The sequence below is a fragment of the Rhodovulum sp. ES.010 genome (genome assembly GCF_900142935.1).
GTDB lineage: Bacteria > Pseudomonadota > Alphaproteobacteria > Rhodobacterales > Rhodobacteraceae > Rhodovulum.
Window position 1 is genome coordinate 1225524 of the sequence record NZ_FSRS01000001.1, and the last position, 443844, is coordinate 1669367.

Genomic DNA, 443844 nt, shown 5'->3' on the forward strand with positions numbered 1-443844 from the left:
CTCGCTGAACGCCGAGCGGCGCATTGCCCGCTACTCGGTCCTCTCCAGCCAGATCTCGGCCTTCATCGTGGTCGCGGCGGAGGCTATCCAGACCGGTCTGTCGCCCGAGGATCGCGCCCAGCGGCTGGACCCGGTGACGCGGGGCCTGGAACGGACCTTCGCGCATATGCGGCAGGACCTGGAAACCGCGGTCGCCGAGGCCCGCGCGATGGGGCTGGACGAACAATCCCGCCGCGCCACGCAAAGCATCGCCATCGCGCGCATGGAGGCGCTGTTCACCGCAGCGCATGAGGGGCTGATGGCCCCCGCGACGGACAGGGAGCGGGCCCGCGGCTATCTGGCCGGATTTTCGCAGGCGGTCGATCCGCTCCTGAACGCCGCCGTCTCGGACGAGATCCGCATCCGCGACGGAATCCTCGCCGGCATCGGCGAGTTGCGCCGACGGCTGACACTCATGGCGCTTGGCATCTCGGGGCTGGCGGTGGCGATGTTCGGCACCTTCTATCTCGGCCTGGTTCGGCCGCTGCTCGGCCGGCTCGACCTTGCCCGCCAGGCCGCGCAGCGAATCGGACGGCAGGATTTCGACCTCGCGCTGCCCGAAGACCGCGCCGACGAGATCGGCCGCCTTTTCGCCGAAACCAACCGCGCTGCCCGCGCCCTGGCCCGGCGGCGCGAAGAGGTGGAGTGCGAATGGGCGCGGCTGAACGAAACGATCGCCGCCCGCACCGAAGAACTGCGCGCCGCCAACGCGGCGCTCGAACGCACCGACGAGGACCGGCGCCGCTTCTTCGCCGATATCGGGCATGAACTGCGGACGCCGCTGACCGTGATCGTTCTGGAATCCGAACTGGGCCTGAAAGGCACCGGAAATCCGCGCGCCGGATTCGAGACGATCCACGCCCGCGCCCAGCGCCTGCACCGGCGGATCGACGACCTGCTGCGCGTGGCACGGTCGGAAAGCGGGCGGATTGAGCTGACATGCGCCCCCTGCGACCTAGCCGCGGCGGCGCGCGAGGCGCTGGCCGACATCCGGCCCGAGGTCGACGCGGCACGCATGGCGCTGGAAATGGTTGTGACCGAGGATGTCCTGGTAAGCGCCGACCCGGACTGGCTGCGGCAGGTGATCGCCGGGATCGCCCAGAACGCCGTGCGCCACGCGGGTCCGGGCGGCCCGCTGGCGCTGCGCGTCACCGCCGAAGACGGCGCCGGCGTGGTGCGCGTGGCGGACAACGGCCCCGGCGTCGCCGCGGACGAGATCGCGCAGGTCTTCACCCGGTTCCACCGCGGCGCGGGCCGGCGAAGCGCGGGGTTCGGCCTCGGGCTGGCGCTCGCGAAGTGGCTGGTGGAGCAGATGGGCGGGCGGATCGCGCTCGAAAGCCCGGTGCCGGGGTGGGCGCGGCTCGGCGACGGCCCCGGCACGATGGTCGAACTGCGCCTGCCCCTGGCGGAGGAGTGAGCCCGGCAATGGCCGAATCCGAAACGCGAATCCTGATCGTCGACGACGACCCCGAGATCACCGCCGCGCTGGCCCGCGGACTGGCGCTGCATGGCTACAGTCCGATCTGCGCCCACCGCGTCGCCGAGGCCCGCGACCGGTTCCGCGCCGAACGCCTCGGTGCAGCCATCGTCGACGTCATGATCGGCCCGGACAGCGGCATCGACCTGGTGCGCGAAGTCCGGGCCGCGGGGGACCGCACACCGATCCTCATGCTCAGCGCACTCTCGGAGGTCGAGGACCGGACCGGCGGGCTCGATGCCGGGGCGGACGACTACATCGCCAAGCCGTTTTCCTTCGACGAACTCCTGGCCCGCCTCAAGGTGCAGGAGCGCCGGGCGCGCCGCACCGAGTCGCCGCGCCTCCGGCTGGAACCCGCGACCCGCACCGTCCATGGCCCCGGCCGCAGCGTCACGCTGACCGAGCGCGAATACGCCCTGTTCGAGCTTCTCTGGACCCATCCCGGCGAGGTCCTGTCGCGCGCCGACCTGTTCGCGCGGCTGTGGGCGCGCGAAGGCACCAGTTCCGAGAACGTCGTCGACGTCTATATCGGCTATCTGCGGCGCAAGCTTGCCCCCGCGCGCAATTTCGGGGTCGAGATCACGACGCTGCGCAACCGGGGCTTCGTGCTGGAGCCCATCGCGGACGCGCCGGACTAAGCCATTGGTCGCGATTGCCTTTTAAAATTTCTTAGAACTATTCTTTTGACGGGTGGGCGCGCAAGGCCGATCCTGTGCGTATCCTGAGGGAACTTTAGGGAGAAGAAACCATGGCTTGGAAGAAACCGATCGTCCGCGAAATCGAGTGCGGCATGGAAATCAACATGTACGGCCCCGACAGCGGCGACGATCACGGCGTCCTGTTCTGATCGACGGCGCGCGGAGGCCAGAGTGGGATTCCGCGCGCACATCCTCGGGGCAGCCGCCGGTGGCGGGTTGCCCCAGTGGAATTGCGGCTGCGCGCAGTGCGACATGGCACGCGCCGGCACGATCCCCGCGCAGACCCAATCTTCGCTGGCAGTGACGGCGAACGGGCGCGACTGGGCGATCCTGAACGCCTCGCCCGACATTCGCCAGCAACTGGCCGCCTGCGCCGCGCTGCACCCCACGGGGCTGCGCGAGGTACCGCTGACCTCGGTGCTGGTGACCAATGGCGATATCGACCATGTTGCGGGGCTGCTCACGCTGCGCGAGATGCAGGCCTTCACGCTGTTCGCGACCGCGGGCATTCACGAGGTGCTGGCCGCCAACCCGATCTTCGCCGCGCTGAACGAAAGCGTGGTGGAGCGCGAGACGGTCGCGTTGGGCCAGCCCTTCGACCTGGCGCGGGGGCTGAGGGCGGAGCTTTTCCCCGTGCCCGGCAAGGTGCCGCTGTACCTGGAGGGCGAGACGGTCGAGACCGAGCTGGTGGGCGAACAGACCGTGGGCGTGCACCTGGAGGGCGGCGGCGGCGAGGCGCTGTATATCCCCGGCTGTGCCACGCTGAACGACGGGCTGCGCGGGCGGCTGCGGGGCGCGCCGCTGGTATTCTTCGACGGCACGCTGTGGCGCGACGACGAGATGGTGCGCGCCGGGCTGGGCGCCAAGACCGGCAAGCGGATGGGCCATATCTCGATGAGCGGGCCGGACGGGTCGATCGCGGAGTTCGCCGATCTGGACGTGGCCAAGAAGGTTTTCGTGCACATGAACAACACCAACCCGGTGCTGAACCCCGGATCGGCCGAACGCGCCGAGGCCGAGGCCGCCGGGTGGATCATCGGACAGGACGGAATGGAGGTGTCCCCATGACCCAGACGCGGGAGGAGTTCGAGGCCCGGCTGCGCCGGATCGGCGAGGAGCGCTATCACGACAAGCACCCGTTCCACCACCTGCTGCATGGCGGGCGCTGCACACCCGGCCAGGTGCGGGCCTGGGTCATCAACCGCTATTACTACCAGTCGCGCATCCCGATGAAGGACGCGGCCTTCATGTCGCGCGTCGAGGACCCGAAACTGCGCCGCGCCTGGCGGTCCCGGATCAAGGATCACGACGGCACCGCCGAGAACGAGGGCGGCATCGCGCGCTGGCTGAAACTGGCCGAGGCGGTGGGGCTGGCCCCCGATTACGTGGCCTCGGGGGTGGGCATCCTGCCCGCGACGAAATTCGCGGTGGATGCCTATGTGCGCTTCGTGCGCGACAAGACCCTGCTGGAGGCGGTGGCGTCCTCGCTGACGGAACTGTTCGCGCCGAAGATCCACGCCGAACGGATCGAGGGCCTGCTGGCGAATTACGATTTCGCCAACGATGTCAGCATGTCCTATTTCCGCAAGCGCCTGAGCGAGGCGCCCAAGGACGTGGCGTTCGGCCTCGCCTGGGTGCTGGACCATGCCGATACGGCCGAAAAGCAGGACGCCGCGGCCGCCGCGCTGACCTTCAAGACCGACGTGCTGTGGGCGCAACTCGATGCGCTCTACTCGGCCTATGTGGAACCGGCCCGCATCCCGCCGGGCGGCTGGGTGCCGGGCGAAGGCATGGCGCTGGCCAAGGCGTCATGATCGAGGCCGACGATATCCCCGTGATCCCGCGCGGCGTGCGGATGCAGTTCGACCGTGTGCGCGACGGCTGGGTCCTGCTGGCCCCCGAACGCACCGTCGCCCTGGACGAGATCGGCCGCGCGATCCTGTCGGAAATCGACGGCGAACGCAGCTTCGGCCAGATCACCGCGGGGCTGGCGGCGAGATATGCCGCGCTGCAAGAGGAGATCGCCGAGGACAGCCGCAGATTCCTCGGCGCGCTGATCGATCGCCGTTTCCTGGAGGTGCGGAAATGAGCGTCAACCCGCCCATCGCGATGCTGGCGGAACTGACCCACCGCTGCCCGCTGTCCTGCCCCTATTGCTCGAACCCGGTGGAGTTGACCCGGCGCGACGCGGAACTGGACACCGCGACCTGGGCGGACGTGTTCCGGCAGGCGGCGGACCTGGGCGTGCTGCAACTGCACCTGTCGGGGGGCGAACCGGTGAGCCGGCGCGACCTGGTCGACCTGGTCGTGGCGGCGCGCGAGGCGGGGCTTTACACCAACCTCATCACCTCGGGGATCGGGCTGACGGAAAGGCGGCTGAAGGAGCTGGACGCGGCGGGGCTGGACCATATCCAGCTCAGCTTGCAGGGCACCGATGCGGAAATGGCCGACCGGATCGGCGGCTATCGCGGCGGCTTCGCGCGCAAGATGGACGTGGCCCGCTGGATCGGCGAGATCGGCTTTCCGCTGACGCTGAACGCGGTCTTGCACCGGCAGAACCTGCACCAGTTGCCGCGCGCCATCGAGATGGCGGTCGAGATGGGTGCGCGTCGGATCGAGGTGGCGACGGTGCAGTTCCACGGCTGGGCCCTGCAGAACCGGGCCGCGCTCATGCCCACGCGCGATCAGGCGCGCGAGGCCGATGCCATCGTGGCCAAGGCCCGTCAGCGGCTCAAGGGGACGCTGGTGATCGACTACGTGCCCGCCGACTACCACTCGGATTATCCCAAGAAATGCATGGGCGGCTGGGGCTCGACCGGGCTCAACGTCGCGCCCGACGGGCTGGTGCTCCCATGCCACGCGGCGCAGACGATCCCGACGCTCGACTTCGACCGGGTGCAGGAGAAACCGCTGCGCGAGATCTGGTACGAGGGCGCCGCCTTCAATGCCTTCCGAGGCACCGAATGGATGCAGGAGCCCTGCCGGAGTTGCGAGCGCAAGACGGTGGATTTCGGCGGCTGCCGCTGCCAGGCGATGGCCCTGGTGGGCGATGCGGCAGCGACCGACCCGGTCTGCATCAAGTCGCCCCACCACGGCGAGTTGCAGGACCGCGCCGACGCCTTCGCCGGGGGTGAAGCCGCCTTCACCGCGCGGGCGGCGGCCGGCTAGGCCGCCTCGAAATCCTCGTCCTCGCCGGCCTGCTGGCGCTGCCACATCCGGGCATAGCGCCCGCCGCGGGCGACCAGCGCCTCGTGGGTGCCGCGCTCGACCACCCGCCCGCCTTCCAACACCACGATGGCATCGGCATCCACGATGGTCGACAGCCGGTGCGCGATGGCGATGACGGTGCGCCCCTCCCCCATGGCCTTCAACTGCGCCTGGATGCCCGCCTCGGTCTCGGAGTCGAGCGCGGAGGTCGCCTCGTCGAGCAGCAGGATCGGCGGGTTCTTCAGAAGCGTGCGCGCGATCCCCACCCGCTGCTTCTCGCCACCCGAGAGCTTCAGCCCGCGCTCGCCCACCAGCGTCTCGTAACCTTTGGGCAGTTCCTCGATGAACTCATGAATCTTCGCCGCGCGCGCCGCCGCCTCAATCTCGGCCCGCGTCGCGTCGGGGCGGCCATAGGCGATGTTGTAGAGGATCGTGTCGTTGAACAGCACCGTGTCCTGCGGCACCACGCCGATTTGCGCATGGAGCGACTCCTGAGTGACGTCCCGCAGGTCCTGCCCGTCGATCGCCACCGCGCCGTCGGTCACGTCGTAGAACCGGAACAGCAGCCGCCCGATGGTGGACTTGCCCGCACCCGACGGCCCCACGATGGCGACCTTCTGCCCGGCCGGCACCTCTATGGCCACACCGTGCAAAATCGGCCGCTCGGGGTCGTAGCCGAACCGGACGTCGCGGAACTCCACCCGCCCGCCGGTCACCTGCAGATCGGAAGCGCCCGGCTTGTCGGTCACCTCGGCGGGCTGTTCCAGCAGCGCGAACATCTCGCCCATGTCGACGAGGCTCTGTCGGATTTCGCGATAGACCGTGCCGAGGAAGTTGAGCGGCATGGTGATCTGGATCATGTAGGCGTTGACCATGACGAAATCGCCTGTCGTCATCGTCCCGGCCTGCACCCCCATCGCGGCCATGACCATCACGCCCACCAGACCGCCGGTGATCAGCACCGCCTGGCCGAAATTCAGGAAGGCCAGCGAGAGCGAGGTCTTGACCGCCGCCTCCTCGTAGCCTGCCATCGCGCTGTCGTAGCGTTCGGCCTCGCGCCGCTCGGCACCGAAATACTTGACCGTCTCGAAGTTCAGCAGGCTGTCGATCGCCTTCTGGTTCGCGTCGGTATCCTGGTCGTTCATCTGGCGGCGGATCTTCACCCGCCATTCCGTGACCTTGAAGGTGAACTGGATATAGGCCGCGATCACCACGGCCACGACCGCCAGATACCAGATATCGAAGGCGACCGCGAAGACGATGCCCACGAGCGTCAGCTCGATGATGAGGGGGCCGATGGAGAACAGCAGGAAGCGCAGCAGGAACTCCACGCCCTTCACCCCGCGCTCGATGATGCGCGAGAGCCCGCCGGTCTTGCGCGTGATGTGGTAGCGCAAGCTGAGGTTATGGATGTGCTCGAAGGTCTCCAGCGCGAGCCGGCGCAGCGCCCGTTGTGCGACCCGCGCGAAGATCGCGTCGCGCAACTGCTGGAAGCCGGCATTCATCAGCCGGGCCATGCCGTAGGCCACCGTCAGCCCCACCGCGCCCACCGCCATCAGCATCGCGTCCGGCGCGCCCTCGCCGGTCAGGCTGTCGACGGCCGCCTTGTAGAGGAACGGCGTCAGGACCGAGACGACCTTCGCCAGCACCAGCGCGGCCAGCGCCAGCACCACGCGGCGCTTGGCCCAGCCCTCGCCCTCGGGCCAGAGGTAGGGGGCCACCTTGCGGATCGTGCGCCAGGCCTGCTCGCGGTCGAGCTGGGAAATGTCTGCGGTCGTGGGGCGTTTGCCGCGACGCATGGGAGCCTTTCGGATAAGCGGAGGTGGTTAACCTAGCGCAACGAAAGGGAGGGTTCCAGTGACCTAGTCACCCGCGGGCAGCGCGAAGACCTGCCCGGGATAGATCAGGTCGGGGTCCCGGATCTGGTCGCGATTGGCGCGAAAGATCTGCACATACTGGAGTCCGCTGCCATAGGTCCGGTCGGCGATGCCCCAAAGGGTGTAGCCCGGCTGCACGGTGACCAAGCTGGCCAGTGCGCCGGCCTCATCCGGTGCGCCCTCGGCGCTCGGCGCGGCGATGCGGTCGGCCGCGACCCGCTGGAAGGGTGTCTCGAACCGGGCCGCGACGGTGCCATCGGCTTTCAGCAGGTCGGCGCGAAGGGTGTAGATCCCGGCCGCGATTCCTTCGAGGCGCTGGCGCCAGCGCCCCTCCGCACCGATCCGCATCTCCGCCAATGCGGCGTTGTCGAGGTAGAACCGCAGCACACCGTCGGGCGCGCCGCGCCCGGACAGAACGACATCGCCCCGGGCATCATACGAAATCGCCTCGACCAGAACGCCGGCGCTTTCCGGCGGCAGGTCGGCCTCGGGCGCCTGCAGCACGCGCACGCCGCCCGCGTCGGACAGAAGCACCGTCGGCGCGCGCGCCTCCGAGGTGGCACGCGCCCGCTCGTTCGGCACGGAACGCGCGGTAGTGCCAGGCGCCTCGACCGGCGCGGGCCCGGCCGGGGACGGCTCCGAGCTGGCGGACGGCCCCGTGGCGGCCGTCTGCGCGTCCGACGCGCGCTTGGCAGGGCTCTCCGGGTCCGCGTCGGCAACGCCGGCGGACACGGTCTGTCCGTCCGCGTCGCCGGCTTGGGCGCCTTCCCCGGCCGCGGCGTCGCGGCGCGGCATGGCCGGCGCCAGGAACACGGTCGCCCCGGAGACAACCGCTTCGTCGTCGCCGAGCGCCATCCGCAACGAAAGCCGCCGCGCCTCGTCGCTTGGATGCAGGTCGAGGAACAGGGCGAAGCTACCATCCGCGTCGACATCGCTTCGCGCCGCCTCGGTGCCGTCGACCAGAAGCGCCACCGTGCTGCCTGCCTCGGCGCGCCCTGCGATCAGGGCATTGCCTGCCGGGTCGACCCGGACAACGTCGAAACTGGGAGGTTCCGGGGTCGCGGCGTCGGGGACTTGCGGCTGCGCGTCTGCGCCCGGCTCCGCATCCGTCGCACCGTCCGTTCGCGCCCCGCTTTGCGTTGCGTCCCGCGCCCCGGCCGGGTCGAACCGCTCGCCCCCGCCGACGGGTACGCTCTCCCCGGCGGGCGCCACCGCTGCCTGTTCGGCCGGCGCGGGCGTCCGCGCCTCATCGCCGCCGCGGTCCTGCATCAGGAACCAACGCAGCACCAGCAGGACGATCGCGATCTCGCCCAGGATCAGGACCCACGTCCACAGGCCCCATTTCTTCTTGCCGTCCGACATTGCCCGCTCCCTTGGGCCACCCTCGCCCAGCGCGCTTGCGAGACCATATCAACCCCGGTATCACCGGTCCAGAAATCCATCCACAAGGCACGCAATGACCGCACTCCCCCCCTCCATCTGCGTCTTCTGCGGCTCCCGCAACGGAATCCGTCCCGGCTATGGCGCCGAGGCCGAGGCGGTGGGCCGCGCGCTGGCCGAGGCGGGCTGGCGGCTGGTCTACGGCGCGGGCGATGTCGGGCTGATGGGCCGCGCGGCGCGCGCGGCGCAGGCTGCAGGCGGCGACACCTTCGGGGTGATCCCGGTGCATCTCTTCGACCGCGAGGTCGGCAAGCGCGACCTCTCGACCTTCGTCGTCACCGAGAACATGCACGAGCGCAAGAAGGTCATGTACATGAATTCCGACGCGATCGTGGTGCTGCCGGGCGGCGCCGGGTCGCTGGACGAGTTCTTCGAGGTGCTGACCTGGCGCCAGCTCGGCCTGCACGAAAAGCCGATCCTGCTGCTATCGACCGAGTCGTTCTGGGCGCCGCTCACCGGCCTCATCGACCACTTCATCACCGAAGGCTTTGCCGATCCCTCCTTGCGCGATTTCGTTCAGGTCGTGCCGGATGTGCCGACGCTGATCGAGGCCCTGCGCGACGCCCTTTCCTGCCGCAGGCTCTCGGCGGAGTAGAGCGCGAGCGCGGCCCAGATCAGGGCGAAGGCGAAGCCGTGCCAAGGCGTGAAGGCTTCGCGAAAGACCATTGTAGCAACAAGAAATTGCAGGGTGGGGTTGAGGTATTGCACCAGCCCCACGGTGGCGTAGCTGACCCGCTTGGACGCATACGAGAACAGGATCAGCGGCGTCGCGGTCAGCGGTCCCGAGAGCATCAGCAGCAGGCTGTCCGACAGATCATGGCCGAAGGTCGCGAGATGGCGCCCGGTCAGCCCGGTCCAGCCCTGCGCATGAACGCCCCAGAGCCAGACGAGCGCGAGCGGCGCGAGCAGCAGCACCTCGGTCGTCACCGAAACGACCGGCCCGGCCGGCACCGCCCGTTTCAGAAGCCCGTAGATGCCGAAGGTGCCGGCAAGCGCCAGCGACGCCCAGGGGGCAACCCCCAGCCCCCAGGTCAGCCCCGCGACCGCGATGCAGGCCATCGCCACGGCCACCCATTTCGCCGCCGAGTGCCGCTCCCCCAGGAAAGCAAAGCCCAGCGCCACGGCAACCAGCGGGAAGATGTAGTAGCCCAGGGACGCCTCGACCGCGTGGCCGGTCTGGATCGAGAAGATGAAGAAGAACCAGTTGGTCGAGATCGCAAGCGCGGCCAGGAACACGACAGCCAGCGCGCGGGGCCGCGCGACCAGGCGCGCAATCTCTGTCAACCGCCCCTGCGCAGCCAGCACCAGCCCGAAGAAGACCAGCGACCACAACGTCCGGTGGCCCAACACCTCCAGCGGGGGCACATGGGCCAAGAGCTTGTAGTACATCGAGGACAGGCCCCAGATGACGCAGGCCCCGACCATTGCCAGGACGCCGTTGCGCGCCTCCATCAGCGGGCGGCCATGAAGCGGGTGAGCCGGTCCAGCCCTTCCTCGATATCCGCCGTCGAGCGGGCGTAGGAGAACCGGAGCGTCCCCGCGCCCCGAGCCGGGTCGAAATCGAGCCCGGGCGTCACCGCGACGCCTGCCTTTTCAAGAATTTCCGCGGCGAACTTGCGGCTGTCCTCGGTCAGGTCGGAGACGTCCGCATAGACATAGAAGGCCCCGTCTGGCGGCGCGATCTTCTCGAATCCAGCCTTCGGCAACCGCTCCATCATCAGCTCGCGGTTGCGCCGGTAGACCGCCTTGTTGGCCTGCAGCTCGTCCTGGCAGTCGATGGCGGCCAGCGCGACCACCTGCGCGGCGTGGGGGGCGCAGATAAACAGGTTCTGCGCCAGCCGCTCCACCCGGCGGACGTGGTCCTCGGGCACGACCATCCAGCCGACGCGCCAGCCGGTCATCGAGAAATACTTGGAAAACGAGTTGATGACGTAGGTCTCGTCGGTGATTTCCAGCGCCGTGACCGCTTTCCGCTCGTACTCGATACCGTGATAGATCTCGTCCGAGATGAAGGCCGCGCCGCGCGCCGCACAGGCGTCGATCAGCCCGGCCAGCGCGTCGCGGTCGAGCATCGTCCCGGTCGGGTTCGCGGGCGAGGCCACCAGCAGCCCGTCAAGGTCGGCGGGCAGGTCCTCGGGCACCGGCTGGTAGCGGTGCTGTGCCTCGGTGTCGATCATCACCGCCTGGAGCCCCAGCGCCTGAAGGATCGCCTTGTAGGACGGATAACCCGGCGCGCCGATGCCGACCTTGGCGCCCACGTCGAAGAGCGCGGTGAACGCCAGCGTGAACCCGCCCGAGGAGCCGGGCGTCACCACCACGCGGTCGGGATTCAGGTCCACCCCGTACCACTCGCCATATAGCCGCGCGATGCGGGCGCGCAGCGCGGGCAGGCCCAGGCCCACCGTGTAGCCCAGCGCCTCTTCCTCCATGGCTTTCGCCAGGGCCGCGCGGGCGGCGGCGGGCGCCGGCGTGCCGGGCTGGCCGACCTCCATGTGGATGATGCGGGCGCCCTTCGCCTCGGCGCGCGCGGCGGCCTGCATCACATCCATCACAATGAAGGGATCGACATCGCCGCGGCTTGAAACCTTCATGCCCGTCTCCTTAGGATGCTTGTCATGCAGGCTTTCTTCCAGCGCGGGGCGACAACGTCAATGGCGGCGCTCATTCGGCCCCGGCCGGCGCTCTCGCTGCTGCTCGCGGCCGTTCTGGCGCTGACGCCGATGCTTGCCCGCGCCCAAACGCTGATCCGAGATGCCGAGATCGAATATGCGCTCCGCGAACTGACGCAGCCGCTGGCCAATGCCGCGGGCCTCAGCCCCGCCAATCTGCGCGTACTCGTGCTGAACGATCGCGAGATGAACGCCTTCGTGCTCGACGGGCAGACGATCATGATCCATTCCGGCCTGATCCTGCGGCTCGAGGCTGCGGCGCAGCTCCAGGCGGTAATCGCGCACGAGCTGGCCCATATCGCCAACGGTCACATCACCCGGCGCCTCGCCAACCTGCGCGGCGCCAAGAGCGCGGCGGCGATGGGCGTTCTGATGTCGCTGGCCGTGGCCGCCACAGGCAATGCCGAGGCTGCCTCGGGTATCGCCATGGGCACGTCGTCCTCGGCGCAGCGCGTGTTCTTCGGCCATACCCGAGCCGAGGAATCGTCGGCCGACCAGGCGGGCGTGCGCTACATGGCGCGGGCCGGCGTCGACCCGAACGCCATGGTCGAGGTGCTGGACCTGTTTCGCGGCCAGGAGGCGCTGAGCACCGCGCGGCAGGACCCGTATGTGCGCACCCACCCGCTGACCGCCGAGCGTATACGCGCGATGCGGGGCTTCGCCGCCGCCTACGAGGAGGGCACCGGCCGGGACCGGACGGCCGACTACTGGTTCGCCCGCACCCGCGGCAAGCTCGGCGCCTTCCTTCAAAGCCCCAAGCAGACGCTGCGCCAGGCGCGCGGCGACGACAGCAGCGTGGGGATGATGCGCCGTGCGGTCGCGTGGCATCGAACCCCGGACCCCGAGAAGGCCCTGGCCGAGATGGGTGGGTTGGAGGCGGCGCGGCCGGGCGACCCCTTCGTGCACGAGCTCAAGGGCCAGATTCTGCTCGAGTCGCGCCGCTTCGGCCCCGCGGTCGACGCCTATGCCCGCGCCGTCGACCTGGCCCCGCGCGAACCGCTGATCCTCGGCGGCTATGGCCGGGCGCTGCTTGCGCTCGACACCCCGCAAGCCAACCGCAAGGCGCTGTCGGTGCTGACCAACGCGCGCGCCCGCGACCCGCAGGACCCGCGGCTCTTGCGCGATCTTGCGGTGGCGCACGCACGGGCGGGCGACAACGGCATGGCCTCGGTCGCCACCGCCGAACGCTACGCGGTGCAGGGCCGGCTGGACACCGCCGCGGTGCATGCCAGGCGCGCGCTCGGGCTCGTGCCGCGCGGCGCGCCGGGCTGGCTGCGGGCGCAGGACGTGCTGGCGGCGGCCGAACGCGCGACGCGCCGGAAATGAGGCGGCTTGCCGGCGCCAGCCTTGCTGCCCTGCTGACGGCGGGGGCCGCGCCCGCGCTGGAGTTGAGCGCGGCGGAGCGCGCGGCCTTCCGGGCCGAGCTGCGCGCCTATCTTCTGGAACACCCCGAGGTGATCGAAGACGCGCTCGCCGCGGCAGAAGAACGCCGTTATGCCACCGCGGCGCGAAGCGACCTCGACCGGATCGCGGCGGAGGCCGAGACCCTGTTCCACGATCCGGCGGACTGGACCGGCGGCGACCCGCAGGGCGATGTCACGCTCGTCACCTTCGTCGATTACGCCTGTGCCGCCTGCGGCCCTGCATTGGCCGCGGCGCGCGCGCTGGCGGCGCGGGACGGCAGGCTGCGCCTCGTCGTCAAGGACGCCCCCGGCCCGGGCGCGGACGCGCGCCGGGCCGCGCGCTTCGCCCGGGCGGTCCTGGCTGTCGGCGGGGCCGACACCTATGCCCGCGCCCAGGAGGCGCTGTTCGCCGTGTCCGACCTGTCGCAGGCCACCCTCGATGCGATCGCCCGCGACCTCGGGCTTTCCCCCGCCGCCCTGTCGACGCGGCTGGAAGCCCCCGACATCGCGGCCGCACTCTCCGCAAACCGCGCGCTCATGGACCGGCTGCACCTCGGCGCCCCGCCCGCGCATGTCCTCGAGCGCACGTTGATCCGGGGCGCCCTCCCGGAACGCGCATTGGCAGCCATCGCCGCGGCGATGCGCCGGAAGAATTGAGCAACGCCGACGAGATTGCCCATTGGCCCCGCGGCGCGGATGTGTTGCAAACGACACGACCCGACCGGATGGAGACCGCCCGATGACGATCCGCCTGCCCGCCGCCCTGCTGGCCCTCGGCCTCGCCCTGCCCGCCCACGCCCTCGACCTGACCGAGATGACCGATGCTGAGCGCGACGCGTTCCGCGCAGAGGTGCGCGCCTACCTCATGGACAACCCCGAGGTGCTGATGGAGGCGATCGGCGTGCTGGAACAGCGCCAGGCCGATGCCCAGGCCGCCAATGACACGACGCTGGTCCAGGTGAACGCCGACGACATCTTCCGCGACGGCCATTCCTGGGTGGGCGGCAACCCTGACGGCGATCTGACTCTGGTGGAGTTCATCGACTACCGCTGCGGCTATTGCCGCAAGGCCCATGCCGAGGTCAGCGAACTGATCGAGAGCGACGGGAACATCCGCTTCATTGTCAAGGAGTTCCCGATCCTCGGGCCGGAATCCGCGCTGGCCTCTCGCTTCGCCATTGCGACCCTGCAGGTGGCCGGCGACGACGCCTACAGGCAAGTGCATGACACACTCATCACATACCGCGGCAAGATCAACGAGGCGTCGCTCGCGCGGCTTGCCGGCGATCTCGGGCTTGATGGCGACGCGATCGTGGCGCGGATGGACTCGGCCGAGGTCGCGCAGGTGATCGAGGAAAACCACGCGCTGGCCCAGCGCATGCAGATCACCGGCACGCCCACCTTCATCCTCGACGACCAGATGTTGCGCGGCTACGTGCCCTTGGCGGGCATGCGCGAGATCGTGACCGCCACAAGGGCGGAGTGACGCCACCCCTCAGGCAAGCGCGGCCATCGCGGCGATCAGGGCGTCGGCATCCGCCGGCCCCACGTCCAGATGCGTAACCATCCGCAGGCGCCGCGGCCCCACAACGGTCACGGTCACCTTGCGCTCACGCAGGCGCCGCGCCAGCTCGCGCGCGTTGGGAGCGGTATCGGCAAGGTCGGCGATCACGATGTTGGTCTCGACCGGCAGGACGCGCGCAATTCCCGGCAGATCGGCTAGCCGGCCGCCGATATCCTGCGCGAGGGCATGGTCCTCTGCCAGCCGCTCGACATGGTGATCGAGCGCGTAGAGGCACATCGCGGTGAGAACCCCGGTCTGGCGCATCGCCCCGCCCCAGCGCCGCTTGAGCAACCACGCCTCGGCGACGAATTCGCGCGAGCCCGCCAGCACCGCGCCTACCGGGCAGCCAAGCCCCTTGGTGAAGGCGATCCACGCGCTGTCGAAGCCCTTCGCATGGTCCGCCGCCGGCACGCCCGTGGCGACCTGGGCGTTCAACAGCCGCGCCCCGTCAAGATGCGTGGCCAGGCCCGCCGCCTTCGCCGCCTCGGCCACCATGTTCAGTCGTTCCACCGGCCAGACCGCGCCGCCCCCGAGATTGGCCGTCTGCTCGGCGACCAGCAGACGCGAGCGCGGCGCGTGGGCCGAGTGCGGGCGCACCGCCCCGGTCACCTGGTCGGGCGTCAGCATGCCCCGCTCGGCATCGATCGGATGCATCATCACGCCCGACAGCGCCGCCGGCCCGCCGCTTTCCGCGAAGATGATATGGCTGTCGCGGGTGCAGATCACCTCGTCGCCGGGGCGTGTATGCACCGCGATGGCGATCTCGTTGCACATTGTGCCGGAGGGCAGGAACAGCGCCGCCTCCATGCCCAGCATCTCGGCCACCCGTGCGCAGAGTTCCAGGGTGGGCGGATCGGCATCGTGGCGCTCGTCGCCCAAGGGTGCGTCGAGCGCCGCCTCGCGCATGGCGCGGGTCGGACGGGTCTGCGTGTCGGAATAGAAATCGTGCATCCTGCGGGGGCTCCTCCTTCGACTCCCCCGCAGATAGCGCGCGGCGCGGCGGGCGCTACTCCGCGGCTTCGGCGCCCGAGGCGGCCTCCGCGGCCTCGATCTCGGCCGCCTTCTTTTCCACCTGCTCGACGATGTGGTCGATCATTTCTTCGTTCGAGATGCGATGATCCTGCTTGCCGGCGAGATAGACCATGCCGTTGCCATTGCCGCCGCCGGTAAATCCCACATCGGTCATCAGCGCCTCGCCCGGGCCGTTCACCACGCAGCCGATGATCGACAGGCTCATCGGAGTCTTGATGTGTTCGAGCCGCTTTTCCAGTTCCGCGACGGTGGCGATGACGTCGAAGCCCTGCCGCGCGCAGGAGGGGCACGAGATGATGTTCACGCCGCGATGGCGCAGCCCCAGCGATTTCAGGATCTCGTAACCGACCTTGACCTCCTCGACCGGGTCGGCCGACAGCGACACGCGGATCGTATCACCGATGCCCATCCAAAGCAGGTTGCCCAGGCCGATCGCCGACTTGATCGTGCCCGAGACGAGTCCGCCCGCCTCGGTGATGCCGAGGTGGATCGGCGCATCCGTCGCTTCGGCAATGCCCTGGTAGGCGGCGGCCGCGAGGAAAACGTCGGAGGCCTTCACGCTGATCTTGAACTCGAAGAAGTCGTTGTCCTCGAGGATGCGGATATGTTCGAGCGCCGACTCGACCATCGCCTCGGGGCACGGCTCGCCGTATTTCTCCAGCAGGTGCTTTTCCAGCGACCCGGCATTCACCCCGATCCGCATCGAGCAGCCATGGTCGCGGGCGGCCTTGATGACCTCGCGCACGCGCTTTTCATCGCCGATATTGCCGGGGTTGATCCGCAGACAGGCCGCGCCCGCCTCGGCCGCCTCGATGCCGCGCTTGTAGTGGAAATGGATGTCGGCGACGATCGGGACCGGGCTTTCGGCCACGATGTCTTTCAGCGCGCGCGACGAGTCCTCGTCGGGGACCGAGATGCGCACGATGTCAGCGCCGGCCTCGGCGGCGGCTTGGACCTGCGCGATCGTGCCCTTGATGTCGGTCGTGACCGTGTTGGTCATGGTCTGCACCGAGATCGGCGCGTCGCCGCCCACGGCGACGGGGCCGACCTGGATTTGGCGGGATTTGCGGCGGTCGATACTGCGCCAGGGGCGCACGGCATTCAGCGACATGGGTTCCTGTCCGGCGACGAGTGATTTCGCCTATCTGATAAAGGATTGCCCGAGTCGCCGCAACGCGCGGCCTGTCGCGCTCGCGTTATTGCGACCCGGTGCCGCCCTCGGGCTGCGCCTCGTTCCGGGCCAGAGCCACCGCGAGATCCGGATCGGCCACGACATCGGCCAGTTGATACCGCTCGGTCAGCGCCTCGGCCGACAATTCGACATTCTTGGCCACCTGCGCACCGGGCAAGGCGGGGCCGTAGGTCTCGCCATTGACCGAGAAGTAGACGGCGCCGGAATTGCCCGCGCGCAGCCGTGGAGCTTCGTCCGTTTCGGGAATCACGTAGCGTTCGCCCGCATCGAGGATCTGCTCGAACAGCACGGTACCGTCGCCGGCCGACACGCGCACCCAGGCGGGCCGGGCGGCGATGATCGCGAGGTCGCGCCGAGCGGGTTCGGCCACGACCCGCACCGGCGGCGCCTCGTCCGTGCCCGACGGATACGCCTCGGCCGGCGTGGCGCGCGCGACGACATGGTTGTAGGGCCGATCCGAAACCAGCGCGCCGATCTCGCCCGGGTCGAGCGTGGCGATCGGACCGTCGCGGGCCACCAACACCGGGCGGTCGAGCGCCTGGGGCCGGTAGAGCCGGTCCAGCGCCTCGGTCGTGGGGGGCGTGACCGGCGCCTGGGCCATCTGCGCACCGTCCGTGGGGCCCAGCGGGTCGACATCGGCCACCAGTCCTGGTTGCTGGTCGAGCGGGGCCAGCTTGACCTGCTGGATCTGCTGCAGCACCGTCCACCCGCCGTAGCCGAGCACCGCGATCAGCCCCAAAAGCACCATGACCGACCCGATCGCCCCAGGCTCGATCCGCGACAGGAACGCCTCGCCGCGCGGCACGAAGATCGCGTTGGGGTCGGCCAGCGGATCGCGTCCCTCGGGGCCCAGGCGCCGCGACGGGGCGCTGGGCGCGGCCCCGGCCGCGTTCATGCCGTGGACGGTGGCGAAATTGCCCTCTTCACAGAACCGGCGATAGGCCCATTCCGGGTCGAGCCCGAGGTAACGGGCGTAAGAGCGCACATATCCTGCGATGAAGCCGGGCGTTTCAAAGGCGGTGGGGTCTGCGTTCTCGATCGCGGCGATATAGGTCGCGCGGATCTTCAGTTCGCGCTGAACGTCGAGCAACGACTTGCCGAGCGTCGCACGCTCCCCGCGCATGACATCGCCGAGGCGCAACTCATAGGCGTCGAAACCCTTAGGTGTGTCTTGACTGCCCTCAGTCGCAGCGCGCGACTGTTTGCGCCTGATCATCCAAACCGCCCCGTGCCTGTCTTTGTGTCCCCAGGTCAGACGGCGACCCAAGGGAATCGCCGCCCTTAATGGCTAACATTATCACAAGCACGGGAGCGGTGCACCTAGAGAAGGGTTATCAAGCCGTCAGCTCGGCGCGATTCAGCGCACAATGCGACCAGTACTCGTCCATCGCCCGCACCAGCACGTCCATCTGCTCGGGCGTGTGCACCGGCGAGGGCGTGAAGCGCAGCCGTTCGGTGCCGCGGGGCACGGTGGGGAAGTTGATCGGCTGCACGTAGATGCCGTAAAGCTCCAGCAGCTTGTCCGAGATCGTCTTGGTGTGCACCGGGTCGCCCACGATCACCGGCACGATATGGCTGCCGTGGTCGATGCAAGGCATGCCCAGCCCCTTGAAGCGGGCCTTGAGCACGCGGGCGCGGTCCTGGTGCTTCTCGCGCAGGTCCGTCGCGGTCTTGAGGAAGCGCACCGAGGCGGCGGCGCCGGCGGCCACCGTCGGCGGCAGCGAGGTCGAGAAGATGAAGCCCGGCGCGTAGGAGCGGACCGCGTCGCACATTTTCGCGGAGGCCGCGATGTAGCCGCCGAACACGCCATAGGCCTTGGCCAGCGTGCCGTTGATGATGTCGATGCGGTGCATGAGGTTGTCACGCTCGCACACGCCCGCGCCGCGAGGGCCGTACATGCCCACGGCATGGACCTCGTCGATATAGGTCAGCGCGCCGAACTCGTCGGCGAGATCGCAGATCTCTTCGATCGGACCGAAATCGCCATCCATCGAGTAGACCGATTCGAAGGCGATGACGATCGGACGCCCTTTCTCGATTTTCTCAAGGATTTCGCGCAGATGCGCGACGTCGTTGTGGCGGAAGATATGCTTTTCGCAGCGCCCGCGGCGGATGCCCTGGATCATCGAGGCGTGGTTCAGCTCGTCCGAGACGATCACCAAGTTCGGAAACAGCATCGGCAGGGTCGATAGCGTCGCGTCATTGGCGTTGTAGGCCGAGGTGAAGACCAGCGCGGCTTCCTTCTGGTGCAGATCGGCAAGCTCGGCTTCGAGTTCCTTGTGGTAGACCGTGGTGCCCGAGATGTTGCGCGTGCCGCCCGACCCGGCGCCGGCGGCGTTCAGCGCGTCCTGCATCGCCTCGAGCACCACCGGGTGCTGCCCCATGCCGAGATAGTCGTTGCCGCACCACACCACGATGTCCTGCGAATCGCCATCGGGACGGCTCCACGTGGCCTGCGGGAAGGCGCCCTGGCGCCGCGCGATGTCGATGAAGGTGCGGTAGCGCCCCTCCTCGTGCAGCCGGTTGATCGCCGTATCGAGTGCTGCAGAATAGTCCACCGGGTCTCTCCTTCGTCTTCGGGCCACCATGCGCGGCCTCTGGTTCCCCGGTCTCGTTCCCCGCGGCTGTGGGGGCCGTCCGGGTCCTCCGTCTATTCGGGCCAGCGTCGGCCCTGCCAAGGCGCCCCGCCGTTGTCGGTGGCGCCGCTCCTCTCATCCCTGCCCGTCTTTCATATTCGAATGACGCGGAATGTCTAAGCACCATGCCGCGAAATCGCCCGTTACCTTGCGTTCAAATGCCGCAGATCAGACGTTGCGCGTTCCGATCGGAAACTCTCCCCTTGCGTCGCTCGATTTCACCGCGAACGCCTCACCACTTCCTTTTCAGGAAGGTCTCGCGCGCTCCACTCGGATGTAACAGTACCGAGTCACAGCATGCCCGGACTTTGACCTCTGTCAAGTCGCGTTGACAGATTTTGTGTCAGGTCAGCTGGACATATCGGCTAGCGGTCGGCGACGGCCAGTTCGCAATCGACCGCCCCGGACTGCCGGGCGCAGCCGTCCAGAGCTTCGCGCGCGGCCCCGCCTCCCTTGGCGACCGACCAGATCCCGGTCGACGGCGAGATCGCCATCGCCTTCTCGCCGCGGCCGCCACGCAGATACCTCTGGCGCAGGCCTAGCGTGGCATCGGCGCTGAGGCTCAACCGGCGCGGCTCCCAGCCCAGGGGGCGCACCTCGGCGGCGATCACGCAACGCGCGCCGCCCTGCCGCCGCGAATCGCAACTTTTCAGCGCCGCCTGGCGGGCCGACCCCACGTCGTGATAGTTCGCCGCCGCCACCGTGGCGTTCGACATCAACCCCTCGCCGGGCGCGACCGCGATGGCGGCGTAATACGGTTGCTGCCTGGCCGCGAAATCGAGCGCGCGCAGGTCGTCCTGCTCCGTGAGAAAATCGAGACGGATGATAGTCACTTCGACGCCCGACGGATCGTAGACCAGCGCCCGCGCCGTCCGCCCGTCCACCGGCTGCGCCGAAACCGCCGCCGGCAGGGCCAGTGCGCCCGCCACCATGATCGCCCGGATCGCTTTCATTTGGGCCCTCCCCGATCTGCCTGCGCGAAACCTAGCGCGCGCGCGCCCGCCCGACCACCCCTCTGGACAGCCCGCGGCCGCCTGTTAGGGTCCGCGGCGATCCCACCCCAACGGAGTTCCCCGCATGTCCCTCGACCCCGTGCTCACCCGCATCGACGCCGATCTGCCCCACGCGCTGGACAGGTTGATGGCGCTGATGCGTATCCCGTCGATCTCGACCGACCCGGCCCATGCGCGCGACTGCACCGCCGCGGCCGAGTGGCTGGCTGAAGATCTGCGCTCGATCGGGTTCGAGGCCCGCCCGCATCAAACGCCCGGGCGGCCGATGGTGCTGGGCAATGGCGGCGAGAGCGGCCCGCACCTCCTGTTCTACGGCCACTACGACGTCCAGCCCGTCGATCCGCTTGAACTCTGGCACCGCGATCCGTTCGACCCCGCGATCGAGGAAACGCCCAGGGGCCGGGTGATCCGGGGCCGCGGCGCCAGCGACGACAAGGGCCAGCTGATGACCTTCGTAGAGGCGTGCCGCGCGTGGAAGGCCGTGCATGGCACATTGCCGGCGCGGCTCACGATGTTCTTCGAGGGCGAGGAGGAGTCGGGCTCGCCCTCGCTCGTGCCGTTCCTGCAGGAGAACACGGAGGCGCTGCGTGCCGATCTGGCGCTGATCTGCGACACCGGCCTCTTCGACGCCGAGACGCCAGGCATCGTGACGATGCTGCGCGGTCTCGTCGGTGAGGAAATCACCGTGACCGGGCCGTCCAAGGACCTGCATTCAGGTATGTATGGCGGCCCTGCGATGAACCCGATCCGCGTGCTCGCCCGCATCCTCGCCGCATTGCACGACTCGGACGGCCGCGTGACCGTGCCGGGCTTCTACGAGGGCGTCGCCGACCTGCCCGAGGCGGTCGCCCGCCAGTGGCAGGACCTCGGCTTCGACGCGCAGGCCTTTCTCGGCGAGGTCGGTCTCTCCGAACCCGCGGGCGAGGCAGGGAGCACCGCGCTGGAAATGATCTGGTCGCGCCCGACCTGCGAGATCAATGGCATCCACGGCGGCTACACGGGCGCCGGCTTCAAGACCGTGCTGCCGTCGCAGGCGTCGGCCAAGGTCAGCTTCCGGCTGGTTGGCGAGCAGGACCCGCTGAGGATCCGCGACTCGTTCCGCGCCATGGTGCGCGGGATGCTGCCCCCCGATTGCGAGGTCGCGTTCGAGGAGCACGGCGCCTCGGCCGCCGCGCAGATGGCGATCGACGCCCCGGCCTTCGAACGGGCGCGCGCCGCCCTCTCGGCGGAATGGCCCAAGCCCGCCGCCTTCATCGGGTCGGGCGGCTCGATTCCGGTTGCAGGCCATTTCAAGCGCATTCTGGGAATGGATTCGATGCTGATCGGCTTCGCCCACGATGACGACGCCATCCACTCGCCGAACGAGAAATACGACGTGGAGAGCTTTCACAAGGGCATCCGCTCCTGGGCGCGCATCCTGGCGGCGCTGTCCTCCTGAGCGCGGCGGCCGGGGCTGCCCCTCGGAACCGCGCTTGGGGGCAAACCTGCCCTCCGGGCGCCTCTCGGCGGGACTGGCCCCCGTCATGCGCCGAATCTTCGAGTGCACGGAGGCCACGCCGCGCCGCAGGCGCGGCGCCGGGCCCAACCGGACGCGACGGCGCAGCCGTCAAGGAAGGGCGGTAGCGCCCCCTAGCGTCGAGCCGCCATCCGCCCGAGCTTGGCCAGCAGCAGGGCCCAGGGCGCGGCGTGCAGGCAGAGATCGAGACTGTCGATCCCCCGCCGCAACTCACCCGCGGCCAGCATCCTGAGCTTCTCCCAGATATGCGGTTCGGGCGTGAACGGGGCGAGACCGAGGGTGAGCGCGAGCACGATCGCCAGGGCGAGCGGCATCTCGTCGAGAAAACGGGCCATCGGCGCTCCGGGAGAAGGAAATGGCGCGGTTGACGGGGCTCGAACCCGCGACCCCCGGCGTGACAGGCCGGTACTCTAACCAACTGAGCTACAACCGCGCATTTCGCGGGAGCGGAACGGACGGGCGGTGGCGCGGTTGACGGGGCTCGAACCCGCGACCCCCGGCGTGACAGGCCGGTACTCTAACCAACTGAGCTACAACCGCAGCGCCGTCCGGGCGCGCCCGGCGTGAGGTGTCTTTTAGGCCCGCCCATCGTCCGCGTCAAGCGACTCGCAATGCGAATATCGGCAGTTCTTTCGCCCGTTCACCGCCCGGCCCCGGTCGGGTCGATGATCTCGAACCGCGCCACGTCCACCATGCCGTGATCGGTAACCTTGAGCGCCGGAATCACCGGCAGGCACAGAAAGGCAAGTTGCAGGAAAGGTTCCTCCAGCGTCACGCCCAGTGACCGTGCCGCGGCCCGCAGGTGGTCGAGCCGCGCCTCGACCATCTCGAAGGGCTCCAGGCTCATCAGCCCGGCGACCGGCAGCGGCAGTTCGGCCAGGACCGTGCCCTGCCCGGCCACCACGAAGCCGCCCTCGATCTCGGTCAGGCGCGTCGCGGCCCGCGCCATGTCCTCGTCGGACGCCCCCACCACCACGATGTTGTGGTGGTCGTGGCAAACTGTCGAGGCGATGGCCCCCTCACGCATGCCGAAGCCGCGCACGAAGCCCACCGCGACGTTCCCGTTCCGCCCGTGCCGCTCCACCACCGCGATCTTGGCCAGGTCGCGGGCGGGATCGGCGCGCTTCTCGCCGTCCTCGGGCACGATGTCCTCGACCAGATGCTCGGTCAGGATCCGGCCCTCGACGATGCCGATCACGTGGGTTTCGGCGGTGTTCGAGGCCGCGCGGAAGCTCTGGGGCGTGATCGGCGGCGCCTTGACCGAGCCCCGCCCCACCGGCGCGACCGGCGCGCGCGCGCCGAACGCCGCGTCGTCGACCTCGCGCCCGCCCGCGATCACCAGTTCGGCCCGGCACTCGCCCAGGTCGGCAAGCGCCACGATATCGGCCCGCCGTCCCGGCGCGACAAGGCCCCGGTCCTTCAGCCCGAACGCCTCGGCCGCCGACAGCGAGGCCGCGCGGTACACCGACAGCGGGTCGCTGCCCTCGGCGATCATCCAGCGGATCATGTGGTCGAGATGGCCGAACTCGGCGATATCCAGCGGGTTCCGGTCGTCGGTGCACAGGCACATGTAGGGCGCGGTGCGCTCGGTCAGCAGCGGACGCAGCGCCGCCATGTCTTTCGACACCGACCCCTCGCGGATCAGCACCCGCATCCCCCGTTGCAGCTTCTCCTTCGCCTCTTCGGCACTCGTCGCCTCATGCTCGGTGCGGATGCCGGCGGCGATATAGGCGTTGAGGTCCCGCCCCGACAGAAGCGGCGCATGCCCGTCGATATGCCGCCCCCGGAACGCCTCCAGCTTGGCTAGGACGCCCGGGTCGCCCGCGAGCACGCCGGGATAGTTCATCATCTCGGCCAGGCCGATCACCCGCGGATGGTCCATCAGCCGGGCGAGGTCGTCAGCCTCGATCCGCGCGCCCGCGGTTTCCATCTCCGTCGAGGGCACGCAGGAGGACAGGTTCACCCGGATGTCCATCACCGTGCGGGCGGAGGCATCAAGGAAGAATTCGATCCCCGGAACGCCCACCACGTTGGCGATCTCGTGCGGGTCGCAGATCGCGGTGGTCACGCCGCGCGGGCAGACGCAACGGTCGAACTCGAAGGGCGTGACGAGCGAGCTTTCGATATGCAGATGCGTGTCGATGAAGCCCGGCACCAACGTCAGGCCCGCGACATCGATCACCTCGCGCCCGTCGTAGTCGGCGCCGATGCCCACGATGGTCTCGCCGCAGATCGCCACGTCGCCAGGCACGGTCTCGCCGGTGACGAGATCGAGCACTGCCCCGCCTTTCAGGACGAGGTCGGCCGGCGCCGCGCCGCGCCCCTGCTGGATCAGATCGGCGAGCGGTCGGGGCATGGAACTTCTCCTCTCCGTTGAGTTGTCCCGACAGTTGCAGGCGGGCATGACCGGCACAAGACGGGAACGCGCCGCCCGGCATCTCCCGGTGCGTGCCGGCCCTTGCGGATTTGACGCCTGTCCTGCGCGAATCGTATCGTTCCCGCGACGATGAACGAGGCGGTCCGCAGGCGCCGGCCAAGCGGCGGTTCCCCAAACGTCGCATGGTTTCGATATGGCCGACGCGGGCCGGGCGTGTTCCAGGAATGTCTGACCAGCTCTACGACATGTCCACGGTGGCAGAGGTTCTCCTGGCCGACATGACGATCTTCGCTTCGGTCTTCGGCTTCTTCCGCTTCGTGGATGGAATCATCAGCCCGGCGCTGAAGCGTGATCATGCGGCCATGATCCGCCGGGCAGCCGATGGCCTGTCCCTCGAGATGGCCAGCTGGCTTGACACGTCCCCGCGCGTGATGGACGGCTTCTTCGGACCGCGCCTCGTCTCGTCGCGGGCGCTGATCCGCACCGGCCTTGTCTCGGTCACGCTGTGCCTGATCATCACGTTGATTGCATCGCTGACGATCGGTCATGTTGCAGACTGGGACGACGCGTGGATCGCCTTTCCGCTGATGCTGCTCCTTGTGAACGTTCCGGCCGACCTGTTGTTCGTTCTGAAATCGCGCCTTCTGCTCCGGCACCTCGCCCCCCGGGGCAGGGTCGCCTTCGTGCTGCTGCTCCTGCTCGATATCGCGCTCACCGTCGCCCTGTTTCTCGCCGTGCTGGTCGGCGCTTCGCTGGTGATGTTCGTTGTCCGATACGTGCTTTCGGGCGAGGCCCCGGACATCGACAGGGTCCTCTCCCTTCCGCTCCACCGGCTCGTCAGCCTGCGCGCGGATCCGGACGTGGCGATGGGCGTATTCTTCTACACCACCTTTTTCACGACCGCATGGACGACCGTTTTCGTCCTCGGGGGGATCGCGGTTCACGCGGCCCGGTTCGCGAGGTTCTCGGTGGCGTATCTGCTGGACATCGACGGCAAGCCTATGACGTCGATTGGCGTGCTTGGCGGGTCGATCGCCTGTCTCGCTGTCTGGCTCTATGGCGCGGGAAGGGCGCTTCTGGCCTGAAAGACCAACCGATGGCAGCTCCAGCTCTTGCGACGGGCCGCATCCCACACCCTGCCCTAGGGCCGGTGGTGGGCGATGAGAGACTCGAACTCCCGACATCCTCGGTGTAAACGAGGCGCTCTACCGGCTGAGCTAATCGCCCGGTGACCGCGATTTAGACTGTCGACGGGCCGGGCCGCAAGCCCCCTTGGCGCGCTGCGAGGGGGCAAGATACCCGTCGGTCAACCTGAAATTAACGGTCCTGACCTTTCCTTGGTGATGCCCCATTCCTGCCACGCCGGCGATGGAAAATGGGCAAAAGGAGTTGTGCCATGGCCATTGCGATCGTGTTGTGTTCCATCCTGACCGGGGGCCTGTCCGCCGGCACCGCGGCGCTGATGCTCGAAACCGGCTTTCTCGGGTCGCTTCTCGCCTACTGGCTTGGCGGCATGTCCGGCGCCTTCGTCCTGATCCTCTGGGCCGCCCTGCGCCCCGAGAGCGACACCTGCCCCGCACCGCTGCCGGTCCGCGCCTGATCGTCGCCAAAGGACACGCCCTCAAGGGGCGCGGCGCGACCTGAAGCTGCGCCTTCCCGGGCGTCCAGCGCGGCGGTCGCCTGGGCGCCCCGTCGCGGCGCCTGGACCGCGGTACCAACTCCCGGTCCCATCGCCCCCGCCGCCATAGCGTAAGAACCGTAGCTCCCCGACTGTCAGGGGGACAGGATCACGGCCGGGCTCCGCCGCGTAGATGCCATGATGCGCGTCTTCTTACGGTGGCCGCGCCTGCAGGATGCCGCCTTTCCTCGAATAGGGTGGAAGGCATTCGAGGGGCAGGATGGTGGGTGATGAGAGATTCGAACTCCCGACATCTTCGATGTGAACGAAGCGCTCTACCACTGAGCTAATCACCCTTGGGACGACCTGATAGCCGCTCGTGCAGCGGGCCGCAAGGCCCCGAACGCTTCAGATTGCACCTGAAGGCGACAGGACCTGCGGATCGCCTTTCCCACGCGGGCCGGCTTCCGCCCCGAGGGCCGCGGGTCGATGCCGGCCCCGGTCCGAAGCGCCGAGGATACCAGCGGAAAACCCCGATTCGTTCGGCCCGGGCACCTTCGCGCGCCGCCGCCGGGAAAAGAAAAGGGCGCGCCGCGACGGCGCGCCCTTGATCTTGTCGCGGTGTCGTCCTGCGTCAGTGCGCGACTTGGCCCGCCGCCTCTTCGCCCGAAGCCGAAGACGCCGCCTGGGCCGCCGCCTCCTCGGCCGCCTCGTCCCAGTCGATGGGCTCGGGCTCGCGGACGAGCGCATGTTTCAGCACGTCGCGGACATTGGCCACGGGAATGATCTCCAGGCCCTGCTTGACGTTGTCGGGGATCTCGCGGAGGTCCTTCTCGTTCTCCTCGGGGATCAGCACCGTTGTAATGCCGCCCCTGAGCGCCGCGAGAAGCTTTTCCTTGAGCCCACCGATGGCCAGCACGTTGCCGCGCAGCGTGACCTCGCCGGTCATGGCGATGTCCTTGCGCACCGGGATGCCGGTCAGCACCGAGACGATCGACGTAACCATCGCGATGCCCGCCGACGGCCCGTCCTTGGGCGTGGCGCCCTCGGGCACATGGACGTGGATGTCCCACTTCTCGAAGCGCGGCGGCTTGACCCCGATATCGGGCGCCACGGAGCGGACGAAGCTGGAGGCCGCGTCGATCGATTCCTTCATCACGTCGCCCAGCTTGCCGGTGGTCTTCATCCGGCCCTTGCCGGGCAGCTTGAGCGCCTCGATCGACAACAGGTCGCCGCCGACCGACGTCCAGGCAAGCCCGGTCACCACGCCGATCTGGTCCTCCTTCTCGGCAAGGCCATAGCGGAACTTCTTGACCCCGAGGAAGTCCTCGAGCACGTCCGGCGTGATCGTGACCTTGTCGGTCTCCTTCTTGACCAGCTTGGTCACGGCCTTCCGGGCGAGCTTGGCGATCTCGCGTTCCAGGTTCCGCACGCCCGCCTCGCGGGTATAGGTGCGCACCAGCGCGGTCAGCGCCTCGTCGGTCAGGTCGAACTCGCGAGCCTTGAGCCCGTGATTCTTCATCTGCTTGGGCACGAGGTGCCGCTTGGCGATTTCCAGCTTCTCGTCCTCGGTGTAGCCGGCCAGCGGCAGCACCTCCATCCGGTCCAGCAGCGGGCCCGGCATGTTGTAGGAGTTCGCCGTGGTGATGAACATCACGTTCGAGAGGTCGTATTCCACCTCCAGGTAATGGTCGGCGAAGGTCGAGTTCTGTTCCGGGTCCAGCACCTCGAGCATGGCCGAGGCCGGGTCGCCGCGGAAGTCCTGGCCCATCTTGTCGATCTCGTCGAGCAGGATCAGCGGGTTGGTCGACTTGGCCTTCTTCATCGCCTGGATGATCTTGCCGGGCATCGAGCCGATATAGGTCCGGCGGTGGCCGCGGATCTCGGACTCGTCCCGCACGCCGCCCAGCGAGATGCGGATGAATTCGCGCCCCGTGGCCCGCGCGACCGACTTGCCGAGCGACGTCTTGCCCACGCCCGGCGGGCCGACGAGGCAGAGGATCGGCCCCTTCAGCTTCTTCGAGCGCTGCTGCACCGCGAGGTATTCGACGATCCGCTCCTTGACCTTTTCCAGACCGTAGTGATCCTCGTCGAGGATCGTCTCGGCGCGGGTCAGGTCCTTCTTCACGCGGGACTTCACGTTCCACGGGATCGACAGCATCCAGTCGAGATAGTTGCGCACGACCGTGGCCTCGGCCGACATCGGCGACATCGACTTGAGCTTCTTGATCTCGGCCTCGGCCTTTTCGCGCGCCTCCTTGGAAAACTTGGTGGCGGCCACGCGCTCTTCGAGTTCGGCGATCTCGTTCTGGCCCTCGTCGCCATCGCCCAGCTCGCGCTGGATCGCCTTCATCTGCTCGTTGAGATAGTACTCGCGCTGGGTCCGCTCCATCTGGGACTTAACGCGCGTCTTGATCTTCTTCTCGACCTGCAGGACGCTCATCTCGCCCTGCATCAGGCCGAAGACCTTTTCCAGCCGCTCGGCGACGACGAGGGTTTCCAGAAGCTCCTGCTTCTGCGCCACCTCTATGCCGAGGTGACCGGCCACGAGGTCGGCCAGCTTTTCCGGGGCGCGCGTCTCGGCCACCGTGGCCAGCGCCTCTTCGGGGATGTTCTTCTTGACCTTGGCATAGCGCTCGAACTCGGCCCCCACCGAACGCAACAGCGCCTCGACGGTGGCCTCGTCGCCGATCTCCTCGCTCAGCGCATCGGCGCTGGCCTCGAAAAAGGACTCGTTCTCGAGGAACTCGGTGATGCGCACACGCGTGCGGCCCTCGACCAGGACCTTCACGGTGCCGTCGGGCAATTTCAACAATTGCAGCACATTGGCCAGCACGCCGGTGCGGTAGATGCCGTCGGTCGTCGGCTCGTCGACCGCGGGGTCGATCTGCGCCGAAAGCAGAATCTGCTTGTCGTCCTGCATCACCTCTTCCAGCGCGCGCACGGATTTCTCGCGCCCCACGAAGAGCGGCACGATCATGTGCGGAAAGACCACGATGTCGCGCAGCGGAAGAACCGGGTAGGCGTGGTTCAGTTGTTCGGTCATGTGCGTTCCCTGATATGGCAAGAGGACGCTGGCCCCGTTCTTCCGGCGGCCCCCGGTCCTCTCCTCTCTGGCCCAATATCTGGGGGTCGAACACCCAGATTCAACCAGACTCGTCGCAAGCTTCGCGACACCATGCCCCTGTCGCCTTTAAGGTGCAAGCCACCATTGGGCGCAATTTCGCGCTTTCGGGACCGGGCGGGATTACAGCGGCGGGATATCCCCCTGCGCGAGCCCCGCGCGGAACTCCGCCTCGAAGGCGGCAAAACGGCCCTCGGCGATGGCGGCGCGCATCCCGTTCATAACGTCCTGATAGTAATGCAGGTTGTGCCAGGTCAGCAGCATCGAGGCGATGATCTCGCCCGCGCGGAAGACATGGTGCAGATAGGCGCGCGAATAGGCGCGGCAGGCCGGGCAGGTGCACGCCTCGTCCAGCGGCCTCGGGTCGTCCTGGTGGCGGGCATTCTTGATGTTCACGGCGCCGCGCCGCGTGAAGGCCTGCCCGGTGCGGCCCGATCGCGTGGGCAGGACGCAATCCATCATGTCGATGCCGTGGGCCACCGCGCCGACGATGTCCTCGGGCTTGCCCACGCCCATGAGATAGCGAGGCTTGTCCGCAGGCAGGAAGCCGGGCGCGTAGTCCAGCACGCCGAACATCGCGTCCTGCCCCTCGCCCACGGCAAGCCCGCCCACCGCGTAGCCGTCGAAGCCGATGGCCGTCAGCGCTTCGGCCGATTCCTCGCGCAGGTCGGGCGTCACCCCGCCCTGCATGATCCCGAAAAGCGCATGGCCGGGCCGGTCGCCGAAGGCGGCCTTCGACCGCTCCGCCCAGCGCATCGACAGCCGCATGGCGCGCGCGACCTCGTCCTCGGTCGCGGGCAGCCCCGGGCATTCGTCGAAGCACATCACGATGTCGGACCCCAGAAGCCGCTGGATCTCCATCGACCGTTCCGGGGTCAACTCGTGGCGGGAACCGTCGATGTGGCTCTTGAAGGTGACGCCCGTCTCGGTGAGTTTCCGCAGCCCCGCCAGGCTCATCACCTGGAAGCCGCCGGAATCGGTGAGGATGGGCCTGTCCCAGTTCATCAAGCGGTGCAGCCCGCCGAGCCGCGCCACGCGCTCGGCGCCCGGGCGCAGCATCAGGTGATAGGTGTTGCCCAGCAGGATGTCGGCGCCGGTCGCCGCGACGCTCTCGGGCAGCATCGCCTTGACGGTGCCCGCGGTGCCGACCGGCATGAAGGCGGGCGTGCGCACCTCGCCCCGCGGCGTGGAAATCACCCCGGAGCGCGCCGCGCCATCGGTGGCGAGAAGCTGGAAGCCGAACCCTTGCATGGCTGCCCGCATAGCAGGTGCCGGCGCGGGGGAACAGGCCCGATAGCGCGGCGAGCGCACGCCCGGAATTCAGGCGGGCAAAATGCCCGGACTTGGTGTATGGTTGACGCGTGGGAACACTCCGGTTGTCCGGAGAGGGGGAGAAACATGCTCAGCGCATTGACGTACCTGCTCGCCATGATCGGCGGTATCGCAGCGGTCGTCGGCGGGGTGATCTTCCTGTTCAAGCAAAAGACCGTGGTCACCCAAGAGGGCCAGGTCACGGACATCGACATTCCCTTTCTCGGCAAGGTCCGCAGCAATTACCCTTCGATCATCGTCGCCTTCATCGGCGCGGCGGTGATGATTTTCACGGTCTCGCGGGTGGACCCGACGGTGCCAACCATCGACCTGTCGGCGGATGTGGGCGTGGCCGAGGGCTCCCGGCGCAGCGGCCTGCCGGTGATCATCGCCGCCGTGCCCCAGCAGTACCTGGGCCTGACCACGCTGGACGAAACCGGCAAGGGCAAGTTCGATTTCACCGTCGAGAAGACGCCCGGAACCGCCTACAACGTGGTCGTCCTGCAACCGGTCGAGGTCACCGAAGACGGGATCACGCGCTATCAGTCGATCCATGGCCCCGCCCAGGTGACCGAGGACCAAAAGCACCTGATCTTCACCGGAGTACTGCGGTGAGCCCGCTCGCCCCCGCGCTTCTGGCCGCCGCGCTGGCCGCCTTGCCGGCGCTGCCCGCTCTTGCGCAGGACTCCGTCAGGGGCCAGGTCGTCACGCCCGCCGAACGCCCGGTTCAGGGCTACCCGGTGGTGATCACGCGGCAGGGCGACGGGGCCAGCTTCCTCGCGATTACCGATTACGGCGGATGGTATCGGCGCGACGGCCTGGGCCAGGGCCGCTACACCGCCAAGGGCGCCACCCAGAGCGGCCCCGGAGAGACCTTCGTGCTTTCCTCGGGCACGCACGGCACCAAGGAACTGCCGCGCCTCGTGGTGCAAACGGGCCGGCAATACTAAGGGGGCCCGGGCCTGCCGGGCAGGCGCCGCCCCGTGACACGGTCCGCCGGGTTTGCTAGGTGGCTTTGACAACCACCGGAGGGCGCCCCATGGCCGACGACACGATACCGGCGGATCAGCCTTTTCGCCTCGGGTGGGAAGAATGGGTGGCGCTGCCGGGGCTTGGCCTGCCCGCCATGAAGGCCAAGGTGGATACCGGCGCCAAGACGTCGGCCCTGCATGCCTTCGACATCGAACCCTTCGGCCCCGCCTCCCGGCCCAGGGTGCGCTTTGCCGTCCACCCCATTCCGGGCCGCGAGGATCTGTCGATCCCCTGCTCGGCCGAGATCATCGACCGGCGCGAGGTCACGTCCTCGAACGGCGATTCCGAATGGCGGTACGTGATCCCGGCCGATATCGAGGTCGGCGGACGCACCTGGCGGATCGAGCTGACTCTGACCCACCGGGGCGGCATGGCCTACCGGATGCTGCTGGGACGGCAGGCTCTGGGCGAGGACGTGGTGGTGAGCCCCGGCGACAGTTTCTGCCAGCCGAGGCTGTCCTACGACGTCTACCACACCGCCGAGGTGCGCCACGTCGCCCCCTCCCGCGTGCTGCGCATCGCCGTGATCAGCCGCGAGGCGACAAACTATTCCACCACCCGGCTGGTGGCCGAGGGCGAGGCGCGCGGCCACGTGGTCGAGGTGATCGACACCACGCGCTGCTACATGGCGCTGGATGCGCTGGCGCCCGACGTCCATTACGACGGCAAGCGCCTGCCCCGCTACGACGCAATCATCCCCCGCATCGGCGCCTCGGTCACCCCCTACGGGACCGCGGTGATCCGCCAGTTCGAGACGATCGGCACCTATTGCGTGAACGGCTCGGCCGGGATCACCGCAAGCCGCGACAAGCTGCACGCCCACCAGATCCTCGCCCGCCACCGGATCGGGATGCCGATGACGGCCTTCGCCGCCTCGCCCAAGGACACGAACAACCTGATTTCGCTCGTGGGCGGCGCGCCGCTGATCGTGAAGCTGCTGGAATCGACGCAGGGCAAGGGCGTGGTGCTGGCCGAAACCAAGAAGGCGGCGGAATCGGTGATCTCGGCGTTCCGCGGCCTGCGCGCCTCGTTCCTGGTGCAAAGCTTCGTCAAGGAAGCGGCTGGCGAGGATATCCGCTGCCTCGTCGTTGGCTCCAAGGTGGTGGCGGCGATGAAGCGCACCGGCGCCGAGGGCGATTTCCGCTCGAACCTGCACCAGGGCGGCCGGGCCGAGGCGGTGCGGATCACCCGGACCGAGCGCGAAACCGCGGTGCGGGCCGCGCGCGCCTTCGGGCTCAACCTCGCGGGCGTGGACCTGTTGCGCTCCTCCGAGGGGCCGAAGGTGCTGGAGGTCAATTCCTCGCCCGGACTCGAGGGAATCGAGAAGGCCTCGGGCAAGAACATCGTCGGGCTGCTCTATGACGAGATCGAGAAGCGCGTGCGGCCGCTGCCGGTGCCAAAGGGGCGGCGGCGGCGGAAGCCGGTGGCCACGTCCAAGACCCAGGGCCCCGACGAAACGCCCTGAGCCCGCAGAGGCCCCGGAGCGGGGGCCGGGTGCGACGCCGCCGGGCGCGCCGCAGCGCCGGCGCGCGGCCCTTGGGCAATGCGCGCGCTCGGCCGTCACCGCCAGCCCGCCGCGGCCAAGGCCAGCACCGGTCGGGGCGATGCGCACGCGCAATTGTGGTAGCATTGTTTCTCAAAACGGAGGACATCACCATGCGTGGCACACTCACAATCGTTTCAATTTCCCTGTCGATAGTCGGGACAGCCGGACTCACGGCCGAACGAAACACCATCGTCGTTGAAGGAAAGGAACTCTGCAGCGCACCGGGAATGTCGCGGTGCTGGAGGGCACGGAGGTGAGTTGCCAATGCCAGGACGGAATGGAGGAAATCGGGTCGTTTGGCCCCCCAGATGACAATCCGGATGACCCGGAAGAGAAGATGTGCGGCATGGATCTGTCTGGCCGCGACGGCATTGAACCGCCGGATCCCGACGTTCCGCCAAGCGGTGGGGGCGGCGGAGATCGCGGGGACGAACCCGACCCGGAACTGTGCCACCCAGACGACCTCCTGGCGAGTTTCAAGCCCATCGAGCAAGCCAATGAGCGTTGTATTGCCGGCGCGGCAGATGGTGCCAGTGCGACCGGAATTGTCGGAGGAACGAGCGGCTTTCTTTCCGGGTTGGTTTTCGTCAATCCCGGCGTGGTGGCGGCAACGGGCTGGACGTCGGTTTTCGCAGCGCTCGTTCAGTTCAACATCAGCTCGGACAGGTGTGCCGAAAACTTCTGTGCCGACGTCAAGAATGCGATGATTACTTGCGGCTACCCGGTTGCAATCTATGCAACGGGCGCCTCCGGCTCGATGTGCCGCTACTACCCTTGAGGAGGGCAGCCTGCTGGATGCCTGGCGGGATGCGTCTCAGGAATGCTCTTCCTCGGCCGTCATGGCCAGCGCCCGCGAATAGGCCCTGAGCGCATCGACGTGAAAGAGCGCACCCAGCAGTTCGGGGTCCTGGCCCTCGGTGCCGGGGGTCACGACGGGGATGAAGCCGTAGCCCCAGGTCTCGAACTCCGGCAGCGCCTCGTGCAGCGTCGCGTCGGGCGACAGCGTCACCCCTTGCGAGATCAGCTCGTCGCAAGCCTCCCGCGAGGCGGCGTTGGCGCTGTCCCTGGCCCGCATCAGCATGCCCGCCGTGAACAGCGACCGCAGATAGGCCTGCGGCCCCGCCGCGATCCGGGTGCCACGCCGTTCGAGCTGGGTGAGGAAGAAGGACCGGTGCACCAGCCGGCTGGCCAGCGCCGTCGACATCGAGACCGCCACCATCACCGCGAGGCCCGCCTGCCAGTCGCCTGTCAATTCGAACACGATCATCGTGGTCGAAATGGGCGCGCCCAGCACCGCTGCGGCCACCGCGCCCATGCCGGCCATGGCATACAGCGTCTCGGCTCCGGAAACGTTCGGAAAGATCGAGGTCGCCACGATGCCGAAGGCAAAGCCGGCGAGCGCGCCCACCATCAGCGAGGGCGAGAACATCCCGCCCCCCATCCGGCCGGCCATCGTCAGCGCCACGGCCACGCATTTCAGCAGGCAGAACACCACCGCCTCGTGAAAGAAGAGTTGCCCGGTGAGCGCCGCCGACGTCGTCTCGTAACCGACCCCGATGACATGCGGAAAGTAGATCGCCAGCGCCCCGAGGCCGAGCCCGGCCACCGCCGGACGCAGCCAGCGCGGCATGCGCGTGCGCCGCACCACGTCGTTCGCGATGTCCTCGGCCCAGAAGATGCTGCGCATCAGAACGACCGCGACCACGCCGCAGACAACCCCGAGCAACAGGTAGGCCGGCAGTTCGAAATAGAAGTCGAGATCGCCATGCTGGGGCAGGACGAACTCGGTCACGCCGCCGAATTCCAGCCGGTTGATGACCGTGCCCGACACCGCGGCGATGGTGATCGGGGCGAAGGCATGCACCGCGAAATGCCGCAACACCACCTCGAGCGCGAAAAGCGCCCCGGCGATCGGAGCGTTGAACGAGGCCGCGATGGCGCCCGCCACCGCGCAGCCCAGCAGGTCGCGCCCGGTGATCCCGTCAGCCTGGATCCGCGCAGAGACCCAGGAGGACATCACCGCCGCCATGTGCACGACCGGCCCCTCGCGCCCGGTCGAGCCCCCGGTCGACAGCGTGATCAGCGAGGCCAGCGCCGAGGCGAGACCGGCCTTGTGCTCGACCCGGCCCTCGTTCAGCGCCGCCCCCTCGATCACGTCGGCGACCGAGCGGACCCGGCCGTCATCGGTGAAGCGGTGCAGGATCAGCCCCACCACAAGGCCGCCGAGCACCGGGATCGCCAGGATCCAGCCCCAGTGCAGCGTTTCGGCGTAGCTGTGCAGGCGGTGCGGGTCGTCGACCCCGTAGAACGCCCTTTGCAGCGCGTCGATCCCCTTGCGGAAGCCCAGCGCGGCGAAGCCCGCGGCGATGCCGATCATCAACGCGATGAACCAGAACTGCACCTGGCTGGGGCCGCGCAGCCGCAAGACTCCCCAGGCGTTGCGCAGGGCGACGTAAGCTCTATCGATGGTTGCTATCGTTGCCCGTTGCGCGCCATCGAACACGGTTTTTCGCCTCATTCCCGCGGGCGTCGCGCGTCGCACTTTCCCAGGCCGCCCGTCTCGCCTAGGGTCCCCCCGGTGCATTCCCTGCAAGGAGGACTTCGATGTCAGTCTCCGAAGCCCTGACCGCGCTTGAGAAAATCCTAGGCGATCGGTTGAGCCGGTCCAAGTCCGATCTGGAGCTTCACGGGCGCAGCGAGGCGTACTTTCCCCTCACGCCGCCGGACGCGGTGGCCTATGCCGAGACGACCGACGAGGTCGCGGCGCTGGTGCGGGTCTGCGCCGAGCAGGGCTGCCCGGTGACGGGCTGGGGCGTGGGCACCTCGCTGGAGGGGCATGCGCTGGCCATGCAGGGCGGGGTCGTCGTGGACTTTGCCCGGATGAACCGGGTGATCGAGGTCCATCCCGAAGACATGGACGCCGTGGTGCAGCCCGGCATCACCCGCGAGGTCCTGAACAGCGAACTGCGCCATACCGGGCTGTTCTTCCCGGTCGATCCCGGGGCCAACGCGACGCTGGGCGGCATGGCCTCGACGCGCGCCTCGGGCACCACGACGGTGCGCTACGGCTCGATGCGGGACAACGTGCTGGGGCTGCAGGCGGTGCTGGCCGATGGCCGGGTGATCCGCACCGGCACGCGGGCGCGCAAATCGGCCTCGGGCTACGACCTGACGGGGCTCTTCGTCGGCGCGGAGGGGACGCTGGGGCTGATCACCGAACTGACGCTGCGCCTGCACGGGCAGCCCGAGGCGATCTCGGCGGCGATCTGTGCCTTCGACGCCATCGCCCCGGCGGTGGAGACGGTGATCCAGACGATCCAGCTGGGGCTTCCGATGGCGCGGATCGAGTTCGTCGACGCGGCGACGGCGGCCGCGGTGAACGCCTATGCAGGCGCGTCCTTTCCGGAGAAACCGCACCTTCTGGTCGAGTTCCACGGATCGCGCTCGGGGGTCGCGGAACAGGCCGAGGCGTTCGGCGAGATCGTCGCCGACAATGGCGGCGCGGGGTTCGACTGGTCCTCGCGCCCGGAAGAGCGGACCGCCCTCTGGACCATGCGCCACAACGCCTACTACGCCTGCCTCGGCCTGCGGCCCGGCGCCACGGCTCTGGTGACCGATGTCTGCGTGCCGATCTCGCGCTTGGCCGAGGCGGTGCAAGAGACCCGCGCGGACATCGCGGCCTCCCCGATCCCCGGCCCGATCCTCGGCCATGTGGGCGACGGCAACTTCCACGCGATCCTGCTGGTGGAGCGCGGGAATGACATGGAGCTGGCCGAGGCGAAACGGCTTGCGCACCGGATGGTGGAGCGTGCCCTGCGGCTGGGAGGAACGGCGACGGGCGAGCACGGGATCGGCGCGGGCAAGCGGGGATACATGGCGGCCGAGCACGGGGCGGCCTGGGACGTGATGGGCGCGATCAAGACGGCACTCGACCCTGAGGGAGTGATGAATCCCGGAAAGCTGTTGCGCGGCGCCTGAGCCGTCCCGCCCGTCCGGCACGCGGCGCCGACGGCGTGTCATGGGGGCGCGGCAGGCCCAAGGCAGGAGGGTGCTCCCGCCCCCGGCCGGCTCGGGGCTGGCGCCCCGCTTGTCCGGCGTTGGGCGTGGCGCGCAGCCTTGCGGCCGCGCGCGCCTCCGGCGGGAGTATTTCGGCCAAGAAGACGCGCAGGGCGCCGGTCGGACGGCCGTCCGCGTCGCGGCACGGGCGTGTCCGCGCACGGGGGGAGGCGGCAGGGCGCGCGGCGCCGGGACTTGCCCGTCCCAGGACCCGCGCGCGGTCAGGGGCGCGGCGATCCGGGTGCGGCCGGCGTCCTCATCCCTGCAGCAGCGCGCGGGCGGCCGCGCGCGCCTCTTCGGTGATCGTGTCGCCCGACAGCATCCGGGCGATCTCGTCCACCCGCGCGCCGTCGTCGAGCGCCGCAACCGAAGACAGGGTGGCGCCGGCCTCGACGCGCTTTTCCACCCGCCAGTGATGGGCGGCCCGCGCCGCGACCTGCGGCGAGTGGGTGACCGCCAGCACCTGCGCCGTTCGGCTGAGATCGGCCAGCCGCCGCCCCACCGCGTCGGCCGTCGCCCCGCCCACGCCGCGGTCGATCTCGTCGAAGATCAGCGTCAGCGGGCTCGTGCCCCTGGCCAGGCAGACCTTGAGCGCCAGCAGGAACCGCGAGAGTTCGCCCCCCGACGCGATCTTGTTCAACGGACCCGCCGGGGCGCCGGGATTGGTCGCCACCGTGAACGCCACCGCGTCGCGCCCGTCGGGGCCGGGTTCGGCCTCGGTGATCGCCGTGGCGAAGGCGGCGCGTTCCAGCTTGAGGGGGGCGAGCTCGTCGGCCATCGCCGCGTCGAGCCGCGCGGCCGCCGCCCGGCGGGCGGCCGTGAGCGCCGCGGCCGCCCGGTCATAGGCGGCCCCGGCGGCGTCGCGCGCGGCGCGCAGGTCGGCAAGATCGCCCTCGCCCGCATCGAGCGCCGCGAGCCGGGCGCGCAGGTCATCGGCGAAACCGCCGAGATCGTCGGGCAGCACCCCGTGCTTGCGCGCAAGCGCCCGGATCGCGAAGAGCCGTTCCTCGGCGCTCTCCAGCGATGCCGGGTCGAACTCCAGTGCCTCGATGCAGTCCTCCACCCCCTGCACCGCCTCGCCCAGTTCCACAAGCGCCCGTCCGAGCGCGCCGAGCGCCGGGTCGAGCCGCCCCTCGGCCCCGTCGGCCGCGCCCTCCAGCCAGCGCAAGGCATCGCCCATCCGGCCCTCGGCCCCCTCGCCCGGCCCGAGGGCGGCATGGGCCTTGGCGATATCGTCGCGGATCCGCTCTGCCGCCTGCATCATCCGCCGCCGCGCGTCCAGTTCCGCCTCTTCTCCGGGCCGCGGCGCGAGCGCGTCGAGTTCGCCGACCGCGTGGCGCAGGAACTCTTCCTCCGCTTTCAGAGTTGCCAGGCGGTCCTCGGCCTCCGCCAGGGCGCGGTCCGCCGTCGCGCGGGCGCGCCAGGTCCCGCGCACCTCGGCAAGCTCCGCATCGAGCGCGCCGAAGGCGTCGAGCAGCGCCCGGTGGCCGCGGCGGTTCAGGAGGCCGCGGTCGTCATGCTGGCCATGCAGTTCCACCAGCGTGTCGGCCAGCGCGCGCAGGACCTCGCCGGAGGCGCGCCGGTCGTTGACCCAGGCGGTCTTGCGCCCGTCGGCGGTATTGACCCGGCGCAGGATCAATTCGTCCTCGGCGGGCAGCCCCGCCTCTTCCAGCACGGCGCGGGCCGTGTGGCCCGCGGGCAGGTCGAACACCGCCGTCACCTCGCCCTGGGCCGCCCCGGCGCGCACCAGTTCGGCCCGGCCGCGCCAGCCGAGCACGAAACCCAGCGCATCGAGCAGGATCGACTTGCCGGCCCCGGTCTCGCCGGTCAGCACATTCAGGCCGGGCTGGAACGCCAGTTCCAACCGGTCGATGATCAGCAGGTCCCGGATATCGAGACTGCGCAGCATGCCCCCACCCTTTCGCCGGTCAGATCAGAGCCACTCGCCCTGGATCATCTGGCGATAGACCGTCCGAAGCCAGCCGGTGCCGCGCGGTTCGGGCGCAAGACCCCGGCCCTTCAGCAGGTTGAAGCCATCCTGATACCACTCGGTCCCCTGGAAGTTGTAGCCGAGAATCGCGCCCGCGGTCTGCGCCTCGCCATCGAGCCCGAGCGAGAGATAGGCCTCGATCAGCCGGTAAAGCGCCTCGGGCGTGTGGGTCGTGGTCTGGAAGTCCTCGACGACGACGCGGAAGCGGTTGATGGCCGCGGTATAGTGGCCGCGCTTGAGGTAATAGCGGCCCACCTCCATTTCCTTCGCGGCCAGATGGTCGAAGGCGAGGTCGAATTTCAGGATCGACGAACGGGCGTATTCGCTGTCGGGATAGCGCTCGATCACCGTGCGCAGCGCCTGCAGCGCCTGGAAGGTCAGCCCCTGGTCGCGCCCCACCAGATCGATCTGGTCGTAATAGGACAGCGCCAGCAGGTATTGCGCATAGGCCGCGTCCTCGTCGGCGGGGTAGAAGTCGATATAGCGTTGGGCGGCCACGCGCGCGTTTTCATAGTCGCGGTCTTGGTGATATGCGAAGGCCTGCATGATCAGCGCGCGCTTGGCCCATTCGGAATAGGGGTAAAGCCGCTCGACCTCGCCGAAGAGGCGCGCGGCCTCCTCCGGCTTGCGACGGGATTCGAGCTCGAACTCCGCCTTCTGGTAGATCTCCTGCGCGCTGAAGGTTTCGAGCGGCGGCGGGCGACGCGATCCTATGGCCCCGCAGGACGCGGTGAGCGCCAGAATCGTGATCGCCCCCACGGCCCGGATGCGCATTCTGCCGATCACCATATGCCTGCTACCCCATCCTCACGTCACCGCCTGCGCGATTATGCGGCTGTCCTAGCACAGATATCCGGGAGGCAAAACGCCCTTTGGGGCACGCGTTCGCTGGGGTCAGGCCACGGCCCGCAGATCGGCCGCGGCCAGACCGGCGCCGGGAAGGCGGTCTGCCATGGCCGGGCTGCAGGTTTCCAGCCGGAACGCGCCGGGGCGGGCAAAGACCGCGCGCAAAAGGCGGTTGGTCAGGGCGTGCCCGGCCCGTTCGCCACGATAGCGTCCGAGGATCGGGGCACCGGCCAGCGCCAGGTCGCCCAGCGCGTCCAGCATCTTGTGCCGTACCGGTTCGTCGGCGTGGCGCAGGCCGCCGGGGCTGAGCACCCGCTCGCCGTCGACCACGACAGCGTTCCGCAGCGTGCCGCCCAGCGCAAGACCGTTGGCCCGCATCGCGTCGACATCGGCGCTGCGGCAGAAGGTCCGGCTGTCGCACAACTCGCGCACGAAGCTGCCATTGGCCATGTTGAGTGCCTTGCGCTGATGGCCGATCGCGCCATCGGCGAAATCGATCTCGAACTCGATCTCGAGCGTGTCGGCCGGCGACAGGCTGGCGCGGGCGTCGCCATCGATCACCTCGACGGGTTCCAGGATGCGCAGCACCCGCGCCGGCGCGGCCAGGCGCCGCAATCCGCGTGACAGGAACCCTTCGACGAAGGGCTGGGCCGAGCCGTCCATCACCGGAAGCTCCGGCCCGTCGATCTCGATGAGCGCGTTGTGAATGCCGCACCCGGCAAGCGCGGCCATCAGGTGTTCGACCGTGGCGACCTCGGCCCGGGCATTCGCAAGTTTCGTGCACAGGCGGCAGGGCACGACCGCATCCCAGCGCGCGGGGATCAGCGCACGCGCGCCTTCCAGATCGGTCCGGCGGAACCAGATCCCGTATTCGGCCGAAGCGGGATGCACCGTCACCTGCACCCGCCGCCCGCTGTGGAGGCCGGTGCCGGAAAAGGAGATCGAGGATTTCAGCGTCGTCTGCACGGGGTCACCTGCTCATGTCGCCCGGGCTTCGCGTGGCCCGGCAAGTCTGACCTAAGCCTGCGGCGAATTGTACACAATTCAAACTTTGCAACCGTCTGAAACATCGGCCCCGCCGATTCGGCATATTCTCGCCGAATGGCCAGGATATTGTTTTGCAGCCATTTTTCCGGCCCTCGACGCTGGCGCCTGTCCGGCGTCACCGGACGGCTGTTTCACGGTGTAACGAAACCGGCCGCCTCCGTGAACGGCACCTGACACGAAAAAGGGGCCGGCGAACCGGCCCCCGTATTGCAGGCTTTCGCCCCCGTCAGTTCGCCTGGCGGCGCAGGAAGGCGGGAATTTCGATCCGTTCCTGCTCGGGATCGTCGTACTCCTCTTCCTCGTGCACGGGCGCGGCGCGGCCGTGCAGGGGCGGCTGCTGACGCATCGCGTGGGACGGCCGTTCGTACCCTTCGCCCTGCCCCGACATCCGGTGGATCAGTTCGCCGATGCCGAAGCGGCCGCGGCGCGGGTCCTCGGCGCCGTGTGCGGCGGGTTGCGCCTGCGGCTGCGGCTGCTGGCGCGGCTGCGCCTGCGATTGCGGCACCTTGCCCACGGCGGCGCGCAGGCGTTCCAGCGCCTCGGGCGTCGGGGTGCCCGGCGCGCGCGGACGAGGCGCCACGAAGCCCTGCGGCTCGGGCTGATACTCCGGCTCGTCGGCCGGCTGATAGGCCGGCGGCGGCAGGCCGTCATCGGCCGTCTGCGCCACGTGACCGCGATCGGCACCGGCGGTCGCCGGGTCGAACTCCTCGAACAGCGTCGGCTCCTCGACCGGGGCCTGGGAGACCTCGCGCACCGGTTCGGGCGCAGGGCGCTGGCGCTCGACGGCGGCGGGGCGCTGCGGTTCGCCCTGGCCGGTCGCGGTCTCGGCGACGGTCTCGGGACGCTGCAGAGGCTCGCTCATCGGGCGGCGCGGCAGCGGTGTTTCCGGCTTCTCGGCAACGCCGACGTCGATGCCGGTCGCCACGACCGAGACGCGCATCGTGCCCTCCATGTCCGGGTCGAGCGTGGAGCCGACGATGATGTTGGCATCGGCATCGACCACGTCGCGGATGCGGTTCGCCGCCTCGTCCAGTTCGAACAGGGTCAGGTCGTAGCCGCCGGTGACGTTGATCAGCACGCCGCGGGCGCCGTTCAGGCTGACTTCGTCCAGCAGCGGGTTGGCGATCGCCTTTTCGGCCGCCTGCACCGCGCGCTCTTCGCCCTCGGCCTCGCCGGTGCCCATCATCGCCTTGCCCATCTCGTCCATCACCGCGCGCACGTCGGCGAAGTCGAGGTTGATCAGGCCAGGCCGCACCATCAGGTCGGTGACGCCCTTGACACCCTGGTACAGCACATCGTCGGCCATCGAGAACGCCTCGGTGAAGGTCGTCTTCTCGTTGGCCAGGCGGAACAGGTTCTGGTTGGGGATGATGATCAGCGTGTCGACCACCTTCTGCAGACCCTCGACGCCCTCCTCGGCCTTATGCATCCGCTTGGCGCCCTCGAACTGGAAGGGCTTGGTGACGACGCCGACGGTCAGCACGCCGAGTTCACGCGCGGCCTGAGCGATGATCGGGGCGGCGCCGGTGCCGGTGCCGCCGCCCATGCCGGCGGTGATGAAGCACATGTGCGCGCCGGCGAGGTGATCGACGATCTGCTCGATCGATTCCTCGGCCGCCGCAGCGCCGACCTGCGGCCGCGCGCCCGCGCCCAGCCCCTCGGTCACCTTCACGCCCATCTGGATGCGCGCCGGCGCATTGGATTGCTTGAGCGCCTGGGCATCGGTGTTCGCCACCACGAACTCCACGCCTTCCAGGCATTTCTCGATCATGTTGTTCACGGCGTTACCGCCGGCGCCGCCGACGCCGAAGACCGTGATCCGGGGTTTCAGCTCGTCCTGCTCGGGCATGGATAGGTTCAATGTCATCTCCGGTCCGCCTGCTGTCGTTTCTAGTGCCCCGCCGGGCATCTTTCCCCAAAATCTTGCGCCATACTACTCAAGGGCTCTGGCAGCGTCACGAAAAAAACGTGGCATACACACAAAATCTGCACCATTCGCGGGCCATTTCTGCGGGATTTCGCCGATTTCACCACATTTGGGGGCAAAGGCGATTTGCCCGGGCACAAATGCGATTCGCACCCCTCCGAGGCGACGGCGTCACGGCTCCCGCAGGTCGAGGGCCTTTCTTCAGCGATATTCGGGCGACTGCTCGGCCTCCCGCCGGTCCTTGTTCGTGGACCTTTCGTTCATGATAGCAGATTCTCGCCCGGTCTGTCGCGGGTTTTCTGAGCTGCCTGGGCTACCAGTTCTCCTTGAACCAGCGCACCGCGCGCTTGAGCGAGCGGGCCGGGTAGCGTTCGGCCGGAATGTCGAAATCCCACCATTCGTCCTGCGGGTGCGCGGCGAAGAGACAAAGCCCCACCGAGGCCGCGAATCCGGGCCCGGTGGCCGATTGCGGCAAGCCCTGGATGCGCAGCGGCCGCCCCAGCCGCACCTGCTGGCCGAGTATCCGCGAGGCCAGCCCGTCGAGGCCGGGGATTTGGCTGCCGCCGCCCGTGAGCACGATCTGCCGCGAGGGCAGATGCTCGAACTCGGCGGCGTCGAGCCGGGCGCGCACCTCCTCGAGGATTTCCTCGACGCGGGGGCGCATGATCCCGATCAGCTCGGTCCGGCTCACGGTGCGGGTGTCGCGCTCGTAGTCGCCGCTGTCGCCGCCCAGGTCGATCATCTCGCGGTCGTCCATGCCGGTCGCCACGACGCCGCCATAAAGCGTCTTGATCCGTTCCGCGGTCGACAGCGGCACGTGCAGCCCCTTGGAGATGTCGGCAGTGACGTGATCGCCGCCCATCCGCACGCTGTCGGCATAGATCATGTGTTTCTTGATGAACACGGAAAGGCCGGTCGCCCCCCCGCCGAGGTCGATGCAGGCGCCCCCCAGTTCCTGTTCGTCCTCCACCAGCGCCGACATGCCCGCGGCATAGGCCGACGACGCGAGCCCGGCGAGTTCCAGATCGCACCGCTTCACGCAATGCACCAGGTTCTGAACCGCCCCCGCGTCGACCGTCAGCAAGTGCATGTCGCAGGCCAGCCTGTGGCCGATCTGGCCCCGCGGGTCCACGAGCCCGGAGCGGTGGTCGAGGGCGAAGTTCACCGGCTGGGCATGCAGCACCTCGCGCCCCGCGCCGATCGGCGGCACCTCGCAGGCGGCCAGAACGCGCGCGATATCGGCCTCGCTCGCCGTGGTCTCTTCAAGCTCCACCTCGCCCGCCAGCCCGTAGGAGCGCGGCCCCGCCCCCGAGAAACAGGCGATGACATGGTCGACGCGCACCTGCGCCATCTTCTGGGCGGCCTGCACCGCGGTGCGGATCGCGCGCTCGGCCTCGTGCATGCCGTGGATTTCGCCGAAGCGCACCCCGCGCGAACGGGTCGTCGCCGCGCCGATCACGCGGAACCGCGACTGTCCGGCCAGCGCGCCGATCTGCTCGACCCCGCCCGCCGGTCGGATCCCGTCGAAGCGCAGCACGAGGCAGGAGATCTTGGAACTGCCCACGTCGAGAATGGCGATCACGCCCCGGTCCATCGCCTGCTTGCGCATCCGCCGCATCGCCCGCTGGGCCTGGTAGAGATCGGTCATCAATTCGTCGCTCCTGATTGAAGTCTTCTTATCCGCCTGAATTCCTCGACCGCCTCGGGCGCCAGCCGCACCGTGGGGCGCACCGGGTTGCGCAGGTCGACCACCTGGATGTTGCGCCCCAGCATGTCGTTGACCTGGTTGAGCGCGATCACGCGCTCCAGCGTCGCCACCGCGCCGGTCTCGGGCAGCAGGATGCGCTGGTCCCGATCCAGCACCACGTCCCAGCGCCGCTCGCCGACCCGCACCAGCCCGCGCAGGCGGGCCTTGATCGGGGTCGCCGCGGCGACGAGTTGCAACGCCTCGGGCACCGCGCGCGCCGCGCCCTCGCCGGCGACAAGCGGCAGGTCGGGCCGACCGCCCCGCGCCTCGAGCGGCGCGACGCGGTTGCCCTGCGCATCGAGCAGGTCTAGGCCGCCGCGGCCGCGCCAGACGACCGCCGGCACCCGCTCTTGCACCTTCATTTCCAGGATGCCGCCGGGCCGGATCCGCAGTTCGGCCGATTTCACCGCGTCAAGCTCCAGCACCGTCCGGCGCATCGCGCGCAGGTCGAGGTCGAAAGACGAGACCGGGAAGTCCAGCGGCAGAAGCTCGCGGATATCTTCGTCGACCGAGGGAGAGGCCCCGTCGATCGCCATCAGCTTGACCATGAATTCGGGGCGCGTTTCGACTTGCCGGCGAATGTCGGTGATCTGCGCCGCGAGCGCCTCGCGCCGGCCCGCGTCTGCAAGCCATAGCGCCGGGATGGCGACGAGCACGGCGAGCGGCAGCCCCTTCACCAGCGCCTTGCGCACCAGCGGCGTGAGCCACAGCCGCTGCAGCCGGTAGGCCCAGCGCGACGGCGCCGGATCGCGCGGCGGCACCGTCAGCGCGCACATGAGGCGTCCTCCACGATCCAGCGGCAGAGCGCGCCGAAGGACAGCCCGGACCGGGCCGCCTGCTCGGGCGCGAGCGAGGTCGGCGTCATGCCAGGCTGGGTGTTGGTTTCCAGAAGGATCAGCCCATCCAGCCCGCGCGCCTCGTCCCACCGGAAATCGGTACGGCTCAGGCCCCGGCAGCCCAGCGCCTCATGCGCGCGCAGCGCGTAGTCGAGGCAGGCGTCGAACACCTCCTGGGGAATCTCCGCCGGCACGACATGGCGCGAGCCGCCCTCGGCATACTTGGCGTGGTAGTCGTACCAACCCTCGGTCACGATGTCGGTCACGGTGAAGGCCCGGTCGCCCATCACGGTCGTCGTCAGCTCGCGCCCCGGCGCGTAGGCCTCGACCATGACCGTGTCGGGCATGTCTTCGCCCAGGTGCGGCGGCGCGTCGGCGGCCTCCCGCACGATGTGGATGCCGACCGACGAGCCCTCGTTGTTCGGCTTGACGACGTAGGGCGGCGCCATCACGTGCCGCGCGGCGACCTCGTCCTTGTCCGCCAGCAGGCTCTCGACCACCGGCAGGCCGGCGGCGCGATACACCGCCTTGGTGCGCTCCTTGTCCATCGCCAGCGCCGAGGACAGCACGCCCGAATGGGTATAGGGCAGCCCCAGCCATTCCAGCAGCCCCTGCACGCAGCCATCCTCGCCCCAGCGGCCATGCAGCGCGTTGAAACAGACATCGCGAGACAGGTCCGCCAGGCGCGCGGGCAGATCCTGCCCGGCGTCGACCTCGACCACGTCGAAACCTTCCCCACGCAGGGCCGCGGCGCATTCGCGCCCAGACGACAGCGAAACCTCGCGTTCGACCGAGGGACCGCCCATCAATACCGCCACGCGGGGGGGTGTCCTGCTCGACTTACCCGCCACCAGTGCCTCTTGTCCGGGGCGTCTTGCGGCCCCGTTCGATTATGGGTTCTCAAGGGGCCGGTTCGCCGACCCTCATGATCTCCCACTCTAGCTCTATTCCGCTGTTTTGGAAAACCCTTTTTCGGACGTCCTCGCCCAGGCCTTCCAGCTCGGCGGCGGTCGCGCCCCCGGTATTGGTCAGGAAGTTCGCATGCTTTTCCGACATCTGCGCGCCACCCCGGCGCGCGCCGCGCATGCCCGCCTCCTCGATCACCTTCCACGCCTTCAGTTCGTGCGTGTCGTCGGCGCGCCCGGTCGAACTGAAGCCCGCGGGGTTGCGGAAGGTCGACCCGGCGGTGCGGTCCTTCGTGGGCTGGGTCGCGTCGCGTTTCGCGAGTTGCTCCTCCATCCGTGCCGCCAACGCGTCCGGCTCGCCCCGTGGCCCTTGCAGAACGGCCGAGGTCAGGACCCAGCCCTCGGGCAGGTCGGTCTGGCGATAGCGGAAGTCGAGCTCCCGGGCGTCCAGCATCACCACCTCGCCGGCCCTCGTCACCGCCTCCGCCGAGACGAAGACATCCGCGACATAGCGCCCGTAGCAGCCCGCGTTCATCCGCACCGCGCCGCCGATGGCGCCCGGAATGGTGCGCAGGAAGGTCAGATCGAGGCCCGCCGCCGCCGCCCGGCGCGCCACATGGGAATCCAGCGCCGCCGCCCCGGCGACCACCTGGCCGTCGCGCATCTCGATCCCGTTGAAGCCGCGCCCGAGGCGGATCACCACCCCGCGAAGACCGCCGTCGCGGACGATGAGGTTGGACCCGACGCCCATCGGGAACACCGGCATCTCGGGCGGCAACGCGGCGAGGAACGCGGCAAGGTCGTCCCGGTCGGCGGGCTGGAACAGCCAATCCGCCGGTCCGCCGACGCGCAGCCAGGTCAGGTCCGCGAGGCTCCGGTTCTCGGTCAGCACGCCCCGGACTGCGGGCATCTCGGTCATTCGCCGCCTCCTATCCGCGCGCCCAGCGCATAGAGCAGCGCCGACAGGATCGCAACGCCCCCCCAGGGGCCGGCCACCGCCATCGGCGCGACGGCCGCCTCGGCCTGCGCGCGGAGGGCGGCCCAGACAAGCCAGACCAGCGCGGTGTAAAGCCCGAAGAGGACCAGAAAGGCACGCCATGCCCGGTTCAACCCGTGGGACAGCGCGGCATAGGCGACCAGCGGCGCCGCCGCCCAGCCCGCATAGGCCAGGAGCACCGTGGGCCCCGTCATTCCTCGCGGTGGCGCCGGCGCAGCGGGCGCAGCAGCCAGCGGCCGAAATAGAGCACCGGCCAGCGGAGCACCGAGACGCCGCACCCCAGCGCGACGAACCCCCAGACCGGGCCGTTCTGATAGGTGACAAGACCGAGGATCGGGATGCCCACGGCGATCAGCCCGTACGCGGCGCGCCAATGGTGCCGCTCGGGCAAGAGGCTGCCGAGGCCGCTGGCGACGACAACCCAAAGGCAGGCAAGGACCAGCGAGGGGGTCATACCACGTCCTCCAGACGTAAGGTGGCGCGGCCGGCGCGAGCCGGCGGGTAGACGTCAGAGCCGCACGGCATCCGTCTCATGCCAATCCTCCCAGCGACAGCGCGAGCGCGGCGACGGCCGTCGCGACGCCCGCCCAGGGTACCCACCCGGCCACGCGGAACGGCGCGTCGGGCGCGCGCCGCTTCAGCGCGATGAGCGAGACGTCCACCAGCGCGAAGACCGTCAGCAGCACGACCGACGTGACGCCCGCCAGCGACGCGATCGGCAGCGCAAGCGCCGCGGCGATCACCCCCGCCCCCACCAGGAGGGTCGCCTTCACCGGCGTGCCGAAGCGCGGATGGGCGTGGTGGAAGGTCGCCAGCCGCGGCTCCCGCCGGCCCAGTCCGAAAAGGACACGCGCGGCCATCACGATCTGGGCCAGCACGCCGTTCAGCGCCGCCGCGACCGCGATCAGCGACAGGAAATCGGCATTGCCGCCGGTCCCGCGCTCCCACACCAGCGCCAGGGGCCGCTCGGTGGCGGCGAGATCGCCCGCAGGCACCGCGCGCACGGCGGCGATGCACACCGCGGCATAGACGGTGGTGGTGATCGCCAGCGCCAGCAGGATCGCGCGCGGCAGCGTCCGCGCGGGGTCGGAGACCTCCTCGGCCATGTTGACCATGTCCTCGAAGCCGATGAAGGCGTAGAAGGCCAGCACCGCGGCCAGCCCCAGGCCAGCCCAGGGGACGGGGGGCGGCGCGCTCCAGTCGGGCACCGGCGCGGCCCCGAGACCGGCATAGACCACCATGGCAAGCCCCAAGAGTTCGGCGACCGTGAAGAGGGCGGCCAGCGCCAGGCTTTCCAGCACCCCCAGCGCGGCCACGGCGACCAGCGCGGCGCCCAGGACGACGACGACCGGCGCAACGGGCATGTCGATCACCGAGACCATGTAGCCCGCACCGCCCCGCAGGACGGCCGCCGCCGACACCGTGCCCGCCAGCACGATGGCCGCGCCCACGGCCACCGACAGCCAGTGCAGGCCCAGCCCCTGGGCGACATAGGCCGCCTCGCCCGCGGCCTCGGGCAGGCGGGTTGAAAGCTCCGCATAGGACAGCGCCGAGGGTGCCGCGACAAGCCCCGCGAGCAGGAAGGCCAACGGCGCCCACAGCCCCGCAGCCCCAGCGACCGCGCCAACCAGAACGGAGATGCCCGCGCCCACCATCACGCCGATTCCGTAGGCGGTCAGCAGGCCGGGTCCGATGCGGCGTTTGAGGGCCTCGGCCATCGCCCCTAGCCTTGCAGCCGTTTCGGCAACCCGTTCGCCCAGGCGCTGATCGTCCCGGCGCCGAGACAGACCACCATGTCGCCCGGGCGGGTCTGTTCGCGGACCAGCCGTTCCAGATCGTCCTCGGACAGGATCGCGCGTGCGTGCCGGTGGCCGTGGCGGATGAGGCCCTCCACGAGGTCGTCGCGAGAGGCGCCCTCGATCGGGTCTTCGCCGGCGGCATAGACCTCGGCGATGGCGACCACGTCGGCGTCGTTGAAGCAGGTGCAGAACTCGTCGAACAGCGAATGCAGCCGCGAATAGCGGTGCGGCTGGTGCACGGCGATCACGCGGCCTTCGGTGGCCTGGCGGGCGGCCCTCAGCACCGCGGCGATCTCGACGGGATGGTGGCCGTAATCGTCGATGATGCTGACGCCGCCCACCTCGCCCACGCGGGTGAAGCGGCGGTTGACGCCCTTGAACCCGGCGAGCGCGGCGCGGATCTCGTCCCCCTTCATGCCGAGGTGGCGCGCCACGGCGACGGCCGCCAGCGCGTTCGACACGTTGTGGTCCCCCGGCATCGGCAGGGTGCAGCCCTCGATCAGCTTGCCCTCGGCCTGAAGCGCGACGTCGAAATGCGCTACGCCGGCTTCGTAGCGCAGGTTCACCGCGCGCACGTCGGCCTGGGCGTTGAACCCGAAGGTCACCACCTTGCGGTCGGTGATCCGGCCCACCAGCGTCTGCACCTCCGCGTGATCGGTGCAGCAGACGGCCAGCCCGTAGAACGGGATGTTCGACACGAAATCGTGGAACCCCTGGCGCAGCGCGTCGAAATCGCCCCAGTGTTCCATGTGCTCGGGGTCGATATTGGTGACGATGGCGATGGTCGCGGGCAGGCGGTTGAAGGTCCCGTCCGACTCATCGGCCTCGACCACCATCCACTCGCCCTCGCCCATCCGCGCGTTCGAGCCGTAAGCGTGGATGATCCCGCCGTTGATGACCGTGGGGTCGAGCCCGCCCGCATCCAGGAGCGTGGCGACCATCGTCGTGGTCGTCGTCTTGCCGTGCGTGCCCGCGACGGCCACGTTCGAGCGCAGGCGCATCAGTTCGGCCAGCATCTCGGCCCGGCGCACCACCGGCAGGCCCCGGATGCGCGCGGCGTCAAGCTCTGGGTTGCCGGGCTTGATCGCGGACGAGATCACCACGACCTCGGCATCCTCGAGGTTCTCGGCCCGCTGGCCCTCGAAGATCGTGGCGCCCAGCCCCTTCAGCCGCTCGGTGATCTTCGTCGCCTTCAGGTCGGAGCCCTGCACCCGGTAGCCGAGGTTCAGCAGCACCTCCGCGATCCCCGACATGCCGATGCCGCCGATGCCCACGAAATGGATTGGCCCCACATCGGTCGGAAGCTTGGTCGCCGCGTTCATCCACTCCATCCCTCGTGCGAAATTCATCCTACTGCCCCTCTCCGCCCAATGCCTCGACGATTTCGACCAGCCGGTCCGTCGCGTCCGGCCGCCCGCAGGACAGCGCGGCCCGCGCCATCTGCGACGCCCCCTCGGGCTGCTCGAGAACCGTGGCGATTTGCGCCGCGAGGGCCGCAGGGTCAAGCGCGGATTCCGGGATCCGGATCGCGCCGCCCGCCTCGACCAGCCCGCGGGCGTTGGCGGTCTGGTGGTCGCCGGTCGCATAGGGATACGGGATCAGGATCGCCGGCCGCCCGATCACCGAGATATCGGCGATGGAGGACGCGCCCGCGCGGCTGATCACCAGTTGCGCCTCGGCAAGCCGCGCCGGGATGTCGTCGAAGAACGGGCGCACCTCCGCCTCCACCCCGACCTCGGCATAGGCCGCCGTGACGCGGGCAACGTCCTCTTCGCGGGCCTGGTGGGCGACGCGGATGTGGCGACGCAGACCGTCGGGAAGCTGCGCGACGGCCGCGGGCACGGTATCCGAGAGCGCCCGCGCGCCCTGGCTGCCGCCGATCGCCACCAGGCTCATCGGGTAATCGCCGGGCGGGATGTAGGGCGCGCCCGCGCGGTCGAGCACGGCGGCGCGCACCGGGTTGCCGGTGTGCCAGCCCTCGACGCCCTCGGGCAGTTCCGTGGGCCATGTCCCGCAGGCGACCGCATGAACGCGCTTGGCATACAGTTCGTTGACACGGCCGAGCAGGCCGTTCTGCTCGTGGATCATCCGCGGCAGCTTCAGCGCGATGGCGGCGGTCAGCGCCGGGAAGGACGGGTAGCCGCCGAACCCCGCGACGACGTTCGGCCTGTCGCGCAGCATGCTGACCAGCGCGGCCAGCACGCCCGCGCCCAGCCGGAAGGGCGCGACGACCCGTTCGGCCAGCCCGCCGCGCGCCAGGCTGTCGGCCGCGACGCGCTGGATTTGGACCTCGCGCGGGAAACCGCCCGCGTAGCGCGCGCCCCGCGCGTCGGTCGAAAGCTTCACCCGCCAGCCGCGGGCCAGCATCGCCTCGGCCAGCGCCTGGGCGGGGAACATGTGCCCCCCCGTCCCGCCCGCGGCGATCACGAGGAGCGGCGCGCTCATGGCTGCCTCCGGCGTCGCAGGATGTCCCCGATTTCGCCCTGGGGCCGCGTGCGGGTGAGTGCCAGCAGCATCCCCACCGTGATCCCGCCCGCGATCAGCGACGAGCCGCCGTAGCTGACGAAGGGCAGCGTCATGCCCTTGGCCGGCAACAGCTTGACCGCCACGCCCATGTTGATCAGCGCCTGCACGCCGAAGGCGCAGGCAAGGCCGGTGCCGGCGAGCCGGGTGAAGGTGTCCCGCTCGCGCATCAGGCGAAACAGGGAGCGCAGCACGATCACCGCGTAGAGCAGGATGATCGCCACCACCATCACCAGCCCGTATTCCTCGGCGGCGACCGCGATGATGAAATCGGTATGGGCATCGGGCAGCGACCATTTCACCTGCCCCTCGCCCACGCCCACGCCGAAGAAGCCGCCCTCCTGGATCGCGTTGACCGCGTAGCCCAGCTGCGTGCGCGGGTCGATCTCGGGGTTGAGGAACCCGTCGATGCGGCGGGCGAAATGCTCGGAACTGTGATAGGCGAGGCTGCCCCCCGCGACCACGCCCCCGGCAAGCGCCACCAGCACTACGAAGGACGCGCCGGCCACGAAGTAGATCACGCCCCAGGCGAACAGGATCAGCGCCGCCTGCCCGAAATCGGGCTGGAGCGCGAGGAAGCCCACCACCACCAACGCGACGCCCAGCGACATCGCGCGGCCCGGCGGGCCGTTCAACTCCTGCGCGGCGGCCATCATCCAGGCGGCGAGGATCACGAAGCCGGGTTTGAGGAATTCTGACGGCTGGACGGAGGCGAAGCCGAGCGAATACCACCGCACCGCGCCCTTGCCGAAATCGGTACCGAAGACCGGCAGCAGGGCGAGCGCGACGAAGGCCGCGAAAAAGCCCAGCACACCCAGCCGGCGCACGAGGTCGGGCGACATCATCGAGAAGACCAGCATCGTCGCCAGCGCCATGCCGCCGAAGACGACCTGGCGCTCGACGTAATGGAACGCCTCGAAGCCGTTCTTGGCGGCCAGCGGCGGCGATGCGGCAAGCCCGAGCAGCAGCCCCACCCCGAACAGCATCAGCACGCAGGACAAGGCCCACTTGTCGACCGTCCGCCACCACCGCGGCAACACCGCTTCGCCCGCGCGAATGGGCGCGGTCCCGTAGACCATTTCCGTCATGGGCGCACTGCCTCGACTGCCTCTTTGTCGCCCGTTTGCCGGGTCTGGTGCTCAGTGTAACGCCAAACCCGCCTTGGCGCCAGTCCGGAAAGGTTACCGGGACGGGGCGGCGCGCCGCCGCCGGGCGGCAAGAGCCGCGAAGGGAACGAGCGCGCCCAGCATCAGCGGGATCGTCGCGGGAAGTGGGATCGGCGTGGCGGACAGGACAAACCCGTAGTCGATGCCGTCATAAATGGTCAGCGTGCGTGCCTCGCGGTCGACCTTGGAGATATAGGCATGGCCCCGGAACGACGCGTTCGGCCAAGGGCCCTTCGGATAGTCGTAGAACTTGCGCGTGCCGTACTGACAGTAATAGAACGGCGCCGCTTGCGGGATGTCGCGGCATGTCGAGGTCTTGTTCTTGACGTCCATGAAGGCGTAGGGCGCAACGATATTCCCGTCGAGATCGTAATTCGCGTGAACGGCCTGCGACCAGAAATAGTCCTCCTTGTAGTCGGACGAGACCTCGCGCCACTGCACGCGGATCTGCAAGCCGCCGAAGGTGGGGGCGGCGACGGCGTTGAACAGCGTGACCACCATTTCGCCGTCCACGCTCAGCGCGTTGTCGTCGTCGTCCTTGGTCACGAGCGTCCACGCGTCGGCCTGTGCGGCGTTCCACGCTTCGAACGACTGGCCGAAGAAGGTGTCGCCCTTTCCCCCGAGCGCGCTCTTGCTGATCGTCGCCGTCGACGTGCAATCCTTGTATCGTCGGCCGGTCTTGACATTGGTGCAGAACGGGGTCGTCGCCACGACCTCCGTCTTGCCGTCGATCTTGAGCGTGGCCGCCGCGGCCTCTCCGCCGGCAACCGGCCCCAGAAGCGCCGCCACAAGGCCGAGTCGTAACGTGCGTGCGAGGCGGTCGATCATGTCCTGTCCTTTCGCTGCCTTGGCGAAAGGATCGGCCTTCCCGGCCCCGCGGGCATTGATCCTCGTCAAGAGCGGACGGCCGCGCGGCGCCGGCCGCCTCAGATCACCACGACATCGAGGGGCGGGAACCCGTTGAAGCCGACCGACGCGTAGGTCGAGGTATAGGCGCCCGCGTTGCGGATGATGACCCTGTCGCCGGATGTCAGGCCCAGGGGCAGCAGCACGGGGCGCCTTTCGTAAAGCACGTCGGCGCTGTCGCAGGACGGCCCGGCGAGGATGCAGGGGCCCATCGGTTCGTGGTCGCGCTCGGTGGCGAACTGGTAGCGGATCGCCTCGTCGATGGTCTCGGCCAGGCCCGAGAACTTGCCGATGTCGAGATAGACCCAGCGATGGGTGTCGGTGTCGGACTTCTTCGAGACCAGCATGACCTCGGCGGCGATCGCGCCGGCCTCGGCCACGAGGCCCCGGCCCGGTTCGGCCATCACCCGCGGCACCTCGCCGAAGCGCGCGGCCACCAGGCGCATCACCTCGGCGGCGTAGGACGCGGGCGGCTCGACCTCCTCGCCGTAGAAGGCGGGGAAGCCGCCGCCGATGTTCAACAGGTCGAGGTCGAAGCCCGCCGCGCGCGCCGCCGCCCAGATGCCGGCCACCTCGTCGAGGGTCGCGCCCCACATCGCGGCGTGCCGGGTCTGGCTGCCGACATGGAAGGACAGGCCCACGGGGCGCAAACCCGCCTCGCGGGCGCGCCGCATCAGGGGGATCACTTTGCCCGGCGCACAGCCGAACTTGCGGCTCAGCGGCCAGTCGGCCTCCGAGGCGGTCACCACGACGCGAATGTAGATCTCGGCGCCCGGGGCGTGCGCGGCGATCTTGTCGATCTCCTCCTCGGCATCGGCGGCGAACAGCGTGATCCCGGCATGATGCGCAAAGGCGATGTCCGAGGCGCGTTTGACCGTGTTGCCGAAGGAGATCGAGCCCGGATGCGCGCCGAGGCCCAGGCACAGCTCGATCTCGGCCCGCGAGGCCGCGTCGAAATGGCAGCCAAGGCCGATCAGGCGTTCGACGATCGCGCGCTCGGGGTTCGCCTTGACCGCGTAGTGGATCGCGGCATGGCCGAGCCCGGCGCGCAGCGCATGGAAGCGGTCGGCCACGAGATCGGTATCCAGCACCAACGTCGGGCGGTCAAATTGCGTGGACCGGATGTAGTCCTCGACCCGCGAGGGCGCTGCGACGGAGGAACGACCGACGAAATCGGCTTGGGTAGCGTACATGGTCATCTCCAATAGACCTGACGGGCGGAAACCGCCCGGTTCCAAGGGAGACGTTACCGTCGCTACGTAACCCGTCAGGGGACAGAGGCGCGTGCGTTGGCGTCCGTGGGCGCGCAGTTAGGGGCAGGTTCGATTCGGTGCAACAGGAAATGCGCGATTTCTCGCAGACATCCCCCGCCGGACACGCAACCGTGACCGCACGACAACGCGGCACCGGGCCTCCGGTCGGCCCGCGCGCGCCGCATTCCCGCACCGGTCGCGGAAAATTCCCCACCAGTCGCCCAACGCCCGGGGCGGGCGTGCTAGGCTCGGCCCGTGACCGGAGGGAGAGCGTGATGAAGGTCGGGATCGTCGGCGCCGGCATGGTGGGCAGCGCGGCAGGCTACGCGATGGCGCTGACCGGGGCGGCGAGCCGCATCGTGCTTGTGGACCGCGACGCGGCGCTCGCCACGGCGCAGGCGCAGGATATCGCGCACGCGGTGCCCTTCGCCTCGGCGGCCAGCGTCGAGGCGGGCGACTACGCCGCGCTGTCGGGCGCCGATGTGGTGATCCTGTCGGCCGGCGTCGGGCAGAAGCCCGGCGAAAGCCGGCTGGCGCTGCTCACACGCAACGCGGCCGTGTTCGAGGCCGTGATCGGCGCGGTGCGCGCGGCGGCGCCGGACGCGATCCTGCTGGTCGCCACCAACCCGGTCGACATCATGACCCATGTCGCCACCCGGCTCTCGGGCCTCGCGCCGGGCCGGGTGATCGGCTCGGGCACGATCCTGGACACCGCACGGTTCCGCAGCCTCCTGGCGGGGCATCTCGGGCTCGCGCCGCATTCGGTGCATGCCTACGTGCTGGGCGAGCATGGCGACAGCGAGGTGCTCGGCTGGTCCGGCGCGCGGGTCGGCTCGGAACCGCTGGCCTCGGTCGCCGCGCAACTGGGCGCGGCGATCACGGCCGATGTGCGCGCCCGCATCGACGAGGGCGTGCGCGGCGCGGCCTACCGCATCATCGAGGGCAAGGGGGCCACGAATTACGGCATCGGCGCGGGGCTCGCACGGATCGTGCAGGCGATCGGCCGGGACGAGCAGGCGGTGCTGTCGGTCTCTGTCGTGACGCAAGAGGCCGCGGGGGTGCGCGACGTGGCGCTGTCCTTGCCGCGGGTCGTCGGCGCGGGCGGCGTCAGCGCGACGCTGACACCGACGCTCGATACCGCGGAAACCGAGGCGCTCGGCGCCAGCGCGCGGTTGCTGCGCGAGACGGCGGATGCGCTGGACCTCTAGGCCGACGCGCGCCGCGGGTGGCCCCTTCAGGCACCGCGCAATCCCCCCAGCCATGCGTCCACCTCGGCGATGAAATCCTCGCCGCGCTTCTCGAAATTGTCGTATTGGTCGAAACTCGCCGCCGCCGGTGCCAGCAGTACGACCTCGCCAGGCTCGGCCTCGTCCGCCGCCCGCGCCACGGCGGCGGCCATGGAGCCGCAGACCTCGTGCGGCACGTCCTTCAGGTGCAGCGCAAACCCCGCCGCCTCGCGCCCGATCACGTAGGCCTTGGCGACATGGTCCAGGTAAGGCGCCAGGGCCGCCAGCCCGCCCTCCTTCTCCAGCCCGCCGCAGATCCAGCGAATGCGCGGGAAGGCGGCCAGCGCGCGGGCCGCGCTCGCCGCGTTCGTCGCCTTGGAGTCGTTGACGAAACGCACGCCGCCCGCCTCGGCCACCAGCTGGGTGCGATGCGGCAGCCCGGCGAAGCTGAGGAAGGCCCGCTCGATCTCGCGCGGCCCGATCCCGAGGCAGCGCGCCGCGGCATAGGCCGCGCAGGCGTTCTGGTGGTTGTGGGCGCCCGGCAGGGCCGGGACGGCACGCAGATCGATGCTGCCCACCTGCCGCCCCTTGCGCCATTCGGCCAGGAAGCCCTTGCGGGCGAAGACCGCCCAGCCCGGCCCCTCGAGCTTGCCCCCGGCCGAGACGCGGATCACACGGTCGTCGCCCGGCGCCTCGGCCAGCTGGTTGGCCAGGAACCGCCCCTCGTGCTCGTCCACGCCGACGATGGCCCGGTCCGGCCCGCCCTCGGCGAACAGCCGCCGCTTGGCCGCGAAGTAGCCGCCCAGCCCGCCGTGCCGGTCGAGATGGTCGGGCGAGAGGTTGCTGAGGACGGCAATGTCGGGGGTCAGCGCGCGGGCGAGCTCGGTCTGGTAGGAGGACAGCTCCAGCACGACGACACCGCCCTCGCCCGCGGGCTCCAGGTCCAGCACGCCGCGCCCGATATTGCCGGCAAGCTGGCTGTGGCGACCGGCCGCCCGCAGGACGTGGTGAATCAGCGCGGCGGTGGTCGACTTGCCGTTCGAGCCGGTGACGGCGATCACCTTGGGCGGGCTGTCGAAGCTCTCCCAGGCCTCGGTCGCGAAGGACCGGAAGAACAGCCCGATATCGTTGTCGACCGGCACGCCCGCGGCCCAGGCGGCGGCGACCACGGGGTTCGGCGCGGGGTAGAGATGGGGAATGCCGGGGCTCACGATCAGGGCCGCGCAGCCATCGAGCGCACCGGGCCGGGTCAGGTCCACCGGCGCGAACCCCTCGGCCTCGGCCGCGGCGCGAGCGTTTGCGTTGTCATCCCAGGCCAGAACTTCGGCTCCCCCCGCGCGCAACGACCGCGCCGCCGACAGGCCCGACCGCCCCAGCCCCAGCACGGCTACCCGCGCGCCCTCCATGCCCCGAACCGGAATCATGCCCTGCCCCTGTTCACCTTCGCGGCGACCATGCCGTCGCCCGAGAGCAGGATGCAAGACGGTGGGCGGCGCGACGGTCGCTCAGACCAGGTAGTGCCAGCCCAGGATCAGCGGCGGCATCACCATCGCGGTCAGCGCGAACGCCAGGCCCGACGTCCGGTTGCCGCCCATCCGCCGCACCGCCGCGTTCACCGCGGGCCCCAGCACGATGGCGGCCAGCGCGATCGGCAGGACCTTGTCGAAGATCGGCGCGCAGTTCTGCGGCTGCGCGAAATTCTCGACGCAGTAGGGCACGAGCTGGTTGGAGAACAGCACCGCCAGCGCGATCAGGTAGCCGATGAACGCCACCACCCCAAAGGACGGGACGCCGTCCCATTCCCTCAGCCCGGCCTCCGGCGTCACCGCGTGCAGCTTGGGCGTGACCAGCGCCCGCGCCCGGCCGGGGGCCGGCTGAGCGAAGTCTTCGTCGACGATCGTGTAGTCCATCTGTCGTCCTCCTTCTGCCCCGGGCGGCCGGTACGCCGCCGGGGCCGGCCGGCCGATCCGCACGGGGATCGCCCTTCTCGTCTGCCCCTCTCGCGATCCGTCTTCCGACCGAACCGTTCCTATGCGGATGATGAGCCATCGCGACCGCCCGGGCCACGCGTGCTTTTGTCGCTTGCGCCGCAGCCATGGCGTGCGCGGCCCGGCCGGTATGCTCCGGCGGTGCATGGCCCAGGGGACCGGCGTCCGGGGCGTTCACGGGCCGCGCGCCAAGGCCCCGTCGCTTGGCGCCCCGTGGCGCCGGAATGCGATCTTGCACGGGGCGGTGACGGCCGCCCTAGCGCACCTTGAGCGTCGCCAGCCCGATCAGGGCGAGGATCAGGCTGATGATCCAGAAGCGGATCACGATCTGGGGCTCGGCCCATCCCTTCTTCTCGAAGTGATGATGGATCGGGGCCATCAGGAACACGCGTTTTTTTGTCGCCTTGAAGTAGGCGACCTGGATGATGACCGACAGCGCCTCGACCACGAAAAGCCCGCCGACGATGGCCAGCACGATCTCGTGCTTGGTGGCGACCGCGATGGCGCCCAGCGCGCCGCCCAGCGCAAGCGACCCGGTATCGCCCATGAACACCGCCGCGGGCGGCGCGTTGTACCACAAAAATCCCAGCCCCGCGCCGATCAGCCCGGCGCTGAAGATCAGGATCTCGCCGGTTCCGGGCACGTAGTGGACGTCGAGATACTCGGTGAAGTCGACCCGGCCCACCGCATAGGCGATCACCCCCAGCGTGCCCGCGGCGATCATCACCGGCATGATCGCCAGCCCGTCGAGCCCGTCGGTCAGGTTCACCGCGTTCGCCGCGCCGACGATCACGATCATCGCGAAGGGCACGAAGAGCAGCCCCAGGTTGAGCAGCGTGTCCTTGAAGACCGGAAAGGCCAACTGAAAGCTGAGCCCGTCCGGGTGAACCAACGCGGCCCACAGCCCCGCCACGGCGGCGATGGCCAGCCCCAGGCCGAAGCGCAGCCGCCCCGGCACGCCCTTGGTGTTGTTCTTCGAGACCTTGGCGTAATCGTCGGCAAAACCGATCGCGCCGAAGGACAGCGTCACGAACAGCAATATCCAAACGTAAGGATTGTCGAGCCGCGCCCAGAGCAGTGTCGAGACGATCAGCCCGCCCAGGATCAGCACGCCCCCCATGGTCGGCGTGCCCGCCTTGGTTTCGAGATGTCCCTGGGGGCCGTCGGCCCGGATGGGCTGGCCGTTCCGCTGCCTCTTGCGCAGCAGGTTGATGAGCGGGCGCCCGAACAGGAAGCCGAACACCAACGCGGTGAAGAACGCCGCACCCGCACGGAACGTGATGTAGCGGAACAGGTTGAACGCCCCGCCCCCGTCGGACAGCTCGGTCAGCCAGTAGAGCATTACCCCATGTCCTCGTCCGTTCCGGGCACCGCCTGTGCCAGTTTCCTCAGCGCCGCGACCACCGCCGAGACGCGGCTGCCCTTGGAGCCCTTGACCAGCACCACGTCGCCCGCATCGACCAGCCCGTGCACCTTCGCGGCAAGCGGCTCGGCCTCGTCGAACCACTGGCCCCGCTTCTTCATGGGCAGCGCGAAATAGAGCGCCCGCATCCGCGGCCCGACACAATGCACCAGATCGACGCGGTCCATCGCGGGCAGATCGGCCAGCCCGGCATGCATCGCCTGTTCTTGCGGACCCAGTTCCAGCATGTCCCCGAGGATCGCGATGCGCCGGCCGCGGGCGACACGGCCCACCCCGTCCTGCGGCCGGGTATCGGCCAGCACCTCCAGCGCGGCGGCCATCGAGGCGGGGTTGGCGTTGAACGCGTCGTCGATCAGTTCGAGCGCCATGCCCGGCTCGACCGGATCGAGATTGATCCGCAGACGGGCGCCGCGCCCGTCCGGCGGGAGCCAGGCGCCCAGATCGCAGGCGGCCACCGCCCGGTCGACGCCCAGCGCCTCTGCGGCGGCGAGGGCGCCCAGCGCGTTCATCGCGAAATGCCGCCCCGCGGCGCGGATCTTGAACAGCAGGTCGGCCCCGTCGGCGCGCGCCTCGACCACCGTGGAATCCGCATGAAGCTTCAGGCTCAAAATCCTGAAATCGCACGTTTTCGATGCGCCGAACCTCACCTGCGCCGCGGCGGTCTCCCGGGCCACCTCGGCCAAGATCGGGCTTTCGTCCAAGTCGGCGGGGTAGACGGCGATGCCGCCGGGCTCCAGCCCGTCGTAGATCGACGCCTTCTCGTGCGCGATCCCGGCGAGATCGTCGAACGCCTCCAGATGGGCCGCCGCGATCGTCGTGATCAGCGCGACATGCGGGCGCGCCAGCCGGGCCAGGGGCGCGATCTCGCCGGGATGGTTCATGCCGATCTCGATCACCGCGAAATCGGTGTCGGCCGGAAGGCGCGCAAGCGTCAGCGGCACGCCCCAATGGTTGTTGTAGCTCGCCTCGGCGGCATGGACCCGCACCTGCCGCGACAGCACCGCGCGCAACATCTCCTTGGTGGAGGTCTTGCCCGCCGACCCGGTCACGGCGACGACCCGCGCGCGGCTGCGGGCACGCCCCGCCCGGCCCAGCGCGACGAGCCCGTCGAGCACATCGTCCACGATCAGCAGCGGCGCGTCCTCGGCGACGCCCTCGGGCACGCGCGAGACCATGGCCGCCGCGGCGCCCTTCGCCAGGGCCTCGGCGACGAAATCGTGCCCGTCGCGCTGGTCCTTGAGCGCGACGAACAGCTCGCCCGGCGCAAGCGTGCGCGTGTCGATGGACACGCCGGTCGCAGCAAAATCGCGCGTCGCGCGCCCGCCGGTGGCGGCGGCCGCCTCGCCGGAGGTCCAGAGCGCGCTCATCGCACCCGCCCGTCCAGCGCGGCGACCGCGACGCTCGCCTGTTCCACGTCGTCGAAGGGATAGACCGCGTCGCCGACGATCTGGCCGGTCTCGTGGCCCTTGCCCGCGACAAGCAGCGCATCGCCCGGCTGCAGCGCATCCACGCCGCGCAGGATCGCCTCGGCCCGGTCGCCGATCTCGATCGCCTCGGGACAGCCCCGCATCACCTCGGCCCGGATCGCCGCCGGGTCCTCGCTGCGGGGGTTGTCGTCGGTGACATAGACGACATCGGCATGCGCCGCGGCCGCCTCGCCCATCAGCGGCCGCTTGGTCCGGTCGCGGTCGCCGCCCGCACCGAACACCACGACGATGCGGCCCATCACATGCGGCCGCAGCGCCTTGAGCGCGGTCGACAGCGCATCGGGCGTGTGGGCGTAATCCACGAAGACGACCGCGCCGTTTTCCCGCCGCGCCGCGAGTTCCATCCGCCCGTGCACGCCGTGAAGGTCGGGCAGCGTGTCGAGGACATGGTCCGCCTCGTCGCCGCACGCGATGGCCAGCCCCGCCGCGACCGCGACGTTCTCCGCCTGAAAGCCGCCGATGAGGTTCAACCGCACCTGCCGCGGCCGCCCGGCCCATTCCAGGCGCAGTTCCTGCCCCGTCGCATCGAAGCGCTGGCCGGTGATGCGCAGGTCGGCCTCGGCCCCGGTGCCGATGCCCAGCACCTCCTGCCCGCGCGACCGCGCGATTCCCGCCAGCACCGGCCCCTTGGCGTCGTCGAGGTTCAGCACGGCGGTGCCGTCGTCGGGCAGGACACGGTCGAAAAGCCCCGCCTTCGCGGCGAAATACTCTTCGAAATCTGCGTGATAGTCGAGATGGTCCTGAGAGAAGTTGGTGAACCCCGCCGCCGTCAGCACCACCCCGTCGAGCCGCGCCTGGGCAAGCCCGTGGCTCGACGCCTCCATCACCGCATGGGTGACGCCCGCCTGCGTCATCTCGGCCAGCACGCGGTGCAGCGTCAACGAGTCGGGGGTGGTGTGGGCCAGCGGCGCCGCGTAGGCGCCTTCGACGCCGGTGGTGCCGATGCTCGCCGCCTCGTGGCCCAGAAGCGTCCATATCTGGCGGGTGAAATGGGCGACCGAGGTCTTGCCGTTGGTCCCCGTCACGGCGGACATCGTGGCGGGCTGCGCGGCGAACCACAATGCGGCGGCGCCCGCGAAGGCGGCGCGCGGGTCCTCGGTCACGATCAGCGCGACATCGGCGCCGGCCAGCGCGTCGGCCGCGATCCGCGCGCCGGTCGGGTCGGTCAGGATCGCGGCGGCCTCCTGCCTCAGCGCGTACTGTATGAACTCGCCCCCATGGACGCGGGTGCCCGGAAACGCCGCGAAGAGGAAGCCCGGCCTCACCTCGCGGCTGTCGAGGGCCAGCCCGGTGATCCGCGCCTCGCGCCCGCCCCGGGCCCGAAGCCCCAGTGCGGCGAGTGATGAGTCCGACCGGCCTGACATGTGCCCCCGCGCCCCTAGTTCGCGGCCAGTGTTACCCCGAAGCCCGAGGCGGTTTCAATCTCCGGCCTCAGCCCCAGGAGCGGTGCCGCGCGCCTGATGATCTCGGCGGCCACGGGCACCGCCGTCCAGCCCGCGGTGCGGCGCGGCTTGGTCCCGGTGGTGTCCTCGGGTTCGTCCAGCGTGACCACCAGGACGTAAGCCGGATCGTCCGCGGGAAAGATGCTGGCGAAGGTCGCGATGACCTTGTCCTTGTAGTATCCGCCGGTGGGCTTGGGCTTGTCGGCGGTGCCGGTCTTGCCGCCCACGCTGTAGCCCTCGACCTCGCCGAAGCTCGCCGTGCCGCGCTGCACCACCTGGCGCAGCATCGCCCGCATCTTGGCCGAGGTCTCCTCGGAAATCACCCGGTCGCCCGGCGCGCCCTGCCCCGCAAGGATCGTGGGACGCACCCGGTAGCCGCCATTGGCGATGGTGGCATAGCCCGCGGCCAGGTGCAGCGGGCTGGCCGACAGCCCGTGCCCGTAAGAGATCGTCATGGTCGAGATTTCCGACCAGTTGTCGGGGATCAGCGGCCGGCCGCTCGGCGCCTCGACGATCTCGAGCGGCGTGGGTTCGAGAAAGCCGAGCCGGCGGAGAAAGTCGCGCTGGCGCTCGGCGCCGATCCGCTGGGCGATCCGCGCGGTCCCGATGTTCGAACTGTCGACCAGCACATCGGTCACCGACAGCGTCGGCCCGTAATCGTGATAATCTCGGATCCGGTGTCGCCCCCAGACCAGCGGCCCCTTCGTGTCGATGATCGTGGCGGGCGTCACGAGGCCTTCTTCCAGGGCCTGCGCGATGGTGAAGGCCTTGAAGGTGGAGCCGAGTTCGTAGACCCCTTGCACCGCGCGGTTGAAGAGCGGGCTGTCCGAGGCGTCGCCCCGCGTCAGCGGGCGCGGCCGTTCATTGGGGTCGAAATCGGGCAGCGAAACCAGCGAGACGACCTCGCCCGTCCGCGCCTTCATCAACACCGCGGTCGCCCCCTTGGCGTTCATCAGCTTCATGCCGCCCGCCAGCACCCGCTCGACCGCGGCCTGCACGGTCAGGTCCAGCGACAGGCGCAGCGGCGCACCGCCATTCGCGGGGTCGCGCAGCCAGCCGTCGAACGCCTTTTCCACGCCCGCGCGGCCCACGACCTCGGCCGAGGAAACCCCCTCGCGCCCGAATCCCGAGCCGCCGAGCACATGCGAGGCGAGCCGGCCGTTGGGGTAGAGCCGCATCTCGCGCGGGCCGAAGGACAGGCCCGGATCGCCGATGTCATGCACCTGCTGCATCTGCTCCGGGCTGATTTTCCGCTTTACCCACAGAAACTTGCGCTTGCCGGTGAAATCCTTCGCCAGCCTGTCCGCGTCCAGGTCGGGGAAGATCGCCGCCAGCTCGCCCGCCACGCGGATCGGCTCGATCATCCGGGGCGGCTGGGCATAGAGCGAATGCGTTGCCAGGTTGGTGGCCAGGATGTTGCCGTTGCGGTCCACGATATCGGCGCGCTGGGCCAAGATGGCCGCGCCATGGGACACCGCCCGCGGCTCGGACGGCTCCGAGGCGGCGAGACTGCCCATGCGCACGCCGACCACCAGGAACGCGGCGAAGAACATCACCCCCAGCATGAGCAGGCGCCCCTCTGCGCGGGCGCGCGCCTGATCCTGCATCTGCGCATGGCGGCGGCGCAGGTTCTCGCGCTCGATGGCGGCCGGGTTCTCGCCCTTGGCGCGGGCCTCCAGAATGCGGGCGATCGGGCGAAGCGGACGGCGGATCATGGCCGCGCCTCCGCCTCGGCCATCAGGCTTCCGAACAGGTCGGCCGGGATGACGATGTCGGGCAACTGCGGCATCGGGTAGGCGACCTGGTCGATGCTGCCGAACTGCGCGGGGTCGAGCGGCAATAGGCCCAGCCGGTCGAAATTGATCTCGGCCAGCGCGCGCAGCCGGTCGGGGCGGTTGAGATAGGCCCATTCGGCATTCAGGACGGCGATCTTCTCGCGCAGGCGGCCGATCTCGCGGTTCAGCGTCTCCACCTCGGCGATCGCCTGCTGGGTGCGATAGTTCTCGCGATAGGCCCAGACGGCAAGGCCCATGACCGCCAGCGACGTCAGGACGTAGAACAGGCTGCGCATCTACTTCTGCTCCATGATCGCGGGCAGGCCCAGCCGGTCGCGCGCGACCGGCCCCGCCGGCGCCCCGGTGCGAACCGCCACCCGAAGCTTGGCCGACCGCGCCCGCGGATTGGCCGCAAGTTCCACCGCGTCGGGCGGCACGGCCCGGCGCGTCAGCGGCGTGAACCGCGGCGCGTCCTGCACCTGCTCTGGGGCATGGCGGCTGCCGCCCCCGCCCCGCCCCGAGCGCACCTGCAGGAACCGCTTGACGACGCGGTCTTCCAGCGAGTGGAACGTCACCACCGCAAGCTTGCCGCCGGGCTTCAGCGCCCGCTCGGCCGCTTCAAGCCCCGCGACCAGTTCGCCCAGTTCGTCGTTCACCGCGATCCGCAGCGCCTGGAAGCTGCGGGTGGCCGGGTGGCTCTGGCCCGGCTTCTGCCGCGGGAGGCAGCGCGCGATCACCTCGGCCAGTTGCGCCGTCGTCACGATGGGCGCGACCGCGCGCGCGGCGACGATGGACCGGGCGATCCGGCGCGCCGCGCGCTCTTCGCCGAAGTGGAAAAGGATGTCGGCCAGGTCCTGGTCGGACGCGGTGTTGACCAGGTCCGCCGCCGTCGGCCCCTCCTGGCCCATCCGCATGTCCAGCGGGCCGTCCTTCTGGAACGAGAAGCCCCGCTCCGGACGGTCCAGCTGCATGGACGACACGCCGAGATCCAGCACCACCCCGTCGAGCGGCGCCCCGGCCAGGTCGTCGAGCCGGGAGAAGCGGCCCTCGACCAGCGTCAGACGGTCGCCATAGGCCGCGGCCCAGTCGGCGGCCATCTCGAACACGCTGGGGTCGCGGTCGACGCCGATCACGCGCGCCGCGCCCGCATCGAGCAGGCCCCGCGCATAGCCGCCCGCGCCGAACGTGCCGTCCAGCCAAAGGCCCTCGACCGGCGAGACGGCTTCAAGCAGCGGCCGCAGCAGGACGGGGATGTGCGGCGGCTCGGCGGGGGGGGTGGTGCGGTCCGCGGCGGCCATCCCCTACTCCTCCAGCGATCCGTCGAGCAACGAGGCCACGTCGAAATCGGGCGGCAACTCCTCGAAGCGGGCCCGCGCCCGGGACATTTCCTCGGACTCGTAGGTCTCGGGGTTCCAAATGCGGAACTTCTCGCCGGAACCGACGAAATACGCCTCGTCGGTCAGGCCGATCTTCTCGCGCAGCTTCTGGGGCAGCACGATGCGGCCGTCATTGTCGACCTCGGTGGGGTGGGACTGGACGTTGAAGGTCAGTTCCAGCATCTGCCGTTCGATCGACCCGCGCGGCTTGGCCTCGATCTTCCGGTCGATCTCCTCGATCGCCTGCATCGTGTAGCCTTCGAGGAACTTGCGGCGCGGATCGCCGTAGACGATCACGAATTGCGGGCGCAGACCGTCGGTCCAGTCGGGGTCGCCGGCTTCGAGCACGCGGCGGAACGAGGACGGGATCGACACCCGGCCCTTGCTGTCCACCTTGTGGCGGCTCTCGCCTCTGAACCTGCGCGCCACCTGTCCGACGCTCCTTCTGCTTCACCGTTCGCGCCTACGAAAACGGCGGATTGAGCTGCTGCCACTGCCCAATCCGCCGCCCTCGTCCCGCTTCGGGATGCCCGGCTGCGCGCGCCACCTGGGGGGATGTTCTGCTCGCCCGCGCGCCGGATCTCTTTGTGCGATGAAGCTCGGGGCCTGTATGAAACCTGACTGAGCCTTGCGGGGTCTTGGCGCCCCTGTGTGCCCGCTCCTCATCGATGTCTCATGGATGCCATGGGAATTCATGGAAATCAACTGAAATCGACGGGATCAAACCAGGCAACAGCGTCGCCGAGCGCATTGCGGGCCGGATCTGACTGCGTTCGCAGGCACATTTATCGCCCATATAGTGAAAAATTCGATTTTTGGCCAAAATATAGCCCACCCGCACCTCGGCCCGGCCATTCCCATGATTTCCCGGCTTCTGATGATTTTTTCGCGGACACGGGGCTGAAACGCCCTTCGAGTCCCGGATTCTTGCGGAATTCGGCCACGCCTGACGCCGCGATTCGCCGCGCGCCGGGCTCGCGCGGCACTGGACCATGAATTCCCGTGGGGTCGCTCAGGCCATCCCGCCGCCGACCAGCCGGGTCGCGATATGGGCATAGGCGTCGGCCGCCGGACCCTCGCCCAGCGCCACCGGACGGCCCGCGTCGCCCGCCTCGCGCACCTCGAGCGCCAGCGGCAGCGCCCCAAGCAGCGGCACGCCCATCTTCTCGGCCTCGGCGGCCACCCCGCCATGGCCGAACAGATGCGCCTCGTGCCCGCAATTGGGGCAGACATAGGTGGACATGTTCTCGATCAGCCCCAGCACCGGCGTCTTGAGCTTGGCGAACATGTCGATGGCCTTGCGCGCATCCAGAAGCGCCACGTCCTGGGGCGTCGAAACGACCAGCGCGCCGTTCAGCTTCGTCCGCTGGCACAGCGTGAGCTGCACATCGCCGGTGCCCGGCGGCAGGTCGACGATCAGGACGTCGAGCTGCCCCCAGTTCACCTGCGTCAGCAATTGCTGCAACGCCCCCATCAGCATCGGCCCGCGCCAGACCACCGCCTGCCCCTCTTCCATCATCAGCCCGATCGACATCATCGTGACGCCGTGGGCGACGATCGGTTCGATGGTCTTGCCATCGGGCGAGGCGGCGCGGCGCGAAATGCCCATCATCCGGGGCTGCGACGGGCCGTAGATATCCGCATCCAGCAGCCCCACGCGCCGCCCCTGGCGGGCGAGCGCCACGGCCAGGTTCGATGCGACCGTGGACTTGCCGACCCCGCCCTTGCCCGAGGCCACGGCAAGGATACGGTCGATCCCGGCGGGGTTCTCGGGGCCGGCCTGGGCCGTGGGGTGGCGCCCGATCTTGAGACCGCCCTGCGGCGGCGCCTTGGGCGCACCGCCATGCGCGGTCAGCACCGCCGAAACGGCCTCGACGCCCTCCAGCGCCTCGACCGCGGCCTGGGCGGCGGCGCGCGCCGGCTCCATCCGCGCGGCCTGCCCCGCATCCGGCGCCTCGATCACGAAGCGCACGGTGCCCCCCTCCACCGTCAGCGCGCGGACCATGTCGCGCGAGACGAGGTCGCCGCCATCTGGCAGGGCGATTCGGGACAGGGCGTCGAGAATGCGGTCTCGGGTGGCGGGCATGCGCGCCTCCTTTTCGTGCCTTTTCCTTACCGCTTTACTTGGTCATATCCGCCGCAAGGGCAAGGGCGTTCACGCGTTGCCGGGTTTCGCGGCAGCGCCCCACGGAGCGCCCAGAAATACGTCAGCATAACTTATGCGCTTTCTGCATGGCAGAAATTCACCCGCCAGGGATTGTGCATGTGCAGCATTCGCCTATTTTGAGGATCAACGGCGCCGGGCACAGCCCGCGCCACGGGCAAGGTCGGGGCAAGCGCCCGGACCGGCTCGGGTGAACGGGAAACCCCTCCTCCTCCCTGGGTTTCCTTGTCTCGCGGCGGCACCTACCTCCTCCCAGGTGTCGCCGCACCTTTCTTCCGGGGCCTTCGGGCGCCGGCTTGTGCGGCGGGTCGTCTCCTCCTCCCTGACCCCGTCGCAGGACAGAGCGGCGGTGCCCATCCTCCCGGGCATCGCCGTTTTGCATTGAGGACGCCGTGGCGAAAGCGGGCTCAGGCCCGAAGTGCGGCGCGGTCCGAAAGGCCGGCCTGCGCCGGCGCCTCCTCCGACGCCCCGCCGAAGAGCGCGCGCGCCTCGTAGGCGCGCAGAACGGGACGGGCCGCCTCGAAGGACTCGCCCTCGGGGGCGTCGAGATCGAACTCGGGAAAATGCGCCGCGATCTCGTCGCGCGCGTCGCTGTCGAGCGCCCGGCGCGCGACATCGCCCAGATAAAGGCTCTCGCAGGGCACGCCTTCGGCCAGCACGATCTCGTGGCGCTCGAACAGAAGGTGGACATAGCGCACCATCGGGCGCTCGACGACGCGGGCGCCGGCCTGCCCGCTCAGCGCATAGGCGCGGGCTGGCACCAGCACGTCGGGCGTGCCGAACAGCAACTCCGCCGAGGCGGACGCATGCAGCAGGCGATGTTGGGGCGAAAGCCGCAGCGGCCGGTCGTTGCCAAGGGTGCCCGCGGGAAACTCCACCGGGGCCATCCGCCCGGTCCCGCGCACGACGCTCTGCCCGACCCAGAGCAGCACCTGCGGGCCGTGGTCGAGGGTTTCGACCATCATGCCGGGCACGAGGCTCGCCGCGCGCACCGGGCCGCGCGGCGTGGCGATCAGGGTTTCGCCCTCGAAGCAGATCACCTGGGCGGTGTATTCGCTGTTTGGGTCCTGGTCGTAGACGTAGAAGCCGGGGCTGAACCCGCCGCTGTAATTGTCCCAGTACCATTGCTCCAGGTCGAAGCCCGGCGACCAGACCACCTGCACCGTCTGGCCGTCCGTGTCGGTGCCCTCGAACACCACGGCGTGGCCGCTGGCGAACTCGATCTCGTCGGACCGGATGACGACGGCATCGGTCAGCGTGGCCTTGTGCGCCCCGCCGAAGGACACGTCGTAGACATCGCCCACCTCGAAGAGATACGGGTCGGGATCATCGGACTTCGCGGTGATGACGAGGTCCTTGGTGCCGTTCGGCGGATAGTCGAATGTCGATGAGCCCGGTCCGCTGGCATTGCTGTCGACATTGCGGCCGGTGGCGGCAGCAAACTCGGTATCCGGCGGGGTGAACGTCACAAGCATGGCGGACTCCTTCCCAGCCAACCTCTTCCGCCCCACCCCAAGGAAGGGTTAACCGGGCCGCGAAGCGCGACGGGAATTTGCACCGGGTTTTCGCTAAAACCCGCCGGTCCGCACGTTCAGGACGGCACGTCGTCGGCGTTTTCGGCCGGCACGACGAACCGCGCCACCACATTCTTGCGGCCCGCCTTGTCGAACGCGATATCCAGCTTGTCGCCCTCGATCCCCGTCACCGTGCCGTAGCCGAATTTCTGGTGGAACACGCGCGCGCCCGACTCGTAGGCCGCGACGGCCTCGACGTCGATCGTGATGGTCCGGCTTTCGCGGGGCTGGCCGACCGGGCGCTGCTGGCCGCGCGCCTGCAGACGCTTCCAGCCCGGCGAATTGTAGACATTCGCGCCGGCCGCCGCCTGTTCGATCCCCGACGACACCGCGCCGCCGCCCCCGTAGAGCCCCGGCGGGGTCAGCACCTCGACATGCGCCTCCGGCAGTTCGTCGATGAAGCGCGAGGGCAGCGCCGATTGCCATTGGCCGTAAACGCGCCGGTTGGCGGCGAAGGAGATCGTGCACAGCTCCTCGGCCCGGGTGATGCCGACATAGGCCAGCCTCCGCTCCTCCTCGAGCCCCTTGAGCCCGCTTTCATCCATCGAGCGTTGGCTGGGGAACAGCCCGTCCTCCCAGCCCGGCAGGAACACCACCGGGAATTCCAGCCCCTTCGCGGCATGCAGCGTCATGATCGAGATCTTGGCGCCCTCACCTTCGGTCTCGTTGTCCATGATCAGCGCGACATGTTCGAGGAACCCTTGCAGGTTCTCGAACTCCTCCAGCGCCTTCACGAGTTCCTTGAGGTTCTCCAGCCGCCCCGGCGCCTCCGGCGTCTTGTCGTTCTGCCAGTGCTCGGTATAGCCGGACTCTTCGAGGATGATCTCGGCCAGCTCGACATGGCTTTGCGCGCTGTCCAGCGCGCCCCCATGCCAGCGCCCGATGCCCTGCAACAGCTTGCGCAGTTCACTGGCGCCCTTGCCGGTCAGCCCCTGCGTTTCCAAGAGCAGCCGCGCGCCCTCGACCAGCGTCACGCCGTTCGACCGCGCCATCACCTGGATCTTCTGCTGCGCCTTGTCGCCGAGGCCCCGCTTGGGCGTGTTCACGATCCGCTCGAAGGCGAGGTCGTCGTCGGGGCTGACGGCGAGGCGGAAATAGGCCATCGCGTCGCGGATCTCCATCCGCTCGTAGAAGCGCGGGCCGCCGATGACGCGATAGGGCAACCCGATCGTGAGGAACCGGTCCTCGAAGGCGCGCATCTGGTGCGAGGCGCGCACCAGGATCGCCATGTCGTCGAGGCTTTTCGGGTCCAGTCCGCGGCTGCCGCCCTGCAGCGCCTCGGCCTCTTCGCCGATCCAGCGCGCCTCCTCCTCGCCGTCCCAATGGCCGATCAGGCGCACCTTCTCGCCTTCGTCCGCCTCGGTCCAGAGCGTCTTGCCCAGCCGCCCCTTGTTGGCCGCGATCAGCCCCGAGGCGGCGGCCAGGATATGCGGGGTCGAGCGGTAGTTCTGTTCCAGCCGGATCACCTCGGCGCCCGGGAAATCCTTCTCGAAGCGCAGGATGTTGCCCACCTCGGCCCCGCGCCAGCCATAGATCGACTGGTCGTCGTCGCCCACGCAGCAGATGTTCTTGTGTCCGCCCGCGAGCAGACGCAGCCACATGTATTGCGCGACATTCGTGTCCTGGTACTCGTCCACCAGGATATAGCGGAACCAGCGGCGATATTGCGCCAGCACGTCCTCATGGGCCTGGAAGATCGTCAGCATGTGCAGCAGCAGGTCGCCGAAATCGACAGCGTTCAGATTGCGCAGACGGTCCTGATAGGCGGCGTAAAGCTCCACGCCCCGGTTGTTGAAGGCCGACGCCTCGGCCGCGGACACTTGCTCGGGCGTCCAGGCGCGGTTCTTCCAGTGGTCGATGATGCCCGCCAGTTGCCGCGCGGGCCAGCGCTTTTCGTCGATATTGGCCGCGACGATCAACTGCTTCATCAGGCGGATCTGGTCGTCGGTGTCGAGAATCGTGAAGTTCGACTTGAGCCCCGCCAGTTCCGCATGCCGCCGCAACAGCTTCACGCAGATCGCGTGAAACGTGCCCAGCCAGGGCATCCCCTCGACCGTGTGGCCCATCAGCCGGCCCACACGCTCCTTCATCTCGCGCGCGGCCTTGTTGGTGAAGGTCACGGCGAGAATCTCGTTCGGCCGCGCGACGCCCGTGTTCAGCAGATGCGCGATGCGGGTGGTCAGCGCCTTGGTCTTGCCGGTGCCCGCGCCCGCCAGCATCAGGACCGGGCCGTCCAGCGCCTCGACCGCCTGTCGCTGGGCCGGGTTCAGACCTTCGAGATAAGGCATGGGCCGCGCGGCCATCGCGCGCGCGGACAGCGAGGCGCGCTCGGCCGCCTCAAAGGCGTCGGTGTCGTCGATCGGACTCATGGCCCTCAACCTAGCGCGGCTCGCCGCGAAGTTAAAGAAGTGTTCGCAGAATGTTCCTTCGATCCGCCGAAACACGCCGCAGGATTGCCTTTTCGCGCGAAACGGGAATAGTCGACTCATGAAACCCGCTGCAAGAGACATGCGCGCCCTGGCGCTCGGGATCGGTCTGGTCGCGCTTGCGGGGTGCGCCGCCGACGCGCCCGAACGCGCGCCCGAAGAGATGCGCCCGATCGAGCCGGTGCCGGCGAACGCGCCCGCCCCGGTGACGGCCTGGCCTGCCGCCGCCATCGCCGGCCCGGCCGCGTCGCCGCCCCCCGCCGATCTCCGCCCGATCCCGCCGGGCCCCGAAGCCGATGCCGCGATGGACGCCGCGGCGGCCGCCATGGTGATGCCGCCGCCCGCGGCACGGACCAATTGCGTGGCCGATTTCGCCACCCGGTTCCGCCTGCCCCGGACGGCCGTTCTGATGGGCGGCCAGGGGCGGACGGCGGCCGGCTGGTATATCGATCTCGGCATGCCGGGCAACGCGCGGACATGGCGCTGTCAGACCGGCCCGGAGGGGGCCGTGCGCACCGTGACGCCGCGCTGACCTGCCGCGCCGCGTGCCAAGACCTCTTGCGCCGCTGCGGCGCAGAGATATACCGATTAGTCATTCTCCGCGCGCCGACCGCGCCGGACGGACCGATCCAGAAGGAAGCCCGCCCTTGTCCGAGTTCAAGAAAATTCTCGTCGCCAACCGCGGCGAAATCGCCATCCGGGTGATGCGTGCCGCCAACGAACTCGGCAAGCGCACCGTCGCGGTCTATGCCGAGGAGGACAAGCTGGGCCTCCACCGCTTCAAGGCGGACGAAGCCTACAAGATCGGCGCGGGGCTGGGCCCGGTGCAGGCCTATCTCGCCATCGACGAGATCATCCGGGTCGCGAAGATGTCGGGCGCGGACGCGGTGCATCCGGGCTACGGACTGTTGTCCGAGAACCCGGCCTTCGTCGAGGCCTGCGCCGCCGAGGGCATCACCTTCATCGGCCCGAAGGCGGAAACCATGCGCGCGCTCGGCGACAAGGCCAGCGCCCGCAAGGTGGCGATTTCCGCCGACGTGCCGGTGATCCCGGCCACAGAGGTTCTGGGCGAGGACATGACCGCCATCGCCCGCGAGGCCGAGGAGATCGGCTATCCGCTGATGCTGAAGGCGTCCTGGGGCGGCGGCGGGCGCGGCATGCGGCCGATCACCGGCCCCGACGAGCTGGAGGACAAGGTGCGCGAGGGCCGGCGCGAGGCCGAGGCCGCCTTCGGCAACGGCGAAGGGTATCTGGAAAAGATGATCACCCGCGCCCGCCATGTCGAGGTGCAGATCCTCGGCGACAGCCACGGCAACATCTACCACCTGTGGGAGCGCGACTGCTCGGTCCAGCGGCGCAACCAGAAGGTCGTGGAACGCGCGCCCGCGCCCTATCTCTCACCCGCCCAGCGCGAGCACCTGTGCAATCTCGGCAAGAAGATCGCCGAGGCGGTGAACTACGAATGCGCCGGCACCATCGAGTTCCTGATGGATATGGAGACGGGCGAGTTCTACTTCATCGAGGTCAACCCCCGCATCCAGGTCGAGCACACCGTCACCGAGGAGGTGACCGGCATCGATATCGTGCAGGCCCAGATCCGCATCGCCGAGGGCGCCAGCCTTGTCGAGGCGACAGGCATCGCCAGCCAGTATGAAGTCCAGCTGAACGGCCACGCCATGCAGTGCCGGATCACCACCGAGGACCCGCTGAACAACTTCATCCCCGATTACGGCCGGATCACCGCCTACCGCGGCGCGACCGGCATGGGCATCCGGCTGGACGGCGGCACCGCCTATTCGGGCGCGGTCATCACCCGCTACTATGATTCGCTGCTGGAGAAGGTCACCGCCTGGGCGCCCACGCCGGAGGGCACCATCGCACGGATGGACCGGGCGCTGCGCGAGTTCCGCATCCGCGGCGTGTCCACCAACATCGCCTTCGTCGAGAACCTGCTGAAGCACCCGACCTTCCTGTCGAACGAATACCACACCAAGTTCATCGACCAGACGCCCGAGCTTTTCCGTTTCGAAAAGCGGCGGGACCGGGCGACGCGCCTGCTGACCTTCATCGCGGACGTCACCGTGAACGGGAACCCCGAGACCGAAGGCCGTCAGCGCCCACCCGCCGATCTCAAGACGCCGCGCCCGCCCGAGAACCGGCGCGAAAGCTACGCCCCGGGCACGCGCCAGATCCTCGACGAGTTCGGGCCGCAGGCGGTGGCCGACTGGATGGCCGAGCAGAACCAGCTTCTGCTGACCGACACCACGATGCGCGACGGGCACCAGTCGCTCCTGGCCACACGGATGCGCTCGATCGACATGATCCGGGTGGCGCCGGCCTATGCCCACAACCTGCCGCAACTCTTCAGCGTGGAATGCTGGGGCGGGGCCACCTTCGACGTGGCCTACCGCTTTCTTCAGGAATGCCCCTGGCAGCGGCTGCGCGACATCCGTGCGCGGATGCCCAACGTGATGACGCAGATGCTGCTGCGCGGGTCCAACGGGGTGGGTTACACCAATTACCCCGACAACGTGGTGCAGGGCTTCGTGAAACAGGCCGCCGACACCGGCGTCGACGTGTTCCGCGTCTTCGACAGCCTGAACTGGGTCGAGAACATGCGCGTCGCCATGGACGCCGTGCTGGAGACCGGCAAGGTCTGCGAGGGCGCGATCTGCTACACCGGCGACATCCTCGACCCCGACCGGGCCAAGTACGACCTGAAATACTATGTCGAGATGGGCAAGGCGTTGAGGGACGCCGGCGCCCATATCCTGGGGCTCAAGGACATGGCGGGGCTCTTGAAACCCGCCTCGGCCACGCAGCTCTTCAAGGCGCTGAAGGAGGAGGTCGGCCTGCCGATCCACTTCCACACCCATGACACCAGCGGCATCGCCGGGGCCACCATCCTCGCCGCCGCCGACGCGGGGGTGGACGCGGTGGACGCGGCGATGGACGCGTTCTCGGGCGGCACCTCGCAGCCCTGCCTCGGCTCCATCGTCGAGGCGCTGCACAACACGCCGCGCGAAACCGGCATCGACATCGAGGCGGTTCGCGAAATCTCGGACTACTGGGGCCAGGTGCGGAGCCAATACGCCGCCTTCGAATCCGGCATGCAGGTGCCCGCCTCCGAGGTCTATCTGCACGAGATGCCCGGCGGCCAGTTCACCAACCTCAAGGCGCAGGCGCGGTCCCTGGGGCTGGAGGACCGCTGGCCCGAGGTCGCCAAGACCTATGCCGACGTGAACCGGATGTTCGGCGATATCGTCAAGGTGACGCCGTCCTCCAAGGTCGTGGGCGACATGGCGCTGATGATGGTCAGCCAGGGGCTGACCCGCGCCGATGTCGAGGACCCGGACAAGGACGTCGCCTTCCCCGACTCCGTGATCGGCATGATGCGCGGCGATCTGGGCCAGCCGCCCGGCGGCTTCCCCGAGAAGATCGTGAAGAAGGTGTTGAAGGACGAGGCCCCCCAGACCGAACGCCCGGGCAAGCACCTGCCCCCCGTCAACCACGAGGACGTGCGCGCCAATCTGGAAGGCCAGTTCGAGGATCTCGACTTCGACAACGAGGACCTGAACGGCTACCTGATGTATCCCAAGGTCTTCACCGACTACACCGCGCGGCACACGCAATACGGCCCCGTGCGCACCCTGCCCACCCGCACCTTCTTCTACGGGATGGAACCGGGCGAGGAGATCACCGCCGAGATCGACCCCGGCAAGACGCTGGAAATCCGCCTGTCGGCGGTGGGCGAGACCACCGAAGAGGGCGACGTGCGCGTCTTCTTCGAGTTGAACGGCCAGCCCCGCGTGATCCGCGTGCCTGACCGCAAGGCCAAGGCCAGCGTCGCCAAGCGGCCCAAGGTGGAACTCGGCAACCCCGCCCATGTCGGCGCGCCGATGCCCGGCGTGGTGGCCTCGGTCGCGGTCGCCCCCGATCAGAAGGTCCAGGAAGGCGACCTGCTCCTGACCATCGAGGCGATGAAGATGGAGACCGGCCTGCATGCCGAGCGCGACGGCACCGTCAAGGCCGTCCACGTCACCCCTGGCGCCCAGATCGACGCCAAGGACCTGTTGGTCGAGTTCGCGTAAGTCCGTGATGGGTGGGGCATGCGCCCCCCCCGTCCGGCTGGTTCAGCGCGGCTTGCGCCGGGCGACGGCGCCGAACGCCCCCAGGGCGGTCAACACCATGGCCGCCCCGGCCGGAAGCGGCACGGCCCCGACGGTCGCGGCGGGGGCGGTGACGCGGTAGCTCATCGTGCGGCCGACGAAGTCCACGCCGAGCGGCGCATCGAGACCCGCCCCCGCGAAGGTCACCTCGAAGCGCCCCCCATCCATCAGCGCCCCGCAACCGGAGACCCCGGCATCATGGGAGTCCGGATCGATATCGGTCGAGAAGGACAGCGTCTCGCCCGGATCGAAATCGCTAGCCTGCAAGACGATCTCGTCGGCGCGCAGGCCGCCGCCGGGAACGCAGCCGCCCACTTCCGGTGTCGTGAAGCTCAGTTTGCCTCCGCCCGGCGCGGCGGGGCTCGTCACGCAATCGAAGTTGAATCTCTTGAGGCCGATCCCGACCCGGCCCCCGGAAATCCGCGCCGTCTCCGAAACGTTCTCTACGGTGAAGGATGGCGCGTTCGCGGACCCGCCGATGGTCAGGGCGAAGCCGACCGTGGCCGCCTGCGTTGAACCGGCCAGAGCGACCAGCAGGCTGGCCGACGCTGCGATGTGCTTGAACATGTGGCACCCCCCAAACAAATACACATTTTCAGCACATCATTCTTTTGCCCGCGTACCAAGGCGCAAATGGCCCGGCGCGCGCCCCGGCCATGCGCGAAACGCCGGATCCCCGCCCCCGCGACACGCCCCATCCGGCGCCGGATCGTCCGGCAGGCGCGGCCGATGCCGGACCCGGCAAGAAATTTCGCGGAAAGCTGCGAATTTCCCCTTGCAGCCCCACGCGCAACTTTATAAATCACGCCTCACCCAATGGATGCGGGCGTAGCTCAGGGGTAGAGCATTACCTTGCCAAGGTAAGGGTCGTGAGTTCGAATCTCATCGCCCGCTCCAATCAAGCCATCATGCGAATACGGGCCCGGCCCGACGGTGCAGCGCGGGCGAGCTGTCCCCGCCGCGGGGCGCGCGGCGGCGCACGCCCCGAATCGCGCCGTCCGCCGACGCGTCCGGGCCCGCCGCTTGCCCAAACCCGCTGCGCGCAGTACCAGTTTCACATCCGGGGACCGTGGCGATGCGCAGGGCCGGTTGCCGTCAGGCCGGCCGGGCGCGGTGCTGCGCCGCCGCCCGGCGCACCGGCCGTTTTCGGAGACAGGGATGGATTTCAAGGACAGCCGACAGGGCACCAAGCTGACGCAGGACCCCCATCGGCTGCGGGAAGATCGCGAGAAGGTTCTCGAGGTCGCGATCGGCCGCGAGGTCCGCGCCTATCGGAAGAAACGCAACATCACGGTTGCCGAACTGTCGAAGCTGACCGACATCTCGGCGGGGATGCTGTCGAAGATCGAGAACGGCAACATCTCGCCCTCGCTGACGACCCTGCAGGCGCTGTCGCGCGCGCTTTCGGTGCCGCTGACCGCCTTCTTCCGGGGGTTCGAGGAACAGCGCGAAGCGGTGCATACCAAGGCCGGGCACGGGCTGGAAATCGAACGGGCGGGCACCCGCGCCGGCCATCACTACAAGCTCCTGGGCCACCTGGGGTCGAACTCCAGCGGGGTGATGGTCGAGCCCTACCTGATCGCGCTCGACACCGAGTCCGACCTGTTCAAGACCTTCCAGCACACCGGGATCGAGACGATCTACATGCTCGAGGGCAAGCTCGACTACCGGCACGGGTCCGACATCTACCAGCTCGAACCGGGCGACACGCTGTTCTTCGACGCCGACGCGCCGCACGGGCCCGAGCGGCTCGTCCAGATGCCCATCCGCTACCTGTCGATCATCAGCTACCCGCAGGAGGGCTGAGGCGGCACCGCGGCCCGACAGCCCCCCGCGCGGCCCCTACCCCATCCGCTCGCTGGCAAAGGAGCCGGGCGAGGCGGGGAACACCACCGTCTTGTTCCCGTTGAGAAAGACACGCCGGTGGATATGCGCGTGCACCGCGCGCGCCAGCACCATGGCCTCGACGTCCCGGCCGAGCGAGACGTAGTCCTCCGGGCTTTGCGCATGCGTCACCCGGACCGTGTCCTGCTCGATGATCGGCCCCTCGTCGAGATCGGCGGTCACGTAGTGCGAAGTCGCCCCGATCAGCTTCACCCCGCGCTGGAACGCCTGCTTGTAGGGGTTCGCGCCCTTGAAGGACGGCAGGAACGAGTGGTGGATGTTGATGATCCGCCCCGACATCCGCGCGCACATCTCGTCGGACAGGACCTGCATGTAGCGCGCCAGGACGATCAGGTCCGCGCCGGTCTCGTCCACCACGTCCATGATCCGGCGTTCGGCGTCGGGCTTGTTCTCCTTCGTCACCTTGATGCAGTGGAACGGGATGTCGTGGTTCACCACCAGTTTCTGGTAGTCCATGTGGTTCGAGATCACCGCCACGATGTCGATCGGCAGCGCCCCGATGCGCCAGCGGTAGAGCAGGTCGTTCAGGCAATGCCCGAAGCGCGAGACCATGATGACGACCTTCATCTTCTCGGACTCGTCGTGGAAGGCGTGCTGCATGCCCATCTCCTGCGCCGTCGCGGCGAAGTCCGCGTCCAGCGCGGCGAGGTCCGCGCCCTTCTCCGAGGTGAAGCTGACCCGCATGAAGAACCGCCCGGTTTGCGCGTCGTCGAACTGCGAACTGTCGGTGATGTTGCAGCCCTGCCTGGCAAGATAGGCGGAAATGGCGGCGACGATGCCGCGGGTCGAGGGGCAGGTGACGGTCAGGCAGAACTTGTTCATGCGAAGGGTCCGTTCAGGTGGCGGTTGCGGGGTGACGACCGGCCCCGGACGGGGCGGTTTCAGGTTTCGCTGGTAGCCGAAGCTGCGGGGGCGCAAAAGCCGAATAGCGGCGTCATTTCGCTGCGTTGCGACGCGCCGCCGTCTCCAGAGCCTGCCACAGCGTGCCCGCGGCCGAACGCATGCCGAGCAGCGTCAGCCGGTCCCCGGACGGGCGCAGGACGAAGACGCCCATGCGGTGGAGGCCGGTGCGCACGGCGCATCCGGGCGCAAGCCGCGCCGGGTCGAGATTCGCCAGCTTCTCGATCAGCCGCAGGAGCGGCTCCGCCCCCCCGGCCGAGGCGATCTCGACCGCAGCCCAGCCGTCGGTCTGCTCGGTGACGGAGGCGCCGGGCGCCGCGCGCCGCACCGCGGCGGCGAAATCCTCCTCCGCCCGCCTCTCGCCCGCGATCATCCATTGCTCCGGCCCCGTCCAGAACGCCCACAGGTCGTCGCGCAGGACCAGACCGCCGGGTCCGGGCAGGTCGAGACCGAGGGGCGCGGGCCGCACGCCGCCGGCGCCGGCGCGCACGGCCAGCGCGGCAAGGCCGAGGTCGGGCCGCTCGGCAAGCGTCAGCGGGCCGAAATCCTCGCGGCGCGGCGCGGCGCCGCCAAGCGCGGTGATCGGGGTCAGGTCAGTCACGCAGGCGCGCTCCTTCGGGGTCGATGAAATGCGGCGAGACGATCGTCAGACGGGCCGTCTCGCCCTCCAGCGGGTTCGCGGCGACCACCGTCTCGCCCAGCCGTTCGGCGCCGTTCTCGACGAACCCGAGGCCGATCCCGTGCCCCAGGTGCGGGGAATGACAGGCCGACGTGATCCAGCCCTGGTCGGTATCGGTCGCGTGCGCGGTCCCCTCGGCGAAGAGATGCGCGCCGGCCACGACCCGCGCGCCCTCCTCCGCGGGGACCAGCCCGACCAGCCGCCGGCTGTCGTTCGCCGGCCCCTCGCGGCGGGACATGACCGCGCCGATGGCATCCTTTTTCCGCGAGACCATCCGGCCGAGCCCCAGCATCTGCGCCGTGGTCTGGCCGTTCAACTCGTTGCCCGCCGCATGCCCCTTCTCGATCCGCAGGACGCCCAGCGCCTCGGTGCCATAGGGCGTCACGCCGAGATCCGCGCCCGCCGCCATCAGCCGCGCCATCAGCGCATGGCCATAGCGCGCCGGCACCGCCAGTTCATAGGCAAGCTCGCCCGAGAACGAGATGCGGAAGAGACGGGCCCGCAGCCCGCCGCACAGGGTCAACGCCGCGCAGGCCATGAAGGGAAACGCCGCGTTCGACAGGTCGAAACCGTCCACGATCCGGCCCAGGAGGTCGCGCGCCCTCGGTCCCGCCACGGCGATCTGCGCCCAGGCGTCGGTGGTCGAGATCAGCTGCACGTCGAGATCGGGCCACAGGCATTGCCGGGCGAATTCCATCCGCTGGTAGACCAGCCCGGCATTGGCCGTGGTCGTCGTCGCCACGAAATGGTCCTCGGCGAGCCGCGCGCAGGTGCCGTCGTCATAGGCGATGCCGTCCTCGCGCAGCATAAGCCCATAGCGCACCCGGCCGACCTTCAGCGTCGACATGGTGTTGCAATAGACCCGGTCGAGGAACGCCGCCGCATCCGCCCCCTGCACGTCGATCTTGCCCAGCGTGGTGACATCGCAGATGCCCACCGCCGCGCGCACCGCCCGCGCCTCGCGGTCCACGGTCTCCTGCCAGTGGCCTTCGCCCGCCCGCGGGAAATACTGCGCCCGCATCCATGGCCCGACCTCGGTGAAGACCGCGCCCTGCGCCTCGGCCCAGCGATGCGTGGGCGTCAGGCGGCGCGGGCGGAACGCGGGCCCCGTGTCGCCGCCCCCCAGCACCGAGAGCGAGACCGGCGTGTAGGGCGGGCGGAAGATCGTCGTGCCGGTCTCGGGGATCGGCTTGCCCGTAAGCGCCGACATGAGGGCAAGCGCGGTGACGTTCGCGGTCTTGCCCTGGTCGGTGGCCATGCCGAGCGTCGTCCAGCGTTTCAGATGCTCGACCGGCGCCATGTTCTCGCGATGGGCCATCGCGATGTCCTTGACCGTCACGTCGTTCTGGAAATCGACCCAGGCGCGGCCCTTGCCCGGCACGTGCCAGATCGGGGCGGGGGGCGCGGGCGTGTCGTCGGCGTGCGGCAGGTCCGGCAGATGCGCCGCGACGCCAAGTTCGGCCAATGCCGCCTGCGCCGCCCGCGCGCCGCCGTGCAGCGCGGCCTGCGTGGTCCCCTCACCGGCCGCGGCCCCGGCCACGTGCAGTCCCCGCGGACCGTCCGGGCCGGGCAGGAACGCCTGGTGCGCCTCGGACCAGACCGGGCGGCCCCGGTGGTGGGACGCGAGGTGCAGGTTGGGGTTCCAGCCGCCCGACACGCCGAGCGCGGCGCATTCCAGCAGTTCCGGCCGCCCGTCCGCGTGCGTCAGTTCGATGGCGCAAAGCCCGCCCCGCCCGAAGGCGTTGGTGACGCGGGCCCCGGCGCGCACCTGATAGGCGCCCAGCCGCGGCGCGTCGGCCCGCGGGTCGATCACCGCCAGCACCGGCACGCCCTTCGCGATCAGGTCCAGCGCGGTGCGGTGCCCGTCGTCATTGTTGGTGAAGATCGCGACCCGCCCGCCCGAAGGCGGCAGCGGCGTCGCCGCCCAGCGGTTGGCATAGGCGCGCATCGCGCCGGCCAGCATTACGCCGGGCCGGTCGTTGTTCGCGAACGGGATATGCCGCTCGGTCGCCCCCGCGGCCAGGACCGCGCGTTTCGCCGTGATCCGCCACAGCGTCTGGCGCACCCCGGCACCGGGCGTCGGCAGGTGGTCGGCCACCCGCTCCACCGCGCCGTAGATGCCGTGGTCGAACACGCCGAAGACGGTCGTCCGCCGCAATACCCGCAGGTTCGGCAGGCTGGCGAGTTCCGCCTCGACACCGGCGATCCAGCCGGTCGCGGACGCATCGTCCAGCCGGTGCGTCTCCGCCAGCAGCCGCCCGCCCAGCCGGACATCCTCGTCCGCCAGGATCACCCGCGCGCCCGCCCGCGCCGCGGTCAGGGCCGCCGCCAGCCCGGCCGCCCCGCCGCCGATCACCAGAAGGTCGCAATGCAGAAAGCCCTTGTCGTAAGCATCCGGGTCGGGCTGCATCGACAGCCGCCCCAGCCCCGCCGCGCGGCGGATCGCGGGTTCGTAGACCTTTTCCCACCACGTCTTCGGCCACATGAAGGTCTTGTAGTAGAAGCCCGCGCCCAGCACCGGGGCCAGCAGGTCGTTCACGGCAAGCGCGTCCAGCGCCAGCGACGGCCAGCGGTTCTGGCTCCGTGCCTCCATCCCGTCATGGAGTTCCGCGACCGTCGCCCGCGTGTTGGGCGCGCGCCGCGCGCCCGTGCGCAACTCGACCAGCGCGTTCGGCTCTTCCGATCCGGCCGTGAAAACCCCGCGCGGACGGTGATACTTGAAGCTGCGCCCAATCAGCCGCACGCCGTTGGCCAGAAGCGCCGAGGCCAGCGTATCGCCCGGATGCCCCCGGTAGCGGCGCCCGTCGAAGGTGAAGCTCAGCGTCCTGTCGCGGTCGATCAGACCGCCGTCGATCCGGCTCATGCGCCCGCCCTCCGCGCCCGGGCCACGTCGCGCGCCAGGTCCACCGACAGGATCTCGTGGGTGACGGTGTCGCGGGTGACGACCAGCCACGACCGGTCGCCCTGCTCGTGGAACCACAGTTCCCGATGCACGCCGGCCGGGTTGTCGCGCAGGAAGACGTAGTCGCAGAACGCGGCTTCGGCGCCGTCGGCCATGCCGTCGGGGCGGTCGATAAGGGCCGCGTCGCCGAGACAGGTGAACTCCTGCGCATCGCGCGGGCCAAGGAGGGGGTGCGGAATCAGCATCTTGCGGCCCTCAATGCAGGTTCGGCTGGGCGCCGACGCCCTTTTCGTCGATCACATGGCCGCGGGCGAAGCGGTCCAGTCGGAAGGCCGTCGCGGTCGGGTGCGGCGCGTCGGTGGCCAGCAGATGCGCGAAGGCGCGGCCCGAGGCGGGCGTCGCCTTGAACCCGCCATAGCACCAGCCCGCGTTGAGATAGAGCCCCTCGATCCCGGTCCGGTCGATGATCGGCGAGCCGTCCATCGACATGTCCATGACGCCGCCCCAGGCGCGCAGCAGCCGCGTCCGCCCGATCATCGGCATCAACGCCATGCCGCCCTCGGCCACGTCCTCGATCACCGGCAGGTTCCCGCGCTGGGCGTAGGAGTTGTAGCCGTCGATATCGCCGCCGAAGACCAGCCCGCCCTTGTCGGACTGGCTGACGTAGAAATGCCCCGCCCCGAAGGTGATCACGCCGGGAAGGACCGGCTTCAGCCCCTCGGTGACGAAGGCCTGCAGCACGTGGCTCTCGATCGGCAGGCGCATCCCGGCCAGCGCCATCACCCGGCTCGACGACCCGGCGACCGCGACGCCGACCTTGCCCGCGCCGATCGGCCCTCGGCTCGTCTCGACCCCGGTCACCCGGCTGCCCTCGATGCGAAAGCCGGTGACCGCGCAGTTCTGGATGATGTCGACGCCCCGCCGGTCGGCCGCGCGGGCATAGCCCCAGGCGACGCCGTCATGGCGGGCGGTTCCGGCGCGTCGCTGCAAAAGCCCGCCCTTGATCGGAAAGCGCGCGTTGTCGAAGTTCAGGAACGGGCACATCGCGCGCACCTGGTCCGCGCCCAGAAGCTCCGCGTCGGCCCCGGCCAGCAGCATCGCGTTGCCGCGGCGCCGGAACGCGTCGCGTTGCCCGTCGCTGTGGCAGAGGTTCAGGATGCCCCGCTGGCTGACCATGGCGTTGAAGTTCAGCTCCTGCTCCAGCCCTTCCCACAGCTTCATCGAGAATTCGTAGAAGGGCTGGTTGCCCGGCAGCAGGTAGTTCGAGCGGATGATCGTGGTGTTGCGCCCGATATTGCCCGAGCCGAGCCAGCCCTTTTCCAGCACGGCGATCCGCGTCTGCCCGTAGACCGAGGCCAGGTAATAGGCGGTCGCCAGGCCGTGCCCGCCACCGCCCACGATCACGATGTCATAGGCGGGCCGCGGGTCGGGCGTGCGCCAGAGCGGGCGCCACCCCTTCTGGCCGGTCAGGCCCTCTTTCAGTAGGCGCAGGCCCGAAAAGCCCATGGCGTCCTCTCCGCTGTCCTCATCCCTTCCTAACGATCCCGGCCCTTGTATTCTTTCGCCTGAGCGCCATAAATTTTCTCAAAACGGACACTAGCCATGTATCGCATCGGATTCGTCCTGCTGGACGGTTTCGCCCTGATGTCGACGTCCGCCGCGATGGAGCCGCTGCGCGCCGCGAACCTGTTTTCGGAGACGCCGCTCTACGACATCGGCGTATTGTCGATCGCGGGCGGGGCGGCGGCCTCCTCCCTCGGCGCGCGGTTCGACGCGCGACCGGTCGCGCAGGCCGGCACCGCGTTCGACCTCGTCTTCGTGGTCGCGGGCGGGGACGGGGACGGCCCGCTGCGGGTGCGCGACGCCCGGCTTTTCGGCTGGCTCCGGCGGCTGGCCCACGCCGGCGTGGCGCTCGGCGGCATTTCGGGCGGCGGCGCGGTGCTGGCCCGAGCCGGGCTCATGGAGGCGCGGCGCTTCACCGTCCATTGGCACCATCTCGATGCGGTCCGCCGCCTGTCGCCCGACCTGCTGGTCGAGCGGCGGCTCTACGTCATCGACCGCGACCGCTATACCTGCGCGGGCGGCAGCGCGCCGCTCGACATGATGCACGCGATCCTCGCGGCACGGCACGGCGCGGCCTTCGCCCGGCGGGTCAGCGACTGGTTCATCCAGACCCAGATCCGCGCCCCGGACGCGCCGCAGCAGGCCGGGATCGCGGCGCGCTACGGGGTGACGAGCCGGCCCGTGGAGGCGGCGCTGGACCTGATGGAATCCCATGTCGGGGACCCGCTCGACATGGCGCAGCTCGCGGCGCTGGCCGGCCTGTCGGCGCGGCAGTTGCAGCGCCAGTTCCACACCGCCCTCGGCGCCCCGGTGATGGAGGTCTATCGCCGGATACGGCTGGACACGGCCCGGCGGCTGGTGACCGGATCGCGCCTGCGGATGGCCGAGATCGCCGAGATGACCGGGTTCGCCAGCCAGGCCGCGTTCGCCGAGCGCTATCGCAGGCAGTTCGGCGAACCGCCCACCGCGACCCGGCGACAGGCCTAGGGCGCGCGGCCGCGCCGAACGGCCGGGGGAATCGGCGCGCAGCCCCGATGCCCGCCGCTGCCTGCGAAATGACGGGCCCGCGACCGGTCTGCCCGGTTTTCCGGCACGCGCTGCATCGCCGGTGCGCTCCGGCGAGGGGCCGCTGAGAATTTTCTTGCTGCGAAACGTAATTTCTTTCTAGTTAATTCATGACGCCGGTTTCCGGCCGAAGATGGAGAGAGAGATGTGTGGCATTGTAGGGCTGTTCCTCAAGCAGGACGCGCTTCGCCCCCGGCTGGGGGACATGCTGACCGACATGCTCGTCACCATGACCGACCGCGGCCCCGACAGCGCCGGGATCGCGATCTATGGCGATGAGGTGGACGGGGTGAAGATCACCGTGCAGTCGGACGACCCCGACACGGCATTCGCCGGGCTCGACGCGGCGCTGACCGGGGCGCTTGGCGTCCCGGTCTCGGTCCGGGTGGTCGACACCCACGCGGTGCTGACCGTCCCGGCCGACCGCGAAGCGGCCGCGATCGCCGCGCTCGAGGCGAAGGGCCTGCGGATCATGGGCGCGGGCGCGTCGATGGAGATCTACAAGGAGGTGGGGCTGCCCCGGGACGTGGCCGCGCGCTTCGGCCTGCGCGGGATGGCCGGCAGCCACGGCATCGGCCACACCCGCATGGCCACCGAATCCGCCGTGACGACGCTGGGCGCGCACCCGTTCTCGACGGCCGGCGACCAGTGCCTGGTGCATAACGGGTCGCTGTCCAACCACAACCAGATGCGCCGCAAGCTCGCGCGCAAGGGCATGCACACCCGCACTGGGAACGACACCGAGGTGGGCGCGGCCTATATCAGCGCCCGCATCGCCGAGGGCGCGAGCCTCGGCGAGGCGCTGGAAGGCACGCTGCAGGACCTCGACGGCTTCTTCACCTTCGTCACCGGCACCAAGACCGGCTTCGGCGTGGTGCGCGACCCGATCGCGTGCAAGCCCGCGGTGATGGCCGAAACGGACGACTACGTGGCGTTCGCCAGCGAATACCGCGCCTTCGCCGACCTGCCGGGGATCGAGACCGCGCGCGTCTGGGAACCCGAACCCGCCACCGTCTATTTCTGGGAGCGCTGAAAGATGAACGCGATGGAAATGACCGCCACGGGCGAAACCGTGCTCGACATGGCCGTCACCCCGCTGCGCGAGGTCAACGCAAGCTTGCAGGCGACGTCGGGCCAGACCAACCAGCGCGATTTCGTGGTCGAACGGCCGCGCGGCAGCCACGCGATCGCCGTGGGGCTGGATGCGCCGATCACCGTCACCGTCAAGGGGTCCACCGGCTATTACTGCGCCGGCATGAACAAGCAGGCGACGATCCGCGTCGAGGGCTCGGCCGGCCCCGGCGTGGCCGAGAACATGATGTCGGGCGAGGTCGTGATCGAGGGCGATGCCAGCCAGTATGCCGGGGCGACCGGCCATGGCGGGTTGCTGGTCATCAAGGGCAACGCGTCCTCGCGCTGCGGCATCTCGATGAAGGGCATCGACATCGTGGTGCACGGCAATATCGGCCACATGAGCGCCTTCATGGCGCAGAAGGGCAACCTGGTGGTCCTGGGCGACGCGGGCGAGGCGCTGGGCGACTCGCTCTACGAGGCGCGGCTCTTCGTGCGCGGCAAGGTCAAGTCGCTGGGCGCGGACTGCGTCGAGAAGGAGATGCGTCCGGAGCATCTTGAGCTGCTGGCCGACCTGCTGGCCCGCGCCGGCGCGGATGCCAAACCGGAAGAGTTCCGCCGCTACGGCTCGGCGCGCCAGCTCTACAACTTCCACATCGACAATGCCGGTCAGTACTGAGGACACGCCCATGGACCAGAAGACCCCCCCCCTGCCCCAGACGACGCCCCGGCAAAGCTGGACGTTCTCGAACGACATCAACTCCGAGATCCGCCGCGCCGCCGCGACGGGCATCTACGATATCCGCGGCGGCGGCGCCAAGCGGCGCGTGCCGCATTTCGACGACCTCTTGTTCCTCGGTGCCTCGATCTCGCGCTACCCGCTGGAGGGCTACCGCGAGAAATGCGACACCTCGGTGACGCTCGGCACCCGCTTCGCCAAAAAGCCGATCGAGCTGAAGATCCCCGTGACCATCGCGGGCATGTCCTTCGGCTCGCTCTCGGCCAACGCCAAGGAGGCGCTGGGCCGCGGCGCCACGATGGCCGGCACCTCGACCACCACCGGCGACGGCGGCATGACCGAGGAGGAGCGCGGCCATTCCGAAAAGCTGGTCTACCAGTACCTGCCGTCCCGCTACGGCATGAACCCAGACGACCTGCGCCGCGCCGACGCCATCGAGGTGGTCGTCGGCCAGGGCGCGAAGCCGGGCGGGGGCGGCATGCTGCTCGGCCAGAAGATCACCGAACGCGTGGCCGACATGCGCGACCTGCCCGAAGGGATCGACCAGCGCTCGGCCTGCCGCCACCCGGACTGGACCGGGCCGGACGACCTGGAGATCAAGATCCTGGAACTGCGCGAGATCACCGGCTGGGAAAAGCCGATCTACGTCAAGATCGGCAGCGCCCGGCCCTATTACGACGTGGCGCTCGCGGTGAAGGCCGGGGCGGATGTCGTGGTGCTGGATGGAATGCAGGGCGGCACCGCCGCCACGCAGGACGTGTTCATCGAGCATATCGGCATCCCGACGCTCGCCGCCATCCGTCCCGCGGTGCAGGCGCTGCAGGATCTCGACATGCACCGCGAGGTGCAGCTTGTCGTCTCGGGCGGCATCCGCACCGGCGCCGACATGGCCAAGGCGCTGGCGCTGGGGGCGGACGCCGTCTCCATCGGCACCGCGGCGATGGTGGCGCTGGGCGACAACGACCCGAAATGGGAAGACGAGTACCGGAAACTCGGCACCACCGCCGGCGCCTATGACGACTGGCACGAGGGCCGCGACCCGGCCGGCATCACCACCCAGGACGAGGAGTTGCAGAAGCGGCTCGACCCGATCGAGGGCGGGCGGCGGCTGCGCAACTATCTCAGCGTGCTGACGCTGGAATGCCAGACCATCGCGCGCGCCTGCGGCCACAACCACGTCCACAATCTCGAACCCGAGGACCTCTGCGCGCTGACGATGGAGGCCGCCGCCATGGCGCAGGTGCCGCTGGCGGGCACCGACTGGTTCCCCGGCAAGCCGGGGTTCTGACCGCGTCGGGGCGGGCCGGTCGCGCCCGCCCCGACCCCATCCAACAGGGAACGACAAAAAAGGATCATTCGCAGATGACCGATCTCGCCGCCTTCGCCCGCGAAAAGGGCATCAAGTATTTCATGATTTCCTTCACCGACCTGTTCGGCGGCCAGCGCGCCAAGCTGGTGCCCGCGCAGGCCATCGCCGACATGGCGGCCGACGGCGCGGGCTTTGCGGGCTTCGCGACCTGGCTGGACATGACGCCCGCCCATCCCGACATGCTGGCGATTCCCGATGCCGAGGCGGTGATCCAGATGCCCTGGAAGCCCGAGGTCGCCTGGCTGCCCGCCAATCTGGTGATGGAGGACCAGCCCGTCGCGCAGGGGCCGCGCAACGTGCTGCGCAAGCAGATCGACGCGGCGGCCCAGGCGGGCCTCCGCGTCAAGACCGGGATCGAGGCGGAGTTCTTCCTGCTCACCCCCGAGGGCGACCGCATTTCGGATCCGTTCGATACCGCGGCCAAGCCGTGCTACGATCAGCAGGCGGTGATGCGGCGCTACGACGTGGTGGCCGAGATCTGCGACTACATGCTCGACCTCGGCTGGAACCCCTACCAGACCGACCACGAGGACGCGAACGGCCAGTTCGAGATGAACTGGGGCTTCGCCGACGCGCTTGTGACCGCCGACCGGCACAGCTTCTTCAAGTTCATGGTCAAGTCGGTGGCCGAAAAGCACGGCCTGCGCGCGACCTTCATGCCCAAGCCCGTCGAGGGGCTCACCGGCAACGGCTGCCACGTGCATATCTCGGTCTGGGACAGCGACGGCAAGACCAACGCCTTTTCCGACAGCTCCAGGGAGCTGGGCCTGTCCGACCAGGGCCGCACCTTCCTGGGCGGGATCATGAAACACGCCGAGGCGCTGGCCGCGATCACCAACCCGACCGTCAACAGCTACAAGCGGATCAACGCGCCGCGCACGGTTTCGGGCGCGACCTGGGCGCCGAACACCGTGACCTGGACCGGCAACAACCGCACCCACATGGTCCGCGTGCCCGGCCCCGGCCGGTTCGAGCTGCGCCTGCCCGACGGGGCGGCGAACCCGTATCTGCTTCAGGCGGTCATCATCGCCGCGGGGCTGTCGGGGATGCACCACAAGGCCGACCCGGGCCCGCGCTACGACATCGACATGTATGCCGAGGGGCATACGGTGAAAGACGCGCCGCGGCTGCCGCTCAACCTGCTGGACGCGATCCGGGCCTTCGACGCGGACGGCGAACTGAAATCCATGCTGGGCGACAGTTTCGCGGCCTCCTACATCAAGCTGAAGGGACAGGAATGGAATTCCTTCGTGTCCCATTTCTCGAACTGGGAGCGCGAGCACACGCTCGACATCTGACGCGCGCCGTCGGCCAGCGCCCGGCGCGCGCCGCGCTCAGCGGTCGTCCCGCGCCCACGCCTTGTCGCGCATGACCGAGCGCACGACCCGCCCAAACGCGCGGTCGCGGGCATGCGCCTCGGCCAAGCGCAAGGCGCGCATCGCCGGCGTGTCGATCAGCCAGCCGCCGCCGGTCATCGGCCGCAGATGCCGCCCGGTGGTCGTGGAAGGCTCGTCCAGGTCGAGCCGGCGCAGGAAACCGGGGGCCCAGCCGGGATCGGCGAGCGTGAAGGTATCGGTCAAGGGAAGGTCCTCGTGACAGGCACTTAAGAAAGGGCGCCGGGGCCCCGGTCACGTTCAGGGGGGCGAGGCGGTGGCGCGGGGACCCGCTCGGACGGCCTCGCCCCGAAGGAAAACAATCTCCGACATGTGCTTTTCCTCCAGCGCGCGCGAATGCACGGCCCCCGGCCGGGCACCGCCCCGTCGCCGGCGCGCCCCGCCGCGCATGTTTGAGGTGGAAGGGGCGCACCGTCGGAGATACCTTTCGGGCGACCGGCGGTGACCGACGGTCGGACACGCGACAGGAGCCGGAACCGGGAACGATGTCCAGACTTGCCCACGTCCTTTGCGCAGCCCTGCTGATCGGCCCCCTGTCCGTGCCCGCCGCGGGCCAGGCCCCGGCCGACGTCGAGGCGCTGCACGGCGATCTCTTCTCGACCGACACCGCCACCCGCGACGCCGCCCTGGAGCAGCTGCGCGCGCTGGCCGGCGCGGGCGACGCGGAGGCCGCCGGCATCCTGTCGCGCCAGTTCGACGAGGACGGCGACCGGCAGGCCGCCATCGACATTCTCGGCCCGGCCGCCGCCGCGGGGGACATCCCCACCATCCGGCGCCTGACCTGGCTGTTGCGCGACTCCGGCGCCGACGCGGCGGACATCCTCGACACGCTGCGCCTGGGATGGGAGGCCGGCGACGTGGTGTCCGGCATGCAGTATGCCCGCACCCTGATGCGCGCCGAGGACCCGGACAAGCGGCGCACCGCGCGCCAGGTCTACGAGGCCGCCGCGGCGCTGCCCGGCTTCACCGCCTGGTCCGACCTCGCGCGGATGCGCAAGACCGGCAGCGGCGGGCCCGCCGACCCCGAGGGCGCCTTCGAGGCGACGCGCAACGCGGCCGAGGCGGGCGATGCGTGGTCCTCGCTCCACCTGGGACGGATGCAGATGAACGGCGCGGGCACGGCGCCGGACCCGGCCGCGGCGCTCGAAAGCTTCCAGGCGGCGATGGCCGGCGAGGGCGAGGTCGTCGCCACCGCGCGGCGCGAACTGGCCGCCGGGCACCTCTACCGGAAATTCGGCCCGCTCTCCGACCCCGCGGCCGGTCTCGACCTCGCCGCCGACGGCGTGGCCGCGGGCGATGCGGGGATGGTGCGGCTGGTCGTCACCATGCGCGCGGAGAAAGGCGCGCTGGGGCAACGGGCCGAGGCGCTGCGGACCGAGGCCCTGGCCCGCGCCGAAAAGGCCGCGGCCGCCGGTGACGAACGGGCGGCGCGCAGCCTGTTCGACTACTGGCACAGGCGGGCCACACGCTCGGCACAGGCCTCGCCCGAAGCCGCCGCGATCGTCGCGGCCCACGGCGCGCTTCTCGACCGGCCGCGCCTGGTCCGGCACGAGCTTGTCGCCACGGCGCCGCGCCTGCAGGGGCGGGCGGCACGCGGCACGGCCGTGGCGCAGCTTGAGACGCTGGAGGGCAAGGCCTACGCCGCCGCGCTGGTGGACCTGCGGCCGCACCGGATGCTCTATATCCAGGCCGTGCAGTCGCGGCTGGCCGAGGCCGGGTTCTATACCGGCGCGATCGACGGGCTGATGGGGCCGCGCACGCAGCGCGCCATCGACGCGTTCTGCACGCGCTACGGTGTCGAAGCGGCCTGCCGCAAGGGGCTCTACTCCTGGCAGTTCGGCGAAGCCGTGGGAACCCACCTGGCCCCCTGACCCGCCCGCGCCCCGCCGGTCAGCCGGCGGGCCGCCCCGCCTCGGTCGCGCGCGTCACCTCGTTCAGGCGGCCGGTCCGCACGTCGTACACATAGCCGTAGATCGGGATCGCGGGGTTCACCAGAGGGTGCGCGCGAATGCGCGTCACGTCCTCGACCACGGCCGCCTCCTGGTCGCGGATCGTGTGCCACTTGACATAGCGCCCCTCGGGCGAGCCGCCGGGCTCCGAGGCGTTGCGGAACCCGCTCTCGGTCAGTTCCGCCGTCTCCAAAGAGCCGGCCAGCAGATCGCCCATGGTGGCGTCGTCGAAGAACAGCATGCCGCAATCGGTGTGGTGGATCACGAACCATTCGCGCGTGCCCAGAAGCTTGTGGCTGATCACCAGCGACCGGATCGCGTCGTCGGTGGCCCGGCCGCCCGCATTGCGCACCACATGGGCGTCGCCCTCGGAGAGACCCGCGTATTTCGCCGGGTCGAGGCGGGCATCCATGCAGGTGAGAATGAGAAAGCCCTGCGCCGGGGGCAACGCCAGGTCCCCCTTGTCGAACGCCTCGGCATAGGCCGCGTTGGCCCGTTCGACCGCCGTTTTCGTGCTGGACATGCGCTCCTCCCTGTTCGCGACGCCCGCAGCCTAGCACGGGCGCGGAACCTGCCAAGGCCTTGCGCAGCCGCGGGCGCCGCGCGCGGGCCCGCGAAAACGCTTGCCTTGGCACGCCGCGCGCGTGCAGCATCGGTCCAAGACATCGGGAACTCGTGGGCAGGGGGGGGACACGCGATGAAGCCGGCGGCGCGGTCCGACACGTCCCTTCGCTGGGTGATCGTGTTTCTCGCACTCGCCGTCTTGCTCGCCGGGCTGCAGGTCTGGAACGCGCTGTCGATCAAGGGCCTCGTCGAAACCGCGATCACGGCCACCGACCCCTCGGCGCCCGTCGCCGACCTGGAGCGCGAGAAGACCCGCCAGGAACTGATCGGCCAGCAGATCGACAACGACTCCCGCGGCGCGCTGTCGATCGGCCTGACCGCCGGCCTCAGCGCGGCAATCGCGGCGCTGGCGGCGATCCTCGGGGCCGTGCTGTCGCTGCGGGGCTATCTCGACGCGCGCGAGAAGGAGCGGCGGGACCGGCAGGACGCGCTCGAAAAGGAACTGGCCATCCGCGAGAAGGACCGGCTGGCCCGGCTGGGAACCGATCTCAACGAAACGGTGGCGCGGCTGGTCTCGACCGAATGGCGCCAGCGCGTCGTCGGCTCGGCCGGGCTCCTGCCGTTCTTCGCCCAGGACCGCGCCGATTTCCACCTGCAGGCGTTTTCCTCGCTCATCGCCGCGTCGCGCATCGACGACGACAACCCGGCCGTGCGCCAGGGCGTGCGGCTGGCCATCGAGCGCGCGGTGCGCAGCGTCTCGTCCGAGGTGTTGCGCGACGTCAGCTGGCAGGGCGTGTTCCTCCGCGGCGTGGACCTGGACCGCGCCGACCTGTCGGGCGTCGATCTGCGCGACGCGGTGCTCGAGAACGCGTCCTTCGCCGGGGCCGAGATGGCCGGCGCGGACCTCACAAATGCCAAGCTGCAGGGCGCGCGCTTCGACGGCGCCGCGCTGGAACGCGCGACCCTGACCTATGCCGATCTCGCGGGGGCGAGCATGGCGGGCGCGCGGCTCGGCGGCGCCGACCTGACCAACGTCAAGGTGCTGAACCTCGATCTCGACAAGGCGGTGCTGCGCGACATCGGCCCGGGCTGGCGCAGCGTGCCGTGGGACGCCACGCGCAACTGGCGCAATGCGGAGTTCGACCCCGAGGTGGCGCGCGAACTCGACGGCAAGTACGGCTCAAGCCTGCCGCGCATGCGCGTGGCGATGCTGATGTGGGAAATCCCGCCCCTGGTGGCCGGCGGCACCTGGACGGCCTGCTACCACCTGGTGCGCAACCTGCGCCAGCGCGGCGCCGATGTCACCGTCATCGTCCCCTGGACGCGCGCGGCACTCGCCGACGACCCCCTGCCCTTCGGGGTCGACGTGCCCATCGTGCCGATGGAGATCGCGCTGGCCCCGGAGGACGCGGACCGGCGCGGCTGGTCGGCCTATGGCGGTGGCTGGTCCCCCTACGGCGGCGGCGGCTGGTCCCCCTATGGCGGGGGCGCGCCGTTCTGGTCGCCCTACGCGCAGGCCGGCCCGCGCGGCCTCGGCGGCGGCCCCTATGGCGGCTCTTACGGGCCCTACGGCGCGGCCTCGCTGTCGGGGTCGATGCTGTTCCGCCTGATGGGCGCCTTCGCCGAGCGGGTGCGCGACCACCTCGCCGACGCGCCGATCGACCTGATCCACGCCCATGACTGGGTGACCTTCGACGCCGCCCGCGCCGCCGCGGCGCGCGCCGGCGTGCCCTGGGTCGCGCATTTCCACTCGACCGAGACGGACCGCCAGCCGGACATGCCCGACCCCCTGACCCGGCGGATCGAGCAGGGCGCGGTGGACAGCGCCACGCGCGTCGTGGCGGTCAGCGACCACGGCAAGGCGCGCATCGCCGCGCAGTACGACCCCGTCGGGCAGCGCCGCATCGACGTCATCCCGAACTGCCTGTCCGAAACGACGGCCGCCCCCGCCGACATGGGCCGGTTCGAAAGCCGCCGGGTGGTGTTCCTGGGCCGGCTCTCGGCCCAGAAGGGCGTGGACCGGTTCGGGGCCGTGGCCAAGCACCTGCGCGACGCCGACCTGCCGGCGGAGTTCGTGGTCCATGGCGACGGGCCCGAACGCGCGGCGCTGCGCCCCTACCCCGTGCGGCTGGCCGGCCCGCTGTCGTGGAAGGAACGCGGCCGGGCGTTCCGGGGCGCGAGCGCGGTGATCGTCCCATCGCGCGAGGAACCCTTCGGCATGGTGATCCTCGAGGCGATGCTGCACCGGGTCCCGGTGATCTATCCCGAAACCTCGGGCGCGGCCGAGGTGCTCAAGGCCGGGGTGGCGCTCGACACCGCCGATATCGCGGCGATGGCCGCGGCGGTCACCGACCTCCTGGGCGATCTCGGGCGCTGGGAACGCTCCGTCACCGAGGCCGCGACCGAGATCGAATCCTATGCCCGGCGCCGCTACGAGGACTGGCTGATCGCGGTCTGGAGCGACGCGCTGGCCGGCGCGGCCTGATCGCGCCCGGCCGGGCCGGCCGTCCGCCTTACTCCTTGCGGCGGCTGGTGACCTCGAGGTTCTCGTCCAGGTCGATATCGTACTGCCCGTCCGCGCAGAACACGTCGTCAAGCTCGTAACCGCCGCCCTCGGCCTCGATATCGCCCGGGTCCATCTCGCACTGCATCTCGGCGAGCATGGCCATGATTCGGTCGACGGTCTCCTGCGAAACCTCACCCTCCTGCGCGGCGGCAAGGCCGGGGGCAAGGGCGAGGGCGGCAATGGCGACGAGGCGTTTCATCGGGATGTCTCCTTAACGGATTGCGAACTGGACGCGCTGGCTGTCCCCGGTGGAGCCGGGGATTTTCAGCTCGACGGAGCCGGGCTTGATCGCGACGAAGGAAATCCGCGCCGCGCCGGCGGCGTCGAATTCCAGGCTGTCCACGGCCATCGGGCGGATCTCGATGTCGTTGATGACGATCTCGTTGATCCAGATGTTGCGGAAAAACCCGGGACCCGACAGCGCCAGCTCGGCCGAGCCGTCGGCGGTGATCTCCAGCTCGTAATAGGCGCCCGACTGCAGCTCGACGGGCTGGTCGCCCGAATGCAGCGGCTGGCCCGAGGCCAGCGTCAATTCGATCGGCGCGCCGCGGTTGCAACTGGCCAGAAGCCCAGCGAAACCCAGTTCGTCGCAGAGCGGCGCGGCGGCGGCGGGGCCCGCCATCAGCGCCGCGGCAAGCGCCAGTGAACATCTCATTCCGTTTCCTCCCTCGGTATCCGTTTTTCCTGCCGTCTCACTCCGGCGCCACGACCACGCCCCAGGGCTGCTGGCCGACCTGGACCGAGCGGATCACCTCCTCGGCCGCGACGTCGATGATCGACACGTCGTTCGAGTTGCCGTTGGTGGTGATCAGGTAGTCCTGGTCGGGCGTGAAGCCCAGTTGCCAGACGCGCTGGCCCACCAGCAGATACTTGATCACCTCGTCGGTTTCGCCGTCGATCACCGCAACCCGGTTCGACGGACCGAGCGCGACGAAGACCCGCGAGGCGTCCTCGGTGATCTTGATCCCGACCGGCTGCAGCCATTCCTCCAGCACGCCGGGCACCTCGAAACTGATCTTCTTGGCGATCGCCGGCGCGTCGCCGGTCAGGTCGACCACGCTGACGGTGCCGCCGATCTCGGCGCTGACGTAGAGCTTGGTGCCGTCCCGGGTGAAGGCGGCATAGCGCGGGCGCTGGTCGACCAGCACGTTATGGACGATCTCGTAGCTTTCGGTGTCGATGAAATGCGCCATGTTCGTGGTTTCGGAGGTGTTGATGACCACCGAGGCGTCGGGGCTGATCGCCATCCCCTCGGGCTCCACCCCCACCGGCACCTCGGCCAGCACCTGGCGCGTCTCGGTGTCGACCACCGTCACCAGGTTGTCGTCCTCGTTCGCGATGTAGAGCGGGTTGCCCGAGGGATGCAGGACGAAAAGCTCCGGGTCGGGACCGGAGGGCAGCGTGTGCGTCTCCTCGAAGGTGGTCGGGTCGAACACGCGCACGAGGTCGTCGTCGGAGGCGCAGACGTAAAGCTCGCTGCCGTCGGGTGCGATGGTGATGCCGCGGGGCCGGTTGCCGGCGGGGAACTCGGCGATCACCTCCCAGGTCTCGCTGTCCAGCACGGTGACGGTGTTGCCGCGCTCGTTCGAGACGAAGACGTTGTTGGCGAAGGCGGGGCCGGCCAGCAGGGCGGCCAGGGCGGCGGTGCGGAGCATGGGCATCCTCATTGAAAGGCGGTGCAGTCGGACTCGGGCGCGTCGAGCCCCAGCGTGTCGAGCGGCGAGCGCTGGTGCAGGAAACCGTCCTGGGGAGAGACGCTGACGGTCATCCGCCCGTTCGACAGCAGGATCGGCTGGCGCAACTGGCCGTTCCAGGGGCGGAACGTGACGGGCTGGCCCTTGAAGGCGGCCAGTTCGAATTCCTCGCCCAGCACATAGTCGCGGATCACGCCCGGCTCGGCCGAGCCGGTGCGCGTCACCGCCTCGCCGATCACGCGCACCGCGAGCCAGGCCTGGTAGTCCTCTTCGCGCATCGTCCGGCCGGCATGCTTCTCGAACCGGGTCTGCATCTGCGTCGCGCCCCAGGATTCATGCGTCGGCGCCCAGGACACCGGCACCAGACCCGCCGAGCCCGCGACCGGCGCCGGCTCCCACAGGTTGTAGGGCAGGTATTCGGCGAAATAGTCGGTGCCGTCGGCGGCCAGCACGACGTGATGGTCGGGCGTGTCCTGCATGAAGACCGGCAGTTGCCGCTGGATCAGCACATGGCCCGAATCCGACACGCGCGAGCCGCCGGTATCCTCGAATTCCCGCTCGCCCACGATCCGGGCGCCGAACTTGTCCGCCGCGGCCCGGTAGGCGTCGGCCAGCGCCGCGTCGGCCGGGTTCGAGCCGTGGACAAGGAACAGGTCGGTCCATTTCTTCCAGACCAGGAACTGCACCAGCGCATCGGCGCGCATCGCATCGCTGGGCGCGACATGCAGCAGGTTCGCCCGGCACGCCGCGCTGCGCGGATCGCGGGCGCCCGACCGCGCGTTGAGGATCAGGGCGTCGTCCGGGGCGGCATCGGCCAGCGCCAGCAGTTCCGCCTCGCGCGACAGGATCACGAAAAGGCGCACACCCTCGCCGACGAGGCGGTCGAATGCCGCCCGCACGTCTTCGGGCGTCGCCGCCACCGTCACCGTGTCGTAGGTCTGGCCCAGGAACCCGCCGGTGGTGGCATTGTCGGAGGTCGCGACGGCCGCCCCCGCAAAGCCCAGGTCCTCGACCGGCAGGTCCATGCGGGAAAGGGGAAGGAGCGCGGGGTAGTCGACACGAAGAATGGCGGTGCGCACCTCCTGCGCCGTGGCGGGGAGAGTCGCCAGGGACGCCAGCGCCAGGGAGATCGCGCCGATCGTCCGCGCACGCAGGTTGCAGAGGCAAGACCAGACCCCCGATGCGATTGCCATTCCCGTTCCCCCCAAGGCTCCTTCCTTTCTTTCGGCTAGCATGGCGACGCGCCGCCGTTCCTCCCAAATCTCGCCGGGAACGGGCGGCAATGCGATTGCCGAATCTTCCCGCCCCGACCTTTGGCTGATCGACGGACGGGCCGCGCCGCGCTAGGCTGCGCATCGAGGGAGGACATTCATGCTCGACCGGCTTCACCTTCGCTGGCAGGTGGTGCTGTGCGTGGCGCTTTTGCAGGCGGTCGCGCTGGCCCTTGCCGCCGCCGTGCTGGTGCATAACGCCCGTGCGGCCGTGACCCTGGAAATGGCCGCCGCCGAGCAAAGCGCCCGCGCCCAGGTCATCGCCGCGGTCGGCGCGGCGATGCGCAGCGGGCCGCCCGACGCGGTGCTGCCGACGCTCTCCGAACAGCTCGTCTCGCCGCGCCATGTCCGCCTCGCGCTGTTCGACTCGCGCACCGGGCGGCTGCCCAGCCTCGGCCTCGCCGGCGAGGAGCCGCACGAGACGGCGCCGGCCTGGTTCCGCACGCTCGTCATGCCGACGGTCCGCGAGACGCGCCTGTCCATCGTCGAGAACGGCGTCGATCACGGTTTCGTCTCGATCACGACCGCGCCGGGGGACGAGATCGCCGAGGTCTGGCAGGACGCCTCGGCGCTGATCTGGACGATGGGCGCGGGCTTCGCCGCGACCCTGGCCGTTCTGATCGCGCTGATCGGGCGCGCGCTGCGCCCGCTCGACACGCTGAACGCGGGGCTGCGCGCCTTGCGGGGCGGCGAGCTGTCGACGCGCATATCGGGCATCCGCGGGCCGGATTTCGGCCCGCTCGTGGCCGGGTTCAACACGCTTTCGGAGAGCCTCCAGAAAAGCGAGGCGGAGCGCGCGGCGATGGCGCGCAAGATCGTCGCCCTCGGCGATGCCGAGCGCCGCGCCATCGCCATGGAACTGCATGACGAGTTCGGGCCCTGCCTCTTCGGCCTCAAGGTCAAGGCCGGCGCGATCACCCGCGCCGCCGTCGCCGCCGGCGACGCGCAGCTGCGACGCGACGCCGAAACCGTCACCTCGATCGTCGACCAGATCCAGGCGGCCAACACCCGCCTGCTGACGACCCTGCGCCCGATGACCATCGGCCAGCTCTCGCTGGTCGAGGCCCTGGAGGACATGCTGGAGGGGTTCCGCAGCACCCATCCCGGGCTCCGGTGGCGGATTTCGCTGCCGGCGCGCGTGGCCGATACCGAGGAGATCTTCGACCTGACGGTCTATCGCTGCGTGCAGGAAGGCGTCACGAACGCCCTGCGCCATGGCGACCCGCAGGCGGTGCGGGTCTGCCTGACGGTCTCGGGCACGGACCGGCGCGAGCTGGACCTGGTCATCGAGGATGACGGCCGGGGCATCGCGCCCACCGCCGTCGAGGGGCGCGGGCTGACCGCGATGCGCGACCGCGTCGGCGCCGTCGGCGGGCGGCTGGAGCTGGCCTCCCGCCCGCGCGGCGGCACGCGGCTTGCCGTGACCCTGCCGATGTCGTCTCCTGCCGAGGCCCCCGGGATTCTGGATACCGCGTCATGAACCGCGCCCTCATCATCGACGATCACCCCGTCACCCATATCGGCTGCGGCCAGTTGCTGCGCGATCTCGGCTATGACACGATCCACGAGGCGATGACCGACCGCGAGGCCTACCGGCTGGCCGAGGCGCACCGGCCGGGGCTGATCGTGCTCGATCTCGGCCTGCCCGGCGCGGGCGGTCTGCACATGATCGGCCCGCTGCTGGCGCGGGCGCCGGCGGCCCGGGTGCTGGTCTTCACGATGAACGAGCAGACGGTGTTCGCCGCCAAGGCGCTGGAGGAAGGCGCGCGCGGCTACCTGTCGAAGAACTCGGCCCCGGAGGAGTTCGTCGCCGCCGTCGAGACGCTGGAACGCGGCGAGATCTTTCTCAGCCACGCGGTGGCCGTCGCCGTCGCCGCGATGCGCGTGGGCGGCACGGCCGACCCGCTCGCCGCGCTCAGCGAGCGCGAGCACCAGGTGCTGCGCCTTCTCGGGCGCGGCGACGACCTGCAGTCGATCGCCGACGCGCTCTGCATCAGCTACAAGACGGCGGCGAACACCAGCTCCGCGCTCAAGCGCAAGCTCGGGGTCCGGAACACCAGCGAACTGATCCGGGTGTCGATCGAGGCGGGCATGCGCTGAGCCGCCGCCCGCGGGCACGCGGGCGCAGCCCGGCCCTAGCCAAGCTCCAGGGTCGCAAGCGCACGGATCGCCGGGCCGGGCACCGGCGGCGGCCCGACATACATGCGCGCGGTCGAGAAACAGGGCACCATCCCCAGTCCGCCGCAAACCGCGGCCAGCGCCGTCTGGTCGCCGGGCAGGTCGATCATCACCGGCGCGTCCCCGGTCAGTCGGGCCGCCCCCGCCAGGAGGGCCTGCGCCTCGGGCAGGGAGGGCGCGACGAGCGGGCCGATCTTGTAGCCCGCGCGGCAGCGGCGCAGCGTCACGAAGGCCGCCGGCACCCCCTCCCCCGGCAGGGCGAGGGTCTGGCGCGTCTCGGCCGGGCGCAGCCAGGCAGTCAGGAAGGCCGTCTTGCCCGCGCCGTTGGCCTCGGCCTCCAGCGCGGCCAGGTGCGGGATGTGACGGACCGCGACCGGGCGCAGCTCCGGGCCGTCGCCCGGCGGCAGCGGCCCGGCGAAGCGCGTGTTCTCGGCCGCGTAGACAAAGCCCGAACGCCGGTAATTGTCCTGCTGCGCCGGCACCCCGTCCAGCCCGACGACGCGATCCCCCGCATGGCCCAGCGCGTGCCGCCACAGCGCATGGCCGATGCCCCGCCCGCGATACGCCGGCCGGCAAAGATAGAGCCCGAGGAACGCGTAGCCCTCGGTATGGTTCACCACCGAGATCGCCGCCACCGGCGCGCCGCCGATCTCGGCCACGAAAAAGCCCGCGGGATCGGCGGCATGGAACGGCGCGGCATCGTCGAGCCCGGGGTTCCACCCCTCCTCGGCGGCCCAGTCCAGCACGCGGTCGAGCTCCGCCAGGGTCATCTCGCGCAGGATCATTCCGGGGCCAGCGCCTCTTTCAGCGAGCGCGGCGGCGGCGGCGCGTCGCGCAGGTCGAGCGAGGACAGGAGGTCCAGCAGGTGCCCCTTCATCAGGTCCTCGGCGCGCGGGCCGTCGCGCTCGGCCATCGCCGAGATCAGCGCGTCATGCGCGTGGCTCTCGCACAGCGCGGTGCGCCGGCGCCAGTACAGCGCGATCACCAGCGACGAGCGCGACACGAGCTGTCCGATGAACTCGGCGATGGTCGCCTGTTCGGCGATGCGCGCGATTTCCAGGTGGAACTGCCCCGACAGGCGCAGCGCCTGCCCGTCGCGACCCTCGGCCAGCGCGGCATGTTCCTGGGCGATGTGGCGGCGCAGGATCGCGACATCCTCGGGCGTGGTGCGCAGCGCCGCGGAATGCGCGGTGCGCGGTTCCAGAAGCGCGCGCGCCTCGAACACCTCGCGGGCCTCGCGCACCGAGGGCTGCGCGACGAAGGCGCCGCGATGCGGCTCGATCGTCACCAGTTGATCGTGCGCCAGCTGCTGGAGCGCGGCGCGCACCACGGTCCGGCTCACGCCGAACACCTCGCCGACCTCGTCCTCGGACAGCTTCATGCCCGGCCCGATGCGGTGTTCGTGGATCGCGCGCCGCAGGCTGTCGCCCACGTCCCGCGCCCGCGAGGCGCGCCCGGCCGGGCGGCCGGCGATGTTACGGACCTCGGTCACGCTGTCACTCCGTCATGTCGGCCCCCTGTTTGGCCGAAGCCGGGCGGGCAAACAAGATTCGGCCCCCGGCGGCGCCCTGCGAAACAGGATCGTATACAATCGGTGATCGCCTGAGAGACAAGCCCGTCCACCGCTGCCCAATATGCAGGCAACGGCCGGTTCCGACGGCCACGCCCCCAACGCGGACCGTTCCCTTGCGCCCGGCCCCGGTCGACACTGGCCGCAACAGCACGGAAGCGCCATGAGAACCGATCTCGACCTCGAACTCGTCGCCCTGACCAAGCGCTACGGCCAGACCGTGGCCGTGGACGGCATCCAGCACCTGTTCCACGCGGGCAGCTATGCCTGCCTCCTCGGCCCCTCGGGCTGCGGCAAGTCCTCCACCCTGCGGATGATCGCGGGCCACGAAGAGGTGTCGGACGGCGCCATCGTGCTGGGCGGGCACGACATCGCGCATCTCCCGCCCGCCAAGCGCGGGACGGCGATGATGTTCCAGAACTACGCGCTGTTCCCGCACCTCTCGGTGATCGACAACGTCGCCTTCAGCCTGCGGATGAAGGGCGTGGACCGGGCCGACCGCCGCCGCCGCGCCGGCGAGATGCTGGACCTCGTCCACATGACCGACTTCGCCGAACGCCTGCCCGCGCAGCTTTCGGGCGGTCAGCAGCAGCGCGTCGCGCTGGCCCGGGCGCTCATCACCGATCCGCAGGTGTTGCTGCTGGACGAGCCGCTTTCGGCGCTCGACCCGTTCCTGCGCATCCGCATGCGCGGCGAACTCAAGCGGCTGCAACGCGAACTGGGCATCACCTTCGTCCACGTCACCCACGGCCAGGACGAGGCGCTGGCGCTCGCCGACGAGATCGTGGTGATGAACGACGCCCGCATCGAGCAGGCCGGCCCCGCCCGCGAGGTGTTCAACGCGCCCAGGACCGAGTTCGTCGCCCGCTTCATGGGCGGGCACAACGTGATTGCCCTGCCCAGGGGGCATTTCGCGATCCGCTCCGACCAGGTGACGCTCACCGCGCCGGAGAACGGCAAGCTCGAGGGCCGGGTGGTCGGCTTCGAGTACCAGGGCGCCAGCGTCGCGCTGACCCTCGTGGCGGCGGGGGACCAGGAAATCACCGCCGTCCTGCCCGAGGACAGGTATTTCGCCAAACCCATCCAGCCCGGCGACGGCGTGGGGCTGAGCTGGGACGAAGACAACCTCCACGCCCTGACCCCCTGACCTGACAGTTCAACACGGGAGACCGACATGACCGACCGGACGAAACCCGGCCTCAGCCGCCGCAGCCTGCTGAAGGGCGCCGCCGCCGGGGCCGCCGCTTCCGCCTTCCCCGCCCCGATGATCTGGGCGCAGAACATCAAGGACGTGACGCTGCGCCAGTTCGGCACGGGCGTGTCCAACCTCAACGAGGTGGCGCAGAAGGTGAAGGAAGACCTCGGCTTCACGCTGGAGATGACCGCGCTGGACAGCGATGCCGTGACCCAGCGCGCCGCGACCCAGCCGGGCAGCTTCGACATCGCCGATATCGAGTACTGGATCTGCAGGAAGGTCTGGCCCACCGGCAACCTGCAGGCGATGGATACCTCCAGGATCAAGAACTACGACAAGATCGTCGGCATCTTCAAATCCGGCAAGCTGACCCCCGAAAGCGAGATCGCGCAAGGGACCGCGCCGCATACCGTGGGCTTCGCCGAGGGGCCCGACGGGCGCGACTTCGCCGACAGCGAGACCGGCTGGATGACCCTGATCCCGACGATCTACAACGCCGACACGCTGGGCATCCGCCCCGACCTGATCGGCCGGCCGATCAACAACTGGCACGAGCTGCTGAACCCCGAATTCGCGGGCAAGGCCTCGATCCTCGACATCTCGGCCATCGGCATCATGGACGCCGCCATGGTCTGCGAATCCATGGGCGAGATCACCTATGGCGACAAGGGCAACATGACCCGCGAAGAGATCGACAAGACCATGGCGATCATGACCGAGGCGAAGAAGAACGGCCAGTTCCGCGCCTTCTGGAAGACCTTCGACGAAAGCGTGAACCTGATGGCGAGCGGCGAGGTGGTGATCCAGTCGATGTGGTCGCCCGCGATCACCGCGGTCAAGTCGCGCGGCATCCCGTGCGTCTACCAGCCGCTGGAAGAGGGCTACCGCTCCTGGGGCGGCGGCATCGGCCTGTCGAAGAACCTGTCCGGCCTCGAACTGGATGCCGCCTACGAATACATCAACTGGTATCTCGACGGCTGGGTCGGCGGCTTCCTGATGCGCCAGGGCTACTACTCGGCGGTGCCGGAAACCTCCAAGAACCACATGTCCGAGAACGAGTGGGGCTACTGGTTCGAGGGCAAGGAGGCGGTCGAGCCGATCACCAACCCCTTCGGCGACGTCATGGCCCAGGCCGGCGAGGTCCGCGACGGCGGCTCGTTCCACGACCGGATGGGCGCGGTGGCCTGCTGGAACGCGGTCATGGACGAGAACCAGTACATGGTCCGCAAGTGGAACGAGTTCATCGCCGCGTGACGCACGTACACCGCATGCCGGCCGGGGCACGACCCTTCCGCCCCGCCCGGCCCAGCCCTTCCCCGTCCGCCGGGGAAGGGCGCCGTTTCCCGAACCGGACAGGGGCGCCATGGCCACGCCATTCAAGAACCGACATCTGACGGGCTGGCTGCTCGCCTCGCCGCTGGCGCTGGTGCTGCTGGCCTTCCTGGTGCTGCCGATCGTGATGATCGTGATCGTCAGCTTCTGGGGCGCGACCGAGTTCTCGATCTACCCGGCCTTCCAGTTCGACAATTACGAATTCCTTCTGACCTCGCAGGTGACCTGGTCGGTGTTCCTCAACACCTTCAAATACGCGCTCGTCACCTGGGCCTTCACCCTCGCGATCGGCTTCACGGTGGCCTATTTCCTCGCCTTCCACGTCCGCAGCCTGACCTGGCAGGTGGCGCTGTTCCTCCTGTGCACGATCCCGTTCTGGACCTCGAACATCATCCGAATGATCTCGTGGATTCCGTTCCTGGGGCGCAACGGCCTCGCCAATTCCACGCTGATCTCCTGGGGGGTGATCGACGAGCCGCTGGACTGGCTCTTGTTCTCGGATTTCTCGGTGATCCTGGCCTTCGTGCATCTCTACACGCTGTTCATGGTGGTGCCGATCTTCAACTCGATGATGCGCATCGACAAATCGCTGATCGAGGCGGCCTATGACGCGGGCGCGACCGGGCGCCAGACCCTGACCAACGTCATCATCCCGCTCTGCAAGCCGGGCATCATGATCGGGTCGATCTTCGTGGTCACGCTGGTGATGGGCGACTTCATCACCGTGCGCTTCATGTCCGGGTCGCAATCGGCAAACGTGGGCCGGCTGATCTCGAACGACATCGGTCTTCTGCAATACCCCTCGGCGGCGGCGACGGCGGTGATCCTGCTGATCACCGTGCTGATGGTCATCGCGATCCTGTTGCGCTTCGTCGACATCCGGAAGGAGCTCTGACGATGGAGAAACGCTCCCGCGCCTTCTACCTCCTCGGCGCCTTCTTCGTGCTGTTCCTGCTGTTTCTCTACGGCCCCATCCTGACCATCGGCATCCTCAGCTTCCAGGGGCCGCAGGGGGGCCTGACCTTCCCGATGCGCGGCGTGTCGCTCCACTGGTTCCGCGACCTCTTCCAGGAACAGGCGGTGGGCGACATCTGGGGCAGCTTCCGCCGGTCCTTCGCGCTGGGCCTGATGGTGATGGTCACGACCGTGGTCGTCTCGATCATGGGCGGGCTGGCCTTCCGCAAGCGGTTCGCGGGCTCCACCGTGCTGTTCTACCTCGTCATCACCTCGCTGGTGATCCCCTCGATCCTGGTCTCGCTGGGCGTGGGGCTGATCTTCAGCCAGTCGGGGCTGGACGTCCACTGGGCGACCAGCGGGTTCGGCGCGCAACTGACCTGGACCCTGCCCTTCGGCCTCTTGATCATGTTCGCGGTCTTCAACCGCTTCGACAAGAGCTACGAGGAGGCCGCCCGCGACCAGGGCGCCAGCGCCTGGCAGACCATCCGGCATGTCGTGCTGCCGATCATCGCGCCCTCACTGATCGGGGTGGCGCTGTTCGGCTTCACCCTCTCCTACGACGAGTTCGCCCGCACGCTCCTGACCGCCGGCAGCTACAACACCCTGCCGCTTGAGATCTACGGGATGACCACCAACGTCACGACCCCGGTGATCTTCGCGCTGGGCACGCTGACCACGCTGTTCTCGTTCCTTGTGATCGCGGCGTTCCTGCTGACGGTCTGGATGGTCAACCGCCGCCGGGCGCGGCGGGCCTCCGATGCCGGGCGGGGCATGGTCTGACCCGATGGCCTACATCCTCATCAACCCCAATTCCTGCGCGGAGATGACACGCAGCATCCGCGCCATGGCCGAAACCGCCGCGCCCGGGGCCGCCTTCGAGGCCTGGACCTCGCATGACGGCCCGCCCGCGATCCAGGGCGCGGCCGACGGCGAGCGGGCGACCGGGCCGCTGCTCGACCTCGTGGCCCGGGCAAGCGAACGCGGCGCCGAGGGCATCGTGATCGCCTGTTTCGACGATACCGGGCTGGCCGAGGCGCGCCGGCTTGCCCCCTGCCCGGTCATCGGCATCGGGCAGGCCGCGTTCCACGTCGCCGCCCTGCGCGGCTGGCGCTTTTCGGCGGTGACCACCCTGCCCGTCTCGGTGCCGATCATCGAGCGCAATATCCGCGCCTACGGGTTCGGTCCCCACCTCGCCCGCGTCCGCGCGAGCGACGTGCCGGTGCTGGCGCTGGAACAGGACCCCGACGCGGCCTGCGCCCGCGTGACCGAAGAGGCAGCCCGCGCCTTCGCCGAGGACGGGGTCCAGGCCATCGTGCCGGGCTGTGCGGGCATGGCGCGGCTGACGGCGCATCTGCGCGCCCATCTGGACCGCCCGGTGATCGACGGGGTCGAGGCGGCCGCCCGGCTGATCGCCGCCCTCTGACGGGCGCGCGGGCGCCCCCTCAGACCGACACGGCGTGCATCAGCTCGGCCTTCGACAGCTCGCACTTCGTCCCCGACAGGGTGACCGCGCCGCGTTCCATCACGTAGAACCTGTCGGCCAGCCCGTAGGCGAACTCGAAATACTGCTCGACCAGGACGATCGCCATGTTGCGGCGCGCGCGCAGGTAGTCGATCACCCGGCCGATCTGCTGGATGATGTTGGGCTGGATGCCCTCGGTGGGCTCGTCCAGCAGCAGGAGCTTGGGCCGGGTGATCATCGCCCGCGCGATGGCCAGCTGCTGCTGTTGCCCGCCCGACAGGTCGCCGCCGCGCCGGTTCGCCATCTCCTTCAGCACCGGGAACAGCTCGTGGATCTCGCCCGGAACGGCCCGCTCGGATCGCGGCAGGCAGGCAAAGCCGGTCTCCAGGTTCTCGCGCACCGTCAGCAGCGGGAAGATCATCCGCCCCTGCGGCACATAGCCCACGCCGCGATGCGCCATCCCCTGGGCGGGCACGCGCCCGACCTCCTGCCCGTCCAGTTCCACCCGCCCGGCCGTGCGCGGATGCGTGCCGGAAATCGCCTTCAGAAGGCTCGTCTTGCCCACCCCGTTGGTGCCCATCACGCAGGTCACCTCGCCCGCCCGCGCCTGCAGGTCGATCCCGTGGAGGATCTGCGAGCCCCCGTAATGCAGCGTCAGCCCCTGCGTCTTCAGCATCGCCTAGCGTCCCAGATAGACATCGATCACCTGCTGGTTCCTCGTGACGTGGTCGAGGCTGCCCTCGGCCAGCACGGACCCCTCGTGGAGCACCGTCACCCGGCACTCCAGCCGCCGGACGAATTCCATGTCATGCTCCACCACCACCACCGCGCGGGTCTTCGCCGCCTCCTTCAACAGGTCCGTGGTGTGCTCGCGCTCGGCCAGGGTCATGCCGGCGGCGGGTTCGTCCACCAGCAGGAGCTTCGGCTCCTGGGCCAGCAACATGCCGATTTCCAGCCATTGCTTCTGGCCGTGGCTCAACTCGCCGGCCTTGCGGGTCACCTCGTCGGCCAGCCCGATCTCCTCGGCCAGGCCCTCCACCCGCGCCGTGTCGGCCGCCGTCCGCCGATAGAACAGAACCTTCCACGGCGCGCGGTCCTTCCTGAGCGCCATCAGCAGGTTGTCGAACACCGACTGGTCCTCGAACACGGTGGGGCGCTGGAACTTGCGGCCGATGCCCTCGCGCGCGATCCGGCTTTCGTTCATCTTCAACAGCGACCGGCTCATCTCGCCCCACAGCACCTCGCCGGTATCGGGCCGGGTCTTGCCGGTCACGATGTCCATGAAGGTCGTCTTGCCCGCGCCGTTCGGCCCGATGATCGCGCGCAGCTCCGCCGGGCCGATCTCGAAGGACAGGTTGTTGATCGCCTTGAACCCGTCGAAGGACACCGACACGCCCGAAACTTCCAGAAGGGTGCTCATTGCTCGGCCTCCTTCTCGCGGAACGCGCCCTGGTCGGGGCCCAGGTCGGCGCCGTGGCGGTCGGGCGCGTGGCGGCCGGTGACCAGGTCGACCAGCCCGCCGATGCCCTGCGGCGCGAACAGCGTGACCAGCACGAAGCCGAGCCCGAGCAGAACCTGCCACCAGTCGACCCATTGCACGGTGTAGACCCCGAGGTTCAGGTCGGGCGCCTGCCCGCCGGTGAACCAGGTCGACAGAAGCGACACCAGCGCCGCCCCGATCACCGCGCCGTAAAGCCGCCCGCGCCCGCCGATGGCGACCCAGACGGCCAGGTAGATCGACGCGATGGGCGCGATCTCGGCGGGGTTGATGATGCCCGCCTGCGGGTAATAAAGCGCGCCCGCGATCCCCGCGATCACCGCGGTCAGGGTGAACACGAAGAGCTTGTAGCCCTCGACCGAGTAGCCCAGGAACCGCACCCGCGCCTCGTCGTCGCGGATGCCGCGGATCACGCTGCCGAACTTGCCCGAGACGACGAAGGCGGCCAGCACATAGCCCAGCGCCAGCGCCGCCGCCGAGGCCCAGAAGAACCGGATCGAGATCATCGATTGCGGCACGTCGCCCGCGCCGGGAATGTTCTGCAGCCCCGACAGCCCGTTATTGCCCCTCAGCCCGCTGTCGTTCTGGAAAAGGTAAAGCGCGAGCGCCAGCGTCATCGCCTGGGTCAGGATCGAGAGATAGACCCCCGTCACCCGCGACCGGAACGCCAGCCAGCCGAAGACCAGCGCCAAGAGGCCGGGCACCAGCACCACCAGCGCCAGCTGCATCGGCAGCGAATGGGCGAACACCCAGATCGCGGGGAACTCGCTGCCCCCCACCACGCCGAAGATCTGCGTGGCGATGGCATCCCGGATCTCGTCGGGCGTTGGCGGTATCTCGGCCTGGGCCAGCGACTCGGCCACGATCAGTTCGGTACGGGCATACATCAGCCACATCCCGATCATGTAGCCGCCGAGCCCGAAGAACGCAAAATGGCCCAAGGAAAGGATGCCGGCATAGCCCCACACCAGGTCCATCGCGATGGCGACGAGGCAGAGGCAGAGCGTCTTGCCCAGCGTCTTGACGAAGCTCGTCGAGATCAGGCCGACCCCCAACCCCTCGCCGAGGATCGTCACCGCGAGGGTGAAGAGGCCCAAAAGCGCGAGGAAGATCAGCACCGAGGGGTTTTGCGCGATGAAGCTCTGCCGCATGGCTCAATCCCCCGCCGCGCGGCCCCGGAGCGCGATGATGCCCCGCGGCCGGAACTGGATGAACAGGATGATGAACAGGATCATGTAGGTCTGCGCGGCCAGCGTGTTGGACGGGTTCAGCCACTCGATCCCCTTCTGCAAAAACCCGATCAGCGCGGCGCCCAGCAGCGTGCCCCAGATATTGCCGACGCCGCCCACGACCACCGTCATGAAGCTTTGCACGATGTAGTCCTGCCCGAGTTCCGAGGTGACCTTGGCGTAAAGCCCGATGGCCACGCCCGCGACCCCCGCGATGCCGGAGCCCAGCCCGAAGGCGAACATGTTGATCCGCTCGGGGTTGATGCCCATCGAGGCCGCCATGCGCGGGTTCTGCGTGACCGCCCGCACCTCCAGCCCCAGCCGCGTCCGGCGCATGATGAACAGGAACAGCGCGAGGAAGACCAGCGCGAGGACGAAGATCGCGATGCGGATATAGCTGATCGAGACGACGTCGTTGATCACCAGCGCGCCGTCCAGCCAGTCGGGAGAGGTCAGGGGGCGCGCCTGCGTGCCGAAGATGTTCTTGGCCAGCTGCTGCAGGGCGATCGAGATGCCGAAAGTCGCCAAGAGCGTCTCCAGCGGCCGGTTGTAGAGCCAGCGGATCACCAGCCGCTCCATCGCGACGCCCGCCCCGAAGGTGATCGCGAAGGCCAGGGGCAGCGCGATCAGGATCGACAGCGTGTAGTCCGGCACCAGTTGCTGGACCACGTAGCCGGTATAGGCGCCCATCATGATGAACTCGCCATGGGCCATGTTGATGACCCCCATCACCCCGAAGGTGACGGCCAGCCCGATGGCGGCAAGGAAATAGATCGAGGCGAGCGACAGCGCATCCAGCGTCAGGTCGGCCGCCTGGTTCAGGCCCACCTTCAGCCGGATCGCCTCCAGCGCGGCATTGGCGGCGTCGGTGACGGCCGGGTCGGGCGCGGCGTAGCGGTCGTAGAAGCTGTGCGCCGCGAGCGCGGCCTCGACCTCCGCGGCGGTGGCGGCGGCGGGCACCCGGCCGGCCTCGGCGAGCGCGGCATAGGCGCGGTCGCGCGCGGCGTCGCTGTCGAGCGCGGCCACCGGCACGCCGCCGACGCGCCCGTTCTCGACATGCGCCGCCAGGGCCGCGCGAATGTCGCCCCGGCCGAGGCGCGGCGGCGCAAGCCCGGCCTCCACCAGCAGCGCGTAGGCCTCTTGCGCGGGCAGCGCCTCGCTGCCGGGCGCGAGCACGCGCGCGATGTTCTCGTCCTCGGGCGGCTGGCCCGCGACGACGACGCGGGTGGTCGCCACCAGCGGGTTGAGCGCGGCGCGCGCATCCACCCCCAGATCGCCCGCGAAGCTTTGAATGGCCGCGACGCGCGCGGCGCTGTCGGGATCGAAGGAAATCGTCAGAAGGCGTTCCAGCCGTTCCTTGCGCGCCTTCAGCGCCGGGTCGGCCTCGCCCGCGATGCTGTCGCGCAGCGCCGCCAGGTGCGCGGCCTCGCCGTCGCGCGCGATGGAGTCCAGCGCCTCGGCGCGGGTGGCCGGGTCCGGGTCGTTCAGCTGGAACCGCACCAGCGCCGCCCCGATCATCGCGCGGATGCCGCTGTTGGGGCGCAGCTGGTCGTAGCCGTCGTCGGGCACCTCGCCCAGCGCCTCGCCGCTGCCGATCTCGATCAGGCGCAGCGTGTCGCGGTCCACCTCCTCGCCGAAGAAGAAGCGCCCGTCGGACTCGCGCTGCCACAACGCCTTGTCCTGCCAACGCTCCAGCACCTCCTGCGCGGCGGGCAGCCCGCTCTCGGCCAGCGCGTCGATGGCGGGGCCGATGGTGCGGCGCGAGCTTTGCTCGATCAGGTCGCGCTGCTCCTGCAAGAGCGCCTGGATCGGCGTCTCCTGCGCGGCGGCCGGCAGGCCGAAAAGGTACAGGAAAGACAGTGCGGCAAGAAGGATGCGCATCGGGTAAGGGCCTGAAAACCTGGAAAAAAGGGGGCAGGCGCACCCGCCCCCGTCAGCCGTCAGTAGTTCGACTTGACCTGCACGCAGGTCTCGGTCTCGGTGTTGTACATCCCGCAGTCGAGCTCCTGCCAGTCGGATTTCAGCACCGCCGACTCGGGCAGGTAGTCGGTCCAGGCGTCGCCCGGAACCTCCTCGGTCTGGCTGAGGATGTCGAACTGGCCGTCGTCGGTGATCTCGCCGATCAGCACCGGCTTGGACAGGTGATGGTTGGTGTTCATCACCGCGGTGCCGCCGGTGAGGTTGGGGAATTCCTGGCCCCACATCGCCTCGCGCACGGCGTCCACGTCCGTCGTGCCGGCCTCCTCGACCGCGTTCACCCACATGTTGAAGCCGATGTAATGCGCCTCCATCGGGTCGTTGGTCACGCGGGCCTCGTCGCCGATGAAGTCGTGCCAGCCGGCGATGAAGTCGTCATTGGCCTCGGTGTCGGCGGACATGAAGTAGTTCCACGCCGCGAGATGGCCGACGAGGTTGATGGTGTCGAGGCCGGACAGCTCCTCCTCGCCGACCGAGAAGGCCACCACGGGGATGTCGGCGGCGTCCACGCCCTGCGCGGCGAGTTCCTTGTAGAAGCCGATATTGGCGTCGCCGTTGATGGTCGAGATCACGCCCACCTGCTTGCCGCCCGCCCCCAGCGCCACGACGTCGGAGACGATCTTGGACCAGTCGGAATGGCCGAAGGGCGTGTAGTTCACGAAGATGTCTTCCTCCGCGATGCCCTTGTCCTGCAGGTAGGAGTCCAGGATGTTGTTGGTCGTCCGCGGATAGACGTAGTCGGTGCCCAGCAGCGCGAAGGACTCCACCCCCAGTTCGTCGAGGAAATAGTCCACCGCCGGGATCGCCTGCTGGTTCGGCGCGGCGCCGGTGTAGAACACGTTCCTGGAGCTTTCCTCGCCCTCGTATTGCACCGGGTAGAACAGCAGCCCGTTGAGTTCCTCGATCACCGGCAGCACCGATTTCCGGCTGACCGACGTCCAGCAGCCGAAGATCACGTCGACCTCCTGCACGGTCAGCAGCTCGCGCGCCTTCTCGGCGAAAAGCGGCCAGTCGGAGGCCGGGTCGACCACCACCGCCTCGAGCTGCTTGCCGAGCACGCCGCCATTCTCGTTCTGCTGCTCGATGAGCATCAGCATGGTGTCCTTCAGCGTGGTCTCGGAAATCGCCATCGTCCCCGAGAGCGAGTGCAGCACGCCCACCTTGATCGTGTCGTCCTGCGCCCAGGCCGGCAGCCCGAACGTCCCCAGGGCGACGGCGCTTGCGACAAGTGTTTTCACTGAGTTCATTCGATCCCTCCATGCGGGGCCGCGTGCCGGGCCGATCGCGGGCGTGCCGCGCCCTGCCTGGCATCCGGCCCTGCAGCCGTGATGTTGCATCCCGTGCGCCGGCCCTGCGAACCTGACGGTCGCGGGTCGTCGCACACCCCCTCGAACGGCCGGCATGGCCAGCCTGGGCAGGGAGAGCATTTCTGCACCGCGGCGGGCAGGCAATCGAACGGCCGGGGGACGGGGCACAAATCGCGGCCACCGCGCGGGGCTGCCCGATTTCCTGTCAGAATTTACGCATGCGCCCACGTTTTGGGCAAAACCGGGCCGAATCCGTCCCCCGCGGCGCCCCCTGCCCCGCGTCAGGCGTCCTGCAAGGCAGGCTGGCGCCGGTCGTAGGACGACGGAATCCCCAGCATGTCGCGATACTTCGCCACCGTGCGCCGGGCCAGCCGCACGCCCGAGCCCTCGGCCTTTTTCGCGATCGCGGTGTCGCTGAGGGGGCGGGCCGGGTTCTCCGCCGCGACGATCTCGGCCACCAGCGCGATCAGCGCGGTCTGCGAGGGGCCGTCCCCGCCCGTGCCGGGCGCGAAGGCGCGGCTGAAGAACGACCGCAGCGGCACCGTGCCGCGCGGGGTCTCGATCAGCCGGTGCGCCACGGCGCGGCTGACGGTGGAGGCATGCACGCCCATCTCCAGCGCGACATCCTCGGTCGTCAGCGGCCGCAGGCGGCGCGGCCCGTGATCGAGATAGGCCGCCTGGTGGCGGACCACGCAGGTCGCGGCCTCCAGCAGCGTGAATTCGCGCCGCGCGACGGTGCGCGCCAGCCACCGCGCCCGCGACCGCGCCTGCGCGACGAAGGTCCGCGCCGCCGCGTCGCGGCCCGTCGCCGGCGCGTCGGTGACGCGCACCTCCGGCAGGGTGGAGCGGTTCAGCTCCACCGTCCAGGCGCCGCGCTTGCGCGACACCCGCAGGTCGGGCGGGCGGATCGGCGCCTGCGGCATGGAAAAGGCCAGTCCCGGCTTGGGGTCGAGCCCGCGGATCGTGCGCAGCGCGGCGCGCACGTCGTCGGGCGTGCCGTCGCACAGCTCCGCAAGCGCGTCGAGCCGCCCCTCGGCGATCAGCGACAGGTTGTCGAGGATCACCGAAAGCTCCCAGGTCAGAAGCCCCTTGGCCTCGGCCTGCAGCCTGAGGCACTCGGCCAGGCTGCGCGCGAACAGGCCCGCGGGCTCGACCTGCTGCAGGCGGCCCAGCACCGCCTCGGCCACCGGCACCGGCACGCCGGCGGTCGCGGCGACGGTCTCGACCGGGGTGCCGAGCCAGCCGGTCGGCTCCAGCGCCTCGACGAAGGCCAGCGCGACGCGGCGCGCCTTGGCATCGGGAAAGGCCAGCGCGATCTGGCCCGCCGCATGGGCATAGAGGCTGGGCTTGGCCGCCTCCAGCGCCGCCACCGCGTCCCAGTCCTCGTCGCGCCGCTGCCCGGCCACGCCCGCCGGCAGCGCGGGCGCCGCCTCGGGCAGGCGCACCTCCAGGCAGGGATTTTCCAGCGCCTCCTCGGCCAGGTGCGCGGCGAGATCGACATTGCCCATCTGCAGCAGCCGCAGCGACGCCTGCATCCGCGGCGTCATCGCCAGGCCCTGGGTCTGGTGCTGGGTAAGGATCATCTCCATGGCGTCATCCTACCACGTCTCCGCCCGCGATCCGCAGCGCGGATGCCGCGCCGGCCCGTCCGCGCCGTCCGCCGCCGCGCATTTGGGCAGACGGCGCGGCCCGCTGCTCATCGCGCGACGGGCCGAAGCGCGGCCAGCGGCACGGTGTTGCCGCGCGGCTGGGTGAACAGCTTGAGCGCCTTCTGCTCGCGCGGGCTGGAGGCCACGAAATCCGCGTAGGCCCGCTTCAGCGCCTTGCGCGCCTCCAGGAAGACGCCGTCCTCGTCCAGCGCCGCCAGGTCGACCGCGGCGAGGTAATCGCCCATCCGCTTCATGATGTGCAGCCGGGCGCGGTTCAGCACCGCCTGGTCGTAGGGCAGCAACAGGAAGGTGAAGATCTCCTCGGCCGAGGACAGCGCGTGCATCTGGTCGAGCACGCCGGGGGTCGCGATACGGGTCATGTCAGGCTCCATTGCGGGGGGTCGGGATCGGCGGACGGGCGCGACAGCGCCTCCGCCCGGGCGGCGAGGATCGCCAGGTCGGCGGGCAGCACCCCGCGTTTCTCGCGCGTGGCGAAGTCGCGCAGCAGCGGCAGCACCGCCCGCGCGGTGGCCGCGTCGGACGGCAGCCCCGCGGCGGCGAGCGCGGCGGTCAGCGCGGCAAGGCCGGAATGCTTGCCCAGCACGATCTGGCGCGCGCGGCCGAACCGGGCCGGCGCCAGCGCGGGGGCCTCGTAGGTGGCGGGGTCCTTCATCAGCCCGTCGACGTGAATCCCCGCCTCGTGCGAGAAGACGCCCGCCCCGACGATCGGCCGGGCGGCGGGCAACGGCCGGTTCGACGCCCGCGCCACCAGTTCGGACAACGCGCAGAGCCGGTCCAGCGCGACCGCGCTGGGCCGCCCCTGCACGGCGAGCGCGGCCACCACCTGTTCCAGCGCGGCGTTGCCCGCCCGCTCGCCCAGGCCGTTCACCGTCACCGACAGATGCGTCGCCCCGCCCCGCTGCGCGGCCAGCGTGTTGGCGGTGGCCAGGCCGAGGTCGTCATGGGCGTGGAACTCCACCGGCAGCGGCCCCTGGTCGACCAGGGTCGCCAGCGTATGCGCGGCGAACGGGTCCATCAGCCCCAGCGTGTCGGCCAGGCGCAGCCGGATCGCCCCGGCGCCGGCGGCCGCCTCGACGACCTGCATCAGGAAGCCGAGATCGGCGCGCGAGGCATCCTCGGCCCCGACCGAGACGGCGAAGCCGGCGCGGGTGGCCAGCGCGACGAGGCGGTCGATCTCGCCGAGCGCCCAGTCGCGGTCGCGGCCGAGCTTGGCGGCGAGCTGCCGGTCCGAGGCGGGCACCGCCAGGTGCAGCCGCGCCAGGCCGGTCAGCGCGGCGCAGTCCAGGTCGTCCTCGCGCAGCCGGCACCAGGCCACACCCGCGGCCCGGGTCAGCCGCGCCCCCGCCGCGCGCATCGCGGCGATCTCGGCCATGCCCATCGCGGGCACGCCGAGTTCGATCTCGGCCACCCCGACGGCATCGAGGGCGGCGGCGATCGCGACCTTCTCGGCGGTCGAAAACGCCACGCCCGCCGCCTGCTCGCCGTCGCGCAGCGTCGTGTCGCAGATCGCCGGCGCGGGGCCGACGGCGTGGACGGGGCTGGCGACGGTCATCGGCGGCCTCCTCAGCGGGCGGGCACGGGCACGACCAGAACGGCGCGGCCCAGCGCCTCGGCCAGCCGCTGCTGAAGCCCGCCGAGCGTGAGCCCGGCCAGCTGGCAGCCCGAACAGGTGCCCGAGAGGCGGACACGGACCCGCGGCCCGGCGATGTCGACAAGGCTGACGTCGCCGCCATCGGCGCGGAAGCGCGGCCGCATCCCCGCCAGCACGTCCTCGACCGCGCGGATCTCGTCCGCGGGGGCGGCGGCGGCCGCGGACGGCGCCGCGGGTTTCAGCGGCGCGATGGCCGGCGGCCGGGCCGCGCGCGCGCCCCTCGCGGCGCGGAAGGCCGGCGGCTGGGCGTGGTCGCGCAGCGCGGCGGCAAGCGCCTCGGCGGCGACGCGGGCGGCGGAGCGCTCGGCCGCGGGCAGCCCGCCGAGCACCGTCTCGATATAGCCGGCGGTGATCCCGCGGGCCTCGGCCAGGCTCTTGCCGTCCAGCAGTTCGGTCAGGGCCGAGGCGGCGGCGATTTCCGGGCCGCCGCCGGTGGTCTCGAACCGGGCGGCGCGGATCGTGGCGCCCTCGATCCGCAGCATCAGCCGCAGCGCGTCGCCGGTGCGCACCGCGCCCGCCTCGCCGAGCGCGTTGGCGTCCTCCAGCGGGCCGCGGTTGCGGGGGTTCAGGAAATGGTCGGTGAGCGTGGGCGAATAGTCGAGCATGGCCCCCTCCTCAGCAGAAGGACTTGCCGCAACCGCAACCGGCCGTGGCGTTGGGGTTGTCGAAGACGAAACCCGATCCCTCGAGGCCGGTCACGAAGTCGATCGTGGTGCCCACGAGGTAGCCCTGGCTGTCGGGATCGACCAGCAGGGTGACGCCGTCGGCCTCGACCACGGCGTCGGTCTCCTCGCGGCTGAGTTCGAGCGCCATGGCGTATTGCAGCCCGGCGCAGCCGCCCGACTGCACCATCAGCCGGAGCCCGGCAACGGGCTGTCCCGCCCCCTCGATGGCGCTGGCCATGGCGTCGCGTGCGGCTTGGGTGATCTGGATCATCGGGGCTCTCCTGGTCGTCGCATGTCCGGTCACGAAAAGGAGAAGCACAAACCGTGCCAGGCCGCACCGCGCCCGTGTTTTCAGGGCCCTGCGCCGGGCGGCGGGCGGGCAGCGGACGCGATTGGCGGGTTTGCGACAGGCCGGCGCGGCAGTGTCGCATCGCGCAGGCGTGGGGCGGGCGCCTCCCGCCCCGGGGCCGCGCGGGCAAGCCCGCTTGCCCCGCGCCGGGCGTGGCGCGCGGCCCTGACGGGCCGCGCGCGCCTCCGGCGGGAGTATTTGGGCCAAGAAGAAGGGGGCGGGTCAGGCCGCCTCGGCGGGGGCGTGCGTCTGGCAGCCCGAGGGGCAGACGCGGGCGCAGGCGCCGCAGCCGATGCAGTCGTTCGCATCGGCGATCACCATCACCTTGCGCTCGATCTCGTCCTCGTAGTCCTCGTCGTCGACATCGACGATCATGGCCTCGTCGGTTACGCCCTTGAGCGTGAGCACGTCGCGCGCGCAGACCTTGTAGCAGCGGCCGCAGCCGATGCATTTCCCGATGTCGATCCCGATCAGGAATTCCGGCGTGTATTCGGTGCCGCCGCGGGTGGTGGCCGTGATGGGCATGGCTGGGTCTCCTTTCAGGCCCGGGCGGCGCCGGGGAAGCGCGCGACCATCGCGGCCGCGTCCTCGGTCATGCGCTCGCCCGCCTCGGCGAGCCGGGCGTAGCTTTCGAACCCGAAGCGGTGGATATCGCGGACATGTTTCGACAGCACGACGAGGCGCCCCGACAGCAGCACGATGCGGCCGAACCCCTCGTGGTGGATCTTCGACATCTGCGCGGCCATCGCGCCGGTGCGTCTTTCCAGCAGCAGCGCGATCGCGTCGTAGAACTTCTCGACCCGCCACAGCAGGTCCGGGTCGGGGTCGCCGATGATCGGGATCTCGCGGCGTTCCTCTTTCGTCACGATATACTCGGCCAGCAGCTCGGCATCGGTCTTGTCCTCCCAGGCGCCGTAGCTGTCCTCGGCGCGGATCACCGCGACGAGCTGCGCGAGGAAGGCGCTGTCGGGGACCGCGCCGCCGCGGGGCAGGGTTTCGGGCGCGGCGCTCATTCGACGATCTCCCCGGCGTCGTCGGCGGCGAAATCGGGCCGCGGCCGGCCCAGCGCCTTGCGCAGGAAGGGGGGCGGCGTGCCGTTCAGCATCTCCCGGGTCTGGGCGAGCACCTCCGCGATGGGCTGCGGGTCCTTGCGCTTGATCGGGTGGATGCCGGCGCGCACCACCTTGGCCGCGGACGGCCCGCCGATCGCCAGCACGAAGAGCAGCGCGCAGCCCGAGAGCGCCTCGACCTTGGGCGTGATCCGGTCATCGACCGACGCGTGCCGCCCCTGCCGGTCCGTGACCGCGCCGAAATCCAGCACCTCGACCATCCGCGTGGCCTGCGTCGTCACCTCGTAGACGGCGAATTTCCGGGCCGAGCCGAAATGGGCGTCGAGATGCTCCATGTCGTTGGTGGCGATGGCGATCTTCAGGGGCGTTTCGCTGCTCATGGTCTCCTCCGGTTCAATGAGGCGCAGTCTGCGGGCGGTCATGCTCGAACTCCGGGTCGATGGGGGCGGCGCCGAACTCCTCGGGGCGCGGGGCGTGGGGATGGGCGAGGACCGCGTTGGCCACCTCGAAGAGGAAGGCGCGGGTGCCGCGATAGCCGACGCGGCAGGCATCCTGCGCGCCGAGCCTGTCGTTGATCGGAAAGCCCGCGCGGACCAGCGGCAGGCCGGTCGCGGCGGCGGCGTGGCGGGCATGGGCGTGGCTGATGAGCAGTTGCGCCCCGCCGCTGCGCGCAACCTCTTCCAGGTCGCCCAGGTCGCCCAGCACGGCCTCCTCGGCGGGGATCAGGTCGACCACCGGGTTGGCGGCCGAGGTGATGACGCAGGCGACCGCCTCGGCGCCCATCCCCGCCAGGGCGGAGGACAGCGCATGGGCCAGGTCGGGATCGGCGGCGATGGCGTATTTCAGCCCGCCGGTCTGGAAATGCGCGTCCAGCATCGCGTCCTGCAGCCGCGCGCGGTCGCGCCTGATCGCGGGGGGCGCGTCGGCCACCCCCGCCACCCCCATCAGCGCCGAGACGAAGGCATCCACCGCCCTGAGCCCGGTCAGCGCGGGGAAGACCTGCACCGGCATGTGGCCGCGTTCGCCCAGCAGGCGCGCGGCCCCGGCCATGCTTTCGCCGATGGCGAAGGTGACGGCGGAGCGCGCCATGGCTGGGATGTCGTCGACGGGCGTGCCGCCCAGCGAGGCGCCCGACCAGTCCTCGGCCAGGTGCCCGTCGAGCGACCCCGACAGGTCCGGCAGGACGATGGGTTTCAGCCCGAAGGCGCGGACCAGCCGGGTGATCTCGTCGATCTCGGCGGGCGTCAGGTAGGCGGCGGGCAGGATGTTGACCTGGCGCAGAGCCGCGTCGCGGCCGACGGGGTCGATCTCGGGCACCAGCGCGTCGATGATGGCGGTCACCGCCGTGGCCCAGCCATCCTCCATCGCGCCCTCGAAATCGGGGGTGGCGGCGTAGACGACCTTGAGGTCGCCGAAATCGCCCCGGCCCATGATCCCGGCCAGTTCGCCCTTGATGTCCTCGCCGCGGGTTTCGGTCAGCGCGGTCGAGGCGATGCCGATGAATTTCGGGGTCGCCTTCTTCTGGAGGTTGCCGATGGCCGCCTCGATCTGGTCGGCCCCGCCCAGGATGGTGGAGACCTCGTTCATCGCGGTGGTCTGCAGCGGGATCGCCTCGCGGAAATGGCGCACCATGTGGACCATCGCGAAGGCGGTGCAGCCCTGCGCGCCGTGGAACAGCGGCACCGCGCGCTCGATGCCCAGATAGGCCATGGCCGCGCCCAGCGGCGCGCTGGTCTTCAGCGGGTTGGTGGACAGCGCGCGGCGCGGGCGGGTCAGGCGGGCCATCTCAGCGCTCCTCGATATCGGTGGGGTCGTTGGCGAAGCCCGAGACCGGGCAGCGGTCCTTCACCCGCGGGCGCAGGCCGCCGAAGGCGCGCGCTTCCTCCCAGGGCGCCTTGGCGCGGACATCCGCCCACATCGGGTTGTTCACCGACCGGTCGATCGCGCGCACCAGATCGACCATGCCCATGTAGCCGGCATAGGGTTCGTGCTTTTCCTGGTTCACGTCGATCCAGGGGGTGCGCGCCTTGAGCGCGACGAACTGGCTGCGCGCCCCCGACATCAGGATGTCGGCCCCCGAGTCCTTGAGCGTGGCATACATGTCCTTGGGCGCCATGTTTTCATACATGTGCGCCTCGGTGCCCATGATCCGGGCGACGCGGGCCTTGTCGGCCTCGGTGGCCTTGCGCACGCTGGTGCCGACGACCTCAATGCCCAGCTCCTGCAGGGCCGAGACCACGGACCAGCTCTTGTGCCCGCCGGTGTAGAGCAGCACCCGCCGGCCCTCAACGCGGGGCTTCAGCGGCGCCAGCGCCGCGCGGACCTTCGCCTCCTCCTCGGCGATCAGCGCCTCGCAACGGTCGATGAGATCCGCATCCGCGCCCCGCTCGACCAGCATCCGGCACATGGTGCGCAAAGCCTCGGAAGTGTCGGAAATGCCGTAGAACGACCCCTCGAAATAGGGGATGCCGTATTTTTCCTCCATCTTGCGGGCGAGGCCCAGCAGCGCGTGCGAGCAGACCAGCATGGTCACCCGCGCCCGGTGCATCTGCGCGACCTGGGCATAGCGCGCGTCCGCGGACAGCGAGCCGAGGATGCGGATGCCCAGCCGGTCCAGCAGCGGTTTCACCTGCCAGAGTTCGCCCGACAGGTTGTAATCGCCCATGATGTTGATGTCACAGGCGGTGGTGCGCGCGGGCTCCTGCGTGCCGATCACGTGGCGGAACATCATCTCGCCGCCCAGCTTGCAGCCCAGGTTCTTGGACCCGGCATAGCCCGGCACGTCGACCGGGATCGCGGGGGTGCCGAAGGCTTGCGTCGCGGCCTTGCAGACGGCGTGGATGTCGTCGCCGATCATCGCGGTCACGCAGGTCGCATAGACGAAGACGGCGGGGGGGGCGTGTTTCTCCACGATCTCGCGGATCGCGCGGTAGAGCTTCTTCTCGCCATGCCCCATGACGATGTCGAGTTCCGTCAGATCGGTGGTGAAACCCGTCTTGTAAAGCATCGGCCCCGAGGAGGCCGAGCCGCGGTTGTCCCAGGAATTGCCGCTGCAGGCCAAGGGCGCATGCACCAGGTGGGCCACGTCGACGATGGGCTGGAGCGTGATCATCGCCCCGTCGAAGGCACAGCCCCCCGCCGCCGCGCCCGGGGTCAGCGGCTTGGCGCAGCCGGTCTTGCGCGCGGCGGCCGATTTGGCGCGGTTGGTGGCGCAGGCCGGTTCGTGGAACGCGTCCTCTCGGGTCTGCTTCAAGGCGTCGGACATGGGGCCCTCCGGGTTTCTGCCGAACAGGGAGCAGAAAGCGTGCCAAGCCCCGCGCGCCCGCCGTTTCATGGCCGTGAGGGGTGGCGGCCGGGCGGGCGGCGGTGCCTTTGTCGGGTCATTGTCGGGGACGCGACACGGGGGGCCTTCCATGCCCGACACGGCCCGCGCCGCGCGCCACACCCTGTCGGTGCCCGCCCCGACGCAGACCGGCAGCGGGCGCGTCGGCGGGCCGGCCGGCCCCACTAGCGCCCCAGCTCCCGCAGCGTCAGCGGGCAGGGGGCGCCGTCGTAAAAGGCGTCGAGCAGCGCCCGGAACTCGGGCCCGCCGCCCGCCGCGTCGAACAGCGTGGCCGAGGACCGCAGCTTGAGCGCGTCGGTCGCCCCGAGGATCGCCTCGGGGGGCGTGCCCGCATGGGCCAGCACGGCACGGGCGGCCTCGGTGAGGCGCGGCCCCAGCACCGGATGCGCGAGATAGTCCCGCGCCTCGTCGAGATCCGCGATCCCGTACCGCTTCGCCGTGGCGGAGCGGCCCAAGCTGGCCAGTTGCGGGAAGACGAACCACATCCAATGCGTCGCCTTCCGCCCCGCCCGAAGCTCGGCCAGCGCCGTGGGGAAGGTGGTGGATTGGGCGGTGAGGAAGCGGGTGAGGTCGGGCATGAGACCCTAAAGGTTCACATTACACCCTTTAGGAAAAGACCGTTGATTATCTGCGAAGCTTTATTTTTTCCCGCACGGTGATCACTCGGTGATGTTGAAAGTGTTTGCGGCCCCACCCCAAAGAGCTCTTCCGGTGGCGAGCAAACGGGATGCCCACCGTCACGCCTCACGGTAAATCCAAGCTCTCTAAGGATTTCCTCAAATCGCGCATCAGCTTTACCGCTATCACGGCCCGCATTCTTCAGTCGCTTAGCGAGCTTACTTGCACGGCCCGTCTTATTCGTAATGCTAGAAATTCTCTCCAACATTGCCCAAGTTCTACGATCAAGGAACTCATTAGATGATTCCAAGACGTGCTCAGTGACAAGACGCAATCTATCTGAGAACTCGCCAGGATAGAGTTGGGGGCCGATCTGTTTGCTGAACTGTGCGCTGAGAAGCAAATCATCCTCGCTGGATATCCCTGCCAGCTGCTCTGAGAGCTCTTCCACTTTAGCGCGCAGACGTCGCACCTCCTCTTCTTTTTCGCGATTTTCCTCCTCCCGAAGTTTCTCCCAAATCTCGTATTCTTCAGACCCTTTCTCTGCCGTTTCACGCAGTTGCCGCGCCGATTCCTCCAAGAGATCTTGCCAATCCCATGCGAAACGCGCTTGCCGTTGTGAGCTTATCTCCTGTACAAAAGCCTCCATCGCGCTAATGACATCTATAGAACCTGGAAGCAGCCACCCGCGAAAGAGCTTTTTGACAACACCACGGCGAGGCAAAATAATTCCGACTGTTCCACCGTATGGATTTTCTCCATCTGTCAAATCCATCAGCCTAAGCGATTCATCACGAGTTTCTTCCACAAATACATGAGCCACTCCGCCAAGATTAAATGCTGTACGCGAAATTAGACTAGGCTCAATCGCCCGGTCATCCGCAAAGGGGTGCGAAAACAAAACTATCGGCAGGAGCGATTGACAGTCGCCGTCGATAGCGTCGGCGATTATCTTAACGGAATTGCTGTCAACAACGTGCGGTTCTTGTCGAACTTGGATGGCCGCATCGGGATTCCCCCAGCCATCATCCAATGCCATCTTCACAAAGTATGGCTTGCGGGGCCTCATCACTTGGACCCCTTCCTTCACACTCAAACACTGCGACTTCACCCTTAGACTTGCTTTACCATTAAGGGATGTCAAGACAATCTCACTACGCCACAATCGACCTGCGTCATCGGGCAGTTCATGCCTAGCACCGGAAACAAAACCGCCCTGCAAGTCCGCTTGTTTGAGAACCAAGCATTCCCCATCAGGAGCTATTAATGCTGCATGATCTTTATGTCGTTCATCTTTGACACCCGCATCGAATAGGGTGGTTTTCTTCATCCCCTTTACCCAAGCCAATGCAGTAGCTGCGAACTTTTCCTTCGATACGCTCGCTTGGACTGGAAACTCAGTTGCAAAGAACGACATTAATCAACCTCCAATCACCCCCTCGAACTCTCGCCATTCCCCCTTGGACATGCCGGAGTTCTCCTGCGTCACCGTCTCGCCCCGCAGCATACGCCGAACACAGTCCATCGCGGTTGCGGACAAATTGACACCCCCCATACGGTAATCGGCAAAGGCCTTGTACGCCAGCGGCACCCAGTCGGCCACGATCTCGCACATCACCTGGGCATAGACGCGGATTTCGTATTGCGCGTGCACGTCGGCCCTGAGCCGCAGGAAGTGGAAGAGGTTGTGCAGGTCGGTCTTCCAGTACCATTGCGTGTAGATGTTGGCGGGCAGGTTCATCCGCGCCAGTTCCCGGGCCAGGCCCTTTTGCCCCTCGGTCGACAGCATCGCCTCGTAATTGTCATAGGCCCGCGCCGCGTCGGTCTTGAGGATGTCCAGCACCCGCGCCGCCTCCTCGCCCTCCAGCAATTCCCCCCGCCCCTGGTTGTTCACCGTCGATTGCGCGGCCAGCGCGTCCGGCGCGGGGATGTAGAATTCGCGGTCGAGGATCGAGTAGCGGGCGGAGTATTCGTTGACGTTGGCGGTGCGGTGGCGAATCCACTGCCGCGCGACGAAGACCGGCAGCTTGACGTGGAATTTGACCTCGCACATCTCGAACGGCGTCGAGTGCCAGTGCCGCATGAGGTAGCGGATCAGCCCCTCGTCATTCGATACCGCCTTGGTGCCGCGCCCGTAACTCACCCGCGCCGCCTGGCAGATCGCCGCGTCGTCGCCCATGTAGTCGATCACCCGGATCAACCCGTGATCCAGCACCTCGTGGGCGGAGTAGAGCCGCGCCTCCATGCCGGGGCTGACGACGCGGTGGGTGACCTCGGTATGGCCGCGCTGGGCCTCGATCTCGGCAAGCTGGTCATCGGTGAGCGGCATGGCGGGTTCCTTTCGGGTGTGGCGAGTCGGGGCACACTATATCTATGCGGGCGCCCGGGCGGAACATCCATATGATGTGAAACGACGCCGCGGCGCGCCGGCGTGGCGCGGGCGCCGCGGCGTGCTAGGTTGACCGGGGACAAAGGAGGATGCGCATGCAAGTCCGCTATCTGCACACCATGGTCCGGGTGAAGGACCTGGAAAAATCCATCGCCTTCTACGAGTTGCTGGGCCTGAAGGAGACCCGCCGGAGCGAGAGCGAAAAGGGCCGGTTCACACTGGTCTTCATGGCGCCGCCGGGGCAGGAGGACTGCCCGGTGGAACTGACCTGGAACTGGGACGGGGACGAGGGGCTGCCGTCGGACAGCCGGCATTTCGGGCACCTGGCCTATGCGGTCGAGAACATCTACGAGATGTGCGCGCATCTGCAAAAGAACGGCGTGACGATCAACCGCCCGCCCCGCGACGGGCGGATGGCCTTCGTGCGCAGCCCCGACAACATCTCGGTGGAGCTTCTGCAGATGGGCGACGCGCTGGCGCCGGAGGAGCCGTGGGCCAGCATGGAGAATACCGGGCATTGGTGAGGCTCGCCGCCCTCGCCGCGCTGGCGCCCGCGCCCGCCGAGGCCGCCTGCCGGCTGGCGCTGGTGCTGGCGCTGGACATCTCGTCCTCGGTCGACACGGCCGAGGACGCGTTGCAGCGGGCGGGCGTGGCGGCGGCGCTGGTGGCGCCCGAGGTGCAGGCGGAACTCCTGCGCGCGCCCGAGCCGGTGGCGCTGGCGGTCTACGAATGGAGCGGGCGGTATCAGCAGGACATCGTGCTGGACTGGCGGCTGCTCGACAGCCCGGCGGCGATCCGGGTGGCGGCCGCGGCGATCGCCGGGTCGAAGCGGTCCTATGCCGAGTTTCCCACCGCGATGGGCTACGGGCTCGGCTATGCCATCGAGGTGTTCGAGCGCGCGCCGACCTGCCTGTTCCGCACGCTCGACGTCTCGGGCGACGGGGTCAACAATGACGGGTTCGGGCCGGCGCTGGCCTATCGCAACTTCGCCTTCGAGGGCGTCACCGTGAACGGGCTGGCCATCGGCGGCGCGACCGAGGACGACCGCGAGGTGTTCGACTTCTACCGCGACGAGGTCATCCGCGGCCCCGGCGCCTTCGTCGAGACGGCCGGCGATTTCGAGGATTTCGAACGCGCGATGCGGCGCAAGCTGAAACGCGAGGTGGCCGCGCGGGTCTATGGCGGGCTGGCCCGCGGGCATCCGGGCGGGGGGTGATGCGGCGGCTGGCCGCGGCGCTGGACCGGGTCGCCGCGCGGCTGCGGGCGACGCGCCGGGCGGAGGCGAGCCCGACCACCGCGATCGGGGCGGCGCTGGTCGCCGGCGGCGCGCTGCTGGCCGACCGGCCCGGCTGCTGGCGGCACACGCTGGACCTCACCGGCGACGGCAAGTCGAACGAGGGGCCGCGCCCGCGGGACATTCCCACCGGCGCGGCCACGGTGAACGCGCTGGTGATCGGCCTGGAGGCCGGGCGGCGCATGGACCATGCCGAGACCGGGATCGCCGAACTCACCGCCTATTTCCACGCCGAGGTGATCCGCGGCCCCGGCGCCTTCGTCGAGACGGCGCTGGGATTCGCCGATTTCGAGGCGGCCATGGTGCGCAAGCTGCTGCGCGAATTGCAGATCGTCGCCATCGGCCGGGTCCGGCCGCCCCGATGACCGCCCGCGCCGGAACGCGGCCCGGCCCCGGACGTTGACTCGGGACAGGACGAAAGGAGGCAGACATGGCCGAGCGCAAGCGTTCCACCGACGGCAGCCGCGACAGCGACGCCTTCGTCAAGGACGAGGACCGGGGCACGATCTCGGAACAGGGCCGCGCGGGCGGCGACCTGGCCCGGGTGATCGGGTCCGAAGACGAGAAGAAGCGCGCCGAGGAGAAACCGGCGGGGGCCACGCGCAAGCGGAAGTCCGACGAGGAACGGCCGGGGACGTCCAACCTGGGCGAGGAGAATCGCTAGGCGGCGGCGGGTGCCGCGCGCGGCGGCCCGGTGCCGTCAGTAGATGTAGCGAATCTGGTCGGTCCAGTAGCGCTCCATCCGCTTCAGCGCGTCGGTGATCTCCGTCAGCCCTTCGCTCGTCACGACGCCGCGCGAGATCAGCCCCTCGGCATGGCGCGCGAACAGCCCGGCGACGATGTCGCGGATCTCGCGGCCCTGGGGGGTCAGCCGCACCCGCACCGAGCGGCGGTCGATCTCGCAGCGCTGGTGGTGCATGTAGCCCTTCTCGACCAGCTTCTTGAGGTTGTAGGACACGTTCGAGCCCTGGTAGTAGCCGCGGCTCTTCAGCTCGCCCGCCGTCACCTCGTTGTCGCCGATGTTGAACAGCAACAGCGCCTGGACCGCGTTCAGTTCCAGCACGCCCAGCCGCTCGAACTCGTCCTTGATGACGTCGAGCAGCAGCCGGTGCAGACGTTCGACCAGCGACAGCGCCTCGAGGTAATCGCTCATGACACCCGCGTGGTCGCCCGCCGCGAGGGGGGTATGGATACTCATTTCTATCTCCGCCGTTCGCTTGCTGAACGAAGAGATACGGAATCAGTCGCGAATATTCGGTTAAAGCGTGAAAAAAGCGAACTAACCGGCCGTCCGGGCAGCCATTTCCGCGATCATCGGCCCGAAGCGGGCGGGCGCCGCCGCCTGCCCCGTAACCCATTGGTAGAGGTCGTGATCGTTCTCGGCCAGCAACGCCTCGAAGGTGTCGAGCGCGGCCGGGTCGAGCCCGCGCAGCCGCGCATCGGCATAGCCGCCCAGGATCAGGTCCATCTCCTTGGTGCCGCGCCGCCAGGCCCGGATGTGCAGCCGCTTGAGCCGCGTCGCCTCTGCCCCGGCCATGGTCATCCGTGCTCCTTCAACGATTGCCGGAGGCGTTTTTCCAGCACCCCCAGCCGGTCCGACAGCCGCCCCATCTCGGTCTTGACCTGGCGGATCTCGGTCAGGATCGCGCGCACGTCGCCGGGGATCACCACGTCCTCGGCCGGGCCGTCCAGCCCGTCGCCATGGCCGTTCAACAGCCACATCATGGAGACGTTCAGAACGCCCGCCAGCATCTGCAGCTTGTTGGCGCGCGGTTCGGCCAGGTCCTCTTCCCAGCCGCGCACGGTCTTGAGCTTGACGCCCAGCCGCTTGGCCAGTTCCGTCTGGGTGATTCCCAGCGCCTCGCGCGCGCCGGCGACGCGGTCGCCGAAGGTGGCGGACTCTTCGGAATACCAGTCGGATGCGTCTCGGGTCATCTCGGTCATGTCAGGGGTCCTTCGGGGCGAAGCCGCTTGAACGGCTCTGGGCGGTATCCTAGGAGGTAGGGAACCCAGTTTCAAACCGGAGACGACCATGTCCTTTCTGTCTGCGACACTCGCGCGCGTAAAGCCCTCGCCCACCATCGCGGTGACGACCAAGGCGCGCGAACTCAAGGCCGCGGGCAAGGACGTGATCGGCCTGGGCGCGGGCGAACCCGATTTCGACACGCCCGAAAACGTCAAGGCCGCCGCCAAGGCCGCCATCGACCGGGGCGAGACGAAATACACCGCCGTCGACGGGTTGCCCGAGCTGAAACAGGCGATCTGCGCCAAGTTCAAGGCCGACAACAACCTCGACTACGCGCCCGCCCAGGTCAGCGTCGGCGCCGGCGGCAAGCAGATCCTCTACAACGCGCTGATGGCCACGCTGAACCCCGGCGACGAGGTGATCATCCCCGCCCCCTACTGGGTCAGCTATCCCGACATGGTGCTGCTGGCGGGCGGCGAGCCGGTGATCGTCGAGGCGGGCATGGACACGGGCTTCAAGCTGACGCCCGCGGCGCTGGAGGCCGCGATCACCGACAAGACCAAGTGGTTCATCTTCAACTCGCCCTCGAACCCCACGGGCGCGGGCTATACCCGCGACGAGCTGAAGGCGCTGACCGACGTGCTGATGCGCCACCCGCATGTCTGGGTGATGACCGACGACATGTACGAGAAACTCACCTATGGCGATTTCGAATTCTGCACGCCCGCCCAGGTGGAGCCGGGCCTCTACGACCGCACGCTGACCTGCAACGGCGTGTCCAAGGCCTATGCGATGACCGGCTGGCGGATCGGCTATGCGGCGGGGCCCGAGGCGCTGATCAAGGCGATGGGCAAGATCCAGTCGCAATCGACCTCGAACCCCTGCTCCATCGCGCAATGGGCCGCGTTGGAGGCGCTGACCGGGCCGCAGGATTTCATCCCCGAGAACAACGCCACCTTCCAGCGCCGCCGCGACATGGTGGTCGAGATGCTGAACGCCGCCGCGGGCATCGAATGCCCGGTCCCCGAGGGCGCGTTCTACGTCTACCCGTCGATCGCGGGCTGCATCGGCAAGACCTCTCCGGGCGGGGTCAAGATCGACAGCGACGAGGCCTTCGCCACCGCGCTGCTGGAGGAAAAGGGCGTGGCCGTGGTGTTCGGCGCGGCCTTCGGGCTGTCGCCCAATTTCCGCGTCAGCTACGCCACCTCGGACGAGGCGCTGAAGGAGGCGTGCACGCGCATCCGGGACTTCTGCGCCGCGCTGACCTGAGGGGGCGGCGGTGGCGGACGATCTGCCCGAACTCTACTTCCGGGTCCGCGAGAACGGCGCGCTGGTGTTCCGCATCGGCACCGAGAACCCGCAGCACCGGATCGAGATGGAGCAGATCGCCGTCGTCAATGTCCGGAACGGCGAGATCAAGCCGCAGGGCGGCCGGGCGCTGTCCGACCGGGATCGGATCGCCATCGAGGAATGGCTCGCCGACCGGCGGGCGGTTCTGGCCGAGCGCGAGGTGGACAACATCCTGCGCACGGTCGATCACCTGAACCTGACCGCGCAGTGGGCGCAAAGCCGGGCAAGCGCGGAGGACCTGGACCAGGTGACCGACGCGCTGCTGCTGGCGATGCACGACCTGCGCGCGGTGCTGGTGCGCAAGAAGGCCGAGCGCGGCGGAGGCTAGAGCCGCGCGGCCTGCCGGCGGAACCGCCCCACCATCAGCACCGCCGCGACCGCCAGGCCCGCGGCCAGGCCCAGCCAGACGCCGACCCCGCCCCAGCCCAGCCCGAAGCCCAGCCCGTAGGCCACCGGCATCCCCACCAGCCAGTAGCTGACGCCGGCCATCACCATCGGCACGCGGGTATCCTGCAATCCCCTGAGCAGCCCCAGCGCCATCACCTGCGCCGCGTCCACCAGCTGGAACAGCGCCGCGGCCGCCAGCATCCCCGAGCCCAGCGCGATCACCGTCGCCCGGTCGGGCGCGGCGGGGTCGAGGAACAGGCCGACCAGCGGGCCGGGCAGCGTCAGGAACACCACCACCGTGACCGCGGCGGCCGCGCCGGCCACCGCCATCACCGCGCGCGCGCCCTGCCGCAGCCCCTCGGCATCGCCCCGGCCGACCGCGTTGCCCGCCCGGATCGTCGCCGCGTTCGACAGCCCCAGGTACACCATGAACACCGCCGAGGAGACCTGCAGCGCGATCCCGTGCGCGGCCAGCGCCAGCGTGCCCAGCCAGCCCATCATCACCGAGGAGGCGGCGAACAGGCCCACCTCGGCGAGGTTGGTCAGCCCGATCGGCCAGCCCAGGCGGAACACCCGGCCCAGCGCCTCCGGGTCGGAGCGCCAGAACCGCGCGAACAGCGCGTGGTCGGGCAGCGCGCGGACGGCGTAGACCATCAGCGCCGCCATCGACAGCCCCTGCACGATCAGCGACGAGATCGCCGCGCCGCGGATGCCCAGTTCGGGAAAGCCCCCCGCGCCGAAGATCAGCAGCCAGTTGCCCAGCACGTTCACCGCCACCGCGCCCAGCGTCACCCACAGCACGATCCGGGTGCGCTCCAGCGCGGCGAGATAGCTTTTCAGCACCATCACGACCAGCGCCGGCACCATGCCGAGCCCGTGCAGCGTGAGGTATTCCTGCGCCAGCCGCGCCACCTCCGGCTCCTGCCCCATGGCCAGAAACATCCGCCCGGCCATCAGGAAAAGCGGCAGCGTCAGCAGCCCGAAGCCGATGGAGATCCACAGCCCCATCCGGGTGACCCGGCGCACCTGCGTCTCGTCGCCCGATCCGGCGGCGGTCGCGACCATCGGCATCACCGCCCAGGCGAAGCCCGACCCCATGATGAACAGCACGAAGAACAGCGAGGTGCCCAGAACCTCGGCGGCCAGCGCCTCGACCGAGTAGCGGCCCAGCATCACCGCATCGGTCAGGCCGATGGCGAACTGCGCCAGGTGGCTGCCGACAAGCGGCAACCCCAGCACGAGCGCGGCCCGCACATGGCCCGTGAAAACCCTCTCGGTGGTCATGCCCCCCGCTTAGGCGAGTGCGCGGGGCGCCACAAGGCCGCCCGCGCGCGGGCCGGCCCGTCCCCCGAAAGGGCCCGTTAACGCCTCCGCCCTAGGGTGGGGCGGCTGGCGGCACCGGCGCCGGGGATCGGCCCCGCCCCCCGGCCCGCCGGCCCGCATGTGCGAGGGCTTGACCGATGGTGTTTCCGTTCCGACGCCGCCGTTCCGCCGGCGGCCTGTCCGTGACGCTTCCGCGACGCTACCGCAGGAAGGTCCGCTGGCTGCCGCAGATCGGCGACCTGTTTCCCGACTTCGAGGCGCCCACGACCGAGGGGCCGATCCGGTTCCACGGCTGGGCCGAGGGCCACTGGACCGTGCTGTTCGGCCAGCCCGGCGCCTTCACGCCGGTCTGCACGACCGAACTTGCGGGTCTCGCCCGGGCCGCCGGGGATTTCGCCGCGCGCAAGACGCGGCCGATCGGGCTCTTGCCGAACACGGCCGCGGAACTCGTCGACTGGTGCGCCGAGGTGGAGCGGGTTTTCGGCGACCCGGTCGGCTTTCCGCTGATCGGCGACGAGACCGCCGCGCTGGCGCGGCTTTGCGGGATGACCCACCCCAAGGCCGGCGGGTCGATCCCGATCCGCAAGACCTTCCTCATCGACCCGGCGCTGCGGATTCGCATGATCTTCGAATACCCGCAGCGAATCGGGCGCGCCACGGACGAGGTGCTGCGCTGCCTCGACGCGCTCCGCGCGCAGGACGCGTTCGACATCGCCACGCCGGCGGACTGGACGCGGGGCGAGAACTTCCTTGCGCCAAGCGGCATGACCGCCGAGGCCGCCAACCGCGCCTTCGGCGAGGACTGGACGGAGCTTCTGCCCTACCTGCGCGTCGTGAACGCCGCGATGCTGGACCCGGCCGCGCGGCCGCCCGACGCGATCCGCCCGCCCCCGGTCCCCGGCGACGCGGCGTGACCGCGGCCGCCTACCCCGCCGGGCGGCGGGCGACCAGGTCGACAAGCGCCGCGCGGCCGCGATGGCCCGTGCCCTCGTCGATCTCGGCGTCGTAGTCGCGAAGCGCGCGGATCTCGAAATCGGCGAAACGGTCGCGCAACAGCGCCTCGGTATACATCCACTCGGCATGGGGCGGCCCGCCGGTGCCGTAGCCCACCTGCCGCGGTGCGAAGCCGTGCAGCAGGACCAGCCCGCCCGGCCGCACCGTGCGTTTCATCCCCGCCATCATCCGGTCCTGCACATCGCGGGGGCCGAACTGGATGAAGATGCCGATCGCCGCGTCATGGGCGTCCGCCTCCCAGGGCCAGTCGCGCAGGTCGCACAGCCGGAAATCGACGGTCACGCCGCGCGCCGCCGCCAGCCGCCGGGCCTTGGCCACCGCGTTCGGCGCGCCCTCGACGGCCGTGACCGCGCATCCCTGCCCGGCCAGCCAGACCGCGTTGCGCCCCTCGCCCTCGGCGACCGACAGCACGCGCGCGCCGGCGGGCAGGCGGCCGGCCTCGCGCGTGAGGAACGCGGCCGGCGCGGTGCCGTAGACGAACGCCTCTCCGGCGAAACGGTCATTCCACATGGAACAAGGCCCTCCTGCCCCGATGACTAGGACCGGGGCAGGAGGGGCGCAAGCCGCGCGCCAGGAGGCTCACATGTCGCGCGGCTTGCGCAGGCCGGGGCGAAGCGAGGCGGCGGCCACGGTTTCCCCCGACCGACCCGGCGGCGCGTGCGCACCGGGACGCCCCTTTCGCGACTTGGAATCACTCTAATCCCCTTGCACCCGCCCGGCCTTGAGCGAGGTCAAAGGCCGCCCGAAGGCCGCCGCAAGACCTTGCGCACCATTGCCTCCCCGCCCCTAAACCTGCGATACTGCCCCGAGTCCCAACAATCAGGACACGAGCAGCCATGCCCGCCGACGACCTGCTTTCCGGCGACGCCGGACCCGACAGCTACGACGCTTCCTCGATCGAGGTGCTGGAGGGGCTGGAACCCGTCCGCAAGCGCCCCGGCATGTATATCGGCGGCACCGACGACCGCGCGCTGCACCACCTGGTGGCCGAGGTGCTGGACAACGCGATGGACGAGGCGGTGGCCGGCCACGCCACCCGCATCGAGGTGGAACTGCACGAGGACCACTCGGTGACGATCCGCGACAACGGCCGCGGCATCCCCGTGGACCCGCACCCCAAGTTCCCCGACAAGTCCGCGCTGGAGGTGATCCTGTGCACCCTGCACGCGGGCGGCAAGTTCTCGGGCAAGGCGTACCAGACCTCGGGCGGCCTGCACGGCGTGGGCGTGTCGGTCGTCAACGCGCTGTCGGACCGGCTGCGGGTCGAGGTCGCCCGCAACCGCGAGTTGTTCGCGCAGGAGTTCTCCCGCGGCCTCCCGCAAGGGCCGCTGCAAAACCTTGGCACCACCCCCAACCGCCGGGGGACCTGCGTCACCTTCCACGCCGACGAAACCATCTTCGGCAGCCACCGGTTCAAGCCCGCGCGCCTGTTCAAGATGGCCCGCTCCAAGGCCTACCTCTTCTCGGGCGTGGAAATCCGCTGGAAATCCGCCCTGCCCGACGGCGACACCCCGCAAGAGGCCACGTTCCACTTCCCCGGCGGCCTCTCGGACTACCTCACCGAAACGCTGGGCCAGGCGGCCACCTATGCCGACCGCCCCTTCGCCGGAAAGGTCGAGTTCCAGCAGAAGTTCGGCCAGCCCGGCTCCGTCGAATGGGCGATCAACTGGACGCCGTCGCGCGACGGCTTCATCCAGTCCTACTGCAACACCGTCCCCACGCCCGAGGGCGGCACGCACGAGGCCGGGTTCTGGGCCGCGATCCTCAAGGGCATCCGCGCCTACGGGGACCTCGCCAACAACCGCAAGGCGCAGAACATCACCCGCGACGACCTGCTGACGGGCGGCTGCGCGATGGTCTCCACCTTCATCCGCGAACCCGAATTCGTCGGCCAGACCAAGGACCGCCTCGCCACGACCGAGGCGCAAAGGATGGTCGAGGGCGCGGTGCGCGACCATTTCGACAACTGGCTGGCCTCCGACACGAAATCGGCGGGCGCGATCCTCGATTTCCTGGTGCTCCGGGCCGAGGAACGCCTGCGCCGCCGGGCCGAGAAGGAAACCGCGCGCAAATCCGCCACCAAGCGGCTGCGCCTGCCGGGCAAGCTGGTGGATTGCTCCGCCACCGCCCGCGCGGGCACCGAGTTGTTCATCGTCGAGGGCGACTCGGCGGGGGGCTCGGCCAAGATGGCGCGCGACCGCAAGACCCAGGCGCTGCTGCCGCTGCGGGGCAAGATCCTCAACGTCCTCGGCGCGGCGTCCTCGAAACTGGGCAGCAATGCCGAGATCAGCGATTTGACGCAAGCCCTCGGCACCGGGATCGGCACCCGGTTCAACATCGACGACCTGCGCTACGACAAGATCATCATCATGACCGACGCCGATGTCGACGGCGCGCATATCGCCTCGCTGCTGATGACCTTCTTCTTCACCCAGATGCGGCCGCTGATCGACCACGGCCACCTGTATTTGGCCTGCCCGCCGCTGTTCCGGCTGACGCAGGGGGCCAAGCGGGTCTACGCGCTGGACGAGGCGGAAAAGGCGATGTGGCTGGAGAAGGGGCTGGGCGGCAAGGGCAAGATCGACGTCTCCCGCTTCAAGGGTCTCGGCGAAATGGACGCCAAGGACCTGAAGGAAACCACGATGGACCCGGCCAGCCGCAAACTGATCCGGGTGTCGATCGACGAGGACGAACCCGGCGAGACCGCCGACCTGGTGGAGCGGCTGATGGGCAAGAAACCGGAATTGCGGTTCCAGTATATCCAGGAGAATGCGCGGTTCGTGGAGGAGGTGGATGTCTAATTGGAAGAGTTTCTCAGATATAAAGTATATACAGGGGGTAGCATTTGCGCTCTTTGCCGCCTCCATCCTTATGGCAGTTGCGTTCATAATCTCCGCAAAGGCTGACACCACAAAAGATGATATCTCAAATTATTTCTTTGGCATCCTCGCCATCGCGGGTGCTTTCTTTTCGGTGAGAGCGATATCAAAGCAAATTCAAAGTAATATTGAAATTGAAGAACGCAGAAGAAAAAGTAGATTGAGGGCAGCGAAAGCAACGCTTTCGCTTCCGCTAAACGAGGCTTTTCAAGAGACCGTAAAGGCAGCCAGGCTTGGCTGGCTTAACGATTCAAAGGATCGAGTGAATTGGGATATCATTTTCTCGATCTCGCACAATCTAGAGTCCTGTATTGAAGTCAGCGATGAAGAAGCCGCGAAGAGCTTGGCTGAACTGGCATCACACCTACAAGTATTTGTTGCGCGACACCGGGCCATTTTAGATAGCAAAGAGTTAATATCAACACCGGAAGATCAAGATAATGTTCACTTGGGGGATTTCATAGAATCTCGAATAAGAACGACGATTCAAGCGATCGAAGTGGCTATAATCTTAGAAAGCGCTTTTTCTTATGCGCGCGGCGGCACGTCTTTCGATCACGGGGACTCGGGCAGTTTTTCAATACCAGAGCTTTCTAATGAGGAAATCCTCGACTTCCTAAGGTTCCGGATTGATCTTACGGCTGAGACACGCGCACTATGGCCTGACGTTGAGAGGATTGTGTCGACCTAGAATCTGCGGGCTAGCCGCCAACCCACAGCTCTACCCTCCCCCCATCCCCGCCCTACCTCCTGAGGGACACCGACCCGACGGAGCCCCCATGCTGCGCCCGCTGGCCCACGCTCCCCGTTGCGCGACCCCGCCCCGCACCGCACGCCCCGTCAATCCCGCCCCGGGTCCGACAAAAGTCCGATGGAAGTCCGATGCAATTCCGATGGAAGTCCGATCGCCCACCCCCCGCAAAACAAGGCCGTTAACCATGAGTCGCGCGTCCGGGGCCGACCGCACGGCCCCCGGCACGAAAAACGGCGGCCCGAAGGCCGCCGTCCGTCACGATCCGGCGTGTCGCCCGGCTCAGGCCGAGGTCTTCTTCCGCCGCGAGGCCGCCGCGAGACCGCCCATCCCGGCGATCAGCAGCCAGGCGCTGGCCGGAAGCGGGATGACCGCGTCGCCGCCGCCTTCCTCGATGATCTCTTCCAGCTTCGCATCGGCGAAGGCGGTGAGGAAGTCTTCCGGGTTGGCGCGGAATTCGTCGATGTCGAACAGCGCCCCGGTCGGCCGCGCGGCCGTGGTGAACTCGTCGATCTCGCCGTCGGAGAACTCGTAGATGATGTTGTTGAGGAAGCCGCGATCCACCAGCAGATCGGACAGGGCCGAGGCCCCGTCACCGAACTCGTTGGAGTAGGTGTTGCGGTCGTCCGCATCCTCGTCGGTGATCAGGATCACCGATTTCACCGCACCGTCCCGGTAGCTGATATCCGGGCTGGTCACGGCGAAGTCCACCGCGTTCAGCGCGTTCTCGGTGCCCGATCCGCTGCCGCGGGTGAGCCCGTCGAACACGGTCAGGTCGTCGGTCAGGTCGATGTCGAGCGACGCCGTTCTCGTGTAGCGCACCAGGCCGACCCGGACCGAGCCGATCCGCGAATCCGCCTCGAGCTGGCTGACGAACGATCCCATGCCGGCGCCGAGATTGGTGAATTCCGCCCCCATCGAGCCGCTGGTGTCGACAACGAACATCAGGTCCGCATCGATCGTGTCGGCCGCCGCCACGCTTGCGCTCACCCCCAGGAAAGCTCCCGCAAAAAGAGTCGTCAAATGTCTCATAGTAGCCTCGTTCCAAGATCACAAACTGCGGGGCTAGACCAATTTCCTCCACCCAGTCCCCCCTGTGACATTAACATATTCCGACGCTGCGTAAACCATCATTAACGATCCGGCGTCCCGGCGGTGGCGCGGCGGGCCGGGCACGCCCTACCCGGTTCGGGGCGCCGCGCTAGCTGTCCCTGCACCCCTATCGAGGAGCCGTCCCATGCTGCGCGCGCTCGCCCTTGCGCTGACCCTCGCCGCCCCGGCCCTGGCCGAGGATGTGGAACTGGAACTCGTGCTGCTGGCCGACGCCTCGGGCTCCATCGACATGGCCGAAATCGCGTTTCAGCGGCGGGGCTATGCCGAGGCGATCACCGACCCCGACGTGCTGGCCGCCATCGCCAACACCGCCTATGGGCGGATCGCGGTGACCTATGTCGAATGGGCCAGCGCCGGCGAGGAGCATGTCGTCGTGCCCTGGACGGTCATCGGCGGCGCCGGCGACGCGGCGGGCTTTGCCGAGGCGCTGTTGCCGGAACCGCGCATGGCCTTCGGGCGCAATTCCATCGGCTCGGCGCTGCTCAAGGGCAAGGAGTTGATCGAAACCAACGACATAGAGGGCTTTCGCAAGGTCATCGACTTCTCGGGCGACAGCGCGAACAACTGGAACGGGCCGAGCATCGCCGAGGCCCGCGCCGAGGTGCTGGCCGCCGGGATCACGATCAACGGGCTGCCGATCCTGTGCCGGGCCTGCAACGGGCCGGCGCAATCCAACCTCGAAGAGCTTTACCGCGACCGGATCATCGGCGGCATGGGCGCCTTCGTGGTGGCGGCCGAGAGCGACGCGCATTTCGCCGAGGCCGTCAAGCGCAAGCTGATCCTGGAGATTTCCGGGCTGACCCCCGAGACGCAGATGGCACGCGCCGAGTAGCCCCCGGCCCTGCGCGGCCGGTCCGCGGCACGTCGGCCCTTGCCAGCGCGCCCGCCCGCGCGGAGAGTAAACGGGGGAGGAGACGCGCATGTGCTGGAATGCCGGTGTGACCGTCGCGATGGTGGGTGTGGGCGCCGTGGCGACCGGGGTGGCCTGGTGGCGGGGCGAGCGCACGGCGATCTGGGCGACGCTGGGCTATTTCACCTTCATGGAGGCGTTGCAGGCCGCGGGCTACGCCGTGGTGGACGATTGCACGAACCCCGCGAACCGGGGCGTGACGCTGCTTTCCTATCTGCATATCGCGTTCCAGCCCTTCTTCATCAACGCCTTCGCCATGGCCATCGTGGCCCGCGCGGTGCCCGTGGCCACGCGCCGCGCGGTCTGGGCGGTCTGTGCGGCCTCGGCGGCGGTGATGGTGGCCCAGCTGGTGCCGTTCGAGGCGCTGGGGCGCTGCCTTCCCGGCGAGGTGCTGTGCGGCCCGGCGCTTTGCACGATCTCGGGCGAGTGGCATATCGGCTGGGAGGTGCCGCTGAACGGGCTGTTCTCGCCGCTCTCGGGATGGCTGGGATTCTCGGCCAACTTCCCGACCTACCTGCTCGCGGCCTTCGTGGTGCCGCTGGTCTACGGGGCGTGGCGCTTCGTGGTGTTCCACGCGATTTTCGGGCCGGTCCTGGCGACGCTGCTGACCGACAACCCCAACGAGATGCCGGCGGTCTGGTGCCTGTTCTCGATCGCCCTGGTGCTGGTCGCCATGAGCCCGGCGATCCGCCGCCCCGTGTCGGGCCCGGCGCTGCCCTAGCGCTGGACGCTGGCCAGCCATGCCGCGATCGCGGCGATCTCGGCGCTGGTGCGGATCTCTGCGCTGTCGGGGGCCGTCAGCACCACCGCCGCGCCCCGGAGGGAGAAGCCGTAGATCGGCATCGGCCCGCCATGGGCGGCAAGTTCCGTGCGCCCGTCGATCACGGCGATCACCTCGGCCAGCGGGAAGGGGCCGCCGTTCTGCGCCGCGATCAGCGTGAGATCGGGCATCTCGACGGTCAGAACCGGCGCCATCGGCCCGTTGCCCCGCGCCGCGAGCCCGTGACAGGTCGCGCAGTGCTGGCGGAACAGCGCGGCCCCGGAGGGCGGTTCGGCAAGCGCCGGGGCGGCGGCCACGGCGAGACAGATGGCGGGCATGCGGCGCATCGGCGGCTCCTGCGAGGACGGGAGGATCGTAGCGCGGCGGGCCCGGGGCGCACCTTGACCCTGATCAACCGATTGCGGTTGACGCTGCCGCGCCCGGGGCGGAAACTCCGGCCATGACGCGTAACCTGTCCGAGATGGAGCATCTGTCCGACGCAGCCGAAGCGCTGGGCGACATCCGGGCCCGCCGCCCGGCCATCGCGAGGTTCCACAGCGAGGCGGTGCTTGCGCATACCGGCGCCAGCACGGTGTTTCGCGGCCGGTACGACGAGGCGGGCGCGATCCTGACGCTCGCCCTCGGCACCGACCGGCGCGAACGCGCCCGCCGGCACCAGCGCATTCTCGCCCGGCTGGGCGCGGCGCTGGGCGACGGGCGCTACCGGGTGGCCCCCCTGATCGACGCATGGCCGGGCGAAGGCGTGACGCTGACCGCGGACCCGGCTGGCGAGGCGCTGATCGAGGCGGTGGACGGCGCCGACGACGACACCCGCGACGCGCTGCTCGGCGAGGCGGGGCATTGGCTCGACCGCGTGACCGCGGCGGCGCATCGGCAGGTCGCCTTCGGCGGCCGGCAATGGGTGCGCCGCGCGCGCACGGGGCTGGCCCGCATCGCGTCGCGCGACGACCGCGCGCTGGGGGCGGCGCTGGGCAACCGGCTCGAGGCGCTGCTGCCGACGGTCGCGGGGCGCGCCGTCACGCAGGCGCATGGGCATGGCGACTTCTCCCCCGCCCATGTGGTGCGCACGCAGGACGCCATTGTCGCGATCGCGGTGCAGCCGTCGCATTGGCCGCCGGTGACGCAGGAACTGGCCCGGTTCCTCGTGGCGCTGCAGATCGCCCGGCCACGGCCGGGCGGCGCGGCGCGGTTCGGCGTCGACGGTGCGGACCACGACGCGCTCCTCGCCCCCGTGGAGCGGCTGCCCCGCGCCGAGCGTGCCCGCCACCTGCCCTTCTTCATCGGCATCGAGCTGGCCGACCGGCTGGAGCAGGCCGACCTCGCCGGCCCCGAGGCCGACCGCCTGCGCGACGCGATCGAGCATTTCCTGAACGCGGATCGCGGCCCGACGCTCTGAGCGCGGCGGCCGCCGTCAGACCAGCCGCCCGTCCTCGAGATGCAGGACCCGGTCCATCCGGCGGGCAAGGTCGAGGTTGTGCGTGGCGATCAGCGCGGCCAGCCCGGTGCCGCGGACGAGTTCGATGAGGGCGGCGAAGACCCGGTCCGAGGTGTCGGGGTCGAGATTGCCGGTCGGCTCGTCCGCAAGCAAAAGCCGCGGCGCGTTCGCGAGCGCCCGGCAGACCGCCACGCGCTGCTGCTCGCCGCCCGACAGCGCCGCCGGGCGATGCGCGGCGCGCGCGGCGATCCCGACCTGTGCAAGCAGGTCCGCCGCCCGCGCCTCGGCGGCGGCGCGCGGCCGTCCGGCCGCAAGCTGGGGCAGGACGATGTTCTCGGCCGCGGTGAATTCGGGCAGCAGGTGGTGGAACTGGTAGACGAAGCCGATATCGGCACGGCGGGCGGCCGTGCGGCGGCGGTCGGAGGCGGCAGCCATGTCCTGCCCGGCGATGCGGACGGCGCCGGTATCGGGCATGTCCAGAAGCCCCGCGATATGCAGAAGCGTCGACTTGCCCGCGCCGGAAGGCGCGACGAGCGCCACCACCTCGCCCGGCGCGACGCGCACCGAGGCCTCCCGCAGCACCCGCACCTCGCCGGGCTCGCCCCTGTTGTAGCTCTTCTCGACGCCCTCCAGCGCCAGCACCGGCTCACTCATAGCGCAGCGCCTCCACCGGGTTCATCCGCGCCGCGCGCCGGGCGGGGAAGATGGTCACGACGAAGGACAGGCCCAGCGACAGGGCGACCGCCGAGAACACGTCGCGCGCCTGAAGCTTGGCGGGCAGTTCGTAGATGCCGCGGATCGACGGGTCCCACACGCCGCCGCCCGCAAGGTAGTTCACCGCCGAGAAGATCGGGTCGATATAGATCGCGAAGAGGCAGCCGAGGATCACCCCGAAGAACGTGCCGATCAGCCCGGTAAACGCGCCGCAGATGAAGAACACTCGCAGCACCGCCCCCTCGGTCAGGCCCATGGTGCGCAGGATGCCGATGTCGCGGCCCTTGTTCTTGACCAGCATGATCAGCCCCGAGACGATGTTCATCGCCGCGATCAGCACCAGGATCGAGAGGATGATGAACATCACGTTGTCCTCGATGTCGAGCGCGCGCAGGAAGGCGCCCGACGCGTCGCGCCAGGTCCAGACCAGCACCCGGTCGCCGCCGGCGCGGATCAGGTCGGCGGTCATCTGCTCCACCTTCTCGGGGTCGGCGACCATGACCTCCATCTCGTCGGCCACGCCCTCGCGGTTGAAATAGCCCTGCGCCTCGGCGAACGGCATGTAGACCCGGGTGCGGTCGATGTCGTAGCGTCCGGCGGTGAAGATGTAGACCACCTCGTAGGCGTTGACGCGGGGGGAGGTGCCGAAGGGCGTCTTGACCCCCTCGGGCGAGATCAGCCGGATGCGGTCGCCGGGGGCCACGCGCAACTCGCGCGCGACGCCCGAGCCGATGGCGATGCCCTCGCGAAACCGGTCGATATCGCCGGCGTGCTCCTCGGGGTTGGCGATGCGCGGGATGGTGGCAAGGTCCTCCGGCGCGATGCCGAAGACCTCGACGCCGGTGTTTCCGGCGCGCGCGGCGGCCATGACCTGCCCCTTGACCAGCGGCGCCACGCGGGTGACGCCGGGCACCTGCCGGAGCCGTTCGGCCATCTCCTCGTAGTCGGGGATGGTGCGGGAGGTCACGCCCTGTTCGTTCACATAGGCCGACGAATAGACGGTGACATGGGCGTTCGCGCCCAGGATCGTGTCGACGAATTCCGCGCGGAAGCCCGCGCGGACCGACAGAGTGGCGATCAGCGCGAAGACGGCCAGCGTGATGCCGACCAGGCTGATCCAGGTCATGACGGACACGCCGCCCTCGGCCCGGCGCGCGCGGAGGTAGCGCCAGGCGATCATCCATTCGAAAGGGGCGAAGGGGGCGGTGCCGTTTTTCACGACGCAGGGGCCTCTTTCTGCAACCGCCGTTCGAGGCGCGCGTAGCGGGCACGACCGTTCTCGACCCAGCGCTTGTGCGAACGTCTGTCGGCTTTCTTGATCTTCACGGCCAGTCTTTCCAGGTCCCGGGGCAGATCGAGGTTCTCGGTGTTCTCGAATGCACCGAAATACTGATCCCAGTAGTAGATATAGACCTCACCGAACAGCCCCGCCATCAGCCGGGTATGCACCTGCCCGTGACGTGCCGCGAGGGCCAGCCGTTCGTAAAAGGCAAGGACCGCCCAGACCGAATCCTGCCCGGCTGCCTCCAGGCGCAGGAAGCCCGGCAATGTCCCGTCCCGTTTGAGGGCGACCAGCCCGGTCTCGCACTTGCCGCGGTGGTCGAGCATGTCCGGGGTGGAGAATTCGCGGTGCAGGTCGAACACCTGGCGGACGCGGGCATAGCGGCGCGACAGCCAGTTGACCGCCAATGCGCCGATGACGGCGCCCATCACGGCCGCAAGCAGGTTCGAGGACAGCAGGGGGAGGAGGTCCGTCATCGGCCGTTCGGCTCCACCCTCGCGGTCTACAGCCAGGTGTGGAAGCTCGACTTCGCCATCGGCTCCCAGTGGGGCGTGGGCGAGGGGCCGTGGGGGGCGTAGATCTCGGCGACACGCGCGACGGCGGCCTCGGGCGTCAGGTCCTCGCTCTCGCCGGTGCGGCGGCAGGTGAGTTCCACGACGCCGTTTTTCAGGCCGCGCGGGCCGACGGTGATCCGCCACGGCAGGCCGATCAGGTCCATCGTCGCGAATTTCGCGCCCGCGCGTTCCTCGCGGTCATCATAGAGCGGCTCCAGCCCCTTGTCGCACAGCGCCTTGTAAAGCTTCGCGCACGCCCCGTCGGCCTCAGCATCGCCCTGCTTGAGGTTGACGATGCCGCAATGGAAGGGGGTGACGCCCTCGGGCCAGATGATGCCGTTCTCGTCATGGCTGGCCTCGATGATCGCGCCGGCGAGGCGCGAGACGCCGATGCCGTGACTGCCCATGTGGACCGGCACGCGTGCGCCCTTGTCGTTGGTGACGGTGGCGCCCATCGGTTCGGAATACTTGGTGCCGAAATAGAAGATCTGGCCGACCTCGATCCCGCGCGAGGACTTACGCCGGGCCTCGGGCACCTGGGCGTAGGCCGACTCGTCATGGGTTTCGTCGGTGCGGGCGTAGGGCGTGGTCCATTCCTTGACGATGGCGGCGCATTCCGCCCGGTCGTCATAGTTCACCTTCCGCTCGCCCAGCGTCAGGTCGAGGATCGCGCTGTCGTAGAACACCTCCGACTCGCCGGTCTCGGCCAGCACCAGGAATTCGTGGGTGTCGTCGCCGCCGATGGGGCCGGAATCGGCGCGCATCGGGATCGCCTTCAGGCCCATGCGCTCATAGGTGCGCAGGTAGCTGACCATGTGGCGGTTGTAGGCGTGGATCGCGGCATCGCGGTCGATGTCGAAATTGTAGCCGTCCTTCATATAGAACTCGCGCCCCCGCATCACGCCGAAACGCGGGCGGATCTCGTCACGGAACTTCCACTGGATGTGGTAAAGAGTGAGCGGCAAGTCCTTGTAACTGTTGATATGCGTCCGGAAGATGTCGGTGATCAGCTCTTCGTTGGTGGGGCCATACAGCATGTCGCGCCCGTGCCGGTCGGTGATGCGCAGCATCTCTTCGCCGTAATCGTCATAGCGCCCGCTCTCGCGCCACAGATCGGCCGATTGCAGCGTCGGCATCAGCATCGGGATATGGCCCGCGCGAATCTGTTCCTCGTGCACGATGGCCTCGATCTTTTTGAGCACCTTGAAGCCCAGGGGCAGCCAGGAATAGATGCCGGCGGAAGCCTGCTTGATCATGCCCGCGCGCAGCATCAGGCGATGGCTGGCGATCTGCGCCTCGGCGGGCGTCTCTTTCAGGACCGGCAGGAAGTAGCGGGAAAGGCGCATTTTCGGGCGAAACCTCGTGATTTGACCTCTGCGCCCTCCTATGTCATCGGGCGCAGCCGCACAAGCGCCGCGCTTGCATGATCGCCCCGACCGGGCGAAGAGTTGGGGGAGGTGTAACAGGAGGCGGTCATGGCCCTGCCGGTTCGCGATCAGATGAAATACTGGGGGCTCGCCGCCGCGGTCTTCTTCGCCATCCTGTGGGTTCTAGGCGACGTCATCACGCCCTTCCTGCTGGGCGCGGCGATCGCCTATTTCCTCGACCCCATCGCCGACCGGCTGGAACGGCTGGGGCTGGGGCGCACGCTGTCGACGATCGTCATCATGCTGTCGCTGCTTCTGGTCGCGGCGGCGCTGGTGCTGCTGATCGTGCCGCTGGTCGTGGACCAGGCCAACCAGCTGGTGCGGACCACCCCGCAGATGTTCACCCAGCTCCAGGCCTGGCTGTCCGAGCGCTACCCCACGCTGATGGAGACGGAATCCATCCTGCGCAAGTCGCTCAAGGGCCTGGGCGACGCGGTCCAGTCGCGCGGGGCGGAGTTGCTGAACGGCGCGCTCTCCTCGGCGATGAGCGTGATCAACCTTCTGCTGCTGATGTTCGTCGTGCCGGTGGTGACCTTCTACCTGTTGCTCGACTGGGACCGGATCGTCGCCCATGTCGACGACATGCTGCCGCTCGACCACGCCCCGGCGATCCGCGACCTCGCCCGTCAGATCGACGGCACCCTGTCCTCCTTCGTGCGCGGCCAGGGGTCGGTCTGCCTGTTCATGGCCACCTTCTACGGCATCACGCTGATGGCGGTGGGGCTGCAGTTCGGGCTGGTCGTCGGAATCCTGTCGGGGCTTCTGGCCTTCATCCCCTTCGTGAGTTCGATCCTGGGCGGCGTGGTCGCGATCGGGCTTGCCATCTTCCAGTTCTGGGGCGAGTGGCTGATGATCGCGCTGGTCGCGGTGATCTATGTCGGCGGGCAGATCCTCGAAGGCAACTTCCTGACACCCAAGCTCGTCGGGTCGTCGGTCGGGCTGCACCCGGTCTGGGTGATCTTCGCGCTGTCGGCCTTCGGCGCGATCTTCGGGTTCGTCGGGCTTCTGGTTGCGGTGCCGGTCACCGCGTCGCTGGGCGTGCTGCTGCGCTTCGGGATCGCGGAATACAAGAGCGGCCGGCTTTACCAGGGACTGGTGGGGAAACGCGCCGAGGATCAGGCCCAGACGGCCGCCGGCAAGGACGAGGACGCCGCCTGAGATGGGTCGCCAGCTTGCCTTCGACCTGCCCGTGCGCCCGGCGCGGGGCCGCGCCGCCTTCTTCGTGTCGCCGGCCAACGCTCTGGCCGTCGCGCAGGTCGAGGGTTGGCGCGGCTGGCCCGAGGGCAAGCTGGTGCTGACCGGCCCCGAAGGCGCGGGAAAGACGCATCTCGCCCATGTCTGGGCCGAACTTTCGGGCGCCCGGGTGGTGGACGCGGGCACGCTTGCGGGGGCCGATCTGCCGGCGCTGGCGCGGTCCGGTGCCGTCGCTGTCGAGGATGCCGACCGGATCGGCGGCGAGGCGGCCAGCGAGACCGCGCTGTTTCACCTGCACAACCTGCTGCGCAGCGCCCGCGGGTCGTTGATGCTGACCGCGCGCCGCCCCCCGCGCGACTGGGAGCTGGCCCTGCCCGACCTGGCCAGCCGCGTGCAGGCGGCCAGTCGCGCGCAGCTCGCGCCGCCCGACGACGCGCTGCTGGCGGCCGTGCTGGTCAAGCTCTTCGCCGACCGGCAGCTTGGCGTGCGCCCCGACCTCGTCACCTACCTCGTCGGCCGGATGGAGCGGTCCTTCGCCGCCGCCGCGGCCGCCGTCGCGGCGATCGACCGCGAGGCCTTGGCAACGGGGCGCAAACCGGGCATTGCGCTGGCGAGGGACGTTCTGGACAAGACCGCCCTCGAGAACCCATAACGGACATCCCCCGCCCCGCCCCCACGGACGTATCCTGCCATGACCCAGGCCGATTTCCTGAAAGCCCCGTTTCCCGACCCGGTCGAGATCCCCGACCCGCAGCGGATCGGCCCGAAACGGTTCTTCAACCGGGAACTCAGCTGGCTGGGCTTCAACTGGCGGGTGCTCGAAGAGGCAGACAACCCGCGCGTGCCGCTCCTGGAGCGGGTGCGCTTCGTCTCGATCTCGGCCACCAATCTCGACGAGTTCTACACCGTGCGCGTGGCGGGCCTGCGCGAGCTTGCCCAGAAGGGAAACATGACGCCGGCGGCCGACGGGCTGACGCCGGCCGAACAACTGGTCCTGATCGACCGCGACGCCCGCAAGCTGTTGCAGGCGCAGCAAGCCAGCTGGAACCGGCTCAAGCGCGAGATGGAGGAGCAGAACATCCACCTGCTGACCCGGTCGCGCCTGACCAAGGCCGATCGCACGCACCTGCGCGAGCATTTCCTGCACAACGTGTTCCCGGTGCTCTCGCCGCTCGCCATCGACCCGGCGCATCCCTTCCCGTTCATCCCGAACGCGGGCTTCTGCCTCGCGCTGCAGCTGGAACGCGAGAAGGACGGCCAGCCGTTGCAGGCGCTGTTGCCGATTCCGCACCAGATCGACCGCTTCATCCGCCTGCCCGCCCGCGAGGGACAGGCCCGGTTCCTGCCGCTGGAAGAGCTGTTGCTGATCCATCTGTCCTCGCTCTTCCCCGGCTACCGGGCGGTCGGAAGCTGCACCTTCCGCGTCCTGCGCGACAGCGATCTCGAGGTCGAGGAAGAGGCCGAGGACCTTGTGCGCGAGTTCGAGGTCGCGCTGAAACGCCGGCGCCGCGGCGAGGTCGTGCGCATGAAGATGTCGTCCGGCGCGCCCGAGGAGCTGCGCTCGGTCATCATGCAGGAACTCCATATCGGCGAGGAGGAGGTGATCGAGGTACGCGGGCTGATCGGCCTGGCGGACCTGTCGGAGCTGGTCATCGACGACCGGCCCGACCTTCTGTGGACCAGCTTCACCCCCCGCGTCCCCGAGCGCGTGCAGGACCATGACGGCGACATGTTCGCGGCGATCCGGCAGAAGGACATGCTGCTGCACCACCCCTACGAGACCTTCGACATGGTGGTGCGCTTCCTCCAGCAGGCCGCGCGCGACCCGGACGTGGTGGCGATCAAGCAGACGCTCTACCGGACGTCGAAGAACTCGCCCATCGTCGAGGCGCTGTGCGAGGCGGCCGAGGACGGCAAGTCGGTGACCGCGCTGGTGGAACTGAAGGCGCGATTCGACGAGGCCGCGAACATCCGCCAGTCGCGCCGGCTGGAACGGTCCGGCGCGCATGTGGTCTACGGGTTCATCAACTACAAGACGCATGCCAAGATCAGCACCGTGGTCCGGCGCGAGGGCGATCACCTCGTGACCTACACGCATTACGGCACCGGCAACTATCACCCGATCACCGCGCGCATCTACACCGATCTGTCGCTGTTCACCTGCGACCCGGCGCTGGGGCGCGACGCGACCAAGGTGTTCAACTACGTTGGGGGCTATGCCGAACCCGAAGTGATGGAGAACCTGTCGATCTCGCCGCTGAGCCTGAAATCGACGCTGATGGAGCGGATCAACGAGGAGGCCGAACACGCGAAGGCCGGCCGGCCCGCGCAGATCTGGGCCAAGATGAACTCGCTGATCGAGCCCGACGTGATCGACGCGCTTTACGCCGCCTCGAACGCGGGCGTGAAGATCGACCTCGTGGTGCGCGGCATCTGCGGCATCCGCCCCGGCATCAAGGGGCTGTCCGAGAACATCCGGGTCAAGTCGATCATCGGCCGGTTCCTGGAACATTCGCGCATCGTTTGCTTCGGCAACGGGGGCGGGCTGCCCTCGGCCCGGGCGCGGGTCTACATCTCGTCGGCCGACTGGATGGGGCGCAACCTCAACCGCCGGGTCGAAACGCTGGTGGAATGCACCAACCCCACCGTCAAGGCGCAGATCGTCGACCAGATCATGGCCGCGAACCTGGCCGACGAGGCGCAAAGCTGGGTGATGCAGCCGGACGGCCGGTTCGAGCGCGCCAAGGCCGCGCCCGACGCCTTCAACTGCCACCGCTTCTTCATGGAAAACCCCTCGCTCTCGGGCCGGGGCACGGCGGGGGCGGCGGACGTGCCGCAACTGGCCAAGGTAGGCGATTGACGCGCGGGGACGCCCTTGGCACAGTCCCCGCGCGTGCCCTGGGGAAAGGCAGCATATGGACGGCACCGGCGACGACCGCCCAGAGGCTTGGGAACCCTTCGGCAGGCCGCTTTTCGGCGGCCCGGAAGCGCGGGCGCTGTCCCGCGTGGGGGTGGTCGATATCGGCTCGAACTCCGTGCGCCTGGTGGTGTTCGACGGCGCGGCCCGCAGCCCGGCCTATTTCTTCAATGAAAAGGTGATGTGCGGCCTCGGCGCGGGGCTGGGCGCGACCGGGCGGCTGTCACCCGAGGGGCGCGACCGGGCGCTGAGCGCGTTGAAACGCTTTGCCGCACTCGGCGAGGCGATGGGAGCGGCGCCGCTGACCGTGGTCGCCACCGCGGCGATGCGCGATGCCGAGGACGGGCCAGAGTTCCGCCGCCAGATCGAGCGCGAGACGGGCCTCAAGCCCTGGGTGATCGACGGCATCGAGGAGGCGCGGCTGTCGGCGCAGGGGGTCCTGCTGGGCTGGCCCGGAGCCGAGGGCATCGTCTGCGACATCGGCGGCTCGTCGATGGAACTCGCCGAATTGCGGTCGGGCATGGTGGGCGCGCGCGCCACCTCGCCGCTGGGGCCGCTGAAACTGCGCGATGTGAAGGGCGGCAAGAAAGGGCTGGCCAAGTACATCGCCGAAGAGGTCGACCGGATCGCGGCCGGGCTGAGGTTGAATGGCGGGCGGCTCTACCTCGTGGGCGGGTCTTGGCGGGCGATCGCCCGGCTCGACATGGAACGCCGCGGCTATCCGCTGACGGTGCTGCACGAATACCGGATGACGCGCAAATCGCTGGCCGAAACGATCGACTGGATCGACGCGAGCGAGACGGACGAATTGCGCGCGCGCACCGGGACCTCGGCCGACCGGATGTCGCTGGTGCCCTATGCCGGGCAGGTGCTGAAACGTCTCGTCGCCCAGCTCAAGCCGCGCGAGATCGCGGTGTCGAGCTACGGCATCCGCGAGGGGCTCCTCTACGAGCAGATGCCCAGCGAACTGCGCGCCCGCGACCCGCTGATCGAATCGTGCCGGTTCGCCGAGGCGAGTTCGGCCCGGCTCCCCGGCTTCGGCAAGCGGCTGTACAACTTCGTCCTGCCGCTGTTCGGCGCGGCCCCGCCCGAAAAGCTGCGCCTGATCAAGGCCGCCTGCCTGCTGCACGATACCGCGTGGCGGGCGCATCCCGACTACCGGCACGAGGTCTGCTTCGACTCCGCGACGCGGGCCAACCTGGGCGGGCTGGAACACTGGGAGCGGGTGTTCCTGGGCGTTTCGCTGCTGCATCGCTACAAGAACAGCCGCACGGGCAGCCGGTTCGAGCCGCTGTTCGGACTACTGGCGCCGGAACAACTGCAACAGGCCGAGGTGCTGGGCAAGGCGATGCGCTTCGGCTCGATGTTTTCGGCGGAGGGGCCGGACTCGCTGGCGGAGCTGCGCCATTTCCCGAAGAAGAAGCGCCTGGAGTTGCACCTGTCCGCCGCGGCTGAGCCGCTTTTCGGCGAGGTGGCCGACGCCCGCTTCGCCTCGCTGGCCAAGGCGCTGGGCGTGGAGACCGACGTCAAGCTGCGCAAGCGATAGGCGCCCCCCCGACGTTCGGGACGGCCCCGCGTTCAGATCTCGACCTCGCCCTCGGGCAGCGGTTCCGGGGCGGGCGCGTCGGGTTTGCGGCGGATGATGATGTCGCCGTTGGGCAGCCGCTCGGGCATCTCGTAGGCGTCGAAATCGTCGACGATCTGCATCAGCCGCTTGAGCGCGGGCTCCATGTTCTCGGCCAGTTCCCTCAGCGCGGGTTCCAGCTCTTCGCCGAGCCCGCGAAAGAACAGCCGCATCCCCTCGCCCAACAACTCCATCCCTTCGCGCATCTCGCCCTCGCGCCCGGTGTCCGGCCCGTCGTCCTGGGCGGGCAGCGGCGTGGCGGCAAGGGCCAGCGCAAGGCAGAGGGCAGCGCGTCGGATCATTGGGCAAGTATAGGGCCGCGAGCGCCCGAATGGAACCTAGAGATCGATATCGAGGCTGACCGGGAAATGGTCGGACGCGGTCAGCAGCGCCTCGCGCAGTTCGGGCACGCGGTAGAGCCCGGGATCGTCGAACGGGTGCCAGATGCGCCACCGGGGCCGCCGCGCGCGCAGATCCGGCGACACCATCACGTAGTCGAGCAGCGCCGAGAGATAGCGGCCTTCGGCGGGGATGTAGAACCGCGCCGTGGCGGGCTGCGCGGGAAGACGGCCCTGAAGCGCCTGCCGGGCATGCGGGTCGTGCAGGCGCAGCGGCGCGGGACCGTCCAGGCCCAGCACGATCTCGACCCCGGAGCGGCCGAAAAGTTCCTCGTACTCGTCGAGGCCGGGACCGTCGTTGAGGTCTCCCAGCACGACAAGCGGCTCGCCCGCGTCCAGGTGCGCCTCGATGCGCTGGCGCAGCCAGATGCACTGGGCAAGCTGCTTGCGCCGGTTGGCGATGGCGACGCGCATGACCTCGTCGGGCGTCTCGGCGCCGTGGGGCGCCTTGGACTTGACGTGCACGCCGATCATACGGAAGGCGGCGCCGCCGGCGGTCTCGCCCGCAAGCTCCAGCGGCGGCTTGGAAAACCGGATGAGTTCCGGCGCGCTGTCCACGTCGACATCCCACCGGAACACCCCGTCGAAGCGCGGCGCGTCGCTGGCCCCCTTCTTGCCGGTCGGTTCCCCGCGCGGATCGTGGCGCACGCTCAGCCGGTCGGGGTCGTAAAGCAGCGCGATCTCCTGCTGGGTGTCGTTCGGAAAGCCCACGATGGCGCGGCGCGCGCGCAGGTCCATCACCCGGGCGAAACTCTCCAGCGCCGGCACGGTGGCACGCCGCCCGTTATGGTCGGGCGCCTCGACGACCAGAACCGCATCGGCGTCGAGCGCGGTGAAGACGATGCCCAGCGCGGCGATCTGCCGATGGCGCGGGACGCCGTGCCGGCCCGAGGGCGCCTCGTCGTCGAGCAGCGCGCCCTCGTCGTCGAACAGGGCGTTGAACCATTCGACATTGTAGGTCGCGATCCTCATGCGCGGCGCTCGGAGAGGATCGCCTCCCAGGCGGCGTTGACCGCGATCAGGCGCTTCTCGGCCAGCTTGACCGCCTCTTCGGGGACGCCGCGGGCGGCCATCCGGTCGGGATGGCTCTCGCGCACCTCGGCGCGCCAGGCCTTGCGGATCTGCTCCAGGTCGGCATCGGGCGCGACGCCGAGCACGGCATAGGGGTCGGGGACGGCATCGGTCACGAAGCGCGCGCGCAGGGTGCGGAACTGCTGCGCCGTCAGGCCGAAGATCTCGCCCACACGCGACAGGAAGGCATCTTCCTCGGGATGGTAGGCGCCGTCGGCCACCGCGATGAAGAACAGCCCCTCCATCAGGTCGCAGAGCGGGGCATCGTCGCCGCGAAACATCCGGGCGATGCGGCGGGCGTAGTCTTCGAACCCCGCCACGTCCTGGCGCGCGAGGTTGAAGACGCGTGCGGCATTGGCCTCCTCGGCGGGCGGGATGGTGAAGACCTCGCGGAAGGCGGCCACCTCGTCGCGGGTCACGCGGCCGTCGGCCTTGGCCATCTTCGCGCCGAGCGCGATCACCGCGATGGTGAAGGCCACCGTCCGCTCGGGGGGCGTGCGCAGCCGGTCGAAGACCGTGGCGAGGCTTTCCCCCTTGGAAAGGGCCGAGACGGCGTCGGCGATGCGGGACCAGAGCGACATGGGCGGAGACTATCCCGCGGGCCCGGGAAAGTCAGGCGCGGCGTCCAGCCGCTTCTGCATCAGCACCAGGTCCAGCCAGTGCCCCGCCTTGCGGCCGACCTGCGGAAGCCGGGCGATCCGGAGATAGCCGAGCCGCGCGTGGAAGGCGATGCCGCCGGGGTTGGCGGCGCTGACGTCGGCGATCATGGAATGCGCGCCGCCGGCGGCGGCGTGGGCCTCGACCGCCTGCATGAGCGCGCGGCCAAGGCCCCGCCCCCGCGCACCGGGCGCCAGCAGGATCGTGTGCTCCATCGTGTGGGCGTACCCGGCCCCGGCGCGGAACTGGCCGTAGGCGGCGAACCCGGCGACATCCGCGCCCTGCAGGCCGACGAGGAAGCCGTGGCCCGCGGCCTGGCGGGTCTCGATCAGCGCGGCGACCTCGTCCGGCGTCTTCTCGACCGGGTTGAAGGTGACAAGGCTGTCGCGGATGACCGGATTCCAGATCGCGGCGATGGCGGGCGCATCCGCCGCGACGGCCGGGCGGACCGTCATTCCAGAACCGCCTCGCCCGAGGGCGTGTCGATCACCGCGCGGAGCGCGGGGGCCGGGCCGGGTCGAACGCCGATCCGCGCGTCCTCGATCAGGCCCGACAGCGCGACGCCGAGGTTCTCGGCATCGGGATGGGTCAGTTCGAGGCGCCGAAGGCGGCAGCCGCTTTCGGGGAGCATCGCCGCGGGGTGCCCCGCTCCCTCCCAGGCGATCAGCGCGGGGAAGGCGCCGTTGTAGGGGAGCCGTCCGTCTTCCGGCACGGCCATCTGCCAGCGCAGCGCGCCCCGCGCCAGCGCCATCGGCGTGCCCGTGCCGCGCGGCGCGCGGGCCAGCGCGGCGCTCAGGTCGTCGCAGCGCGCGACCCAGTTGGTCAGCCGCGGCGGGCCCGCGAACCGGTCGAGGTCGAACCAGCGCGGCCGGCCGGGGGGCGCCGCCTCGGGGTCGATCGCGATCACCTCCAGGTAGCAGCCCGGGCCGAGGCCAAGCAGCCGGTTATGGGTGCCCATCGCCGCGTGCCGGCCGCCGGGCGCAAGCCGTGTGCCGAGCCGCTCCTCGACGGCGGCCACGCCGGCCTCGAGCGTCTCGGCAGAAACCGCCAGGTGGTCCAGCGTCAGCATCGCGCGCCTCCGGTCCGCGGGAATTCGGCGCCAGAGAAGCCGGAAGCCGGCGCGAACGCAATCCCCGATCCGCGGCCGATCCAGGCCCCCGGCCACGCGCGGCGCGCCCCGGGGGGGGGAGGCGGATTTCAGCCCCGCGCCTCGCGGATCAGACGCAGGATATCGTTCGCGGCCGCAGGGATGTTGGTGCCTGGCCCGAAGATGGCCTTGACGCCCGCGTCTTTCAGGAACGCGTAGTCCTGTTGCGGAATGACCCCGCCGCAGATCACGATGATGTCCTCGGCCCCGTGCGCCTTCAGCGTCTCGATCAGCTTCGGCGCCAGCGTCTTGTGGCCCGCGGCCTGGCTGGAGATCCCCACCACATGCACGTCGTTGTCGACGGCGTCCTGGGCGGCCTCTTCCGGCGTCTGGAACAGCGGCCCGACATCCACGTCGAAGCCGATATCGGCAAAGGCGGTGGCGATCACCTTCGCGCCGCGATCATGCCCGTCCTGGCCCATCTTGACCACCAGCATCCGGGGCCGGCGGCCTTCCGCCTCGGCGAAGTCCTCGACCGATTTCTGGATCGCGGCAAAGCCGTCGTCGCCCTCATAGGCTGCGCCGTAGACGCCCGACAGCGTCTTGACCTCGGCACTGTGCCGCCCGAATGCCTTTTCCATCGCCATGCTGATCTCTCCCACCGTGGCGCGCGCCCGGGCCGCCTCGACCGCGAGACGCAGCAGGTTGCCCTCGCCGCTGGTCGCGGCCTGTTCAAGATCGGCCAGTGCGGCGTCGCAAGCCGCCTGGTCACGCGCGCCGCGCACCTTCTCGATCCGCGCGACCTGGGACTCGCGGACCTTGACGTTGTCGACATTGAGGATGTCGATCTCCTGCTCCTCGTCGGGCCGCCACTTGTTGACGCCGACGATCACCTCGTCGCCGCGGTCGACCGCGGCCTGCCACTTGGCGGCAGCCTCCTCGATCCGGAGCTTGGGCATGCCCGAGGCGACGGCCTTGGTCATGCCCCCCATCTGATCGACCTCCTCGATCAACTCCCACGCCGCCTCGGCCAGGTCGGCGGTCAGCTTCTCGACATAGTAGGAGCCGGCCAGCGGATCGACGACCTTGGTCACCTTGGTCTCGTTCTGCAGGATCAGCTGGGTGTTGCGCGCGATCCGGGCCGAGAACTCGGTGGGCAGCGCGATCGCCTCGTCGAAGGCGTTCGTGTGCAGCGACTGGGTGCCGCCGAGGACGGCGCTCATCGCCTCGTAGGCGGTGCGGACCACGTTGTTGTAGGGGTCCTGTTCGGCCAGGCTTACACCGCTGGTCTGGCAGTGGGTGCGCAGCATCAGCGACTTGGGGTTCTTCGGCTCGAACTCCGACATGATCCGGTGCCACAGCAGCCGGGCCGCCCGCAGCTTGGCGATCTCCATGAAGAAATTGGTGCCGATGGCGAAGAAGAACGACAGCCGCCCGGCGAAGGCATCGACGTCGAGCCCGCGCCCGATCGCGGCCTTCACGTATTCCTTGCCGTCGGCCAGGGTGAAGGCGAGCTCCTGCACCAGGTTCGCGCCGGCCTCCTGCATGTGGTAGCCGGAGATCGAGATCGAGTTGAACCGCGGCATGTCGGTCGAGGTGTATTCGATGATGTCCGACACGATCCGCATCGAGGGTTCGGGCGGGTAGATATAGGTGTTGCGGACCATGAACTCCTTGAGGATGTCGTTCTGTATGGTCCCCGACAGCTGCTTGCGGTCGACGCCCTGCTCCTCGCCCGCAACGATGAAGCTCGCCAGCACCGGGATCACCGCGCCGTTCATCGTCATCGAGACCGAGACCTGGTCGAGCGGGATGCCGTCGAACAGGATCTTCATGTCCTCGACCGAATCGATGGCGACGCCCGCCTTGCCCACATCGCCGACGACGCGCGGGTGGTCGCTGTCATAGCCGCGATGGGTGGCAAGGTCGAAGGCGACAGACACGCCCTGCTGCCCTGCCGCCAGTGCCTTGCGGTAGAAGGCGTTCGATTCCTCGGCCGTGGAGAACCCCGCGTATTGCCGGATCGTCCAGGGCCGCCCGGCATACATCGTCGCGCGCGGCCCGCGCACGAAGGGCGCCTCGCCGGGGATGGAGCCCAGATGGTCCAGTTCCGCGACATCCTCGTCGGTGTAAAGGGGCTTGACCTTGATGCCCTCGGGCGTCTCCCAGGTCAGGTCCTCGGGGCTGCGGCCCTTCAACTCCTTTTCGGCCATCTCGGCCCAGCGTGCGGTGTTGTCCGTCATCGCGTGTTTCCTTCTCGTCTCACCCGGCCGCCGCGCGGCCCGGTTCATGCTTCGCTTTCCGCCCGAGCCCGCCTATATCTGACGCGACAGGAGGGTTGATGAAAAAACGTCTCGCGATCCTTGCGCTCGCCGCGCTCATGCCTTTCGCCGGCTCGTCCGAGGCGGTGGAGGACGCCTCGCCGCTCGCCCGATGGGAGGCGGACCACAATGTCATCCTGGACGCCAGGGACATCTCGATCTCCGACTTCCACTGGCTCGCGCGGCCGGTGGTCGTCTTCGCCGACAGCCCCGCCGACCCGCGATACCGCCAGCAGATGGACCTGATCCTGGACCGCATGGACGAGCTTGCCGAACGCGACGTCGTGGTGATTACCGACACCGACCCCGCGTCGCAAAGCGGGTTGCGCCAACGGCTGCGCCCGCGCGGCTTCATGCTTGTGCTGATCGGCAAGGACGGGGGCGTCAAGCTTCGCAAGCCCGTCCCGTGGGACGTGCGCGAGATTTCCCGCTCGATCGACAAGTTCCCCCTGCGCCAGCAGGAAATCCGCGACCGTCGGGCCGCGCCGGGCTGAGGCCCCGCGGCGCCGCACAGGTCGCCGTGTCGCGCACCGGGGGCCTCAGCGCGGATCATTCGAACTCCATGATGACGTCGTCGACGGCGAGGCTGTCGCCGGGGCCGGCGTTCACCTTGGTCACGACGCCCTTGCGCTCGGCGCGCAGGATGTTCTCCATCTTCATCGCCTCGACGGTGCAGAGCGCCTGGCCCTCCTGCACCTCCTGCCCCTCCTCGACGTCGATCTTCACGATCAGGCCCGGCATCGGACAGAGCAGCATCTTCGAGGTGTCCGGCGGCAGCTTCTCGGGCATCAGGGCGGCCAGTTCCGCCTGCCGCGGCGTGTAGACCGCGACCTTGAGATCGGCGCCGCGGGTGCGGATGCGGTAGCCGTTGGGCGCCTTGCCGACCTTCAGAACAAGCGGTTCGCCGTCGATCTCGATCCGCGCGAGGCTTTGTCCCGGCGTCCAGTCCGAGGCGACGCGATGCGTATCCCCCTCGGCGAAGCGAATGGTGGAGCCCTGCCGGTCGGCCTCGATGGTCAGCGCAAAGCTCTCGCCCTGGGCGACCACGACCCAATCGGTGCCGACGGTGCGCTCGTGGTTGTCCATGGTGCCCGAGATGCGGGCGCGGCGAATCTCGGCCACGCGGAACATCGCGGCGGCCGCGGCCGCGACCCCCCGCAATTCCTCGCGCGGCAGGGTCACGCCCTCGAAGCCCTCGGGATATTCCTCGGCGATGAAGGCCGTCGTCATTTCGCCCGCGCAGAATTTCGGGTGGTCCATAACCGCCGACAGGAACGGAAGGTTGTGGCCGATCCCCTCGACCTCGAACGCATCCAGCGCGGTGCGCATCTCCTCGATCGCCTGCGCGCGGGTCGGTGCCCAGGTGCAGAGCTTGGCGATCATCGGGTCGTAATACATGCTGATCTCGCCGCCCTCGTAGACGCCGGTATCGTTGCGCACGACCGCCGCCTCGTGCGCGGATTCGGCCGGCGGGCGATAACGCGTCAGCCGGCCGATGGAGGGCAGGAAGTTGCGGTAAGGGTCCTCGGCGTAGAGCCGGCTTTCCATCGCCCAACCGTTCAGCTTCACGTCGTCCTGAGCGATCGACAGCTTTTCGCCCGCGGCCACGCGGACCATCTGTTCGACGAGGTCGATGCCGGTGATCAACTCGGTCACCGGGTGTTCCACCTGCAGGCGGGTGTTCATTTCAAGGAAGTAGAAATTCTTGTCGCCGTCGACGATGAACTCGACCGTGCCGGCGCTGGCATAGCCCACCGCCTTGGCGAGCGCGCAGGCCTGTTCCCCCATCGCCTTGCGCGTCGCTTCGTCGAGGAAGGGGCTGGGCGCCTCCTCGATGACTTTCTGGTTGCGGCGCTGGATCGAGCATTCCCGCTCGCCCAGGTAGATGCAGTTGCCGTGGGTGTCGGCCAGCACCTGGATCTCGATATGCCGCGGTTGCGTCACGAATTTCTCGATGAAGATCCGGTCGTCGCCGAAGGAGGACGCCGCCTCGTTCTTGGAGGACTGGAAGCCCTCGCGCGCCTCCTCGTCGGTCCAGGCGACGCGCATGCCCTTGCCGCCACCGCCCGCAGAGGCCTTGATCATCACCGGGTAGCCGATCTCGCGGGAAATCTTCACGGCTTCCTCGGCATCGTCGATCAGCCCCATGTAACCGGGCACGGTCGACACACCGGCCTCCTGCGCGATCTTCTTGGAGGTGATCTTGTCGCCCATCGCCTCGATGGCATTGGCCGGCGGGCCGATGAAGGTGACGCCCGCCTTGTCGAGCGCCTCGGCGAAATTCTTGTTCTCGGACAGGAAGCCGTAGCCGGGATGGACCGCCCGGGCCCCGCTCTGGCGGATCGCCTCCATGATCTTGTCGATCACGATGTAGGACTGGTTCGCGGGCGGCGGGCCGATAAGGATCGCCTCGTCGGCCATGGCGACGTGCAGCGCGTGCCGGTCGGCGTCAGAATAGACGGCCACCGTCTCGATACCCATCTTGCGGGCGGTCTTGATGACCCGGCAGGCAATCTCGCCCCGGTTCGCGATCAGGATCTTGTTGAACATTTCTGTCCCTTCCAGCCTTGGGCCGGGGCGTGACCGCCCCGGCGCTCCGAAAACGAAGGGTCACCGGGGCGGACAGCCCCGGTGACCCTGTCAGGTCGAACGCGGGCGGGCCGCCGGGCCCGCCGGTTCAGATCAGTTGCACACGCCCGCGTCGTCGCACAGCGCGCCCGCCGCGGCGCCCACGGCCGCCCCGGCCGCAACGTTGCCGTCGAGCACGTCGGCCACCACGGCGCCGCCCACCGCACCGGCAAGCGCCCGCTCGCTGTCCCGCGACATGTTGCAGGCCGACAGCGCACCGACCACCACCAGTGCCAATGCGAATTTGAGAGTGCCCATCCTACTCTGCCTCCTCGATCGCTTTCCTTTGAGCAAGCTTTTAGCCGGAGGCAGGTCGGCCGGGAAGTGAAATCGCCGCGATGGGCGAAGGCGCGCGAGCGCCGAGAACGGGAAATAGGCCTGACCCAAAAAGGGTCAGGCCTGGGGGTTGGGGAAGGGTAACGGTAGTAAAATACGCGAGGACGTAGGGGTGTCGCCACATCGCGCGTAAGACGACCATTAACCAATCCTTCGCAAAAGGGAAGCGAACAACGCAAAGGCGAGTGAATTTTGGCCGATTCCCGCCCAACCGCGCATGCCATCAGCAAGATCATGCCGATGCCTCCGGGCCGAAGACCTCGGGAAAGGCCGCGCGGGCGCGGGCCAGATCAAGCCGCAGCAGCGCGTCGTAGCTTTCGGGATCGAACGGTTCCTCGGCGGCGACCACCTCGCGACCGAACAGCCAGGAGAGACGCCCGGCATCGAGATTGCCGCGCACGAAGGCCGCCTCGCCGAAATGCTCCCAAAGGGCGGCCAGAAACGCCGCGTCCGCCTGCCGGTCGGCCGGGCGCCGGTCGGCATAGCGCTCGCGCGCGACAAGGCGCGTTGCCCCCTTCTTGTTGGAGCGGCGAATCGTGAAGTGGAAATCGGTTCCCGGCAGACGCCCGGGAAAGCCCCTGTGCTTCAGCATCGCGCGCCTCCATGGGCCTGCGCGGATGCGAGCGGAGCGGAAGGGGGGGCGGGCGATGCCCGCCCCTTGCCCCGGTCAGTACTTCTCGTAGGTCGGCTCGGCCGGGATCGGCTCGGGCTCGACGTAGACGACTTCTTCTTGCTGGCCGCAGGCTGCGACGAACGCCACCAGCGACAGGGCCATGAGGGCCTTGATGCTCTTGGACATCGGAAACTCCCATTCTGTTCTGGGGCGGGCCTCGACCCGTCCCCCGTCCGATTCAAGGCCGCTGTGCCGCGACCTTGCCAGATCATAACCGAACGAAATGCAATTGCACGGCCTGCGTGCGGGAATGCGCCCGGCTGTGCCCGAAAAAGCGCAGCTTTCCGCCAAGTTGAGCTCTGCATCGCAACAGCCTGCCGCACCGTCAGAACCCCTCCCAGATGCAGCGGCCGCCCTCGGGGCGGTAGGCTTCGAAGAACTGGGTCGCCTCCGGGTCGGGCTGGCCGAAGGTCACGGGCCCGTCCATCAGCGTTATCACGACCTGCGCGACACGCGGACCCAGATCGGAAAGCCGCGGCAGCGCATAGCTTTCGCAGAGATACGCCATGTCGCCCGCGGCAAGCTCGAACGGCATGGTGCCGCCCGCCCGCGCGATCTGCGGTGCAACGAAGCGGAAACGCGCCGTCAGTCCTGCCGGGCCAGGTTCGTCGGTGACGATATCGTAGAAGGTGACGGGCTGGCCCGAGGGCACGTCGATGCCGTCCGCCGCAGAAGCGGCGGGGGCGAGAAACGCCAGCACGATCCCCCATCCAGCCGATCTCATGCCGCCACCTTGCGCAAGAGGATGCGCCGCGCCTTCGGGTGGCCGGGCAAGGTCACGATCGGCCCCAGCGGCGCAAGGTCCCATACCTGCCCATCGGCACGCTTCAGCCGAAGATCGAGCAGGACCGCGCCATCGCCGGCCACCTGCCCGCGGAAAAAGTCGAGGTAGGTCGCCACGGGGTAGTGAAAGCCGCAGGAGACGAAACTCACCGCGAGATCCACGGTTCCGGCGCCCGCCAGGCCATCGCGGGCGGGGTTCACGGTGACCACCCGGCTTTCTGGCACGCCATTCGCGACGAGGAAGGCGCGGGCCGTTTCCAGACTGGTATAGGCCGCGCCCTCCTCGGCATAACCGAAATGGCGATGTTCGCTGGTTTCGATGTCGATCAGGACGATGTCGCAATCGAGGTCGCGATGGGCGAAGAGATCCCACATCGCATAGCCGCACCCGATATCTGCCACCCGGCGCGGCGCGATCTTGGCCAGCGCGGCCTGCTGCGCCCGGTATTCGGCGCGGATTACGCCCGCGACACGCCGCGCGATTTCGGGGCCCAGGCGGTCGATCTGCGCCTCGATCGGGCCCGCGTCGCCCGCGCTCCAGGCCTTGATAACCTTGCCGTAGCGGGGCACGTCATAGAGAACCTCGGAGCGCTGCAGCAGCATGTTGAGAAGGTCGTCCCGGCCAAAGACCGACAGGTCGAGCGCCCGGATTTCGGACGCCCGCGCCTCAGCCTCGATATCCAGTTCGACGATCTCGTGAACGGCCAACGACCAGCCCTCAGAGCGGAATGTTGTCGTGCTTTTTCCAGGGCATCGGGCGCTTCTTGTTGCGCAGCGCGGCGAAGGCGCGGCTAACCCGGCGGCGGGTCGACCGCGGCTGGATCACCTCGTCGATGAAGCCGCGCTCGGCCGCCACGAAAGGATTGGCAAAGCGGTCCTCGTAATCGGCCGTGCGCTTGGCGATCTTTTCCGCGTCGCCCAGTTCCGAGCGATACAGGATTTCGGTCGCCCCCTTGGCGCCCATCACCGCCACCTCGGAGGTGGGCCAGGCATAGTTGATGTCGCTGCGCAGGTGCTTGGAACTCATCACGACATAGGCCCCGCCATAGGCCTTGCGGGTGATCACCGTCACCTTCGGCACCGTCGCCTCGCCATAGGCGAAGAGCAGCTTCGCGCCATGCTTGATGACGCCATCGTATTCCTGCTTGGTGCCGGGCAGGAAGCCCGGCACGTCGACCAAGGTCAGGATCGGGATGTCGAAGCAGTCGCAGAACCGCACGAAGCGGGCGGCCTTGCGCGCCGAGTCGATATCAAGAACGCCGGCCAGCACCATCGGCTGGTTCGCCACCACGCCCACGGTGCGCCCTTCCAGCCGGATGAAGCCGGTGATGATGTTTTTCGCGAAATCCTCCTGGATCTCGTAGAAATCCCCCTCGTCCGCGACCTTCAGGATCAGCTCCTTCATGTCGTAGGGCACGTTGGGATTGTCCGGAATCAGCGTGTCGAGGCTGTCCTCGATCCGCTCGGGGTTGTCGAAGAACGGGCGCACCGGGGGCGCCTCGCGGTTGTTGAGCGGCAGGAAATCGACGAGACGGCGCACCTCGTACAGCGCCTCGACATCGTTCTCGAAGGCGCCGTCGGCGACCGAACTCTTCTTCGTATGCGTGGAGGCGCCGCCCAGCTCCTCGGCGGTGACGTGTTCGTTGGTCACGGTCTTCACGACGTCGGGGCCGGTGACGAACATGTAGGAGGAATCGCGCACCATGAAGATGAAGTCGGTCATGGCGGGCGAATAGACCGCACCACCCGCGCACGGCCCCATGATGACGCTGATCTGGGGCACGACACCGCTTGCCTCGATGTTGCGCTGGAACACCTCGCCGTAACCGGCAAGGCTGTCCACGCCCTCCTGGATGCGGGCGCCGCCGGAGTCGTTGATGCCGATGACGGGCGCGCCGTTCTCCATCGCCATGTCCATGATCTTGCAGATCTTCTGCGCGTGCGTGGCCGAGACCGAGCCGCCCAGAACGGTGAAATCCTGGGAAAAGACATAGACCTGCCGGCCGTTGATCGTGCCCCAGCCGGTTACCACGCCATCGCCGTAGGGGCGGTTTTCCTCCATGCCGAAATCGGTGCAGCGATGGGCCACGAACATGTCGAACTCTTCGAACGACCCTTCGTCCAGCAGCAGGTCGATGCGCTCGCGGGCGGTCAGCTTGCCCTTGGCGTGCTGGCTGTCGATCCGTTTCTCGCCGCCACCCATGCGGGCGATGTCGCGGCGGCGCTCGAGTTCGTGCAGGATGTCTTTCATCGGCGCTGGTCCCTTGCGGAAATTTGCGGCAACCTATCGACAGAAGAGGCAGTTTCAAAGCCCATATCGGCTAATTTGCAAACCATTGGCAGGCTTACGTCTGCATAATGCAAATCCGCAAATGCAGTGCCCGCGAAGCGATGGCGCCGTGCAGCGGGCACTGTCGGACACCACAGGGTCCCCGTTCAGGGCCGCGGCTGCAGCGAAAGAATTTTGATCGGATGGACAAAAGCGTCGCAGTGGCGTAGCGGAACGCCATGCCATCCTCGCCCGATCTGCGCTTTCTCGACCGGACCACGCCGCCGCATATCGCGACGCTGATCCTGCTCGCGGGGATTTCGGCGCTGTCGATGAACATCTTTCTGCCGTCGCTGCCGAACATGACGGCGCACTTCGACACCGAATACCGGCTGATGCTGCTGTCGGTGGCGCTTTACCTCGCGGTCAACGCGGTGTTGCAACTGTTCATCGGCCCGATCTCGGACCGCTACGGGCGGCGCCCGGTGCTGCTGGCCTCGCTCGCGCTGTTCCTGATCGCCACGCTCGGCTGCATCTTTGCACCCAACGCGGGCGTATTCCTGGCTTTCCGCATGGCGCAGGCGGTGGTGGTGACCGGCATGGTGCTGAGCCGGGCGGTGGTGCGCGACATGGTGCCCGATGCAGAGGCCGCCTCGATGATCGGCTACGTCACCATGGGGATGGCGCTGGTGCCGATGATCGGACCGGCGGTGGGCGGCGTTCTGGACGCGGCCTTCGGCTGGCAAGCCAGCTTCGGGATGCTGGCCCTGTTGGGCCTTGGCATGCTGGCGCTGACCTGGGCCGATCTCGGCGAAACCGCGCAGCCCCGCGAGACCAGCCTGCTGGCGCAGTTCCGCGAATATCCCGAACTCTTCCGCTCGCGCCGGTTCTGGGGCTACGCGCTGGCGGCAAGCTGCGCCTCGGGCGCGTTCTTCGCCTATCTCGGCGGCGCGCCCTTCGTGGGATCGGAGGTGCTCGGCCTGTCGCCCGCGGTGCTGGGCCTCTATTTCGGGCTGGTCGCCGTTGGCTACATGGCCGGGAACTACCTCTCGGGGCGCTACTCGGTGCGCGTCGGCATCAACACGATGATCTTCCGCGGCACGCTCGTCGCCTGTCTTGGCCCGCTGCTCGCGATGGCGCTGTTCGGCCTTGGGCTCGATCACCCGGTTTCGTTCTTCGGCTCGATGGTGCTGGTCGGGCTCGGCAATGGGATGACGCTGCCCAATGCCACCGCGGGGATGCTGTCGGTCCGCCCTCATCTGGCCGGCACGGCGAGCGGGCTGGGCGGCGCGATCATGATCGGCGGCGGCGCGGGGCTATCGGCACTGGCCGGTGCGGCCCTGGTGCCGAGCTCGGGACCCTGGCCGTTGCTGGCGATCATGCTGGCGACTTCGGCGGCGGCCGTCGCCTCGGTCGCCTATGTGCGCCGGATCGATTTGCGCGAAGGCCCGCTTGTCGGAACACCGCCGCCCGCCGCGCGCCCGCCGAGGATGTGAATCAGCGCTTGCGCCCAAGCTTTGCAAAGACTACGGCGCAGCGCGGCTAATCCGCAAAGACCACGGAACATGGCATGTCGACCCGAAAACTCTATGCCGGCGTGAAACTGCGCGAGACGCGCACGCGCCTGGGCCTCACGCAGAAGGATTTTGCCGGCAAGCTCGGCATCTCGCTGCCCTACCTGAACCAGATGGAGAACAACAACCGGCCAATCTCCTCGACCGTGCTTCTGGCGCTGGCCTCGGAATTCGGCTTCGACGTGACGGAATTGTCCTCGGGCGATGCCGAACGCCTGGTCTCGGACATGCGTGAGGCGATGGCCGACCCGGTCTTCGGCGACCTCACGCCCCCGCTCGCCGATCTGCGCCTGGCGGCTTCGAACGCCCCTGCCCTTGCCCGTGCCTTCCTCGAACTGCACCGCGCCTATCGCCAGAGCCACGAGCGGCTGGCCTCGCTGGACGAGGCGCTGGGGCGCGAGGACGCCGGGCTGCAGCCCTCGCCCTGGGAGGAGGTGCGCGACTTCTTTCACTATTGCGACAATTACATCGACGCGGTGGACCGCGCGGCCGAGCGGTTCGCCCGTCAGGCCGCGGGCGATGACGACCCCGAGCGGCGCGCGGCCCACGCCCTGGAGGCGGCCGGCATCACCCTGAAAACGCAGGACATGCCCGGCCTGCGCCACTATGACGAGAAGAGCCGGACCCTGACCCTGTCGGCGCGCCTGCGGGGACCGACCCGGCGCTTCCAGTTACTGCACCAGCTTGCGCTCATCACGCAATCGCAGCTGCTGGAGGCGACGCTCGACCTCGCCCGGTTCCAGACGCCCGAGGCGCGCGATATCGCCCGGATCGGGATGGCCAACTACTTCGCCGGCGCGGCGCTGCTGCCCTATACGCGCTTTCTGGACGCGGCGCAGGAGACGCGCCACGACCTGGAGCTGCTGGCCGACCGCTTCGGCGCCTCGGTCGAGCAGGTGGCCCACCGCCTTTCCACGCTGCAACGCCCGGGCGCCAAGGGCCTGCCGTTCTACTTCGTGCGGGTGGACCAGGCCGGCACCATCACCAAGCGTCACTCCGCCACCCATCTGCAATTCGCCCGCTTCGGCGGCGCCTGCCCGCTTTGGAACGTGCATCGCGCCTTCGAGACGCCGGGCCGGTTCCTGCGCCAACTCGCCGAGACGCCGGACGGCGTGCGCTATTTCTGCCTCGCATGCGACGTGACCAAGCCCGGCGGGGCCTGGGGCGCGCCGGTGCGCCGTTTCGCGATCGGGCTGGGCTGCGAGGTGAGACACGCCGACCGGCTGGTCTATGCCGACGACCTCGACCTGGGCAATTCCGCCGCGTTCGAGCCCATCGGCATCTCGTGCCGCATCTGCGAGCGGCGCAACTGCCACCAGCGCGCGGTGCCGCCGCTGGAACGACGGCTCAGCGTCGACGCCAACCGCCGCGGCGTGCTGCCCTACGAGGTCGCGGAATAGTTTTGACGTTTGCCTCCTCCTGCCCATAGTTAGCGTCAGGGAGCACAGGGAGGAGACCCATGGAACTATCCGGAAGCCGCCTTATCGGGGCGGATCGCGCAACCGTGTGGGAGAAACTCACGGACCCGGACACGCTGCAAGCCTGCATTCCGGGCTGCCAGGAACTGGAGGGCAGCATCGAGGACGGGTTCGACGCGGTGGTCAAGCAGAAGGTCGGCCCCGTGAAGGCGACCTTCAAGGGCGGGGTCACCGTCTCGGATCTGGTGGAGGAGCAGAGCTATACCATCGCCGGCGAGGGCAAGGGTGGCGTCGCGGGGTTCGCGAAGGGCCGCGCCGACGTGCGTCTGGAGGATGCCGAGGAGGGCGGCACCGAACTGATCTACGACGTGCATGCCGAAGTCGGCGGCAAGCTCGCCCAACTCGGCTCGCGGCTGATCCACGGCACGGCCCGCCGGCTGGCCGATCAGTTTTTCGACAATTTCGCGGCCGAGGTGGAAGGCCCCGCCGAAGAGACCGAAGACGCGGGCGCAGCCGCCCAGGGCTGAGCCCTGCGGCTCAGACCGTGGCTTCGTTCAGGATACGCGCGATCTCGTCCTTGAGATGCATGCGCTTCTTGCGCAACTCGGTGAGATGCAGGTCGTCGGTCGGCTCGACATCGGTTTCGGCCCGGTGCACCGCGCCGTTCACCTCGTGGTACTCGTCGAAGAGCCGCGCGAAATGGGCGTCGGTCTCCTTGAGATTGTGGATCAGATCCGACTTGTCGGGGAACTCTTCGGCCAGCTCGTGCGGCGTGTGCGACATGACCCCTCTCCTCTTTCCCTAAGCGTTCGGGGCACGGTAGGTGGGGCGAAGGCGGCCCGTCCTTGACCCGGATCAAACCCCGTGCGGTCAGGCCCCCAGCGCCTGCCCGTGCTTGAGGAGAATGGGTACGACAAGCTCCTCTTCGTCGACGAGGTGGCGATCAAGCAGGCGTTCGAAGCCCGACACCGCGCCCACGAGGTCGCCCGCGCGGGCGTGACGGGCGATCGGCTCGGCGCGGATCAGGCGGTTCGTCGTTTCGGCGAGCCGCGTCAGGTGGCCGTCGAGCGCGTGGTGATCGTGGTCCAGGATGTAGAATCCCCGTGTCAGCCGCGGTTCGAGCGTCTCGAGCCGCGGGAAATACGCGCTGTCCTCGATCCGGTGATGGGCGTGCAACTCGCTGAGGACGAGTTGCGCCGATCGCGCCACGCGGCGGGTGGCCCGGTCGGGATCGACGCGGCGGTCGAGCATGGCCTGGGTCTCCTCCTGGATCTGTGCCAGGAGGCGACGGAACAGAATGTGGCGATCCAGCCAGAACCGGGTCAGGCCGTCGAAGGCGGCATGGCTCTGCCAAAGGTCGCGCGGATGTTCGCGGACCAGTTCCGTTAGCGCATCGGGCAGACCCGTGCGCGTTTCCAGATCGACGTCTTCGGCCATGGCGGGGTTCTAGTCGCCCGCCGCGCTGCGGCAAGCCGCGTTCACGGTTTCGTGGCCGCGGGCGCCGATGCGCGGCGGCGAAGCACCGCCTCGCGCCAGGTGATGAAGACCACCGCACCCACGATCATCCCGCCGCCGAGGATCACCCAGCCGTCCACCGCCTCGTCGAACATCAGCCAGCCCACAAGCGTGGCCCAGACGAGCTGCAGGAAGGTGACCGGCTGGGTCACGGTCAGCGGTGCGGCGCGAAACGCCATGGTCATCGTGAAATGCCCTGCCGTCGCGAAGAACGCGACGCCGAAAAGCCACGATAGTTGAGTGAGCGTCGGCGTCACCCAGACCGCGAACGCGAAGGGCGCGAGTGCGATCGTCACCGAGATCGACAGCATGGCCACGACGACGGCGGCGTTGTCGCGCTCGCTGAGCTTCTTGGCCATCAGGTAGGACGCCCCGAAGAACAGCGCGGTGAACAGCATCGCGAGATGTCCGTCCGAGACCTCGCGAAATCCCGGCCGCAGGATCACCAGAACGCCCGCGAAGGCCACCGCGATGGCGAGGATGCGCCGCAGCGCCAGCCGTTCGCCGAAGACGAGCGCCGCGCCGATGGTCACGTAGACCGGGTTGAGATAGTTCATCGCCGTCACCTCGGCGATCGGGATGCGGGTCATCGCGTAAAACCAGCAGATGACGCCCAGCGCATGGGCGAGCCCGCGCCAGCCGTAGAGCACGAAGGCCGCGCGGTTCAGCCCCGCGCGGAACAGCGGGCGCAGCATCGGCGCGAGGAAGACGAGGCCGAGCAGATACCGCAAGAAGGCCGCTTCGGGCGCCGGCACGGCATCGCCCACATGTTTGACCAATGCGGTCACGGCGACGAAATTCGCCCCTGTCAGCAGCATCCAAAGGATGCCCACGATGGGGGGCGGGCCCCGGGATGCGTCTGCGCTGTCCGCCATGCGGCGACTTGAGCCCAACGCGGCCCGGGCTGCAAGGGCCGTGTCCGCCGCGCCGCGTCTGCGACCGGGCGAACAGCCGGAGCGCTGCGGAGCCTCGACTGGCCGCGCATCCGCATCCGGTCGCGTGGCCGTCTCAGCATTCAGCCGGATTAGCGGGGCGCAGGGTCCGTCAACTGCGCGTTAAGGACTTGTTTGCCATAATCGCCGCGACGGTCGGGGATCTCAGCCACAAGGACAACACCATGGGGCAGGGCTGGCAACCGCTGGCGGGCGAAAGCGATGCGGACGCGATTCTGCATGGCACGCCGCGTTTTGTCATGGTGCGGTCCGCCCCCTTAGTTCGGCAGGCACTGGCGTCGTTTTCCTTTCTGCTGGCGACGGTCCCCACGATCGGCCACCTCGCCGAGATTCCCATCCTGTACCGCCCGTTTCCGGGCGAGGCCGGCATTCACCCCCTGACGCTCACCGCGCTTGCGGCCCTCGCGCTGGCCCTTCTCTTGCAGCGCCCCTTCGCCCGCGCCGGCATCGCGGAACGCGGGCTTGTGGCCCTGGCCGCCGGCAGCGCCGTCGCACAGCTGGGCGAGGTGTTGCTGGCCGCCGGCACCGAACCGACCGCGGCCAATGTAAGCTCCGCCCTCGGGATCCTTGCGCTGGCAAGCGCACTGGCGCTGCGGCGCCGACGACCGGCCTGGCCGGCGATGATCCTGGCCGGCACCGCCGGCATGATCTGCCTGACGGCGTTCTTGGGATTCGCGATGGGAATCGGGCGGCTTCAGGGCGCGCTCTCGCCCTTCACGATGCTGATCATGGGGCCGCTCGTCCTTGCCGCGCAGATCGGCCAGGCCCGGCGCCCGGCGCTGCGCGCGCTGTTCCGCGACGACCAGTTGACGCGCGTGTTGCGCCTTGAACTGGCGCTGGCCGCGCTCGTGCCCATGGGGCTGGCGCTTGTGGTGTTCCGGTTCGATCCGCATGGCGCAAGCTCGGCGGATGCGGTCTATACTCAGGCGATGATCCTGTTCTGCTGCACCAGTGTGCTGGTGGCCGGCCGCATGCGCGACCGGCTGGATCACGAACGCCGGATGCTGGCGCGCGAATTGGAACGCGCCTCTTTCATCGACCCGCTGACCGGCCTGGCGAACCGCCGCGGCATCATGATGATGGCGAACCACGCGATACACGCGGCCCGGCGCAGCGACCGGCCGGTTTCGCTGGTTCTGTGCGATCTCGACCGGTTCAAGGCGATCAATGACTGGCTCGGCCACAGCGTGGGCGACCAGGTATTGCAGGCTGCGGCCACCCTGCTCGCAGGCCGCGTCCGGGTGTCGGACATCGCGGGGCGCTGGGGCGGCGAGGAATTCCTGTTCATCCTGCCCGACACGCCCCTCGCGGGGGCCGAGGCCTTGGCAGAGCTTCTGCGAATCGCCCTTTGCGAAGAGGTCGGGATCATGCCGTCGGGCGCGGTGGGCACCGGCGCGGGCGGCAAGCCGCTGACCGCGTCGTTGGGCTGCGCCCTTATAGATGTCGACCGGGCCGACGGGGTCGAACGGGCGCTCGAGGCGGCGGACAGCGCGCTTTACGTCGCCAAGCGCAACGGCCGGAACCAGGTCGCCAGCAGCCCGGCACCGGCCGCCACGCAGCCCGCCTGAGCGCCCGCGGCCCGGCTCAGAGCTGGGCGAGCACCTCGTCGCTCGCCTCGAAATTCGTGGTCACGCGCTGGACGTCGTCGTCGTCCTCGAGTGCCTCCACCAGCTTCATCAGCTTTTCCATGCCTTCGAGGTCGAGTTCGGTCGTGGTGGTCGGCTGCCAGATCAGCCGCGTCGACTCGCTCTCGCCGAGTTGCGTTTCCAGCGCCGAGGCCACGTCGTTGAGGTCGGTGTCGGCGCAGAGGATGACATGCCCGTCCTCGGAGCTCTCCACGTCCTCGGCGCCGGCCTCGATCGCGGCCATCATCACCGTGTCGTCATCGCCCGCGTCGGGGGTATAGCGGATCTCGCCCTTGCGCTCGAACATGAACCCGACCGAGCCCGTCTCGCCCAGGTTGCCACCGTTCTTGGTGAAGGTCGACCGCACATTGGACGCGGTGCGGTTGCGGTTGTCGGTCATCGCCTCGACGATCACCGCAACGCCGTTCGGCCCGTAGCCCTCGTAGCGGATTTCCTCGTAGGCGTCGCCCTCTCCACCCTGCGCCTTCTTGATCGCCCGCTCGATATTGTCCTTGGGCATCGAGTTCGACTTGGCGTCCTTGATGGCCAACCGCAGCCGCGGGTTCTTGTCGGGGTCGGGGTCCCCCATCTTGGCCGCGACCGTGATCTCCTTCGAAAGCTTGGAGAACAGCTTTGCGCGCACCGAATCCTGCCGGTTCTTTCGGTGCTGGATGTTCGCCCATTTCGAATGGCCTGCCACGGGGTGCCTCCGCTAGGTGATTTTCGAATCGGCGACTCTATAGGCCAAGGACGCGGGGACAGGCAATGCCGCCCGGTGGCCGCACCCCTCAGGCGGGCCCCACGCCCGCGAGCGTGCCGAGCGTCAGCAACAGGCGCAGCGCCAGCCCCCCGCCAAGCATGACCATCGCCCAAAGCGGCAGAAGCGTGTGCACGCCGAGAAAGAGTTGCGCACGTTCCTCGTGCCCCACGATCCGCGCCCGGGCGGCGCCGAGCCGGTCGGGCGGCGGCGGCGCGGCCTCCAGCGCATCGCGCAGGCGACGCGCCTGCCGCGCGTGCCAGTTCGACCGCACGACCCCCGCGAAGGAATAGAGCGCCGGGATCACCAGCATCAGGTGCGAGACGGCCTCGACACGGTCGAGCGCCCCGGCGCCGATCACCGCGGCCGCACCGAGATATCCAGTTCCAGCCCCAGAAGCTCGGCCATCGCGATCAGGACCCAGAGCTTGGGTCCCTCCTTCGACTTGCCGCGCACGATGTCGGACACCGTGGCGGGCGCGAAACCGAACGCCTCGGCCAGTTCGTTCACCGAGTTGGGCCGCCGGCTCAGCATCTCGCGCATGAGCCGCGCCGCCTCGATCCGCGACAGTTCCTTGGCGCTGTCGGAGAGCACCGCCCAACGCTCCCGTGGGGACAGCGCCTCGAGATCCTCGGCGATGCGAGCCTCGATATCGACCGGCTCGGCGGGCAGCGGCCCGTCCTCCCCGGCCTCGGGGCGGAGGGCGGCGGAGGCCCCGCCGTTTCGGGGCGCTTCGGCGAGTGCGGCGCGCTGGGTCTGTGCCATGGTCGCTCCTGTTAGCTTGCAGGCTAATACTTGGGTGTCCCAGCCTGCCATGTCAAGCCTTCAGATAGGGTTGCACCTCCGCATGCAGCGTCGCGAAACCCGCCCGACGGGCCAGATTGCGCTTCTGCTTGCCAAAGGCCGGAAGGCTGCCGAGCCAGTGCATCACCAGGGTCGGCGCCGGCGCCTCGACGTAAAGGCCCAGCGCCGCGGCCCGCTGCCGCTCGAAGACGAAACCGCACGCATAGCAGTACGGATCGGCGCGTGCGATCTCGCTCTCGGTATCGGGCAGCGCGGCGACTTCGGCGTTGAGGAACAGCGCCACCGCGCGGGAGGGCGGGCCCCAGGCGTCGCGGAAGCGCTGGGCTTCGTCTATCCGGTCCCGCCTGAGGTCCGGGGGCACATGGGCCGCGTTGAACCCGTCGACCCCGCGCGCGATCACCCGGCGCACCACGGCGGCGCGCTTGAGCGCCTCCACCTCGTCCTGCCGGGTCCGGCCGCGCGGGGGCACGGTGCGGCGGCCGAACTCCTCGGAATAGATGACCTTCACCATGCCGTCCCCCGCGCTTGCCGCCGAACTCTTCCCGCCCGGATCGCGGGCTGTCAACCGGACCGGGCCTTGGGCCGTGACCGCAGCCGCCGGAGCGGGTAGAAGCGGAAGGAATGACCCAGGAGCAGATCATCCTCTTCGCGCTGTTCGGCACGGTGTTCGCAGCCCTGATCTGGGGGCGCTGGCGCTACGACCTGGTGGCGTTCACGGCCCTGCTGGTGGGGGTGGTGCTTGGCGTCGTGCCGGCCGACCAGGCGTTCTCGGGCTTCGGTCACCCCGCCACACTGATCGTGGCGCTGGTGCTCGTGGTCTCGGCCGGGCTGGTGCGGTCGGGCGCGGTCTACCTGATCACGCGCACGATGGTCGACAGCGCCCGCGGGCTGGGCGCCCATATCGCGGTGATGGGCGGCGTGGGCGGCGTGCTGTCGGCCTTCATGAACAACGTCGCCGCGCTGGCGCTTCTGATGCCGGTCGACATCCAGACCGCGCGCAAGGCGGGGCGCCCACCCGGGCTCAGCCTGATGCCGCTTTCCTTCGCGACGATCCTGGGCGGCCTGGTGACACTGATTGGCACGCCGCCCAACATCATTATCGCCTCGATCCGCGAGGAGTCGCTCGGCGAACCCTTCCGCATGTTCGACTTCGCCCCTGTCGGCGGCGTGGCGGCGGCGGCGGGACTGATCTTCGTCGCCCTTGTCGGCTGGCGCCTGATCCCGCGGGGGCAGCGCCTGTCCGCGGCCAGCGAACCGATGTCGGCCTTCGCGCCCTATATCGCCGAGCTCACCGTGCCCGAAGGCTCCGGGCTGATCGGCCGGCGGCTGGGCGACCTGGAGCCGGAAGCCGAAACCAACGACGTCGCGATCCTGGGCCTGGTGCGCGACGGCAAGCGCCGCTACGGCACCCAGCGCGGCACCCCGCTGGCGGCTGGCGACGCCATCGTGCTGGAGGCCGCGCCCGAGGCGCTCGACGAGTTCCGCACCGCGCTTTCGCTGGATTTCGCCGAGGCCGAACGCCAGGAAAAGCTGCGCGCCGCCGGCGAGGGCCTGTCGCTGGTCGAGGTCGTGGTGCCCGACCAGGCGCGCATCGCCGGCAAGTCGGCGCAGGTGGTCGGGCTCGGCTGGCGGCGGCGCACGGTGCTTCTGGGCATCTCGCGCCAAGGCCGGCCGATCAAGAGCCAGATCCGCAAGACCCGTGTGCGACCAGGGGACATCCTGCTGCTGCTCGCACCACAGGACATGACGCAGGACGTGGTGGACTGGCTGGGCTGCCTCACGCTGGCGGACCGGGGACTGGCCGTGACCGATATCGGCAAGGTCTGGGTGGCGATCGCCATGTTCGGGGCGGCAGTGGCGGCGGCGAGCCTGGGCCTGATCGACCTGCCGATCGCGCTCGGGCTGGTGGTGGCGGGCTATCTCTTCGCTCGCATCGTACCGCTGACCGAGGTCTACGACCACGTAGAATGGCCGGTTGTGGTTCTGCTCGGCTCGATGATCCCGCTGGGCGTGGCGCTCGAGGAGGCGGGCGGCACGCGGCTGATCGCGGACGCGCTGGTGGGGCTGACCGGCGATCTGCCCGCCTGGATCACCCTGACGGTCCTGATGGTGGTGACGATGACGCTGTCGGACGTGCTGAACAACACCGCGACGGCGGTGGTGCTGGCACCCGTGGGCATCCAGATGGCCGACAGCCTCGGCGTGAACCCGGACCCCTTCCTGATGGCGGTGGCCGTGGCGGCGTCCTGCGCGTTCCTCACGCCGATCGGGCACAAGAACAACACCCTGATCCTCGGGCCGGGCGGCTACCGCTTCGGGGATTACTGGCGCATGGGATTGCCGCTGGAGGTGCTGGTCATCGCGACATCAGTGCCGGCGATCCTGGTGGTCTGGCCGTTATAGGCCGGCCGGGGGCCCTGCCCCCGGCCCCCCGGGATATTTCCGGCCAGAAGAAGAACGAGGACCGCGCGACACCGGGGCATCCGCTTGCAGCGGCGCCCTCATCGGCCGGCGGCGACCCGCGCGGCGGCCTCGAGCGCGCCCGGGCCGTGGGGCAGGCCCAGCGCATCGAGCCCGGCCTCGATGGCGCCAAGCGCGCCGAGGACCATATGCGCGTTGACGTGGCCCATATGGGCAAGGCGGAAATAGCCGTGCCAGGCCGGGTCACCCGGCGCCGCCATGCCGAGGCCGATGCCGAGCGTCACTCCCGCGGTCTCGGACAGCCAGTCGCGCAGGGCGGTGCCGTTGGGCGGGTCGATCCGGGCCGAGGTCACGGCATGGCTGCGGCTGGCCGGGTCGGCCACGTTGAGCGCGAGCGAGCCCTCGCCCCCCCAGGCGTCGAAGGCGGCCCAGACCGCACGGGCAAGCCGTTCGTGGCGCGCCCAGGCGGCCTCCATGCCCTCCTCCTGCACCAGCATGTCGAGTGCGGCGCGCAGCCCGTAGAGGTGATGCGTGGGCGCGGTGCCCCAGAAATACTGGTAGAAGACTTCCGGTTCGGAACGCATCCGCCAGTCCCAGTAGGGCGTGACGCAGTCGGCGCGCTCGCGCGCGGCCTCGGCGCGGGGCCCGAAGAACACGAAGCCCATGCCGGGCGGCACCATCAAGCCCTTCTGACAGGCCGAGATCATCACGTCGACGCCCCAGTCATCCATCTCGAACCGGTCGCATCCCAGCGAGGCGATGCAGTCGACCATCAGGAGAGCGGGATGCCCGGCCGCGTCCAGCGCGGCGCGCAGAGCGGGGATGTCATTCCTGACGGAGGTGGCGGTGTCGACATGGGTGAGCGTGACCGCGCGGATCGCATGGCCGCCGTCCTCGGCCAGGCGCGCGGCCACCCGGTCGGGATCGACCGCCGCGCTCTTGCCGAAATCCATCACCTCGACCTCGGCGCCCAGCCCGCGAGCGGTCTCGGCCCAGCCGTGACCGAAGCGGCCGGTCGCGAGCGCCAGGACCCGGTCGCCGCGCGCGATCGTATTGGCCAACGACGCCTCCCAGACCCCGTGGCCGTTGGAAATGTACATCGCCACCTTGTGCCGGGTCCGCGCCACGGCGCGCAGGTCGGGCAGCAGACCGGCCAACAGCTCGACCATCGCCCCGCCATGGATCTCGGGCGCGGGGCGGTGCATCGCCTGGAGCACGCGGTCGGGGATGACGGAAGGGCCGGGGATGGCGAGATAGGAACGGCCGTGGCTGAGGGACATGCCGGAGACTCCGAAGGGAATACGCAACCTGTTAGGCCGGGGCACGGGGGGCGTCAATCGCTTGTCAGGGGCGCGCTTTCGGTCTATTCCGCCTGCTCGAGCCGCAAGGCCCCGGGGAGACAATGTTCGACCAGATCAAGACCCGTTTCGAGGCGTTCGACCGCCGCGTGCGCGACGCCTTCGGCGGCGACTTCACGACGCCCGGGGGGCGGCGCGCGGCGTTCTGGCATTTCCAGGTAATGGACCATGCCGCCCTGCGGACGCTCTGGACCAACCTGCATGAAATCGCGCCCGGCGCCTGGCGGTCGAACCAGCCCGACCCGCGCAGGTTGCACCGCTATCGCGACATGGGCATCCGCACCGTCCTGTCGCTGAGGCGCAGCGGCACGTCCAGCCACCACCTGTTCGAGGAAGAGGCCTGCCGGGACCTGGGGCTGACGCTGGTGAACCAGCGGATGCACGCGCGCCAGTTGTTGCCGGCCGGGCAGCTTCTGGCGCTGCTCGACCTGTTCGAACGGATCGAGAAACCCTTCGTGATGCATTGCAAGTCGGGATCGGACCGGGCCGGCTTTGCTTCGGCGCTGTATCTCATTCACATGGAGGGCGCGTCGGTGGCCGAAGCCCGCCGGATGCTGCACTGGCGCTATATCCATTTCCGCAACTCCGCGAGCGGCATCCTCGACGCGATGCTGGACGCCTTCGAGGCCGACATACGCGCAGAACCGATGCCGCTGCGCGACTGGATCGCGACGCGCTACGACCCCGAGGCGATCACCGCCGCGTTCCGCGCCGGGCGGGGGCGCTGAGAATGGACGCTCCCCAGAACAGCCGCCCGGTGGTGCGCTGGATCTGGCGCGGTTATCTGCGCTACCATCTTGCTGCGATCGGCGCGGCCATGGCGCTGATGACGATCGAGGGCGGTGCGCTTGGCGCGCTCAGCTACCTGTTCAAGCCGATGTTCGACCAGATCTTCGTCGCCGGCGAGGCAGAGGCGATCCCGCTGGTGGCCGGCGCGATCCTCGCACTGTTCCTGGCGCGGGCGGTGGCCGGGCTCGGCCAGCGGCTGCTCATGGCGCGCGTCGCCCTGCGCGTCTCGGCCGCGCTGCAGCGCGACCTTGTGGGGCATATGCTGACGCTCGACAGCCTGTGGTTTCAGAAGACGCCGCCCGGCAACCTGATCGAACGGGTCCGGGGCGATACCCAGGCTGCGGCGATGGTCTGGAACACCGTGTTCACGGCGGCCGGGCGCGATATCGTCTCGCTCATCTCGCTTTTTGCCGTGGCGCTCTCGATCGACTGGATCTGGACGCTGATCGCGCTGGCTGGCGTGCCGCTGCTGATCGTCCCGCTCGTGATCCTGCAACGCTGGATCCGGCAGACCACGCGGGCCGCCCGCGCGGCGGCGGCCGCGATTTCCAGCCGGCTCGACGAGGCGTTTCACGGCGTGACGACGATCAAGCTCAATCGCCTCGAGGCGCGCGAGGACGCGCGCTTCGCCGAAACGGTCGACGGGTTCGTGAAGGCCCAGTTCCGCTCGCAGGGGGGCCAGGCGGGAATGCCCGCACTGGTGGACCTCGTCGGCGGGGTGGGCTTCGCCGCCGTCGTGGTGTTCGGCGGGCTCCAGATCATCGAGGGCGACAAGACGGTGGGCGAGTTCATGTCGTTCTTCGCCGCCATCGCGCTGGTCTTCGAGCCGCTCCGGCGCCTCGGTCGGGTCTCGGGCGCATGGCAGGCGGCGCTGGCCAGCCTCGAACGCCTGTATGCCGTGTTCGAAGAGCGTCCCACGATCCTGTCGCCAGCCACGCCCCGCACCCTGCCCGCCCCGGGCGGCGCCTGCGATGTCGCGCTGGACGACGTGCATCTGGCCTATGGCGACGCCCCGGCGCTGCGGGGGCTGACCTTCACCGCGAAGGCGGGCCAGATGACCGCGCTGGTCGGGCCTTCGGGGGCCGGCAAATCGACCGTGTTCAACCTGCTGACCCGGCTGGTCGAGCCGCAGCGCGGGCAGGTCACGGTGGGCGGCGTCCCGGTCGACGCGTTGCCGCTGACCGAGCTGCGCGACCTCTTCGCCGTGGTCACCCAGGAGGCGCCGCTCTTCGACGAGCCGCTGCGCGACAACATCTGCCTCGGCCGCAAGGTGTCCGACGCCCGGCTCGACGAGGTCGTGCGCGCCGCCCATATCTCGGAATTCCTGGCCGCCCTGCCTGAGGGTCTCGACAGCCCGGCCGGCCCCAGAGGCTCCAACCTTTCGGGAGGGCAGCGCCAGCGCGTGGCGATCGCGCGGGCGCTGCTGCGCGACGCGCCGATCCTGCTGATGGACGAGGCGACCTCGGCGCTCGACTCCCGTTCGGAGAAGATCGTGCAGGAGGCGCTGGCCGATCTTGCCCGGGGGCGCACCACGCTGGTCATCGCCCACCGCCTGGCGACGGTGCGCAACGCCGACCGGATCGTGGTCATGGATGCGGGCCGCGTGGTCGAAGAAGGCACGCACGAGGCGCTTCTGGCAAAGAACGGCATCTATGCCGGGCTCCACCGGCTGCAATTCGCCTCGGAAGCCTGACGCAAAGCCCCTATATCGGGGGTGAGGCAGAATAGGAGGCACGGAGATGCAGGGCGAAGCCGCGAGCGACAGGACGGTTCTGAAGATCACCGGCGAGGACCGCGCGTATTTCCTGCAAGGTCTGGTCACCAATGACGTGTCCGACGTAGACGGACGGCTGGTCTATGCCGCGATGCTGACGCCCCAGGGGAAGTATCTGGCCGATTTCTTCCTCACCGCACGGGACGACACGATCCTGCTCGACGTCAAGACCGATCTCGCCGAGGCGCTGATCCAGCGGCTGTCGATGTACAAGCTGCGCGCAAGGGTCGAGATCGCGCCGGCGGGACTGCATGTGCTGCGCGGGCTGGGCGAGCCGCCCGCGAGCGCCCTGCCCGACCCGCGCCATGCGGCACTGGGCTGGCGCGCCTATGTCGACGAGCCCGGACCGGAGGGCGCGACCGACTGGAACGCGATCCGCGTAACCCATTGCATTCCCGAGACCGGCATCGAACTGGTCCCCGAGGAGACGTTCATCCTCGAAGCGGGGCTGGAGCGGCTTCACGGCGTCGATTTCCACAAGGGCTGCTACGTGGGCCAGGAGGTCACGGCGCGAATGAAGCACAAGACCGAACTGAAGAAGGGGCTTGCAACCGTCACCGTAGAGGGCGCGGCGCCCGTGGGCACGGCGATCATGGCGGGCGAGAAGTTGGCCGGCACGCTGTACACGCAGGCGGGCGGTCGCGGCATCGCGCATCTGCGCTTCGACCGGGCCGACGGGACAATGACCGCGGGCGAGGCCGCCGTCAGCCGCGAGTATGGCTGACCGGGCCGCCATCGAGGCGGCGCTTGGCGCGCCGGTCTCGAGGCTTGCGCCGCTGCATGGCGGCGACCTGTCGGAGGTGGCGCGCGTGTCCCTCGCCGATGGTGCGACCGTCGTTGCCAAGACCGGACCCCTTGTCGCGCAAGAGGCGCGGATGCTGGAGGTCATCGCGGCGGCGGGGGCGCCCTGTCCGCGGGTGATCGCCGTCGCGGGCGACGTCTTGATCCTGGAACATCTCCACGAAGCGCGGCCCGGCGCGGCGGGCTGGCGCGCGCTGGGCGAGGCGCTCGCGCGGCTTCACGCAGCCGAAGGCGAGAGCTACGGGTGGTCGGAAGACTATGCCTTCGGCTCAGCGACCCTGCCCAACGCGCCGACGCAGGATTGGCCGGCCTTCTGGGCCGAGCGCCGGCTCCTGGCGTGGCCCGAAACGCTGCCGGGCGATATTGCCGCGCGTGTCGAGCGGCTGTCTGGGCGCCTGGCCGACCTGCTGCCCCGGACGCCGCCGCCGGCGCTGCTGCATGGCGATCTCTGGGCCGGCAACGTGCTGTTCACGACGGAGGGCGCCGCACTGATCGACCCGGCCTGCTATCATGGCCATGGCGAGGTCGACCTCGCCATGCTGCACCTCTTCGGGCGGCCCCCGCCCCAGCTCCTTGAGGGCTACGGCACGCCCGAGCCGGGCTGGGAAGACCGCCGCGCGCTCTACCAGCTATGGCCGGCGCTGGTGCACCTGCGGCTTTTCGGCGGCGGATACCGAGGGATGGTGGGGGGCTGCCTGCGTGCGCTGGGGGCCTGACGGGCGGCCCTTCGAACAAGGGCGGCCCCCTCGCACCGCCCCGCGTGCTCAGGCGCGTTCGGCGTATTCCATGGTCTCGGTGTTAACCACGATCTCCTCTTCGGGGCCGACGAAGGGCGGGACCATCACCCGGACCCCGTTGTCCAGAAGCGCCGGCTTGAAGCTGTTGGCCGCAGTCTGCCCCTTGACCACCGGCTCGGTCTCCTCGATCCGGCAGGTCACCTTCTGGGGCAGCGTGACGTTCAGCGCCTCGTTTTCGTAATACTCGATCTCGACCGTCATCCCGTCCTGCAGGAAGGGCCGCCGTTCGCCGAGGAGGTCGGCGGGCAGTTCGATCTGCTCGAAGGTGTCGGTATCCATGAAGACGAGTTGGCCGTCGTTCTCATAGAGAAACTGCTGGTCGCGCTGCTCCAGCCGGACACGTTCCACCTTGTCGGCGCTGCGGAAGCGTTCGTTCAGCTTGGAGCCGTTGCGCAGGTTCCGGAGCTCCGCCTGCGCGAAGGCGCCCCCCTTGCCGGGCTTGACGTGCTCGACCTTCACGACCGACCACAGCCCGTCATTGTGCTCCAGCACGTTGCCGGGGCGGATTTCGTTGCCGTTGATCTTGGGCATCGGGGAACCGTTAATGCTTGGTTGAAGGAGATTTCGCGCGCACCTATATCTTGTCGACGTGAGGCTGGCAAGACGACTAGATCGGGTAAGGCTTCGGAGCAAGCCATGCGCCCAGCGCATGCATGACATTCGAAAACTGCAATACCGAATCGCAGCAAAACCGTCATATTCGGCTGCATGCCCGACATGCAAGAGCAATAATAAAAGGACCACGAGATGGCCGATTTCGTTGATGGCACAGCATTCAACCACGAACAGGGGAACCGTGCCCGCAAACTGTTCGCTGCCGTTGTGCTGGCCGCTCTGGACGACGCGATCGCGGATGACAAGAAATACGGCAACGGGCCCGAGCAGATCGCCCGCTGGGCGCGTTCGCGCGACGGTCGTGAAGTATTGTCTTGCGCCGGGATCGACCCGAACGAACGTGTGGTGCAGGGCCTGATGGAGTTCGTCGCCCGCGGCGTGCGGACCTCGGTGGCTTTGTCGCGCGAGGAAAGCGAACGGCGCCAGTTGCGGGCGCTGGAAGACGAAGCCGAAGCTGCGTAGGCCGGTCAGCCGGCCCGCCAGAAATGACGCGCCCTTACGGGCGCGTTTTTCGTTCATCGCCGGGCTTGAGCTACTCCAGGTCGCGCGCGGCCAAGGCCCGGCTGACCTCGCGCCGGACAAGCTTGCGCACGTTGCGGGTGATCCGTTCGCCAAGGGCGCCCTGCAATTCACCGCGCACGACCTCGGTGACGAGATCGCGCAACATCTCCTCGTCAATCAGAACGGTATCTGCGATGTCGTCGTTCGCCTGTGGCGGCACCTCGGCCGGCGGCACATCCGTTTCGCCCGCCGGGGCGGCGCGGTCGGGGCGCCCCCAGCCGGTGGCAGCCGCCAGCGCCTCGGTCCCGTCCGGTTCCCAGTCGTCGTCGCAGCCGGCAACTGCCGCCTCGAGCTCGGCAATGCGCTGCTCGAGTGTGGCGGCATCGCAGTCGTCGGCCTCCGACGCCCTGACAGGTTCGGCCGACTCTGGCGGCTGCGGTTCGGTCAGGAACAGCGGCCAGGTCTCGCGCGGGCCCCGCGCCGGCGCGGCGTCCGCCCGCTGCGCCTGATCGAGCCGCAGAGCCGGGCGCGTGCCGTTTGCATCGGGCTCGGGCGTTGCCGGCTCGGGGGGCACGCGCAGCGCGGGCGTCAACAGCAGGCAGGCCGGCCGCTCGGCCACAGCCGTCGTCGGCTCATCAGAGACAAGCCGACGGATCGAGGAGAGAACATCCTCGACCTCGCGGGATTTCGCTGTTTCCGACATCGGCGTTTCCGGTTCAACGTCCACCCCGAATCCTAGCCGCAAGGACGCGAATAGACAACAATCGGTTGTGCTAGTCCCGGCCGATGCTTTCCAGGACCCGGTCGAGTTTGCGACCCTGCAGGCTCTTGGCGGGGGCGGTGCTGACCGCGTTGTAATAGGCGCGCGGATCGTAGGTCGGGATGCCCAGCCCCAGGTGCTGGACCGTCAGCAGGCCCATCGAGGACAGCACCCTGTAGATCGCGACATACTGGTTTGCCTCGGCATCGACCCGCGAGGTGCGCGCATCCAGAAGCTCCTGCTCAGCGTCGAGCACGTCGAGCGTGGTGCGCGCCCCCAGCCGCGCCTCTTCCCGCGTGCCCTCGAAGGCCAATTGGGCGGCCTGGATCTGGCGGTCGGTCGCCTCGAGCTGGGCGCGCGCGACGGCCAGGCTGGACCAGGCGCTGCCGACCTCCTCCTCGATGAGGCGGACGACCTGCAACAGCCCCGCGCGGGCGCGCTGGACATTGGCGCGGGCCTGGCGTTCGGCGGAATAGAGCGCGCCACCGGCATAGAGCGTCTGGTTGACGTCGAGGGTCACGCCCTTGGATTCCCGGCCCTGCTCCAGCTTGCGGATATTGGCGCCTGCGGTCACGGTCGGCCCCTGGGCCGCTTTGGCGCGTGCCAGGTTCAACTCCGCCACGCTGACATTATGCTGAGCCTCGACGATATCGGGATGTGACTTCACCGCGACGGCGCGGGCGGCATCGGTGCTTTGCGGCATCGCCGGCAGGCGCGGAATCCCGCTGAGCTGCCCCGGATAGCGGCCGATCGCCCGCTTATAGGCTTCGCGCGCCACGGCCAGGCTGCCCTGCGCGGCCACCAGGTTGGAGCGCGCCGCAGCCAGACGCGACTGCGCGAGCGAGACGTCCGTCCGCGTGACTTCCCCCACCTCGAACCGATCTTCGGCCGCGCGAAGCTGCTGGGTGATAAGGCGTACGTTGTTCTCGGCAAGCGACACGTTCTGAACCGCGGCGAAGACGTCCATGTAGGCCTGCACCGCGCCCAGCAACACGTCCTGTTCGACGCCCAACAGCGCCGCGCGCGTGGCCAGCACCGTCTCCTTGGACGCATCCACCGCAAGCCGGTTCTGCCCGTTGTCATACAACGTGAGCTGCGCCGAAAGCTCCGCAAAGGCGGTCGTCGTGCTATCTCCAGTCGGATTTGCGGCCGTCGGGCTCGGGTCCGAATAGGTCCCCCTGAGCAGGAAGTTGAAGACCGGGCGGAGTTCGGCCACCGCCTGGGCCACGTCCTCGTCGGCGGCGCGCAGCACCGCGCGGTTCTGCTCCAACAGGTGTGAGTTCTTGTAGGCCGCCACCAGGGCATCGGTCAGGGTCTGGGCCCGGGCACCGTGCCCACCTGCAAAGACCGCCGCCGCCAACGCGGCACCGGCGAACGTTCTCAGAAATCTGCTCATCTTCTGCTCTTGCCTCTCGTTCTGACCGCACCCGCCGGCACGGCGACCTTGCTTGCGTCGCGATGTCCCCCCTAGAACTCGAAGGCCGGGGCCCGCTCGAAGCCCGGCAATACCGGTGCGGCGGCGTTGAACAGGAACCGCCAATTCAGCGCCCCCTCGATCTTCCAGCCAACCCGCGCCACCCCGAGCGCCCCCTCCATGAAGAGCGCAACGACCCGCCCGCCCTCCTTCAACTGCTCGGCGATGACCTGCGGAATCTCTTCCACCGCACCCTCGATCACGATCGCGTCGTAGGGCCCGTGCTGCGGCGCGCCGGCGGCTAGGGCCGCGTGTTCGACGGCCACGTTGTCGACACCGTGCTCACCGAAGGCGGCCTGCGCGTCACGGGCCATGCCCTTGTCCTCTTCCACGGCGACCACCGCGTCGGCCATGCGGGCCAAAACCGCCGCCGAGTAGCCCAAGCCGCAACCGAGATCGAGCACGAGGTCGCCGGGACCAATGTCGATGGCCTCCAGCATCTTGGCGAACGTGCGCGGCTCCAGCACCGTGCGCCGGGACGCAAGCGTGATGTTCTCGCCGATATAGGCTGCGCTGCGCAGCGGCGGCGGCACGAATTCCTCGCGCGGCACGGCGAGAAAGGCGTCGATGATCGGCAGGCTGGTGACGTCCGCCGGCCGGACCTGGGTATCGACCATGGCCTCGCGGCGGGCGTCGTAGTCGGGCATTTGGTGGTGCTCTCGAGCTTGAAATGGAATTGGCTTGGTGATGCCACAGAACACTGTCTGCGGCAATGGCCCGGGCGCAACCGGGTATCGGGTATGGCAGGTGGGGAACATCCCTTGCGGCCCCCCGCGCCTTGCGATATGAGGCTGATCGGCCAAGGCGAGTTGGCGGAGTGGTTACGCAGCGGATTGCAAATCCGTGTACGCCGGTTCGATTCCGGCACTCGCCTCCATTTCATTCTAAATCAAAGGGTTAGCGACTGAGCGGTCGGGTGTGACACAAAGTGGGACACACGCCCTATGATGCTGTCATCCTATCTAAGCCACTCTCGGCACGGTGTTTATTACTTCCGCTGGCCTATCCCTCCGTCCAAAGAGGGAAAGCGGACCACGGTTCGCATCTCCCTGCGGACCCGGTGCCCGGATCGGGCTGGTGATTTGGCCCGCCATCTTGCATCCTGCGGACGAATACTGCGTGAGAACAATGCATTGGCGGCCGATAGTGCCCTTGGGCGTGGTGTAAGAGCGCCGACCTTCGGAGAGGTCCGAGGTTGATCAGGTCGCCACGGCGGGCAGCCTGCCGGTGGGAGTGTCGGTGACGCGGGCGGTGGTTTCAAGCGACATGTACCTGCGCGCGACGGTCCACTCGTCGTTGGTCTCCAGCATCAGCGCTCCGACGAGCCGGATGATTGCTCCGTCGTTGGGAAAGATCCCAATCACGTCGGCACGGCGCTTGATCTCGCGGTTCACCCGTTCGAGTGGGTTCGTGGATGCGATCTGGGCCCAGTGCTCGCGGGGGAAGTCCATGTAGGCGAGGATGTTGTCACGGGAGGCGTCCATGAAGGTGCCGAGCTTTTCGATCTTCACACGCAATGCGTCGGCGACGGTTTCCCACTGGCCCTCGGCGTCGGCCTTGCTCTCCTGGGCGAAGATCGTCTTCAGCATCGCGGCCACTGCCGTGCGCTGCTTGGCCGGTGCATGTGCCAGCGCGTTTCGCATCCAGTGAACGCGACATCTCTGTTGGGTAGCATTGAACACCCGCCGTGCAGCCGCCCGCAGGCCCTTGTGATCGTCGGCGATCACCAGCTTCACGCCGCGCAGGCCGCGGTCGGCCAGCGAGCGCAGGAAGTCCGTCCAGAACGTCTCGGCCTCGGAAGGGCCTGTGGCGACGCCCAGAACTTCCCGCTTGCCGTCCTCATTGACCGCCACGGCCACTATCACGGCACGACTGACGATCCGTCCGCTGTCGCGGACCTTGAGGTAGGTGGCATCGAGCCGGAGGTACGGTCACGCCCCTTCCAGCGGCCGGGTGAGGAAGGCGTTCACCCGCTCGTCGATCTCGGCGCAGAGCCGGCTGACCTGGCTCTTCGAAATCCCGCCCGCGCCCATAGCCTTCACCAGATCGTCCACAGATCGGGTCGAGATGCCGTGCACGTAGGCTTCCTGGATCACGGCAACCAGGGCCTTCTCCGCCGTCCGGCGCGGTTCGAGGAAGCTTGGGAGATAGCTGCCCTTGCGCAGCTTCGGGATCTCCAGCGCGATCCGCCCTGCACGGGTGTCCCAGTCCCGGTCGCGGTATCCGTTCCGTTGAACTTCCCGCAGGGGCGACCGCGCGCCCTTCGCTGCGCCGGTCCGCGCCTCGACCTCCATCTCCATGATGCGCCCCGCTGCGAATGCCAGCATCTCGCGCACAAGGTCGCCGTCGGCCTGCTTCTCAACCAGCTCAAGCAGCGCCATTCTCTCATTGGTCATCGTCGTCTCCGTCTTGGGTTTCGAGTGTCGCAACCCGAACCTTTTCCGAAGATCGACGGTGGCCACCAGCGTCACCACCGGCCGCGCGCTGCGCTACGCCGGAGGCTCCGCGCGCGGCCTCCTACACCAAGCGTTGAGACACTGCCGAACGTCGCTTGCATCAACCACCCAACCCGCCGATAAGATACTTGGAGACGAGCCATTTTTCCCAGCGTGCAACCCAGAGTGTTGACGGCGGAAGGATAAGGGGCTACCCGGCAGCAACGGGATGATGGCGTCCTCCCGTTCCCCCAGTATCGTCCTGAACGCCCGGGCCTGTTCCAGCACCGTAGCCGCGGTGTCAGAGGAGGTTTTTCATGGCACGACTGACCGTTGCACCGTCCCATCGCGCCGGTTTCGAGAAGCGCGCCGGTATCGCCGCAATGTGCATTGCCATGGCGCTGCTTCCCATTGGCGATGCGATCTCGAAAACCCTGACCGGCTTTGCCACGCCGTTCGAGGTAACCGTCTGGCGCACACTGGTGCAGGCGGCTTTCTTCGTTCCGGTCGCGGTGATCCTTCGGCGCCACCTCCGCGGCTCCATCCTCTCGGTCGGGTCGCTTGTTTCGGCCTTGCTCATTGTCACCGTGACCCTGTCACTGGTCACGGCTTTCGCCTCCATGCCGATCGCAACGGCGATCGCGATCTTCTTCGTGGAGCCTCTGCTCCTGACGCTGTTGGCCGGTCCATTCCTGGGCGAAGTGCCCGGTCCGCGCAGATACGCCGCTGTCGGTGTCGGGCTGATCGGTGCCCTGATCGTGATCCGGCCGAACTTCATCGCGTTCGGGCCGATCGTCCTGCTGCCGGTGCTGGCGGCGCTGGCCTACGCGCTCAACATGATCGTCATGCGGAAAGCGACGCGCGACCGGTCCGCCCTGACCTTCCAGTTCGGCGCCTCGCTGTCCGCCGCGGCCATCATTCTGGTGGCGCAACTGGTGGCGATTGCCCTTGGATTCGAGCGGGTTGCCTTCTCCGAATTGCCGGTCTGGGTCTTCTGGCTCGTTCTCGGGGCTGGTGCCCTTGCGATGGTTGCGTTCCTCGCGATCACCTTCGCCTTCAGCAAGACGGAGGCGAGCCTGCTTGCGCCGTTCCAGTATCTGGAGATCGTCGGCGCGACCCTTGTCGGGTTCCTCGTCTTCGGCGAAATCCCGGATGGGATAACCCTGCTGGGCACGGCGATCATCCTCGGCTCCGGCGCTTATGTCTTCTATCGCGAACGTAAGCATGAGGTGGAAGCCGCCACATCGCAGCCGATTGAGCGATAGGGGGCGTCATCCGCTCCTGTCGGGGCGGTGCATCGCGCCGATCATCGTCGTCAGATCGACCCGCATTGCGGCTCGGCGCCCTGGGGGTCTCCGCCTCGGCGCGTTCGGCCCTGCCGCGCCCTTGCGCAACGAGGTCCCCGAGATAGGCCACGTCACACGCCGAGGCGCGTCTTGCGGCCTCTGCCGCGACTGGCGGTTCGATCATCAGCCGGCCCTGCATGAGTTGCTCGGGGGCGGTTGCACTCAGCAGGATCGTCTCCTTGACGGAGTGACCAAACGGCGCGGGTCCGCGGAATGTGCCCTTGCCGGCCTGCCGCCAGATTTCGTCTTCCCGTTCAAGCTCCAGCAACGCCGCGCGCACGGTCTGGCGACTGCACCCTAGAAGACCCGCAAGCGCGTTCGCTCGGAAGGCGACCGCCGATGATGAATACTTCCTTGTCGAAAAGCGCGCGCAGTCGTTCCAACCCAATGGTCCGATGGTCCGGATATCGCGTCGGAAGGCCAGGCTGACCAATGGCCGAAACCCAGCTTGTCCTGCCGGTCAGGGCATCGAGTGGCGCCGCCCGCCCCCCGATTGGAGGATCAGTAGCTTGTCGGGACGCCACAGCGGGTCATGAACATCGACACCGCGGCCTCGTCCCGCGGCTCGGGCCCGTTCGCGATCAGAGTCACCCATTCGTCGCCATAGGCCAGCGCGACGGAGCCGGCCCGGGCCAGCCGCGCGAACAGGTCGACATCGCGGCCCAGCGTGCCGATCGGATACCAGTTCCCGGTTTGGTCGCTGAGCTGGGGCATCAGGATGACGGGCATCTCCATGCCGTCGGCCACAAGGGACGCCGTGCGGGGCACGTCCTCGGCGCGGTCATGTTGGCGGTCGACCAGAACCCAGATATCATCGCCGTTGTCCGGGCAGCGAAAGCGGATTTCCGAAAAGCTGTCCTCCGCGGCCCCCGCCCGGACCCAGGCCAGAACCGCCGAGGTCGCGGTGTCCCAACTGCCGGGCTGGAACGACCAGTGCCCCGGCGAGGGTTCGGGGGCCGGGTCGGGCGCGGGGTTTCGCAGATCGGCGGGCAGGGGGCGGCGGCGTTCGGGCCCCGGGGCCAGGCTTTCGCCCTGGGCGATCCGGGCGGCCTGGTCCTGGGTCAGGTGCCCGTAGGCCGACAGGATGTCCGGCGTCATCCCCTGTTCCTGCCGCAGGAGGGCAAAGCCGTCGCGGCGCAACTCGCCGAAGGCGAAATGCGCGGCACTGCGCCCCCGCCGCCAGATCACCGCCAGATCGACATCGCCGTTCCCGGTCATGTCGCGCAGCCCCTGCACGACGAACAGCGGATCCTGCGGGTCCTGGCGCACCTCGAACACCGTCTCGCCCCGGTAGGTCACGACCAGCGTGCCCGGCTCCAGCGTGACCGCGTAACCGGGGTTGAGCGCCTGGGCCGATGCGGCCCCCGCCCCGAGGCCCAGCACGAGGGCGGCGAGCGTGGAAAGGATGCGACGGGTCATGGTCATGCTCCTGGTCAGTTCCTGCGCAGGGCGGCGTCGAGGTCGACGACACGCGCCTCGTCGTTGTCCCGGATCCGCTGAAAAAGGGCGCGCCGGGCCTCCGTGATCTCGTCCAGCCGCTGCGCCAGCGCCTGTTCGAGGGTTTCGAACCGGCGGATCGCGGTGACCTGGCTGGCGAGCATCGCGCTGTCCGATTCGGCGGTCTCCTTCCAGCCCTCCAGCGTGCGCGGCAGCAACAGCGCCCCCGCGATGTCGGAATACCCCGCAAGGCCCGAGAGCGGGTCCGTGGGCACCATGTCCAGCCAGTTGATCGTCGATTTCAGCATCGACTTGACCACGTTTCCCGAGAAGTTCGTGCGCAGGATTTCCAACTGGCCGCGCACGTCGTTCAGGCGCGCCTGGGTGTCGAGATGGGCCAGCCGGTAAGTCTCGGTGCCCTGCATCAGGGCGTTGTAACGCGCGACGCCCGCCGCGGTGGGCCGGCGCGTCCAGTGCCAGGCGACCCCTTCGGCATCGAGATCGGCCAGATAGGCGTTCAGGCTGGCGACCTGCCGGGCGGCAAGGTCGAAATCATGCCGCGCGATGGTCCCTTCCAAGGCCGCGCCAAAGCGGTTGATATCCTCAAGCAGCGTTTCGGCATGGAAATCGGGCGCCCCGTCCGCGGCCAGATAGGCCCCCGCCGGGGCCTCGCCCGCCGGGGCAACGCCGGCGAAATAGCCGGTCCTGTCCATGGACAGCGATTCGGTCTTTCTTCGGCCGAACGTGCCGGTGACCTGGGCCTTGAGACGGTGCGCCTTGCTGCCATCCGGCAGCACCGATGTCTCGTCGATCGTCAGGCAGACCCGCGCCTTGCCGTAGGGCAGTTCGTCATAAGCGCGCTGGAACAGCGCGGAAGAGCCGTAGGCATAGAGATCCATCGACCAATAGGTCTCGATGCGGAAACACCCCGCGGCACGGTCGGGGGCGGCGGTCCCCTCGAAGATGCCGACGCCGTACCCCTTGACATCGTGCTCGGGCCCCAGACCGTAGGGTCCCGCATCGTGGTAGCGCACCCGGAACCCGACCCTGTCGCCGTCGCGCCGGTAGAACAGTTCGCGCACGTCCTCGTCCTGCGCCAGCGAGTCGAGGGTCCGGCTGTCGGGAAGCCGGGCTGGCAGGGAGGGGCCGCGGTCGATGGCGAAGCCCACCGGATCGCCGTCTTCCAAGACCAGCCAGGGCCAGCCGAACCGTGCGAAGAAGTTCCGCATCGGCGCGCCCGTGGTCAGGCCCAGCGCAGCAACCGCGTCCGGCACGGGTGCCGGGCCGCCGCCCAGCGCCTCGGGGATCATGGATTCCGGCCCGACACCGGGCGCGTTGTAAAAGATGCCCGAGATAAGCAGCCGTCGCGGCAAATCCTCGGCCCGGGCGACACCGGGAGCGGCCGCAAGTGCGATCAAGGGGGCAAACCCGGCGATGGACCGAGACAGTCGGGGACGCATGACGGCTCCTTTCCTGGAGGCTACTCTATTGTCCCGATTGCGATTTTGCGTGCGGCGGTTCAACGCACGGTTGCGTGTGTACCAGGCGCGCGCGGTCATTGTCCGGACCGGTCTCGCAGTTGCCGTAACCGTGCCGATTGCAGCTGCGGACTCCAGCCCGCTGCTGGCCTCACGCGACCCGATTTACATCGCCGCCGGTTTCGCCGGGGCCGTGGCGATGGCACCGTTGCTGGTTAAACCGCCTCTGGCGGCAGGTTTCCTGCCGGGCCGTGCCGTGCGGCACGGTCTGCGCGTTCATCGCTGGACCGGCGGCACGCTGTTCGAGGCCATCGTGCTCCATGGTGCGGAGCTGTGGATCACCAGTCCCCCGGACGTGGTCGACGCGCCGCTCTTTGCGTCGCCGACGCCGTTTTCCGCCTGCGGCGTGATCGTAATGTGGGCAATGTTCGCTGCGGCGATGCTGGCCCTGGTCCGCCTGCGGTTGACCTGCGGGTGCAGACCTGCCGGGTCGCGCATACCTCGCTGGCGCTCTGGCGCTGGTGGTCGTCGTGGGTCGCGTGGTCCGTGCGCTGCTGATCGAGGGCACGATGGAAACGCTGTCCAATGCCGCGCTTTGCGTACTGGGTCTTGCAGAGACGGTGAAGGTCGTGGCCGATCTGCACCTGTGGTCCAAGCTTGCGATAGCGGACCGCTGAGCGACCCTTACGCGGTGCGCTGACGTGCAGCCCCCGCGCTCCTCCCCCGCGTCCCTTATGTCATCTTGGCTGCGGGCAGACTTATCGTCACGCGCAGGCCGCCCTCGGGGCGATTGTCCAGCCGGATTTCTCCCCCGTGGGACGCGATGATGTTGCGGGCGATGGACAGGCCCAAGCCCGCGCCGCCGGTCTCGCCGCTGCGACTCTCCTCACCCCGGACAAAGGGTTCCAGAACGTCCGAGAGGCGCTCTTCCGGGATGCCGGGGCCGCCATCCTCTACGGTCACCTGAACGGCATCACGTGCGCGTTCCAACCGCACGCGGGCGGCACCGCCATAGCGGATGGCATTGTCGATGATGTTGCCAAAGGCGCGGCCGAGGGCGACCGGGCGCGCCTGCACATGCACCGCCTCAGCCGCGGTCAGGATCGCGCCCCGCTCTTCGCACAAACGAACCAGAAAAGCGGCCAGATCGACCTGCACCGGTTCCTCGCCATCGCCGGCACCGCGCGCATAGTGGACCAACCCGTCGGCCATGACCGTCATCTCGTCCAGCGTCTGGATCATCGGGGCGGCGTCCTCCTCGTCCAGAAGTTCGGCGCGGATGCGAAGGCTGGTGATGGGCGTGCGCAGGTCGTGCCCGACCGCGGCCAGCGTGCGCATCCTTTCGGCATCGAACCGGGCAATGCGGGCCTGCATCTCGTTGAAGGCGGCGGCGGCGTCGCGCAATTCGCGCGGGCCCGCTTCGGGGACACGCACCCGGCGGTCGCCTTGCCCGGCCGCCCGCGCCGCGTCGGCCAGAGCGTTCAGAGGCCGTGTCAGGCGGCGAATCAGTACCAGCGCGACGCCCAGCACCGAGACCAGGGACACCCCCAGCACCAGCAGCAGAACCCCGGACGGGATACCGGGCGGTCCCCGGTGATCTCCGCGCGAAACGGTATTCAGCCATTGCAGGCCGTTGGCATCGCCGTCCAGCCGGATCGACAGCGCCACCGCCTCGCCGCCATGCGGGCCATCCTTGTGATGCCGGACGACGAGGGCGGCGCGCACCTCGCGGTCGCCCAAGGCGTCCTGGAGCGCGCGGGTCAGGGCCGCTGCGCGCCGCCCGGTCGGGCCGGCTGCGACCCGGGGGACAGGATCGACGGACACGCGGGTCAACCGGGTGGACGCCGCGCGTGCCGCGCGGATCCGGCGCTCGGCCGGGGCGGCCTCGATCGCGGGTACGAGGGACACGATGCGCTCGACCTCGCGCTCGAACCGCGCGGCGCTGTCCTGCCGGGCGCGATCGGCATAGAGCAATGCCGCCGCGATCGCGTTGGCCGCGATCAGGGCCGCCGCCAGAAGGATCGAAAACCGGGCGGCAAGGCCGTCAATGGGCAGGCGCGGTTTCATGTGTCCTCCACATCGACGGCGAGGCGATAGCCGCCGCCCCATTCGGTGACGATCAGGCGGGGAGCCTTGGGGTCGTCCTCGACCTTGCGACGCAGGCGGCTGACGGTGTTGTCGATGGCCCGGTCATAGGCCTTGGCATCGCGCCCAGCCGTCAGGTCCAGCAGGCGGTCGCGGCTGAGCACGGTATGCGGATGGTCCAGCAGGATGCCCAGCAGGCGGCTTTCGCCCGAGGTCAACGCCACACTGCGGCCATCATCGTGCTGCGCCTGCTGAAGGTCGGGATCGTGGCGCCAAGGACCGAACCGGCGGATGCCCGAGGCCACGACCGGTGCGGGCTCGGGAAGCCGGCGCAGCACGGCGCGGATGCGCGCCAGCAACTCGCGCGGGTTGAAGGGTTTGACCAGGTAATCATCGGCGCCCAGTTCCAAGCCCACGATGCGGTCGGTCTCGTCCGCCATCGCGGTCAGAAGGATGACCGGCGGCCCGCCGCGTGCCACCAGCCAGCGGCACAGGCTCAGCCCGTCCTCGCCCGGCATCATGATGTCCAGCACCACCAGCGCGGGGCTACCGTCCTCCAGCGCGCGGCGCGCCTCGCCGGCATTCGCGGCCAGGACGGTGCGCAGCCCCTGCTTGCGGAGGTACTGCCCCAACGGTTCGCGGATGTCGCGCGCATCGTCGACGATCAGGATCTGCGGGTCGCTCTGGGACATCTTCGGAACCGGCCTTTCAGGTTTTCCACACAGATTAGGGGGCCCAGCGCGCGGTTTCCCAGCCCCTGAACCCCGCCAGGGCCAAAAGAAATGTCGCGAATTGTCGTCGCGCCCGGCGTTGCGACAGGTGGCGACAAACCGGCCGCCGCGGTGACACACATTCCCGGCCCGGGTCATCCATATCGAGGCTCATCGAGGGCCAAACGGCCTTCCGGACACAAGAAAGGATGACACGATGACCAAATCGAAATTCGTTCCCGCAGGTCTTCTGGCGCTGGTCCTGGTCGGCGGCACTGCCCCCCTGGCCTCGGCGCAGGGCATGAGCTTCTTCTCCGATCGGGACGCCAAGGCGATGCGCGCCGATTTCCGCGGCGGTGATCATGGCCAGCGCGGCCACCACGCCAAGCGTAGCGCGACCGGCGGCGGGATGTTCCGCACCCTCTTCGAGATCGTCGATGCCAATGGCGACCGCAGCGTGACCGAGGAAGAGATCGATGCCTACCGCGCAGCGCAACTGGCCGAGGTCGATGCCTCGGGCGATGGCGCGCTGTCGATCGAGGAGTTCGACAAGCTCTACCGTGCGCTGACCCGCTCGCGCATGGTCGACGCGTTCCAGGCACTCGACGCCGATGGCGACGGCCGGATCGCGGCCGAGGAGATCGACACGCGCATCGCGCACATCGTCGCGCGGCTGGACCGGGACGGCGATGGCGTGCTGAGCCTGACGCCTCCGGCGGCCGCCCCCGTGCAGGTCGCCCCGCAGGCGGATAACTGAGACCCCGAGGGGCGGCCCCGCGCCGCCCCGTCCCCCTTCGCCCCGGCACGAACCGACCAGGGAGCCCCGAGATGAAGACGATCAATACCACTTTCTGGGCGCTGATGCTGGGCATCAGCGGCCTTTGGATCGCGGCCAGCCTGCCGTTCCCGCAATCCCCGAATGTCATGGCGATACGCCGCCTGCTGGTGGACTATTCCGGCTATCTGGCCATCGCCGCGATGAGCGTCGCGATGATCCTGGCCACCCGTATGCCGTGGGTGGAACGCCGGCTGAACGGGCTGGACAAGTCCTATCGCCTGCACAAGTGGCTGGGCATCGCCGCGCTGGTGACCGCGGTCGTGCACTGGCTGTCGGTCAACGCCCCGAAATGGGCGGTGTCCTGGGGCCTGATGGCGCGGCCCGAACGACACGGGCATGGCGGCGCTGGCGCCGATCTGGGGACGGTCGAGGCGTTCCTGCGAAGCCAGCGCGGCACCGCCGAGATGCTGGGCGAATGGGCGTTTTACGGGGCCGTCGCGCTGATCGCCGCCGCCCTGATCACGCGGCTGCCCTACAGGCTGTTCGCCGCGACCCATACGCTGGTAGCCATCGCCTATCTCGTTCTGGTCTTTCATGCCCTGGTCCTGATCGATTTCGACGCCTGGACACAGCCTGTGGGCATCGTCACGGGCCTGTTGATGGCCGGCGGCGTCGCGTCGGCGATGCTTGCCCTGACGCGGCAGATCGGCCGCCGCCGCCAGGTCGCAGGCCGCATCGCCGGGCTGCGCCAGATCCCCTCGATGACGATCACCGAGACCGAGATCGCCATGGACGACGCGTGGCCCGGGCATGAGGCGGGACAGTTCGCCTTCGTCACCTTCGATGAGAAAGAGGGTGCGCATCCCTTCACCATCGCCTCGGCTTGGAGCAAGGACAGCACATCGCTGACCATCATCAGCAAGGCCCTGGGCGACTACACCGCGCGCCTGCCCCAGACGCTGCGGATCGGCGACGATGTCACCGTCGAGGGCCCCTATGGTAGATTCACCTTCGAGGACGGCAAGAAACGCCAGATCTGGATCGGTGCGGGCATCGGCATCACGCCCTTCATCGCCCGGCTGCAACACTTGGCCGTGCAGCCTGATGGCCGGCGCATCGACCTCATCCACTGCGTGCCCAACATCGCACCCGAGGCGCAAGCGCGGCTGGAAACCGACGCCGCCGCGGCGCGCGTCGATCTGCACCTGATGCGCGACGGCACGGACGGCCCGCTGACCGGCGCACGCCTGCGCGAGATTCTGCCCGACTGGCAGTCGGCCAGCGTGTGGTTCTGCGGACCGGCCGCCTTCGGCCAGGCGCTGCGCGAGGATCTGTGCGCCAACGGCCTGCGCCCCGCCGATTTCCACCAGGAGCTGTTCAACCTGCGCTGACCGGCGCCGCCCGACCCAACGCCAGCTCCGGGCGCTGAGACCACCCCGCGCCCGGACGTCCATTGCTCAAGAAGTGATTGAGTGAACCCGCCTCGCAACTCCCGACTCGGGACTGAACACATCTGAGTTGCATCGAACCAGCACCATGTTGGCAGCCCGAACGCTGACCACGGACCGAAGCATGCACCTGGGGCTATCTCAGATGAGCACGGCGGGGCTACAGAACGGCTCAGAGGAACACATCAATCGGACCGCTGTTCAGCGGCGGCTTCCGCATGACCCAAACCGCTTGACCGGTGCGGCACCCTTCCCGAAGTCTGGATCCTAGAAGGCGCGTGGTCCGTCACACTAAATCGATGCGTGACCGGAAATGGCCGGATCTTAAGCCGCCATCGTGGCCGGTTCCCCCGCCGCCATTGACGCGTTGGACTGCGCATCGGCGTCGAGCGATACCAAGCAAAGAAGGGCGTCCGAACTTGCCACAGCTTGGATGTATGCGCTCCGCACGGGAGGGAGGATCAGGGTCCTAATGGGGCCGCCCCCTCGACCGCGCCGGGTCGGCGCTCGGCATGCCCCGCCGACCGAGGCCGTTGCGTGAGATCGTAGAGGACCGGCGTCAGGAACAGGGTCGGGACCGAGGCGCCCAAGAATCCGCCGATGATGACGATGCCGATGGAAAACCGGCTTTCCGCGCAGGCCCCTGTCGACACCACCAGCGGCACCGCCGCCAGGACCGTCGAGAGCACCGTCACCGGGATCGGCCGCAGGCGAAGAAGGTGCGCATCACGTCCGAGATCACTCGGGCATCCTCACCGATCTCGCACGCCCGCTCGCGGTTCACGCGGATGTCGTAGCCCGGCGTGTTCATCTCGTAGTCGCGTCGGACGTCCACGATGTCGGGGCTCGCGCGCATCCGCCCGTCCAGTTGGCGGGAATACTCTGCCGCCCGCTCGAAGCTCGGCGCCTTCAGCGCCACCTCCAGCGGCGAGCCGCCGCCGCCCGCGCCCGGCCCCGAGGGCACGAAGGCCCGCACGCTTGCGAGCATGATCTGCGCGAAGTCGGGGCAAAGCTCGTTGATGATCTCGCGCGGGGAAAGGTCGCGCTCTGCCCAGGGCGACATCACCGCCACCATCAGCGCGCGGTTTGCCTCGCCATACTGGCCGACCATGGATACGATGTCCTCGACCGCGCCGTTTTCCCGATAGGGCGCGAGCAGGTCCTCGACCTTACGCACCACCACATCGGTATACCCTATCGCCGCGGCGGTCGGGGACTGGATGCTGACGAGGAAGATGCCGCGGTCCTCGTCGGGAGTCAGTTTCGCCGGCAGGTTCTGGTACAGCGTCCAGGACATCCCCGTCAGCAGCGCCGCGCCCCCAGCACCAGCGCTGGGAACCGGATCACCCGCATGAGCACCGCCTTGTAGCCGTCCGCCAGCCGCCGCGTCGCGTCCTAGACGGCGCGTGAAAAGCGCGTCTCGCTCTGGTCGCGCTTCGGCACCTTCCAGGCGATCACTGGGCAGAGCGACAGCGCCACGAAGGTCGAAACGGCGACCGCGATGGCCAGGGTGATGCCAAACTCGCCGAACAGCCGGCCGATCTCGCCCTGCAGGAAGGAGAGCGGCACGAAGACCGCGAACAGCGTGGCGGACGTCGAGATCACCGCAACGAAGACCTCGCGCGCGCCGGTTTTGGCCGCCTCTTAGGGGTCGTCCCCTTCATCGATCCGGCGGCCGCTGTTCTCCAGCACCACGATGGCGTCGTCCACCACCAGACCGATGGCGAGGAACGGCGCGAAGAGCGTCAGGATGTTGATCGAGAAGCCCGCCAGCACGATCCCGGCGCAGGCGCCGAGCAGGGCCACCAGACTCGTCACCGCGGGCACCAGCGTCGCGCGGAGCCAGGTGAGGAACAGGAAGATCACCGCGACCGCGATGGCCAGCGTGGTCAGCACCTGCCGGATCGAATTGCGGATGAAGTCAGCATCGTCGCTGGTGATCCCGATCGTCGTGCCCTCGGGCAGTTCGCCCTGCAGATCCTCCACCGCAGCGCGGATCGCCGCCGAGATCTCGATGGTGTTGGCCGCCGACTGGCGCAGCACCCCGAGGCCGATGGCCGTCTCGCCATTGGCGCGAAAGACCGAATCGTCATCCTCCACGCCCGGTTCGACCTGCGCGACCTCGCCCAGCCGGACCTGCGCGCCGCCGCGCTCGGCCAAGATCAGGTCGTCGAACGCAGCGACATCCGACAGCCGCGTCTCGGCGCGTAACAGGTAGGCGCGCGATCCGGTCTCGATCTGACCGGTCGGCAGCGCGAGGTTGTTGTCCTCCAGCGCGGCGGCGATGTCGTTCACCGTGATCCCACACGCCGCCATAGCCACCGGGTCGAGCCAAACCCGCATCGTATAGGGCCGGTCTCCATAGATGTTGACGGACGCCACGCCCGAGACCGTCTCCAGCCGGTTGGTCACGTTGCGGTCGGCATAGTCTGTGAGGTCCGCGGCGCTCATCCGGTCGCTGGTGATCGTGAGCCAGATGATCGGGTCGCCCTGGCTGTCGTTCTTCTCGACCTCGGGCGCGTCCGCCGCCTCGGGCAGGTCGGGACGGCGGCCTGCATCGCGGCCCGGATATCGGCCGCGGCATCGTCGATGTCGCGCCCTGCACGGAAGGTCACGACGGTGCGGCTGCTGCCGAGTTCGGCCTCGGACGAGATGCGCTCGATCCCCGGCACGGTGGCGATGGCGCCCTCCATCACGGTCGTGACCTCGGAATCCACGACCTCGGGACTCGCGCCGGTATAGGTCACGCTGACCGTCACTTGGACGGTGTCCACGTTCGGCAGTTCGCGCACCGGCATCCGCGTCAGCCCCGCGATCCCGAGGATCACGATCACGAGCGACATGACTGTCGCCAGCACCGGCCGGTGCAGGAAGAGACCGGACAGCGTGATTGCAGCGCCTCCGCGGGCGCGTCCCCGGCGCCCCGTCCGAGAGATTGTCCCAGCCTGCAACCACGATCTGCGCGTCGAGCGCGAGACCCTCGGTCACCTCGGTCCGGCCGCCGAGATCGGCGCCGAGGCCAATCTGCCGCCGCCGCGCGGTGCCGTCCTCGACGGTGAAGACATGGGTGCCGTCGCCGTCGCCGATTACCGCGTCGCCGGGGAGCGTCGGCGCCTCGTATCGGTCGAACAGGATCTCGGCCACGACGAACATGCCCCGCCAGCAGCCTGTCGGGATTGTCCAACGCCGCCCGCACCGTGAAGCTGCGCGAGGCGTCGTCGATCCTGGGCGCGCGCAGGCTCACCTCGGCCTCGAAGGCGCGATCGGGGTAGACGGCCGAGGTCACGCGCAACGTCTGGCCCGTCTCGACGCGCGCGAAATACCGCTCGGGGAGCGTGAAATCGACCTCGACCCGCGAGAGATCGTCGAGCGGGCCGATCACCGTGGTGCTGTCGACATATTCGCCCGGATCGGTGTCGATCAGCCTCAGGGTGCCGGCGAAGGGCGCTGTCAGGCGCCGGTCGTCCAGCCGCGAGCGGGCCGCCCGCAGGTTGGCCTCGGCGCGGGCCAGCGCCGCGCGCGCCTCCTCGACGCGCCCGGCAGATAGCGGGCGCAGCGCCATCGACCGCACCGGCTCCACGGCCACGACCGCGGCGTAGCCGACTTCGACGCGCCGGATCCCCGGTGCGGCCACGCTCACCGGGGTGGCCTGCGGCTCGTCCCTCGCGCGGCTTCAGCCTCGTCCTCGGCCAGCAGCCACCCTGTGCCCCAGACGCCTGCCACCGCGCAGAGCCCGACGAATGCGAGGCCGAACAGAAACCTGCCGTATGCCCACATGAACGCAGCCTCGTGAGTTACATATCTCTCACGCCGGAGCGGAAATGCGCCACGGCAAATCACGCTCGGATCAGACGACAGTCGGCACCGCCCTGCGAGACATGACACGACGTTCGAGCGCCGCGTCACGTGCCAAGGGCCCCAAGACGACCGCACCGGGTACCGGACCGACCGCCCGTCCCGTTCGAAAAGCGCCCGCGACCGCGCGGGCAGTCACGCCGCGGTCCGGCCGATGTCGGCGCGCTTGGCGATGACGGTCAACTGCCCAACCCGCGGCATGCAATTGCCGCCCTTGGGGGCGAAACGTCTTGAGGTCGACGTAACGCGCATCAACGAATGCCCGAAAGACATGGGGACTTGTGCGCGAATGCCTCCTTTCGCACGGTTGGCGTGCGCCCGGCGTGGCCGCGAGTGCCGCGCGCTTAGTTGACATCACATGGCCCGCCATTCGTCCGCGACGGCCCCCGCCAAGCCACACGCTCGGGCCCGGCAGGGTGGGAACGTGGCGGCGGGCGTGCCCCTCATGCGGCCCGCCAAAGGAGATAAGAATGGAGTTTTCGACCGGCTTTCAGGGGCGCGAACAGAAGGTCGTCGACCTTTTCCGCGCGACGTTCACCGCCTCCGAGGGCGCGGCGGAAGGCGCGTTGATCGGCGGCCTCGTCCGCCGTCAGATGTCGGATACGGCGCCCGAGGACATCCGGGTATTCACCGCATGGGAGAACGGCGCGCTCATTGGCGGGGCCGTGTTCACCCGGCTGACCTACGCGCACGACCCGCGCACGGTGTTTGTCCTGTCGCCGATGGCCGTGGCGACCGACAGGCAGGGTGAGGGCATCGGGCAGGCCCTTTTGCGCCACGCACTTGCGGACCTGCGGATGCAGGGCGTCGACGTGGCGATCACCTATGGCGCCCCTGCCTTCTATGGGCGGGTCGGATTCCTGCCGCCGTCCGATACCACGGCCCCCACCACAGACCACGGCCCCCGCCCCCTTGCCCCTCACCCACCCCGAGGGCTGGATCGGCCAATCGCTCACCGGCGCGGGCCTGGCGCCGCTGCACGGCCCGTGCACCTGCGTCGCGGCACTGAACAACCCGGCCTTCTGGTGATCGGTGCAAGCGTCCTGCAGAGCCGCGCGCGGCGGAGCCGGGCTCCGGACTGAAGGCCGGCGCGGCGACAGCCCCGGCCACGCCGCAATGCCATTGCGGCTCCCATTTATCGGAGGGCGCCAGCGCATGCGACCCGCAACGGGCAATGCCCCCCGCATGACGTCGCGAGGCGCCCCGCGGATGTCGACGGCGGGAGGAACTCCCCCGCCGCCGCTTGCAACCTTCAGGCGCCGTCTTGCCAGGTTTCGTGCATCACCAGAGTGTCCAGCGGCAGCCGCTGGCGCCAGCCCTTCAGGGCAAGCTCCGGCCCGGCGTAGAATTCGTCGACGAAGCCCACGCACAGATAGGCGACGATTGCCACGTGATCCGGCAGGCCGAGGATCGCGCGCAGGTCGGGCTCGTTGTAGATGCTGACCCAGCCGACGCCGACGCCCTCGGCCCGCGCGGCGAGCCACAGGTTCTGCACCGCGCAGACCGAGGAATAGAGGTCCATCTCGGGGTTGTGGGTGCGGCCCAGCACCACCGGCCCGCAGCGCGAACGGTCGCAGGTCACCGCGATGTTCAGGGGCGCCTTCAGGATGCCTTCCAGCTTGAGCGCGCGATAGGTGCTGCGGGTGTCCTCGGGGAACATCGCCTCGGCTTCTTCATTGGCGGCCTGAAAGGCGCGATGCACCGCGCCGCGGCGGTCGAGGTCGCGAACCAGGATGAAATTCCAGGGCTGCATGAAACCCACCGAAGGCGCGTGATGGGCGGCGTCGAGGATGCGCCAGAGCACGTCGTCGGGGATCGGGTCGGGGCGGAACTCGTCGCGCACGTCGCGCCGGCTGCGGATCAGCTCGTGGATCGTGTCGCGTTCGTCCGGGGTGAAGCGGCGCGCGGGTTGCGGTGCCGCCGGGGCGATGTCGGGCATGATGGCCCTCCTCTTGGACAGCGCCGCTCCGTTTTCCACGCGGGGCGGCCATCTTGCCGGGCCGGTCTTCTGGCTTCGGATCGTCTGCACGCAGGCGCCTTCCCGGATCGCTCCAGTGGCAATCGCCTGCGGCATCCCCGTCACAGCGGCGGGCCCGCGCCGGTTTGGCACCGGCTTCCCGATTCTCCCCGCAAGCGGGGTACCCGGCGGGCGCGGCTTATACCCCGCCGCAGGCGGCAGGCAAGCCCGGCGATGCAACCCGCGTGCCTTCAGGTTTGACCGCCGCCCGACGCTCGGGCTATCCCGTCCGCGATGGTGCCCGTGATCCGCATGTCACGGGTGAAAAGGGAACGCGGTGCGCCGAACTTCGGCAAACCCGCGACTGCCCCCGCAACTGTAAGCGGCGAGCGTGCTTCGACATGTCCACTGGGCCCCGTGTGGCCCGGGAATGATCGGAGGGCGCCGGGACCCGCGAGTCAGGAAACCTGCCATCGCCACGACCTGTTCGGCCCGGGCGGGGTGTCCCGGAAAGGAGAGCGCGATGACGGACGGACGGCCCCCCTTTATGCGTTTCCGAACGATCCCGCGCCCTGCCGAGGGGCGGCGCGACCGGCGCGCAGATGCTTGCGGAAGCCCCGGCGCCCCTGCACATTCCGCCGCGAACCCGTTCCAGTTGGGGGTTGCCATCACGAGCGCCGCCGCGGCGACCCAGGGTCGGGGCCGTGTCGCCGGGCGCGACGCCACGGATCGCCCCGCGACCCGGGCCTCGGACAGAGCGGCGCTGCCCGTCGCGGCGTGGCGCATGCCGCCGCGAATCCGTCGTGCGATCTCCGTGCGAAGGCGCGCGCAATGAGGCCGCCCCAAGGCCCGGCCGATCCGCGGCGCACGCCCTTGCGCACCGGCGTCCTCGTCGTGGGTGCCGGCTTTGCCGGGCTGTGCGCCGCGATCGAGGCCCGGCTGTCCGGGGCCTCGGTCACCCTGATCGACGCCGCGCCGGTCCACCTGCGCGGCGGCAACGCGCGCCATTCCCGGAACATCCGGCTGGCCCACGACAGCGAGTCGCCCTGGCAGCGCGAGCACTATCCGGTCGCGGACTTCCTTGACGACCTGGCACGGATCGGCGCCCCCGATCCGGCGCTTTCGGCCATGCTGGCGAAGAACTCGACCGACCTTGGGCGCTGGCTCGCCGCGCAGGGCGTGGTCTTCGAGCCCTGGGCGGATGGCAACCTGCCCTGGTCGCGACGCACCGCGTTCTTTCGCGGCGGCGGACAGGCGCTGGTCAACGCCCTTTACCGCCGTGCAGAGGGGCTGGGCGTCGATATCCGCTATGGCTGGCGCGTCGGGCCGCTCGACCCCGAGAGCCTCCTGCACGGGGACGGCGCGCCCGTGCGCATCGACGTGGAGATACCGGAGGGCGCCACGACGATCATGGCCGCGGCGGTTGTGCTGACCTGCGGAGGCTACGGGGCCGACCGCGACCGGCTGGCCGCGCATCTGGGGCGCGGCGCCCACGGCTTTGCAAATCGGGGAACGCCCTTTCAGCGGGGGGAGCCGCTGCTCTGGCTGCTGGACAATGGGGCCGCACGCGCGGGGCGGCCGGGCGACGGGCATCTCGTCGCGGTGGATGCCCGCACGCCCACGGACGATGCCGGGATCGTCAGCCGCGCGGACGGGATGCACCTCGGCATTGTCGTGGATGCCTCGGGGCGGCGCTTTCACGACGAGGGCGCGGTGACGGGCCCGGCACGCTATTCGCATTGGGGCCACGTCCTGGCCGGGCAGGACGACCCCCGCGCCTGGCTGGTGCTGGGGGCGGACGGAGTGGCCGCCCTGCCGCCAATGATCTATCCGCCGATTACCGCAGACAGCCCGGAGGCCCTGGCCCGCGTCTGCAAGATCGACCCGGCCGGACTTGCCGCAACGCTCAGTGAATTCGAACGTCATCGCGCGGGCGGCCCGCTCCCGGCCATTCCCCGCAGCCTATCGGGCGGTGCCCCGCTTCTGCTGTCGGCCCCTTTCGCGGCGCTTCCACTGTGCCCGGGCTTGGGCTTCACGCGGCACGGTGTCGCGGTGGATGCCGAGGCCCGGGTTCGGCTTGCAGCGGGCGGCGTCGCGCCACGATTGTTTGCGGCCGGGGCGACCATGTTCGGCGCAGTGCTTGGCGAAGGCTATCTGTCCGGAACGGCCCTCACTGTCGGCGGCGTCTTCGGGCGCATCGCGGGACGGCAGGCGGCGGACCTGGCGGGCACGGCGCCCTCCCGGATCAGCGTTGCCGCAGGCTCGTGGAAAGGTCTGCCTGATGGGCCGGCTGCCGCACCCGCTATCGACCCGGTCGAAGAGGCGCGTCGCACGCTGAACATCTGCAACACCTGCGGCTTCTGCACCGGGCTGTGCGACGTGTTCCCCGCAGCCCGTTTGCGGGCAGCCCTGACCGATGGAGATCTCCGCCACCTCGCGCACCTCTGCCACGACTGCCGGTCCTGCCACGACGACTGCCAGTATGCCCCGCCGCATGACTTTGCGGTGAACCTGCCCGCAGCGCTGGCCGAGATGCGCGCCGAGGAATACCGCGCAAGTGTGCTGCCGCGCGGCTCGGCCACGGCCTGGCTTGCGGTGGTCTATGCGCTCTGCCTCGTCGGCCTGCCGGTCGCGGCGCTTCTGCTGGTCCCGCCGCAGGCGCTTTTCAGCGCCCATGCGGGGCCCGGCAGCTTCTACGCCGTGATCCCGCATGGGGTGATGGCGGGCGGTGCCGGGTTGGCCTTCGGGGGCGCCGCGCTGATCCTCGCCGTCCGTACATGGCTTTTCTGGCGGGCGGGGCGCGGACCGGACACGCGCCATTCACCGCGAACCCTGGCGCGGGCGATCTCCGATGTCCTGACCCTGCGCAATCTTGGCGGCGGCAAGGGGCCCGGCTGCGAGACACGCGAGGGCCCCGTGGGCCCGACCCGACGTTGGGCGCATCACCTCATGGCCTACGGGTTCGGCCTCAGCTTTCTGGCAACGATTGCCGGGGCGGCGAAACACCATTTCTTCGAACAGGTCGCCCCCTACCCGGTGTTCAGCCTGCCGGTGGCGCTCGGCGCGCTGGGCGGCGTCGCGATGCTGGCGGGCCTTGCCGGGCTCGAGGCGCGACGGCTGCAGGTAGACCGGCGCCCAGCGGCGCGGCGCATGGAAAGCGCCGACCGTTTTACCCGCGCAAGCCTTGCGATCGTCGCGGCGAGCGGCCTGGCGTTGCTTGCGTTCCGTGAGACTGCGGCGATGGGCCTGTTGCTCGCCCTGCACCTCGGCAGCGTTCTGGGCCTTGCCCTGACCCTGCCGTTCGGCAAGCTGTCGCATGGGGCGTATCGCGCCCTGGCCCTGCTCCGCCATGCAGGGGAACGCGCCGCACGGGCCGCCACGCGAGACTGATCCTCCCGCTTGACAACGCGACTGTCTCGGGGGCATGACACCCGCGCTGGTGCCTGCCATCGGGCAGGTGAAAAGGGAATGCGATAAGGGCCGCGAGGTCCGAAGCGCAGCCGCCCCCGCGACCGTGACCGGAGAGGTTGCCCCACCGCCACTGGCCGACAAGGCCGGGAAGGCAGGACAACCGCCAGACTCAAGGGTCTGACATCCGCAAGCCGGGAGACCTGCCAGCGCAAGACGACGAAACCGGACGGGGTGTTCCGGTGTCGGGTCCGGCTTCGGCTCTACCCGCCATCCGCCCTTGTCCCCTGTTCATGGGGTCAGACATGATGCGATTTCCACGAAGCGACCGCCCGCGGAGGCGGATATGAGCGCCGCGTCGGACGCCGGCGTCGAGTTGCTCGTCTGCACCACCTGCCGCAGGGGCCAACCGAGCGACGCCGAGGGCCCGCGCCCCGGAGAACAGTTGCACGATGCTCTGCGCGCACAGTGGTTGCCCGACAACGTCCGCCTGAAACCCGTCGAGTGCCTGTCGAACTGCTCTTCGGGGTGCACCATCGTGCTGCGCGGCCCCGGCCGCTGGACCTGTGTCTACGGCAATCTGGACGCGGCGATCCACGCCCCCGTGATCGCCGAAGGTGCCGCGAAATACCGCGACGCGCCGGACGGGCTCGTGCCCTGGCGTGAGCGTCCCGAACATTTCCGCAAGAACTGCATCGCCCGCATTCCCCCGCTGGAGGCCTCCGAATGACCGACCTTGCCAAGCTGCCCGTCACCGTGATCACCGGCTTTCTCGGCTCGGGCAAGACCACCCTGATCCGTCACCTGATGCAGAATGCGGGCGGCAAGCGTCTGGCCGTTGTCGTCAACGAGTTCGGCGATGTCGGGGTGGATGGCGAGATCCTGAAATCCTGCGCCATCCCCGATTGCCCGGCCGAGAACATCATGGAACTGGCCAATGGTTGCATCTGCTGCACCGTGGCCGACGATTTCATCCCGACGATCGAGGCGCTGATGGCGCTGGATCCGCGCCCCGATCACATCCTGATCGAGACCAGCGGCCTGGCGCTGCCCAAGCCGCTGTTGAAGGCCTTCGACTGGCCCGACATCCGCTCGCGCATCACCGTCGACGGGGTGATCGCGGTCGCCGATGCCGAGGCCGTGGGGGCGGGCCGCTTCGCCCCGAACCTGGCCGCTGTCGACGCGCAGCGGGCCGCCGATGACAGCATCGACCACGAAACCCCGCTGTCCGAGGTGTTCGAGGACCAGATCTCCTGTGCCGATATCGTGCTCTTGACCAAGCCGGACCTCGCCGGCCCCGAGGGCTTGGCAACCGCCCGCGCCGTGATCGAGGCCGAGGCGCCGCGCAAGCTGCCCGTCGTCGAGGTGGCCGAAGGCGTGGTGGACCCCCGCGTGATCCTCGGCATCGAGGCCGCGGCCGAAGACGACCTGCACGCGCGCCCCAGCCATCACGACAGCGCGGCCGACCATGACCACGACGATTTCGAAAGCGTCGTGGTCGAGCTGCCGGAACAGGCCGACCCGGCGATCCTTGCCGGGCGCATCGCGGCGCTTGCGCGGAAACAGAACATCCTGCGCGTCAAGGGCCACGCAGCCGTTCAGGGCAAGCCGATGCGGCTGCTGGTGCAGGCGGTGGGCGCGCGCGTGCGCCACCAGTACGATCGCCCCTGGGGTGCGGACGAACCGCGTAGCACGCGCCTCGTGGTGATTGCCGAGCATGACGATATCGACGAAGGCGCGATCCACGCGGCTCTGGCGGGCTGACGGGCCATGCACGTCGTCTTTCGCGAAAACCACGGGTTGGAAGAGACCGAGACGCCGACGGATCTGGGGCAGGACCCCGCCGATCTGGTTGTGCTCTCGTTCTCGGACAGCGATCTGGGGGCCTTCGCGGCGGGCTGGCACCGTGGCTGCGGGACCGAGGGTCAGATGCCGACGCTGCGTCTGGCGAACCTCGCGGCGCTCAAGCATCCGCTTTCGGTCGACACCTATGTCGAACGCACGCTGGAGGGCGCCAGGGGAATCCTGATCCGCCTGATCGGCGGGTGCGCCTATTGGGACTACGGGTTGCAACAGGTGCAGGCGCTGGCGCAGGCCAAAGGCATCGCGCTGGCCGTGCTGCCCGCGGATGGCCGCCCCGACCCGCGGCTGGACGAGGTCTCGACCCTGCCGGTTTCCACGCTGCGGCGACTGGCGCAGCTCTGCGATGCGGGCGGCGCGGTGGCCGCACAGGCGGCGCTGACGCAGATGGCGCTCGCCGCCGGGCTCTATGCCGCGCCGGTGATGGGGGCCAAGGCGGTGCCGCAGGTCGGCGCCTGGACGCCGGAGCAAGGCGTGTGCTGTCCGCTGGCGGACCTTGGGCCTGAAACCGACCGTCCCCGGATCATCGTGACATTCTACCGCGCCTACGTGACGGCGGCCGATCTCGACCCCATCGCGGCGCTGGTCGAGGCTTTCCGGTCGCGGGGTTGCGATGTCACGGCCCTCTTCGTGCCATCGCTCAAGGCGCCCGAGGCGGCACGCTGGCTGGCGGGGCAAATCGGCCATTTGCGCCCCGCCGCCATCGTCAACGCCACGGCCTTTTCCGGCAAGGGGGAAGACGGCGCCTCGCCGCTGGATGCGGCCGGCGTGCCGGTGTTCCAAGTGGCGCTGGCGACTTCGACCGAACGGGCATGGGACGAAGCCGAACGTGGGCTTTCGCCCGCCGATCTTGCCATGCATGTGGTCCTGCCCGAGGTAGACGGGCGCATCTTCGCCGGCGTCGCGTCGTTCAAGGAGCCGGCCGCGCGCGACCCGCATCTGCAATTCGCGCGCCATGCTCACCGCGCCCATCCCGACCAGATCGCCGCGATCGCCGATCGGGTCCTGGCTTGGATCGGACTGGCGCGGCGTCCCGCGGCCGAGAGACGCCCCGCCATCGTGCTTTCGACCTATCCGGGCAAGCCCTGGCAGATGGCCCATGCGGTGGGGCTCGACGCGCTGGCTTCGGCCGAGGCGGTGCTAGAGGACCTCGGCGCCGAGGGCCTTCCTATAGCGCCCGGCCGCCCCCTGTCCGAGGCGCTGGCCGAAGAGACTTGTGCCTGGCCGCTCGACGCCTATCGCGCCGCGCTCGCCCGCCTGCCTGACGGCCTGCGGACTGCGCTCAAGGCGGCTTGGGGGGCGCCCGAGGCCGACCCCGCCGTGCGGAACGGCGTCTTCCAGTTCGCCGCAACCCGGCGCGGCGCGGCGCTGGTGGCGCTGCAACCCGAACGCGGCGATCCGGCGACCCGCGACGACGATTACCACGACGTCCACCGCACCCCGCGCCATTCTTACGTCGCCTTTTACCTCTGGCTGCGTGAGGCCGAGTGTTGCGACGTGCTGATCCACATGGGCGCGCATGGCACGCTGGAGTGGCTTCCGGGCAAGGCGGTGGCGCTGTCGGCGGCCTGCTGGCCCGAGGCGCTGACCGGGGCGCTGCCGGTGATCTACCCCTTCATCGTCAACGACCCCGGCGAGGCCGCGCAGGCCAAGCGCCGGATCGCCGCCGTCACCATCGGGCATATCCCCCCGCCGCTGCGCAAGACCGGCACGCCCGACCGTTTTTCCCGTCTCGAAGCGCTGCTGGACGAGTTCTCCAACGCAGACGGGCTGGCCCCCAGGCGGCGCGCGCGCCTGCACATGGAGATCCGGACCGAGGCGCAGGCGCTTGGCGTCGAGGAAGATCTCGCGCTGGACGCCGCCGCCTGCTCGGCCGAGGCGATCACCCGGATCGACCGGTTCGTCTGCGACGTGAAGGACAGCCAGTTCGGCGACGGGCTTCATGTCTTCGGACGCGCCCCGGTCACGCCCGGCAGCTTCGACACCGCCCCCTCCATCGCCGCCGAGCGCGCGGCGCTGCTGACGGCCTTCGCGGGCGGGAAGATCGCGCCAGGCCCGTCCGGGTCACCCTATCGTGGGCGGCGCGACGTGCTGCCGACGGGCCGGAACCTCTTCACCACCGATCCGCGCGCGGTGCCGACGCGGTCGGCCCATGCGCAGGGCGTGAAACTGGCCGAGGACCTGATGCGCTGCCACCTCCAGGACCACGGCGATTGGCCCCGCGGGCTGGTTGTGGACCTGTGGGGCTCGGCCACGATGCGCACCGCGGGCGAGGATTTCGCGATGGCCCTGCACCTTCTGGGCGTGAGGCCCGTCTGGGACGAGGGGTCCGAGCGTGTCTCCGGCGTCGAAGTGCTGCCTATCGCGATGCTCGACCGGCCGCGGCTTGACGTGACGCTGCGGGTCTCGGGCCTTTTCCGCGACGTCTTTCCGACGCTTTCGGCCCTATTCCAGCAGGCGATCCGCGCGCTTTGCGCGCGCGACGAGGCGCCCGACTGGAACCCCTATGCCGGCCGGGCAGCCGAACCCCGGGTCTACGGACCTGCCCCGGGCAGCTATGGCGTGGGGATGGGGTCGGCGATCGAGGACTACACCGCGGAGGCCCGCCGGGCCGCCGGAGAGGCCTGGCTTGCGGCCAGCGCCTGGGCGCTCGACGGCCCGGAGAGCCGCCGTGACGAGGCGGGGTTGAAGGCACGCGTCAAGGGCGCGGACGGCTTCGTGCATGGGCAGGACCTGCCCGAGACCGATATTCTGCTGGCCGCCGACTACGCTGCCCACGAGGCGGGTTTCGCTGCGGCACAGGCCGTCACGGGCGGCAGGGCAGCGCTGTATCACCTTGACAACACCGACCCCGACCGGCCCCGCACGAGGACCCTGTCCGAAGAGGTCGCCCGCGTCGTGCGCGCCCGCGCCGCCAATCCGGCCTGGTTGGCGGGGATGCGCCGCCACGGCTTTCGCGGCGCCGCCGAGATCGCCGCGACGCTCAATCACCTGGCGGCCTTCGCGCATCTGGCGGGCGTCGTGCCGCCGCATCTTTTCGACCTCTACTACGCGGCGACCCTGGGCGATGACGACCTGACCGCCTTCATGGCGGAGGCCAACCCGCCGGCGCTGGCGGCGATGCGCGACCGCTTCGCGGCACTCGAACGCGCCGGCCTCTGGCAGACCCGCCGCAACTCCATCGCCGCCGCCCTGCATCCGGAGCCGAACGATGCCCTATGACTACGAAACCGACGGGGCTGCGATCTATCGCCAGTCCTTCGCGACCATACGCGCCGAGGCCGAGTTGGACCGCTTCGACGCGGACGAGGAACAGGTGGCCGTGCGCATGATTCATGCCGCCGGGATGGTGGAGCTTGCCCCGCATATCCGGTTTTCGCCCGGTTTCGTGACGGTGGCACGCAGTGCGCTGGAAGACGCCGCGCCGATCCTGTGCGATGCGCGCATGGTCTCCGAGGGCGTGACCCGCGCCCGCCTGCCCGCCGGCAACGCCGTGATCTGCACCTTAAAGGCGGACGGTATCGCAGACCGCGCCGCGGCGATGGGCAACACGCGCTCCGCCGCCGCGCTGGAGTTGTGGCGGCCGCATCTGGCGGGCGCGCTGGTCGCCATCGGCAACGCGCCGACCGCGCTGTTCCACCTGCTGAACATGCTCGAGGACCCGGCCTGCCCGCGCCCCGCTGCGATCATCGGCTGCCCCGTCGGCTTCGTCGGTTCCGCGGAATCGAAAGCAGCGCTCTGGGAGGCGCAAGCGGCGCCCTGCTGCATCGTCGAGGGGAGACTGGGCGGCAGCGCCATAACCGTCGCCGCCATCAACGCCATCGCGAGCCGCAAGGAATGAGTACGGGCACCGTCTATGGCCTGGGCCTCGGACCCGGCGCCGCCGACCTGATGAGCGTACGCGCCGACCGATTGCTGCGCGGCGCATCCCATGTCGCCTATTTCCGCAAGACCGGGTGCACGGGGCAGGCCCGCGCCATCGTCGAGGGGTTGATCCCCGAGGGTGCGGCCGAACATCCGATGGAATACCCGGTCACGACCGAGATCCCCTTCGACGATCCGCACTACAAAGAGGTTCTCGCGGCCTTCTACACCGAATGCGTCGCCCGGCTGCGCGCGCTGGCACAGGCTGGGGAGGATGTGGTGGTCCTGTGCGAGGGCGATCCGTTTTTCTACGGCTCCTTCATGCATCTCTACACCCGGCTCAAGGGCGTCGTCCCGGTCGAGGTGATGCCCGGCATCACCGGCATGTCCGCCGCCTGGACGGCGACGGGTACGCCAATCACCTGGGGCGACGACATCATGACCGTGCTGCCCGGCACCCTGCCCGAAGAGGAGCTGGTCAGGGGCATCGCGGGCGCCGATGCCGTGGTGGTGATGAAGATGGGCCGCCACCTGCCCAAGCTGCGCCGGGCGCTGGCGCAGGCCGGCCGCACCGGGGACGCCTGGCTGGTGGAGTACGCCGCGATGCCGGGGCAGAAGGTGACGCGGCTCGACGATTACGCGGGCGAGACCGCGCCATATTTCTCGATCGCGCTGGTCCACGGCCAGGGGCGGCGGCCATGAGCGGGTGGCTCGCCATCGCCGGGCTCGGGCCGGGAACCGATACGCTTGTGACGCCCGAGGTCACGGCGGCCTTGGCCGACGCGACCGACGTCGTGGGCTACATTCCCTATGTTGCTCGCGTTGCCCCACGCGCGGGGTTGGTGCTGCACGCCTCGGACAACCGGGTGGAACTGGATCGCGCGGCCCATGCGCTAAAGATGGCGGCGGCGGGACGGCGCGTGGTGGTGGTGTCCTCGGGCGATCCGGGGGTGTTCGCTATGGCCTCGGCGGTCTTCGAAGCAGTGGAGGCAGGCTCCGCGGCCTGGCGCGAGCTGGATATCCGCATACTGCCCGGCATCACCGCGATGCTGGCCGCTGCAGCGCGGGCGGGCGCGCCTTTGGGGCACGATTTCTGTGCGATCAACCTCAGTGACAACCTCAAGCCCTGGGCGCTGATCGAGAAACGCCTGCGCCTGGCGGTCGAAGCGGATTTTGCCATGGCATTCTACAATCCCCGTTCCAAAGCCCGGCCCGAGGGCTTTGCCCGCGCGCTGGACGTGCTACGCGACGCCTGCAGTGACGATCGGCCGGTGATCTTCGCCCGCGCGGTCTCGACCCCCGAGGAAGCGCTCCGCGTCGTGCCTCTGACCGAAGCGATCCCGGAAATGGCCGACATGCAGACGGTGGTGATCCTGGGCTCGTCCCTGACCCGGATCATCCCCCGCACCGGCGCGCCCATCGTCTACACCCCGAGGTTCGCGCCGGAATGAGCCAGCCAGTCCAGAACCTCGGCCGGGGTCGAAGCCTCGCGCCGCGCAGGCAGCGCCGGGCGGTCGATCATCAAGACCGGCAAGCCCAGCGCGCGGGCCGCGTCGATCTTCGCCCGCGCCCCGGTGCCGCCCGCGTTCTTCGACACGACGAGGTCGATCCGATGCTCCCGCATCAGCGCGCGGTCGCCCGCCTCGGTGAAGGGCCCGCGCGAGACGACGGCTTGATGGTTAGGCAGGGGGATGGGTCCGTCCGGCGGATCGACGAGGCGCAGCAGGTAGAAATGCTGTGCCTGGGCGGCGAAGACATCGAGATGCATGCGCCCCACGGCCAGCATCACGCGCCGCGGCGATCCTGCCAGTTCCGCCACCGCGCCCGCGATGTCGGGCACATGCTGCCAGTCGTCGCCGGGCTGCGGAGTCCATGGCGGCCGGGTCAACGCGACCAGCGGCACGCCCGTGGCCCTGCAGGCGGCGACGGCGTTGCGGCTCATCTGCGCAGCGAAGGGATGGGTGGCATCGACCACATGGCTGATGCGCTGCGCCGTCAGGAAGGACACCAGTCCGTCGACGCCGCCGAATCCGCCGATCCGCACCGGGATCGGTTGCGGCTTGGGGCGCTCCACCCGGCCGGCGAAGGACAGGGTGGCGTCGATGCCTTCCGCGGCCGCGGCCTGCGCCAGCGCTGTCGCCTCGGTGGTGCCGCCGAGGATCAGGAGGTTGGGGCGCATGGCTGAAGCTCCTTGGCTGAGCATCGTGGGCTTGGGCGAGGATGGCCCGGACGGGCTGCCGCCCGCAAGCCGTGCCGCGCTGGAGGCCGCCGAAATCGTTATGGGGCCGCCGCGGCATCTGGACCTGCTGCCCGATCTGGCGGCCGAACGGATCGTATGGCCCGTGCCGTTTGCGGACGGTATCGAGATGCTGCGAGGACTGCGCGGCCGCCGTGTCGCGGTGCTGGCTTCGGGCGATCCGTTCTGGTTCGGCGCGGGCGGCGTGATCGCGCGGGAGTTTGCGCCCAGCGAATGGCGCACCTTTCCCGCACCGTCGACCTTTTCCATGGCCGCCGCGCGGCTTGGCTGGCCGCTCGAGCGGACGCCCTGCCTTGGCCTGCACGCCGCGCCTTTCGGGCGGCTTCGCCCGCATCTTGTGCCGGGCCGGCAGGTGCTGGTGCTGTTGCGGGACGGCCGCGCGGTGGCAGAACTCGCGGCCTGGTTGAACGGTCTGGGCTTCGGCGAAAGCAAGCTTTGGGTGCTGGAGGCGCTGGGAGGCACGCGCGAGCGGCTGCGGACCGCCACGGCCGTGGGGTTCGATGTGTCGGACGTGGCGCATCCGGTCTGCGTCGGGCTTCGGATCTCCGGCGCTGGATCGACGATGCCCTTGTGCAGCGGCTGGCCCGACGACATGTTCGACCATGACGGACAGATTACCAAGCGCACGGTGCGCGCGCTCACGCTCTCCGCGCTTGCCCCCCGGCCGGGCGAGCATCTGTGGGATATCGGCGCCGGCTCCGGCTCGGTCTCCATCGAATGGCTGGCCTGTCACCCGTCGCTCGAGGCCACGGCCGTCGAAGCCGATCCCACCCGCGCCGCCCGCATCCGGGCGAACGCCGAGGCGCTGGGAGCCGACCGGCTGCGCGTCGTCGAGGGCCATGCGCCCGAAGCGCTGGACGGTCTCGCCCCACCGCAGGCCGTCTTCATCGGCGGCGGGCTGTCCGAGGCACTGTTGGCGGATATGTGGGAGCGGCTTGCGCACGAAACCCGGATCGTGACGAACGCGGTGACGCTGGAATCCGAAGCGCTGTTGGCCAAGTGGCAGGCTGCGCAGGGCGGCAGCCTGATGCGTATCGACCTGGCCGCGACGCAACCGCTGGGCACAAGGCGCGGCTGGCGTGCGGCCTACCCTGTCGTGCAGTGGAGCACAGCGCGATGAGGGTGGCGGGGTTCGGCTTCCGCAAGGGGGCTGACATGGGCAGCCTGTCGGACGCGCTGGCGCAGGCCGGTGGGACGGACGCGCTGACCACGCTTGCCGCGCCGGAAGACAAGGCCGGCGATCCATGCCTCGCCGATCTGGCCGCGCGGCTTGGCCTGCCGATCCACGCGATTTCGCAAGCCGCGCTTGCCACCCCGGCCACCCTCACCGAGGCGCCCCGGGTGCGCGCCGCCCGCGGAACCGGATCGGTCGCCGAAGCCACGGCGCTGGTCGCGGCGGGCCCAGGCGCGCGGTTGACCGGTCCGCGCCAGATTTCCACCGACCGGATGGCCGCTTGCGCCATCGCAACCGGAGAGACGACATGACCGTCCATTTCATCGGCGCGGGTCCCGGCGCGCCCGACCTGCTCACGTTGCGCGGGCGCGACCTGATCGCGGCCTGTCCGGTCTGCCTCTATGCGGGATCTCTGGTGCCAGAGGCGATCCTCGACCATTGCCCGCCGGACGCGCGGATCGTGAACACCGCGCCGCTCGACCTAGACGCGATCATCGCCGAATGCCGGACGGCGCATGGCGCGGGAAAGGACGTTGCGCGGCTGCATTCCGGGGATGTGTCGGTCTGGTCGGCGATGGGCGAGCAGATCCGGCGGCTGAAGGCCGAGGGCATCCCGGTCAGCGTGACCCCCGGCGTGCCTTCCTTCGCCGCCGCCGCAGCGGCTCTGGGGGCCGAGCTGACCTTGCCGGGCCTCGCCCAGTCGGTGGTCCTGACGCGCACGCCGGGCCGCGCCTCCTCGATGCCCGAGGAAGAAAGCCTGGCCAGTTTTGCGGCCACCGGCGCGACGCTCGCCATTCACCTTTCGATCCACAACCTCGCCTGCGTGGTGGCCGAACTGACCCCGCATTACGGCGCCGACTGCCCCGTTGCCGTGGTGTTCCGCGCCAGTTGGCCGGATCAAAGTATCACGCGGGCGACGCTGGCGACCATCCAGGCCGCCCTGCCCGAGGGCATCGAACGCATGGCGCTGATCCTCGTCGGCCCGGCCTTGCGCGCCGAAGGTTTCGCCGAAAGTTGTCTTTACGCCCCCGACTACGATCGGCGGTTTCGCCCGCAACGGGCCGAGGGGGCGCGCAATGGCGGCTGATCCCCCGGGCCTTGTGATCGCGGCGCCGGCCTCGGGGTCCGGCAAGACGACCGTGACGCTGGGCCTCCTGCGCGCGTTGCGCGACGCAGGGCTGGCGGTGCAGCCCTTCAAGAACGGTCCCGACTATATCGATCCAGCCTTTCACCGCATCGCGGCGGGGCGCGTATCCTTCAATCTCGACATGTGGGCGATGGATGAGGACCTGCTGGCGACCATCGCCGGAAAGGCGCAGGGGGCGGACCTTGCCCTGTCGGAAGGATCGATGGGGCTATACGATGGGACGACGGCTCAGGGCGTTTCCGGACGTGGGTCGAGCGCCGAGATCGCGCGCGCCTTCGGCTGGCCGGTCGTGCTGGTGCTGGATGTCGGCGGGCAGGCGCAATCGGCGACGGCCACGGCACTGGGGTTCGCGCATCACCCCGACGCGCCGCCTTTGGCGGGCGTGATCCTGAACCGGGTGGCGGGTGCGCGCCACGAGGTGATGATCCGCGAAGAGATGGCGCGGCTGGGCATCGCGGTTTTCGGTGCGTTGCCCCGACGCAGCGATCTGGAATTGCCCGAGCGGCACCTGGGCCTCGTGCAGGCCGAGGAGCACGGCGATATCGACGACTTGATCGGCCGGCTGGGCGCCTTCCTGCGCGACCATGCGGACCTTTCCGCGCTGCGCGACGCAGCGCGCGCCGGGGCGCCGCGGCCGCCCCGGTGCTGGCCGGACCCGCCCGCCCAGCGGATCGCGCTGGCCCGCGACGCGGCGTTCTCCTTCACCTATCCGCATCTGCTGGAGGGGTGGCGCCGCGCCGGCGCGGAAATCCTGCCGTTCTCACCGCTGGCCGACGAGCCCCCCCCGGAGGCCGATCTGGTCTGGCTGCCGGGCGGCTATCCCGAATTGCATGCCGGTCGGCTCGCCGCCGCGGGCACCTTCCTCGACGGGTTGCGGCGCCATGCCGAAACCCGGCCCGTGCATGGCGAATGCGGCGGCTACATGGTGCTGGGCGCGGGGTTGGTCGATGGGGACGGAGAGCGGCACGCGATGGCGTGCCTCCTGGGCCTCGTGACCAGCTATGAGCGGCGGCGCCTGCATCTGGGTTATCGCCGCGCGGTGCTGGAGGCCGCGATGCCGGGGCATGCCGCGGGCGCGATGCTCTACGGCCACGAGTTCCATTATTCGACGATCCTCGATCAACCTGATGCGCCGTTGGCCCGCGTCACCGATGCGGGCGGCAATCCCGTGCCCGAGACGGGGTCGGTGAAGGGCCACGTCACCGGCAGCTTCTTTCACCTCATCGCGGAGGGCGCGGCGTGAGCGGCTTCGTCAGTTTCGTCAGTTCCGGCCCCGGCGATCCCGAGCTTCTGACGCTGAAGGCGGTGGACCGGCTCAAGCGCGCCGACGCGGTGCTGTTCGACGACCTGTCCTCGGGGCCGATCCTGTCGCACGCCCGGGCCGGGGCCGACCTGGTGGGCGTGGGCAAGCGTGCCGGCCGCGCCTCGCCGAAACAGGACCATGTCAGCCGCCTGCTGGTCGAATACGCGGCCACCGGTGCCCGGGTGGTACGGCTGAAATCCGGCGATGCGGGGCTGTTCGGGCGGCTGGAGGAGGAGATCGCGGCGCTGTGCGCGGCGGGGGTCGGCCACGAAATCGTGCCCGGCGTGACCTCGGCCTGCGCCGCTGCCGCCGCGGCGGGCATTCCCCTGACACGGCGGCTGACCGCGCGGCGGGTGCAGTTCGTCACCGGCCATGACGTGACCGGGCATCTGCCCGACGACATCGACCTGGACGCGCTGGCCGATCCCCATGCAACGACTGTCGTCTACATGGGTCGGCGGACCTTTCCAGCACTTGCGGCATCACTGATGGCGCGGGGCCTTCCGCAACAAACGCCGGCGCTCCTGGCCGAGGGTGTGACGACCGCGGACCAGAGGCTGACGCGCGGAACCGTCGGGGTGCTGGCGGACGCGCTGGCCGAGGCCGCCTCGCCCGCGCCTGCACTGATCCTCTACGGCCCGCTGGCCGAGGAGGTGGTCGATGCGTGAGCTGATCCTGATCGGGATCGGCACCGGCAATCCCGATCACCTGACCCTGCAAGGGGCGACGGCGATCCGCACGGCCGACCTGATCCTCGTTCCGCGCAAGGGTGCGGACAAGGCCGACCTCGCCGACCTGCGGCGCGCGATCTGTGCCCGGGTGCTGGGCGGCGACGACGCCCGGATCGTCGAGTTCGACCTGCCGAAACGCGATTCCGAGAGCGACTACCTTGCCGGAGTGGAGGCGTGGCACGACGCCATCGCGCGCGCCTGGGGCGCGGCGGCGGGACCTGCGGCAGAGCGGGTGGCCCTGCTGATCTGGGGCGACCCTTCGCTTTATGACAGCTCGCTCCGGATCGCGGCTCGGCTGTCACCGCCGCCGAAGGTCAGCGTGGTGCCGGGGATCACGGCTCTGCAGGCGCTCTGCGCTGCCCATGGCATTCCGCTCAACGAGATCGGCGCGCCGTTCCTCGTCACCACGGGGCGGCGGCTGCGGGACGAGGGCTGGCCCGACTGCGCCGGCACGCTGGTAGTAATGCTGGACGGTAGCTGCGCGTTTCAGACGCTCGACCCGACGGGCGTCACGATCTGGTGGGGCGCCTATCTGGGCATGGCCGAAGAAGTGACGGTCTCCGGCCCGATGGCCGAGGTCGGGCCGAAAATTGTCGAGATGCGCGCCGAGGCGCGGGCGCGCCATGGCTGGATCATGGACATCTACCTGATGCGCCGCGCGACCGAAGGCTAAGGGCGGGCGACCGCGGATCGTTCACCGCGCCGACTCGGGGACGAGCTGCCCGTCGATAAGCCGCAGGCTTTCGGGCGCGATCTTCGCGCGGAACCGCGCGTCGTGGCTGACCAGGATCATGGATTGCGGCAGCGCGTGCAGGATGTCGACCAGCCGCGCCTCGTTCGCCTCGTCGAGCGCGTTCGTCGGCTCGTCCAGCAGCAGCACCTCGGGCTCCATCGCCAGCACGGTCGCCAGCGTCACCAGCCGTTTCTCCCCGCCGGACAGCTTGTAGGTAATCCGGTCGCGCAGATGCATCAGGTCGAGCTGCGCGAGCGTCCGGTCGACGATTTCGACGGCCTCGGTGCGGCTCTTGCCGAGGTTCAGCGGGCCGAAGGCGATATCCTCGGCGACGGTCGGGCAGAACAACTGATCGTCGGGGTCCTGGAACACCAGCCCGGCCCGGCAGCGCACCTCGTGGAAATCGGCCTCCTCCTGCCGTGGCTTGCCGAAGGCCGCGACCCGCCCCGCATCGGGCCGCAACAGCCCGACCAGGATCCGCAGAAGGGTCGACTTGCCCGCGCCGTTGGGCCCGGTGATCGACAGGCGCTGCCCCTGGTGCAGGCAGAGGCTCGCGCCACGCAGCACCGGCGGCTGGCCGGGATAGCCGAACTGGATGTCCCCGAGTTCAAACAGCGGCATGGGCAAGTTCGGCGGCGAAAAGCGTCAGCAAGGCCACGCCCAGTCCCGCCGCGAACAGGGCATCGCGGCGCGAGTAGGCGAGCGTTTCCAGCAGCGGGATGCGCCCCGCGAAGCCCCGGCATTTCATCGCGCCCAGCACGCGCTCGGATCGTTCGATCGCGCGCACCAGCATCATGCCCACAAGGTAGCCAAAGCTGCGATAGTTGTGCCAGTTGGTGGACGGGCGGAAGCCGCGCATCTTCATCGCCTGGCGCAGGCGCAGGTATTCGGCCCGCAAGACCTCGATATAGCGGATCGTGAACATCAGCAGATGGACCAGCGTATCCGGGACGCGCAGGCGTGAGAGCGCGTGGCCCAGCGTCACCGGCTCCATCGTCCCGACGAGCGACAGGACTGCAAGGACGACGGCATTTGCGGTCAACAGGATCTCGACGGCAAGGGCCAGCCCCTGCCAGCTGGCGGCGAGGCCCCATACTGTGAAGATCGCATCGCCCGGCACGGAAAACGGCAGGAGCGCCAGCAGGAACAGGATGAAACTGTCCATCGCCGCCATCCGGCGGAGCGTCGGTATGACCGGCACGCGCGACAGCACCATCAGGCCAACGGCCATCAGCAGGGCCGCGACGAGGACCGGCATCCAGCTGCAAGCGACGGTGACCACGGCAAAGGCGCAGGCGCCGAGGATGCGCGCGCGCGGGTCGAGCCGTGCCAGCGCGCCGCCGTGTCCGGCCCCGGTGTCGCTCAGGGTCTGCCGCTCAGCCGTCAGGATGTGGCCCATGCGGTCAGCCCGCCAGCCTGCGGCGCGCGGCGAAGTAGAAGCCGAGGCCGAACAGACCCGCGATATAGCCGATGCCGCCGAGAACGGTCTGGATGTCATGATGCTCCTTGTAGGCGGCGACCTCGCGGCGCAGCGGGCGCATCTCGTCGCGCATGATCGCGGCAATGGCGGCCTTGTCGGCATCCGACAGGCCAATGGCCGGGTTCGTAGCGGGACCGTCGGGGGCGGCCCCGGATGCGGGTGCAGCGGCTGCCTCGGCGGCACCGAGGATCGCGGCGACGTCCTCTGCGGCCATCTCGAATTCCGCAACATGGCCCGCGCCCAGATCGGCGCGAAAGACATGCCGCACGGGTTGCGTGGGCACGTAGGTGAAAAAGCCATCCGCATCGGTCATGGCTTCGCCCAACTTGGTGCCCGCACCGTCGAACACCTCCACCAAAAGGTTCCCCGCCATGTCGCCGCTCGAAAAGCCGACCTCGCCCTCGATCGCGTCGCCGCTGGGAAAGGCCGAGGCGATCACCTTGTGGGCGGCGGCGGGCAGCGGCACGAGGATGAGGCACAGGACGATGTACAGCACGCGGATCATGACGGAGCTCCCTTCATGGCCTCGAAAAGGTCCGGTTTGACCTGGGCGGCAAGGTAAATCGCGGCGGCGGACAGAAGCCCCTCGATCACCATCACCGGGATATGGGCGAAGAACACCAGCTTGGCCGCCGGAATGAACGCATCGCCCGACAGCATCAGCGACAGGCCCACGACGGCCGTGGTCAGTGCGATGGCCAAGGCCCCGCCGAAGCCCGCCCAGATCGCCGCGGTGAGCGGCGTTCCGCGCGTCACACCGCGCCGACAGACGTAGTAGACGATGACCGCCGGCAGCGCGATGTTGACGGTATTCACCCCCAGCACCGTCAGCCCGCCAAAGCCGAAGAAGACCGCCTGCAGCAAGAGCCCGACGAACAGCGCCGGGAAGGCGGCCCAGCCGAGGATCAGCCCGGCCAGACCATTCATGATGAGATGCACCGAAGACGGGCCGATCGGCACATGGATCAGCGAGGCCACGAAGAAGCTCGCCGAAAGCACGCCGGCGGCCGGTATCTTCTCCAGCGGCAGGTGCCTCAGCCCCAGCGCGATGCCGCCCACGGCCAGCACCGCCCCCCCGATCACGACCTCGTTCGCGAGCGCCCCGTCCACGATGTGCATGGGTCCCGCCTCCTACTCGACGTCGTAGGCGCGGATCCAGATCACCGCGTCCTGGGACAGCTCCTTGCCGTCGTGTTCGGTGTCCGGCCCGACGCCGAGCGCGGCGAAGCCCCAATAGCCGGCCTTGGGCACGCCGAAAGTGAAATAGCCGTCCGCGTCCGAGATCGCGACGACCGCGCCGCCCGGCATCGGATCGGCGGTGGCTTCACGGGCGCTGCTCGTCGCCATGTCCGGCTCGGCCGCCATGTATTCGATCTCGATCTCAGCGCCCGCGACGGGTTCGCCGTTCGACATCACCCGTCCGGTAAAGGTCGAACCCGTGAGCACGTTGTAGGGCTTCACCATCGGCACGATCTCGGTCTTCAGACCCTGCGGCTCGGTCCAGTCGGTAGGCAGCGTGTTGCGGTTGAGATAGGCCTTGGTGATCTGCTGGATGTAGATGTCCTCGGATTCCTCGTAATAGGGCGCCGGGACCGTGACGAGGACGTAGTCGCCCGAGCGTTTCACCGGCACGCTGCCGTCATAGGCGACGGCCTGGTTGCCGCTGCCCGTGAAGGTGGTTTGCGTCAGCGTGTCCTTGAGGTCGATCTTCTCGCCGCGATGGATGGCGTAGAATTCCAGAGGTTCGCCCATGTCCATGACATGGCCGTTCTCGAACGGGTGCCAGAAGATCAGCTTGACCGGCACGTCGCCGGGCCGGTCGATCATCGTGTCCTCTGTGTAGGACAGCTGGAAATGGGCCGAGGCCAGGCCGGGCACCAGCGTCAGGGCCAGCGCGGCGGTCATCAGGTTGCCGTGGAAAATCAAGGGTCGTCTCCTTTCAGCGGTGGCGGCGCACAGGGCCGCGATCGGAAAGGACGAACGGGGACAGAAGGCTCGAACGGGCCGTGACACAGCCAATCCGGGCCAGACGCGCACCCCGGCGTCCGGTGGAAACCGCCCCGGCGAACCGGGGGGCGGGTGAGCGGCAGGTCTCCTGGCTCGCGGGTCTTCGCTTGGCTGGCCTTCCCGGGTGTCCCCAGTGGCGTTTGTCAGCCTTGCTCGCCGCTTACAGTTGCGGGGGCAGCCGCGGAGTTGCGCCTTTCGGCACGCACCGCGTTCCCTTTTCATCCCCGGCCGCCTGGGGCGCCTGGGAAAACCGATCACGGCTCTGTCATGTCAAATGGACGACAGGGGTGTCAATCGGGAAATACACTGGCCGTTTGACGCGGGGCGTGCGCCGCCTAATCTGGCCGAGAGACGCATCGAAAGGACAGGACATGGCCGAGACCGACGCCCCCACCGACGAGACCGCGCGCCATGCCGCCAAGATGACCAAGCGGAAGGAAGCGAAGGACCGCGCACTGGCCGAGAAGACCGCCGAGAAAGGCCTGATCATCGTCCATACCGGCGCGGGCAAGGGCAAGTCCTCCGCCGGGTTCGGCATGATCCTGCGCTGCATCGCCCACGGGATGCCCTCGGCCGTCGTCCAGTTCGTGAAGGGTGCCTGGGACACCGGCGAGCGGCGGCTTCTGACCGAGCGGTTTGGGGATCTGTGCCAGTTCCACGCCATGGGCGAGGGCTTTACCTGGGAAACCCAGGACCGCGCCCGCGACATCGCCGCCGCCGAAAACGGGTGGCAGAAGGCGCAGGAACTGATCCGCGACCCCGAGATCCGGATGGTCCTGCTGGATGAGATCAATATCGCGCTGCGCTACGGCTATCTGGATGCGGACGAGGTTGTCCCGTTCCTTCAGGCCGAGAAGCCGCCCATGACCCATGTCGTGCTGACCGGGCGCAACGCCCCCGTAGCGCTGATCGAGGCCGCCGATCTCGTGACCGAGATGACGCTGGTCAAGCATCCGTTCCGTGCCGGCATCAAGGGCCAGGCCGGCGTCGAGTTCTGAGCCGCGGCTTGATACCGGACAGCGCACACGGCCGGGCGCTCGGGATCGTTGGCGGGCATGCCGCCGCTCCAGCACGTCGTTAGTATTGCGGCAGGCGCGAACTCGTGCCGCCGCGTGGGCCCATGTCACCAAGAGCATCGGGGAAACAACCACTGTCTCGAGCAATCGACCGGCCGTGACATGCGCGCCGTGCCGGGCGCGCGCAACCGCGCAGCCGGGGCGATATTCCGTGCGCGCGGGTCCACGTCCCAGGCGACGGAACCGGCCCGCCGCAACGTCTGCCGTGTTGAGGCTCACGTCGGCCGGGGCGACCGCACCCGGCGGATCCGTGGGCCGTTGCATAGCCCCGTCGGGAATGTCATTCCATCGGCCGTTCGTCACGCCGGAACCCTCATGCGCCATTCACCCGTACTTCCGCCGCCCGATGCCCTGCGCCGTGCCCGCGTCACGGGCCATTTCGGCGAATTGCTGCAGGGCCGGCTCGGGCCGACCGGGACGGTCGCGCTGGTCACCTTGCCCTGCCCCGCGCTGGCGGTGAGCGCGCACTGGGCGCCGGCAAACGGCTTCGGTCTCTGGCAAGGCGCCCGGCCGGTGTTGACGCGCGGTCAGGTGCGGGCAGTTTTCGACGCCCTCGGCGCCGGCCCGCCGCGCGGGCGGCTGCGTCTGCGCGCGGAGATGCCGCCGGGTGGCGGGGCCGGCGCCTCCACCGCGGCATTGCTGGCCACGATGCGATGCCTTGCGGGCGGTGCGTTGCCCGCAGATGCCGAGGCCGCGTTGTGCCTTTCGCAGGAAGGCGCGACCGATCCGCTGATGCTCGCCCAACCCGGGTGCGCGCTTTGGGCGCCCCGCATGGCCCGCATCCTTGGGCACCTGCCCCCGCTGCCCGCCCTCGAGGTCGTGGGCGGCTTCGCCGGGCCGGGGCGTCGCACCGATCCGGCAGATACGCGCTTTGCCGACATTTCCGACCTTGTCGAGGCCTGGGGCCGGGCCGGCGCGCGCGAAACTCTGGCAGCACTCGCCACCGAAAGCGCGCGGCGCAACCACGCCCTGCGCGGCGGACCGGACCTCGCGCCACTGATGGAGGCCGCCCGCCAGCTTGGCGCGCTTGGCGTCGCGGTCGCGCATACCGGCACCGCGCAGGCGCTTTTGTTTACGCCCGGGGCCGTGCCGGCCGACGCCGCCGGCACGCTGCGCGCGCTTGGCCTGTCCGCAATCGCGAGGTTTCGCACCGGGGGCATGGGATGAGCGCGGCGGCGATGCTGGTGGCGCTGGCGCTAGAAGGCGCCATGGGCTGGCCCGACCGTCTGCATGCCCGGATCGGTCACCCAATGGTCTGGATCGGCGCGCTGATCGCGGGGCTGGAGCGGCGGTGGAACCGGCCGGAACTGACCGACCGCGCGCGGCTGATCCGCGGAGGGGCGACGGTGGCAGTCACCCTGTCCGCGGCGATCCTGCCCGCGTTGGCACTTGCGACAATAATCCCCGGCGGGTGGCTCGGGGTGCTCGTGACCGGCCTATTTGCCGCACCTCTCGTGGCGGGGCGCAGCCTGCACGACCATGTCGCTGCCGTCGCCCGGCCCCTGGCCGCCGGCGATCGGGAGGGCGCGCGGTCCGCCGTCGCGATGATCGTCGGGCGCGATCCTAGGCACCTCGACCGGGCCGGAGTGGCGCGCGCCGCACTGGAAAGCCTTGCCGAGAACGCCTCGGACGGTGTGGTGGCGCCGGTGTTCTGGGGCGTGCTTCTCGGGCTGCCGGGCATCGCGGGGTACAAGGCGATCAACACGCTCGACAGCATGATCGGACACCGGAACGACCGGTATCGGCACTTCGGGCGGGTCGCCGCGCGGCTGGACGATCTGGTGAACCTGATCCCGGCGCGACTGACCGGGCTTCTGGTCTGCGCTACCTCGGAGCGACCGCGCGCGGCGTGGCGCGTGATGCTGCGGGATGCCCGCGCCCACCGCTCGCCCAATGCCGGCTGGCCAGAGGCGGCGATGGCGGGTGCCCTCGGCATACGGCTTTCGGGGCCGCGCGCCTATGGCGACGGGATGAGCCTTGAGCCATGGCTGAACGACGGCGCGCCCGATCCCGACGCGCGGGCTCTGGCGCGAGGCCTGACTTTGTACGTGCGGGCGATGACGGCGCTGGCCCTGGCACTTGCGGGTCTGGCCCTATTGGCGTGAGAGAGGTGTAAGGATGGCACGCGATCACGGGGGCGATCTCGCCCAGGCGGTGCAGAGCTTCGGCGGCCGGATCGAAGACTGGATCGACCTCTCCACCGGGATAAACAGGGCACCTTTTCCGGTTTCCCCGGTTTCGGCAAGCGCCTGGAACGATCTGCCCGGAAGCGCCCCGCAGGATCGGCTGATCGCGGCGGCCCGGCGGGCCTACCGGACGGACTGGCCGATCCTGCCGCTGGCCGGGGCGCAGGCCGCGATCCAGCTTCTGCCCGCGCTGGCGCCCGACGGCCCGGTGCGAATCCTTTCGCCGACCTACAACGAATACGCCGGCGTGCTGCCCCTATCGGGCCGGGATGTCGAGGCGGTTGACCGGCCCGAGGCGCTGGACGGCGCCGGGCTGGCGGTTCTGGTCAATCCCAACAACCCCGACGGGCGCCGCCTCGCCCCGCGGACGCTGCGCCGGCTCGCCGGCGGGGTCGGACTTCTCGTTGTTGACGAGAGCTTTGCAGATCCCCACCCGGAACTGTCGCTGCTGACCGGTCCCTGCCCGGAAAACGCGATCGTCCTGCGCTCTTTCGGCAAGTTCTACGGGCTCGCCGGGCTGCGCCTCGGCTTTGCCCTCGGCGCGCAGGCCCACCTTGATCGCATGCGCGAGCGGGCCGGGCCGTGGACGGTGTCGGGACCGGCGCTGGAGATCGGCGCGCACGCGCTGGGCGACGCGGCGTGGCGGAACACCAGCATCGCGCGCCTTGCCGCCGAGGTCGAACGCGCCGACGCGCTGGCGCGCGCCGCGGGCTGGCACCTTGTCGGCGGAACGGCACTCTTCCGCCTTTACGACACCCCCGATGCCGGGGCGGCGCAGGCCCATCTGGCACGCGCCCGCATCTGGTCGCGCATCTTTCCATGGTCGTCCCGCTGGCTGCGACTCGGACTTCCGGGTTCGCCCGACGAATGGCAGCGGCTCGAAACCGCGCTAGCCTGAACGGCAGCCGCCCCCTGCGCCCGGACGGCGCGGCGCGCTGCATGGCTAGACGAAACGGACCTTGCCCGTTCGGAAGCGGCGTCGCATAGTCGCCGCTGAGCCGCCCATGCCGGCGACACCTTCATGTTTCCGGGCCGTGGGGCCCTTGCCCGCGATGGAAGAAACAACCGTGCAAAGTGGAGCGACCGGGCCCCGAGACGCAACGCGCCGGGGCTGCACACAGGCCCCGAGGCCGAAAGCCTGCATGGCGCGATGCATCACGCTGGCGCTGGCCACGGCGCTGGCCGGCTGCACCCAGTTTCCCGAACTCGATGCGACCGGGCCCGCGCGGGGCCGGATCGCGGAGTCTCCACGTCTCGTGCCCGTCGCGCCGCTGCTGAGCCGCGCGTCAGAGACCCGCGCCACCGAAGACACCACCAAAAGCCTCGAGACGCGCGCCGAGGCGCTGCGCCGCAGGGCGGCCGCCCTGCGGGCGCGCCGCTTCTGAGCCCGAGGGGCGCGTTGCACCGCCGCCCGCTTCGCGCTAACAACCCGCCAACACAGAAGTCCGGCGGCGGAGCATACCCATGACAACCCCCTTGCGCATCGGCATCGCCGGGCTCGGCACCGTCGGTGCCGGCGTCGTGAAGATCGTCCAGTCGCGCGCGAATCTCATCGCGCAGCGCGGCGGCCGGCCGATCTCCATTTCGGCGGTCTCGGCACGCACCCGCGACAAGGACCGGGGCGTCGACCTGTCCGCCTATGAGTGGGAGGACGATCCCGTGGCGCTGGCCCGGCGCGAGGATGTGGACCTGTTCGTAGAACTGATGGGCGGTTCGGACGGGCCGGCAAAGGCCGCGACCGAGGCCGCCATCGCCGCGGGCAAGGACGTGGTGACCGCCAACAAGGCGATGCTCGCCATGCATGGCCATCCGCTGGCCGAGGCCGCGGAAGCCGCCGGCCGGGTGATCCGGTTCGAGGCCGCCGTCGCGGGCGGCATCCCTGTGGTCAAGGCGCTGACCGAGGGGCTGGCCGGCAACCAGATCACCCGCGTCATGGGCGTGATGAACGGCACCTGCAACTACATCTTGACCCGGATGGAAAGCGGCGGCCTGCCCTACCAGGAGGTGTTCGACGAGGCGCATGCCCTAGGCTATCTGGAGGCCGACCCAGCGCTGGACGTGGGCGGCATCGACGCTGGCCACAAGCTGGCGCTGCTCTCGGCCATCGCCTTCGGCACGCGGGTCGATTTCGGCGCGATGGAACTGGAGGGGATCGAGCGCCTCTCGATCGACGACATCCGCCACGCCGCCGACATGGGCTTTCGTATCAAGCTGCTGGGCGTGTCGCAGATGACCGGCCGCGGGCTGGAACAGCGCATGTCGCCCTGCCTGGTGCCCGCCGCCTCGCCGCTGGGACAGTTGGAGGGGGCGACCAACATGGTGGTGCTGGAGGGCGACGCGGTCGGCCAGATCGTGCTGCGCGGCGCGGGGGCCGGCGAGGGGCCGACGGCCAGTGCGGTGATGTCGGACGTGATCGACATCGCCCGCGGCATCCGCGTCTCGACTTTCGGCCAGCCGGCCGAGGCGCTTGAACAGGCGCGCGCGGCGCGGGCGTCCGCGGCGGCGCCCTACTATCTGCGGATGGAACTGGAGGACAAGCCGGGCGCGCTGGCCAAGGTGGCGACCGTCCTGGGCGAGTCCGGCATCTCGATCAACCGGATGCGCCAGTATCGCCATGCGGCGACGACCGCGCCGGTGCTGATCGTCACCCACAAGACGACCCGCGATGCGCTGGACCACGCCCGCCAGAGCTTCGCCGAGATCGGCGTGGTGGTGGGCGAACCGGTGGCGATTCGCATCGAGGAAGTCTGAGCGGGTCGAGCGCCGGCCAGCGGCGCGGCCCGCTTTACCATTAATTGACCCTAACGCGGCATTAAAAGCGGGTCTTAGCCGAAAGGCCCGCGCCCATGCCGCCGGTGATCTCCCTGGCGGCGGCCCGGCAAATCCACGCCGGGTCCGCCGAATCCCTTCCGCAGCTGCAGCGCAGCGCCCTGCGCCTTGGCGAACATCTCCTGACCGCGGGCGCGGTGTCGCCCCAGGCACTCGAACGCGCATTGGCCGATCATGCCAGGATGGACGTCCGGCTGGGCGATCTGCTGGTCGCCCAAGGCGAGACGACACCCGAGGCGGTGGCCGAGGCCCTTTGCACCCAGCACGGCACCGGCCGCGCGGATTTCGCCAGCTATCCGCCCGACCCCGGGCTCATCGACCTGATCGGCGCCCGGCGCTGCCTGCGCGATGGCATCCTACCCTGGCGGCGCTTCGCCGGCGCCACCCTGATCGCGACCTCGCGGCCCGACCGCTTCGAACAACTGGCCGCCACCTTGCCCGCCGACCTCAACCCCGCGATCATGGTGATCTGCCGCGAGGACGAGTTGCAGGCGGCACTGTCGGATCGCCGGGCCGAGGTGCTGGGCGCCGCCGCCGAGACCCGCGTCAACCTGGCCGAGAGCTGCCGCATCTGGCTGCGCCCGGGCCCGCGCGCGACGCTGGTCGCGGTTCTCGGCCTGCTGCTGCTGTGCGCGATCCTGGCGCCCCTTGCCACGTTCGCGATCCTAACGGTTTGGACGGTCGGCTGGATGGTCGTCGGCAGCGTGATGAAAGCCGCCGCGGCCGTCGCGCAAGCCCTCGCGACCCGGCGTGCCCGCAAGGCGCCGTCGCCGCCGTCGGCGCCCACCATCGCGCGGCTACCGAAGATTTCCGTTCTCGTGCCGCTCTTCCGGGAATCCGAGCTTGCCGCGCGGCTGATCGCCCGGCTCTCGCGGCTGGATTATCCGCGCGCGCTGCTCGACATCTGCCTGGTAACCGAGGCAAGTGACGACGAGACCCATGCCATGCTCGACGCGACCGCCCTGCCGCCCTGGATGCGGCGGGTGACGGTCCCCGAAGGCGCGCTCAAGACCAAGCCACGGGCGCTGAACTACGCGCTCGATTTCTGTCGCGGCTCCATCGTCGGGATCTACGACGCCGAGGACGCGCCTGCCCCGGACCAGCTGCGCCGGGTTGTCGATCATTTCCATAGCTGCGGCCCGAAGGTCGCCTGCGTGCAGGGGGTTCTCGACTTCTACAACGCGCGAGCCAACTGGCTCGCGCGTTGTTTCGCCATCGAATACGCCGCCTGGTTCCGCGTGGTCCTGCCCGGGCTCGCGCGGATGGGCGTGCCGGTCCCGCTGGGCGGCACGACGCTGTTCTTCCGCCGCCGCGTGCTGGAGGATCTGGGCGGCTGGGACGCCCATAACGTGACCGAGGATGCCGATCTGGGCCTGCGCCTCGCGCGGCACGGCTACCGGACCGAGTTCCTCGACAGCGTCACCGAGGAGGAAGCGAACTGCCGGGCCTGGCCCTGGGTGCGGCAGCGTTCGCGCTGGCTCAAGGGCTATGCGCTGACATGGGCGACCCATATGCGCCGCCCGGACCGACTGCTGCGCCAGCTCGGCCCCTGGGGCTTTTTCGGGGTGCAGGTGCTGTTTCTAGGCACGCTGACGCAATTCGTCTTCATGCCGCTGATCTGGTCGTTCTGGGCGCTGCCGCTGGGCCTGTGGCACCCGCTGGGGGAAACGATCCCGGCGGGCGGCGTCGCCGCACTCTTCGCGGTCTTCATCGGCTCCGAAATGGTCACGCTGTCGGTGGGGGCGATGGGCCTTGGCCGGGCGGACAAGCGGCGCCTGATCCCCTGGCTGCCCACGCTGCATCTCTATTTCCCTCTGGCCGCGCTGGCCTCCTACAAGGCGCTGTGGGAAATGGCGGCGCGGCCCTTCTTCTGGGACAAGACCACGCATGGCCTGGACGAGCCCGACGACGGCATGACGGCGGCCCGCATCGCGGCGATCCGCGCGCGCCTCCGGCAAGCGGTCGCGCGCGCGAACGACCTGCCCGATGCCGACGCCCCGGCCGCTCAGCCCTCGGCGAGCGCGGAATCCGCGTCGTGCTTGAGACGGGTCTCGAACGCGGTCGAGATGTGAGCCTTGAGCGCATCGTAGGCGGCGTCACCGTCGCCCGCCTCGATCGCGGCGACGATGGCGGCATGCTCGGCCAGCGCGTCTTCCCCGCGCCCGTCGATCGCAAGCGAGGTCGTCGCCATCAGCGCCATCGTCCGGTGCACGAGGTCGAGTTGCTGCACAAGGTAGCGGTTGTGCGAGGCAAGATGGATCTGCTTGTGGAAGCGCCGGTTTGCCCGCGCCATCGCCGCAGGATCATTCAGGAGATTGTGGTCCTCCGCGACCATCGCGCGCAGCACCCGCACCTCTTCGGCCGTGGCATGACGCGCGGCAAGCCGCGCCGCCAGCCCCTCCAGTTCGGCGCGCACGACATACAGCTCGGACATCTGGTCGTGGGTCAGCGACGCGACGATCAGGCTGCGTCCGTCGCGCGACAGCAGCGACTGCGTCTCCAGTCGTTGCAAGGCTTCGCGGATCGGTGTACGCGAGACGCCGAAGCGCTCGGCCAGTTCGCTTTCCACCAGGCGGTCGCCCGGGGCGTAGACTCCCACGTCGATCGCCTCGAGAATCATCTCATACGCATCCTTGTGCGCGGGGCGGGCGTCTTTCATGTTCGGGAGCTCCTGCATGCGATGGTAGACAATAGGCGTCAGCCGCGGCACAAATCAAGGGGGCGCGGCGGTTGCGATTGCCGCAGGTCGCCCGGAAATGCCAATGGTTGCTGAAAATTTCATCGATCTGCGGGGCTGGGTGTTCGATCTCGACAATACCCTGTATCCCCCGGAAGCGCGGCTGTTCGACCAGATCGAGCGGCGGATGACCGCGTTCGTGATGGAGGCGCTGGGCGTCGCCGCGCCCGAGGCGAACCGCCTGCGCAAACGCTACCGGGCGGAGTATGGCACCACGCTGGCCGGGTTGATGGAGGTTCACGGGGTCGAGCCGGGCCCCTACCTGGCCGAGGTGCATGAGATCTCGCTCGACCATCTCGACCCCGCGCCCGAGTTGCGAAACCGGATCGCCGCCCTGCCCGGACGGAAGATCGTGCATACGAATGGCAGCGCCCCCTATGCCGAGCGGGTGCTGGCCGCACGCGGCCTCGCCGGAATCTTCGACGCGGTCTACGGGGTCGAGCATGCAGGCTATCAGCCCAAGCCCCGGCGGGAGGCCTTCGAAACGGTCTTGGCACTGGGCGACATTGCGCCGCTTCGGGCGGCCATCTTCGAGGACGACCCGCGCAACCTGGCCGAACCGCACGCGATGGGCATGCGCACAGTGCATGTGGCCCCCGCGCCGGAACCGGCGGACCACATTCACCACCACACCGACGATCTGACCGCGTTCTTGGCCGCGCTCGACCGGGAATGAGGCCACCGATCCGAAGGTCGCTCTGGCCCGGGATATTTCTGCATGCACAAGTATGCAGGATGTTGCATCGCACCTTTGGCGGCCCTATGGTCCGCTCAGGGAGACGTTCGCGGGGACGAATATGACTGACGGCCACGAAGAAAAGACAGGCTTCTGGACCGAGGCGGGAATCTGGATCGCAGTTCTGGCGTTGTTGGCGGGCTGGGGCTTTCTGATCTGGCAATGGGGGGTTTTCGGGCTCTACCTGCCGGCGGCGATTTTGGTGCCGATCATCATGGTCGTTCTGGTCTGGATCAGCCGCGGCTAGAAGACCGCCGCCCCTTGGCCCCCACGCCCCGCCGGGCTATCTGGGGCGCAGGAGGCACGCCATGACCCGCATTTCCAAGGACATCCTGATTTCCGGCGGCGGAGTCGCCGGCCTGTCGGCCGCGGCCGTGTTCGGCTCGGCCGGCTTTTCCGTGCTCTGCGTCGACCCCGCGCCGCCGGTTACCGAGGAAACCGCCGATGGCGCCGACCTGCGCACCACCGCGTTCCTGCAACCGTCTCTGAAGGTGCTGAAGGAGGCCGGCCTCTGGGAAAGGCTGGCGCCGCATGCCACCGACCTGCAGGTGATGCGGATCGTCGATGCGGGCGGCAAGACGCCCTATCCCCGCGTGACCCGCGATTTCAATGCGGAGGATGTCTCGGACCTTCCGTTCGGGTGGAACCTGCCCAACTGGCTCTTGCGGCGCGAAATGGTCGCGCGGCTGGACGAGTTGCCGAACGTCGAATTCCGCACCGGCGTCGGCACGAAATCCGTTCTCACGCGCGATGCCGAAGCGCTGGTGACGCTGAGCGACGGCACCAGCGTCTCGGCCCGGTTGCTGGTCGCCGCCGACGGCCGCAACTCGCCGGTCCGCGAGGCGGTGGGCATCGGCGTGCGTACCTTCCGCTACGGCCAGAAGGCGCTGGCCTTCGCCGTCACCCATCCCGAGCCGCACGATAACGTCTCGACCGAAATTCACCGCTCGGGCGGGCCGTTCACGCTGGTCCCGCTCCCCGACCGCGACGGCAAGCCCTGCTCGGCCGTCGTCTGGATGGAGCGCGGGCCGGAGGCGCTGCGCCTCGCGGCCCTGCCCGAGGACGAGTTCAACGCCGAGATGACCGCGCGCTCCGGCGCAATGTTCGGGCCGCTGAAACTCGTCACCCGCCGCACCGTATGGCCGATCATCAGCCAGATCGCCGACCGGCTCTGGGCCGAGCGCACCGCGCTTATCGCCGAGGCTGCCCATGTGGTGCCGCCGATCGGGGCGCAGGGCCTGAACATGAGCCTTGCCGATCTGCGCGTGCTGCTGGAGCTTGCCCGCGGTGCACCGGCGCATCTGGGCGAGGAACGCATGCTGCAGGTCTACCACCGCCGCCGCTACCCGGAGGTGGCCGGGCGGGTGACGGGCATCGACATGCTCAATCGCACCTCGATGCGCGGCGAACGCGTCGCCCGCGACCTGCGCGCGGCCGGCATCGCCGGGCTGTACGGGCTTCCGCCGGTGCGCAAGACGCTGATGCGCCTCGGCATGGGGGTCCGGCCGGTCTAGGCGCGGCGGCGCGCTTGGCATTGCAACTCGCCGAGATTCCGGTATTCAGCCCGGGATCGACCGGCGCGCGGCGCCGAAAGGCTCAGACGAGGGACACGACATGCGCGTCTATTACGACCGTGACTGCGACATCAACCTGATCAAGGACAAGAAGGTGGCGATCTTGGGCTACGGCTCCCAGGGCCACGCCCACGCGCTGAACCTGCGCGATTCCGGCGCCAAGAACGTGGCCGTTGCGCTGCGCGAGGGCTCGCCCAGCGCCAAGAAGGCCGAGGGCGAGGGGCTGCAGGTCATGGGCATCGCCGAGGCGGCCGCCTGGTGCGACCTGATGATGTTCACCATGCCCGACGAGTTGCAGGCCGAGACCTGGAACCGCCACGTCAAGGACAACATCCGCGACGGTGCGGCCATCGCCTTCGCCCACGGTCTGAACGTGCATTTCGGCCTGATCGAGGCGCCCGCAGGCGTCGACGTGCTGATGATGGCGCCCAAGGGCCCGGGCCATACCGTGCGCGGCGAATACGCCAAGGGCGGCGGCGTGCCCTGCCTGGTGGCGGTGCATAACGATGCCTCCGGCAAGGCGCTGGAACTGGGCCTGTCCTATTGCTCGGCCATCGGCGGCGGGCGCTCGGGGATCATCGAGACCACCTTCAAGGAAGAGTGCGAGACCGACCTCTTCGGCGAGCAGGCGGTGCTGTGCGGCGGTCTGGTGGAACTGATCCGTATGGGTTTCGAGACGCTGGTCGAGGCAGGCTACGCCCCCGAGATGGCCTATTTCGAATGCCTGCACGAGGTGAAGCTGATCGTCGACCTGATCTACGAGGGCGGCATCGCCAACATGAACTACTCGATCTCCAACACCGCGGAATATGGCGAATATGTCTCTGGCCCACGCATCCTGCCCTATGACGAGACCAAGGCGCGGATGAAAGCGGTACTCGACGACATCCAGCAGGGCCGTTTCGTGCGCGACTGGATGGCGGAATGCGCGGTCGGTCAGCCCAGCTTCAAGGCGACGCGCCGCAACAACGACGCCCACCAGATCGAACAGGTGGGCGAGAAGCTGCGCGGCATGATGCCCTGGATCACCGCCGGCAAGATGGTCGACAAGGAAAAGAACTAAGCGCGTCAGCGCTTGGTCGCGGAAAGGGCGCTCCGCGGGGCGCCCTTTTCCGTTCCGTCAGGCCGGATCAGGGTTGACCCCGACCATCGGGCGTTTTGCTTGGCGCATCGGCCGCGAGCGTGCTCTTGGGCGCGTCCGGGTCGTTCTTGCGCTCCTCGGTCTTCCATTTCTCGCGCAGCGCGTAGATGGAACCGCCGGCGAGCGTGCCGAGGGCCAGAATGACGATCAGGTTCGTAGCAGTCATTTCGATCCTCCTTTCTTGCGTCTCTCCCAATACATAGTCCGTGAAGGAGGGATGTTAACCCATTGAAAAGAAATGCGGTGAACGACAGCGCATCACAAAGTTATCAGCCCCGGAAACTGATCCGGAGAGACCTAAACACGTAAGGTCCGTCAGCTTGCGGGGGGTTGCGTGCCGGATGCGGCATCGGTAACAGCCGCAACGACCGCCTCCACGACGTCGGCCAAGAGCCCGTCATCCTCGCATTCGGCCATCACGCGGATCAGTGGCTCGGTGCCCGACTTGCGGATCAAGAGCCGCCCGTGCGAGGCCAGCCGCGCCTCGGCATCGGCGATCGCGGCCCGCACCGGGGCGAGGGTCAGGGGATCGGTGCCATCGGCATAGCGGACATTCCTGAGAAGCTGCGGGACGCGCTCGAACCGGTGGGCGAGGCGCGAGGCCGGCTGACCGGTTTCGACCATGGCGGCGAGGAACTGCAGCCCCGCCAACAACCCGTCGCCGGTGGTGCAAAAATCGCTCATCACGATATGGCCCGACTGCTCGCCCCCGAGGTTCCAGCCACCCCGGCGCATCGCCTCCACCACGTAGCGGTCTCCGACAGCCGTCCTCTCGAGGCGAAGGCCATGCCCCTCGAGATGCCGCTCGAGTCCGAGATTCGACATCACGGTGGCGACGAGCGTGCCATCCTTCAGCCGCCCTGCCTCGGCCCAGCGTTCGGCGAACAGCGCCATGATCTGGTCACCGTCGGCCACGGTTCCGCTCTCGTCGAGGATCATCACCCGGTCGGCATCGCCATCGAGACAGATACCGAGGTCGGCACCGTGGACCTTCACCGCGGCGGCGGCCGCGGCGGTGTCGGTCGACCCGCATCCCTCGTTGATGTTGAGGCCGTTCGGCTCGACCCCAAGCGACACCACCTCCGCGCCCAGTTCCCACAGCACCTCCGGTGCCACCCGATAGGCCGCGCCATGGGCGCAGTCGACAACCACTTTCAGCCCGTCGAGGCGCCGCCCGGCCGGGAAGGTCGTCTTGGCGAACTCGGCATACCGCCACAGCCCGTCATCGATCCGCTTGGCCTTGCCGATGTTTCCGGGTTGGGCGGGGTCGATCTCGCACGCCAGGATCGCCTCGATCTCTTCCTCGGCCTCGTCGGACAGCTTGAACCCCTCGGGGCCGAAGAACTTGATACCGTTATCATGGTGCGGATTGTGGCTGGCCGAGATCATGATCCCGAGATCGGCGCGCATCGACCGGGTGAGGAATCCCACCGCGGGCGTCGGCACCGGCCCGAGGAGCAGCACGTTCATGCCTGTCGAGGTCAGCCCGGCGGTAAGCGCATTTTCCAGCATGTAGCCCGAACGCCGCGTGTCCTTGCCGATCACGACGCGGTGCTTCTGGCTGCGGTCGCGCCGGAAATAGCGCCCGGCCGCCGCGCCCAGCTTCAGCGCCATCTCGGCGGTCATCGGATAGCTGTTGGCCCGGCCGCGAACGCCGTCGGTTCCGAATATCTTCCGGCTCATGTCACCTCTCCAATGCCTTTCAGCGCCATGTCCAGCCGCACGGCCTGCCGCGTCTCGGCCACGTCGTGCACGCGGACGACCTGCACCCCCTGCGCGATAGCCGCCAACGCCACCGCGATCGAGCCCGGCACCCGCGCATCCGCCCGCTCGGCCCCGCCGATGGCACCTACAAACCGCTTGCGCGAGGCGCCCAGAAGCACCGGACAGCCGAGACCGTGAAACAGGCTCAGTCCCCGCAAGAGCGCCACGTTATGCGCCACCGCCTTGCCGAAACCGATGCCCGGATCGACCACGATCTCGCCCCGTGAAATCCCCGCCGCCTCGGCTGCCGCGACGCGCCCGGCGAGGAAATCGTAAACGTCGAGCAAGACGTTGTCGTAGCGCGGATCGTTCTGCATGGTCGCCGGGTCGCCCTGGGCGTGCATCAGGCACGCCGGCACCCCGGCCCGCGCCGTCACGCCGGCCAGCGCGGGGTCGTAAGTAAAGGCCGCCACGTCGTTGATCATGCCCGCGCCCGCCGCCAGGGCGGCCTCGGCCACCTGCGCCTTGCGCGTATCGATGGAAATTGGCGCAGTCACACGGGCTACGCGCAGCGCCTCGATCACCGGCACGGTGCGGGCGACCTCGTCTTCGACCGGGACATCGGCCGCGCCTGGGCGCGTGGATTCCCCGCCGATATCGATAAGGTCCGCGGCGTCGGCCATTGCCCGGCCATGCTCCAGCGCCGCCTCCAGCCGGTCGAAGCGGCCGCCATCGGAAAAGCTGTCGGGGGTGACGTTCAGAATGCCCATGATCCGCGGCCGGTCCACCGTCAGCCCGGCGATGGCCGGGCGCGGGCCGGTCAGCGCGGCCAGAACGTCGGAGGGCAGCGCGCGGGCCGGGATCAGCCGGGGAGGCACGTCGCGGCTCAACTCCTCGGCGAGGGAGAACCAGGCCCAGCCACCGGCGAGCGGCAGCGCGTCGGCGGGCCGGGCCGCGTCGGTCTGAACAATCGGTCGGTAGTAGCGCTGCATGCGCGCTGCATGGGCCAAGCGGCCCCTCTTGGCAAGGGCTAGAGCACGGACTCCGCCGCGTCGGGCGCGACGCGGGTAACCTCGGCAGCCCCCGCCCCGGCCGCGCGCTCGGCGTCGATCACGACGATGCGCGACGCCTCGAGCTTGCCGGCGAACCACAGGACCAGCGACAGCGCGTCGCGCGGGCTGGCCGAGGGGCCGTCGACCGCGTCGAGCACGATCTTGGACGGCGCCCAGACGCTGATCTGGCGGTGCTTCATCGCCCAGTCGATCTCGGTCCGGCTGCCGCGCACCACGCATCGCGGGTCGCGCCCCGCCAGCACCCAGGCGTTCTGCTCGATGGCCAGCAGGTCGATGCGCCGTTGCGCCGGCGCAATGACCGATTGCGGGGCCGCCATGTCGGCGGGCCCCACGCAGAGAACCACCGGGTGCGGCCCGGCTTCCATCCGGTCGAGCCAACGCGGCAGCGCGGGGTCGCTGATGGCGGCGTTCGACAGGAACACCAACAGCGGATGATGCAGCCCGTCCTCTTCCGCGTCGACAGGCTCCACCAGGCGCGGCGCGTCGGGGCGGCGGTCGCGCACGATCTCGACGCCCAGCGCGCCTGGGCCGCGGTCGAGCTTTTCGACCCGCACATAGGCACGCATCGCCTGAGGCTCGATCAGGATGCGCTCGGCGATGCGCTCGGCCAGGGTTTCCAACAGGTTCAGGCGCTCGGCCGACAGTTCGGCCTCGATCGCCTCGGTGATCGCGTCGTAGGACAGCACGCGGTCGACATCGTCGTCGAGCGGCGCGGGATGCGGGCGGACTTCGACCACCACGTTGAATCGCACCCGCTGCGTTGTGCCCCGTTCCGGCTGAAAGGCGCCGATCTCGACCTCGACGACGTGGTCGCGCAGCGAAATGCGGTCGCGCAGCGGGCGCGCCGGGTCTAGCGCCGCCGCCCGCTCGGAGGGGTGCGCAAATGCAAGGCGGATATCGTCGCTCATCGATCGCCCTCCGGACGTCGGTCGCGCCGTCATACGCGGGAATGGGCGCGGCGAACAGCCCATGCGCGGCGGGCCGCGGGTCTCATACGACAGCCCCGGATCAGTTCTGCGCGATCCGCGCGTCCGGGTGACGGTAGAAATGGTGCACCCCGATCGTGGCGGTGCGCGGAAAACGGCGCGCCCAGCGCGGGTTGACGGCGCTCGTGTGATAATGGGTCGCTCCTGCGGTCAGCCCGCGCGGCGCCCCATCGAGCATGATCCGCGCGATCTTGCCCAGCCGGTCGTAGGTGCGCGGCTCAAGGATCACCTCCTTGCGGCCGTCGCAGGTATAGGTGAACTGGCACTGGTAGCGCTTGCCGGTGCCCTGGTTGATCACGCCGCACACCGTGTCGGGATAGAGCGGCGACGCCACGCGGTTCAGGATCACCTCGGCCACGGCAAACTGCCCGCGCACCGTCTCGCCCCGCGCCTCGAAATACAGCGCTTCGGTCAGGCACTGCCAGTCCTTTCCGCCGCGCGCAGCAGGTTGAGCTGCAAGCCAATCGGCATCGTAGCGGGGCTGCGGGGCTCCGGCCCGGCCGGTTTCGACCCGCGCCGACAGGCGTTCCAACCGCCGCTGATTCACCTCACGCAAGGCAGCCCGCTCGGCCACGAGCAGCCGGGTCACGTTGTCGCCCAGCATCGCGCCGGGATCATTTGACTGGGAACCCGTAATCTCGGCTTGGGCCAGGCCAATGGAGCACGCAAGCGCGGCTGCAAGGCCCGCTGCCCGAACGAAAACGATACTCATGAATCCCCCAACGGTGGTAGGGCCCTTCGCTGCCCCGGCGGCAACCGTTAATGCAGGGCGTCTGCCAAGTCCACCCCGGCGGCAGACACGCAACATGTGGCTGCGGGCGCAATATCAGCCAGTTAGTCGCCGCCTTTCATCCAGATTTTGAAGCAAGAGCGGCAACCTGCCGCCGAAATGTCGCGACTCAATCGGCGCGAATTTGCTGATCCAGCGCGAGTTGCGCAGCCGAAAGGCGCGCGACCGGCACCCGGAACGGCGAGCAGGAAACGTAATCGAAACCCGCCGCACGGCAGAAGGCAATGGATTCCGCGTTGCCCCCATGCTCGCCGCAGATCGACAGCGTGACGCCGGGCCGCGCCTTGCGCCCGCGTTCGGCGCCGATCGTCAACAGCTCGCCCACCCCTTCGGTATCGAGCGTATGGAACGGATCCTCCGCAAAAACGCCCTGCTTGACATAGGATCCCATGAAGCGCCCGGCGTCGTCGCGCGACAGGCCGTAGGTCATCTGCGTCAGGTCATTGGTCCCGAAGCTGAGAAACGCGGCGTGCAGCGCAATATCGTCGGCCCGCAGGGCGGCGCGGGGCGTTTCGACCATCACGCCGAGTCGGTAGTCGAAATCGACCCCCCTTTCGGCCCGGACGGCGGCGGCCAGTGAATCGATGCGCGTCTTGACCAGTTCCACCTCGCGCATCGCCGAGACCAGCGGGATCATGATCTCCGGCACCACCGGGTCGCCGTTATGGCTGGCCTCGATCGTTGCCTCGAAGATGGCGCGCGCCTGCATGTCATAGATCTCGGGCACTGTGATCCCCAGCCGGACCCCCCGCATCCCCAGCATCGGGTTGAACTCCGACAGCGCCTGCACCCGGCGCTGCACGTCCGAAACCGGCAGGTCCAGCGCTTCGGCCAGCCCGCGCACGCCCTCGCGCGACTGCGGCAGGAACTCGTGCAGCGGCGGGTCGAACAGGCGGATGCAGACCGGCAGCCCCTGCATGATCTCGAAAAGCCGTGTGAAATCGGCCCGTTGCATCGGCAGCAGGCGTTCCAGCACCGCGGCACGATCCTCCGAGCGGTCGGCGAAAATCATCTCGTGCATCACGGTCAGTCGGTCGGCCTCGAAGAACATGTGCTCGGTGCGGCAGAGACCGATCCCGTCGGCGCCGAAGCGGCGCGCGGTCTGGGCGTCGGCGGGCGTGTCTGCATTGGCGCGGATGCCGATGTCGCAGGCGGCCTCGGCCCAGCCCATCAGTGCCTGGAACGCGTCGTCGAGGGCGGGTTCCAGCATCTTCACCTCGCCCAGCAGCACCTGCCCGCTGGTGCCGTCGAGCGTGACGATGTCGCCCTCGTGCAGCTTGTGCCCGTCGGCGGTCAGCAACACCCCGTCGCGCCGGTTCAGCCGCATGTCCGAAATGCCGACGACGCAGGGCACGCCCAGGCCCCGCGCGATCACCGCGGCGTGGCTGGTCATGCCGCCGCGTTCGGTCATCACGCCGACGGCGGCGTGCATGCCGCGAATGTCCTCGGGCGTGGTCTCCCGGCGCACCAGAATGCAGGGCTCGCCGCGCGCGGCACTCGCCTGCGCGGCGGCCGACCCGAAGACCAGCCGTCCGGTCGCCGCGCCGGGACTGGCCGCAATCCCGTGGGCGACCGCCTGGCGGGGTCCCGCAGGGTCCACCTGGCTGTGCAGCAATTCGCTCACCGCGCGGGGCTCGATCCGCCTCAGCGCCTCTTCCCGCGGGATGATCCCCTCGTCGGCCAGCATCACCGCGATGCGAACGGCGGCGCGCGCGCTGCGTGGCACCCGCGGCGTGTCCAGCACCCACAGCTTGCCGGCCTCTATGGTGAACTCCAGCTGCAATTCCTCGCGCAGATTCATCCGGCAGGTCTCGCCGTAACGCCGAAGCCGCGCGACGATCTCCGGGCAGCGGTCCTCCAGCGCAGGGCCCCGCGGGTCCCACGCGAGGAACAGCGCCCCCTCACGCGCCGCGATCGCATCGCGGCCCTGGCTCTGGGGCAGGTAACGCCCCCTGATACTGCGTTTTCCGGTGGCGCCGTCCACGAACTGGATCACGCCGGAGCCGCTTTCCTCGGGCCCGATGCCCAGCGCCATGGCCTGCACCACAAGGCCCAGCCGGGCGTCGGCCGGGGCGCCGCGGGCCTGGCGCAGCAAGCGCGCGGTGGTGCCTTCCCAGGCCCGCGCCATCGAGCGCAGCACCTCCAGCAGCTGCTGGCCGGGGTCCTGCGGAAACCGCTCGTCGGTCTCCTCGGTGTAGGCGTCAAGCGCGGCCCGGAGCGCCGCGGCCGAGGGTTCGTCATCCTCGAAGATGTCGGGGTCCAGCCGCGCGACATGGGTGGCATAGGCCTGGATGAAACGCAGGTAGAGCGCGTTCGCCGCCGCCTCTCCGATGCTGTCGCACAGGGCCGCATGGCGGGCGGCGTTCATGCCGATGTTCAGGATCGATGCCGGCCCGCCCCAATCCGCGCTTTCCGGGCTCGGCCGCACCGAAAGCAGCGGCTCCGGGCCGAAACGGTCCAGAAGCGCCGGGATGTTGGGCGCCTCGCCCAGCGCGATCCGGTGGACCGCATCGAAGGACAGCGCCACCGTACGCGGCACCGGCAGGTCGAGCCGCACCAGCCGGTGGAGGCATTTCGCCCGCCCGCCATGGCGCGAGGCGGCGATATCGGCCTCCGCCGCGATCTCTGTAAAGTCAATGATATCCGGGCGTTTCTGCAATGCGGCGTCCTTTCGCACAGTGCAGCATACGCCGATGGGCGCGTCTGGCAAGAGCGGCGGCCCCGTCGCCCTAGCCCTCGATCCGGGTCAGGTCGGCGACCGACAGGCAGGTCTCGGAGATGCGGTGCAACAGGTTCAGCCGGTTGCGGCGGACGATCTCGTTGTCGGTGTTGATCTGCACCGTGTCGAAGAAGGCGTCGATCGGCCCGCGCAGCGCAGCCATCGCCTCCATCGCCGTGGTGAAATCCTCGGCCTCAAGCGCCGGCCCGATCGCGGCTCCCGCGGTGTCGAGCGCGGCAAAGAGCGCGATCTCGGTCGGGTCCTCGGCGAATTTTGGATCGGGACCGAAGCGGTATTCGACACCGTCCTTTTCCTCGGCCTGCACCAGGATGTTGTGGGCCCGGCGGAAACCCAAAACGAGGTTCTCGCCCTCCTCGGTCGCCAGCATCGCATTCAGCGCCTCGGCCCGCTTGACCAGCAGGGTCAGGTCGTCGGCGTTCGGCATGGCAAGGCAGGCGTCGATCACGTCGTGGCGGACGCCCGCGGCGCGCAGGTGGACCTTGAGCCGGTCGTGCAGAAAGGCAAGCAGGTCGTCGCTTGCATCGGGCCGGCGATCCACGATCCTGGCAATCCAGGTCGGGCCGTCGCCCCCTACCCGGTCCAGCGCCGTGCGCACGGCGGCCCCGAACACACCGTGCCGAGCGATCTGGGCCAGTAGCTCGTCGCGCAACGCGGCCTGCTCCTCGCCATGGACCTCAATCTCGTGGCGCAGCAGCCCGGCATCGATGATCCGATCCAGGTGCAGCCTGAGCCCGTTCGCCAGCACAAGCCGGATCACCCCCAGCGCCGCGCGGCGCAATGCGAACGGGTCCTTGGACCCGGTCGGTTTCTCGTCGATCGACCAGAAGCCGGTCAGCATGTCGAGCTTGTCGGCCAGCGCCACGGCCACCGACACGGGCGCACTCGGCACCGCGTCGGAGGGGCCGAGCGGCGCGTAATGCTCCGGGCAGGCGGCAGCGACCTCGGCGGGCAGGCCCGCAGCCTCGGCGTAATAGCGGCCCATGACGCCCTGCAACTCGGGGAATTCGTAGACCATCTCGGAGGCCAGATCGCGCTTGGCGACCTGCGCCGCCTGCTTGGCGAGTTTCGGGTCCGCGCCCAGTTGCGGCGCGATCTCGCGCGCGATCACGGCGATGCGCGCGATGCGGTCCGCCTGGCTGCCCAATTCGCTGTGGAAGGTGACGTGCTCCAGCGCCGCGCGCCATTTCTCCATGCCATCCCGCGCCACGGCAAGGTCGTTCTCCCAGAAGAAGACCGCGTCCGAAAGCCGTGCGGAGAGCACTTTCGCGTTCCCCTTCAGGATCGTGTCACCATGATTGGCCGTTTCGCGGTTGGCGACCGTCACGAAGCGCACGATCCGGCCCGTCTTAGGGTCGCACACCGAAAAGAACTTCTGGTGCTCCTTCATCGAGGTCTGCAGCACCTCGGGCGGCAGGTCGAGAAAATCCTCGCGGATCTCGCCCATCAGCACGATAGGCCATTCCACCAGCCCCGCGACCTCGGTCAGCAGGCCCCGGTCCTCGACCACCTCCAGCCCGCTGGCGAAGGCGGCATTGGTCGCGTCGTGCCAGATATGTTCGGCCCGTTCCTCGTGGTCGAGCATGACCTTGGCCCGCTTGAGCTTCGCCTGGTAATCCTCCACCCCGGTTACGGAAAACGGATCGGGCGCCATGAAGCGGTGGCCGCGGACGGTGTCGCCGGCGCGCAGGCCGTCGATCTCCAGCGGCACGACCTCGGCCCCCGACTCTTCGCTGAGAATGCAGAGGATGGAATGCAGCGGGCGCACCCAGCGCAAGCTGCCCGCGCCCCATCGCATGGATTTCGGCCAAGGGAAGTCGCGGATCAGCCCATCCAGCACCTCGGCCACGATCTCGGCCGCCGGGCGGCCCGGCTTCTCGATCGTGGCGAACCAGACCTGGCCCTTCTTGTCGTCGCGCGCCTGAAGCTGGTCGCGGGTGAGACCCGTGGACCGCAGGAAGCCATCCAGCGCCTTCTCGGGCGCGTCAACCCGGGGCCCCTTCCGGTCCTCGCGCACATCCGGGCTGCGTGCGGACAGCCCCTCGACGGCCAGCACCAGGCGCCGGGGCGTGGACCAGGCGCGGGCATGGGCATAGGTCAGCCCCGCCTCGACCAGCCCGTCGGTCATGTGTTTCTTCAACGCCTCGCGGGCGCCGGCCTGCATCCGCGCGGGGATTTCCTCGGAGAAGAGCTCGATCAGGAGGTCGGGCATGCGGTGTCCCTATTGCGCGGCCGCGGCATTGGCCGTCCAGCCGCCTGCATTGGTTTCGACGAAGGCGTCCGCGCAGGCCTTGGCCAGCGCCCGCACCCGTCCGATATAGGCCTGCCGCTCGGTCGGCGAGATCACGCCGCGCGCGTCGAGCAGGTTGAAGAAATGGCTGGCCTTGATGCACTGGTCGTAAGCGGGATGTACCATGATGATCCGCTTTCCCGAGCGCGGGTCCTCCTGCGGGTGGTCGAGGATGCGCAGGCATTCCGCCTCGGCCGCCTCGAAGAACTCCAGCAGTTTCGCGGTGTCGGCCACGTCGAAGTTGAACCGCGAGTATTCTTCTTCCGTCTGCCGGAAAACATCCCCGTATTTCAGCGGGACCGGCGCGTCGGGGGCATTGTAGGGCATCTCCATCACGTGATCGATACCGAGCACGTACATCGCCAGCCGTTCCAGCCCATAGGTCAGCTCGCCCGAGACCGGATGGCAGTCATGCCCGCCGACCTGCTGGAAATAGGTGAACTGGCTGACCTCCATCCCGTCGCACCAGACTTCCCAACCAAGGCCCCAGGCGCCGAGCGTCGGGCTTTCCCAGTCGTCCTCGACGAACCGGATGTCGTGGTAATCGAAATCGATGCCGATGGCGGCGAGCGATCCGAGATAGAGCTCCTGGAGATCAGGGGGGCTGGGTTTGATCAGCACCTGGAACTGGTAGTAGTGCTGAAGCCGGTTCGGGTTCTCGCCATAGCGCCCGTCGGTCGGTCGCCGCGAGGGCTGGACATAGGCCGCCGCCCAGGGCCGCGAGCCCAGCGCGCGCAGCGTCGTGGCGGGGTGGAAGGTGCCCGCACCCACCTCCATGTCATAGGGCTGCAGAACGGCGCAGCCCTGCCCGGCCCAGTATGTCTGGAGCCGCAGGATCACCTCCTGGAAACAGCGGGGTCTGCCCTCGGTCATGGCGCGCCTGCCCTTCTTGCGGGTGGGAAACGCAGTCTCAATAGGCAAGCCATGCAACAGGGTCAATCAACGTCATCCGCTCGCGGAGGTTTGGCGTGCATTGACGGGCGGCTTTGCTAGGGTCGTCAAGGCGATTCGGCCCGCTGGCCGGACTCGAGGATTGATGGAGTTTCCGGGACTTATGAAGATATTCGCGACTGTTCTCTTGCTGATGCTGGCCGCGCTTGTGCCCGCGCGGGCGCAGGACCGGGCCTGGGTCCAGATCGAGGCGCACCCGACGCTGGCCGAAGCCGAGGCGCGCGCCCGCGCCTATGCCGGGGTGTTTCCCAACGTGGGCGCCTACCGGATCGCGTCGGGCTGGTATTCCATCGCGATCGGGCCTTATGGCGACGACGAGGCGCAGGCGGCGCTCCGGCGGATGCGGGGCGAGCGATTGATCCCGGGCGACAGCTTCGTCTCGGACGGCGCCGATTTCCGCGAGCGGGTCTGGCCGGCCGGTGCCGCGGCGATGACGCCCGCGCCCGAGGTCCCGGAGCCTGGCGCGGAGGAGACGGCCGCCGCGCCGCCCGCACCGGTCGAGGAAACAGCCGCCGAAGCGCGCCGTTCGGAGCGCGCCCTCGACCGCAAGGCACGCGCGCTGTTGCAGACCGCGCTGCAGTGGGAGGGCCATTACACGCAAGCGATCGACGCCGCCTTCGGGCCCGGCACGCGGCGGGCGATGGCCGAGTGGCAGGCCGCACAGGGCTACGAGCCGACCGGCATCCTGACCACCCGCCAGCGCGCCGAGCTTCTCGCCGCGTACCGGGCCGAGATCGGGCGGTTGGGCATGCAGGCGATCGAGGAGCGCAAGGCCGGCATCCGCATCAAGATGCCGCTCGGACTCGTGGCATTCGACCGGTATGAACCGCCCTTCGTCCATTACGAGGCGCGGGGCGACAGCGGCGTGCGCACTCTTCTGATCAGCCAGCGGGGCGATCAGGCGACATTGTACGGCCTCTACGACATCATGCAGACGCTGGAGATCGTGCCGCTCAACGGCACGCGCGAGCGTGATGCGCGGTCCTTCACGCTGGCGGGGCGGAACGCCCGGATCCAGTCCTACACCCATGCCCGCCTGGTCGCGGGCGCGATCAAGGGCTTCACTTTGGTCTGGCCGGCGGATGAGGACGAAAAGCTGATGATGCGCGCGGCGATGATGATGCGCGACAGCCTGGAGTCGGTGCCCAACGCCGCGCTGGACGAGACGCTGGGCGAGGCCACCGACGAACAGCGCGCCAACATGCTGTCGGGGTTGGAAATCCGCCAGCCGGAAACCACCCATTCGGGCTTCTTCGTCGACGCGGCGGGGGCAGTGCTGACGACCGAGACCGGCCTGACCGATTGCCAGCGCATCACCATCGGCCACGATGTCGAGGTGACGCTGGCCGCGCGGGACCCGGCGCTGGGCCTGGCCGTCCTGACCCCGGCGATCACGCTCGCGCCGATCGAGTTCGCCCGCTTCCAGTCGCGGGTGCCGCGGCTGCGCTCCGACGTCGCGGTGGCGGGCTTCTCCTATGGCGAGGTGCTGGACCTCCCGGTGCTGACCCATGGCACGCTCGCCGACCTCAAGGGGCTCGACGGCGAGCAGAATGTCGCGCGGCTCGAGATCGAGGCGCTCCCGGGCGACACCGGAGGCCCGGTGATGGATGGTGCAGGCGGGGTGCTCGGCGTGCTGCTGGCCCCCGACGAGGGCCCGCGGCAATTGCCCCACAGCGTGCGCTACGCCGCCGACGTGACGGCCGTCGGCGCGTTCCTGTCCGGGGCCGGGATCGACATGCGCACCGCCGAGACCGAGGGCGCCATGCCCCCGGCACAGCTGACCCGGCGCGCCGCGGACATGACCGTGCCGGTCTCCTGCTGGAACTGAGCCGCCGTCAGACCCGCCAGAACCGGACGGTGAAGATCGCGAAGACGACCAGAAGCTCCAGCCGGCCGATCAGCATGGCCACGCAGAGGATCCATTTCGCCGGATCGCTCAACCCGGCGAAGTTGCCGGCCGGCCCGATCTGGTCGCCGAGGCCCGGCCCGATATTCCCCAGCGCCGTGGCCGCCCCCGACAGCGCCGTGGTGGCGTCGAGTCCGGTCGCGCTCAACAGCACCGACGTCACCCCCAGCGTGACCACGAAGAACACGAAGAAGGACATCACGGAGGACAGAACGTCCTCGTCGACCGGCCGGCCATTGAAGCGCGGCTGGAACATGCCGTGGGGTGCATAGATCGACCGGATCCGCACCAGGATCGCCGAGAACAGGATCTGGTAGCGGAAGACCTTGATCGAACAGGTCGTGGAGCCCGAGCACCCGCCGATCAGACCGATGAAGAAGAACAGGGCGACGGGGAATGCCCCCCAGAGTTGATAATCGGCGCTCGCATAGCCCGTCCCCGACATGATCGAGGTGACGTTGAACACGCTCTCGCGCAACGCGGCTTCGGAAAGGGCGTCATTGACCAGCACCCGGTAGACCGACATCCCCGTAACGAGCAGCGCGAGCATGGCCAGAAAGGTCCATATCTGGGTGTCGACGAAAAGCGGCCGCGCGCTCCCGGCGACGAGTTGGACGTAGCGGACGAAGGGCAGGCTCGCGAGGACCATGTAGATCGCGGCGGCGTATTCCGGTGCCCCTTTGAACGCGGCGAACGAAGCGTCATGGGTCGAGAAGCCGCCCGTGGCGACCGTGGTGAGCGCATGGTTCAGGGCATCGAAGGGCGTCATCCCGACCGCGCTGTAGGTGAGCGCGCAGGCCAGCGTCAGCCCCACGTAGATCACCGATATCTGCGAGGCGATCTGCGCGGCGCGCGGCAGCACCTTGCCCGAGGTCTCGAACGCCTCGGAGCGGAAGATCTGCATCCCCCCGACCCGCAGTTCCGGCAGGAAGGCCATAGCGACGACGATGATGCCGATCCCGCCGAACCATTGCATCATCGACCGCCAGAGCAGCGCGCCGTTGGGCATGGCATCGAGGCCGGAAAACACCGTCGACCCGGTTGTGGTCAGGCCCGACATTGCCTCGAAGAAAGCATCGACGGGGCGGGCCTCGGGGCTGCCGAGCACGAAGGGCAAGGCCCCGAAGACTGGCAGCACCAGCCATACCCCGGATGTCAGCAGGAAGGTCTGTTGCAATGAAAGACGCTCGTCCACGCCATTGGCGCAGGCCAAGGCGACCAGCCCGCCGACGAGCCCGGTGAGAACGGACGATTCCAGGAAGGCCGACCAGTTCGGGTTCCCCGCCGCGAGATCGAAGATCATCGGCAGGAGCATCGTCGCGCCTAGGATCGCGACCAGCAGGCCGATCACGTATCCGATGGGGCGCAGGTCAAACATGGCGCGCAGGCTTGTCCCGGCCGCGTGCGGCTGTCAAGCGGGCGCTCAGCCCCGGTGGATGTCAGCCCCGGTGGATGAGCGAGGGGAACAGCTTTGGGTCCAGGCTTTCGGTCGCGAAGGTGTCGCCCTCGGTCAGCACGCTCACCGCATCGTGGCTGTGCAGGCTTTCCTGGTGGCTGGCAATCACCCGGAAATCGCCGATCCGAGGGTCGCGCTCCAGCGCCTCGCAGAACAGCCGCGCCGCGTCCTCGACGAAGATCGGGTGGGCGGCGTTGAGTTCGGCAAAGGCCTGCTCGTCCTCGCGCTTGACCATCACTTGCGTCTCGGTCGGCACAGCGGCCCGGCAAATCTCGATCAGGTCCTCAAACCACAGGCAGGACGCCGCCCGGTCCAGTACCACCGAGATGCGCGCCACCGACCGCTGCGAATGCGGCGTGGCAAGCTGGCCGCGCTCCCGGCGCGCATGTTCGGAAAGCTCAAGCGAGCACGGACAGGTCGACGAGTACACATAGTCCATGTGCATGATCTTCTTGACCGTTCCGCCCTGCTCGACCAGTTCCAACGCGAAGTCGTAATATTGGAATCCGTCAAGTCCCGACCGCAGCGAGCGCATCCGCATCGGGAAGGAAAACCGCATCAGGATGCGCGCATCGAAGCTCTCCAGGTCGGACTTGTAGCTTTCCAGCGCCGCCTCGATCACCTCGAAGCTGAAGGTGCGTTCGGCATGGGCATAGAAGCTGCGCATGATGCGCGACATGTTGATGCCCTTCTTCTCCGCCTCCAGGCTGACCGTGCCGGTCACCGAACTTTCCAGCGTCAGGTCGCCGTTGTCGCGGGTGTGGAATCGGATCGGCAGCCGGAAATTGGAGATGCCGACATGCTGGATCGGCCGGTTCGCCCCCCGGATCAGGCTGGCCGGGCCGTTCTGCAGATCGGGCATCGTTGCCTTGTAGGCGGCATCGGCTTCGAAATCGTGCGGATACGCGCGGCTGAACGCCGGGTAGTCGCCGGACGGGCGCTCCGGCAGGAGCGCATCCAGGCCCGGGTCAAGCGTCGCGCGTTCGGCCTCCGACACGGTCTCTGCCCACCGGCGCAAAAGCTCCAGAGCTTGCTCCGCATCATCCCGGTCGGGCGTGCGGTCGATCTCGCGGCTGTGGACGTTCATCCCAGGCACCTCCCCTTCGCTCGTCTTGCCGTGGCTAAAGATGGGCGGTGGGCGCAGAATGTCCACTTGAAATGACAGATTTTCCGGGCCCCGGACCCGATCACACCGAATCGAGCGCCGATCTGAGATCGGAGATCAGGTCGTCGGGGTCCTCCAGCCCGACGCTGAGCCGCACCAGTCCGGGGGTGATACCCAAGGTCGCGCGGCGCTCTTCGGAAAGCCGTTGATGGGTGGTCGTCGCCGGGTGCGTCGCGATGCTCTTGGCGTCGCCAAGGTTGTTCGAGATCTTCCAGATTTCCAGCCCGTCGAGCAGGCGGAACGCCCCCGCCTGCCCCTCCGGTACGAGGACGGACAGAACCGTGCCGCCGGCGGGGAAAAGCGCGTGCTGCGGATGGGTTGCGAGACCCGGATAGATCACATGGTCCAGCCGGCCATCCGCCACCAGCGCCCCGGCGATGGTGCGCGCGCTTTCGGCCTGCGCGCGCACCCGCAGGTCGAGCGTTTCCAGCCCCTTGAGCATCACCCACGCGTTGAACGGGCTGATCGCACCGCCGGTATGCTTCATGTAGGTTTCGACCGGCCCCCGCACCGTTGCGCGGGGGCCGAGGATCGCACCGCCGAGGCATCGCCCCTGGCCGTCCACATGCTTGGTCGTCGAGTAGACAACGAGATCGGCGCCCTTGGCCACGGCGTCCGAGAACACCGGCGTCGCGAACACGTTGTCGACGATCACCGCGGCGCCGGCCGCATGCGCGATCGCAGCCACGGCGGCGGTGTCGATCACCTCCAGCGTGGGATTCGAAACCGTCTCGAAGAAGACCGCGCGCGTGCCCGGTGTGACGGCGGCGCGCCACTGGTCCAGATCGGTTCCGTCGACGAAGGCGACCTCGACGCCCATGCGCGGCATCAGTTCCTCGAGGATCCACAGGCACGACCCGAACAGCGCCCGCGCGGCCACCACCCGGTCGCCGGCCCGGACCGTCGCCATCAACGCGCCGTTGACCGCGGCCATGCCAGAAGCGGTGGCGAAACACGCCTCTGCCCCTTCGATCGTCGCCATCCGGTCCTCAAAGATCGCCACCGTCGGATTGCCATAGCGGGCATAGATGAACTCGTCCTCGCCCGCCTCGATGAAGCGGGCCTCAGCCGCCTCGGCCGAGGGGTAGTCGAAGCCCTGGGTAAGAAACATCGCCTCGGACATCTCGCCGTACTGACTGCGCCGCGCGCCCCCATGCACCGCTTGCGTCCGCTTGCTCCACGTTCCCGTCATCCGCGCCTCCCGCGCACAAGAAAGCCCCCACCGTCCAAGACGCCGGGGGCTTACCCAGACCTCTTTAGCGGCATGTTTAACGTGGCCCGCAATCCGGTGAACAAATCGCCACGGCTCTTGGGAACGAACTAAGCGCAACGGCTGTTGCCGTCAAGTCGCGTCACGCAGGTGTAACAGGGCCTTCATGCCTGTGTCGTATGTCTACCCTATTGCGCACCACAAGATGTAGTGGGAGCTCCCGGATGCCCCTCGTCCGTGTCAACGCCGTTGCCGATTGTCCGTGTCCCGTGGGCGGGAGTGCGCCACTGGACGCACAGCTTGACGCGGGCCTAGCCAGCCTGCCCAGCCGGGCGCCGATCGCGGTGCTGCTTCACGGCTTCCGCTTCAGCCCGCGACGCGACCGAAAAAGCCCGCATCGCCACATCCTCTCGCTCTCGCCCGAGGCGGAAAGCTGGAAGGCGGTGTCTTGGCCGCGCGCTCTCGGCTTCACCGGGCAGTCGCCCGCCGAGGGCCTGTGCGTCGCCTTTGGCTGGGAGGCGGGCGGCTCGATCTGGCGGGCCTATGACGAGGCCGCACAGGCAAGCGCGGCCCTGGCTCGGCTGGTAGAGGAGATCCGCGCCCGCGCCCCGAACCGCACGGTCGATCTTGTCGGCCATTCGCTGGGCGCGCGGGTGGCGCTGGCGGCGATCGCCGATCTGCCTGCGGGCGCAGTGGGACACGCTGTGCTGATGGCCCCGGCCGAGTTCGCGCCGCGCGCGCACGCGGTTCTGGACACCCCCGCCGGGCGCCGTGCGCGCATCCTGAACGTGACCAGCCGCGAGAACGATCCCTACGATCTCGCGCTCGAAATGCTGGTCGGCCCGGTGCGCGGTGGCGGACGGGCTCTCGGCCACGGGCTGGAGGACGCTCCGACCGGCTGGGTCGATCTTCAGATCGATCATGCCGAGACGCTGGCCGCGCTTGCCCAGATGGGCCACGCGATCGCGCCGCCCGACCGCCGCATCTGCCACTGGAGCCCGTATATCCGCCCCGGCATGCTGGAGCTTTACCGGGCGTTGATCCGGGGCGACCTGCCCTTCGAGCTGCTGCGCGCCGGGCTGCCGCAGGCCCGCTCGGCCCGCTGGTCGCGGCTTCTGGCCCTGCCGAAACGTCCACTGCCCTTGCCGTTTGCCGGAAACGCTCCATCCTGAAGCGCATGCCTGAAGGGAGCGCGTCCTGGAACCGGAGATTGAGCTTTACTATTGGCCCACGCCGAACGGTTGGAAGATTTCCATCGCGCTCGAGGAGATGGGCCTACCCTACCGGGTGCGCCTCATCGACATCGGCGCCGGCGACCAGTTCGCGCCCGAGTTCCTGAAGATTTCGCCGAACAATCGGATGCCGGCCATTGTCGACCCGGACGGACCGGACGGCGCGCCGGTTTCGGTCTTCGAGTCCGGCGCGATCCTGACCTACCTCGCGCGGAAGACCGGGCAGTTCCACGGCGAGACCGAGCGCGACAGGATCGCGGTGGCGGAATGGCTGTTCTGGCAGGTCGGCGGCGTCGGCCCGATGGCCGGCCAAGCGCATCACTTCCTGAAATATGCGCCGTCCCTCGAGCCGCCGCAGGACCTGCCCTACGCCAAGGACCGCTACCGCAACGAGGTTGCGCGGCTTTACGGCGTGCTCGATCGCCGACTGGCCGAGACCCGCTTCGTCGCCGGCGATTTCTATTCCATCGCCGACATGGCGATCTGGCCCTGGGCCTCGCTCTGGGAAGGGCAGCAGCAGACGCTCGACGACAAGCCGCACATGGCGCGCTGGCTGGGCGAGGTGGGCGCACGCCCGGCGGTGCAGCGCGGGCGCACACTGGCCGAGGACAGGCGCGGCGACCTTACGACCGACCGCAAGGCGCAGGCGACGCTGTTCGGCCGGCGGTGAGAGGCGCGCTCAGGCGGCGCCGTCCTCGTCCTTCTCGATCCCGTGCTTCTCGAACAGCTTGCCTTGCGCCATGAAGAAAGCGAAGATCGCCAGCGTCAGGCCGAAGGTCTTGAAATTCACCCACATGTCGGTGGACATCGTCCGCCAGATCACCTCGTTGAGCACCGCAAGCCCCACGAAAAAGGCGGTCAGGCGTCGGGTCAGGATCATCCAGCCCTCGCGCGTCAGCGGCATCACCTCTTCCATGACGAATTGCAGGTAAGACCGGCCGCGGAGCAGCCCCGCACCCAGGACGCCGGCAAAGAGCGCGTAGATGATCGTGGGCTTCATCTTGAAGAAGCGATCATCGTTCAGCCAGACGGTGAGCCCGCCAAAGATCACCACGAGCACAGCGGTCGTCACCTGCATCTTGGAGACATGCCCCGTGAGCCGCCACAAAAGCGCCGTCGTCATCAGGATCAGCGGGATGAACCCGGCGGTGACCAGGATGAAGCCGTCATACTCAGTGCCTCCGATGGTGAACACGCGGTCGCGCAACATAAGATAGGCCACGAAGAATGCCGCGACAGGGCCCAGTTCAAGGCCGAGCTTCAGCCCGGGATGGATGTCTGTCTTCTCTGCCATGCCTCAGCCTCCGAATTCCACGATCACGGCTCCCGCGGCGATCAGCGCCATCAGCGCCATGCGCCGCGGCCCCACCGTCTCACCCAGCACCAACCAGCCGATCAGCGCCGCGAAAACGGTCGAGGTCTCGCGCAGCACCGCCGCTTCGCCCACCTTGTCCAGCCGCGTGGCCATCATCACTGCACCGAAACTCATGTAGGCGACCAAGCCGCCGACGAAACCCCTGGCCATCAGCGGGCCGACCGCTGGGCGCACCGGCATCCGCGCCCAGCGCATCAGCGCGATCCAGGGCATCGTGGTCAAGCCGTCGATGAAGAAGAACCAGGCCAGAAAGGTGAACGGATTGGCCGTCGCCCGAATGCCGTAGGCGTCGTAAGTGGTGTAAAGCGCGACAAACCCGCCCGTCAGCACCGCAAGCGCCAGAGCAGGTTTCAGCGTGTCGCGGTCCAGTTGCCAGTGCACGAGGTTGTAGGCCGCCAGGCCGAATATGCCCGACAGCAGCACGGCGATGCCAAGCCACTGGGTGAGCGTGAAGACCTCACCGAACAGGAACCACGCCCCGATCACGGTAAAAAGCGGCCCGGTGCCGCGGACCACCGGGTAGACCACGGTATAGGCGCCCATCGAATAGGTGTAGCCCTGCGCGATCTTGTAGCCGAGGTGGATCAGGAACACCCAGCCGAAGATCGGCCACATATGCGGCTCGGGCCAGGGCACCACGAAGAGCGCGACCGGCGCGGCCATGATGCCGTAGGAGAAGTCGATGGCCCCGCGCGACAGCCAGGGATCGTGCCGGCCCTTCTGCAGCGCGCCGAAGACCGCGTGCAGGAACGCCGCCGACAACGCCAGGATCAGCGCCAGCCGGTGGCCTGCCTCGATGCCCTCGATGGAGGTGATCCAGTCCGTCACGCGCAAACCTGGTTTTGACAGCGACGCCCCGCGGGGTTAGCGATGGGGCCTTCGGACGTGGGGGAGGCCATGCTCGAGACTCTGCTTTCGGAATTCGACGACCCGTTCGGCGATCTGCCCGCCGCCATCGCGGTTCTGCGGCTGACGGCGGCGACGGTGCTGGGCGGCCTCATCGGGCTGGAGCGCGAGGTGCGTGACAAGCCCGCCGGCCTGCGCACCCACATGCTGATCGCCCTGGCCGCCTGCCTCTTCACCCTGATCGCCTTTCAGTTGATGGAGGGGCTCGACCATGAAACGCCGGCCCTGCGCGTGGACCCGCTGCGCCTGATCGAGGCGGTGACCGCGGGCGTCGCCTTCTTGGCCGCGGGCGCGATCATCGTCAACCGGGGCTCTGTCAGGGGGCTCACGACGGGGGCGGGCATGTGGCTGGCCGGCGCCATAGGGCTGGCCTGCGGGGCCGGAAATCTGCCGCTCGCCGCGCTGGCGACGGCCGTGGCGCTGGTGGTGCTGGGTCTGTTGCGGTTTCTGGAATAAGCGGGTTTCGGGGCGACCCGACCCGGCTCACGCATCGATCCCCGCCAGCGCGTTGGCGAAATCGCGCGGCTCGAACGGGGCGAGGTCGTCGATCTGTTCTCCAACACCGATGGCATGAATCGGCAGGCCGAACTTGTCGGCCAGCGCCACCAGCACGCCCCCCTTGGCGGTGCCGTCGAGCTTGGTCATCACCAGCCCCGACACATCCGCAAGCTTCTGGAAAATCTCGACTTGGGAAAGTGCGTTCTGCCCCGTGGTCGCATCCAGCACCAGCAGCGTATTGTGCGGCGCGGTCTCGTCGCGCTTGCGGATCACCCTGACGATCTTTTCCAGTTCGGCCATCAGGTCCTGCCGATTCTGCAACCGCCCCGCGGTGTCGATCATCAGAAGGTCCGCGCTCTCGGCCTCGGCCCGCGCCATCGCGTCATAGGCCAAGCTTGCCGGGTCGGCGCCCTGTGCCGCGGTCATCACCGGCACGCCCGCACGATCGCCCCAGACCTGCAGTTGCTCGACGGCGGCCGCGCGGAACGTGTCCCCCGCGGCGATGATCACCGACTTGCCGGCATCGTTAAACTGGCTGGCGAGCTTGCCGATGGTGGTGGTCTTGCCGGACCCGTTCACGCCCACCACCAACACAACCTGCGGCTTCTTCGGGTAAAGCGGCATCGGGCGGGCGGCCGGCTCCATGATCTCGGTGATCTCGTGGGCCAGCAGTTCCTTGATCTCGTCGACCGACAGACGCTTGCCGAAGCGACCCTCGGCCATGTTGGCCGTGACCCGTATCGCCGTCTCGACCCCCATGTCCGCAGTGATCAGCAGTTCTTCGAGGCTTTCCAGCATGTCGTCGTCAAGTTCGCGCCGGATCACGCTCTTTCGCGCGACCGTGCGGCCGAGCACCCGTCCGAAGAACCCCCGACGCGGCTGCTCGTCCTCGGCGTCCTCGACTCCGCCTTGCTCCAGAGCCTGGAGCGGCGACGCCCCGCGGTCATAGGGCATCTCCGGCGGCGCCGAGGGGGGCGGCATCTCGGCCGGCGCGGATGGCGGCGTTTCGACCGGGGGCTCGGGCGTTTCCGGCGGACGGTCCGGCGGCACCTCCGACGGGCCCGGCGGCACGTTCACCGGCTCCGGCGCCGGCTCGGGGTCCCGCTCGGGCGTCGGCGTCGGCTCTGGCCGGGGGATCGGTTCCGGCTCCGGCTCTGGCTCCGGTACCGGTCGAGGTTCCGGTTCGGGTTCCGGCTCGGACTCAGGTTCCGGTTCCTGCGCCAGCGGCTTCGCGTCGATCCGGGCCGGTTCCCTCACCGGCCCAGCTGGGCGCAAGCCTGCGGCGTCGACACCCTCGGTCTCGTCGCCCGCCACCGCAGGCGCGTCGGGCGCCGTGTCGTCTGGCGCGCGGGTGAAATCGGGCACGCCGTCGGCCGTGTAGGCCGCTTCTTCGTCATCCGCGGGCGGCCCCTCGAGCCGCGCCTCTTCGACCGCACCGCCGGTTTCAGGCGCCTCGCCCGCCACGAGTCCGGAGACGTCCGGGGACTCCGCCCACGGTTCCGGCGGGATATCGATCGCCGTCCCGCCGTCCCCCCGCCTGTCTGGCGGAACGTCTGCCGATTCCAAGAGCGGCTCGGTTGCCGCAGGGGCGGCCTCTGCGCCAACCGGGGTGTCCGTTCCTTCAGCGCCAGGTTCCGCATCGGTCCGCCACGCAGGGGCGGTTTCGGGCCGGTCATCCGGTGTCTGATCTGCGGGCGCGGTCTCGGGGCTCTCTGCCTCGCCGGACGCTGCCTCGGGCGCACCGCTCACCGCCCCGGTCAGGCGTATCCCCCCGGTTGCGATGCCCTCGGTCTCGTCGCCCGCCACCGCGGGCGCGTCGGGCGCCGTGTCGTCTGGCGCGCGGGTGAAATCGGGCACGCCGTTATCCGTGTAGGCCGCCTCCTCGTCATCCGGCGGTGGGCCCTCCATCGGCGTCTCAGCAACCGGACGCCCTGCCTCGCCGATGTCTTCGGCGTCGGGCCAGGCGGGTGCGGGCACATCCGTCGGCGGCTCGGGATAGGTGATATCCTCGGGCGCGACGGCACCCGAACGGACCTCCGCCTCCACGGGGCTTTCGGGCTCGGCAGGCAGGCCGGCGTCCGAGCTGACCGGCCCACCCGCTTCGGCGTCGTCGCCGGGCAGCGGCCGCGGCGGCGCGGGCATCGGGTCGGGCGTGCGCGTGACTTCCTGGTCGGCGCCAAGGACCAGCGGCGCGGTCGTCGCCTCAACGGCTGTCTCGCCCGCGGCCGGTTCGGTGGTCTCCACCTCGTCGGCCTCGCCGCCTTCCCGGACGATCGCCTCGAGCCCGTCCTCGATCTTCGAGGACGAGCGCCGAAGCTTGTCCCTGAGTTTCCTGAAGAACGCCATGTCGCCTCCTGCCGGGGATCCGCCCGAACCCCGCCTTGACCTATGCGCAAACGGCGCGATTTGAAAGGGGGCGGCCCGCCTCCGATCCTGTCCGCGACGCGGACGCCCCGCCATGCCGCGCGCCGCCGCACCCCGCGATCACTGGTCAAGTCGCGCGCGCTCTGGCAAGATCTGGTAAACACCCCGACGCGAAGGCTCCTCCATGCATCCGCTGCTGACCGCCCTCCCCGTCCTCGCGCTTCTTGCCGCGCCCGTCCAGGGGGCCGAGCCGCAACCGATGAGCGCGGAGGAATTCGAACGCTATGCCACGGGCAAGACGCTGTATTACGCCACGGGCGGGCAGCCTTACGGGGCCGAGCAATATCTCGGCGGCCGGCGGGTGATCTGGACGTTCCTCGACGGGGAATGCACCGAAGGGGTCTGGTACGAGGCCGAGGGCCAGATCTGCTTTCGGTACGAGCATGAACCCGAGAACCCGCAATGCTGGAGTTTCTATCGCTCGGCCGCAGGGCTGATGGCCCGTTTCGAGAATGACCCGGCGGCGACGGAACTTGTCGAGGTCAGCCAGAGCCGCGAGCCCCTCCTTTGCACCGGACCCGAAGTCGGCGTCTGACGCGTCGCCTTGCCCGCAGCGATTGCCCGCGACCCGGCATCCCGTGAGAAGACCTTGCGACACCTTCAGAAGAGCGAGCCCTGATCCGGCGGCGCGCCGGCCTTGCGCGGACGCTTCGACGGGCGCCCGCCGCTCCCGCCAACCACGAGGCGTCCGTCCTTGAACTCGATTTCCAGCCCCCCCGCCGCGTCGGCGGCGGACTTGGTCGTGACGACCTGCCCGTCGCCCCGCACGACCGCGAATCCGCGCCGCAGCGTCTCCTGGTAACTCAGCCCCTGCCGGACCCGTTCCAGCGCGTCGAGCCGAGCATGGCGACGCTCGAAATCGGTCCGGAGCGCGGAACGCAGGCGCCGGTCGAGCGCTTCAAGGCCATCCTTCTGTGCCTCGATCTGGCGCTGCACGGCCTCGGGTCTGAGCCGGCCGGCGAGCCCTTCGACCCGCTGGCGCCGCCTGTCTATCAGCCGTCCGAGCGCCGGCCGCACCCGCCTGTCGCGCTCCGCCAGGCGGCGCCTCTCCTCGGCGATCCGGCGGCGCAGCGCCACGGGACGCAACGCGGCGCCCGCCTCGGACAGGCGCAGCCGTTCCCGGCTGACCCGTGCCCGGACCGCCGCCGGCAGCCGCTCGGCCGCGCGGTCGAGCCGCTGGGTGGCGAACTGCACGAGGCTTTCCGGCCGCGGCAGCGCGCGGCCGAGGTCGGCAAGGCGCTGGCGCCGCTGGTCGAGCGCCCGCGCGACCGCGCGCGAACGCCGCGCCTCCTGCCCGTCGACCCAGGCCAGCAGGTCCAGCCGCACGGGAACGGCCATCTCGGCCGCCGCCGTGGGCGTCGGCGCCCTGCGGTCGGCGGCGAAATCGATCAGCGTGGTATCGGTCTCGTGACCCACCGCCGAGATCAGCGGGATCTCGGACCGGGCCGCCGCGCGCACGACTTGCTCTTCGTTGAAGCCCCAGAGATCCTCGAGGCTGCCGCCTCCCCTTGCGACGATCAGCAGATCGGGCCGTGGGATCGCGCCGCCGGCTGTCAGAGCGTTGAAGCCGCGGATCGCGCGCGCCACCTCGGGCGCGCAGGCCGCGCCCTGAACGGCGACCGGCCAGATCAGCACGCGGCGCGGGAACCGGTCGCGCAACCGGTGCAGGATGTCGCGGATCACCGCGCCCGAGGGCGAGGTCACCACCCCGATCACCTCCGGCAGATAGGGCAGCGGGTGCTTGCGTTCGGCCGCGAACAGCCCCTCGGCTTCCAGCGCCTTCTTGCGTTTCTCCAACATCGCCATCAGTGCGCCGAGGCCCGCCGGCTGGATGTCCTCGATCACGATCTGATAGCGAGATTGGCCGCCGAAGGTCGTCAGCCGGCCGGTGGCCACGACCTCCACCCCCTCTTCGGGCTGATGGGCCAGCCGCGCCGCCACGCCCTTCCAGATGACGCCGGACAGCACGTTCCGCTCGTCCTTGAGGTCGAGATAGACATGCCCCGAGCGCGGCCGGCTTACGCGCCCCACCTCGCCCCGTACCCGAACGTGGGAGAACGCGCCCTCGATGGTGCGCTTCACGGCGCCGGAAATTTCCGAAACGGTGAATTCCGGCGCATTTCCGGGCGAGGTCTCGTCGTCGATCAGGTCGGACATGGGGCCATGGTTCCGCTCTCGCTTGTCATGCTGCGCCCCACAGCCTAGAACGCGCCGCACCGAAGGCCAAGCAAGAGGCGGCGGCATGAACATCCTGATCCTGGGCGGCGGCGGGCGCGAGCACGCGCTGGCCTGGGCGATCCTGCAGAACCCCAAATGCGACCGGCTGATCGTGGCGCCGGGCAATGCCGGGATCGCCGAGATCGCGGAATGCGCGACACTTGACATCGAGGATGGCGGCGCGGTCGCCACCTTCGCCGAGGAAAATGCGGTCGATTTCGTGGTGATCGGTCCCGAGGCGCCGCTGGCCAACGGCGTGGCCGACCGGCTGAAGGCGGCGGGCATGCTGTGCTTCGGCCCGTCGGAAGAGGCGGCGCGGCTGGAGAGTTCCAAGGCGTTCACCAAGGCGGTCTGCGATGCCTGCGGCGCGCCGACCGCCGCCTACGCGCATTTCACCGAGGCCGGCGCGGCAAAGGACTATGTCCGCGGCAAGGGCGCCCCTATCGTGGTCAAGGCCGACGGGCTGGCCGCCGGCAAGGGCGTGATCGTGGCCGAAACGGTGGATGCGGCAGAGGCGGCCATCGACGAGATGTTCGGCGGCAGTTTCGGCGGCGCGGGCGCCGAGGTCGTGATCGAGGAATTCATGGCGGGCGAGGAGGCGTCGTTCTTCGTGCTGTGCGACGGCGAAACGGTGCTTTTCCTCGGCACCGCGCAGGACCACAAGCGCATCGGCGAGGGCGACACGGGCCCAAATACCGGCGGCATGGGCGCCTATTCCCCGGCGCCGGTAATGACCGACGCGGTCTGCGCCCGCGTGCTGACCGAGATCGTGAAACCCACCGTCGCAGAAATGGCCCGCCGCGGCACCCCCTACCGAGGGGTGCTCTATGCCGGTCTGATGATCGAGGGCGGCGCGCCCCGGCTGGTGGAATACAATGTCCGCTTCGGCGACCCCGAGGCCCAAGTGCTGATGATGCGGCTTGGGGGGCAGGTGCTGGACCTGCTCCTGGCCTGCGCCGAGGGACGGCTGTCGGAGGCACGGGTGAACTGGGCGGACGACCACGCGATGACGGTGGTTATGGCGGCCAAGGGCTATCCGGGCGCCTACGAGAAGGGCGCGGTCATCGGTGGGCTCGATGCCCTGCCGGAGGACAGCGCGCACATGGTGTTCCATGCCGGGACGGCCGAGCGCGATGGCAAGGTGGTGGCAGCCGGCGGACGGGTGCTGAACGTGACCGCACGGGGGGCAAGCCTGGACGATGCGCAGGGGCGGGCCTATGGCATGATCGAGCGGATCGACTGGGCGGACGCGGTCTATCGCCGCGACATCGGCTGGCGCGCGCTTTGAACCGCGCGGGGAAAAGGGGGCTGTCTGCCCCCTTCTTGGCCTCTCGGCCAATTCAACCCCCGAGGATGCTTTCGGCCAGAAGAAGGGCCGCCGGCCGGGCCTTCAGGATCGGCAGGCAAGCGCCTTTCGGAATCCCGCGCGCGTAGCAGGCAGCGTCGTGGCCAGGGTCTCGATGCGGTCCTCGACGAGGCGTGCGAGAAGAATCCGGGACCAATCCGGGGCGGCGAGCACCATTTCGGCGCCCGTGCCGCAGTCGCGCAGCCCGCCGGAGATGACCTCGTCGCCGACGCGGTGGTTTGTCAGGCCCTCAGCGATGGCGATTTCGCGGAGGCGCCCGTCCTGTAACCGCCAGACCCGGAGGATGCGCGCGAGGTGGGGCCGGTCGATCCAGGCGATTTCGGTGCGGCCATCGCCGTCGAGGTCGGCCGCGCCGACAGGCGCCAGCCAGCGGTGGCGGGTACCGATGAATGGGGTCGCGGCAATGAGGCCATCTGCGCCGTAGACCGACAACCGCGCTCCGAGGTCGATATGGCTTTCAACCACGATCACCTCCGGCGCGCCGTCGCCGTCGAGGTCGACGAGGCGGGGCGCGGTGTCCTCGAAGACCCGGGTCCGGGGCAGGACGATGCGCCAGGCAGTGCCGTCGGCGAGGCGTAACTCGAGCGCGCCCCACTCGACCGCGTCGCCAAGGACGCCGTGGTCGTAGCGTGTCGTGGGCTCGGCGTAGCGCGCCGAGACGATGTCGGCCGAGGCGGGCGCGGCCAGAAGGGCGGCCAGCAGGAGGGCCGCCCCCCGCATCAGATCTGCTTTTCGGGCATCTGCACGATCAGCCCGTCCAGCGCGTCGGTCACCTTGAGCTGGCAGGTCAGGCGCGAGCGTTTCGGGTCGGTTTCGTAAGCGAAATCGAGCATGTCGGCCTCCATCTCCTCGATGGGGGGCAGCCGATCGACCCAGTCGGGATGGGCATAGGCATGGCAGGTCGAGCAGGCGCAGGCACCGCCGCAATCGGCGTCGATGCCGGGGATGCCGTTGTCGCGGGCGCCCTCCATTACGGTCAGGCCATTCGCGACCTCCACCACATGCTCGGTGCCGTTGAACTCGATATAGGTGATCTTCGCCATGCCGGGCTTGCCTCCTCTGATCCGGGTCGAGGCCCCACATAGGCGAGCGTCGCGGGTTTTTCCAGCGAAACGCGAAGCGCTTGCGGAGGCGCCCAGATATTCTACCTTTGTTCCTATGCAGACACCTCGCCCCCCCGACTGGCCGAGGCCGCCGGCCTGCCTGCCCCACGCGATGCTGGACCTGCCGCCCCAGGGCGCGCGAGTGGCGGTGGCGGGGCTGGTTCTAGTGCGCCAGCGGCCGGGCACCGCCAAGGGGGTGATCTTCGTCACGCTGGAGGACGAGACCGGGGTGGCGAACGTGGTGGTCTGGGCCAAGGTGTTCGAACGCTTCCGCCGCGCGGTGATCGCGGCGCGGCTGATGCGGGTGATCGGACAGGTGCAGCGCGCGGCGGGCGTGACCCATGTGGTTGCCGAAGAGATCGAGGATATCTCGCACATGCTGGACGAGTTGCTGAAGCCTGATATCTGCCGCGCGGCCGACCAGCCCTGACCGCCCGCCCCCCCTTTCCAGCCGCGCGGAGGGCATGCGCGCGGGACGAGGAACGCGACGCTAGGTCAACAGGGCTCATGGCCGGCCGGGCCGCGCCACGTCTAGCAGATACGCCCGGAGCCGCGCCGCCACGGCCGGGCGGCCGGTTTCGGGCGTGGCGACGTAATAAGACCAGGGGCTGCGGAGCCGCTGGCCGAACGGCTCGACCAGCAGGCCGCGCGCGAGGTGAGTCGCGCTCAGAGACCCCAACGCGACCGTCGCCCCCAACCCCGCCGCGGCCAGTTCCAGCGCCACGTTCCAACCGTTGGCGCGCAGCGGCGATGGCCCCGTCCCTTCGGGCAGGTCAAGCGCCCGCTCCATGAGCGTCCAGAACTCCTGCCGCCCGGAAATCACGATCCGCGGCGCCCCGCCGAGATCGCCCGGCCCGGTCAGCCCCGCGGCCATGCCCGGCGCGCAGAGCAGGACCAGTTCCTCGGGCCAGAGCCGCTCGGCGCCATGCGGGGCCGCGTCGTCGCGGCGAAGCGTGATGACGACATCGGCGAGCCCGTCGCCGCCGGGTTCCCATAGCGTACCCTGCACCAGCACCTCGACCTCGGGGTTCTCCGCCCGGAAGCCCGCCAGGGCCGCGGGCAGCCAGTTCTCGGCCAGGCTCATCGGGCAGGCGAGCACCACGCTCCCGGCCCGCGAGCTCGTCACCACCGCCTCGGTCGCGCGGTCGATCTCGTCCAGCGCCTGGCCCAGGCTCGGCAGGAAGGCCCGACCGATCTCGGTCAGCTCCAGACTGCGCGGGTGGCGGATGAAGAGGGCGCGGCCGACATGATCTTCGAGCGCGCGGATATGGGTGCTGATCGCGGCCTGGGTGTAACCCAGTTCCCGAGCCGCGCGGGTGAAGCTGAGATGCCGTGCGGCGCATTCGAAGGAGCGGATGAAGTTGAGCGGTGGCGGCTGGCGTTTCATGGGGCCTCGATGCGCCCATGATGCGCTTCGGAACCATCATGACAACGGTTTTCTTATGCCATGGCGCCATTTTTATCGCGTGCGCAGGGCCATGCAAAAATTATCCTGATACCGCGACGCGCGGCGGCCTGATCGCCCCAGGGAGAAGACATCATGAAACAGGAGCGCCGACGGGGACGACGGACCAGGGCGGACCGCGGCGGCGCGGGCATTCCGCAGTTGCCCTGGACTCAGGTCGAGAACCCCTACGCGTTCACGGAGCTGGCCAACGCGGAGCAGGTCAAGGCGATCCACCGGACCTCGCTGCGCATCCTCTCCGAACTCGGGATCCGGGTGATGGGCGAGCGGGTGCTGGCGCTTTTCGAGGCGGCCGGGGCCCTGGTCGACCGCGAGACGCGCCTTGTGCGGCTGGACGGCGAGTTGGTGGAACAGGCGCTCGCGACCGCGCCTGGGCGGTTCCCGCTGACCCCGCGCAACCTGGACCGGCGGCTGGAGATCGGCGGCCGCGCGCTGGCCTTCGGGCTGGTGGCCGGGCCGCCCAACGTGCATGACTGCGTGAACGGGCGGCGCACCGGCAACCTGAGCGATTATCGCGACTTCATCCGGCTCGCGCAGCATTTCAACGCGATCCACGTGATCGGGAATCAGGTGACGGCACCGCAGGAGTTGCCCGTCAACAGCCGCCACCTCGACACCTATCTCGCCAATCTCACGCTGAGCGACCGGGCGTTCCACTGCACCGCGATCGGGCGCGGCCGGGCGTTGGACGGCATCCGGATGACCGCGATCGCGCGGGGGACGACGCTGGACCAGATGGCCAGGGACCCGGGCGTGATCACCATCATCTCGGTCAACTCCCCCCGGCTCTTCGATGCCGAGATGGGCGAGGGGCTGATCGCGATGGCCGAGCACGGCCAGCCGGTGGCGATCACGCCCTTCACGCTGATGGGGGCGATGACGCCGGTGACGCTGGCCGCCGCACTCGCGCAGCAGAACGCCGAGGCGCTGTTCGGGGTGGTGCTGACGCAACTGGTGCGGCCCGGGGCGCCGGTGATGTATGGCGCCTTCACCTCGAACGTGGACATGCGCTCGGGCGCGCCGGCCTTCGGCACACCGGAGAACACCAGGGCCAACATGATCGCGGGACAGCTGGCGCGGCGTTACGGGCTGCCCTACCGGACCTCGAACGCCAATGCGTCGAACGTGGTGGATTTGCAGGCCGCCTACGAGACCACGATGGCGACCTGGGGCGCGGTGATGGGGGGCGGGAACCTGGTCTATCACGCGGCGGGCTGGCTGGAGGGCGGGCTGACGGCGTCTTTCGAGAAGCTGATCCTCGACGTCGAGATCCTGCAGAACATGATCGAGATGCTGCGCCCGCTGGACGTGTCGGAGGCGGCGCTGGGCTTCGACGCGGTGGCCGAGGTCGGCGCGGGCGGGCACTTCTTCGGCGCGGCCCACACGATGGACCGCTACGAGACCGCGTTCTACCGCCCGATGCTGTCGGACTGGACGAATTACGGCGCCTGGGAAGCCGCGGGGGCGAAAGACGCGCTGCCCCGCGCCACGGCGTTGTGGCAACTGGCGCTGAAGGAGTACGAGGAACCGGCGATGGACGAGGGCATCCGAGAGGAACTGGAGGCCTATGTGGCAGCCCGCAAGAAGGAGATCGGCGATGGCGAACCCTGAGCGCCCCCTGCCCGCCCATGCCCCCGCCGTGGTGATCGGCGGCGGCGTGGTCGGCTGCTCGATCCTCTATCACCTGGCGAAGATGGGCTGGACCGACGCGGTGCTGCTTGAACGCTCGGAACTGACCAGCGGCTCCACATGGCACGCGGCGGCGAACATCCACGGGCTGCACGACAGCACCAACATCTCGCGGTTGCAGCATTACACGATGGCACTCTACCGCGAGCTGGAGGCGGAAACCGGACAGGGCTGCGGGGTGTTCCAGCCCGGATCGCTCTACCTCGCGCAGACCGAGGACCGGGCGCACCAGTTGCGGCTGATGGCGGCGAAGGCGCGGCGCTACGGCATGGCGTTCCACGAGGTGACGCGCGACGAGGCCGAGCGGCTGCACCCGCTGGTCGATTTCGAGCGCGTCCGGCTGATCATGTTCGAGCCCGATGGCGGCAATGTTGACCCGTCGGGCGTGACCAATGCCTATGCCGTGGGCGCGCGTCAGCGGGGCGCGCAGATTCACCGGTTCACGGCCGTGACGGCCACCGAGCCGCAGCCGGACGGCTCGTGGATCGTCCGCACGCAGCGCGGCGACATCCGCACCGATTGGGTGGTGAACGCCGCGGGGCTCTGGGCCCGCGAGGTGGCCGCGATGGCGGGGATCGACCTGCCGCTGATCCCAACCGAGCACCAGTATTTCGTGACCGAAACGATCCCCGAGATCGCCGCCATGGACCGCCGCCTGCCCTCCGTCGCCGACCGGGACGGCGAGTACTACCTGCGGCAGGAGGGCCAGGGGCTGCTGGTCGGCGCCTATGAGAGGGACGTTCGGTTCTGGGCCGAGGACGGGACGCCGCCCGATTTCGGCCACGAACTCTTCCACGACGACCTCGGCCGGATCGAGGAAAACGTGCTGCGCGCCATCGACCGGGTTCCGGCGGTGGGCCGGGCGGGCATCAAGCGGGTGATCAACGGCCCGATGATCTGGTCGCCCGACAGCGCCGCGCTGATGGGGCCGGTGCCCGAACGGCCCGGCTATTTCTGCTGTTGCGGGATCATCCCCGGCTTTTCGCAATCGGGGGGCCTTGGCCGTCTGGCGGCGGAATGGATGGTCGAGGGCGAACCCTCGATGGACATGTTCGGCTGGGACCTCGCGCGGTTCGGACCCTGGGCGGACCGCGCCTTTACAAGGGCGCGGGTGGCCGACCAGTACGCGCACCGGTTCAAGATCCACTTCCCGGGAGAGGAACGCGCGGCGGGCCGGCCGGCGCGGAGGCGGCCGGCCTATGACATGCAGCGCGACATGGGCGCGGTCTTCGGGCTGAACGCGGGCTGGGAGCATCCGCTCTATTTCGATGCCGATGTGCCCGACAGCGCGGGTTTCGCCCGCCAGCCCTGGTTCGAAAGCGTGGGCCGCGAGGCGCGGATGCTGCGGGGCCGGGCGGGGATCATCGACATCTCGAATTTCGCCAAGCTCCGGGTCGCGGGGCCGGGGGCGGAGGACTGGCTGAACCGCGTCTTCGCGGGCCGGATACCGCGGGCGGTGGGCCGGTCGTGCCTGACGCCGCTCATCGGCCGGCGCGGCGGCGTGACGGGGGATTTCACCGTGACGCGGCTGGGACCTGAAGAGTTCTGGGTGATCGGCTCTGGGATCGCCGAGCGGTTTCATCGCCGCCTCTTCGCGGAGATTCCCCTGCCCGCGGGCACGACTTGCGAAAGCCTGACCGACACGGTCGCGGGCTTCAACGTCGCCGGGCCGCGGGCGCGCGACTTGCTGGCCGGGCTAGCGGAGGCGAATCTGTCGGATGCGGGTTTTCCCTTCTTCCGCTCGGCCCGCATCCGCGTCGCGGGTGTGGAGTGCCTGGCGCTTCGTGTCTCCTTCACCGGCGATCTCGGCTGGGAGCTGCATTGCGCGGCCGAAGACCAGCCCGCGCTTTACGCAGCGCTGATCGAGGCCGGGCGGGCGCTGGGCGCGGGACCGGTGGGCAGCCGGGCGCTGATGTCGCTGCGCCTGGAAAAGGGCTACGGCTCCTGGGGGCGGGATTACTCGCCCGAATACTGGCCGCAGGAATCGGGGCTGGCCGGGCTGATCCGGCCCGAGGGCGCGTTTCTCAACCGCGCGGCATGGGAGGCGATCGCCGACAGGCCGCCGCGCGAGGTGATGACGATGCTGGAAGTCGAGGCGGAGGGCGCCGATGCGGCCGGGGGCGAGCCGGTGTTCCTGCCCGACGGCACGCCCGCGGGGCAGGTCAGTTCGGGCGGCTACGGATTCGCGGTGGAGGCCTCGCTCGCCATCGCGTATCTGAAGCCCGGATTGGCCGGGCCGGGCGACCGCGTGGATGTCGCGATTCTCGGCCGGCCGCACAGCGCCCGCGTCCTTGCCCGGCCGCCCTTCGACCCCGAGGGGCTGCGACTGAGGGGGCCGGCCCCACAGGAGGAACCCGCCGAGTGATCGCCGAAACCCCCGGGCTGATGGAGGAGGTCCGCGACCGCTTCGCCCATGTCGACGCCTGCCCGTTCGAGGGCCCCCGCATCTTCTTCGAGAACGCGGGCGGCGCGCTGCACCTGAAATCCGTGGTCGAGACGTCGGCCTTCCATGCCGCGATCCCGGACAATCCCGGTCGGGCCAACGCAGCGGGGCGGCGGCTGCAGCAGATCATAGAGGCCGGCAAGGCGGACATGCGGCTCTTCTTCAACGCGCCGGGCGGGCAGGTCATGGTGGGCGAGAGCGGCACGGAGCTTCTGTTCCGGCTGGTCCGCACCGCGGCGCTTGGCGCGGCGGAGGGCGGCGCGATGATCGGCTCGACGCTGGAACATCCCGCGACGGCCAGCGCCATGGCGCGCTGGGCGGGCGTGACCGGGCGCGAGCTGATCCGCGTGCCCCATGACGACGCCACGGGCAGCGTGACCGCCGACGTCTATCGCGCCTACCTGACCCCCGATATCCGGGTCGCGACCATTTTGCACACCTCGCCCGTCACCGGCATGGCCTCGGACGTGGCCGCCATCGCCGGGGCGATCCGCGCGGTCGCGCCCGAGGCCTTCATCGTGGTGGACGGCATCCAGCACGCAAGCCACGGGGCGGTGGATGTCGCGGGGCTCGGAGTCGACGGCTACGCGGTCTCGCCCTACAAGATGTTCTCGCGCCACGGCTATGGCGTCGGCTGGGCGTCCGACCGGCTGACCGCCTGCGCCAAGGACCAGTTGGCCGGCGGACCGGAGGACAATTGGGAACTCGGCACGCGGGACGCGGGCGCCTATGCGACCTTTTCCGACGTGGTGGCCTATCTCGACTGGCTGGGCGGGCGGTGCGGCGGCGGCGCCAACCGGCGCCAGCGGCTGGAGGAGGCGGGGCGCGCCATCGCGGCGCAGGAACACGCGCTAATGCGCGCGGCGATCGGGGGCACGGGCAACCTGCCGGGGCTGGGCGCGATGGCGGGCGTGACGCTGATCGGCGGGGACCGGATCGAGGGGCGCGAGGGCGTGGTTTCGTTCCGGCTGGCGGGCTGGGACTCGGCCGACCTCGTGGAGCATCTGCGGCAGAACGGGATCCGCGTCCATACCCGCAAGGCCGACCACTATTCGGGCAACGTGCTGCGGCCCCTGGGGATGGCGGATTGCGTGCGCCTGTCACCCTCGCATTACAACAACGAAAACGAGATCGCGCGGTTCCTGTCGGTGATGCAGGCGCTGGCGGCCTGATCAGGCCAGCGCCTCGTCCATCAGGCGGCGGAACCGGGCGCGGCGGGGGGCGAGGATTTCGGCGAGGGCCGGGTCCGGTTCGACCAACCGGGGGAAGTCCGGCATCCGGGCGGCGAGGCTTTCGGCGCTGTCTTGCCCGGCGGCCACTCGGGCCAGCCGTGCGGCGCCGAGGCAGGCGGCCACGGGCGCGCGGTCCGACAACCCCGCGGGCTGGCCGAGAAGCGTCGCGATCATCCGCATCCAGAGCGCGCTGCGGGTGCCGCCGCCCACCAGCGCCAGCCGGTCGAAGGGCACGCCCGCGTCGCGCTGCGCCGCGACGCACTCGGCGATCAGGAAGGCCACGCCCTCCAGCACCGCCCAGCCCAGCGACGCCGCGTCCGCCCCGAGCCGGAGCCCCGCGATCCGGCCAGTCGCGTCGGGCCGGCCGTGCGGCGTGCGGATGCCGGTCAGCGCGGGCAGGAAGACCGGCGCGTCGGGGGCGCGGCCCTCGGCCAGCAGGGTCTCGGCCGCGGCGGCGAGATCGGCGGCACAGGTCCCGGTCAGCCGCGCCGCCCAGTCGAGCGAGGCGGTCGCGGCCATCACCACCCCCATCGACAGTAAGGCGCCCGGCGCGGCATGGGCGCTGGTCAGGACGGCGCAGTGCGGCGCGGGGTGGAACGCCCCGTCTACGATGCAGGCCACGCCCGAGGTGCCGACGGTCACCACCGCGTCGCCCGGCGCGCCAGCGCCGACGCCCAGCGTCGCGGCCATGTTGTCGCCCGCCCCGGCGGCGACCGGGACGGCGGGGGGAAGGCCCCAGCGGCGGGCGAGTTCGGTGCGTACCTGCCCCGCCGGGCCCCAAGTCTGAACGATGGGCGGCAGCCAGTCGATGCGCCAGCCGACCGCCTCGCAGAGCCCTTCGTCCCAGCGGTTGGTGGGTATGTCGAAAAGCTGGGTGCCGCCGGCATCGGTGGGCTCGGAGGCGAGTTCCCCGGTCAGGGCAAGGCGGACGTAATCCTTGGTCAGCATCAGCATCCGGGCGCGGTCCAGCGCCTCTGGCTCGTGCTTGCGCATCCAGAGCAGTTTCGCGGCGTTGATCCCCGGATCGGGGGCGCAGTTGGTGCGGTGGCCGATATCGGGCACCAGCGCGGCGAGGTCCGCGCATTCCGCCAGCGCGCGCTGGTCGTTCCAGAGGATCGCGGGGCGCACCGGGCGCAGCGCCTCGTCCAGCAGCACCAGCCCCAGCATCTGCGCCGAAAGGCCGATCCCGGCCACGCCCGAGAGGTCGTGCGCAGCGGCCAGTTCGTCGAGGCAGGCAAGGACCGCGTCCACCCAGAGGTCGGGATGCTGCTCGCTCCAGCCCGGATGGGGGACCGAGACGGGGATCGGACGGTTGGCCTCGGCGAGAACGTCCAGCCGCTCGCCGACCAGCGCCGCCTTGACACTCGAGGTGCCGATGTCGATGCCGATCACCCGGCTCATGGCGCCTCCAGGATGGCTCGCGCGGTGGCCTCGTCGGTCACGAAACTGTCGATATGGCCAAGGCGCAGAACGGCGCGCAGCACCGGTACCTTGTGGGCGCCGCCCGAGGCGAGGATGACGTTGGGGACGCGGGCCAGGCCGGCCAGCCCCACGCCGATCACGCGCTCGTTGACGGGATGATCCAGCGGGTGACCGTCGGCGTCGATCACCACGCCGAGGATATCGCCCACGGCGCCCAGCGCCCGCAATTCCGCCTGCGTCACATCCGCGGGCAGCGCGTCGCGCATCAGAAGCGAGCGGTCCGAGATGTCGCCCGCGGCGATCGCCAGCGCGTCGGCCGAGCGGATCTTTTCGAGGATCTCGACGAAGACGTCGAGCTGCATGATCGTGTCTCGGCTGGACCGGCTGCCGGCATAGAGCGGCGCGGTGAAATAGCTGTGGCGCGCGTTGCACAGGTCCGCCAGCCGGGTGGTGATCTCGAAACTGTTGAGGTCCGAGCCGCGGGTCAGCCCGCCCATCACGGAAACGATTTCGAGGTCGGGGCGGTTCAGCGGCGCCATGAAGCGCGTGGCGAGGTTGAGCGTGTTGCCCCAGGACATGCCGAAAAGCCGCACCGCGGGGTCGGCCAGCGCCTCGGTCAAGAGGTTGCCCAGCGCCGCGCCCACGATGGTTTGCGTGTCGCCGGGGTCCGAGGCGGACGGCACCACATAGGCCTTGGTCAGGTCGAAGCGGTCTATCAGGGCGGCCTCGACCTCGGCGCAGGCGGCATAGGCGGTGTTGAACGAGACGCGGACAAGGCCGGTGCGGCGGGCCTCGGCCAGGGCCCTGTTCACGCGCAGGCGGGTGACGCCCAGTTTCTCGGCTACCTCGCCCTGGGTCATCCCCTCGACGTGATAGGCCCAGGCGACGCGGGTGAGGAAGCGTTCCTCTTCGTTCACGCGGGGGGTCTTGGGCTCGGGGCGCACTATTTCACGGCGCCCATGGTCAACCCGCGAACCAGTTGTTTCGACGCGATCAGCGCGAAAATCAGCACCGGGATCACGATCAGCGTCGAGGTGGCCATGATCTTGCCGTAGGGCAGGTTGTAGCCCTCCATGAAGCTGACGGCCATGGCAGGCGCGGTCTTGGCGGTGTTTCGCGTGAGAACAATGGCATACATCAGCTCGTTCCACGAGAAGATAAACGAGAAGATGGCGCTGACGGCGACGCCGGGCATCGCCAGCGGCAGGCAGATCGAGCGGAAGATGCGCCAGTGGGACGCGCCTTCGAGGATGGCGGCCTCGTCGAGGTCATAGGGGATGGCGCGGAATTGGTCGGTGCAGATCCAGATCACGATGGGCAGGTTGAAGGTGAGGTAGATCAGGATCAGCACCAGGTGGGTGTCGAGAAGCCCGAGGTGGCGGACGATCAGGAAGAACGGCAGGGCGAGGACGATCGGCGAGACCATGCGGTTGGTGATGAACCAGAACCAGAGGTCCTTCTTGCCGCGGAACTCGAACCGGGCCAGCGCATAGGCGGCGGGCGCGCCCAGGCCCACGGCGAGGATGGTGGTCGAGACGGCGACGATCAGCGAGTTGATCAGCGTGCGCCCCACCCCGTCCTCGAACAGCACCTCGGTGTAGTTGCCGAACGTGGGGGAAAAAACCCAGGCGGGCGGTTCCTGCAGCGCAATGAGCTGGGTCTTCAGGCTTGTGGTGACCATCCAGTAGAACGGAAAGACACAGAAGATCAGGATGAGGCCGAGAAGCGCCGCCTGAACGGCGAGCCCCCGCCCCTGCCCCGGCGCGCTCGCCGACATCTAGCGCACCTCCTTGTAGAAGACGCGGATGTAGAGCTGGCTGAGGACGATGGTGATGACGAGCAGGATCACCGCCTGCGCGGAGGCCAGCCCCTGGTCGAAGGCGCGGAAGCCGACGCGCTGGATCAGGATCGAGATGAACTCGGTCGCGTTGCCGGGCCCGCCCCGGGTCATGGTGAAGACCATGTCGAAGAGCTTCAGCGTGTCGGCGGTGCGCAGGATCAGGACCGCGACGAGGCCGGGGATCAGGAAGGGAAGCTGGACGTAGCGCAGCACCTTCCACCAGCTCTTGGTTTCCAGCCGCGCGGCCTCCTCGATCTCACCGGGGACAGTGGTCAGGCCCGCCAGCAGGACCAGCGCCACGAAGGGGGTCCATTGCCAGACATCCCAGAACACGACCGCGATGAAGGCATTGGTGGGATCGCCGATCCAGTTGATCGGCTCGACACCGAGAAAGCCCATGAGCTGGTTCACCACGCCGTACTTGATGTTGAACATGACCTGACCGAGCAGGCCCACCACGGCATAGGTGGTCGCCATGGGCAGGACGAGGGCCAGCCGCGTCAGCGTCTTCAGGAACCCGATGCCGGGCTGGTGGAGAAGCAGTGCGATGCCCAGGCCGAAAGCGATCTGCAGGGGCAGCGCGATGCCCAACAGCAGGAAGGTCCGCCCCATCGCGTCCCAGAAGATCGGGTCGGTCAGCACATGGGCGTAGTTTTCCAGCCCGATGAATTCGACCTGCCGGAGCTTGGTGAGGTTGAAGAAATGCAGCGAGGTCCAGACCGCGTAGATCAGGGGCCCGATGCCGACCAGCGCGAGCGCCAGGATCGACGGGCCGATGAAGGAGAACAGCGTGCGTTTCGGGACGCGTGACGACATGCGCGTGACCTCCCTGCCCCCGAGGATGCGAAGGCCGGGGCACGGATCGCGCCCCGGCCCGGTGCCGGCCCGTTACTGGGCCAGCGGTTTGTCGCCGTCGTAATAGCCGGCCTGATCGAGCACATCCTCCATGCGGGTGCCGATCTCCCGGGCGCCTTCCTCGGTGGTGACCTCGCCCAGCATCATCTTGGTGCCCCATTCCTGCACGATCTCGGTGATCTCGGGCCACTCGGCGAAGCGCGGGCGGAATTCCGGCACGCCGTCCTGCCAGCTTTCCACCAGCGCGGGCACGAAGTCGTACTCCTCGGCGATGCCGTCGATCTCGTAGACCGACTGGCGCGCGGGCACGCCGCCCTTGCGCAGGTATTCCTCGGCATTGGCCTTGGACGTGATCCACTGGATGAAGAGCCAGGCGGCGGCCTGTTCGTCCGCGTCGGCCTGGCTGGCCACGGCGAGGCTGAAGCCGCCGAGCGCGGGCTTGCGGCCCGCCGGCCCCATCGGTTCCGGCGCGATGCCGAGGCAATCGACGATCTGGCTGGTCTCGGGGTTCGTGAGGGTGGCGTAGAAGGCCGACCACTCGGTGATGAAGGCGACGTCGCCCTGGGCCAGCGCGTTCACGGTTTCGGCGTGGTCGTAGGAGACGATGCCCTCGGGCATGAACTGCATCAGGTCCTGGCGGAATTTCAGCCCGGTCTGGCTTTCCTCGCTCATCAGGTTCGACCGGAAATTCTCGTCGAGGAACGATCCGCCGAAGGGCCAGAGGAAGCGGGCGAAGCTGTCGGCCGACTGGGTCTCGTTGCGCTTGGACTGGAGCGCGTAGGCATATTGGCCGTCGCCGGTCAGCGCCGGGCCGTACTCGTCCATCACCGCCTGCCAGGTCTCGGGCGGGCCGTCGAAGCCGGCCTCTTCCAGCATGCAGCTGTTGTAGAAGAGAAGGCCCGAATAGTTGTCGAAGGGCAGCCCGTAGACGGTGCCGTTCCAGCCGCCGAAGGCGTTCAGCACCAGCGGGAAGAAATCGTCGATATCGAGATCGGGGTCGGCCAGTTCGGGATTCGAGGTGAATTCCTCGATCGGCACGATCCACTCGTTCTCGGCGAAATTGCCGATCCAGACGAGGTCGATCAGCGCGATGTCGAGGTCACCGCCGGCCACGAAATCGCGCACCTGTTCGCCCAGCGCGTTCTCGTAGGGGAGTTTCGTGATGTTGATCTCGATGCCGGTCCGCTCGGTGAATTCCGGGATCATCTGCTCGGCCGCCTCGTAGCCGGGGCGCAGCAGGAACACGACATCGACGGTGGTGCCCGCATAGGGCTCGGCGGCCTCCTCCAGCGTCCACGCATCGGCCGCGTGTCCGCCTGCCGCCAGCGCAGCCGCGATGGCACCGGCGCTTGCCAGGGGTCTCGTTCTCATGGGTCCTCCTCCCGTTGTTCAGCCCTCTCGGTTGCGGGCTTGACAATCATTTGTATCAAGCCTCATACAAATGTAAAGACGCTCGTGACGGGCGCGGGAGGACCGCGGAGGACGAACTTGGCTCAGGTCACCCTGGAGGGGGTCAACAAGCATTACGGCGCCGATCAGGCGCTGTTCGACATCTCGCTCGACATCCCCGACGGGGCGTTCGCGGTGTTCGTGGGGCCCTCGGGCTGCGGGAAGTCGACGCTTCTGCGGTCCATCGCCGGGCTCGAAGGCATCAGCTCGGGACGCATCGGGATCGGCGGCGAGGACGTCACCGCGGTGGCGCCCTCCGAGCGGGACGTCGCGATGGTGTTCCAGTCCTATGCGCTGTACCCGCACATGTCGGTCCGCGAGAACATGGATTTCGGCATGAAGGTCAACGGGTTCAACGATGGCACCCGGAAGGAGCGCATCGCCGAGGCCGCGCGCATCCTGCAACTGACCAACTATCTCGACCGCAAGCCCGGACAGCTGTCGGGCGGCCAGCGGCAGCGGGTCGCCATCGGCCGGGCGATCGTGAAGCAGCCCAAAGTGTTCCTGTTCGACGAGCCGCTGTCGAATCTCGATGCCAAGCTAAGGATCCAGATGCGGGTGGAACTGGAAACCCTGCACCGCGAGCTCGAGGCGACGATGATCTACGTCACCCACGACCAGGTCGAGGCGATGACCATGGCCGACGTGATCGTGGTGCTGAACGGCGGCCGGATCGAACAGGTGGGCGCGCCGATGGAGCTTTACCACAAGCCCGCGACCGAGTTCGTGGCCGGGTTCATCGGCGCGCCGAGCATGAACTTCCTGGACGTGTCGCCCGCCGCAGACGGGGTCGCCTATGGCGATGCGACGCTGAGCGCCCGGCCCATGTCGGCGCCGCCGGCCCGCGCCGGCATCCGGCCCGAACATGTCGGGCTGGCCGAACCCGGCGATGGGCAGATCGACGTCGCGGTGCGGGTCAAGGAGGCGCTGGGCGGCGAGAGCTATCTCTACACCACCACCGCGTCGGGCGACGAGATCGTGGTGCGCGCCGATGGCGAGACGCCGATCGCGCCGGGCGACCGGGCTGGCCTGACCTTGCCCGAGGCGCGGTTGCATTTCTTCGCGCGCGACGGCGCCCGGGTCGAGGCCTGACATGGCAGACGGACGGCCCGCGCTCGACAGCCTTCTGGCCGATGCGGTCGCGCGCTCGCAGGCGGTCGCGGCGCTGGAGATCGGGCGCGGCGCGGTCGCCGCGACGGGGCGCATCTGGCGCGAGACTCTGGGCGAGCGGCCAGCGCTGATCCTGGCGGACGACAACACCTGGGGTGCGGCCGGGGCGCCGGTCGAGGCGGCGCTGACCGGGGCGGGCATCGCCCACCGGCGGCTGATCCTGCCCGGGCAGCCGCGGGTCAAGCCCACGCGCGAGATCGGCGACGATATCGCCGGGCGGATCGCGGAGGCGGAAACCCTGCTCGCGCTCGGTTCGGGCGTGCTGAACGACCTGGCGAAATACGCCGCCTTCACCCGCGAGCGACCCTATCTCTGCGTCGCGACCGCGGCTTCGATGGACGGCTATACCAGCGGCGGCGCGCCGCTCTCGGACAACGGCTTCAAGATCACCATCCCCTGCCGCCCGCCGGTCGCGGTGATCGGCGATCTCGACGTGGTCGCGGCGGCACCGGCCGAGATGGCGGGCTGGGGCTATGGCGACCTGGCGGGCAAGGTGCCGGCAGGGGCCGACTGGATCCTGGCCGATGCGCTGGGGATCGAGCCGGTGGACGCGGTGGCCTGGCCGATGGTGCAGGATCGGCTGCGCGACTGGCTGGCCGATCCGCAGGCCATCGCGGGCGGCGATTTCGACGCGATCTGGGGGCTGTTTGCGGGACTCGCGCTGGTGGGCCTTGCGATGGAGGCGCACGGGTCTTCGCGCCCCGCCTCGGGCGCCGACCACCAGATCGCCCATCTGTGGGAGATGGAGAACCTGACGCTGGCGGGAGAGCGGGTCAGCCACGGGGCCTGCGTGGCGCTGGGCTGCGTGGCGACGCTCAGTCTGTACGACTGGCTCATCGCGCGGGACCTGTCGACCCTCGATATCGACGCCGCTCTGGCACGGGCACCCGAGGCAGAGGCAACCCGCGCGGCGATCGCCCGCGCCTTTCCCGACCGGGGGGTGGCCGAGCGGGCCGAGGCCGAGACGGCCGCCAAGGCGCTCGATCCCGCGGCCCACCGCGCGCGGCTGGAGCGGGTGCAAGAGGTCTGGCCCGCGCTGCGCACGCGGCTTTCGGCGCAGGTGATCCCCGCCGGCGAAATGGCGGCGATGCTGCGCCGGGCGGGCGCGCCCGCGGCCCCGGAGGAGATCGGGGTCACGCGCGCGAAACTGCGCGCCACGGTCGCCGCGGCGCGGTTCCTGCGGCGGCGCTACACGGTTCTCGACCTGCTGCACGAGACCGGGCTATTGTCGACGGCGCTGGACGACTGCTTCGGGAAGGAGCGCCGATGATCGACTACGCCGCCCTTGCGGCGCGCGCCGCCGGCGAGATCGAAGCCGCGGCCCGGCACGTCGATCCGGACGGGCTTGCCGCGCTGATCGACGAGATCGCGGGGGCGCGGCGCATAGCACTGTACGGCGTGGGGCGCGAAGGACTGATGATGAAGGCGCTGGGGATGCGGCTTTATCATCTCGGGCTCGACGCGCATATCGTCGCCGACATGACGACACCGCCGCTGGGCGCGGGCGATCTGCTCCTGATCAGCGCCGGACCGGGCGACTTTTCCACTGTCCGGGCGCTGGTCGGCGTGGCGCAGGGCGCGGGCGCCCGGACGGCCTGTGTGACGGCGCAGCCGGACGGGCCGGTGCCCGCGCTCTGCGACACGGTTCTGACGATCCCCGCCCAGACCATGGCCGACGACCGGGCCCCCGCGCCCGCCTCGGTGCTGCCGATGGGCTCGCTCTACGAGGGCGCACAATACGTGGCGTTCGAATGCCTCGTGCTGATGTTGCGCGACCGGCTGGGCGTGGGCACGGAGGCGATGCGGGCCAATCATACCAACCTGGAGTAGGCCCATGGCCGGCTGGTGCGACCGCTTTTCCATCTCGGAGCAGACCGCCCTTGTCACCGGCGCCTCCAAGGGCATCGGGGCAGAGGTCTGCGCCGTCTTCGCCGAGGCCGGCGCCGATATCGTGGCGGTGGCCCGTGACCGGGACGGCCTTGCCGAGACCGCAGCGCGGGTCGCCGCCCCGGGCCGCGAGTGTCTGACCGTCACGGCGGACCTCGCCACGGTCGAGGGCTGCCGGACGGCCGCGCGCGAGGCGCTGGAGGCGAAAGGCACCATCGACATCCTGGTGAACGCGGCGGGCATCGCCCGGACGGCCCCGGCGCTCGACCTCACGCCCGAGGACTGGGACGCCACCATGGCGATCAACCTGCGCGCGCCGTTCCTGATGGCGCAGGCGCTGGCCCCCCGCATGATCGCCCAGCGCCGGGGCAAGATCATCATGATCTCGTCGCAGACCGGGGTCATCGCTCTGGACGACCACGCTGCCTATGCCAGTTCCAAGGGCGGCCTGAATTCTCTGACGAAATCGCTCTGCGCCGAATGGGCGCGGTTCAACGTCCAGGTCAACGCGATCTGCCCGACAGTGGTTATGACGCCGATGGGCCGCGAGATCTGGGGGCCAGAGGAAAAGTCCGGCCCGTTCATTGCCGCCACGCCGCTGCGCCGGTTCGGCGAGCCGGTCGAGATCGCCGATGCCGCGCTCTACCTCGCCTCGCCGGCCTCGGACTTGGTGAACGGGCACCTCCTGATGGCCGAGGGCGGGTTCACCAGTGTCTGACGCGCTCTGCCTCGACGTCGAGACGACCTTCGCCCGCTACGAGGCGCTGCGCAACCGGCTGCCCGCTGCTGGGTTCGACCTGGTGCCGCAGCAGGCGGCCACGCTGGAGGACGTGGCGGAGCGCTTTGAGGGCTTCGTGCTGGACGCCTTCGGCGTGCTGAACGTGGGCGACACGCCGATCCCCGGCGCGGTGGAACGTATGGCGCGGCTGCGCGCCATGGGCAAGCGGCTCTGCGTGCTGACCAACGCGTCGAGCTACACCCGCGCCGCGGCCGAGGCCAAGTATCGCCGCCTGGGGTTCGACTTCGGCCCCGACGAAGTGGTTTCGAGCCGCGATATCGCCGTGGCGCATCTGGACGCCGTGGCCCCCGGCGCGCATTGGGCGGCGATCGCGGCCGAGGGCGACGATTTCGCCGACATCCCCGCGAAGGTGAGCGACGCCATGTCGAACCCGGTGCTGTTCTACCGGGCCGATGCGATCCTGTTCCTCTCCTCCGCCCGCTGGACGCCCGCCTGGCAAGACCGCCTGGTCTCGGCCCTCGAGGCGCTGCCCCGGCCGGTGGTGGTCGCCAACCCCGACCTCGTCGCCCCGCGCGAGGGCGGGCTGACCGTCGAGCCCGGCTTCTGGGGGCACGACCTGGCCGACCGGACCGGCGCGGTGCCGCATTTCTTCGGCAAACCCTACGCTGCGGCCTTCGAGGCGGCGCTGGACCGGCTGGGGCCGGGGCGGCACGCCATGGTGGGCGATACGCTGCATACCGACATCCTGGGCGGACGCGCGGCAGGGCTGGGCACGGTGCTGGTGGCCGATCACGGGCTCTTCGCGGGTCACCGGGTGGCGGACTTCGTCGCCCGTTCGGGCATCCGCCCCGATGCCATCGTGGCCACAACCTGAGGCGCCGCCATGCTCTATCTCGGGCTCGACCTGGGCACCTCCGCTCTGAAGGCGCTGGCGATCGACGAGGACCAGGCGGTGATCGCCACCGCCGAGGCCGCGATGGCCGCGCATCATCCCCGCCGCGGCTGGTCGGAGCAGGACCCCGCCGACTGGATCGCCGCCGCCGAGGCGGTGCTGGACGGGCTCAAGGCCAATCTGGGCGACCGGATGGGCGAGGTGCGCGGGATCGGGCTGGCGGGCCAGATGCACGGCGCGACGCTTCTGGGCGCCGATGACGCCGTGTTGGCGCCCTGCATCCTGTGGAACGACGCGCGCAGCGCCGCGCAGGCCGCGCGGCTGGACGCGGACCCGGAATTCCGCGCGATCTCGGGCAATATCGTCTTTCCCGGCTTCACCGCGCCCAAGCTGGCCTGGCTGCACGACACCGATCCGGCCCTGTTCGGGCGCGTCGCCAAGGTACTGCTTCCCAAGGATTACCTCCGGCTCTGGCTGACGGGCGAGCATGTCTCGGAGATGTCGGACGCCGCCGGGACGGCCTGGCTCGACACCGGGGCGCGCAACTGGTCCGACCGGCTGCTGGACGCCACGCGCATGGACCGCGCGCAGATGCCCCGGCTGGTCGAGGGATCGGCCGCCTCGGGCGGGCTGCGCGCCGAAATCGCATCGCGCTGGGGGCTGCGGCCCGGCACCGTCGTCGCAGGCGGCGCGGGTGACAACGCGGCCTCGGGCGTCGGGCTGGGCACCGTGGCGGCGGCCGAGGGCTTCGTCTCGCTCGGCACCTCCGGGGTATTGTTCGCGGCCTGCGACGCCTACGCGCCGCGGCCCGAGACGGCCGTGCACACCTTCTGCCACGCGCTACCGGGGATGTGGCACCAGATGGGGGTGATGCTGTCGGCGGCCTCGGCGCTGGCGTGGTTCGGCGGGATCGTCGGCGAAGACCCCGCCCGCCTGGTGGGCGAGCTGGGCACGCGGCTTCTCCGGCCCACGCCGGTCACGTTCCTGCCCTATCTCTCGGGCGAGCGCACGCCGCATAACGACCCGCGCCTGCGGGCCGGGTTCCACGGGCTGGCGGCGGGAACGACGCGCGCCGAGATGACGCGCGCGGTACTGGAAGGGGTGGCCTACGCGCTGAAGGAAAACCTCGACGCGCTCGGGGCGGCGGGCACGCGGCCCGAGGCACTGATGGCGGTGGGCGGCGGGGCGCGCTCGGACCTTTGGCTCGCCATGATCGCGACGGTCCTCGACGTGCCTGTCGACCGGCCGGCGGCCGGCGCGCATGGCGCGGCCCTCGGCGCAGCACGCCTGGGGCTGATGGCCGCCGAGGGGACGGCGGCACAAGACGTGGCCACACGGCCGCAGGTGGCGCGCCGCTTCGCGCCCGACCCGGACCTCGCCACCGCCTACCGGGACGCCTTCGACAGGTTCCGCCGCACGCGCGCCGCGGGGGCACACCACGCTCTTTGACACGCGGGGCCGCGCGTCATTCGCCTGTCACAAACCCCCGGCATGGAAGGCGGGAACCCTCTCAAGCTGTGGAGACTCCCGATGAAAACCCGCCTTATGGGCCTGACCTCTGTGCTGGCGCTGACCGCCGGCGCGGCGCATGCCGAGATGCATTTCAACCGCATCGCATCCTTCCCGGTGGTCGAGAACATGGCCGAGGGCGAGGACCGGGCGCGCGAAAGCTCGGCCGAGATCATCGACGCCACCGCGGACGGCATGACGCTCGTCTACACCGACAGCCCGCTGGGCGTTCTGGGTATGATCGACATCACCGACCCGGCCAATCCCGCGCGCAAGGGCAATATCGCGCTGGATGGCGAGCCGACCAGCGTTGCGGTGATCGGCAGCACCGCCTTCGTGGGCGTAAACACGTCCGAAAGCTACACCGATCCGTCGGGCAAGATGCTGTCGATCGACACCGCCAGCGGCGAAGTGACGGGCGAATGCGCGCTCGCCGGCCAGCCCGACAGCGTGGCCAGGGCGCCCGACGGCAGCTTCCTTGCCGTGGCCATCGAGAACGAGCGCGACGAGGGCCTGAACGACGGCGTCATCCCGCAGCTGCCCGCGGGGTCGCTGCAACTCCTGCCGCTCGCGGACGGCACGCTCGATTGCGACGCCATGGCCACCGTCGACCTCACCGAACTGGCAGAGGTCGGCCCGTCCGACCCCGAGCCCGAATACGTCTCGATCAACGCCGAGGGCGAGACGGTCGTGACGCTGCAGGAAAACAACCACATCGCGGTAGTATCGCGCGAGGGCAAGATGATCTCGCATTTCTCCGCCGGCGCGGTCGACCTCGAGAACATCGACGCCACCGACGAGCGCGGCGCGCTGATCTTCGACGAAGCCCAAGAGGGCCGCAAGCGTGAGCCCGACGCCGTGGCCTGGATCGACGCCGATCATTTCGCCACCGCCAACGAGGGCGATTACGAGGGCGGCGCGCGCGGCTGGACCATCTTCCACCAGGACGGCACGGTGGTCTACGAGAGCGGCCCCTCCTTCGAGCATGCCATCGTCCAGATCGGCCACTACCCCGACAAGCGGTCGGACGCGAAGGGCGTGGAGCCCGAAAGCGTGACCTTCGGCGACTATGACGGCACGCCCATGGTCTTCGTGGGCGCCGAGCGCGCCTCGGTCGTCGGCGTCTACGACGTCGCCGACCCCGCCAGCCCGGTGCTGAAACAACTGCTGCCCTCGGGCGTCGGGCCGGAAGGCTACGTCACGATCCCGTCGCGCAACCTGCTGGTCTCGGCCAACGAGGCCGACCTTACAGAGGACGGCGGCGCGCGGGCGCATGTAATGATCTTCGAATACCAGGAGGCCCCGGCGGCCTATCCGCACCTGACCTCGGCCGGCATGGACGAACTGACGGGCTGGGGCGCGATCTCGGGCATGGTCGCCGGGGAGGGCGGCGTCGTCTGGGCCGTGAACGACAGCTTTTACGGCTACCAGCCGACGATCTTCAAGATCGACACCACGCAGACGCCCGCGCAGATCACCGACGCGATCCGTGTCACCCGCGCCGGGCGCCCGGCGCAAAAGCTCGACCTCGAGGGGATCACGCTGGATGGCGAAGGCGGGTTCTGGGTCGCCTCCGAGGGGCGCACCGACCGGGTGGTGCCGCACGCGCTCTACCATGTCGATGCCACGGGCGAGATAACGCAGGAGATCGGCCTGCCGCCGGAACTGATGGCGGTCGAGCGGCGCTTCGGCTTCGAGGGCATAACGCGCGTCGGCGACACGCTGTGGATGGCAGTGCAACGCGAGTGGAAGGACGACCCCGCGAACCACGTCAAGCTGCTGGCCTACAATACCGAAAGCGGCGCGTGGGGTGCCGTGCGCTATGAAAAGGCCGCGCCGGAAACCGGCTGGGTCGGGCTGAGCGAAATCACCGCGCATGGCGATTTCGTCTATGTGGTCGAGCGCGACAACCAGCACGACCACCGCGCGGTGACCAAGAAGATCTACCGCATCCCCGCCGCCGAGATGCAGCCCGCGGCCCTGGGCGGCGAGTTGCCGGTCGTCAGCAAGGAACTCGTCCGCGACCTGATCCCCGACCTGACCGCGACGGGCGGTTACGTGCTCGACAAGGTCGAGGGGCTGGCGATCGCCGCGGACGGCACGATGTGGGTCTCGACCGACAATGACGGGGTCGACGACCATTCGGGCGAGACGATGTTCTTCGCGGTCACGCCGTAGGGCGCAGGACCGGGGCAAGGCAAGACGGCCCCCGCCGCCGCGCGGGGCCGTCTTTCATTGGCCCAGCCCCCGCTCCGCCAGCCAGTCCACCGAGGGGCGGATGCCCGCCTTGTCGCGCAGTTCCAGGATCAGCCGTGGCTGCGCGCCGGTCGCGGCCAGTTCGGCGAAGACCGCGTGCCAGGGGATACTGCCCTGCCCGACCGGCCAGTGCCGGTCGGCATACCCGTCCGCGTCCTGCAGGTGCACATGGGCGAGCGCGGCACCGGCATCGCGGACGAAATAGTCAACCGGGCGCGCGCCGGTCGAGACATGGGCATACTGCGCGTGCCCCGTGTCGAGCGAGACCTTGACCGTCCCGGCCCCGAGCCGGTCGGCCAGGCGGCGGCGGTCGGCCGGATCCACGTCCTCCACGTTTTCCAGCACCAGCATGACGCCCAGATCGGCGGCGCGGACGACGACCTCGTGCATGGTCTCTTCCACCGCCGCCATCCGCCGTTCGCGCGCGTGCGCGAACAGGTCGAGATTGCGGGCGTCCCACGTGGTGTAGGGTGAATGGACCACCATCTGCGTCGCGCCCAGCGCGCAGCAGACCTCCAGCCCCGCCATCATCCGACGGGTGGCGAGCGCGCGGATCTCGGGGTCGGGGTTGACGAGCCCGACCCCGATGAACGGCCCATGGATGCCAAGCCGGCCGCGAAACCCGTCTAGCGCCCGCCGCGCCTTGTCCACCAGCGGCGTCCAGTCGCCCGCGATCAGCAAGTCCGGCTCGGCGAAGCCCTGCAATTCGAGGTCTCGGTCCTTCTCGAACAGCCAGTCGCGGAAGTCCGGCAAGTCCGGCACCCCGAGGGCCGCACCGATGACGGGTCGGGTCATTGCGTTACTCCATGGTCAGAAAGGTCGGGGCCGCGGCCACGAACCATAGACCGGAATCCTGCGCCGGACAGAGGCCGAGGTTCAAGACGCTGGGGCCGGGACCGTGCCGCCATGCGCCCCGCCCCCGGAAAAGGAAGCCCCGCCGGCGGATCGGCGGGGCGCGGCCGGAAGACCGCGCCCCGGGGGCGGGTTTCGCCCTCGGGCCACGGCGGGCTCAAACGCCCGCCAGCAGGTAGTCGTCGAGGATCGTGATGTTGTCGGCCGTGAGCCCCTCGCCACGCACGAAGATCGCGTCGTCGAAGCCCGCGGGATCGTCGAGATAGATCGCCACCTGCGGCCCCGCCTCGCGGATCGATGCCACCGAGACGCCCGGCGCCAGCGCAATCGCGTCGACGCCGACCTCGAAATCGGTGATGACATCGCGTTCGCGCGCGCCGTTCAGGGCCTCCTCGCCGAAATAGAACACGTCCGCGCCGCCGAATCCGGTCATCGTCTCGAACCGCCCCTCGCCCGACACGAACACCTCCGGCGCGTCGGTCCCGGTCAGCCGGTCGCGGCCGCCCTCGCCCGCGATGACGGTGAACGCGGGCGCGTCGATCACCGTGTCGTCGCGGAAATCGAGGTTCTGGATGCGCTCGTCACCGGCCGGGCCGGTATCGGCCATGTCGAAGGCCGCGGCCTCGTCGCCGAAGACCTCGGCGAGATACTCGGCCAGCGCGTCCTGCTCCGTGCCGTCCTCGGCGAAGGTGCCGACACCCGTGAACGCCCCGTCCGAGATGCCGTCGCCGTCGCGGTCGTCGAGGTCGACCCGGTTCGCCTCGGGCCCCTGGGGGAAGGGAAAACCGTCGCCGCCCCCGGCGAGGAAGTTGAGCGTGACGATGCGAACGGAGGCGTCGGCATCGCCCACGAGTTCGCCGTCGCGCACCAGCACGTCGAGATCGTTGCCGTCCGCGTCGGTGATCGCGGCGCTGACGATGCGACCGCCCGCCGGCAGGTCGGGATCGAAGCTGAACTGCACGCCCGAGACCTGCGGGAATCGTCCACTCACGCCCGGCAGCGCGCCCAGGCCATGTTCCAGCACCGCGACGAGTTCCGCGCGCGTCAGGGTCAACAGCGAGAGGCTGTTATTGAAGGCGAGAGTCGTCTCGATGTCGTTCTGGCTGATGCCGCCCTCGTCCTTGATCAGGTTGCCGTCGCTGTCAAAGACCTGCTGGTTCGGCACGCGCTCGAACTCGGCCCCACCCGGGGGCACGACCGTTTCGCCGATCGAGGCCCGGATACCGCCGCCGTTCTTGATCGAGACCATGACCGAGCTGTCATAGCTTTGCGCGACGGCAAGGTTCGCATCCGCCGTGAGGTTGCCCAGGTTGGTCTCCTGCGTGCGCACGCCATCGGAATCGCCAGCGGTAAAGTCGCCCGAGCGGTTGCCGTTCAGGAACACGTCGGAGAAGCCGAAGACATTGCCCTCGGTGGCAATGACCTGGTCCTCGATCGCGTCGACGATGGTCTGGATCTCGGGGTCGATCAGACCCGCCGCATCGAGGTCCGCCACGCCCTGGGCGTCGGTCGCGTAGGCGCCCGAGACGGTCTCGTCATAGCTTTCGGGCACGATATTTCCGTCCGCGTCGAAATCGACGACCAGCCGGCCGACATACTTGTAGGAGCCGTCGGTGTTGACGACGGCCGTGGTGGTGCCGCCGGCATTCTCCACGAGGATCGGATAGCTGCCCTGGTCGCTGTCTCCGTTGCGCGCCCGGTCATCGCCGTCGAAGAGCCGGGTGTTGGAACCGCCGGCCACGATCACGTCGACATCGGTCAGACGCGCCGCAAGCTCCTGTTCGATGGCGATCTGCTGCATGTGGGCAAGCAGAATCACCTTGTTCATGTCGGGATTGTCGGCCAGCAGCGCGTCGACCTCGGCCTGGATCTCGGCGGCCAGCGCGTCGAGCTGGGCGGGCGTGGGGCTTGCGTCGAAGTCGGCCGGCGCGATGCCCACGTCTCCGGGGCTGGAAATGATGTCTAGCGTCGGTGTGGTGGCACCGACGACGCCGATCAGTTCGCCGCCCTCTTCGAGGACCGTCGACGAGGTGACGGCGTTGGCCTGCGGCGCCTGACCGCCCGCCACTTCCAGAGGCGCTAGGTTCGCATCGGTCGAGAAGTCGAGATTGGCCGAGAGATACGGCATGTCGGTCCCGGTGAAGTCGAGCCCCTCGAGGCTGGAGCCGATCAGCGCCGAGAAGTCGCCCGGCGCCGAGCCGTCGATCAGCGCGGCAAGGTCGCCGGTGCCGAAGTCGAACTCGTGGTTGCCGAAGGCGATGGCCTGCAGGCCCAGTTCGTTCTGGATCTGGATGTCGGCGATCCCCGCGGACCCGAACACCGCCTCGGAGGCGCTGTAGAACAGCCCCGGGATGATCGCGTCGCCCGAGGAGAGCCGGATGGTGTTGTCGGCGATACCGTCATCGCCAAGGTCCTGCTCCTCCAGCGCGTTCATGACCGCCGACGCATTGACGATGTCGGCGAACGTGCCGCCGACGTTCAGCGGTTCCTGATCGGTAACGTGCAGGAGTTCGAGGGTGTAAACGGTGCTCACGGGGTCACTCTCCAGATCGAGGCCGACCACGACCGGGTCGTGGTCCGAGGACCGGAAGGCGTCGGGGCTGAACAGATCCCCCGGCCGTCCGAAATCGAGGTTGTAGTCGAAGGCGTCCGGTTCGTCGGCATTGACGTTCCAGACGGTCGCGCCGGTGACCTGCGCGGCGAGGCTGCCATTGGCCAGCGCGTAGTCGAGCGTCCCGGTCTGGCCGTCGAACACGTAGGAATAGGCGCCCGGGTCGAGCGACTCGACGAGGTCGGTATAGTCGTCGGCGGTACCGGCAGCGTCGTCCGCGCCCGCCTTGATGGCGCGGATCGGGTCTTCCGTCGCGTAGGCGTTGAGATCGCCGAGGATCAGGAAATCCTCGTCGCCCGAGCCGGTCGGGTCGGTCGCGAGCCAGTCCACCAGCGCCTCGGCCGCCTCGGTGCGGGTGGGGTTGTTGTTGCCCTGCCCGTCGCCGATCGCCGTCTCGCCGTTGATAACCGACCCCTTCGACTTGAAGTGATTGACGACCGCGGTGAAGCTTTCGCCCGTGGCGATCTCGGTGAAGGTCTGGGCGAGCGCCGGGCGCTGCACGTCGACGGTCTGGAAGCGCGGGTCCACGGTCTCGTCCAGGATCGCGGCATCGCCTGCCAGTTCCACGCTGGTGGTGTCGTAGAGGAAGCCCACCTTGATCGCGTCGCCTTCCAGCGTGCCGCCCATCGCGCCCTCGATCGGGCCGGCGGCGACATAGCCGTAGCTGCCGCCGGCGGCGTTCAGCGCCGCGGTCAGCGCCATCAGCGAGGTAGAGCCCAGCGGGTCGTTCTCGATCTCGACAAGGCCGATGACATCGGCCGCGACCGCGCTGATCGCGGCCACCAGCTTGGCCTCCTGGCGCTCGAATTCCGATTGGCCGTCGAAGCTCAGCGTGCTGGCGCCGCGTGGCTCCTGGTCCTCGGCCGGCCCGGTGATGTAGGGGCCGTTGAAGCTGCCGGGATTGGTGTCGATCGTGGAGAAGTAGTTGAGCACGTTGAACGCGGTCACCTTCAGGCTGCCGCCCACATCCTCTGGCGCGGCAGGACGGTCGTTGACCGCGGTAAGCGTCCCCGACTCGGGATCGTGGATGCGGTACTCGTCGAAGGCATAGGAGACCACGCCGGCAAGCTCGGTATATTCGTCGCCCATCCGGAACACGTCACCCTTGTCGAGCGTGCCATCCGTGCCGAGGAAGGGCACCTCGATCACCGGCGGATTCTGGATGCTCTGCCCGTCGTCCAGCACGATGCTGCGCGCCGCCACGTTCTGCAGATGCGCGTCATAGCCGGCCACGTCGGGCGCATTTTCCTGGGTAAACTGGACCGGGCGCCCATCCGCGCTAACCCGAATCTCGCCAAAGCGGTCGAGGTTGAAGAACTCGCTGACCGACATCGCCTCGGGAATGACAATCCGCATGCCCTCGTAGGCTTCGAGATTGGCGACATAGCCGCCGGAATCGTCGGCGAGCACCGTGGCGGTGGGGAAGGTCACAAGGGTCGCGGCGGGGAGGTCGTTGCCCGAGCTTTCGACCGTCACGCCGCTGGCGTCGAGCCGCGTCTCGCCGAACGCCTCGATGACCGAGGCCTCGACGGTCACGAGATCGCCCACCGAAACCGGCTCGGCGGACTCCACGAACACGCCTTCGGAGGAAAACGCATCGACGTCCACATCCGCATTCTCCTCCTGGATGAAGAAGCCGCCGAGATCGGGCAGGACCTGCGTCACGACGGCCTGAACGCGAACCGCCTCGCCCAGAAGGGGGCTCTGGTCGCCGGTGCTGATCTCGGTCTTGTTCGCCAGGTCGGTGCTGCCCTGGACCTCGTGGATCTTCACGTCGGCGAAGGGATCGCCACCGCCATCCCCGAGCGAGGGATTGACCGCGCCGAAGCTGTCCGTAACAGGCGTGGCGTCGAAAGAGCCCAGCGGCACCACCGTGCCGTCGGCGGCCACCGCTTCGGCACTGGGCGCCACGGCATCGTTGACGGCGTAAAGCACGCCCGTCTCGCGGTCACGGAAGATCAACTCCGGCTCGGCGCCGGTATAGGAGAAGTCGGTGCCGCCCAGTTCCGCGCCGATCAGGTTGGCCTCGTCGCCGGCCGAATCCGGCACGCCGATCGCGTCCAGCACGGTTCCCAGACGGGCCAGCGAGGCCGGGGTGTCGACCCGGACGACCTCATCTTCCACCGCGAAGGCGTCGTCGCCGGTCAGGATGTAGGTGAAGCTCGGGTTCTCGAGGTCCGGCACCTCCACTGTCAGCAGTCCGTTTTCGTCGAAAGTGCCCGAAACCGGGGCCACGCGGTCGATCCGCCCCGCGTCCGAGGAATCGGCCTCGACGCTGTAGAGCCGCCCCTCGAAGGCGGCGCCGGAGCTTCCCTTGATCTCGACGGTCTGTATCGCGGGGTCGGCGCCGTCCGGGTTGGGCTGGAACTCGTTGATCACCGGCGAAAGCGCGCCGTAGCCCTGCAGCGGGAACGGCGCCGCAGCCGAGTCGTTGGCGGTCTCGCCGTCCAGCGCGTTGGAGCCCGAGAACCTCCAGTCGGCCGGGTCGAACGTGGCTGACGGGCCGGTGCCGGGGGTGCGCGCCGCCCAGCCGTCCAGATGCTCCCAGGGCTCGCCGGTCCCGTCGGTGTCGGGCGCGCCGAACAGGTCGACGACCGCGCCGCCCTTGAACAGCTCGATCGCGTCGTCGCCGTTGATCTGCAGCGCCGACGAGGTGAAATCGGGCGCGAAGCCGAAGAACGTCGTGAACCCGGACGTTTCGGACGCCACGTAGATGTAGCTGCCGGCCGAGGCCGCACCCGCGGGGAATGTGAACTCCTCTCCATCGGTGCCGCCGCCGTTGTTGGCCGATCCCAGCCCGTAGACCGAAAGATCCGCGATATCCTCGCGGACATAGATCTCGACGGCCTTGGGCAGGCCCCCGCTCAGCGGCCCGTCGATCACCCCGGCGATGACAAGGCCCGACTCGGAGATGGCGTTGCTCGGCATGTGTTCCCCCTGACAGAATCGAAAATGCGATCGGCGCCCTCCACCGGTGGGCGACATCGGGAACGACGCCTAGCAGGGCTCTGTGAAGGTTTTTTGGAGCCGTTCGCAAAACGATGAAGCGCCCGGGGCGCCAACGTATCCGCGCCGGCAACATTGGCCGGAACCCGGATGGGCGCGCGCGCCAACCCGACGCCAACGCACGCGCGCCCCTCCCCTTGCAAGAAAGCGGTTGTCGCGTCCCGGCCCGACTCGCTACCCTGTGGCCGTCTCAGTCAGGTCTCCAGCCCCGGAGGGACGCAGGTGAACAAGAGCTTCCTCGTCGGTGCCGCCGTCGCCGTGGGCACGGTCATGCTGGTACCCGGCGTGGCCTCCGCGCTCGGCCGCGCCGGTCGTCCGCTGGTGCGCGCCGGCCTCAGAACCGGCGCCGTCGCCTATGACGAGTTCCGCAGGGCCGGCGCCGAGGCCTACGAACATGTCGAGGACATCGTCGCCGAGCTCCGCGAGGAGATGGCGGCCGAGCGCGCCGCCGCCGAGGCCGAGGCGGATGCGGCCGCCGACGCGGCCGATGCCCGATAGCGGCGCCCCGCCGGCACCCCCGGTGCGCCTCGTGCGCGCGCATCTGGCCGCGCGGCGCGCGCGGCTGCGCCCCGAGGCCGAGATCGGACGCACAGCCCTGGTCGAACTCGCGAACACCTTTGCCGGCATCGCCGGAATCGACCGCGTGCTCGCCCGGCCCTCGACCGGCAGCCTGATCGTCGAGACCCACCGCCCCGCCACCGAGGTGCTGGCCGAGATGGAGGCGTGCGACCTTGTGCGCCTCGTACCCGCCCCGCAGCCTCCGCCGTTGCGCCAGCAGGTGCAGACCGGCATCGCCAGGGCCGATTCCGGGCTCAAGAGCCGCACCGGCGAGGCGCTCGACCTGCGCACGGCGATCGGCCTCGCGCTCCTGGCGGCCGCGATCCTGCAACTGGCGCGCGGCCGGGTCGCCGGCCCGTTTACCACGCTCGCCCTCGCCGCGCTCTCGATGCTCGACAACGGCCGGGCGCGCTGACCGCGGATCAGCCGCCCCCGGCGCGGCACTCCCGGCCCGTCTTCTTCTTGGCCCATACACTCCGGGGGTCCGGGGGCAGCGCCCCCGGCGGGTCGCCTTGGCTGCGCCAAGGCGACACCCAGCGCGCGCACATCCGCTCAGGCTAGCCGCGCCGCAAGCGCCTCAACATCCTCCCATGGCGGGTTCAGCGCGTCGCGCCCGAACTGGCCGTAGCGCGCGAGGTCGCGGTAGAATCGCCCGCCCCGCACGCCCGGCAACTCCCACAATCCCATGCGCTCGGCGATCGCGCCGACGCGCAGATCGGTCGCCTCGCGCAGTCGGCGCGACAGCGCCGTATCCCCGGCCGCGCCCGACCCATAGGTCTCCACCTCGACAGTCACCGGCGTCTTGTCGCCCACGACATAGCTCAGTTGCACCTCGCATTCCCGCGCCAGCCCCGCCGCCACCAGGGCCCGGGCCGCCTGACGCGCGGCATAGACCGCGATCCGGTCGATCCGCGAGGGATCCTTGCCGCTCATGGCCGGGCCGCCGCGGCGGATGAAGCTGCCATAGGCATCGTCCGCGGCCTTCCGCCCCGTCAGCCCCGAATGCGCCTGCGGCCCGGCCGCCCCTCCGGCCGGGATCACCACCACGCGCGTTCCCGGCCCGATCCCCAGCGGGCCGCCCGCCAGCGCCGGGCCCACCACCGCGGCCAACACCTCTTCCGCCATCGCCTCGGCGCTCATCGGGGCCACGTGCCCAAGGCTCAGCGCGATCGCCTCCAGCGCCACGGGCCGGCGGTCCTCGAACCGCACGGCCACCTGCGCCTGCCCGTCGGGCGAGAGCCAGGGCAGCCGCCCCGCGCGCCGCGCCGCGTCGAGCCCCGACGCGATCCGGTGCGCGGCCTCTATCGGCAAGGGCATCGCCGTGTCGCTGCCCGCGCAGGCATAGCCGAAGGCGCTGACCATGTGCCGTGCCCGGCCCGCGGCCAGCGCCTCGGCGGCCAGGGCAGGCCCATGCGCGAGGTCGAGCATCACCGTCGGCGCGTCCCACGGTCCCGCGCCATCGGGCGCATAGCCCACCTCGGCGATCACCCGGCGGGTCAGCGCGGCAAGGTCCACCGGCGCCTCGGCCCCCGACCGGACCGAGAGGAACGTGACCCCGGTCGCCATCGCGCATTCGGCGATCACGCCGGCGCGCAGGCCGACGGCGAGATAGGCGTCGATCACCGCGTCGCTGATCTGGTCGCACAGCTTGTCGGGGTGGCCTTCTGTGACCGATTCCGACGTCATCACGAAGTTGCGCATGGGCGGACCTCCACGGTTTCGGGCACAAGCCGGACATCCTTCCGCGCCAGCACGATCGCCGAGGGCGCCGCAGCGGCGGCCAGCCCCACGCCCGCCGAAAGCGGGTCGAGCGGCGCGATCTTCAACAGCCGGCGCAGCGGCGGCAGGAAGAAGGGCAGGACCGCGGTCCCCGCCGAGGCGATGAGCGCGCCGTCCAGCATCCGGTTCTCCAGGAGCCGGCCGGTCCTGAGGTTGGCGATATCGCTGCGCTGGCAGGTCAGCGCGTAGAGCAACTGGCCGAGCGACAGCGCCAGGAAGGTCATCGCACGGGTCCGGGGACCGGGGCCGAAGCGGGCGAGGCCGACGAAATGCGATACCAGAGCGCTGGCGGAGATGGTGGCGCCGTCAAGCGCCATGCGCCGGAAATGCGCCTGCGGGATCACCGGCTCGTCGACCGCTCGCGGCGGGCGGTGCATCGCGTCGGGGTCCGGGTCGGCCAGCGCCAGGCCAAGCCCCGGCAGCACGTCGCTGACGAGGTTGATCCACAGCAGTTCCATCGGCGATTCCAGCTCGCCGGGGCCGTGGACGGCCTCGACGAGGCCCACGGCGATCTCCGACAGGTTCGTCGCGATCAGGAATTCCAGCGCCCGGCGGATGTTGCGGTAGACCGCGCGGCCTTGCGCGATGGCGTCGATCAGGGTTGTCAGTTCGTCGTCGCGGATCACTACGTTGGCCACGTCGCGGGCGAGGTCGGTGCCGCTGGCCCCCATCGCGATGCCGACATTGGCGGCCTTCAGGGCGGGGCCGTCGTTCACCCCGTCCCCGGTCATGCCCACCACCGCACCGCGGCTTTGCAGCGCCTGCACGATGGCGAGCTTCTGCGCCGCGCTCACCCGCGAGAACACATGGGCCTGCTGCGCGACGCCACCCAGCAGATCGGGGTTCATCGCGGCGATCTCGGGCGAGTCGATGATCCGCAGCGGCCCGCCCTGCGCCAGGTTCAGGTCGCGCGCGATGGCGGCGGCGGTGGCGGCCTGGTCGCCGGTGATCATCACGGTCTTGATGCCCGCGCGGTGCATTGCCGTGATGAAATCCGCGGCCCCTGCGCGCAGCGGGTCGACCATCGCCAGCAGCCCCAGCCAGCGCAGGTCCTGGGGCGTGCGGTCCTCGGGCGCGGCGTCCCCGGCGGCGAAGCCGAGCACGCGGGCGGGCCGCGCCGCCAAAAGGTCGTTCGCGGCCAGAATGCGGGCGCGCATGGCCGCGTCGAGCGGCGTGCCGTCCCACAGCGCCGCGCAGTGGCGCAGCACCGTTTCGGGCGCGCCCTTGACCAGCGTGCGCGGGCCCGCGCCGCCATGCAGGGTGACCATGAAGGGCCGCTCTGGCGTGCGCTCGATGAGCCGTTCCAGCGGCCGGGCGCGGCGCAGGGCGGCCACGTCGAGCCCCGCGCCCAGCGCGTGATCCAGCACCGCCCGCTCGGTGGCGGAGGACCCGGTCGCGCCGCCCGCCCCCGGCTCCGCCTCGCTGTTCAGCGCGGCCACCTCCAACAGCATGGCGCGCGCGCCGTCCACCTCGGGGTCGTCGGGCTGGGGTCCGGCGACCGCTTCGACCACCTCCAGCCGGTTGCGGGTCAGCGTCCCCGTCTTGTCCAGGCACAGCACCTGCAGCGCGCCCAGGCTTTCCACCGTGTCGATGCGGCGCACCAGGACGCCGCGCCTTTCCATCTTGCGCAGGCCCATCGACATCGTGGTCGTGGCCACCACCGGCAGCCCCTCGGGCACCGCCGCGACGGCCAGGGCAAGCGCGTCCTTCAGCATCATCGACAGGCCCATGCCACGCATCCAGCCGATGCCGAAAAACACCCCACAGGCCAGCATCGACAGCTTAACGAGCCCGGCCCCCAGCCGGTCGAGTTCTTCCTCGACCGGCGCGCGGGGCCGCGCCGCGGTTTCGCTCAGCCGCGCGATGCGGGCGGCCACCGTGCCCGGTCCGGTCGCGACGACAAGCGCGCGCCCCCGCCCCTCGGCGACCATCGTGCCGGAATAAAGCATCGTGGGCCGCGCCCCGAGCGGGGCGTCCGCAGCGACCCCGGCCGCGGCGCGCTTGGTCACCGGCCGCGTCTCGCCCGTCAGCGCGGATTCGTCGACCTTCAGGCGGTGGTCGGCGACCACGCGGGCGTCGGCCGGTATCACGCGCCCGGGCCGCACCACCAACACATCGCCCCGCACCAGATGCGCGGCGGGCAGCGCGTGCTCCCTGCCCCCGCGCAGCACGGTCACGGTCTCGCCCGAGCTGTCCATCAGCTTGCCGATGGAGGCTTCGGCCTGCCCCTCGGTGACGTAGCCGAAACCCGCGTTGACCATCACGACCGCAACGGTCGCCACCGCGTCGGCCACACCGCCGGTGGCCAGCGACACCACAGAGGAGCCGAGCAGCATTCCAACCGGCAGGCTTTCGAACTGCTCTGCGAAAAGCGACAGGGACGAGCGTTCCGAGACGCTCGGCACCCGGTTCTCGCCGCCGCGGCGCAGCCGCGCTGCGGCGGCGACGGGATCGAGGCCGGTCTCGGGGTCGGTCTCCACCGCGCGCGCGACATCGTCGGCGGCCATACGATGCCAATCGGACCCCTCGTCGATCGCCTGCGCCGCCGACGGGCGCGGGGCATCGCCGCTCCCGTCCAACCGGGTCGCGCGCAGGCCGGCCAGCACCGCCGCGCGCACCGTCTCGTCCGTTGCCGGCCCGGCCAGGTGCAGGATTACGCTTGCGGAGGCCGCCCGGCACTCGGCCCGCGCGACCACTGCGTGCCCCGTCAGAACATCCTGAAGCGCGCCCGCCCGCGCCACGCGACCGCGAATGGCCGGGCAGCGAAGGCGCACCCGTCCGCCGCGGGACCGGTGCACCAGCGTGACGGCCGTGGTCTGCCCTGCCAAATGTCTCGCTCCGCCTTCTCGCCAGAACGAGTGTCGCAGGGGCGCGCCGCGCTGTCCTTGACCGGCGTCAACGCGCGGTCCTCGCTGCCCTAGCGGCCCCGTGCCCTGCGTGTCGCCGCCGCGGCCAGCCACGCGCGCACCGACCCGGTATGGGCGCCGTGGACCTCGGCGCGGCCGAGGTCGATCTCGTTGTCGTATGCCGGATCGAAGGGGCGCGGGGCCTTGTCCCTCGCCCCTTTCAACCAGAGCCACGCCACGGCCCCATGCTCGTCGGTTTCCGCGATGACGATCTGTTCGGCCATATTCACCCCCGGTGCGGTACCGCTGCAAGTGTTAGGATATCTTAACACTGTCGGCCAAGTCCATGGCGCAGGCGCCGCAGGGGCGCCTGGCCCGTCAGGTGGTGCGGTGGATCTTGCGCACGGCGATCTGCCCGCTGCGCCGCACGATGTCCTTCAGCGTCGGATGGTCGAGATCGGTGGCCGGAAGGGCATTGTCCGGCGATGTGACCACCGCGATCACGAGAATATCATCGTTGGACCCCGAAAAGCGCAGGTCGACGGGCACCTGCACCGCACGCGGCGTGCGCGCGTCGACCTGGCTGCCGGGATGGAACAGCCCGACATGCTCAAGGTCGGAGGGCATCGACGGGGAATTGCCGCGCACGGTTTCGAGGATGGCGGTGCGCCATGCCGCATCGATGGACACCGCCCCCAGATCACCGGCCGGCGCGTTCTTGTGCAGGAACACGTTCACGTCGACCTGGCCGCCGGGCACCGGCGTCGTGTGCCGGTGATGGACCATCACATAGGCTTCGTGCAGCGCCTTGGAGAACGCGGCCGGCTTGGCGATCGTGTGCAGGTCCGCCTCGTTCGGGGGATCGGTCTCGGTCCAGTCGCCGATGTTCAGAACCACGATATCCGGGCTCGAATGGTAGTTGACCGGCGCGTTCGTGAGCGGATCGGTGGGCGCAGCCGGCAGGACAAGTCGGCCGGTGTCATGGAGCAGCGACCGGATGAAGGTGCGCCCGACCGAGGCCGGCACCGCCGAGATGTCGCGCTCCCACACGCCGCGGGCGTTCAGCGCCGCGCGCAGATAGGTCCCGCCCGCGCTCTGCGAGACGGTCAGGTCCTCGACCTTGGTCTGCGGCAACCCCTCCATCGCCGGTTTCCAGGTCCAGGCCGGGTGTTCGCCACTGCGGTCGATGCGGCCCTGCCACACGCCGATCCGGTTGCCGACATAGACGATGGCCCGCGCATCGGGGTCGACCACCACCGCATGCGCCCCCGCCGCAGAGCCACCGGTGCCCGCCGTCGCGTTCAGCGGCGCATTGCGCAGCCCGGTGGGATACCAGCGACCGTGCCCGTCATACCACCACAGCGTGTCGAAGACCGGATCGCTGGAAAAGCCGCCATCGCTTTGCGACCGGATCTGCCCGGTGGTCGAGACATAGAAGGTCTCGCGCCCGCTGTCGGAATTATCGTGCAGGGCGATGTCGGTCCAGGCGCTCTGGTAGGGCCTGGGAAGGTAGGGCAGGAACGGGTTGGGGACGTTGTCAGCCAGCTTCTTGCTCTTCGGCCGTTCTTGCCCGGAGTCGTCGCTGACCACCGAGGCGGCCATGGAACTCCAGCCCGAGGCGGTGGCGAAGCGGAAGACCCGCACCGTCCGGGCACACAGCACCGCGATCGCCATCCCGTCATAATCGGCCGGATCGCCCCCCTGCAGCACCTCGATGACGTGCACCGGGTCGGACGACCCGCCCTCGGTCAGCTGGTCCTGCGTGGCGTCGCTGCCCCCGGTATAGGGATCGCTGCCGCTGGGCACGGTGACCCAGTCCATGGTCGTGCTGGTATCCGGGTTCCAGTTCGACGAGAACCAGACGCGGTCGGTGCCGATGAACACCCGCGCATTGTCCGGGTCGTCGGTCGGCGCCACGGTGCCGGTTGAATAGAATGAGGCGCGGCCGTTCTCGGCGGTCTCGCTGGCGCCGCTGGCGCCGCGGCCGCTGCGGAACACGGGGCCGTGGGGGCGCGTCGCGGACGGGTCGAAGCGCCAGGAGCCACGGATATACTGCATCACGCTCAGATGCGCGCGCGTGGGGTGGAACATGCAGCCGCCGCCGTCGCCCTTGCGCTGCAATTCCCAGACCGTGTCGCCGATCCGCTGGATCGCGCCGTTGTCCTGGGTGCCGCACAGCACCGGCCCGTCGAATTCGGGATGCGCGGCGACATAGCCGGTCTGGGCCGTCGCAAGACCGGAATTGTGCGACTTCGCGGTTCCGCCCTGGCGGCTGAACACGCCCCCGTCGCAGCCCACCCAGAGCGTCGCCCCCGCATGGCGCAGGATATGCACGTCGGCGTGGATGCCCTCGCCCACCCAGGTCCGATCCTTGTCCGGCCCGTTCGGCGGGTTGTCCGTCTCCTGGTTCGCGTCCTGGAAATCCGTGGTCAGGTTCCCGGCCGCGGTGGTGATCGTCAGGTCGAAGATCGCCGCGTTGCCCGACTCCACCGAACCGCCGACCGTCACCACGTCGTCGCTGCCCACCTGGCGCACCGCGATGGTCTGATCGTAGTTCGACTGGTCGTTCACGTCGCTCGCGATGATCAGGTTGCCGCCGCTGCGGGTCACACTGTTGACGAAGAGCCCGACGGGCACGTTGCGCACGTGACGAACCGCCGGCGACGCGCCCGAGACGTCGATGTGCCACAGATGGGCGTGCCCCTTGTTGTTGCCGGGGTCGACCGGGCTTGCCCGCTTGCCCAGCACGTAAAGGCGCGTGGTGTCGTGGGCGACCTCGCCGAGGCTCAGCCGCCTGCCCCACTCCCGCGCACCCGTGGGGTCGAGATCCGGCAGCGTGATGTGCTGAAAGTCGCCGAGGTTGCCGCTCGGCGACCAGTAGACGCCGTTCTCGCTGTCGGTGTCGCCCCCCATCAGGGTCACGAACAGGCCGCGGTCGGTCCAGACCGCGTCGGTGCATTGCGCGTGCCGGTAATCCCCGAAATCCCGGCCGCTGAAGTCGATCCGCGTCCAATCGCTGTCCTCGGCAAAGCTGCCGCTGCGGTGCCACAGGCCCGTCGTCGTCGCCGCCACGAACCGCCCGTCGCCATTGGCCGACGGGGTCACCGAAGGGTCGCGGGCAAGCCGGTAGATGCCCGCCCCCGACAGGTTGCGCCCCTCGCGCACCCAGGGGTTCATCCCCGGATTGTCCAGCGCGTTGGTGATGGTGCCGTCCAGCCGCAGAACGCCCACGCCGGCGAGTTTGGCGCCGGGATACGCGCGGATGCCCGGCCGCGGCTCGCCCGTCCCGACATAGACCACGTCCTTGTCGGGGTCGTCGGACCCGCCGGTCCGGCCGAACTCCACGAGCAGCGCCCCGCTTGTCAGCGAGATGTCCGACCGTTCCGCCGTGGGGGCCAGCCCCCAGGCGCCTACCGGGGACCATGTCGCGGCGCGGTCCTCGGAATACCAGATCCCGCCATTGGCCGTGGCGACGTAGATTCGATCGCCGTTCGGACTGATTCGGATGTCGCGCACGCGCCCCGACACGACCGGGTCACCCGTGGCCTGCCCATTGATCAGGATCGAGGGGCCAAGCGGCATCCACAGCCGCTCTTCCTCGAAATTCGCGTTGATCACCTCGTCCAGCAGGTCGAGATCGCCGACCAGGCCGGGGGGAAGGCTCGGCCCTTCATGGACGAGACCGTATTCCTCCCGGTCCACCAGCCGGTCCTCCGACGACGTGAACTCGCCCGGCCATTCGTAGCGTGCCATCAGCCCCCCTCCCCGCCGTCGTCGCCCTTGCCCGGTGCGATGCGGATATAGCCCTCTTCGACGCGCACCCGCCCGCTGGGCAGGATCGCGGCCTGGGTGGCCGACAGGATCGGGTCGTCGCGCCAGGTGACGGGCGAGCCGCGCCGCGTCCAGCTCTGGTTCGCTCCGAAGGCGGCGATCTTGGGCAGGCGCACCTTGTCGGGGTCGATCAGCACCGGTCCGACCCGCGCCGACGGCGCGATCCGGCCCAGTCCCGGCGCGACCCAGTCCTGCAAGAGTTCCAGCCCCTTGCGCGGCAGGAATCCCGTGGTGGCATGGACGCGGGCTGCCGGATGCATCAGCAGGGTCAGCCGCACCCGCTGGCCGGAATGCACCGACAGCGGATCTGCCCCGGTGATGTAGGGGCAGTCGAGCGGGCTGGGCGCGGGCAGGAAATCGCTGCCGAGTTGCCCGGCGATGGCCCCAAGCAGCGCCCGGTAGCCCAGCCCCGGCGCGTTGACGCGCACCGCCTGCACCACCTCCTTTTCGATAAGGTGCAGGCGCGTGAAATCGCCCCCGAGGAAGAAGCCGTAAAGCCCGTCATGCCCCTTGGCGAACTCCCCGAGCCGCACCTGGAAGGCGCGCGACTTGACCGCGTCATAGACCCCCTCGCGCACCAGATGGTCGCGGATCGCTTCGGCCTCGCCGCCGAAGGCACCGGTTTTCGCCAGATCCTCCGGGATGTCGAGCCACAGGCGGGTTTCGACCAGCGCCACGGGCCGGCCGACCAGCCCCGCGATGGTCGCCCCCGACGAGGCGAGCGAGCTGTCCACGCCCCACATCGTGGTGTCGACCGCGCGCAGGAAAGCGCTGAGCGGACTTTCCAGTTCCGCGGTCTCGGGGACGTTCCGCTGGGCGATGTCGGCGTCGATCATGCCCTTGGCGACGAGGCCCGCCAAACGCGCATGCGCGGGCAAACCGTCGGTGGGCGAGGTGGCCGCCGGCCCGTCGCGGCCGACCCCGCCTTCCCAGACCAGCCCGCCGGTGACGGGGTCGTGCAGCACCTCGCCGAGCGGCGTGCCGTCGCGGTCGAAGAACTCCACCGACTCGTCGATGAAGTCGGGCAGCAGGTAGCCAGCGACCGGGTTGACCGTGTTGACCGGCGTCGCCTGGTCGAGCCGCGCCTCGCGCGGCCGGGCCGAGGTATCGGCCGGGTCGACGAAGCGCCACATCAGCCGCGCCGGCAGCGAAAGCCGCGGCGGCATCGCGAGGGCGCGATTGCCGTCGGCGTCCTTCGCCTCCAGGGCAGCGGGCAGCGCGATCCGGTCCAGCGGCGGGTCGCGATAGCGCCCGAACGTGTCGACGACGCGCGCCCGCGTCAGTCGCAGCCTTCCGCTGGCGATCAGGCGCGGCAGGCCGAGCTTGCGCAACGCCTCCGCCACGGTTTCGGGCACCGGCAGGATCTGGCCGTCCGGCCCGGTGTCGAGCGCCAGCCACAAATCGTCGATCCGGTCGAGCGTGACCGAACCCAGGTCGGCCCGCTTCAGGAAGTCTGACAGGTCCGCCAGCGTGTCCTGATGCGAATCGCCGATCTCGCCGCCCTCGGCCTCGTCGCGGGCGGCTTCTTCCTTCAGATAGGTGTCGATCACACTCTGATAGGTGCGCGCGAGACCCGATGTGATCGGGCTGCGCCCCCGCAACGTCAGCGCCCCGCCCCGCACGTCGGACGCGCCCTCGAAATCGATCCGGCCAAGCGTCCAGCCTGCGAGGTCGTCGCCGGGCTCCAGCGCCACTTCCCATTCCAGCCAGACCGGCGCCCAGGGTTGGGCCCAATTGGTGATCGCGACCGGGCTGGGGTCGCGCCCGTCCAGCAGCGAGAACCGGCGCAACTCGTCGCTGATCTCGGCGCGCGCCACCGACGAGACGCTCTCGCCCCCGGGCACGACGCTGGCCATCCCGTCATAGACCCCGTCGGCCGAGACGCGCAGCGCGACCTCGCCCCGTAGGCGGTTCTGCGCGGGGCCCGCCTCGGCCTCGGGCAGGGTCATCCCGATCGCGTCATAGCACCAGGGCAGCAGGTAGGAATCGTAGAACATCGCGTTGCGCACCAGCAGGTCGGCCGCGCGCGGCACCTGCGCATGGCTGATCTCGGGCACGTAGTCGAAGGCGTTGAGCCGCTCGCCAAGGGTGTTTGCGATCTCGTTGCTCCAGCGGCAGATCAGCCGCCCGTCCTCGTCGAACCGGCCGTCGCCGAGGAACCGATTGGGCTTGCCATAGTCGCGCAGCCCGATCACCGGCGGCGTGGCCCGGTGATAGCGCGGTCCGGGCCGGACCACGGTGCGGATCTGCGGCCCCGCGGGCAGCACGCGCCCCTTCTCGCGCAGCACGACCTCCTGAATCGTCTCGCGAAGCTCGTCGACGCTTGCCTTGTGCGCCGTGCCCCGCCCGGCCCCGGTCCAGATCACGTCCGCCCTGGGCGGTTTGCCGGACTCCGCCTCGGCCTGCTTGGTGCGCAGGGGGCGGCCCGCGCGCAGGTCCGAGGCCTTGCGCTCGACGATGACTTCCTCGATCCGCTCGGGGCCCTTGAAAGTCTCGAACCCGTCGGCATGCTCGGCCTCGTCCAGCCCCACCACGCCATCGCGGCTGTCGAGCTGCATGATCGAGGAGTTGGCCACCGCCGTGATCAGGCTTTCGAAATACTCGCGCCGGGCGCGGCCGGTGACGTTCATCCCGCGCGAGGCCTGGGCCGCCACGAGCCGTTCCAGGGTGGGCGCCAGAGACACCCCGATCTGCCGCTCGCGCGGCGCAAGATCCCAGGCCACGCGGCCCGCCACCGGCACGCCGAAGGCGTAGCCCTCCATCACCGTTTCATAAAGCTCGCGCAGCGGCGCGATCACGACGTCATCGAAGGCATATTCGGCAAAGCCGGTCGCCAGCGCCGCCTGCGAGGCACCGAGCTTGAACTCGGTCTGCAGGTCGACCCGCCGCGCGCCGCCGGAGGCACGCTCGGCCCGCTCGACGATCCCGGTCGCCGGAGAGGTCGCGAGCGGCCCGTGGGAAATGACCGGGGCCGGCGTCGCCACCCAGTCGTAGCCGGCGATACGCGTGCCCGCGCCATGCGCCGAATAAACGCCCGAAAGCGGATCGTTGCCGCGCCTCGACCACCAGCCGACCACCACGTAGCTGGCCACCGGATTGGTCAGCGCCTGCGGGTCTACGTCGTCGAGATCATCGTGGAAGGCAAATCGGTTCAGCGCCGCGTCGTAGGAGGCCGACCAGTTGGGCGAGCCGCCGACCATGCCGTCCAGCCGGTCCGCGGGCAGGTCGATCCCCTGCGCGGTGGCGTCCCCGCCCGGATAGTCGGCCAGGTCGTAGACGCACCCCTTCTCCGCCTCGATCACCCAGGCCCGCTGATCGAGCTGCCGCGCGCCCTTTCGCCCGGTCATGCGCACCACCAGCCAGCGGTCGGGCAGCGCCGGCAGATCGAGCGGCGCGGCATCGTCCACCATCTCGCCCCTGAGCAGCGCATCGGGAATCGCCCAGTGCAAATGCACCCCCTCCGCCCGCGCCCGCGGCGTGGTGAAGGGCGGCACCGGGTCCGCGTCCTCGCCCAGTTCCAGCGGCAGCCGCACATAGGTTTCGCGGTGGTTGCGCGGCACGTAGAGCGCCTGAAGATCGACCGGCACGACAAGCGCCGGGCGCGGCGGGGACTGCGGCACCGGGAACAGCAGGTCCGGGGTCAGCACCTTCGCACCGACCCCGGTAGCCAGCTTCCAGTTGGAACTGGCCAGTATCTTGTCCATCACCTCGATATCGATGCGGTCCGCCATCGCCTAGCCCTCCGACAGCTTGCGGGTCAGCGCTGCCGTGTAGGTTTCGGACAGATTGCCCAGGGTGGGCCTGAACGTGTCGTTCTGCACGGCCGCGTCGCCCGCGTCCTGGGCGAAGACCTGGCGGTAGGGAAAGCGGATCATCTGCATCGCGAATTCCGCCCCGTCCACGCGGTCGCCGCTCGTCATGCCCGTGCCGGTGGCGTCTAGGAAGGCGCGCGCGGTGTTGGACAGGTCCAGCACCCCCGGCGCGCCCGACCGGAAGCGCACCGGGATCTGCTCGGCATCACCGGGCAGGGGCACCTCGGTGCCGTCTGCCGTCACGTATTCGGCCGAGCGCACGTTGCGCGCCGGCACCTCGGCCTGGACCCGCCCGCCGGGACGTTCATCCAGCCAGACGCCGAACTGCACGCCCTGGCGCGGCTCCTCGATATGCAGGACCTTGGGGATGCCGTCGAACAGCGCCAGCAGAACCGCGGGCGCCAGCCGTTCCAGCCGCAACAGCTTGATCCGGCTGCGATGGGACTCGGGCACGATTTCCGCGTCGTTCGCGGCCGGTTCGTCGCGATAGGCGCGCACATGCATCCCCGGCCAGCCCGCCACCGCGGCCGAGCGCATCAGGAACCCGGTCACGACCCCGGCCGTGCCGCCCAGCACCGGCTCGCCGCCGGGCGAGCGCACCCGCCGCTCGGCCGCGTCGATCTCCTTCTCGATGCGGGGATAGAGCTTTTCCAGCTGCGCCCGTTCGATCGTGTTCGCCGTGCCGACGCTGAGCGCGCCTTGGACCAGTGCGTCGGTCCAGGCGCGGTCGAGGTAGAAGAACCGGATCGATTCATGCGGCAGAATCTCCGTATCCGGGACGAGGTTGTTGAAGGGCACGCCCTCCAGCATCCGCAACCGCGCGAGGAAGCGCTGGATGTCCTCGGGCGTGATCGTGGCGTCACCCGTGGACCCCGTGTCGCCGAGAAGAGCCCCCTCTTCAAGGGCTTGCACCAGAACGCCGTAGGTCAACGCCGAGGAAAGGGCCATGTCTATCTCCCGTCGAACCGGTCCTTGACGAAAGCGTCGAGGCTCTCGAATTCGGTGATGTTCTCCAGCGCCTCGGCGCTGATATCGCGGCTTCCGACGGCGGTTTCGGCCAGGCCGCGCAACCCGGCATCGAGCGTCGCGTCGAGCTTTCCGGAGACCGAGTCGTCGAGGCCGAGTTCGTGATCGCTGACCAGCCCCGGCTGCGCGGCCTGCAAGGCGCCCAGCGCGCGCGGATCGTCGGGGGCGGCCAGGACCCGCTCCAGCACGCGGGCCTCGATTCCCAGTCCGTCCGACAGGATCGCGGTCAGGTTGCCCTGGAGTTCCGGCGCGGCGACGCCGGGATCGGCGATCACCCGCGGGCCGCAGATCGCGCCGCCCCGGGCGCCGTCGAGTTCGCGGATCAGGCCTCCCTCCAGAAGCCGCGCGATCTCGCCGCGTTCCAGCGCTTCCAGCACCCGCTCGATGTCGCGCGGGCCCAGCAGGTTCTCGATCAGCCCCATGCGATCGACCACCGCGACCCGCCGGTTCGCCTGCGCCCGTGCCGCGCCGAACCGTTCGTTCCGCCAGCGCAGCATCGAGGCCACAAAGGAAGGTTGCGACATCGCCAGAAGCCGCCCGGTCTCGAACGCGACGGCCAGCGACACGTCCTCGCGCCCGTCAGGGGTCATCATCCGCAGATGGTCGCTGACATGGGCCAGCACCGGGAAGGGCTCGTCCTCGGCCAGCGGGTTGCGGAGCAACTGGTGCGGCGAGAACGGGCCGCGATACCAGGCGTTGCCGGTCTCGCCGGTACGGGTAAGGTGCGGCAGTCCGACATGGCCCGTCTCGGCGATCTCCAGCGGCAGTTTCGCGACCGGGGCCCCGCCCGAATCCGTCGCGTCCTCGTCGAGCGGCTCGGTGCAGGGCGGCAGCGACCGCTCGTATCCGCCCTCGGTCTTGGTGCCGAGGAGCCCGACATCCAGACACTCCATCAGCGACTGGAAACTGCCCGCACCCGCGCAGGTGAACCGCCAGGAGGTCAGCACCGGAAAGCGGTAGACCGGCTCCGTCACCACGGCCTCGACCGGGAAATCGAAGCCGCCGAACACGCTGTCGACCTTGAAGCTCTGCCGCGCGGCGCCGGCCTCGGCGCGCGCGGCGATGGTGGAGAAATCGCCCTCCAGGAATTCCTCGGCGCTCAGCGTGCCGAGCCGGGTGAGACCCTCGCCGGTCATGCCTGCGCGGTCGACCAGCGCGCCCTCGTGGAACACCACCTCGCCGCGCCGCACCGCCTCGGTCATCGCGGCGGTGTCGGAGGTGTCCAGCAGGCGCGGCTCGCCGCTGGCGGTGATCGGCACCGCCGCGCCGCTTGTCGCCGAGGTCGACAACAGCATCGCGGTTTCGCTGATATAGATGTCGGCCAATTCGAAGAACAGCCGCGGCGGCGCCTTGGGCGGCAGCAGGTCGAGCTGCCCTTCGAGGTTGATCAGGCAGCAGGTATAGGCCTTGGGCTTGCAGTTGACCTTGTCGTATTGCGGCATCCGGTTGGCGATCACGACGGCCAGGAATCCGTCGTCGTCGCCCATCGCGGCCTCGGTATCGTCGAGATTGACCTCGCGGACATTGGTCAGCAGGCTCAGATCCTCGACGGTGGGAAACACCTTGTCGACGGTCGATTTCGGCACCGACAGGTAGCTGGCCTTCTGCGCGTCGACCGGGCCGGTCAGGCTGCGGCCGGGCGTGATGCAGTCCTGCCAGTCCTGGTCGTGGACGACCTGGCCCTCGCCCTCCGCGATCACGACCAGCGCCAGCCAGGGCGTGTGATCGGCGGTCACCTGGCGGCTGGTGACGGTGCCGCTCCCGTCGCGTTCCTCGAACACCGTGGCGTCGGGGGCGGCCTTACGGTCCCAGGGCAGCGTCTTCTTCCGCAGCACGATCTGCGGCAGCCGCGCCTCGTACGACCCCTCGGAATTGGCCGGCGGAAAGACCATGAGCGCGTGGTCGGGCGGCAGTTTCAGGCGCGGGGCGGTGACGTTGAAATGCAGCGCCTGGTCGGCGACCGGCTTGGACGACTCGTCGTCGACATCGATGTCGAACTCGGCGGTCAGTTCGTATTCCCCAGCCGACAGCGGCGGGATGATGGCGTCGTAGAGGAAGAATTTTCCGCGTGCGACCATATGCGTGCTACTCCACAGGCTCGGGGTCCAGATCCGCGGGCGCGGTCCAGACGGCGGTCACGGGCTCGGACTTGGCCCCGGCAATGCTTTCCAGGTCGAGCGAGAGGCTTTCGTTGACGATCCGCGTGACCAGCCGCCCGGCCTCCATGCGCGCCGCGATCACGCCGGCCAGACGGCCGGCAACCAGGCCGCCGATATGCAGGACAAAGTCCGCCTCGCCGGCCCCGGCCAGCGGGAACACGACCAGCGTCTTGCCGTCATGGGGGACCAGCAGCGGGTCGGTAGCGGCGGGCTCGGCCCCCTCGAAACTGGCGGCGAGGCGGGCGAGGTCGGCCTCGGTCACGCGGCCTTCCAGGACGACCGCCACCGCCTGCGCGCCCGCGTCGAAGCGGGTCTCGATCAGGCGGGACTGCTCGACCAGGCGCGCGGCCCCGATCCAGCCGCAGCCGGCCCTCGCCCCGCCGCGGCTGCGGCTCGCGCCCTCGGCACGGAGGAACCCGCCGCGGCAGCGGGCGAGCGACTGACCCAGATAGGCGACCTCGGAGGTTGCCAGCCAGCCCGCGGCCTCGGCGCCCTCGGGCTCCTGCCCCGCGATCACGGCGAAGCCATGCGCCGCGCGCGGCAGGGTGATCCGCCCCGTGGCCGGGAAGCGATTCATGCGCACCCCGCCATCGGCGCCCAGCACCACCAGCCGTGCCGCGCCCCGGATCTCGACCTCGCCCGAGGTGGCGAAGCGGGGCGAGGCGTCGGCGGTGGGCAGGTCGGTCACGGCGATCTCGCCCGGCGTCAGGGCCCGCGGCGCCGGAGCCCCGCGGCGGCGGCGGGTGCCGCGCGTGAGCATGGTTTCGACACCGTTGAGCGTGTCGCGCTCGGCCCTCGGGCTGCGTCCCGCGCCGACCGAGATCGGGGCGCGCGCCGCGTGGGTCTGCGGCTGGGCGGTGCGCGCGACCAGCGTGCCACCGGCGACCGGCGGGTCGATCTCGGCGCGCAGCAGCGCGGCCGAGGCCGCCTTGCGTTCGGCCAGCACGGAGTCGAGACGCGGCGGCGCCACGCGCTTGAGCTTGCCCGCCGCCGCGTCCGTGACCGTGGTCCGGGCCTCGGCGACCGCGTCCGCCACCCGCACCGGCTGGGCGATCAGGCCGCGCAGCTTCGCCGCGCCGAAGGACACGCGGCCGGGCGCGGGCGTGGTCAGGTCCAGTACGGACTTGCGGCCCGGTGCGGCGCTGCCGACGATCCGCTCGGACAACAGGCCCACCCGCATCGGCACCGCGCGTTCGCGCAGCCAGGACCGGCGCTGGGTGGCGCTGCGGTCGACCCGATGCCAATCGGTGGCGATCTGCGGCATGCGCTCGGCGGTGATCGTCCTGAGGATCGCGCGCTGGTCCTGCGCCTCGCGCACCAGGCGCGCGCGCAGGGTGCCCGCAGCCTTCAACGGCAGCGGCTTGCGCTGCTTGCCCGGTTCGACCTGGTGGAACGACACGCCGCCGGTGCTGGCGTCCGGGATCTTGTCGCGCGGGTCGGCCTTGAACTCCAGGTGCACGCCCTCGGTCGCGGTGATGACCTTGCCCTTGGGCACGGCCTTGCCGTCGACCTTGCCGGGCAGGCCCCAGACCCCCATCGGGAAGCGGCCGGTGCCGCGGGCGGTGATGACGATCACGTGGTCCGGCCGCGAGGTCAGCAGATCGGTGGCGCCGTCCCCCTTGCGCCGCAGCTTCAGCGTCAGCGTCGTCTGGTCGATGGTCCGCCCGCAGGGCGCGATGCCGAGCGTCTTGGACGGCGCGGGCGTGGTGACCGCGTGACCGGAATCCTCGCGCAGGATGCGGCCGATGGGGATGGTGCTGGTCAGCGACAGCTCGAACTCGGCCAGCACGTCGAACGGATGCGCCGCGGTGCCGTCGGCGGTGCCTGCCTCCTCCGACCCGTTGCTGGACGGCGGCAGCGCGCCCTTGCCCGCGATGCCGCTCAGCGAGCGCGCCTTGTTGCCCGGCGCGAGTTCGAGGTATTTCTTGGCGAAATCGGTCCAGGAGATGTAGTTGAACCCCGGATCGCCGCTGTTGCCAAAGCGCACGGTGATGTCGATGGGTCCGACCTCGATCCGCGCCTTGCCGTGGAACTCGGGGCCCCGCACCTCGATATAGGCCCCCAGCGAGAAGCCGAGCTTGATCGTGCCGAACCAGGTGTCGATGCGGATGCCGGCGGAGACGCGGGCATGGGCGTCGGCCTCGTAGCGGAACGGGTCGAAATAGACGATGGCGTTGCCGCCATAGCTCAGATGCGCATAGGCCGGGCCGAACCGCGCGCTCGCCTCGAACTGGCCGCCGGCCATGATCGCCTCGGAGGTGAGGGCGAAATAGCATTCCGACTTGATGACGATGTTGTTCGATACCGACCAGTTGAAGCCGAGCCGGGGCACCACCGGATAGCCGTCGCGGTGGAAATTGGGGTGGTAGCCGCCCATCGTCAGCACGAATTCCCCGGCCTTGTCGCCCTTGAACCAGCTGACATAGGCGAAGCCGCCGGTCAGCCGCGCACTGGAATGCAGCAGCCACGAGTTGGAGGTCAGCTGCGCCTGCACCCAGATCACGCCTTCCTCGGTCGAGAAGCGCGCGATCAGGCCAAGCTCGATGGAGACCAGCGCCGCCTCGGGCCGCGGCAGGGCCATGCGCGCAAGGCCGAAGATCGACAGCTCGAACCCCTCGCCGAATTCAAGCGCGACGACGGCGATCCCGTCGACCAGCGCGAAGGAGGTGAAGCTGATGCCCGCGGCGAACCAGAAGCGCCCCTTGTCGGGCGGGAACGTATCCCTGATTTCCCCCATGTATTCCATCAGCCCGCCCGGCGGGTCGAAGGACGGGTCGAGCGCGGCGATCATCACGAAATCGTCGAAGTCGTCCATGTCGTCGGGCGGCACCACGTCGCGGTTGATGCCGAACCCGCCGCCGATGCCGGTGAGGAAGAAGGCCGGCGGCCCGCCGATGGGGCCAAGCACCGCGCCGAAGGCGAAGAAGGCCGAGAAGCGGCCGTCGGACCGGGTGACCGAGGCATAGCCGCCGAAGATCGACAGCCCGTAGGTCGCGAAGCGCGCCGTCAGCATGCCGATATACTCGACGCTGTCGTCCTCGCCGAACTTGCGCAGGCCGCCCGCGAGGCTGACGCCCGACAGGTCGGCCGACACCGCCAGCCCGGCCAGGTCCACCGCCCAGTCGGAGGGATCGAAGATGCTGGTGCCGGGTCCGACGCTGTGGCGCAGTTCCAGGTCGTCGACCGCCGCTTCCAGCCCCGCGATCGACACATTGCCGTCGAACAGGACCGAGATCGACTGCATGGTGTCGTTCTGGACCTGGGTGCCGAGGCCGATCTGGTCGATATAGATCGGGCCGAACTGGCTGCGGATCGGCAGCCACCACGGCCCCTCGCCCTCGCCCGCGACGAAACGGAACGCGATGTCGCCCCCGTCGGCCGCGGGCCGGGTCTGGATCGAAAGCGCCGGGCTGAAGGCCGGGGCGAGCGTGGCATCGCCCTCGTTCGTTTCGGCCAGCATCCCCTGGGCGATGGGATTGCCGCCCTCGGCGCCGCCCACCGCGACCGCGATCTCCGACAGTTGCACCTGAACGCCGCCCAGCGCCTCGGCCCCGCCGAGGCTCGCATAGGTGTGGAACGCGACCGACCCCAAAGCGATCGGGCTGTCCAGAAGGGGCGCGTTGTTGCGGCCGAGGCGCAGGCCCACGCCGTTCACCCCGAGCGTGGGGTCGAACGCGAACGAGCCCGCATCGCGCCGCAGGAGCCCGACGCTGAGCCCGGCGGGCGGGGTGTCGATGATCCAGCGGTTGTCGTTCTCGATCCACAGCTTGATATCGCCGTCGACGACGGCCAGCCGGTTCGCCAAGCTCACCGACAGCCCGATGGACCCGCCCGAATCGGTCAGGCTGATCGTGACTTCGCCGCCGATAGTGACCGAGGGACCGGCAAGAGCGAGCTTCTCGAGAAGAGTATAGACCCGCTCCAGCTTGCTTTGCGCGAACTGGGTCGGGCTTTCGCCCGGTCGGGGAACGACCCGGAAGAGTTCGGGATCGAGCCCCCCGGAGGACGTCAGCACCACGTCGGCCATCAGGTCACCGATCTCGGAGCCGCCCACGCGGTGCTTCAGAAGATCGTCGACCTCTTCGATATCCAGGATGAAGCCACCCAGAAGGTCGATGGCCATGTGCATGAGGCCGGCGGCGACCTCGGCCGGGGTGTCGCCGCCGAAGCCCATCTCGACCGTGCCCGCGTCGAAACGGTAGCGCAGCACCAGCGCATCGGTATTGGCCGCGTCCACGGCAAGCCCGGCCTCGATCTGCGCGGCCGGCGCGGCACTGCCGACGTCCAGCGCCAGCACCGGGCGCAGGCTGATCGCATCGGCCACCGGCACCTCGGCGGGCCCGAGCGCAGCCTGCAGCCGCGACAGCCCGGCCGCGTCGAAGGCCAGCGTCGCGCTGGCCTCGCCAACGAAGGGCAGCCCGACAAGGCTCGCTCCGATCCCGACCGTGAAGGGGCCGCTGGTCAGGCCCAAGGTGATCGTCGATCCCGTGGTGCCCGCATCGGCCACGCTGACCTCGACCCCGCCCGCGGTCGGCGTCACCGTGATCCCGGCGGGCAACGCCGGGCCGAGCCGGGAAAGCCCGGTGCCGAGCAACTGTGGCCAGCGCGCCTGCAACTGGCCGGCCGGGTCGCTCGCCCAGGCGCTGAGCGCGGCGCCGTCGAAACTGCCGCCCGTGCGCAATTGCAGCGCATCGCCGATATCGGCCAGCAGGTTGCCCGCGTCCGACCCGGTATCGACGATGGCATCGAGCGCGGGCGGCAGCGCCGCGGTCACGCCCGCGGTGGCGAGTTGGGCGATCCCGGCGCTGTCGGGGAAGATCTCCAGGTCCGCGCCGGTCTGCGGGCGCAGGAACAGCCGCGCGGCGCTGCCCTGCACCTCCAGATGGACCGCCCGGCGATCGGCCGCGCCACCGGGCAACCCGACATGGACGGCGATGGCGGGCTCGACCCCGCCCGAGGCCGGGAAGCGCAGCCCGAAGGCGCCGCCGAAATCGACATCCGCCCCGGTCATGAAAGCCGCCGGGTCGAGCGCGAGGTCCAGGACCAGCCCGCCGGAGTTCCGGGCGCGCAGCGCGATCCCGGCCTCGATCTGCCACACGCCCGACGCCCCCGAAAGACCGACGAAGGGGCGCAGCGCGTCCATCACGGCGATCACCCGGTCGGCCCGGATCACGCCGCCGGACGTGCCCAAGACGGTGTCGCGTTTCAGCCAAAGCGCGGGATTGGCGAACATCAGCGTCGGGATGCGCACCCGCGCGCCGTCCAAAAGGTCGAAGGCCGCCAGCGCCGGGTCCAGCACGAGCTTGGCATTTGCATCGGCCGCGCGCACGCCGTCGAGCATGCGGGACAGCGCCGTCGCCGCCATCGCGGGCAGCAGCGGCTTGCCCAGCTTCTGGATATCGGGCGCGGGGTAGAGCGGCAGGCGCGCCGGCAAGCCGCCCAGTGCCTCGGCATCTTCGCTAGCGAAATTGAGCGCCGCCGCGAAGGGCGAGAACGTGACGGCCAGATGGGTTTCGCCGACGGCCCCCAGCCGCAGCGACCCGCCCGCCGTGCCGCTGGCCGAGAGGGTGCCCGTCAGCGCCCAATCGGTGAAGATGGGGGCGCCGGTGGCCCCGCCCGCAGTCACCGAAAGCGACCGCGTGGCCGAATCGTAGCTGACGCCCGCCTGGGCGCCTGCGACCCCGTTGATCACCGCGACGAGCTTGTCGCGCAGCGCCGGCGACGTCCAGACTTCGGCCAGCCGCGCGGTGGGGGCGTCGATCCAGTTCGAAAGCGATAGCGGGTCGAACCCGTCGCCCGCCCCCAGGATGCCCGCCGCCCGCAGCGCCTCGGCCACCCGCGCAAGCGCGGGATCGGCGCTGGCGGTCAGGTCCTGAAGGACCGATGTCAGCAGCGAGCGGATTTCGGGCGCGGTCGGCGGGACAAGCCCGTCGACGCCCAGATCGCCCTCGGCCACGTCCGCCGACAGGGTCAGGCGCGGGAAGCTCTGCCCCGCGAACCGCACGCCATGCAGGATCACCTCGCACCGGTCGCGCGCCGTGTCGCCGCCGCCGGTGCCGAGGCGCAGCGCGATCTCGACAGATCGCAGTTCCAGGTCCAGCGGAATCGCCGCCGCAACGGGGCCGCCGATCAGCCAACCGCCGGCGCGCCGGATCTCCAGCGCGGCGGCCACCCGGCGGGGCGGGCGCGGCACCGGACCCGCGGCGCCGATGTCGAGGCCCACCAGCTCGGCCAGCGCGTGGCCCTCGACCGTCAGCCCGCCGCCCGGCGCCGCCGACAGCGGCAGCCAGGCCCCCAGCGAGGCCGAATCGATCCGCTGCGCCTTGCGCCGCACCGCCCGCGCCTGGGCGTTGAGGCTGAGCCCCGCGGCCAGCGCCGCGGTCATCGCGCGGCGGATCGTGGCGCGGTCGTGGACGCCGTAAAGCAGGTGGCGCTGAAGGTCGCTGCGCGCCGTGCCGGTCCAGCCCGCGGGCGGCTGCACCTCGGCGGCCGGGCGGACGGCCGCGCCCAGATGCGCCGCGATCAGGGCCCGTGCGGCGGCAAGATCGGCATCGTCGGGCTCGGCCGCATCGGGGGCCGGCAGGAACTCGTCGAGCCGACGCAGCACCTCGGCGGTCACGCTGTCGGGCGCGGCCGGCCCCTGCGCCGGGGTCAGCGCCATGCCGACGGTCACCAGACGGTTCGGCCCGGTTCCCATTTCGTCCAGCGCGATCCACGCCGCATGCGCCGCGGCCGCATCGGCCACCACCGTCGCGCCGGCCTGGGTGATCGCCGAAAGCGCGTGCTTCAGCCGCGCCACCTGCCCCCGTATCCCGTCGGGATCGCCCGAGGGCAGCGCAGCGTCGGGGCGCGGGGCAAGCAGGATGTGCCAGTCGCCGGGCGCGTCGGCCAGCGGCGTGAAGGCCAGCGGATCGCGCCCGGCCTCGCGCATGTCGAGCACGCGGGCCGGGTCGGGCGTGGAGTCGATAGCGGCCGTCGCGGACTGCACCCGGACATGGATGGTCATCGCCGGAGCGGTGCCCAGGATGTCGCCAAGGTCCAGCCCGTCCAGCAGCGCCGCCGCGGTGGCGTTTTCCATCAGGTGCAGGGTGGCGCCGGCCACCGGTGCGGTCGGCGGTGCGATGCGCCCGTCGCCGCCCCGCCACAGCGCTTCGAGCGCGGTCAGACCGCGCGCCATCCCGCGATCGCCCAGGGCCGCGCCGAAGGGGCCGGCAAGGTCGGGAAACTCGCTGAGGAGCGCATCGGCGAGCGCGCCGGGGTCGAGCCCCGGCCGGCCCGGACGCCATTTGCGCAGCGGCCGGGAGGCCAGCGGGTCGGGCACTGCAAGGGGCAGGTCGGGCTCGCGCCACACCGCCAGCGCGGGCAGCCCCGCGCCCGCGGCGAGCGTCACCCGCCACGGATCGGCGAAGGTGCCGCGTCCAGCGACGCTGAACGACGCATCCGGCCGACCGGAGAGGAACCGGGCCAGCGGCTGGAGGTGCCACGCGAGATCGGCCTCGGCATCGGCGAGCAGGTCCGCGAGCCACGTCCATAGCGCGGCCTGCGGATCGACGACAAGCCGCGCCAGCCGCAGCCGGTGACGCGGCGGGCCGCCCAGGATCGGCGTGGGGCGCCGCCAGCCCAGCGCCTCGACCAGATCGCGCAGCCCTGGCGCCTCGATCTGCTCGGCAACAAGCGCGGCCAACTGCTCCAGCGCGTCCCATTGCGCGTCGGTCAGGGTGTCGAGGAAATCCGAGAAGTCGCCGCCGATGGGCGGCAGGTCCAGCGGCAGATCCACGCCGTCGAGCCGCAGCACCGGGTCGGGCGCCTCGGCCGTGATGGTGAGCCCCCGGTCCGGCGTCCAGAGCGCACGCGCGCCCACGTGGTCGACCTCGACCGCAAGCGATCCCCGCCCCGAGGCAAGCCGGCCGCCCCCCCGCGCGCGCCCCAGCACGCGCAGGACGATCTCGGGCATGAACCCCGCCGCACCCGCCTCGAAGTCCAGCATCACGACCGCCGCGCGCAGCCGGCTGTCGATGACGGTGCAGCGCTCGCCCAGCGTGTCGACGCTGCGGGCAAAGCCCAGCCCGATGAAAAGCCGGCCGCGCGTGTCCTGCCAGACCGCGACATGCAGCCCGGCCTCCAGCGGCAATTGCCAAGGCGCGGCATCGGTGCCGCTGCCGGTCACCGCGCCGGGGGTGGCGTCGCCGGTGATCAGGTGCCGCAGGTCGGCCAGCACGGCGGGCATCTCGGCGGCATGGTTGGTCACCACGTCCGTCCAGTGGGCGCGCAGCCGGCCCACGGGATCGCCGAGAAAGCCGATAAGGTCGATGGTCGGATAGCCCGCCCCGGCCCCGGACGGCGCCGCCCAGCCCAGCGCCACCGCGATCAGGTTGCCCGCCGGCCCGAGATCGCCGAGCATCTCGGTCAGGGCATCGGTGGCGGCCGCTGCGGCGGCGGCGGCCAGCGCGTCGGGGTTGGTCAGGTCCAGCCGGGGGTGGGTCGTCGAGAAGACCACGGCGTTCCGCAATTCCACCACCAGGACCGGCCGGCGGCTGGCGTCCAGGCCCGCGCCGACGACCAGCCGTTCGACCGAGACATCGGGCATGACGACGCCCGACAGATCGAACCGCGCTTCGGCCCCGAGCCGGGGCACCGCGACCGCCGTGCGCGCGCCGAGGTCGATGCGCACCAGGTCGGCCGAAAGCGCGGCTTCGGCGGTGCCGCTGGTCATGCCGAAGGAAACCGAGACGGTGATCACCGGCCGGCCCGAGGCGCCGGGGACGGCCGTCAGCCCCAGCCGCACCGAGGCCCCGCCCACCGGCAGGGTGACATGATCCGCCCCCGCGCTCGCCCCGTTGGCCAGGAGATCGGCCAGCGCCTGCAGCCACGCGGCGCGGGCCGTGGCCTCGCCCAGCGCCTCGGCCAGCCAGTCGCCCAGCGCATCGAGACCGCGGGTGAACAGGTCCTCGACCGGCAGGTCGGGAATGGCCGCGTCGCCGGCCAGCCCCAGCATCCGGGTGAACGCCTCGATCTGCGAGCCCACAGTGGCGTTGTCGGCCTGCGCCTTGATCAGCGCGACGATCAGGTCGAGCCCGGCGTCGCGCAGCGCAGCGGGGTCGGTGAGCGAGAGATCGAGGTCGCGCCCCGACGATTCGCCGGGCAGTTGCAGGCCGCGCAGGCTCAGCGCGACCGTGGGCGTGCCGCCCCCGGGTTCGGTCGGCACCGACAGGCGCAGGCCGACGGCGCGCAACCCCGCCTCGCCCGGCAGCGCGGCGCTTGCGGCGATGGTAACCTCGGTGGTCAGGGCGACCTCGCCGCCCGCCTCCCCGGCGAGGAACGGCGTGTCCGGCGGAGGACGCCCGGCCTTGCCCGCCCGGAACAGCGGGATCATCAGCGACGAGGCGCTTTCGGTCAGCGGCGCCTGGGTCGTGAAGCGGACCCCCAGGAACAGGCGCACCTCGTCGGCATCCTCCTCGTCCACGACGAGGTGGAAGTCGATCCGGGCTCCGCCGTCCAGCGGTTCGCCGAACAGCGCGATCCAGATCCGGTTCGCGGCGTCGCGCTCGGTTTCGCCCTCACGCATCGCGGCGACGAAATCCAGCAGCGCCTGGCGCTGGCCCTCGTCGGCGAGGATTGTCTTGAGGTAGCGTTCCGGATCGCCCAGCCAGGCACCGTTGAAGCCGCCCCCCGCATCGACCAGCCCCAGCGCCCGCAGAAGATCGCTGGTATCGCCGAAATCGTCGGGGGAAAAGGCGTTCACGGCGCACCCTCCTTGAATCGGAAGCGCGCCTGCGCCTCGACGACCAGCCCCTCTGGCCCGGCCATCAGCGCCCGCGGCACGAGGCGGTCATTCGCCTCGTCCCGGCCAGAGGCGCCGGCGATGCTGTCGGCGGCATCCATCAGCGCGCCGTAGGCCAGGGCGATCAGCGCCTCGCCCCAGACGCGCGCGACGCGGGCGTGACCTGCCGGCCGGTCGGCGGTCGCCGCCAGCAGGCCCGAGAGCCGGTCTTCGCGCCCGACGGCGAACGGCACCTGCATGCTGGCGCTGATTCCGTCGGCCTCGACGGGGATCGTGACCACGACCTGCCCCTTGTCCACCGAGGTCTCGATCCCGTCGGCGCGCACCAGCAACTGGTTCACGCCGTCATCCCATACCACGCTGCCGGCCTCGTCCGAGCGGCGGATCGCCGCCAGGCGGACGAGTTGGCTCAACGGCTTGGCCGGCACCGGCAGACGCGGCCCCTTGCGGCCCGTCGGCACCGGCCGCAGCGGCAGCACCTCGGGCCGGCGGCGGCGAATCGCGTTCATCATGTTGCCGGTGACGAAATCGAGCGCGTTGGCGTCGGGCAGGCGGTCGGGGCGCGCGACCTCGGCGAAGAGTTCCGAGACCTCGCCAATCTCCAGCATCGGCCCCTGGAAGTCGCCGTCGCGCCCGGTGCCGTCACCGGGCCGCACGAGGTCGGGGTCCTTGAGGAGATCGTCGATATCTACGCCCTCCAACCCCTCGAGCTGGCCGAGGATCGACTCGATTCGGCGGCGGTCCCCGGTCGTCAGCCGACCCTCCTGGCCGAGGCGGCGGACCCGTTCGCGCAAGCGTTCGCGAAGCTCCGCGCCATCGCGCACGGGACGCTCTGTCGGTGGTCGGCCCAAGGCCCCTCCCCCTTCCGGACGCCCGGCCGCGGCATGGGGCAGGACCCCGGCCTCGGTCGATGGCGGTCACGCCCGCGGCCGTGCGACGGGCCGGGTGCTATTTCCGTATCGTGCGCAGAACCAGTTCGGCGAGGTAGCCCAGGACAAACCAGGTCGCGATGAAACCGACGAGTTCGAGGGCGAAACTGCCCCACTTGAAGAAGAGTTGCGCAATGACAAGGGCGATCAGGAAGGGAAGGAGTTCGCGCTCCATGACCAACCGCAAGCTGTTGGTCTTGATCAGCGAGTACATGACGCCTCCCTTTTGTTCGCAAATCGCAAACAATCGATTTTCAAAAAGTAAACAATCCGCGACCCGAACCTGTCAAGGCAGACCAATGGCGACAGGCGCCCGCCGGCTGTCCCGGGCGTTTCGGTCCTGGTCGGCGGCGCCCTCGCTGCGGGGTCCGCGCACAACCGGTCCTGCGACATCGGCCGCCCCGCGCGCCCCAGCCCAGGGGGCGGGATCTTGCCGGCCTGCCCCCGCCCGACGGGCGATCCGGCGCCGGTCGGGCCAGATGACGCGGCACCCCGCAGGTCCATCTGATTCGCTTGTCGTGGAGACGAGTCGCGGCATAGGCTGGCCCAACTGGCCGGGGGAACCGCATGAAAGCCATCAGAGACGTCGCTGCGGGGTATCGCGCTGCGCTGGAGTTTCTCGGGCCGTTCCTGCTGGTCCACCTGGCCACCCGGCTGGTCGTTGCGGCCCTTGTCGTGCCTCTGTCGGGGCTTCTTCTGGCCGCCACCCTCGCCGCGTCGGGGCAAAGCGCCGTCACCGACCAGGACATCGCCCGTTTCCTCCTGACCCCGGCGGGCTTCGTGGGCGCGCTGGCGCTTGTCAGCCTGTCCGTCATGGCCGCCATCCTGGACGTGGCGGTGATGACCGACGCCCTGCGCCGCGACAACCGGCGCCCATTCCGGGCGCTGCTTTCGGGGCTGGCCTTCGTCTTCGGGCGCGTCGCTGGCCTCTTCGCCTTCGGCATCCGGCTGGTACTGCGCCTGCTGCTGCTTGCCGCGCCGTTCCTTGCGGTCGGTGCGGCGATCGCATGGCTGCTTCTGGGGCGCTACGACATCAACTATTACCTGACCTACACGCCGCCGGCCTTCCTGGTCGCGGCGGGACTCGGCGGCCTGCTGGTCGCCGCCTTCGCCGTGCTGCTGGTGGCGCGCCTGTCGGCCTGGGCGATCGCGCTACACCTTCTGCTGTTGGCGCGGATGCCCGCGCGACGGACCTTCGCGGACAGCGCCGCGAAGCTGCGGGGGCGACGGCTCGGCGTCGTCGCCCGTGTCGTCCTGTGGGCGCTGCTGCGCAGCCTGCTGGCCGCGCTGGTCGCGGGGGCTGCGGGGCTGCTGATCGCGGGCGCGCAGGACCTCGCGGGGGCGAACCTGCGGCTGGTGGTGCTGTCGACCGCCGCGCTGCTGCTCGCCTGGGCGCTGGCCAACGCGGTGGTTTCGGCCCTCGCCAACGGCGCACTCGCCGCGCTGCTCGATGGCCTCTATCGCGACGTCACCGGCCCGTCGCCCGCCCGCCCGGCGCCCGCAGCGCGCCCGGAGACACGGGCATACGTGCCGGGGCTGGTCCTGCTCGGCGGTGCGGCCGCTGTCCTGGCCGCCGGGTTTTCCCTCGGTCTCGGCCTTTCCGACCGCGTGAGCGCCACGCGCAGCGTCGAGATCATCGCCCATCGCGGCGCGGCGGGCACGCGCCCCGAGAACACGATGGCCGCCGTCGAAAAGGCCCTGGACGACCGCGCCGACTGGGTCGAGATCGACGTGCAGGAGACGGCGGACGCCGAGGTCGTGGTGGCCCATGACAGCGATTTCATGAAACTCGCAGGCGTCGATCTCAAGGTCTGGAACGCGACGATGGACGACCTTGCCGGAATCGATATCGGAAGCTGGTTCGACCCCGCCTATGCCGATCAGCGCACGCCCACCCTCCGCGCGGTGCTCGAGGCCGCACGGGGGCGCGGCAAGGTCCTGATCGAGCTCAAGTATTACGGGCACGACATCGCCCTGGAATCCCGCGTCGCCGAGATCGTCGACGAAACCGGCATGGCAGAGCATGTGGGGGTGATGTCGCTCAAGATCCCCGGCGTGCGGAAGATGCACGCGCTCCGGCCCGCCTGGCCCCACGGGATTCTCGCGGCGACGGCGCTGGGCGATCTTTCGGGGCTCGAGGCGGATTTCCTGGCCATCAACACCGGACAGGTTTCGCTGAGCCTGATCCGGCGCGCCCAGGCGCAGGGCAAGAAGCTCTATGTCTGGACCGTCGACGACCCGGTGACGATGGTGCGGATGATCTCGATGGGGGTGGACGGGCTGATAACCAACGAGCCGGCCCTGGCCCGGCAGGTGATGGAGGCCCGCAACCGACTGACCGCGCCCGAACGCCTGCTGCTCTGGATGAGCGACCGGTTCAGCCTGGAAAGCTTCGATCTGGTCGCCGAGGAAACCGATGCGTGAGCACGCGCGCCGCGCCTTGGCCGGTGCCCTGGCGGCGGGCCTTGCTGGGCCGGCAGGCGCCGGGGACGCACCTGCCGAGGCGCAGCCCTTCGCGCTGCGCCTGTCCGTCGAGATGGCGGCCCACCGCCGCCTGATCGAGGTGATGGAACGCGCCGACCACCGACCAGACGCCTTCGCGACCGACGGCTGCAGCGGCGGGCTTTCCACGGCCTGGGAGCTGATCGCCGATCTCCTGCCGCCTTTCGCCGAGACCCACGAGGCACGCCCGCCCTGGGAGAGTTGCTGCATCGCCCATGACCGCACGTATCACGCCGCGGGCGGCGCACGCAGCGTTGAGGACAGCTACCGCGCACGGTTCAGCGCGGATGAAACGCTGCGCGCCTGCGTGATCGAGACCGGGGTCGGCCGCGTGGAGTACCTGGCGCAAACCTACGGGCTTGGCGCGGCGCAGGTCGAAGCCGCCTACGGCCTGATCGCCGATGCCATGTTCGACGCGGTGCGCCTCGGCGGGGGACCGTGCAGCGGTCTGCCCTGGCGCTGGGGCTACGGCTATCCCGGCTGCCTGATCGGCGAGTGAGGCGCGGCGGCCGCGTCCGCGCGCCATTTCCATGGACAGGGACAGCGGCCGACGACTACTGTACCGCTGCGTGATGGGTGGGACAGCAGAGAGAGCCGTTTTTCGATGACGACCCGTGATGCCGCGCGCCCGGCGCACCTTCGGCGCAAGGCCCCGGGCCTCGCGATGATCCTTGCCGCCGGGCTGTTGATTGCGCCCCAGGAGACGCGGGCCGGAAATGCCGAGGAAATCGCGCACCTGCGCAGCTTTCTCGTCTCCGACACAACGACAGAAGCCGCGGCGGGGCGGCGGGACTTCGCGGCCGCCCTCACCGACTACTGGATCAGCGTCCGCGCGTCGGTTCCGCCGCTCTCCGAAGAGGATGTCCGCTGGCTGGAGGACAGGGCCGGCGCGGTCCCCGGGGACACCACCGCGATCGACCCGCGCTACGCGCGGTTTCGGGTGCTGCGCCGCAGCGAGGTCTGCCTGCAGCGCCTGGCAAGCGTCCGCGCGATCTATGACGACCGCGCGCCCGAGCCCAGCGACGAGGCGCTGGCCTGGCTGGACGTGCTCGACTGCCACGAGGATGACGGAGACACGGAACTCTACATGTCGGCCGCCCGGGTGTCGGCCGGTGACGGCGCGACGCTGGTGCCCAGCCGCGACATCCGCCGGTTCACCGTCCAGCGCATCCTGCGCCGCATTCTCGAACCGTCCTGAGGCGCGCGCCGGTCAGGCGGCGCGGCGCTTCACCTTTTCCCGCAGGGTCTGGAAGACGACGTAGAGCGCCGGGATGATGAAAATGCCCACGAGCGCGGCGGCCAGCATGCCGCCCGCGACCCCGGTACCCACCGCGCGGCGCGACAGCATCGAGGCGCCCTCGGCCGTGACCAGCGGAATGAGCCCCGCGATGAACGCGAAGCTCGTCATCATCACCGCCCGGAACCGGGCATGCGCGCCGGCGATGGCGGCATCCACGATCCCCAGACCCGCCTCGCGCCGGGCCTTGGCGAACTCGACGATCAGGATCGCGTTCTTCGCCGCCAGCGCCAGCAGCACCACCAGCCCGATCTGCGCGTAGATGTTGAACGGCAGCCCGGTCAGCAGCAGCCCCAGCATCGCGCCCGCCACCCCGAAGGTCACCGACAGCAGCACCGGAACGGGAATCGTCCAGCTTTCGTAAAGCGCAACGAGAAAGAGATAGGCGAACAGCACCGCCAGCGCGAGGATCGTCGCGGTCTGCCCCGCCGCCTGCTTTTCCTGCAAGGCGGTGCCCGTCCACTCGACGTCGAACCCGGGCGGCAGATTGGCGGCGGCGACTTGCTCCATGGCTGTCAGCGCATCGCCCGACGCCACGCCCGGCGCCGGTTCGCCGCTGATCTTGGTGGCGCGCTGGTTGTTGTAGCGTTGAAGCGACATCGGCCCGACGGTGTAATCGGCGCTGGCAAACGCGCCCACGGGCACCATCTCGCCGCTCGCCGAACGGACATGGATGCGGGCGATGTCGTCGACACCGTCGCGATCCTGGGGCGCGGCGGTCATCCGCACCTGCCAGGACCGGCCGAACAGGTTGAAGTCGTTGACATAGGCCGAACCCAGCGTGGGCTGCAGCGCCGCGAACACGTCCGAGACCGGGATCCCGAGGGCGTAAAGCCGCTCGCGGTCGATATCGAGGAACAGTTGCGGGCTGCCGGCCGAGAACGTGGTGTAGACGCCGGAAAGCCGCGGGTCGCCGTTCGCGGCGAAGGCGAGCCCGCGCGCGGTGCCGGCCAGTTCGTCGGCCGGCCTGCCCTGCGTGTCCAGCAATTGCAACTCGAAGCCCGAACCGCTGCCGAGCCCAGCGATGGGCGGCAGGTTGAAGGCGATCACCTGCGCCTCGCGGATCGCCGCGCCCTGCCGGGTGGCCTGGGCGATCGCGTTGAACACCGAGGTCTCCTCGGTCGTGCGCTCGGCAAAATCATCCATCGACACCAGCGCGAAGGCGGCGTTCGACTTGGTGATCCCGTCGAGGATCGAGAACCCGGTGACCGAGGTGACGCTTTCGACCCCCGGCAGGCCGAGAAGCAACTGCTCCACCTCCCGCTGCGCAGCGGTGGTGCGGTTGACCGAGGCGGCCTCGGGCAGGCGCGTCTCGACGATGAACGAGCCCTGGTCCTCCGACGGCAGGAAGCCCGACGGCACCGCGCGAAACAGCCCGCCGGTCAAGACCAGCGCGCCCACCAGCAGCGCCACCCCCAGCACCGCGCGCCGGGCCAGCGCACCGGCGACGGCGGTATAGCGGTCGCGGGCGGCGTCGATGCCCGACGAGATGCGGCCCATGATGCCCGTCTTGGGCCCATGGTGGGGTTTCAACACGATGGCACACAGCGCGGGCGACAGCGTCAGCGCGTTTATCGCCGAGATCACCATCGAGACCGACACCGCCACCGCGAATTGCTGGAAAAGCTGCCCCGAGATGCCGGGGATGAAGGCGACCGGCACGAAGACCGACAACAACACCAGGGTGATCGCGACGATGGCCCCGGTGATCTCGCCCATCGCGGCGGACGCGGCCTCGGCGGGCGCCATCGACGGGTTCTCGGCCATCTTGGCCTCGACCGCCTCGACCACCACGATGGCGTCGTCCACCACGATCCCGATGGCCAGCACGAGGGCCAGCAGCGACACGGTGTTCAGCGTGAAGCCCATCGCCAGCATCACCGCGAAGGTGCCGACCAGCGCCACCGGCACCGCGATCAGCGGCACGATGGTGGCCCTGAGCGAGCCGAGGAACAGGAACACCACGATCACCACCAGGATGAACGCCTCGAACAGCGTGTGCTCGACCTCGGTGATGCTTTCCTCGACGAAGGTCGAACTGTCCGAGACCACCTCGTAAGCCATGCCCTCTGGGAAGCGGTCGGCCGCGAGTTCCATCGCCGCCTTGACACCGTCGGCCGCCGCGATGGCGTTGCCGCCCGGCGCGAGGTAGACGCCGACCAGCGTCGCGGGTGCGCCGTTGAAATTGGTGGTCACGTCGGAGTTGCGCTCGCCGAGGCTCACCTCGGCCACGTCGCCCACGCGCACCACGCCGCCCTCCGGCGTCGCGCGCACGATGATCCGGGCGAACTCCTCGGGGCTTTCCAGCCGCCCCTTGGTCGAGATGTTGAGCTGGAGCCCCGGGTCCCGCGTGACCGGCTGACCTCCGACCCGCCCGATCGCGGCCTGCAAGTTCTGGCTTTTGAGCGCGGCGATCACGTCTCCCGGCGTGAGGTTCAGCGCCGCCAGGCGTTCCACGTCGAGATCGACGCGCATCGCGAACTGGTTGGCGCCGAACATCGAGGCGTCGCCGACGCCCTCCACGCGCTTGAGCGCATCGAGGAGATTGATGCGGGCATAGTTGGTAAGGTCGGCCCCGGTGACGCTGTCATTCCGGGCATAGAGCGCCACGCCCAGCAGCAACGACGAGGATTTCTTGGCCACCCGCACGCCGGTCTGGCGCACTTCGGACGGCAGCAGCGGCTCGGCCAGCGCCACACGGTTCTGCACGTTGACCGTGGCGATGTCGGGGTCGGTGCCGACCTCGAAGCTGATATTGAGGATATAGGTGCCGTCCGCGCCCGAGGTCGACGACATGTAGATCATGTCATCGACGCCGATGACCTGGTCCTCGATGACCTGGGCCACGGTCTGTTCCACCACCTCGGCCCCCGCGCCGGGATAGCTGGCGGTGACCGAGACCTGCGGCGGCACGATGTCGGGGAACTGCTCGACCGGCATGCGTGTCAGCGCAATCAGGCCGGCCAGGAACAGAACGATCGAAATCACCCCGGCCAGGCGGGGGCGGCGGATGAAGGTATCGGCCAGCATGGGTCAGCCGTCCCCGGCCGGGGCCGCGTCGACGACGGCTCCCGGGCGCACCTTGTTGAGCCCCTCGGTGATGACCCGGTCGCCCTCGGACAATCCCTCGCCGATCACCGCGTAGCCCTGCGTGCTGCGGGTCACGCTCACGCGGCGCTGTTCGGCCACCTCGCCCTCGGCCACGACCAGCACGAAGGCGCCCTGCACGTCGCGCTGCACCGCCTGTTGGGGCACGGCCAACTCGCCCTGCGGTTTCTGGGCAACCAGGGTCACCCGGACCAGTTCGCCGTCGAGCAGCACGCCATCGGGGTTCTCGAACCGCGCGCGCAGCGTGACGCTGTCGGTGCCGGCGCTCACCGCGCTGTCGACGAAATCCACATCGCCCGACCGGTCGTAGGTGCCGCCATTGGCAAGCTCCAGGGTCACCGCGTCGACCACGCTGGCCTCTCCGGCCGCGACGCGGTCCTGGTAGTTGCGAAGCACCGCGGTCGGCACCGAGAACTCGGCATGGATCGGGTCGAGACGCGTCAGCGTCGCCAACGCGCCGGTCTCCGGCGCGATCAGGGCGCCCACATCCACGGGGGAGACGCCGATCCGGCCAGCGAAGGGTGCGGCGATCTCGGTATAGGACAGGTTGATCCGGGCGCGGTCCAGCGCGGCGGAAAGGCGCGTCACATCCCCCTCGCGCGCCGCCAGGTCCGCCTCGGCATTGTCCAGCGCGGCCTGCGCGGCGGCCTCGCGCGCGACAAGTTCGGCCTGGCGGTCGCGTTCCAGCCGGGCGCGGTCGCGCGCCGCCTCCGCCCCGCGAAGCGCCCCCTCGGCCTCCTTGACCGCGGTTTCGTAGAGGTCGGGTTCGATGCGGAACAGAACCTGCCCCTCCTCCACCGTGGCACCGGGGTCGAAGCCGACCTCCTCGAGCACGCCCCCAACCCGCGCGACCAGCGCCACGCGGCGATCGGCATCGAGGCGGCCGTTGAATGTCACCGTCTCGCTGAGTGCCCGGATTTCGGCCGGAATCGCGACGACCGCGGGGGGCGGTGCGTCCTGCGCCCGGGCGGCGCCGGCCAGAAAGACGCACATCATCAGAAAACGAAAAAGTTTCATCCCGCGCACCCCATTGGATCGTCCCGATCCACGGTCTTAGTAGCCCGAAAAGGCGGCCGGTCAAATATTCGTGTACGGGAATCGACGCCAGATGGCACAGCGCGGCTGCACGGACTGCCGCATCGACGGCAGCGCCCGGTTGAACGCGCGCGACATGCGTCGCGCGTGCCAGGCCGTCTCTGCCCACGGCGTCGGGTTACTGCCGCTCCAGGGCGTCCCGCACGGCCTCGCCCACGGCCAGCGACGCGGTCAGGCCCGGGCTTTCGAGTCCGAACAGGTTGACGAGACCGGGCAGGCCGTGGTCCGCGACCGTCTGAATCGCGAAATCCGCCGGCGCCGCGCCGGGGCCATGCAGCTTGGGTCGAATGCCCGCGTAATCCGGGTAGAGCGCGCCATCGGCAAGCCCCGGCCAGTACCGACGCACGGCCCGGTAAAAAGACGCCGCGCGGGCCGGATCGACCGAGAGGTCGACCGCGTCGGCATCGCATCCGTCGGGCAGCCAGGCCACGTCGGGGCCGAACCGAACGCGCCCGCCCATGTCGAGCGTCGCATGCACCCCCAGCCCGCCGTCGACCGGTGCCGGGTAGACCAGGCGCGAGAACGGGACCCGCCCGGTCAGACCGAAATAGCACCCCTTGGCAAAGCGCATCCGGGGGATCGCTGCCGGGTCCAGCCCGCCGATTCGCCGCGCCGTCCCGGCCGCACCGAGGCCGGCGGAGTTGACCAGCATCGCGGCCGTGACCTCGGCGGGTTCCGCGCCCCCGGCCCAGACGCGGAACCCCTGCCCCTCGGGCTCGGCGCGCAGGAACGGCGTGCGGCGCGCGATATCGCCGCCATGGGCCTCGATCCGCGCCACGAGCGCCAGCATGAAGGCATGGCTGTCGAGAATGCCCGTCTCGGGCGAGAGCAGCGCCGCCTCGGCGCGAACCTCGGGCTCGAGCGCGGCGACCTCGGCCCGGTCGATCAGGCGCACGCCCTCCACCCCGTTGGCCGCGGCGCGCGCCGCGATCGCCTCGATCTCGGGCACCTCGTCCGCGTCAACCGCCACGACGATCTTGCCGCATTTGCGGTAGGGCACGCCCGTCTCGGCGAGAAAGTCGTAGAGCATCCGCCGCCCGCGCACGCACAGCCGGTGCTTGAGGCTGCCGGTTGGATAGTAGAGCCCGGCATGGATCACCTCGCTGTTGCGCGAGGATATCCCGACGCCCACGTCGCCCGCCCGCTCCAGCACGAGCACGGACCGGCCCGCAGCCCCCAGCGCCGCCGCGCAGGCAAGCCCGACGACCCCCGCGCCGATCACGATCGCATCGAAATCCTGCACTGGCCTCTCCCGATGCGCGGGCGGACAGCCGGCCCGGCGCCCCCGGTCAGGCGTTGAACAGGAAGTGCATCACGTCCCCGTCCTGCACCACATAGCCCTTGCCCTCGGAGCGCATCTTGCCCGCGTCCTTCGCCGCCTGTTCGCCGCCCAGGCCGACGAAATCGTCATAGGCGATGGTCTCGGCCCGGATGAAGCCGCGCTCGAAATCGCCGTGGATGACCCCGGCGGCCCTGGGGGCCGACGTGCCGGTTGGGATCGTCCAGGCCCGCGCCTCCTTGGGGCCGACGGTGAAATAGGTCTGCAGGCCCAGCAGTCGGTAGCCGGCCTTGATGAGCCGGTCGAGCCCGGCCTCCTCCAGCCCGAGTTCGGAAAGGAACATCTCGGCCTCGTCCGCGTCGAGCTGGCTGATCTCCTCCTCGATCTTGGCCGAGATCACCACGCTGGCCGCGCCCTGCGCCTCGGCCATCTTCGCCACCGCTTCGGAATGGGCGTTGCCCGCAGCCGCCTCGTCCTCGGAAACGTTGCAGACGTAAAGCACCGGCTTGGCGGTCAGCAGTTGCAGCATCGCCCAGGCCTTGGCGTCGTCCTCGGCCACCTCGACCGTGCGCGCGGGCCGGCCGTCCTCCAGCGCGGCAAGCGCGTCCTTCAACAGGCGTTCCTGCTGCACCGCCTCCTTGTCGCCGCCGCGCACCTTGCGCACGATATTCTGAAGCCGCTTCTCGATCGACTCCATGTCGGCGAGCATCAGTTCGGTCTCGATCACCTCGGCATCGGCGACCGGGTCCACCCGGCCCTCGACATGGGTGACGTCGTCCTCCTCGAAACAGCGCAGCACGTGGGCGATGGCGTCGCATTCGCGGATATTGGCCAGGAACTGGTTGCCAAGCCCCTCGCCCTTGGACGCGCCCTTCACCAGCCCGGCGATATCGACGAAGGTCATCCGCGCGGGGATGATCTGCTTGGACCCGGCGATCTCGGCCAGCTTGTAGATCCGCGGATCGGGCACCGCCACCTCGCCCACATTGGGCTCGATCGTGCAGAAGGGAAAGTTCGCCGCCTGTGCCGCCGCGGTGCGGGTCAGCGCGTTGAAAAGGGTGGACTTGCCCACGTTCGGCAATCCCACGATCCCGGTCTTGAAGCCCATGTGCCTGTCTCTCGATTGAGGGTCGGCCGCATGTAGGGGGCGCGGGCGCCCAAGGTCAAGCGACCCGGCCCCGCGGCCCGCGAATTCGCCCCATTGATTTTCCCCGTGCTCTGCCGCAAACCGCTCTGACGGATAGAGGGGGAGCCATCCATGACCCGGATCGATGCCAAGTTCGCCGCGTTGCGCGCCGAGAACCGCAAGGCCTTCGTCGCCTATGTCATGGCGGGCGATCCCGATTACGACACCTCGCTGGACATCGTGACGGGGTTGCCGGGGGCGGGCGTCGACATCATCGAACTCGGGATGCCCTTCACCGACCCGATGGCCGACGGCCCGACGATCCAGCTGGCCGGCCAGCGGGCGCTGGAGGCAGGCCAGACGCTGCAGAAGACGCTCGATATGGCGCGCGCCTTCCGCAAGGGCGACGACGAGACGCCCATCGTGATGATGGGCTACTACAACCCGATCTACAATCGCGGCGTCGACCGTTTCCTGGAGGACGCGAAAACCGCCGGCATCGACGGGCTGATCGTCGTGGACCTGCCGCCCGAGGAGGACGAGGAACTCTGCATCCCCGCCCAGAAGGCCGGGTTGAACTTCATCCGGCTCGCCACGCCGACCACCGACGACAAGCGCCTGCCGAAGGTGCTGCAGAACACGTCGGGCTTCGTCTACTACGTCTCGATCACCGGCATCACCGGCGCGGCCGAGGCACAGGCGGGCGATGTCGGCCCCGAGGTCGCGCGCATCAAGGACCGGACCGACCTGCCGGTCATCGTGGGCTTCGGCATCAAGACGCCCGAGGCGGCCGAGGCGATCGCGGGCGTGGCCGACGGCGCCGTGGTCGGGTCGGCCATCGTCAAGCAGATCGAGGAGGGCCGCCCGGTGGCCGAGATACTCGACTATGTCGCCGGGCTCGCCGCGGGCGCCCACCGGGCCTGAGCGCTCACGCCTTCAGGCGATAGCCCTTGCGAAACCAGTACCAGCACAGCGCCATCACCGCCCCCGTGCTTGCGGTGCAGACGACGAGCCCCAGCCAGGGCGAGCTGTCGGACTGGCCGATGATCCCGTAACGCACCCCGTCGATCAGGTAGAAGACCGGGTTGAAATGGGTGATCGTCTGCATCGTGGGCGGCAGCCGCTCGATGGAGTAGAAGGTCCCCGACAGGAAACTCAGCGGCGTGATGATGAAATTCGTGATCGCCGCCATCTGGTCGAACTTGTTGGCGAAGATCGCCGCCACGATCCCCAGCGCCGAGAGGAAGGCCGCGCCGAGGACTACGAAAACGAACGCCCAGACCGGATGCGCGATTCCCATGCCCAGGACGGTCAGCATCAGCACGCCCACGGCCAGCGCGACGAAGACGCCCCTTGCCACGCCGCCCGCCATGTAGCCGATCAACAGCTCGCCCGGCGAGAGCGGCGGCATCAGCGTGTCGACGATATTGCCCTGCACCTTGGAGATCACGATCGAGGACGAGGTGTTGGCGAAGGCGTTCTGGATCACCGTCATCATCAGGATGCCGGGCGCCAGGAACTGCACGAAGGGCACCCCCATCACCTCGCCGCGCGTCGGGCCGATCGCCAGCGAGAAGACGCCGAGGAACAGCGCCGCGGTCACCAGCGGCGCGGCCAGGGTCTGGGTCCAGACCGCCATGAAACGCTGGATCTCGCGCGCGCTCAGGGTGTACAGCCCCATCCAGTTCACGCGCCCGAAACGGCGCATGCCCATTCCGGCGGGCGGGGGATCGGTACGTGTTGCGTCCATACGCTTGCCCTCCTATCTCTGGCTTGCGCTTGTATCCCCGAACGCGCCCGGATTAGAATAGGGCTTCACTCGAATTCTCAAGCCGCCGGGGCCTTGGGATGCGCCCGCCCCGCCGCCCGTCAAACCATCCAAGGAACCGCCATGTCCTGGACCGAAGAACGCGTTGAAACGCTCAAACGCATGTGGGCCGAAGGCCAGTCCGCCAGCCAGATCGCCAAGGAACTGGGCGGCGTCACGCGCAACGCGGTGATCGGAAAGGTGCATCGCCTCGGCCTGTCGAACCGCGCCGGCGGCGGCACCGCCAAGCCCGCGCCCGTCAAGGAAAAGCCCGCCAGGACCGAGACCGAGGCGCCCGCCGCGAAGCCCGCACCCGAACCGGTCGCCGAGAAGAAGCAGCCCGAGCGCCCCGCCGCGGCCGCCGCGCCGGCGGCACCCGCGCCCGCGGCCCAGCCGCCGGCGACCCGCAAGGCGGTCGTCCCCGCGGGCCAGCCGCTGCCGCCGCAACCCTCTGCCAACGAGATCAGCCCCGAGACCCTCGCCTCCGTCCGCGAAGTCGAGAAGAGCGCGAAGAAGCTCACGCTGATGGAACTGACCGAGCGGACCTGCAAATGGCCGATCGGCGACCCCGCGACCGAGGATTTCTGGTTCTGCGGGCTGCCGGTGCAGCAGGGCAAGCCCTATTGCGAGGCGCATGTCTCGGTCGCCTTCCAGCCGATGAGCACGCGGCGCGACCGCAGGCGCTAGGGCGCCGGAGCGCGGCGGCGCCGGGATGGCGTTGAGCCTGCTTCTGATCACCTTCGGCGGGCTCCTCCTGGCAAGCCTCGCGCTCGACGCGCTCGGCCGGTTCACCCGGCTGCCGCGCATCACCCTGCTGGTGCTCTTCGGGCTGGCGATCGGCCCCGCGGGCCTCGACCTCTTGCCCATCGACACCGCCCGCTGGCGCGAGGTCACCGCCGAGCTTGCCCTGACCATGGTCGCCTTCGCCCTGGGCGGCACGCTGTCGCGCAAGGCGCTGCGCGAGCAGGGGCGCGCGATCCTGGCGGTGTCGGTCTCGGTCACGCTCCTGTCGGTGGCGATCATCGCGGGCGGCCTCCTGGCCCTCGGCCTGGCGCTCGCGCCGGCGCTGCTGCTGGCCGCGATCGCGCTCGCGACCGACCCCGCGACGGTCCAGGACGTGGTGCGCGAAAGCCGCGCCAAGGGGCCGATGACGCGCACGCTGCTGGGCGTCGTGGCGATCGACGACGCCTGGGGCGTGATGGTGTTCAGCGTGATCTTGGGCCTCGTCGCGGCCGAGGGCGGCGGGCTGGCGGCCGGGCTTGGCGCGGGGCTTGCCGAGGTGGCGCTGGCGCTCGGGCTCGGGGCGGCGCTGGGGCTTCCGGCCGCCTACCTGACCGGGCGCATCCGCCCGGGCGAGCCGACAGTGGCCGAGGCGCTGGGGCTGGTGCTGCTGGCCTCGGGGCTCTCGCTGTGGCTCGGCGTGTCGTTCCTGCTGACCGGCATGGCTGCGGGCGCGGTGATCGTGAACCTCGCGCGTCACCACAGTTCGACATTCCACGAGATCGAGCATCTCAGCTGGCCTGTCCTGATCTTGTTCTTTGTGCTGGCGGGCGCGGCGGTGGACCCCGCGGCCCTCTGGGGCGCGGGTGCGCTGGGGGCCGCGCTGGTCGTCCTCCGGCTTGCGGGAAGGCTTCTCGGCGGGGTCGCGGGCGGTCTTGTCGCGGGGATCGGCGCCCGCCGCGGGCTGTTGGCGGGGCTTGCCCTGACGCCGCAGGCGGGGGTTGCCCTGGGCATGGCGCTGGTCGCGGCACAGGCCATGCCCGACCTCGCCGGAACGATCCTGACGCTCAGCGTGGCCACCACCGTCGCCTTCGAACTCGCGGGTCCCATCCTGACGCGCACCGCGCTGCGCCTCGCCGGCGAGACGGGCGGCCGCGGCGGGACACCCGGCATGCCGGATCGGCCCGACTGAACGTGCGCGGCATGGCCCTCGGGTCAGGCCATCACTTCGCCATCGTTCAGCGCCCTGAGGTCGCGCAGGATCTTCTCCCGCAGATCGCGCTGGCATTCCGCATCGCATTCCGGCGCGGCGCCTTGGGCCTCCGCCCCGACCAGCACGAGCGCAACGAGCGCCCCCACGATAATCGCCCTGCCGCCCATGCCATGGTCCCCGATCGCCTGCGAAAGCCGCGCCGCCGCGGCGCTGACAGGCGTCGCGCGACTTTCCTAAGATCGGGTAAAAAGGGCCGTTTCTGGCCGCCTCCGCCGGCGTCCCGGCGCGGCGGCACCGCCCGCTCACGCCGGCCGCACCGGGCTAGTCGCCCCCGAAGAGACGCCGCAGCCCTTTCTTCGCCTCTTCCTCGAGCTTGCGCCGCGCGGCGTCCTCGAGGCTCTCGCCTTCCTCGGTGTCCACGCCCAGTTCGCGGGCCACGCTTTCGCGCGCCTTTTCCTCCAGCGCCTGCTTCTGCGCGTCGAGTTCCAGACGCTCGCGCGCCAACGCTTCAAGGTCGATGCGGTACTCCGGGTCGACCCAGGTGCCGGTGATCAGAAGCGGCACCTTCAGCGCACCCTCGCCATCCGCGCCGGGCAGCGCCACGGGCACCACCCGGTAGTCGAGCGTGCGGCGGCCGAGCCCCACCTTGCCCTTGCCCGCGGCGGTCAGAAGCGGCGCAAGGAAAAAAAGATCGTCGTTGCGCAGAACGCCGTTCTCGATGGTGAAGCTGGCGCTGATCGCGTCGAAGATCGTCTTGGCTCCCTCGCCCATGTAGGACGTGTCGAGCGTCCGCAGCATGCCCACGAGGTCCAGCCCGCGCAGCTCGCCCTGGCCGAAGGCAACTGAGCCGCCGCCCGACAGACCGTCCATGATCGCGGCCATGGAGTTGCCCGAGCCGAGGAACTCCAGCCGCAGGTCGGCCCGGCCGAGCAACCGGTCGTAATCGGCCAGGTCGGACAGCAGGCCCTGCATCGCCATCCCCGCCACCGTCAGGTCGCCGCCGACCGACAGGCCGCCCCGGCCGTTGATGACGAAATTGCCGGTCACGCGCCCGTCATAGGCGCGCACCTCCTCAAGCTCGACCACCAGCCGCCGGTCGGTCAGAGTGGCCAAGATGCGCGTCGACCCCAACAGCGCCGTGCCGAGATCGACACTGTCGGCCGAGACCGCCACCTCGGCGTCCAGCGCGCCGAGGGCGCCGACGTCGATGGGTTCCGTCGACCACCCATCGTCGGCGCCGCCGCTGCCCCCGCCCGCGCCGCCGCCGGTCCCGTGGGCCTCGCCCGCCGTGAAAGGCGACAGGTCAAGCGCGCCGGCGCTGAACCGCCCGGTGAGGCGCGGCTTGCCGGCCAACGTCAGATCGGCCGCGCCGCTGATCACGTTGGCGTCCTGCCGCAAGGTCGCATCGCGCAGGTGGAGCGAGCCCCCCGGCGCATAGGTCACCTGCCCCTCGAGGCCGAGCCGCCGGCCGACGCCCGCAGGCAAGTCCGGCACCGGTCGCCCGAGCGCGGCGAAAAGGGCGTCAAGGTCGGACAGGTCGGCCTCGATCGCACCTTCGGCGGCGACCGGGTCGATCCCGGCCCGACCGTCGAAGACCAAGCGCGCGGCGCCGAGCGATGCTTCCAGGCCGATCCCCGACACCGCGCCGCCGGCGAAATCGCCGACATGCGCGACCCGGGCCGCAAGGTCGACCGCCTGCCCGTTCACCCGCCCCGACAGGACGATATCGGCCGGTCCGTCGATGGCGGGTAGCGCCAGCCGAACGTCAAGGCCGTCCAGTTCGGTCCGGGCGCCGGTGGCATGGTCGACATAGAGAACCGTGCCGTCGGCGATCTCGCCCCGGTCCAGCGTGACGGCGGGCGCGGTGCCTCGCGGCCCCGCCTCAGGACCGCCCTGGGGCACCGCGCCGCTCGGTGCAGCCTTGCCTTCGAAAACCCAGTTCGTCCGCCCGTCGGCGGCGCGCTCCAGCACGATCCGGGGCGCCTGCACCGTCAGGTCGCGCACCACGATATCGCCGCCCAGAAGTGCGCGCAGGTCGAGCCCGACCGAGACACCCTCGGCCGCCAGCATCGGCCCTTCATCCGACCAAGCGGCATTGGAGAGCGTCACCGGCCCCGTCGCCACCCCGACATTCGGCCAGAGCGAGGGGCGCAACCGGCCCGACAGGGTGACCTCGCGCCCGGTGGCCGCGCGGACCTTGTCCTGCACGAGCCCCGCCACCTTCCCGGCGGGCAAGAGGAACAACGCCCCCACCATCAGCGCGGCCAGCACCAGGACGGCAAGGACAAGACGGACGATCCAGCGCATGGGTTGGCTCCGACAGGGCTACGGTCCTCCCGACTCTAGGCAGGGCGCGCGGGGCTCGGCAAGCGCGCCATGTGCTTTCCCACGGCCGTCGCGGTCTCTATATGGGGGCCATGGTGACCAACCCGCCCGATTTGCGCCCCGACCTCGCGCCCCGCGCCCGGATCGCGGACGCCCCCCGCCCCGGCCAGCCGACCATCGGCATGGTTTCGCTCGGCTGTCCCAAGGCGCTGGTGGACAGCGAACGCATCCTGACGCGGCTCAGGGCCGAGGGTTACGCGATCGGCCCCGATTACGCGGGCGCCGACGCGGTGATCGTGAACACCTGCGGGTTCCTCGATTCCGCCAAGGCCGAAAGCCTGGAGGCGATCGGCGAGGCGCTGGCCGAGAACGGCCGGGTGATCGTGACCGGCTGTCTCGGGGCGGACCCCGGCTACATCACCGGGGCGCATCCGACCGTGCTGGCCGTCACGGGGCCGCACCAATACGAACAGGTGCTGGACGCGGTCCATGCCGCCGTGCCGCCCGACCCCGACCCGTTCGTGGACCTCTTGCCCGCTTCGGGCGTGTCGCTGACGCCGCGCCACTACAGCTATCTCAAGATCTCCGAGGGCTGTAACCACAAGTGCAAGTTCTGCATCATCCCCGACATTCGCGGGCGGCTGGTCTCGCGCCCCGCCCATGCCGTGCTCCGCGAGGCCGAACGGCTGGTCGAGGCGGGGGTGAAGGAACTCTTGGTCATCAGCCAGGACACCTCCGCCTACGGGGTCGACCTCAAACATGCCGAGGAAAAGGGCCACCGGGCGCATATCACCGACCTCGCCCGCGACCTGGGCTCGCTCGGCGCCTGGGTAAGGCTGCACTACGTCTATCCCTACCCGCATGTGCGCGACCTGATCCCGCTGATGGCCGAGGGGCTGGTGCTGCCCTATCTCGACATCCCGTTCCAGCATGCCCACCCGGAGACCTTGCGGCGGATGGCCCGCCCCGCCGCGGCGGCGAAGACGCTGGACGAGATCGCGGCCTGGCGGGAGATGTGCCCGGAGATCGCGCTCCGCTCCACCTTCATCGTGGGCTATCCGGGCGAGACCGAAGAGGAATTCCAGACGCTGCTCGACTGGCTCGACGAGGCGCAGCTCGACCGGGTGGGATGCTTCAAGTACGAGAACGTGGCCGGCGCCCGGTCGAACGCCCTGCCCGATCACCTGCCCGAAGAGGTGAAGGACGAGCGCTGGCACCGCTTCATGGAAAAGGCCCAGGCGATCTCCGAGGCAAAGCTTGCCGCGAAGGTCGGCCAGCGGCTGGAGGTCATCGTGGACGAGGTCGATGCCGACGGCGTGGCCACCTGCCGCACCAAGGCCGACGCGCCCGAGATCGATGGCTGCCTGTTCATCGACGCGGACGCCGAGGGACTGACGCCCGGGGACTTCGTGACGGTCGCGGTGGACGAGTCGGGCGATTACGACCTTTGGGGAGAGCGGGTGCCGAATGCCTGAGCCGCCGGCGCGCGGGACGATCCGGCACGGTCCGCGCAGCCTGGTCCGCGTCGCCCGCACGAGCCGCTCCGGCGCCGGTCCGCTCTTCGACCTCCGCTGCCATGATCCGCTCAGCCGCGAAGGCCAGCATCTCGCGGACGAGGTCGCCATCAGCCTGCTTCTCAACCAGCTCGATCAGCGTCATTCTATCGTCGGTTAGTCGTCCAAGAGCGGCATCAAACCGCGACAGGACCATTGTGTCCATGGTCCATCTCGAGCGGCTTTGTTGCGCAAAGAGCGTGAAGCCCGGACCTCCCCTTTCCCCAGACGCACTTACCCCATGGGCTCTGTGACTGGTATGCCGAGCGCGGTGTAGCCGTTCAGGACGGCGGCGCGGACCTGGAGTTCGGCGACCTGACGATCGAAGTCGCACGCCATGAGGCTCTGCCCCAGCAGCTTCACGCAATGCATCTTCGTCTCGACCCGGCTTCGGCGGTGGTATCCGCTCCACTTTCGCCAGATGGCGCGGCCGAGGTATTTCGATGCGCGCAGCGCCTCGTTCCGGGCGATCGCGCCGGCCGTCGAGGGCTTCCAAGGCTTGGCGTTCTTGCGTGGCGGTATGACAGCATCGGCGCCGCGGTCGGCGACGGCGTCGTGGCACCTGCGCGTGTCATAAGCTCCGTCTGCCGTGACTGAGCCGATCTCCACATCAGCGGGGATCTGGTCGAGAAGCTCGGGCAGCATGGGCGCGTCACCGATGTGGCTTCCGGTGACCTCGATGGCGCGGATCTCCAGCGTCTGTTCATCGACGCCGATGTGGATCTTGCGCCACAGACGGCGTTTCGCGCCGCCATGCTTGCGGGCGTGCCACTCGCCTTCGCCCTCCGCCTTGATGCCGGTGCTGTCGATCAGAAGTTATCCGTGTAGGTCAAGGAGCGATTTCGGCCCATTTCCGGTCGTCGCGGATCAGGGTGTTTGCGAGGACAATCAGCTTTCGCATCACGGCCGTGATCGCGACTTTTGCGGGCTTTCCTGCATCGCAGAGCGTCTCGTAGGTTTTGCCGAGCTGGCGGTTGTGGCGTATTGCGACGAGCGCGGGAAGGTAGAGCATGGTGCGCAAGGCGCCTCGTCCGCCGCCGATCTTGGAGCGCCCCTTCCATTTGCCGGACTCTCGCGTGATCGGAGCAAGGCCTGCGAGGCTGGCGGCCTCCTTGCCCGACATCGCGCCAAGCTCGGGCATCTCGACGATCATCGCGACGGCGGCTACCGGACCGATGCCCGGCACGGACATCAGGATTTCATAGCGCCGGGCGAGGCACGGATCAGCGGCGACAAGGCGCCGCAATTCCGTGTCGATCTGATCGATCTGTTTTTCGACCTGGCGAAGGCGGGCGCGCAGCTGCGCCAGAACCACCTTGTTGCGGGCACCATGAAGCCGGTTGCGACAGGCTATTCGATCCTTGACCAGTCCACGGCGAGCGACGTGCAGCTCTCTGATTTCATGCATGCTTTCTGAGTGAGACGGCTTGGCATCAAGCTCAAGCACTGCGCCCATGCGCGCAAGCATGGCTGCATCGACGCGGTCGGTCTTGGCGCCCTGGCTGATCGCCTGGGCGAACTTGCGGGCCCGGTTCGGGTTTACCTTGACCAGGCCGTGCCCGGCCGCATCCAGCATGCCTTCCAGATCGCGATGGTAGCGGCCGGTTGCCTCATAGACCACCCGAACCGACCTTCTGCCAATCTAGCGTCGGAGGCTCCCGAGCCCCGCCTTGTCGTTGTCGAATTGCCGGTGCGTCCCGTCCGACAGACGGTGAACGTCGACCGTATCTTTGGAAATGTCGATACCGATGGTATCCTGCATCGCCTTTCGTCTCCTGTCCTTGTCATGCGGGGCCGGTCAACACCGCCCCATGTATCCGTTCAGGCCATTCGAAAGGCGGGGGCGATCATACTTCTGACCGGTTCCGAGAAACCTTCAGCGTTTCGACCCGACCCCCGCCGCTCTCCGGCATGTATGAGGTGCCGGAGAGCGGCTCCCGTATCGCACGAGAGCCGGGTAGATTCTTAAGACAAGGTCAGCGTGACGGTTTTTGGCGTGCCCCGCCCGACAAGAGCGGAGAGCTGGGAGATGCGGATGTCGAGCGTGTCGCCAGGGGCGAGCGGCCCGCCCCAGTCGGCGGTCTGCTGGGCAGCGGTGTAGACCACGCTGGTGGTGGCGGTGGACAGCACCCGCTTCACGGTGGCGCCGTCGAGGATCCCGATCTCGTAGGCCTCTAGCTCCTCGGCCAGCGGCACCTCCAACCCGCCCCAGCTGTCGGCGGAAAGCGCGCGGGACCGGCGCGTCCAGCGGATGGTGAGATCGCCGGGCGCACGCGGCCTGCGCCATGGCTGCTCCACATGAGCGACCGAGAACGGCCGCAGCCCGACGCCCGCAGGCGTGAAGGCCTGCGCGACATAGGTCTCGTCGCTGACCGGCCGGCTCGCGGGGCCAATGCGCCAGTTCCACGGGATGCCGAGATCGGCCTCGGCGATCGGCAGCGATGTGAGGCTGTCGTCGAGCACCACCACCCGCGCGCCGGCGGGCGCGGGATTGCCCATGGCGCCTTCCGTGCCGCGCTGGCCGCGGAGCAGCCGGGTCAACCGATACCGGCCGGGCGCCAGCAGCTCCGCCGCACCCGCCTGGACGATCTCCCAGACGCTGGGCGCGCTCTCGACAGCCAGCGCATTGGCGCCGCCGAACAGGGTCAGGTCCGTGACGCTTTCCAGCGTCCCGGTCAGCAGATCGACCACCAGCGCATTGCCGAGGTCGAACCGCGAGGTCAGACCGGCGTAGAAGTCGGAGACCAGCGTCCCGATCCGGGCGCGCGTGCCGAAGCTGGTGAGCAGCTCGAACCCGTCCATCGACGGGCTGCGGAACACCGCGATCTCGCCCGGCCAAGGGACGGCATGCGCCGCAGCGAAGGGCCGGTGCGCCGGCTGGTCCTCGGTCAGCTGCGGCAGGTCGAGCAGCACAGCCTCGGGCGTGCCGAAGACAACTGCCTGCGACAGCGCCGAGGGCCGTGGGGCACCCGGCGGCAGGTCGTAGGCCTCGCGATCCTGGCGGACGGCTTCGACACCTCGAGCGTCGGCATCGGCGATGGAGACGAGCCGCAGCGGAACAAAGTGGCCGTCATGGGCGAACGACACGACATCTGCCGGGTCGAGCGCCAGCCTCGAGGGCGGAAGACGGAAGACCGCGCTCTCGCGACCGGTCCAGGCTTCCATCAGCGCGCGCCGGCAGCGCCGTTCGGCCTCCTCGGGCGGCACCGCCATGGGGAAGGATTCGGACGCAATGCGCGTCGTGTCGACGGTGATGCGCCGCGCCTCGACGAGGGCCGCGTCGTAGTCCTCATCGGCGCGGGCGACCTGCCATTTCAGCGCCTGCGGCAGTTCGGTCTCCTGGCCACGGGTCAGTTCGAGGACGTCGCCCTCGCGAGGCGCGACGAGATCGTCCGGTGAGACGCTCGCCACCGCCGCCCGGCCGCGCATGACGAAGCGGATGACGCCCTCGGTCTCGACTGCGTCGAAGCCGAAGTGGCGGGCCAGAGTGGTGATGGACGCGCGCGGGCTTTCCAGCGCACCGATGGCGTAGCCTTCGACCGCACCCCAGAGACCGGTGACGTCGATCCGGGACTCGGGTAGCCCGGCGCGCAGGCACAAATGCCGGACCAGTGCTGCCAGCGACACCGCCCCGAGCCGTCCGGTCAGCCAGTGTCCGAGCCGCCAGTTACCGCCGTCTGTCCAGACGCCGGTCAACGCCGGGAAGAACGGGTAAGGCCGCGCGTCCCAGGTCCAGGCGGCGCATTCGGGGACGTGCACCATCCGGCCGCCGTAGACCGACGAGACCGGGTTGTTCGCGGCCTCGCCCCACCAGAGGTAACTGGCCTCGAGATAGGCCCGCTGGATCGCGTCGTCCCGCCAGCCGCGGGAAAAGTAGGGCACGAAGCTCTCGGAGGATTTCGGGTCAAAGAAGACGTTGGGCTGGTTGGTGCCCCGGTCGATGGCGGGACAGCCGAGCTCGGTGAACCAGATCGGCTTCGACTCGGGCGCCCATGCGGTCGGTGTGCCGCTCTCCACCCCGCCTGGGCGGTCGTAGTGCGGGTTCGACCACCAGCTGCGCAGATCCTTGTAGCGGAAGACCCACGGCTTGGCCGCCGCACCGTCCGTGATCGGGGTGCGGACCTGCGCTGAGCGGTCGGCCGCGCTGGCATAGAACCAGTCGAAGCCTTCGCCGCCCGCGATGTTGGCCTGCAGATAGGCCCGGTCGTAGATCGCGGGCCAGCCCTCCTGCGCATCGGCATGCTCGAAGCCGTCGCGCCAGTCGGAGAGCGGCATGTAATTGTCGATGGCGACGAATTCGATCTCGGGATCGGCCCAGAGCGGATCGAGGTGGAAGAAGACGTCGCCCGAGCCGTCGCCGGGCTGATGCCCGAAGTATTCCGACCAGTCGGCTGCATAGCTGATCGCTGTGCCTGCGCCGAGGACGGACCGCACGTCGGCCGCCAGGTCGCGGAAGGCCTGCACCGCTGGGTAGGCGCTGGCGCCGGAGCGGATCGCGGTCAGCCCGCGCATCTCGGTTCCGATCAGGAAGGCGTCGACCCCGCCTGCGGCGGCGCAGAGATTTGCATAGTGCAGCACCATGCGGCGCAGACCCCAGTCGCCGGACGGGCCGGTCCAGGAGACAGTCTCGCCCGAGACGGTGAAATCCGAGGGGCTGGCGCCCCCGAAGAAGGCCGCGACCTGGCTCGCCGCCGTGGCAGTCTTGTCGACGCTGCCGGCATAGCCCGCCGCGGGCGAGCAGGTGGTCCGGCCGCGCCAGGGGAACGCCGGCTGGCCCGTCTCGGCGGCGTTGTCGCTGTACGGGGTCGGCAGCGTGTTGCCGGACGGCACGTCCATTAGGATGAACGGATAGAACGTGACCCGCAGCCCACGCCCCTTCATCTCCCGGATCGCCTGCACCACGGCAAAGTCGGAGGGCGTGCCGCCATAGACCGGCCGATCCTGGTCGTCGCGGCTGACGAGGTGGGCTGCGGACCGGCTCACGCCGTTCACGCTCCATGTCTGCGGGCTCGTGGCCTTTTCGGGAACCTCGACGCCGGGGCGGATCGTGCAGTCGCCTGCGCGCAGGTCGCTCCCGAACCAGGCGACGACGAGGCTGACGCTCTCGACCTTCGGCGCCATCGCCTGCAGTCGGTCGAGCGCCACCACCATGTCGGCGGTGTCCGAGAGCGCGTTCAGGTTCTCCGGAGTCTGCGCCCCGCCACTGCCCTTCCGGATGCCCGTCGTCGCGTAGGTGAACTCGCCCGAGGCCGGGATCATGGTGACGGCCTGCGTCAGCCCCTCGGCGGTGTCGGGATCCGCGAGCGGGCGGAAGACCTCGAAGGACAGCTGCGGAAGGCGGTTGCCGTAACTTCCGAGCGGCAATTCCTCGAAAACGACATAGGCCGTGCCGCGATATGCGGGCGTGCTCGCCGCGCCCATCTTCGCCGCGATGAACGGGTCCGCGGTTTGGCTCTCATCGCCCGGATACCAGCGCCAGGTGATGCCAGCGGTGTCGAGGAGCTTGCCATCCGCCCAGATGCGCCCAATGCCCGTGATGGGCTGCTCGTAGGCCGAGCCGCGCTCAGAGAACGGGATCAGCGAGAGCGTGCCGTCGCGACTCTCGATCACGACGGTGCGGGCGCGCACGCCGCGCGGGCTGAACAGGGTCGAGCCCGAGAGCAGCGCGGGCTTGTAGGGGATGTTCTCGAGCGCACGGGTGAGCTCGACGATGGTGAAGGCATCGCCTTCGAAGATGTCCATGGTGGCCATGAGGATGCCTCCGGTTCGAGGTGCGTATGGTCGCCCGCGATCAGCGGACCAGGATGCCCGCGGCGAGGAGCGCCGTGTGGGCGGCCGCGATCTCGCCCTCGCTGGGCGTGCCTGCGAAGACGAGGTCGTGGCGGTTGACGATGGCGGGGCCGCGGACGACCGCGACGGCTGCCGCATCTCCAGCGGACGCATCGGCCTTGCCCCAGAGCACGGCGACAGCGGTCTCGGTGCCGTCGACGGCCGCGGGGTCATGGGCAGCGTACTTGCCACTGGCGGTGATCTTGCCGAGAACGGTGCCGGGCTCGAGCGTGCCCGCCGCGACCGTGATCGTCTCGCGGGTGTAGTCGCGGAAGGCTTCCCAGACGAGGAAGCCGCCGGGGTGTTTGCCTTCGACCAGCGTGGTCATGGTGTCATCCTTTCAGCTTGAAGGTGCGGGCGACGATCTCGCCCCAGGGGCGCGCGGTCGACGAGCGGCCGGGCTGCGGGTGATGGGGCGCGATCTCGGGCTCCGCCTCGGCCTTGGCCGGCGAGCAGCGCGGCGCGCACCTCGTCTAGGCTCATGTCCTGTTCGAGGAAGCGACCCGCCATCTGCGGCTGGCCTGCGAGGCGACAGAGATCGATGACGGCCTGGGCATGACCGATGGCCTCCGACCGGATCGCGGCCGGGTCCGGCGGTGCGCCACTGGGCCGCGGCGTCTCGATCGGCGGTTGCGGGGCATCGGGGGCGGCGGGAGGCTCGTCCTCGGCGTCCGCGACCTCGTCGCCACCGGTGACGTCGTCGGCACTCTCCTCCGCTTCGATCTCTCGGCCGTCGCTCTCAGCGTTGGGCTCCGGCTCGGCCTCGACCTGCTCCACCAACACCGGCGGCGCGTTGCGGAAACGCCCGATGTCGAAGCGTGCAGCGATCCGGACAGGCTCGATCAGCCGGTCGGCGAAGCCCTGCGCGACGGCGTTCGATGCATCGAACCAGGTCTCGGCGGCCATGAGCGCGGAGACCTCCTCCGGCGTCCGGCCGGATTTCGTGGCATAGCCCGTGACTAGGCTGCCTTTCACCTTGTCGAGCGCCTCGGCCATGGCGCGCATGTCCTCGGCCGTGCCTATCACAAGGCCAGCCGGGTCATGGATCATCAGGAAGGCGTTCTCGGGCATGACGATCTCGTCGCCCGCCATGGCGATGTAGGAGGCAGCCGAGGCGGCGATGCCGTCGATCCAGACGGTGACCGTGCCCTCGTGCCGCTTCAGCGCGTTGTGGATCGCGACCGCGTCGAAGACGGACCGCCGGCAGCTTCGAGATGACCGACGTGGCGTCGACCGCGAGGAACCCGCGGTGATAGACCAGAGCCTCGCCGGGTTCGGCCTGCGCGATCCAGGCGGCGAGCCCGACCTCGTCGAGCCCCGGCCCGTTCGCGCCGTGCAGCTGCACGACCTCGGCCTCGGTGATGGGCGACAGGCGTCCCATCAGGCCGCTCCTGCGCGCGGCTGGGTGTCCATGGTGTGCTGGAGCTGGTCGCGCTCGAAGGCGACGATGTCCTCGAGCCGGTAGACGACCCGTCCACCGATCTTCATGTAGGCCGGGCCTTCACCCGCCCACCGCCAGCGCTCCAGCGTGCGATGCGAGATCGTCCAGCGACGGGCGAGTTCCTTCTGATTCAGGCAATGCTTCTGCTGCATCGGCTCTCTCCATTTGCGTGTGCTTCGGAGAGAGATTGCGAAATCCCGCTATGGGATGTCGTCAGGATCGCAGGGGGATGTAGAGGGGGATGGATATGGCCTTGCAGGACAGGCTTGGACGGCTTGGTGGGGGATCGTCATCCCCCTCCATCCCCCAGCCGATCCCACACTGAGCGCGATCAGGGACGGCGCATGGGGGACGGGAAACGAGTCAGTCGATGTTGAGACGGTAGCCGCCGCGGCGGTCGGAGCGGATCAGCTGCCGCCAGTCCTTCTGCGACTTGAAGACGTCCGCCATGCGCAGGCTCTTAGACCCCGCCGAGGACAGGATGGCCTTGCCGCTCTGCCACGCCTCACCGCGCTGCGCGGCCTCGTGCAGGGCGCGGACGACCTGCGCCTGGATCGGACCGAGCCGGAAGCGGTACCCGTTGCAGCGCACCTCCTGGTAGTCAGCCGAGGCGATGAAGGTGCTCTCCTCCATCGCCGAGCCGCCGGAGGAGAAGCCGGACTGGAGTTCGAAACGATCGCGCTCCTCGCGCCTTAGCAGCAGATCGCCGATCATCACGAAGACCGGCTTGGCATCGCCATAGAGCGACGCATAGTCCGCCCGCGGCGTGCGAAACTCGCTCACATGCAGTTCGCCGCACCGAAACAGCTGGAAGACATCGCAGGCGTGCAGGTCGAGCAGCCCGCTGAAGGGCTTCTGCTCCCACGGCACGCGGAAGCGCTCGCCGTCCTGTCCTTCCTCGTAGTCGCCGAACTCGACCGGCTCGCCGAAGACGCGCACCGACAGCCGGAGCTTGTCGTTCTCGGCCAGGTAGACGAGGTCCGTCTCGGAGATCCGCCAGCGCTCGAGCACCTCGGGGAGCGTGAAATACAGCTTGTCGATGTGCACGCGCCCCTCCGATTCCCATGCCCAATGTTTACCTTCTGTTCTTATTCGCTTGACGGCCGCCGATCAATCCGATTTTATCCTATTTCATCCACAGATGGGTGGGGAAACATGAACGAGCATCACACGCTTGCCGACCGTCTCAGGGCCCGGGCCAACCAGCTCGGCCTCAGCCCCGCCCACGTCGCCGAGATGGCCGGCGTGAATCGATCCTTCGTCTACGACATCCTGCGCGGACGATCATCCCGCCCCGGCATCGACCGGCTTGCAGAGGTCGCTCGCGTGCTGAAAGTCGACCGCGACTGGCTGATCCACGGGATCGGCGATGTCGAGGGCACGCCGCCTTTCATCGAGAACCCGGACGAAGCTTTCGTGTCGATCGCGCATGCGAGCCCGCGCCCGTCGATGGGCGGTGGTGCCGTGGTACAGGAGCACGACGATCCCGCCGGCCGCGCCTACCACTTCCGCCGGTCCTGGATCCGGCACAGCCTAAAGGCCAGCCCCTCTCAGCTGCGGATCATGCATGTGGAAGGCGACAGCATGGCACCCACGCTACTCGACGGCGACACGGTGCTCGTCGACATGGCGCGGCGTGCGCCGAACCCGCCCGGCATCTTCGTGCTGGACGATGGCATGGGACTGGTGGCCAAGCGGCTCGAGCACATCCCGAACAGCGACCCGCCAGCAGTCCGCGTCATCTCGGATAATGGCTTCTACAGCCCATACGAGCGAACGGCCGACGAGATCCACATCGTCGGCCGCATCCGTTGGTTCGCGCGGGAGATCTGAGGTGATCGCGTTCAGAGAGGTCGACGACGATCCCGCGCTGGCGCAGTTGCCGCTGGTTCGAGGGGTTGCTCCGATGGTGACACAACGACCTTTTGAACGCGCCTTGCGCCCGCACGCGGCTTGACTGCGCAGCATGCAAATGTTGCCGGGGCGGATACCACGCTCCATGAGGACTTGGCAGCTTGCCGATGGCATGGCCGCCGAAGGCTGCCTGCGTTGACGCCAACCTCAAAAACTCACATTGATGATGCGCTAGGGGTTGACATTTTTGCCTTATTGGTTGACGCATGATCGCAAGAAGGCAGGATAAGAGCACATGCAAGTTGACAAGACGACCATAACTGAGCTCATCGAAGCCGCGATGTCCGCGGACTACACGGCCGTGCGACGCGCGGGAAACGCCATTGCTCGTCAGCTCGCCTTTCAGAACGACCAAGAAGGTGCGAAGGCCATTCAAGCGATCTTGCGGAAGCGCGGAGTGCCGCTGCAAGCATCGGGCTATGCGGAAGCTCTCCCGCGCGATGGGGCGTCACGTCTGCCGTTAATTGATGAAGGCGAGTGGCCAACAACACCGATCATGCTCAACGGCGAGCCCGGCGCGACGATCTCACAGTTCATTGACGATGCAAAGCATATCGACCTCCTCAGCGAAAAAGGTGTCTCAGCTCGGCTTGGGTTGCTCCTATACGGTCCGCCGGGAACCGGGAAAAGCCTTCTCGCAGGGCATGTAGCAGCGTCGCTCGGCAGACCAATTTACGTTGCCCGGCTCGATTCCCTCATCTCGTCCCGCCTTGGAGAAACCGCCAAGAATATTCGAGGCGTGTTCGAGTATGTACCTGCGAAGAAGGCAGTGCTCTTCCTCGACGAGATGGATGCGATTGCCAAAGTCAGAGATGATCGCCACGAGCTAGGTGAACTGAAGCGCGTAGTTAACACCGTGCTTCAAGGCTTGGATTCGCTGACCGATGATGTTGTCACCATCGCAGCCACCAACCATCCTCACCTTCTTGATCCCGCAATCTGGCGGCGCTTCCCGTACAAGGCAGAGATCGATCTGCCTGACCGCGACGTGCGTGAAAGTCTATGGCTGCATTTTCTCTACGAAGGTGACGAGAAGCGCCGAGATGAAGCCGCGCTGCTCGCGCAGGTTTCGGATGGGCTCAACGGCGCTGATATCGAGAACATCGGCTTGGCAGCGCGGCGGCGCGCCATTCTGTCGGGGACGGAACCGGCCCTGGCCAAAATTCTGCTGGCCGTCTCGGGATCAACATCGGGCAGCGCGCGCTTGATCGGCAATGATGATTTGGACGCTCAAGCCAAGAGAACCTTGAGTAGTTTTCTCAGTGACAAGGGCGGGATCAGCCAAGCTGAGATTGCTCGGATCGTTGGGGTGAGCCGTCAAATGGTGAACAAGTATCTGAAAGAGGTGAAGGATGGCTGACTCTCCGCGGCGCCCCCTCCTGAATCCAGTTTTGCGATTCACGCAAGACCCGAAGCCCAAGCGCGTAACCGGCGGCGGAAAGTCCGCCGATAGCATTATTCGCAACCGGCTGGATGAGCAGCGAAAGGCTTTGGCTCAAGCCTTCAGAACCATGGCTGAGACCGCAGCCAATCAACCGAGCTTCAGCGGTCAAGTCGTTGTGTACGCCGCCATGTTCGAAGATTCCCTTGCGCCGTCCTATACGCCCGATGACCTTTTCCATCCGATCCATGGTGCGCGCCTTATCACCCCGCATCGCTTGGGCTATCTCGTCGAATTCCAAGTCGATCAGTTGACAAGGCTAGCGGTGCAAATCGAGCGCACCACGCGGGTGAAGGAACTAGTAGACATCTCGCGGGTGCAAAGCGCGGGGTTCTTCAGCGAAGAGAATGCACGCGGCGGTCGGGAACTGAGCACCTTGTGGGACGCTGCCCCCGAAACCGAAGACGGCCGTGCCTTCATCACCTGGCTCATGCCGCTGCGAAGCAGGGAGGCAGGAGAAGATTTAATCCAGAAGGTGGCAGGACTGCGTGACCAAGCCATCTCGTCCCCGCCGCCGCTGCTAGAAGTGACCTGCCACGGGATTTTTCCTCCACCTGCGATTAGAGTCCGACCCAATGAGGGGACGGACAATGAAGCGAACGAGATACAGCGAAGAGCAGATTATCGGCATCCTGGCCGAGCATGAGGCCGGGGCGAAGTGTGCCGATCTGTGCCGCAAGCACGGCATGTCGGAGGGGACGTTCTACAACTGGAAAGCCAAATACGGCGGCATGACGGTGTCAGAGGCCAAACGGCTGAAGGCGCTCGAGGACGAGAACGCCAAGTTGAAGAAGCTGCTGGCGGAGCAGATGCTGGATCTGGCCGCGATGCGCGAGCTGGTTTCAAAAAAGTGGTGACGCCCGTCGTGAAGCGCGAGGCGGTCGCGCATCTGAAGGCCCGGTTCGGGCTGTCGGAACGACGGGCGTGCCAGATTGCCGGCGCGGATCGGAAGACGATCCGCTACCGGTCGCAACGCGCACCCGACACGGAACTGCGCGGCCGATTGCGGGAGCTTGCCAACGAGCGTCGGCGGTTCGGCTACCGGCGGCTCTTCGTCCTGCTCCGGCGGGAGGGCGAGCCCTCGGGGATCAACCGTATCTACCGGCTTTACCGCGAGGAAGGGCTGACCGTCCGCAAGCGGCGCGCGCGGCGCAAGGCCATCGGCACCCGCGCCCCGATCCTGGTCGAGGCGCGCGCAAATGCCCGTTGGTCACTGGATTTCGTCCATGACCAGTTCGCGTGCGGGCGGCGGTTCCGGGTGCTGAACATCGTCGATGACGTCACGCGCGAATGCCTCGCCGCGATCCCGGACACGTCGATCTCCGGCCGGCGCGTCGCGCGGGAGCTGACGGCGCTGATCGAACGTCGCGGCAAGCCGGGAATGATCGTGTCGGACAACGGGACGGAACTGACCTCGAACGCGATCCTGAAGTGGTGCGCCGAGAACCGGATCGAATGGCACTACATCGCGCCGGGCAAGCCGATGCAGAATGGCTTTGTCGAGAGCTTCAACGGCCGGATGCGGGACGAGTTCTTGAACGAGACGCTGTTTCGTAACCTCGCCCATGCCCGCGACCTGATCGCCGCCTGGGTCGCCGACTACAACACCGAGCGCCCCCATTCGGCCTTGGGCTATCAGACCCCGGCTGACTACGCGCAGACCCTGACCACCGCAATCGCCCGACCCGCTGCGCGAGATGAGAGCTCCGCGCGTCGGGCGATTGCTCAACCCGCGCCATTTGGCGTAAACACCAACCGGGCTCCGGTCGCGGCTGGATGAAAGATCAGTGGCAGGTCAAGCGGTGCCACAACCGGGAAGCGGGACGCGCGCGGCGGAGCATCTCAAGGTACCTTGTCCGCCTGTCGGTACCCAAGGTACTCGTCGCGCTGCGATGAGTTCGATTTCTGTTCCTTCTTGACGAACGCCACTGGCATCGAAGTGCTCAACCGCGATCTCGAAAAAGACACTGTATTGTAACTGCTTACAAGAAATTCACTTAATTCGCGCAGTCATGAGGTCCGGAGAATATCGGCGCTGAGAGACCGCTTCCGAGCCCCCCGGCGCCGGCACCGGTGCTCAGCCCCACCCACATAACCCTCGAAAACAACGGAAAAATCCGGCCGCAGCCGGATTGGGAGAACGCTTTCGCGGGGGCAAGTGGCGGAGGGGACGCGACTGGGATCGGACGTTCTCCACCTCTAACTCATTGAATATATGAGCAATCGTGATCTTCTCACTTCGCTGCAAGCCACTAGCCACGTTGGTCAAGGCAGGTGATAGGACTCCGGTACGGCCAAGAGCGGCTGGGATGATTGCACCGCGTTCACATGCGAAAGACGCGATCGACGCCACGCGGCTTCAACACCTTCGCGCTCCGCGCAGGTTCTGTCATGAACGCCGATGTCGCTTCAGTCTTCTGGCGATAGGACAAGTTTCAGGGACTTCGGCGCCGCGTGCTCCATATGCTCGCGCATCAATTTGGCGGCGCGCTTGTCGTCGCCGCGCACCATCTCTGAGAAAATCTGATCGTGTTCCTTCCACACCCGCAGTGTGGTTCCCGGCACACTCAGAACCTCGCTCATCGCGCGTTGCAGGTGGCGCCAGTTCAGGTTCATTGTGTCAGCGACGATGATGTTGCCGCTCAAGTTGTAGATCAGGTTGTGAAAGTCCATATCGGCGCGCAGGGCTGATGCTTGATCGCCATTTTGAACGTGGCTTTTTCCGCGGGCAATGATCTCCCGACCAAGCGAAATCGCCTCTTTCGTCATGCGGGTTGTGGCCAGGTGGACAGCCAAAGGTTCGACGGCAGTCCGGAACTGGTAGATTGAGTCGAACAGCGTTTGGTCGATGGGGGCAACGACAACCCCACGCTTGCCTGTGTCCTGCACGAATCGCTGGGCCTTGAGCATGGCAATCGCGCTGTTCACCGGCTGGCGCGAGACTTGCAGGCGCTCTGCCAATTCATCTTGGTTCAGCCGCTCACCCGCCTTTATGTCGCCCGAGCAAATCGCTTCGAGGAGCGCATCGTAGGCCTGCTCTACCAGCGTTTTCTTTTGGGTAAGTGCTTCCATACCGCGCCTCTTTGGCAAGTCGTCATCCGGACCTCCCTCACCCCCACCATAAGCTCAGTGTTGACACATCGCAACCGTTCGTATTTCGTATACGAAATTTCACATACGGGACGCGAAGGGAGAGATCATGTCGGCACCGATCCGGGTTTTGCTCGCGAAAGTTGGCCTCGACGGCCATGACCGCGGCGTCAAGGTTGTCGCACGCACGCTGCGCGATGGCGGCATGGACGTCGTCTACACCGGGCTGCACAGGACGCCAGAGGAGGTCGTCACGGCCGCCGTGCAGGAAGACGTCGATATTCTCGGCGTCAGCCTGCTGTCCGGCGTCCAAATGACGGTCTTCCCCAAAATTTTCGCGCTGCTGAAGGAAAAGAATGTCGAAGACATGATCATCGTCGCCGGCGGCGTCATGCCCGATGAGGACGTCGCCGAACTCAAGAGGATGGGCGTTGCCGAAGTACTTTTGCAGGACACGCCACCGCAGCAGATCATCGATACTCTGACGAGCCTCGTCGAGGCGCGGGGTGCGCGCTGATGGCCGCGGGCATGGAGTACTGGTCATGGCCTCCGCGCTATGACGAAAACTATTCGCCGGATCCGGGCAGCAGATGTTGGTTTCCGCATCGCGAAACCATGCACGCGGCAGACCGTGAGGCAGCGATCCTGAAGCGCCTGCAAGAGGTCTGCGCTTATGCCTACGAACATGCGCCCTTCTATCGCAAGAAATGGGAAGAAAGCGGATTCCACCCCTCTCAACTGAAATCGCTTGAGGACTTCGAGTCCCGCGTGCCGGTGGTCAAGAAGGGTGATCTTCGAGCAGCCCAGGAGGCCCATCCACCTTTCGGCGATTACCTCTGTGTGCCGGAAAGTGAAGTCTTCCACGTCCACGGCACCAGTGGCACCACCGGTCGGCCGACCGCATTTGGCGTTTCACAAAACGACTGGCGCTCCATCGCCAACGCCCATGCGCGGATCATGTGGGCAATGGGCATGCGCCCGGGCGACACTATCTGTGTGGCCGCCATCTTCTCGCTCTACATGGGCAGTTGGGGAGCCTTAGCTGGGGCCGAGCGTCTTGGCGCCAAAGCGTTTCCTTTCGGTGCCGGAGCGGCTGGCATGTCCTCGCGCTGCGCCCAGTGGCTGGACATTTTGAAGCCTGCCGGCTTCTACGGCACCCCGACCTACGCCATCCACCTCGCCGAGACCGCCATCAGGGACGGGCGTGATCCGCGCAAGTTCGGTCTGAAATTCATGTTCTTCTCGGGCGAGCCGGGTGCGTCAATCCCCTCGATCCGTGAGCGCATCGAAGATCTGTACGGCGCCAAGGTTTATGACAGTGGCTCCATGGGCGAAATGACGCCCTGGATGCACGTCGCCGGGTCCGAGCAAACCCCGGGCATGATGTGCTGGCAGGACATCGTCTATACCGAAGTCTGCGATCCAAAAACGCACCATCGCGTTCCCTACGGGCAGCGCGGCACGCCAGTCTACACCCATCTTGAACGGACTTCGCAGCCAATGATCCGGCTGGAATCCGGCGATCTCACAGTGTGGACCAACGATGCCACTCCCTGCGGCCGGACATATCCGCAGCTACCCATGGGCATCATCGGTCGGATCGACGACATGATCACCATCCGGGGCGAGAACGTCTATCCGTCCGAGATCGAGGCAGCACTGAGCCAGCTTTCTGGTTACGGCGGCGAACATCGCATCTTCATCACCCGCGAGGGTACGATGGACGAAATGCTGATTTCGGTCGAGCAAGACGGCGAGGGCTGGGCACGCGGCGAGGACAGCCAAAAAGCCTTCCACGCAACCGTTGCCACGCAGCTGCACAACATGCTGGGCCTGCGCTCAGTGATCGAGATCGTCGCGCCAAACACTCATCTGCGGACCGACTTCAAGGCCAAGCGCGTCGTCGATGACCGGCAGGCCTTTATTGAGATGCAGGCCCGTCACCTGAAGGTGTCCTCCTGATGGCCCGGCGGTACATTCCGTCGCCTGATCTGATCGCGCCCGCTGCTGCTGGGGAAACCTGGGCTATCGCCCGGTTGATCAGCCGTGCCGAGGTTGGAGTGCCGGAAGTGCGCGAGGCCATCGGCCAGATCTACAAGCGCGCCGGCCGAGCGCATGTGATCGGGATCACCGGCGTGCCCGGCTCGGGCAAGTCCACCCTGGTCGGAAAACTGGTGAGACGGTTGCGCGGTGACGACCTGAAAGTTGCCGTCGTCGCGATCGACCCGTCCAGCCCTTATTCAGGTGGCTCGATCCTTGGCGACCGCATTCGGATGTCCGACCTCGTGCTGGACCCGAATGTCTTCATCCGGTCAATGGCTACGCGCGGCGCGGTCGGCGGCATGGCCCATGCGGCGCTCGACGTGGTGGACATCCTCGACCTCGCAGGCTTCGACAAGATCATCATCGAGACGGTCGGCGTTGGCCAGGACGAGGTGGAAATTGCCAAGTCCTCGCACACCACAGTCGTCGTCTCTGCCCCCGGCCTCGGCGACGAGATACAGGCGATCAAGGCAGGTATCCTCGAAATCGCTGATATCCATGTCGTCTCGAAATGCGACAGATCGGACGCCAACCGAACCCTCACCGATCTGAAGATGATGCTGAAAGATGGGATCAGCGGGGCGTTGACCCGGGGCTGGCTGCCGCCAGTCATCGGAACCTCCTCGGTTGACGGCGACGGTTTCGACGAGCTGGTCGCAACCTTCGACAAGCACCTGCAAAGCCTCGATGGCCCCGCTGGGGCAGAGCGCCGGGCGCAGATCTCGACCTTCCGCCTTCAGAAGGCGGCAGAGACCCTCATGCTCGAGCGGCTTCGCGACGAGGGTGAATTTGGCACTCAAGGACCGCGCGTTGCCTCGCGACAGACCGATCCCTACGCGGCGGCCAGCGCGATCGTGAAACAATTCTCCAGGGAGACCAACCATGTCTAAGACCATCAGCCAATCCACTCCCGAAGACATCAGGGCAACCGTGGAGGCCTGGGAAGAGAACGAAGTCGCCAACTTCATCGCCCGCGCGCCGGAGACGAAAGAACAGTACTACACGCTTGGCGATTTCCCGGTGAAACGCACATACACTGCTGCCGACATCGCCGACACCCCTGCCGAGGACATTGGCCTGCCCGGGCGGTATCCCTTCACCCGAGGCCCCTATCCGACCATGTATCGTGGCCGGAACTGGACGATGCGGCAGATCGCGGGGTTCGGTACGGGAGAGGACACCAACAAGCGGTTCAAGTTTCTGATCGAACAAGGGCAGACCGGCATTTCGACCGATTTCGACATGCCGACCCTGATGGGCTACGACAGCGACCACCCCATGTCCGACGGAGAAGTTGGTCGCGAGGGCGTGGCCATCGACACGCTCGCCGACATGCGGGCTCTTCTCGAAGGGATCGACCTCGAGAAAATCTCGGTTTCCCTGACGATCAACCCGACCGCATGGATCCTGCTCGCGATGTACATCGCGCTGTGTGAAGAACGCGGCTACGACCTCAACAAGGTCTCCGGCACTGTCCAGGCCGATATTCTAAAGGAGTATATGGCGCAGAAGGAGTATATCTATCCGATCGCTCCCTCGGTTCGGATCGTGCGCGATATCATCGGCTACACCACCAAAACGATGAAGCGCTATAACCCGATAAACATATCCGGTTACCACATTTCTGAGGCGGGTTCTTCGCCGATCCACGAGGCGGCGTTCACGCTGGCGAACCTCATCGTCTATGTTGATGAAGTTCTGAAAACCGGCGTCGATGTGGACGATTTCGCTCCGCGCCTTGCCTTTTTCTTTGTCTGCCAGGCGGATTTCTTCGAAGAGATCGCCAAATTTCGAGCGCTCCGTCGCTGCTACGCCAAGATCATGAAAGAGCGGTTCGGCGCCAAGAAGCCGGAATCCATGCGCCTGCGCTTCCATTGCCAGACGGCGGCCGCTTCGCTGACCAAGCCGCAGTACATGGTCAACGTTATGAGAACCACGACACAGGCGTTGGCTGCCGTTCTTGGCGGCGCACAGTCGTTGCATACCAACGGCTACGACGAAGCCTTCGCCATCCCCACTGAACACGCCATGTACTTAGCGCTCCGCACACAACAAGTAATCGCCGATGAAACCGGGGTGACGCAGGTCGTCGATCCGTTGGGTGGTTCCTATTTCGTGGAAAGCCTGACCAACGACTACGAGAAGAAGATCTTCGAGATCCTGGACGAAGTCGAAGAGCGCGGCGGCACCATCAAGCTGATCGAAGAAGGTTGGTTCCAAAAGCACATCGCGGACTTCGCCTATGAAACCGCGCTGCGAAAGCAGTCGGGCGAAAAGCCGGTCATCGGCGTGAACCGCTACGTTCTGGACGAAAGCGACGTCAAGATTGAGGTCCATCCCTACGACGAAACCACCGCCAAGCGTCAGATCGACCGCACCCAATCGGTTCGCGCGAACCGCGACGAAGCCAAGGTGCAAGCCCTTCTGGACCAGCTTGTCGAGGTTGCCAAGGACGATAGCCAGAACGTTATGCCGGTCACGATCGAATTGGTGAAGCAAGGGGCGACAATGGGCGACATCGTCGAGAAACTGAAAGGCATCTGGGGCGTCTATCGGGAAACTCCGGTCTTCTGATCGATGGGGCAACTTCGAAAGAAGGCCAAGGCCCTGTCACAACGAGTTAGAGAAGGCGACCGAGATGCAGCAGTCGAACTGCTACAGCACAGCGTCAAACTGGGCCACGGGAAGCTCGCCCTGCGCCGACTCTTTCTCGCTCGGGCGATGGGCGCAGCCGTTCCCAACGACGACCTTCGGTGCTGCCTGTCAATTTTCCACAAGTTGCCGCGCGCAACGACGGACGCGATGGCGGCAGAAGAACACCGCAAGGCAGCCCGCTACATGAAAAGAAAGAAGACGGATGGCTGATTACCTCGCCCCTTTGCGCGCCGACTATGACGGAAACTCCCCCGATCTGAAGGGCGCTCCGGCCTTTGCCGGGGAAGGTGCCGTTGTTCTGGGACGTACGACGCTGGGCGCCGCCGCTTGGCTTGGGGCTTGGTCCGTGATCCGGGCCGACGGGCACTATGTCCGGATTGGCGAGGACTTTCATCTCGGCGAACACGCGACCGTGCATATCGCTCATGACATTTACCCCACTCATATCGGCGACCGTGTGACAGCCGGAAAAGGAGCGGTGATACACGCGTGCACGTTGGGAGATGGCTGCGTTGTCGAACGCGAGGCCGTAATTCTCGATGGTTCGCGCATTGGCGCTGGCGCCGTGATTTCAGCCGGCTCTGTGGTTTTTCCACGAAGTGAATTGGAAGGCGGCTGGCTCTATTCTGGCAGCCCCGCCAAACCGGTCGCCCGCGTTTCCCCACCGGAACTGGAAGGTTTTCACCAGAAGATCCGCAATGCTGGAGCAAAGGACGACCCGGGCGATCACTGGCCCCAGCCCCGCCTCGACTGCTTCGTCGCCCCCTCCGCCCGGGTGCGCGGAACGGTTTCGGTCGGTGAAGGCGTGGGCGTCTGGTATGGCTGCCGCCTCGACGCAGGCGCGCATCGGATTGTCATCGGCGATGGCACCAACGTTCAGGACAACAGCATTCTATCTTGCGATGCGGCCGATATCTTGGTCGGCCCGGATGTCACCATCGGTCACAACGTGACCATATCCGACTGCAACATCGGGTCCAGCAGCCTGATCGGCATCGGATCGTTGATCGCCCCAGGAACGATTGTCGAAAGCGAAGTTCTCGTCGCCGCCGGCACCCATACAGAACCGGGCCAGCGACTGACCGCTGGCCAAGTCTGGGCAGGTCGCCCGGCGCGCCCGATCGCTCAAATGGACGAGCACAAACGCAAAATGACTGCGGATATCCTTTCGGTCTACCGCAACTACGCGGACAGCTTCCGCGCGTCGCCACACAGACCTTTGACCCAGCCTGCGGAGGACTGAAATGGGGAACCGACTTTCTAGAATCGTGACGCGCACGGGCGATGCCGGAAAGACCGGATTGTCCGACGGGTCTCGGGTGGACAAAGACACGCCACGGATGGAAGCCATCGGCACCATCGACGAACTGAACAGCCAGATCGGTTTTGCGCGCAGCCTCATCGCTGGGTCTGAGGACATGGAGGACATCCGGAACATGCTGGTTCTGGCGCAGCATGACCTGTTCGACTTGGGTGGCGCCCTGTCACTTCCAGGCGCGGACCTGTTGACCAAGGCGCATATCGATCGGATTGAGGCCAGCGCGGAACGCCTAAACGCGAAATTGCCGGCCTTGAAGGAGTTCATCCTGCCGGGTGGATCTCCTGCGGTGGGCGCTTTCCATGTTGCGCGCACCACCTGTCGGCGGGCCGAACGACGGTTACTTTCGCAGCTCGACTGTGATCCGCAGCCCGGAGCATTTGGGCTGGCGTATCTCAATCGTCTCTCTGATCTTTTGTTCATAATGGCCCGCACAGTCGGTGCCTCTGATGGAAGTGGCGAGCAATACTGGGAAGCTGGAAAGAGTTTGGCCTGATGCTCGTCAACCGAGGAACACACCGGTGATGAGCATGAATGTTGGGGTCATTGGCGCCGGTCAGATGGGATCCGGCATCGCGCAGGTCTTCGTTCAAGCTGGATACGACGTGATCCTGCACGATGTGTCCGACACCCAATTGAAAGCGGGATACGACCGGATAGCGCGAACCTTGGATCGCACAGTCGATAAGGGTCGCATGACCCGGACCGAGGCTGACGCGGCCCTTTCTCACCTGCGCCTTTCCGGATCGCTGGAGGAGATTGGCGCGACCGAACTGGTGGTCGAAAGCGCAACAGAAAACGAAACGATCAAACGCAAGATTTTTACCGACCTGACACCTCTTCTGGCCGAGCAAACGTTGCTCACGACCAATACGTCGTCACTGTCCATCACTCGCCTGGCCGCGATGACCGATCGCCCGGAACGGTTCATGGGGCTCCATTTCATGAACCCGGTCCCGGTCATGCAGCTGGTCGAGTTGATCCGGGGCATCGCGACGGACGCGGCAACTTTCAGAAGCATCGCCGGTGTCGTGGAACGGCTGGGTAAGACGGCCAGCACGTCGGAAGACTACCCCGCTTTCATCGTGAACCGGATTCTGATCCCAATGATCAACGAAGCGGTCTATGCACTGTATGAGGGAGTCGGGAATGTCACGTCGATCGATGTTTCCATGCGCCTTGGCGCAAACCACGCAATGGGCCCGCTGGAACTGGCGGATTTCATCGGACTGGATACCTGCCTCGCCATCATGAATGTTCTGAATGATGGCTTGGGAGATACAAAATACCGGCCTTGCCCGTTACTGGTCAAATATGTTGAGGCCGGGTGGCTGGGCAGAAAGGCAAGGCGCGGTTTCTACGATTACCGTGATCCGGATTCCGGACCGGTTCCCACACGGTGACTCAAGCCGAGGGTTTTGCGGCCCTCAGGATGTCGTTTCACACGGCGGCACTGGCGGTGACGCTCTGCCACAGCTTCGCGTCGTTGCAAGGCGTTGAGCATGGCTATCTGAGAGCGGTGCGTTGTCCGCCATCAGCATCGAAATTGGCCGGATCGAGCCAGGCCGCGAACCGTGCACGGATCGCCGGCCATTCCTCGTCCGTGATCGAGTACCAGGCCGTATCCCTGTTCTCGCCCTTGACGACCATGTGGTTGCGAAAGATCCCCTCGAACGTGAAACCAAACCGAAGCGCCGCACGTCGGGAGGGTTCGTTGCGCGCGTTGCAGCGCCACTGCCACCGGCGGTAGCGCAGGTCGCTCATGATGTGGTCGGCCAACAGGAAGAATGCTTCGGTCGCCACGCGACTGCGCGCGATCCGTGGCCCCCAAAGGATGTGGCCGATCTCGGCCGTGCCATGTTGCGGGACGATGTCCATCAGGCTCTGCCGTCCCTCCGTGCGCCCGGAGCGTTGGTCGATGACCGCAAAGAACATCGGGTCGCCGGATGCTGCTTTCGGAACGAGCCATGTGTCAAAGTCAGCGCGAGAGGTCGGGATCGGATCGGCGAGATACCTGTGCAGCCGCGCAGCGTGGGGTCCGGCCACCGCGTCATAGAGATCGTCGCCATGCCGTTCGGGATCGAGCGGTTCGAGCCGGCACCACCGACCTTGCAGAACCTGTCGCGCGGGCATGGGCCAGCATGACGGGAATGCGCGTTCCCCCATCCGCGCCTCACCTTGCATCCAGCATGACCTGGCTTGTCTCACGCTGCGCCCCGGATGATGCGAAGGCGTCGGCAAGCCGGCCAAGGCCGATCTCGATGTCCTGAAGGCTCGGCAGCGTATAGCTGAGCCGAAGCGTGTTGCCCCCGGACCCGTCGGCGAAGAAGGCCCGGCCCGGCACGAAGGCGACGCCGTGATCGGCGACCGCGTGCACGAGCAGCTCTTTCGTGTCGATGCCCCCGGGCAGCTCGACCCAGACGAACATGCCGCCATCAGGCCGGGTCCACCGACTGCCGGACGGGAGGGCGTCTCCAATGCGGGAGAGCATGGCGTCGCGCTTCTCCCGGTAGACATTCCGTGCACGCTCGGCCTGTGCATCATAGATCGTTCTTGCGAGGTGGAGCATCACGCGCTGATTGATGGCCGGGGAGTTCAGGTCGCTGCTCTGCTTGATGAGCGTCAGCCGGCTGACGATCTCGCGCGCGGCGCAAACCCAGCCGACCCTGAGACCCGGCGTGAAGATCTTGGAGAACGACCCGCAGTAGACGACGCGCGAGGCGTCGATGCCGCCCGCATCCCCTGCGTCGAGGGCAAGCATCGGCGCCTCGGCGATCCCGTCGAAGCGGAGAACCTCGTAGGGACTGTCCTCAATCACCGGCATGTCACGCGCGGCCGCCAGCGCGAGGATACCGCGACGCGCCTCCTCGCCCAAGGTTTCGCCGGTGGGATTGGCGAAGTCGGGAACCACATAGGCGAAGGCGTCGCGGCGCCCGGCCGCTCTTTCTTCTCCGTCGTCCAGTTCGACGCGTCCATTGTCCGAGATGCGCAGCGTTGCGTATGTGGGCCGGTTTGGCGCGAAAGCCTGCAACGCGCCCAGATAGGTCGGTGCAGTGACTGCGACCCTGTCGCCGGGCGACACGAAAAGCCTGCCGAGGAATTCGAGCGCCTGCTGCGAGCCGCTGGTGATCAGGATGTTCTCGGGGTCGCAGGGAACGCCCTTCGCGCGCATGTGCTCCACGATCCAGGCGCGCAGATCCGGGTCCCCTTCGCTCACGGAATACTGGAGCGCTCGGCGCGCCTCCTCACGGTCTCCGAGGATTGCGTCATACGCCTGCTGGATCAGGCCGGTCGGAAAGAGCGCCGGATCGGGGATGCCGCCGGCGAATGAGATCACGCCCGGCTGCTCGATGAGCTTCAGGAGTTCCCTGATTTCGGAAGCCTGGAAATCCTGCATGCCATCGGCGTAACGAGGCGCCCACGCGGCTTTCTCTCCCTTCATTTGTCACCCCTCGCCATTGACTGGCTTTCTTGCAGGCTCCCCTCTTCGGGGTCGCATCTGTGTTTTCGAAATAAAAACCCACGGACCGGCAACATGCTTCAGCCCTCCAATGCAGCGAGGCAGCGCCGGACTGCGGCCGGGAAGCCGATCAGCAGTGCATCCGCCGTCAGACCATGCCCGATCGAGACCTCTGCCAGATCGGGGATCGCGTGTCTGAGCGGCGGCAAGTTGTCGGCGGTCAGGTCGTGACCGGCGTTCATCTGGAGGGCCGGTCGATCGCCAGCCTGGTTGTGCCCCGTCATGCGCGCGGCTTCGGCGGTTGCGACGAGGTCGCTCAACGCGCGATCTGCCGAACGGGGATCGGATGCGCCGCCATACGGACCGGTGTAGAGTTCGATCCGCTCCGCACCGGTCTGCCACGCTGACATCGGCGCGTCCGCCATCGGATCGACAAACAAGGCGACCCGTAGCCCATGATGCTGCAAGTCGCGCACAACGGTCGCCAGCATGGCTCCGTGTTCGTCGAAGTCCCAGCCGTGGTCCGAGGTCGGCTGGTCCGGGCTGTCCGGTACGAGTGTGACCTGGTGCGCCTTGACGGACAGCGCGAGTTCGATGAACTCGCGTGTGGGATAGCCCTCTACGTTGAATTCCGCATGCGGGTAGTCCGAAGCGATCAGGGCCGAAAGGTCGCGCACGTCCGAAAACCGGATATGCCGCTGGTCGGGTCTTGGATGGACGGTGATCCCATGTGCCCCGGCATCAAGAACGGCGCGTGCCACCTCGAGAAGGTTCGGCCACGGCACGGCGCGCCGGTTGCGGAGATAGGCGACGGCGTTGAGGTTCACCGACAGTCTGGTCTTCATGAGCATTTCGTCTCCACCCTGCCGCGCTCTCTCGCGGCTTGAGGGCGCATCCGTTTCGCGCCTTGGTTTGTGATGTTGAGGCACGTTCACCAGCCAGCAGGGTCCGTACGCAATGGGCGTGCCGGATGCGGCCAACGGGGCTGTCGGCCACCGATGACCACGGGAAACCGAACCCGTCGTGCTGGCCCCCAGCCGGTGGCCTCGGAGACCAGATCGCCGTCCTCGATGGGCGCCATGTCTTCGAGCGGGTCCGTCGGGCCGGCGGAGACCAGAAGCTGTGCGGTGCGAGCAAGAGACAGGCGAGCCGAGACGACATCTCCGCGATCGCGCAAGATCCTCAGCGCACGCAAGGCAGCAGCCGCCATCAGGTAGCCTGTCGCGTGATCCAGCGCCTGCACCGGCAATGGCACAGGACGCTCCGCTCCGGATCGCGCCATGCCGGCGTCGGCGATCCCGCTGCTCATCTGCACCAGGCTGTCAAACCCCCGCCGACCCGCCCACGGGCCGGACCAGCCATAGGCATCGAGCGCGACCTCGATCATGTCCGGCGCAAGCGCACGTAGCCGATCCCCGTCATAGCCGAGCCCGGCCAGCGCGCCGGGCCGATAGCCATGCACCAGCACATCCGCTTGTCCGAGCAGGCCCTCGAACGTCGTCCGATCATCCGACCGGCGCAGGTCAAGGCCGGCCAGCTTCTTGCCGAGCGTCACCTCGGGCTCGAGGCCCGGCTCGCTCCACCCAGGCGGATCGATCCGGAGCACACTGGCGCCGAAGCCCGCCAGGAAGCGGGTTGCGACCGGTCCCGCGAGGACGCGTGTCAGGTCGAGGACGCGCAAGCCGTCGAGATCCTTCGGGGCCACTCCGCTGCTTTTCGTGCGCCAGGCGATCACGGGTTCTTTGGAAACCGCGATGCCTTGCGGATGCTCCGCCCATTCCGACAGGCTATGCATGGCCGCGGCAGCGCCGCCGGCGGCCACGACCGCGTCCTCGAGGTCCGATTTTCGCCACCCCCGGACCGCCTCGCCGACCGCGTCCCGTTCCGCAGCGCAGCCCAGAACCGACAAGGCCGCGTCCCGGTGGTGCGGCGCATTGGTGTGCAGCTTCACCCAGCCGTCTTGCGCCTCGTAGTCGCCGGCGATCGGGTCCCATGCGTCCGGAACGGCCCATCCGTCCGGGCGGAGGGTCATGCCGAACCAGATGAGGGTCCGACGGACATCGATCCCCACGTCGCGGAGGCCAAGCATACCGGCCAGCTCACGGGCTGCAGCGCCCACGCTCGCGACGGCGAGGTCGGAGACCGCAAACCACGCGGGCAGACTTGCAGGCGACGCCGTGCGGAGGGCCACATCGGGAGCGAAGCTGCGCCCCAGAGCTGTATCGATCTGGTTGTCAATCGTGCCGCGCATTGAGGAGCCCCCGAGTTTCAATGGCTTGGACATGGCCTGATAATCGCATGAGCCCGATAAGCCATTTGCTCACCTGCTCCGAAATACCGTTCTTCGCAGAATAAAACTGCAGCCGTGCAGAATCCGTCGAACCGATCAGGCGACCACCCCACCGGCGTGAAAGCGATGCTCGGCGCCTGGGCTTTCAGAGCTCAAGCCCTCTGCACATGAAACGCTGCTGTGGGACGGTGCGGGTCAGCGGCCCCGCCTGAGCGAAGCTCATCCTCCTTGACTCCTTTATTTAACGCCATTAATTTACGACTCATAAGTTTTGGAGTCAACATGGCAGCCCTCATCCGATCCAGCCTCTTCGTTCCCGGCGCCAGGACGCATCACGAGAGGTGGTCCTGATGGCGCGACCGAGAAAGCAGGATGCCCGGGATCTCAGGCTGCTTGCGATCGATGCCGCGATCTCGTTGCTGACCCAGCGGGAGTCGCCCGATCTATCGATGGCCGAAGTCGCGCGGATGATTGGCTGTTCGGCGCCGGCGCTTTATGCGCATTTCGCAGACAAGGACGACTTGCTCGACACTGTTCGGCAAACAGTGCTGGAGCGGCAAACCGCCGGAAAGAAGCGACGCTACGAACGCCCGACGAAAAGCGCCCTCGAGAACCTCGCGGACGGCGGCCATGCGTATCTTGATAACGCCGCGCGTGCGCCGGCGATCTATCGACTGATCTACTGCAGAACTCCGAAGTCGGAAGAAGCGACCGAAGCCGTCTCCCATCCGGCATTGACCGCGCTCGCGCGCGGCGTCGCGGCCTGTCAGGCCGAGGGCTATGCCACGGAGCATGCGCCAGAAGAGGTGGCGCGCATGCTTTGGTCAATGGTTCATGGCGCGGCTCTGCTCGCTCTCGACAGCGCCGAAGGACAAAGAGCCGATGCCTGGCGTGACGCCCATCGCTGCGTGGATCTCGCCATGGCTCTGATCCGGAGCGAGGACGCGGGACGCCTTGGCATTCCGATATCGGTGCCCAGCAAAACCGAAGGACCCAAAAGATGAAGTTGAAGACGACGGCGCTTGTCGCTACGGCAGCGATCCTTCTAGGGACCGCTGGCTATGTGGCTTACTCGACGCATGCCACCGAGGCGGAAATCGGCGAATTCGAGGCCACCGTGATGGAGACGGCGCCGCCGGCCGCTGCGGCGGTGTCGGGCGATGCGCTCGCTGAACTGCCTGCGCCAGTGCAGCGCTATTTTGCTTTCGTGTTTCCCGACGGGGTCGGAGCGGCGCCGAGGTGGGTGACATTCGAGCAGGCTGGCGATTTCCGGCGACCACAGACGGAAGGCTTTCAGCCGACAACTGCACGGCAGGTGATCGCCACCGCGGCTCCTGACCTCGTTTTTTCTGCTGACACTCCGCTCTGGGGGCCGATCTGGGCAAAGGCCTATGACGCTTTCATTGACGGCCAGATGGAGATGGGGGCCCGCCTCCTGTCGACCGTCTCTGTCATGCACGAAACGAGTTCGCCGGCGCTCGACCGTATATCGCTGCGTCGATGGCTTCTTGAAACGCCGGTGAACCCTTATGCGCTTCTGCCCGGCGGTCTCGTTCGCTGGGAGGCGATCGATGACGATGAAGCGCGCGCGGTCGTCGAAGCTCATGGCTACAGCGCAAGTCTCGTTGCGACCTTCGACGCACGCGGCGCTCTCGTGAGTTTGCATGCAGAGCAGGACGGAGACCTCACCACCCCCTATCACGGGTCCGGCGAACACGTATCGCGCGGCGATTATCGCCTCGTGGATGGAGTACGGATCCCAATGAGCTTCGAAGTCTCCAGGATGGCGGATGGTGTCCGATATCCGTTCTGGACGGGGCGCATCACGAATATCGACTTCGTCGTGGATGATCTCGGCGCAGGCGACAGCTGAATTCGGCAACCGCGCCACCCGATCTGCGGGCGATACGCCGACCAGAGGCGTCGCTCGCCCGCGCCACAGACCCCTCCCTGCAAACCACCAAGTGGAAAGACCACGTAATGGAATTGCTCTACCTATCGTTTGCGCTCGTTGTCTTCATCACTGCGGCGACGCCAGGCCCGACCGTCTTGCTTGCTCTGACCAACGGGTCGCGCTTCGGGGTTCCGCGCGCCACCTTCGGGATGCTTGGCGCCGCCGCTTCGGATCTCGTGCTTATTTCCGCCGCAGCCCTCGGCCTCGGGGCCGTACTTGCCGCATCGGCCTTCTGGTTCAATGTCGTGAAGTGGATTGGCGTTGGCTATCTCGCGTGGCTTGGGTTCCAGTTGCTCAGAGCACGAGGGGAACTCGGCGTCGAATTGCATGGCGCGGCGGAGGGGAAATCGGCGCCGGTCGCCGCGCCGCATGTTCTCTTTCGCAAGAGCTTTCTGGTGGCCGTTACCAATCCCAAGGGATACATGTTCGTCGCCGCGCTATTGCCCCAGTTCATCGACCAGACGGCTCCGCTCGCACCGCAGTACGTGATGTTGGCGATCATCTTCGTGTGCATCGATCTGCTGGTGATGGCGACCTATGCGGGCCTCGGTGTCGGGATGGTGAAGTTTCTCGCGCCCGCCCGTGTGATCCTCCTCGAGCGTTGCAGTGGTGGTGTGCTGATCGCTCTCGCAGGGATCCTCGCGACGACGAGACGGGCGACGTGATGAGCCGCAACTCGTCTCTACGAGTGTGCATCGAACAGGCCCACGAGCCATTCGTATGCGGTGCGCACCGCAGATGTCTCTCCGGTCTCCGGGTGGCGGAGCGCCCAGATCTCGCGCCTCAGGACCGGCGCCCCGGACTGGACGATGCCTGGAACCGCCTTCCCCAATTCGACGGGAAGAACGGCGCGGCCAGCTCCCGCGGCGACCGCCAGCGCCATGGCCATCGGATCGTTCGACCGCAGAGCCGGCTCCGACCCCGCAAGCGCGTCTTCGACATAGGCAGCCTCGGGCACATGCGAAAATCGCCTCGAATAGGTGACCCAGCCGAGGTCGGGCTGAGCCTGCTCGGGCTCGAACACGGCATAGGGAGCGACCCCCACCCGGCGGACGAGAAGCGTATCCGTGACATCCTGCGGCGCGCCGAGCCGGACGGCGATGTCAGTCTCCCAGTTCTCGAGCCGCACATTCGCCGGCTCGGTGTCCATCTCGATCGCAAGGTTTGGCGCCGTCGCGCGCAAGGCGCCGATGCCAGGCGCAATCACAAAGCGGGCAATGGTGGGAGGCGCGCTGATCCGGACGACACCGCTCGGGGAGTCTTTAAGGGCCTCGACCGAAATCAGGAACGCGCGTTCCGCGTCTTCCATCGCGCGCGCATGGTCCAGCAGTTGCCGGCCTTCTCCGCTCAGCCTGAGCGCGCCATGCGTCCGCACGAACAACGACAAGCCGATCGATTTTTCCAGCGCTTTCATGCGGCGACTGGCGGTCGTCGGGTCCATGGCGAGTTGGTCGGCCAGCGCATTGAGGGAACCGGCGCGATCCGCCGCAAGCAGCAGTTTCAGATCGTCCCAAGGCAGTCGCTCATGGCTCATTTCGGCATCCATGCAGTTTCTTACTGCACAATACCGCGTTCAGGCAGCTTTGGAACCTCGTTAGTCTGCCGTCGGATTTGCGAGCGCCATGTCGCCCTCCGCCAGTCCTGCAACATCACGCCATGGAGGGCCGGCCGACATGCCTGAGACTTCTGCCACCTATGCTGCCTTCCTGACCTTCGCTTTCGTCAGTTCGATCACGCCCGGGCCGAACAACCTGATGATCCTCGCGTCAGGCGCGGCCTTCGGCTGGCAGCGAACGCTCCCGCATATCGTCGGCACGGTGCTGGGATTTGCCATCATGGTCGCGGCTGTGACGCTCGGTCTGGGCACGCTATTGGGGCAAAACCCGGACGCGCTGGACGTCATTCGGTACGCAGGTGCGGCGTGGCTGCTCTGGCTTGCCTGGCGGCTCGCGCAACCGGCGCTGCAGGCGCCGTCGCGGACCGCATCGGCAGCGGAGGCGCCCGCAGACGCACGACCGATGACCGCCATGCAGGCGGCGCTGTTTCAATGGGTGAACCCGAAGGCCTGGACGATGATCGTCGGCGCCAGCGCCGCGTTTTCCGGCCTGTCGTCGGAGCCCGTTGAGCGGTCGGTGCTGATGACGCTCACCTTTCTGGCCGTGGCGCCCATCTGCATCGCACCGTGGCTGCTCGCCGGAAACGCCTTCAAGCGGCTGATGATGAACGGCGCGCACGCACGGCTCATCTCGCTCGCGATGGCCGGCATCGTCGCCGCCACGGCGATCACCACGGTCGTTACAGGATGAGGGCGCTGCGAGGGTCCAGCGCCTACGAAGGGATCATCTGGTGCCTGATCTTCGTCGTTCTCGACGCGTGTCAGGCGGTCTATCTCGGCGCGTATCTGCAGGAGATCGACAGCTTCCTTCTCGGGGGCCTTGTCTTCGGCTCGGCGGCGGTGCTCTGCCTGTGCTGGTCCGCGATCCGAACTCCGCAGCAGCTGAGACTTGCAGGCACCGAGTGGAAGGATGTCCTCGGCCTCAATCTGACCGTTACCTTCGGCTGGCTCCTCTACTTCTTCGGCGTCCAGCTGATCGAGCCGGCCGTGGCCTTCACGCTCTTCTCCGGCGCCATCCCCGTCGCCACGGTCGCGCTGTCCTACCTTGGGGTGGCCGAAGCCGAGGCGCCGCGAAACAGGTCCGAGTGGATCGGGCTAGGCATCATCACGACCGCTCTCGTGTTTCTCGCGGGCATTACGCTGCTCGGGTTCAGCGGTTTTGTCCGTGGTGGAGAGACGGCCGCGATCTCGGGGCTGATCGCGTCCTTCGTCGGCGGCGTGTTCATCACCGGCATGCTGCTCTATGGGCAGCGCCTGCATCGCAAGGGCCTCGGCCCCACGACGCAGTTCGGGCTTCGCTTTCCGCTTTTCCTCGTGGTGACCTTCGCGGGTTACATGCTGGGGCTCGACGCCAAGGGGCCGGTCGCCTGGCAGGATCTGCTCGTGGCCTATGCCTTTGGCATGCTCCTTTTGGCCTTCCCCATCTATGCCGTTCAGAAGGCCATCTCGCTGACGACGTCCCTGACGATCGCTGCCGTCGCATCGACAGCGCCCCTGCTGATCTTCGTCCTGCAGATGATAGAGGGCCGGGTCGACGTCTCGCTGCTGACCTCGGCCGGTCTCATCGTCTTCTTTGCCGGCTCCCTCGTCTCGCTCTCGGGCGCTGCAACCGCCATTTCGAAGCCAGACACCGACAGGAAAGCCGCACCATGAGCAGCCCGTCCCCCGATACCGTTGCCGTTCGATCGGTCTCTGAACTCACGCCGGAAATCGTCGATGTCCTCGACGCGCACCGTCGGCATAGCGCCGAGAACTATCCCGGCGAGAGCGACCACAGCTTGTCGGCTGAAGACCATGTCAGCGAAGGGCTTCACCTCTTCTCTGCATGGATGGGAGCCGTGTGCGTCGGGATCGTCGGGCTTCGCGTCATGGATGCGTCCAACGCGGAGTTGAAATCGATGCACGTGCTGGAGACGGCGCGGGGCGCCGGCGTCGGCCGGAAGCTGCTTGATGAGGTCCTCGACCAGTCACGACGACGCGGATACGCGAAACTCTGGCTCGAGACGGGCACCCGGCCAGCCTCCGCTGCAGCGCGCAGACTCTACGCGCAAGCCGGCTTCAGGGAATGCCTGCCATTCGGGGAGTATGCCGAAGATCCCGAGAGCGTATTCATGGTTTTGGATCTGACATGATCGCCATCCCGCCAGAAGCCTCGGAGGCTGGCCGATGATGTCCGCGCCAGCCAGCCTGTTCGCGCCGTTCGCCCTGCCGAACGGCGTCGTCCTGAAGAACCGGATCGTGAAATCCGCGATGTCGGACTCGCTCGGCGACGGTCGCGGGACACCGACAGAAGCGCAGATGCGGCTCTATGAACGCTGGGCCGGCGGCGGCGTGGCCGCGTCGATCATCGGCGAGGTCCAGGGCGATCCGCGCTTTGCCGAGAAGCCAGGCAACATCGTTCTGAATGCGGCCTCAGACGCCGAAGCCTTCGCCCGTCTGGCGCGGCGCGGCACTGCAGGCGGGGCGCAACTCTGGTTGCAGCTCGGTCACGCCGGTGCGCTGACGCCGCCATCGATCGGAACGCCCAAGGGACCGAGCGCCATCGACATGCCGGAGCTGCGGGCGGAGGAACTGTCGCTTGCCGAGATCCGGGCGCTGCCAGTCCGTTTCGCGGAGACGGCGCGGCGCGCGGAAAACGTCGGCTTCTCGGGTATTCAGCTCCACGCCGCGCATGGCTTTCTGTTGAGCCAGTTCCTCTCGCCTCTCTTCAACCTCAGGGGCGATGCTTATGGCGGCTCCATCGCAGGTCGCATGCGGCTTGTCCTCGAGACCATTGAGGCCGTGCGCAGCGCCGTCTCGCCCGGTTTCACGGTGGCCCTCAAGCTGAACGCAAGCGATCAACTTGAGGGCGGGCTGGTGCCCGAGGATGCGCTTCGCGTCATCGGGGCGCTCGACGGACGTGGACTGGACCTGATCGACATCAGCGGCGGGACATACTTCCCCGGCGCGCCGTCGAGTTCCGACCGCGCATCGAGCGGGCCCTATTTCCTGGACTTCGCCAAAGCCGCGCGCAGCCGGACAAGCGTCCCGCTAATGGCGACCGGCGGTTTCAAGCGACGCGTGGAGGCCGAGGCGGCCTTGAGAGTGGGCGCAGTTGATCTCATTGGCCTTGCGCGCGCGCTTGTGCTGGACCCTGGCCTCCCCACGACATGGAAAGAGAACGGCCCCGACCCGGCGTTTCCGCGGTTTGCAGCGACGCCGCCGGGGGGCGTCACGGCGTGGTTCACCATGCGCCTCACCGAGATCGGCGAAGACCGGGAGGGCGAGGATGCGGCCGACGCCATCGCCGCGCTCGCACTCTATGAGGCGCGCGACGCAGCCCGCGTGCCGCTCTGGAACGAGACGTTCCATGGCGATCCACGCATGACCTGGCACGCCACATGACGGAAACTGACCCTCTGGCCATCGAGATCGGCCCCGCCACCTGGCCGACGTTCGAGGCGGTGATGGGCGCCAATGGCGGCTGCGGCGGCTGTTGGTGCATGCTCTGGCGCCGGACGGCGAAGGAGATGGAAGCGAGCAAAGGGGACGGAAACCGCCGCGCGATGCGAAAGATATTCGAGGACGGCGCCGTCCCGGGGCTGGTCGCGATGAGCGGCGACGCGCCCGCTGGCTGGATCCAGATCGACCGGCGCGCAGCGTTTCCACGCCTCGCGTCATCGCGCGTGTTGAAGCCCGTCGACGATGAAGATGTCTGGAGCGTTTCCTGCTTCTTCATCGAGAAGCGCTTCCGCCGTCAGGGCCTGTCGCGTCGCCTCCTGCGCGCCGCGGTCGACTGGGCCGGGTCCCAGGGCGCCCCGGTCGTCGAAGGCTATCCGATCGACACGCCACGGGCGAAATACCCGCCTGTCTATGCCTGGACAGGGTTCGCCCAAGCCTTTCGCGACGCCGGGTTCGTCGAGGTTGCGCGACGTTCGGAGACGCGTCCGATCATGCGCAAACGGCTGGCTCCGACGAACCCGTGCAGCCCGATCAGTCGGAACTGCCGTCAGATGTATGCCGGTACGGCGCCAGGGAATTCGAAAGGGGAGACACCGTGATCCAGGGCTTGAGCCACATGACTTTCATCGTGAGGGACCTCGACAAGATGGAAGAGGTGCTGACGCAGGTTCTCGATGCGAGGAAGATCTACGACAGCGGCGAGAAGACCTTTTCGCTGTCCAAGGAGCGGTTCTTCGATATCGGCGGCATCTGGGTCGCGACGATGGAGGGCGAACCGCTCCCGACCCGGACGTACAACCACGTCGCCTTCAAGATGGCGCCGGACGACTACGACGACAGGCTGCAACGGATCATGTCTCTTGGTCTCGAGGTCAGGGAGGGCCGGTCACGCGTTCCGGGCGAGGGCCACTCGATCTACTTCCACGACCACGACAATCACCTGTTCGAATTGCACAGCGGCACTCTCGAGGAACGCCTGAGGCGCTATGCCGATGCGTGAACCCAGCTGGCAACCAAGGCCCCTGGAATGGGGTTTCACCATCCCTGTTGTCCTGAGACGCTCATGGTGTGGCCGAAACTCGGAGACGGCCCGACAGGTCAGAGTTGCCGCCGATCCCTCGGCCTCGCCGAGCCGCCTTGCGTCTACACGCCTTCCGAGGGAGTCCCCGGCATGCTGAAAATCTCCGGGAGATGCGAATGCGGAGCGGTGTCTTTCGAAGCAACGGGAGTCAGAGAAACGGTGACTGTGTGCCATTGCAGCCAGTGCCGCAGGACTAGCGGTCATCTCTGGGCATCGACGCACGCGCCTTTCGATAGCGTCACGTTCCTAGAAGATCGCGGCCTTCGCTGGTTCGCCTCCTCCGAGACGGCGAAGCGTGGCTTTTGCCAACATTGCGGCTCCAGCCTCTTCTATCGGATGAACGACGAGACGGGCATCGGCATCGCTGCCGGCTGCATCGACGACACGTCCGATCTGCGGCTCGGGAAGCACATATTCGTCTCGAGCAAGGCCGATTACTATCCCGAGCCGGATGATGCCCCTCTCTTTCGTGAAGACTAGAATCCTGAAAGGAGGCCATTTTTGCCGCCAGATATTTCTGTCGTAGCAACGGTTCTGCTTCTCTACGCGGCGGTCGTTATCAGCCCTGGGCCGAACTTCGCGCTGATATCGCGTTTGGCCATTTCAGGCGCCAGACAGACCGCTGTGGGCGCCACACTCGGCTTGGCATGTGCAGCGACTCTTTATGCTGTCCTCAGCATGTCCGGGCTCGCCGTCGTGCTCGCTCGGATCGGATGGCTAGCGGGTGCCGTCCAGGTCGCAGGCGGTCTGTTCCTTGTCTATCTCGGCGTCGCGAGCTGGGTTCGGCCGAAGATTCAAGGGGGCGCCGAGACCACGCCGGTTGAAGGCGACGGCCTGAAGCGCGGCATCGGTCTCGGCTTGCTCGTCAACCTGGGGAACCCCAAAGGGATCGCGTTCTTCATCAGTCTATACGCAGCCACCATTCCGCCAGGTACGGCGCTTTCAAGCAAGATCATGATCCTGATGGGCGGCTTCGCGCTCGAACTCCTCTGGTATGGGCTGGTTCTCTCGCTTTTGTCTTCCGGTCCCGCCCGACAAGCCTACAGCAAGGCAGGCGACTGGATCGAAAGGTGCATTGGAGCGATGCTGATAGGGTTCGGACTGAAGCTCATCTTCGCGCCGAAAGGATGAAGGAATTGGCTGATCGAAATCCACGTCTGACGATTTGGGACATGATATGACCGGCGTGCTTCTCGCTTTTGGCGTTTTCCTCATCGGGATGGTGACACCTGGTCCGAACATCATGTCGATAATCGCGACATCGATGTCCATGGGCCGCAGGCAGGGGTCAGCACTGGCGATCGGGACGGCTGTCGGGACTCTCTTGTGGGCCAGCCTTGCCGCTCTGGGATTGACCGCACTCCTGTCCGCAGTTGCCGGATTGATGGTCGTGATCAAGTCTTTGGGTGCTGCCTACCTTCTATGGCTTGCCTTGAAAGCATTTCGGTCGGCGGCGTCCCACAAGGGCATCTCCGGAGCGCCCCCGGGCGCCTTGGGAAGTGAACTGGCCTATTTCCGACGAGGCCTCATCATTCAGATGACCAATCCCAAGGCAGCAATGGTCTGGGTTGCCACGATGTCACTTGCGCTGAGCGAAGGCTCATCGATTCTGGTGCTTGGCATCGTCGTTGTCGGCTGCAGCCTGATCTCGTTCGCAGGCCACCTGGCCTACGCTCTGATGTTCTCGACGCCCCGCATCATGGCGCGCTACGCAAAGTCCCGACGCTGGCTTGAATTCGCGCTTGGGACATATTTCTGCTTTGCGAGCTACAAACTGGCGACGATGAGAGTCTGAGGGAACGCATGGCGGCGGTCGCGTGCCTAACCCATTTTTGCGCCCCAGAAGGACGTCTGGTCGGCGGCGAAATACCCGTCTGCGGCGCGGAAGTTGCCCTGCAACTCGACGGTGTCACCGACGGTGAGCGACACCATCGTCTGAAGCCAGAGCGCCGTCGCCTCGGAGACATGCGCCCCGCTGATCTCGCCTCGTGAGCCGCGGATCTCGGTCGTGCCGTTCAGCACGAGCCGCCCGCTCATCCGCGCCGACGTGCTGGCGTTCACCTTGTACATGAACGTCGCGCCGAAGAGGTAGGTGCCGTCCACCGGGGCCACGAAGCGGTTGTTCGCTGCGTCGAAGGCGCTCTGATCGTTGTAGTCGGTGTTGTTGATGGCGATCTTCGTCCAGGTCCCGACGCCGACGTAATTGTCGTAGTTCGTGTACGCCTTGAACCGCGGCAGCCGCGGCTGGTCGACTATGCCGGTGGCGTTGTCGACGCTCAGCCCGTCGAAGAAGGTGCTGCCATCGGCGGAAACCGCGAGGCGGAACCGGTCCGAGCCGAACAGTCCAACCAGCGCCTTGGTGACGAAGTTGGTCTGGAGCGTCAGGCCCAGATCGTCGCCTGCGGCCTCCTTGTTCATGGTGTAGAACAGATCGCCGGTGCCACCCTCGGCCACGGTCTTCGCCGTCCAGAGCGCGGCGTTCAGCTTGGCCGAGAACGGATTCGACACATCCGCGGTGGTCCCAAGCCCCAGCAGCGCGAGGTTCTGCAGCGCGTCTGGCGTGGTGCCGATCCAGCTCGCGCCATCATAGACCAGCAGCAGGCCCTCGTCCTCGACCCACGCCCGCCAGCCGGTGCGCGGCGGCAGGCGGAGCCAGGCGCCGTCCGTCCAGAGCGCGACGTTCAGGTCCCAGCCCGCCCAGTCGCCAGTCGCGCCCGAGGCGACGATGTAGCGGTCGCCATCGGCGGGGCTGGGAGGCGGCGCGGTCAGGTCGCGGTCGAGAACCGAGAGCTGGACAAGCCCGTCGAGCAGTCGCAGCGCCTCGTTGTGGGTGACGTGCTTCTGGGCCTGCGCCGCCAGGATGTAGGGCAGCAGCAGATGGGTCGTGGCATCGGACATGGGCGGTCTCCAGAACTAAGAACGCCGCCTGCATGGCAGACGACGAACAATGGCGCGGCGATGGGCGTTGGCGGGCTACCCGTGTTCGGGCGTCTCCGATGGAATCGTAGAGAGAACCGGATCGGGCTTCGGCGCGTCCCACTTCGCGGTCATTGCGGCCCAGCGATCGATCTCCGCCCGGAAGGCGGGGTCGTCGATCCGCAGGTGGAAGGTGTAGAGCTGATCCACGATCTCGCGAATCAGCGCGCGCATCTCGTCGTCATTGATCCGCGAGACCTCGGACCACGGAATGCGTCTGCCCGCAGCATCCTCGACGATGACGTCGGTGCCATCACCCGTGTGCGAGACGGGCGTCAGGCCGGCATGCAGGGTCTCGAGCTGTGTGTTTCGCACGCAGGCCACGGCCATCACTCTGGCAAGCTGGGCGGCAATCCGGTCTTCGTCCTCGGGGCGCATGTCCCGAGCCTACGCCGGAGAGCGCACGGCGGGCCAGAACTCATTGCGCGGCCTCAGAAGCTCAGCGTGATGGTCTCGAGCGCGCCCCGCCCGACGAGGGCGGAGAGCTGGAAGATACGGATGTCGAGCGTGTCGCCGGGCCCGAGCGGCCCGCCCCAGTCGGCGGTCTGCTGGGCGGTGGTGTATAGGGCGCTGGTCGTGGACGTGCTCAGCACGCGCTTCACGGTGGCGCCGTCGAGGATCTCGACCTCGTAGGATTCCAATTCCTCCGCGAACGGCGCGTCGACCGCGCCCCAGCTGTCGGCGGAGAGCGCGCGGGATCGCCGCGTCCAGCGGATCGTCAGATCGCCTGGCGTGCGTGGTGAGCGCCACGGCTGCACGACATGGGCGACCGAGAACGGCCGCAGCCCCACGCCCTGAGGCGTGAAGGCTTGCGCGACATAGGTCTCGTCGCTGACCGGGCGGCTCGCCGGGCCGATGCGCCAGTTCCACGGGATGCCAACGTCCGCCTCGGCGATCGGCAGCGATGCGAGGCTGTCGTCGAGCACCACCACCCGTGCGCCAGCGGGCGCGGGATTGCCCATGGCGCCTTCCGTGCCGCGCTGGCCGCGGAGTAGCCGGGTCAGGCGATAGCGGCCGGGCGCCAGCAACTCCGCTGCGCCCGCCTGCACGATCTCCCAGACGCCGGGCGCGCTCTCGACCGCGAGCGCGTTGGCGCCGCCGAACAGGGTTAGGTCGGTCACGCTCTCCAGCGTGCCAGACAGCAGATCGACCACCAGAACGTTGCCGAGGTCGAAGCGCGAGGTCGGCCCTGCGTAGAAGTCCGAGACCAGCGCGCCGATCCGGGCCCGTGTCCCGAAGCTGGTGAGCAGTTCGAAGCCGTCGCTCGACGGACTGCGGAACACCGCGATCTCGCCGGGCCAAGGGACGCCATGCGCCGCTGCAAAGGGCCGGTGCGCCGGCTGGTCCTCGGTCAGCTGCGGCAGGTCGAGCAGCACCGCCTCGGGTGCGCCGAAGACGACGGCTTGCGACAGCGCCGAAGGCCGCGGCGCGCCGGGCGGCAGGTCATAGGCCTCCCGATCCTGGCGGACGGCTTCGATCCCGCGCGCATCGGCATCGGCGATGGAAATGAACCGCAGCGGGACGGCGCGGCCGCCATGGACAAACGACACGACATCAGCCGGGTCGAGCGCGAGGCGCGACGGAGGCAGGCGGAAGACCGCGCTCTCGCGGCCGGTCCAGGCTTCCATCAGTGCGCGGCGGCAGCGGCGCTCGGCCTCCTCGGGCGGCACCGCCATAGGGAAGGACTCGGACGCGATGCGGGTCGTATCGACGGTGATGCGCCGGGCCTCGACCTGTGCGGCCTCGTAATCCTCGTCGGCACGGGCCACCTGCCATTTCAGGGCCTGCGGCAGTTCGGTCTCCTGGCCGCGCGTGAGCTCGAGAACGTCGCCCTCGCGGGGCGCGACAAGATCGTCTGGCGAGACCGTTGCGACAGCTGCGCGCCCGCGCATGACGAACCGGATCACACCCTCGGTCTCCACCGCGTCGAAGCCGAAATGCCGCGCGAGCGTGGTGATCGAGGCGCGAGGGCTTTCCAGCGCGCCGATGGCGTAGCCCTCGACCGCGCCCCAGAGCCCGGTGACGTCGATCCGGTTCTCGGGAAGCCCGGCGCGCAGGCAGAGATGGCGGACAAGGGCCGCGAGCGATACCGCCCCGAGCCGTCCGGTCAGCCAGTGACCGAGGCGCCAGTTCCCGCCATCCGTCCAGACGTCGGTCAGCGCCGGGAAGAATGGGTACGGCCGCGCGTCCCAGGTCCAGGCGGCGCATTCGGGGACGTGCACCATCCGGCCGCCGTAGACCGAGGACAGCGGGTTGTTCGCGGCATCGCCCCACCAGAGATAGGTCGCCTCGAGATAGGCCCGCTGGATCGCGTCGTCCCGCCAGCCGCGGGAAAAGTAGGGCACGAAGCTCTCGGAGGATTTCGGGTCAAAGAAGACGTTGGGCTGGTTGGAGCCCCGGTCGATGGCGGGACAGCCGAGCTCGGTGAACCAGATCGGCTTCGACTCGGGCGCCCATGCGGTCGGTGTGCCGCTCTCCACACCACCTGGGCGGTCGTAGTGCGGGTTCGACCACCAGCTGCGCAGATCCTTGTAGCGGAAGACCCACGGCTTGCCGGCAGTGCCGTCCATGATCGCGCTTCGCACCTGCGCGGAGCGGTCGGCCGCGCTGGAGTAGAACCAGTCGAAGCCTTCGCCGCCCGCGATGTTGGCCTGCAGATAGGCCCGGTCGTAGATCGCGGGCCAGCCTTCAGCCGCGTCGGCATGCTCGAACCCGTCGCGCCAGTCGGAGAGCGGCATGTAGTTGTCGATCCCGATGAAATCGACGTTGCCGTCCGCCCAGAGCGGATCGAGGTGAAAGAATACGTCGCCCGAGCCGTCGCCCGGCTGGTGCCCGAAATACTCCGACCAGTCGGCTGCATAGCTGATCGCCGTGCCCGCCCCGAGAATGGAGCGCACGTCGGCCGCCAGATCGCGGAAGGCCTGCACTGCCGGATAGGCGCTGGCGCCCGAGCGGATCGTGGTCAGCCCGCGCATCTCGGTTCCGATCAGGAAGGCGTCGACCCCGCCGGCCGCGGCGCAGAGAAAAGCGTAGTGCAACACCATGCGGCGCAGACCCCAGTCGCCCGGCGCCCCGGTCCAGGAGACGGTTTCGCCCGAGACGGCAAAGTCGGACGGGCTGGCGCTGCCGAAGAAGGCCGCGACCTGGCTTGCGGCTGTGGCGGTCTTGTCGACGCTGCCGGCATAGCCCGCCGCGGGCGAGCAGGTGATCCGGCCGCGCCAGGGGAACGCGGGCTGACCTGTCTCGGCGGCGTTGTCGGAGTATGGGTTCGACAGCGTGTTGCCGGGCGGGACGTCCATCAGGATGAAAGGGTAGAAGGTCACCCGCAGCCCGCGGGCCTTCATCTCCTTGATCGCCTGCACCACAGCGAAGTCGGCCGGCGTGCCGCCATAGACCGGCCGGTCCTGGTCATCGCGGCTGACCAGGTGCGCGGCGGCGCGCGAGACGCCATTGACGGACCAGGTCTGCGGGCTCGTGGTCTTCGCCGAGACTTCGACGCCCGGGCGGATCGCGCAGTCGCCCACGCGGAGGTCGTTCCCGAACCAGGCGACCACGAGACTGACGCTCTCCACCTTCGGCGCCATGGCCTGCAGCCGGTCGAGCGCCACCACCATGTCGGCGGTGTCCGAGAGCGCGTTCAAGTTCTCGGGGATCTGCGCGCCGCCGCTGCCCTTGCGGATGCCCTGCGTCGCGTAGGTGAACTCGCCCGAGGCCGGGATCATCGTGACCGCCTGCGTCAGCCCCTCGGCAGTGTCGGGATTGGCGAGCGGGCGGAATACCTCGAAGGAGAGCTGCGGCAGCCGGTTGCCGTAATTGCCCAGCGGCAGGTCCTCGAAGACCACATAGGCCGTGCCGCGATAGGCCGGGGTGTTGGCCGCGCCCATCTTGGCGGCGATGAACGGGTCCGCGGTCTGGCTCTCATCGCCCGGATACCAGCGCCAGGTGATCCCGGCGGTGTCGAGGAGCTTGCCGTCCGCCCAGATGCGCCCAATGCCAGTGATCGGGCCCTCACAGAGCGCAACCGCGAAGCTCGCGTAGTAGAGATACTCGGTCGTCTTGACCTTGCCGCCGCCCCCGCCGCCCTTGCCGCCGCCCTGCGTGGTGGTCTTGGTCTCCTCGCGGAAGTCGGTCGCCCAGATCACGTTGCCGCCCATGCGCATGCGGCCGTAGACGCGCGGGATGACGGCGCCCTCGGTCGAAGACGTGATCCGTAAGGAATCGAGTCGCGGCCCCTCGATCCGCTGGGTCGGCGCGAGCGAGGACACGATCCAGCTGTCGACAACCGAGCCGATTGTCGAGCCGACGAAGCCGCCGATGGTCGCGGCACTCACGCCGAGGATGGCGCCGCCGATGCTGCCGCCAATGGCGGCGCCAGCGGCACCGAGAACGAGCGTTGCCACGGGTCAGACCCCGTCAGGAAACAGGAAGGCGAAGGCGATGCGCCGCCGCCAGGATTGGGTGAGCGGTTCCTCGATCACGCCGAGCCGCTCATAGGCATGGAGGAAGCTGTCTGGGCCGGTCAGGATCCCGACATGCTTGGCGATGGCGCGGGGTATCATGCGGAACAGCACCAGCGCCCCGGGCCCGGCCTCGGTGGGCGACACCTCGATCATCATGCGCCGCGCGCCTTCGGCCAGAATCTCGCGCGGCCCCGTCTCGCCCCAGTCGCGGCTGTAAGGCGGGATCGGAAACGGCTCGGGGCCGACGACCTCGCGCCATATGCCCCGGGCGAGACCGAGGCAGTCGCAGCCGACGCCGCGCAGGCTCGCCTGGTCGTGATACGGCGTTCCGAGCCAGGCGTGCGCCGCAGCAATGACTTGATCCGGATCGGCCGGCGTCACAGAACGCCCCCGTCGTGGCCGCCGTCCTTGGTCGCGTAGCGCAGGATCGTGTCCTGTCCGGGGATGTGCGGGAAGCCTCGGAAGTTAGCGGTATTGGCGAACTTGGCGCCGCAGGTCTCGATCCGCTTGTCGCAGCCCGCGCGGATGGTGAATGCGTCACCCTCGGCGATCGCGCGCACCGGCGCCTCGAGCAGGGTCAGGATGGCCACGCCATCCGTGACGTCGTGGCCCAGCACTTCCGCGCGACGCCCGGCGTTCGCGCCGCTGGTCCACTCGACCGTCCCGAAGGTGAACCAGCCGGCCTCGAACCCGCCGAGCCCCGATGCGGTGAAGGCGCGGTCGCGCAGTAGATCGATGACGGCGCCGGTGCCCTTGAACGCCGTGTTCTCCAGATCGACACCGCAGCGCGCATCCCCCAACGCGGCGTCGCAGGTCGCCTGGAAGGTTCGCCCGACCGTCTGGCCCAGCACATGGGCAAGCGAACGGACCTCGGCGACGAAGGCGAGCCGCCCGCGCCGGATCTGACCGATGGCCCCGCGGCGCATCAGCACGCGCTGGCCGGTGTCGGCCCAGTTCACCCGCCAGACCTCGACCTCGGCGTTGTCCCAGCGGCCATCGAGGATGTCGGTCTCGGTGATCCGGTCCGAGGTCAGCACGCCCTCGGCGTCCTGCGCATCTACCGACAGGTCCGAGCCCGAGCGAACCTCGGACGCGGTCAGCCCGCTCTCCGGCTCGAAGTCCGTGCCGTCGAAGCCGAGCCTCCGGTCGTGATCGGTGAAGCCAAAGGTGACGCCATCGGCCCGCGTGATCCGCCAGCACCAGGCAAGTGTCGTCGTGCCCTCGTCGAGATGGGACTGCAGCGCGGGCGAGAGGGATTTCATCGGCAGGTTCCCGTCATGCGGTCGTCAAGATCGGCGATCCAAATCGCCCAATCCGGCGGCAAAGCGGCAACTGTGTCGGCAGGCGGCCGGACGAGCCGCGCCTCGGCATAGGAAGTGCAGCCGGCATCGGAAAACGGGGGACGGGTCGCGCAACCGCTAAGAAGCAGGCTTGCGGCCATGATTTTGATGATATCCATAGTGCCTCTCCGCAGCTTTGCGCACGGCCACCGCGTCGGCTTTTGATCGAAAGCTCCCCAGCAAGTGGCGGCGCCCTTTCTCAGGGTAGATGTATGCCCACCAGCGGCGCTTCTCCCTGTTCCAGCTCACGCCAACGACGCCCGAGCTGTTGCTGCGCGATATCGCAGTGTTCCGCGCATTCTCTGCGGGATCGGTAGGGCGCAGGTTCCGCCATCGATTGTCACTGCGCCGGCCATTGACGTGGTCGATCTGCGCCTCTGGCCATTGCCCGGTCATGATCGCGAACGCCACTTGGTGGGCGTACACATGAGCACCGAAAACGCGGCCAGCGATGTATCCGTGTTCGCGGCGACCGAATGCCGGCTGACCTTCGTACTTGGCGTTCCAGATCCGGCAGACCCACGCCGGGTCGCGTTTGCAATGTGTGAAATGCGTTGGCCGTCGTGCCTTCCATGTAAACTGGCCGGTATCGGGATCGTAGTGAATGAGGTCACGTAGAAGCGCCGGCTCAATTCGTGGCGCCGTTCTGCTGAGCTCGTTCATCACCAGTTCCCGTCGTTGCGCCGCAGCCGCTCAGCGGGATCGCCGTAGCCGCGGCCATCGCGAACCGCATCCCGACCGCGCTCGACACGCTTGTTCTTGTCTTCGATGGCATCGCGTTCGGCCTCCCGTTTGCCCGCGCGCTTTCCTTCGACAAGGCCCCAGCGTCGGCCGAGGACGACGCCCCCGATTGCGCCGAGCGCCGCGACCAGCCAGATCAGAAGGTCAGCCATCGCCGCGGAACCCGCGCTCGATCCTGTCGCGCAGGCCGATCAGGCCCAACCCGAGGAACATCAGTCCCGCGGGCGAGGCATCGCCCGAGCCGGCCAGCAGCGCGACGAGACGGGACAGCTCGCCGAGCGACCCGGTGGCGGGCAGCGCGAGGGAGGCGATGCCGGTGAGCATGGCGAGAAGTCCCGCCCACCAGGTGAGCGAGTTGGGTCGGACGTAGCGCATGAGTCAGGCCCTCCGGATCAGGGTGGAGAAGAAGGCGGCCAGCCGCGCGAGCCAGCCGGTCGGCATATCGGGTTCGGGATCGAGGACCGGCGGCCGCGGTGTCGGAGGTCGCCGTAGCAGGGCCAGCGCCTCATCCTCGGTCAGGCGACGGATCGGCCGGGAGAAATCGACGCGGCCCGTGTGATCTACGGACCAGACCGGGATCGTGCCGCCAGGATAGCGGCCATGCCGGAACAGATCGCGCTCGGCCTCCCGGCGCGGAATGATCGCGGCCGGTCGCCGCCAGTTGAGAAACGCGTCGGCGGCTGCAACGAGATTGCCGGCATTGAGGTGCCGGGTCAGCGCGGCCTTTGCGATGCCGCCGGTGTTGTAATGGAACGAAACCAGCGCATCGAACTCGTGCGGCGCCAGTGGCACCTCCACGGCCCGCTGGACGGCAGCCTCGTAGCGCGCGAGGTCGGCCCGGAAGACCCGGAACGCCTCGCGGATCCCGGCGCCGAGATCGGCGGGCATGCCGCGCGGCATGGTGGCGGGATCAGGCGGCCCAGCCGCGGTCGTGTGGCCGATGCCGAAGGTCCAGACCTGTTTCACATCGAGATAGGGCCCGGGCACGAGTCCTTCGTGCCGGACGAGGGCCAAGAGGCCCCGGTCGGTCATGTGCATGGGATTACCGGAGTAGCGAGAGGATCAGGATCAGTGCTGCGATGGCGAGGCCGATGCGCAGACGGTGGGCAAAGGCCGCTCTTGGGTCCGCCGGGTCGCAGCGGAGGGAGCGCGCGAGGCGAAGGATCTCATTCATCGCCGTCGCCCCGCTTGGCACGACGCAGGCGGGCCAGCAGCACTTCGATGAAGGCCGGTCCGAAGACGCCGACGAGATAGGCGGCCGAGCCCGCTGCACCGCCCGCGGGGATCGTCTCGGGCGGCAGGCCCAGCCAGGCAGTGATGACGGCCATCGACAGGCTGCCCATCCCGGCCGCGATCAGCCCGCCGAGCAGGATGTGCCGGAGCGCATCGCGCAGCCGCATCTTCGTGGTCAGTGCATTCGTTGCCCCGCCGAGCGCTCCCCAGGCAGCGAGGATCACGGCCGTCGAGGCCGCGAGTTCGCGCAGCACGGCTGCAACGAAGCTGCCGGTGTCGTTCATCGCCGGATCTCCAGAAGTGGAATGGTGGTGATCGAGCCGAGCCGCTCGAGATCGAGCGTCACGTCGAGCGCGTCTGTGTCGAAGCGGACCGGGACGTCGAACTCGAAGCCCGCGGTGATGGCGACGCCGGAGCTAGGCGCGGTGTTGAAAGTGACGATGCCGGTGGTGGTGTCGACCGACCCGCCGGAGGGCTGCTCGACCCCGCCGAGCGCAATGCGCACGGTACCCGCCACCGGCTTGGCGATGGTGCGCGTCCAGGATTGCGCGCCCGAGGCGTAGCGCTTCACCAGCTGGAAGGCGGTCGTCGCGCCATTGCCGGTGCCGATCGCCTGGTCGTTCGGCGATGGCGTGCCCGAGGGCAGGCAGGACTTGTGGTCGCCCCAGTCCTTGAAGCGGAAGCCATGCAGGCGGCCATTGCGCGCCTCGAAGAAGGCGACCACTGCCGACAAATCGTCCGCGCGGCGGATGCCGTAGGCGACGTCGTAGCGGCGACGCGAGTTGGCCCAGCTGGCGTTGCGTTCCTCGTCGCCCGAGGCGAGTTCGACGATCTGCGTGCGCCGCTCGGGCCCGCCCCGCGCGCCGCGACTGATGTTGTCCGGAAACCGGACCTCGTGAAACGCCATCACATACCCCTCCGCCCGAGCGAAACCGCACGGGCGATGTCCGCGGCGACCTGCGTGCGGGATTGGCGGAAGCTCTCGGCGTCGCGGGCCATGATGGTGACGTTGACGCCACCACCCGTGCCGTAGCTCTGCGCCTCACGCCGCGACAGCACCCGTTCGCCGCGTTGCAGGATCGCGGGGACTTCGTCGTGGCGTAGCCCCGCCATGCCGCCTGAATGCATCCGCGGTGCGGCGGCGAAGGCCATGGCGGGCACCATGCGCGCGGGCCCCGCGGACCCCACCATCCCGCCCGCATGCAGGACGTTTGCGAAAATGCCGCCCGCACCAGCGAACACGCCGGAGAGCGCATTGGCGATCGGCCCGAGGATGAACCGCCGCGCCGCGAGCTGGGCGAGATCGGCCAGCAGCGAGGTGACCAGGTCGCGGAAGTTCAGCTTGCCGGTCTTCACGAACTGGCCCACCGCGTTCTCGGCCGACTGGAAGGCGCCGACGAGGCTCTGTCCGATGTCGCCGCCAATCTCTCGCGCCTTGCTGGCGTAGTCCGACAGCGCGGCGGTGACCGCCTGCCAGCTGGTGACCGCCGGCTCGACGTTGGGCTCGGCCGCAGTCACCGCCGCGCCTGCGGCAGCGCCGGCATCGGACGCGGCCTGCCCGGCGCCGTCGAGCGCGGTCTCGAACCGCTCTGCCGCGGCCGTGGCCTCGGCCAGCGCATCGGCGCCGTCGTCGTCAGTGCCGCGCACCGCATCCCGCAGCGCCTGCCAGCTTTCGAGGGGCGCGCGGGCACCTTCCGCTAGATCGCGCGCCGCGCCACGGTAGACATTCGCGGACTCCAGCGCCCGGGCGGCCGCGTCCGTGAGCCCGAGATCGGGCGCGGTGAGCGGGTTGTCTTCGAAGGCCTGATCGAACGCCGCCTGCGCAGCTGTCGTGGCAGCGCTGGCCGCACCCTCGAAGCGGTTCTCGATCTCGCCAAGGTCGAGGTCGGGCACCAGCGAGATACGCCGCTCGGACCCGAGCGCTTCCAGCCCCTGGTTGATGCCGCCGATGAAGCCGTTGATGCGCGAGACCACGCCGTTCAGCATCGCCTCGACGCCGTCGACCAGGCTGTTCGCCGCCTGGAAGGCCAGATCGCCGATGGCCGCGGGCAGCAGACCCCAGATCGCCTTGATCGCCTCGTAGGCGCCCTCGAAGGTGTTCGCCGCCGTATTCCCGAAACCGACCACGCTCTCGATGGCGCTCTGCATGCCTGACGCGGCGTCGGCCTTCAGGTCGAAGAACATCGCCGTGGCGGCTGCGCCAGCCGCAGCAGCACCCATCTTGATCCGATCCCAGACCTCTACCGCCAGGTCCTTCAGGAGCGACATCGCTTCGCCGAACCCACCCGCACCGGAGACGAGCCGGGTGAACTGGTAGACGAGCTCGCCCGCGCCGACGATCAGCGCGCCGATGCCGGTCCGGATCAGCGCGCCGCGCAGGACGACCAGCGCCGTGGCGAGGCCGCGCACGGAGAGCGCCGCAGCGGCCATGCCGGCGACCCAACGTCCCGCGAGGAAGGCCGCGAAAGTGGCGGCGTAGGTGGTCAGGCGACCGATGTTGCCTAAGAGGCCGCGGATGGCGATGCCGAGCGGCCCGGTGCGGCTGGCGACCGCTGCCATGGCATCCGCGACCGCTTCCAGCGCCGGAGCCGCGGCAACGGCCAACTGGTTCGACAGCCCGCGCCAGATGAGCCCGAGCCGGGAGATGGCGTCGTTCGTTCGTTCGATCTGCTCGGCATCCTGCTCCGAGACGACAACCCCGAAGGCGAGGACGTCCTCGGTCGCCTGGCGCAGCGTCGCGGTGTCGATCCGCGACATGGCGATGGAGCCTTCCTCGCCGAAGAGCTGCCCCGCGACGGCCGCGCGCTCGGCGGCAGGCACGAAGCTCTCGATGGCCGCGTTGATCGCACCCACACGCTGGTCCAGCGGCAGCGCGATCAGTTCGTTGGCCGACAGCCCGAGCCGGTCGAACGCGTCGGCAGCCGGGCCGGTCCCGGCCGCCGCCTGGCTGAGACGACGCGTCAGATCCTTGGTGGCCTGTTCGATGCCGGACATCGACACGCCCGCCAGTTCGCCCGCGCGCTCCAGCGTCTGGATCGAGGCGACGGTGGTGCCGAGCGACTGCGCGAGTTTGGCCTGCGCATCCACCGTCTGCAGACCGGACCGGACCATCGCCACGCCAGCGGCGGTGGCAGCGGCCACTGCTGCAGCGGCGGCCACCCGCACCCGCCGCGAGAACGCCGCCAGCCGGGCATTGGCCGCCTCCATCTCCCGGCTGAGCCGTCCGAAGCCGCGCGATCCGGCCTCGCCGACGCCTTCCAGTTCGGCGCGCACCTGTCGCCCGCCGACCGCGGCGAGGCGGACGGACACACGCTTTTCAGCCATCGGGGCGTTCCATCTGTTCGTTGAGCTTGGCGACCATCACCGCTTCGATGACGGGCAGCAGTTCGGCCATGGCGAGCGGCGGCACGCCGAGCGCGTCCCCGAGTGCGACCGCCGCCGACATGTCCCAGCCGATCACGGCGCCCGGCAGCACGCGCAACTGGCCGCCGAGGCGGCCGACCAGGTCCCAGACCTGCCAACCTTCCGGCGTTTCCGGACGGTTCAGCCGCGCCGGGCAGTCCGGGCAGGCTTGCGCGCAGGCTTCGCAGTATCGCGCGCCCCCGCCGAAGGACCATTCGGCGAGAGCGCGGAGGCGTTTTTTTCCTGTTCCAGCAGCAGGCCCTTCGAGACGTAGGCCAGCTGGAAGGCCTCGAAGATCGGCCAGACGTCGAGCAGCGCGTCGATGGCCTCTGGGCTCGGGTCGATGGGCTTGCCGTCCGCATCGCCGATGCCCTCCCAGGCGAGCACCGCCCGCCGCGCCAGCGCCTTGGCGAAAGCGACCGCGCGTTCCTCCTCCGAGGCCTCCTCGGGGATCGCCTCCACGACGGGGTCGCTGCGCGTCGCCACCATCAGCGCCGTCGTGAGCGGTCGCAGCTGCACCCGGACGCCGGGCGCGAGGTCGTGCCAGCGCGGTTCATTCGTCAGGTCGAGTGTCAGCATCCTCAGTACACCTCGATGTCGTTGATCAGGGTTGCGGTGCACATCCGGCCGACGACGCTGTCGCGGGCCGCCTGCCAGTCGAAGGTCGCCTGCACGCCCTGCGGCCCGGAAATCTCGATGCGCGGGCGCGGCAGGTAGACGGCGTGCACGGTGAAGGTGAAGCTCTCGCCGGACGGCAGGGCGTAGGCGAATTCCATCTCGCAGGCCTCGCCGTTGATCGCCTGCGTCACCAGCGTCTGGTCGGCGAAGCGCACCTCGATCCGGCCGGTCAGCGCCGCGATGGACGGGTCCGCGCCGTCGATGCGGCCGTCCGAGCGGATGGTCTCGATCCGGTCGAGGTTGTTGGCATAGGTGATCTCGGCCGAGACCACATTGCCGAGGGCGGTGCCGTTGCGCGTGATCGACCCGTTGAAATGGCCGAAGCGCTTGAGCTCCAGCGCGGCGGGCGTTCCGGCGCTGGTGGTCGTGCCCACACTCTCACCCTGCGCCACCAGCCGTGCGGTTGCGGTCAGGAGCCCTGAGCGCTGCATCTGCCAGGTGATCTGGTCGAGCACGCAGCCGGAATACATCGCGTAGCGCGGCACCTCCGGCATGCCGGTTTCGATCGACATGCTGGGCAGCGTCCAGGACCCCGACTGGAACTCGTGGGTGTAGGGCGCTTCCGCACCCGTGGTCGTGGGTGCGCCGAACGCCGCCTTCAGCCAGAAGCCGAAGGCCTCGGCGTCGAGCGGCACGACGATGTCGCCATCAGCCGTCACCGCGTCCTTGATCGGCGCCAGCGGATCGCGGCCGTAGCCGAGCAGTTCCGAGTTCAGCAGCGGCTGTTCGGCCCCCAGCGAGGTGCTGGCGAAAGGCATGCGGGTGAAGCCGCTGGCAGGCGGCGTTCCATAGGTCGTCTCGAACGCAAGCGCCATCTGCGCCCGCGCCCCCTGGGCTCGTGCCATGGTGATCTCCTTGATTTCGTTGAAGCGCGGTTGCGTTCGGTCAGGCCGTGCCGCACATGGACATCATGCGCACTATTCGTCCCAATTCCCCGCTCAGTATTTCCGCTCGACCGATCATCACCCGGATGATCGTTTCTGTCCTCGCGGTTCTTGTTCTTTTGACCGGCCCCGTCTCGGCGCAGACGAATACCGTGAGCGGCGCGGTCCGCTACGTGACGGACGGCGACACCTTCTCACTTCGCGGCGTTGAACGGCCGATCCGTGTCTGGGGCCTCGATGCTCCCGAACGCAACGAGCGCGGTGCCTCCGCCGCGACATCCACTCTGCAGCGGCTGGTCGCCGGCCAAAGCCTGACCTGTCGTGTGCGCGACATCGACCGATACGGACGGATCGTCGGGCAGTGCTTCCTAGCCGATGGCCGCGATGTCGCGGCCCAGATGATCGCTGCCGGAGTGGCCCGGGAATACTGCTACTTCTCCGGCGGCTACTACGGGACCTGTCGCGGCAACTGACCCGTCGGCTCTAGCCGAACGGATCGGACGTGGAATAGTGAAGCATAACGGAGATTACCGCCGCCTTGAGGCTCGCGGAGCCCTCGACTGGCAGGTCCACTGGCCGCGGCGCTTCAGCCTCGACCCAGTCGCAGAGTCCGCCCAGCGTCCGGTCTACAGCCAGCGCCGTTCCGACGCGGGCGCAGAGCGTGTCGAATGCGGCATCACGGGTAGCGCCCTGCACGATCGCCTCGATCTCGGCGCGGTGCTGGTAGTGGTAGGCCAGCGGTGACAGCGTCACCTCCGGCTCCCCCGGCTCGCCGTCGCGGAGGATCAGCAGACCCTCAGACGGCACGCGCTCGGGCAGCACCTCGCCGCGCAGGGCGGTGGCGGGCAGCGCGGAGAGCCGCGCGTGCAGCGCGGCGAGGATGGTTTCGCGATCGGTAGGCACCAGCACTTCCTTTTGTGCCCAGGGCATTCATCGGCAGACGAACGCCACAGCTGTTCTGTGATGCGTAGCTTGGGTCGCGGGTCAGGAATGCGAACCGCGGACCCTCAAATGCGCTTTCAATTCATTCAGTGAGAGACATACGCTGCGTTTCCGATGCACCATGCGATGGCAATTCGAACAGAGGACTACAAGGTCCGTCGCAGGGTCGGTGATCGTTTTACCTGCTTCGGCGATCGGAACTACATGGTGGACTTCGATGAAGCCCTCACCAAGGGCCCCATACGCGCGGCCGAAGTTGAACCCGCAAGCCATACAGTCGAGTCCATGGATCGCGAGGGCATCCTCCCTGAGTTTCGGAACACGTTCGCGCCGCAGGGAGACGTAGACCTTTTCGCCGCCCTCCGTCCGCGCCTCCGGGCTGCGGGCTTTTCCATCCAACGCGACCGGCATACCGGCATGAAGCCCGAGGACGAACCGCTCGAGCTCCTGATCGGAACGATCCCTCCACTCTTCATGTATCCGCGTGAAATTGGTGCTCAATGACGGTTGCTGTCCGTTGCGATCCACCCATCCGATCCGTCCGTTATCGAACAATATGTCGAACGTATCTCGCGCATTTTTCAGGCTGTTCCGGAATTGGGTCTGTGAGCGGCCATCTCCCATCGCGTCGAAGAAACTGTCGTATGCAGCTTTCCATGTGCTTACGCCGAGAGCTGCTGGAGGTGACGCAGGCTTGCCTTCGTGACGGACACCGCATCTGGCCAGCCAGTAGCTGGCAATCATCATCGAGTAGGATCGCTCAATTAACTGCTCGGGGCGCTTCATACCCTTGATTATGAAGATACATCCAGGCTCCTGACAATCGGGGAATTGGACGAGCAGGAACAGCGCTCTCGAAGTGCCTTTACGAGAACCGTTCCTCCACCCAGTTCGCCACGATCAGCCCCGGCACGCTGTCGAGCGCCCGCTCGGCGTCGCGGTCGAGGTCGAGTCGCTTTGGCAGTTTGACCTGTGGGACCAGCAGGAAGATCGGTGCGGTGACCTGGTTGCGTCCGGTCTTCGCGCGCGACGCCACCGCCTGGCCGCGCTTGTTGATGCGGGCCTGGTCGGCGACGAGCAGGCTCGGGCCGCTGCGACGATAGACAAAGCGCAGGCGTAGGCCGCGGCGGCGTTCCCACTCGCCGGGGGTGATTTTACCACCGCGCAGACCTCGCCCGGCCGCCTCGGTGGGGATCGCCAGCCAGAAGCCGTCCTTCGAGCGTATCAGCGGGCCCGTGTCGTGGGCGCCGACGATGACCGGCGCCTTCGACCAGACGAGCGCCGCGGCGTTCAGGCTCTCGTCTCCGTTCGGGTACGTCTGGCTCCGTATCGAGTTGGCCAGCCGCCGTCCGAGCCCGGCGCCGCTGATCTGGCCGCGCCAGGCGGTCTTCAGTTCTGTCCCGGCCTCGCGCATGGCGGCGGTGACGGCCTTCTCACCGGCCTTCACCTCTGCAGCCATGGCGGCGACGAGGTCGGGCGTGATGTCGAGTTTCAGTTTCACGCGGGCCTCAGATCCACGGTCCAGACGAGCCGCTCGCGGTCGCGGACGGGCTCGCCCTGAACGAGGAAAGCCTCGCCGTCGATCTCGATGCGGTCGCCGGGCCGCGGGTTCGCGACCTCGGCGAGGCGCAGGTCCAGCCGGGTGGTCTCCGACCAGAGGCGCGTTTCGCCGAAGTTCGTGACGTCGTCGTGCCGGCGCAGGATCGCTCGGACCAGCGACGGCGCGCCGCCCTCGGCGGTGTAGACCGCGTCGCGCGCGAGATGCGCGTCCGCGAAGAGCGCGTCGAGGGCGTCGGCGAAGGCGGTCATCAGGTCCGCCGTGCCGAGCGCAGCACCTGCGGCCGTGTGCAGATCGGGAGCGGGTTGCTCTCGATCTCCAGCCGCACCCATTCGTCGCGATCCCGGTCGGGGATCGTTCGCGCATAGAGCGGCTGGCCGAGGGTGTTCACCGTCTTGAAGGTGTCGGCGGGGGCGTAGTAGATCTCGAAGAGCCCCTCGATGCCCTCGGGATAGAAGAACGCCTTGTCGGTCGGCACGGTGAAGCCGACGCCGCCCCGGTAGCGGCGGAAGGTGATGCCGCCGAAGCTGACCTCGTCGGCGACGCGGCCGCGCAGGTCGGCCGCCGCGGCGGTGTTGAGATAGGTCTCCCGCACCTCCTTGTGGGCCACGAGATCGGCGAAGAAGGCCGAGCCGCATTCGGCGCGGATCTGTACCGCACCGGCCGAGAGCCCGCCCATCGAGTCCTCGACGCTCTCGATGAGCGCCTGGCAGCGCTTGCGGAGCGCGCCCGAGGCCGGGCTTGCGTTGTCGAGGTCGAAGTCGATCTCGGGCGCGGGCGTGATGCCGAACTCGGTGAAGTAGTTCACGACCGTGGCGTGGTCCTTCGGATCCTTCACCAGCCCCTGGATGCCGTTCAGGAGGTGGTATTCGAAGGTGGTCTCGGCGTCCTGACGGAGCTTCCGGAGCCGATACGCGACCTCGGTCTGCACCTGCTGGGTGGCGCTTTCCGAGCCGAAGTCGCGCACCGACTGAATCTCGGAGGCCCAGAGCACGTCCTGCTTCTTGAACTGGCGACAGACAAAGGCGCGCATCTCGCGCCGGTCCGGAACCTGCTGCTCGTAGGCCGAGCCGCGCTCGGAGAACGGGATCAGCGACAGCGTGCCGTCGCGGCTCTCGATCACGACGGTGCGGGAACGCACGCCGCGCGGGCTGAAGAGGTTCGAGCCCGAGAGCAGCGCGGGCTTGTAGGGGATGTTCTCGAGCGCGCGGGTGAGCTCGACGATGGTGAAGGCATCGCCTTCGAAGATGTCCATGGTGGCCATGAGGATGCCTCCTGTCGTGAGCGCGCCCAGCAAAAGTGGACGCCGGTTTTGCGTCCGGGCGCGCGTGGAAAAGGGAATTGGGTCAGCGGACGAGGATGCCCGCGGCGAGGAGCGCCGTGTGGGCGGCCGCGATCTCGCCCTCGCTGGGCGTGCCCGCGAAGACGAGGTCGTGGCGGTTGACGATGGCGGGGCCGCGGACGACCGCGACGGCGGGCGCATCGCCAGCGCTCGCATCCGCCTTGCCCCAGAGCACGGCGACGGCGGTCTCGGTGCCGTCCACGGCGGCCGGATCGTGGGCGGCGTACTTGCCGGACGCGGTGATCTTGCCGAGCACCGTGCCCGGCTCGAGCGTGCCGGCGGCGACAGTGATCGTCTCGCGGGTGTAGTCGCGGAAGGCTTCCCAGACAAGGAAGCCGCCGGGGTGCGTGCCTTCGACCAGCGTGGTCATGGTGTCATCCTTTCAGCTTGAAGGTTCGGGCGACGATCTCGCCCCAGGGGCGCGCAGCCGAGGTGCGGCCGGGCTGCGGGTGATGGGGTGCGATCTCCGGCTCCCCCTCTGCCTTTGCGGCGAGAAGTGCGGCGCGCACCTCGGCGAGGCTGGCGTCCTGCTCGAGGAAGCGGCCGGCCATCTGCGGCTGGCCCGCGAGGCGGCAGAGATCGACCACGGCCCGGGCATGACCGATGGCCTCTGCCCGGATCGCGGCAGGATCGGGCGGCGCGCCACTGGGCGGCGGCGTCTCGGCCGACGGCCGCGGAGCGTCGGAGGCGGCGGCAGGCTCGTCCTCGGCGCCCTCGACCGGGTCGTCTTCGGCGGCGGCGTCGGTATCCTCGTCCGCTTCGATCTCCCGGCCGTCGCACTCAGCGTTGGGCTCCGGCTCGGTTTCGATAGCTTCAACCAAGTCCGACGGCGCGTTGCGAAAGCGCCCGATGTCAAAGTGCGCGGCGATGCGGACAGGCTCGACCAGCCGGTCGGCGAAGCCCTGCGCCACAGCGTCCGACGCGTCGAACCAGGTCTCTGCGGCCATGAGCGCGGAGACCTCTTCCGGCGTCCGGCCGGATTTTCCGGCGTAGCCCGCGACGAGGCTGCCCTTCACCTTGTCGAGCGCCTCGGCCATGGCGCGCATGTCCTCGGCAGTGCCCATCACGAGGCCGGCGGGATCGTGGATCATCAGGAAGGCGTTCTCCGGCATGAAGATCTCGTCGCCCGCCATCGCGATGTAGGAGGCGGCCGAGGCGGCGATGCCGTCGATCCAGACGGTGACCGTGCCCTCGTGCCGCTTGATCGCATTGTGGATCGCGACCGCGTCGAAGACCGAGCCGCCGGGGCTGTTCAGCCGCAGATCAACCGGCGTGCCCTCGGGCAGCGCGCCCAGTTCGGCCAGAAAACCCTTCGCCGAGACCCCGTAGGCGCCGATCTCGTCATAAATCGCCACTTCCGCACCGGTCCCCCGGGCGCGGATCGCATACCAGCTTGCCATGTCGTCACTCCTGTTCGGTGTCCGGATCGGTCGCTGCCGCGCCGTCATCCGTGCCGTCGCCCGCGCCATCAGCGGGCTTGGGCCTTGTTGCCGGCGTCGCGCGAGCGCCCTGCGTTTCGCCGGGGCTCGTGCGGTAGCGCAGGCCGAGACCTTTCGCGCGCGCGGCGTCGGCGGCGTTCTCGCGGTCGACTTCCTCCACGTCGTAGCCGGTCGCCTCGACCACCTTGCGCCGCGAGGTGATGCCAGCCTCCATTGCCAGCACCTGCGCCTGGATGTCCTTCAGCGGATCGACCCAGTCCCAGCGCGGCGGGATCCACTGCACCGGCCGCGCCGCCGCAGGATCGGCATCGAGCGCGCCCAAGAGCACCGCGGTCTCCAGCCAGCGCTGCCATACCGCGCGACAGAGCTGGTGCACGATCACGCCATGCTGCAGCTGGCCGATGCGGCGACGGAACTCGACGAGTTCGGCCCTGAGGCTCGAGTAATTCGCCTGCCGGACATCGCCGGTGACGAGGTGATAGGGCAGCCCCAGCGAGGCCGAGACCGCCAGCAGCGTCCGATACTGGAACGCCTCGTAGCCGCCGCCGACATCCGCCGGAGACGAGAACTTCACGTCCTCGCCCGGCAGCAGCACCTGCATCGTGCCGGGTTCGAGGCTCGCGATGGCGGCCCCATCCAGATCCGCCTCCGCCTCGCCCATCATGGGCTCTTCCGGCGCCGTCTTGGTGATGAAGCCCGCGAACATCGCCGCGGTCTTCTTCCGGTCGAGCTCTGCGTCATCGTACTGGTCGAGCAGGAACAGCCGCACCATCGCTGGCGCGATATGCGGCAGCCCCCGGATCTGGCCCGCGTCGATAGGGCGATAGATGTGCAGCACATCCGCCGCCGGCACGCGCACGGTCTCCGGGATGACCGCCCCCTGATCGGTGCTGTCACCCGGATGGCGGCGGCGGAAGTGGTAGGCCACCCGCCGCCCGATCCCGTCGAACTCGATCCCGCAGCGGATTCGGTTGCCGTTCGCCGCCGTCTCGGTCTTCTCGAAGGGCAGCATCTCGGCCTGGAGAAGCTGCAGCTGCAGCGGGACCAGCAGTCCGTCCTCCGCACGCCGAGGTCGGAGCCGGACGAAGCATTCGCCCGCGACGAACATCTCGCGCGCAACCATGGCCTGCAGGCCGTAGAAGTCGGTCAGACCGTCGGCGTCGGCCTCGTCGGTCCAGGCGAGCCAGAGCCGCTGGACCCGGTCGCGCAGATCGGCGTCTCCGATCAGCGAGGACGGTTTGATCCCGTCCCCGACCAGGTTCGCGGCGAAGGCCTCGCAGGCGTTGGCGGCATAGCCGTTCGTCACCACCAGTTCTCGGGACCGCGCCAGCAGTCGGGGGCCGCCCGAGGCGACCAGCGCGTTGATGTTCTCGAGCGGCGGGTTCCACCCGCGCAGCCGCCGCTTGGCCATGGCGCCTTCGAGACGGGCGCGTACGGCAGCGGGGCCGCCGGTGGGCCGGCGACGAAAGCGGTCGAGGATGCCCATGGGTTCAGAGCCCCTTCGCCGTCGTCACGCGCACCTGTCGAACGATCCGACGCCCCTCGGCGGCCGCGATCTCGCGATCCAGCGCCTCGACGGCCCGGTCGATCTCGGCGACGCTGCGATAGTCCACGGTCTTGCCGTCATAGCTGACCCGCGCCACGCCCGAGGACCGCTGCGCGGTCAGCGCGTCGCGGCGGTTGCGAAGCTCGGCGGCCGTGGCCATGGATCACCTCATGTAGCTCGAGCGCACCGTGCGCCGGCGCGGCGTCGTTCGGGTTGGGGCGGCCGGCGCCGTCGCTGGGCCGGCCTCGGGCCCGTCCTGCTTCGCCACCCCGAGCTGCGCTTCCAGATCGGCCCACCGCGCCTCGGGCCAGCGATCTGCGCCCGCGATCCACGCCGCCGCGCGGGCATAGACCCGTGTGTCCAGCGCCTCGTTGCGCTCGCGCAGCTTCTGCCATTCGAGCCGGGCGAAGCCGCGTTTCGTGCGGACCGTCACCAGCTGCTCGGCCGTCAGCTGCTTCAGCCATTCCCCGTCTGCCCAGTCCGGCAGGTGGATCGTGCCGGGCGGGCACAGCGCGCCCACCGCCTGTTCCTCCCGCGTCGGCCGGTCCTGTCGCAGGAAGCGATAGGTCTCGGCCTTGAAGGTCGAGGTGGCGACGGTCCAGAGCCGGGCGCCGCGCCGGAGCCGCTTGCCCGCTACGGTCGCGTCAACATAGGTCGGCCCAGTCACCGGGCTCGTTCGTGTGAACCCCTCGACACCCTTCACCGGCGCCACCTGCGCGAACCCCACCTGGCGCGACCAGGCATAGACCGCGCTGGTCTCGAACCCTGAGTCGATCGCCAGCCGGGCCAGCGCCATCGGCTGACCCGACGCATGCGCCCATGTCCGCCCGAGCAGATCCGTCAGCTGCTGCCAGCACGCCGGATCGCCGGGGCCGCCCTCGAGCACAAGGTGGTCGACGAGCCAGCTTTCGAGCCCGCGGCCCCAGGCCCAGACGTCGACCTCGATCCGGTCCTTCTGCACGTCGGCGCCGGCGGTAAGGAACAGACCGCGCTCAGGCACCGTGCCCGGCGCCCATGCCTCGCGCCGGTCCGCCAGCCGCTGCCAGTCGGGCGCCTCCCCGGTCTCCATCCAGGTCTCGCCGAGGATGGTGTTCCGGAACGCCCGCATCGCCTCGTCGCTGCCCCGTGCCGCTTCATGCGCCCGCGCGATCCGCTGCCAGCTGAGCCAGCCCACCGGCGAGTAGAGCGCCGAGAGGTGATAGCCGACCGTCGCAGGATCGGCGGCCGTGGCAGTCGCCCGCCACTCGCCGCGCTCTAGCATTCGCGTCTTGTAGTGCTCGGCGATGGGTGTGTCGCAGCCCTCGCAGAGATACTCCGCCGCCTCCGGCCGCCCCTTCTCCCAGCGCAGCCGTTCGAACTTCAGCCACTGCATCGCGTCGCAATGCGGGCACGGCACGAAATACCGGCGCTGGTCGGATGCCTCGAACTCCCGCTCGATCCGCGACAGCCCCCGGATGGTCGGGGTCGAGACCAGGAAGACCTTGCGCCGGTGGGCGAAGGTCAGCGAGCGCGCTTCCGCCAGCGTGACCGGATCGCCTTCTTCGTCGGCCGAGGCCGGATAGGCGTCGACCTCGTCCAGGAAGATGTAGCGCGCCGGTGTCGAGCGCAGCCCGACTGCCGAGTTCGCGCCCGTCATGATCAGGATGCCGCCCGCGAACTCCTTCGACAGCATCGTGTTGCCCGCGTCGCGGGATCGCGCCGGCTTCACCCTCTCCCGCAGATCGGGGCTTTCCTCGATCAGCGGATCGATCCGCTGCCGCGAGTTGCGCTTGGCCAGCTCCACCGTCGGCTGCACCGCCAGCATCGGCCCCGGCGCCTGGTGGATCACGAAGCCGATCCAGTTGTTGCCGGCCTCGGTCGCGCCGACCTGCGCGGCCTTCATGAACACGATCCGCTGCGTGGGATCGCCGGGCGACAGCCGGTCCATGATCTCGCGCATGTAGGGCGTGCGCGCGGTCCGGTACTGCCCCGGCTCGGCCGAGGCCCGCGAGGCGAGTTTTCGGTGGCGGTCGGCCCAGCTCGAGACGGTCAGGTCCGGGTCGGGGCGCAGCCCCCGCGACCAGGCGCGGATCAGCGCGGCGGCGCCGTCGAACCCGAAAAGATCGTCATCCAAGCCCGGGTCGGATCTCCGCGAGGCTGTCGAGCTGGGCGCGGACATGGGCCTCCAGAACCTTCTGCATCAGCGCCGCCTCCACCTCGAACCCGTCCCCCAGTGCCGCTGTGATCTCCGAGGCCATCAGCGCAGCCACCCGCGCCGGCCAGGTCACCCACGCGTCGCGCTCGTCGCGCGCGAGCCGGAACATCAGCGTCTCCGCCCGGGCGCGGTCGACCAGCTCCTCCTTCAGCTTCTGGAGCCGGATACGCCGCTCCTGCGCCTTCAGCACCTCGTTCGCGGTCTTGGCCTGCAGGAACGTTGTGCCGCCGCCGACGGCCGGGGCGGACAGCCCCTGTTCCCGCAGCGTGTCGCCGACGGCGGCGACGGCGGCCTCGGGCACGGGTTTCAGCTTGGGCGCCGGCGCCTTTCTGGTCTTCGACGGGTCCGTCGTCTCGGCCCGCCGCTTGTCGGAGGCTGCAGCGTCGATACTGCCGTCCTCGTGCAGGACGAGCCGACCGGCGGCCTTCGCTTTCTGAATCGCGCCCCGCGACAGCCCGACACGGGCGGCGTACTGGCGCTCGCTCAGACCCTCCATGCCGCGCTCCGATTATCATTCAAAATCATGGGCTTATTGAGTTGATAAGCCTCCGCGTCAGAGCGAACCTGGATCCACAAGGACGATGCAACTCAGCACACGGAGCCACCTGATGCCGACCCGCCTGAACCCGATCACCACCCCGCGCCACGAACTCCGCGCCGAGAAGGCCCGGCGCAATCGCGAAGCCGCGCTGAACGCGTTCATCGGCAAGAAAGCCGAGATCGACGAGATGCTCGCCCGCCTGCAGGCGCTCAGCGACGACCACTTCAACGCTCACCCCGACGAAGTGAACTGGGGCCATGTCGGCACCCTCGAACACTACGCGAGCCTCCTGAAGCGCATCACCGACAGCGCCTTCGGCGAGGGCGAGCACGCCCGCTGATCTCCGGCACTGCCGGAACTCCCGCCGCGCCCTGCGCGGCTCGGGGTCGTAGGAGGGTCGCGACGGTCGCGGCCCCGAACACGGAGACCCCAGATGACCAAGCTTTCCGATACCCAGCTCGTGATCCTCAGCGCCGCCGCGCAGCGTGAGGACCGCAACGTCCTGCCGCTGCCCGGTTCGCTCCGCGGCGGCGCCGCCGCCAAGGTGGTCGGCGCGCTCCTTTCCCGCGGATTGATCGCCGAGACCGCGACCGACATCCAGACCAAGGCCGACGCCGCTCTCAACCGGATCTGGCGCAACGACGAGGACGGCCGCGCCATTCTCCTGCACATCACCGATGCGGGGCTCTCCGCCATTGGCGTCGAGCCGCAGAGCGGCGACAGCGCGCTCACCGGCGCCGACGAGGCGCCGAGTGCGGAGACCCCGCAGGACGTCCCCGCCGGGGACGACCGCTCGCCCAAGGCGCGCACACCGCGCACGGGCACGAAGCAGGCGAAGCTGATCGAGATGCTCCGCGCCGATGGTGGCGCGACCATCGACGAGATCGTCGCCGCCACGGGATGGCAGCCGCACACGGTCCGAGGCGCCTTCGCCGGCGCGCTCAAGAAGAAACTCGGGCTCGAAGTCACCTCGGAGAAGGTCGAGGGCCGCGGTCGGGTCTACAGCCTTCCCGCAGACTGAAGCTGAAGAGCTACCGACCTTCACAATCCATCCTGCCCGCCGCCCAACCCTGCATTGCTCCCGGAAATCACTGGAGCAATGCAGCACGAAACGGGCGGCGGGACGTTGTCGTTCGGTGGCCGGGTGCCTAGCCTGCATCGCGAGATCGGCGGAAAAGGAACTGTTCTAGTGAAAACTGCAAAAGCCGGAGCGCTCGAAATCTCCTACGAAGAGAGCGGGCCGGAAGACGGCAAACCCGTTATCATGCTCCACGGTTTTCCCTACGACGCCCGTGCGTTCGATGCGGTATCCACGAGACTGTCCGCCCGTGGGTTCAGGTGCATCGTCCCTTATCTCCGGGGCTTCGGTGCCACGCGATTTCTCTCCTCGGCTACAATCCGGTCAGGTCAGCAGGCTGCTCTGGGTGCTGACCTGATCGCGTTGATGGACGCCTTGCATCTTGATCGCGCGTTTCTCGGCGGTTTCGATTGGGGCGGTCGGGCTGCATGCATCGTCGCTGCACTCTGGCCAGAACGGGTTCTCGGTCTCGTAAGCTGCGGGCAGGGCTACAACATTCAGGACATCGCCAACGCCCAGCGGCCCGCACCGCCCATAGAAGAAGCCCGGTACTGGTACATGTTCTACTTCAACATGGAGCGAGGCCGCGCTGGTCTGGCGAAAAACCGAGACGATTTGTGCCGCCACATCTGGTCTCTCTGGTCGCCGAGCTGGGCCTTCGATGAAGACACCTTCGCGCGCACGGCCATGTCCTTCGAGAACCCCGATTTCGTCGAGATTGTCATCCACTCCTATCGCCACCGTTTCGGTGAAACCCCCGGCGACCCCGCGTTTGACCATATCGAGCGAGCGCTGGCCAAGCAGCCGGACATCGGTGTACCGGCCATTGTGCTGCAAGGCGCAGACGATGGAGTCGACCCGCCTGCTTCCGATGACGCTGACGCCGTTCGTTTCACGAGCTTCTACGAACGACGGATCGTGGAGGCGGCGGGACACAATCCGCCTCAGGAGGCTCCCGATACCTTTGCCAAGGCCATCCTCGACCTCGCTTGAACGTCGCGACTAGCGCCGACGGGTGGAGTGCCGCTGCCACGGCGGTCGAGGACGTCGGTCCATCAACTACGGCATTCCTGGATCCGACGCCAGCGATGCAAGTGCTTTGCCGATCGAGCCCGCATGCCGTCAGTGTGCGACAGCGGGTGCTCTGAAACTGCGGGCCGCGAAGCAACCCGGCTTGGCATTGTGGATGTCGACGAATTCGACCTCTGCCTTTTCAAACAGCCGCTCGAGGTTGATCTTGAGCTCGCTCCCGTCGACCACATCAGCCCCTATCATGAAGCCGCTTGCATCAAACGCGCGAAGCGAAAGAAGCCGCCGAGAAAGCACATCCGGAACCTCGCCGGGCACGGGCTCAGCTTTTATTGCCCCCTCCCTGACGAAGATCGCGTGGGAGGCCGCATAAGGTGACGACGCCTCGAGGTGCCGATAGTTCAAAAGGATGAGTGTTTCGCCGGGTTCTGCGTCCTCGAGGCTCACACGACACGGATAGCCGGGGCTGGATGCCGCCACGACACGCACTGCAGCTCGAGATTTCAGCTCCTCGTCTGTCATTCCGAATAGCTCTTCGAACTGACCATAGTCCAAGGCTTCGATCTGAAACGTCATTTTTCGCCCTCTCGTTTCCGGTAAAGGCGAAGCTAGACGGCAGCGCGGGGTGTATCGACCCGATTCATGCTCTTTCGGACCTGGCTGTCAGATCCATCTCCAGATCAAACACCGGTCCAGCGCACCCGGATCGCCTCGAACAGCCGCCGCAGGGCGAAGGACCGCGCGATGCTCACCACCGTGAACACGGCGCCCATCTTCAGGTTCTGCGCGAGCGTCGTGTGCAGCCCGAAGATCGGAAAGATCAGGATTTGCGTCACGACGGCGACGCCGTAACCCACCGCCACGTTGGCGATGGCCTCGACCAGCGACATGGCCCGGCTCTGCTTCATCGCGCCCCTTTATCCATCGGCCAGCAGTTGAGCTGCGAGAGTTCGGAGCGCATGCGCCGCGACCAGCGGGACCACGCCGTTGCCACAGAGCCGAAGCCGGTCCACCCGGTGGGCCAGCCCATCAGCGCCTCGACGAACTGCGGGTTCAAGGTTCGGGGCGTGTCGCAGGAACGCCCGCCAGCCGTCGGCGTCACCAGGACCTGGCGGCCAAGCAACCCGTTCACCGGCGTGTTCGCGAGGCTCGTCGCCCCGTCCTTGTGATCCCGCGCCGTCGGCGTCATCCACATCCGCGTCGCATCGCAGAGCGTCGTCCCGTCGTTGCGCGGGCGCGCCGTCTCGCTGCGATTGCTCGTCCGGTTCCGCGTCCCCTTGCTGTCGCCCGCCAGCGGCGTCGGCCAGTGCCGCATCATCTCCGTCCGGTTCCCTCCGCTCGAGCGCGTCCCCGAGCAGGCGCGCGGGGTCGGCCAGGTGGTCGCGCTCGCGGTGAGCGAGGATGAAGAGCCGCTCGCGCTTGTGGGGCGCACCGACTTCCGCCGCCGTGAAGAGGCCCGCCGCAAGGCGGTAGCCCATGCCGACCAGTCCTCCGGCGACTTCGGGGAAACCGAGGCGGAGATGATGGGCGACGTTCTCGAGGAACACGAAGGGCGGTTCGGCCTCGCCAATGATCCTCGCGACATGCGGCCAGAGGTGGCGCGGGTCGTCCGCGCCGCGGCGCTTGCCTGCAACGGAGAACGGCTGGCACGGATAGCCCGCAGTGACGATGTCCACCGCGCCGCGCCACGGGCGGCCGTCGAAGGTGGCAACGTCGTCCCAGACAGGCGCCGGGTCCAGGGCCGCGTCTTCCATCCGCGCCACGAGGATGGCCGCGGCGTAGGCGTCCCGCTCGACATGACCCACAGTGCGATGTCCGGGACATGCGAGGTGTAGCCCGAGGTCGAGCCCGCCGGCGCCGGAGCAGAGCGAGAGGCCGAAGAGGCACACGTCGCCAGCTCCGGCAGACAGGCCGGAGGAAGGTAGAGCCACGCCATCCACGTCGTCAGGCCGCTGGGGCCCCCTCGGCCGCGGCCGGGGTCTCGCCCAGCCGCTCGGCCTTCACCTCGGCGAAGGTCCGGCCGTCGCCGTCGAGGATCGCCTCGCTGCCGGTCTCGGCCTGCCACCGCTCGATGGCGACATCGACATAGGCCGGGCTGATCTCCATCGCGAAGACGCGGCGGCCGTTGGCTTCGCCGGCCATGATCTGCGAGCCCGAGCCCGAGAACGGCTCGTAGCACAGCCCGCCGCGGGCGACGTGCTGGCGCATCGGGATCCCGAAGGCGTCCAGCGGTTTCGGGGTCGGGTGATCCGGGCGCTCGTCCTTCGCGAAGGACGGCATTTCCCAGGTCGAGGGCAGCGTCTGCTCGGCGACCTTCGGCGGCCGGTTCGGGCGCCGCCAGCCCATGAAACAGGGCTCGTGCTTCCAGAGATAGTGCGAGCGGGTCAGGACGCCGCGGTCCTTCACCCAGATGATCTGCTGATGGACGAAGGCCCCAGCCTTCTCCCAGCAGGCTTCCAGCATCGCCTGGCGGCGCGAGGCGTGCCAGCAGTACCAGGCGGCATCCTCAGTGATGGCTTCCGCGACGGCCGCGTCAATGAAGCCGTCGTAGAGATCGGCGCCTTGGGAGCTGTCGTCCCAGGTGACGCCGTAGCTCTGGCTCCAATCCTTGTTCCGGGTCGGGTGGTTCGAGCCGTCGTAGTCTACCAGATACGGCGGGTCGGTGGCGAAAAGGATCGCCCGCTCGCCATTCATCAGGCGGCGGACGTCGTCGTGACTGGTCGAGTCCCCGCAGAGCAGCCGGTGATCGCCGAGGATCCATAGGTCGCCCGTCCGCGAGGCCGGATTGCGCGGCGGTTCGGGGATGGTCACCGGAGGCACCGAGCCCCCGGCGCCACCTTCTTCTTCACCTTCACCGTCCGGATCGAAAGCCAGCAGCTTGTCGAGTTCGCTGTCCGAGAACCCGACCAGCGACAGGTCATAGTCGTCCGCGAGCAGGTCCTGCAGTTCCGCCGAGAGCAGCGCCTCGTCCCAGCTGCCGAGTTCGGTCAGCTTGTTGTCCGCGATGCGATACGCCCGGCGCTGCGCCTCGGTCAGATGCCCCAGCACGATCACCGGCGCCTCGGTCAGCCCGAGTTGCGTCGCGGCCAGGACCCGCCCGTGGCCGGCGATCAGCTCTCCGTCCTCGCCGACGAGGCACGGCACGGTCCAGCCGAACTCGGCCATGCTGGCGGCGATCTTCGCGACCTGGTCGGCCCCGTGCACCTTCGCGTTCTTCGCGTAGGGCTGCAGGCGCGCAAGCGGCCAGGTCTCGATTCGCTCGGGGGCGAAGGCGAGGGTCATGAAGGTTCCTGTCGATGGTCGATCGGCATCCGCCGGGTGGACTCCGGCACGGCGGGGTCCACCAGCTTCCGGCTGGTTTCCGGTATCCGCGGGTATCCACCCCGCGCGGCCCGTCAGATGTTTGATTTCACGAGGGTTTCGTGACGTCGCAGTTGGACGCTGGACTCCGGTGGCTTCCCAAAAATCCGGCCCTGTCGCTGGCGAAATGCCGAGCCAAGCCCGCCAGCATACGTTTCGGCCCAGAAAGGAACCGAAAAACAATGGCTTGGCTGCCTGGACTCCGGCTGGACCCCGGAAGCCAGCCCCGGTGTCCACCTCGGGATCAGCGTCGGTTCGCCTGAGCGCACAACCCCGAGTATATCGCCATGGATAGCGTCAGCGGGGCGATCCGTCTCGCCGTCCGGTGTCTCGCCGAAAATTGTCTCACGAGCCCGTCGAGCCTTGACACACTCAGTGCGCCGCCTGCGCCACCACGAACTCCATCGACCGCTTCCTCGGCACCTGCTTCCCGTTCAGTCGCCAGACGATGACCGCGATCCCGTACTGCCAGCGCCGGTTTGCGGTGGCACGGCTGATGCCCAACTCCCAGCAGATCGGCTTCCACGGCTTGCGGTTCGCCCGGAGCCAGAGCAGGCGGCCATCCGCGGGATCGAGCCAGCGCAGCCAGAGCAGCGCATCCTCGGCCTGCGTGATGTCGCGCGGCCCGGGCTTGGGCCGGCGCATCCGAGGCTCCTGGCCGACCTGGTCGGCGAAGCTGTGGAAGTACTCGGGCCAGGCGTTGAAGTAGCCCTGCGGCTTCACCTCGGGCAGCGAGCGGAACACGTCGGCCGCGCTCTCGAGCCGGTCCTCGACCATGGTGGGTGTCCACTCAGCCATTAGCGGCCTCCCGGTCGTCCGCCCGAGGCCCATACAGCTTCTCGCCCAGCTGACGCACCAGCTCGCGCTCCGGCCAGGTCAGCCGGTCGTCGTCGACGGAGACGGCGAGTAGACCCTCGTCATGCCAGCCATCGCGCTTCACCTGGTCCGGATCCCGGCGCGTGCCGCCGTAGCCTTTCGGATACCACCTCATCCCAGGCCCCCGTTCGTCTCGATCGCCCAGTGCAGGATGGCGATCGCGTCGGCCTCGTTGTCGTCGGCTGGTGAAAACCCGCGGGCTTTCGCGGCGGCGATCATCGCCTCCTTCGGCGCGTTGCCCTTGCCGGTGGCGTGGCGCTTGATCGTGCCGACCGGAACGCCCTCGTAGGGAACGCCCCGCAGTTCAGCCCACGATGCGAGCGTGGCCATCAGCCCGCCGTAGATGTGGGCCGCGTCGGTCCCGGCGTGGCGCCGGACCTCTTCGAACCAGATCGCGGCGACGGGGCCGGACAGCCGATCGAGTTCGGTCAGCCAGTTCGTGAAACGGAGGTATCGCATGCCGCCGCCATCGAAGCGGCCGGGCCGAAAGCTGACCGTGCCGCTGGTGGTCAGTCCGCCATGACTGCGGAGTGCCCAGCCAGTCGTGGTCCCGAGGTCGAGGGCGAGGATGCAGGACCGGTTGATCGCGCCCGGTTCGGGGCGGACGTCCTGCGCGGGGATCGGTGTGTTCATCGTGAAGGCTCACAAGCTGTGGGCCTTCGGCTTCGGTCACCGCAAGATGTAGCATCCGGTGGACGGGCGCCAAAGCGAAAACGACCGTGGACGAGGCGACAGCCTATGATCGACGTTCGACCCGCCCCGGTCCCAACCTCCGACCGCGTGGTCCCAACCTTCGAGGGGGTTGGGACAGCCCTTTATCGTTCAAATCCAATGGCTTGACCAGATGTGGTCCCAACCTCAGTGTCCCCAACGGGGGGCCTTCTCTTTTCGTATAGAAAAACATGTTCCCGACCTTTTCCGTTCTCCCACATGAATGTGTAGCAAAAGGTTGGGACCACAGGGTGAGGTTGGGGACACCGTTGTTTTTGAACGGCTTTTCGTGTCCCCAACCCCCTCGGGAGGTTGGGACAGGGTTGGGACCACCGGGGAGGTTGGGACTAAACGAGACTGAACTGGACCTATGGCTTCGCTATCGGAGCAGCAGTTGCGAGACTGGTGGCTCACAGGACGCGCACGATGCAGGCAGAGAGTCTTCCGCCCTTCCCAGGGCTTTGATGCTCCACGATCACCACATCAATGTTCCCATTTGAGGATCACTGCTTGACACCTGCTTCGGGAGCGTTTATCTTGCACCCATGAGAATCGTCTCGCGTAAAGCGCTCACCGCGTTTGGTAAGAGATTCCCCGACGCAAGGGGGCAGCTCGACGCTTGGTTTCACGAGGTGAAGCGAGCGGACTGGAGTGATTTTCATGATGTGAAGGAGAAGTATGGGAGCGCGAGCCCCCTCAAGGGTGGCCGAGCCGTGTTCAACATCTGTGGAAACAAGTACCGCATCGTAGTGATGATCAATTTCACCGTGAAGGTTGTGTTGATCCGCTTTGTTGGAACCCATGCTGAATACGACAAGATCAATGTGGAGGACATATGATGGGGGCCCAAATTCGTCCGATCCGGAACGATGGCGACCATGAAGCGGCCCTCGCGCGTATCGCCGAGCTGATGGAGCTTATCCCGCTAAGCGACGCGCCCGGGGCGCTGGAGGACGAGCTGGAAGTGCTCTCACTGCTCGTTGAGCGGTATGAGGATGCGCATGACCCCATCGCCCGTCCAGACCCGCTGGAGGCGATCCGCTTCCGTATGGAGCAGCAGGGGCTAACCCAACGGGATCTGGCGCCGTTCCTCGGCAGTCGGGGCAAAGTGTCAGAGGTTCTTTCTGGCAAACGTCCGCTGACTCTCCGCATGATACGAGCGCTGCACGAAAATCTGGGCATTCCGGCGGAGGTGCTGATCCACGAGCCCGGCGCGGCTCTGCCCCGCGGCGGGGAGGATATCGAGTGGGACAAGTTCCCGCTGCTGGATATGGCAAAGGCCGGATGGATCGAGCAGTCTGCCGATCTGAAGGATCGCGCTGAAGAGATCATGCGCTCGCTGATCGACCGCGCGGGCGGCTTCGGTGCCGCACCTGCGCTTTACCGGAAGTCTACTGCGGGCCGCAGGAACGCCAAGATGAAGCCATACGCCCTACAGGCTTGGTGCCTGCAGGTCTTGGCCGAGGCCCGGGAAGTCACGGTGAAGGCAGTTGCCAAACCTCGCGAGGTGACGCCAAGCTTTTTGCGCGACGTTGCAAAGCTGAGTGCTTTTGCAGAAGGGCCGCGTCTTGCACAGGAGCACCTGCGGCGGCACGGAATCGTCCTTGTCACGGTACAGCACCTGCCGAACACCTATCTCGACGGAGCGGCGCTCTGCACCAGAGAAGGGGTCCCGGTGGTCGGCATGACCCTGCGCTATGACCGGACCGACAATTTCTGGTTCTGCCTATTGCATGAGCTGGCTCATATTGGCCTGCACATGGACGGGGAGGACCGGGTGACCTTCGTCGACGATCTGAGCCTGCGCCGCAAGGATCACGACGATGACGACGTGAAAGAGCGGGAGGCGGATGATATGGCCCAAGAGGCGTTAATACCGACCGAGATCTGGCAGGCGCACCCGCTGCCGGAACATCCGCTCGCCTCCGACGTGGAGAAGATTGCGCGGGAGGCGGGGGTCGACGAGTCGATCGTCGCTGGCCGTATACGCTTCGAAAAGCAGAACTACCGACTGCTGTCCCAGTTCATTGGACAGGGAGAGGTGCGCAAGCACTTCGAGGGGATGGCGGCATGACCGAGTTCGAGAAGCGGGACCGTTGGCGCGATCCCGCTTCTCTCAACAGTTCCCAACCGGGTTTAGCGAGCCCGCAAGGGAAAGCTCCGTCTCCGGAGCCCTCTGTGGTGGTACACGAGAGGTAAGCTCTTCCGGAGGCGATGGCAAATGAACAAACCGTCGCTATCGAAAGGGCCGAAATGGCTTCAATCAAAAACCTGACCGCGCAGGATCTCGCGGACATCAAAGCGCGCCTCGCCCAAGGAGAGCACCAGCACCGTATCGCGGCACGGTACGATCTCAACCAGGGCCGGATCAGCGAGATCGCGACCGGCAAGCGGTTCGCCACGCCCGCCCAGCCCCTCTTGTTCGAGGAGGGCCTTCCCAATGGCTGATCGTGTCCAAAGCGGAGCTCTCATCCGTCTCAAGCGGGTGCGGAATGTCGAGCGGCACCTCGGCGGCGTTGCCGAGGGGGCGGAGTTCCGCCTGCTCGTCCGCATCGCGCCCGAGGATGCCACTCGCTTGGCAAGGGCTGGGTTCGACGAGACATTGCTCCAGGACGGCGATGCTGTTCTCCCTGCCGCGATCGGTCCCGCAACCCGGTTGAATGCCGAAGGTCGGTGGCAGGTGCGGCGCGATCTGCCGAAGGAGTCCCGCTATATTACAACTGTGATGTGGCGGCGCATGCAGTGGGCTGGTCGCGATCGCGAGGAGCATGAAAGCGCCGTCGATATCCATCGTATGTGCTACCCACGTGAGCTCGTGCCGCCCACCGGATTTGAGCTTTCTTGGCGGACGCAGGACGGTCAAGCTTTCGTCCTGTCGCCAAAATTTCAGCGCAAACCAGCCGCGCTGGATGATATCAGGATAGCCATGAACGTGGTCTTGGAACTCTTCGGCCGTTTCGAGCTGATCGATGCGGGTTTCGAGTGGATCCCGCCTGCTCCAATGCGGCGAGTGAACTGGAGGATGCTACCGGCAGGGGCGCATCCTTGGCCAAGGCTCGAAGAACATCTCGCCGATGCGCTCCGGCGCACACCGGATCGGGTCAGCGCTGTGATCATGGACCGCCAGAAGGAAATCGTGAGCCAAGGCCCGGACTTGATGTATGTCGGTGTTGGCGGATTTTCCGACTATATCGCGTACGAGTTACGGAACTGCGGTGTCGTGGTTCTCGAAAGTATCCGACGTGGCAATGCTCTTTATGTATTCGGTGATGACTGGAGGACGGTCTCGTCCATGACCAAGGCTGAAGTCTTGGCCGGCAATCTGCACCTGGAGCGGATCATCCATTCGGAGGGCTGGAAGGCGCGGCTCAACAAGGCTCTCAGGATCCGGAGGGCTGCATGAGAAACCTGTGGAGCGAGCTGTTGCCCGCTCCACAGCTCACGTCTTGCTTGTTTGCAAGCGCCCTCACGATAAGGCGAAAGCACATGCCTTGGCGGCGCAAGAAACAAGGGCCACGCGTTATTCCTTCGCAGCCTCCCGAGTGATCTAGCGCTGATCACGCCGATACCGCCACTCCCGCGGCGCCTCGCGCCCGCCCTCGTCGCGGCGGCGGTACCGCTCCCAACCGTTCGCCTTGAGGTAGGCTGAGACGCGCATCTGGTCGCCGCGGGTCCAGCGAGCGGGCTCGAGCCCGATGGCTTCCTCGAGGATCTCGCCGACCGACACATCCCTCAGCGGCTCCGGGCGCGGCACGCTCTCGGTGCGGGAATTGCCGTAGTCGGGGAAGCCGTCCGAGACGGTGCGCATCTCGTGCGTCAGCCAGTGCTCGATCAGATCGTCCCAAGCGTCGGACTGGTAGCGGCGGTCCTGTTCCTCGCGGGCCTCCTCCAGCAGCGCAGGGTCGTCGATCCACCAGATCGCGCCGGCGCGGAAGCGGTGGACGGCCTCGGCCCAGAGCTGGTCCCGGTCGCGGGCGAGCGCCGCGATGTCGATGGCGCCGCAGCGCAATGGCCAGAAACGACGGTTGCCGGTCTCGTCGCGCAGGTAGGTGTCGGGGTTCACGGTGCCCGCGAACACGCACTGGCGCGGCACCTCGACGGTGTAGCGGCCGTAGGGCGGGCGGAAGCGGTCGGTGGTGCGGGTCAGGAACGCCTTGATGCGCGAGACCTCGGCGCGGCCGATGGCGTCGAGTTCGGCGATTTCCACGATCCAGACACCCTGCATGTGCAGCGCCGCGTCCTTCGACCCGAGCTCGGGCAGTTCGTCGGTGAACCATTCCTCGCTGGCCAGCACCTTGATCGCGGTGGATTTGCGCGCGCCCTGCGGCCCCTCGAGGATCAGCATGTGGTCGGCCTTCACGCCGGGGCGATAGATGCGGGCGACGGCCGAGATCAGCCAGAGCGCTCCGATGGTGTGATGGAACGCTGTGGGCTCGGCGCCGAGATATGCGCTGGTCCAGGTCTCGATCCGGGGCGTGCCGTCCCATTTCAGGGTGTCGAGCCAGTCGCGGACGGGGTGGATGCGCAGCTCGCGGGCGACGGCGCCGACGGCGCGGCTCACGACCACCGGCGCCACGTTGATGCCGCGCAGCTGCAGCCATTCGGCGGCGCGGATGTCGTCGGCGTCCTCCCAGGAGCGCGGGAGGAACGCGGCGGCGCAATCCCACGGCAGCGGCTGGCGCACCACGATCTCCTGCCCGAACTCGTCGAAAGCGAGAACGCCGGCGAAGGCCGGATCGGAAGTCAGCGCCACGATGACGTTGGCCTCGTTGCGCTCGGGCGCGCCGGCGAGGTCGAGCCGAAGGCGCCTGAACCACGCGGGTTTCGGGATCGGCGCGTGCGGGTCGCCGGTTGCGTTCACGCGGCGGCGAAGCTCGGCCAGCTGTTGGGTCAGGACCGACATGCCGATGCCTGTCGCGGACTTGATCCGAGCGATGACCTGTCGTTCGGGCAGCGGATCGAGCTTTGCAAGCGCGATGCGCCCGAGCAGCGTGGACAGCGCTTCGAACTCGGGCGGGTTGGTCAACGCCTCGGCCGCGGCGGTCAGGGTCGCGGGATCGTAGGCGGAGGCGACGATGGGCGTGGCCGTGTCGGGCTCGACAGGGTCGCCGTCCTGCGAATTCGCCGTGGTGTCTGCCGGTCGCGCGTAATCCTCGGCGCGAGCGCCGCGCCGCAGGTCGTCGTTGAAGTCGTCGCCGTGGAGCGGCGCGACGATCTCGTTCGGGATGTCCGCGCGGTTCAGGCGGTCCGAGAGCGTCGCGGCCGCCTGGCGGCCGGCGTCTCCGGCATCGGCATAGATGGTGACGCGCCGGGTGCCCTCGGGCCACTGGAACCGCGCCAGACCGTCGGCCGACAGCGCCGCCCAGACCGGTGTGCCGAAGAGCGCGTGGGCCGCGAGCGCCGTCTCGATGCCCTCGGCGATGCCGATGTGTCCGTCCTCGGGCATCGGGAACAGGCGGACCACGGCATCCTTCACGCTGCCGAGCATCTTCTTGCCCGGGGGCGCCTTCGCGCTGCCGTCGTCGAGCAGGAAGGTGCGGTGGATGCCCGGCGCGCGCGCTCCGTCCGGCAGCCACAGGATCGCGATGAGGCCGGGCCAGCCACGGCAGCTGTCGAAGTCCGGAAGATCGGGGTGGAACAGCAGGTCTGGCGATCCAGGATCCGACAGCCCGCGGGCGCGCAGATAGGTCTCGCCCAGCGTGCCGGCGAGCGGCACGGCCCCGTCGACCAGCCGCGCGATCTCGGCCGAGTGGTCGGGACGTGCGCGCATAGGCGACGCCGGCAATGTCCGCGGCGCGGGATGGTCCATCCCCGCAAGCCGCGCCGCCTCGTCGAAGAGTGCGCCGTCGCAGAGGCCGGTCGCCTGCGCGATCAGGTCAATGGGACCGGCCCGCTCCCCGGTGGCGTAGTCGAAGCCCCAACCGGCATAGGGCCCGTCGAGATGTATGGTGCAGGAGCCCTCCTTGCGCGGCGGACGCCCTGAGAGGTCTGCGCAGCGCAAGGATCGACGGTCCCGCGCAAGCCGGGCCTCGGGGAAGAGCCCCGGCAGCCAGTCGGCCGCGGTGCATGCCAGCCGCTCCTTCACAGCCGCGAGGTCGTGCCGGGTCTTCGGGACCGCGATGTCGTTGAGGTCGATCATCGCACCCCTCAGGCCAGCAGGACGAGCCCGCGCTCGGCCCGGGTAATCGCGGTGTAGAGCCAGCGGCGCCGGTCGATCTCGCTGCGGCCCAGCCCGTCGTCCCAGACGATCACGTTCTCCCACTGCGAGCCCTGCGCCTTGTGCGCGGTGATCGCCCAGCCGAAGGTCGCCTCGGTCAGCAGGCGCTTCTCCTTGTAGTCGCGGTCATGGCGCTTGTCGTCGTAGGCGACATGGTCCTCGAAATGGCCCTTGTAGATGCGCAGCCGGCCCGGACGCCCGTCCTCATAGGGCTCGCCGATGTGGCGCCCGTCCTCGTCATGGACGACGGCGGAGAAGTAGAGGCTGCCCTCGTCGACGATGTCCTTGAGCGTCACGAACATCCCGTTGATCAGCCCCAGATCGTTCTGGTTCTTCAGGCAGATGACCTTCTCGGCCGGTCCCGTGGGCAGCCAGGAGCCGCCGAGCCCAGCGGCCGCGCGCATGGCGTTGTTGATCTGCAGCCGCGTGGCGTTCAGCCCGCAGATCAGCTGGCCGCCGCGGAGTGCTTGCTCGGGTGTGATGTCGCCCTTGCGGAGCTTGGCGACATGGTCGTCGTAGACGCCGAAGCCGATCGGCCGGCCCTCGCGCGCCATGGTGGCGAGGCGGATGATCGCGCTCTCTGCCGCTTGGCGGTGGATCTCGGTCAGCATCACGTCCGGCTCGTCGCGGGTGAAGGCGCCTTCGCCCCGGATCGGCGGCAGCTGGCCGGGATCGCCGAGCACGAGGATCGGCTTGCCGAAGCTCATCAGGTCGCGCGCCATCTCCTCGCCGACCATCGACACCTCGTCGAGCACGATGAGCCGGGCGTCCGCGGCGTCGCTCTGTGGGTTCAGCGCAAAGCGTGGGTGCTTCATCGCAGAAAGCCCCTGGCGCATCGCCTCGATCGCGGCATCGGCCGTGGTGCGCGCGAACCCGGTCAGCCGGCGAGCGTCGCGTTCGGCGACCGCGATCTTGCGGGCAGCCTCCTCGATTTCCTCCTCGGTCGACTCGATCACCGAGTAGATCAGGCTGTGAATGGTGCGCGCGGGCGTGCCCTTGCGGGTCAGCACCAGCGCGGCCTTGCCGGTGAAGGTGGCGGTGACGACGCCGGGCACGCAGCGGCCGTCCTTCGCGCTGCGGTGGGGCGAGAGGCCGAGTTCGTCGAGCGCGAACTTCAGCACGGTGGTCTTGCCGGACCCGGCATAACCGAACAGGCGGAATACCTGCTGCTGCTCGGTTCGGGTCTCGAACCACTCCTTGATCTCGCGGATCGCGGCGGCCTGCGTGGCGGATGGGGTGAACTCGGTCATGGCTGGGGCATCTCCACTGCGTAATCCTTGACGATCCCGCCGCGGGTCGGATCGCCCACCTCGCACGGACGGACGAAGACCCGGCGACCGTCGGCGAGCTGCCGCCAGTGACCGCGGCGAATGTGCCAGCGCGGGCTCGCGTGACTGCCGCCCTGCGGCGGCGTCGCGGCGCGCAGGCGGGCCGGATCGATTGCGACCTGGCGCCAGACCCAACCGCGCACGCCCTCGCGGGCCAGACGGGACCGTTTCGCGGAGGACACCTTGCGGTCGCGGATTTCAGGTGCGGCGCCGAGGATGGTCAGCGCGCGCCAGACGATGCCGGCGGCAACTTCGCCGTGACCTCGGACCGTCTCGTCACTCCGCTCGGCCGGGTTGCCCTCGATCTCCGCCTTGCCGTCCGGATGCATCCAGATCCGCACCAGGCAATCCGTCCAGCCGCGCGGCGCCCGCTTGCGCATGAGGAACGTGGCCTCGACGATGTCGCCGTCGGCGCGAGCGCAGACGATCAGGCCCGAGGGGGCCGCGCGCTGCTCGCGCACCTCGAAGATCACGGAGGGATGCGGCAGCCGAAGCGGACCAGTAAAGACCCGGGTCATCGCGCGGTCGACGATATCCCCATCGAAGGCGGCCTGATCGTCGAAGAAATAGATCGGCGCGAACTCCGCCGCTGCGAGCAGGTCGGAGCACCAGAACCGCTCGCGATGCGCGCGCACGATCCGCTTGAGCTCGTAGGCGTCGGGGATCATGGCCGCTCACTCCAGCACCGACCCGCCCAAGCACAGGGCGCGTGCCACTTGCCGGCCGCCATGCCGCCGCGGCAGAGGACTGCGGTGGGCTCGGCCGCGGCGCGCGGCAGCCATTCCCCGGCCTCGGAGGCTCGCACCACTGCGACGGCGCGATCCGACATTTCCTGCGCGAGATGCGCGTCGAACGGCACAAGCTCGGCGTGAAGCTCCATCGTGTCGCGGTTCAGCGCGGTGAAGAGCGCCGGGGCCGGCAGCTCCATGTAGGCCTGATAGAGTGCGATCTGCGCCGCATAGACCGGCCGCGCGAGGCTGACGCCGCGCTTTACGACGTCCTTCCAGCTGGCCGGGCCGAGCGCCTTGTTCTCCCAGAGCGCGGGATAGTCCATCGCGACCGGGCCGGAGACGAAACAGCCGTCGATATGGCCCTTGAAGCGCCCGCCGAGGGCTTCGAACCCGAACTGGCGGCCGTCCGGGCGTTCGGTCCGCAGATCGAACCCGGCGATCCGGAACCAGCCGGCGACGATGTCCTCGGCCCGGTGGCCCGCCTCGAAGATGCGCAGCGTGCGCGGCGCGAACTCGTGACCCTCGTCCTTCGGCACCGCGAGGAAGTCGTACTGGATCTGGCGCAGGCAGTCGCGGCCGAGACCCGAGGAGCTGACATAGGTCCGCGGACGCTCTGCGCGGTGGCGCGCGGACAGCGCCGTGTCGATGGCGGCGGACACGGCTTCGGCAATGGGTGGGCGTGGCGCGCCGGCGCCGTAGAGACAGCCCGAGCCATGGTTGAGGTCGATCATCTCTCGCGCTCCCAGAACCCGCCGGCCTGGGCGATGCAGGTCAGCTTGTGGAACTGCGCGTCCGTCAGCCGGGCGCTGTCGCCGAACCGCGCAAGCTTCTCGCGAAGGCTGGCGCAGAACTCGATCTCGAAGTCGGTGACGGCGTTCTCGGCGGCCGCCTCGAGCAGATGCTTCCAGCTGGAGGACGCGGTGTCGTCGTTCAGGTCGATCATCGCGCGCCCCCTCAGAACGGAATGGGGTCGTCGAGGGCCGTGCCGGTGCGCTCCGTGCGCGCGGCCTGGTCCTGCATGCTGTCGATGTAGCCGGTGACCGCCGCCTCGATCAGGCGGTCGATGTCTTCGGCGCTGCGGTGGAAGAAGGGCTCCATGAGCCCGAGGTCGGTGAGCGCTTCGGCGAAGAGCGTCCGCGCATCGCGGATCGCCTGCGCCTCGCGCGCTGTCTTGTCGATCATGCCGTTGTTCCTTTGGGCGATGGCGCTGCCCACGTCCTGACAGCGGCGCGAGCAGAAGCGGTGGTAGGGGTGGCGATCCCAGCGGAGGCCGTGGCAGTAGCCGAAACCGCGCGCCTCGCGGGCGCAGACGGCGCAAAGCGCTACCCGAGCAAGAATGTCCCGATCGGGTCCTCGGGCGGCCAACTGGCCTTCTGGAGCTTTTCGGACTGGAGCACGATCCAGCGGGAGATCGCGTTGCTGGCCATGGCTTCGAGGTCGCCGAGGCCGAGGCTTGCGATGGGGGCGTGCAGTTTTCCTCGGGCCTCGAGCCATCGTCCGATCTCCAGCGCCGCCTCGCGCGTCACATGCGCCTGCCATTCATCCGGGGTCATCGGCCCGGCCAGATCGCACCGGGCCTCGGGCAGCGGCGAAGGCCGGTTTGACCTCCGCCGCCGCGCTGTCGACCGGGCCTCACCCATTGAGCCAGGCGGGCATGCCGGTCGCCGGCGCTCCGCTCGGCGCGTTGGGCGGGGACGCAGCCGATTGCTGGGCTGGCGACTGCTGCGTGGGCTGCGGGGCCGGCGCCTGCGCGCCCCAGGCCGGCGCCGCCGCCGGGGCTTGCGGTTGCGCGCCCCATGCCGGCGTGGGCGCCTGCCAGCCTGCTGCCTGCGCGCTCGCGGCCTTGCGCGGCGGGGCGTTGACTGGATCCGGGGGTACGGTTTCGCCGCGCATGATGGCGGCATGCTGCGGCTCGTCGGGCAGAACGACGTTCGCGATCCGGTTCTGGTCGCGGTATTGGGGGTTGGAGGCGGGCTCCACCATGATCCGCGCGGCGAAGACGATGCCGTCGAGATGCTTGAGCCCGGGCAGCACCCGCTTGGCCTTGGCGTCGGGGCTTTCGTCCCTGGGATCGAGCCCGAGAGCGCTGTCGACCATCGCCCGAAAGGTGGATTTCGAGATCTTCCAGCCGATCGACTGGCCCTTCTCGTCGACCTTTCCGCCCGCCACGGTGAAGCTCTGCCAGAACTTCCGCCGGGCATGCGGCCCCTCGAGGATGGTGAACTCGCAGTCCAGCATCTTCGCGTCGCTCGACTGCGAAGCCTTCAGGAGCTTCGCGTCCATCGGGGTGGCGCCGTCGACGCCGCCGGGGCGCACGGTCAGGCGGACCTTGGCGAAAGTGCCGTCGGGGATCAGCTCGCCGATGGGGGCCATCTGCGGCTGGGCGTCGTTGAGATCGTAGCTCATGGGTCTGTCCTTTGCGTCTGGATCAGGAAGGGGTGGCGGGATGAGCGGGCGCGCGGCCGTCGATCTTCGCGATCAGCGCGCCGAGATCGGGCGCCTCCGTCGTGTCGAGACGACCGGAGCGGTCCTTGGCGGGAAGGCCCCAGGGGTTGCCGGAGCGGCAGACGAGGCGGCGCCCTGCGGAGGTTTCGTCGAGGGTCCAGTCGCCCTTGGCGTCGCGGCCAAAGAGCTGCATCGAGACCACTTGATCGACGATCCCCGGCAATTCGCGGCCGGCCTTCGTGCCCTCCATCTGCGGCTGCCAGGTCGTCGCGCCGAACTCGTCGGTGACCTTCTCGAGCACGCCGACGAAGATCACGGTCTTGCCGCGGGCGTGCTGGAGGTGCTTGAGCGCCTGGATCACCTCACGGCCGAGCAACCCATAGGCGCCGCGGACATCCGGCTTGCCGGTCCGCTCGGAGAAGGCCTCCGGCTGCTGGCGGGCATAGGCCATGGCCTGCCGCGTCAGGTCGGTGATCGAGTCGACGAAGACGACCCGCTTCCGGGCAAGGAAGTCCTCGATGCCGGTGCCGAGATACTGCTGCTGCAGCCAGGCGTGATACTCGGCGCCGTACCAGGACTGCGGATGCTGCGCCGGGTCGTGCCCGCCGATCAGTACGGCGAGGTCGCGGAAATCGGTGAAGCTGCGCACCGGGATCGAGTCCCCGCGCCAGTCCTGAACCGATTTCATGCCGGCCTCGAGATCGAGGCAGACGGTCTCCTCGGCGGGCAGCGTCTTCAGGAGCGTCGTCTTGCCGACACCGGGCGGGCCGAAGATGGCGAGAGAGGTCTTGTTCTCGGCAGCCGAGAGCCGTTCGTCGGCGGTGATGATGCGGAAGGCCATGGGGTTCTCCGGGATTGCGTTCAGGGGGCGCGGCGGCGGGGTGACCGGGTGCCGAAGGGGAACCTGCCCGGCGTTGCCGACCGGGCGTCCCGCCGCCGCGCGTCACCGGTCTCGAGCCTCGAGCCGGAAGACGGGTTTGCCGGTGGTCTCGCTGCGCGCGTCCGCGAAGCCCTCGCGCATCGCCGCGGGCCAGGCGCCGTAGCGCCGCTCGGACACGCGGTAGGCGATCTCGAGATACTCGGTCGGGTCGTCACCGGCGGCGCGGATGCGTTCGGCCATGGCGGCGAGCCGGTCCTGATCCCACGTGACCTTCTTCGGCAGATCCGCGACGATCACGACGCCCTCGTCCTCGACCCGCACGGTGCCGCTGGTCTTCCCCTGAGCGGTCCGCTCGGCCGCGGCGGCGGACTCGTAGCGCTGTGCAATGCCGGCCTCGAGCCGGTCGCGCAGCCGCTTAACGCGGGCGGTCTCGGCGAGCGCCGTCGTCTGCAGATCCAGCAGCATCTCGGGCGGTAGCGCCGCGATGTCGCCGAGGGCGAGACTTTCGAGATCATCGAAGTGCGGGGCATTGTCGGGGTGCGGCATGGCGGTGTCTCCGTTGGAAGGGAATGTCAGGGCCATCACGCGGCGCGCTCTTCGAGGAGCAGCGCCGAGAGCGAGGCGGTGGCGGCCCTGGGTCTGGGCCGGGCGACGGCGATGTAGGCGAAGCGGTCGGGGCCCACGCGCTCCTGCACGAGGTGGACGAGGCCCTTCTCGAAGGCGCCCAGCGCGGCCTGACCGAGATCGGCAAGCTGGCGGCGCTCAGACTCCGGCAGGGTCGAAATCACCGGCGTGACATCGATCCCGAGAAAGCCGCAGTGGTATTCGAGCCGCGCACCGGCTTCGGCCTGCGCAATCCAGGCGTAGAGCTCGACATCGGTGAGCTTCGGTGTCGCCACACGGGCGCCGATTGGGGTTGCGGCGACCATCAGCACGGCCGCGCGGCCCGCGCCGGGTCCGCAGTGAGCCGGCGGGGCGAATAACCGACGCGCGCGACCGCCTCGCTGATCTTCAGGGCGCGTTGAAGCTGGCTCTGCTCGAAGGCTTCGATGTCGGCGAGCCGATAGAGCACGCGCCCGCCGAGCTTGAGGAAGGCCGGCCCCTGGCCGGTGTAGCGCCAGCGCTCCAGCGTCCGGTGGGAGATCCCCCAGCGCCGGGCCAGCTCCTTCTGGTTCAGGCAATGCCTCTGCAGCATCGGTGTCTCCTCTCGTTGTCGAGGAGATCATGCGAAATTCCGCTGTGGGATGTCGTCAGGATTGGCGGGGGATGCGGAGGGGGATCAGTCGGCCCTTGCAGGACTGGCGTTTGGCCGTTGGCGGGGCGCCGTCATCCCCCACCATCCCTCACTCATCCCCCTCCCGATCCCACGGGAACCGGGCCGAAGGGGATCGCTCAGTCGAGATTCAGACGGTAGCCGCCACGCCGGTCGGAGCGGATCAGATGCCGCCAGTCCTTCTGCGACTTGAAGACGTCGGCCATGCGCAGGCTCTTCGACCCTGCGCGCGACAGGATGGCCTTGCCGTTCTGCCAGGGCACGCCGGCCTGCGCCGCCTCGTGCAGCGCGCGCACGACTTCCGCCTGGATCGGGCCGAGCTTGAACCGGCATCCGTTGCAGCGAACCTCGAGATAGTCGGCCGAGTGGATGAAGGTCGCCTCCTCCATCGGCTGCCCGCCCGGCGAGAACCCGGTCTCGATCTCGAAACGGTCGCGTTCATCGCGCCTTAGCAGCAGGTCGCCGATCATGACGAGGACGGGCTTCGCATCGCCCCAGGTCGTCGCGTAGTCGGCCTTAGGCGCCCGGAAGCTTTCAAGATGGACCTCGCCACACCGAAAGAGCTGGAAAACATCACGGGCGTGGAGATCGAGCAGGCCGCTGTGGTAGCTCTGCTCCCAGGGCACCTTGTACGGCTCGCCTCTCTCGTCCTCCTCGATGTCGCCGAACTCCATGGGCACGCCGAACACGCGCACCGACAGTCGGAGCTTGTCGTTCTCCGCGAGGTAGATCAGGTCGGCCTCGGTGATCTGCCAGCGCTCGAGGATCTCGGGGAGCGTGAAGTACGATTTGTCGATCTGCATTCACTGCCCTCCGCGCCGATTCCCGTGTAAGATGTTTACCTTATGTTCTTATTCGCTTGACGGGCCTCGATCAATCCGATTTTATCCTATTTCATCCACAGATGGGTGGGGATGACATGACCGAGCACCACACGCTTTCCGACCGCCTCAGGGCCCGGGCCAACCAGCTTGGCATCAGTCCCGCCCATGTCGCCGAGATGGCCGGCGTGAACCGGTCCTTCGTCTATGACATCCTCCGCGGGCGCTCGACCCGTCCCGGCATCGACAAGCTGGCGGAGGTCGCGCGCGTCCTGAAGGTCGATCGCGACTGGCTGATCCACGGGATTGGCGATGTCGAGGGCACGCCCCCCTTCATCGAGAACCCGGACGAGACCTTCGTGTCCATCGCGCATGCCAGTCCCAGACCATCGATGGGCGGCGGTGCCGTGGTGGAGGAGCATGGCGACACTGCCGGCCGCGCCTACCACTTCCGGCGTTCCTGGATCCGGAACAGCCTGAAAGCCAGCCCGTCCCAGCTGCGCATCATGCATGTCGAGGGCGACAGCATGGCGCCGACGCTGCTCGACGGCGACACGGTCCTCGTGGACATGACGCGCCGGGCCCCGAACCCGCCGGGCATCTTCGTGCTCGACGACGGCATGGGCCTAGTGGCCAAGCGGCTCGAGCACATCGCAAACAGCGAGCCGCCAGCGGTTCGCGTGATCTCCGACAACAAGCACTATCCCGAATACGAAAGAACGGCCGACGAGATTCATATCGTCGGCCGCATCCGATGGTTCGCGCGGGAGATCTAGTGGTGGCGCCTGACGGGGAAATGGACGATCTGTTTGAGCTGGCGGGTGGCTACTTCCGAGATGCCATGACCACCGTTGAAATTGAAGCGTTCTTCTCGAAACGCGACATCCCAGTTGCAGAGGGCAGCAGCAAAAAGACACTGGCCCGGAATACACTCGCAAGCCTTCCGCGAGCAAAGGCGCTCGAGCTGGTCCTCGAGTTTGCGCAAGAACGGCGGGATATCGACCTGCAGGACAGGGTGTACATCCTACAAGACAAGGACCGGCCGGAAATCTCCGCGATCACTCGCGACCGAGTAGCCGATCGCCTTGGTGCCGGGATCCATGGACAAGGCATTCGTCCGGACGTCATCGAGGGGCTGTTTGATCTGAGTTCGCCCGCCGACTACTTCGATGGCCCCACCAAAACCGAGGAACTCAGACAACACGCGACTGGCGAGGCTCCGTTTTGGAACGCAAAGGAGGTCTTCGAATTCATCGGGGCAATAACATGTCCTTCGAGGAGGTTTGCGCAGCTGATCGAGACCGCTCTGGATCCCCGGTTTCGTGATGCCGACGACCAGGCTGCGCTAGCAGCGGACTTGACCCGCATCCTGCAGCTCGATGGTTACGAGGTTGCTCAGACAGGAGAGGTCTCGGGCCGCGCAACGTTCTCGGTACGCCCCGTTCGCCGCGGCGTCGACGGGCGGCCGAAGAACCTGATCTTCGCTTCCAACGGACCAAAGCCGAGGCTCGGGTTCTCGGATGCGATCGACAACGAAGTCGTCGTGCTCGAGCATGCCGACAGCTGCCTCGTTTATGAGCGCCCCATCGGCAATGGATTGTCATGGCTCGACCTGGTCCGTTGGTGGATGGAGCAGAAGGGGATCGTCGACCTCGCCGAGGCGCGCACCAGCCTCGGGCGGCGTTTGCTTGCCTCGCTTGACGACGGCCCTGAGCAGGAGTTCTTCAAGGCGTACTTCCGCAATTTCGCTGAACGACTTGGAGACCGGCTGCCGGCGCTCATCCCGCAGGTCTACCTGCATTACGATCCGGAGATCGCGAGGCGTCTCGCTGACAAACGCGTTCTGTTCCGGCAGCGCATGGACTTCCTCATGCTGTTGCCGGGCCGACAGAGGATCGTCCTCGAGATTGACGGCAAGCACCACTATGCGATCGGCGAACGCGCCGATCCCGGCCTGTACGCCGAAATGGTTGCGGCTGATCGCAACCTTCGCCTTCGCGGCTACGAGGTGTTTCGGTTCGGGGGCTCGGAATTCTCTCACCCGAAGGGATTGATGCAGGAATCTGTCGACAAGCTTGTGAAGTCGTTCTTCGAGGAGCTGTTCGTCGTCCATCGGTTAGGATAGCGCATCCCAAGAAGACCGCAGGCTTACGCAGAAGTCCCCTAAGCGTCTGAAAGTAATTGTTTTCGGGGGCTGCGCGGATAGCGTTTCTCCCATGCGAAACGCGCCGACATATCCGCGGCTGGGATCGAACCCGCTGCCGCCCGACCAGATGACGCCCGCCGAACGCCGCACCGAGCTGTGCGGCCTGCTGGCGCTCGGGCTGGTCCGGCTGAGGCTGCGCGAACATGATGAACTTTCTGACGATACTGGAGAAATTCGCCTACACTCTCCGGTCGACCGATGCCGTCATGCAACTCCAACTCACCGGAGACCCGCATGACGACCCACGATCCCATCCCCGCGCGCCTGGCCGCGCTGAAGAACGCGACGACGCTGGAGCTGAAGGCGCAATGGCGCGACCTGTTCGACAGCGAGCCGCCGCCGTTCAACCGCCGCTACCTGGAGAGCCGGCTGGCCTACCGCATCCAGGAACTGGCCTATGGCGGCCTGAAGCCCGAGACGATCCGGCGGCTGGAGCGGCTGGGCGAGGAGCTCGACGGCGGCGACCGGAAGAAAAGCCGCCTTCGCGCCGACACCATGCCCATCGCCGGCACGCGGCTGATCCGCGAGTGGCACGGTGTGGAGCAAGTCGTCACGGTCACCGCCGACGGCTTCGAGTGGCAAGGACGGCCCTACAAGTCGCTCTCGGCCATCGCCCGCGCCATCACCGGCACGCGCTGGAACGGCTGGGTCTTCTTCGGGCTCAAGAACCGGAGGGCGCGGACATGACCAAGCCGATCGTCCGGAAGCAGCGCTGCGCGATCTACACGCGCAAGTCGTCCGAGGAAGGGCTGGAGCAGGAGTTCAATTCGCTCCACGCCCAGCGTGAGGCCTGCGAGGCGTTCATCGCCAGCCAGCGCTCCGAGGGCTGGGTGCTGGTCCGCGATCAGTATGACGACGGTGGCATCTCCGGCGGCACGCTGGAACGCCCCGGCCTGCAGCGGCTGCTGGAGGACATCGAGGACGGGCTGGTCGACGTGGTCGTGGTCTACAAGATCGACCGCCTCAGCCGGTCGCTTGCCGACTTCGCCAAGCTGGTCGAGGTGTTCGACCGGAACGGCGTGACGTTCGTCTCGGTCACGCAGTCGTTCAACACAACCACGTCGATGGGTCGGCTGACGCTGAACATCCTGCTCTCCTTCGCCCAGTTCGAGCGCGAGGTGACGGCGGAACGCATCCGCGACAAGGTCGCCGCCAGCCGCAAGAAGGGCATGTGGATGGGTGGAGTCCCGCCCTACGGCTACCGGGTCGAGAACCGGAAGCTGGTGATCGATGACGAAGCCGCCGAGCATGTCCGCTGGATCTTCGCGCGCTTCCTCGAGATCGGCTCGGGCACGGAACTTGCCCGGGAGGTCGCGAAGCGCGGGATCCGCACACCGCGCGGCAACCGGATCGACAAGAAATACCTTCACCGGATGCTGAACAACCGCGCCTATATCGGGGAGGCGGTGCACAAGGGCGAAAGCTATCCTGGAGAGCACGACGCCATCATCGCCCGCGATACGTGGGACCGCGTCCACGCCATCCTGCAGGAGAGTCCGCGCAAGCGGGCGATGCGAACACGCGCCGAGACGCCCGCATTATTGAAGGGGCTCCTGTTTGGACCCGACGGCGTGGCCTTCTCCCCGACGCACACCCGCAAGGGCGACAAACTCTACCGCTACTACGTCAGCCAGACGGTGTTGAAGCATGGCGCCGGATCCTGCCCGCTCGGACGCGTACCTGCGGGCGAGATCGAAGCGGCCGTCATAGACCAGCTCCGCGTTGTGTTTCGCCAGCCGGAGATCGTTGCAGGAACGTGGAAGGCGGCGCGCGCACGCGCCGACGACATCACCGAGGCAGACGCCCGCGCGGCGCTGCAGCAGCTCGATCCGCTGTGGGACGAACTGTTCCCCGCCGAACAGGCCCGCATCGTGGCGCTGCTAGTCGAGCGCGTGGACATCGGCAAGGAGGGGCTGAACGTCCGGCTCAGAGTCGACGGGCTGGGTGGCCTCGCGCGCGAGATGCTGGCCGGTGGCGTCGGAGAGGCGGCATGACCCGCGGGACGCCGATCCCCGACACCGTGACGCTCCATGTGCCGTTCCGCCTCGTGAAGCGTGGCGGGCGGAAGGAGATGCAGCTGCCGCAAGGCTCTACCCAGCCGCGGCGCGCGGACAACACGTTGGTCAAGGCGCTGGCGCGCGCGTTTCGCTGGAAGCGGATGCTGGAGTCGGGAGAGTTCGCCACCATCGCCGAACTGGCCGAACGTGAGGGGATCGCACCCTCCTACATGACGCGCGTCCTGCGCCTGACCCTGCTTGCGCCCGACATCGTCGAGGCGATCCTGAACGGGAAGCAGGGGCCGGAGGTCACGCTGGCGGAGATGCTGGAGCCGTTCGCGGAAGAGTGGGCGGAGCAGCACGCTGCTTTCTCGCAGCGATAGCCCTTTCGGCAGCCACCGATCTCACGGACGCTGCCTTGCATCCAACCATTAATCAAAAGAACAACACCGACAGGCGCGATCCAACACCAAATGGATCAAATCGAGCATTGCCCCAAGACGGCGGAGGGCTAGGACCCTCCACGCGTGACCGAGAGGATCGCTTTTCCGCTGATAGTCAGTCTATCGTAGGATCACTCCCTGACGTCCCAGCCGATTTTCGCGCGGCGCACCGCAGCACGTGGTTGGCATAACCGTGCATTGGTGCCATGGTCGGTGAAAACAAAGGAAGAACAGTTGCTCCTTGAGTCGATCGATCAGACCCGCCTCGAAGTGTCGCCCACCCTCGACCCCAAGCGTCGGTCGAAGCTCGGCCAGTTCATGACACCCGGTCGTATCGCATCCTTTATGGCCAGGATGTTTGGCCCTCTGCCGTCCAACGTGCGACTGCTCGATGCGGGCGCTGGCATGGGCGCGCTGACCGCTGCCTTCGTAGAGGAGGCCATCGCACGCGATACGCGCCCACAGTCGATAAACGCGACCTGCTATGAGGTGGACGACCATCTCGCCTCGATCCTCGACGACACGCTTGCCGCGTGCGCAGATCAATGCGCTTCCGCGGGGGTCGCATTTACGAGCCGGGTCATCCGAGACGACTACATCCTGCAATCTGCGGAGCCGCTTCTATGCGAGCAGCGCACCTACAACTGCGCCATCCTTAACCCGCCCTATGGCAAGATCAACCAGACCTCGGAGTGGCGGTTGGGCCTACGCTCCCTCGGAATCGAAACGGTGAACCTCTACACCGCCTTCGTCGCGGTCGCCCTTAGCCAGATGGAGGAAGGCGGCGAGATCGTCGCCATCACGCCGCGCTCCTTCTGCAACGGGTCCTACTACGAGCCGTTCCGCCGCATCCTGCTTGCGGGGTCCGCAATCGCAAACCTGCATGTTTTCGAGTCCCGGCGATCCTCGTTCAAGGACGACGAAGTGTTGCAGGAGAACATGATCTTCCGCGTGCGCAAGGACGCTGAACAAGGTGAAGTTGCCTTATCGACGGACGAGACAGAGGCGCGAAACGTGCCCTTCTCGGACATTGTGCGCTCCTCTGATCGCCATGCCTTCATCCGCCTGCCTGTGTCGGGCAACGACCTTGCCGACAGCGTTCAGGCGCTCCCCTGCGTGCTGGCTGATCTTGGTATCAAGGTTTCGACCGGTCGCGTCGTCGATTTCCGCGCAAAGGAACACCTGCGCAAGGAACCGGGTGCCGACACCGTGCCGCTGATCTACCCCCAGCACTTCCATGATGGGGGCATCCAATGGCCGATCTCCAACTTCCGCAAGCACAACGCGCTGGCCGACAACGACGACACGGCAAAGCTGATCACCCCTGCGGGTATCTTCGTCCTGACGAAACGGTTCACGGCCAAGGAAGAGAAGCGCCGCCTTGTCGCCACGATCTACGACGGCGAGCGCGCTGGGTTCGAGAACCACCTGAACTACTTTCACGAGAACGGTGACGGCCTGCCGCTTGACCTTGCCAAGGGGCTTGCGGCCTTCCTGAACTCGGACGCCGTGGATCAATATTTCCGCATCTTCTCGGGGCACACGCAGGTCAACGCGACCGACCTGCGCAACTTGCACTACCCGAGCCGCGACCAGCTTGAGGCGCTAGGGCGCGGTGACACGACGATGGACGACCTGCTCTAGCCAGTCACCTTGAACTGCTTGGCCGGGTCTCCCTGAATCCAGATGAACGTGTCGTAGGCGATGTTTTGGTGCTTGCCTTGGCGCGCTGCCGCCTCTTTCCACGTCCGGTAGGTCGTTGTGAACCCGACGCCTGCCTTGCCGCAACGCTCGGCCATTCGGTTCATCTGCGCGACCTTGTGCGCGTCAACCTCGCCGTCGCTCGTTACCGCCTCGATCACCCAAAGGTGGTTCGTTTCCGGGTTCCACAGCAGCGCGTCGGGCATCGCGTCCTCCAAGGTCAGCGCGACGCCTGCCTCGGCCATCTTGGCGCGCTCGGCGTCCGATATGCGGTCGCCGTCCGCATCATCGACGTAGAGCAGTTGGTAGCCAGGTAGGAAGCGCGGCGCGTAATTCTCGACGCTCGCCTTGATCAGGTGGGCGTGCCCGGAGTCGATCAGCTTGCGCGCGGCTTCTGCCATCTCAGCTTGGAACGCACGCCGTTCGCGCGAAACGTCGTCCCGCGCCCATTCGGCCAGCATATCCCGCCACGCATCGTCAGGGGCCTTCAGGACCGCCTTCAGCGCCTCGTCTAGGCGGTAGCAGGAGTTGGGCGACTTCGCCTTGACGTGTCCGGGGATGAACTCGCCATTCTCAAGTGTGATCGCCTCGAACCCGCCCAACTCGCGAAGCGGCTTGATCCAGTAGTCGCGCCCCTCACGATCCAGCTTGCCGCTGTCCCGTTGCAGGATGCCAATGTGGCAGGCGAGGTGCGCCGTCGATGCCCCGTCAGCGATCGTCGCCCCCTTGGGGGCCTTCGTGAACCAGCTTCCCGTCTGATCGTCGAGCATGGCGAAGGTGCAATCGACCAAGTCGGCGTTCGTCCCGAGATCGAGGTATTGCAGGATTGCGCGAATCCGGTCCTTCGTCACGCCTTGCAGCGCGTCGGGCATCGGCCCTCGTTTGGCTCGTAGTTCCGCCACTTTGTCATGCAGTAGTGCCATCCGACTGTAACTCCAATAAATTTTTCCGAGGGGCGCTCAAAGGACGGCGCCTCGGCCCGATGATCAAAATTGGATGATATCGTAAGCGTCCGTCAGGGACCATCGGGTCCGAGTGGCTGAGCGCCGACCAGGGGCCTGGCAACCTCTGCGTGAATCCCAGGGCCTCGAGCGTCTATCCTTGCGCGAAGTAACCGGCTCCCAGTGTCTGTCGACTGACACCTCTCTAGCCTCGCGGTGCCGGGGAGCGAGACCAAGAAGCCGGCACGATTCCAAGAAAAAATCACCGGCAGCAAAGGTTTGCTTACAAGCGCCGCATGTGAGATTCTCTTTTGGGGAGGTACAGAAAACAGAATGGGCGAGCGCAGCAAGATCGAGTGGACGCATCACACCTTCAATCCTTGGTGGGGGTGCGTGAAGGTCTCCGAAGCCTGCAAGAACTGCTACGCCGAGGCATGGGCGAAGCGGACCGGCCAAAGCGTCTGGGGCATTAATGCGCCGCGACGCTTCTTCGGTGACGCTCATTGGGCAGAACCGACAAAGTGGAACCGCCGGCTTGAGGGAACGGGCCGTCGAGAGCGGGTCTTCTGCGCGTCGATGGCTGACGTCTTCGAGAATCGGCCGGATTTGGTGGAAAGCAGGGCGCGGCTCTGGCGGCTGATCGCCGAGACCCCGAGTCTCGATTGGCTCCTGCTCACGAAGCGGCCGGAGAACATCCTGGGTTTCCTCCCGGAGGACTGGGGTCTCGGCTGGCCGAACGTTTGGCTGGGCACCACTGTCGAGTTGCAGAAGCGCGCCGACGAGAACCTGCCGCACCTCGTGAATGCGCCGGCGGTCGTGCGCTTTATCTCGGCCGAGCCATTGCTGGGCGACCTCGACCTCAGGCCATATCTACCGCACCTTCACTGGGTCATTACCGGCGGCGAGAGCGGGCCGAAGGCGCGGCCAGCCAGCCCGACCTGGTTCCGCAACATCCACTTGCAGTGCATGGAGGCGGAGGTCGCATTCCACTTCAAGCAATGGGGGGACTGGGCGCCGGGCGACGGCGACAACCTCGCGCGGAAGCGGCTGGAGCACGCCCAGGACGGGACCCCGATGGTGCGGCTCGGCAAGAAGCTAGCAGGCCGCGCGCTAGACGGCGAGACGCACGACGGCTTACCCAGAATTGCGATCTAGCCTTTAGCTGAACTTTTTTGCAAATGGATCAGTCAGTTGGACGAGTCTTTCTACAACGAACGGGAGCAGACGAAGGCGAAGCACGACCTACTTAGGAGGTACCTCGAACGCTTCGCCTACAAGATCCTCGGGTCAGGATGGCAAGCCTTGGACTTCATCGACGGCTTCTCCGGCCCGTGGGAGAACAAGGACCAGACGCGGTTCCGCGACACATCCTTCGGGATCGCGCTTGAGACGCTGAACATGGTTGCCGCCAACCTCTCCGAGCGGGGCAAAGCGGTCCAAGTGCGGTGCATCTTCAACGAGAAGGATCCGGCCGCGGCGAAGGATCTGGCAGACTTCGTGGCGCGTGTGCGTCCGGACTTCCCCCATGTCGAGGTCCACACACTCACAGGTGCCTTCGATGAAAACGCGTCAGCGATCGACAGCCTCGCGACGCATCCTTTTCGCCTAGTCCTCGTGGATCCGACTGGATGGACCGGCTTCCCGATTGAGGCCCTGAAGACCGTCTGCAAGGGACGGTGCGAGCTCATTTTGAATTTCATGCACAACTACATTGCATGGCATTTCGCGAATCCCTCCCTGAACCGGGAGCGCTGGCTTACCGAGCTAATTGGAGCGGAGCTCGCAGCACCTTTGCATTCTCGGGAACTTTCCGTCGAAGAGGTGCGCGATGCCGTGCTCGCCATGCTCAAAGCCGAACTCGGGTTCGCATACGCTTGCCATTCGCCGATCGAGATGGTCAAGAAGCGTCGCCTTCATTTCAGCATGATCTATGGCACCTCTGCGGCGGATGGCGTTTTCGTACTCAGGGAAGCGGAGAAGAAGGCGCTGCCGGACCACGAGTGGAAGGTGAACGACCGGCGGGCGCGCGGCCAGCTCAGCATGTTCGAGGACGAGGAGCACTCGCCAGGGCCGTACGGAACCCTGAGAAGCAGGCACCTCGAAGACCTTCCGGCGCTCGTGACTAAACTCGCCCGGCAGACCAAGGACGCGCCTCTATCATTTAAGAGATTTGCAGCAACCGTGATGGAGAAGCATTACGTCTCTCCGACAGAGATCAAGGAGAAGGTCGGGGAGCTGGCGAAACAGGGCCTGATCAAGCCAACCTGGAAGACGCGTAAAGAGAAAGCCCGAGTACCGGACGGCGGCGACCTAATCGTCTGGATTGGCGATGAAATCACCTAGCTTTCCTGCAATCATCGGTTCGATGTTAGTTCCATCACGCCGAGCACCACCGGCATCGAAGTGTTCAGGGGGAACTTCGGAAAAACATAAAAATACCAGATGCTTGCAAGCTATTCACCAAAACTGCGCAGTCAACAGGTCCGGAGAATATCGCCCCTGAGAGACCGCTTCCGGGCCTCCCGGCGCAAGGGCCAGTGCTCAGCCCCTCCCGCATAACCCTCGAAAACAACGGAAAAAACCGGCCGCAGCCGGATCGGGAGAACGCTTTCGCGAGGGCAAGTGGCGGAGGAGGTGGGATTCGAACCCACGGTGGACTTGCGCCCACGCCGGTTTTCAAGACCGGTGCAATCGACCACTCTGCCACTCCTCCGAATCGGGAAACAGGCTTAGTGCGGCCGTCTCGATTCTGAAAGCGGGGGCGTGCCGAAAAACCGGGCACGGGCAGGCTGAGCCTTCCCAAGGGTCGGGCGTGCCGCTATCATCAGACTGTCGGCCGGGTGGTTTGGGCCGCCCGGAAAGACCCCGGCGAGCAGCAGAACGAGCGACGCGGACTACCGCGCGACAAGGGGGCGAGGCATGACGGCAAACCGTATCGGGCGGCTGGCCATGGCGATTGGCGCGGCGGCATTTATGACGGCCTGCGAGGACGGTGACGGACCAGCCTTCCTGCAACGGGATCCCGGCCCCAAACCGACCGGCGCCACCAGCACCGAGAGCCGCATGACCGAGCGCGAGGTCGAGGCCCCTGAGGTGTTCGAGGCGACCGGGCATGGCCTGTGGGATGGGCGGCCCTCGCTGGGCGGGGTCTGGGTGGCCCACCCTGACGCGACCGACCCCGAACGTGTGATGATCCGCAATCTGGAGAACGGCAACTCCGTTGTTGGCGCGCTTTTCCGGCGCGAGCGCGAAGTGCCGGGGCCAAAGTTGCAGGTGTCGTCGGATGCCGCCTCTGCGCTAAAGATGCTGGCCGGGAATCCGACCGAGTTGAGCGTCGTCGCGCTGCGTAAGAAAGCGTTGCCGGACCCGGCCGCGCCGGGGCCCGAGGAGCCGCAAGCCGACGCCGAACCGCTTGCGGCCGCGGCCGCGGCCATCGAGCGGGCGGAGACGGGCGCTGCTTCGCCCGGCGCGGGCGCCATGCGGCCCGCCCCCCGCCCTGCGACCGCGCCGGCGGCACGCCGAACGCCGCGCATGACGCTGGCGGATGTGAACGCGCCCCCTCCGGGCGAGGTGGACCTGCCCGAACCGCCCGGAATGACAGCAGCGGCCGCCGCTGAGCCCACGCCCGCCGCGGCCCCGCGCTCCGGCCTTTTCGGCGTGCGCAAACCCTACGTCCAGGTTGGCGTCTTTACCGAGAGGCCCAACGCCGAGGCCACGGCAGATCGCCTGCGCCAATCGGGGATCATTCCCACAGTCCGCGACGAGGGCAGTGAGGCGACGCCCCTCTGGCGCGTTGTCGTCGGTCCCTCACGCAACCGTGCTGACCGGGCGCAAGTGCTTGAGCAGATCAAGGCGCTCGGCTACACCGACGCCTATTACGCGAGCGACTGAATCCCTGGGCCAGAATGCGGGAGGCGAGAATGCGACCGATGAGACTGCTGGCCGTGGCGGCGCTGGGCGCCTTTATCGTGGCCGAGCCCGCCCTGGCCGCCTTCGAGACCCGCGCCAAGGCCGCCTTTGTGATCGACCAGACGACCGACACGGTTCTGCTGACCAAGAATGCCGACCAGCCGTTGCCGCCGGCCTCGATGTCGAAGCTCATGACGCTCAACATGGTCTTCGAGGCGCTGCGCGACGGGCGGGTGACGCTGGAGACGCGCTTCTCGGTGTCGTCTCGGGCGATGGAGATCGGCGGCTCGACCATGTTCCTGACCGACCAGGACCGGCCGACGGTGGAGGAATTGATCAGGGGCATCATCGTACAGTCGGGCAACGATGCCTGCGTGGTCGTGGCCGAGGGACTGGCGGGCTCCGAGGAGGCATTTGCCCGGCTGATGACCGAACGAGCCCAGGCGCTGGGGATGGAGAACTCGACCTTCGCCAATTCGACGGGCTGGCCTCATCCGAACCAGCGCATGAGCATGCGCGATCTCGGGATCATCGCCCAGCGGCTGATCAACGAGTTCCCGGAATATTACGGGTATTTCGCCGAGGAAGAATACCCCTATGACGGCCGCGCGCCGCAGAACCGGTTCAACCGCAACCCGCTCTTGAAACTCGGGATCGGGGCGGACGGACTGAAAACCGGACACACGCAGGAGGCGGGCTACGGGCTGGTGGGCTCGGCGCTTCAGGACGGGCGGCGGGTAACGTTCGTGATCACCGGGCTGGAAACCGAGACACAACGTGCCGAAGAGGGCGAGCGGATCATCAACTGGGCCTTCCGCCAGTTCGTCCAGCGGCGCATCGCGCGCGAGGGCGAGCGGCTGGCCGAGGCCGAGGTCTGGATGGGCGAGATCGAACAGGTCGGCCTTGTCGCGCCGGACGATCTGGAGATCTTGCTGCCGGCCACCGTCCGGGGCCAGGTCGAGGCCGAAGTGAGCTTTCGAGATCCGATACTCGCTCCCATCGAAGAGGGCCAGGAACTGGGCGAACTGGTGATCGAACGCCCCGGCATGGCATCGGAGCGGCTGCCGCTGGTGGCCGCGCGGTCGGTGGCGCGCGGCGGGTTCGTACCGCGGCTGCGGGCCGCGACCGGGGTGCTGATCGGCCTTGGCCGGGAGGCCGCGGGCCTCTGAGATGGACGGCCCGGCGCGCTTCATCACCTTCGAGGGCATCGACGGGTCGGGCAAGACCACGCAGGTGCGACGGTTGGCCGATTATCTGCGGGGCCGCGGCGCGGATGTGCTGCTGACGCGCGAACCGGGCGGCAGCCCAGGCGCCGAGGAAATCCGCCGCCTCGTGCTCGAGGGCGATCCCGATCGCTGGTCGGCCGAGACGGAAATCCTGCTGTTCACCGCCGCGCGGCGCGACCATCTGGAAAAGACGATTCTGCCTGCGCTGGCCGCCGGCCAGGTGGTGATCTGCGATCGCTTCGCCGATTCCACCCGCGTCTACCAGGGCATCACGCGGGGCGACCTGCGCCGCGTCGTCGACAAGCTGCACGCGCTGATGATCGGTCGCGAGCCGGACCTGACCTTCCTACTCGACATGGATCCCGAGACGGGACTGGCACGGGCCAAGGGCCGCAACGGGACGGAGGAACGGTTCGAGGATTTCGGCCCGGCGATGCAGGCGAGGATGCGCGAGGGGTTCCTTGCGCTCGCGCAGGAATTCTCCGAGCGCTGCCGGGTGATCGACGCCGACCAGCCGGCCGAGACCGTGGCTGCGGAAATTGCGGCCCTTGCCGAGGGGGCCCTGGCATGAGCGAGGAAGCGCGGCCCGAACCCGACCGCGTGGACGGCGCACCGCACCCCCGCGAGACGCCCCGCGTGATCGGGCAGGCATCGGCGGAGCGGGCCTTTCTCGAAGCGGTCTCGGGCGGGCGGATGCACCACGGCTGGCTGCTGACCGGGCCGCGCGGCGTCGGCAAGGCCACCTTCGCCTGGACGGTCGCGCGGTTCCTGCTGGCGCGGCCCGCAGGGGACGAAGCGGGCCTCTTCGGCGAGGCCGCCTCGGCACCGCACGGGCTGGCCATCGCCCCCGAGCACCCGGTCGCCCGCCGGATCGCCGCGCTGTCGGAGCCGGGGCTATTCCTGCTGCGCCGGGCCTGGGACGACGAGAAGAAGCGGCTAAAGACCGTCATAACGGTGGACGAAGTGCGCAAGCTGCGCGGCTTCTTCGGGATGTCGTCGGCCGAGGGCGGGCGGCGCGTCGTGATCGTGGACGCGGCCGACGAGATGAACGTCAACGCCGCGAACGCGCTTCTGAAACTGCTGGAGGAGCCGCCGGCGAACGCCACGCTGCTGCTTGTCAGTCACCAGCCCGCCCGGCTCCTGCCGACGATCCGCTCGCGCTGCCGCGAATTGCGGCTCGCCTCGCTTGCGCCCGACGCCATGACCGAGGCCCTCCAGGCCGCCGACCAGCCCGCGCCCGAAAGCCCAGCGGCGCTGGCGGAACTCTCAGGCGGGTCGGTCGGAGAGGCGATCCGCCTGATGCAGCTTGACGGGCTGGCGCTGTATGCTGAACTCGTCGGACTGTTCGCCGGGCATCCGGGCCTAGATCGGATGCGCGCAATCAAGCTGGCGCAAGCGGCGACGGGCAAGGCGGGCGAGGCGCGGTTCGACCTGACGCTAAGTCTGATCGAACTGTTGCTCGCGCGACTGGCGCGCACCGGGGCCACCGGCGCGACGCCCCCCGAAGCCGCGCCGGGAGAGGCGCAGATGCTCGCCCGTCTTGCGCCCGGCCCCGATGCGGCGCGCGGATGGGCAGAGGCGGCACAGACGCTCTCGGCCCGCGCGCGGCAGGGCAAGGCCGTCAACCTTGACCCGGCCTCCCTCATCCTCGATACGGTGCTGAGAATTGACGAAACGGCCGGCCGCCTGGCCGCCTGAGGCGAGTGGATGCGCGACGACACCCCCGAAATCACCGACAGCCACTGCCACCTGGACTTCCCCGATTTCGCGGCCGAGTTCGACCAGGTGTTGGACCGCGCGGTCCAGGCCGGCGTGACCCGGATGGTGACGATCTGCACCCGGCTGCGGAGCGAGCCGCAGGTGCGCCAGATCGCAGATACCTACGAGCCGGTATTCTACGCCGCCGGCACACACCCGATGAGCGCCGCAGAAGAACCGATGGTGCGCGTCGACGACCTCATCGCCCTGGCGAAGCATCCGAAATTCGTCGGCATCGGCGAGTCCGGGCTTGACTACCACTACACCGCCGAAAGCGCCGAGGTTCAGCAGGAGAGCCTTCGCGTGCATATCGACGCGGCCCGCGAAACCGGTCTACCGCTGATCATCCACGCTCGCGATGCGGACGCGGACATGGCGCGAATCCTCGCCGAGGGCTATCGCGACGGTCCGTACGCTTGTGTCATGCATTGCTTCAGTTCCGGCGCGGAGCTGGCGAAGGCGGCGCTCGACCTTGGGTTCTACCTGTCGATGTCGGGGATCGCGACCTTCCCGAAATCGAAGGAATTGCGCGACATCTTCGCAGCCGCGCCGGTGGACCGTATCCTTGTGGAAACCGACGCCCCCTATCTTGCCCCCCCGCCCCATCGCGGCAAGCGGAACGAGCCGGCTTTCAGCGTCCACACCGCCAAGGTCGGGGCAGAGCTCTTCGGGATGGACTATCCCGGTTTCGCCGCGCAGACACAGGCGAATTTCGACCGGCTGTTCGCCAAGGCCGCCAAGTGGCGGGCGGCGGCGTGAGCGCCGGCCTGCGCTTCACCATTCTCGGCTGCGGCTCGTCAGGCGGTGTGCCGCGTCTGGGCGACCACTGGGGCGACTGCGACCCGGAGAATCCCAAGAACCACCGCTTACGCTGCTCGATGCTGGTGGAACGCGAGACGGCGCAGGGTATCACGCGGGTGCTGATCGACACCTCGCCCGACCTGCGCACGCAGCTTCTGCGCGCGGGCGTCGGCGCGCTGGACGCGGTTGTCTATACCCATTCGCATGCCGACCATGTTCACGGCATCGACGACCTGCGCCAGATCGTGTTCAACACCCGCAAGAGGCTGGCGGTCTGGGCCGACGGCGCCACGCAGGACGCGCTCTATTCGCGCTTCGGTTACGCCTTCATCCAGCCAGAGGGATCGCCCTACCCGCCGATCCTCGACATGCACACGATCGACGGCCCGGTTCACATCGACGGCGCCGGAGGTCGCGTAACGCTGATGCCGTTCCGGGTGCAGCACGGCGCAATCGATGCACTTGGTTTCCGCGTCAAGGGGCTCGCCTACCTGCCCGACGCGGCGGAGATGTATCCCGAAAGCTGGGCGGTGTTGGAGGGGCTGGACATCCTCGTGATCGACGCGCTTCGACGCACGCCGCATCCGACCCACCTGCACCTTGAAAAGACGCTGGACTGGATCGACCGGATTGCGCCGGCCCGCGCGGTGCTCACGAACATGCATATCGATCTCGACTACCAGACGCTCGCCGACGAGACGCCCGAGCACATAACACCGGCCCATGACGGGATGGTGCTGACCCTGCCCGACTGATGCAGGCTCTGCTCGAAGTCATCCTGCCGGTCTTTCTGGTCCTCGGCTTTGGCTACGCGGCGGTCTGGCGCGGGCTGTTTTCGGACGCGGGCGTCGATGGGCTGATGAAGTTCACCCAGCAATTCGCGATCCCCTGCCTGCTGTTCCGCGCGGTCTCGACCCTCGACCTCGGCCAGAGCTTCGATTGGCGGCTTCTTCTGAGCTTTTATACCGGGGCCACGACCGGGTTCGTTCTGGGGCTGACCGGGGCGCGCCTGATCTTCGGGCGCAGTTGGGAGGACAGCGTGGCCATCGGGTTCGTCTGCCTGTTCTCGAACTCGCTGCTGCTCGGCCTGCCGATCACCGAGCGTGCCTATGGTGCGGACGCGCTGGCGCCGAACTACGCGATCATCGCGATTCATGCGCCCTTTTGCTACGGGCTGGGGCTTACCGTCATGGAGATCGTACGCAACCGCAGCGCCGGCCTCGTGGGCACGTCGGGCGCGATCCTGCGGGCGATGTTTCGTAACGCGCTGGTCATCGGCATCGGGCTGGGCCTTGCGGTCAACCTGACGGACCTGCCGCTGCCGGAGGTACTGACGGACGCGCTCGACCTGATGATCCGCGCTGCGCTGCCTGCGGCACTGTTCGGGCTGGGGGGCGTGCTCGTGCGCTATCGGCCCGAGGGCGACCTGAAGACCATCGCCTATGCCTGCGCGATCTCGCTCGTGGTGCATCCCGCGATCGTGTGGGGCATGGGCACGGCGCTGGGGCTGTCTGCGGGCCAGTTCCGCTCGGCGGTTGTCACGGCGGCTATGGCCCCCGGGGTCAACGCCTATATCTTCGCCAACATGTATGGCGCGGCGCGGCGCGTGGCCGCCTCGTCGGTGCTGGTGGGCACCGCCGCATGCGTCGTCACGGCCTGGCTCTGGCTTGCCATGCTGCCCTGACGCGGGTCAGTTTCGCCACCCTTGGCGGTCCCGGATCAGGGCCAGCGATGCCTCCAACCCCGCACGGTGCTCGTCCGACCAAGTCCCGCGCGCGATATGCTCGGCAACCAGCGACAGCATGTAGTCGGCGACATCGCGACCCTCGATGTCGCGGGCACTGGGGTCGGCGCCATGGTCCAGCAGGAGACGTACCTTGGCCATGTCATGGCCCGCGATCTGCAGCGGCAGCCGGCCGGGGGTGAACCACGGCTCCGAGGCGCCGTCGAACGGCCGGTTGGGGTCGGCGCCAGCGCGCAACAGCGCCTCGAGTTCCTGCGCCGAGCCCTCCATCACCGCACGGTGCAGCGGCGTCCAGCGGTAGCTTTCGGTCGTCGCCTCGATATCGCCGCCCGCAGCGACCAGGCCGTGTGCGATCAACGCCGTCGTCGCGGCCTGCTCTCCGCCCCAAGGATAAGCCGGAACCAGATGCAACGCTCCGTAGCCGTCGCCGACGCCCAAGGACGGGTCCGCGCCAGCCTCGAGCAGCAAGCTCACCATTTCGGGCGCGCGTCCCTGAACCAACAGCGCGCGGCCCAGCGCCGTTGCCTCGATCTCGCCGTGGCGCGCGTTGATATCGGCATCACGGAGCCGGGCACGCGTCTCGCCCAGGTCGCCCGCCTCGATCGCCGCGAAAAGCCACTGCACCGCCTCGTCGTGCGGCTCGGGCTCCTCTTCGGGCTGTCGCATCGTCGCCATGATCGCCTTGCCGCGCCGAAAAAGCGCTTCGGACAACCGCCGCGCCCGGGCCGTTTCCCCGTATGCCTCGGCTTCGGCCAGGGCCGCGCCGAGTCGGTCGTTCTCGGCCAGAAACGCAGGACTTTCCACAAGCACCGCCCGCAATGCCGCGACCCGGCGACGGGCCGCGATCCGCTCGGACCCGGAACGGGCCGCCAGGGCGTTTTCGACCTTGCCGCAAATGGCTTCGAAATCTTCGAAATCGCCCTCGCGGGCCGCATTCTCAAGACGTACGAAAAGAGCCGTCAGACCTGCACACATGCCGCTCACCACAGACCGAACTCGAACGATGCCCCCTCGGGACACACCTTTTAGTTGTGGATTTCGGCAATTTTGCCCTCAAAATGAGTTGAATTTTAGACGAAGCGTCTCCCTAGGCGGGCGCCGCCATCCCCTTCTCGCGGGCCAAGTCCTTCATCCGCTTCTGCAGCTTCTCGAAGGCGCGTACTTCGATCTGGCGGATTCGTTCCCGGCTGACGTCGTAGACGCCCGAAAGCTCTTCGAGGGTCACCGGCTGGTCCTTGAGCCGACGCTGAAGCAGGATGTCCTTCTCGCGCTCGTTGAGCACGTCCATCGCCTGCACAAGCAATTCGCGCCGGCTTTCCAACTCGTCCTTCTCGGCATAGGCTTCGGCCTGGTCGGCGTCGTCGTCCTCCAGCCAATCCTGCCACTCGGTCGAGGTGTCGCCCTCCGTGCCCACCATCGCGTTCAGCGACGCGTCGCCGCCCGACAGGCGGCGATTCATCGCGATCACCTCATCCTCGGTGACACTGAGATCGTGCGCAATCTGCGCAACGTTCTCGGGGCGCAAATCGCCCTCCTCCAACGCGCCGATGCGCGCCTTGGCCTTGCGCAGGTTGAAGAACAACTTTTTCTGCGCCGATGTCGTGCCGAGCTTCACGAGGCTCCAAGACCGCAGGATGTATTCCTGGATCGCGGCGCGGATCCACCACATCGCATAGGTCGCAAGGCGGAAGCCCTTTTCGGGGTCGAACCGCTTGACCGCCTGCATCAGGCCGACATTCGCCTCCGAAATTACCTCGGCCTGGGGCAGGCCGTAGCCGCGATAGCCCATCGCGATCTTGGCCGCCAGCCGCAGGTGCGACGTCACGAGCTGGTGCGCCGCCTCAGTGTCGTGGTGGTCCACCCAGCGCTTGGCCAGCATGTATTCCTCTTCCGGCTCAAGCAGGGGAAACTTCCGGATCTCCTGCAAATAGCGATTAAGCCCCTGCTCCGGAGATGGGGCGGGAAGATTGGCATAGTTGCTCATTTGTGTCCCTGTTGCTCCCTCGTGCTTGACCTTAAATCTAGAAACTGAACCATCTGGTTCAAGTTACTCCGATTCACATTTGATGTACGCAGGATGCTCTGCATTCCGTCGAAAAAGCATTAACGCAAGGTAAATGTGTCAAAGCCTCACGCCGCTTTGCTCGCTTGTTTCAACAACGACGCAGGCGGCGCACAAGTTCCGTCATGTCGGACGGCAATGCCGCTTCGAACCGCATCTTCTCGCCCGTCTCGGGGTGCAGGAATCCCAAACTCGCCGCATGCAGCGCCTGGCGCGGGAAGGCGGCGGCCGCCGCCACGGCCTCGGCGCCCACAGCCCTTTCCGAAAGCTTGCGCCGGCCGCCGTAGGTCGGGTCGCCGATCAGCGCATGGCCGGCATGGGCGAGGTGGACGCGGATCTGGTGCGTGCGGCCGGTTTCCAGCCAACACTCGAGCAGCGCGGCCGCGGGCGGCGCACCGAAGCTCTCGAGCACGCCGGCGCGGGTCACGGCGTGGCGCCCGCCCGCAGCCAGCACCGCCTGTCGCTGGCGGTCGCTGCGGTGGCGCCCGATCTGCGTGGCGATGCGTAGCACGCCCCCCGCCTCGAAACACACGCCCGCCACGCCCCGCAAGCGCGGGTCGCCCGCATCCGGCACCCCGTGCGCGAGGGCCAGATAGTGGCGCTCCACGCTGTGGGCCTCGAACTGGGCAGCCAGCGCGGCATGGGCCTTGTCGGTCTTGGCCGCGACCAGGAGTCCGCTGGTATCCTTGTCGATCCGGTGCACGATGCCGGGCCGCTTCTCGCCCCCGACGCCGGACAGGCTGTCACCGCAATGGGCAAGCAGGGCGTTGACAAGTGTTCCATCGGGCGACCCCGGCGCGGGGTGGACGACCATGCCGGGGGGCTTGTTGACGACGATAAGCGACGCGTCCTCGTAGGCGATCTCCAGCGGGATCGCCTGCGGCTCGGTGCCAGTCTCGGCCGGATCGGAAAAGGCGATCTCGATCTCGTCCCCCGCGGCCACCTGCGCCCGCTGATCGGCCAGGGTCACCCCGGCCCGGCTGACCCCACCGGCGGCGATCAGCTTGGCCAAGCGCGACCGCGTAAGCCCTTCGGGCTCTGGCACATCGCGGGCAAGGGCCTTATCAAGGCGACCGGGCGGGTTCGGCCCGATGATGACCCGAAGGCGTCGAGGCGTGGACATGGACGATTCCCCGGAACCGGAGGCCCTGCCTCCGAACCTGAAGCTGCTGCGCGTGCTGGTCACCGTACTGATGGTGACGATGATCGGAGGCTTTGTAGTCATCGTCGCACTGTTTGTCATCCGCATGCCGGGAGGGAACGCCGCGCTGCCCCTGCCCGAAACGCTGGTGCTGCCCGAGGGCACCGAGCCCAGCGCCTTTACCCGCGGCCGCGACTGGGTCGCAGTGGTGACAGCGGACGACCGCATCCTGATCTACGATGCCGCGACCGGCGCCTTGCGTCAGACGGTTCACATAGCGAAGTGAGGTGAAAGGCCCGCGGTTGACCGCGCCGCTTTAGCGCCGTGATACTGTCCTTGAAGCAGCATCTTGTGGTGAAGCGGCAAGAATGCCACGACCGAAGACCGCAGATACCCGGGGGCCAGCCCTCGCGGGCGGACCGCGCCGGAAGCCGGCGGATCCGGCGCAGGACCGGCACCTCTCGGTTTTCGGCGACATTCCGGTCTCGAACGGCTGGGAGGACGTGTTTCTCGCACCCGGCGATCTGGAGTTCCGCGATGGGAGCCTGGTGGGCGTCGCGTACGGGCGCGGCGGGCCCACGCGATAGCAGCGGCTTTCCATCCGGGTCGAAGCGCAGGCCGTGGCCAATTTCGGAAAGTAGACCACCTCGAGTTCAACCTTCCCGCCACCCTGCGATACAGCCTCAATACGCGCTACATCCGCGGCTTCGCCCTCGGACTCGGACTCTCCCATTCGACGGAACTGCCCGAGATCGAGATCGCCAACAAGGGCGGTTCGGCTCGCACCCTGATTTACTGGATGATGGAGGCCGAGTTCGGCCCGCACGAGGGCGGGCGCAGCTTCTTCGCCCGGCTGCATCACCGCTCGGACGGATACGGCCTGATGGCCGAGCGCGGAGACTTCAACGCGCTGGTCCTAGGCACGCGCTGGCGCTAATGACCGCTACGGATCGATGGCGGTTGCATTCCCCGCTCGAAATCCACGATAAGCGCGGCCAGTCTGACCGGAGCCCTGCACTATGATCCTCTACCCCGCCATCGACCTCAAGGACGGCCAATGCGTACGGCTCTTGCGCGGCGAGATGGACCAGGCAACGGTGTTCGGCGACGACCCCGCCGCTCAAGCCAAGGCGTTCCAGGACGCGGGCTGCGAGTGGCTGCACCTCGTCGACCTCAACGGCGCCTTTGCCGGCCAGCCCGTGAACGCGGCCGCCGTCGAGGGCATTCTGGCTGCCGTGGACGTGCCCGCGCAGCTCGGCGGCGGCATCCGGAACATGGGCACGATCGAGGCCTGGCTGGACAAGGGGCTGGCCCGCGTGATCCTGGGCACTGTGGCTGTGGAAAACCCGCAACTGGTGCGAGAGGCCGCCCGCGCCTTCCCCGGCCGCGTCGCCGTGGGTATCGACGCCCGCCAGGGCCGCGTGGCCACCAAGGGCTGGGCCGAGGAGACCGACGTGACGGCCACCGATCTGGCGAAAGCGTTCGAGGACGCGGGGGTGGCCGCGATCATCTACACCGATATCGATCGCGACGGCGCGATGGGCGGCCCCAATATCCCCGCGACCGAGGCGCTCGCGCGGGCGGTGTCGATCCCGGTGATCGCCTCAGGCGGGGTCTCGTCGCTGGCCGACGTGATCGCGCTGCGCGACAGCGGGGTTATCGCGGGCGCGATCTCGGGCCGCGCGCTCTACGACGGGGCGCTGGACCTCGGCGCGGCGCTGGACGCGCTGACCGGATAGCGCGATGCGAACCGCCCTCGCCTTCTATGTCTTTCCGCTCGGGCTGCTCTCGCTCTACGTGCTGCTATCGCTCGGGGTCAGCATTTTCTCGGCCCGCGGACCGGCCCATTGCGTGCTGCTGGGCATCAACGTGACCCGCCTGCCCGGAATCGACGGCCCGGACGCCGTGCTCGCCCCCGTTATCCTCGCCTGGCTGGGCTTCGGCGGCATCGCCTACTGGGCGGCATGGCGCTGGCGCGCGCGGGGCTGAGCCCGGCTCAGCCCCCCGCCGCGGCAGCCATCGTAAGGTTCTGCAACGCCCCGCGCATCTGCGCCAGGTAGGGCGCGTCGTCGGAAATGCCGAGGTCGTCCAGGGTCTCTTCCGGCTTTTCATAGGCGATCCAGGTGCTGCCCTCCTCGTCGGTATAGACCAGCACCTTGAGCGGCAGGAAAAGCCCCGCCAGCGGGGCGTCCTGCATCGCGGGTGTCCCGAGCTTCGGATTGCCAAAGATCACCAGTTCCGAGTCGCCCAGTTCCATGCCCACGGAGGCCGCGCCGCCGCCGTGGTCGATCCGGGCGAAAACCGTGGCCCCGGCCTTGCCGATCGCGGCCTCCAGAGCATCAGCCGTCTCGGAGACGCCGACCGCGGACATGATGCGAACGATGTCGTCCTCGCTCGCGGCGGCCGGCAGCCCCGGGAGGGCCAGAAATGCGGCGAGGGGGAGCGCAAGACGGCACATGGGAATCTCCTGTCGTGATGACCGTTGGCCGCAGTCTCTGGCGTCCCCAGGTATTTGCCCATAAAAGACTCCGTGATCGGCAAAGGACCCCGCTTTCATGCTCAAGACCCGCATTATCCCCTGCCTCGATGTGGCCGACGGCCGCGTGGTCAAGGGCGTCAACTTCGTCAACCTCGTGGATGCCGGCGACCCGGTGGAGGCAGCGAAGGCCTATGACGCGGCCGGGGCGGACGAGCTGTGCTTTCTCGACATCCATGCCACGCACGAGAACCGCAGCACCATGTTCGACGTCGTGCGCCGCACGGCCGAACAGTGCTTCATGCCGCTGACCGTGGGCGGCGGCGTCCGCAACGTGGAGGACGTGCGCGCACTGTTGCTGGCCGGGGCCGACAAGGTCAGCTTCAACTCCGCCGCCGTGGCCGACCCGGACGTGGTGCGCCGCGCGGCCCAGCAGTTCGGCAGCCAGTGCATCGTGGTCGCCATCGACGCCAAACGGGCGGCGCCCGGCCGCTGGGAAATCTTCACCCATGGCGGGCGCAAACCCACCGGCGTCGACGCGGTCGAGTTCGCAAAGACGGTGGTCGCCAAAGGCGCGGGCGAGATCCTGCTGACCAGCATGGACCGCGACGGCACCAAGGCGGGCTTCGATCTCGACCTGACGCGGGCCATCGTCGCCGCCGTCGACGTGCCGGTGATCGCGTCGGGCGGCGTCGGTACGCTCGACCATCTCGTCGACGGCGTGACGGAAGGCGGCGCGAGCGCGGTGCTCGCCGCCTCGATCTTCCATTTCGGGACCTACACGATCGGCGAGGCCAAGGCGCACATGGCTGAGGCCGGCATCCCCATGAGGCCGGCATGAGCGCGCCCGGACCCGACGTGCTCGCCAGGCTCGCCGCCACGATTGAGGCGCGCAAGGGCGCGGACCCCGAGAGTTCGTGGACCGCGCGGTTGCTGGCGCGGGGGCCCGAGAAATGCGCCGAGAAATTCGGCGAAGAGGCCGTCGAGGCGGTGATCGAGGCCGTGCGCGGCGACCCCGAGCGGCTGACCGCCGAGGCCGCGGACGTGCTCTATCACCTGCTGGTGATGCTGGCCGCGCGCGACGTCTCGCTCGACGAGGTTCTGGCGGAACTGGACCGGCGCCAGGGCAGGAGCGGCCTTGACGAGAAGGCCGCCCGCAAGGGCTGAGGCTCAGGCCGCCCGGTCGAGGGGCCGTTTCACATCTTCCACCGGATCTCGCCCCAGCGCCAAGCGCCCGGTGAAAAGCTGCTGCGGCTTGTCCGGCAGCGGTTGGAACTGGGCGCCGTGGATGTCACGCAACAGCCGCTTGAGCCCCGCCTTGCGGAAGAAGCCGGCATCGCCGCCAATTCCAGCGCCTTCTCGGCGGTTGCGATGACAGCGTTGGCGGCCAGCGTCTTGCGCGTCGGCACGCGGCTGGCAAGCGCGGCATCGGGAGCAAAGTCCAGCCCATTCGCCAGCCGCACCAGATCGTCGACCGCAAGCGCGACCGCGCTGTGCCGGTTCTCCATCTCCCCCGCCAGCATTCGCGTCTCCGGTTCATCGGCACGCGCTCCCGCCTTCTTGCGGGCGATGGTCGCCGCGCGGCCCGCGACGCCGAGATAGACCGACATGATCAGCGGCATCGCGACCGTCAGGATCGCCGTTCGAGTCGAGCCAGTCATTCGCCCCGGTGCTGACGAGGATCGTGTCCTTTCCTCCGACCTTTTCCAACAGCGCACGGCCGGGCCGGTCGGCGCGATGGTTCGCCACCGCGGCCGCAACTCGGTGCTGGTGCATCGACAGCGCCAGCGCCGTCGACGGGCAGTGCCAGGCGAGCCCGCGGAGAAAGCCGCACACCTCTGCATGCGCAACCCCGCCGCCGCCGAACTCCGGCGGCACGAGCGCCGAGAACGGGGGCCGTGCTCGCGAAGTGCGGCGTAGTTGTCGGCCACGAAGCGGTCCTCGGCATCGTTCCGGGCCGCGCGCTCTGCGAAGCGCGGGCCAAATCGGACAGCACGTCCGTCAGGGTCATTCGCTCGGTCATCGGTCGTTTTCTCCCGTTTCCTTGGTCATACTCGGAAGATCTCAGGCCCGACCCGCGCTCTCAACTTCAGCATCTGAAGTTGTGCCGACGCCCTCGGGTCCCTACGTTGCGATATTGCTCAGTTCTAGGGATACGTACAAGTCTGCCCCATAGCGGTCACCGCCGAGGTGCTCGCCCAGCGCTGGACGCCGACGATCTTGCGCGCGCTCTGCGTCGGTGCGAGGCGATTCAACGACATTTAGGACGGTGTGCCGCGGATGTTGCCCGCGCTACTGTCGAAACGGCGGAAGGAACTGGAGCAGGCGGACGTGCTGGTTCGCGAGACGTCCGAGTCGGGCCAGGACAGCGAGTACCAGTTGACGGAGGCGGGCCACGCCCTCTTTCCCGCACTTGAGGCGATGGGCTTCTGGGCGCAGGCTTAGCTGCGCGGCGAGATCACGACCGAACGCAATCTCGACCCCGACGTCCTGATGCGGGAGTTGCGCCGCACCGCGCGATCTGCCCGACGGCCTGCCGCGCCGTGTCGCCGCCTTCTGGCTGGAGGGCATGCCAGCGGAGCGGAGGCGCTACTGGGTCGTGTTCGAGGCGGACGCGGTCGATGTCTGCACCCGCGATCCAGGCCAAGAGGTCGATCTTCTCGTCACCGCCCATATCCGGACACTGGTTGAGCTTTGGCTCGGCCACCGGTTGATCGCCGCCGCGCGCGAGGATGGCCGCCTGCGCCTGGACGGCTCCCGTACCGAATGCGACGCCTTCGGGCGCTGGTTCGCCCGCAGCCATTTCGCCTAGGCTGGTGAACTGCCCGCGCTGGGCCGAGACCGCTTGCCTAGCAGGCCGCTGAAATTCTCTTGCGGCCGGACGGATTTCCCTGACCCTCACCCGTGAGGCCGGCGTCGTCTGTTCTGTGTGCTTGGTCTCGGCCCTGCCTTTGGCGTCAGGCGGCCAGCAGCTTCGGCAGTCTGGCGAGGTTGCAGGCGGCCATGGTGAAGGTGAAGCGGGCGGCGACGCGGTCGAGGCCGCGGTATACGGTCTGGGCCATGCCGCCGACGGTCTTGGCCCAGCCGAAGGGCTCTTCGATCTTCTTGCGGCGCGTCTGGGACAGGGCGTAGCCGGGGTGGCGGGTGGTTCTGCCGTCGATGGCGGAGTGTCGGGCCTTCTGGGCGACATGCGGCGTGACGTGGGCCTGTCGCAGATCGGCGACGAAATCTGCGCTGTCGTAGCCCTTGTCGGCGCCCAGCGTGAGGCGGCGGGTCGAGCCGGGGGAATGGCGGTGGATCATGTCGAGCGCGGCGCGGCGTTCGGCATGGCCATCGGCGCGGGTCAGGTCGGCCTGGACGACGAAGCCATTGCGGTTTTCCATCAGCGCATGCCCCATGTAACAGAGCAGCGCGCCCGTCCCCTGCGACTTGCGGAACAGCCGCGCGTCGGGGTCGGTGATCGAGGCATGGGTGGCGTTGGAGCGCTTCTCGCCGCGGAAGTCGACTTCGGCGTTGCGGTGGCGGCGGCTGGGGCTGGGCATCGGGACGGTCTCGGCTTCGGGCTGGGCAGGGGCGGTGTCGGGGCTGGTATCCTGATCGGTGTCCCCCGGCGGGTCACCCGGCCCGTCCGCGCCGGGCGGGCTGCCCTCGGTCTTCGGCTGGAAGCTCTTCATGGAAGCCCAGGCCTTGATCAGCGTGCCGTCCACCGAGAAGTGCTCGTCTGACAGCAGCGGTGCGACCTCCCGGTGAGCCAGGATCGCGCCCATCACCTTGCGCGCCATGTCGGTGGTCAGCAGCCGGTCACGGTTCTTCGTGAAGACGGTGGGGACCCAGACCGCGTCGTCGATCCCCAGGCCCACGAACCAGCGGAACATGAGGTTGTAATCCATCTGCTCCATCAACTGCCGCTCCGAGCGTACCGAGAACAGGATCTGTAGAAGGCTCGCCCGGATCAGCCGCTCCGGCGGGATCGAGGGCCGGCCCTCCGGGGCGTAGAGCGTCTCGAACTCGGCATCGAGGCTGGCCAAAGCCTCGTTCACGACCCGCCGGATCTGCCGCAACGGATGCCGCGCCGGGATCCGCGCCTCGATGTCAACATAGCTGAACAGCGACCCGCCCGTCTCGTCCGCGCCCCGCATCCCAACCCCTCCGGCAACCGCCCAAGGGGTGAATCACGTCCCTCAACCGACGTCCAGAGCGAGGTTATTCAGCAGCCTGCTAGAGTTTCGACGAGATGATGCCGGTTGAGAACCCGCCCATCCGGAGCTCTCCGAAAAGCCGCTGATACTCGATCTTGGGGCAGCGGTTCTGGATCACCCGCTGGCCCGCAGCCTCGGCGCGCCCGGCCGCCTCGGCATTCTCGACTCCGATCTGCATCCAGACCGTCCGCAGCATAGGCAGATGCCGAAGCGCGGTCTCCACGATGGGCGGGACATGCTCGGAGCGGCGGAAGATATCGACCATGTCGACAGACACATCGCCGGGAATCGCGGACAGGTCTGGGTAGATTTCCTCACCGAACAGGCGCTTGCCCGCATGTCCGGGATTGACCGGGATCACCCGCTTGCCCCGCAGGCCCAGATACCGCGCGACGTAGTGGCTCGGCCGCACAGGGTTGGGCGAAACGCCGACCACGGCGATCACCCTCGCCGCGCTCAGAGTGTCTTTCAGAAACTCATCGGAATAGACCCTCATCTAGGCACCCTAACACAAAAAGGCGCCCGGGCGAGTAGCACCGGGCGCGAGTCGCGGAACGAGGGACAGTGAAGCAGGACAGGGCCGTTCCGAGGCCCTGCCCCTCGTTCACCGCAGATGGGACGTCCGACCACCGGGTTCCAGAGCCGATCATCGTTTTGTGATCGTCGCCCCTCGGCGCGGTGCAATCTGGAGGGGGCCTCAGTCGAAGATGTCTTCCAGCGTATCGACGACCTCTTCGAACGCCTTGCGCCAGATTGCCTTGCGCTTGCGCTTGCGGGTCTTGGGCCGCGGCGGCGACCACTCGGGCGGGCGGGCGCGACGCGCTGGCGCCGCCCGCGGCGCGTCGCGGTCCGCACGCAGGCGCTTCATGGCGTGGAGCGGGGCCCCGCACGCCGAGCAGGACAGCTCGTGACGCTGCCGGCCTCGCAAGCTGAGCACGGCGCGGGTGCCGCAATAGCAGCAGGTGGCAATCTTCGTCGTGTGCGGCATGCCTCAGGCGCGGGCCTCTTCCCTGCCCGCATATAGGGCGACCGCGGCGGCGTTCGAGACGTTGAGCGAACCGAATCCGCCCGCCGCAGGGATGCGCACCAGACGGTCGCAATTCTCGCGGGTCAGCTGGCGCAAGCCGGGCCCTTCGGCCCCCAGTACGAAGCCCGCTGGCCTCTCCCCGACCTCGGCCAGCGCCGCATCGAGCGGCATGTCTGCCGCCCCGTCGAGGCCGAGCAGTGTGTAGCCAAGCCCCCTAAGGGCCGCCATCGTCCGGGCCAGGTTCGGAACCCGCAGGTACGGTTGGCGCTCCAGCGCACCCGACGCGGTCTTGGCCAGCGCGCCGGTTTCGGGCGCGGAATGCCGCTGCGGCGCGATGACGGCCTCGGCGCCGAACACCTCGGCCGAGCGCAGGATCGCGCCCACGTTGTGCGGATCGGTCACCCGGTCGAGCAGAACGACGCGCGCCCCCGGACAGCCCGTGCAGAGCTCCTCGAGCCGCCCCCAGTCGCGCGGGCGCACCTCGAGCGCGGCGCCCTGGTGCACGGCACCGGGATCCAGCGGCGCGGCGAACCGGCGAGCGTCGCTGATCTCGGGCGCGATGCCCGACGCGGCGATCGCCTCGGCCAGCCGGTCGGCGGCGTTCTTCGTCACCACGAGGCGCAGCTTTTCGCGCTGCGGGTTCGACAGCGCATCCCGCACCGCGTGCAGCCCGAAGAGCCACAGCGTCTCGGCAGCCCCCGTTCGCCGGGCGCGTTCCTTCTCGATCACCCAGTCGGGTTTCCTGGCCACGTCTCATTCCTCCGGATCGGGCGGACCATGGGCGCACGACGCGGCCGGCGCAAGGGATTTTCCTGTTGACGACCCCGGGGCCTCGGCGTATCCAGCCGCTCACTCAGGGCGACGCGCTGCAAGGTGCGGCAGCGGACTGTAAATCCGCCGGGGAGACCCATGCCTGGTTCGATTCCAGGGTCGCCCACCATTCCCCCTCTAAGTCTTTGATCTTTCATAGATCGCTGATTTAGTTGGGCTTTTTCCATCCCCCTTGGTCACAATTTTGGTATACACAGGGGTATGCGAAAGATGGCCGAGACACATCATTTACAGAAGCGCGGGCAGACCTGGCACTATTACCGCCGGGTGCCGACTGCGCTTGTGCGTGTCGTGGGCAAGACCTTCGTTAAGAAAAGCCTGGGGACTTCTGACCTCAAAGAGGCGAAAATTCTCCGCAACGCGCTAACAGGCTGCTGAAAAACCTCGCTCTGGACGTCGGTTGAGGGACGTGATTCACCCCTTGGGCGGTTGCCGGAGGGGTTGGGATGCGGGGCGCGGACGAGACGAGCGGGTCGCTGTTCAGCTATGTTGACATCGAGGCGCGGATCCCGGCGCGGCATCCGTTGCGGCAGATCCGGCGGGTCGTGAACGAGGCTTTGGCCAGCCTCGATGCCGAGTTCGAGACGCTCTACGCCCCGGAGGGCCGGCCCTCGATCCCGCCGGAGCGGCTGATCCGGGCGAGCCTTCTACAGATCCTGTTCTCGGTACGCTCGGAGCGGCAGTTGATGGAGCAGATGGATTACAACCTCATGTTCCGCTGGTTCGTGGGCCTGGGGATCGACGACGCGGTCTGGGTCCCCACCGTCTTCACGAAGAACCGTGACCGGCTGCTGACCACCGACATGGCGCGCAAGGTGATGGGCGCGATCCTGGCTCACCGGGAGGTCGCACCGCTGCTGTCAGACGAGCACTTCTCGGTGGACGGCACGCTGATCAAGGCCTGGGCTTCCATGAAGAGCTTCCAGCCGAAGACCGAGGGCAGCCCGCCCGGCGCGGACGGGCCGGGTGACCCGCCGGGGGACACCGATCAGGATACCAGCCCCGACACCGCCCCTGCCCAGCCCGAAGCCGAGACCGTCCCGATGCCCAGCCCCAGCCGCCGCCACCGCAACGCCGAAGTCGACTTCCGCGGCGAGAAGCGCTCCAACGCCACCCATGCCTCGATCACCGACCCCGACGCGCGGCTGTTCCGCAAGTCGCAGGGGACGGGCGCGCTGCTCTGTTACATGGGGCATGCGCTGATGGAAAACCCCGATGTATCCGGCGAAGGTGTGGGGCGAGACATGCGCCGAACGCCTATTCGACCTGATGCCCAGAGCGCGCGGAGAGTTGATCCTGCAGGACATGGAACGCTGGGAAGGTGAGTTTCTGACCTGCCACTGATCTTTCATCCAGCCGCGACCGGAGCCCGGTTGGTGTTTACGCCAAATGGCGCGGGTTGAGCAATCGCCCGACGCGCGGAGCTCTCATCTCGCGCAGCGGGTCGGGCGATTGCGGTGGTCAGGGTCTGCGCGTAGTCAGCCGGGGTCTGATAGCCCAAGGCCGAATGGGGGCGCTCGGTGTTGTAGTCGGCGACCCAGGCGGCGATCAGGTCGCGGGCATGGGCGAGGTTACGAAACAGCGTCTCGTTCAAGAACTCGTCCCGCATCCGGCCGTTGAAGCTCTCGACAAAGCCATTCTGCATCGGCTTGCCCGGCGCGATGTAGTGCCATTCGATCCGGTTCTCGGCGCACCACTTCAGGATCGCGTTCGAGGTCAGTTCCGTCCCGTTGTCCGACACGATCATTCCCGGCTTGCCGCGACGTTCGATCAGCGCCGTCAGCTCCCGCGCGACGCGCCGGCCGGAGATCGACGTGTCCGGGATCGCGGCGAGGCATTCGCGCGTGACGTCATCGACGATGTTCAGCACCCGGAACCGCCGCCCGCACGCGAACTGGTCATGGACGAAATCCAGTGACCAACGGGCATTTGCGCGCGCCTCGACCAGGATCGGGGCGCGGGTGCCGATGGCCTTGCGCCGCGCGCGCCGCTTGCGGACGGTCAGCCCTTCCTCGCGGTAAAGCCGGTAGATACGGTTGATCCCCGAGGGCTCGCCCTCCCGCCGGAGCAGGACGAAGAGCCGCCGGTAGCCGAACCGCCGACGCTCGTTGGCAAGCTCCCGCAATCGGCCGCGCAGTTCCGTGTCGGGTGCGCGTTGCGACCGGTAGCGGATCGTCTTCCGATCCGCGCCGGCAATCTGGCACGCCCGTCGTTCCGACAGCCCGAACCGGGCCTTCAGATGCGCGACCGCCTCGCGCTTCACGACGGGCGTCACCACTTTTTTGAAACCAGCTCGCGCATCGCGGCCAGATCCAGCATCTGCTCCGCCAGCAGCTTCTTCAACTTGGCGTTCTCGTCCTCGAGCGCCTTCAGCCGTTTGGCCTCTGACACCGTCATGCCGCCGTATTTGGCTTTCCAGTTGTAGAACGTCCCCTCCGACATGCCGTGCTTGCGGCACAGATCGGCACACTTCGCCCCGGCCTCATGCTCGGCCAGGATGCCGATAATCTGCTCTTCGCTGTATCTCGTTCGCTTCATTGTCCGTCCCCTCCTTGGGTCGGACTCTAATCGCAGGTGGAGGAAAAATCCCGTGGCAGGTCAGTTCTTGCTCTTTCCGTCGAGGAGATAGAAGCCCTCGCCGCCCTCTTTCACTTGGTCCGTGGTGATCATGGCTATCTCATCGGCACGGCAACCTGTGGCGATGGCGAGGCGGACGACGTCGCCTTCTCTTGTCCCACGCTCTGTGGCCGCAAGCAGCTTGCTTGTCTCCTCAGGCTGGAAGTTCTCACGGACCTGTTCGCGCTTGTTGTTCGTGCGGCTGATGCCTCTGGGGAAGACCCACGGGTTCCGATAGCGCTTCGGCAGGCGTCCGTTCTCTTCTGCCCACACCCAGAGCTGCTTCAGTAGGTTGACGTTCTTGGCAACGGTCTGGGCGGAGAGACCCTGAGGGCTGCGGTGATGGCGGAGGGAGGGGAGGAAGTCATAACGGAAGCGGCGGGCAAGCTCGGGGGTCACGTCCTCCAAGCAGGCGGTCTTCGCCTCATCTTCGAGGAAGGCGCGGAGGTGCTTCATCGCAGTGTCGAGGTTCATCACCGTGCTGCGCTTCAGCGGCGCATAGCCGTAGGGATTGCCGGGGCGGCGGGCCTCCACATACTGCGAATGAGCGAGGTCGAGGGGAAAGCCCTTCCCTGAAGCGACACGAGCGCACCGCTGCAGCTGATCGAGTGGGAGACCACGGGCCTCGGCCTGTTCCAGCTTGTCGGTCAGAACCATCTCGATACCAACGCGGCGGGGGTCTTCGGCGTTCTGGCGGGCAGCAAGGATGGCTTCGCGCCACTCTACAGCTGAGGCGAGGGAGAAGGCCTCCCCGTCGCGCAAGCCGTCCTGAAGCCTGCGGATGTCGCCGAGTGCGATGTCGCGGAGCTTTCGGGCCGAGGGGAGGTGACGTGTCCCCAGCCCCTTTGTGATCGTTTTACGGATTGGCCTGCCGTCCCACGGGTTCGGAACACCCACGAGTTCAGGTGGCGTGGGCATCTTGAACACCCAGCCCTTGCCGGGGCCGCGAGGCTGCCTGAGGTATCGCATGTCTTCTTTCCCGGTCTTCCTGTGGTCCATTTTGGACAACAAGCTCTTGGATATCGAGAAGAAAACCCTGCAATAATAATAGGTTGTTGGGTGTGGCGGAGACGAAGGGATTCGAACCCTCGAGACGGTTTCCCGTCTACTCCCTTAGCAGGGGAGCGCCTTCGACCACTCGGCCACGTCTCCGCTGGCCTGTCTATGCCGTAAGGGCGCGCGGAACAAGGTGTTTTTGGCCGCGGCCTCCAGCATGGCCTAACCCCATGTTTTCCCGGGTTTTCGCGGAACTTAACGGGAACTGCACCTGATTCTGGTGCAGAATGCGTGCAGTTTGTTCCCGTTTTGCCCTGTTGAGAGCCCCCCATGTCGACCCTCGCCGCCCTCCTGATGCTCACCGCCTACACCATCGTCGACGGCGACACGCTGTCGGCAGGGGATACAGGGATCAGGCTGTGGGGGATCGACGCGCCCGAACGGGGCGAGGACGGCGCCGCCGCGGCGACGGCCGCGCTGGCCGATCTCGCGGGCGCCGGGCCGCTGCGGTGCGAGGTGAAGGACGTGGACCCCTACCGCCGGATCGTCGCGCGCTGCGTGACGCCGGACGGCCGCGACCTGGCCTGCGAACTGGTGGCGCAGGGCCACGCCCGCGACTGGCCGCGCTATTCGGGCGGGGCCTATGCGGGCTGCGATCCGGGGCGGTGACGCCGCGCCCCGGATCGGAAACCTAGCGCCCGCGCAACAGCGTCGCCGCCTCGAGGATCAGCGCAGGCAGCAGGCGGATCGGCACCACCAGGATCAACTCGCGCCCGCGCCAGACGCCCAGCCCGCCCCGGTGCGGCCCGAAATGCACCGGCGCGCTCAGGGCCGCCACCCGCACAGGCGGGCCCCCGTCTCGTTGTGGGTCAGGATCTGGCGCCGGGTGCCCTCGGTCAGCTGGTCGGCCGAGGAGGGCCGGATGGGGTTGGCCCAGTCGCAGGACCTAATCTCGCATCCAGCGAGCCAGGTCGTCGCGCACACGATCAGGATGGCGGGTCGCGATGTCATCTTGCACCTCGTTGGCGGTCTTCAGGGCGTCGCGCTCGCGCTCGGCCTGCCTGCGTTTGCCGCGCTCGCGCCCCCAGAGCGCGCCACCAGCCAGCGCCGCCAGCGCCATGCCGAGCGCCGAGAGCAGCGCGGAAAGGTCGATCCCGAGGAGATCGAGCATCACCCCCGCTCCAGCTTGTCGCGCAGGCCGATGATGCCGAGGCCCAGCACGACTAGCCCGGCGGGCGAGGCGTCGGCCCCGCCCAGCAGCGCCGCGAGCACGCGGCCGAGCTGCGACGCCTCCTCGGACGGGGCCACGATGCCGAGGACACCCAGGGCGATCGAGACCACCCCGGCCCACCAGCTGAGCGACGAGAATCGGAGATAGCGCATGTCAGCCTCCACAGGTCAGGTTGAGCAGATCGGCCAGCAGCGGCACCCGGCAGGCGAGCCCGGAGGCCACCGCGGCCGTCCCGGCGGCGAGCGCCGCGATCGCCGCGCCGATGCCCACGGCCGCGGTCTCGCCGGCGGGACCCGCCCCGCCGACCACACGCTCGGGCGCGGGCGGGGGCGGCGGGGGTGCGGCGGGCACCAGCGCCGGATCGTAGCCCGCCTCGCGCAGCGCCAGCTCGAACGCCGCGGCGCGGCTTGCATAGGCGGCGGCCTCGAACGTGCCGTTCCAGACGCGCCGGGCGGCGAGGTAGTCCACCCCGCGCGGCCCCACGAAGTCGGCCAGGGAAAGGCCCGTCGCCCAGCCGCCCAGCATCCCTCGCACCAGCGCCGCGGCCGAGATGGGCAGGTCGAGGATCAGCTCGGGCCTGTCCTCGAGCGGCACGCCGAGGCGCTGGCCCCAGAGCCGGTAGTTGCGCCGGCCGGTGATCTGGCCGAGGCCGCCGCCGCGGAACCGCCAGCCGTCGTCCGACCCGGGGCAGTTGTCGAGACGCCCGTTGTAGACATGGTTCGCCAGCGCGCGGG

The 443844-nt window shown here is 68.6% G+C and carries 420 protein-coding genes, 9 tRNA genes, 5 pseudogenes and 5 riboswitches (2 of these 439 running past the window's edge); of the genes and pseudogenes, 182 read left to right on the plus strand and 252 right to left on the minus strand.

Annotated features, from left to right (window positions below; all coding sequences use genetic code 11):
• The 7 genes from BUR28_RS06120 to pqqE all read left to right on the plus strand — a co-directional run.
• A protein-coding gene (locus BUR28_RS06120; protein WP_254813694.1) for a sensor histidine kinase crosses the window boundary here: on the plus strand, window positions 1–1456 show its 3' portion. The gene continues 188 nt to the left of window position 1, outside the view; the window shows 1456 of its 1644 coding nt (coding positions 189–1644); its start codon lies beyond the left edge, outside the window; it ends in the stop codon at window positions 1454–1456.
• A gap of 8 nt (window positions 1457–1464) precedes the next feature.
• The gene (locus BUR28_RS06125; RefSeq protein WP_074219317.1) at window positions 1465–2154 is read left to right on the plus strand and encodes a response regulator transcription factor; all 690 of its coding nucleotides are present in this window, start codon (window positions 1465–1467) and stop codon (window positions 2152–2154) included.
• 110 nt (window positions 2155–2264) lie between these two features.
• Window positions 2265–2363 carry a pyrroloquinoline quinone precursor peptide PqqA gene (gene pqqA, locus BUR28_RS06130; RefSeq protein WP_074219318.1) on the plus strand — a complete coding sequence of 33 codons (99 nt, stop codon included), beginning with the start codon at window positions 2265–2267 and terminating at the stop codon, window positions 2361–2363.
• Window positions 2364–2385: 22 nt separating this feature from the next.
• Window positions 2386–3282: a pyrroloquinoline quinone biosynthesis protein PqqB gene (pqqB, locus tag BUR28_RS06135; RefSeq protein ID WP_074219319.1), complete on the plus strand. Its 897-nt coding sequence runs from the start codon at window positions 2386–2388 to the stop codon at window positions 3280–3282.
• Complete coding sequence (gene pqqC / locus BUR28_RS06140) at window positions 3279–4028, plus strand: pyrroloquinoline-quinone synthase PqqC (RefSeq protein WP_074219320.1); 750 nt, start codon at window positions 3279–3281, stop codon at window positions 4026–4028. The genes pqqB and pqqC overlap by 4 nt, the downstream gene beginning before the upstream one ends.
• On the plus strand, window positions 4025–4303 hold the full coding sequence (pqqD, locus tag BUR28_RS06145) for a pyrroloquinoline quinone biosynthesis peptide chaperone PqqD (RefSeq protein ID WP_074219321.1): 279 nt from the start codon (window positions 4025–4027) through the stop codon (window positions 4301–4303). The genes pqqC and pqqD overlap by 4 nt, the downstream gene beginning before the upstream one ends.
• Window positions 4300–5382, plus strand: a complete 1083-nt coding sequence (gene pqqE, locus BUR28_RS06150) for a pyrroloquinoline quinone biosynthesis protein PqqE (protein WP_074219322.1) — start codon at window positions 4300–4302, stop codon at window positions 5380–5382. Before pqqD ends, pqqE begins: the two co-directional genes overlap by 4 nt.
• Here the strand turns inward: pqqE and BUR28_RS06155 are convergent.
• Window positions 5379–7220, minus strand: a complete 1842-nt coding sequence (locus BUR28_RS06155; RefSeq protein WP_074219323.1) for an ABCB family ABC transporter ATP-binding protein/permease — start codon at window positions 7218–7220, stop codon at window positions 5379–5381. The two genes, pqqE and BUR28_RS06155, sit on opposite strands and share 4 nt — an antisense overlap.
• Before the next feature lie 63 nt (window positions 7221–7283).
• Window positions 7284–8660 carry a LysM peptidoglycan-binding domain-containing protein gene (locus tag BUR28_RS06160; protein WP_074219324.1) on the minus strand — a complete coding sequence of 459 codons (1377 nt, stop codon included), beginning with the start codon at window positions 8658–8660 and terminating at the stop codon, window positions 7284–7286.
• A gap of 94 nt (window positions 8661–8754) precedes the next feature.
• On the opposite strand from BUR28_RS06160, the gene BUR28_RS06165 reads away from it, so the two are divergent.
• Window positions 8755–9333 (plus strand): LOG family protein, encoded by a 579-nt coding sequence (locus tag BUR28_RS06165; RefSeq protein ID WP_074219325.1) that lies wholly within the window; start codon window positions 8755–8757, stop codon window positions 9331–9333.
• Here BUR28_RS06165 and rarD read toward each other — a convergent pair.
• On the minus strand, window positions 9255–10190 hold the full coding sequence (rarD, locus tag BUR28_RS06170; protein ID WP_083626478.1) for an EamA family transporter RarD: 936 nt from the start codon (window positions 10188–10190) through the stop codon (window positions 9255–9257). The two genes, BUR28_RS06165 and rarD, sit on opposite strands and share 79 nt — an antisense overlap.
• Complete coding sequence (locus BUR28_RS06175) at window positions 10190–11329, minus strand: pyridoxal phosphate-dependent aminotransferase (protein ID WP_074219327.1); 1140 nt, start codon at window positions 11327–11329, stop codon at window positions 10190–10192. The genes rarD and BUR28_RS06175 overlap by 1 nt, the downstream gene beginning before the upstream one ends.
• Before the next feature lie 60 nt (window positions 11330–11389).
• Between BUR28_RS06175 and BUR28_RS06180 the strand changes: the two genes are divergently transcribed.
• The 3 genes from BUR28_RS06180 to BUR28_RS06190 all read left to right on the plus strand — a co-directional run bounded on the left by BUR28_RS06180 (window position 11390) and on the right by BUR28_RS06190 (window position 14296).
• Window positions 11390–12733 (plus strand): M48 family metalloprotease, encoded by a 1344-nt coding sequence (locus tag BUR28_RS06180; protein WP_074219328.1) that lies wholly within the window; start codon window positions 11390–11392, stop codon window positions 12731–12733.
• On the plus strand, window positions 12730–13467 hold the full coding sequence (locus BUR28_RS06185) for a DsbA family protein (protein ID WP_074219329.1): 738 nt from the start codon (window positions 12730–12732) through the stop codon (window positions 13465–13467). The genes BUR28_RS06180 and BUR28_RS06185 overlap by 4 nt, the downstream gene beginning before the upstream one ends.
• Before the next feature lie 82 nt (window positions 13468–13549).
• Window positions 13550–14296 carry a DsbA family protein gene (locus tag BUR28_RS06190; RefSeq protein WP_074219330.1) on the plus strand — a complete coding sequence of 249 codons (747 nt, stop codon included), beginning with the start codon at window positions 13550–13552 and terminating at the stop codon, window positions 14294–14296.
• A 9-nt stretch (window positions 14297–14305) separates the two neighbouring features.
• Here the strand turns inward: BUR28_RS06190 and BUR28_RS06195 are convergent, their stop codons facing one another.
• From BUR28_RS06195 to BUR28_RS06215, 5 genes are all read right to left on the minus strand, one after another.
• Complete coding sequence (locus tag BUR28_RS06195; RefSeq protein ID WP_074219331.1) at window positions 14306–15325, minus strand: threonine aldolase family protein; 1020 nt, start codon at window positions 15323–15325, stop codon at window positions 14306–14308.
• A 55-nt stretch (window positions 15326–15380) separates the two neighbouring features.
• A complete protein-coding gene (gene ispG, locus BUR28_RS06200; RefSeq protein WP_074219332.1) occupies window positions 15381–16517 on the minus strand; it encodes a flavodoxin-dependent (E)-4-hydroxy-3-methylbut-2-enyl-diphosphate synthase in 1137 nt (378 codons plus the stop codon).
• Window positions 16518–16602: 85 nt separating this feature from the next.
• Window positions 16603–17814 (minus strand): helix-turn-helix domain-containing protein, encoded by a 1212-nt coding sequence (locus BUR28_RS06205; protein ID WP_074219333.1) that lies wholly within the window; start codon window positions 17812–17814, stop codon window positions 16603–16605.
• Between the two features lie 118 nt (window positions 17815–17932).
• The gene (gene hemA, locus BUR28_RS06210; protein WP_074219334.1) at window positions 17933–19156 is read right to left on the minus strand and encodes a 5-aminolevulinate synthase; all 1224 of its coding nucleotides are present in this window, start codon (window positions 19154–19156) and stop codon (window positions 17933–17935) included.
• A 443-nt stretch (window positions 19157–19599) separates the two neighbouring features.
• Window positions 19600–20187, minus strand: coding sequence for a 5-aminolevulic acid synthase (locus tag BUR28_RS06215; RefSeq protein WP_254813695.1), 588 nt, complete (start codon window positions 20185–20187; stop codon window positions 19600–19602).
• Between the two features lie 124 nt (window positions 20188–20311).
• Between BUR28_RS06215 and BUR28_RS06220 the strand changes: the two genes are divergently transcribed.
• Entirely contained in the window at window positions 20312–21685 is a 1374-nt protein-coding gene (locus BUR28_RS06220; RefSeq protein WP_074219335.1) for a M20/M25/M40 family metallo-hydrolase, read from the plus strand.
• 191 nt (window positions 21686–21876) lie between these two features.
• Here BUR28_RS06220 and BUR28_RS06225 read toward each other — a convergent pair whose 3' ends face one another.
• From BUR28_RS06225 to ade, 4 genes are all read right to left on the minus strand, one after another.
• Complete coding sequence (locus tag BUR28_RS06225) at window positions 21877–22098, minus strand: RND transporter (RefSeq protein WP_074219336.1); 222 nt, start codon at window positions 22096–22098, stop codon at window positions 21877–21879.
• A gap of 21 nt (window positions 22099–22119) precedes the next feature.
• A tRNA-Asp gene (locus tag BUR28_RS06230) sits at window positions 22120–22196 on the minus strand.
• 30 nt (window positions 22197–22226) lie between these two features.
• A tRNA-Asp gene (locus BUR28_RS06235) sits at window positions 22227–22303 on the minus strand.
• A gap of 100 nt (window positions 22304–22403) precedes the next feature.
• Window positions 22404–24119, minus strand: a complete 1716-nt coding sequence (ade, locus tag BUR28_RS06240; RefSeq protein ID WP_074219337.1) for an adenine deaminase — start codon at window positions 24117–24119, stop codon at window positions 22404–22406.
• Between the two features lie 92 nt (window positions 24120–24211).
• On the opposite strand from ade, the gene BUR28_RS06245 reads away from it, so the two are divergent.
• Window positions 24212–25225, plus strand: coding sequence for a hypothetical protein (locus BUR28_RS06245; protein WP_139307503.1), 1014 nt, complete (start codon window positions 24212–24214; stop codon window positions 25223–25225).
• Between the two features lie 66 nt (window positions 25226–25291).
• On the opposite strand, the gene BUR28_RS06250 is transcribed toward BUR28_RS06245, so the two are convergent.
• A tRNA-Val gene (locus BUR28_RS06250) sits at window positions 25292–25367 on the minus strand.
• Between the two features lie 169 nt (window positions 25368–25536).
• Between BUR28_RS06250 and BUR28_RS06255 the strand changes: the two genes are divergently transcribed.
• Window positions 25537–25740: a hypothetical protein gene (locus tag BUR28_RS06255; RefSeq protein ID WP_074219339.1), complete on the plus strand. Its 204-nt coding sequence runs from the start codon at window positions 25537–25539 to the stop codon at window positions 25738–25740.
• 299 nt (window positions 25741–26039) lie between these two features.
• Here BUR28_RS06255 and BUR28_RS06260 read toward each other — a convergent pair.
• From BUR28_RS06260 to tgt, 3 genes are all read right to left on the minus strand, one after another.
• A tRNA-Val gene (locus BUR28_RS06260) sits at window positions 26040–26114 on the minus strand.
• A 278-nt stretch (window positions 26115–26392) separates the two neighbouring features.
• Entirely contained in the window at window positions 26393–28804 is a 2412-nt protein-coding gene (gene lon, locus BUR28_RS06265; protein ID WP_074219340.1) for an endopeptidase La, read from the minus strand.
• A 201-nt stretch (window positions 28805–29005) separates the two neighbouring features.
• Entirely contained in the window at window positions 29006–30133 is a 1128-nt protein-coding gene (gene tgt / locus BUR28_RS06270) for a tRNA guanosine(34) transglycosylase Tgt (protein WP_254813696.1), read from the minus strand.
• Between the two features lie 147 nt (window positions 30134–30280).
• On the opposite strand from tgt, the gene BUR28_RS19950 reads away from it, so the two are divergent.
• From BUR28_RS19950 to BUR28_RS06290, 4 genes are all read left to right on the plus strand, one after another.
• Window positions 30281–30808, plus strand: coding sequence for a hypothetical protein (locus BUR28_RS19950; protein ID WP_074219342.1), 528 nt, complete (start codon window positions 30281–30283; stop codon window positions 30806–30808).
• Window positions 30805–31143 (plus strand): carboxypeptidase-like regulatory domain-containing protein, encoded by a 339-nt coding sequence (locus tag BUR28_RS19955; protein ID WP_074219343.1) that lies wholly within the window; start codon window positions 30805–30807, stop codon window positions 31141–31143. The genes BUR28_RS19950 and BUR28_RS19955 overlap by 4 nt, the downstream gene beginning before the upstream one ends.
• A gap of 89 nt (window positions 31144–31232) precedes the next feature.
• A complete protein-coding gene (rimK, locus tag BUR28_RS06285; protein ID WP_074219344.1) occupies window positions 31233–32690 on the plus strand; it encodes a 30S ribosomal protein S6--L-glutamate ligase in 1458 nt (485 codons plus the stop codon).
• 316 nt (window positions 32691–33006) lie between these two features.
• Window positions 33007–33549 carry a hypothetical protein gene (locus BUR28_RS06290; RefSeq protein ID WP_074219345.1) on the plus strand — a complete coding sequence of 181 codons (543 nt, stop codon included), beginning with the start codon at window positions 33007–33009 and terminating at the stop codon, window positions 33547–33549.
• A gap of 36 nt (window positions 33550–33585) precedes the next feature.
• Here BUR28_RS06290 and BUR28_RS06295 read toward each other — a convergent pair whose 3' ends face one another.
• Window positions 33586–35289 (minus strand): chloride channel protein, encoded by a 1704-nt coding sequence (locus BUR28_RS06295; protein WP_074219346.1) that lies wholly within the window; start codon window positions 35287–35289, stop codon window positions 33586–33588.
• A gap of 86 nt (window positions 35290–35375) precedes the next feature.
• Between BUR28_RS06295 and BUR28_RS06300 the strand changes: the two genes are divergently transcribed.
• Window positions 35376–36749: an FAD-binding oxidoreductase gene (locus BUR28_RS06300; RefSeq protein ID WP_074219347.1), complete on the plus strand. Its 1374-nt coding sequence runs from the start codon at window positions 35376–35378 to the stop codon at window positions 36747–36749.
• 334 nt (window positions 36750–37083) lie between these two features.
• Here BUR28_RS06300 and recN read toward each other — a convergent pair whose 3' ends face one another.
• From recN to BUR28_RS06380, 16 genes are all read right to left on the minus strand, one after another.
• Window positions 37084–38736 carry a DNA repair protein RecN gene (recN, locus tag BUR28_RS06305; RefSeq protein ID WP_074219348.1) on the minus strand — a complete coding sequence of 551 codons (1653 nt, stop codon included), beginning with the start codon at window positions 38734–38736 and terminating at the stop codon, window positions 37084–37086.
• A 24-nt stretch (window positions 38737–38760) separates the two neighbouring features.
• On the minus strand, window positions 38761–39606 hold the full coding sequence (locus BUR28_RS06310; protein WP_083626480.1) for an outer membrane protein assembly factor BamD: 846 nt from the start codon (window positions 39604–39606) through the stop codon (window positions 38761–38763).
• 105 nt (window positions 39607–39711) lie between these two features.
• Complete coding sequence (gene lpxC / locus BUR28_RS06315; protein ID WP_074219349.1) at window positions 39712–40629, minus strand: UDP-3-O-acyl-N-acetylglucosamine deacetylase; 918 nt, start codon at window positions 40627–40629, stop codon at window positions 39712–39714.
• Window positions 40630–40936: 307 nt separating this feature from the next.
• Entirely contained in the window at window positions 40937–42577 is a 1641-nt protein-coding gene (ftsZ, locus tag BUR28_RS06320; RefSeq protein ID WP_074219350.1) for a cell division protein FtsZ, read from the minus strand.
• Between the two features lie 373 nt (window positions 42578–42950).
• Complete coding sequence (ftsA, locus tag BUR28_RS06325; protein WP_074219351.1) at window positions 42951–44285, minus strand: cell division protein FtsA; 1335 nt, start codon at window positions 44283–44285, stop codon at window positions 42951–42953.
• Window positions 44285–45160, minus strand: a complete 876-nt coding sequence (locus tag BUR28_RS06330) for a cell division protein FtsQ/DivIB (RefSeq protein ID WP_074219352.1) — start codon at window positions 45158–45160, stop codon at window positions 44285–44287. Before BUR28_RS06330 ends, ftsA begins: the two co-directional genes overlap by 1 nt.
• Complete coding sequence (locus BUR28_RS06335; RefSeq protein ID WP_254813797.1) at window positions 45148–46026, minus strand: D-alanine--D-alanine ligase; 879 nt, start codon at window positions 46024–46026, stop codon at window positions 45148–45150. Before BUR28_RS06335 ends, BUR28_RS06330 begins: the two co-directional genes overlap by 13 nt.
• Before the next feature lie 94 nt (window positions 46027–46120).
• Entirely contained in the window at window positions 46121–47044 is a 924-nt protein-coding gene (murB, locus tag BUR28_RS06340; RefSeq protein ID WP_074219354.1) for a UDP-N-acetylmuramate dehydrogenase, read from the minus strand.
• On the minus strand, window positions 47041–47316 hold the full coding sequence (locus tag BUR28_RS06345) for a hypothetical protein (protein WP_074219355.1): 276 nt from the start codon (window positions 47314–47316) through the stop codon (window positions 47041–47043). Before BUR28_RS06345 ends, murB begins: the two co-directional genes overlap by 4 nt.
• Window positions 47313–47576 carry a DUF2484 family protein gene (locus BUR28_RS06350; RefSeq protein ID WP_074219356.1) on the minus strand — a complete coding sequence of 88 codons (264 nt, stop codon included), beginning with the start codon at window positions 47574–47576 and terminating at the stop codon, window positions 47313–47315. The genes BUR28_RS06345 and BUR28_RS06350 overlap by 4 nt, the downstream gene beginning before the upstream one ends.
• 76 nt (window positions 47577–47652) lie before the next feature.
• Window positions 47653–48840, minus strand: a complete 1188-nt coding sequence (locus BUR28_RS06355; RefSeq protein WP_074219357.1) for an APC family permease — start codon at window positions 48838–48840, stop codon at window positions 47653–47655.
• A 5-nt stretch (window positions 48841–48845) separates the two neighbouring features.
• Complete coding sequence (gene murC / locus BUR28_RS06360; RefSeq protein WP_074219358.1) at window positions 48846–50243, minus strand: UDP-N-acetylmuramate--L-alanine ligase; 1398 nt, start codon at window positions 50241–50243, stop codon at window positions 48846–48848.
• A gap of 28 nt (window positions 50244–50271) precedes the next feature.
• Window positions 50272–51366 carry a UDP-N-acetylglucosamine--N-acetylmuramyl-(pentapeptide) pyrophosphoryl-undecaprenol N-acetylglucosamine transferase gene (locus tag BUR28_RS06365; RefSeq protein ID WP_074219359.1) on the minus strand — a complete coding sequence of 365 codons (1095 nt, stop codon included), beginning with the start codon at window positions 51364–51366 and terminating at the stop codon, window positions 50272–50274.
• Complete coding sequence (locus BUR28_RS06370; RefSeq protein ID WP_074219360.1) at window positions 51363–52532, minus strand: peptidoglycan glycosyltransferase FtsW; 1170 nt, start codon at window positions 52530–52532, stop codon at window positions 51363–51365. Before BUR28_RS06370 ends, BUR28_RS06365 begins: the two co-directional genes overlap by 4 nt.
• Before the next feature lie 93 nt (window positions 52533–52625).
• Entirely contained in the window at window positions 52626–53438 is an 813-nt protein-coding gene (locus BUR28_RS06375) for a hypothetical protein (protein WP_074219361.1), read from the minus strand.
• A gap of 98 nt (window positions 53439–53536) precedes the next feature.
• Window positions 53537–54709, minus strand: coding sequence for a type III PLP-dependent enzyme (locus BUR28_RS06380; protein ID WP_139307504.1), 1173 nt, complete (start codon window positions 54707–54709; stop codon window positions 53537–53539).
• Between the two features lie 335 nt (window positions 54710–55044).
• Between BUR28_RS06380 and BUR28_RS06385 the strand changes: the two genes are divergently transcribed.
• Complete coding sequence (locus BUR28_RS06385) at window positions 55045–55977, plus strand: L-lactate dehydrogenase (protein ID WP_074219363.1); 933 nt, start codon at window positions 55045–55047, stop codon at window positions 55975–55977.
• Window positions 55978–56003: 26 nt separating this feature from the next.
• Here BUR28_RS06385 and murD read toward each other — a convergent pair whose 3' ends face one another.
• The 12 genes from murD to BUR28_RS06445 all read right to left on the minus strand — a co-directional run bounded on the left by murD (window position 56004) and on the right by BUR28_RS06445 (window position 71593).
• Complete coding sequence (gene murD / locus BUR28_RS06390) at window positions 56004–57419, minus strand: UDP-N-acetylmuramoyl-L-alanine--D-glutamate ligase (protein ID WP_074219364.1); 1416 nt, start codon at window positions 57417–57419, stop codon at window positions 56004–56006.
• A gap of 81 nt (window positions 57420–57500) precedes the next feature.
• Window positions 57501–57905 (minus strand): hypothetical protein, encoded by a 405-nt coding sequence (locus BUR28_RS06395; protein ID WP_074219365.1) that lies wholly within the window; start codon window positions 57903–57905, stop codon window positions 57501–57503.
• Between the two features lie 334 nt (window positions 57906–58239).
• Entirely contained in the window at window positions 58240–59325 is a 1086-nt protein-coding gene (mraY, locus tag BUR28_RS06400) for a phospho-N-acetylmuramoyl-pentapeptide-transferase (protein ID WP_074219366.1), read from the minus strand.
• Window positions 59325–60773 (minus strand): UDP-N-acetylmuramoyl-tripeptide--D-alanyl-D-alanine ligase, encoded by a 1449-nt coding sequence (gene murF / locus BUR28_RS06405; RefSeq protein WP_074219367.1) that lies wholly within the window; start codon window positions 60771–60773, stop codon window positions 59325–59327. Before murF ends, mraY begins: the two co-directional genes overlap by 1 nt.
• On the minus strand, window positions 60770–62257 hold the full coding sequence (locus tag BUR28_RS06410) for a UDP-N-acetylmuramoyl-L-alanyl-D-glutamate--2,6-diaminopimelate ligase (protein ID WP_074219368.1): 1488 nt from the start codon (window positions 62255–62257) through the stop codon (window positions 60770–60772). The genes murF and BUR28_RS06410 overlap by 4 nt, the downstream gene beginning before the upstream one ends.
• A 14-nt stretch (window positions 62258–62271) precedes the next feature.
• Window positions 62272–64050: a peptidoglycan D,D-transpeptidase FtsI family protein gene (locus BUR28_RS06415; protein WP_074219369.1), complete on the minus strand. Its 1779-nt coding sequence runs from the start codon at window positions 64048–64050 to the stop codon at window positions 62272–62274.
• Window positions 64047–64406 (minus strand): cell division protein FtsL, encoded by a 360-nt coding sequence (locus tag BUR28_RS06420; RefSeq protein ID WP_074219370.1) that lies wholly within the window; start codon window positions 64404–64406, stop codon window positions 64047–64049. The genes BUR28_RS06415 and BUR28_RS06420 overlap by 4 nt, the downstream gene beginning before the upstream one ends.
• Window positions 64407–65408 carry a 16S rRNA (cytosine(1402)-N(4))-methyltransferase RsmH gene (gene rsmH / locus BUR28_RS06425; RefSeq protein WP_074219371.1) on the minus strand — a complete coding sequence of 334 codons (1002 nt, stop codon included), beginning with the start codon at window positions 65406–65408 and terminating at the stop codon, window positions 64407–64409.
• Between the two features lie 3 nt (window positions 65409–65411).
• Window positions 65412–65915: a division/cell wall cluster transcriptional repressor MraZ gene (gene mraZ / locus BUR28_RS06430; RefSeq protein WP_074219372.1), complete on the minus strand. Its 504-nt coding sequence runs from the start codon at window positions 65913–65915 to the stop codon at window positions 65412–65414.
• Window positions 65916–66498: 583 nt separating this feature from the next.
• Window positions 66499–67572 carry an Mrp/NBP35 family ATP-binding protein gene (locus BUR28_RS06435; protein WP_074219373.1) on the minus strand — a complete coding sequence of 358 codons (1074 nt, stop codon included), beginning with the start codon at window positions 67570–67572 and terminating at the stop codon, window positions 66499–66501.
• A 485-nt stretch (window positions 67573–68057) separates the two neighbouring features.
• Window positions 68058–69125 (minus strand): Hint domain-containing protein, encoded by a 1068-nt coding sequence (locus tag BUR28_RS06440; protein WP_074219374.1) that lies wholly within the window; start codon window positions 69123–69125, stop codon window positions 68058–68060.
• A gap of 116 nt (window positions 69126–69241) precedes the next feature.
• Complete coding sequence (locus BUR28_RS06445) at window positions 69242–71593, minus strand: ATP-dependent helicase (protein ID WP_074219375.1); 2352 nt, start codon at window positions 71591–71593, stop codon at window positions 69242–69244.
• Between the two features lie 139 nt (window positions 71594–71732).
• On the opposite strand from BUR28_RS06445, the gene BUR28_RS06450 reads away from it, so the two are divergent.
• Both BUR28_RS06450 and BUR28_RS06455 read left to right on the plus strand, forming a co-directional pair.
• Window positions 71733–72182 (plus strand): hypothetical protein, encoded by a 450-nt coding sequence (locus BUR28_RS06450; protein WP_074219376.1) that lies wholly within the window; start codon window positions 71733–71735, stop codon window positions 72180–72182.
• 115 nt (window positions 72183–72297) lie between these two features.
• Window positions 72298–75741 carry a pyruvate carboxylase gene (locus tag BUR28_RS06455; protein WP_074219377.1) on the plus strand — a complete coding sequence of 1148 codons (3444 nt, stop codon included), beginning with the start codon at window positions 72298–72300 and terminating at the stop codon, window positions 75739–75741.
• Between the two features lie 42 nt (window positions 75742–75783).
• Here BUR28_RS06455 and BUR28_RS06460 read toward each other — a convergent pair whose 3' ends face one another.
• A complete protein-coding gene (locus tag BUR28_RS06460) occupies window positions 75784–76386 on the minus strand; it encodes a VPLPA-CTERM sorting domain-containing protein (RefSeq protein ID WP_074219378.1) in 603 nt (200 codons plus the stop codon).
• A gap of 255 nt (window positions 76387–76641) precedes the next feature.
• Between BUR28_RS06460 and BUR28_RS06465 the strand changes: the two genes are divergently transcribed.
• Window positions 76642–76716: transfer RNA gene (locus BUR28_RS06465), tRNA-Gly, on the plus strand.
• A gap of 261 nt (window positions 76717–76977) precedes the next feature.
• Entirely contained in the window at window positions 76978–77625 is a 648-nt protein-coding gene (locus BUR28_RS06470) for a helix-turn-helix domain-containing protein (RefSeq protein ID WP_074219379.1), read from the plus strand.
• 36 nt (window positions 77626–77661) lie between these two features.
• Here BUR28_RS06470 and purU read toward each other — a convergent pair whose 3' ends face one another.
• The 5 genes from purU to BUR28_RS06495 all read right to left on the minus strand — a co-directional run bounded on the left by purU (window position 77662) and on the right by BUR28_RS06495 (window position 83711).
• Window positions 77662–78546, minus strand: a complete 885-nt coding sequence (gene purU / locus BUR28_RS06475; RefSeq protein ID WP_074219380.1) for a formyltetrahydrofolate deformylase — start codon at window positions 78544–78546, stop codon at window positions 77662–77664.
• Window positions 78547–78658: 112 nt separating this feature from the next.
• Window positions 78659–79225: a sarcosine oxidase subunit gamma gene (locus BUR28_RS06480; RefSeq protein WP_074219381.1), complete on the minus strand. Its 567-nt coding sequence runs from the start codon at window positions 79223–79225 to the stop codon at window positions 78659–78661.
• Entirely contained in the window at window positions 79218–82166 is a 2949-nt protein-coding gene (locus tag BUR28_RS06485) for a sarcosine oxidase subunit alpha family protein (protein WP_074219382.1), read from the minus strand. Before BUR28_RS06485 ends, BUR28_RS06480 begins: the two co-directional genes overlap by 8 nt.
• Window positions 82163–82450 (minus strand): sarcosine oxidase subunit delta, encoded by a 288-nt coding sequence (locus BUR28_RS06490; protein ID WP_074219383.1) that lies wholly within the window; start codon window positions 82448–82450, stop codon window positions 82163–82165. Before BUR28_RS06490 ends, BUR28_RS06485 begins: the two co-directional genes overlap by 4 nt.
• Before the next feature lie 10 nt (window positions 82451–82460).
• The gene (locus tag BUR28_RS06495) at window positions 82461–83711 is read right to left on the minus strand and encodes a sarcosine oxidase subunit beta family protein (protein ID WP_074219384.1); all 1251 of its coding nucleotides are present in this window, start codon (window positions 83709–83711) and stop codon (window positions 82461–82463) included.
• 96 nt (window positions 83712–83807) lie between these two features.
• On the opposite strand from BUR28_RS06495, the gene BUR28_RS06500 reads away from it, so the two are divergent.
• From BUR28_RS06500 to glnT, 5 genes are all read left to right on the plus strand, one after another.
• Entirely contained in the window at window positions 83808–84755 is a 948-nt protein-coding gene (locus tag BUR28_RS06500; protein ID WP_074219385.1) for a GlxA family transcriptional regulator, read from the plus strand.
• A gap of 223 nt (window positions 84756–84978) precedes the next feature.
• Window positions 84979–85866, plus strand: coding sequence for a class II glutamine amidotransferase (locus BUR28_RS06505; protein WP_074219386.1), 888 nt, complete (start codon window positions 84979–84981; stop codon window positions 85864–85866).
• A gap of 12 nt (window positions 85867–85878) precedes the next feature.
• The gene (locus tag BUR28_RS06510) at window positions 85879–86583 is read left to right on the plus strand and encodes a GltB/FmdC/FwdC-like GXGXG domain-containing protein (RefSeq protein ID WP_371441611.1); all 705 of its coding nucleotides are present in this window, start codon (window positions 85879–85881) and stop codon (window positions 86581–86583) included.
• 10 nt (window positions 86584–86593) lie between these two features.
• Window positions 86594–87931 carry an FMN-binding glutamate synthase family protein gene (locus BUR28_RS06515; protein ID WP_074219387.1) on the plus strand — a complete coding sequence of 446 codons (1338 nt, stop codon included), beginning with the start codon at window positions 86594–86596 and terminating at the stop codon, window positions 87929–87931.
• A 74-nt stretch (window positions 87932–88005) separates the two neighbouring features.
• On the plus strand, window positions 88006–89310 hold the full coding sequence (glnT, locus tag BUR28_RS06520) for a type III glutamate--ammonia ligase (protein WP_074219388.1): 1305 nt from the start codon (window positions 88006–88008) through the stop codon (window positions 89308–89310).
• Window positions 89311–89346: 36 nt separating this feature from the next.
• Here the strand turns inward: glnT and BUR28_RS06525 are convergent, their stop codons facing one another.
• Complete coding sequence (locus tag BUR28_RS06525; protein ID WP_074219389.1) at window positions 89347–89592, minus strand: hypothetical protein; 246 nt, start codon at window positions 89590–89592, stop codon at window positions 89347–89349.
• Between the two features lie 299 nt (window positions 89593–89891).
• Between BUR28_RS06525 and BUR28_RS06530 the strand changes: the two genes are divergently transcribed.
• Window positions 89892–91277, plus strand: coding sequence for a peptidoglycan-binding protein (locus tag BUR28_RS06530; RefSeq protein ID WP_074219390.1), 1386 nt, complete (start codon window positions 89892–89894; stop codon window positions 91275–91277).
• Window positions 91278–91296: 19 nt separating this feature from the next.
• Here BUR28_RS06530 and BUR28_RS06535 read toward each other — a convergent pair whose 3' ends face one another.
• Window positions 91297–91878, minus strand: coding sequence for a beta-class carbonic anhydrase (locus BUR28_RS06535; RefSeq protein ID WP_074219391.1), 582 nt, complete (start codon window positions 91876–91878; stop codon window positions 91297–91299).
• Window positions 91879–92052: 174 nt separating this feature from the next.
• Between BUR28_RS06535 and BUR28_RS06540 the strand changes: the two genes are divergently transcribed.
• Window positions 92053–94404, plus strand: coding sequence for a glycosyltransferase (locus tag BUR28_RS06540; RefSeq protein WP_074219392.1), 2352 nt, complete (start codon window positions 92053–92055; stop codon window positions 94402–94404).
• A gap of 28 nt (window positions 94405–94432) precedes the next feature.
• Here the strand turns inward: BUR28_RS06540 and BUR28_RS06545 are convergent, their stop codons facing one another.
• Genes BUR28_RS06545 through BUR28_RS06560 form a run of 4 tightly spaced genes read right to left on the minus strand, consistent with a single transcriptional unit; the run spans window position 94433 to window position 97372 of the window.
• Window positions 94433–94684, minus strand: coding sequence for a PepSY domain-containing protein (locus BUR28_RS06545; RefSeq protein ID WP_074219393.1), 252 nt, complete (start codon window positions 94682–94684; stop codon window positions 94433–94435).
• 12 nt (window positions 94685–94696) lie between these two features.
• Window positions 94697–95140, minus strand: a complete 444-nt coding sequence (locus BUR28_RS06550) for a cupredoxin domain-containing protein (RefSeq protein WP_074219394.1) — start codon at window positions 95138–95140, stop codon at window positions 94697–94699.
• Window positions 95141–95177: 37 nt separating this feature from the next.
• Window positions 95178–96140: a YVTN family beta-propeller repeat protein gene (locus BUR28_RS06555; RefSeq protein WP_254813697.1), complete on the minus strand. Its 963-nt coding sequence runs from the start codon at window positions 96138–96140 to the stop codon at window positions 95178–95180.
• An 8-nt stretch (window positions 96141–96148) separates the two neighbouring features.
• A complete protein-coding gene (locus BUR28_RS06560; protein ID WP_083626483.1) occupies window positions 96149–97372 on the minus strand; it encodes an ABC transporter substrate-binding protein in 1224 nt (407 codons plus the stop codon).
• 178 nt (window positions 97373–97550) lie between these two features.
• On the opposite strand from BUR28_RS06560, the gene BUR28_RS06565 reads away from it, so the two are divergent.
• Both BUR28_RS06565 and BUR28_RS06570 read left to right on the plus strand, forming a co-directional pair.
• Window positions 97551–98930 (plus strand): ATP-binding protein, encoded by a 1380-nt coding sequence (locus tag BUR28_RS06565; protein ID WP_074219396.1) that lies wholly within the window; start codon window positions 97551–97553, stop codon window positions 98928–98930.
• Complete coding sequence (locus BUR28_RS06570; RefSeq protein ID WP_074219397.1) at window positions 98927–99550, plus strand: response regulator; 624 nt, start codon at window positions 98927–98929, stop codon at window positions 99548–99550. The genes BUR28_RS06565 and BUR28_RS06570 overlap by 4 nt, the downstream gene beginning before the upstream one ends.
• Before the next feature lie 35 nt (window positions 99551–99585).
• On the opposite strand, the gene BUR28_RS06575 is transcribed toward BUR28_RS06570, so the two are convergent.
• Together BUR28_RS06575 and BUR28_RS06580 are read right to left on the minus strand one after the other, a co-directional pair.
• On the minus strand, window positions 99586–100413 hold the full coding sequence (locus tag BUR28_RS06575) for a GNAT family N-acetyltransferase (RefSeq protein ID WP_074219398.1): 828 nt from the start codon (window positions 100411–100413) through the stop codon (window positions 99586–99588).
• Entirely contained in the window at window positions 100410–101102 is a 693-nt protein-coding gene (locus tag BUR28_RS06580) for a GntR family transcriptional regulator (protein WP_074221538.1), read from the minus strand. The genes BUR28_RS06575 and BUR28_RS06580 overlap by 4 nt, the downstream gene beginning before the upstream one ends.
• A 259-nt stretch (window positions 101103–101361) precedes the next feature.
• On the opposite strand from BUR28_RS06580, the gene BUR28_RS06585 reads away from it, so the two are divergent.
• The 5 genes from BUR28_RS06585 (at window position 101362) to BUR28_RS06605 (ending at window position 106105) form a co-directional block, all read left to right on the plus strand.
• Window positions 101362–102345 (plus strand): ABC transporter ATP-binding protein, encoded by a 984-nt coding sequence (locus tag BUR28_RS06585; protein WP_074219399.1) that lies wholly within the window; start codon window positions 101362–101364, stop codon window positions 102343–102345.
• Between the two features lie 27 nt (window positions 102346–102372).
• Window positions 102373–103647: an ABC transporter substrate-binding protein gene (locus BUR28_RS06590; RefSeq protein WP_074219400.1), complete on the plus strand. Its 1275-nt coding sequence runs from the start codon at window positions 102373–102375 to the stop codon at window positions 103645–103647.
• 109 nt (window positions 103648–103756) lie between these two features.
• Window positions 103757–104620, plus strand: coding sequence for an ABC transporter permease (locus BUR28_RS06595; RefSeq protein WP_074219401.1), 864 nt, complete (start codon window positions 103757–103759; stop codon window positions 104618–104620).
• Window positions 104621–104622: 2 nt separating this feature from the next.
• Entirely contained in the window at window positions 104623–105462 is an 840-nt protein-coding gene (locus BUR28_RS06600; protein WP_074219402.1) for an ABC transporter permease, read from the plus strand.
• Between the two features lie 4 nt (window positions 105463–105466).
• Entirely contained in the window at window positions 105467–106105 is a 639-nt protein-coding gene (locus BUR28_RS06605; protein ID WP_074219403.1) for an aspartate/glutamate racemase family protein, read from the plus strand.
• Window positions 106106–106124: 19 nt separating this feature from the next.
• Here the strand turns inward: BUR28_RS06605 and urtE are convergent, their stop codons facing one another.
• The 18 genes from urtE to thyX all read right to left on the minus strand — a co-directional run bounded on the left by urtE (window position 106125) and on the right by thyX (window position 123850).
• Window positions 106125–106820, minus strand: coding sequence for an urea ABC transporter ATP-binding subunit UrtE (gene urtE / locus BUR28_RS06610; protein ID WP_074219404.1), 696 nt, complete (start codon window positions 106818–106820; stop codon window positions 106125–106127).
• Window positions 106821–106823: 3 nt separating this feature from the next.
• On the minus strand, window positions 106824–107564 hold the full coding sequence (urtD, locus tag BUR28_RS06615) for an urea ABC transporter ATP-binding protein UrtD (protein ID WP_074219405.1): 741 nt from the start codon (window positions 107562–107564) through the stop codon (window positions 106824–106826).
• On the minus strand, window positions 107561–108793 hold the full coding sequence (gene urtC / locus BUR28_RS06620) for an urea ABC transporter permease subunit UrtC (protein WP_074219406.1): 1233 nt from the start codon (window positions 108791–108793) through the stop codon (window positions 107561–107563). The genes urtD and urtC overlap by 4 nt, the downstream gene beginning before the upstream one ends.
• Before the next feature lie 3 nt (window positions 108794–108796).
• Complete coding sequence (gene urtB, locus BUR28_RS06625) at window positions 108797–110752, minus strand: urea ABC transporter permease subunit UrtB (protein WP_074219407.1); 1956 nt, start codon at window positions 110750–110752, stop codon at window positions 108797–108799.
• A 59-nt stretch (window positions 110753–110811) separates the two neighbouring features.
• Window positions 110812–112095 carry an urea ABC transporter substrate-binding protein gene (gene urtA / locus BUR28_RS06630; protein WP_074219408.1) on the minus strand — a complete coding sequence of 428 codons (1284 nt, stop codon included), beginning with the start codon at window positions 112093–112095 and terminating at the stop codon, window positions 110812–110814.
• 341 nt (window positions 112096–112436) lie between these two features.
• Window positions 112437–113744: an RNA polymerase factor sigma-54 gene (rpoN, locus tag BUR28_RS06635; protein ID WP_074219409.1), complete on the minus strand. Its 1308-nt coding sequence runs from the start codon at window positions 113742–113744 to the stop codon at window positions 112437–112439.
• A gap of 107 nt (window positions 113745–113851) precedes the next feature.
• Window positions 113852–114184 (minus strand): nitrogenase-stabilizing/protective protein NifW, encoded by a 333-nt coding sequence (nifW, locus tag BUR28_RS06640; protein ID WP_074219410.1) that lies wholly within the window; start codon window positions 114182–114184, stop codon window positions 113852–113854.
• The gene (gene nifV, locus BUR28_RS06645) at window positions 114181–115377 is read right to left on the minus strand and encodes a homocitrate synthase (protein WP_074219411.1); all 1197 of its coding nucleotides are present in this window, start codon (window positions 115375–115377) and stop codon (window positions 114181–114183) included. The genes nifW and nifV overlap by 4 nt, the downstream gene beginning before the upstream one ends.
• Window positions 115378–115388: 11 nt before the next feature.
• Window positions 115389–116081, minus strand: a complete 693-nt coding sequence (locus tag BUR28_RS06650) for an iron-sulfur cluster assembly scaffold protein (RefSeq protein ID WP_074219412.1) — start codon at window positions 116079–116081, stop codon at window positions 115389–115391.
• 10 nt (window positions 116082–116091) lie between these two features.
• Window positions 116092–116412 (minus strand): HesB/IscA family protein, encoded by a 321-nt coding sequence (locus tag BUR28_RS06655; RefSeq protein WP_074219413.1) that lies wholly within the window; start codon window positions 116410–116412, stop codon window positions 116092–116094.
• A gap of 300 nt (window positions 116413–116712) precedes the next feature.
• Entirely contained in the window at window positions 116713–117015 is a 303-nt protein-coding gene (gene fdxB / locus BUR28_RS06660; protein WP_083626486.1) for a ferredoxin III, nif-specific, read from the minus strand.
• A gap of 14 nt (window positions 117016–117029) precedes the next feature.
• Complete coding sequence (locus BUR28_RS06665) at window positions 117030–117503, minus strand: NifX-associated nitrogen fixation protein (protein WP_074219414.1); 474 nt, start codon at window positions 117501–117503, stop codon at window positions 117030–117032.
• A complete protein-coding gene (gene nifX / locus BUR28_RS06670) occupies window positions 117500–117940 on the minus strand; it encodes a nitrogen fixation protein NifX (protein ID WP_254813698.1) in 441 nt (146 codons plus the stop codon). Before nifX ends, BUR28_RS06665 begins: the two co-directional genes overlap by 4 nt.
• Window positions 117941–117953: 13 nt before the next feature.
• Window positions 117954–119345: a nitrogenase iron-molybdenum cofactor biosynthesis protein NifN gene (gene nifN, locus BUR28_RS06675; RefSeq protein WP_074219416.1), complete on the minus strand. Its 1392-nt coding sequence runs from the start codon at window positions 119343–119345 to the stop codon at window positions 117954–117956.
• Between the two features lies 1 nt (window position 119346).
• Window positions 119347–120825: a nitrogenase iron-molybdenum cofactor biosynthesis protein NifE gene (gene nifE / locus BUR28_RS06680; protein ID WP_083626488.1), complete on the minus strand. Its 1479-nt coding sequence runs from the start codon at window positions 120823–120825 to the stop codon at window positions 119347–119349.
• A gap of 242 nt (window positions 120826–121067) precedes the next feature.
• Window positions 121068–121481: a DUF1810 domain-containing protein gene (locus BUR28_RS06685; RefSeq protein WP_074219417.1), complete on the minus strand. Its 414-nt coding sequence runs from the start codon at window positions 121479–121481 to the stop codon at window positions 121068–121070.
• 14 nt (window positions 121482–121495) lie between these two features.
• A complete protein-coding gene (locus BUR28_RS19320; protein ID WP_139307506.1) occupies window positions 121496–122938 on the minus strand; it encodes a hypothetical protein in 1443 nt (480 codons plus the stop codon).
• Window positions 122939–122941: 3 nt separating this feature from the next.
• Window positions 122942–123850, minus strand: a complete 909-nt coding sequence (thyX, locus tag BUR28_RS06690) for an FAD-dependent thymidylate synthase (protein WP_074219418.1) — start codon at window positions 123848–123850, stop codon at window positions 122942–122944.
• A 155-nt stretch (window positions 123851–124005) separates the two neighbouring features.
• Between thyX and BUR28_RS06695 the strand changes: the two genes are divergently transcribed.
• From BUR28_RS06695 to BUR28_RS06710, 4 genes are all read left to right on the plus strand, one after another.
• Complete coding sequence (locus tag BUR28_RS06695; protein WP_074219419.1) at window positions 124006–124434, plus strand: VOC family protein; 429 nt, start codon at window positions 124006–124008, stop codon at window positions 124432–124434.
• On the plus strand, window positions 124428–125126 hold the full coding sequence (locus tag BUR28_RS06700) for a DUF1194 domain-containing protein (RefSeq protein ID WP_074219420.1): 699 nt from the start codon (window positions 124428–124430) through the stop codon (window positions 125124–125126). The genes BUR28_RS06695 and BUR28_RS06700 overlap by 7 nt, the downstream gene beginning before the upstream one ends.
• Window positions 125126–125569: a DUF1194 domain-containing protein gene (locus tag BUR28_RS06705; protein ID WP_074219421.1), complete on the plus strand. Its 444-nt coding sequence runs from the start codon at window positions 125126–125128 to the stop codon at window positions 125567–125569. The genes BUR28_RS06700 and BUR28_RS06705 overlap by 1 nt, the downstream gene beginning before the upstream one ends.
• Before the next feature lie 65 nt (window positions 125570–125634).
• Entirely contained in the window at window positions 125635–125868 is a 234-nt protein-coding gene (locus tag BUR28_RS06710) for a hypothetical protein (RefSeq protein WP_074219422.1), read from the plus strand.
• 36 nt (window positions 125869–125904) lie between these two features.
• On the opposite strand, the gene BUR28_RS06715 is transcribed toward BUR28_RS06710, so the two are convergent.
• The 3 genes from BUR28_RS06715 to BUR28_RS06725 all read right to left on the minus strand — a co-directional run bounded on the left by BUR28_RS06715 (window position 125905) and on the right by BUR28_RS06725 (window position 127139).
• Window positions 125905–126402, minus strand: coding sequence for a MarR family winged helix-turn-helix transcriptional regulator (locus BUR28_RS06715; RefSeq protein ID WP_074219423.1), 498 nt, complete (start codon window positions 126400–126402; stop codon window positions 125905–125907).
• Window positions 126403–126483: 81 nt separating this feature from the next.
• On the minus strand, window positions 126484–126741 hold the full coding sequence (locus tag BUR28_RS06720; protein WP_074221540.1) for an FAD assembly factor SdhE: 258 nt from the start codon (window positions 126739–126741) through the stop codon (window positions 126484–126486).
• A gap of 2 nt (window positions 126742–126743) precedes the next feature.
• A complete protein-coding gene (locus BUR28_RS06725) occupies window positions 126744–127139 on the minus strand; it encodes a helix-turn-helix domain-containing protein (RefSeq protein ID WP_074221541.1) in 396 nt (131 codons plus the stop codon).
• Window positions 127140–127236: 97 nt separating this feature from the next.
• Here BUR28_RS06725 and BUR28_RS06730 point away from each other — a divergent pair, with 97 nt between their 5' ends.
• Both BUR28_RS06730 and BUR28_RS06735 read left to right on the plus strand, forming a co-directional pair.
• Window positions 127237–128439: a pyridoxal phosphate-dependent aminotransferase gene (locus BUR28_RS06730; protein WP_074219424.1), complete on the plus strand. Its 1203-nt coding sequence runs from the start codon at window positions 127237–127239 to the stop codon at window positions 128437–128439.
• A gap of 10 nt (window positions 128440–128449) precedes the next feature.
• On the plus strand, window positions 128450–128848 hold the full coding sequence (locus BUR28_RS06735) for a hypothetical protein (protein WP_074219425.1): 399 nt from the start codon (window positions 128450–128452) through the stop codon (window positions 128846–128848).
• Here BUR28_RS06735 and BUR28_RS06740 read toward each other — a convergent pair.
• The gene (locus BUR28_RS06740; protein WP_074219426.1) at window positions 128845–130191 is read right to left on the minus strand and encodes an MATE family efflux transporter; all 1347 of its coding nucleotides are present in this window, start codon (window positions 130189–130191) and stop codon (window positions 128845–128847) included. The genes BUR28_RS06735 and BUR28_RS06740 overlap by 4 nt on opposite strands.
• A gap of 221 nt (window positions 130192–130412) precedes the next feature.
• Here BUR28_RS06740 and BUR28_RS06745 point away from each other — a divergent pair, with 221 nt between their 5' ends.
• Complete coding sequence (locus BUR28_RS06745) at window positions 130413–131144, plus strand: redoxin domain-containing protein (protein WP_175566909.1); 732 nt, start codon at window positions 130413–130415, stop codon at window positions 131142–131144.
• 10 nt (window positions 131145–131154) lie between these two features.
• Here the strand turns inward: BUR28_RS06745 and BUR28_RS06750 are convergent, their stop codons facing one another.
• Window positions 131155–131754 carry an SAM-dependent methyltransferase gene (locus BUR28_RS06750; protein ID WP_074219428.1) on the minus strand — a complete coding sequence of 200 codons (600 nt, stop codon included), beginning with the start codon at window positions 131752–131754 and terminating at the stop codon, window positions 131155–131157.
• Window positions 131755–132080: 326 nt separating this feature from the next.
• Here BUR28_RS06750 and parE point away from each other — a divergent pair, with 326 nt between their 5' ends.
• A complete protein-coding gene (gene parE, locus BUR28_RS06755; protein WP_074219429.1) occupies window positions 132081–134045 on the plus strand; it encodes a DNA topoisomerase IV subunit B in 1965 nt (654 codons plus the stop codon).
• A complete protein-coding gene (locus BUR28_RS19325) occupies window positions 134038–134814 on the plus strand; it encodes a hypothetical protein (protein ID WP_139307507.1) in 777 nt (258 codons plus the stop codon). Before parE ends, BUR28_RS19325 begins: the two co-directional genes overlap by 8 nt.
• 342 nt (window positions 134815–135156) lie before the next feature.
• On the opposite strand, the gene BUR28_RS06760 is transcribed toward BUR28_RS19325, so the two are convergent.
• On the minus strand, window positions 135157–135864 hold the full coding sequence (locus BUR28_RS06760) for a VWA domain-containing protein (protein WP_074219430.1): 708 nt from the start codon (window positions 135862–135864) through the stop codon (window positions 135157–135159).
• A 250-nt stretch (window positions 135865–136114) separates the two neighbouring features.
• On the opposite strand from BUR28_RS06760, the gene BUR28_RS06765 reads away from it, so the two are divergent.
• Window positions 136115–136819 (plus strand): DUF1194 domain-containing protein, encoded by a 705-nt coding sequence (locus tag BUR28_RS06765; protein WP_074221542.1) that lies wholly within the window; start codon window positions 136115–136117, stop codon window positions 136817–136819.
• Between the two features lie 88 nt (window positions 136820–136907).
• On the plus strand, window positions 136908–137618 hold the full coding sequence (locus tag BUR28_RS06770; RefSeq protein WP_074219431.1) for a DUF5765 domain-containing protein: 711 nt from the start codon (window positions 136908–136910) through the stop codon (window positions 137616–137618).
• On the opposite strand, the gene BUR28_RS19330 is transcribed toward BUR28_RS06770, so the two are convergent.
• Entirely contained in the window at window positions 137615–138004 is a 390-nt protein-coding gene (locus BUR28_RS19330; protein ID WP_139307508.1) for a c-type cytochrome, read from the minus strand. The genes BUR28_RS06770 and BUR28_RS19330 overlap by 4 nt on opposite strands.
• A 113-nt stretch (window positions 138005–138117) precedes the next feature.
• On the opposite strand from BUR28_RS19330, the gene BUR28_RS06780 reads away from it, so the two are divergent.
• On the plus strand, window positions 138118–139074 hold the full coding sequence (locus BUR28_RS06780) for a hypothetical protein (RefSeq protein WP_074219432.1): 957 nt from the start codon (window positions 138118–138120) through the stop codon (window positions 139072–139074).
• Between the two features lie 15 nt (window positions 139075–139089).
• Here the strand turns inward: BUR28_RS06780 and BUR28_RS06785 are convergent, their stop codons facing one another.
• The 4 genes from BUR28_RS06785 to proS are packed head-to-tail and all read right to left on the minus strand — an operon-like array spanning window position 139090 to window position 143009.
• Entirely contained in the window at window positions 139090–139767 is a 678-nt protein-coding gene (locus BUR28_RS06785; protein WP_074219433.1) for an ABC transporter ATP-binding protein, read from the minus strand.
• Entirely contained in the window at window positions 139760–141007 is a 1248-nt protein-coding gene (locus tag BUR28_RS06790) for a lipoprotein-releasing ABC transporter permease subunit (RefSeq protein ID WP_074221544.1), read from the minus strand. The genes BUR28_RS06785 and BUR28_RS06790 overlap by 8 nt, the downstream gene beginning before the upstream one ends.
• A gap of 35 nt (window positions 141008–141042) precedes the next feature.
• Complete coding sequence (locus BUR28_RS06795; protein ID WP_074219434.1) at window positions 141043–141585, minus strand: DUF4760 domain-containing protein; 543 nt, start codon at window positions 141583–141585, stop codon at window positions 141043–141045.
• Window positions 141586–141611: 26 nt separating this feature from the next.
• Window positions 141612–143009 (minus strand): proline--tRNA ligase, encoded by a 1398-nt coding sequence (gene proS, locus BUR28_RS06800; protein ID WP_074219435.1) that lies wholly within the window; start codon window positions 143007–143009, stop codon window positions 141612–141614.
• A gap of 129 nt (window positions 143010–143138) precedes the next feature.
• On the opposite strand from proS, the gene BUR28_RS06805 reads away from it, so the two are divergent.
• The 4 genes from BUR28_RS06805 to BUR28_RS06820 are packed head-to-tail and all read left to right on the plus strand — an operon-like array spanning window position 143139 to window position 148747.
• Complete coding sequence (locus BUR28_RS06805) at window positions 143139–144248, plus strand: AI-2E family transporter (protein ID WP_074219436.1); 1110 nt, start codon at window positions 143139–143141, stop codon at window positions 144246–144248.
• A 1-nt stretch (window position 144249) separates the two neighbouring features.
• Window positions 144250–144936: a P-loop NTPase family protein gene (locus tag BUR28_RS06810; RefSeq protein ID WP_074219437.1), complete on the plus strand. Its 687-nt coding sequence runs from the start codon at window positions 144250–144252 to the stop codon at window positions 144934–144936.
• A 39-nt stretch (window positions 144937–144975) separates the two neighbouring features.
• Window positions 144976–147144 carry an RNA degradosome polyphosphate kinase gene (locus BUR28_RS06815; RefSeq protein WP_074219438.1) on the plus strand — a complete coding sequence of 723 codons (2169 nt, stop codon included), beginning with the start codon at window positions 144976–144978 and terminating at the stop codon, window positions 147142–147144.
• Between the two features lie 55 nt (window positions 147145–147199).
• Complete coding sequence (locus BUR28_RS06820; RefSeq protein WP_074219439.1) at window positions 147200–148747, plus strand: Ppx/GppA family phosphatase; 1548 nt, start codon at window positions 147200–147202, stop codon at window positions 148745–148747.
• Window positions 148748–148779: 32 nt separating this feature from the next.
• Here BUR28_RS06820 and BUR28_RS06825 read toward each other — a convergent pair whose 3' ends face one another.
• The 6 genes from BUR28_RS06825 to scpA form a co-directional block, all read right to left on the minus strand.
• On the minus strand, window positions 148780–149127 hold the full coding sequence (locus tag BUR28_RS06825; protein WP_139307510.1) for an AAA+ family ATPase: 348 nt from the start codon (window positions 149125–149127) through the stop codon (window positions 148780–148782).
• 36 nt (window positions 149128–149163) lie between these two features.
• Entirely contained in the window at window positions 149164–150195 is a 1032-nt protein-coding gene (locus BUR28_RS06830; RefSeq protein ID WP_074219440.1) for an endonuclease/exonuclease/phosphatase family protein, read from the minus strand.
• Window positions 150192–150875, minus strand: a complete 684-nt coding sequence (locus BUR28_RS06835; RefSeq protein ID WP_074219441.1) for a molecular chaperone DjiA — start codon at window positions 150873–150875, stop codon at window positions 150192–150194. Before BUR28_RS06835 ends, BUR28_RS06830 begins: the two co-directional genes overlap by 4 nt.
• 9 nt (window positions 150876–150884) lie before the next feature.
• Window positions 150885–151406 carry a GNAT family N-acetyltransferase gene (locus tag BUR28_RS06840; RefSeq protein ID WP_074219442.1) on the minus strand — a complete coding sequence of 174 codons (522 nt, stop codon included), beginning with the start codon at window positions 151404–151406 and terminating at the stop codon, window positions 150885–150887.
• Window positions 151403–152020: a VOC family protein gene (locus BUR28_RS06845; protein WP_074219443.1), complete on the minus strand. Its 618-nt coding sequence runs from the start codon at window positions 152018–152020 to the stop codon at window positions 151403–151405. The genes BUR28_RS06840 and BUR28_RS06845 overlap by 4 nt, the downstream gene beginning before the upstream one ends.
• Window positions 152021–152148: 128 nt before the next feature.
• Entirely contained in the window at window positions 152149–154281 is a 2133-nt protein-coding gene (scpA, locus tag BUR28_RS06850) for a methylmalonyl-CoA mutase (RefSeq protein WP_074219444.1), read from the minus strand.
• 98 nt (window positions 154282–154379) lie between these two features.
• Here scpA and BUR28_RS06855 point away from each other — a divergent pair, with 98 nt between their 5' ends.
• Window positions 154380–154853 (plus strand): DUF4174 domain-containing protein, encoded by a 474-nt coding sequence (locus BUR28_RS06855; RefSeq protein ID WP_074219445.1) that lies wholly within the window; start codon window positions 154380–154382, stop codon window positions 154851–154853.
• A gap of 55 nt (window positions 154854–154908) precedes the next feature.
• On the opposite strand, the gene BUR28_RS06860 is transcribed toward BUR28_RS06855, so the two are convergent.
• The 7 genes from BUR28_RS06860 to BUR28_RS06885 form a co-directional block, all read right to left on the minus strand.
• Window positions 154909–156909: an acetyl-CoA carboxylase biotin carboxylase subunit gene (locus tag BUR28_RS06860; RefSeq protein ID WP_074219446.1), complete on the minus strand. Its 2001-nt coding sequence runs from the start codon at window positions 156907–156909 to the stop codon at window positions 154909–154911.
• A 132-nt stretch (window positions 156910–157041) separates the two neighbouring features.
• Window positions 157042–157245, minus strand: a complete 204-nt coding sequence (locus tag BUR28_RS06865; protein ID WP_074219447.1) for a hypothetical protein — start codon at window positions 157243–157245, stop codon at window positions 157042–157044.
• Window positions 157246–157555: 310 nt separating this feature from the next.
• Window positions 157556–157915 (minus strand): hypothetical protein, encoded by a 360-nt coding sequence (locus BUR28_RS06870; RefSeq protein ID WP_074219448.1) that lies wholly within the window; start codon window positions 157913–157915, stop codon window positions 157556–157558.
• A gap of 75 nt (window positions 157916–157990) precedes the next feature.
• Complete coding sequence (locus tag BUR28_RS20695) at window positions 157991–158122, minus strand: hypothetical protein (RefSeq protein WP_256370877.1); 132 nt, start codon at window positions 158120–158122, stop codon at window positions 157991–157993.
• 199 nt (window positions 158123–158321) lie between these two features.
• Window positions 158322–158720, minus strand: coding sequence for a DUF6497 family protein (locus BUR28_RS06875; RefSeq protein WP_074219449.1), 399 nt, complete (start codon window positions 158718–158720; stop codon window positions 158322–158324).
• Window positions 158717–159487, minus strand: a complete 771-nt coding sequence (locus BUR28_RS06880; protein ID WP_139307511.1) for a class I SAM-dependent methyltransferase — start codon at window positions 159485–159487, stop codon at window positions 158717–158719. The genes BUR28_RS06875 and BUR28_RS06880 overlap by 4 nt, the downstream gene beginning before the upstream one ends.
• 10 nt (window positions 159488–159497) lie before the next feature.
• Window positions 159498–161030: an acyl-CoA carboxylase subunit beta gene (locus BUR28_RS06885; protein ID WP_074219450.1), complete on the minus strand. Its 1533-nt coding sequence runs from the start codon at window positions 161028–161030 to the stop codon at window positions 159498–159500.
• A gap of 257 nt (window positions 161031–161287) precedes the next feature.
• Here BUR28_RS06885 and BUR28_RS06890 point away from each other — a divergent pair, with 257 nt between their 5' ends.
• From BUR28_RS06890 to BUR28_RS06900, 3 genes are all read left to right on the plus strand, one after another.
• Complete coding sequence (locus BUR28_RS06890; protein WP_074219451.1) at window positions 161288–162544, plus strand: multidrug effflux MFS transporter; 1257 nt, start codon at window positions 161288–161290, stop codon at window positions 162542–162544.
• Window positions 162545–162618: 74 nt separating this feature from the next.
• Complete coding sequence (locus tag BUR28_RS06895; protein ID WP_074219452.1) at window positions 162619–164022, plus strand: helix-turn-helix domain-containing protein; 1404 nt, start codon at window positions 162619–162621, stop codon at window positions 164020–164022.
• 59 nt (window positions 164023–164081) lie between these two features.
• Complete coding sequence (locus BUR28_RS06900) at window positions 164082–164567, plus strand: CoxG family protein (protein ID WP_074219453.1); 486 nt, start codon at window positions 164082–164084, stop codon at window positions 164565–164567.
• A 10-nt stretch (window positions 164568–164577) separates the two neighbouring features.
• On the opposite strand, the gene BUR28_RS06905 is transcribed toward BUR28_RS06900, so the two are convergent.
• The 3 genes from BUR28_RS06905 to BUR28_RS06915 all read right to left on the minus strand — a co-directional run bounded on the left by BUR28_RS06905 (window position 164578) and on the right by BUR28_RS06915 (window position 166430).
• Window positions 164578–164823 (minus strand): YdcH family protein, encoded by a 246-nt coding sequence (locus BUR28_RS06905; RefSeq protein WP_074219454.1) that lies wholly within the window; start codon window positions 164821–164823, stop codon window positions 164578–164580.
• Between the two features lie 87 nt (window positions 164824–164910).
• Window positions 164911–165477, minus strand: a complete 567-nt coding sequence (locus BUR28_RS06910) for a hemerythrin domain-containing protein (protein WP_074219455.1) — start codon at window positions 165475–165477, stop codon at window positions 164911–164913.
• A 41-nt stretch (window positions 165478–165518) separates the two neighbouring features.
• The gene (locus BUR28_RS06915; protein WP_074219456.1) at window positions 165519–166430 is read right to left on the minus strand and encodes a DMT family transporter; all 912 of its coding nucleotides are present in this window, start codon (window positions 166428–166430) and stop codon (window positions 165519–165521) included.
• 188 nt (window positions 166431–166618) lie between these two features.
• Here BUR28_RS06915 and BUR28_RS06920 point away from each other — a divergent pair, with 188 nt between their 5' ends.
• Complete coding sequence (locus tag BUR28_RS06920) at window positions 166619–168076, plus strand: GGDEF domain-containing protein (RefSeq protein WP_074219457.1); 1458 nt, start codon at window positions 166619–166621, stop codon at window positions 168074–168076.
• Window positions 168077–168092: 16 nt separating this feature from the next.
• On the opposite strand, the gene BUR28_RS06925 is transcribed toward BUR28_RS06920, so the two are convergent.
• From BUR28_RS06925 to BUR28_RS06940, 4 genes are all read right to left on the minus strand, one after another.
• Window positions 168093–168833: a YebC/PmpR family DNA-binding transcriptional regulator gene (locus tag BUR28_RS06925; RefSeq protein WP_074219458.1), complete on the minus strand. Its 741-nt coding sequence runs from the start codon at window positions 168831–168833 to the stop codon at window positions 168093–168095.
• Window positions 168834–168921: 88 nt separating this feature from the next.
• Window positions 168922–169251: a hypothetical protein gene (locus tag BUR28_RS06930; RefSeq protein ID WP_074219459.1), complete on the minus strand. Its 330-nt coding sequence runs from the start codon at window positions 169249–169251 to the stop codon at window positions 168922–168924.
• A complete protein-coding gene (locus BUR28_RS06935; RefSeq protein ID WP_074219460.1) occupies window positions 169248–169655 on the minus strand; it encodes a helix-turn-helix domain-containing protein in 408 nt (135 codons plus the stop codon). Before BUR28_RS06935 ends, BUR28_RS06930 begins: the two co-directional genes overlap by 4 nt.
• 52 nt (window positions 169656–169707) lie before the next feature.
• Window positions 169708–170205: a hypothetical protein gene (locus tag BUR28_RS06940; protein ID WP_074219461.1), complete on the minus strand. Its 498-nt coding sequence runs from the start codon at window positions 170203–170205 to the stop codon at window positions 169708–169710.
• 110 nt (window positions 170206–170315) lie between these two features.
• Between BUR28_RS06940 and BUR28_RS06945 the strand changes: the two genes are divergently transcribed.
• The gene (locus tag BUR28_RS06945) at window positions 170316–172097 is read left to right on the plus strand and encodes an SLC13 family permease (RefSeq protein ID WP_074219462.1); all 1782 of its coding nucleotides are present in this window, start codon (window positions 170316–170318) and stop codon (window positions 172095–172097) included.
• Window positions 172098–172195: 98 nt separating this feature from the next.
• On the opposite strand, the gene BUR28_RS06950 is transcribed toward BUR28_RS06945, so the two are convergent.
• Window positions 172196–173395 (minus strand): pyridoxal-phosphate-dependent aminotransferase family protein, encoded by a 1200-nt coding sequence (locus BUR28_RS06950; RefSeq protein WP_074219463.1) that lies wholly within the window; start codon window positions 173393–173395, stop codon window positions 172196–172198.
• Between the two features lie 122 nt (window positions 173396–173517).
• On the opposite strand from BUR28_RS06950, the gene BUR28_RS06955 reads away from it, so the two are divergent.
• The 4 genes from BUR28_RS06955 to BUR28_RS06970 are packed head-to-tail and all read left to right on the plus strand — an operon-like array spanning window position 173518 to window position 177553.
• Window positions 173518–174201, plus strand: coding sequence for a phosphatase domain-containing protein (locus BUR28_RS06955; RefSeq protein WP_074219464.1), 684 nt, complete (start codon window positions 173518–173520; stop codon window positions 174199–174201).
• 2 nt (window positions 174202–174203) lie between these two features.
• Window positions 174204–175955, plus strand: coding sequence for an ABC transporter ATP-binding protein (locus BUR28_RS06960; RefSeq protein ID WP_074219465.1), 1752 nt, complete (start codon window positions 174204–174206; stop codon window positions 175953–175955).
• 46 nt (window positions 175956–176001) lie between these two features.
• The gene (locus tag BUR28_RS06965; protein WP_074219466.1) at window positions 176002–176760 is read left to right on the plus strand and encodes a CAF17-like 4Fe-4S cluster assembly/insertion protein YgfZ; all 759 of its coding nucleotides are present in this window, start codon (window positions 176002–176004) and stop codon (window positions 176758–176760) included.
• Window positions 176753–177553, plus strand: coding sequence for a fructosamine kinase family protein (locus tag BUR28_RS06970; RefSeq protein ID WP_074219467.1), 801 nt, complete (start codon window positions 176753–176755; stop codon window positions 177551–177553). The genes BUR28_RS06965 and BUR28_RS06970 overlap by 8 nt, the downstream gene beginning before the upstream one ends.
• Before the next feature lie 48 nt (window positions 177554–177601).
• Here the strand turns inward: BUR28_RS06970 and efp are convergent, their stop codons facing one another.
• Complete coding sequence (efp, locus tag BUR28_RS06975; protein ID WP_074219468.1) at window positions 177602–178165, minus strand: elongation factor P; 564 nt, start codon at window positions 178163–178165, stop codon at window positions 177602–177604.
• A 216-nt stretch (window positions 178166–178381) separates the two neighbouring features.
• Between efp and BUR28_RS06980 the strand changes: the two genes are divergently transcribed.
• Complete coding sequence (locus BUR28_RS06980) at window positions 178382–178711, plus strand: DUF6280 family protein (protein ID WP_074219469.1); 330 nt, start codon at window positions 178382–178384, stop codon at window positions 178709–178711.
• Window positions 178712–178781: 70 nt separating this feature from the next.
• Here the strand turns inward: BUR28_RS06980 and BUR28_RS06985 are convergent, their stop codons facing one another.
• The 3 genes from BUR28_RS06985 to BUR28_RS06995 all read right to left on the minus strand — a co-directional run bounded on the left by BUR28_RS06985 (window position 178782) and on the right by BUR28_RS06995 (window position 181631).
• Complete coding sequence (locus tag BUR28_RS06985; RefSeq protein ID WP_139307512.1) at window positions 178782–179477, minus strand: hypothetical protein; 696 nt, start codon at window positions 179475–179477, stop codon at window positions 178782–178784.
• 46 nt (window positions 179478–179523) lie between these two features.
• Complete coding sequence (locus tag BUR28_RS06990) at window positions 179524–180906, minus strand: TolC family outer membrane protein (protein ID WP_083626493.1); 1383 nt, start codon at window positions 180904–180906, stop codon at window positions 179524–179526.
• Window positions 180907–180977: 71 nt separating this feature from the next.
• On the minus strand, window positions 180978–181631 hold the full coding sequence (locus tag BUR28_RS06995; RefSeq protein ID WP_074219471.1) for a protein-L-isoaspartate O-methyltransferase family protein: 654 nt from the start codon (window positions 181629–181631) through the stop codon (window positions 180978–180980).
• Between the two features lie 156 nt (window positions 181632–181787).
• Between BUR28_RS06995 and BUR28_RS07000 the strand changes: the two genes are divergently transcribed.
• Window positions 181788–181861: transfer RNA gene (locus tag BUR28_RS07000), tRNA-Cys, on the plus strand.
• 70 nt (window positions 181862–181931) lie between these two features.
• Complete coding sequence (locus BUR28_RS20775) at window positions 181932–182183, plus strand: DUF6538 domain-containing protein (RefSeq protein ID WP_371441612.1); 252 nt, start codon at window positions 181932–181934, stop codon at window positions 182181–182183.
• Here the strand turns inward: BUR28_RS20775 and BUR28_RS07010 are convergent.
• Window positions 182184–183380, minus strand: a pseudogene (locus BUR28_RS07010) (IS256 family transposase).
• A gap of 356 nt (window positions 183381–183736) precedes the next feature.
• Between BUR28_RS07010 and BUR28_RS07015 the strand changes: the two are divergent.
• Window positions 183737–184684 carry a DMT family transporter gene (locus tag BUR28_RS07015; RefSeq protein ID WP_074219472.1) on the plus strand — a complete coding sequence of 316 codons (948 nt, stop codon included), beginning with the start codon at window positions 183737–183739 and terminating at the stop codon, window positions 184682–184684.
• Window positions 184685–185266: 582 nt separating this feature from the next.
• On the opposite strand, the gene BUR28_RS07025 is transcribed toward BUR28_RS07015, so the two are convergent.
• Window positions 185267–186184, minus strand: a complete 918-nt coding sequence (locus BUR28_RS07025) for a hypothetical protein (protein WP_139307513.1) — start codon at window positions 186182–186184, stop codon at window positions 185267–185269.
• A gap of 14 nt (window positions 186185–186198) precedes the next feature.
• Window positions 186199–187662: a hypothetical protein gene (locus tag BUR28_RS07030; protein WP_074219475.1), complete on the minus strand. Its 1464-nt coding sequence runs from the start codon at window positions 187660–187662 to the stop codon at window positions 186199–186201.
• Window positions 187663–188201: 539 nt separating this feature from the next.
• Here BUR28_RS07030 and BUR28_RS20570 point away from each other — a divergent pair.
• Complete coding sequence (locus BUR28_RS20570) at window positions 188202–188357, plus strand: hypothetical protein (protein ID WP_254813699.1); 156 nt, start codon at window positions 188202–188204, stop codon at window positions 188355–188357.
• A gap of 55 nt (window positions 188358–188412) precedes the next feature.
• Here BUR28_RS20570 and BUR28_RS07040 read toward each other — a convergent pair whose 3' ends face one another.
• Complete coding sequence (locus BUR28_RS07040; RefSeq protein WP_074219476.1) at window positions 188413–189747, minus strand: ATP-binding protein; 1335 nt, start codon at window positions 189745–189747, stop codon at window positions 188413–188415.
• Window positions 189744–190457, minus strand: coding sequence for a response regulator (locus BUR28_RS07045; protein ID WP_074219477.1), 714 nt, complete (start codon window positions 190455–190457; stop codon window positions 189744–189746). Before BUR28_RS07045 ends, BUR28_RS07040 begins: the two co-directional genes overlap by 4 nt.
• Before the next feature lie 235 nt (window positions 190458–190692).
• Here BUR28_RS07045 and BUR28_RS07050 point away from each other — a divergent pair, with 235 nt between their 5' ends.
• Both BUR28_RS07050 and BUR28_RS07055 read left to right on the plus strand, forming a co-directional pair.
• Window positions 190693–191232: an EF-hand domain-containing protein gene (locus BUR28_RS07050; RefSeq protein ID WP_074219478.1), complete on the plus strand. Its 540-nt coding sequence runs from the start codon at window positions 190693–190695 to the stop codon at window positions 191230–191232.
• Window positions 191233–191303: 71 nt separating this feature from the next.
• Window positions 191304–192644: a ferredoxin reductase family protein gene (locus tag BUR28_RS07055; protein ID WP_074219479.1), complete on the plus strand. Its 1341-nt coding sequence runs from the start codon at window positions 191304–191306 to the stop codon at window positions 192642–192644.
• Window positions 192645–193162: 518 nt separating this feature from the next.
• Here BUR28_RS07055 and BUR28_RS07060 read toward each other — a convergent pair.
• From BUR28_RS07060 to BUR28_RS07080, 4 genes and pseudogenes are all read right to left on the minus strand, one after another.
• Window positions 193163–193396, minus strand: a complete 234-nt coding sequence (locus BUR28_RS07060; RefSeq protein WP_074219480.1) for an efflux RND transporter permease subunit — start codon at window positions 193394–193396, stop codon at window positions 193163–193165.
• A complete protein-coding gene (locus tag BUR28_RS07065; protein WP_371441613.1) occupies window positions 193393–194166 on the minus strand; it encodes an efflux RND transporter permease subunit in 774 nt (257 codons plus the stop codon). The genes BUR28_RS07060 and BUR28_RS07065 overlap by 4 nt, the downstream gene beginning before the upstream one ends.
• Window positions 194097–195544 (minus strand): annotated as a pseudogene (locus BUR28_RS19960) (efflux RND transporter permease subunit). Before BUR28_RS19960 ends, BUR28_RS07065 begins: the two are co-directional and overlap by 70 nt.
• The gene (locus BUR28_RS07080; RefSeq protein ID WP_074219484.1) at window positions 195532–196341 is read right to left on the minus strand and encodes an efflux RND transporter periplasmic adaptor subunit; all 810 of its coding nucleotides are present in this window, start codon (window positions 196339–196341) and stop codon (window positions 195532–195534) included. The pseudogene BUR28_RS19960 and the gene BUR28_RS07080 overlap by 13 nt, the downstream one beginning before the upstream one ends.
• A 685-nt stretch (window positions 196342–197026) precedes the next feature.
• On the opposite strand from BUR28_RS07080, the gene BUR28_RS07085 reads away from it, so the two are divergent.
• Complete coding sequence (locus BUR28_RS07085) at window positions 197027–197638, plus strand: GNAT family N-acetyltransferase (protein WP_254813700.1); 612 nt, start codon at window positions 197027–197029, stop codon at window positions 197636–197638.
• A gap of 170 nt (window positions 197639–197808) precedes the next feature.
• Here the strand turns inward: BUR28_RS07085 and bluB are convergent, their stop codons facing one another.
• The gene (gene bluB, locus BUR28_RS07090; protein ID WP_074219485.1) at window positions 197809–198495 is read right to left on the minus strand and encodes a 5,6-dimethylbenzimidazole synthase; all 687 of its coding nucleotides are present in this window, start codon (window positions 198493–198495) and stop codon (window positions 197809–197811) included.
• A gap of 41 nt (window positions 198496–198536) precedes the next feature.
• Window positions 198537–198717: riboswitch (cobalamin riboswitch) on the minus strand.
• A gap of 74 nt (window positions 198718–198791) precedes the next feature.
• Window positions 198792–199003: riboswitch (cobalamin riboswitch) on the plus strand.
• Between the two features lie 341 nt (window positions 199004–199344).
• Here bluB and tcuA point away from each other — a divergent pair.
• From tcuA to cobJ, 7 genes are all read left to right on the plus strand, one after another.
• Window positions 199345–201903, plus strand: a complete 2559-nt coding sequence (tcuA, locus tag BUR28_RS20365; RefSeq protein WP_074219486.1) for an FAD-dependent tricarballylate dehydrogenase TcuA — start codon at window positions 199345–199347, stop codon at window positions 201901–201903.
• A 30-nt stretch (window positions 201904–201933) separates the two neighbouring features.
• Window positions 201934–202147, plus strand: a riboswitch (cobalamin riboswitch).
• 120 nt (window positions 202148–202267) lie between these two features.
• Complete coding sequence (locus BUR28_RS07100) at window positions 202268–202651, plus strand: DUF1636 family protein (RefSeq protein WP_074219487.1); 384 nt, start codon at window positions 202268–202270, stop codon at window positions 202649–202651.
• A complete protein-coding gene (cobW, locus tag BUR28_RS07105; protein WP_074219488.1) occupies window positions 202648–203685 on the plus strand; it encodes a cobalamin biosynthesis protein CobW in 1038 nt (345 codons plus the stop codon). Before BUR28_RS07100 ends, cobW begins: the two co-directional genes overlap by 4 nt.
• A gap of 6 nt (window positions 203686–203691) precedes the next feature.
• Window positions 203692–207003, plus strand: a complete 3312-nt coding sequence (cobN, locus tag BUR28_RS07110; protein WP_074219489.1) for a cobaltochelatase subunit CobN — start codon at window positions 203692–203694, stop codon at window positions 207001–207003.
• Entirely contained in the window at window positions 206993–207622 is a 630-nt protein-coding gene (locus BUR28_RS07115; RefSeq protein WP_074219490.1) for a precorrin-8X methylmutase, read from the plus strand. The genes cobN and BUR28_RS07115 overlap by 11 nt, the downstream gene beginning before the upstream one ends.
• Window positions 207619–208347: a precorrin-2 C(20)-methyltransferase gene (gene cobI, locus BUR28_RS07120; protein ID WP_074219491.1), complete on the plus strand. Its 729-nt coding sequence runs from the start codon at window positions 207619–207621 to the stop codon at window positions 208345–208347. Before BUR28_RS07115 ends, cobI begins: the two co-directional genes overlap by 4 nt.
• A complete protein-coding gene (gene cobJ, locus BUR28_RS07125; RefSeq protein WP_074219492.1) occupies window positions 208344–209096 on the plus strand; it encodes a precorrin-3B C(17)-methyltransferase in 753 nt (250 codons plus the stop codon). Before cobI ends, cobJ begins: the two co-directional genes overlap by 4 nt.
• On the opposite strand, the gene BUR28_RS07130 is transcribed toward cobJ, so the two are convergent.
• Complete coding sequence (locus tag BUR28_RS07130) at window positions 209069–209824, minus strand: cobalt-precorrin-6A reductase (RefSeq protein WP_074219493.1); 756 nt, start codon at window positions 209822–209824, stop codon at window positions 209069–209071. The genes cobJ and BUR28_RS07130 overlap by 28 nt on opposite strands.
• On the opposite strand from BUR28_RS07130, the gene cbiE reads away from it, so the two are divergent.
• From cbiE to cobF, 6 genes are read left to right on the plus strand one after another with little or no spacing between them, the layout of a single operon-like run.
• The gene (gene cbiE / locus BUR28_RS07135) at window positions 209823–211022 is read left to right on the plus strand and encodes a precorrin-6y C5,15-methyltransferase (decarboxylating) subunit CbiE (RefSeq protein WP_074219494.1); all 1200 of its coding nucleotides are present in this window, start codon (window positions 209823–209825) and stop codon (window positions 211020–211022) included. The two genes, BUR28_RS07130 and cbiE, sit on opposite strands and share 2 nt — an antisense overlap.
• A complete protein-coding gene (locus BUR28_RS07140; RefSeq protein ID WP_074219495.1) occupies window positions 211019–211387 on the plus strand; it encodes a cobalamin biosynthesis protein in 369 nt (122 codons plus the stop codon). Before cbiE ends, BUR28_RS07140 begins: the two co-directional genes overlap by 4 nt.
• Window positions 211384–212163, plus strand: coding sequence for a precorrin-4 C(11)-methyltransferase (cobM, locus tag BUR28_RS07145; RefSeq protein ID WP_074219496.1), 780 nt, complete (start codon window positions 211384–211386; stop codon window positions 212161–212163). The genes BUR28_RS07140 and cobM overlap by 4 nt, the downstream gene beginning before the upstream one ends.
• Complete coding sequence (locus tag BUR28_RS07150) at window positions 212153–213466, plus strand: cobyrinate a,c-diamide synthase (RefSeq protein WP_074219497.1); 1314 nt, start codon at window positions 212153–212155, stop codon at window positions 213464–213466. The genes cobM and BUR28_RS07150 overlap by 11 nt, the downstream gene beginning before the upstream one ends.
• The gene (gene cobA / locus BUR28_RS07155; RefSeq protein WP_074219498.1) at window positions 213463–214194 is read left to right on the plus strand and encodes a uroporphyrinogen-III C-methyltransferase; all 732 of its coding nucleotides are present in this window, start codon (window positions 213463–213465) and stop codon (window positions 214192–214194) included. Before BUR28_RS07150 ends, cobA begins: the two co-directional genes overlap by 4 nt.
• The gene (cobF, locus tag BUR28_RS07160; RefSeq protein WP_074219499.1) at window positions 214187–214930 is read left to right on the plus strand and encodes a precorrin-6A synthase (deacetylating); all 744 of its coding nucleotides are present in this window, start codon (window positions 214187–214189) and stop codon (window positions 214928–214930) included. The genes cobA and cobF overlap by 8 nt, the downstream gene beginning before the upstream one ends.
• Window positions 214931–214951: 21 nt before the next feature.
• Here the strand turns inward: cobF and BUR28_RS07165 are convergent, their stop codons facing one another.
• The 5 genes from BUR28_RS07165 to BUR28_RS07185 are packed head-to-tail and all read right to left on the minus strand — an operon-like array spanning window position 214952 to window position 218375.
• Window positions 214952–215611, minus strand: coding sequence for an energy-coupling factor ABC transporter ATP-binding protein (locus tag BUR28_RS07165; RefSeq protein ID WP_074219500.1), 660 nt, complete (start codon window positions 215609–215611; stop codon window positions 214952–214954).
• The gene (gene cbiQ / locus BUR28_RS07170) at window positions 215598–216389 is read right to left on the minus strand and encodes a cobalt ECF transporter T component CbiQ (protein WP_074219501.1); all 792 of its coding nucleotides are present in this window, start codon (window positions 216387–216389) and stop codon (window positions 215598–215600) included. The genes BUR28_RS07165 and cbiQ overlap by 14 nt, the downstream gene beginning before the upstream one ends.
• Before the next feature lie 4 nt (window positions 216390–216393).
• Window positions 216394–216975: a cobalt ABC transporter permease gene (locus tag BUR28_RS07175; protein ID WP_074219502.1), complete on the minus strand. Its 582-nt coding sequence runs from the start codon at window positions 216973–216975 to the stop codon at window positions 216394–216396.
• Window positions 216972–217589: a cobalt transporter CbiM gene (cbiM, locus tag BUR28_RS07180; RefSeq protein ID WP_074219503.1), complete on the minus strand. Its 618-nt coding sequence runs from the start codon at window positions 217587–217589 to the stop codon at window positions 216972–216974. The genes BUR28_RS07175 and cbiM overlap by 4 nt, the downstream gene beginning before the upstream one ends.
• Window positions 217590–217601: 12 nt before the next feature.
• On the minus strand, window positions 217602–218375 hold the full coding sequence (locus tag BUR28_RS07185) for a DUF4198 domain-containing protein (RefSeq protein ID WP_074221548.1): 774 nt from the start codon (window positions 218373–218375) through the stop codon (window positions 217602–217604).
• A 162-nt stretch (window positions 218376–218537) separates the two neighbouring features.
• Window positions 218538–218747: riboswitch (cobalamin riboswitch) on the minus strand.
• Between the two features lie 101 nt (window positions 218748–218848).
• Between BUR28_RS07185 and cobO the strand changes: the two genes are divergently transcribed.
• From cobO to BUR28_RS07220, 7 genes are all read left to right on the plus strand, one after another.
• Window positions 218849–219475, plus strand: a complete 627-nt coding sequence (gene cobO, locus BUR28_RS07190) for a cob(I)yrinic acid a,c-diamide adenosyltransferase (protein WP_074219504.1) — start codon at window positions 218849–218851, stop codon at window positions 219473–219475.
• Between the two features lie 393 nt (window positions 219476–219868).
• Window positions 219869–220720 carry a hypothetical protein gene (locus BUR28_RS07195; protein WP_074219505.1) on the plus strand — a complete coding sequence of 284 codons (852 nt, stop codon included), beginning with the start codon at window positions 219869–219871 and terminating at the stop codon, window positions 220718–220720.
• Window positions 220717–221658: an adenosylcobinamide-phosphate synthase CbiB gene (cbiB, locus tag BUR28_RS07200; protein WP_074219506.1), complete on the plus strand. Its 942-nt coding sequence runs from the start codon at window positions 220717–220719 to the stop codon at window positions 221656–221658. Before BUR28_RS07195 ends, cbiB begins: the two co-directional genes overlap by 4 nt.
• Window positions 221659–221671: 13 nt before the next feature.
• On the plus strand, window positions 221672–222637 hold the full coding sequence (cobD, locus tag BUR28_RS07205) for a threonine-phosphate decarboxylase CobD (RefSeq protein WP_074219507.1): 966 nt from the start codon (window positions 221672–221674) through the stop codon (window positions 222635–222637).
• A gap of 244 nt (window positions 222638–222881) precedes the next feature.
• On the plus strand, window positions 222882–223124 hold the full coding sequence (locus BUR28_RS07210) for a hypothetical protein (protein ID WP_074219508.1): 243 nt from the start codon (window positions 222882–222884) through the stop codon (window positions 223122–223124).
• A 79-nt stretch (window positions 223125–223203) separates the two neighbouring features.
• Complete coding sequence (locus tag BUR28_RS07215; protein ID WP_074219509.1) at window positions 223204–224490, plus strand: homoserine dehydrogenase; 1287 nt, start codon at window positions 223204–223206, stop codon at window positions 224488–224490.
• A 95-nt stretch (window positions 224491–224585) separates the two neighbouring features.
• The gene (locus tag BUR28_RS07220; protein ID WP_074219510.1) at window positions 224586–226640 is read left to right on the plus strand and encodes a glycosyltransferase; all 2055 of its coding nucleotides are present in this window, start codon (window positions 224586–224588) and stop codon (window positions 226638–226640) included.
• On the opposite strand, the gene BUR28_RS07225 is transcribed toward BUR28_RS07220, so the two are convergent.
• A complete protein-coding gene (locus tag BUR28_RS07225) occupies window positions 226574–227227 on the minus strand; it encodes a GntR family transcriptional regulator (RefSeq protein WP_074219511.1) in 654 nt (217 codons plus the stop codon). The two genes, BUR28_RS07220 and BUR28_RS07225, sit on opposite strands and share 67 nt — an antisense overlap.
• Window positions 227228–227330: 103 nt before the next feature.
• Between BUR28_RS07225 and BUR28_RS07230 the strand changes: the two genes are divergently transcribed.
• The 4 genes from BUR28_RS07230 to ilvC all read left to right on the plus strand — a co-directional run bounded on the left by BUR28_RS07230 (window position 227331) and on the right by ilvC (window position 230678).
• Window positions 227331–227981, plus strand: a complete 651-nt coding sequence (locus BUR28_RS07230) for a pyrimidine 5'-nucleotidase (protein ID WP_074219512.1) — start codon at window positions 227331–227333, stop codon at window positions 227979–227981.
• A gap of 121 nt (window positions 227982–228102) precedes the next feature.
• Window positions 228103–228288 carry a hypothetical protein gene (locus tag BUR28_RS07235; RefSeq protein ID WP_074219513.1) on the plus strand — a complete coding sequence of 62 codons (186 nt, stop codon included), beginning with the start codon at window positions 228103–228105 and terminating at the stop codon, window positions 228286–228288.
• 61 nt (window positions 228289–228349) lie between these two features.
• Window positions 228350–229555 (plus strand): UbiH/UbiF family hydroxylase, encoded by a 1206-nt coding sequence (locus tag BUR28_RS07240; RefSeq protein WP_074219514.1) that lies wholly within the window; start codon window positions 228350–228352, stop codon window positions 229553–229555.
• A gap of 100 nt (window positions 229556–229655) precedes the next feature.
• Window positions 229656–230678, plus strand: a complete 1023-nt coding sequence (gene ilvC / locus BUR28_RS07245; RefSeq protein ID WP_074219515.1) for a ketol-acid reductoisomerase — start codon at window positions 229656–229658, stop codon at window positions 230676–230678.
• Window positions 230679–230745: 67 nt separating this feature from the next.
• Here the strand turns inward: ilvC and BUR28_RS19970 are convergent, their stop codons facing one another.
• From BUR28_RS19970 to BUR28_RS07280, 8 genes are all read right to left on the minus strand, one after another.
• Window positions 230746–230922: a hypothetical protein gene (locus BUR28_RS19970; RefSeq protein ID WP_175566910.1), complete on the minus strand. Its 177-nt coding sequence runs from the start codon at window positions 230920–230922 to the stop codon at window positions 230746–230748.
• A 149-nt stretch (window positions 230923–231071) separates the two neighbouring features.
• Window positions 231072–232439, minus strand: coding sequence for a phosphoglucosamine mutase (gene glmM, locus BUR28_RS07250; protein ID WP_074219516.1), 1368 nt, complete (start codon window positions 232437–232439; stop codon window positions 231072–231074).
• Window positions 232436–233452: a dihydropteroate synthase gene (gene folP, locus BUR28_RS07255; RefSeq protein ID WP_074219517.1), complete on the minus strand. Its 1017-nt coding sequence runs from the start codon at window positions 233450–233452 to the stop codon at window positions 232436–232438. The genes glmM and folP overlap by 4 nt, the downstream gene beginning before the upstream one ends.
• Window positions 233453–233490: 38 nt before the next feature.
• Window positions 233491–234441 carry a dihydroneopterin aldolase gene (locus tag BUR28_RS07260; protein WP_074219518.1) on the minus strand — a complete coding sequence of 317 codons (951 nt, stop codon included), beginning with the start codon at window positions 234439–234441 and terminating at the stop codon, window positions 233491–233493.
• Between the two features lie 100 nt (window positions 234442–234541).
• Entirely contained in the window at window positions 234542–235123 is a 582-nt protein-coding gene (locus BUR28_RS07265; protein ID WP_074219519.1) for a cell wall hydrolase, read from the minus strand.
• Between the two features lie 295 nt (window positions 235124–235418).
• On the minus strand, window positions 235419–237968 hold the full coding sequence (locus tag BUR28_RS07270; protein WP_083626499.1) for a putative PEP-binding protein: 2550 nt from the start codon (window positions 237966–237968) through the stop codon (window positions 235419–235421).
• A gap of 70 nt (window positions 237969–238038) precedes the next feature.
• Window positions 238039–240258: a glycine--tRNA ligase subunit beta gene (glyS, locus tag BUR28_RS07275; protein WP_074219520.1), complete on the minus strand. Its 2220-nt coding sequence runs from the start codon at window positions 240256–240258 to the stop codon at window positions 238039–238041.
• Window positions 240259–240267: 9 nt separating this feature from the next.
• Window positions 240268–241209, minus strand: coding sequence for a glycine--tRNA ligase subunit alpha (locus BUR28_RS07280; RefSeq protein ID WP_074219521.1), 942 nt, complete (start codon window positions 241207–241209; stop codon window positions 240268–240270).
• 181 nt (window positions 241210–241390) lie between these two features.
• On the opposite strand from BUR28_RS07280, the gene BUR28_RS07285 reads away from it, so the two are divergent.
• Window positions 241391–243115: a serine protease gene (locus tag BUR28_RS07285; RefSeq protein ID WP_139307516.1), complete on the plus strand. Its 1725-nt coding sequence runs from the start codon at window positions 241391–241393 to the stop codon at window positions 243113–243115.
• Between the two features lie 7 nt (window positions 243116–243122).
• Here BUR28_RS07285 and BUR28_RS07290 read toward each other — a convergent pair whose 3' ends face one another.
• From BUR28_RS07290 to metZ, 3 genes are all read right to left on the minus strand, one after another.
• On the minus strand, window positions 243123–244571 hold the full coding sequence (locus BUR28_RS07290) for a TrkH family potassium uptake protein (RefSeq protein ID WP_074219523.1): 1449 nt from the start codon (window positions 244569–244571) through the stop codon (window positions 243123–243125).
• A 61-nt stretch (window positions 244572–244632) separates the two neighbouring features.
• Window positions 244633–245736: a GTP cyclohydrolase FolE2 gene (gene folE2 / locus BUR28_RS07295; protein ID WP_074219524.1), complete on the minus strand. Its 1104-nt coding sequence runs from the start codon at window positions 245734–245736 to the stop codon at window positions 244633–244635.
• A 100-nt stretch (window positions 245737–245836) separates the two neighbouring features.
• Window positions 245837–247006 carry an O-succinylhomoserine sulfhydrylase gene (gene metZ, locus BUR28_RS07300; RefSeq protein WP_074219525.1) on the minus strand — a complete coding sequence of 390 codons (1170 nt, stop codon included), beginning with the start codon at window positions 247004–247006 and terminating at the stop codon, window positions 245837–245839.
• Window positions 247007–247049: 43 nt separating this feature from the next.
• A riboswitch (SAM riboswitch) is annotated at window positions 247050–247128 on the minus strand.
• Window positions 247129–247293: 165 nt separating this feature from the next.
• On the opposite strand from metZ, the gene BUR28_RS07305 reads away from it, so the two are divergent.
• Window positions 247294–248196 (plus strand): alpha/beta fold hydrolase, encoded by a 903-nt coding sequence (locus BUR28_RS07305; RefSeq protein ID WP_254813701.1) that lies wholly within the window; start codon window positions 247294–247296, stop codon window positions 248194–248196.
• A 25-nt stretch (window positions 248197–248221) separates the two neighbouring features.
• Window positions 248222–248926 (plus strand): glutathione S-transferase N-terminal domain-containing protein, encoded by a 705-nt coding sequence (locus BUR28_RS07310; protein ID WP_083626500.1) that lies wholly within the window; start codon window positions 248222–248224, stop codon window positions 248924–248926.
• 9 nt (window positions 248927–248935) lie between these two features.
• Here the strand turns inward: BUR28_RS07310 and BUR28_RS07315 are convergent, their stop codons facing one another.
• Together BUR28_RS07315 and BUR28_RS07320 are read right to left on the minus strand one after the other, a co-directional pair.
• A complete protein-coding gene (locus BUR28_RS07315; protein ID WP_074219528.1) occupies window positions 248936–249550 on the minus strand; it encodes an inner membrane-spanning protein YciB in 615 nt (204 codons plus the stop codon).
• 3 nt (window positions 249551–249553) lie between these two features.
• Entirely contained in the window at window positions 249554–250459 is a 906-nt protein-coding gene (locus BUR28_RS07320) for an EamA family transporter (RefSeq protein WP_074221550.1), read from the minus strand.
• A gap of 69 nt (window positions 250460–250528) precedes the next feature.
• Here BUR28_RS07320 and BUR28_RS07325 point away from each other — a divergent pair, with 69 nt between their 5' ends.
• Window positions 250529–250993: an MgtC/SapB family protein gene (locus BUR28_RS07325; RefSeq protein ID WP_074219529.1), complete on the plus strand. Its 465-nt coding sequence runs from the start codon at window positions 250529–250531 to the stop codon at window positions 250991–250993.
• A gap of 27 nt (window positions 250994–251020) precedes the next feature.
• Here BUR28_RS07325 and ftsY read toward each other — a convergent pair whose 3' ends face one another.
• Entirely contained in the window at window positions 251021–252310 is a 1290-nt protein-coding gene (gene ftsY, locus BUR28_RS20575) for a signal recognition particle-docking protein FtsY (RefSeq protein ID WP_371441614.1), read from the minus strand.
• 1273 nt (window positions 252311–253583) lie between these two features.
• Between ftsY and BUR28_RS07340 the strand changes: the two genes are divergently transcribed.
• Complete coding sequence (locus BUR28_RS07340; protein WP_074219530.1) at window positions 253584–253994, plus strand: hypothetical protein; 411 nt, start codon at window positions 253584–253586, stop codon at window positions 253992–253994.
• A 65-nt stretch (window positions 253995–254059) separates the two neighbouring features.
• Here the strand turns inward: BUR28_RS07340 and xseA are convergent, their stop codons facing one another.
• The gene (gene xseA / locus BUR28_RS07345; RefSeq protein WP_074219531.1) at window positions 254060–255616 is read right to left on the minus strand and encodes an exodeoxyribonuclease VII large subunit; all 1557 of its coding nucleotides are present in this window, start codon (window positions 255614–255616) and stop codon (window positions 254060–254062) included.
• An 85-nt stretch (window positions 255617–255701) separates the two neighbouring features.
• Here xseA and purD point away from each other — a divergent pair, with 85 nt between their 5' ends.
• Window positions 255702–256964, plus strand: coding sequence for a phosphoribosylamine--glycine ligase (gene purD, locus BUR28_RS07350; RefSeq protein WP_074219532.1), 1263 nt, complete (start codon window positions 255702–255704; stop codon window positions 256962–256964).
• Window positions 256965–257066: 102 nt separating this feature from the next.
• Here purD and BUR28_RS07355 read toward each other — a convergent pair whose 3' ends face one another.
• Together BUR28_RS07355 and BUR28_RS07360 are read right to left on the minus strand one after the other, a co-directional pair.
• Window positions 257067–257762: an FG-GAP repeat domain-containing protein gene (locus BUR28_RS07355; protein ID WP_074219533.1), complete on the minus strand. Its 696-nt coding sequence runs from the start codon at window positions 257760–257762 to the stop codon at window positions 257067–257069.
• On the minus strand, window positions 257762–258085 hold the full coding sequence (locus BUR28_RS07360) for a 2Fe-2S iron-sulfur cluster-binding protein (RefSeq protein WP_074219534.1): 324 nt from the start codon (window positions 258083–258085) through the stop codon (window positions 257762–257764). Before BUR28_RS07360 ends, BUR28_RS07355 begins: the two co-directional genes overlap by 1 nt.
• A 115-nt stretch (window positions 258086–258200) precedes the next feature.
• On the opposite strand from BUR28_RS07360, the gene BUR28_RS07365 reads away from it, so the two are divergent.
• Complete coding sequence (locus tag BUR28_RS07365; RefSeq protein ID WP_074219535.1) at window positions 258201–258575, plus strand: OB-fold nucleic acid binding domain-containing protein; 375 nt, start codon at window positions 258201–258203, stop codon at window positions 258573–258575.
• Window positions 258576–258650: 75 nt separating this feature from the next.
• On the opposite strand, the gene BUR28_RS07370 is transcribed toward BUR28_RS07365, so the two are convergent.
• Window positions 258651–259532, minus strand: coding sequence for a LysR substrate-binding domain-containing protein (locus tag BUR28_RS07370; protein WP_074219536.1), 882 nt, complete (start codon window positions 259530–259532; stop codon window positions 258651–258653).
• Window positions 259533–259685: 153 nt separating this feature from the next.
• Here BUR28_RS07370 and BUR28_RS07375 point away from each other — a divergent pair, with 153 nt between their 5' ends.
• From BUR28_RS07375 to BUR28_RS07385, 3 genes are read left to right on the plus strand one after another with little or no spacing between them, the layout of a single operon-like run.
• A complete protein-coding gene (locus tag BUR28_RS07375; RefSeq protein WP_074219537.1) occupies window positions 259686–261221 on the plus strand; it encodes a trimethylamine methyltransferase family protein in 1536 nt (511 codons plus the stop codon).
• Entirely contained in the window at window positions 261208–263664 is a 2457-nt protein-coding gene (locus tag BUR28_RS07380) for a GcvT family protein (RefSeq protein WP_254813702.1), read from the plus strand. Before BUR28_RS07375 ends, BUR28_RS07380 begins: the two co-directional genes overlap by 14 nt.
• On the plus strand, window positions 263661–264914 hold the full coding sequence (locus tag BUR28_RS07385) for an aminotransferase class V-fold PLP-dependent enzyme (protein WP_139307517.1): 1254 nt from the start codon (window positions 263661–263663) through the stop codon (window positions 264912–264914). The genes BUR28_RS07380 and BUR28_RS07385 overlap by 4 nt, the downstream gene beginning before the upstream one ends.
• On the opposite strand, the gene xylB (BUR28_RS07390) is transcribed toward BUR28_RS07385, so the two are convergent.
• The 5 genes from xylB (BUR28_RS07390) to BUR28_RS07410 all read right to left on the minus strand — a co-directional run bounded on the left by xylB (BUR28_RS07390) (window position 264915) and on the right by BUR28_RS07410 (window position 270462).
• The gene (xylB, locus tag BUR28_RS07390) at window positions 264915–266375 is read right to left on the minus strand and encodes a xylulokinase (protein ID WP_074219538.1); all 1461 of its coding nucleotides are present in this window, start codon (window positions 266373–266375) and stop codon (window positions 264915–264917) included.
• Window positions 266372–267313: a sugar-binding transcriptional regulator gene (locus tag BUR28_RS07395; RefSeq protein WP_074219539.1), complete on the minus strand. Its 942-nt coding sequence runs from the start codon at window positions 267311–267313 to the stop codon at window positions 266372–266374. Before BUR28_RS07395 ends, xylB (BUR28_RS07390) begins: the two co-directional genes overlap by 4 nt.
• A 26-nt stretch (window positions 267314–267339) precedes the next feature.
• Complete coding sequence (locus BUR28_RS07400) at window positions 267340–268173, minus strand: carbohydrate ABC transporter permease (RefSeq protein WP_074219540.1); 834 nt, start codon at window positions 268171–268173, stop codon at window positions 267340–267342.
• On the minus strand, window positions 268174–269052 hold the full coding sequence (locus BUR28_RS07405; RefSeq protein WP_074219541.1) for a carbohydrate ABC transporter permease: 879 nt from the start codon (window positions 269050–269052) through the stop codon (window positions 268174–268176). It abuts the gene before it with no gap.
• Between the two features lie 72 nt (window positions 269053–269124).
• Complete coding sequence (locus BUR28_RS07410; protein WP_074219542.1) at window positions 269125–270462, minus strand: ABC transporter substrate-binding protein; 1338 nt, start codon at window positions 270460–270462, stop codon at window positions 269125–269127.
• A gap of 117 nt (window positions 270463–270579) precedes the next feature.
• Between BUR28_RS07410 and BUR28_RS07415 the strand changes: the two genes are divergently transcribed.
• From BUR28_RS07415 to BUR28_RS07445, 7 genes are all read left to right on the plus strand, one after another.
• A complete protein-coding gene (locus tag BUR28_RS07415; RefSeq protein ID WP_074219543.1) occupies window positions 270580–271632 on the plus strand; it encodes an ABC transporter ATP-binding protein in 1053 nt (350 codons plus the stop codon).
• 1 nt (window position 271633) lies between these two features.
• Window positions 271634–272980, plus strand: a complete 1347-nt coding sequence (locus BUR28_RS07420; protein WP_074219544.1) for a sn-glycerol-1-phosphate dehydrogenase — start codon at window positions 271634–271636, stop codon at window positions 272978–272980.
• A complete protein-coding gene (locus BUR28_RS07425; protein WP_074219545.1) occupies window positions 272977–273540 on the plus strand; it encodes an SIS domain-containing protein in 564 nt (187 codons plus the stop codon). The genes BUR28_RS07420 and BUR28_RS07425 overlap by 4 nt, the downstream gene beginning before the upstream one ends.
• A 4-nt stretch (window positions 273541–273544) precedes the next feature.
• Window positions 273545–274315, plus strand: a complete 771-nt coding sequence (locus tag BUR28_RS07430) for an SDR family NAD(P)-dependent oxidoreductase (protein WP_074219546.1) — start codon at window positions 273545–273547, stop codon at window positions 274313–274315.
• Window positions 274308–275210 (plus strand): HAD-IIA family hydrolase, encoded by a 903-nt coding sequence (locus tag BUR28_RS07435; RefSeq protein ID WP_074219547.1) that lies wholly within the window; start codon window positions 274308–274310, stop codon window positions 275208–275210. Before BUR28_RS07430 ends, BUR28_RS07435 begins: the two co-directional genes overlap by 8 nt.
• Before the next feature lie 9 nt (window positions 275211–275219).
• Window positions 275220–276677, plus strand: coding sequence for a xylulokinase (gene xylB / locus BUR28_RS07440; protein WP_074219548.1), 1458 nt, complete (start codon window positions 275220–275222; stop codon window positions 276675–276677).
• Window positions 276678–276758: 81 nt separating this feature from the next.
• Window positions 276759–278915, plus strand: coding sequence for an esterase-like activity of phytase family protein (locus BUR28_RS07445; RefSeq protein ID WP_074219549.1), 2157 nt, complete (start codon window positions 276759–276761; stop codon window positions 278913–278915).
• A 54-nt stretch (window positions 278916–278969) separates the two neighbouring features.
• On the opposite strand, the gene BUR28_RS07450 is transcribed toward BUR28_RS07445, so the two are convergent.
• Together BUR28_RS07450 and BUR28_RS07455 are read right to left on the minus strand one after the other, a co-directional pair.
• Complete coding sequence (locus BUR28_RS07450) at window positions 278970–279788, minus strand: sugar phosphate isomerase/epimerase family protein (RefSeq protein WP_074219550.1); 819 nt, start codon at window positions 279786–279788, stop codon at window positions 278970–278972.
• 214 nt (window positions 279789–280002) lie between these two features.
• Window positions 280003–285384: an ExeM/NucH family extracellular endonuclease gene (locus BUR28_RS07455; RefSeq protein ID WP_074219551.1), complete on the minus strand. Its 5382-nt coding sequence runs from the start codon at window positions 285382–285384 to the stop codon at window positions 280003–280005.
• A 300-nt stretch (window positions 285385–285684) separates the two neighbouring features.
• Here BUR28_RS07455 and BUR28_RS07460 point away from each other — a divergent pair, with 300 nt between their 5' ends.
• Window positions 285685–285960, plus strand: coding sequence for a DUF5132 domain-containing protein (locus tag BUR28_RS07460; protein ID WP_074219552.1), 276 nt, complete (start codon window positions 285685–285687; stop codon window positions 285958–285960).
• On the plus strand, window positions 285950–286435 hold the full coding sequence (locus tag BUR28_RS07465; RefSeq protein ID WP_139307518.1) for a hypothetical protein: 486 nt from the start codon (window positions 285950–285952) through the stop codon (window positions 286433–286435). Before BUR28_RS07460 ends, BUR28_RS07465 begins: the two co-directional genes overlap by 11 nt.
• 137 nt (window positions 286436–286572) lie before the next feature.
• On the opposite strand, the gene BUR28_RS07470 is transcribed toward BUR28_RS07465, so the two are convergent.
• The 10 genes from BUR28_RS07470 to BUR28_RS07515 all read right to left on the minus strand — a co-directional run bounded on the left by BUR28_RS07470 (window position 286573) and on the right by BUR28_RS07515 (window position 312397).
• Entirely contained in the window at window positions 286573–287721 is a 1149-nt protein-coding gene (locus BUR28_RS07470) for a methionine adenosyltransferase domain-containing protein (protein WP_074219554.1), read from the minus strand.
• Window positions 287706–290627: a cation-translocating P-type ATPase gene (locus BUR28_RS07475; protein ID WP_074219555.1), complete on the minus strand. Its 2922-nt coding sequence runs from the start codon at window positions 290625–290627 to the stop codon at window positions 287706–287708. The genes BUR28_RS07470 and BUR28_RS07475 overlap by 16 nt, the downstream gene beginning before the upstream one ends.
• Window positions 290628–290716: 89 nt before the next feature.
• Window positions 290717–290929, minus strand: coding sequence for a hypothetical protein (locus BUR28_RS07480; protein WP_074219556.1), 213 nt, complete (start codon window positions 290927–290929; stop codon window positions 290717–290719).
• A 94-nt stretch (window positions 290930–291023) separates the two neighbouring features.
• Complete coding sequence (locus BUR28_RS07485; RefSeq protein ID WP_074219557.1) at window positions 291024–294398, minus strand: hypothetical protein; 3375 nt, start codon at window positions 294396–294398, stop codon at window positions 291024–291026.
• Entirely contained in the window at window positions 294398–298207 is a 3810-nt protein-coding gene (locus BUR28_RS07490) for a hypothetical protein (RefSeq protein WP_074219558.1), read from the minus strand. The genes BUR28_RS07485 and BUR28_RS07490 overlap by 1 nt, the downstream gene beginning before the upstream one ends.
• A gap of 3 nt (window positions 298208–298210) precedes the next feature.
• Window positions 298211–299236: a hypothetical protein gene (locus BUR28_RS07495; RefSeq protein WP_074219559.1), complete on the minus strand. Its 1026-nt coding sequence runs from the start codon at window positions 299234–299236 to the stop codon at window positions 298211–298213.
• Window positions 299237–299238: 2 nt separating this feature from the next.
• On the minus strand, window positions 299239–301392 hold the full coding sequence (locus BUR28_RS07500) for a hypothetical protein (protein ID WP_074219560.1): 2154 nt from the start codon (window positions 301390–301392) through the stop codon (window positions 299239–299241).
• A 7-nt stretch (window positions 301393–301399) separates the two neighbouring features.
• The gene (locus BUR28_RS07505) at window positions 301400–311215 is read right to left on the minus strand and encodes a DUF6603 domain-containing protein (protein WP_074219561.1); all 9816 of its coding nucleotides are present in this window, start codon (window positions 311213–311215) and stop codon (window positions 301400–301402) included.
• The gene (locus BUR28_RS07510) at window positions 311212–312105 is read right to left on the minus strand and encodes a hypothetical protein (RefSeq protein WP_175566911.1); all 894 of its coding nucleotides are present in this window, start codon (window positions 312103–312105) and stop codon (window positions 311212–311214) included. The genes BUR28_RS07505 and BUR28_RS07510 overlap by 4 nt, the downstream gene beginning before the upstream one ends.
• Window positions 312106–312202: 97 nt before the next feature.
• On the minus strand, window positions 312203–312397 hold the full coding sequence (locus tag BUR28_RS07515; RefSeq protein WP_074219563.1) for a hypothetical protein: 195 nt from the start codon (window positions 312395–312397) through the stop codon (window positions 312203–312205).
• 353 nt (window positions 312398–312750) lie between these two features.
• Between BUR28_RS07515 and BUR28_RS07520 the strand changes: the two genes are divergently transcribed.
• The 3 genes from BUR28_RS07520 (at window position 312751) to BUR28_RS07530 (ending at window position 315883) form a co-directional block, all read left to right on the plus strand.
• Window positions 312751–314607, plus strand: a complete 1857-nt coding sequence (locus tag BUR28_RS07520) for a glycerophosphodiester phosphodiesterase family protein (RefSeq protein WP_074219564.1) — start codon at window positions 312751–312753, stop codon at window positions 314605–314607.
• Window positions 314600–315184: a hypothetical protein gene (locus tag BUR28_RS07525; protein ID WP_254813703.1), complete on the plus strand. Its 585-nt coding sequence runs from the start codon at window positions 314600–314602 to the stop codon at window positions 315182–315184. The genes BUR28_RS07520 and BUR28_RS07525 overlap by 8 nt, the downstream gene beginning before the upstream one ends.
• A gap of 105 nt (window positions 315185–315289) precedes the next feature.
• Window positions 315290–315883: a hypothetical protein gene (locus BUR28_RS07530; protein ID WP_074219565.1), complete on the plus strand. Its 594-nt coding sequence runs from the start codon at window positions 315290–315292 to the stop codon at window positions 315881–315883.
• A 12-nt stretch (window positions 315884–315895) separates the two neighbouring features.
• Here BUR28_RS07530 and BUR28_RS07535 read toward each other — a convergent pair whose 3' ends face one another.
• The 4 genes from BUR28_RS07535 to ychF all read right to left on the minus strand — a co-directional run bounded on the left by BUR28_RS07535 (window position 315896) and on the right by ychF (window position 322572).
• The gene (locus BUR28_RS07535) at window positions 315896–319012 is read right to left on the minus strand and encodes an efflux RND transporter permease subunit (protein ID WP_074219566.1); all 3117 of its coding nucleotides are present in this window, start codon (window positions 319010–319012) and stop codon (window positions 315896–315898) included.
• A 3-nt stretch (window positions 319013–319015) separates the two neighbouring features.
• Entirely contained in the window at window positions 319016–320107 is a 1092-nt protein-coding gene (locus BUR28_RS07540) for an efflux RND transporter periplasmic adaptor subunit (protein ID WP_074219567.1), read from the minus strand.
• Window positions 320108–320303: 196 nt separating this feature from the next.
• Window positions 320304–321428, minus strand: coding sequence for an NAD(P)/FAD-dependent oxidoreductase (locus tag BUR28_RS07545; RefSeq protein ID WP_074219568.1), 1125 nt, complete (start codon window positions 321426–321428; stop codon window positions 320304–320306).
• Between the two features lie 46 nt (window positions 321429–321474).
• Window positions 321475–322572, minus strand: a complete 1098-nt coding sequence (ychF, locus tag BUR28_RS07550) for a redox-regulated ATPase YchF (RefSeq protein ID WP_074219569.1) — start codon at window positions 322570–322572, stop codon at window positions 321475–321477.
• Window positions 322573–322722: 150 nt separating this feature from the next.
• Here ychF and trpA point away from each other — a divergent pair, with 150 nt between their 5' ends.
• Window positions 322723–323514 carry a tryptophan synthase subunit alpha gene (gene trpA / locus BUR28_RS07555; protein ID WP_074219570.1) on the plus strand — a complete coding sequence of 264 codons (792 nt, stop codon included), beginning with the start codon at window positions 322723–322725 and terminating at the stop codon, window positions 323512–323514.
• A 4-nt stretch (window positions 323515–323518) separates the two neighbouring features.
• Here trpA and BUR28_RS07560 read toward each other — a convergent pair whose 3' ends face one another.
• Window positions 323519–324304, minus strand: a complete 786-nt coding sequence (locus BUR28_RS07560; protein ID WP_074219571.1) for an ABC transporter permease — start codon at window positions 324302–324304, stop codon at window positions 323519–323521.
• Window positions 324305–324481: 177 nt separating this feature from the next.
• Between BUR28_RS07560 and BUR28_RS07565 the strand changes: the two genes are divergently transcribed.
• Window positions 324482–325084 carry a GcrA family cell cycle regulator gene (locus BUR28_RS07565; RefSeq protein WP_074219572.1) on the plus strand — a complete coding sequence of 201 codons (603 nt, stop codon included), beginning with the start codon at window positions 324482–324484 and terminating at the stop codon, window positions 325082–325084.
• Window positions 325085–325109: 25 nt separating this feature from the next.
• Window positions 325110–326309 (plus strand): cation:proton antiporter, encoded by a 1200-nt coding sequence (locus BUR28_RS07570; RefSeq protein WP_074219573.1) that lies wholly within the window; start codon window positions 325110–325112, stop codon window positions 326307–326309.
• Window positions 326310–326332: 23 nt separating this feature from the next.
• On the opposite strand, the gene BUR28_RS19975 is transcribed toward BUR28_RS07570, so the two are convergent.
• Together BUR28_RS19975 and BUR28_RS07575 are read right to left on the minus strand one after the other, a co-directional pair.
• On the minus strand, window positions 326333–326497 hold the full coding sequence (locus BUR28_RS19975; protein WP_175566912.1) for a hypothetical protein: 165 nt from the start codon (window positions 326495–326497) through the stop codon (window positions 326333–326335).
• A 154-nt stretch (window positions 326498–326651) separates the two neighbouring features.
• Window positions 326652–328637 carry an AsmA family protein gene (locus BUR28_RS07575; protein WP_074219574.1) on the minus strand — a complete coding sequence of 662 codons (1986 nt, stop codon included), beginning with the start codon at window positions 328635–328637 and terminating at the stop codon, window positions 326652–326654.
• Window positions 328638–328747: 110 nt separating this feature from the next.
• On the opposite strand from BUR28_RS07575, the gene rimO reads away from it, so the two are divergent.
• Window positions 328748–330130: a 30S ribosomal protein S12 methylthiotransferase RimO gene (rimO, locus tag BUR28_RS07580; RefSeq protein ID WP_074219575.1), complete on the plus strand. Its 1383-nt coding sequence runs from the start codon at window positions 328748–328750 to the stop codon at window positions 330128–330130.
• A complete protein-coding gene (locus BUR28_RS19980) occupies window positions 330123–330329 on the plus strand; it encodes a hypothetical protein (protein WP_083626506.1) in 207 nt (68 codons plus the stop codon). Before rimO ends, BUR28_RS19980 begins: the two co-directional genes overlap by 8 nt.
• A gap of 113 nt (window positions 330330–330442) precedes the next feature.
• Here BUR28_RS19980 and BUR28_RS07590 read toward each other — a convergent pair.
• The 7 genes and pseudogenes from BUR28_RS07590 to BUR28_RS19985 form a co-directional block, all read right to left on the minus strand.
• A pseudogene (locus BUR28_RS07590) lies at window positions 330443–331024 on the minus strand (IS5 family transposase); the annotation flags it as partial.
• 13 nt (window positions 331025–331037) lie between these two features.
• Window positions 331038–331970, minus strand: a pseudogene (locus tag BUR28_RS07595) (IS110 family transposase).
• Between the two features lie 203 nt (window positions 331971–332173).
• Window positions 332174–335959, minus strand: coding sequence for a baseplate multidomain protein megatron (locus BUR28_RS07600; RefSeq protein ID WP_139307520.1), 3786 nt, complete (start codon window positions 335957–335959; stop codon window positions 332174–332176).
• A gap of 40 nt (window positions 335960–335999) precedes the next feature.
• Window positions 336000–336365, minus strand: coding sequence for a head decoration protein (locus tag BUR28_RS07605; protein ID WP_074219577.1), 366 nt, complete (start codon window positions 336363–336365; stop codon window positions 336000–336002).
• Window positions 336362–337291, minus strand: coding sequence for a head maturation protease, ClpP-related (locus tag BUR28_RS07610; protein ID WP_083626508.1), 930 nt, complete (start codon window positions 337289–337291; stop codon window positions 336362–336364). Before BUR28_RS07610 ends, BUR28_RS07605 begins: the two co-directional genes overlap by 4 nt.
• 126 nt (window positions 337292–337417) lie before the next feature.
• On the minus strand, window positions 337418–337630 hold the full coding sequence (locus BUR28_RS07615) for a helix-turn-helix transcriptional regulator (protein WP_074219579.1): 213 nt from the start codon (window positions 337628–337630) through the stop codon (window positions 337418–337420).
• A 211-nt stretch (window positions 337631–337841) separates the two neighbouring features.
• A complete protein-coding gene (locus tag BUR28_RS19985; RefSeq protein ID WP_074219580.1) occupies window positions 337842–338525 on the minus strand; it encodes a hypothetical protein in 684 nt (227 codons plus the stop codon).
• A 108-nt stretch (window positions 338526–338633) separates the two neighbouring features.
• Between BUR28_RS19985 and BUR28_RS07625 the strand changes: the two genes are divergently transcribed.
• The 4 genes from BUR28_RS07625 (at window position 338634) to BUR28_RS07640 (ending at window position 342613) form a co-directional block, all read left to right on the plus strand.
• Window positions 338634–339311, plus strand: coding sequence for an XRE family transcriptional regulator (locus BUR28_RS07625; RefSeq protein ID WP_074219581.1), 678 nt, complete (start codon window positions 338634–338636; stop codon window positions 339309–339311).
• 316 nt (window positions 339312–339627) lie between these two features.
• Window positions 339628–340752, plus strand: coding sequence for an AAA family ATPase (locus BUR28_RS07630; protein WP_074219582.1), 1125 nt, complete (start codon window positions 339628–339630; stop codon window positions 340750–340752).
• On the plus strand, window positions 340745–341479 hold the full coding sequence (locus BUR28_RS19345; protein ID WP_139307522.1) for a hypothetical protein: 735 nt from the start codon (window positions 340745–340747) through the stop codon (window positions 341477–341479). The genes BUR28_RS07630 and BUR28_RS19345 overlap by 8 nt, the downstream gene beginning before the upstream one ends.
• Window positions 341424–342613, plus strand: a protein-coding gene (locus BUR28_RS07640; RefSeq protein ID WP_139307446.1) for an IS3 family transposase whose coding sequence is annotated in 2 segments (ribosomal slippage) — window positions 341424–341676 and window positions 341676–342613 — 1191 coding nt in all. Because the reading frame shifts where the segments join, the coding sequence is not laid out codon by codon here. The genes BUR28_RS19345 and BUR28_RS07640 overlap by 56 nt, the downstream gene beginning before the upstream one ends.
• A gap of 629 nt (window positions 342614–343242) precedes the next feature.
• Here BUR28_RS07640 and BUR28_RS07645 read toward each other — a convergent pair.
• Window positions 343243–343905 carry a GntR family transcriptional regulator gene (locus tag BUR28_RS07645; RefSeq protein ID WP_074219583.1) on the minus strand — a complete coding sequence of 221 codons (663 nt, stop codon included), beginning with the start codon at window positions 343903–343905 and terminating at the stop codon, window positions 343243–343245.
• A gap of 127 nt (window positions 343906–344032) precedes the next feature.
• Here BUR28_RS07645 and BUR28_RS07650 point away from each other — a divergent pair, with 127 nt between their 5' ends.
• The 7 genes from BUR28_RS07650 (at window position 344033) to BUR28_RS07685 (ending at window position 351342) form a co-directional block, all read left to right on the plus strand.
• Window positions 344033–344440, plus strand: a complete 408-nt coding sequence (locus tag BUR28_RS07650) for a cobalamin B12-binding domain-containing protein (RefSeq protein WP_074219584.1) — start codon at window positions 344033–344035, stop codon at window positions 344438–344440.
• The gene (locus tag BUR28_RS07655) at window positions 344440–345885 is read left to right on the plus strand and encodes a phenylacetate--CoA ligase family protein (RefSeq protein WP_074219585.1); all 1446 of its coding nucleotides are present in this window, start codon (window positions 344440–344442) and stop codon (window positions 345883–345885) included. Before BUR28_RS07650 ends, BUR28_RS07655 begins: the two co-directional genes overlap by 1 nt.
• On the plus strand, window positions 345885–346856 hold the full coding sequence (gene meaB, locus BUR28_RS07660; RefSeq protein ID WP_074219586.1) for a methylmalonyl Co-A mutase-associated GTPase MeaB: 972 nt from the start codon (window positions 345885–345887) through the stop codon (window positions 346854–346856). The genes BUR28_RS07655 and meaB overlap by 1 nt, the downstream gene beginning before the upstream one ends.
• Complete coding sequence (locus BUR28_RS07665) at window positions 346849–348540, plus strand: methylmalonyl-CoA mutase family protein (RefSeq protein ID WP_074219587.1); 1692 nt, start codon at window positions 346849–346851, stop codon at window positions 348538–348540. Before meaB ends, BUR28_RS07665 begins: the two co-directional genes overlap by 8 nt.
• Window positions 348541–348823: 283 nt before the next feature.
• Window positions 348824–349864 (plus strand): gamma carbonic anhydrase family protein, encoded by a 1041-nt coding sequence (locus tag BUR28_RS07675; protein ID WP_074219589.1) that lies wholly within the window; start codon window positions 348824–348826, stop codon window positions 349862–349864.
• A 25-nt stretch (window positions 349865–349889) separates the two neighbouring features.
• Window positions 349890–350435, plus strand: a complete 546-nt coding sequence (locus tag BUR28_RS07680; RefSeq protein ID WP_254813705.1) for a cob(I)yrinic acid a,c-diamide adenosyltransferase — start codon at window positions 349890–349892, stop codon at window positions 350433–350435.
• 28 nt (window positions 350436–350463) lie between these two features.
• Window positions 350464–351342 carry a 3-hydroxybutyryl-CoA dehydrogenase gene (locus BUR28_RS07685; RefSeq protein WP_074219591.1) on the plus strand — a complete coding sequence of 293 codons (879 nt, stop codon included), beginning with the start codon at window positions 350464–350466 and terminating at the stop codon, window positions 351340–351342.
• 103 nt (window positions 351343–351445) lie between these two features.
• Here BUR28_RS07685 and BUR28_RS07690 read toward each other — a convergent pair whose 3' ends face one another.
• The 4 genes from BUR28_RS07690 to BUR28_RS07705 form a co-directional block, all read right to left on the minus strand.
• The gene (locus tag BUR28_RS07690) at window positions 351446–352072 is read right to left on the minus strand and encodes a GNAT family N-acetyltransferase (protein ID WP_074219592.1); all 627 of its coding nucleotides are present in this window, start codon (window positions 352070–352072) and stop codon (window positions 351446–351448) included.
• A 40-nt stretch (window positions 352073–352112) separates the two neighbouring features.
• Complete coding sequence (locus tag BUR28_RS07695; RefSeq protein ID WP_254813706.1) at window positions 352113–353381, minus strand: aminotransferase-like domain-containing protein; 1269 nt, start codon at window positions 353379–353381, stop codon at window positions 352113–352115.
• 98 nt (window positions 353382–353479) lie between these two features.
• The gene (locus BUR28_RS07700; RefSeq protein WP_074221556.1) at window positions 353480–354244 is read right to left on the minus strand and encodes a pyridoxine 5'-phosphate synthase; all 765 of its coding nucleotides are present in this window, start codon (window positions 354242–354244) and stop codon (window positions 353480–353482) included.
• A gap of 86 nt (window positions 354245–354330) precedes the next feature.
• On the minus strand, window positions 354331–355683 hold the full coding sequence (locus BUR28_RS07705; protein ID WP_083626511.1) for a CoA transferase: 1353 nt from the start codon (window positions 355681–355683) through the stop codon (window positions 354331–354333).
• 356 nt (window positions 355684–356039) lie between these two features.
• Here BUR28_RS07705 and BUR28_RS07710 point away from each other — a divergent pair, with 356 nt between their 5' ends.
• The 3 genes from BUR28_RS07710 to BUR28_RS07720 all read left to right on the plus strand — a co-directional run bounded on the left by BUR28_RS07710 (window position 356040) and on the right by BUR28_RS07720 (window position 358308).
• Window positions 356040–356693 carry a TetR/AcrR family transcriptional regulator gene (locus BUR28_RS07710; protein WP_139307523.1) on the plus strand — a complete coding sequence of 218 codons (654 nt, stop codon included), beginning with the start codon at window positions 356040–356042 and terminating at the stop codon, window positions 356691–356693.
• The gene (locus BUR28_RS07715) at window positions 356690–357562 is read left to right on the plus strand and encodes a DUF6920 family protein (RefSeq protein WP_074219596.1); all 873 of its coding nucleotides are present in this window, start codon (window positions 356690–356692) and stop codon (window positions 357560–357562) included. The genes BUR28_RS07710 and BUR28_RS07715 overlap by 4 nt, the downstream gene beginning before the upstream one ends.
• Before the next feature lie 107 nt (window positions 357563–357669).
• A complete protein-coding gene (locus tag BUR28_RS07720) occupies window positions 357670–358308 on the plus strand; it encodes a LysE family translocator (RefSeq protein ID WP_074219597.1) in 639 nt (212 codons plus the stop codon).
• 17 nt (window positions 358309–358325) lie between these two features.
• On the opposite strand, the gene BUR28_RS07725 is transcribed toward BUR28_RS07720, so the two are convergent.
• A complete protein-coding gene (locus BUR28_RS07725) occupies window positions 358326–359177 on the minus strand; it encodes a LysR family transcriptional regulator (protein WP_175566913.1) in 852 nt (283 codons plus the stop codon).
• A gap of 139 nt (window positions 359178–359316) precedes the next feature.
• Between BUR28_RS07725 and BUR28_RS07730 the strand changes: the two genes are divergently transcribed.
• The 9 genes from BUR28_RS07730 (at window position 359317) to BUR28_RS07770 (ending at window position 365575) form a co-directional block, all read left to right on the plus strand.
• A complete protein-coding gene (locus BUR28_RS07730) occupies window positions 359317–359949 on the plus strand; it encodes a LysE family translocator (protein WP_074219599.1) in 633 nt (210 codons plus the stop codon).
• Window positions 359946–360911: an EamA family transporter gene (locus BUR28_RS07735; protein ID WP_074219600.1), complete on the plus strand. Its 966-nt coding sequence runs from the start codon at window positions 359946–359948 to the stop codon at window positions 360909–360911. The genes BUR28_RS07730 and BUR28_RS07735 overlap by 4 nt, the downstream gene beginning before the upstream one ends.
• On the plus strand, window positions 360908–361390 hold the full coding sequence (locus BUR28_RS07740; RefSeq protein WP_074219601.1) for a GNAT family N-acetyltransferase: 483 nt from the start codon (window positions 360908–360910) through the stop codon (window positions 361388–361390). Before BUR28_RS07735 ends, BUR28_RS07740 begins: the two co-directional genes overlap by 4 nt.
• A gap of 37 nt (window positions 361391–361427) precedes the next feature.
• Window positions 361428–362642, plus strand: coding sequence for an oxidoreductase (locus tag BUR28_RS07745; RefSeq protein ID WP_074221557.1), 1215 nt, complete (start codon window positions 361428–361430; stop codon window positions 362640–362642).
• On the plus strand, window positions 362639–363298 hold the full coding sequence (locus BUR28_RS07750; protein ID WP_254813707.1) for a GNAT family N-acetyltransferase: 660 nt from the start codon (window positions 362639–362641) through the stop codon (window positions 363296–363298). The genes BUR28_RS07745 and BUR28_RS07750 overlap by 4 nt, the downstream gene beginning before the upstream one ends.
• Entirely contained in the window at window positions 363295–363699 is a 405-nt protein-coding gene (gene fosX / locus BUR28_RS07755) for a FosX/FosE/FosI family fosfomycin resistance hydrolase (RefSeq protein WP_074219602.1), read from the plus strand. Before BUR28_RS07750 ends, fosX begins: the two co-directional genes overlap by 4 nt.
• Window positions 363700–363870: 171 nt before the next feature.
• Window positions 363871–364260: a GFA family protein gene (locus tag BUR28_RS07760; RefSeq protein ID WP_074219603.1), complete on the plus strand. Its 390-nt coding sequence runs from the start codon at window positions 363871–363873 to the stop codon at window positions 364258–364260.
• A 21-nt stretch (window positions 364261–364281) separates the two neighbouring features.
• A complete protein-coding gene (locus BUR28_RS07765; protein ID WP_074219604.1) occupies window positions 364282–364911 on the plus strand; it encodes a LysE family translocator in 630 nt (209 codons plus the stop codon).
• 46 nt (window positions 364912–364957) lie between these two features.
• Window positions 364958–365575, plus strand: coding sequence for a LysE family translocator (locus BUR28_RS07770; protein WP_074221558.1), 618 nt, complete (start codon window positions 364958–364960; stop codon window positions 365573–365575).
• Between the two features lie 26 nt (window positions 365576–365601).
• Here BUR28_RS07770 and BUR28_RS07775 read toward each other — a convergent pair whose 3' ends face one another.
• The 17 genes from BUR28_RS07775 to BUR28_RS07840 form a co-directional block, all read right to left on the minus strand.
• Window positions 365602–366678, minus strand: a complete 1077-nt coding sequence (locus BUR28_RS07775; protein WP_074219605.1) for a DUF2793 domain-containing protein — start codon at window positions 366676–366678, stop codon at window positions 365602–365604.
• A 75-nt stretch (window positions 366679–366753) separates the two neighbouring features.
• On the minus strand, window positions 366754–367134 hold the full coding sequence (locus tag BUR28_RS07780) for a hypothetical protein (protein WP_074219606.1): 381 nt from the start codon (window positions 367132–367134) through the stop codon (window positions 366754–366756).
• Window positions 367135–367187: 53 nt separating this feature from the next.
• Window positions 367188–371156 (minus strand): baseplate multidomain protein megatron, encoded by a 3969-nt coding sequence (locus BUR28_RS07785; RefSeq protein WP_074219607.1) that lies wholly within the window; start codon window positions 371154–371156, stop codon window positions 367188–367190.
• Between the two features lie 3 nt (window positions 371157–371159).
• On the minus strand, window positions 371160–371597 hold the full coding sequence (locus BUR28_RS07790; protein ID WP_074219608.1) for an NlpC/P60 family protein: 438 nt from the start codon (window positions 371595–371597) through the stop codon (window positions 371160–371162).
• Window positions 371594–372478: a DUF2163 domain-containing protein gene (locus tag BUR28_RS07795; protein ID WP_074219609.1), complete on the minus strand. Its 885-nt coding sequence runs from the start codon at window positions 372476–372478 to the stop codon at window positions 371594–371596. The genes BUR28_RS07790 and BUR28_RS07795 overlap by 4 nt, the downstream gene beginning before the upstream one ends.
• Window positions 372475–372675 carry a hypothetical protein gene (locus BUR28_RS19350; RefSeq protein ID WP_139307524.1) on the minus strand — a complete coding sequence of 67 codons (201 nt, stop codon included), beginning with the start codon at window positions 372673–372675 and terminating at the stop codon, window positions 372475–372477. The genes BUR28_RS07795 and BUR28_RS19350 overlap by 4 nt, the downstream gene beginning before the upstream one ends.
• Window positions 372635–373219, minus strand: a complete 585-nt coding sequence (locus tag BUR28_RS07800; RefSeq protein WP_083626514.1) for an HNH endonuclease signature motif containing protein — start codon at window positions 373217–373219, stop codon at window positions 372635–372637. Before BUR28_RS07800 ends, BUR28_RS19350 begins: the two co-directional genes overlap by 41 nt.
• On the minus strand, window positions 373219–373449 hold the full coding sequence (locus BUR28_RS07805; protein WP_074219610.1) for a hypothetical protein: 231 nt from the start codon (window positions 373447–373449) through the stop codon (window positions 373219–373221). The genes BUR28_RS07800 and BUR28_RS07805 overlap by 1 nt, the downstream gene beginning before the upstream one ends.
• Window positions 373442–373672, minus strand: coding sequence for a hypothetical protein (locus tag BUR28_RS07810; protein ID WP_074219611.1), 231 nt, complete (start codon window positions 373670–373672; stop codon window positions 373442–373444). The genes BUR28_RS07805 and BUR28_RS07810 overlap by 8 nt, the downstream gene beginning before the upstream one ends.
• A 3-nt stretch (window positions 373673–373675) precedes the next feature.
• Entirely contained in the window at window positions 373676–374311 is a 636-nt protein-coding gene (locus BUR28_RS07815) for a lysozyme (RefSeq protein ID WP_254813708.1), read from the minus strand.
• Between the two features lie 28 nt (window positions 374312–374339).
• Entirely contained in the window at window positions 374340–374471 is a 132-nt protein-coding gene (locus BUR28_RS20700; RefSeq protein ID WP_256370879.1) for a hypothetical protein, read from the minus strand.
• Window positions 374464–374814, minus strand: coding sequence for a hypothetical protein (locus tag BUR28_RS07820; RefSeq protein ID WP_074219613.1), 351 nt, complete (start codon window positions 374812–374814; stop codon window positions 374464–374466). Before BUR28_RS07820 ends, BUR28_RS20700 begins: the two co-directional genes overlap by 8 nt.
• Window positions 374811–375437, minus strand: a complete 627-nt coding sequence (locus tag BUR28_RS07825; protein ID WP_074219614.1) for a DUF2460 domain-containing protein — start codon at window positions 375435–375437, stop codon at window positions 374811–374813. The genes BUR28_RS07820 and BUR28_RS07825 overlap by 4 nt, the downstream gene beginning before the upstream one ends.
• Window positions 375437–377854 (minus strand): phage tail tape measure C-terminal domain-containing protein, encoded by a 2418-nt coding sequence (locus BUR28_RS07830; protein ID WP_074219615.1) that lies wholly within the window; start codon window positions 377852–377854, stop codon window positions 375437–375439. The genes BUR28_RS07825 and BUR28_RS07830 overlap by 1 nt, the downstream gene beginning before the upstream one ends.
• Entirely contained in the window at window positions 377847–378011 is a 165-nt protein-coding gene (locus BUR28_RS18955) for a DUF7697 family protein (protein WP_254813817.1), read from the minus strand. The genes BUR28_RS07830 and BUR28_RS18955 overlap by 8 nt, the downstream gene beginning before the upstream one ends.
• Before the next feature lie 62 nt (window positions 378012–378073).
• Entirely contained in the window at window positions 378074–378511 is a 438-nt protein-coding gene (locus BUR28_RS07835) for a hypothetical protein (RefSeq protein ID WP_074219616.1), read from the minus strand.
• Between the two features lie 2 nt (window positions 378512–378513).
• Window positions 378514–379455 (minus strand): phage tail tube protein, encoded by a 942-nt coding sequence (locus BUR28_RS07840; protein ID WP_074219617.1) that lies wholly within the window; start codon window positions 379453–379455, stop codon window positions 378514–378516.
• A gap of 56 nt (window positions 379456–379511) precedes the next feature.
• On the opposite strand from BUR28_RS07840, the gene BUR28_RS07845 reads away from it, so the two are divergent.
• Window positions 379512–379967 carry a thermonuclease family protein gene (locus BUR28_RS07845; protein WP_083626517.1) on the plus strand — a complete coding sequence of 152 codons (456 nt, stop codon included), beginning with the start codon at window positions 379512–379514 and terminating at the stop codon, window positions 379965–379967.
• Between the two features lie 10 nt (window positions 379968–379977).
• Here BUR28_RS07845 and BUR28_RS07850 read toward each other — a convergent pair whose 3' ends face one another.
• From BUR28_RS07850 to BUR28_RS07900, 11 genes are all read right to left on the minus strand, one after another.
• Complete coding sequence (locus tag BUR28_RS07850; RefSeq protein ID WP_074221560.1) at window positions 379978–380397, minus strand: acyl-CoA transferase; 420 nt, start codon at window positions 380395–380397, stop codon at window positions 379978–379980.
• A gap of 81 nt (window positions 380398–380478) precedes the next feature.
• Window positions 380479–381222 (minus strand): HNH endonuclease, encoded by a 744-nt coding sequence (locus BUR28_RS18960; protein WP_083626518.1) that lies wholly within the window; start codon window positions 381220–381222, stop codon window positions 380479–380481.
• Window positions 381223–381301: 79 nt separating this feature from the next.
• Window positions 381302–381937, minus strand: coding sequence for a DUF6441 family protein (locus BUR28_RS07860; protein ID WP_074219620.1), 636 nt, complete (start codon window positions 381935–381937; stop codon window positions 381302–381304).
• Window positions 381934–382245 carry a head-tail joining protein gene (locus BUR28_RS07865; protein WP_074219621.1) on the minus strand — a complete coding sequence of 104 codons (312 nt, stop codon included), beginning with the start codon at window positions 382243–382245 and terminating at the stop codon, window positions 381934–381936. Before BUR28_RS07865 ends, BUR28_RS07860 begins: the two co-directional genes overlap by 4 nt.
• Window positions 382245–383258, minus strand: coding sequence for a major capsid protein (locus tag BUR28_RS07870; protein ID WP_074219622.1), 1014 nt, complete (start codon window positions 383256–383258; stop codon window positions 382245–382247). Before BUR28_RS07870 ends, BUR28_RS07865 begins: the two co-directional genes overlap by 1 nt.
• An 82-nt stretch (window positions 383259–383340) precedes the next feature.
• Entirely contained in the window at window positions 383341–383706 is a 366-nt protein-coding gene (locus tag BUR28_RS07875; protein WP_074219623.1) for a head decoration protein, read from the minus strand.
• A gap of 4 nt (window positions 383707–383710) precedes the next feature.
• Window positions 383711–384736: a head maturation protease, ClpP-related gene (locus BUR28_RS07880; RefSeq protein ID WP_074219624.1), complete on the minus strand. Its 1026-nt coding sequence runs from the start codon at window positions 384734–384736 to the stop codon at window positions 383711–383713.
• A 4-nt stretch (window positions 384737–384740) separates the two neighbouring features.
• Window positions 384741–386261, minus strand: a complete 1521-nt coding sequence (locus tag BUR28_RS07885) for a phage portal protein (protein WP_254813709.1) — start codon at window positions 386259–386261, stop codon at window positions 384741–384743.
• Window positions 386262–386265: 4 nt separating this feature from the next.
• The gene (locus BUR28_RS07890) at window positions 386266–386481 is read right to left on the minus strand and encodes a phage head-tail joining protein (protein ID WP_074219626.1); all 216 of its coding nucleotides are present in this window, start codon (window positions 386479–386481) and stop codon (window positions 386266–386268) included.
• A gap of 3 nt (window positions 386482–386484) precedes the next feature.
• Window positions 386485–388479, minus strand: a complete 1995-nt coding sequence (locus BUR28_RS07895) for a phage terminase large subunit family protein (RefSeq protein WP_175566914.1) — start codon at window positions 388477–388479, stop codon at window positions 386485–386487.
• Window positions 388427–389011 carry a hypothetical protein gene (locus BUR28_RS07900; protein WP_074219628.1) on the minus strand — a complete coding sequence of 195 codons (585 nt, stop codon included), beginning with the start codon at window positions 389009–389011 and terminating at the stop codon, window positions 388427–388429. Before BUR28_RS07900 ends, BUR28_RS07895 begins: the two co-directional genes overlap by 53 nt.
• 112 nt (window positions 389012–389123) lie before the next feature.
• Here BUR28_RS07900 and BUR28_RS07905 point away from each other — a divergent pair, with 112 nt between their 5' ends.
• The 3 genes from BUR28_RS07905 to BUR28_RS07915 all read left to right on the plus strand — a co-directional run bounded on the left by BUR28_RS07905 (window position 389124) and on the right by BUR28_RS07915 (window position 391127).
• A complete protein-coding gene (locus BUR28_RS07905; RefSeq protein WP_074219629.1) occupies window positions 389124–389396 on the plus strand; it encodes a hypothetical protein in 273 nt (90 codons plus the stop codon).
• 93 nt (window positions 389397–389489) lie between these two features.
• Window positions 389490–390077 carry a DUF3489 domain-containing protein gene (locus BUR28_RS07910; RefSeq protein ID WP_074219630.1) on the plus strand — a complete coding sequence of 196 codons (588 nt, stop codon included), beginning with the start codon at window positions 389490–389492 and terminating at the stop codon, window positions 390075–390077.
• Window positions 390078–390155: 78 nt separating this feature from the next.
• Complete coding sequence (locus BUR28_RS07915) at window positions 390156–391127, plus strand: alpha/beta fold hydrolase (RefSeq protein WP_254813710.1); 972 nt, start codon at window positions 390156–390158, stop codon at window positions 391125–391127.
• A 129-nt stretch (window positions 391128–391256) separates the two neighbouring features.
• Here the strand turns inward: BUR28_RS07915 and BUR28_RS07920 are convergent, their stop codons facing one another.
• From BUR28_RS07920 to BUR28_RS07950, 7 genes are all read right to left on the minus strand, one after another.
• Window positions 391257–391739 carry a DUF1203 domain-containing protein gene (locus tag BUR28_RS07920; protein ID WP_074219632.1) on the minus strand — a complete coding sequence of 161 codons (483 nt, stop codon included), beginning with the start codon at window positions 391737–391739 and terminating at the stop codon, window positions 391257–391259.
• Between the two features lie 104 nt (window positions 391740–391843).
• Window positions 391844–392071, minus strand: coding sequence for a DUF7220 family protein (locus BUR28_RS07925; RefSeq protein WP_074219633.1), 228 nt, complete (start codon window positions 392069–392071; stop codon window positions 391844–391846).
• Window positions 392072–392080: 9 nt separating this feature from the next.
• Window positions 392081–393103, minus strand: coding sequence for a DNA cytosine methyltransferase (locus BUR28_RS07930; protein ID WP_074219634.1), 1023 nt, complete (start codon window positions 393101–393103; stop codon window positions 392081–392083).
• Window positions 393104–393107: 4 nt separating this feature from the next.
• Entirely contained in the window at window positions 393108–394445 is a 1338-nt protein-coding gene (locus BUR28_RS07935; protein ID WP_074219635.1) for a site-specific DNA-methyltransferase, read from the minus strand.
• A 450-nt stretch (window positions 394446–394895) separates the two neighbouring features.
• Complete coding sequence (locus BUR28_RS07940; protein ID WP_074219636.1) at window positions 394896–395321, minus strand: DUF6362 family protein; 426 nt, start codon at window positions 395319–395321, stop codon at window positions 394896–394898.
• Complete coding sequence (locus tag BUR28_RS07945) at window positions 395314–395514, minus strand: hypothetical protein (protein WP_074219637.1); 201 nt, start codon at window positions 395512–395514, stop codon at window positions 395314–395316. Before BUR28_RS07945 ends, BUR28_RS07940 begins: the two co-directional genes overlap by 8 nt.
• A complete protein-coding gene (locus BUR28_RS07950) occupies window positions 395511–396032 on the minus strand; it encodes a crossover junction endodeoxyribonuclease RuvC (protein ID WP_074219638.1) in 522 nt (173 codons plus the stop codon). The genes BUR28_RS07945 and BUR28_RS07950 overlap by 4 nt, the downstream gene beginning before the upstream one ends.
• Window positions 396033–396655: 623 nt before the next feature.
• Between BUR28_RS07950 and BUR28_RS07955 the strand changes: the two genes are divergently transcribed.
• The 4 genes from BUR28_RS07955 to BUR28_RS07970 all read left to right on the plus strand — a co-directional run bounded on the left by BUR28_RS07955 (window position 396656) and on the right by BUR28_RS07970 (window position 399513).
• Window positions 396656–396949: a type II toxin-antitoxin system HigB family toxin gene (locus BUR28_RS07955; protein WP_074219639.1), complete on the plus strand. Its 294-nt coding sequence runs from the start codon at window positions 396656–396658 to the stop codon at window positions 396947–396949.
• Complete coding sequence (locus BUR28_RS07960) at window positions 396946–398184, plus strand: helix-turn-helix domain-containing protein (protein ID WP_139307525.1); 1239 nt, start codon at window positions 396946–396948, stop codon at window positions 398182–398184. The genes BUR28_RS07955 and BUR28_RS07960 overlap by 4 nt, the downstream gene beginning before the upstream one ends.
• Before the next feature lie 179 nt (window positions 398185–398363).
• Window positions 398364–398558: a hypothetical protein gene (locus BUR28_RS07965; RefSeq protein WP_074219641.1), complete on the plus strand. Its 195-nt coding sequence runs from the start codon at window positions 398364–398366 to the stop codon at window positions 398556–398558.
• Window positions 398551–399513 carry a hypothetical protein gene (locus tag BUR28_RS07970; protein WP_074219642.1) on the plus strand — a complete coding sequence of 321 codons (963 nt, stop codon included), beginning with the start codon at window positions 398551–398553 and terminating at the stop codon, window positions 399511–399513. The genes BUR28_RS07965 and BUR28_RS07970 overlap by 8 nt, the downstream gene beginning before the upstream one ends.
• Before the next feature lie 144 nt (window positions 399514–399657).
• Here the strand turns inward: BUR28_RS07970 and BUR28_RS07975 are convergent, their stop codons facing one another.
• The 13 genes from BUR28_RS07975 to BUR28_RS08035 all read right to left on the minus strand — a co-directional run bounded on the left by BUR28_RS07975 (window position 399658) and on the right by BUR28_RS08035 (window position 409787).
• The gene (locus BUR28_RS07975; RefSeq protein ID WP_074219643.1) at window positions 399658–402249 is read right to left on the minus strand and encodes a VapE domain-containing protein; all 2592 of its coding nucleotides are present in this window, start codon (window positions 402247–402249) and stop codon (window positions 399658–399660) included.
• A gap of 8 nt (window positions 402250–402257) precedes the next feature.
• The gene (locus BUR28_RS07980; protein ID WP_074219644.1) at window positions 402258–403577 is read right to left on the minus strand and encodes an ATP-dependent DNA helicase; all 1320 of its coding nucleotides are present in this window, start codon (window positions 403575–403577) and stop codon (window positions 402258–402260) included.
• Complete coding sequence (locus BUR28_RS07985; RefSeq protein WP_074219645.1) at window positions 403574–404323, minus strand: hypothetical protein; 750 nt, start codon at window positions 404321–404323, stop codon at window positions 403574–403576. The genes BUR28_RS07980 and BUR28_RS07985 overlap by 4 nt, the downstream gene beginning before the upstream one ends.
• Entirely contained in the window at window positions 404320–405117 is a 798-nt protein-coding gene (locus BUR28_RS20585) for a hypothetical protein (protein ID WP_074219646.1), read from the minus strand. Before BUR28_RS20585 ends, BUR28_RS07985 begins: the two co-directional genes overlap by 4 nt.
• On the minus strand, window positions 405114–405329 hold the full coding sequence (locus BUR28_RS07995) for a hypothetical protein (protein WP_074219647.1): 216 nt from the start codon (window positions 405327–405329) through the stop codon (window positions 405114–405116). The genes BUR28_RS20585 and BUR28_RS07995 overlap by 4 nt, the downstream gene beginning before the upstream one ends.
• 11 nt (window positions 405330–405340) lie before the next feature.
• Window positions 405341–405568, minus strand: coding sequence for a DUF6511 domain-containing protein (locus BUR28_RS19355; protein WP_139307526.1), 228 nt, complete (start codon window positions 405566–405568; stop codon window positions 405341–405343).
• 140 nt (window positions 405569–405708) lie between these two features.
• Window positions 405709–405939 carry a hypothetical protein gene (locus BUR28_RS08005; RefSeq protein ID WP_074221561.1) on the minus strand — a complete coding sequence of 77 codons (231 nt, stop codon included), beginning with the start codon at window positions 405937–405939 and terminating at the stop codon, window positions 405709–405711.
• A 79-nt stretch (window positions 405940–406018) separates the two neighbouring features.
• Window positions 406019–406792 carry a hypothetical protein gene (locus tag BUR28_RS08010; protein ID WP_074219648.1) on the minus strand — a complete coding sequence of 258 codons (774 nt, stop codon included), beginning with the start codon at window positions 406790–406792 and terminating at the stop codon, window positions 406019–406021.
• Between the two features lie 22 nt (window positions 406793–406814).
• On the minus strand, window positions 406815–407672 hold the full coding sequence (locus BUR28_RS08015; RefSeq protein ID WP_074219649.1) for an ATP-binding protein: 858 nt from the start codon (window positions 407670–407672) through the stop codon (window positions 406815–406817).
• A gap of 102 nt (window positions 407673–407774) precedes the next feature.
• Window positions 407775–408257 (minus strand): hypothetical protein, encoded by a 483-nt coding sequence (locus tag BUR28_RS08020; protein ID WP_074219650.1) that lies wholly within the window; start codon window positions 408255–408257, stop codon window positions 407775–407777.
• Between the two features lie 35 nt (window positions 408258–408292).
• Window positions 408293–408610, minus strand: a complete 318-nt coding sequence (locus BUR28_RS08025; RefSeq protein ID WP_254813711.1) for a hypothetical protein — start codon at window positions 408608–408610, stop codon at window positions 408293–408295.
• Between the two features lie 29 nt (window positions 408611–408639).
• Window positions 408640–408906: a helix-turn-helix transcriptional regulator gene (locus BUR28_RS08030; RefSeq protein WP_083626523.1), complete on the minus strand. Its 267-nt coding sequence runs from the start codon at window positions 408904–408906 to the stop codon at window positions 408640–408642.
• 197 nt (window positions 408907–409103) lie between these two features.
• Window positions 409104–409787: a hypothetical protein gene (locus tag BUR28_RS08035; RefSeq protein ID WP_074219652.1), complete on the minus strand. Its 684-nt coding sequence runs from the start codon at window positions 409785–409787 to the stop codon at window positions 409104–409106.
• 101 nt (window positions 409788–409888) lie between these two features.
• On the opposite strand from BUR28_RS08035, the gene BUR28_RS08040 reads away from it, so the two are divergent.
• From BUR28_RS08040 to BUR28_RS08070, 6 genes are all read left to right on the plus strand, one after another.
• Entirely contained in the window at window positions 409889–410581 is a 693-nt protein-coding gene (locus BUR28_RS08040) for a LexA family transcriptional regulator (protein WP_254813712.1), read from the plus strand.
• 20 nt (window positions 410582–410601) lie between these two features.
• Window positions 410602–411930, plus strand: coding sequence for an AbiJ-related protein (locus BUR28_RS08045; RefSeq protein WP_139307527.1), 1329 nt, complete (start codon window positions 410602–410604; stop codon window positions 411928–411930).
• A gap of 315 nt (window positions 411931–412245) precedes the next feature.
• Complete coding sequence (locus BUR28_RS08055) at window positions 412246–412698, plus strand: DUF2924 domain-containing protein (protein WP_074219655.1); 453 nt, start codon at window positions 412246–412248, stop codon at window positions 412696–412698.
• Window positions 412695–414005, plus strand: coding sequence for a recombinase family protein (locus BUR28_RS08060; RefSeq protein WP_074219656.1), 1311 nt, complete (start codon window positions 412695–412697; stop codon window positions 414003–414005). Before BUR28_RS08055 ends, BUR28_RS08060 begins: the two co-directional genes overlap by 4 nt.
• Window positions 414002–414391, plus strand: a complete 390-nt coding sequence (locus BUR28_RS08065) for a hypothetical protein (RefSeq protein WP_074219657.1) — start codon at window positions 414002–414004, stop codon at window positions 414389–414391. The genes BUR28_RS08060 and BUR28_RS08065 overlap by 4 nt, the downstream gene beginning before the upstream one ends.
• A gap of 294 nt (window positions 414392–414685) precedes the next feature.
• A complete protein-coding gene (locus BUR28_RS08070; RefSeq protein WP_083626527.1) occupies window positions 414686–416095 on the plus strand; it encodes an Eco57I restriction-modification methylase domain-containing protein in 1410 nt (469 codons plus the stop codon).
• Here the strand turns inward: BUR28_RS08070 and BUR28_RS08075 are convergent.
• A complete protein-coding gene (locus BUR28_RS08075; protein WP_175566915.1) occupies window positions 416092–417024 on the minus strand; it encodes a BsuBI/PstI family type II restriction endonuclease in 933 nt (310 codons plus the stop codon). The genes BUR28_RS08070 and BUR28_RS08075 overlap by 4 nt on opposite strands.
• A 402-nt stretch (window positions 417025–417426) precedes the next feature.
• On the opposite strand from BUR28_RS08075, the gene BUR28_RS08080 reads away from it, so the two are divergent.
• Together BUR28_RS08080 and tcmP are read left to right on the plus strand one after the other, a co-directional pair.
• The gene (locus tag BUR28_RS08080; RefSeq protein WP_074219660.1) at window positions 417427–418248 is read left to right on the plus strand and encodes a DUF5131 family protein; all 822 of its coding nucleotides are present in this window, start codon (window positions 417427–417429) and stop codon (window positions 418246–418248) included.
• A gap of 36 nt (window positions 418249–418284) precedes the next feature.
• On the plus strand, window positions 418285–419436 hold the full coding sequence (gene tcmP, locus BUR28_RS08085; protein WP_074219661.1) for a three-Cys-motif partner protein TcmP: 1152 nt from the start codon (window positions 418285–418287) through the stop codon (window positions 419434–419436).
• A 280-nt stretch (window positions 419437–419716) separates the two neighbouring features.
• Here tcmP and BUR28_RS08090 read toward each other — a convergent pair.
• A tRNA-Ser gene (locus BUR28_RS08090) sits at window positions 419717–419806 on the minus strand.
• A 206-nt stretch (window positions 419807–420012) separates the two neighbouring features.
• On the opposite strand from BUR28_RS08090, the gene BUR28_RS08095 reads away from it, so the two are divergent.
• From BUR28_RS08095 to BUR28_RS08125, 7 genes are read left to right on the plus strand one after another with little or no spacing between them, the layout of a single operon-like run.
• A complete protein-coding gene (locus BUR28_RS08095) occupies window positions 420013–420984 on the plus strand; it encodes an SPOR domain-containing protein (RefSeq protein ID WP_074219662.1) in 972 nt (323 codons plus the stop codon).
• Between the two features lie 29 nt (window positions 420985–421013).
• On the plus strand, window positions 421014–422171 hold the full coding sequence (locus tag BUR28_RS08100) for a D-alanyl-D-alanine carboxypeptidase family protein (protein ID WP_074219663.1): 1158 nt from the start codon (window positions 421014–421016) through the stop codon (window positions 422169–422171).
• 1 nt (window position 422172) lies between these two features.
• Window positions 422173–422799: a dTMP kinase gene (tmk, locus tag BUR28_RS08105; protein ID WP_074219664.1), complete on the plus strand. Its 627-nt coding sequence runs from the start codon at window positions 422173–422175 to the stop codon at window positions 422797–422799.
• A complete protein-coding gene (locus BUR28_RS08110; RefSeq protein WP_074219665.1) occupies window positions 422796–423926 on the plus strand; it encodes a DNA polymerase III subunit delta' in 1131 nt (376 codons plus the stop codon). The genes tmk and BUR28_RS08110 overlap by 4 nt, the downstream gene beginning before the upstream one ends.
• A 9-nt stretch (window positions 423927–423935) precedes the next feature.
• Complete coding sequence (locus tag BUR28_RS08115; RefSeq protein WP_074219666.1) at window positions 423936–424745, plus strand: TatD family hydrolase; 810 nt, start codon at window positions 423936–423938, stop codon at window positions 424743–424745.
• The gene (locus BUR28_RS08120) at window positions 424742–425542 is read left to right on the plus strand and encodes an MBL fold metallo-hydrolase (protein WP_074221564.1); all 801 of its coding nucleotides are present in this window, start codon (window positions 424742–424744) and stop codon (window positions 425540–425542) included. The genes BUR28_RS08115 and BUR28_RS08120 overlap by 4 nt, the downstream gene beginning before the upstream one ends.
• Complete coding sequence (locus BUR28_RS08125) at window positions 425542–426471, plus strand: AEC family transporter (protein ID WP_074219667.1); 930 nt, start codon at window positions 425542–425544, stop codon at window positions 426469–426471. Before BUR28_RS08120 ends, BUR28_RS08125 begins: the two co-directional genes overlap by 1 nt.
• A gap of 6 nt (window positions 426472–426477) precedes the next feature.
• Here the strand turns inward: BUR28_RS08125 and BUR28_RS08130 are convergent, their stop codons facing one another.
• From BUR28_RS08130 to BUR28_RS08140, 3 genes are all read right to left on the minus strand, one after another.
• A complete protein-coding gene (locus BUR28_RS08130) occupies window positions 426478–427506 on the minus strand; it encodes an ankyrin repeat domain-containing protein (protein WP_074219668.1) in 1029 nt (342 codons plus the stop codon).
• Window positions 427507–427618: 112 nt separating this feature from the next.
• A complete protein-coding gene (rpoH, locus tag BUR28_RS08135; protein WP_074219669.1) occupies window positions 427619–428515 on the minus strand; it encodes an RNA polymerase sigma factor RpoH in 897 nt (298 codons plus the stop codon).
• A gap of 169 nt (window positions 428516–428684) precedes the next feature.
• The gene (locus BUR28_RS08140) at window positions 428685–429716 is read right to left on the minus strand and encodes an RluA family pseudouridine synthase (RefSeq protein WP_074219670.1); all 1032 of its coding nucleotides are present in this window, start codon (window positions 429714–429716) and stop codon (window positions 428685–428687) included.
• Here BUR28_RS08140 and BUR28_RS08145 point away from each other — a divergent pair.
• The 5 genes from BUR28_RS08145 (at window position 429715) to BUR28_RS08155 (ending at window position 431723) form a co-directional block, all read left to right on the plus strand.
• Entirely contained in the window at window positions 429715–430020 is a 306-nt protein-coding gene (locus tag BUR28_RS08145) for a DUF6476 family protein (protein ID WP_074219671.1), read from the plus strand. The genes BUR28_RS08140 and BUR28_RS08145 overlap by 2 nt on opposite strands.
• An 82-nt stretch (window positions 430021–430102) precedes the next feature.
• Window positions 430103–430321, plus strand: a complete 219-nt coding sequence (locus BUR28_RS19360) for a hypothetical protein (RefSeq protein ID WP_139307528.1) — start codon at window positions 430103–430105, stop codon at window positions 430319–430321.
• A 212-nt stretch (window positions 430322–430533) separates the two neighbouring features.
• Window positions 430534–430671 (plus strand): hypothetical protein, encoded by a 138-nt coding sequence (locus tag BUR28_RS19990; RefSeq protein ID WP_175566916.1) that lies wholly within the window; start codon window positions 430534–430536, stop codon window positions 430669–430671.
• 82 nt (window positions 430672–430753) lie between these two features.
• Entirely contained in the window at window positions 430754–431473 is a 720-nt protein-coding gene (gene hisA, locus BUR28_RS08150) for a 1-(5-phosphoribosyl)-5-[(5-phosphoribosylamino)methylideneamino]imidazole-4-carboxamide isomerase (RefSeq protein ID WP_074219672.1), read from the plus strand.
• Between the two features lie 4 nt (window positions 431474–431477).
• Window positions 431478–431723 carry a hypothetical protein gene (locus BUR28_RS08155; RefSeq protein ID WP_074219673.1) on the plus strand — a complete coding sequence of 82 codons (246 nt, stop codon included), beginning with the start codon at window positions 431478–431480 and terminating at the stop codon, window positions 431721–431723.
• A 7-nt stretch (window positions 431724–431730) separates the two neighbouring features.
• Here the strand turns inward: BUR28_RS08155 and BUR28_RS08160 are convergent, their stop codons facing one another.
• Window positions 431731–432192 carry a DUF302 domain-containing protein gene (locus BUR28_RS08160; RefSeq protein WP_074219674.1) on the minus strand — a complete coding sequence of 154 codons (462 nt, stop codon included), beginning with the start codon at window positions 432190–432192 and terminating at the stop codon, window positions 431731–431733.
• A gap of 97 nt (window positions 432193–432289) precedes the next feature.
• Here BUR28_RS08160 and hisF point away from each other — a divergent pair, with 97 nt between their 5' ends.
• Window positions 432290–433051 (plus strand): imidazole glycerol phosphate synthase subunit HisF, encoded by a 762-nt coding sequence (gene hisF / locus BUR28_RS08165; protein ID WP_074219675.1) that lies wholly within the window; start codon window positions 432290–432292, stop codon window positions 433049–433051.
• Window positions 433048–433377 (plus strand): phosphoribosyl-ATP diphosphatase, encoded by a 330-nt coding sequence (locus tag BUR28_RS08170; RefSeq protein ID WP_074219676.1) that lies wholly within the window; start codon window positions 433048–433050, stop codon window positions 433375–433377. The genes hisF and BUR28_RS08170 overlap by 4 nt, the downstream gene beginning before the upstream one ends.
• 29 nt (window positions 433378–433406) lie before the next feature.
• Here BUR28_RS08170 and BUR28_RS08175 read toward each other — a convergent pair whose 3' ends face one another.
• Complete coding sequence (locus tag BUR28_RS08175) at window positions 433407–433871, minus strand: hypothetical protein (RefSeq protein ID WP_074219677.1); 465 nt, start codon at window positions 433869–433871, stop codon at window positions 433407–433409.
• A 619-nt stretch (window positions 433872–434490) separates the two neighbouring features.
• Between BUR28_RS08175 and BUR28_RS18965 the strand changes: the two genes are divergently transcribed.
• Together BUR28_RS18965 and BUR28_RS18970 are read left to right on the plus strand one after the other, a co-directional pair.
• Complete coding sequence (locus tag BUR28_RS18965; RefSeq protein WP_083626531.1) at window positions 434491–434655, plus strand: winged helix-turn-helix transcriptional regulator; 165 nt, start codon at window positions 434491–434493, stop codon at window positions 434653–434655.
• Between the two features lie 124 nt (window positions 434656–434779).
• On the plus strand, window positions 434780–435022 hold the full coding sequence (locus BUR28_RS18970; protein ID WP_139307529.1) for a hypothetical protein: 243 nt from the start codon (window positions 434780–434782) through the stop codon (window positions 435020–435022).
• A 145-nt stretch (window positions 435023–435167) separates the two neighbouring features.
• Here the strand turns inward: BUR28_RS18970 and BUR28_RS08185 are convergent, their stop codons facing one another.
• From BUR28_RS08185 to rlmB, 4 genes are all read right to left on the minus strand, one after another.
• Entirely contained in the window at window positions 435168–436349 is a 1182-nt protein-coding gene (locus BUR28_RS08185) for an IS5 family transposase (protein WP_074219678.1), read from the minus strand.
• Between the two features lie 79 nt (window positions 436350–436428).
• On the minus strand, window positions 436429–436905 hold the full coding sequence (locus tag BUR28_RS08190) for a CoA-binding protein (protein WP_074219679.1): 477 nt from the start codon (window positions 436903–436905) through the stop codon (window positions 436429–436431).
• A gap of 201 nt (window positions 436906–437106) precedes the next feature.
• A complete protein-coding gene (locus tag BUR28_RS08195) occupies window positions 437107–437397 on the minus strand; it encodes a hypothetical protein (RefSeq protein WP_074219680.1) in 291 nt (96 codons plus the stop codon).
• Between the two features lie 3 nt (window positions 437398–437400).
• Window positions 437401–438186 (minus strand): 23S rRNA (guanosine(2251)-2'-O)-methyltransferase RlmB, encoded by a 786-nt coding sequence (gene rlmB / locus BUR28_RS08200; RefSeq protein WP_074219681.1) that lies wholly within the window; start codon window positions 438184–438186, stop codon window positions 437401–437403.
• Window positions 438187–438292: 106 nt separating this feature from the next.
• Between rlmB and BUR28_RS19995 the strand changes: the two genes are divergently transcribed.
• The 3 genes and pseudogenes from BUR28_RS19995 to BUR28_RS08205 all read left to right on the plus strand — a co-directional run.
• Window positions 438293–438376 (plus strand) — tRNA-Tyr (locus BUR28_RS19995).
• A 101-nt stretch (window positions 438377–438477) separates the two neighbouring features.
• Window positions 438478–438645 (plus strand): DUF6538 domain-containing protein, encoded by a 168-nt coding sequence (locus BUR28_RS20000; protein ID WP_175566917.1) that lies wholly within the window; start codon window positions 438478–438480, stop codon window positions 438643–438645.
• A 68-nt stretch (window positions 438646–438713) separates the two neighbouring features.
• Window positions 438714–439478 (plus strand): annotated as a pseudogene (locus BUR28_RS08205) (IS5 family transposase); the annotation flags it as partial.
• A gap of 137 nt (window positions 439479–439615) precedes the next feature.
• Here BUR28_RS08205 and BUR28_RS08210 read toward each other — a convergent pair.
• The 3 genes from BUR28_RS08210 to BUR28_RS08225 form a co-directional block, all read right to left on the minus strand.
• Window positions 439616–440805, minus strand: a protein-coding gene (locus tag BUR28_RS08210; protein WP_139307446.1) for an IS3 family transposase whose coding sequence is annotated in 2 segments (ribosomal slippage) — window positions 439616–440553 and window positions 440553–440805 — 1191 coding nt in all. Because the reading frame shifts where the segments join, the coding sequence is not laid out codon by codon here.
• 60 nt (window positions 440806–440865) lie between these two features.
• The gene (locus BUR28_RS08220) at window positions 440866–441882 is read right to left on the minus strand and encodes a phage integrase SAM-like domain-containing protein (RefSeq protein WP_074219682.1); all 1017 of its coding nucleotides are present in this window, start codon (window positions 441880–441882) and stop codon (window positions 440866–440868) included.
• A gap of 63 nt (window positions 441883–441945) precedes the next feature.
• Window positions 441946–442035 (minus strand) — tRNA-Ser (locus tag BUR28_RS08225).
• A 174-nt stretch (window positions 442036–442209) separates the two neighbouring features.
• On the opposite strand from BUR28_RS08225, the gene BUR28_RS08230 reads away from it, so the two are divergent.
• Complete coding sequence (locus BUR28_RS08230; RefSeq protein WP_074219683.1) at window positions 442210–442548, plus strand: thermonuclease family protein; 339 nt, start codon at window positions 442210–442212, stop codon at window positions 442546–442548.
• A 22-nt stretch (window positions 442549–442570) separates the two neighbouring features.
• On the opposite strand, the gene BUR28_RS20005 is transcribed toward BUR28_RS08230, so the two are convergent.
• The 4 genes from BUR28_RS20005 to BUR28_RS08245 all read right to left on the minus strand — a co-directional run.
• A complete protein-coding gene (locus BUR28_RS20005; protein WP_175566918.1) occupies window positions 442571–442717 on the minus strand; it encodes a hypothetical protein in 147 nt (48 codons plus the stop codon).
• A gap of 108 nt (window positions 442718–442825) precedes the next feature.
• Window positions 442826–443050: a hypothetical protein gene (locus BUR28_RS18975; RefSeq protein WP_083626534.1), complete on the minus strand. Its 225-nt coding sequence runs from the start codon at window positions 443048–443050 to the stop codon at window positions 442826–442828.
• Window positions 443050–443262, minus strand: a complete 213-nt coding sequence (locus BUR28_RS08240) for a hypothetical protein (protein WP_074219685.1) — start codon at window positions 443260–443262, stop codon at window positions 443050–443052. Before BUR28_RS08240 ends, BUR28_RS18975 begins: the two co-directional genes overlap by 1 nt.
• 1 nt (window position 443263) lies before the next feature.
• On the minus strand, window positions 443264–443844 hold the 3' portion of the coding sequence (locus BUR28_RS08245; protein ID WP_074219686.1) for a hypothetical protein. 292 nt of this gene lie beyond the right edge of the window; 581 of the gene's 873 nt are visible here — the last part of the coding sequence; its start codon lies off the right edge, out of view — the gene reads right to left on this strand; it ends in the stop codon at window positions 443264–443266.

What these genes read in the sequence shown, in the direction of transcription:
- BUR28_RS08110 (WP_074219665.1), top strand. Translation starts at nt 422,796, where the DNA reads ATGAGCGAGGAAGCGCGGCCCGAACCCGACCGCGTGGACGGCGCACCG.
- lon (WP_074219340.1), bottom strand. Translation starts at nt 28,804, where the DNA reads ATGACCGAACAACTGAACCACGCCTACCCGGTTCTTCCGCTGCGCGAC.
- BUR28_RS08080 (WP_074219660.1), top strand. Translation starts at nt 417,427, where the DNA reads ATGGGCGAGCGCAGCAAGATCGAGTGGACGCATCACACCTTCAATCCT.
- BUR28_RS06860 (WP_074219446.1), bottom strand. Translation starts at nt 156,909, where the DNA reads ATGTTCAACAAGATCCTGATCGCGAACCGGGGCGAGATTGCCTGCCGG.
- BUR28_RS07535 (WP_074219566.1), bottom strand. Translation starts at nt 319,012, where the DNA reads ATGCTGGCCGATACCTTCATCCGCCGCCCCCGCCTGGCCGGGGTGATT.
- urtA (WP_074219408.1), bottom strand. Translation starts at nt 112,095, where the DNA reads ATGAACTCAGTGAAAACACTTGTCGCAAGCGCCGTCGCCCTGGGGACG.
- pqqC (WP_074219320.1), top strand. Translation starts at nt 3,279, where the DNA reads ATGACCCAGACGCGGGAGGAGTTCGAGGCCCGGCTGCGCCGGATCGGC.
- BUR28_RS08115 (WP_074219666.1), top strand. Translation starts at nt 423,936, where the DNA reads ATGCGCGACGACACCCCCGAAATCACCGACAGCCACTGCCACCTGGAC.
- BUR28_RS06225 (WP_074219336.1), bottom strand. Translation starts at nt 22,098, where the DNA reads ATGGCCCGTTTTCTCGACGAGATGCCGCTCGCCCTGGCGATCGTGCTC.
- folP (WP_074219517.1), bottom strand. Translation starts at nt 233,452, where the DNA reads ATGCAGCGCTACTACCGACCGATTGTTCAGACCGACGCGGCCCGGCCC.
- BUR28_RS06710 (WP_074219422.1), top strand. Translation starts at nt 125,635, where the DNA reads ATGGCCGAGCGCAAGCGTTCCACCGACGGCAGCCGCGACAGCGACGCC.
- metZ (WP_074219525.1), bottom strand. Translation starts at nt 247,006, where the DNA reads ATGACGGGAACGTGGAGCAAGCGGACGCAAGCGGTGCATGGGGGCGCG.
- BUR28_RS06180 (WP_074219328.1), top strand. Translation starts at nt 11,390, where the DNA reads ATGGCGGCGCTCATTCGGCCCCGGCCGGCGCTCTCGCTGCTGCTCGCG.
- BUR28_RS07980 (WP_074219644.1), bottom strand. Translation starts at nt 403,577, where the DNA reads ATGACCGAGTTCACCCCATCCGCCACGCAGGCCGCCGCGATCCGCGAG.
- BUR28_RS20585 (WP_074219646.1), bottom strand. Translation starts at nt 405,117, where the DNA reads ATGATCGACCTCAACCATGGCTCGGGCTGTCTCTACGGCGCCGGCGCG.
- BUR28_RS07890 (WP_074219626.1), bottom strand. Translation starts at nt 386,481, where the DNA reads ATGGCCACGGCCGCCGAGCTTCGCAACCGCCGCGACGCGCTGACCGCG.
- nifV (WP_074219411.1), bottom strand. Translation starts at nt 115,377, where the DNA reads ATGACCGTCGCCAGCCCCGTCCACGCCGTCGGCCCCGCGCCGGCGATC.
- BUR28_RS06330 (WP_074219352.1), bottom strand. Translation starts at nt 45,160, where the DNA reads ATGTGCGCGCTGACGGTGCCGCCGCGCGATCCGGCGCCGTCGCGCTGG.
- BUR28_RS06500 (WP_074219385.1), top strand. Translation starts at nt 83,808, where the DNA reads ATGTATCGCATCGGATTCGTCCTGCTGGACGGTTTCGCCCTGATGTCG.
- BUR28_RS06510 (WP_371441611.1), top strand. Translation starts at nt 85,879, where the DNA reads ATGGAAATGACCGCCACGGGCGAAACCGTGCTCGACATGGCCGTCACC.
- BUR28_RS06195 (WP_074219331.1), bottom strand. Translation starts at nt 15,325, where the DNA reads ATGCACGATTTCTATTCCGACACGCAGACCCGTCCGACCCGCGCCATG.
- BUR28_RS06220 (WP_074219335.1), top strand. Translation starts at nt 20,312, where the DNA reads ATGTCCCTCGACCCCGTGCTCACCCGCATCGACGCCGATCTGCCCCAC.
- BUR28_RS07235 (WP_074219513.1), top strand. Translation starts at nt 228,103, where the DNA reads ATGACTGACGGCCACGAAGAAAAGACAGGCTTCTGGACCGAGGCGGGA.
- BUR28_RS08075 (WP_175566915.1), bottom strand. Translation starts at nt 417,024, where the DNA reads ATGCCCGACGCGCTGCAAGGCGTGACGAAGGACCGGATTCGCGCAATC.
- BUR28_RS06595 (WP_074219401.1), top strand. Translation starts at nt 103,757, where the DNA reads ATGGCCACGCCATTCAAGAACCGACATCTGACGGGCTGGCTGCTCGCC.
- BUR28_RS08100 (WP_074219663.1), top strand. Translation starts at nt 421,014, where the DNA reads ATGCGACCGATGAGACTGCTGGCCGTGGCGGCGCTGGGCGCCTTTATC.
- BUR28_RS07940 (WP_074219636.1), bottom strand. Translation starts at nt 395,321, where the DNA reads ATGGCTGAGTGGACACCCACCATGGTCGAGGACCGGCTCGAGAGCGCG.
- BUR28_RS06255 (WP_074219339.1), top strand. Translation starts at nt 25,537, where the DNA reads ATGGCCATTGCGATCGTGTTGTGTTCCATCCTGACCGGGGGCCTGTCC.
- BUR28_RS06435 (WP_074219373.1), bottom strand. Translation starts at nt 67,572, where the DNA reads ATGCCCGCCACCCGAGACCGCATTCTCGACGCCCTGTCCCGAATCGCC.
- BUR28_RS06875 (WP_074219449.1), bottom strand. Translation starts at nt 158,720, where the DNA reads ATGAGATCGGCTGGATGGGGGATCGTGCTGGCGTTTCTCGCCCCCGCC.
- BUR28_RS08010 (WP_074219648.1), bottom strand. Translation starts at nt 406,792, where the DNA reads ATGAGCTACGATCTCAACGACGCCCAGCCGCAGATGGCCCCCATCGGC.
- BUR28_RS07085 (WP_254813700.1), top strand. Translation starts at nt 197,027, where the DNA reads ATGGAGTTTTCGACCGGCTTTCAGGGGCGCGAACAGAAGGTCGTCGAC.
- BUR28_RS06515 (WP_074219387.1), top strand. Translation starts at nt 86,594, where the DNA reads ATGGACCAGAAGACCCCCCCCCTGCCCCAGACGACGCCCCGGCAAAGC.
- BUR28_RS06420 (WP_074219370.1), bottom strand. Translation starts at nt 64,406, where the DNA reads ATGCGCAGCCTGTTCTACGTCCTGACGTCGCTGGCGGTCATGGGCCTT.
- rarD (WP_083626478.1), bottom strand. Translation starts at nt 10,190, where the DNA reads ATGGAGGCGCGCAACGGCGTCCTGGCAATGGTCGGGGCCTGCGTCATC.
- BUR28_RS06600 (WP_074219402.1), top strand. Translation starts at nt 104,623, where the DNA reads ATGGAGAAACGCTCCCGCGCCTTCTACCTCCTCGGCGCCTTCTTCGTG.
- BUR28_RS07230 (WP_074219512.1), top strand. Translation starts at nt 227,331, where the DNA reads ATGGTTGCTGAAAATTTCATCGATCTGCGGGGCTGGGTGTTCGATCTC.
- BUR28_RS07735 (WP_074219600.1), top strand. Translation starts at nt 359,946, where the DNA reads ATGAGGGCGCTGCGAGGGTCCAGCGCCTACGAAGGGATCATCTGGTGC.
- BUR28_RS06945 (WP_074219462.1), top strand. Translation starts at nt 170,316, where the DNA reads ATGACCCAGGAGCAGATCATCCTCTTCGCGCTGTTCGGCACGGTGTTC.
- BUR28_RS06780 (WP_074219432.1), top strand. Translation starts at nt 138,118, where the DNA reads ATGACGCGTAACCTGTCCGAGATGGAGCATCTGTCCGACGCAGCCGAA.
- BUR28_RS08015 (WP_074219649.1), bottom strand. Translation starts at nt 407,672, where the DNA reads ATGGCCTTCCGCATCATCACCGCCGACGAACGGCTCTCGGCTGCCGAG.
- BUR28_RS07370 (WP_074219536.1), bottom strand. Translation starts at nt 259,532, where the DNA reads ATGAAACGCCAGCCGCCACCGCTCAACTTCATCCGCTCCTTCGAATGC.
- BUR28_RS07645 (WP_074219583.1), bottom strand. Translation starts at nt 343,905, where the DNA reads ATGGAAGCACTTACCCAAAAGAAAACGCTGGTAGAGCAGGCCTACGAT.
- BUR28_RS08030 (WP_083626523.1), bottom strand. Translation starts at nt 408,906, where the DNA reads ATGCTGCAGAGGCATTGCCTGAACCAGAAGGAGCTGGCCCGGCGCTGG.
- BUR28_RS19360 (WP_139307528.1), top strand. Translation starts at nt 430,103, where the DNA reads ATGCCACGACCGAAGACCGCAGATACCCGGGGGCCAGCCCTCGCGGGC.
- BUR28_RS06345 (WP_074219355.1), bottom strand. Translation starts at nt 47,316, where the DNA reads ATGACGGGGCCCACGGTGCTCCTGGCCTATGCGGGCTGGGCGGCGGCG.
- BUR28_RS07870 (WP_074219622.1), bottom strand. Translation starts at nt 383,258, where the DNA reads ATGGCCACCATGGACATCTTCGAAGGCGATGCCTTCACCATCGTCGAG.
- purD (WP_074219532.1), top strand. Translation starts at nt 255,702, where the DNA reads ATGAACATCCTGATCCTGGGCGGCGGCGGGCGCGAGCACGCGCTGGCC.
- BUR28_RS06205 (WP_074219333.1), bottom strand. Translation starts at nt 17,814, where the DNA reads ATGATCAGGCGCAAACAGTCGCGCGCTGCGACTGAGGGCAGTCAAGAC.
- BUR28_RS06855 (WP_074219445.1), top strand. Translation starts at nt 154,380, where the DNA reads ATGAAAAAACGTCTCGCGATCCTTGCGCTCGCCGCGCTCATGCCTTTC.
- BUR28_RS07570 (WP_074219573.1), top strand. Translation starts at nt 325,110, where the DNA reads ATGGCGTTGAGCCTGCTTCTGATCACCTTCGGCGGGCTCCTCCTGGCA.
- BUR28_RS07720 (WP_074219597.1), top strand. Translation starts at nt 357,670, where the DNA reads ATGGAATTGCTCTACCTATCGTTTGCGCTCGTTGTCTTCATCACTGCG.
- BUR28_RS07490 (WP_074219558.1), bottom strand. Translation starts at nt 298,207, where the DNA reads ATGGCGGACCGCATCGATATCGAGGTGATGGACAAGATACTGGCCAGT.
- BUR28_RS06910 (WP_074219455.1), bottom strand. Translation starts at nt 165,477, where the DNA reads ATGGCCGAAGACGTCGATCTGGAAACGCGCACGGGTCTGCCCGATGCG.
- cbiE (WP_074219494.1), top strand. Translation starts at nt 209,823, where the DNA reads ATGGCTGAAGCTCCTTGGCTGAGCATCGTGGGCTTGGGCGAGGATGGC.
- BUR28_RS06535 (WP_074219391.1), bottom strand. Translation starts at nt 91,878, where the DNA reads ATGTCCAGCACGAAAACGGCGGTCGAACGGGCCAACGCGGCCTATGCC.
- BUR28_RS06795 (WP_074219434.1), bottom strand. Translation starts at nt 141,585, where the DNA reads ATGACGGACCTCCTCCCCCTGCTGTCCTCGAACCTGCTTGCGGCCGTG.
- BUR28_RS07375 (WP_074219537.1), top strand. Translation starts at nt 259,686, where the DNA reads ATGAAACAGGAGCGCCGACGGGGACGACGGACCAGGGCGGACCGCGGC.
- BUR28_RS06470 (WP_074219379.1), top strand. Translation starts at nt 76,978, where the DNA reads ATGGATTTCAAGGACAGCCGACAGGGCACCAAGCTGACGCAGGACCCC.
- BUR28_RS06385 (WP_074219363.1), top strand. Translation starts at nt 55,045, where the DNA reads ATGAAGGTCGGGATCGTCGGCGCCGGCATGGTGGGCAGCGCGGCAGGC.
- BUR28_RS06380 (WP_139307504.1), bottom strand. Translation starts at nt 54,709, where the DNA reads ATGTACGCTACCCAAGCCGATTTCGTCGGTCGTTCCTCCGTCGCAGCG.
- BUR28_RS06770 (WP_074219431.1), top strand. Translation starts at nt 136,908, where the DNA reads ATGTGCTGGAATGCCGGTGTGACCGTCGCGATGGTGGGTGTGGGCGCC.
- BUR28_RS07470 (WP_074219554.1), bottom strand. Translation starts at nt 287,721, where the DNA reads ATGCGCAACTTCGTGATGACGTCGGAATCGGTCACAGAAGGCCACCCC.
- cbiB (WP_074219506.1), top strand. Translation starts at nt 220,717, where the DNA reads ATGAGCGCGGCGGCGATGCTGGTGGCGCTGGCGCTAGAAGGCGCCATG.
- BUR28_RS07360 (WP_074219534.1), bottom strand. Translation starts at nt 258,085, where the DNA reads ATGGCGAAGATCACCTATATCGAGTTCAACGGCACCGAGCATGTGGTG.
- meaB (WP_074219586.1), top strand. Translation starts at nt 345,885, where the DNA reads ATGGCCCGGCGGTACATTCCGTCGCCTGATCTGATCGCGCCCGCTGCT.
- purU (WP_074219380.1), bottom strand. Translation starts at nt 78,546, where the DNA reads ATGAACAAGTTCTGCCTGACCGTCACCTGCCCCTCGACCCGCGGCATC.
- rpoH (WP_074219669.1), bottom strand. Translation starts at nt 428,515, where the DNA reads ATGAGCAACTATGCCAATCTTCCCGCCCCATCTCCGGAGCAGGGGCTT.
- BUR28_RS20695 (WP_256370877.1), bottom strand. Translation starts at nt 158,122, where the DNA reads ATGTCCAAGAGCATCAAGGCCCTCATGGCCCTGTCGCTGGTGGCGTTC.
- BUR28_RS07925 (WP_074219633.1), bottom strand. Translation starts at nt 392,071, where the DNA reads ATGAAGCAGAGCCGGGCCATGTCGCTGGTCGAGGCCATCGCCAACGTG.
- BUR28_RS06460 (WP_074219378.1), bottom strand. Translation starts at nt 76,386, where the DNA reads ATGTTCAAGCACATCGCAGCGTCGGCCAGCCTGCTGGTCGCTCTGGCC.
- BUR28_RS08185 (WP_074219678.1), bottom strand. Translation starts at nt 436,349, where the DNA reads ATGCGGGGCGCGGACGAGACGGGCGGGTCGCTGTTCAGCTATGTTGAC.
- BUR28_RS06970 (WP_074219467.1), top strand. Translation starts at nt 176,753, where the DNA reads ATGGCTGACCGGGCCGCCATCGAGGCGGCGCTTGGCGCGCCGGTCTCG.
- BUR28_RS08170 (WP_074219676.1), top strand. Translation starts at nt 433,048, where the DNA reads ATGAGCGCGCCCGGACCCGACGTGCTCGCCAGGCTCGCCGCCACGATT.
- BUR28_RS07605 (WP_074219577.1), bottom strand. Translation starts at nt 336,365, where the DNA reads ATGACCACGCTGGTCGAAGGCAAACACCCCGGCGGCTTCCTCGTCTGG.
- BUR28_RS06175 (WP_074219327.1), bottom strand. Translation starts at nt 11,329, where the DNA reads ATGAAGGTTTCAAGCCGCGGCGATGTCGATCCCTTCATTGTGATGGAT.
- BUR28_RS07285 (WP_139307516.1), top strand. Translation starts at nt 241,391, where the DNA reads ATGAAGATATTCGCGACTGTTCTCTTGCTGATGCTGGCCGCGCTTGTG.
- BUR28_RS07900 (WP_074219628.1), bottom strand. Translation starts at nt 389,011, where the DNA reads ATGGAGGGTCTGAGCGAGCGCCAGTACGCCGCCCGTGTCGGGCTGTCG.
- nifW (WP_074219410.1), bottom strand. Translation starts at nt 114,184, where the DNA reads ATGACCCGTATCGCGACCCCCGGCGTGCTCGACCAGATGCACGCGCTG.
- bluB (WP_074219485.1), bottom strand. Translation starts at nt 198,495, where the DNA reads ATGCCCGACATCGCCCCGGCGGCACCGCAACCCGCGCGCCGCTTCACC.
- BUR28_RS07215 (WP_074219509.1), top strand. Translation starts at nt 223,204, where the DNA reads ATGACAACCCCCTTGCGCATCGGCATCGCCGGGCTCGGCACCGTCGGT.
- BUR28_RS07525 (WP_254813703.1), top strand. Translation starts at nt 314,600, where the DNA reads ATGCGTGAGCACGCGCGCCGCGCCTTGGCCGGTGCCCTGGCGGCGGGC.
- BUR28_RS06300 (WP_074219347.1), top strand. Translation starts at nt 35,376, where the DNA reads ATGTCAGTCTCCGAAGCCCTGACCGCGCTTGAGAAAATCCTAGGCGAT.
- BUR28_RS07725 (WP_175566913.1), bottom strand. Translation starts at nt 359,177, where the DNA reads ATGAGCCATGAGCGACTGCCTTGGGACGATCTGAAACTGCTGCTTGCG.
- glnT (WP_074219388.1), top strand. Translation starts at nt 88,006, where the DNA reads ATGACCGATCTCGCCGCCTTCGCCCGCGAAAAGGGCATCAAGTATTTC.
- BUR28_RS07445 (WP_074219549.1), top strand. Translation starts at nt 276,759, where the DNA reads ATGAAAACCCGCCTTATGGGCCTGACCTCTGTGCTGGCGCTGACCGCC.
- BUR28_RS07840 (WP_074219617.1), bottom strand. Translation starts at nt 379,455, where the DNA reads ATGGCACGAGCCCAGGGGGCGCGGGCGCAGATGGCGCTTGCGTTCGAG.
- BUR28_RS07760 (WP_074219603.1), top strand. Translation starts at nt 363,871, where the DNA reads ATGCTGAAAATCTCCGGGAGATGCGAATGCGGAGCGGTGTCTTTCGAA.
- murB (WP_074219354.1), bottom strand. Translation starts at nt 47,044, where the DNA reads ATGACCGAGATGCCCGCAGTCCGGGGCGTGCTGACCGAGAACCGGAGC.
- BUR28_RS06740 (WP_074219426.1), bottom strand. Translation starts at nt 130,191, where the DNA reads ATGACCACCGAGAGGGTTTTCACGGGCCATGTGCGGGCCGCGCTCGTG.
- BUR28_RS07600 (WP_139307520.1), bottom strand. Translation starts at nt 335,959, where the DNA reads ATGGCCACCATGGACATCTTCGAAGGCGATGCCTTCACCATCGTCGAG.
- BUR28_RS08195 (WP_074219680.1), bottom strand. Translation starts at nt 437,397, where the DNA reads ATGCCGCACACGACGAAGATTGCCACCTGCTGCTATTGCGGCACCCGC.
- scpA (WP_074219444.1), bottom strand. Translation starts at nt 154,281, where the DNA reads ATGACGGACAACACCGCACGCTGGGCCGAGATGGCCGAAAAGGAGTTG.
- cobW (WP_074219488.1), top strand. Translation starts at nt 202,648, where the DNA reads ATGACCGACCTTGCCAAGCTGCCCGTCACCGTGATCACCGGCTTTCTC.
- BUR28_RS06575 (WP_074219398.1), bottom strand. Translation starts at nt 100,413, where the DNA reads ATGATCCTGCGCGAGATGACCCTGGCGGAGCTCGACCGCGTGCTGGAC.
- BUR28_RS07025 (WP_139307513.1), bottom strand. Translation starts at nt 186,184, where the DNA reads ATGACCCGTCGCATCCTTTCCACGCTCGCCGCCCTCGTGCTGGGCCTC.
- murF (WP_074219367.1), bottom strand. Translation starts at nt 60,773, where the DNA reads ATGAGCGCGCTCTGGACCTCCGGCGAGGCGGCCGCCGCCACCGGCGGG.
- BUR28_RS07540 (WP_074219567.1), bottom strand. Translation starts at nt 320,107, where the DNA reads ATGAAACTTTTTCGTTTTCTGATGATGTGCGTCTTTCTGGCCGGCGCC.
- BUR28_RS07520 (WP_074219564.1), top strand. Translation starts at nt 312,751, where the DNA reads ATGAAAGCCATCAGAGACGTCGCTGCGGGGTATCGCGCTGCGCTGGAG.
- BUR28_RS06790 (WP_074221544.1), bottom strand. Translation starts at nt 141,007, where the DNA reads ATGATCGCCTGGCGCTACCTCCGCGCGCGCCGGGCCGAGGGCGGCGTG.
- BUR28_RS07315 (WP_074219528.1), bottom strand. Translation starts at nt 249,550, where the DNA reads ATGGCAGAGAAGACAGACATCCATCCCGGGCTGAAGCTCGGCCTTGAA.
- BUR28_RS06560 (WP_083626483.1), bottom strand. Translation starts at nt 97,372, where the DNA reads ATGGCAATCGCATCGGGGGTCTGGTCTTGCCTCTGCAACCTGCGTGCG.
- BUR28_RS08095 (WP_074219662.1), top strand. Translation starts at nt 420,013, where the DNA reads ATGACGGCAAACCGTATCGGGCGGCTGGCCATGGCGATTGGCGCGGCG.
- BUR28_RS06825 (WP_139307510.1), bottom strand. Translation starts at nt 149,127, where the DNA reads ATGATCCGACGCGCTGCCCTCTGCCTTGCGCTGGCCCTTGCCGCCACG.
- mraY (WP_074219366.1), bottom strand. Translation starts at nt 59,325, where the DNA reads ATGCTCTACTGGCTGACCGAGCTGTCCGACGGGGGCGGGGCGTTCAAC.
- BUR28_RS06365 (WP_074219359.1), bottom strand. Translation starts at nt 51,366, where the DNA reads ATGAGCGCGCCGCTCCTCGTGATCGCCGCGGGCGGGACGGGGGGGCAC.
- BUR28_RS07165 (WP_074219500.1), bottom strand. Translation starts at nt 215,611, where the DNA reads ATGCCGCTGTTTGAACTCGGGGACATCCAGTTCGGCTATCCCGGCCAG.
- BUR28_RS06835 (WP_074219441.1), bottom strand. Translation starts at nt 150,875, where the DNA reads ATGTCGCTCTGGTCCCGCATCGCCGACGCCGTCTCGGCCCTTTCCAAG.
- nifX (WP_254813698.1), bottom strand. Translation starts at nt 117,940, where the DNA reads ATGAGCAGCGAAACGCCCCTGAAGATCGCCATCGCCACCAACGACATG.
- BUR28_RS08045 (WP_139307527.1), top strand. Translation starts at nt 410,602, where the DNA reads ATGGACGATCTGTTTGAGCTGGCGGGTGGCTACTTCCGAGATGCCATG.
- BUR28_RS06655 (WP_074219413.1), bottom strand. Translation starts at nt 116,412, where the DNA reads ATGATCCAGATCACCCAAGCCGCACGCGACGCCATGGCCAGCGCCATC.
- BUR28_RS07905 (WP_074219629.1), top strand. Translation starts at nt 389,124, where the DNA reads ATGCCGACCCGCCTGAACCCGATCACCACCCCGCGCCACGAACTCCGC.
- BUR28_RS07565 (WP_074219572.1), top strand. Translation starts at nt 324,482, where the DNA reads ATGTCCTGGACCGAAGAACGCGTTGAAACGCTCAAACGCATGTGGGCC.
- BUR28_RS07150 (WP_074219497.1), top strand. Translation starts at nt 212,153, where the DNA reads ATGGCGGCTGATCCCCCGGGCCTTGTGATCGCGGCGCCGGCCTCGGGG.
- BUR28_RS20000 (WP_175566917.1), top strand. Translation starts at nt 438,478, where the DNA reads ATGGCCGAGACACATCATTTACAGAAGCGCGGGCAGACCTGGCACTAT.
- BUR28_RS06870 (WP_074219448.1), bottom strand. Translation starts at nt 157,915, where the DNA reads ATGCTGAAGCACAGGGGCTTTCCCGGGCGTCTGCCGGGAACCGATTTC.
- BUR28_RS06965 (WP_074219466.1), top strand. Translation starts at nt 176,002, where the DNA reads ATGCAGGGCGAAGCCGCGAGCGACAGGACGGTTCTGAAGATCACCGGC.
- BUR28_RS08230 (WP_074219683.1), top strand. Translation starts at nt 442,210, where the DNA reads ATGTCGACCCTCGCCGCCCTCCTGATGCTCACCGCCTACACCATCGTC.
- BUR28_RS07970 (WP_074219642.1), top strand. Translation starts at nt 398,551, where the DNA reads ATGGCTGATCGTGTCCAAAGCGGAGCTCTCATCCGTCTCAAGCGGGTG.
- BUR28_RS08020 (WP_074219650.1), bottom strand. Translation starts at nt 408,257, where the DNA reads ATGCCGCACCCCGACAATGCCCCGCACTTCGATGATCTCGAAAGTCTC.
- BUR28_RS07955 (WP_074219639.1), top strand. Translation starts at nt 396,656, where the DNA reads ATGAGAATCGTCTCGCGTAAAGCGCTCACCGCGTTTGGTAAGAGATTC.
- BUR28_RS06495 (WP_074219384.1), bottom strand. Translation starts at nt 83,711, where the DNA reads ATGGGCTTTTCGGGCCTGCGCCTACTGAAAGAGGGCCTGACCGGCCAG.
- BUR28_RS07615 (WP_074219579.1), bottom strand. Translation starts at nt 337,630, where the DNA reads ATGCAGCAGAAGCATTGCCTGAATCAGAAGGAACTCGCCCGTCGCTGG.
- BUR28_RS07040 (WP_074219476.1), bottom strand. Translation starts at nt 189,747, where the DNA reads ATGAAACCGCGCCTGCCCATTGACGGCCTTGCCGCCCGGTTTTCGATC.
- BUR28_RS06815 (WP_074219438.1), top strand. Translation starts at nt 144,976, where the DNA reads ATGACCCAGGCCGATTTCCTGAAAGCCCCGTTTCCCGACCCGGTCGAG.
- BUR28_RS07715 (WP_074219596.1), top strand. Translation starts at nt 356,690, where the DNA reads ATGAAGTTGAAGACGACGGCGCTTGTCGCTACGGCAGCGATCCTTCTA.
- BUR28_RS06865 (WP_074219447.1), bottom strand. Translation starts at nt 157,245, where the DNA reads ATGGGCACTCTCAAATTCGCATTGGCACTGGTGGTGGTCGGTGCGCTG.
- BUR28_RS06490 (WP_074219383.1), bottom strand. Translation starts at nt 82,450, where the DNA reads ATGCTGATTCCGCACCCCCTCCTTGGCCCGCGCGATGCGCAGGAGTTC.
- BUR28_RS07325 (WP_074219529.1), top strand. Translation starts at nt 250,529, where the DNA reads ATGCTCGAGACTCTGCTTTCGGAATTCGACGACCCGTTCGGCGATCTG.
- BUR28_RS07655 (WP_074219585.1), top strand. Translation starts at nt 344,440, where the DNA reads ATGGCCGCGGGCATGGAGTACTGGTCATGGCCTCCGCGCTATGACGAA.
- BUR28_RS06350 (WP_074219356.1), bottom strand. Translation starts at nt 47,576, where the DNA reads ATGACCCCCTCGCTGGTCCTTGCCTGCCTTTGGGTTGTCGTCGCCAGC.
- fdxB (WP_083626486.1), bottom strand. Translation starts at nt 117,015, where the DNA reads ATGCCCATCACGGCCACCACCCGCGGCGGCACCGAATACACGCCGGAA.
- BUR28_RS07685 (WP_074219591.1), top strand. Translation starts at nt 350,464, where the DNA reads ATGAGCATGAATGTTGGGGTCATTGGCGCCGGTCAGATGGGATCCGGC.
- murD (WP_074219364.1), bottom strand. Translation starts at nt 57,419, where the DNA reads ATGATTCCGGTTCGGGGCATGGAGGGCGCGCGGGTAGCCGTGCTGGGG.
- BUR28_RS08065 (WP_074219657.1), top strand. Translation starts at nt 414,002, where the DNA reads ATGACCCGCGGGACGCCGATCCCCGACACCGTGACGCTCCATGTGCCG.
- BUR28_RS07260 (WP_074219518.1), bottom strand. Translation starts at nt 234,441, where the DNA reads ATGAGCGACGATATCCGCCTTGCATTTGCGCACCCCTCCGAGCGGGCG.
- BUR28_RS07130 (WP_074219493.1), bottom strand. Translation starts at nt 209,824, where the DNA reads ATGCGCCCCAACCTCCTGATCCTCGGCGGCACCACCGAGGCGACAGCG.
- BUR28_RS08145 (WP_074219671.1), top strand. Translation starts at nt 429,715, where the DNA reads ATGGACGATTCCCCGGAACCGGAGGCCCTGCCTCCGAACCTGAAGCTG.
- BUR28_RS19970 (WP_175566910.1), bottom strand. Translation starts at nt 230,922, where the DNA reads ATGACTGCTACGAACCTGATCGTCATTCTGGCCCTCGGCACGCTCGCC.
- BUR28_RS08040 (WP_254813712.1), top strand. Translation starts at nt 409,889, where the DNA reads ATGGGTGGGGATGACATGACCGAGCACCACACGCTTTCCGACCGCCTC.
- thyX (WP_074219418.1), bottom strand. Translation starts at nt 123,850, where the DNA reads ATGCCGCTCACCGATGACCAGCTTGCCGAGATCGAGGCCCAGCGCGGC.
- BUR28_RS06950 (WP_074219463.1), bottom strand. Translation starts at nt 173,395, where the DNA reads ATGTCCCTCAGCCACGGCCGTTCCTATCTCGCCATCCCCGGCCCTTCC.
- BUR28_RS08140 (WP_074219670.1), bottom strand. Translation starts at nt 429,716, where the DNA reads ATGTCCACGCCTCGACGCCTTCGGGTCATCATCGGGCCGAACCCGCCC.
- BUR28_RS20775 (WP_371441612.1), top strand. Translation starts at nt 181,932, where the DNA reads ATGCTGTCATCCTATCTAAGCCACTCTCGGCACGGTGTTTATTACTTC.
- BUR28_RS07915 (WP_254813710.1), top strand. Translation starts at nt 390,156, where the DNA reads ATGCAGCACGAAACGGGCGGCGGGACGTTGTCGTTCGGTGGCCGGGTG.
- BUR28_RS19355 (WP_139307526.1), bottom strand. Translation starts at nt 405,568, where the DNA reads ATGATCGACAAGACAGCGCGCGAGGCGCAGGCGATCCGCGATGCGCGG.
- BUR28_RS06355 (WP_074219357.1), bottom strand. Translation starts at nt 48,840, where the DNA reads ATGGCCGAGGCCCTCAAACGCCGCATCGGACCCGGCCTGCTGACCGCC.
- BUR28_RS08005 (WP_074221561.1), bottom strand. Translation starts at nt 405,939, where the DNA reads ATGACCCCGGATGAATGGCAGGCGCATGTGACGCGCGAGGCGGCGCTG.
- BUR28_RS06160 (WP_074219324.1), bottom strand. Translation starts at nt 8,660, where the DNA reads ATGTCGGACGGCAAGAAGAAATGGGGCCTGTGGACGTGGGTCCTGATC.
- ade (WP_074219337.1), bottom strand. Translation starts at nt 24,119, where the DNA reads ATGCCCCGACCGCTCGCCGATCTGATCCAGCAGGGGCGCGGCGCGGCG.
- efp (WP_074219468.1), bottom strand. Translation starts at nt 178,165, where the DNA reads ATGCCCAAGATCAACGGCAACGAAATCCGCCCCGGCAACGTGCTGGAG.
- BUR28_RS06155 (WP_074219323.1), bottom strand. Translation starts at nt 7,220, where the DNA reads ATGCGTCGCGGCAAACGCCCCACGACCGCAGACATTTCCCAGCTCGAC.
- BUR28_RS06375 (WP_074219361.1), bottom strand. Translation starts at nt 53,438, where the DNA reads ATGATCGACCGCCTCGCACGCACGTTACGACTCGGCCTTGTGGCGGCG.
- cbiM (WP_074219503.1), bottom strand. Translation starts at nt 217,589, where the DNA reads ATGCACATCGTGGACGGGGCGCTCGCGAACGAGGTCGTGATCGGGGGG.
- BUR28_RS06840 (WP_074219442.1), bottom strand. Translation starts at nt 151,406, where the DNA reads ATGACGGTCCGCCCGGCCGTCGCGGCGGATGCGCCCGCCATCGCCGCG.
- BUR28_RS07420 (WP_074219544.1), top strand. Translation starts at nt 271,634, where the DNA reads ATGGCAGACGGACGGCCCGCGCTCGACAGCCTTCTGGCCGATGCGGTC.
- BUR28_RS06415 (WP_074219369.1), bottom strand. Translation starts at nt 64,050, where the DNA reads ATGATCCGCCGTCCGCTTCGCCCGATCGCCCGCATTCTGGAGGCCCGC.
- BUR28_RS07410 (WP_074219542.1), bottom strand. Translation starts at nt 270,462, where the DNA reads ATGAGAACGAGACCCCTGGCAAGCGCCGGTGCCATCGCGGCTGCGCTG.
- BUR28_RS07650 (WP_074219584.1), top strand. Translation starts at nt 344,033, where the DNA reads ATGTCGGCACCGATCCGGGTTTTGCTCGCGAAAGTTGGCCTCGACGGC.
- BUR28_RS07920 (WP_074219632.1), bottom strand. Translation starts at nt 391,739, where the DNA reads ATGACGTTTCAGATCGAAGCCTTGGACTATGGTCAGTTCGAAGAGCTA.
- BUR28_RS07710 (WP_139307523.1), top strand. Translation starts at nt 356,040, where the DNA reads ATGGCGCGACCGAGAAAGCAGGATGCCCGGGATCTCAGGCTGCTTGCG.
- BUR28_RS19975 (WP_175566912.1), bottom strand. Translation starts at nt 326,497, where the DNA reads ATGGGCGGCAGGGCGATTATCGTGGGGGCGCTCGTTGCGCTCGTGCTG.
- BUR28_RS07745 (WP_074221557.1), top strand. Translation starts at nt 361,428, where the DNA reads ATGTCCGCGCCAGCCAGCCTGTTCGCGCCGTTCGCCCTGCCGAACGGC.
- BUR28_RS07880 (WP_074219624.1), bottom strand. Translation starts at nt 384,736, where the DNA reads ATGGCAAGCTGGTATGCGATCCGCGCCCGGGGGACCGGTGCGGAAGTG.
- BUR28_RS19950 (WP_074219342.1), top strand. Translation starts at nt 30,281, where the DNA reads ATGCTCAGCGCATTGACGTACCTGCTCGCCATGATCGGCGGTATCGCA.
- BUR28_RS07630 (WP_074219582.1), top strand. Translation starts at nt 339,628, where the DNA reads ATGCAAGTTGACAAGACGACCATAACTGAGCTCATCGAAGCCGCGATG.
- BUR28_RS07810 (WP_074219611.1), bottom strand. Translation starts at nt 373,672, where the DNA reads ATGCGCTACGTCCGACCCAACTCGCTCACCTGGTGGGCGGGACTTCTC.
- BUR28_RS07115 (WP_074219490.1), top strand. Translation starts at nt 206,993, where the DNA reads ATGCCCTATGACTACGAAACCGACGGGGCTGCGATCTATCGCCAGTCC.
- rpoN (WP_074219409.1), bottom strand. Translation starts at nt 113,744, where the DNA reads ATGGAGATGATCCTTACCCAGCACCAGACCCAGGGCCTGGCGATGACG.
- BUR28_RS06885 (WP_074219450.1), bottom strand. Translation starts at nt 161,030, where the DNA reads ATGAAAGACATCCTGCACGAACTCGAGCGCCGCCGCGACATCGCCCGC.
- cobM (WP_074219496.1), top strand. Translation starts at nt 211,384, where the DNA reads ATGACCGTCCATTTCATCGGCGCGGGTCCCGGCGCGCCCGACCTGCTC.
- BUR28_RS07185 (WP_074221548.1), bottom strand. Translation starts at nt 218,375, where the DNA reads ATGACCGCCGCGCTGGCCCTGACGCTGGTGCCCGGCCTGGCCTCGGCC.
- BUR28_RS06310 (WP_083626480.1), bottom strand. Translation starts at nt 39,606, where the DNA reads ATGGTGATCGGCAGAATGCGCATCCGGGCCGTGGGGGCGATCACGATT.
- BUR28_RS06720 (WP_074221540.1), bottom strand. Translation starts at nt 126,741, where the DNA reads ATGGCCGGGGCAGAGGCGACGCGGCTCAAGCGGCTGCACATCCGGGCC.
- BUR28_RS18965 (WP_083626531.1), top strand. Translation starts at nt 434,491, where the DNA reads ATGTTGCCCGCGCTACTGTCGAAACGGCGGAAGGAACTGGAGCAGGCG.
- BUR28_RS18975 (WP_083626534.1), bottom strand. Translation starts at nt 443,050, where the DNA reads ATGCTCGATCTCCTCGGGATCGACCTTTCCGCGCTGCTCTCGGCGCTC.
- rimK (WP_074219344.1), top strand. Translation starts at nt 31,233, where the DNA reads ATGGCCGACGACACGATACCGGCGGATCAGCCTTTTCGCCTCGGGTGG.
- BUR28_RS07985 (WP_074219645.1), bottom strand. Translation starts at nt 404,323, where the DNA reads ATGATCCCCGACGCCTACGAGCTCAAGCGGATCGTGCGCGCGCATCGC.
- BUR28_RS07480 (WP_074219556.1), bottom strand. Translation starts at nt 290,929, where the DNA reads ATGGCCGAACAGATCGTCATCGCGGAAACCGACGAGCATGGGGCCGTG.
- BUR28_RS06725 (WP_074221541.1), bottom strand. Translation starts at nt 127,139, where the DNA reads ATGACCCGAGACGCATCCGACTGGTATTCCGAAGAGTCCGCCACCTTC.
- BUR28_RS06980 (WP_074219469.1), top strand. Translation starts at nt 178,382, where the DNA reads ATGGCCGATTTCGTTGATGGCACAGCATTCAACCACGAACAGGGGAAC.
- BUR28_RS06605 (WP_074219403.1), top strand. Translation starts at nt 105,467, where the DNA reads ATGGCCTACATCCTCATCAACCCCAATTCCTGCGCGGAGATGACACGC.
- BUR28_RS06555 (WP_254813697.1), bottom strand. Translation starts at nt 96,140, where the DNA reads ATGCTCCGCACCGCCGCCCTGGCCGCCCTGCTGGCCGGCCCCGCCTTC.
- BUR28_RS07835 (WP_074219616.1), bottom strand. Translation starts at nt 378,511, where the DNA reads ATGCTGACACTCGACCTGACGAATGAACCGCGCTGGCACGACCTCGCG.
- BUR28_RS07830 (WP_074219615.1), bottom strand. Translation starts at nt 377,854, where the DNA reads ATGGCTGAAAAGCGTGTGTCCGTCCGCCTCGCCGCGGTCGGCGGGCGA.
- BUR28_RS06915 (WP_074219456.1), bottom strand. Translation starts at nt 166,430, where the DNA reads ATGGCGGACAGCGCAGACGCATCCCGGGGCCCGCCCCCCATCGTGGGC.
- BUR28_RS07865 (WP_074219621.1), bottom strand. Translation starts at nt 382,245, where the DNA reads ATGACCGCCTTCGCCGACGCCCTCGACGCGCTCTTCGCGGACGCGCAT.
- BUR28_RS06685 (WP_074219417.1), bottom strand. Translation starts at nt 121,481, where the DNA reads ATGCCCGACCTCACCCGCTTCCTCACCGCCCAATCCACCACCTTCCCC.
- BUR28_RS18970 (WP_139307529.1), top strand. Translation starts at nt 434,780, where the DNA reads ATGCCAGCGGAGCGGAGGCGCTACTGGGTCGTGTTCGAGGCGGACGCG.
- BUR28_RS07820 (WP_074219613.1), bottom strand. Translation starts at nt 374,814, where the DNA reads ATGAACGACACCGGCAGCTTCGTTGCAGCCGTGCTGCGCGAACTCGCG.
- cobJ (WP_074219492.1), top strand. Translation starts at nt 208,344, where the DNA reads ATGAGCGGGTGGCTCGCCATCGCCGGGCTCGGGCCGGGAACCGATACG.
- BUR28_RS07055 (WP_074219479.1), top strand. Translation starts at nt 191,304, where the DNA reads ATGAAGACGATCAATACCACTTTCTGGGCGCTGATGCTGGGCATCAGC.
- BUR28_RS07795 (WP_074219609.1), bottom strand. Translation starts at nt 372,478, where the DNA reads ATGAAATCCCTCTCGCCCGCGCTGCAGTCCCATCTCGACGAGGGCACG.
- BUR28_RS07775 (WP_074219605.1), bottom strand. Translation starts at nt 366,678, where the DNA reads ATGTCCGATGCCACGACCCATCTGCTGCTGCCCTACATCCTGGCGGCG.
- BUR28_RS07695 (WP_254813706.1), bottom strand. Translation starts at nt 353,381, where the DNA reads ATGAAGGGAGAGAAAGCCGCGTGGGCGCCTCGTTACGCCGATGGCATG.
- tgt (WP_254813696.1), bottom strand. Translation starts at nt 30,133, where the DNA reads ATGCAAGGGTTCGGCTTCCAGCTTCTCGCCACCGATGGCGCGGCGCGC.
- recN (WP_074219348.1), bottom strand. Translation starts at nt 38,736, where the DNA reads ATGCTGCGCAGTCTCGATATCCGGGACCTGCTGATCATCGACCGGTTG.
- tcuA (WP_074219486.1), top strand. Translation starts at nt 199,345, where the DNA reads ATGAGGCCGCCCCAAGGCCCGGCCGATCCGCGGCGCACGCCCTTGCGC.
- BUR28_RS07380 (WP_254813702.1), top strand. Translation starts at nt 261,208, where the DNA reads ATGGCGAACCCTGAGCGCCCCCTGCCCGCCCATGCCCCCGCCGTGGTG.
- proS (WP_074219435.1), bottom strand. Translation starts at nt 143,009, where the DNA reads ATGCGCCTTTCCCGCTACTTCCTGCCGGTCCTGAAAGAGACGCCCGCC.
- BUR28_RS07770 (WP_074221558.1), top strand. Translation starts at nt 364,958, where the DNA reads ATGACCGGCGTGCTTCTCGCTTTTGGCGTTTTCCTCATCGGGATGGTG.
- cobN (WP_074219489.1), top strand. Translation starts at nt 203,692, where the DNA reads ATGCACGTCGTCTTTCGCGAAAACCACGGGTTGGAAGAGACCGAGACG.
- nifN (WP_074219416.1), bottom strand. Translation starts at nt 119,345, where the DNA reads ATGGCCCGCCTGACCCGCCCGCGCCGCGCGCTGTCCACCAACCCGCTG.
- BUR28_RS07910 (WP_074219630.1), top strand. Translation starts at nt 389,490, where the DNA reads ATGACCAAGCTTTCCGATACCCAGCTCGTGATCCTCAGCGCCGCCGCG.
- urtC (WP_074219406.1), bottom strand. Translation starts at nt 108,793, where the DNA reads ATGCGGCAGAGCTTCATCGCGCAAAACCCCTCGGTGCTGATCTTCCTC.
- BUR28_RS06485 (WP_074219382.1), bottom strand. Translation starts at nt 82,166, where the DNA reads ATGAGCCGGATCGACGGCGGTCTGATCGACCGCGACAGGACGCTGAGC.
- BUR28_RS07825 (WP_074219614.1), bottom strand. Translation starts at nt 375,437, where the DNA reads ATGGCGTTTCACGAGGTCCGGTTTCCGGACAACATCAGTCGCGGCGCG.
- BUR28_RS06695 (WP_074219419.1), top strand. Translation starts at nt 124,006, where the DNA reads ATGCAAGTCCGCTATCTGCACACCATGGTCCGGGTGAAGGACCTGGAA.
- BUR28_RS08055 (WP_074219655.1), top strand. Translation starts at nt 412,246, where the DNA reads ATGACGACCCACGATCCCATCCCCGCGCGCCTGGCCGCGCTGAAGAAC.
- BUR28_RS07225 (WP_074219511.1), bottom strand. Translation starts at nt 227,227, where the DNA reads ATGAAAGACGCCCGCCCCGCGCACAAGGATGCGTATGAGATGATTCTC.
- BUR28_RS06530 (WP_074219390.1), top strand. Translation starts at nt 89,892, where the DNA reads ATGTCCAGACTTGCCCACGTCCTTTGCGCAGCCCTGCTGATCGGCCCC.
- BUR28_RS18960 (WP_083626518.1), bottom strand. Translation starts at nt 381,222, where the DNA reads ATGAAGCGCCCCGAGCAGTTAATTGAGCGATCCTACTCGATGATGATT.
- BUR28_RS07210 (WP_074219508.1), top strand. Translation starts at nt 222,882, where the DNA reads ATGGCGCGATGCATCACGCTGGCGCTGGCCACGGCGCTGGCCGGCTGC.
- glmM (WP_074219516.1), bottom strand. Translation starts at nt 232,439, where the DNA reads ATGAGCCGGAAGATATTCGGAACCGACGGCGTTCGCGGCCGGGCCAAC.
- BUR28_RS06805 (WP_074219436.1), top strand. Translation starts at nt 143,139, where the DNA reads ATGGCCCTGCCGGTTCGCGATCAGATGAAATACTGGGGGCTCGCCGCC.
- BUR28_RS07780 (WP_074219606.1), bottom strand. Translation starts at nt 367,134, where the DNA reads ATGCGCCCCGAGGACGAAGACCGGATTGCCGCCCAGCTTGCCAGAGTG.
- BUR28_RS06445 (WP_074219375.1), bottom strand. Translation starts at nt 71,593, where the DNA reads ATGAGTCCGATCGACGACACCGACGCCTTTGAGGCGGCCGAGCGCGCC.
- BUR28_RS20700 (WP_256370879.1), bottom strand. Translation starts at nt 374,471, where the DNA reads ATGAATGAGATCCTTCGCCTCGCGCGCTCCCTCCGCTGCGACCCGGCG.
- BUR28_RS07625 (WP_074219581.1), top strand. Translation starts at nt 338,634, where the DNA reads ATGAACGAGCATCACACGCTTGCCGACCGTCTCAGGGCCCGGGCCAAC.
- BUR28_RS06450 (WP_074219376.1), top strand. Translation starts at nt 71,733, where the DNA reads ATGCGCGCCCTGGCGCTCGGGATCGGTCTGGTCGCGCTTGCGGGGTGC.
- BUR28_RS06665 (WP_074219414.1), bottom strand. Translation starts at nt 117,503, where the DNA reads ATGAGCGCCGCGCCCGAAACCCTGCCCCGCGGCGGCGCGGTCCCCGAC.
- BUR28_RS07750 (WP_254813707.1), top strand. Translation starts at nt 362,639, where the DNA reads ATGACGGAAACTGACCCTCTGGCCATCGAGATCGGCCCCGCCACCTGG.
- BUR28_RS07805 (WP_074219610.1), bottom strand. Translation starts at nt 373,449, where the DNA reads ATGGCTGACCTTCTGATCTGGCTGGTCGCGGCGCTCGGCGCAATCGGG.
- BUR28_RS06900 (WP_074219453.1), top strand. Translation starts at nt 164,082, where the DNA reads ATGGAACTATCCGGAAGCCGCCTTATCGGGGCGGATCGCGCAACCGTG.
- ftsA (WP_074219351.1), bottom strand. Translation starts at nt 44,285, where the DNA reads ATGACCGATCTCTACCAGGCCCAGCGGGCGATGCGGCGGATGCGCAAG.
- BUR28_RS07885 (WP_254813709.1), bottom strand. Translation starts at nt 386,261, where the DNA reads ATGGGCATCCTCGACCGCTTTCGTCGCCGGCCCACCGGCGGCCCCGCT.
- BUR28_RS08160 (WP_074219674.1), bottom strand. Translation starts at nt 432,192, where the DNA reads ATGTGCCGTCTTGCGCTCCCCCTCGCCGCATTTCTGGCCCTCCCGGGG.
- BUR28_RS07400 (WP_074219540.1), bottom strand. Translation starts at nt 268,173, where the DNA reads ATGTCGGCGAGCGCGCCGGGGCAGGGGCGGGGGCTCGCCGTTCAGGCG.
- BUR28_RS06540 (WP_074219392.1), top strand. Translation starts at nt 92,053, where the DNA reads ATGAAGCCGGCGGCGCGGTCCGACACGTCCCTTCGCTGGGTGATCGTG.
- BUR28_RS06440 (WP_074219374.1), bottom strand. Translation starts at nt 69,125, where the DNA reads ATGCTTGTGACGTTCACCCCGCCGGATACCGAGTTTGCTGCCGCCACC.
- BUR28_RS07015 (WP_074219472.1), top strand. Translation starts at nt 183,737, where the DNA reads ATGGCACGACTGACCGTTGCACCGTCCCATCGCGCCGGTTTCGAGAAG.
- urtE (WP_074219404.1), bottom strand. Translation starts at nt 106,820, where the DNA reads ATGCTGAAGACGCAGGGGCTGACGCTGCATTACGGGGGCTCGCAGATC.
- ilvC (WP_074219515.1), top strand. Translation starts at nt 229,656, where the DNA reads ATGCGCGTCTATTACGACCGTGACTGCGACATCAACCTGATCAAGGAC.
- BUR28_RS06845 (WP_074219443.1), bottom strand. Translation starts at nt 152,020, where the DNA reads ATGCTGACGCTGGACCACCTGGCGGTTTCTGCCGAGACGCTCGAGGCC.
- pqqD (WP_074219321.1), top strand. Translation starts at nt 4,025, where the DNA reads ATGATCGAGGCCGACGATATCCCCGTGATCCCGCGCGGCGTGCGGATG.
- BUR28_RS07730 (WP_074219599.1), top strand. Translation starts at nt 359,317, where the DNA reads ATGCCTGAGACTTCTGCCACCTATGCTGCCTTCCTGACCTTCGCTTTC.
- BUR28_RS07240 (WP_074219514.1), top strand. Translation starts at nt 228,350, where the DNA reads ATGACCCGCATTTCCAAGGACATCCTGATTTCCGGCGGCGGAGTCGCC.
- BUR28_RS06370 (WP_074219360.1), bottom strand. Translation starts at nt 52,532, where the DNA reads ATGACGGAAATGGTCTACGGGACCGCGCCCATTCGCGCGGGCGAAGCG.
- rsmH (WP_074219371.1), bottom strand. Translation starts at nt 65,408, where the DNA reads ATGGCCGCCGCGGACCGCACCACCCCCCCCGCCGAGCCGCCGCACATC.
- BUR28_RS08175 (WP_074219677.1), bottom strand. Translation starts at nt 433,871, where the DNA reads ATGACTGGCTCGACTCGAACGGCGATCCTGACGGTCGCGATGCCGCTG.
- cobO (WP_074219504.1), top strand. Translation starts at nt 218,849, where the DNA reads ATGGCCGAGACCGACGCCCCCACCGACGAGACCGCGCGCCATGCCGCC.
- BUR28_RS07895 (WP_175566914.1), bottom strand. Translation starts at nt 388,479, where the DNA reads ATGTCCGCGCCCAGCTCGACAGCCTCGCGGAGATCCGACCCGGGCTTG.
- murC (WP_074219358.1), bottom strand. Translation starts at nt 50,243, where the DNA reads ATGAACGCGGCGACCAAGCTTCCGACCGATGTGGGGCCAATCCATTTC.
- xseA (WP_074219531.1), bottom strand. Translation starts at nt 255,616, where the DNA reads ATGTCCGACCTGATCGACGACGAGACCTCGCCCGGAAATGCGCCGGAA.
- BUR28_RS07740 (WP_074219601.1), top strand. Translation starts at nt 360,908, where the DNA reads ATGAGCAGCCCGTCCCCCGATACCGTTGCCGTTCGATCGGTCTCTGAA.
- BUR28_RS07560 (WP_074219571.1), bottom strand. Translation starts at nt 324,304, where the DNA reads ATGGGCATGCGCCGTTTCGGGCGCGTGAACTGGATGGGGCTGTACACC.
- cobD (WP_074219507.1), top strand. Translation starts at nt 221,672, where the DNA reads ATGGCACGCGATCACGGGGGCGATCTCGCCCAGGCGGTGCAGAGCTTC.
- glyS (WP_074219520.1), bottom strand. Translation starts at nt 240,258, where the DNA reads ATGCCCGACCTCCTGATCGAGCTCTTCTCCGAGGAAATCCCCGCGCGG.
- BUR28_RS08155 (WP_074219673.1), top strand. Translation starts at nt 431,478, where the DNA reads ATGCGAACCGCCCTCGCCTTCTATGTCTTTCCGCTCGGGCTGCTCTCG.
- BUR28_RS06935 (WP_074219460.1), bottom strand. Translation starts at nt 169,655, where the DNA reads ATGGCACAGACCCAGCGCGCCGCACTCGCCGAAGCGCCCCGAAACGGC.
- BUR28_RS07405 (WP_074219541.1), bottom strand. Translation starts at nt 269,052, where the DNA reads ATGTCGTCACGCGTCCCGAAACGCACGCTGTTCTCCTTCATCGGCCCG.
- BUR28_RS06960 (WP_074219465.1), top strand. Translation starts at nt 174,204, where the DNA reads ATGGACGCTCCCCAGAACAGCCGCCCGGTGGTGCGCTGGATCTGGCGC.
- parE (WP_074219429.1), top strand. Translation starts at nt 132,081, where the DNA reads ATGCCCGCCGACGACCTGCTTTCCGGCGACGCCGGACCCGACAGCTAC.
- BUR28_RS07700 (WP_074221556.1), bottom strand. Translation starts at nt 354,244, where the DNA reads ATGAAGACCAGACTGTCGGTGAACCTCAACGCCGTCGCCTATCTCCGC.
- BUR28_RS06185 (WP_074219329.1), top strand. Translation starts at nt 12,730, where the DNA reads ATGAGGCGGCTTGCCGGCGCCAGCCTTGCTGCCCTGCTGACGGCGGGG.
- BUR28_RS08190 (WP_074219679.1), bottom strand. Translation starts at nt 436,905, where the DNA reads ATGAGGGTCTATTCCGATGAGTTTCTGAAAGACACTCTGAGCGCGGCG.
- cbiQ (WP_074219501.1), bottom strand. Translation starts at nt 216,389, where the DNA reads ATGGGCCACATCCTGACGGCTGAGCGGCAGACCCTGAGCGACACCGGG.
- BUR28_RS19990 (WP_175566916.1), top strand. Translation starts at nt 430,534, where the DNA reads ATGATGGAGGCCGAGTTCGGCCCGCACGAGGGCGGGCGCAGCTTCTTC.
- BUR28_RS19980 (WP_083626506.1), top strand. Translation starts at nt 330,123, where the DNA reads ATGCCTGAGCCGCCGGCGCGCGGGACGATCCGGCACGGTCCGCGCAGC.
- BUR28_RS07425 (WP_074219545.1), top strand. Translation starts at nt 272,977, where the DNA reads ATGATCGACTACGCCGCCCTTGCGGCGCGCGCCGCCGGCGAGATCGAA.
- tmk (WP_074219664.1), top strand. Translation starts at nt 422,173, where the DNA reads ATGGACGGCCCGGCGCGCTTCATCACCTTCGAGGGCATCGACGGGTCG.
- BUR28_RS06990 (WP_083626493.1), bottom strand. Translation starts at nt 180,906, where the DNA reads ATGAGCAGATTTCTGAGAACGTTCGCCGGTGCCGCGTTGGCGGCGGCG.
- BUR28_RS08130 (WP_074219668.1), bottom strand. Translation starts at nt 427,506, where the DNA reads ATGTGTGCAGGTCTGACGGCTCTTTTCGTACGTCTTGAGAATGCGGCC.
- BUR28_RS06905 (WP_074219454.1), bottom strand. Translation starts at nt 164,823, where the DNA reads ATGTCGCACACGCCGCACGAGCTGGCCGAAGAGTTCCCCGACAAGTCG.
- BUR28_RS06940 (WP_074219461.1), bottom strand. Translation starts at nt 170,205, where the DNA reads ATGGTGAAGGTCATCTATTCCGAGGAGTTCGGCCGCCGCACCGTGCCC.
- BUR28_RS07050 (WP_074219478.1), top strand. Translation starts at nt 190,693, where the DNA reads ATGACCAAATCGAAATTCGTTCCCGCAGGTCTTCTGGCGCTGGTCCTG.
- BUR28_RS06785 (WP_074219433.1), bottom strand. Translation starts at nt 139,767, where the DNA reads ATGAGTGAGCCGGTGCTGGCGCTGGAGGGCGTCGAGAAGAGCTACAAC.
- BUR28_RS06505 (WP_074219386.1), top strand. Translation starts at nt 84,979, where the DNA reads ATGTGTGGCATTGTAGGGCTGTTCCTCAAGCAGGACGCGCTTCGCCCC.
- BUR28_RS07365 (WP_074219535.1), top strand. Translation starts at nt 258,201, where the DNA reads ATGCAGACACCTCGCCCCCCCGACTGGCCGAGGCCGCCGGCCTGCCTG.
- BUR28_RS06190 (WP_074219330.1), top strand. Translation starts at nt 13,550, where the DNA reads ATGACGATCCGCCTGCCCGCCGCCCTGCTGGCCCTCGGCCTCGCCCTG.
- BUR28_RS06165 (WP_074219325.1), top strand. Translation starts at nt 8,755, where the DNA reads ATGACCGCACTCCCCCCCTCCATCTGCGTCTTCTGCGGCTCCCGCAAC.
- BUR28_RS06545 (WP_074219393.1), bottom strand. Translation starts at nt 94,684, where the DNA reads ATGAAACGCCTCGTCGCCATTGCCGCCCTCGCCCTTGCCCCCGGCCTT.
- BUR28_RS07845 (WP_083626517.1), top strand. Translation starts at nt 379,512, where the DNA reads ATGGACATCATGCGCACTATTCGTCCCAATTCCCCGCTCAGTATTTCC.
- BUR28_RS06895 (WP_074219452.1), top strand. Translation starts at nt 162,619, where the DNA reads ATGTCGACCCGAAAACTCTATGCCGGCGTGAAACTGCGCGAGACGCGC.
- BUR28_RS07465 (WP_139307518.1), top strand. Translation starts at nt 285,950, where the DNA reads ATGCCCGATAGCGGCGCCCCGCCGGCACCCCCGGTGCGCCTCGTGCGC.
- BUR28_RS07975 (WP_074219643.1), bottom strand. Translation starts at nt 402,249, where the DNA reads ATGATCGACCTCAACGACATCGCGGTCCCGAAGACCCGGCACGACCTC.
- BUR28_RS07960 (WP_139307525.1), top strand. Translation starts at nt 396,946, where the DNA reads ATGATGGGGGCCCAAATTCGTCCGATCCGGAACGATGGCGACCATGAA.
- hisF (WP_074219675.1), top strand. Translation starts at nt 432,290, where the DNA reads ATGCTCAAGACCCGCATTATCCCCTGCCTCGATGTGGCCGACGGCCGC.
- BUR28_RS07515 (WP_074219563.1), bottom strand. Translation starts at nt 312,397, where the DNA reads ATGTACTCGCTGATCAAGACCAACAGCTTGCGGTTGGTCATGGAGCGC.
- BUR28_RS07280 (WP_074219521.1), bottom strand. Translation starts at nt 241,209, where the DNA reads ATGACCGAGGGCAGACCCCGCTGTTTCCAGGAGGTGATCCTGCGGCTC.
- BUR28_RS07945 (WP_074219637.1), bottom strand. Translation starts at nt 395,514, where the DNA reads ATGAGGTGGTATCCGAAAGGCTACGGCGGCACGCGCCGGGATCCGGAC.
- BUR28_RS07045 (WP_074219477.1), bottom strand. Translation starts at nt 190,457, where the DNA reads ATGTCCCAGAGCGACCCGCAGATCCTGATCGTCGACGATGCGCGCGAC.
- BUR28_RS19325 (WP_139307507.1), top strand. Translation starts at nt 134,038, where the DNA reads ATGTCTAATTGGAAGAGTTTCTCAGATATAAAGTATATACAGGGGGTA.
- BUR28_RS19350 (WP_139307524.1), bottom strand. Translation starts at nt 372,675, where the DNA reads ATGGATATCATCAAAATCATGGCCGCAAGCCTGCTTCTTAGCGGTTGC.
- ftsZ (WP_074219350.1), bottom strand. Translation starts at nt 42,577, where the DNA reads ATGACATTGAACCTATCCATGCCCGAGCAGGACGAGCTGAAACCCCGG.
- BUR28_RS07530 (WP_074219565.1), top strand. Translation starts at nt 315,290, where the DNA reads ATGACGACCCGTGATGCCGCGCGCCCGGCGCACCTTCGGCGCAAGGCC.
- BUR28_RS07935 (WP_074219635.1), bottom strand. Translation starts at nt 394,445, where the DNA reads ATGACCCTCGCCTTCGCCCCCGAGCGAATCGAGACCTGGCCGCTTGCG.
- BUR28_RS07800 (WP_083626514.1), bottom strand. Translation starts at nt 373,219, where the DNA reads ATGAACGAGCTCAGCAGAACGGCGCCACGAATTGAGCCGGCGCTTCTA.
- nifE (WP_083626488.1), bottom strand. Translation starts at nt 120,825, where the DNA reads ATGTCCGACGCCTTGAAGCAGACCCGAGAGGACGCGTTCCACGAACCG.
- xylB (WP_074219548.1), top strand. Translation starts at nt 275,220, where the DNA reads ATGCTCTATCTCGGGCTCGACCTGGGCACCTCCGCTCTGAAGGCGCTG.
- BUR28_RS07100 (WP_074219487.1), top strand. Translation starts at nt 202,268, where the DNA reads ATGAGCGCCGCGTCGGACGCCGGCGTCGAGTTGCTCGTCTGCACCACC.
- BUR28_RS07995 (WP_074219647.1), bottom strand. Translation starts at nt 405,329, where the DNA reads ATGATCGACCTGAACGACGACACCGCGTCCTCCAGCTGGAAGCATCTG.
- BUR28_RS07875 (WP_074219623.1), bottom strand. Translation starts at nt 383,706, where the DNA reads ATGACCACGCTGGTCGAAGGCACGCACCCCGGCGGCTTCCTTGTCTGG.
- BUR28_RS08035 (WP_074219652.1), bottom strand. Translation starts at nt 409,787, where the DNA reads ATGCAGATCGACAAATCGTACTTCACGCTCCCCGAGATCCTCGAGCGC.
- hisA (WP_074219672.1), top strand. Translation starts at nt 430,754, where the DNA reads ATGATCCTCTACCCCGCCATCGACCTCAAGGACGGCCAATGCGTACGG.
- BUR28_RS06955 (WP_074219464.1), top strand. Translation starts at nt 173,518, where the DNA reads ATGTTCGACCAGATCAAGACCCGTTTCGAGGCGTTCGACCGCCGCGTG.
- BUR28_RS07265 (WP_074219519.1), bottom strand. Translation starts at nt 235,123, where the DNA reads ATGCTGGGCGACAACGTGACCCGGCTGCTCGTGGCCGAGCGGGCTGCC.
- BUR28_RS07455 (WP_074219551.1), bottom strand. Translation starts at nt 285,384, where the DNA reads ATGCCGAGCAACGCCATCTCCGAGTCGGGCCTTGTCATCGCCGGGGTG.
- BUR28_RS06125 (WP_074219317.1), top strand. Translation starts at nt 1,465, where the DNA reads ATGGCCGAATCCGAAACGCGAATCCTGATCGTCGACGACGACCCCGAG.
- BUR28_RS19320 (WP_139307506.1), bottom strand. Translation starts at nt 122,938, where the DNA reads ATGTCGTTCTTTGCAACTGAGTTTCCAGTCCAAGCGAGCGTATCGAAG.
- BUR28_RS19330 (WP_139307508.1), bottom strand. Translation starts at nt 138,004, where the DNA reads ATGCGCCGCATGCCCGCCATCTGTCTCGCCGTGGCCGCCGCCCCGGCG.
- BUR28_RS06565 (WP_074219396.1), top strand. Translation starts at nt 97,551, where the DNA reads ATGCTCGACCGGCTTCACCTTCGCTGGCAGGTGGTGCTGTGCGTGGCG.
- urtB (WP_074219407.1), bottom strand. Translation starts at nt 110,752, where the DNA reads ATGCGCATCCTTCTTGCCGCACTGTCTTTCCTGTACCTTTTCGGCCTG.
- BUR28_RS06590 (WP_074219400.1), top strand. Translation starts at nt 102,373, where the DNA reads ATGACCGACCGGACGAAACCCGGCCTCAGCCGCCGCAGCCTGCTGAAG.
- BUR28_RS07340 (WP_074219530.1), top strand. Translation starts at nt 253,584, where the DNA reads ATGCATCCGCTGCTGACCGCCCTCCCCGTCCTCGCGCTTCTTGCCGCG.
- folE2 (WP_074219524.1), bottom strand. Translation starts at nt 245,736, where the DNA reads ATGAACGTCCACAGCCGCGAGATCGACCGCACGCCCGACCGGGATGAT.
- BUR28_RS06550 (WP_074219394.1), bottom strand. Translation starts at nt 95,140, where the DNA reads ATGAGATGTTCACTGGCGCTTGCCGCGGCGCTGATGGCGGGCCCCGCC.
- urtD (WP_074219405.1), bottom strand. Translation starts at nt 107,564, where the DNA reads ATGAGCACCCTTCTGGAAGTTTCGGGCGTGTCGGTGTCCTTCGACGGG.
- BUR28_RS07675 (WP_074219589.1), top strand. Translation starts at nt 348,824, where the DNA reads ATGGCTGATTACCTCGCCCCTTTGCGCGCCGACTATGACGGAAACTCC.
- BUR28_RS06705 (WP_074219421.1), top strand. Translation starts at nt 125,126, where the DNA reads ATGCGGCGGCTGGCCGCGGCGCTGGACCGGGTCGCCGCGCGGCTGCGG.
- BUR28_RS06335 (WP_254813797.1), bottom strand. Translation starts at nt 46,026, where the DNA reads ATGGGCGGTCCCTCGGTCGAACGCGAGGTTTCGCTGTCGTCTGGGCGC.
- BUR28_RS06215 (WP_254813695.1), bottom strand. Translation starts at nt 20,187, where the DNA reads ATGAAAGCGATCCGGGCGATCATGGTGGCGGGCGCACTGGCCCTGCCG.
- BUR28_RS06570 (WP_074219397.1), top strand. Translation starts at nt 98,927, where the DNA reads ATGAACCGCGCCCTCATCATCGACGATCACCCCGTCACCCATATCGGC.
- BUR28_RS07575 (WP_074219574.1), bottom strand. Translation starts at nt 328,637, where the DNA reads ATGCGCTGGATCGTCCGTCTTGTCCTTGCCGTCCTGGTGCTGGCCGCG.
- BUR28_RS07355 (WP_074219533.1), bottom strand. Translation starts at nt 257,762, where the DNA reads ATGCGGGGGGCGGCCCTCCTGCTGGCCGCCCTTCTGGCCGCGCCCGCC.
- pqqA (WP_074219318.1), top strand. Translation starts at nt 2,265, where the DNA reads ATGGCTTGGAAGAAACCGATCGTCCGCGAAATCGAGTGCGGCATGGAA.
- BUR28_RS06830 (WP_074219440.1), bottom strand. Translation starts at nt 150,195, where the DNA reads ATGAGGATCGCGACCTACAATGTCGAATGGTTCAACGCCCTGTTCGAC.
- BUR28_RS07950 (WP_074219638.1), bottom strand. Translation starts at nt 396,032, where the DNA reads ATGAACACACCGATCCCCGCGCAGGACGTCCGCCCCGAACCGGGCGCG.
- ispG (WP_074219332.1), bottom strand. Translation starts at nt 16,517, where the DNA reads ATGTCGCTGAATGCCGTGCGCCCCTGGCGCAGTATCGACCGCCGCAAA.
- BUR28_RS06820 (WP_074219439.1), top strand. Translation starts at nt 147,200, where the DNA reads ATGGACGGCACCGGCGACGACCGCCCAGAGGCTTGGGAACCCTTCGGC.
- BUR28_RS06890 (WP_074219451.1), top strand. Translation starts at nt 161,288, where the DNA reads ATGCCATCCTCGCCCGATCTGCGCTTTCTCGACCGGACCACGCCGCCG.
- BUR28_RS07965 (WP_074219641.1), top strand. Translation starts at nt 398,364, where the DNA reads ATGGCTTCAATCAAAAACCTGACCGCGCAGGATCTCGCGGACATCAAA.
- cobI (WP_074219491.1), top strand. Translation starts at nt 207,619, where the DNA reads ATGAGTACGGGCACCGTCTATGGCCTGGGCCTCGGACCCGGCGCCGCC.
- BUR28_RS19345 (WP_139307522.1), top strand. Translation starts at nt 340,745, where the DNA reads ATGGCTGACTCTCCGCGGCGCCCCCTCCTGAATCCAGTTTTGCGATTC.
- BUR28_RS06810 (WP_074219437.1), top strand. Translation starts at nt 144,250, where the DNA reads ATGGGTCGCCAGCTTGCCTTCGACCTGCCCGTGCGCCCGGCGCGGGGC.
- BUR28_RS07450 (WP_074219550.1), bottom strand. Translation starts at nt 279,788, where the DNA reads ATGACCCGACCCGTCATCGGTGCGGCCCTCGGGGTGCCGGACTTGCCG.
- cobF (WP_074219499.1), top strand. Translation starts at nt 214,187, where the DNA reads ATGCGTGAGCTGATCCTGATCGGGATCGGCACCGGCAATCCCGATCAC.
- BUR28_RS07665 (WP_074219587.1), top strand. Translation starts at nt 346,849, where the DNA reads ATGTCTAAGACCATCAGCCAATCCACTCCCGAAGACATCAGGGCAACC.
- BUR28_RS08240 (WP_074219685.1), bottom strand. Translation starts at nt 443,262, where the DNA reads ATGCGCTATCTCCGATTCTCGTCGCTCAGCTGGTGGGCCGGGGTGGTC.
- BUR28_RS07430 (WP_074219546.1), top strand. Translation starts at nt 273,545, where the DNA reads ATGGCCGGCTGGTGCGACCGCTTTTCCATCTCGGAGCAGACCGCCCTT.
- BUR28_RS06750 (WP_074219428.1), bottom strand. Translation starts at nt 131,754, where the DNA reads ATGTGGAATGACCGTTTCGCCGGAGAGGCGTTCGTCTACGGCACCGCG.
- ychF (WP_074219569.1), bottom strand. Translation starts at nt 322,572, where the DNA reads ATGGGCTTCAAGACCGGGATCGTGGGATTGCCGAACGTGGGCAAGTCC.
- BUR28_RS07705 (WP_083626511.1), bottom strand. Translation starts at nt 355,683, where the DNA reads ATGTCCAAGCCATTGAAACTCGGGGGCTCCTCAATGCGCGGCACGATT.
- BUR28_RS07500 (WP_074219560.1), bottom strand. Translation starts at nt 301,392, where the DNA reads ATGGTCGCACGCGGAAAATTCTTCCTCTACGACGCCATCATCCCGCCG.
- trpA (WP_074219570.1), top strand. Translation starts at nt 322,723, where the DNA reads ATGACCCGGATCGATGCCAAGTTCGCCGCGTTGCGCGCCGAGAACCGC.
- BUR28_RS08125 (WP_074219667.1), top strand. Translation starts at nt 425,542, where the DNA reads ATGCAGGCTCTGCTCGAAGTCATCCTGCCGGTCTTTCTGGTCCTCGGC.
- BUR28_RS07175 (WP_074219502.1), bottom strand. Translation starts at nt 216,975, where the DNA reads ATGATCCGCGTGCTGTACATCGTCCTGTGCCTCATCCTCGTGCCGCTG.
- BUR28_RS06585 (WP_074219399.1), top strand. Translation starts at nt 101,362, where the DNA reads ATGAGAACCGATCTCGACCTCGAACTCGTCGCCCTGACCAAGCGCTAC.
- rimO (WP_074219575.1), top strand. Translation starts at nt 328,748, where the DNA reads ATGGTGACCAACCCGCCCGATTTGCGCCCCGACCTCGCGCCCCGCGCC.
- BUR28_RS06395 (WP_074219365.1), bottom strand. Translation starts at nt 57,905, where the DNA reads ATGGACTACACGATCGTCGACGAAGACTTCGCTCAGCCGGCCCCCGGC.
- BUR28_RS06410 (WP_074219368.1), bottom strand. Translation starts at nt 62,257, where the DNA reads ATGTCAGGCCGGTCGGACTCATCACTCGCCGCACTGGGGCTTCGGGCC.
- BUR28_RS07690 (WP_074219592.1), bottom strand. Translation starts at nt 352,072, where the DNA reads ATGCCCGCGCGACAGGTTCTGCAAGGTCGGTGGTGCCGGCTCGAACCG.
- BUR28_RS08220 (WP_074219682.1), bottom strand. Translation starts at nt 441,882, where the DNA reads ATGGACCACAGGAAGACCGGGAAAGAAGACATGCGATACCTCAGGCAG.
- BUR28_RS07485 (WP_074219557.1), bottom strand. Translation starts at nt 294,398, where the DNA reads ATGGCACGCTACGAATGGCCGGGCGAGTTCACGTCGTCGGAGGACCGG.
- BUR28_RS07495 (WP_074219559.1), bottom strand. Translation starts at nt 299,236, where the DNA reads ATGGCCCTTTCCTCGGCGTTGACCTACGGCGTTCTGGTGCAAGCCCTT.
- xylB (WP_074219538.1), bottom strand. Translation starts at nt 266,375, where the DNA reads ATGAGCCGGGTGATCGGCATCGACATCGGCACCTCGAGTGTCAAGGCG.
- BUR28_RS06730 (WP_074219424.1), top strand. Translation starts at nt 127,237, where the DNA reads ATGTCCTTTCTGTCTGCGACACTCGCGCGCGTAAAGCCCTCGCCCACC.
- BUR28_RS07030 (WP_074219475.1), bottom strand. Translation starts at nt 187,662, where the DNA reads ATGCGTCCCCGACTGTCTCGGTCCATCGCCGGGTTTGCCCCCTTGATC.
- BUR28_RS08060 (WP_074219656.1), top strand. Translation starts at nt 412,695, where the DNA reads ATGACCAAGCCGATCGTCCGGAAGCAGCGCTGCGCGATCTACACGCGC.
- BUR28_RS07195 (WP_074219505.1), top strand. Translation starts at nt 219,869, where the DNA reads ATGCGCCATTCACCCGTACTTCCGCCGCCCGATGCCCTGCGCCGTGCC.
- BUR28_RS06995 (WP_074219471.1), bottom strand. Translation starts at nt 181,631, where the DNA reads ATGCCCGACTACGACGCCCGCCGCGAGGCCATGGTCGATACCCAGGTC.
- BUR28_RS07290 (WP_074219523.1), bottom strand. Translation starts at nt 244,571, where the DNA reads ATGTTTGACCTGCGCCCCATCGGATACGTGATCGGCCTGCTGGTCGCG.
- BUR28_RS06650 (WP_074219412.1), bottom strand. Translation starts at nt 116,081, where the DNA reads ATGCTCGACTATTCGCCCACGCTCACCGACCATTTCCTGAACCCCCGC.
- BUR28_RS06715 (WP_074219423.1), bottom strand. Translation starts at nt 126,402, where the DNA reads ATGAGTATCCATACCCCCCTCGCGGCGGGCGACCACGCGGGTGTCATG.
- BUR28_RS07220 (WP_074219510.1), top strand. Translation starts at nt 224,586, where the DNA reads ATGCCGCCGGTGATCTCCCTGGCGGCGGCCCGGCAAATCCACGCCGGG.
- pqqE (WP_074219322.1), top strand. Translation starts at nt 4,300, where the DNA reads ATGAGCGTCAACCCGCCCATCGCGATGCTGGCGGAACTGACCCACCGC.
- BUR28_RS07140 (WP_074219495.1), top strand. Translation starts at nt 211,019, where the DNA reads ATGAGGGTGGCGGGGTTCGGCTTCCGCAAGGGGGCTGACATGGGCAGC.
- BUR28_RS06295 (WP_074219346.1), bottom strand. Translation starts at nt 35,289, where the DNA reads ATGAGGCGAAAAACCGTGTTCGATGGCGCGCAACGGGCAACGATAGCA.